This is a genomic window from Bacillus cereus group sp. BfR-BA-01523 (assembly GCF_022662615.1).
Taxonomy (GTDB): domain Bacteria; phylum Bacillota; class Bacilli; order Bacillales; family Bacillaceae_G; genus Bacillus_A; species Bacillus_A mycoides.
This window is the reverse complement of the sequence record NZ_JAKUDX010000001.1, coordinates 115,344-576,716: the sequence shown is the minus strand read 5'-3', so window position 1 is coordinate 576,716 and position 461,373 is coordinate 115,344. Positions and strand designations below refer to the sequence as shown.

The window sequence follows — 461,373 nt, the reverse complement described above, 5'->3', positions numbered from 1 at the left end:
CAATGTTTGTACATATTTTTTATACGAGCGTCACACAGGGGAAGCGATTCGATCGTTAAGTGTCTCATTAACAAACCTTATTAATGAAGGTGAAGAGCAAATTTCACTTTTCGATAACATTATACAAAGAGAAAAAGAAATGCGATTAACGAAGGTTATGGACGAAATTCGAACACGGTTTGGTAAGGACAGTATTTTACGAGGGATTTCCTACACAAGCGTCGCAACAGCAAGATATCGAAATACATTATTAGGAGGACATAAGTCGTGATGAATGCCAATATGCCAAAAGGAAGAGGTATGGTAAAGTGGCAACCGTTCGCCAGTATGCCAGAGCAGTTCGTCTGTATGTGATTTGAACCATAAATTTGCCACTTTGGCAAGCTTATGGTTCTTTTTGTTTGCGGCAAACTTATGCTTCAAATTTGTATGTTTAGGGGTCAACATACATACCCAATAACCTATCGTTAAAAATAACATTTAACGAGCTATTTCTTACACACCACACGCAACGATTAAATACAGAAAATTTCAAGGTATCCCCAAAAAAAAAATTATCTTTACACAGTTCTTATAACAATTTAGCTTATTTTAAGGCGCTAAAAATAGATTAAGAGAAACCGCTGTCTACTTCTGATCATTTATTAAAAAGTTTGAGATAGGGATTAAAAAATTATTTGACAATCTAAATATAAAAGGATATTATCTTACACTATAAGATAATAAAAAAAGGAGGGGACTCAATGTTTTATAAAAAGTTGGCAGCAGAGTTTTTTGAATTTATGGTAAAAGCACAAAATAGATCGATGGGACCACTTGATACGCAAGAATTTTCTCGTGGCGAAATGGGAATCTTGGTGTATTTAACATTTAAAAAGGATGGAGTAACCTCTGGACAATTAAGTGAGGCTTTATATGTAAGTACTGGTCGAATTGCTACCGCTCTTAAAGGTCTTGAAAAAAAGAATTTAATTGAGCGTCGTACGGATTCTACGGATAAGCGTAGAGTCAATGTATATATTATGGAGGCTGGTAAACAAATCATCTTAGAGAAGCATGAGCAAGCACTTAAGAAGATGGAGATGAAACTGCAAAAGCTTGGGAAAGAAGACGCACATAAGTTTGTAGAACTTTCGAAACGTGTGTTCTCATAATCGTATATAAAACACCTTATAGACTTTAAAAAATAGGCAGTTTTCATGAGTATTATTAAATTTGCAGTTCAACACTGGACTGCATAAAAATTTATTATATATCTTACACTATAAGATAAAAGGGGAATTGATATGTTGAAAATATTTAAATATTTGAAAAGGAATGAATGGATACTTGTTCTATTTAGTATAGCATTCATTACGGTACAGGTTTGGCTGGATTTAAAGCTGCCGGACTATATGGCTGAAATCACGACATTAATCCAAATGGAAGGTACGAACTTTTCTCAAATTATTGGACCTGGAGCATATATGCTACTCTGTGCAGTAGGAAGTATGGTTACTGCTGTTATCGTAGGCTACTTTGCTGCTAAGGTCGCAGCGGGATTATCCAAACGTCTACGCGGATTAGTTTTTGATAAAACTTTATCTTTTTCACTGGAAGAAATTAATCGTTTTTCAATAGCAAGCTTGATTACTCGTTCAACTAATGATGTTACGCAAATTCAATTTATTGTGGCAATGGGATTACAGATCATTGTAAAAGCACCAATTCTAGCTGTTTGGGCAATCATGAAAATTTCAGGAAAGAGCTGGCAATTGACAACAGCTACAGGTATAGCAGTTGTCGTTTTATGCATGATGTTAGCTGTGATTATTCTATTTGCAATACCAAAGTTCAAAATCATCCAAACTCTTACTGATAATTTAAACCGTGTAACTCGTGAGAACTTAACAGGGATGCGCGTCGTACGTGCTTATAACGCTAAGGGCTATGAAGAAAATAAATTTGAAAAAGCTAATATGGAATTAACAAAAACAAATCTTTTTGCCAATCGTTTAATGGCAATTATTGGGCCAGGAATGACGGCGATTATGTCTGGTTTAAGTGTTGCGATTTATTGGATTGGTGCGTATTTGATTAACGAAGCACAGATGATAAATCGAATTACAGTTTTCTCGGATATAGTTGTTTTCTCAGCGTATGCCATGCAAGTTGTAATGGCGTTTATGATGGTAAGTATGATTTTTATTATGTTACCTCGTGCTACGGTATCAGCAAAACGTATTATGGAAGTACTTGAAACAGAAGCGATAATTAAAGATGGTACAGTTACAGAAGGAAAACCAGGTATTGTGGGAGAGATTGAGTTCCGCAATGTTAGCTTTAAATATCCAGATTCAGAGAATCATATTCTTCGTAACATTAGCTTTACTGCAAAAAAAGGAGAAACGGTAGCTTTTATTGGATCCACGGGGAGTGGAAAAACAAGTTTGGTAAATTTAATTCCTCGTTTCAATGATGTTTCTGAAGGTGAAGTGTTGGTTGATGGCATAAATGTAACGAATTACAGACAAGAAACTCTACACGATAAAATTGGCTACGTTTCACAATCGTCTGTGTTATTCAGTGGTACTGTAACTTCGAACGTTTCCTATGGAGAATCTGGACATATGGATTCGTCACTAAATGCTGTCAAAGAAGCATTGGAAATTGCACAAGGGAAAGAATTCGTAGAAAAGCTTGAAGGACAATATGAAGGACAAATATCACAAGGTGGCACAAATGTATCTGGGGGACAAAAACAGCGTATATCTATTGCTCGTGCAATTTATCGGAAACCAGAAATTTATATCTTCGATGACTCGTTTTCAGCATTAGACTACAAAACAGACAGGGTTCTACGTTCTGCTTTAAGAAAAGAAACGAAGGATGCCACTACCTTAATTGTTGCACAGCGCATCGGAACAATTAAAGATGCAGACCGCATTATTGTGCTTGAAGAGGGAGAAGTAGTTGGGAATGGAACACATGAACAATTAATGGATAACTGCGAAACGTATCAAGAGATTGCATATTCTCAGCTTTCGAAGGAGGAATTGACTCATGGCTAAAAATGATTATACCATTGGAGATCATGAAAAAAACTCAAAAAATGAGAGACAGATGGGCGGAGGTCCTAGTCCAATGGGTGGCAGGGCCCAAGGACAAAAAGTGAACAATTTTAAAAAAACGATTCAACAGCTGATTTCCTACTGTAAGTCTTATATACCCATTGTCATTTTTGCCTTAATATTAGCTTTTGTGGGTTCTGCGTTTAACGTATATGGCCCAGAGAAATTAAGTGAAATGACCGACATTATCCAAGAAGGAATTAAGGGTGACATTGATTTAGATGCGATCCAAAGCATCGGAATCATTCTAGTGGTGCTCTACGGATTAGGCTTGGCATTTAATTATATTCAAGGGTTTATAATGGCAACGGTAACACAAAGGATTACAAAAAAAATGCGTACAGAATTATCGCAAAAAATGAATCGAATCCCTTTAAGTTACTTTGATAAAACGAGTTATGGAAATATATTAAGCCGTGTAACAAATGATGTTGATACAATTGGCCAAACGCTAAATAACAGCCTAGGACAATTAGTAACGGCGATCGCAACTTTTGTTGGTGCATTGATAATGATGTTCTATACAAACTGGATTATGGCTATAACAGGAATTGTTGCAACCTTAATTGGATTTATTTTAATGACATTGATTATGAAGCGTTCTCAAAAATACTTCGTACAGCAGCAGGCTGAACTTGGGAAAATCAATGGACATATTGAAGAAATGTATGCAGGTCACCATATCGTAAAAGCATATAACGGGGAAAAGGAAGCAAAAGAAGTATTCCATACAATCAATGATCGTCTTTTTGATAATGCTTGGAAATCACAGTTTATGTCTGGGATTATGATGCCTATCATGCAATTTATCGGGAACTTTGGGTATGTAGCAGTTTGTATTGTTGGTGCATTACTTGTGACAAATGGTGTAATTACAATTGGAACAATCGTTGCCTTTATGGTCTATATTCGTTTGTTCACACAGCCTTTATCACAATTAGCACAGGCTGCAACGAATCTGCAATCTACAGCAGCAGCAAGTGAACGTGTATTTGAATTTTTAGCAGAAGAAGAAGTGTCAGATGAAAGTGAAAAAACAATGAGATTAGACAATGTCAAAGGGAATGTGGAATTTAATCATGTTAAATTTGGCTATGATAAAGATCGTCTAATCATTAAAGACTTCTCTGCTAAAGTGAATGCAGGACAAAAAGTAGCTATCGTAGGTCCAACGGGTGCTGGAAAAACGACATTAGTAAATTTATTAATGCGATTCTATGAACTGAACAGTGGTGAAATTACTATTGATGGTGTTCCTATAAATCAATTAACTCGTGAATATGTGCATGATCTATTCTGTATGGTACTTCAGGACACATGGCTATTCGAAGGGACGATTCGTGACAATATTGTCTATTCCAAGGAAAATGTTTCAGATGAAGAAATCATAGCAACATGTAAAGCAGTTGGGCTGCATAATACGATTAAAAACTTATCTAAAGGTTATGATACCGTATTAAATGATAAAGCGAATTTATCAGCTGGACAAAAACAATTAATTACGATTGCCCGTACGATGATTGAAGATGCCCCATTATTAATTCTAGATGAGGCTACGAGCTCAGTTGATACACGCACGGAATTATTAATTCAAAAAGCAATGGATCGTTTAACAGTTGGGAAAACATCCTTTGTAATTGCACACCGTCTTTCGACGATAAAAAATGCTGACTTGATCTTAGTGATGAAAGAGGGAGACATTTTAGAAACAGGAAGCCATGAGGAGTTACTAGCCAAAGGTGGATTCTATGCGGATCTGTATAATAGTCAATTTGAATCAGTCTCTTAAGTATTGATTATTAACTTCTTTCTCAGGATCCTTGAGGCTAAAAGCTGGTGAATGAAGTACGAAGGTTTAGTAGGTAGGGCTAGAAATAGATATAGACCCTTTTAAGACCATAAAATTAATTTGCTGGATGAGGTTGGTTGAACAAAGACGAGTTTTTAAATTATTGTTCATGTAATTTAAATATCTTATGCTTGGCATACTATTCAGTTGTGTCATAGGTCAAAAAATTTAGCAAATATGTAAAGCTCCATTAAATAAAAAATGGAGCTTTACTTTTATTTATACATTAAATCTTCAAAGTGTCAGGTGCCCCATTTTCCGGATGGATATCATCTCCATTCAGTACTCCATGCATCTAGAAGTCCAAAGATCGATTCACTTCCTAATAAATTCTGGTTAGACGATTATGACAACGTGTCATATTTTACCTTTGACGTATGACACGTTGTCATTTAGTATTAATTTATACCCAGTTGTGACACGTTGTCACATGTTGGTTAGATTGGAGGATAATAGTATTTTTAAACAAGACTTTGTTGATTTATAAGTATTTTGATTACAGATATTTCCCTCATTTTATTAGAAGAATATCTCAAGCAGAACAATAAGAGTTTTTCTAAATCATAAAAAAATCAACTTTATTAGGAGGAGAATAAATGAATTTATTAGAAGTGAAAAATATTAATAAATCATACACCATATATAAAAAAGAAAAATCAACAATTCTCCATGATATAAATTTAACCTTTAATAAGGGAGAGTTCGTGTCTATACTTGGTGAATCAGGATGTGGAAAATCAACATTAATGAATATCATTGGCGGTATGGACTCTGACTTTAATGGAGAGGTTCTTGTAGAAGGAAAGAACCTAAAGACCATGAAGGAATATGAACTTGATGATTATCGAAAAAGTAAAATTGGGTTTGTTTTCCAAAGTTTTAATTTAATTCCTCACTTAAGCGTGTTAGAGAACGTAACGATTGCGATGCAAATGGCAAGTAAAAGCGAAAAAGAACGAAACGAAAGAGCGAAAGAACTTTTAGCTGAAGTTGGCTTAAAAGATCATATGATGAAAAAGCCAAATCAACTTTCTGGAGGGCAAAAACAACGTGTAGCAATCGCACGTGCATTAGCAAACGAGCCAGACATTCTCTTGGCTGATGAGCCAACAGGAGCTTTGGATAAAGAAACAAGTCAACAAATACTAGAACTATTAGATAATATTGCAAAGAAAGGAAGGCTCGTAATTACTGTAACTCACTCTCAAAAGGTTGCCGATTCTGGTAGTAGGATTGTGAAAATCGATGACGGTAGAATTATCGAAGATATAAATCTGAAGGAGAGTTATCCATCTAACCAAAAGACTAAACAAGCGAAATCCAAAAGTCTAAGTCTAACTTCTTCACTCAAACTTGCGTTAAAAAATATGAAATTGAATGCAAAAAGAAATATACTAGTTGCTTTAGGTGGTTCCATCGGTATATTAAGTGTTATTTTGATGTTGTCTTTAGGTAGCGGTGCTACAAAGTATATCAATGATGAAATCAACTCCAGCATGAACCCTTTAATGGTTGAAATTACAAAAGGGAAAGAAGATAAGGCTGACAATTCCATGTCCATGCTAGCGGCAAAAGATCCTTTAAAGGAAGAAGATATTGAAAAAATTAAAAATATTGAGCACGTTAAGAGTATCGAAAAAGTAACATCTGTTGACATGAAAAGTAGTGCATTATATGGAGATAAGCGTTCAGATATTATGAAATTTTCAACAATGACTGATTCTATAAAAAAAGAAAATTTAGAAAAAGGGAGTCTTCCTAGCGAAAATGAAGTTCTTTTAACACCAGCACTAGCAAAATCATTAAGCAATGGGGAAGACTACAAGTCATTAATTGGCAAAGAAATAAGTGTCTATGTGAACGAAATAGGACAGGGAAATAAACCTGTCACTATCGAAAATAAATTAAAAGTATCCGGTATATATAAGGCTGAAGTTATGGGACCACAAGGAACAACTATGGCGTATGTACAATATGAAACGTTAGAAAAAACATATGCAGAGCAAGGAGTGACTTTAAGCCCTACTCAAATCAATGCTTTTGCTGAAAAACAAGAACAGGTAGAAGAAATTAAAACCGAATTAGGCAACTATGGATTTGAAAGTTCCCAAATGGCTGAAATGCTTAAACAAGTTACATCCTATTTAGATATGGCTACTGCACTCCTAGCAGGAATTTCGGGAATCTCTCTAATTGTTTCAGGTATTATGATTTTAGTCGTTTTATATATCAGTGTAGTTGAAAGAACAAAGGAAATAGGAATATTGCGCGCTGTAGGAGCGAGAAAGAAAGATATAAAACGAATTTTCTTCTCAGAATCCGCTTTGCTTGGTTTATTTAGCGGTTTAATAGCTGTGACAGGTGCCAGTGTAATTAGTTTAATTGGGAATACCCTTTTATCAAATAGCTTTGGTGCAGAGCTTATCAATCTAACAGCTCAAAATATGTTACTGGGTATAGTGGTAAGTATAGTTGTAAGTGTAATAGCAGGAATTATGCCAGCGTCCAAAGCTGCAAAGCTGGATCCAATGGAATCACTTAGGTTTGAATAGAATAGTCTTTTGTATCTAAGGTTAACACAAATATAATTTGTGTTAACCTTAGAATAATGAAGAGTCTCCATTAACAAGACTTAAATGAATTCTTTCGCTTTATAGAATATTAATAATGACAATGTGTCATATTTATAAATGAATATGACACATTGTCATTCATTTGATCGGAGGAAAAAATGCCTAAACAAACATTTTTTAATTTAGCAAGTGAAAAAAAGGAAGCATTAATTCAGGCAGCAATGAAAGAATTTTCAAGAGTTCCATTATTCGAAGCATCGATTTCCAATATCATCAAAGATGCTGGAATACCCAGGGGAAGTTTTTATCAATACTTTGAGGATAAAGAAGATGTTTTCCTCTTTTTATTAGATGAATATTCCAAAAGAGACAATGAAAAATTTATTTCGATCTTAAAAGAAAAGGATGGGGATTTATTTGACGCATACATTGAATTATATCAATATATGCTAACGAAATTTCAAAACCTAGAAAATAGAAACTTTTTTAGAAATGCCTTTTTGAATATGAATCATAAAGTTGAAAATACATTGACCCGAAATGTGAACGAGGAAAACTATAAGAGTCGATTATCAGAAATCATGGTTTTGATAAATACAGAAAAATTGAACATTATAGAAGAACGAGAAATATTCCATATCATGAAGATTATTATGGCGGTGACATTTCAAAATCTTATTCAAAATTTCGCAAAGGAAATCCCTTTCGATGAGTCGGTGAAAAACTATGCTTTAGAACTTTCTTTGCTTAAAAAAGGGCTTTATAAAGGGGCGAATAAATGAAAGTTTTAGAAGTCAAAGAAATGAGGAAATTCCAAATGGAAGATATGCAAAAATGGGGTCAGTTTTTATTACCTTATAAGTTTGCTTTAGACGAAATGAAAACAAAAATCACTATTATAGCTGAGGAAGCAAAATATTTAAACAATCACAATCAAATTGAACATATTAAGACTAGACTCAAATCTTTAGAAAGTATTCAATCAAAACTTGATAGAAAGAAAATTGCTCCTTCCCTATTAAATACGAAAGAACATTTGTATGATATTGCTGGGATGAGAATTATTTGTCCTTTTGTAAGTGATATCTATGATATCTATTCGCAATTATCTAACCGAAATGATATCGAGATTGTACAAGTGAAAGATTATATTACAAACCCAAAACCAAATGGATATCAAAGTTTACATGTAATTGTTCAAATTCCTGTGACACTATCCAAAAGTGTAGAAAAGGTTTATGTTGAAATTCAGCTGCGCACCTTAGCAATGGATTTTTGGGCTAGTCTAGAGCATAAAATTTATTATAAGTATGATAAAGAAATCCCTTGCTACCTTGAAAAAGAACTTAAAGAGGCAGCGGAAACGGTAAAATCTCTGGATGAAAAAATGAAAGAGATCCATAAAAAAGTAAAAGATTTAAATTGTTAAACAATGCTATGGAACCAAGGAAAGGAAAAAGAATCTTTAATTATAGAAATAAAAAAAATTTGAGGGAGATGCATGCGTTTGGCTGAAACTGCACAAAGAAAACTACAACATCAACGATTGCCTATGTTTCAAATTACTAAGCGGGCTATAGCTATAATCATTGGAGCGCTATTAATGGCCACAGGACTCGAAATTTTCTTAATTCCTAATCAAGTTATTGATGGAGGCATTACCGGAATCTCGATTATGCTTTCTCACCTCACCGGATTAAATTTAGGTATCTTCCTATTTATATTAAACCTTCCTTTTGTTTTTATGGGCCATAAACAAATTGGAAAAACATTCGCGTTTTCTACTGTTTTTGGTATTTTAACTTTATCAATTTTAACTACACTTTTTCACTCAATTCCTGCCTTTACAGATGATATTCTTCTTGCTACTATTTTTGGAGGCATGGCACTTGGTGTTGGGGTTGGTCTAGTCATTAGATATGGCGGGGCATTAGACGGTACAGAAATCCTGGCAATTCTAATTAATAAAAAAATTCCTTTTTCTGTAGGAGAAATTGTTATGTTTTTTAATGTTTTTATTTTAGGAGCCGCAGGATTCGTATTCAGTTGGGATCGCGCAATGTATTCCATTTTAGCTTATGTCATTGCATCGAAGGCAATTGATACCGTAGTTAATGGTTTTGAACAATCGAAATCTGTATGGATTATCAGTGAACAGCAGGAAGAACTTGGTGAAGCAATTAATTCACAATTAGGTCGTGGTGTCACATATCTTCACGGCGAAGGTGCTTATACGGGGGATAATAAAAAGGTTATTTTTTGCATTATTAACCGACTTGAAGAGGCGAAATTAAAATCTTTGATTGAAGAACTAGACCCAGCTGCTTTCTTAGCCGTAGCGGATATTACAGAAGTACGCGGAGGCCGATTTAAAAAACGCGATATACACTAGTGTTAAAAATATTAATATGCCCGTTACTATTTAAATGGGTTCGGGTGGCTCGCAATTGTTTGTAGCTATATGTCTCAGTGGTAATTATAAAAAATATATCCCTTACCATACATCCCTAAACGATTCACTTATAATACGTTTTATCAATTCCCTCCACCATTCTTTGCATAAGTAATTCTATTCCAATAAATGATAATAGCGCTTTAATATTTAATTAAGCTAAGTATAAATTAAGTTATATAAATGAGGAGTGTTTATTATGTCAAAAGTACTTTTTATAAATTTCCCCGGAGAAGGTCATGTGAATCCGACAATCGGAATTGTAAGTGAGTTGATACAACGAGGCGAACAAATTGTCTATTATTGTATTGAAGATTATAGAGATAAAATTGAAAAGACAGGTGCCGAATTTCGAACATATGAAAACTTTCTCCCAAAAACAGATATTAATAAGGATGTTAAACAAAAAGCTAATCAATTAGATATGTTATTTAACATGATTTCTGCCATGGATAGAATAATAAAAGATATTTTATCCGAAATCGAAGGGGAACAATTTGATTATGTAATTTATGATCATCATTTTGCAGTGGGATATATTATAGCATCTGCTTTACAATTACCAAAGATTTCTTCATGTACAACATTTGCTTTTAATGATTCTATTTCGTTATTCAAGATAGGTAATTCTGAACATTCAGGCGGAAAATCTCCTTTAAATAAAGATTGTATAGACATTATTAACAAATGGAAAGAACAATACGGAATCATGTACGATAGCTTACGTGATATTTTAAGCCATCCGGGAGATATTACTATTGTATATACTTCGAGAGAGTACCAACCGTATGCAAATGAATTTGATGATTCTTTTATATTTGTCGGACCTTCTATCACACCGCGTCATGATGTGGGAGATTTTCCTATAGAAGATTTAAAAGATAAAAAAGTGATTTTCATCTCTATGGGAACTATTCTCAATCAACAACAAACTTTATATGAAAAATGTTTTGAAGCCTTTAAAGACACACCTGCAACAATTGTATTGGCAGTTGGTAAAAAAACAAATATAGAGCAATTTAAAAATGTTCCTCCGAATTTTATTCTATATAAATATGTTCCACAATTAGAAGTATTACAGCATACAGATGTATTCATTACGCATGGAGGAATGAATAGTTCGAGTGAAGCACTATATTATGGGGTACCATTAGTTGTAATACCTATTTCAGGGGATCAACCCTTAGTTGCTAAAAGAGTAACTGAATTAGGAGCGGGTGTTCATTTAGACAAAACGAGCTTAACTCCTGAAATATTACGTGAAGAGACAGAATCAGTACTATATAGAAAAGAATTTAAAGAAAATAGTTGTAAAATTAGGGAATCTTTCCAAATGGCAGGGGGATATAAAAAAGCAGTGGATGAAATTCTGCACGTGCTTCCAAAAACAAACTATAAGAAATAAATAATGAAACAGATTTAATGAATTGTATAAACTATAAAGGAACTTTCTATATAAAGAAGTTCCTTTTTTATTGGTATTTAAGGGGAATACCCATTGGTTTAGTTTTTTAAAGATGTAAAGGTTTGTTTTTTAATAATGAATTCAAATTGTTTCGTAGGAAAGTATTAAAAGAATTAGGGTACGAAACGAATAAAAATTAAGGATGAATTCTGGTTTTCTAAATAGAATTTATCCTTAATTTTTATTGGGGAAATCTTGTTTCTAATTTCGGCGAACTTATAGGTTAACTAAAGACTTATGGCAATATTATGCTTCAAATTTCATGAGAGGAGGTTCTACAGAACTGCAATTTACTGCAATATTATGCTTCAATATGAGGCAGATTTATGGTTCAAATCACAAACTATTAAAGAAATGATAAGTAGGTAAACGAAAATCTCGCGTCCAATCTTAACGCAAGATGCGAAAGAGGTGCTTGAAAATAAGTTGTTAACTTCATTTTTAGGTGAAGAAGAGATTTTACTTACATATTATAAAGATGGTTATCTATATAAAAATTACATAACAGTAATAAATATAAATCCATTAAGTGAGACGATTACTTGTACGGATGTTTTTCATAATAAAAGAAGGTTTAAGTTTGGTGATGTAATTGAAGTGAATTAGAGGGGGGAAATAAAAGTGATTATCTCTTCCTAACTTAATTATACCACGTAAATAACGTTCGAAATAGACTGTTTATTCTCATTTACTACTGCTACAATCAAGAACACATGCACAGTAAGGAGAGATGTTAAATGAGTTCTTTCGTTCTCGATTTTCAGGAAATAGAAAAAACGCAGCTTTCACTCGTTGGCGGAAAAGGATTGAATTTAGGGGCATTATCAAACATTCAAGGTATACAAGTGCCAGAAGGTTTTTGTGTTACAACGGTAGGGTATGAAAAGGCCATCGAGCAAAATGACGAGCTTCAAACTTTGTTGCAGCAGCTAACAAAGTTGAAAATGGAAGAGCGAGCCCAAATTGGTGGAATTAGTAAGAAGATTAGAGAAGTCATTATGGCAGTAGAAATCCCTTCTGAAGTAGTGGAAGCGGTAGCTCATTATCTCTCACGTTTTGGAAATGAACATGCGTATGCCGTGCGTTCTAGTGCTACGGCTGAAGATTTACCATATGCCTCGTTTGCTGGTCAACAAGATACGTATTTAAATATTATCGGAGAAGAAGCGATTTTGCAGCATGTAAGAAAGTGCTGGGCTTCTTTATTTACAGAGCGAGCAGTTATGTACCGCATGCAAAATGATTTTGAACATAATCAAGTTTCTATATGTGTTGTCGTTCAAAAAATGGTTTTCCCTGAGGCTTCGGGAATTTTATTTACTGCTGATCCGGTTACTTCTAACCGAAAGGTAGTATCAATTGATGCCAGTTTTGGACTTGGTGAGGCGTTAGTATTAGGACTGGTCTCTGCCGATAATTATAAAGTAAAAGAAGGCGAAATTACTGGAAAGATGATAGCAACTAAAAAATTAGCTATTTATGCTTTAAAAGAGGGCGGAACGGAGACGAAACAGATTGATCCGGCTCAGCAAAAAATTCAAACATTGTCTGAACAACAAATTTTACAACTAGCACAGATCGGAAGACAGATTGAAGCTTATTTTGGTTGTCCGCAAGATATTGAATGGTGTTTAGTGGATGATACATTTTATATTGTCCAAAGTCGCCCAATCACGACTTTATATCCAATACCAGAAGTAAATGATGGGGAAAATCATGTGTATGTATCGGTTGGTCACCAGCAAATGATGACCGATCCCTTGAAGCCATTAGGAATGTCTTTATTCCAGTTAACATCTTTTGGACAGAGGTTTCAAGCTGGAGGAAGGTTGTTTGTTGATGTTGCACAAAGATTGGCTTCGCCTACTAGTAGAGAACTTTTATTAAATATGATAGGGAATTCGGAACCGCTTATTAAAGATGCATTAACGACTGTAGTCGAGCGAGATGATTTTATTACATTGTTACCAGATGATGAAAAAGAAAAGAGTGTTGGTAAAAGTGGACCACCTGCAAGTTCACAACCAAAAATCGAAAACAATCCAGCGATCGTTACGGATTTAATAAAGATGAATCAAGCATCAATCGAAGAGTTAAAACGAAACATGCAAACGAAATCAGGGGTGGATGTACTTGATTTTATTTTGGAAGATATGCAGCAATTAAAGAAAATATTATTTCATCCGCAAAGTATGGCTGTCATTATGGCAGGTATGGATGCTTCAACATGGATCAATGAAAAAATGGAGCAATGGCTAGGCGAAAAGAATGCAGCAGACACGCTTTCTCAATCAGTACAAAACAATATTACGTCTGAAATGGGGCTAGCATTACTCGATGTTGCTGATGTGATTCGGCCATATCCAGAAGTTATTGCGTATTTACAACATGTAGAAAATGATAACTTTTTAGATGAATTCGTTCAATTTAAAGGCGGAGAAAAAGCTCGAGATGCCATTCTAACTTTTCTAAATAAATACGGAATGAGATGCAGCGGAGAAATCGACATTACGAAAACGCGCTGGAGTGAAAAGCCAACAACCATTATCCCAATGATTTTAAATAATATAAGAGACTTTGAAGCTGGCGCTAGTAAACGGAAGTTTGAAGAAGGGTTGCAAGAAGCTTTGCAAAAAGAAGAAGAGTTAGTAGATCGATTGCAGCATTTGCCGGATGGTAAACAAAAAGTAGAAGAGACGAAGCGAATGATTCGTAACATCCGGAATTTTATCGGTTATCGTGAATATCCAAAATACGGTATGATTAATCGCTATTTCATATATAAGCAGGCAATATTGAAAGAAGCCGAGCAACTCGTGCAAAATAAAGTTATTGATGAAGTAGAAGATATATACTATCTAACTTTTGGAGAACTTCACGAAGTTGTCCTTACGAATAAACTAGATTACGAGCTTATTCATAAACAAAAAAATGATTACAAATTATATGAAAAACTAACGCCTCCACGTGTAATGACGTCTGATGGAGAAATCATTACAGGTAAATATAAACGAGAAAATCTTCCGGCTGACGCGATTGTAGGTTTGCCTGTTTCTTCAGGATTGATTGAGGGGAGAGCACGCGTTATTTTAAATATGGAAGATGCGAATTTAGAAGATGGAGATATATTAGTTACTGCCTTTACTGACCCGGGATGGACACCATTGTTTGTGTCTATAAAAGGGTTAGTCACCGAAGTTGGCGGATTGATGACACATGGAGCAGTTATTGCACGTGAATATGGATTACCAGCAGTCGTCGGGGTAGAGAATGCTACGAAATTAATAAAAGACGGACAACGAATTCGGGTACATGGAACAGAAGGCTATATTGAAGTGTTGTAATGAAATAAAAGATCATCCGCTATTATAGTGGATGATCTTTTATTATATAGCGGACTTATTTCTTTAAACCAGCCGCATAAAAAGGTCCATGAACTGCGATTGTTGATAAAATACGAGCAATCTCCTCAGGTGTTTCTTTTTGTCCATTATTTAACCATTGTTGAATGACACCTATATGAGCAGATGCCATATAAGAAGCTAAGTATTGGCTTGGGACAAGTAAATTCTCCTTATTAATGAGAGGACCATTCGTATCTTCAAATAGTGTTTTCCACATAAAGTCTTTCAGTTTCGTTTGGAAAGATAAATCTCCTTTTGGACTTAGTACAGCTTTCATAAAATCACTATTTTCATTTAGAAATTCAAGAATAGAAGCGATAAGTATAAATGGCATTGTTGGGGAAGGGCTTGATCCAAGATCAGCAATAACTTCCGGTAATCTCTGTTTAGCAATGCTAGAAAATTCATACATAATTTCTTCTTGGCATTTTGTCATTAAATCAAATTTATCTTGGTAATGTGTATAAAATGTACCACGATTTATGTTTGCTTTCGTAGTAATATCTTTCACTGTAATGGCGTCAAAACCTTTTTCCTCAATTAATTCCACTAATGCATTTCGTATGGCAGTTTTCGTACGAATAACACGTAAATCTAAATTACTATCGCGCAAAGTATGTCCCTCCTTAATTTTAGCCAACACATTTCAAGGATGTGTCTTATAACCGACACATTCACGATTTTTGATTATTGTATAAGGTTCAACTCGAACATATAATTCAAATATAAATAAACAACACGTTGTTGGTTATTATAAATCAAATTAAAGGAGGAGAAAAGAAAATGTTTAAAAACAAACTTTTATTGTTATCTCCAGTTATTGCACTACTTGTTGTTTTTATTTTTTCATTAACATTATTTCCAACCGTTCAACCTAAGCCGAAAAACTTACCAATCGCAATTGTAAATGAGGATCAAGGAGTAGAAATTCCGAATCAACCGAAGATGAATATGGGGCAAACGATTGTTGATAATATGAAAAAGACATCAAAATCAGAGGAAGAACCTGCGGTAAAGTGGATAGAAGTGCAAAATAAAGAAGCAGTTCAAAAAGGCTTAAATAATCAAGAATATTATGCAGCATTAGTTATTCCGAAAGAATTTAGCGCAAAACAAGCATCATTACGAACACCACAACCATCTTCGCCAGAGGTAGAAATATTCATAAATCAAGGAATGAATACAGCGGCATCAACTATGGCAGGGCAAATATTAAATGCGATCGTTGATAATATGAACAATACTGTTCGTACTGGGCTATTAGACGGATCGAAAGCAAAAGGAGCTACTTTAACAGCTGATCAAGTTTCAAATGTAGTAACACCTATTACGAAAAAAGTAACAAATGTGAATGAAATTGGCAAAAATAGTGCGAACGGTAACTCACCAATATCATTATTCCAACCGTTATGGATTGCCAGTTTAGCGAGTGCAGCAATCATCTTTATTGCGATTAGTAAAATGCCAGTAGGTACAAGAAAAGAAAACTTTGTATTAAAACTAAAACAAATAGTAACAGGAGCAATTGCTACACTTGTAATTGGATTTGGTCTTACATGGATAGCTGATGGAATGGTAGGATTAAATATCCCGAATTTCACGGATACGGCTCTGTTCTTATCCATTACTTCTTTTTGTTTCTTCTTAATGATTTCTGCGGTGATTTCATTAGTTGGTTTAAAGGGAATCGGGTTATTTGCACTGTTACTTTTCTTTGGTGCACCGCTATTGGCGCTAGCACCTGAAATGATGTCTCCATTTTATCAAGACTGGATTTACTCCTGGTTACCGATGCGATTTATGATAGAAGGTCTCAGGGAGATATTCTTCTTTGGGAAAGGGTTAACTTGGAATACTCCTACTACAGTGCTCGTTTGGATTGGAGTAGTAAGTATGTTTATCATACTAGGAAGTGCTTTAAAACGTAGTGCGGTAAAGGGGCATAAAACGGAATTAAATGCTTAAAAATAAAAACCGTTTCACTCGTAGTGAAACGGTTTTTTGTGATGAAATCGATAGGGAAATAATTCAATGATAGATAGGCTTTTTCGATGTTTTAAAGGTGAGTGAAGAACTAGTATTTGCTGTCCCTTTATGTATACATGCTCCTACTATTTCGAAATGCATAAAATGTTATGTGAAATAACGGAGGGGATACGATGTATAATTCGAATTATGATGATTGGTATAGACAGAATGATAAGCTAATTAGTGATATTGAAAAAGCTATAAACGGAGAGTATAGCGCTATAAGCTGCTATGCAAAATTAGCTAACATGGCTCCAAATCAAGTAGAACAAAAACAAATTCTTGAAATCCGTAATGATGAAATAAGGCATTTTCATCATTTTGTACAAATCTATACGAATTTAACTGGCAGACAGCCGAAACCACAGATTACGGAAAATTGCCCTAATACGTACTTACAGGGATTAGAGTTCGCTATACAAGATGAGCAAAAGACCGTAGATTTTTACTTGGAAATTTCAGATGAAGCAGCAGATGCATCTATGAAAGAGTTATTGCGCAGAATAGCTGCAGATGAACAAAATCATGCAGTGTGGTTTTTATATTATTTTGTGAAGTCGAAGTGAGTGTTAAAAATGAATGGCTGATGTGCTGAACATATTAGAAATTATTTTAAAACACAGTGCAATAATTGAATGAAAAACTTGAATATAAGTAGAAAGAAACCGTTTCATAAGTAGTGGGACGGTTTTTTCGCGGTGAAATACAAGTTATATAGGTATCGACAAAATATAGTAGTTGAATTAGGTATATAATGTATGAAATGAAAACGAAAATAAATAAGCTAGGAGCAAACAAATGAAAAGAGGAATTACAGTAGATATTCCAAATGAATATGATAATTTACTTTGGAAAGTGTTAAAGCCAATTGATATTTCTTCATTTGATTGGTGGGTGGGGAGTGAGGAGTCCTACTTAGTAGCACGTGGTGGATTGGATGAGGCATTATTTCCAGAAGAACCAAGTATAGTGGAAGGATCAGATTTGAAAAGATTATTTAAAGACAACATATATTATGTTATTTTTGCAGATTTAAAAGCGTATCCAAAAGGAGAGGAAGTAGTAGATATTGAAACATATGAAGAATTTAAAGAGAGTAAGTGTGAATTAGTTTTACTAGTTGCGGATTGTACATACGTCACAGTTTACGCTAAAGACCAAGAAGCGATTGAATTGATGTATGAAAACGCAATTGATCAAGGGTTTTATGTTAAATATGTTACAGACGAAAATGATGGTAGAACGCGTTTATCCGTGTGATAGGTATATAAAGGGGGAAGTAAATGAATTATATTAATGCTGATTTAGTTAAAAGATTAATAGGGGCACAATTTCCAGAATGGGCGCACTTAGAAGTGAAACGGGTGAAATTTAGTGGACATGATAATAGAACGTTTCATTTAGGGGACGAGATGAGTGTCAGATTACCAAGTGATGCAGCATATGCACCGCAAGTAGAGAAAGAAAGCAGTTGGCTTCCTATATTAAGTAAGGGACTTTCTTTACCAATTTCTGCACCAATTGCGAAAGGGAATCCGACTAAAGAATATCCGTGGCCTTGGTCTATTAATAAGTGGATCGAGGGAGAGACGGTGACGAAAGAAAATATTCGTGATTTAGATGAATTCGCAGCAGACTTAGGCTCATTTTTAATAGAGTTACAATCAATTGATGCGAGTAACGGGCCAATAGCTGGAGAACATAATTTTTACCGAGGCGGGCTTATATCTGTATACGATGAAGAAGCGAGAGTGGCCATTGAAAATAATAAGGATGTTTTTAATGAGACATTATTACAGCATCTTTGGGATTTAGCAATTAGGTCAACATGGGACCATAAACCAGTTTGGGTTCATGGAGATGTTGCACCAGGAAACTTACTCGTTAAGGATGGAAAACTTTGTGCCGTAATTGATTTTGGTATTTTAGGAGTAGGAGATCCGGCTTGTGATGCAGCGATGGCCTGGACATTTTTTGATAAGAATAGTAGAAACGTATTTAAAGAAGTATTACGTATGGATAAAGAAACGTGGAATAGAGCGAGAGGATGGGCGCTTTGGAAGGCGTTAATTACATATGATGCGAATAGGGATAGTAATGAGAAAGTAGCAGAAGAATCTTATCGTGTAATTCAAGTAATTGTGGATGATTATAAGAGGTAATAGAAAAAGCTTATTTTGATTGTATATTTCAAAATAGGCTTTTTTGCATGATTAAATATTCAGAATTAAAAGAAGGGATCTGACGTTATTATACAGAATATTTAGATAATAGGAGGTGTCGAATTTTGAATGAAATTGAATTTAAAAGTAATGTAATTAAGACAGGGCGAGAGAGGGGGATTATACTTCGGTTTATACTCGCAAGTTTAGTAGGTGTGTTTATGTTTTTCGTACCAGTTACGATAAACGGTGCTTCGTCTATTATGATTGATCATATCGTATCGTGGATAAGAGCTACGGTTCCTTCGGTAGTACCTTATTATGCACTGCTTGTTATGGTAATTGGTGCGATTTATCCATTTTATACGAAGAAGTGGAATGCATCTATCGTAGACATTTGTTTTTCTTTATTAAAAGTAGTTGGTGTTGTTTTTGGCATATTATATTGTTTGAAAGTAGGACCAGCTTGGTTCTTTGCGCCAGATGTTGGACCGTTTTTGTATGAGAAGTTAGTTATATCAGTAAGTTTACTCGTTCCAATTGGCTCGGCTTTTTTAGCGTTATTAGTCGGATACGGATTGCTTGAGTTTATCGGCACGTTTTGTCGTCCGATTATGAGACCGTTATGGAAAACACCTGGGCGCTCAGCAATTGATGCGGTAGCTTCCTTTGTAGGAAGTTATTCGTTAGCCTTATTAATTACTAACCGCGTTTATAAAGAAGGAAAGTATACGACGAAAGAAGCAGCAATTATCGCTACAGGTTTTTCTACAGTATCCGCAACATTTATGATCATCATCGCAAAAACATTAGATATTATGCATTTATGGAATGTTTATTTTTGGACTACACTTGTTGTAACATTCATCGTGACCGCTATCACCGTAAGAATCCCACCTCTTAGTAGAAAACCAGATACATATATTACGAAAGAAGGTTTCCCAGAGCCAGTTTATAAAGAAAAAATGTTAGAGCGAGCTTGGGAAGATGCATTAGAAGTATCAAAATCAGCACCGAGTATTATGAAAAATATCGCAGTGAATTTAAAAGACGGTTTTATAATGACGATGGGGATTTTACCATCTATTATGTCAGTAGGATTAATTGGTATCGTCTTGGCAAAGTTTACGCCAATATTTGATTGGATTAGTTATATTTTCTATCCATTTACATGGTTACTGCAGCTTCCAGAAGCAGAACTGGCTGCTAAAGCAGCATCAGTTGGTATTGCAGAAATGTTTTTACCTTCTCTTTTAGTTGTAAGTGCACCACTCGTGACAAAGTTTGTTATTGCGGTTGTTTCGGTATCATCTATTTTGTTTTTCTCCGCTTCAATTCCTTGTATATTATCAACAGATATTCCGTTAAAAGTATCTGAGCTTATTATTCTATATGTGCAAAGAACGATTTTAACGTTGCTTATTATTACGCCGATTGCTTACTTGTTGCTTTAAAAAGGAATTATCAAAAGGGGAAAGCTGGAAAAGTATAAAAAAGTAGATTTGAAAATTAATATTTGTGATAAAAATATTAGTAATATACATGTGATATATATATGCGGGAACAGTTATTTCTGAGTTTTAAAGAGATAAATCTATAATAAAGAAGGACCCTTCTATAAAGGGTCCTTCTTTATTATAAAGCGTTCGCTTGGATAAGTAACTTAGAAATGTTATTTACAGATCCTTGTTCAAATGCATTGATATGAGCATTGATAGCCCTTTTAAATTGTTCTATTTGACTATTACTACCTATATCAGATTCTAAATCTTGAACATGCTCAAGAACAAATTTCAAATCACTATTAATAGCTACTACATCATGTGTATTTAACTTTCCACCATTCATAGTTTTCCAAGAATTAATATTATCATTTAAACGATTAAGGGTGGTTTTAATCGCATCTTTCGAATAAGAGCCACCATTTACATCTGCTGTAGTGCCATTCGGAGTAGCTGGTGTTTTGGGTTGTTCTTTTTCTTTCTCTATTTGAGCAAGTTTTTGTTGTTCTTCAGCCTCTTTTTTAACTTTAGCCTCAGCTTCTTCTTGGGCCTTTTTTTCTTTAGCTTCCTTTTGTTTACGCTCATTTTCTTCTTTTTCTTTCTTTTCGTTTTCTTGCTGGATTTTTTTCTCTTCAGCTTTTTTCTTTTTTTCTTGCTCTTTAGCTATTTGTTGTTCTTCTCTTTTTTTATCCATAGCTAATTTTTCTTCCGGTGTAATAGATTCAGAAGCGAAATAACTAGCGAATATAAACGAAACAAGAATAGTAGGTACTGTAATTAATAATACCCGGCGGCGAGTACGAGTAGCACCCCAACGGATCACTCTTTCCGGCTTAATAAGACCTACCACTAAAGCTACTATCGCACTAATAGAAAGTAGCAAAAATAAAAACATAAATACAGTTAACAAATAAAAACAACTCCTTAAATATATTCCAATATTCAGTATAACAATTATACCAATATAATTTAAGGGATAATTTGAGGAAAGTAGAAAGAACATACCAATAAAAGACCTAAACTATCAAATAAAAACAAAGCCTTCGCGAAAATCGTTCCACAACCCGCTGACTAAAGCATCACTTTATCGTAAAACATAGGTTTGTGAAATGTTTTTAATCCATTTTTATTATTAAGTAACGATGTGGTGTTACTTTAGTTTTAGAATATTCCTTGACGGGAATATTCCTCTTTGGTTATAATCGATTCAACAGGAAAATAATATTAGTGATGATATTGATGTGTTATAACCGGAGACCATCACTTAACGAGGTGAGTGATATGTCGGGGAAAATTCCGGGCGTGAATATGACGACGTTGAGCGCTTTATCTGAACCGAATCGTATGAATATCGTTGAACTCTTGCGTGACGGTCCCTTAACCGTTGGGGAAATCGCCAAACATTTGGGATTAAGGCAACCACAAACTTCGAAACATTTAAAAGTGTTAAGCGATACAGGGATTGTGGAAGTGCAGGCTGAAGCTAATCGCCGGATTTACAAGCTCCGACCTGAGCCTTTCCAAGCACTTGATTGTTGGGTGCAGTCATTTAAGCGTGTGATGGAAGAGAGATTCGATAATTTAGATGAGTATTTGAAGGAATTGCAAAACAAGGAAAAGTCATAAAATCAGTTCATATTTAAGGAGGAATTAAAATGTCAAATAATACAATGGTATCGAGAGTAGAGAACGATCGGGTATTAGTACTGGAGCGCGTTTTCGATGCGCCGCGCGATTTAGTATTCAGTATGTTTAAAGAACCAGAGCATTTGAAACATTGGTGGGGACCAAGAGGTTGGGAAATTCCAGCATGCACTGTCGACTTCCGTCCGGGAGGCGTTTGGCACTACTGTATGAAGTGTGTCAATCAGAACTTGGAGCAATTTTTTGGTATGGAATCATGGGGAAAAGCAGTCTATAAAGAGATTATTGAGCCAGAGAAAATCGTCTACACTGATTACTTTTCAGATGCTGAAGGCAATGTAAATGATTCTATGCCGTCAACCGAGATGACATTGGAATTCATTGATTTAGGTGGAAAGACAAAGCTAATAAACCGTGCTGAATATGTTTCCGAAGAAGCCCTTAAGACCGTTATGGACATGGGCATGCTACAAGGTATCACCGAAACTTGGGATCGTTTGAACGAGCGATTGGATTCGCTGAAATAGATTTTTGTACCGCAACTTTATTTTCGGTGATAATTAGGTGTAAGTGTATGGAGTTTAATAAAAATTGTTTATAAAGGAGCGTTAAAATAAATGATTAATAATGTTGGTCAAATCATGTTATATGTGAATAACCAAGATGAAGTGAAGGAATTCTGGACAGAAAAAGTAGGATTTATTGTAATTTCAGAGGAAGATAACGGTCAAGGAATGCGATGGATTGAAATTGCTCCAACTAAAGAAGCTGAAACAAGTATTATTCTCCATAATAAGGAGCTAATTGCTAAAATGCAGCCGGAGTTAAATCTTGGTACACCTTCTTTAATGTTCTTCTCAAAAGAATTCGATAATTTATATAGTGATTTAGTAAACAAAAAAGTTACAGTCGGAGAAATTGTAAATATGCCTTCAGGTAGAATATTTAATTTTGCAGATAGCGAAAATAATTATTTTGCAGTAATGGAAAAGAAGTAAATTTCAATTCAATTTATGAGTGCGATGCTTGAACAAAAGGCATCGCACTTTTTATTTTAAAGATATATTTTATTCTTTGATATAAAAATAATTTTATGTTCTCATATAAGGATATAACGGTGGTAGAGTGTGATATAGTTACAACAAAGGGGGCTTACAAATGGAAATTATTCACGAAAGAGCAAAGTTACGGTTAATGGATAGCAATGATGTCGAAAAAATGTTTTCAATCGTGGAAGGAAATCGAGATATTTGGGCGTATTTAATCTCTAAAATGGATACTGTTCAAGATATGCAGCAATATGTTCAAAAGGCGATAAAAGCTTATGGGGCAGGGAAGGATTTGCCATTTGTTGTTGTTGATCAAAAGACAAATGAAATAGTAGGGAGTACACGCTTATATAACATTTCAGTTGAAGATAAGACGGTGGAATTAGGGAAAACGTGGTATGACCCAAGTGTGCAACGTACGAGTATGAATACGGAATGTAAGTACATGTTATTACAATATGCTTTTGAAAAGTTGCATATGCGGAGAGTACAAATTAAGACGGATGCACGAAATGAAAAAGCACAAAGAGCAATTGAAAGCCTCGGCGCAGTAAAAGAGGGTGTACTTAGAAACGAAAGAAAATTGCCGAGTGGACATGTTAGAGATGCAGTTGTATACAGTGTAATTGCAAATGAATGGCCAGCTGTAAAGGAAAGGTTATTAGAAAAATTAGAGTCATATAAAGAAAAACGATAATTCATATTAAGAAAGGTGTATTGATCGTCAAGATGAAAAATATACCTTTTTTCTTACAAAATAGTTACTTCTTTTGTTTCATCATTCCATTATGATAAAAAATTCGTTACAATGTAGTTGTATGGTAATAAACTTATAAATTATACAAATGTAATGAAAACCGCAAACGAAAAATGAATTGATAATCCTCAATTTTAAATGAAAACCCTTTAATGCATATATATGATAAGAAAAATTCCTTCTTTTAAACAAATTCAAACAAAATGATTTGATATATACGTTTTTATATAGAAGTATGGATGATGTACGGAGGCAGTTATAAATGAAAGAAAATAAGAAAAGTAAGAAAAGAAGAATCTTGCAAGTATTCTTGCTTATGATTTGTTCTATTATTTTATATGTAAGTTATGCAGCTTACGATATTTGGAGTTATCGCTTTAAAACAGATGATGGTGTGAAGACAGATGCTGGTATCGTGCTGGGAGCAGCTTCATGGAACGGAAAACCATCTCCTGTATTTAAAGAAAGAATTAATCATGCAATTTCCTTATATAAGAACGGTAATATTAAAAAGATTATTTTCACAGGTGGTACAAAGTTTGAGGCAGAGCTTGAGGAAGCGCGTACTGCTAGAGTGTATGCACTGAAACATGGTGTGAAAGAAGAGGATATTCTAATTGAAACAAAATCCCTTTTCACAGAGGACAATTTAAAGAATGCAAAGCAAGTTGGAATAGAGAACGGAATACGCACATATACGATTGTGAGTGATCCACTTCATATGAAACGTGCAATGAAAATTGCAAAACATATTAAAATTGAAGCGTATGCATCACCAACTCCAACGTCAGCGTATAAAACGTTAGATACAGAAATCCCTTTCTTTTTTAAAGAATTATGCTCGTATATTGGATATGTAACCTCTTTGCCATTAAAGGCATTGAAAGGGGATTAATATAAGAAAAGAACCTATCTTTTTTATAGGAACTTTTCTTATTGTTCAAAAGCATTGTATTTTTATCGGAATAGTGAAACAATAGAGAAGTAACTTCATATAATCATAATGACAAAATGAACGGTTTATGAATCGGACATAAAGGAGATTATGTATGGCACTCTCATTTGTTGAAACAGAAGAACAATCTTTAGTTATTGAACAAATAAATAAATTGATTCCGAAGTTCATGGAAAGGGAGCATCAACTAAGTGAATTAGGATCATTTCCGTATGAAAATATTAATAATTTGAAAGATATCGGATATACGAAATTAACGTTGCCAAAAGAATTGGGAGGCAATGCGATTTCTTTATATGACTTCGTTTTATTTCAAGAGAAAATAGCAGAAGGCTGCGGTGCTACCGCATTATCGATTGGATGGCACCTTGGCATTGTAAAGGAATTAGCTGAAAATCGTTCTTGGAATGAGGAAATGTTCACTTGGTTTTGTGAAGAAATACGTAATGGTGCGCTTTTTAATCGAGCAGCGACAGAGCCGAATACAGGTAGTCCTACGCGCGGCGGGAAACCAGAGACGTTAGCTGTCAAAAAAGGTGAGAAGTGGATTATAAATGGAAGAAAAACGTTTACGACAATGGCACCAGTACTTGATTATTTTATCATTTCAGCAAGTATTGAAGGCCAGGAAGATATCGGAGAGTTTGTCATTCCAAAGAATACGCAAGGCGTGACAATTGAAGAAACGTGGGATAGCATCGCAATGCGAGGAACTGCGAGCCATGATCTCGTTTTACAAAATGTAGAGATACCAGATCGCTTTTTCACTGATATAAAGGGTTCGAAAGTTAAAGCTAAGGGTATTGGCTGGTTGCTACATATACCAGCATGTTATTTAGGAATTGCACAATCAGCAAGAAATTATGCAGTTCAGTTTGCGGGATCATACAAGCCAAATAGTTTAAATCATTCTATAAGTTTATTACCGAATGTTAGAAGGTTAGTTGGAGAATTAGAACTTGAGCTTATGCAAGCTCGTGTCTTTTTATATCAAATTGCGAAAAAATACGATGAGGCAGAAGATAAATTATCATTGCAAGCTGAACTAGCAGCTGCAAAATATGTTGTCACGAACGCGGCAATATCTATTGTAGATAAAGCAATGCGCATCGTAGGCGCGAAAAGTTTATCAGAAAAAAATCCGCTTCATCGTTATTACTTAAACGTCAGAGCAGGACTACACAATCCGCCGATGGATGATGCAACACTATCTATGCTGGCGGATGCGGCGTTTCGGTCGTAATGAAGAAATATAAAGTCTGTTCCGTTCAGGAACAGGCTTTTCGTTGTCGGTGAATCAGTATTCTATGTTGAATCGTTGATATATTTAGAGTTGTGATAGATATATTTAAAAAATCGTTGATATAATTCCATGTATTATGTCATTGTTAAAAGAAGAGGGAATTCTCGTTTTACAAATTAAAAAGGCTATCCTTTTGGTAAGAGGATCGCCTTTTTAATTTGTTCTATTGTGGCTGCACTTCAAGATTCATACTACTTTCAGAACCGTCTTGATTATGTGCAAATAATGAATACTCACCTGGTAAAGGATTGGCGATGAGTGAACGTAAAGGAAAGGATTCACTTTCATTTGGCTGTAACGTGTGTTTGACTAAACGATCTTCTTTGAATTTAATTGAATAGGTAAAACTGTTTGTACTAGTATTTTTAATTGTAATATGTAAGTCACCTTGGCCACTAAAGTCAAAGCCTGTACCAGTATCGCCTCTGAATACAGTTGAGTTATTAAATGAAGATGAACGAAAGGTTTGAGTTTCTTCTTTATTGCTTGATGAAAGGGTAATCGTTTCTGTTTCTATACTTGAAGTTGAGGAATCTAGTTTTGTATTTTGTTTTGTTAATAAAGTAATCGCGCAAAGTGATGCAATTACAATAAATGAACTAGAGATAACGAACCGTTTTTTTGTAAGAATCATATATTTCTTTCCTTTTATAAGGATATAAGAATTTATAATTTTAAGGGAAACATAACATATATGATATTTATTATCAATTCAATAAATCTTTCTTTTCATTCTTCTTTTTATAGTTTTATAGTGGAATGCTATGTTTCTTATTTCACCTACTGTATAATAAGAAAAAAGTACGAAAAGAGGTTATCTCATGCTAGAGGTTATTGCAACTTGTTTAGAAGATGTGAAGCGAATTGAAAAGGCTGGTGGAAATCGAATTGAACTCATTTCATCATATACAGAAGGTGGTTTAACACCGAGCTATGCTTTTATAAAAAAAGCAGTAGATGCAGTGCGAATACCAGTTCATGTTATGATTCGTCCGCATGCGAAGTCTTTTACATATACGGAAGAAGAAATTGAAATGATGAAAGAAGATATTGTAGTTGCTCAAAATCTTGGAGCTGCTGGTGTTGTATTAGGTGTATTAAACGTACAAAATGAAGTTGATGAAGAGAAATTAGCAGATATATTATCTGTTGTGGATGGAATAAATGTAACGTATCATCGTGCGATAGATGATACAGAAAATCCAGTAGAAGCGATGAAAGCTTTGAAAAAATTCAATAAAGTTACTCACGTGTTAACTTCAGGCGGACAAGGAAATGTAGTAGATAATATTCCGGTGCTTCGAGAGATGCAGAAGGAAAGTGAAGGGAATATACAGCTTGTTGTCGGAAGTGGAGTAACGAAAGAGAATGTAAAGCAATTGCTAGATGAAACTGGAATTTCTCAAGCTCATGTCGGTACAGCGGTAAGAGAAGGGAAATCATGTTTTTCTGAAATTGATCCTAATTTAGTACAAGAATTAGTTCAAATAATAAAATAAACACTTAAGAAAGAGGAGAAACGATGAAGGAAAATACGAAGAAAGAATTATTCTCATGGGCTAAAACGATAGGATTTACCCTTGTATTAATCGCTATTATTCGCGGTGTTTTATTTACACCTTCATTAGTACAAGGGGAATCGATGATGCCCACTTTAGAAAATAACGAACGAGTTCTCGTGAATAAGATTGGTTATAGTATAAGTGGATTAGACCGTTTTGACGTTATCGTCTTCCACGGAAAAGAAGGGTACGATTTAGTAAAACGAGTAATTGGTTTACCGGGTGATACAGTTGAGTATAAAGATGATGTTTTATATGTAAACGGAAAAGCGATGGAAGAACCGTATTTAAAAGAATTTAAAGAAAAGGCGTCTGGTCGTGTATTAACTCCTGATTTTACGTTAGAACAAATCACAGGGAAAACGAAAGTGCCAGAAGGCCAAGTGTTTGTTTTAGGAGATAATCGTGAAGTTTCTAAAGACGGTCGTATGTTTGGATTTATTTCAGAAGATGAAATTGTCGGAAAAGGACAAGCTGTTTTCTGGCCGTTGAAACAAGTGAGAGCGTTATAAAGTAAAGCGAAAGTATGGGAGAAATATTCTTCCATACTTTTTTTGTTTGTAAAAAAAATATTGATAGAATTGAAAGAATATTTTATAATTTTAAATTATATGTTCGTTTCGAAAAATGGAATTGAAGTTCCGAAATTCGGAACAAGAAGGGGATAGGATGAGTATAAATAAAACGGCAGTTAAGACAATGGATATTTTAGAGTTGTTTTATGAGCATGAGGAGCTAAGTTTAACAGAGATGGTTCAGCTTACGAATATGCCGAAAACATCTGTTTATCGTTTAATTGGCTCGTTAGAAGAAATGGACTTTTTACAAAAAACAGAAAAGGGCAAGTATCGTCTCGGAGTCGTTTTTTTACGATTTGGTCAACTTGTTTCACAAAGGTTATCCGTAAGAAATATTGCGATTCCTTATATGAAAGAGCTTAGGGATAGTTTAGGACAAGCAGTAAATTTAATTATTCAAGATGGTAATGACGCAATTTACGTTGAGAAGATGGAAGGAGTTCAGCCGGTACGCGTTTATACGGCGGTTGGAAGAAGAGCACCTCTTTATGCGGGTGCATGTCCGAGAATTTTACTATCGTATTTTTCTGAGGAAGAGAAAAGAAAGTACGTAGAGGAAACGGATTTAAAGCAGTTTGCAGATGGAACAATCGTGAATAAGGAGCATTTACTAGAAGTGTTACATATGGCAAAACAAGCTGGATATACAATTAGTTATTCTGAATTAGAAAATCATACAGCGGCTATAGCAGCTCCAATTTTTGCAAGTGATGGAACGGTTGTAGCCGGCATTAGTATTTCGGGATTAGCAATTGAGTATAGCGAAAGTAACATTGCGTATTTTACTGCGAAAGTGAAAGAAACAGCGAATCGCATTTCGAAAGAACTCGGCTTTTTGGCATAGAAAGAGGGAGTGGGATGAAATTTTCTGCGTTAGGGGATCAAGCAATTATTGTTACATTTGGTGAAGAAATTGGGATGGATATATATGAAAAAGTGCAACGGTTATTTCAAGCGCTGAGGCGGCATCCATTTGCAGGAATGGTTGAATGCGTTCCGTCGTTTACTTCATTAGCGGTTTACTACAATTTGTACGAAGTATGGAAGGAAAATGATAGAAATATAAGACCGTATGATTATGTTTGCCAGTATATACGGGAGCTGTGTGATTCATATAAAGAAGAAGTGAACCGAGATGTGAAACATATTTCTATACCAGTGTGTTACGGGGGAGAGTATGGACCTGATTTAGAAGAGGTTGCGCATTATCAAGGCTTACAAGTAGAGGATGTTATTCGAATACATAGTGAAACAACATATTTCGTGTACATGTTAGGCTTTACGCCTGGCTTCCCTTATTTAGGGGGATTATCAAAAGAACTAGAAACACCTAGAAAAGAAACACCACGGTTACAAATCGCTCCTGGTTCAGTAGGGATTGGCGGAAATCAAACGGGTATTTATCCGCTTGAAACACCAGGAGGCTGGAATATTATCGGCCGAACACCTATTTCTCTATTTAATCCAAAAGAAGAAACACCAACATATATTCAAAGTGGTATGTATTTACGATTTATACCAATAACAAAGGAAGAGTACGTATCGCTTGAGGGGGCTAAAGAATGGATGTAGAGATTTTGCATGCAGGAATGTTTACAACAGTCCAAGATTTAGGGCGATTTCATTATCAACAATACGGTGTACCTGTTGGCGGTGCTATGGATAAAAGTGCGCTCAGGATGATTAATATGTTAGTAGGTAATGAGGAGAATGAGGCTGGACTCGAAATTACAATAATGGGACCTAAATTGTTAATAAAGAAAACGACTTTGCTTGCGATTGGCGGTGCGGATATGGAACCGTTATTAAATGGAGAACGCATTCCATTATGGCGCCCTATATTAGCTGAAGAAGGAAGCATGCTTTGCCTCGGAAAAGCGAAAAGCGGTTGCAGAGCATATGTGACTTTTGCGGGCGGTATAAATATTGATCATACGATGGGAAGTAAAAGTACTTACATACGTGCTGCTCTTGGCGGTATTGAAGGGAGAATGCTGAAAAAAGGAGATTATTTTCAAATTGGTACAGGGGCAGAAGTTGCAAGCCGTTTCATTCAAAATTTACAAGAAGAAAAGCGTATAAAAACGAAGTGGGCAATTTGTAACAATGCTTTACCAAAATATAAGAAGCATCCTATTCTTCGCGTCATAACAGACTTTGAATATGATCAATTTACAGAAGAAAGTATAAAGTCGTTTTTTTCGAAAGAGTATAAAGTGTCCAATTATGCTGATCGCATGGGATATAGGCTTGACGGAGATGTTTTAAATAGAGTTGAAGAGATAGAAATTTTATCGAGCCCAGTTACATTCGGAACAATTCAAGTACCAAATGGTGGACAGCCTATTATATTAATGGCGGATAGACAAACGACAGGTGGTTATCCGAGAATTGGAAATGTAATTTCAGTAGATTTACCTCTTCTAGCGCAGCTGAAACCAGGAGACTATGTAACTTTTGAAAAAATAACTATGGAAGAAGCTGCACAATTGTATATAGAACAGGAAACAAGTATGAGTCTATTAAAGAAATTCATCGCTTTACGAAGCTGAGATTAGGAGGAAAACATCGTGACTACGATCGATTTAAACTGTGATTTAGGAGAAAGTTTTGGAGCTTATAAAATGGGGAATGATGATGAAATTCTTCCGTTCGTTTCCTCTATAAACGTTGCTTGTGGTTTTCATGCTGGTGATCCGTCCGTTATGAGGCAAACGGTTGAAAAAGCCCTGCAGCAAAATGTAGCAATAGGGGCACACCCTGGATTTCCTGATTTAATTGGATTTGGAAGAAGGAACATGCATGTTTCAGCAAGTGAAGTATACGATTATGTTTTATATCAAATTGGCGCATTAGAAGGATTTGTTAAAGCTGCTGGAGGGAAAATGCAACATGTAAAACCGCACGGTGCCTTATATAATATGGCGGCAACTGATTCGGAAATTGCGGATGCAATCGCAAAGGCAATTTATCATATTAACCCTGGACTATTACTTTACGGATTAGCGAATAGTGAGGCATTTATAAGGGCAACAGAAAAATATAATATAACTCTCGTACAAGAAGCTTTTGCTGATCGCACGTATAAGCAGGATGGAACTTTAACGAACCGTACAGAAGAAAATGCTCTTATAAAAAATGAAGATGAAGCAATAAAACAAGTACTTCAAATGGTGAAAGAAGGGTATGTAGAATCGGTTAATGGGGGGAAAGTAGCAGTTCAAGCGCAAACGATATGTTTACACGGGGACGGAGAGAAAGCAGTCCAATTTGCGGAAAAAATATACAGAACATTCGAACTTAATGGTATTTCTATATGCGCACCAAATAAAGTGAAACTTTAATTAGCGGGATTAAAAATGAGAGGAAGTGTTAAAATTGGTGAAATTAATTGGGATTTTACTTGTTGCGGTTGGGTTTTTATTTAGGCTAAATACACTGTTAGTAGTTATGGTTGCGGGTATTGTTACTGGTATGGTTTCAGGCTTAAGTTTTTATGATGTAATTAGCATGTTCGGTAAATTTTTCATAGAAAACAGATATATGTCTATGCCAATCATATTAACTTTACCGGTAATCGGAATTTTAGAGCGTTATGGTTTAAAAGAAAGAGCGGAAGCACTTATAACGAAATCAAAAGGAGCAACAACTGGAAGAGTATTAATGTCATATTTTACGATAAGAGAATCATCAGCAGCACTTGGACTAAATATTGGTGGTCATGCGCAAACGGTAAGACCGCTTGTTGCGCCGATGGCAGAAGGGGCTGCGCAAGGTAAATACGGTAAACTCCCTGAAAAATTGAGAGAAAAGATTAAAGCAAATGCAGCAGCTGCGGAAAATACAGCTTGGTTTTTCGGAGAAGATATTTTCATCGCAACTGGAGCCATTTTATTAATGAAAGGATTCTTCGATTCAGTAGGTATGCATGTCGGTGTATGGGATATGGCGCTTTGGGGAATTCCAACTGCGATATCTGCCCTTATTGTGAGCTGGATCAGGTTTAGAAGGTTTGATAAGTATATAGAGAAAACAATGAAAGCAGAAGAAAAACAAGAGAAGGAGGCTATATAAGATGAACATCATAACAATGGATATAATTTATTATGTATTAGGTATAATCGTTGCATTTATCGCTGTTCGTATTGCATTTGATCGTGAGCATCCAAACCGATTCGGTTCTAGTTTATTTTGGGCATTGTTTGCAGTTACATTTTTATTCGGAAATGTAATCCCTTCGTTTTATGTTGGCTGTATTGTGCTTGTTATGGTTGTTTTGGCTTCATTAAATAAAGTAACAAAATCCGAGGAGAAAGAAGTACCAGTGCAAGAACGTGTGAAACATGCTGAGAAATTAAAGAATAAAATTTTCATGCCTGCACTATTAATTCCTATTTTTACGATAATCGGTACGTTAACGTTAGGGAAAATCAAATGGGGAAATGTCGCACTTGTTGATCCAGATAAAGTGACATTAGTTGCATTAGCGTTAGGAGCATTACTCGCATTCATTGCGGCGATGCGTATTACGAAATCCAAAATAACAACGCCTGTTCAAGAAGGAAGTAGGTTATTACAAGCTGTTGGTTGGGCAGTTATTTTACCACAAATGTTAGCGGCACTTGGCGGTATTTTCGCGAAGTCTGGCGTTGGACAAGTTGTTTCTGATTTAGTCGGACAAGTGTTACCGACAGAGTATCCATTCGTTGCTGTTATGGCATATTGTTTAGGAATGATGCTATTTACAGTCGTAATGGGGAATGCATTCGCAGCGTTTGCAGTAATCACTGGTGGAATCGGCTTACCTTTAATTGTGCAAATGCACGGAGGAAACCCAGCAATTATGGCAGCACTAGGTATGTTTGCAGGATATTGCGGAACATTGATTACTCCAATGGCGGCAAACTTTAATATCGTTCCGGCAATGCTTTTAGAATTGAAAGATAAGAATGCTGTTATTAAGGCACAAGTACCAATTGCTCTTTCCATTTTCATTATAAATATGTTTATCATGTACGGTCTTGTATATCGTTTCTAATTAGGAGGATAAAACTATGAAAACAGTATTAGTAACAGGATTTGATCCGTTTGGAGGAGAAAGCATCAACCCGGCTTGGGAAGTCGCAAAAAGTTTACATGAAAAAACAATCGGAGAGTACAAGATTATTAGTAAACAAGTTCCAACCGTATTTCATAAATCAATAAGCGTATTAAAAGAGTATATAGAAGAGTTGTCGCCTGAAATGATTATATGTATTGGACAAGCTGGGGGCAGACCAGATATTACGATAGAGCGTGTAGCAATTAATATTGATGATGCAAGAATTGCTGATAATGAAGGGAATCAGCCGGTGGATATGCCGGTTGTAGAAGAAGGCCCTATTGCGTATTGGTCTACACTTCCGATGAAAGCAATCGTGAAAAAACTTCGCGAAGAAGGTATACCGTCATCTGTTTCACAAACTGCAGGTACATTCGTTTGTAATCATTTATTCTATGGTCTCATGCACGAACTAGAAAAACATGATAAGAAAATAAAAGGCGGATTTATTCATATTCCGTTCTTACCAGAGCAAGCGAGCAACTATCCAGGTCAACCGAGTATGTCACTTTCTACTATTAGTAAAGGTATAGAATTGGCAATTGAGGTAGCGATGGAAGTTGAGGTGGATATTGTGGAAATTGGGGGTACGACGCATTAAATAATAGTAGATTAAAGAGGGCTGATGCAGCCCTCTTTGTGTGTTTGTATTTTGTAATTGAAGATGCAGTATAGAATATAAAGGGAAAGGTTGCAATGGGAGTATTCTAACAAATATGGAATTGTTCCAAATAAAAGGGAACTTTTTAAATAGTTTCTTAATGATGTAGAATTTTCGTCTATATGAATGGATAAAAAGTTAAGTGCTGATAAACTCAAAGACATACAAAGTAATGATTTTAAAATGGTGTGATAAAAATATCACACCATTTTTATGTAAAACAAACAGAGTGAATTTTTTCCATTAGTAAAGTATAACTGGGTAAGAGATAATCATCAGAATTGTTAATTGTACTATGATTTTTCAAAACTGATAAATTTAAATATAAGTACGGTAAGAATGCAATATTTATCTAACTTTTACAAAAAAGAGTAACCCGTTTGGCTACTCTTCACATAGAAACTTGTATTTGTTCATTTCAATAAGAGACCGTTATTGAAGTCCCTTCATGAAATTTTGGATTTTTGATGATAATGTAAACAGCAGGATGCTAACTAAAATGGAGATAGCACCAATAATACCAAAGTAAATTGCTTCTGTTGCAGGATTATACAGTTTAACAACTTGGGCATTTATTGCTTGCGCAGACGCAGTTGATAAGAACCATAAGCTCATGGTTTGCGAAGAGAAAGCAGCTGGAGCCAGCTTCGTCGTTATTGATAACCCTGAAGGAGATAAACAAACTTCTCCAATTACAATTAAAAAGAAGCTAAGGACTAACCACATAGGATTCACTAAAGAGTGAGTACCGTTGATTAAAGCCGGAATAATCATAACTAAGAATGATAAACCTGCAAATAGCAATCCAATAGCGAATTTTTTTGCCGTTGAAGGCTGCTTCTTGCCTAACTTTATCCAAACCCATGCAAAAATCGGGGCAAGCGTTACGATAAAGATTGGACTTAATGATTGGAACCAAGCGGAATGCAATGTAATTCCATTGAACTGTAATTGAGTTCGTTGATCCGCGTATGTCGCTAAGATAATAGCACCTTGTTCTTGTATAGACCAAAATATTGTAGCTGCAATAAAGAGTGGTATATACGCAAGAAGACGAGATTGCTCTACTTTTGTTGTTTTAGGACTACGATACATATAAATGAAATAATAGGTTGGAATAACAATCCCTAAGATACTAATCAGGAATGTAAAACGATTTATAGTTAACAACCCAGTTGGAATTGTAACCACACCTAGCAATGTTAATACAACTAGACCAACACTGAAATACTTAATAGTCTTTTTTCTTTCCGAATCTGATAATGGATTAGGTACTTGCGTACCGACTAGACCAAGGTTTTTCTGTTTTGTTCCAACAAATACCCCTAACCCAATTGCCATACCAATTGCCGCAACTCCAAAACCAAGGTGGAAATTATATTGCTGACCTAATGTTCCGACAACTAAAGGTGCAAGTAAGGCACCTAAGTTAATACCCATGTAGAATATACTGAACCCTGAGTCACGACGCGCATCTGTTTCACTGTATAAACTTCCTACGATGTTCGATATGTTAGGCTTTAACAACCCTGTTCCTAGAACTAAGAAGACCATAGAGATAAATAACGCACTTTTACTACCCGGTAAAGCTAAAATAAGGTGGCCAATCATAATTAAAACGCCACCAAAGAATACGGTTTTACTTGGACCAAATAAACGATCCGATATCCATCCACCGATAATACTAGACATGAACAGTAAGGAACCGTAAATTGCCATTATCGAGGTTGCGGTAGATTGTTCAATTCCTAATCCACCTTTTGCGACTGAATAGTACATATAATACAGTAAAATAGCTCTCATTCCGTAATGAGAAAACCTTTCCCAAAACTCAGTGAAGAATAAAGAGAATAATCCTTTTGGATGCCCAAAAAATCCTGTTTGAGGAATACTTTGAACAAGTTCGTTTTTTTCTTTCATAATGTTAATATTACCCCTTGTTAATTTTTTATATTATACAAGTATAACTTAAGAGGCTCCCAGTAGTCCATAACTATCTAAGCCCATCGATGAAGAAAAGCAGCCTTCTGGCTGCTTTCTAAATGAATTGAAAAATCGTCATTTGCTCATTAGACACACCTTTCACTGAATCTACCTCTAAACAACCCAGAATTGATTGTGAGAGTGCTTTAGCTACTAAGAATGCTACGTATATTGTTGACTTAATTGAACAGTAGTTATCTTTGAAACTTTAATTACACCCAAAAAAGTTGGGGGTTAATTCATGCAATGAAGTAAGTAAAATGAATTGTACAACACCTACTGTAAACAACTGGTATAATAAGTATAGGAATATACATAGAGGTGATTTTTGTGCAATATGAGGAAGTACGTTCGATATTAGAAAAAGCAAAGAAAATTACAGTGTTAACAGGTGCTGGTGCAAGCACAGAAAGTGGAATCCCTGATTTTCGTTCAGCAAATGGATTATATGCTGATGCGAATGTAGAGATGTATTTGTCGAGAGGCTATTACAATAGAAATCCGAAAGAGTTTTGGAAGCATTATAAAGAAATCTTTCAAATTAATACGTTTCATCAATATAAACCAAATCTTGGGCATCGCTTTTTAGCGGAGCTAGAAGAACAAGGGAAAGACATAACGATTTTAACGCAAAATATTGATGGTTTGCATCAAGTAGGTGGTAGTAAACATGTAATTGATTTACATGGAACACTTCAAACTGCACATTGTCCGAAGTGTAAAACGGGATATGATTTACAATATATGATTGATCATGAAGTACCGCGTTGCGGGAAGTGTAATTTCATTCTAAACCCAGATGTTGTTTTATACGGAGATACACTGCCTCAATATCAAAATGCAATAAAACGTTTATATGAAACAGATGTACTTCTCGTAATGGGAACGTCACTCAAAGTACAGCCTGTCGCTTCATTCCCAGAAATCGCAAAGAGAGAAATAGGCGCAACAACAATTTTAGTAAATGAAGAGTTAACAGGGCAAGAATACAATTTTGATTTTGTTTTTCAAAATAAGATTGGTGAATTTGCCAAAGGGTTATCTTCGATTAAATAAGTTTTTGTTTTCGTAAAGAAACTGAGGTGAATGATGTCCACCTCAGTTTTTTTGTATGAATTATATTCATGTTATTGCGTATAAGGGGAATGGTAATAAATAGGATGATAAAATCAAAAACTGAAAATTAAATCTTTTATTTCTTTTGTAATTAATATAAAATTCTATATATAGCATATAAATAAATTTAACGTGTTATCCGAAAGAAGTCTCCTTCCTCAAGCGTGTGAAGGACGATAGCAAAGCGGTAGGTGGGAGATGAATTGCGGTTTGGTGTAGCCAAAAAAATGGTTTTCCTATTTATCCCGCATTAACGGGCAGTAAGACTCCCACCTCAAAATTCGGCGAATGCGAGGAATTTAGGTGGGACAACTGCCCATAAAAGCCCGATTGGTGAAGGCTAATAATCAATGGGGATGGAACCCCCACTGATTAAAGTTTCCCTTTATTTCGGCTCTGATATAATCAGTTTTATAAGAGGCGAAATTTGGTATAACAATGAAAGTAAATAATAATCGTGTAGTGTTCAGGTTGTGTGATCACCGTCATGGCTTATGGAAAATGAAGGCGAAAGGTGAGATAAACTGATATGACAAAGCATAATAAGGCGTACAAATTTCGTCTGTATCCAACAGAAGAACAAGCAAATCTGATACGTAAAACGTTCGGATGTGTACGCTTTGTGTATAATAAAATGCTGGCTGAACGGAAAGAAGTATACGAAACGTACAAAGAGAACAAGGAAGAACTAAAGAAACAAAAATTCCCTACTCCTGCGAAATATAAAGCAGAGTATGAATGGTTGAAAGAAGTTGATTCGTTAGCACTGGCCAACGCTCAACTAAACTTGCAAACTGCTTATAAGAATTTTTTTAGTGGTCAAAGTGATTTTCCTACATTCAAAAGTAGAAAGAGTAGAAAATCCTATACAACGAATCGAGTAAACGGAAATATTATGTTGTTTCATGGTTATATTAAATTACCGAAACTGAAATTAGTGCGACTGAAGCAACATAGAGAGATACCGCAAAACCATATCATTAAATCATGCACGATTTCGATGACACCAACCGGTAAGTATTATGTGTCTGTTTTGACTGAATATGAAAAGGAAATTGTTCAAAAAGAAGTAGAAAGTGTAGTTGGATTAGACTTCGCAATGGCTGAATTGTATGTGAGTAGCGAAGATGAGAAAGCCAATTATCCTCGCTTTTATCGTCAGATGCTAGGCAGATTAGCAAAGGCACAACGTGTATTAGCAAGACGTGTGAAAGATTCAGAGCGTTGGAATAAACAACGGATCCGTGTAGCGGAGTTGTATGAAAAGGTCGCTAATCAGCGTAAGAATTTCCTTCATCATAAGTCTAAAGAATTGGCTACGAATTTTGACGTTGTAGCAATAGAAGACTTACATATGAAAGGAATGTCGCGTGCCCTTCGCTTTGGTAAAAGTGCCCTTGATAACGGTTGGGGGATGTTCACGACATTTTTAGCATATAAGCTACAAGAACAAGGAAAACAGCTTGTAAAAATAGATAAATGGTTTCCTTCTACAAAGATGTGTAGTAATTGCGGAAACAAAAAAGAAATGTCATTATCTGAACGGACGTATGAGTGTTCATGTGGACTAACAATAAATCGTGACTATAACGCAGCTATCAATATCAAAAAGGAAGCCATACGATTATTAGCGTTGATATAAGTCGTAAGAAATAACCTTTGGAACAAGGGAGTTAGCTCGGCTGTCCTAAGACAAATTCGTTAGCTATCAAAAGTAACGATGAACCGAGAAGCCCCCACTTCAAGTAAGCTCGTAAGAGATACTAAGTGGTGGGTAGTTCACTACATAATGGTTCATGCACAGAAATGTTAATAGAATGAAGCGAGGGAGCAAAATGAGACAGAAAAAGGAGAAACAGAAACAGTCGAAAAAGAAAAAGACTCATATTCCATTTCGGTTAAATGTACTATTTTTTATCGTTTTTCTTTTATTTTCAGCTATTATTATTCAATTAGGTAAAGTACAAATCATCGACGGAGAAACGTATCGAAATGAAGTGAATAAAAAGGAAGATGTAACGGTGAGTACTCCAGTTCCGAGAGGGAAGATGTTTGACCGGGAAGGGAAAGTTATTGTAAATAATAAACCGTTACGAACTGTTACATATACGAAGATGAAAGGAGTGGACTCAAAAGAGGTTTTAATAGTGGCAAGAAATTTAGCAAAGCTAATTGAAATGCCGCAAGAAGATATGGACAAGTTAACAGAGACAGATAAAAAAGATTTTTGGATGCAGTTAAATGAAAAACGTGCAGCAACAAAAGTAACGAAAGAAGATGAGAGTAAATTTAGGAAACAGGAAATAGAAGGGAAAGACTTAGATAAGAAAGTAGAAGAGTTGAGACGAGAAAGAATTACACAAGAAGAATTAAACGAGCTTTCGAAAGAGGATATAGAAGTACTAGCAATTAAAAGCAAAATGAATGCGGGATATAAAATGACGCCACAAATCGTCAAAAAAGATGTAAGTCAAAATGAATATGCAGTAGTGAGTGAAGGATTATCGAGCTTGCCAGGCGTAGATACGACTGTGGATTGGGAGCGCGAATATCCAAATGACAAAATACTACGTTCTGTACTTGGTAGTGTTTCTACTGAGAATGAGGGATTACCAAGGGAGCAATTAGACTATTATTTAGTGCGAGATTATAACCGAAATGATCGTATTGGTAAGAGTTACATCGAAAAACAATACGAAGATGTGTTACATGGAACGAAAGAACAGTCTAAAAATATTACGGATAAAGCTGGAAATATTATTCGGACTGAAAAAGTGACAAAAGGAAAAAGTGGAAATAATTTAATGTTAACAGTTGATATGGATTTACAGAAAAAGGTGGAGGAAAGTCTTGAAAGGAATTTAAGGGCATTTCATTCTTCTGAACCGATGATGGATCGTGCATTCGTCGTTATGATGAATCCGAAAAATGGTCAAATTCTATCATTAGCAGGAAAGAAAATTGTAAATAAAGATGGCGGGATGCAAATAGAAGACTACGCTTTAGGAACGATGATAAGTTCTTACGAGTTAGGATCAACGGTGAAAGGAGCTACGGTATTAGCGGGATATCAAACAGAAGCTATTAAGCCATATACGCATTTCTTTGATGCACCAATGTACTTTAAAGGAAGTTCGAAGCCGAAGAAATCGTGGAAAGACTTTGGAGATATTGATGATTTAAGAGCATTGCAAGTTTCATCCAATGTCTACATGTTTAATACGGCGTTAAAGATTGCGGGGATTGATTATGTACCAAACAATCCGTTAGATATTAGGCAAGAAACATTCAATAAAATGCGCTATTACTTTAGACAATTTGGTTTAGGTGTACCAACCGGTATTGACCTTCCAAATGAATCGATTGGTCAAATGGGTAGAACAGATAATATACCTGGTTTTTTACTTGACTATGCCATTGGACAATATGATACATATACGCCGCTTCAGCTTGCGCAATATATGTCAACGATTGCAAATGGTGGTTACCGAATGAAACCACAAATTGTACAAGAAATTAGAGAGCAACCGAATAGACCAGAGGAAGTCGGAAAAGTTATGCAATCGATGGAACCAGTCGTGTTAAATCGAGTGGATATGGATCTTTCATATATAAATCATGTGAAAGAAGGCTTTAGAAGAGTTTTCCAAGAGGTAGATGGGACCGGTGCTGGAACTTTTAAAGGATTACCTTATAAACCAGCTGGGAAAACAGGAACAGCAGAGACAGTGTACGGTGGAGAAAGTGATATTGGAAGAGATGAAAACAACTATCGAAAAAAATGTTATAATTTAACTCTCGCCGGTTATGCGCCATACGATGCTGATCCGGAAGTTGCTTTTTCTGTTGTTGTGCCATGGGTAAATAATGATAAATCAGGTATTAATTCTGCAATTGGTAAAGAGGTTTTGGATGCATATTTTGATTTGAAAACGCAGAGATCGGGTGTAAGTCCAGTCCCAGTAACACAATAGCCGAGTAAGGCACAGTAAAAAATTCAAATTGTAGTATATCACTGCGCAAATGAACAGGTGCAGTGATATATTTTTGAGTTAAAAAGTGTTTTGATAAGGTGGGAATGGATATGAAAGAGGAGAATAAGAGAGGTTGGGGAAAGTACATACTATTTATATTTGTCCTAGTAGTAACGTACCAGTCTTTCACTTTATGTAAAGTGGAAGGAAAATCAATGCAGCCAACTTTACATGAAGAAGACTACGTATTTGTAAATAAAGCTGCGGTACATTTTTCTAGCTTACAGCACGGAGAAATCGTCATTATTAAGGAAGAGGATGAGTCGAAATATTATGTGAAACGTGTAATAGGGCTTCCTGGTGACGTAATTAACATAACGAATGGAACTGTATACGTAAATGACAAAAAGCAAGATGAACCTTATATAAATAAAGATTTATATAACAATACACAAGTGTTTTATAATTTTCAAAAGACAAAGATTCCGCCAAATAAGTTATTTGTAATGGGAGACAATCGTGAACAAAGTAAGGATAGTCGAAATGGTTTAGGATATATTGAAGAAGATAATATAATAGGAAAAGTGGAATTTGTGTACTATCCTTTTTCGAAAATGAAAATCATAAAATAAGTGGGGATTCACAAAACCCCACTTATTAAAGTTTCACTTTATCCCGCATTAACGGGCAGTAAGACTCCCACTTTAAAATTCAGCTGGGGCAAAGAAGTTAGGTGGGAGATCAACTGCCCGTAAAAGCCCGATTGGTGAAGGCTAATAATCAGTGGGGGATGGACAAAACTCCCCCACTGATTAAAGTTTCACTTTATCTTCTTTAAAAAACCTTTTGGATTAAATGATATGAAAAACTTATGTTTAGATTCATCGATTATGAAATTGCTATTTTTAGTTAAAAACTCTTCCACAGCTTCCATTGGGCCAGGTCCCCAATCAGGAAGGAGAGGATTCCCGTTAATACTTGTATCTTCTACAATAATGTAACTGCCAGTGGTTACAATAGATTTATAAAGTAAGAGTTCTTTCGATACATGTTCTTTACTATGATCAGAATCTAAAATAACTAAAATCACATCATCAGGTTTGCGCATACTTAATATTGATTGGACGGCCTGTACAGAAACAGATGAAGCTGTTAAATACGTAATTCGATTATGGGATGGCCGATTTGGTTGCGGAGTTATATCGATAGTAAGTACGTGACCTTTTCCAATTAAATCTAACATAGAAGCTAAAAACAGTGCACTACCACCGTAAAAAGTTCCGCATTCAATAATTAAATCAGGCTTTAATTCGTATAATATTTCTTGATACAAAAAGAGATCAGAAGGAAGTTTGCAGATTGGAACCCCGAACCAGTGTGTACCATGTAACCAAACGTTGCTGTCGTAATATTGTTTTAGAAATTCGCTACTAATGTTATCGATTTTGAATTCTCCTTTCTAAAAAGGATTCTTTCATACGTAAAGAGTTTACGTATGAAAGTTGTACTATATATTATGTGGTAAGGGATTATAAGGCGAGTGTTTTCACGTGAAAATAAGCCAAATAACACATGTGGAAAATGAATTGCTTACAAAAGAAGATGTAAATGAAAGGAAATAATCGTATGTATAAGTACACAATTTGCTTCATTAGAAAAGGAGATAGAATACTTTTACTAAATAGAAACAAGAAGCCGACAATGGGAATGTGGAATGGTGTCGGAGGGAAAATAGAAGAGTATGAAACGCCATACGAAGGAGTCATTAGAGAAACCTTTGAGGAAACGGGTATAGAGCTTCATAGTGCAACGTATAAAGGGAATGTTATTTTTAAAGATAAAGACGAACCTCAGGATAGTGAGGGAATGTATGTATTTTTTGCTGATTTACGAGATGAAGTACATATTGATACGCCAGTAAGCACTGATGAAGGTATATTAGAATGGAAGTCAATTGATTGGATATTAGATGGTGATAATAGAGGTGTAGTTAGCAATTTGCAAAGATATTTACCGATATTATTAAAAGAGGACAACAATTTAGAGCATATATTCATATATGATAATCGGAATATTATTGATTACAAAACTACACTTTTGATAGAAGATAATACGAAAAAACGATATGAAAAATATCTCGTTTCTCAATAAGAGAAGAAACGTTAAAATACGAAGAGAAAGCCAAATTCTTTATGGGAATTTGGCTTTTTACAAGGAATGCTAATTCAAATTTTACTCTTCATAATTTGCTTTAATAATAAAGCGGTGTTGCTTCACATCGAAATATCCTTTTTGCAAGATGATCTCATGTATGCGATATAATTCCTCGTTATAGCTTTCTACTGTAAAATCAGGAATTTGCCACGGAATTGCTTGCAAGTAATAGACAACAGCACCGACATCATAAAAACGCTGAAGAGGGAATTCTTCTTTCGCTTCTAAAATAGTAAATCCATTTTGTTCTAATTCACTACATGCCGTTTCGAGTGACCAACTTGAAAATTCGCTATTCAGCGGTGTGCCAAACTGCTCATTCAGTTCCGCACAATCAAGACCACCGACTTGTTGTGTAAGAAATGTTCCATTGATGGAAAGACTTCTTTTCACTTCAGAAGTAGAATAGGATTCATGTTGATTCACAATTAAATCAAACTGACCATCTTGAAATGGTAAAGCAGTATCATCAGTCACTTCTACGACTATAACTCCTAAAGGTTCTAATTTCTTTCGTGCAATTGGGACATTCGGAGCATAGCCCTCAGTCGCATAAATAGTTGACGGGAACGGTTGTAACATAGATAAAAACTCTCCACCACCAGTCCCCATATCTAGCATTGATTTTGCACGTTGCATAAGCTGGAAAGCAGTGCTACCGTATGACCATGATAGGGGCTCGCTATTCATACGGCCAGTTTCTGAAATGAAAGAGAAATCCCAGCCGCTAAAGTTAGTCTTTGCACTTTCTAATAGTGCTGAAAATAATGGATCACGTTTCATATTGTTGTCCTCCTATTTCGTTAATAAATGATATAGTAAGAAAAGAAAAAGGGAGGACCTCTTATTAAAGTGGAACGGTTTTATGTTTCGTGTTCGAATAGATTCATATAAATTAGCTCCTTGCGAGAATGGTTATTTATATATTCGGGAGTATCGAGTGAAAATCCTTTGAAATTATAGGGGAAGGCAGTTGTTTAATAAAAAATTGGATGGAGTTTACAGACAAAGAGTACGACCAAATATGGGATAGGGTATATAGTGATTTTGAGTTTTCGCCAAGTGATTCTACATTCCCATCATTTAAGGTGCCAAGTCCCTTTATAACATATGATATTTCTCATTACTTCAGAGAGTCGGTAGATTTAGATGTATATGACGACCTGGAAGAAAAAGCATTACTAGTTTTTAAAGAGAATACGATATCGAATGAATATATAATGGCACTTGATTGGCAACATGAATGTTACTGGGTAAATCCACATTTAAAGTTTGATAGAAATGAATTTGATGAGTGGACAATCCCGATTTTTCCAAATGGAGATTATTATTTCTTTATTCAGAAGGACTTTAAGTCGGGCTATTTAGGGCATCCGTGGGAGGAGAGTATAACGATATTTGGAAAAGAATTAATAGAGAGCTTTGAACAACGTAAGCCAGAAATGTTTCAAAATATATTAAGGCAGGGATAATGTTTTAAAGAGAAAAAACGCTTATACTTCATTTTTGAAGCATAAGCGTTTTTATTTAAAATACTTAAAAACAAAAATATTTTGGTAAAGTTCCATTTTTTATCACAGTCCTTAATCCATGTTTCATAATCCAAGGGTTAACAGGATGTTTTTTATCTAGCAATTCTCGCAACCATCGAAAAACGAGTTCTTTATCTTCTTTCGTAATATCATTAATGTGATTGGCTACAGATTTTTGAACATACTTAGAAGGGTCATTCATTAATGGCTCAAGAAGCTTTAAATTATTTCTGAAGTCACCTTTCAGAGCTCCTATTTTTTTTGCCCAAGGAAGTCTTGGTCTAGTACCTTCTGAAACTAATCTCCTGATGTGGCTGTTTTCATCACGTAACCATTGCTGCAATATGTCCAAGGTTTCTTCATGGTATTTTTCAAGATAAGGACGAATGGCATATTCAGCAGTATTTCTTTTTGTTATTTCATACATTGCATTGAATGAGGAGTCAAAATCGTTAAGGCCATATTTTTCAACGTATTTTGCAATAGGCATGTACATATATCCGTTTGTAAATGTGCCTACTTCTGTTGTGTTTTCTGGTCCTAATGTTTTCAGTAATATATGTATTGCTTCATTAAAATCTTTTTGTAATGCATTGTGTAATTCATCTGCTATTACTTCGACACGTTGCTTTAACTCTAAATTTTCAACTTTATATGTTACGGAATCCACAAAATTTTTTTTAGAGAAATTAGAATCATGTTTAGAAATAGAATCAGCCATTTTTTCTGCTAATTCTTTGTTGAATAAAAATTTTAGCGGAACATATTTTCCCATTTTTTCACCTCAGTGGTCAGTTGAAACAATTGTTATTTTTTTATCGACAATCCATACACCAACGTCTCACTAGGAGCCGTAATGCTAAAACCAGTCGTCTTATAATCAAGTTTTAACGTATCACCAGTATAGTCTTTCGTGAATGAGTCCATTTGTATAATAAGCTGTTCATCTTCATATGCAACATCATCTGCATGATATGTATCCCAAATTAAATCGACATCAACGAAAATGCTGCAAGAGTTTGTCATTGTTCCTCTAATACGAATGATCTTTTTGTCTTCACGTTCTAGTCTATGTATAGCTGCTTTTGCTTCATCAGTAATACGAATGTTCATGTGATCCCAACCTTTAAGTTTATTTACTTTATTATTGCAAAAAGATAAGAAATAGGGAAGTAAATGGGATTGTAATAAAAAACGAGCAAACAAATTTGTTTGCTCGTTTTGCTATACTTTGTTCTATTTCAGTTCACATTTATCAAGTGGAATGACTTTCGTTTTCTTAGTAAATTTATAGCCTAACCATAGTACTAAGAAGAGTGGTAAACCAATGTAAGAAACGAGTACACCGTTCCAGTCGATAGATGCTCCCGTAAATGCTCCGTAGTTTTGACCTAAAATAACGATAACACAAAGTGTAAATGCAAAGATTGGACCGAACGGGAACCATTTTGCTTGATATGGTAAATCTTTTAAATCTTTCCCTTGGGCAATATAAGCTTTACGGAAACGGTAATGACTAATAGCAATCCCTACCCAAGCAATAAATCCTGACATCCCAGAAGCATTTAATAACCAAATGTATACAACACCGTCACCGAATAAAGAAGCGATGAAAGCGACGCTACCAACTACTGATGTTGCAATTAATGCGTTAACAGGTACACCGCGGCTATCTAATTTCCCTAAGAACTTTGGTGCTTTTCCTTGGCGAGCTAAATCCCAAAGCATACGAGTTGATGCGTACATTCCAGAGTTACCAGCAGAAAGTACTGCAGTTAAAATAACAGCGTTCATAACAGAAGCAGCGAAGGCAACGCCCGCTTTTTCAAATACAAGTGTAAATGGACTTACTGTAACATCACTTGCTGCAAGGCTTTCAGTCGTATAAGGAATTAATAAACCGATAACGAGAATTGCTAAAATATAGAATAATAAAATGCGCCAAAAGATAGAACGAATTGCTTTCGGAATATTGCGTTCTGGATCAGCAGTTTCACCAGCAGCTACTCCTAATAATTCAGTTCCTTGGAATGAGAAACCAGCAGCCATAAATACACCGATAATTGCCATGATGCCGCCATTAAATGGTGCATCTGCAACAGTGAAGTTTTTAAAGCCGACAGATTCGCCGCCCATAATTCCAAAAATCATCATAAAACCTACAATTAAAAAGATAATAATAGTAACTACTTTAATAAGTGCGAACCAATATTCAGATTCACCAAAACCTTTAACAGATAAATAGTTTAAGAGAAAAATAATAGCTAAACAAAGTCCACTCCAAATAAGAGAAGGGGTATCTGGGAACCAAAATTTCATAATTAATGTTACGGCCGCTAGTTCAGCTGCAATCGTAATCGCCCAGTTATACCAATAGTTCCATCCAAGTGCAAAACCAAGTGATGGATCAACAAATTTTGTTGCATAAGTACTAAAAGATCCAGTAACAGGCATGTAAGCCGCGAGTTCTGCTAAGCTTGTCATTAAAAAATAAACCATAATTCCAATTGCGGCATATGCGACTAATGCACCGCCAGGACCAGCTGAATGGATAACACCACCACTGGCAAGAAATAATCCGGTACCGATTGTACCACCGAGAGAAATCATCGTAAGGTGACGAGATTTTAATCCGCGTTTTAATTCACCTTGTCCTTGTGTAGTTTGCGTTTTAGAGGTAGATTGATTTGTTGCGCTATTCATGTTCAACACTCCTTTTCTTGTAGGTTAGGAAGGAGCGGGGGAGAAAAATACAAAAAACCGCCAAAGGAATTAGGCGGAACGTTTCACAAATAACCACCCCATCATACCCTTCCGTTAAGATAGCACACCACGTTTACACGGTAATTTTGTAAACGTGACAGTTCTGTTCCTTTCGGAGACAGCCCCAGCTCATATTTCCAGAGAAGAAATATAAACTTCGGCAACTTTTCCTTTCAAACGGAGTCAGTGACATTCGCTGTGTCTCGTCCGTTTTACTTTTAAAAGTCGCAACCTCTACCTCATCGGATTGATGAGGATTTATAAATTGCTATGATTTTTAATATATGGCAATTGTAATGATTTTCTGAATATATTGCAAGGGATTTTGTTAGGAAAAGTCAAAAAATATCGGTTATTGTATAGGAAACGCTTGCAAAACTCCACCCGAACCTACTTTTATGTAACAATAAGCAAAGAAAAAATTGTTATACAAATGTTTCGCAAAAAATATTGAAAAACCCTTTAAAATTAAAAGAAAATTCAGAAAATATAATTCGACATAACTATTAAAAGGGGATTATTCCTTAAATTCGTTTCAAAGAAATAAGTATAAATCCGATAAATAGAATGAATATTCTTTTTATTTCTGATAAAATTGAGGTATTGTTTAATTGAAAAGGGGATATCATTATGAAATTAGAAACGGAAAGATTATATATAGTACCGTGTACAGAAGAATGGATTCAAATTGCGAATAATCAAGGATACAATAGTGGCCCACATATTGTGGGGCATATAGAAAATGTGAAACGAGATGTGGCTTCATTACCGTGGGGACCGTGGTATGTTATTCGGAAAGAGGATGATGTGGTTCTAGGTGATATAGGATTTAAAGGGAAACCGAATGAGCAACATACAGTAGAAAATGGTTATGGATTTATTGAGAAATATTGGAATAAAGGGTATGCAACAGAAGCAGTTAGTGAATTAATGAAATGGGCTTTTCAAACAGGGGAAGTGAAAACGATTATAGCGGAGACACTCCTTGATAATTATAGCTCCATTCGTGTATTAGAGAAATTACATATGAAAAGAGTAAATAGTACTGAAACGATGGTCAATTGGAAAATAGAAAAATAAAAAATACCGCTCGAAGTAAATCGGGCGGTATTATTATTAATTATGGTAACATTTGTTTTTGATCTTTCGGATAGCCGGCTGTCGATACGTTAGAACGATTGGAATGATTACGAACAGCAATAAAAATAGATATAATAACGACAAGACCAACTGCAACGTAAGAAAGTGTAATAATAGTTGGATCTACTTTAAATGTAGTAAGCAGTGTACGTATATTCGTAAAGATAATAAGTCCGCCAACGAGTACGCCAAGTAAATGAGAAGGAACGATGCGTACTAACCATGCGGCGATTGGTGCGGCAACAATACCACCAAGCATGAGGGCAAATACCCAAACCCAGCTTATTTGTTCCCAGCCAAGTGAGATGAAAAAGCCGATTGTTGCAGCGAGTGAAACAGGAAATTCGCTCGTATCTACAGATCCAATAACTTTTCTAGCATCATTTCCTTTTGCAAGAAGAACAGGTGTCGTAATAGGTCCCCAGCCACCACCGCCAGTTGAATCAACGAATCCTGCGAACAGACCGAGTGGTACAAGTTGTTTTGCAGACATACGTTTATTTGAAGCAACAATTTGTTTTTGAATGATGAATCGTAATAAAATATAAACCCCTAAAGTAAATAAAAATATGGAAATGTACGGTTTAATTACATCACCAGGTAAATTGCTTAAAAAACATGCCCCAATAAATGCGCCAATTGCTCCTGGTAATGTAAGTCTGGAAACTGTATATTTATCAACGTTTCCAAATTTGATATGAGATGCACCAGAAGCGGCGGTTGTAACGACTTCAGCTAAATGAACTGATGCGGAAGCTACAGCTGGTGCGATACCAAACATTAATAATAGTGAGGTAGACGTTACCCCGTACGCCATACCAAGTGCGCCATCAATCAATTGAGCGAAAAATCCAATAATAGCAAAGACAATTAATTTCTGCATAAATAATCCCCCTGTAATAATAAATGAAAAAGACACTTTTCCCGTATGAGAAAAGTGCCTTTGGTTTTTCCAATCAGCAATAATTAAATTTGTTTTATTATAATACACATTAATCGTATAAATCAACTGGGTTTTAAAGTTTTTTGAATTGAACGAAAGAAAAATAAAATATACAATAAAAGGATGGAGAGAAAGGGGAGAAAGACTATGTTAGCATTTGATCATCTCGTTCACGCAGTGCATTGTACACCGGAGGAAGCGGCAAAACAAATGCAGGAGCATGGATTTCATACTGCATTAGGCGGTGAGCATACGACTTGGGGTACTTGGAATAGTTTATGTTATTTTGATTTATCATATATAGAATTTTTAGCAGTTCAGCATGAAGAAAAAGCGAAAGAAGCAGAAAATCCATTAGTACAAGAAACAGTGGTGAAATTAAAAAATGGAGAAGGGATGCTACAAATCGCAATTCGAACAGATGCAATTGAAGAACTAGCAGTTAAATTTAGTAAGCACGGCTTACATACGATAGGACCATTTGAAGGGAAACGGATGAGAAAAGATGGCCGGCTTTTAGAATGGAAAATGTTATTTGTAAAGCAAGAAGAGAATGGACCGAAATTACCATTCTTTATACAGTGGAATGAAACGGATGAAGAAAGAAGAAACGATTTACGGAAAATAGGGACGATCACTGAACATAAAAATAAAGTACAAGAAATTGAAACGATTCATTATACGGTGAAAAATGTTCGAGAAACAGTGCGGAAATGGAAAGAAGTAATGGAGCTAACTGCAAATTCAATCATACAAAATGAAGAATGGAATGCTGAGTGTCAAAGTGTATCGTTTGGTGATGTTCATGTGCAGTTTTGTGAACCAGTTGGAGAAGGGCTAGTACTAGAACGTTTGAAGCATCATGGCGAATATCCATTTGCAGTGGAGTTTAAAGGGGAAAATAAACGAGAGTATGAAGTGTTAGGTAGTTTGTTCGTATATTAATAGAGGTGAGTTTTGTGGAAGAAATGTTAAGAGAGATAGAAAGAAAACTAGAGTGGTCACGTATTGTAAAATGTACAGCAATTACAAAAGGTTTTTCACACGAAGAGAAGTATAAAATTGACCTAGAGAATCGAGAAACTTATTTTGTAAAAGTGTGTGATTCTGCTAATTATGAACGAAAACAAGAAGAATATATGTATATGCAACAATTGGAGTTATTACATATTCCAACGCCGAAGTTAATTCATTTCATAAAACTTGAGGGATTAAATAAATGTGTTCAAGTATTTGAATGGACCCAAGGTGTAAATGGTCAAGAGAGCTTAAGCAAGCTATCGGTGGAAGAACAGTATAATGCAGGAAGAAGAGCAGGGGAAATATTAAAGAGAATTCACTCGATAGAAAGAGAAAGTGCAAGTAATAAATGGGAAATATTTAGGTGGAATAAGTATGAAAGGTACATAGAGGCATTAGCAGATTATGAGGTGAATTTTCTGGATTTGAAGCCAGTATTAACCTTTGTAGAAAATCATAAAGACTTATTGAAAAATCGGCCTATCACATTTTTACACGATGATTACCACCCAGCAAATAGTATGATTCACAATAAAGAGTTTATCGTTATTGATTTTGGTGGATATGATTTTGGCGATCCAATACACGATTTTTATAACGTAGCGATTTTTACTACAAGAATAAGCAAACCATTTGCGGTTGGACAAGTTCACGGTTATTGCGGAGGCAATCCGTCACTCCACTTTTGGAAACTGTATTCATTATATGCAGCGATGACATTCCCAGCGGATATCGTATGGACAAACCGAAGCACGCCACATTTAGTAGAGGATATGAAAGAAAGATTGAACCGAATTATAGAAGATCATAATCATTTTTCATCTTATATTCCAAAATGGTATCAATCACAACATGAGGATATAATAAACAATAAATAACGGAGGGATTCATTTGGATAAAATTGCGGTAATTTCAGATATACATGGTAATATTCCGGCATTAGAATCAGTACTGAAAGATATTAAATTAAGAGGAATTGACCGTATTATTTGTCTTGGAGATTTAGTAGGAAAAGGTCCGCATTCTAGCGAAGTAATTGAAATCGTTCGTAAAGAATGTGAAGGAACCGTAATGGGAAACTGGGATGATTTCATTACAAAACCGACTGAATTTGAAGCGTTAAAATGGCATCAAAAACAATTATCAGAAGAACAAAATGACTATTTAAGAAGCTTACCATTTTCAATCGAATTTTTTATGAGCGGCAAACTCATTCGTATGTTCCACGCTTCACCAAGAAGTTTATATGAAAGAATTCAACCACATGCAACAAGAGAAGAGCGTATTAGTATGTTCGAAAATAGTGAGCTCACAGAGAATATAGAAGGGGAAAGAAAACCAGATGTCGTTTGTTACGGTGACGTTCATCAGGCGTATGTGCAAAATTTTAGAGGGAAAACGTTATGTAATGCTGGTAGCGTAGGAAATCCTCTTGAAATTACACAAGCTTCCTATTTAATTTTTGAAGGAACATACAATGAAAAAGAAGCAGCAAGCTTTTCCATTCAACTCGTACGTGTACCATATGATATTGAACTAGCCATCAGGCTAGCAGAAGAACTCGATATGCCAGAAATTGAAGAATACAAACAAGAGTTACGGACGGCTTTATATCGAGGGTTTAAGGGGAAATAAGGAAAATATAAATCAATAAAAATATATCTATCATAACTTAAAATATATCAACGATTTTTTTCAATATATCGATTTACCAACAAATAGCGATAAAATTAATTTACTGCAATTATATTATGTAAACAATATACAGGAGGGAATGTCATGCTCCGAAAACAATACATGAAAGAAATTGCTGATCATATTTTAACGTTAAAATTAACCCATCCAATAAGAGTTGGAGTAAATGGTATTACAGCTTCAGGAAAGACAACATTTGCAAACGAACTGGCAGAGGAAATGAAAAATCGGGGAGTACAAGTAACACGCGCCAGCATTGACGATTTTCATAACCCTAGAGTGATTCGTTATGCACAAGGAAAAGAGTCTGCAAGAGGGTATTATGAAGATGCACACGATTATACAGCTTTCAAAGAAAGGCTATTAAAACCTTTAGGACCTAACGGGAATTTACAGTATGAAACGATTTCTCATAACTTAATAACGGACATGCCTGTACATAATACGCCGCTAGTGGCCTCGCCAAATATGGTGCTAATAGTAGATGGAACATTTTTATTGAAAAAAGAAATTGAGTATCTATTTGACTATAAAATTTTCGTAGATACAGATTTTGAGATTGCGAGAAAACGTGGTGCAGAGCGTGAGACTGAGGCTTTTGGAAGTTATGAAGAAGCAGAGAAAATGTTTATAAACAGATATCATGCAGCTTGTAAGATGTATATAGATGAGCATAATCCGAAAGAATGTGCGAATGTTATATTTCAGAATAGTAATTTTGATGATCCAGTAGTTGTATTTAAATGAATTTAAAATCGTTTATATAGCAAAAAGTTCGTGAAAGGGGATGCGTCGGGTGGATAAAAAAGATAATCCGAACGATTGGCCTGTATGGGCGAATGAGTCAGTAGAGATAGTTAATGCAAATCCTGATTGGCAAGATAAAGGACGATGTGAAGAACAGCAACTTTATGAACTGCTTACTCCTCTCGGTATTAGCAAAGTAATACATATAGGAAGTACATCCATACCTGGTTTACCTGCAAAACCTATCATTGATCTAATGGCTGAAACAGGCTCATTTGATAGAGTGCTCGATATTTCAGCAAAATTGTCTATATATGATTGGCATTATGTAGGCCTGGAATTAGATGAAAGACCTTGGAGAAGGTTCTTTGTGAAAGTGAAGAATAATAGGCGTGTAGCTCACCTGCATTTAATGGTTAAAGGAACTGAGCGATGGGAGCAACAACTTTTATTTCGTAACCGCTTACGAGAAAATCCACAATTAGTTTATGATTATTCAAATCTAAAGCACGAGTTAGCTAAAAGGTTTAGCCAAGATAGAGAAGCATACACAAAAGCTAAAACAGAGTTTATTAAACAAGTTCTAAAATGATTTGATTTTTGATTGTAAATACGTTTGAATACAAATGAAAAAAATACTTTATTTTATAAATTAAACTTACATGAAATGCATGTAAACAAAGTGAGAAGCTTTGGTGTTCCAATGTATTTCCTTTTATTTCTCGGGAGAAATTTATATAATTGAATCAAGTTCATAGAAAGATAGGGACTAAAACTATATTAAAAGTCGACTTAATTTTATGAGGGAAATTACAGGGGATAAGGCGAAAATAAGTTAAAAAACGTAAAAAGGGGATAGGGAATATAATGACAGAAGTACTAGAACTAAAAGAAGAATTACAACAAATTCAAAATAATAATTATGCTGTGCCAGAAGATGTAGATGCATATCCATATGCACAGTGGATGCTAGATTATATCGGATCACCTGATGCTGAATTACGTGATGATTTGATTTATAGTACGCTTCACAAATGGATTACAAATGATGTATTTAGACAAAAAGAATTACGAGGATTAATGTTACAAGCAATTAGTCCTGATTATTTATTTTATAAAATTGGTGAAAAGGGAACAGATTCTGTATTTAAACGTGCGTTCTCTGTTTTAATTCCACCACTTATTTTATCTGTTCATGAAAGAGAACCATTGTTATCTGAAGAACAACTGTATAGTGTGGCAGAACAAGTTCTGGAATATGTCTATTTAGAAGAAGATGTAAGAGGCTATGTAGAAGGAAAAGGCTGGGCACATTCTACTGCACATGCGGCAGATGCACTAGATGCTTTAGCACGTACAATACAAAATCGTGAGTTTTCATATGCAATACTAGCTGCTGTTCGTCAGAAGGTTCGTTTAAATGATTACGTGTACATACACTTTGAGGATGAGAGATTAGTAACGCCAATGATGTCGTTACGTAACCAAAATCTTTTAACTGAAGAAGAGTGGAGCAACTGGCTACATAGTATAGCAATTGTTGAAGATATCCCACATCCTCAACATGATATTTTAGTACAAAATATTAGAGCTTTCTTAAGAAGTTTATATTTCAGAGCTTTAGAGAAAGAGGGCGCTACTGCCTTTACAGATGATATATTGGAGACTTTGAAGGATTTGCGTAGGTATTAAAAATCGTCCATACTTAGAAACACAGAGAAAATATTAATTTTGAAAAATTTATTAGAAATTTATTTTTACATTGTACCCTTTCATTATAGGCTGAAAGGGGTGTCAAATGAAAAAAATATTGAAGATAGGAAAGATAATATTTTTTGTGTGTAGTAGCATTATTTTCCTTGGAACAGGCACTGTATTTATTTATCATAACTATCAATTAAGAATGGAATCGAAATTAATAAATAATGAAGGTGAACTTATTAATTTCAATAATAAAAAAATGAATGTTTATAATGAGGGGAGCGGGAAGGATACGTTTGTATTTATGGCCGGATCTGGAATTGCCGCTCCTGTTTATGAATTGAAAGGATTATATAGTGAATTTTCGAAAGAAAACAAGATTTCTGTAATTGAGAGAGCTGGTTATGGATACAGTGATGTTTTTCGGGATGATAGAGATATTGATACGATATTAGAACAAACGAGAGAAGCACTTATTCGAAGTGGAAATAAACCACCATACATTTTAGTACCACACTCTCTATCGGGAATAGAGGCTATTTATTGGGCGCAAAAATATCCAAGTGAAGTAAAAGGGATTATTGCGTTAGATATTGGTTTACCTAAACAGTACGTAACTCATAAAATAGGCATGGTTGATTCATTAAGAATAAAAGGGATGAATATTTTAACGGAAATTGGTTTTCAAAGGTTAGTTCCTTCTATTACTTATAATCCCGAAGTAATTCAGCAATCCTTTTTAACTGAACAGGAAAAAAATATTTATAAAGCGCTTTCGTATAAACAAGCTTTTAATGATGATATGAAGCAAGAACTTTTACAAAGCTACAATAACAGTAAAAAATCAAATTCCTTATCAATCCCAAAAGAAACACCTATTTTATTTATAGATGCGATTGCTAGGCAAAATAAAGATTCGAAGTATACAAAGCAAAAAAACAAAGATTATGAGGAGTTTGCTGGCAAGTTATTAATAGCTGATGTGAAAATAATTGAAGGTACACATAGTATTTATTTATACGCTCCAGATGAAATATACAAATTTGCTATGGATTTTATTAATAATAAAGTAGTGAAGAACTAAGCTATTGTTATTTTAGTGATGGAAGGTCTACATAATGAAAGAATATAACATATTAATTGTTGAAGACGATTTGATGATAGGAGATATATTACAAAAAATTTTGCAGCGTGAGAAGTACAATGTGTATTGGGAGAAAGAAGGAAAGAATGTTCTTGATGTAATTCATGAGATAGATTTAGTCATAATGGATGTTATGTTACCAGGTGAAGATGGTTATCAAATTACAAAGAAAATAAAAAATCTAGGATTAAATATTCCTATTATATTTCTATCAGCTCGGAATGATATTGATAGTAAATTAAAAGGTTTGACTATTGGAGAAGAATACATGATAAAACCTTTTGATCCTCGAGAATTATTGTTAAGAATTCAGAAAATGTTAGACAATCAATATGGTACTTTCACGCAAATTAAACATTTATTTATAGATGCAGAATATAAAAAGGTTTTCATTAATGGTTTGCGTGATGAAGTTGCGTTTACAGCGATTGAGCGTAAAATATTCTTCTATTTATATGAAAATAGAGATAGAATTTTAACAAAAGAACACTTCTTTGATTACTTATGGCAACTCGAAGATAGAAATCAAAATATCATGAACGTACATGTAAAAAAAATCAGGGCCAAAATCGATGATAAAACAGGTGATATTATTCAAAATATTTATGGAGAAGGGTATAGACTAAATACCTATATGAAGAAATGAACTTAAAGAAAAAATATCAGTTACTACTATTCTCCGCTATTATTAGCGTACCATTGTTATTGTTGTCGATTAGTATCTTTGTATCAGTTATTTATAATGCTGCCTTTAAAACTAAAAATAAGAACATTCCGTTTCACGAATCCTTTGCATACCCTACTATGTTAATCATTTTTTTATTATCATTATCAGTATTAGCTTTTGTATTTTCAAAATCGATTAACACAGTATTAAATAAAATTAATGTATTAAATCAAACGATTCGAGATTTAGCAAGTGATAAAAAAATCCCTAATATAATAGATGTCAAAAGCGACGATGAAATGGGGGAACTAATTAGGTCAGTAAACTTGCTTATAGAAAGAACGACTTATCGAGAATTAGAACTACAACAACAGAAACAAATAAAAAAGGAACTATTAAATAAATTACGGCATGATATTAATACACCCTTAACAGCTGTTAGATTGCAATTATATTATTTAGAAGGTGATTACGAAGAACAAGCACCAGTACTTGAATCAATGTATAAGCAGATACAATATATAAGTAATTTAACTAACGAATTTAATATTCAATCTACAGAGACATTAGAGAATACTTATATTGTAAATGATGAAGTGAATATACATAGTTTAATAGAAAATATGGTTAAAAAATGGAGCTATTTGTATAGTGTTCATAAAATTGAATTAGTATATAATCCACAAGATAAAGAGTTGGTATGGAATAGTAATGAGTTATGGATTCAAAGGCTATTTGATAATATTTTTCAAAATGTCCTTAAACATTCACAAGCTAAAAAACTCAAAATCATTATAGATGAAGATATGGTTTCTTTTAGAGATAATGGGATTGGGTTTGATATAAATAGTGAAAGAACGGGACTTGGTTTGAAAAATATTGAAGATATATCAAAGATGTTCGATATAAAATATACTTTACAATCCAATAGTGAGGGGACTATGTTTTCATTTGAAAACACTCAAGTTTAGAGAAAAGCACATAAAACTAATAACTTCAAAACATACTAATAAAATGTTTTGGAGGTGAGTTTTATGGATAAAAAAGATTTTCAAAAAGTTTATAATGATTATTTACATCAAGGAGAAGAGCAAGCTCAATTTGAAGTAGACCATGAAGTCAATTCAGGAGCAGAACAAATTGTTGCCGTTCGTAAAAATGATGATGGGGATTTAATTGCTTTTAAGACAAGTAGCGGGAGAGAGTTAGATTATATTACAGCTCTTAGTGAAGCGAAATCAGGGAATTTAGCTCATGTGGACGTATTTCATAAGTATGGTAGAGATATTATACGTAGTGAACCTGATGGAATAAAGGAAAATAACTTAGATAATTTACCTTCATTTTAAACAGGTAAACCTCAAGAAGAGAATGTTCATTTGGATATTCTCTTCTTTGTTTTGTGAAGTTTTCCTTGCAAATAGACGGTTCATTTTTAAAGTGCAATTATACTTTTAAAGAGCTCTCTAAATTTCTCTTTATCTTCTGCTGTAAATGGTTTCGGTCCCTTTGTACGCTTACCGCTTTTTCGAACCATTGCACTTAAATACCGTGTTTGTAACAATTGTTCAATGTTTTCATTCGTATACTTATAGCCTTTATGATGTAGAACGATACAGCCTTTTGCTAAAGCAAGCGAAGCAAGACCGTAATCTTGCGTTACGATTAAATCTTCTTTTTTTGCTAACTGCATAATCCGGTAATCCGCAGCATCCGCTCCGGAATCAACATAAATTGTTTCCACACCTACAGGCTGTTCCGCATTAGAATAATGAGAAAAGCTAGTAACGAGGGTAACGGGAATTTCTGCATTCGTAGCCTCTAAAATAATTACATCTTTTACAGGGCAAGCATCTGCATCAACGTAAATTTTCATTTTATCACTCCTAAAACTAGGTTCGAGTTGATGATAATGGTAGATTTAGGTTTTGTCAAACGATGATTTTGTATTTTGACTTGCAAAAATTGTATATTTTTTTAAAAAAATGCTAACATATAGTTGATGGAATAATAATAATTTTCAGAAAGAAGGAATTGAATGATTTATAAAGCAGATAACAATGTAAGGGAAAAGTTAGTTGAGATGTTTGATAATTTTGATAGTACTATTGTACTTTCATATCTACAAGGGCATATGGGAAGTGCATGGGTAGACAATCTTGAAAATCCAACTGTTGCTCAAATAACTGTAGGGATTTTTGTGTTTTATGCTGGGAATCCAAATATAGAAGAAGCGAAAGAGTTACTATACAATCTTCCTGATTTTACTCTCGCTATTGTTGATTCGAATGAATGGAAAGAACGGATAGAGGCTATACATAAAGGATCAATTGAGAAGTTTAAAAGATTCAGATTTAATAAGAACCCTGACGATTTAGATAAAGGATACATACGGGATCTATTGTCTACTTTACCTCAAGATTACGAAATGAAAAGAGTCGACAAAAATATAGCAAAGTCCTCGTCATTCCATGCACTCTCAGAAGATTTTATAAGTCAGTTTGATTCAATCGATGATTTTATTGATAGAGGCGTAGGGTATGCTATTTTAAATAAAGGAAAAGTTGTTTCTGCGGCAACATCATTTAGTGTATATGATGATGGAATCGAGATTGAAATTGCTAGTCATCCTGAACATAGAAGGAAAGGTTTAGCCACAATTGTAGCATCTGAACTAATATTAGATTGTCTAGATAGAGGGAAATACCCTAGTTGGGATGGAGCAAATTCTGAATCTGTTGAACTAGCAAAAAAGCTAGGCTACACTTTTAAAGAATCTTATGATACATATTTTATTGAAATAAAAAAATGAACCAATACAAGTACATAGACTAAAGTGGTTTTTAGTTTATGTACTTAGTTAAAAATTAATTAAATTTTACTGACATATTTAAGGATGCTACTCATTTTCCACAAACTAAAATAGCCTCACGCAAACGAGAAATTCCCTCCTCAATTTGATCAATATTTACTTTTCCATAAGACAAACGTATATAACCATCTTTCGCGCCGAAAATACTGCCTGGCATAAAGGCAATTTCTTGTTTTAAGCTTTGCATAATGAGTTGTTTTTCGTTTATCGGTTCGTTTAATTTTCCCCATATGTATATACCACCGGTTGGGCTTGAGAAAGAGATTTTATCGTGAAGTTGCTCGTTTAGGGCACGAACGATAATGTCTCTTTTTTCTGCTAGTTGTTTTCGTAACGGTACGATATGCGACTGAAATGGTACAGTTTCGAAAAATTGTTGTATAAGCCACTGCGGGAATATACTCATTCCTAATTCCATTTGGTGACGCGCATCTGATAATCGCTCTACGACAGACTGCGGAGCGACAAGCCAGCCAACTCGTAACCCTGGCGCAATCATTTTTGATAAGGAATGAACATAAATGACTGTTCCGTTTTCATCAATCGATTTTAAAGTAGGGCAAGGTTGTTTATTTTCTAACGTAAGTAAACTGGACGGGTCATCTTCAACGATCGCGATTCGTAAGTCTGCGCAAAGTGATAGCAGTTTCTTTCTACGGTTTGGATGCAGCATCGTTCCCGTAGGGTTTTGGAAATTTGGATTTAAAAAGATCATTTTAATACGATGCTTTCTATATAACTCTTGCACATCGTCTGGATTAATACCGTGTTCATCGACAGGTAATGGAAAAATACGAATACCTGCCGATTGGAATAACGGTAATGAATAACAGTGTGAAGGGCTTTCGAAAGCGACTGCGTCACCTGGATTTAATAAACATTGTACGATAAGGTGAAGTGCTTGTTGGGCGCCGGATGTAATCATAATCGATTGTTCGGTCGCTTCAACTTTTAAATATTCCTTCATATATTTTACTACCGCTTGTCTTAGCGGGAGATACCCCTGGGGATGATCGTAACTTAATGACTGCGTTAACGGTTGTTCTCGCAAAATTGTTTGTAGTTGATCGTGAGGATAGAGATTACAACCGAGCTCTCCGTTTGCGAAATCTATAATGTTCTCATTTTGTTGTACTTCTGCCCGAATATGGCGAAGTAACGGTAAGTTTGGTAAAAAAGTACCACCTTCTACGAAACCTCTCCAGTTCGGCGTTAATGTTGGAGAAACGCCCCACATATGTGTACTCACACGTGTACCTTTACCAGTCGTACTTTCTACAATTCCCATAGCACGTAGTTCATTATAAGCGGTCGTTACCGTACTTCGGTTTACATTTAACTGCGTAGCTAATTTCCGTTCTGAAGGGAGGAAGCTACCTGGAGGAAGTTCTCCGTATGTAATACGTTTTTCAATAAAGTCAACAACTTGCTGATAAATAGGGATTTTACTGTCGTTATCTAGCTTCCATTCCATACAAACGCCTCCGCAAATCTTATATACATTAAGTATAACAAATTGGCTGGGTAAAAAAACAGCCAATTGGACGGTGTTATATCCAGCCAATTTTACTATGCTAAATAGGGAAGGGGAGATTCGGATGAAACGATGGCAAATGGAGTGGCTCCTAGTATCAGTTGCATTAGTATGGGGAGCAAATTATACAATTGGAAAGTATGGCGTGGCATTTATGTCATCCATTCAATTTAATAGTTTACGATTTTTAGTAGCATCACCGGTATTATTACTTATTACATTTATTATGGAACGCTCATTACGTATTGAAAGAAAAGATTGGTTACGATTAGTAGCAGTTGGTATCGTTGGAACGACAATGTACCAAACGATGTTTATGCTATCTGTGAAATATACTTCAGCAACGAACGCCTCATTATTAATTGCAATGTCACCTATATTTACAGGGATATTAGCAGTATTGCACAAACAAGAACGTTTTTCGATGAAAGTACAAATTGGTTCAATAGTAGCATTTATTGGTGCAGCATTCGTTTTATTAACAGGGCATACGGGAGGAGCTACATACGAGTATGCGTGGCTCGGAAATGTAATTGGATTAGTCGCAGCAATTGCGTGGGGATGGTATCCCATTTTAGCGCAACCACTTATCACAAAATACTCTGCAATGAGAGTTACATCATGGTCTACTTTAATTGGAATTGTACCACTCGTTGTATATTGTTTATTCAACGTAAATACGTTAACGTGGCCAGTAGATATGCCAAGCTGGGGATCACTAGCATATTCAATCGTCTTTGCGACCATCTTCGGACTTGCCATGTGGTATGTCGGTATTAGTAAAATAGGCTCAACGAAAGTAATGGTTTATATGTATCTCGTACCATTGTTCGCAGTTATCTTTGCGGCAGTAACAATTGGAGAGCAAATCAATATGATGCAACTCGTTGGCGGACTTATTATCTTTATCGGCTTATATGTTGTAAAAAAAGGTGGAATCAAAAAGCCAGCTCTCAATTTGAAAAAAGTAAGCTAACAGTAAAAAGGATCTCTTTCATATAGAAGGAGATCCTTTTTTATTTCGTAATAAAAGCGCTTGTTCAACGGCCCATTTTTGATGATCGTGAAGTAAATGTTCTATAGCAAGCGATGGAGACATCCATTGTAAAATATGGTCTTCTTCATGAACTTCAACTTCATGTATCTTTTGTACAATGTAAAAGAACCCATCATTTAAATAATATGTATTTTCTTTTTCGGCATAAAAATATCGTGCTGCATTACCGATATAACGATCAATTTCAATCGCCCAACCTAATTCCTCTAGTAATTCACGATGCAAACATGCTTCTTTCGTTTCCGTACCTTCCATACCGCCACCAGGTAAAAAGTAATGTTCTCCTTTTTCGATGATAGCTATTTTTGAGCAAGTATTGTTAAAAATAACCGCATAGCAACTTGGCCGTAATACATACTGAACAGTAGGTTCTTTATAACCAAATGTAAGTTTTGAAATCATAAAACACGACCTTTCTCTATAAAATACATAAAAGGAATATTAAGGTAAATGTAGAATTATAAAAGTATAATCTTATAGGAGTGGAGTGATAACAACATGATAAATCGAAAATGTTCAAGGTGTAAAGAAATAACAGGTACAATACATGGTGGTAAAAAAATAAATGAAGAATTTTTGTGTGAGGATTGTCTTCAAAAAGGAATTGCGAGCGGGGAAATCGAATTATCACAAGTGGAAGAAGAACAAACTTCGTATCTTTCTATAAAAATATTAAAAATAATGAGTGTTATTTATTTAATAGTATCTATTATAACTGCTTTTTCTGCTGGAGCACTTATACAGGATCCAGGGCTTGGTGGAATATCATTTTCAATAACAGGTGCAGTTGGTGTTATGATAATTGGATCGATATTCCAGTCTGTTCTTGTATTTTCAGGTATTTGGGTATTCATTCTGTTAGTCGAAACGGTTATTAAAATATATGAAAAAATGAAGTGAGTGAGAGGGAGAAATACATGCGAGTAAGGAACATTCAAGGGGAAGATTATGTTAAGGTTCATTCTGTTTTAAATGATTGGTGGGGCGGGAGAGACATGGCTTCCTTGTTGCCAAAATTGTTTTTCGTTCACTTTCAAGAAACGAGTTTTATCATTGAAGAAGATGGCGAAACGTTAGGTTTCTTATGTGGATTCTTTTCACAAACATATAAAGATGAAGCATATGTTCATTTTATCGGTGTAAATCCAAAGTATAGAAGAAGAGGAATCGCATCGACATTGTATTCTTATTTCTTTGATGCCGCTCGTGCAAATAACCGTAAAGTTGTAAAAGCAATTACGTCACCAATTAACAAAAAGTCGATACAGTTTCATCAAGAAATCGGTTTTCGAATTGAGGCAGGGAATGATGAGAGAGAGGGTGTATCGGTACATAAAAATTATGATGGGAACGGCGGTAGTAGAGTTTTGTTTTTGAAAAATGTGTAAAAGTAGGCTAGCTTAACGTTAGCCTTTTTGTTGTGAGGAGATAAAAGTATGGAGAGTAAACAAAGTAGAAATGAATACTTACGACGCATTTACAAAGTGCAAGATTATATTGAATCAAACATAAATGATTCACTTTCAATTGAAGAGTTAGCGGATGTAGCAGGATTTTCAAAGTTTCATTTTCATCGGATTTTTAAGGGGATAGTAGACGAGCCATTATCACGGTATGTAAACCGATTAAAGTTAGAAAGGGCAACAAATCTACTTACATATCGCACAGATATGACGATTACACATATTGCGTATCACTTTGGGTTTACAGATTCAGCAGTTTTCTCCCGCACATTTAAAAATTATTACGGTGTAAGTCCGTCTCAATATCGAAACGACAATAGCAAGAATTGCAAAGACGTAAGCGGAACTTCTCAATACAATGGGTATAAGAAGGTTCGAGGAAATGTTGAAATTGTAACAGCGGACGATATACACGTCGCATACATAAGGCATATCGGTACATATGAAGAGTTAACGATAGCTTTTCCAAAAATGATAGAGAAATTATTTCATTACGCAGCGGGGGAAAACTATCATGTATTTGAGGATACGAAAGTATTAACCATTTACCACGATCATCATGAATTTACTGAGGACAATCATTTAAGAACTAGTTTATGTGTAACAATTCCGAATGAGTACGCAGTAGAAACGAGCGACATTGGAATAATGGTAATACCTTCAGGCAAGTATGCGATAGGTCATTTTGAAATATTCCAAGAGGAATATAAAGGAGCATGGGATTTCTTATACGGTGAATGGCTCCCAAATAGCGGATATAAACCGAGAGATTCGTACCCTTTTGAAGTATATAGAAATGATCCAAGGCAGCACCCAGAAAATAAACATATAGTCGATATATATGTACCTATCGAACCTTTTTAATCATAGATTAAGGGGGAAGAAAGATGAAAACTGCTGAACAGTTAGATTGGACTATAAAAGAAAACTATAAAAATATAAATGGTGTATTAGTTGTACAAAAGGGTAATGTTACTTTTGAAAATTATTATAATGGTTACGGTCCAGATGATGCATGTCATGTAGCATCGGTCACAAAAACGATAATCTCTGCATTAATTGGGATATGTATAGATAAAGGATATATCAAAAGTGTTAATCAAAAAGTAATAGAGTTTTTTCCTGAATATAATATTAAGGCATCTGAAGTAACAGTTCGGCATCTACTTACAATGACAGCTCCATATCCTTATATAGACTGGCAGGAACCGTTAGAAGAACTATGTACACAACAGGATTGGGTGCAGTATACGCTAAATAGAATCGGACAAGGCGGAGAAATCGGATCTTTTAAATATTCATCTGCAGGTGCTCATTTACTATCAGCAATTATTACGAGTGTAACAGGGAAAAGTGCTCGTGGCTTTGCGAACGAACACTTATTTCAGCTTATTGGTATGAGAGGAATTCCAAACTACAATATGAAAGCATTTGGATTCGACGACTTATTCGGAAAAGATGTGAAAGGATGGGTTCAAGATCCAAATGGTATTTCGACAGGCGGATGGGGACTTACGTTAACAGCTAGAGATATGGCTAAGTTTGGACAGATGTATTTGAATGAAGGTATTCATAATGGAAAGGAAATTCTTTCAAAATCGTGGGTACAAGAATCAATAGCGATGAATTCAAATCAATACGGTTACTTATGGTGGTTACGAGAAGAAGATGGGGTCTTTTCATACTGTGCCATGGGTGATGGTGGGAATATGATTTGTTGTATTCCGGAGAAGGAATTGGTGGTGGTGATTGCATCTGAGATTATACCGGAAGCGCAGGATAGATGGAGATTAGTCAAAGAGTGTATATTTCCTTATTTAAAAGTTTTACAAAAGTTACAATAAGAGAAATAGTTAAACTTGCTATGTTCTACATAATTGAAATAAGTGCTGTGAGAACGGAGTCGTTCAACTAAGATTATAAAGCTTCAACACCTATACGATTATTGAATAATTGTAAGGTGTTGAAGTACTTAATGAGCTAATTAAGGTACATTAAACTGAAACACTTTTTTTAATTGTTAACTATTTTTTAACTTTTCGATGTATAAGATACATAATGCAGAGCGCAATTGCTAAAAAGATAAATTTAATTAACTCCATTAGGCTGGCATCCCACTTGTTGTGCAATCCATCTGTTAAAAAAAATACATTAAACATGCCATGTAAAATTGCGGGTGGTACTATAGAACGACCATACTCTCTCGTGTACGTCAAAATTATAGATAATATAAATAATAACGATAGATAACTTAATATTCCTACAAACCATAACTCATAGTTTTTATAAAAGAGTGCTACTGGTAAATGCCATAAAGACCAAAGTGAAGCTGTAATTATTGCGGTTTGTATTAATGAATATTTTTTTCGTAAATAGTAATGAAGATTCCCGCGCCAAATAATTTCCTCTAAAAATGCAGACAAAGCTGCAATTGTAAGACCAATGAGTAGGAGAAATCCCAATTCATCGCAGTGATTAAATAAGAACTTTATATTATAAATATAAAAATAGAAATGGAGACATAGACCTAGAAGTAGTGGGAATAAAATGGAGAAAATTAGTGATTTTAATGTTGGACGTGAAATGCCAAATGTATGGAAAATTTCTTGTTTCTTATATGCTTTTTGATATAAAATAACGGCTAACAACGGAACAACCATCGTGAAACCCAAATAACTACGACCATTTTCTATGTTTAGCAAAAAGATATAAAAGAACGATGTGAGAGAATAAATGTAAAATGTTGAATGATAAACTATGTTTTTATTAATATTTATCACCTACCTAAGTACGTATAATTTGTTAATCAAATATTGGATATTTTAATTATATATGAAATGGAAATAGACAGAATGAATATTTTCATATTGTTGATTCTAGTAATAGAGAAGGGGATTAAATTATATCTCTTTTTTTTGCTAGTATAGTAAGAGATAGAAAGAGACTTCACTAGATGGATAAAAGGCGTTGTTTGAAAGGTGAGGGTATGATGACAAAGTCTAATGTTGTAGAAATCATTTCAGCATTAGTAGCTATTATCGGTGTGTATGTACTAATAAATGCACCAGAAATGGGGAGTAAGGCAACAAGTGAATCTGTTGCAGAGCAGGGCGGTCATATGGATACAAGTACGTATTTAGCTTTATTACAAGGATACGGAAATTCTTATACAATTCTAGGTGCGATTTGTTTATTTATGGGGTTGCTCAGTTTAATTTCGATCATTTCAATTCAAGTATATAAAAGTAAATAGAGGTTGAAAAAACAATGCTCCTGCCAAATTGACAGGAGCATTGCTCGTATAAATAAGTATTTTCGTAGATGTGTACTTATCACTATGACTTAGTTGAAATATTTTTTAACCCCTCTTTATCGTCTTCATTACTGTCGAATTCGATAAAAAGTTATGTCACAAGTTGCAAATTTGGATGACGTTATATTAACTATAGAAAAAAATGAAAAATACCCGTAACTTTTTACAAGGGAAAATCGTTAAACAAAAGAAAAGGTTTTTAATCATGCGCTTGATTGAATGGGGGAAAAAGAATGAAGATTCTAATACTGGGCGGTACACGTTTTTTAGGAAGGGCTTTCGTAGAAGAGGCTTTGAATAGAGGGCATGAAGTTACATTATTTAATCGCGGAACAAATAATGAGATTTTTCCTGAAATAGAGCAGTTAATTGGTGATAGAAATGATGATGTTTCAAGTTTAGAAAATCGAAAATGGGATTTGGTCATAGATACATGTGGATTTTCTCCTCATCACATTAGGAATGTAGGAGAAGTACTTAAAGATAATATAAAGCACTATACATTCATCTCAAGCCTTTCCGTATATAAAGATTGGATTCCGTATCACATAAAAGAAGATTATATATTACAACCCGAACCATCAAGTGATCAAATAAAGGCTGTGGAGAATGGTGAAGTATCCCCTTATGAGTATTACGGTGCGCTTAAAGTATTATGTGAAAAAGAAGCAGAGAATTATTGGCCGGGGCGTGTTTTACATGTAAGAGCAGGACTTCTTTCAGGAATGTTTGATTATACAGATCGGCTTCCATACTGGATTCAGCGCGTAGCAAAGGGCAGTAATATGTTAGTTCCTGGTAGGAAAGACCGCCCAGTACAGTTCGTTGATATAAAAGATGTCGCAAGCTTTGGACTAAACATGGCAGAAAACAATAAAGTAGGTACATTTAATGTAACGGGTCCGAAAGATGAATTGACGATGGAAGAGCTATTAAATACGTGTAAAAAGGTTACAAATAGCGATGCTGCATTCGTTTGGGTTGATGAATCGTTTATGCATGAGAATAAAGTACAGCCATGGACGGAAATGCCATTGTGGCTTCCCGAAACTTTTGCATTAGAAGGTGAAACAGATCCGTGGAAAGGTGGATTCTCTATTAATATAGAGAGCGCAGTTAAAGAGGGTCTTACTTTTAGAAGGTTAGAAGATACTGTTTCAGACGTGTATGAGTGGATGAGAGAAACGAAAGATAGGGAATTAAAGGCAGGTATTTCAATTGAAAGAGAAAAGGTGCTGTTAGATAAGTGGTATGAAATAAAGAGAGGTTAAATAAGAATCCTATGAAAAAAGGACTCTGTCTATTGGTTAAACAGAGTCCTAATATTAGTCTACCACTCAATCGGATCTTCCCCGTACATTTCCCATAGCTTAGGAAACATCTTTTTCAAACCTTCTTCGTCATCTTCATCCCAGTCTAACTCGATATCAACTTCCTCAAATTCTTCATTTGATAAGACATGGTATAGTGTAAAGTATGTATCATCTTCATCCCCAGTCTTCTCCAAATATACTTCTTGTCCGAAATATAGCGTAAGTTCTTCTATTTCTGGAACATCATACTCGCTCAAATTTTCTAATACAGGAATTAACCGTTCTGGATCTTCAATACACGCTTCGTATGTTTCTTTTCCTTGATATAATAACCACCCGCGGAAGTAATCAAAACTATCATCCGAACAACCGCCCATAATTATATAAGCAGCCGCCCATAAGTGAAACGTATAGGATGCTTTTAAAATATGGTGCATATGTGTGTCAAAAGCTACAATTTCATGTACTGTACGTTTGGCGATATGAGAAGTGAGCCATTCTATTTGTTCTTCTTGGTCTTCGCCTTTCGATTTTGCACGAGCGATTATCTCCCAAAATTCTTCTTCTGTTATCGTTTTTTCTTTTATGTAATCTTCCCCTAGAATAGGGTCGGTATATCCTTTTTTTCGTTTGGAAGCGATTAGTTTGTTAGCTTCTTTTATGCATTCTTCTTCTGTTTCAAATTCTTTCGCTTTCACACTACCAGCTGTGCCAATTTTTCCGTAAAACACAACGTAGTCTCTATCTTTCACAACGATTTTCCAAAACTTATTTGATTTCTCAGTTTGCTGGATTAATAACGTTTCCATTCGTACCCCCATATTGCTTTTCTAGTATGCATTGTGATTGTAACATATGTATAAATACCTGTAATGACGAAAAGGTAAGTGTAGTTTTCGGAAAGTTCGAAAACCATTGAATGAAATAGAAAAATTTAGTAATCTTATTTGTACAGCAAATAAATAATAGTTTTGTAATGATACATTGGAGGGGTTTGTTGTGGATCTTACATTTAAAGTAGAGAAAACATGTTTTAATTACCGAGTCGGAGCAATTTGTAAACAAGGTAGTAAAATACTTATCCTTCAAGATGAAGGTGAAGAGTATTGGTACGTACCAGGCGGAAGAGTGAAAATGCTAGAAAATAGTGAAGATGCGTTAAAACGAGAGCTTGCAGAAGAACTAGGCGTACCTATTGAAGTGAAGAGATTAATATGGTCAGTAGAAAACTTCTTTACACTTTCTGAGCGAAAGTTTCATGAGATTAGTTTTTATTATGAAGTAGAATTGCATGAATTACCTGCAAATGGGGCGGATCAATATATTCTTGAAGAAGAAGGTAGAAAATATTTATTTAAGTGGGTGCCGGTAGAAGAGTTACATGCATATAACTTACAGCCAGCGTTTATAAAAGAGAAAGTAAAGGATGTATCAATTCATACAGAACATATCGTTTTACAAAAGTAATCGTGTTCGGAGGGCGAAAAGGATGAAGGGGACTAAAAAAGAGGTACATATAAATGACAAAGTAATTCATTATACACATATCGAAAAAGGTTCCAGTACGGTTTGCTTTATGTTTTCAGGTTCAGGATACAATTATGATAAGCCGTTATTGTATTATGCAACGATGCTAATGCTTGAAAATAAAATAGATGTAGTACATATTCATTATTCCTACGATGGGCAATTAATGGAAAAACCAATGGAAGAAGTAACAAAAGTAATGATGGATGATATTAATCCTATAATGAATGAAGTATTAAAAAATGGGCAATACAACAATGCAATGTTTTTAGGAAAATCACTCGGAACAATCCCGATTGCAAATGATTTAATGAAGAGAGAAGAATTTGCACAGTCAAAAATGATACTACTTACACCTTTACTAACTTTTGATTCGATTTTTGATTCTATCTTACATAGTCGTCACGAAGGGATTTTAGTAATTGGGGATAAAGATCATCAATACAATGCAGGTCAAATTGAGCAATTAGATCAATCGAATTTAAAAATCGAGGTTGTGAAGAACGCAAATCATTCTGTAAATATTGGGGAATTTGAAACGGAAAATTCAATTGAAGCTATAGCGAAAGTAATAGAACAACTTAAAGAAGTTGTAAGGATAAACTAATTTAAGTTTCAATACATGCAAAAAGAGGTGCAATTTGCACCTCTTTTTTATTTAATAAGCCTTCAAAACATGAAGCAAATAATCTTTCCGATTTAGCGGATTAAAGTCAACACGTTTTCGAGTAGGGAAGGGAGCCGTCAGCTTTGTGAAACCAGTTGGCTTTGTTATAAAGATACCTTCTCCTTCAGTAAATGAATGGAGCATTCGTTTAAAATCCTCTATTTTTGCAACAGGTAATGATCCTGTTAAATGGTAAGAATCATTATGCAACGTAGGCTCTGCAAAAGTTGCTGGAATAGCAGCAAGCTTATACATTGCGGTACTAATTGCGTGCTCCGGTACAGTTAATTCGAACTCGTTTACTGGTTCAAATGCACATGTTTCAGCGTGCTTTAAAGCATCCATTAAAACGAGTGGTGTTAAATTTCTAAAGTCACTTGCTGTTGTAACAGGGCTTGCATAACCAGTATGTGTTAACGTGACGATAATGTCCGTAACTTCCCATCCGTACAAACCTTGTTTTAACGATTGAAATACAGTATCTTCAATCGCTTTATGAAATGCTAAAGGCAATGATCCAAGCTCAACACCTAACTTATATGTTATGCCAGAATTCAGTTCACCACGTTCAACTTTGAAGCCGATTGTCGCGTAAAATGGATTCGTTTTTTCTCCCATTAATTCAGCAGAATTCCCAATGCCAATTGGTTTCTCAATACATACAACCCGCGTATTTGAGAAAGTAACCTGCAAATTATATTTCTCAAAAAGTGTTGTTTCAATTACTTCTTTTTGTACTTCCCCGAAAAGGCGAATATATAGTTCATTATGAATATCATCTTTCCACACTTTAATGAGCGGATCTTCTTCACATAGATCCATAAGTGCAGCGTATAGATCATGAATTCGTTCTTTTGGTACTGCTTCAATAGCAGCTTCCATTTGTGGTTCGGCAAAGTGAATATCTTTTATATAATCCGTCTGTTCACCGATAATATCCCCAATTTTAATATCACTCAGTCCCCACACTTTACAAAATTCTCCGCTTTGAACGGTCGAAGCCTGAACTGCAGTTCCATTATAAAACATGCACATTTTTTTAATCTTTTCCTTATGTGGTAGAGACTCTCCACGCTGTATATCAACATATTTTCTAACGTGTAAACAACCAGAAAATAGTCTTACGTAAGCAATCTTTTCGCCAGAAGATTCACGTTCAATTTTAAAAACAACACCGGATAATGTTTCATTTTGTGCCGATTTAGTAGCTGGAATTAAGGCTGAAATATTTTTAAGTAATTCAGTTACTCCTATACCTGTCATTGCTGAACCAAAAAAGATAGGAAACACATTTGCTTGCAGTATTTGCTTTTCGAGTTCTTTTCTTAATAGTGCATCCGGTATTATTTCGTTATTTACATATGACTCAAGCAATGATTCGTTAAATGGTGCTAACAGTTCCATACAACCGTCATAGGATTTATATTCAATAATCCGAGCGTCCTTTGTACCTTCGTTTTCTACAAAGTAGAAGGGGCATGCTTCATTTGAAAGAAGCTCTTTTATTTGTTTCACAACTTTTTCAGTATTTGCGCCACTACGGTCTATTTTATTAACAAATAATATTGTAGGTATGTTTAATTTCTGTAATGTCTGCATTAAAATCTTCGTTTGTGCTTGCACACCTTCAACGGCAGAGATAACTAAAATTGCACCGTCTAAAACGCGGAATGATCGCTCCACTTCAGCGATAAAATCAGCATGTCCAGGTGTATCAATAACATTTACTTTTAAATCATCAATAAAGAAAGAAACGACAGATGCTTTAATCGTAATTCCGCGTTGTCTTTCTAGTTCCATTGAATCGGTTTGCGTATTGCCACTATCAACTCGGCCAACTTCTTGAATCACATTCGTTTCAAAAAGAATACGCTCAGTCAAACTCGTCTTGCCAGCGTCTACGTGCGCGACAATCCCTATATTTATTGTTGTCATATATAAATATCCTCATTTCATTTTCCATTTTCATATCCTCATTTCTATTTGTGTATTGCCGCATTACAATCACTCTCCAGTCATTTGAATTATTACTATTATAATGTAATTTACATTTTTTGTAACGCGACAAAGCGCCTTAATTTGGAAAAAATAAAAATGAAAACAAAATGCTTGCATTCTAAATCGATATAGATTATATTAATTGACATATCAACTATTGATACATCAAACATTTTTAATTTGGATGTAAAGGAGGGGTAATTTGACAAGTTCATGCTCAAAAGAAGCAATAATTTTATATAAATTGCACTTCCTCAATAAAGAAGTAAGTTCGAAGTTTGAAGGGTGTACGGGTATGAGTCAATCTAGACTAGAGCTTATACTTCAGTTATATGAAGTAGATGAAATTAGTCAAAAAGCACTTCAGCAAGAAGTGAATATTGATAATGCAGCGATTACGAGGCATTTAAAACAGCTGGAAGCAAATGGAATGATTACAAGACGTAAAAATCCAGATGATAACAGAATTACGTTAGTGTCTCTTACGGAAGAGGGGCGAAATAAAATTCAAGTGTATCAAGAGGAAAAAGAGCGTTTCGCTACTTCAGCATTTAAAGGATTAAGTGAAGAAGAACGCGACAATCTTTTAACGATGTTAGACCGCATTCAAGAAAATATAAAAGAACTTTAAAAAGGGAGAATACAACTATGACTAACTCAGTAAAAACAAATGATTTTAACGAAATTTTAACAGGACGCCGTTCAATCCGTAAGTACGATCCTTCAGTGAAAATTAGCAAAGAAGAAATGACTGAAATTCTTACAGAAGCAACACTTGCACCATCTTCAGTAAACATGCAACCATGGAGATTCTTAGTTATTGAAAGTGACGAAGCAAAAGCAACACTGGCTCCACTTGCAAAATTCAATCAATCTCAAGTAGAAACATCTTCAGCGATGATTGCTGTATTTGGTGACTTAAAAAACTTTGATAACGCAGAAGAAATTTACGGTACAGCAGTAGAGCGCGGACTTATGCCAGCTGAAGTAAAAGAAGATCAAATGAAAAAACTTTCAGGTTACTTCTCAATGGTTACACCAGAAGTAATGAAAGATACTGTACTAATTGACGGTGGTCTTGTAGCGATGCAATTTATGTTAGCAGCACGTGCTCACGGCTATGATACTTGCCCAATTGGTGGATTTGAAAAAGACCAAATCGCAGAAGCTTTCGGATTAGATAAAGAGCGTCACGTACCAGTTATGTTAATTTCAATCGGAAAAGCTGCTGACAGTGGTTATCCATCAGTACGTCTTCCAATTGAAAAAGTTGCTGAGTGGAAGTAATTTTATAAAAAAACAGAAATAAGTGAGATATGAGAGGGGAAACACCATGATTATTATTCACGCAATATTTCAAGTAGATCCAGCAAAACAACAATCGTTTTTAGAAGAAATTCAGCCATTACTTCATGGTTCAAGAGAAGAAAGTGGAAATGTATCTTACGATTTATATAAAGATACTGAAAAAGAAAGTGTTTATACGATGGTAGAAGTCTGGAAAGATGAAGCAGCAGTTGCGAATCATAATACGAGTGAACACTTCACATCTTTCGTTAGTAAAGCATCACAGTTTTTAACTGCTCCGCTTGATATAAAGGTTTATAGCGGTGAACTAGTAAAATAATATGGTTATAGAAGATGACTTTGGCGTATGCTGAGGTCATCTTTTTTATTTACTTATATTTAATTGCATGTTAATGTATACTTAATTTTTTAATATCTCTACCAATGGAAAAAGAATATACAAGCTATATGGAACTCTTTGTAGAGTATTGCTTCTTTAATTGTTCATGAGTATATCTTTGTTTTATTAATATAGAATGAAAAAAGGATACGTTAGAGCTAAACGATTAATGGGTAGCATGTTAATAAAAAATTACATGAGTTTAGTAAAAAGTTATAATTTATTTTTAAGGGTGTGAAAATATAATGAAACCGGTATTGAAAAGCATACTTATTTCCTTTGCTTTTTCTGCAGTAGGGATGTGCTGGTTGCTGTTCATGTTATTTAGAGGAGGCGGAGACTGGTTATTGTCTTGGGTAGGTGTATTAATGGCATATTTATCTTTATACACTTTAATAGATTTATATTGTAAAAATACATACGAAAAAACATTAAATATAGTGCTTATAAAATCAACAGTTACTACCTTTAGTTTTGGAGTATTAGGAATCATATTTGGTATAATACACGAGCTATTAACACCATGGAGTCTCAGTTTAATGGTTTGGTATTGGTTGCTAACTCTACTTTTATTTTTAACGACCATAATATTATTAGTTAGTTTAGTATTTGTAAATCGTAAAGATCAAAATTTCCCCAGGGTATATAGATTACTTATACTTCTAAATTTACTTCTTACGTTAGGACCAGTATTGTGGCCACTATTTCTTACTATTATTGGAAATGGCATGAACGCTAGTGCAGGATGGTAAAAGTGAATGAAATAAAAAGTTGATATAGGGTTTTAAGTATGTAAGAGAACGTGTTTTGATAAATTGAAAACACGTTCTTTTTTATTGTTAATCTTAATATGAACTCCTTAAATTTATAAGATAATTCGATTGGGAAAAAGATATGTTACTGGAACAAACATATATGTACCTTTGAAACGAACACAATTAATGAATCATCTTAAAAATAATAAAGACGAGGTGAAATGAAAATAAGGGCAGTTAAGTGGCTGTCCTTATTTTATATGCCCTTTTTATTTTCATGCATAGCTCTTTCTCAGTTTATCGTATCAAAATTTGAACGTAAGTATTTCGTAAGGAATGGATAAGAAAAAAGAGAGTTTTATCATATAGGATTAAAGTATAACTTGAATTAATCCGATATTAATAGAGAAGAGGGAGCCTTATGAAAAAATGTAATTCAATTAAGTTAGCAAGTTTAGCAATTTTATTAGCGGGTACTACTCTATTCACACCAGGTTTTACTGTGAAAGCAGAGTCTGTTCAAAATTTATCTAGTCCGTCACAATCACATGATCAAAAGAATCGGAATGGTTGGAAACAAGTAATGCAGGAAACAGTACAGCTTGGAACCCCAGGAATATTAGCGAAGACGTCTAACAATGGAAAGATTAGTAGTTATACTGCTGGCGTCGCGGATTTAAATACAAAGAAAACAATGAAATCGGATTATCGTTTTCGGATTGGGAGTGTGACGAAGACTTTTACCGCTACGACTGTTCTTCAATTAGTAGGAGAAAATCGCGTGCAACTTGACGATCCAATTGAAAAGTGGCTACCGGGTCTCATTCAAGGTAATGGGTATGATGGCAATCAAATTACGATACGTCAACTTTTGAATCATACGAGTGGTATAGCTGAATATTTAAAGTCAAAAGACGCTGACATAATGAATTCGAGAAAAACGTATACAGCAGAAGAAATAGTGAAAATAGGACTTTCTCTACCTCCAGATTTTTCACCAGGTAAGGGATGGCTGTATTCAAACACAGGATACGTAATATTGGGAATGCTTATTGAAAAAATAACTGGAAATAGTTATGCGGAAGAAATTGAAAAGCGAATTATTGAACCTTTGGATCTGTCAAATACGTTTTTACCAGGGAATTCACCCGTTATTCCAGGAAAGGATCATGCTCGTGGTTATATGAAAATAGAAGAAACAAGTGAATTGAAAGACATGACGTATTATAATCCAAGTATAGCTAATTCAGCTGGAGATATGATTTCTAATGCGGACGATTTAAACAAATTCTTTTCATCTTTACTTGGAGGTAAGTTACTGAAGGAAAAGCAGCTAAAAGAAATGCTTACTACAGTTCCTACAGGGATTAAAGAACTTGGCCATGGATATGGTCTTGGAATCTATGAGACTAAGCTTCCAAACGGTGTTTCAGTTTGGGGGCATACAGGAGGGATTCCTGGATTTACCACTTTTGCTGGGGGAGCAATTGGAGGCAAACATACATTGGCTATTAGTATTAACTCTTTAGGTGCGATTGATATTAATACGCAGTTTAATAAAATGATGCAAATTGAATTTAAGAAATAGATGAAAAGAAAGCGAATGAGATACTGCTTTAAAGGACAGTATTAGCATTCATGGTATGGCAGCAATCAAGTATATGTAGAACATAAATACGGATACAAGTATAATTCAATCTTATAGTCTAGTATAAAAAAGATGTCAGTTGCATGATATCTTTTTTATTTTGGATCAAAGAGATATATTATTAATTTTGAAAATTGTTATTTTTTTAATTATTCCATATAATAAAGGGTATAGGGGATATACAGGGGAGTTATGAATGGATAATACTTTAGTTAGTTAATTATTTTTGTTTTAATAAATAAAAGTAAATTGATGTGGAGTGAAATACATTGGAACAAAATCACTTTAAATGGAGTAACAAACAATTACGAGAACATGTCGAAGTAGTAGATGGTAAGAGAAGCCCACATATTTTATTAAAGAATGCAACGTATTTAAATTCATACTTGCGTGATTGGACAGTAGCAAATATTTGGGTATATAATGACCGAATTGTATACGTAGGGGAGAAATTTCCAGAGCAATTAACGGATTGTGAAGTTATTGATTGCGATGGAAAGTATGTAGTTCCTAGTTACATAGAACCGCATGCACATCCATATCAATTATATAATCCAGAAACTTTAGCAAATTATGCGATGCAATTTGGGACAACAACTTTTATTAATGATAATTTAACTTTATTTTTCACGTTACAACGTGAAGAAGCATTTCGTTTATTAGATGAATTTGAAAAGATTCCGGCAAGTATGTATTGGTGGTGTCGTTTTGATGGACAGACTGAACTACAAAATGGGGAATCTTTATTTAATAGTGAAGAAATAATGGAGTGGCTGAAGCATGAAGATGTTCTTCAAGGCGGCGAGTTAACAGCATGGCCAAAACTATTAAATGGCGATGATGAGATGTTAAATTGGGTACAGGAAACAAAGCGCTTAAAGAAAAAAGTAGAAGGTCATTTTCCCGGTGCGTCTGAATCAACGTTAGCGAAGTTAAAGTTACTAGGTACTGATTGCGATCATGAAGCGATGACGGGGCAGGAAGCATTAACACGTCTTATGCAAGGTTACACCGTTACTCTTAGAAACTCTTCTATCCGTCCAGATTTAGAAGTTTTACTGAAAGAATTGCTGGAATTAGGTGTCAAGCAATTTGATAGATTCATGTTCACAACAGATGGTTCACATCCGTCATTTTATGAAAACGGAATGACGAATAGGATGATAGAAATCGCGATAAAGCAAGGGATACCAGTAATTGATGCCTATAATATGGCAAGCTATAACATTGCTCGTTATTATAATATGGAGCATTTACACGGCGCGATCGCGACAGGAAGAATTGCAAATATTAATATTTTGGAAAGTAAAGAAAATCCGATTCCAATAAGTGTAATTGCAAAGGGGAAATGGGTGAAGCGTGATGGAGTAAATAAAAATGAATCCTTACTTATAGATTGGAGTAAATTCAAAGTAACTCCATTATTATTAGACTGGTCTTTAAAGAAAGAAGATATGATTTTTTCTGAAACAACAGGTATAAAATTATTAAATGATGTTATTTCAAAACCATATGTAACTGAAATCGACTTAAACGGTGAAGAACTTTCTATTGAGCATGATGAATGTTTCCTTATGATGATTGCTCGTGATGGCACTTGGCGAGTGAATACAGTTGTGAAAGGTTTTGCGAATGGATTAGGAGGTCTTGCTAGCTCTTATTCCGGTACAGGTGACATCATTCTTATTGGAAAAAGGAAAGAAGATATGCTTACAGCTTTTCATAGAGTAAAAGAGCTTGGCGGGGGAATGGTAATAGCGGAAAGAAATGAAGTGTTACACGAAATTGCATTACCATTGCTCGGGATTATGTCTAATTTGAAAATGAGTGAATTAATACAGAAAGAGAAAAAAATGGTGGAATTACTACAAGAGCGAGGATACACTTATAATGATCCAGCATTTACGATTTTATTCTTTTCTGCGACGCACTTGCCTTTTATACGGGTAACACCTATAGGATTATATGATGTGAAAAGTGGTAAGGTACTTGCTACGCCGATTAAATGTTAAATATAAATCCCCTATAAAAATCAATTTTATAGGGGATTTATTATTTACAGCATAAGAATAGAATTACCTCAAAAACAAATAATATAGTATCTAAATCATTTGAGGTGATACTTAAATATGAAAAAACTATTGTATGTTTTAAGTGTATTTATTTTGTGCGTATCTATACAGCATGTGGTACATTCTCAGTCAAATGCACCAAGCTTGTCTTCGGATTGTCTGGAAGAAAGTAAAATACGTGATGAAAAGTATGTGAAAAACATAATGAATGACATAAAATCAACGTTTAATTTAAATATTGATGAAAATAGTTTTATGGAAGTCAGTAAAAGAGACCTAGAGGCTGCGCATTTGATGTATGGTGGAAGGGAAAATGATTCTTATTATAATTCGCTAACTAAAGTTTATGATAGTGGTGGATATAGGGGAGAGCCTAGATTATTTGTGAAGGCGCAAGAAGCATTTTTACTTTATAAAGAAATAGACGATACTAATGTAATGAAACGCTTAAACCTTGAAAAAGGGGAATGGATTGTTACCGAAACGAAAAAGAAGCAAGGGAAAATCGTGGAATACAGACCATTACAATGTGAAAAAGATTATCTGAAAAAGAGAAATGAATACCATAATATAAAATGATGTAACGAAAATCTTGAATGGGAAAGTTTTCGTAAATAAATGTAAATTGGTCGATAGAAATCACTAGTAAGTTCGCCATAAAAAACGTCATTTTCATCATTGAAAATGACGTTTTTTTTATTCTTAAAGCCTTTGCATCGCACTCTCAATCCTCTTTGCCAAATCAGCTGACACTTCATGGAAATACCCCAAAACTATCTTTCTAATATCATCGGAGATAACTTTCAAATCACTAGCTAAGTTTTCGGCAAGATGTTCTTTTTCTATCGGTTGTAACTTCGCATAAAATTCACCAGGCTGCCCAAAGTCGTCTTTCTTAGTTATAGAAGCTCTTTCAAGTTTTCCTTCAACGTATCTTCCGTCACCGCTAGTTGCTTGATTAGCAGGTGCCCAATTTTGCTGTTGGTTGATCGTTATTTTACGAAATTCAGGTCCAATTCTTCTTCTTTGAGAATCGCTATAAATGTTAGCACGCCCTTGCAGCATTTTATCATCTGATAGTTCTGCACCGTCTAGTAAATTAGAAGGGGAGAAAGCGACCTTTTCTACTTGTTCTTTATAGTTTTCAGGATTTTTATTTAATACCATTTTGCCTACTGGTATAAGAGGATACTCCTTTTCATCCCATACTTTTGTATCATCTAAAGGGTCATAAGAAAGGTGTGTTTCATCTTTAGGATCCATGAGCTGGACATATAAACCATATTCCACTGCTTTACCAGCCTCAATTGCATCGTATAAATCTTTCCCGCTATAATCAGGATTTTCGGCGGCCAGTTTATTCGCTTCCTCACTAGTAATGAATTGTACACCTTCAAATGGGTACCAATGATACTTTACATACTTTCGATTACCGTGAGCATTTCTCCAAACATATGTATTTACACTATGTCCTGGGATGTGGCGAAGGCTTTTTACCGTACCGGCATTAGAGTATAAACGGACAACAAAGTGAATGGATTCGGGTGCTCTAGCGACAAAGCTCCAAAAGCTATTAGGGTCTATTAAGTTATTTTTAGGTGAAGGTAACAACGCTTGAATTGTTTCAGGGAAACGCATTGGATCACGAACTGAAAAAACAGGAATGTGATTACATAAAAGATCGAAAATGCCTTCATTTGTATAAAATTTTGTAGCAAAACCACGTACATTTCTAGAAGTATCAGGTGTTCCTTTCGTACTAACAGCTAATGAAAATCGAACCATAACAGGAATTTTCTCATTTGAATTTTGTAAAAAGCTTAGTTTTGTATGTTCAGACATCGGATATATCGTTTGAAAATAACCGAATGCACCAAATCCTTTTGCATGAACAGGTCTTTCTAAAATTTTTTCGTGAATAAATTCTTGTAACGCCTCGTGCAGTACATTATCTTGCTTTAAAATAGGTCCACGTGAACCAACTGTTTGAGAGTGAAGTTTAGCTTGTTCATTACGTTCTCCATTTTCATTAAAGCCTTTTCCTAGTAAAGATTGTCCCTGTTTATCATAGTTTTCATCCATCGATATAGCCTCCAAATCTTTTTTTCCATTGTTACTAAATATGATTTTATAGCCTTGATTATGTATGACACGCAAAGTTCAAAATAGTAATAGACCGCTAGATGAAAAAAACGTGTATGTAGTGGACCTGTTGAAATAGAAGAAATTATGGAAAAATGAATATCGGGAAGAAAATTACTATTAAAATTACAATCTTAAAAATGAATTTATACATGACTTTATAGAGAATGAACATAAATAAACAGGGAAAATAACTAGGAGGAATTTAAAATGTCGGATTGGTTTCAATTAGATAAAGAATATATGATGCCTACGTATTGTCGTACGAAGGTTGCAATAGAAAGAGGAGAAGGGTGCAAGCTTTATGATGTGGATGGTAAAGAGTATGTAGATTTATTTTCTGGTGTCGGAGTGAACGTATTAGGGTATAATCACCCGAAAATCGTGCAAACGACAATGGAACAAGTTACGAAATCTCTGCATCTCCCATTTCATTTTTTAAACCCAGTTGCGATTGAGTATGCAAAGAAATTAGTTGATTGCTCTTTAAAAAATGGAAAAGTCTTTTTTACAAACTCTGGTACGGAAGCGACAGAAACAACGTTGAAATTAATTGATAAATATAGAGCGAATACGCATGAGGAACGTGAAGGAATCGTAGTGCTGAAGAATAGCTTCCACGGGCGTACGTTAGGGGCACTTCATTTTACGAGACAAGAAAGTGTATATCAAAATTTCCCTAAAACATCGATTCCAGTATATGAAGTAGAGCGCGAGAATATAGAGCAATTAGAAGAAACAATTGTTAAAGAAAATCCAATTGCGATTATGCTAGAGCCTGTATTAGGTAGCGGGGGGATATACCCTTTATCGGGTGAATATTTACATGGTGTTCAAAACTTATGTGATAAATATAATGTCATTCTTATCGTTGATGAAGTTCAAAGTGGTATGGGGAGAACTGGTAAACTATTTGCTTATCAAAATTTCAATATTACACCGGATATTATTCAAATTGGTAAGGGAGCAGGAGGCGGGATACCGCTTGGCGGAATTATTGTAGGTGAAAAGTTATGTGATGTATTTGCACCAGGAGATCACGGCACAACGTTTGCTCATTCTTCAATGGGAACGGCTTTAGGGTTAACGGTTTTAAATACATTGATTGACGATGGTTTAATGCAAGAAGCGTATGAAACGTCATACTATCTAAATGATAAATTGCAAGAAATTCAGAAAGAAAATTCTTATTATATTCAGGAAGTACGCCATGCTGGTATGATGTTTGGAATTAGTTTGAATGATACGAATGAAAATGTGAAGAAATTACAGGTAGAGCTAATGGAGAAAGGGATGTTAGTTGATGTTACACAAGGGAACATCATCCGTTTACTTCCTCCATATATAATTACTAAAGAAGAAATTGATGCATTTATTTATGAATTTATCTCCTGTATTCATAGCTTATCCGCTATTGCAAGTGTTTAAAAACCTTTTATGAAAAATCACCTTATTTTTAATGCAAATAGGAAGAAAATAGTGGTAAAAAAATAAATTTACGTATAAAAATAAAAAGCTGAAAAAGGTACTCATATAGCGCCTTCTTCAGCTTTTTAAAATAGTAAATTACTTAATCTAGGAAGCATCTCGTTGGACAAATAATTAATTATGTGAAACAATAATAACAGATAAGGAGACGTTGCTTTTCCTTAAGTGCTTCGTATTGAATTTATTCTAGTAAGAGAAGGTGTGCTTAAAGAAGTTAAATTAAATAAGGGGCTGTTTTACTATATGCAACAAAATAATGATTTAAATTTTGAACCTCAAGACGTTAATATTGTCAATTCTAAACAAGCGAAAAAAGCAGTTATTGCTACTGGCATTGGGAATGCAATGGAGTGGTTTGACTTTGGATTATACGCGTATTTAGCGGTAATATTAAGTCAATTATTCTTCTCAGGTGTGGATAATAGTGGTTTGCAACTTGTACTAACATTTGGTACATTTGCGGCGGCCTTTCTCGTTCGACCAATCGGAGGTATTTTCTTTGGTAGAATAGGAGATAAATACGGCCGAAAGATTGTTTTAAGTACAACTATTATTTTAATGGCACTTTCTACATTATTCATCGCATTACTACCAACCTATGAACAAATTGGTGTATGGGCACCAATACTACTTTTAATTGCTCGAATGATTCAAGGCTTCTCTACAGGCGGCGAATATTCAGGAGCAATGGTTTATATCGCAGAATCTTCTCCAGATAAAAAGCGTGGTATACTCGGTAGTGGTCTTGAAATTGGAACACTCTCAGGTTACATTGCTGCCTCGGTAATTGTTACCATTTTAACGTTATTATTAACAGATGAGCAAATGCTCAGCTGGGGATGGCGTATTCCTTTCTTAATTGCTGCACCAATTGGTTTGGTCGGTTTATATTTACGACGTCATTTAGATGAATCTCCAATCTTTCAAGAGATGGAAAAAGCACAAGAGGAATCTGAAGACAACGAACAATTTTCATTTATGGATATATTAAAATATCACAAAAAAGACTTCTTATTAAGCACAGTAATTGTTGCCTTCTTTAACATTACAAACTATATGATCCTTTCGTATATTCCTTCTTATTTAACACAAGTACTAAAAGTCAAAGAAACAACGGGCTTATTAATTATTTCAATTACGATGGCACTTATGATTCCACTGGCACTTTATTTCGGTAAATTAAGTGATAAAGTAGGTAATAAACGCGTAGTACAAATTGGCTTACTTGGTTTAGCATTATGTTCAATTCCAGCATTTTTATTAATTGGTAACGGACATATTGTAGCCATGTTTGCGGGTATTTTCATTTTAGGTTTCTTCCTTAGTGTATATGAAGGAACATTGCCTTCGTTATTACCAGCACTCTTTTTCACCGACGTACGTTATCGTGCGCTTTCTATCTCCTTTAATATTTCTGTATCTATATTCGGTGGAACAACACCGCTTGTATGTTCATACTTAGTTCATGCTACTGGTAACCCGCTCGCACCAGCATTTTATTTAACAGGTGTAAGTGTAATTGGATTAATTGTGTTTAGTGTACTGTTTGTCACAACCTCAGGACGTGCACTAAAAGGTTCTTACCCTACTGTAGAATCGAAAAAAGAAGCACATCAAATCGCTAAAGAGGACCCTGAAGAAACACTTTGGTGGCATGAAGAATCTTTAGAAATTGAAGCAGGAAAAAAAGCATAATTTGTGAAAAGCAACGTGGACTTTTACACAAAAAGACTCCTAGTTTAATAGGAGTCTTTTTGTATACATCATTTTCTCTTCTTCTTCAAACTCTTCTGATACGCATAAAGCTTATAAACCTCTTCCTTAAATTCATGCAGAAGTACAGTGTTTTCACCATTTGAATAACGCACTGCATTATACGCGTCTATAATAATATGACTCTGAATATTTACCTCTTCTTCATCATTAATTCTCTCTAGCCAAGCTTCAACAGTTTCTCCTCGTTCTCGGTTTAAAGGAGGAGATAGCTTACTCTCGAGTTTGAAAATTTCTTTTCGAATTTCGTTATGTGGTGGCTTATTTCGTTTGAAGCGTTTTTGGCTAATGCCTTCTTTATCAGTAATGATTGTAGATTCAAAGACAGGCATATTTGGTAAACTTAAATGTTTTCGTTTTTTTACTATTTTCCAAACGACGTAAATAACGATGGCTGTACAGGCTATTATTGTAATGCTATTTATGAGAGTTGGATCAAAAGGACGCTGCCCCAATTCTTCTTTAATTTGAGGATCTTTTAAATTTCCTTTATTCGACCAAAAGTCGTCTGTATCTTTTAATGCAGCTGCCGAGAACAATGGATTTAAAGCATAACCAAATCCTAAGGCAACTACTTGTATGATATAAGAAAAAAGAAGCCGAATATAAGGAAATATCGGAATAAGTAAAGCGCTAATTATTCCAATCGTAATAATAGAAGTGAAACGTAATAGTTGTTGATTACGATTGGAACCTGTTAACCAAAATGTAATCATAATGTGTAAAGTTAATAGTAACAATTTCCACAATGGCGGAAAGGGGGCATAAAATATAGCTGAAACGACAAACCATACAATACCGCCTAACGATTTTTGTACTGGATATCCCGGTCCAACAGAGTGTACGATAAAGAAAAACAGTGGTAATAATATTGTGCCTAAAATAGAGAAAGGTAGAAATAAAGAACAACCGATTATTTGAATAACTAACAGTAGTACAAAACCTGTTGTTTTTTTCTTCATAAATTTATGAAGAAAAAATACTCCTACATAACCGGTCACTAAAAATATAGCAATACCAATGAGTTCATCTCTTTCCGTTAATAATGAAAGAAGGAGGAGCAGAATAAAGTCATTAACGTGATAGAGCCAAGTTTTCAAGCTTTTCCACCATCCCTTCATTATTAATGAGGAACGTAGGCTGAGATAGAAGAGGGAGCTCCTTTTTCTGCAAACCAATGTATATCATTGTAGATGAGCGTTCCCTTTTTCTCGTTACATAGTGAAGAAATCCTTGTTTCGGAAGTAGCGTACTATCATCTGAAATACGTGCTAATTCTTCTAACGCTTTGGCGTAATGTGTTTGTCCTTCGTTTAATGGTAAAAGCAAAGGGCCACCTTCTGCTAAAACACTAATAAATAACTCAAACGGAATTTGATGCTTCGCTGCATATTGACAAATGTACGTTGTAAATGAAATAAGGTCTTCTACATTTTCTTTCCAACCAAACCCACGATCAGCAGCTAAAGAAAGACAAATCGTCCAACTATAATTTTTTACAGGTTCATATTGCTTCGCTTGTAACGCCTGCATTTTAGCAGATGCTTTCCAATGAATAGAGCGGAAAGATTCACGTTCATATCGTTTAACACCGATAATGGATGTTTCATCATTGTAAAAAGAGAAATTCGTTCGATACGAACCTGTTAATAGTTGCTGAAGTTCTTGTAAACCGGCTACCTCTTTAGGAGAAGGGTACACAATAATTTCAGTCTTTAACTTATCAAAAACAGGTAAATGTACAGTTAATAAATGAAAAGGATCTTTTAAAACACATTCGAACTGTTCAATTTGAAACACACCACGCTTCGTTGCGGTTAATGTTAAATCCCATTTTTGTGCTGAATGAGCAGGTTGTGAAAATGGGAAAGAAAATAACGTTTTCGATATTTGTTCAATCCCTTGATCTTTATGCGGTATAAGAGATGAATTTAAATGAAAATAACAAACGCCGTTAACGAGTGGTATATTTGCACCATTTTTTAAATGAATAAAAAACTGTCCAGATTCATCAGGGAAAAGCCGAGTTGTTTGTTTTTCATTTATAACTTGAAATCTTTTCTCTATGTAAGCGACATATTTATAAATGAAAATCGCAAATAAATAGTAGAAGAAAAAGAGAAACATAATAATTCGTTGCGGCAGAAAAAACGTAAATAGTATAGCGCCTGGCACAGTTAATTGAATAATATGGAGTTGGAAAAATAAAGGTACAGTTACAACGCGCTGTCCATTCATGCTTGTTCAATCTCCACAGGTACGTCAACTTCTTTTAAAATCCTTTGCGTGATTTCATTTTTTGTCGTGCGTAAGGCACCTTCCATCGATAAGACGATACGGTGATTCCAAACGGAAGGAACTAAAAATTGTATATCTTCAGGTGTGCAATATTCTCTGCCGCGTAAAAAGGCTAGTGCTTGAACCGCACGTACTAAAGCTAATGTAGCACGCGGGCTTACACCGTTAGCAATGTAATCATGATTTCTTGTAGCGTGAGCAAGCTTAATAATGTAATGTTCTAACGGTTCTGATACGAAAATTTCTTTCACTTGTTTCTGTGCTTCTAAAATGTCTTCTAAAGAAATGACAGATGTGACGCTTTCTAACGGTGCATTGTTACGAAAACGGCGCATCATTTTTAATTCATCTTCAGGAGACGGATAACCAATTGAAATCGTCATTAAAAAGCGATCAAGTTGTGCATCTGGAAGAGGGAAAGTTCCTTGTGATTCAATCGGGTTTTGCGTCGCAATAACAAAGAATGGTTTCGGAAGAGGAGTAGACTGCTTTTCAAGCGTTACTTGTCGTTCTTCCATCGCTTCTAACAAACTAGATTGTGTTCTCGGCATCGCGCGGTTAATTTCATCTGCAAGTAGTATATTTGTCATAACTGGTCCAAGTCTTAATTCGAATTCACTAGTTTTTGGATTGAAATATTCAATACCTGTTACATCACTCGGAAGTACATCAGGGGTAAATTGAACGCGAGAAAAATTACCACCAATGCTTTTAGAAATTGTTTTTGCTAGTAATGTTTTCCCGGTGCCAGGAACGTCTTCAAGCAGTACATGTCCATCAGCAAGTAATGAAACGAGGAGTAAATCAATTACATTTTCCTTACCGACAAAAACAGATCCTATGTTTTCTTTCAATTTAGTTATCATATGTATCATTCCTTTCAAAATAAAAGCGGATATTTCTATATTTTAACAAATTATTCAGAAAATTGATATGATTTTTTAATCTGAAGAAATGGATACTTAATTTTAAAATTCCACTTGCATATTTTGGAATATGATTATACAATATCGGTATACGATGTATCGTGAGTCGATATATCATGAAGCGATGTATCGGAGGTAGTTATAATGAATGCGAAAGCGCAAAAATACATTCCATTAACTGAGGCGACATATTACATATTGTTGTCACTTGTAAAGCCAATGCATGGTTATGGAATTATGCAAATGGTAGAAGAGATGACAAATGGGGAAGTAAAGCTCGGTCCTGGTACTTTATACGGGAATACGACGAAGTTATTAAAAGAAAAATTGATTGTTGAAGTTGCCTCTACCGATAGGAAGAAGTGCTACGAGTTAACACCATTTGGTAGAGAAGTGTTAGAGCTAGAGTATAACAGACTGCAGAGATCTGTAAGGAATGGAAACAGTATATTAGGGGAGTGAATGGAAGATGGAGACAAAAAGGGTATTTAAATTTTACGCGGGATGGAGTTTAGAAAAAGAGGAAGCCTTTTTAAGAAAAATGCATCAAAAAGGTTGGGCATTACAAAAATATAATATAATGTATACGTTTAAGAAAACTGAGCCAAAAGATGTAATATATAAAGCAGATTTTAGATTGGATTATAAAGATTCAAAAGAAAAACAAAAAGAGTATTTCGAAATATACGAAATGTCTGGTTGGAAACGCGTAACGAGTTTTACAGGATGGAATTATTTTTGTAAGGAAGTAGAAGAGGTAAATGAATTGCCTGATATATATTCAGACAAGGAAACGAGGATACAAAAACTTACTGAGTTGTTACAGTTCATTGCAATTATGTTTGCAATGTTAATTCCAGCGCTGTACTTATGTTTTTTTGGAGTATCAGAATCTGGATTATATAAAGGTATGATAGGATTTTTTGTTTGTATATATTTATATATATTTATTAATTTATTTTGGAAAATTAAAAAGTTAAAAAAGGAAATATTGTAACAAATCGTGAAATTTTTAAGAAGATGATTTCGTATTAGATTTATGGGAATCATCTTCTTTTGTTATGTAAAAAATTCTTTTTGTTCATTCTTTTTTATATAATAAAAACTATGTAATTAAGGCATAGAGCTAACGACAATAAAGCTAACACCTGTAACAACACCTAAAAAAATCATAAATGATGAAGAAACTATTAATAATAATGAACTACCGATTAATATTTTTCTATTAGATTTTTGATTTTTAAAATGATAATAAAGTAAACAGCCACAAATAGTTGATCCTATCCATATAAATAGTCCATAGGAAGTCGTTATTTTCTTCCAGTCGAAGATCCAAAAGTAGAGTATGATCACGTGGCAAAATAATAGTAGACATGTGGATGGAATCATTAATCTTTTATTAAATACCATTTGTTTCACCTCTCTTATGTAAAGATTACCAGAAGAGTATGGAGTTTAAAATATAATAAGGAAGAAATACGTTTTGTACTACCGCATTAAAAGGAAAAATCCCTTAAAGAAAAATCTATTTCTATAAGGGATAGTAATGATTTTATGAGAAAGACTGATTTTGCGCAGGTTTTATAAATTGTTCTGGGTTTTCAACAAGCCCACATACAGCACATTGGACGCGGTAAGTAGGTCCTTGATAAGCCATATGAAAAGCGTTCATCGTTTCATTTGTGTATTCTTCTTCTACTTGACCAGTTTGCGGATTTAATTTTACTGGTTTTACTTGTTGCTCAAGAATATTAAAGCGCGTTCGGTTCGTTTTACAGCTTGGACATAGCATTGGTTCCATATGTATACACCTCCATTTGTAGCATTTCTTAAGCGGTATGATTTTATGCAAGTAAAAAAACTTTCTCAATATAAATAGGTGTTTATTATATTTAAAATTCAGAAAAAATAAAATATAATAAATGTAAGAACTGGTTATGTCCAAACCAAATCTCCTGTTTTATGCCAATAAGCTGGGGGGCCGAGAAATCGGCCTCATTTTTTTGTGCTCATCTCAATAAGGTACAAGGTTTTTAAAAACATTTGTCGAATTTTTAGAGGTGAAGGTTAAGGGGGAATAATTATGAACTTAAAAATGAAATACATTATTTTATATGTAGAAAAGTTTGAGCAATGTCTTCAGTTTTATAAAGAAATTTTAAGATTGCCAATAAGAGCAGAGCACGGTACATATATTGAATTTGAAACAGGAGCAACAATTTTAGCGATGAATACACGAGAGGATGTTAAGGAGTTAACGGGACTACCTCTTACAGAAGGTGTACTACAATCTTCCCATTTTGAGTTAGGGTTTGTTGTAGAGGATGTAAAGGAAACGATTGAGAAATTAAAAGAACAAGGGGTGGAAGTTCTAGTTGAGCCAATCGTAAAACCGTGGGGACAAACAATTGCTTACATTGCCGATCCAGACGGTAATTATATTGAAATTTGTAGTTCATTAGAATAGAAGGAGAAAAAGAGGATGGGGTTTCCAAAATTAGAAACAGAACGTTTACTATTAAGAGAACTTACACTATTAGATGCAGAAGCGATGTTCCATTATTTTTCAAAAGAATCCGTTATTCGTTATTTCGGAATGGACTCTTTCGAAAATATTGAGCAAGCGAAAACGACTATTCAAACGTTTAGAAAGCGTAATGAAGAGGGAAGCGTATTTCGCTGGGGAATAGAGAAGAAAGGCACGGATCAATTAATTGGTACGTGTGGGTTTCATTTAATTAACAAGCATCATAAACGAGCTGAAATTGGTTATGAGCTAGATGATACATATTGGGGACAAGGATACGCAACCGAAGCACTGCAAGCAATGCTAGCTTACGGATTTGAAACGTTGCATTTTATAAGAATTGCAGCTGTCGTATATATAGAAAATGAAGCTTCCCGTAATTTATTAAAAAAATCCGGATTTCAAGAAGAAGGATTACTTCGAAAATATATGATTCAAAATGATGTTGCTCATGACACGGTCGTTTATTCATTATTAAAAGAAGATTGGCAAAAGTAATGAGCACAAATGAGATAATGAAGGTTATTAAGGACCATAAAGATGAGCGATTTATATTAGGTATAGACGGACTAAGTCGTTCGGGTAAAACAACGTTGGTTAAAAAATTAGAAGAAAATATGAAACGAAATGGAATCCCGTTTCATATTTTTCATATTGATGATCACATAACCGAGCGTAACAAGCGATATAATACTGGATTTGCAGAATGGTATGAGTACTATAACCTTCAATGGGATATCGATTGCTTGCAGCAAAACTTATTTCAAAAGTTACAAAGTGACATGCAATTAGAGTTGCCATACTATCATGATGAAACAGACTCATGTGAAATGAAAGAAATACAGCTTCCTTTAGTAGGTGTAATAATTGTAGAAGGAGTTTTTCTTCAACGAAAAGAATGGAGAGATTTCTTTCATTATATGGTGTATTTGGATTGTTCAAGAGAGACAAGGTTTCTACGTGAAAGTCCGGAAACGCAGAAGAACCTTCCAAAGTTTCAAAGTAGGTATTGGAAGGCTGAGGAGTATTATTTGGAAGTGGAATTGCCGAGGGAGAGAGCGGATTTAGTAATTACAAAATGAAGCTAAGTATCAAGAAATGCATGAAAAATTTGATAGCAAGATGAAAACCGCATTATCAGAGGGGAAAATGAAAGATCTTACGCCTGTAATGTTAAGCGATAATAAAGTTGTTTAAAAAATAATAAAATCCTTTAAAAAATAATAAAGTTCTTTAATTCTTATAGAACTAACCATGCAGGTTAGCTCTATAAAAAAAATTCAATTTATTACAAAGTGTAGAAAAGCATAATTTTTCAAAGGCAAAGCAAGAATGGGTATATTATGGAATGGTAGACAATAAGTTAACTGTCATCTATGTTGCCATGAAAGAGTTTAAATGGCATGAACTACAATTTGTAGGGCAGTTTATGAGTTCACAACAAAGAGAACGCTATAATATCATATTAAAATAAAAGAGGGGTAGAACATGCCATTCCATATAGGTAGTGCAAGAGCAGGTTTTACTAAGGTAAGTGGTACTAGGGGTAGGTGCATTCTATAAGTATTTAGGATATAGAGAAAACGGTAAAGATGTAATGGAACGACACGAAGCTTATGTTGAGGATATTCATGTAGAAACTGTAACGAAATACGGTAAAGTATACTGGAATACGATTGATAGTGAACTAGAATATGCAAAAAAAAAGATTAGTGAACTAGGATATACAGAAAAGGAAACTCTTAGAGATGTATTAATTAGGGCAGATAGATGTTTGAGAGACTATGGTTACGCTATAAAATAGTAGACTTTAGGAGAAATAAATCTATTTAAAGGGGTATCAAGGATGGGGAAATTCAAGAAAGACCAAAAGTAGTTGCACTTACATTTGAGGGGTTAACGCCATGTACCATTGTAAGAGTTGGTTGGATTTTTATTACGGTACAGGTAGAGGAAACAAAACATCTGTATTCGATTACAAAAGGTAAGATAGTTCCATTAGAAGAAGACAAATACTACTTATTAGAAGAGTGTATAAATGAAGAAGGTAACTTTGAAATAGGCGATGTGTTTGGTATTATTGATTCATCGAACTTAGAAAGTGTAAAGAAAGAATTTGCTAACAACGGTGAATTCGAGAAGAAAGATGGACAATATTATACAAGACTTAAAACAGGTAGTGAGTTACTGAAACAATACTTCAACTAATATTTCACAAAGGAGTATGCAATATGATTGAGATGAAACAGGTAAAAGTAGGGAGAGACCAAAAGGAGTCTCTTTTTGTTTTAAATGGTGAAGGTGACATTATATTAAGTACAGAGAAAAGGTCCATCTTAAACAGTTGGTGTAATCTATTAGGGATAGAGATACCGACTAATGTAAAAATAACAGAAGTAGACAATGTACATATAACTACATATCAAGTAGAGAAGACTGTCATGTGTAAGGAATTTATAGATAAGAAAGAAGTACCTTTAGGGGTATCTCCTTGTCTAACCTTTGTACCTATGAAAGACTGTGATGAATACATGGAAGTAATTGCTTACGTACATATTGACGAGAAAGTCACAACAATCTATATACCGCATGAAACTTCAAATGTATTTGTAGAGTTGTATACAGGAGAAGTAGACACTAGTGTAAAGTTACCATTTTTAAATTATAATTTCTAATTTCTAATAGGATGGTAGGAACATGATTCCAAATATAGAGCTAGGTATCAAAACGGTAAAGGGTCAAGACTTAAAATTAGGTGATATATTAAGTGCAGATGGGTTAATAGACACAGTTGTAGTAATAGACGAAGAAGGTAACTTACATACACAAGTAAATAGTGAACCATCAATGGCATTCGAGTTAGAAGGTTTTATCATAGTAGAGTGAAAATGACCTAATTTTGATATTTACGTACATATTTCAAGTGGGAAAATATGCTCAACTCACCCTATCAATAATTACAATGGGATTATCTGCTTACATTTGCTTGAACAAAAAGATGAAATGAGGCTTTCGATAAAAGTGAATAATCTTATTTATGTTAGGTATATAGACTAATAAAAAAATTTTATATTTTATTATTGGGAGGACGAAATAATGGATTTGGTAAACAAATTTTTAAACGGCTTGAGAGCAGCATTATCAACAGATGATCTCGAGGCACTAAATAAAGCGTACAGTGCTACAAAAGGTGATATTGATACATTAAGGTCAGAATATCCAAATTGTCCAGAATCACTAATCTCTTTACTTGAAAATATTGATGGTACATATTGGCGGAAATATGGAGAAAACAAAGTTGCGGTATGTATTTTAGGCTCAGATGTTGAAGAGTATCCATATTATTTGCTTTCTACACAGCAGATGCTCGAAAGTTCAAAAGAAGAAGAAGACGTCTCTTATCTTTTAGAATACCAAGATGACGAGGATACTGTTGATTCTAAGATAAATCCAAAAGGACTTCTCCCTGGCACTTATATTCATTTTTCAGACTGTATGAACAATGGTGGAACATCAAGACTCTATATTGATTTTAACCCTTCTGATGAAGGTGTATGTGGTCAAATAATTCGTTTTTTGCACGACCCTGATGAATATGAAGTGATTGCAAACAGCTTTGATGAGTATTTACAGGATCTTATTGATGGTGATTTTAATTTTCTAGAAGAAGAATCTCAATAATTTGTGAAGAATTACACTTCAACTAATGGGAGCTTTAGTTGAACAAGATTTAAACAAATTTATTATTTATATTTGTCTACAAACTCATTTAAAAGGTTAGAAATTAAACAACTTTAAAGAGCCTTACTACAATATGATTTGTAGCGAGGCTCTTATATTTTTAAATCAGAATTAAATAACATTATTATCACTTTACATGTAATTGAAAAAGCTGGTATATTCGAAAAGATTGAAAAAAAGTCGATTGAAGAAAAAGATGGTTTATATACTGTTGTTCTTGTAGCAAAATATAGTAAAGAACAACGTACCTTTATCATAACTTATAATGATAAAGAGGAAATAGCAGGTTTATATATTAAATAAAAACAGATACAGTGGAAGTTTCCACTGTATCTGTTTTTTTGTTTTAACCAAATTATGGTTATTCGCGCTAATATGAACACATAGCTATATAAAAGGGGTGGGTATTATGAAAACCGAAATAGTTCCCAAAAAGAAGTACAGTATAATAAGCTATATATCTTTACTCATCGGAATTATGTGTTTTTTATTCGTTTTTATAACTCCGACGAGAATAGCGAATGCGGGAAATATAGTTGGAGATTATGTAACGATTGCTCTTACAGGTGTAGGTATTATACTTTCAATAATCACAATGACGAAAAAAACGGAGAAAAAGGGGATAGCTATTATTTCATTAGTACTGTCCTCATCATTTTTTATATTTTGGATCATCGCAATTATTTTAGTTTTGACGGGTCAAGTTAGCTTCGCGCCGTAATGAGCAATAAAAAGAGTCCTTCATTAATAGAAGGACTCTTTTTATTCGGTATCTTCAGGTTGATATTCTAAAATATCCCCAGGTTGGCATTCTAATGCTTTACAAATAGCATCTAAAGTTGTAATTCTAATTGCTTTTGCTTTTCCATTTTTTAATATAGAAAGGTTAGCCATTGTAATTCCAACCTTCTCCGAAAGCTCTGTTACACTCATTTTTCTTTTAGCTAACATTACATCAATATTAATTATTATTGCCATGTTATTCACCTCAGACCGTTAAATCATTTTCTGATTTTATATCTATCGCATCTTTTAAAAGTCTTTGGAGAACGGCAGCAAAGACTGCGATAACCATTGAAGCAAAGATTAGGAGCATGCCAAGTATAATAATACCAGGTGCATCATCTCTTTCCGCTACAAGATAGAAGAGTGGCATACCTACCACATATAAAATACTGATTGTTACTGCACAGTTTTTTATCTTTTTTAAAGCTCTAACAGATAATTTCGAGAAAGCGTTACCCTTGTCAATAAAGCTTACAAGTTTAAAGGCTTGATATAGAGCAAAATAAAAAGGTATCACGGTTGCATATAGATTGATTAAAACAAGATATTTTATAAATGCAATATCCGGGAACAATTCCGCTGCATATTTCCCTATGTTAGGAACTAAAAATATACATAAAGCAAGAACAGGGATTCCAATCAGAATAATAGCTGTCTTTAAAAAGAGTGTTGATCCTTGTTTCATATAAAGCACCTCATTTAAATATTATCTATTTAATCTAACATGAAATTTATCGTTTAACAATAAATTTTTATTTATTATAATCTTGTTTTTATTGTTAAACCAATTTTGTATTTTAATGAAGATAATCATTCCTTCTTTTTGTAAATGATGTTATGTTAAAAGTAACGATTAAGTCGTTCTTATCCCGCTATTTGTGGGAGTCGGGCTGCCCGTAAAAGCCCGATTGGTGAAGGCTAATAATCAGTGGGGATGGAAAAAAAACCCTCTGATTAAAGTTTCACTTTATAGATAATAATTAATATGATTATACCTTTAGAATTTCTTCAACTACTACAAATAAATGAATAGTAAAAAGCCGATTATCCTTTAGATTACAAGAAATCGGCTTTTTTATACAAAAGATCGCTTAGCGTACGAAAATCGCTTTTTGTTGGCAGTGCCCTGTCACAATCAAGCTGAGAAAAACAAATAATCCAAAACGAGAAAATTCTTAAGTTGATGGATGTGTAATGCTACTCCTATGTTAAGGTTCGAGTCATTTGAAATAGCACCCTCTATATTGAGTGGTGTTAAAGCGACGTATATGATAAAAAAGATGTATCGCTTGTAAAAAAAATGCATCACCTTGAATGAGCTAATACGACAAGAATCCGTTTCGGGCTTAATTAGGGAATGCAGTACAGATCAGTATATAGTATACAAGCATTCCCTTTCTATAAATACGGTATGTTTTTAATATAATTAAAAGAAAATTTTTGTGTTCTTTAATATGATGTCACATAATACCAGTTTTTTCTATTTTTGTGATTTCTTTATATTCATTATTAAAGTCGTATTTGTTTGGTCTAGTATCATTTGGTGTATAAATAAATCCTGAAAAATTATCTAATATACCACGATAAGTAAAAAAGAAAACAGAAATACCATTTTTATTTTGTTGAATAATTACATCCCCACCGTTTTTGGAAGTGGATGCAAACTGTTTAGGTAAATGAATTTGTCTACTATCATAATGAACATTAGGAGTTAACTCTTTATGTTCTATAAGTGTTATAACTTTTTCACGGTCTTCTTTATAGATAATAAAATCTAAATTTATATAAATCTCATTAAATGGTATACATATCCAAGTAATTATTATGACTAATTGAATAATTAACGGTTTCCAATTTTTGTATTTGATAAGATGTATGATTGTGAAAATTAATATTAAGAAAAACAATCCATGAACTATTATTGAAAGAAATGGCATAACAAATGGGGTAAGGAATTCAACTAAATACCATTTGAAAAAATGATAAAGTATGAGAGCGAGACCGCTTATTAATGTAATTTTGGTTAAATTCTTATTCAAATTTTGAATCTCCTTTCTATACTAAAAACTATGTGATTTTAGTATGAATATAAAATATATTTTTTCATAAATTTCCCTTGTTTTCATTTTATTAACTTTGTGTGATTAATATTTTGAATATATCATAGATTTGAAATTAAATAAACGGACGTTGAATTTTTATATTTTATATAGAATAACAGTTAAATAAAAGTGAGGGAAGTTTTCAAAATAGACTAGTTTTTTATTTTAAATGTAATTTGATTTGTTTCATGAAATAGATCTGGTTCCGGTAAAATCAGTTGTAACAAGTGAACATTACGTTCATTGTGTATGTTATTCGTTTTTTATCGTTCTAGAAAACTGGTTATTGTTAGTTTCCTGACAGTGGGGAATTAATAATAAAAAAGAATAAATATAAGCTTGCGTAAATGTTATGGAAAATCAAATCCTTGTTTACATTGAGGATGTCGAAAACAGCTTATGGAGGAGCAACAATGATGAATCTTCGTAAAAAGATAATGAGGCTAGCATTAGTGGGAACGATTGTACTAGGTACAGGAAGCATAATGAACGATAACGAGGTAAAAGCTGAGACGAAAAAAGCAGGACAGCTCACTTCTTATTGTGGAAACGGGGCAGTACAGAAGTGAAAAAAACTCTGTGTTTCTTTTTAATTAATATATTTATTGGGAAAAACTTCGGAATTTCAGGCACAAATGCTCCTTCTATCCTATAATAGAAGCTATTCTGGACGTAAGCAATTTGTAAGGAATGAGTAAGAAAAAAGAGATTTTCATAGTATAAAATATTTATTATACCTGCGTATAACACCTACTACTAATAATGTGTTATAATACGAATTAGCAACATAAAGGAAAGGAATTAGAAAAAATGACATTACAAAATACTAAAAATTTAAAAAAACAAGTTGCTCCTTTTGAAAAATCAACGGCAAAAAAAAGTGTTTGGCAAATCATCAATACGGTAGTGCCATTTATTATCTTATGGTACCTTGCTTATAAAAGTTTGTCCGTTTCTTATTGGTTAGCATTAGTTCCAGCTGTGTTAGCCGCGGGATTTATGACACGGGTTTTCATTATTTTTCATGATTGTACCCATCATTCTTTCTTTAAAAGCCGTCGTGTAAATAGAATAGTAGGGACATGTATGGGTGTTTTAACTTTATTCCCGTTTGATCAATGGGGGCATGAGCATTCCGTTCATCACGCTACAAGTGGTAATTTGGATAAGCGAGGTACAGGAGATATTTGGACACTTACAGTGAATGAATATTTGGCAGCGCCATTTAGACTCCGTTTAGCATATCGTTTATATCGCAATCCATTGGTTATGTTTGGGTTAGGTCCGATTTATGTTTTCCTACTTAAAAATAGATTTAACAGAAAAGGTGCTAGAAAGAAGGAACGCATGAATACCTATTTGACGAATGTTTTAATCGTTGCTTTAATAGGGTTACTTTGCTGGACACTCGGATGGCAATCGTTTCTTTTAGTACATGGTTCCATATTCTTAATAGCAGGTTCAATAGGTATTTGGCTGTTTTACGTACAGCACACATTCGAGGATTCTTATTTTGAAGAAGATAAAGATTGGGAATATGTGAAAGCGGCAGTGGAAGGAAGTTCGTTTTATAAACTTCCCAAAATCCTGCAATTTTTAACTGGTAATATTGGATTTCATCATGTTCACCATTTAAGTCCAAGAGTACCTAACTATAAACTAGAAGAGGCACACAATAATACGCTTCCTTTAAAAAATGTACCAACGATTACTCTTGCTACAAGTTTGCGGTCAATTCGTTTCCGTCTTTGGGATGAGCAAAACAACAATTTTGTTACCTTTAAAGACGTCAAAAAATTAGTAAAAAACAATGTTTCTGTTCCAGTAAAATCAGAACTATAACTTCACCACATATAACTGACTCCCCTTAATCATTTTTGACTTAAGGGGAGTTTTTGTTTAACTAGTAGATGTACGATATGGAGAAAACTTAAATGATTTAAATTGTAATGGAGGTGGATTAGGAAACAGGCATTAATAAAGGAGACAGTAAATATGTTATGTTAACAATGTGAAGCGTTTGATACCACAACTTTTTTAATGAATATCATGCTTCGTCTCTGAGAATATTTCAATAGACAGGAAATGATGTAAACGTAATACCAAAGTATCTTAATCTGCAAAACAAATAACAATAAGAGTTATGAAGTTATTTTGAGATAATAAAATGCAAAACGGACAAACTCAATTATTCATGAATTTGTCCGTTTATCTTTTAGTGGAAACAGGGGAGTATGTAAACCACATGTGCATAAAGTGTAAAGCTGTTTAAAGATTTGTGTATTCAGCTAATCTGGTCTTTTTTGCAGTTGTTACTTTTTAGTTTGACCGGATAGTTCAACAGACTTTTGCGTACAACGCTGCATAGCTGAAATGATGGCTGTTCGTAAGCCTTTTTCCTCTAATGTTGCTACAGCTTCTATAGTTGTTCCGCCAGGGGAACAAACCATATCTTTCAATTCACCTGGATGTATGCCTGTTTCTAGTACCATTTTTGCAGAGCCTAACACAGCTTGAGCTGCGAATTTATATGCTTGATTTCTTGGCATACCATCTAATACAGCTGCATCTGCCATTGCTTCTATAATCATATATACATATGCTGGCGAAGAACCACTTACAGATGTTACAACATCCATTAATTTTTCACTTACGATCTCCGTTTGACCAAAACTATTGAAAAGGATTAATACATCTTCTAAATCTTTTTCTGTCACCATTTCATTAGGACATAGCGCAGACATTCCTTCTCCAACAAGAGCAGGTGTATTAGGCATTACTCGTACAACCTTCAACTTTTTATCAAAAGCATCTTCAGTACTTTTAATGCTTTTTCCTGCAGCGATCGTTACGACGATAACATCGTTTTTTATCACTTCTTTTATTTCGTTAATTATTGATGCGTATAGGTCTGGTTTAATTGATAAAATTAAAATATCAGCATTTTTAGCTACTTCATTGTTGTCAGTTGTTGTAGTTAGCCCATATTTTTCACTAGCATGTTTTAAATTAGTAGTGTTTAAATCTGAACAAATGATTTTATTTGAAGACACTATATTTTTGTTTATCATCCCGCCAATCATAGCCATTCCCATATTTCCGCATCCGATGAATCCAATTTGTTTGTCCATAATAACTCAATCTGGCTCCTTTTATCATAAATTATATCGGTTTCAAATTATTATTCTAAAATAACAATAACATCCAAGTGCAATATAAAGAAACATTCTAAGAGAATACGTTCTTTTTTGCAATACAAAAAATAAAGAAATCAATTTTATTCTGTACTAAACAAGTGCATTCTCAATTATTTAATATTTTATGTTATTTATTATTTGGTAACGTTTAAAAGCATGTTGGAGAATAGGTATAGTTATATCAACTTTTTCTAGATATGGTGATATTCATAAGTGTGTACATAATTTCATACTTAAGGCTTGTCGCTCTATTCATTTTGCAAAATACCTCTTGACACAAAAACGAAATATATAGCATAATATAAAAAATCAAATGGAAAATCGTTGAAGGGAAATAGTACATATGTCTTCTTGCGAAAGAGAGTGGAATTCACCGGCTGAAAGATTCCTCGTATAGAATGTATCGAACCTATCCCTGAGTCTTAAATGAAAGTTTAGGCGTACGCCTGCGTTATAGGCGCCAAGTGGATATCTGTGTATATCAATTAAGGTGGTACCGCGGAACAATGACCGTTTCGTCCTTTTTATTTTATTAAGGGCGAAGTGGTCATTTTTATTTTGCTCTTTAATAGGCTAGGTGCAGCACTGATAAGAATAGAAGCCGCTGTAAGCTGTATGAATAGAAGTGAAATTTATAAAAAACTTTGATTTTAGACTTGGGGGATAAAAAAGTGAAAAAACAACGAATTGTTGTAAAGATTGGGAGTAGTTCCTTGGCAGCAAGTCACGGAGGCATCTCTAAAGAACAACTTTCAGATCACGTTGCTGCATTGGCACGATTGAAAGAGGAAGGGCATGAAGTTTTACTAATTACATCCGGGGCAGTCGCTGCAGGTTTTTCTGCTCTAGGGTATCCTAGCAGACCTGTGACAATTAAAGGGAAACAGGCTGCTGCGGCTGTCGGACAAAGTTTATTAATGCAGGCATACACGGAGGAATTCCGTAAATATGGTATCGTTACTGCACAACTTTTACTAACGAGAAGTGATTTTTCTAGAAAAGAACAATACAGTAACGCTTACGCTACTTTAGGAGAGCTACTAAACCGTTCTGCTCTTCCTATAATCAATGAAAATGATTCCATTTCTTTAGAAGAGCTAACGTTCGGTGATAATGATATGCTGTCAGCTTTAGTAAGCGGACTTGTTTCGGCAGATATGCTCATGATTTTTACAGATGTGAACGGTTTATATGACCAAAATCCTCAGAAAAATGCGGATGCGAAAAAATATCATTTCCTTCCTGAGGTAACGGAAGAAATTGCTTCTCTTGCAGGAGATGCTGGCTCAAAACTTGGGACTGGCGGTATGAAATCAAAAATCGATGCTGCAAAGACGGCACTATCTCTTGGAGTGAGTGTATTTATCGGAACGGGATGTGGACAGGAGAAGTTTTTAGATGTTATGAAGGGCAAAGGTGATGGAACATATATCGGGAATGCTCCTCAAAAAGTGATTAAGATGAACAAGCAATGGATCGCCTTGCATTCGCTTGTTAGCGGACAAATTGAAGTAGATGCGGGGGCAGCCACTGCCATCATTCAACATGGAAAGAGTTTACTTCCTGCTGGTGTTACTAGTGTGTCTGGATTTTTCCGAGTGGATGAAGTCGTGGAAGTAATTACGCAACAAGGGCGCGTAATAGGAAAAGGACAATGCACATATAGCGCAGAGGAACTAAAGGATCTAAAAGGTATGCAAAGCCAAGATATTCAAGCAAGAGGCGAAAGGCATAATTATGAAGTCATCCATAGAGATCACTGGGTTTCATTGTAAGCTTTAATTCTAGTACAAGAAAGATTTAGATACTGGTGTTAAAGGGCTCTCAAACTGTAACCTTTAAAAAGGAGGAAATAAAATGAATGAAGTATTGGCAAAGGGAAAAAGAGCAAAAGAGGTTGCTCGAGAACTTGTTCTTAAATCTACGAGTCAAAAAAACGAAGCACTTGCTGCAATTGCTGAAAGGCTAATAGTAGAAACAGCTTATATTTTAAAGGAAAACAAACGAGATATTGAAGAAGGTAAGGCGAAAGGATTTTCCGATTCTCTTCTTGATCGTCTTATGCTCAATGAACAGCGTATTATTGATATGGCAGAGGGGATTAAGCAGTTAATTGAATTACGCGATCCTGTTGGAGAATGTGTAAGTGCATGGGAGCGACCAAATGGATTATCTATTCAGGAAATGCGTGTACCACTTGGTGTTGTCGGAATGATTTACGAGGCAAGGCCGAATGTGACAGTGGATGCTGCTACAATTTGCTTAAAAACAGGAAACGCAGTAATACTACGTGGTAGTTCTTCTGCTATTCATTCTAACAAAGCCATCGTTAGCGTTATTCACCGAGCGCTCAAACAAACAAGCTTGCCTCCAGAAAGTGTACAGCTCATAGAAGATACAACGCGAGATAGTGCAAAGCAGTTGTTTACATTGAATGAGTACTTAGATGTTCTTATCCCAAGAGGCGGCAAGCAGTTAATAGATACTGTAGTGAGAGAAGCATCTGTTCCAGTACTTGAAACAGGTGCTGGAAATTGTCATATTTTCATTGATGAAACAGCGGATAAACAAATGGCATTTGATATTATTATAAACGCAAAAACGCAGCGTCCATCTGTATGTAATGCAATAGAAACGATTGTACTTCATGAGAAGTGGGCGCAGCAATTTGGTAGCGAGCTGTTTTCTTCTTTGAAGGAAAGAGGCGTGGAGCTACGTGGAGATAGTAAAGCATTGGCAATTGATTCTTCTATTGCATTAGCTTCAGAAGAAGATTGGGAAACAGAGTTTTTATCTCTCACACTGGCAGTTAAAGTGGTTTCCACTACAGAAGAAGCGATTCATCATATAAATACGTATGGATCCATGCATTCAGAAGCGATTATTACAGAGAACGAGGAAAACGTCAGTAAGTTTTTCACATCTGTTGATGCCGCAGCACTCTACCATAATGCATCGACTCGTTTTACAGATGGATCTGAATTCGGATTCGGTGCAGAAATTGGCATTAGTACACAAAAGCTACACGTAAGGGGACCAATGGGGCTACCTGCATTAACTTCTACAAAATATGTGATTCGTGGAAATGGTCAGATTCGATAATAATAAAAGACACTCAATTCGTTTGGGTGTCTTTTGTTTTAAAGATTATTTATTTACCATACAAAAAGCCCCACAAGCATAGCGCTTAATAAGGAAACAGCCATTCCGCTAACAAGAAGTTTCCAAACATTTTTACCGATTATTGATGATTTTTCCCCGCCAAATAAAGAATTGTATGTTCCATAAATCATACCTACTGTACTAAAGTTTGCAAAAGAAGCTAGAAATGTTGTGGCAACTGCAATTGTATGTGGTTGTAAAGACTTTAGGTTTGATTTTAAATCCATCATTGCAACAAATTCATTCGTTGTTATTTTTATCCCCATTAATTCAGCTACATACATAGCATCTTTTCCTGATAAACCAAGTAAAAAAGCGAAGGGACTAAAGATAATCGAGAAGATTTTTTGAATTGTTAAACCTGTTACAAAAAAGCTCAAAATACCATTTAAACATGCTGTTAAAGCTACATACCCAATTACCATCGCTAAAATAACAATAACCATATTCATCCCAACTAACATACTGTTTGAAATAGTAGAAAAGAAATCTTTTTTTTCATTTTTTGAAGGTGAATAAATAACATCATCTTCTTTAGTAACTTCTACAGGATTTAAAACATTAGCCAAGATTAATGCGTTAATACAGTTTAAAGGAATAGCGCTGAAAATATATGTTGCTGGAACCATTGATAGATAAGCACCAAGAATGGATCCGCTGACGCTACTCATACTCATAATTCCAAAAGTCAACAAACGATTTTCTTTTAACACAGATAATTGATCACGAACAACTGCAAGTGCTTCCGTATTTCCTAAAAACATCATTTGAATGGAAAAGAAGCTTTCTAACTTTGGTAAACGAGAAATCTTTGAAATGATTGCACCAACTTTATCAATAATCCAAGTTAAGATTCCAAAATACGAAAGAATATCAAAGAAAGTGATAACAAAAATGATAGGAAGTAAGGCGCTAAAGAAGAAATCAACTGTTTGATTTTCCATAGCTGAAGGAAATACAAATCGAATTCCTTCATTCGCACATGATAGTAGCCAACTGAAAAATGACGCAATTTTATTAATGATAATACTGCCCAATTTCGTACCTAACATAAACCACGTAATAAAAAGCTCCAATATTATTAGAATAACGATTGGTCTCCATTTTATTTTTCTTTTATTAGGCGAACATAGGAAAACGATTAATATTACAACGAAAATCCCTAACATATTTAATATGAAATGCATGTCAACAACTCCTTGAGGCTTATCCCGCATTAACAGGCAGTAAGACTTCCACCTCAAAATTCGCGAATGCGAGGGAGTTGGTGGGAGTTAACTGCCCATAAATGCCCGATTGGTGAAGGCTAATAATCAGTGGGGATGGACAAAACTCCCACTGATTAAAGTTTCGCTTTATTATTTGTATATAAAAAAGCCTCTATTCTTCCAAATTTGGATTATGATCAGAAGTTATGAAGAATGTAAATTATGTTTGGGATTAATCTATTTCAATTTATGTACTAAAAATTAATGTTTTTTCGCTTTATAAAGGATATGTATTAATAATGTAAAGCAACAAAATAAATCTATTGGTAGAACGAAGGACAATTAATAGCTGCATCCATTTTTAAATTGTTTAGGTGAAATACCAGTATGTTTTTTAAAGACCTTTGTAAAATGACTCTGATCATGAAAATTTAATAGTGTAGAAATTTCGGATATAGAATGTCTCGTAAAGGTCATTAAATTTTTTGACTCATCAATCTTAGCACGCTGAATATATTCGCCTAATGAAATTCCAACCTCTTTTTTGAAAAGGGAAGATAGATAACTAGGATTTAATGCGACTATTTCTGCTAGATGGGATAGTGTAATATCTTCGTAAAGATGAGTAAATATATAATTTTGACATATGTTTATAGGCTTTAAATGTTTTTGCATTTTCCCGTTTTTAACTCGTTCTGAGAACTCAAGTAAAGCATTCTCTAAAAATGGGGAAATGGCTTCACTTTTTTTTATTTCTTCGAGTTTTTGAATTAATAAATCACTGAGGGTATATGCGATTTCAGGGAATAGTCCGCCATCTATAGCCGACCTTGTCGCAAGTGTAATTGCTGCGATGGCAGAATTTTTTTGGCTTCGCAGGTGGCTTGTTTTTGACAACACCCCAAGATCTCCTGATTCAGGTAATTTTCTTAGATTTTTAATTAAATCATCCTTTTTTCCTTCTTTAATACACTCAAATATTTTCCTTTCAACTAGTGGATCGATATGAGTTAGTGTACTTTGACGTTGCTCCGATATATGTATAGCGGGCTGTTCAATTTCAAAATCATCCTTTTTTAACAGTATATTTTTTTGCGAAATATCAGCAATGTCTAATTTTTGTTGATACAGCATGTAATAAAGAACCATGCTTATATTTAAAAATTGCAAATTGCTTAAAACAGGGAGCGATTGATAATAGCGAATCATTTCCTCTTTGTTTATTTTTAGTTGAAGATCATTAACGATTCCTTTAATTGAGGTTTCTGATAACCTGGAATAAAGGACTGGTCCAACGATGATATTCCCGCAAAGTTGATCGTTTAAACGTAAGTTAATTGAGAAAAAATTTTCAAGAAAGGCAGTCTCTTCAAGTACCGGAAAAGTATATGGTGGATTTCCCCTAAATAGTTGATTAAATAACGCCTCTTTTGAAGAATACAAAGGGTTATGCTGAATATTGGACGAGATTTCAAATGCCAAATCCCCTTTGTTATCAATGAAAAAGATAGGTGTTTTATGTATGTCAAAGACCAACTTACAAATATAATATAAATCTTCAAGTTTGGAGCAATTCATTATTTTAACCTCTATTCTTTAAACATTAGCCTATATATGTACAAGTTAAAATCCTCTCCTAAGCAAAGGTTTTAAAATAAGAGCGAAAGAGAGTACGGTATAACCATAAATATAATCAGCTAAAATTTTTACCATTATTCTAAAAAACATACCATAATATCTAAAAAATAATAACTATAATAACATTAAGAAAGCGTTTACTTAATTATTTTTTAGGAGGGCTATTATGAAAAGGGATATTAAGAAAATCATTTCACAAATGACATTAGAAGAAAAGGCAAGTCTATGTTCTGGATTAGACTTTTGGAATACAAAAGGGATTGAGCGATTAGGAATTCCTTCAATTATGGTAACTGATGGACCACACGGACGTAGAAAACAGGCAGAGGGAGCAGATCACTTAGGGATTTATAACAGTATTCCAGCGACTTGTTTCCCTTCAGCAGTAGGGTTAGCTAGTACATGGAATAAAGAATTAATAAAACAAGTAGGAGTTGCATTAGGAGAAGAATGTCAGGCTGAAAATGTAGGTGTTCTCCTTGGACCAGGTGCAAATATAAAACGTTCGCCACTATGCGGAAGAAACTTTGAATATTTTTCAGAGGACCCATATTTATCATCACAAATGGCTGCAAACCATGTTAAAGGTGTACAAAGTCAAGGGGTTGGAACGTCATTAAAACATTTCGCTGCTAATAATCAGGAGCATCGCAGAATGTCTGTAGATGCAATTGTTGATGAAAGAACATTGCGTGAAATCTATCTTGCTAGCTTTGAAGATGTTATTAAGGAAGCACAGCCTTGGACAGTAATGAGCGCTTACAACAAAGTGAATGGTGAATACGCTTCGGAAAATAACTATCTATTAAATGATATTTTAAAAGATGAATGGGGATTTGAAGGTTTTGTCGTTTCTGATTGGGGTGCAGTAAATGAGCGTGTTGCAAGTTTAGCTAACGGTTTGGAGTTAGAAATGCCTTCAAGCTTTGGAATTGGTGAGAAGAAAATTGTCGACGCAGTTAACTGTGGTAAGCTATCTGTAGAAAAGCTTGATCAAGCGGCAGAGCGTCTTCTTTACATTATTTTTAAAGCTTATGATAACCAATTAGAAAACGCTGTGTATAGTAAGGACGCGCATCATCAGCTTGCAAGAGAAGTTGCAAGTGAAAGTATGGTTATGTTACAAAATGAAGCTTCCATTCTTCCGCTGAAAAAAGAGGGAACGGTAGCAGTAATTGGAGGGTTTGCAAAGCAACCACGTTTTCAAGGTGGCGGAAGCTCTCATATTAATCCAACAAATCTTGAAAGTATTCTCGAAGAAATTGAAGCGGTATCAGGTGAAAAAACGAACATATTATTTGCCCAAGGCTATGACATTGCAAGTGATGATGTAAATGAAAGCATGGTTAATGAAGCAAAAAAAATAGCAGAGCGAGCAGATACAGCGGTCCTTTTCGTTGGACTTCCAGATCGTTATGAATCTGAAGGCTTTGATCGAAAGCATTTACAGATGCCAGAAAATCATGTGCAATTAATTGAGGCTATCGCTGAAGTTCAAAGTAATATCGTTGTAGTTTTAAGTAACGGTGCTCCAATTGAAATGCCATGGATAGGTAAAGTAAAAGGAATACTTGAAGGCTATTTAGGTGGCCAAGCATTAGGCGGGGCGATTGCCGATATATTATTTGGTGATGCGAATCCAAGCGGGAAATTAGCGGAAACATTCCCGAAAGTGTTAAGCGATAATCCTTCTTACTTAAACTTCCCTGGTGAAGGGGACAAAGTGGAATACAAAGAAGGTGTGTTCGTCGGATACCGTTACTACGATGCGAAAAATATTGAACCGTTGTTCCCATTTGGTTTTGGATTAAGCTATACAAATTTTGAGTATAGTAATCTTTCAATAAATAAGAAAGAGATAACGGATACGGACACTGTTTCTATCAGTGTGAACGTGAAAAATACTGGTAGTAGAGCAGGGAAAGAAATTGTTCAGCTTTATATAAAAGATGTTGAAAGCAGCATGACTCGTCCTGAAAAAGAGCTAAAAGGATTTGAAAAAGTAGAATTGCAACCGGGAGAAGAAAAAACGGTTAGCTTTACTTTAAATAAAAGATCATTTGCTTATTATAATGTTGAATTAAAGGACTGGCATGTTGAAACAGGTGAATTTGAGATTTTAGTAGGAAAGTCTTCAAAAGAGATCGTTTTACATGATAGCATGTATGTTCAATCAACGACTATAACTCAAAAACCAGTGCATCGTAATACGTTACTTGGGGACATATTTACGGACCCAATCTTAGCACCAATCGCAAAAGGGCTTATGGAAAAAGCATTAAAAGACAGTCCGTTTGGTAGTATGACTGAAGGGGATAGTGATGCATCTGAAATGATGGACGCTATGCTGAACTATATGCCATTACGAGCATTAGTGAACTTTAGCGCAGGTGCTTTTACAGAAGAAATGTTAAGTGAAATAATTGGGATATTGAACGATGCGCAGATGAATTGATAAGTGGCGAATGAGAGGAAGCTAGGCGGGAGATAATGGCCCGGAAATGCCTAATTAAAGTTTTACTTTATCCATTGAACATTCTTTGTTGAATATTAATTAAGCTTAATAATTCATTGCAGGATGTTTCTCCAGCACGCAAAAAGGCAAATGAGAGTTAGAATCTCATTTGCTTTTTTTGTACTTATTTTGCTAAATGTAGAATCATATGCTTATCTATCATCTTTAATCATTGCTTATAAATATGAACGATGAGATGGCCATGAACCTTGGAGTTTACGAAGTTGTATAATTTGACCTGTATGATATGCATCGTGCAATAGGATATTCATATATTGTTGCCAAACTGGTAGAGACGGACTTGGTTGATCCAGTTCTGCTTCTTGAAGGGATGTTAATGAAGATTGTAAGGCATCATGTACTTGGAGCGTTCGCTTCACTGTTTGTTGCCAAGCACCATCATCATTAGGTCCACCTTGGACAAACGTGTCATCATTATTTTATGGAGCAACAAATGTGTCATCTTGATGTAAGCGGGAAAGTAAGCGCTCTTTAAAGATTAGTAAATGGTTTGCATTTTCCCAAATCGTATTACTGGCCGTTCCTTCTGGGTGCCAACATGCTTGTGCAGCAGTAAGATTCTTTAACGCTTCTGATATCGGTGGGTACCATTCTTCTTCGTAAAAAACTTGCTTGACTCCATTTTGTAATATTTCTTTTTTACTCATTCGTATTGCCTCCTTAACTATGAGATAGACCAACAACAAGTGTTAGAGAAATTAGAAACGTACCTACTTATCATCTGATTGATGTTTGGAAGTTTTTAAAAGAACAATACGGCGCCGTTGTAGTAATTGCAGAAATAAACTTATGCTTTCAAAATCATTTTTATAAACGTAATAAATTCTCCTTTCTCTTCAATAAACCTGCCTCATAGTTGAACAAGAAAATTAACTGCAGCTTAAATTTAAAAACTTGTAGCAATATAAAGTTTCAGAGAGTTTTAAAATTCTAAAAAGTTAGAAGGTATAATTCGATAAATATAGAATTTAATACTTAGCAAATAAGGAGGGGATAAAATGGAAGTCTTTCACGTAACGAGTAGAAAGAGGGAAACGTACAACGTTCAAATGAAGTATTCGATACTTTTCGAATGCGCACTTGGCATTGCGGCAATTACTCATAAGAGGTTAATCGATACTCTTGAAAAGACTCAAAGTGAATGGGAAGAAATTAGACAATCTTTATCACATGAAATGATAGAGTATTTACAATTTGTTGAGAAGCATAATACGTGGAAAGCGTTGCTACAGTTACTGTATGATGGAGATTTTACGGATTTATCTCAGTTTGTTCACAATATCAATTCGTTATCGGAAGTAGATTTTAAATATGTGTGCTTACCGTTTTTAGGAGAAATGCATCAAGGAAAAAGACGTTTAGCAGCAAATGGAGACGTAACTGCAATACATGAATTAAAGGAACTGACACATGATCACCAGTTTTTCTCTACTTATATTGGCTTTATATGTGATGCAGATGTACAAGAACTAAAGGGTCATTTAATCGCGGTTATGACAGGATGGTATGAGGGTGTTATTAAGAAAGAAGAGGAGCAACTGCTCTCTATATTAAAGCGAGATTATGAAGCGAAAAATGAAATGAATAAAAAGATGAAACCGGAAGAGTTTGTCGAGTGGGCTACAGGTGGTGTTATATATATGCCAGAGCCAAGTGTGCATCACGTAATTCTTATCCCGCAAATTACATACAGACCGTGGAACATAGAAGCTGATATTGAAGATACGAAAGTGTTTCATTATCCAGTCGCAAATGAAAGTATACATCCAGAAGATCCGTATGAGCCGAGTTATTTTTTAGTTCATAAACATAAGGCGCTCGGGGACGAGGCAAGGCTTCGTATTGTAAAACTACTATTTGAACAAGAGCGTACGCTGCAAGAAATAACGGAAAGATTACAACTAGGAAAATCGACAGTACACCATCATTTGAAACTTTTACGTTCAGCAAAGTTAGTTGATATTCAAGACGGAAAATATGTATTGAGAAAGAAAGCAGTGCAGTCTTTAGCGAAAGAATTAGATGCATTTATGAATAGATAATATACAACGAGAATGTACATAAAGGGAGGAATTTAATAGAAAAGTTGGTGAGCTATAGTGAAAAGTGTATTGAAAAACCGTTCATTCTTTTATATGTGGATTGGTAGTGCAATTTCAGAATTAGGCGGGGCTTTCGGGACGTTATGTAATTCAATTCTTGTATATGAGTTAACAGGGTCGAAAACAGCATTAAGCAGTATGTGGTTACTATATCTAATTCCTTCTCTCATACTGCAACTTATAAGTGGGCCATTTATTGATAAATGGAGCCGAAAGTGGATTATGATTTTTTCGCAATGGATGCGGGCATCTGTTTTCTTACTGCCTTTGGCGATGCTAGTTACTAGCAGTATAGAAGTTTGGCACATTTACGTTGTCCAAACTATAGTTGGTCTCATTACGCCTCTTTATCCCCCTGCGAGCCAAGCGATTACACCAACTGTTGTGAATAAAGAGCAGCTTCAAGACGCGAATGCGTATATTGATGGAATGACTCGTCTTATGATGTTTCTCGCGCCAGTAATAGGTGGTATCGTCATTAAATTTATTGGAATCGAACTTACGCTATCTTTCGTATGTATGTGTTTATTTATAAGCGGAGGATTATTGCTTTTCATAAAAGAAAAGAGGGTACAGCAAGAGATTCGAAAAACGTGGATAGAACAGTTTCTTCATGGTTTTACATACTTTTTCACAAAACCAATAATCGTTTGGCTCGGTATATTTCTTACTTTCGTTCAATTTGGAGTTGGGGTAACGATGGTTACAAACCTACCTTATATAAAAGATGAGCTGTCAGCGGGATATGCGGAGTACGGTTACTTCATGGCAGGTTTCCCACTTGGCTATGTAGTTGGATCAATATTAGTCGGAAAAGTAACATATAAAAGCCGGCGAATACTTATGCTTGGAGGATTGTTTATAGGTGGCCTTACATACATTTCTTTAGGGTTCAATCACAGTATTATAATTGCGGTAATTATTGAAGTGATTGCAGGTATTTGTATTTCATTTTTCAATGTTCATAATACGACGATATGCCAACAAACTGTCCCAAATAATATGATAGGAAAAGTATTTTCAGTGCGATTATTTTTCATACGATCGGCAATGCCATTAGGTGTGTTATTAGGGGGAATACTGAGTGAAATGTGGGGAGTGAGAGTACTATACTTTATCATTGGTTCGATTATATGTGTCACTTCTTTAATAGGAATATTGCTTCCGTATTTCAAATTTTTAGATGAGGCGATTGTGGAGAAGTCAGCATAATTATAAAAATTAGAAACTTTTTAATTGAAAATAATTATCATAATCAACTATAATGAAAGAATACTAGTATTCGTATTATAAAGAGGGAGTGGGAAATATGTTTATCGAAACGAAAACATTTACAGTAAAAGAAGGTACATCAGATATAGTTGTAGAGCGTTTCACAGGAGAAGGCATTATTGAAAAATTTGAAGGCTTCATCGACTTAAGTGTTCTCGTGAAAAAAGTGAGACGCGGAGATGAAGAAGTAGTAGTTATGATTCGCTGGGAATCGGAAGAAGCATGGAAAAACTGGGAAACGAGTGAAGAGCACTTAGCTGGACATAGAGCGGGCCGCGGTAAGCCAAAGCCAGATCATATCATTAAGGTTGAGCACGGGGTTTATTATGTGAAATCATCGAAATCGGCTTATCAACAGTCGTAAAAATACATTTGTTTAATTATATTCTTTCGAATAAATAACCATCTATCTGCTTACTGATAGATGGTTATTTATATTGAATAAAGAGAATGATTCGCATGTGATGTAAGAAGAATTAACGGACAGGTTAAAACTAGAAATGTTATAATATAAACTCGATCAGTGAGTAAGATTAGGAGGGACAATAATGGTTCAATCGATAGTTCATATTGCATTAGTAGTAAAAGACTATGACGAGGCAATAGAGTTTTATACAAAGAAACTAAATTTCACATTAGTTGAAGATATTTATCAGCCAGAAGAAAACAAACGGTGGGTAGTGGTATCTCCTCCAGGTTCAGTCGGCACAACAATATTACTAGCTAGGGCATCTAAACCTGAGCAAGAGCCCTTTATTGGTAACCAATCAGGCGGTAGAGTATTTCTTTTCTTAAATACTGACGATTTTTGGAGAGATTATAATGAAATGATTTCAAGAGGAATAGAATTTGTGAGAGAACCGAAAGAGCAATCATACGGAATTGTTGCAGTATTTAAGGATTTATACGGGAATTTATGGGATCTGTTGCAACTAAAGGATGATCACCCAATTGCACAAAGAATTAATAGTAAGCAATGTGACTAAGCATTTCACAAGTATGTGAAAAAAATAGAGCTAGGTATGTAAAAATTAGCAGTGTTTATAATGAAAATGTATGAGAAGAGGAAAATAATTCAATATCGTTTAAAAGGTGTTTGTGTATTTTAGAAACTGCGAAATATCGATATATTCTTATAGGAATTATATTACGTGCGCAATAACTTGGAGGATAAAAATGATAGAAAATCTTTCATTTATTACATATGAAAACCATAAAGAGTTAGTACATAAAATTCTAAATGAATATATAGCTAGGAATGAAGAGAGTGGATTAATGCTCATCGGATCTATAGCAAGAGGTGACGCATACCCCGAATCCGATTTAGATTTATACGTTCTTTTAGAGAATGGACAAAAGAAAGATTTTCATTCTGAAAAGAGAGAAGGTATTTTAATTGAATATAAGTATGCAGATTTTAATAGAATTCAATTAAACTTTAAAAATAATCCAATGGAATTATACTCTTTTCTAGAAGGAGAAATTTTATTTGATAGTAACGGTGAGTTGAAAAGGTTAAAGGAAATAGCTCAACATAAATATGAAAATTATTCTGTTTCTAGTGATAAAGTAAAAGGGATTTCTCATTGGTTACATAGTTCGCTTATTAAAATTCAGGCTGCTTTGAAAGCAAACGATGAGTTAAAAGCTTCATACATAGTTCACACATCAATGTGGACATTGCTAGAGGGAATATGGGCTATTAATAACAGACCAACACCTCCAGCTGGATCTGCTTTGAAATATATTGAAACATTATCTAAAGTACCGACGAATTTTGCAGGTTTTATAAATAAATTGTTTTTAGGTGATACGACAGAGCGTATCTCTTCAGCAGTTTTCTTGATTGAGTGGATTTTACTTAATTTGGAGAATAAATAATATGGCTATAACACTTGTCAACTTATATAGGTAAATCGATAATCCATGTCGAATTTTTCATATGATTGCATTCATTTCGAAAAACGTTCTAAGCTATAGGAAAAAGCATAAGACTATAAAAAAGTCTTAGACGGTATATCTTTCTTTACATATGTAAGTGTTATCAATATGAGTATATATACCCTCTGCTTAAAAGGAGATGAGTAAATGAAGTTAAATCATATGAATCTATGTGTTGATGATTTATCAGAAGCTAGACATTTCTTTGAAACATTTTTTGATTTTCAATTTTTGGAGCAAAAGGGAAAGGCACTTGTAGTAATGAGTGATGGGAGTGGATTTATACTTGTGCTAAGTGATCCAAAAGCATTTAAGGGGAATAAGGAAGTTATGTATCCTGAAGCTTTTCATATTGGTTTTTTAGTGGAAACTTCAAGTGAAGTTGATCAATCATATAATCGTTTAGTAGCTGGTGGCATTGAAATAGACAAGGAACCGTATTCAATGAGAGGTAGTAGTTATGGTTTTTATTTTACAATGTTTAATGGATTGTTAATTGAAGTATCTTGCCTTGACTATAGAGATGGTAAGAAAGTCTCAAAACTGAATGGCACTCATCAAGAATAATTCTTTGAAGGTGTATATATAGCCCCTTATCCAGTTTGGAAAGGGGCTTGTTATCATAATGCTCGTTATTCAAAAAGCTAAATTTAATCATTTGAACTACTCTCATTTAACAGGTTAACTAGCTGTTTTTTTTAGTTAAGGTAAATAATAGGGGGAATATGGAGGTATCAATGTGTTGGCTTGAAATAAAGTTTAATCAAAAACACTCCACAAACCCATATTATATGGTAAATAAGAATAATCCATTTTGAAAAGAGATTAATTAAAATGGATTATTCTCTAGCAGTTTTCAGTTATGGTGTTATAAAAAAGTTTAATCATTTTCTCAAAGAAATCAGTTATATAGAAAAATTCTAGGTCACGGTTAAGTTTTTTAAGTCACATTTAAGTTGTTTACTTCACAATCAGTGAGCTAGGCCAAAAAACATAATTCTTAAAATACAAATTCGTTCAGGAACTGAAATCCAATATTTTCTTTCTGTTAAATCATTTATGATGGACCTATGAGATTTCACCAAAGTCTAGTGTACTTCCTGTTTCTACTAAAGTCTTTGTATTATTTAATATCATCCACCAGGCCTTGTTGCTGTTCTCATAATAAGGATCATCTTCTTTCCATTGGTCATGAATTAGTATTAATTTCGTGCATGATCCAATAGGCTTTAGAATATAAGAAATTCTTGACTCAAATGCACGATCATCTTTCATATAAGACTTTCCAGGATAGTGAGTAAATCGAAGTAACTGATTTGGTTCATATTCCAATACGTTTCCGTATACATGCACCGTTTCATTTCCATCTAATCCAGGACCTACATATTCCAAGAGATCGCCCACTTGAAATGTAGATCGAATGATGGACCCATAATAAATTTGTTTTGTACCCTCAGGAGAAATCAATGCCTTCCAAACTGCCTCTGGTGAGCCTGCAATATAAAATTCATACATCAAATTCTTCATGATTTTTATGCCTCCTAAAAATTTAATTCGCTACATGTACATTATAAAAAAACTTCACTGACAATTACGGTCAGTGAAGTGAAGGGTTTTTATAATGATTGAATAATTCAAAGCTGATAGTTGCCAATCTTTCTTGTAATAAAGTTGGTTCCTGAATGCTAATAGATTTACCATAAGGGAGAAGGAGGTAAGGTACAAAAGTATGAATAGACTCTATATCAACCTTAAAAAGGGCTTGATTGTTTTTTCGTTCTATTAAAGCATGGTTAAATAACCAATGCTGACATAAATCATCAAGCGCATGTGACATGCCTTGGATACGGACAGAAATGAGTTCTTTAAGTTGGTTTGAATCAGGTAAAATGTCTTTTAGAAAGAAAGAACGCGCTGAAAATTCCAAGGGCCGATCAAATTTTTTATCTGTTCTGGATAATGATTGAATACGATCGATTCGAAAACTTCGAATTTCTTTACGCAGATGGCAATAAGCTACTGTGTACCACTTGCCTTTCCAATAAACAAGACCATAAGGATCAATATGACGTGATTGAGGTTCGATTTCTCCACCCTTACGATAAACAATAAATAACCTATAACTTTCGGCAACAGAAATTTCTAAATCTTGAAGAATAGATTTCAAAGAGGGTTCGACAGTAGGATGGATGACTTCAAACCCTCTTAAATGACGATTGATATGATTCAATTGTTCCTCTTTTCCTTTATTTTGTTTTCATATTTTATTATAACTGAAACAATTTTCGGTTTTTACAATATAATCAATTAATTTAAATATTTCGAAAAATAGGGTGTTTATGTGTTAAAATAAATATAGAAAACCATTTATTAACTATCGGCAGGTTAATAGAAAAAGGGTGTAAATAGTTAATAATGTCACAATTAAAATGCAACTAGATAGTTAGGAGGAATGATTATAATGGATACTACACAACAAAACAGTAGTGCATGGGATAAGAAGGTTGAAGAAGGTTCTAGATACACTCAACTTGTAAGTAGTGAGGTTATTGAAAAAAGTAAATCAGGTGAATGGGAAATCACAGTCACCACAGAAAAATCAGTTCCTAGAGATTGGTTTCCAAAGTCATTAGAGGGATTAAAGATACTTTGTTTAGCATCAGGTGGAGGGCAACAAGCACCAGTACTGGCTGCTGCTGGAGCAGATGTAACAGTTACTGATATATCTAAGAAGCAATTGGAACAAGATGAAATGGTAGCGGAACGGGATGGATTAACTTTAAAAACAGTACAAGGAGATATGTCAGACCTTAGTGATTTTGAAGATGAATATTTTGATATTGTCGTAAATCCTGTTTCTAATTTGTTTGTAAAAGATGTTCATCTTGTATGGAATGAGATTTCAAGGGTTTTAAAGAATAAAGGTATTCTTATTTCTGGATTTACAAATCCTTTACTATGGATTTTTGATGACAACCAAGAACAAAAAGGTATTTTGGATGTTAAACATTCAATACCTTCATCAACATTGGATTATTTACCAGAGGATGAAGTTCAAGATTATATAAATTTAAATCAAACAATAGAATACGCACATACTCTAGAAGATCAAATCCAAGGTCAAGTTGAAGCTGGTTTTGTTATAACGGGTTTTTACGAGGATGATTTTGGTGGAACAAGGATATTAGATAAGCATATTAAAACTTTTATTGCTACAAAAGCTATAAAGTTAAAGGTTGATTAAAATTTTTGGCTCGTTAGTCGAAGAAGGAAACTTGAAAACAGTAAAAGTTCAATGTATGTCAAAAAGGATGGCAAGTGCCATCCTTTTCCTTGTGTAGTTTGAGTGTCAAAACAAGTTTTACTCCTCTTAACTGAACCCGTTATAATAAATGGTCCATCTTTTTACATTAATTTTTCACATCATTATATAGTTCCAGCGCCTCTTTCACATTCAATCTATTTTTCACAATGCCATGAATTGCTTGAATCATCGCAGCTGGATGCTCGGATTGCCATATGTTTCGGCCCATGTCTACTCCAATTGCACCTTCTTGCAGCGCATTGTAAGTAATGTTTAATGCGTCTTCGATTGAATCTAGTTTTGGGCCGCCCGCGATTACGACTGGAGCAGGGCATGTGCTCGTGATTTTTTCGAATCCTTCGCAGTAGTAAGTTTTAATAATGTCAGCTCCCATTTCAGCACATACGCGGGAGGCGAGTGCCAAAAAGCGAGCTTCACGTTTTTGTAGTTCTTTCGCAACGGCGGTAATACCGAGTACTGGCAGGCCGTAATCGTGAGCTTCAGAGACTACGTTTGCGAGATTTGAAACAGTTTGTGTTTCATAGTCTGATCCAACGAAAACAGAAACGCCGACGCCAATTGCGTTTTGTTTTACTGCTTCTTTCACAGGTGTAACAATTGTTTCATTCGCTAAATCTTTACCGACTACAGTTGCCCCACCTGATACACGCATAACCATTGGTGTGCTGCAATTTTCAGGTATACAGGAGCTGAGTACACCTCGTGTTAAAAAGAGGGAGTCTGTATATGGAAGTAAGTTTTTAACTGTTTCTAACGGTTGTTCAAGTCCGTGAATTGGTCCTAAAAAGTAACCGTGATCTATCGCTAGCATAACCGCTCTGCCATCAGGTAAAATTGTGTTTAATCGATTTTTAAATCCCCAAGTCATTCGAAATCACTCCTTCGTTAATGTTGGATTTTCAGTTTGCACTGTATCTTTATTTGGTAAATGTGGTGACTTTATAAAAACAGCTTTAAAAGGCTTATCGGAATGGTTAATAAGATAGTGAGATTCATGAGGGCGAACTTGCAAGACATCTCCTTGTTTTATTGGAATTCTTTCGTTATTTACATAGAAATCTATTTCGCCTTCTAACGCATAGAAGACTTCTTCGCACGTTGTATGATAGTGATTTTGAAACTCTTGTCCAGGCTGAATAACGACTAGGCCAAGATCGATATTTGGACCTTGTATTAAATATTTAGGCCCGTTATCACCGAAGCGATAAGTGAAATCATCTTCATTCGCTTTTAACATACATTTCACTCCTTTATCCCGCGTTAACGGGCAGTAAAACTCCCATCTCAAAATTTGGCTGGAGCAAAGAAGTTAGGGGGAGGTCAACTGCCCGTAAACGCCCGATTGGTTCAACTAATAATCAGTGGGGGAGGAACAAAACCCCCACTGATTAAAGTTTCACTTTATGTAATGTGTTACAGAGCACCGGGTGCAATCCACATATGTGAGGTGAGCCCTTTATCGGCTAAAGCGAGCTGACTGTCATATACGGTTTTCCATGTTTCATAGAACTCCTTATAGAGTTCATGATTTTCAGTGACTGGCTCGAATGTGTTTTCCCACTGTACAAACTGTTTGGCAGTCTCTTCCATAGATGAATATATTCCAGCGCCAACACCAGCAGCAATTGCAGTTCCTAAAGCAGCTGCTTCTTTCACAACGGGTACTTTTACAGGGATTCCGAGGACATCTGCTAAGATTTGTGGCCAAAGTGTTCCTTTAGCAGCACCGCCAGCAAAAATCACTTCAGAAGGAAATTTACCTGTGAGAGCTTCTATTAATTTCAAGTTGCCGAATGTAACGAAGGCGGCATTTTCTTCTATTGCCCGGAACATTTCTTTTTTACCGCATTTATCAGTATCTAAGCTCAAATTTAAAAAGGATGGTGCAGCATGTCGCCAAGAAATATAATTCATTACATTTGAAAAAGTGGGGATTATGCCATGTGAGCCTACAGGAACTTCTTTCGCTTGTTCTTCTAGTAATTCATAAGCATCTACACCGAGTTTTTCAGCGAGCCGTTTTTCTTCATGGCAAAAGGCATCTCGAAACCACCTCATAACAAGGCCAGGGAAGAAAGCGATTGTTTCGTATTGCCATAGGTTAGGAACGACATGGCAATTTACGCGAAGTGCCGCATTTGGATCAGTTTCTGGTTTTGTTATATTTACTTCTTGTTGCCAAAAACTGCCCCCGCATATAAATGTTTGTTCAGGTTTTACAACTCCAGTTCCAAGCGATGCCATTTGTGCATCTCCGCCGCCAGCAACGACCGGTGTTCCTTCATATAATCCTGTTAACTCAGCACTTCGTTTTGTGATATTCCCGATAACTGTACCAGCTTCATTTACTTTTGGAGAAAAGGCTAGAGTAAGACCGCATTGCTCAGCAACCCAGTTATCCCAAGCTCTATTTTGTAAATCGAATATACCGGACGTACATCCGTTTGAAGGATCAATTTGTAGTACGCCGCACAATTTATATAAAATCCAATCGTTTAACATCGTGAAAGAATGAATGTTTCTGTACACGTCTGGTTCATGCTTTTTTATCCAAAGTAAGCGAGGTAAAGCACCTAACGAAAAAGTTTGACCGGATTTTTTATATAAATCCTCTTCAATTTCGGAACGAATTTGTTTTAGTTCACTAACTTCCGCTGACGCGCGACCATCAACATTTGCACAAGCCCATATTTCCTGCCCGTTTTTATCGTATAAAACAAAGCCTTCACGCATACTTGTTGCACTAATACCTTTAATAGAAGAGGAGGACGTATTACTTTTTTGAAGAACCTCTTTCGTACATTGTTGAACGAGCTGCCAGTTTTCCGTTACATCAAAATTCATAGAACCAGGGTAACGACTATCTGATTTATGAATCCATTCTTTTTGACTAACAGCAAGTTGATTACCGTTTAAATCAAAAAGAACTGCTCGAATGCTCCCTGTACCAGCGTCGTAAGCTAATAGAGTAGACATTAAGAGTCACCTTCCTTTCTTAATAAGGAGAGGGCAGTTTCTTCATCGGTAATTAATGTATGAATGAACTTTCCTTTTAAGGCGCCGTAAATTGCAGCTATCTTTTCCGTACCGCCAGCTACACCAACGACATGTTTCATATTTTGAAGAACAGAGAGTGGTGTGCCGATAAGACGGTTATGATGGGGAAGTTCTAATTGTTTTCCGTCAGTATTATAAAATTGCCCTAAAATATCTCCAGCCCCGTGTTGACTACGTATATAAGTCATTTCACGTAGTGTTAATTTTTCTTCTTTCACAATTGTGGCGTCTTGAGATAAGCTGCCAATGCCAACTACTGCTGTATGAGCGAGTGAAGCGACGTGAAGCATATCTTTCACGCTCGGTTCAGATAGAATAATTTGTGTCATTTCGTTTGTAGATGTAAGAAAAGGGGTAGGAATAATATGAAGATCGCCTTGCATGTAGTTTAAATAGCTTTGATTTCTTGGAATATAGTGATTTACGCCTCCTGTAAGAGTAACGATTGAAAGACTCATAGAGCTATCAAAATGAATGTTTTCTAGCATTTTACTTATCGTCTCTCCCCAGCCAATCCCAAGTAAATCTCCTTGTTGCAACTGAGTTTCTAAATATTGTGCGGCAGCTTTTCCGAGTGAAAATGCATAATCCTCAGTTGGAGTTGGAATAACGAAAGCATCTTTTAGATGGAATTTTTTCATAAGATCACGTTCGATGCTTAAACAGTGCAAACCAGTACCTTTTACGTGAAATGTGACGACACCTTCCGTCCGTGCTTTATCTAACAACCGAACGACTTTATTTCTTGAAATGTGAAGAAGTGAAGCAATTTCTTGCTGGGTTAATTGATCTTTATAATAGTACCAAGCTACTTTTGTTAACAAATTGTCTTCAAAGTTCAGCTGTGACATGCTCTTCATCCCTTTCAACAATTGACCACTGCTTAAACATATGTGTTCGTTATTTTGTTTATTCCAGTTGAGGCGATAAAGTGAAACTTTAATCAGTGGGGGTTTTATTCATCCCAACTGATTATTAGCCCTCACCAATCGGGCGTTTACGGACAGTTGATCTCCCACCTAACTTCTTTGCTTCAGCCGAATTTTGAGGCGGGAGTCTTATTGCCCGTTAATGCGGGATAAATAGTCTGGTGAAAATAATACGCAAAAATCTTTATCAGTAGGAGAGATTATTTTAAAAAGGTATCCAGATATTAACGCAGTAATATGTCCAGATGCAACGGCACTTCCAGCGATGGCGTAAGCTGCTGAAAATTTGGAAATGGATAAAAAAGTAGCCGTAACTGGATTTTCAGCACCAAGTGTTATACGTGATTATGTAAAACGAGGAACAGTACAACAATTTGGATTATGGGATGTAAAACAACAAGGTGCCCTCGCAACGTATGTTGCAAATGAAATTGTTGTAAAAGGGAAGAAGTTAAAAGTCGGGGATAGCTTTGAAGTAAAAGGAATCGGAAAAGTGAAAGTAGAGCCGAACTCTATTCAAGGGTATGACTATGAGGCAGAAGGAAATGGTATTATCGTATTACCTGAACGAGTTGTATTTACGAAAGATAATATCGATAAGTATAATTTCTAGTAGAAAATAAAAACGTCCGAATATATCGGACGTTTTTATTATGTCGTTTTTTTAATCTATTCATTAATTGTGAACAGCTTCTTTTTCATTTAACCCAAGTGTGCGTCCTGTTGAAGCGTGAAGCTCTTGGAACAGTCTTGGATTTTCCGTAAGTGACACGCCGTAAGAAGGGACCATTTCTTTTATCTTTGGCTCCCATTCTAGTATACGTTCTGGGAAGCATTTTTCTAATACTTCAAGCATAACGTGAACCGCAGTAGAAGCACCTGGAGAAGCGCCAAGTAACGCAGCGATTGATCCGTCATTTGCACTAACAACTTCTGTACCAAATTGAAGTGTTCCTTTCCCACCTGCATCAGTATCTTTAATTACTTGCACACGTTGTCCAGCCACCACAGTATCCCAATCTTCACTTTTAGCGTTCGGAATAAACTCACGTAATTCTTCCATACGCTTTTCGTGTGATAACATAACTTGTTGGATTAAGTATTTTGTTAATCCCATTTCTTTTACACCGGCTGCTAACATCGTTAAGACGTTATTCGGTTTTACAGAACCAATTAAATCAAGGTTTGAGCCAGTTTTTAAGAATTTAGGTGAGAAGCCTGCAAATGGTCCAAACAGTAAAGCTTTTTTGTTGTCTATATATCTCGTATCAAGGTGAGGTACAGACATTGGCGGAGCACCAACTTTAGCTTTTCCGTATACTTTTGCATGATGCTGCTCTACAACTTTTGGGTTTTTACATACCATAAATAGTCCACTTACTGGGAATCCTCCAATATGTTTTGACTCAGGAATACCAGTCTTTTGAAGTAGAGGTAGACTACCACCACCGCCGCCGATAAAGACGAATTTCGCAGTATGATGTTCGATTTTGCCACTATTCATATCGTGAACTTTTACTTCCCACAAACCATTCTTCGTGCGTTTAATATTTTCAACACTATGTTTGTAGTTTAGCTCAACATTTTTAGTTTTTAAGTAATCAAATAACATGCGCGTTAACGCACCGAAGTTAACATCTGTTCCAGAGTCAATTTTCGTTGCAGCCATTGGTTCATTAGAGTTACGGCCTTCCATAATGAGTGGAAGCCATTTTTTTAATGTGTCAGGGGCATCAGAAAATTCCATTCCTTGGAATAGAGCGTTTTTTGAAAGCGCTTCAAAACGGTTTTTTAAAAACTCTACATTTTTTTCCCCTTGCACCAAACTCATATGAGGTAGTGGCATAATAAAATCTTGTGGATTACGAATTAAGTTTTTCTTAACAAGATACGCCCAAAATTGTCTTGAGAGTTGAAATTGCTCATTTACTTTTACAGCTTTACCAATATCTATAGACCCGTCAGATTTTTCGGATGTATAGTTAAGCTCACATAGCGCAGAATGTCCTGTACCAGCATTATTCCATTCGTTAGAACTTTCTTCTCCGGCATTTGTGAGTTTTTCAAATACTTTAATTTCCCATTCAGGTGCCAATTCTTTAAGTAATGATCCTAACGTTGCGCTCATAATTCCAGCGCCAATTAAGATAACGTCTGTTTTTTGCTGCATGTTGCTCATGATAATCTCTCCATCCCCTATATTGGCAAAAAAGAGTAGGTGTTTTTATATCTAAGCCGTAAAAAGAAAACACCGCCTAGGCCCCACCTAGGTATTTACCTTTTTTGTCTCAATTATATAACCATCTCATACTCTATTATAATAATTAATAGACTAAAATATCTAGTGTTATCTGATAATTTTAAACTATTTAACGCTTTATTTTGTAGAATTCTTCTGCCATAAGGGTAAAAAGCATTGTAGTAAAGCGGAATTTGGAGAAGAATTCCAGTTTGATGTTATCTCAAAAAAACTTACTAATACTTTTATTTTTAAGTTTTAATCTTTGGAAATTTGTAAAAATCTGTTTTTATTACATCTTATTTGAAAAAAATAACAAATAAATGATAAGATTATTCTGAAAATAATCAAGGAGGGATACCAATGCTTACAAAAGAACAAGTCGCAAACTTATTTCGAAACTTTTCTGTGAATGAATGTAAAGGATCTAGTGACTTATACGAATATTTATCAATAAAAATTTCTGAAGATGAGGAAGTTCTTACGTTAGCTTCCTACGCACAACCTGGTCAACCAGTCCCAAACTTATTATTAGGTGCAGTCCATTATTTATTGTTAAAAGGAAAAGAGCACAGTTTAAAAAACTATTATCAAAGTTTAGTTGAAAATGCTGATATAAATTTTGAAAATGCCTTTTACCAATTTAAAGATTTTTGCCATGTATATCGAGAAGAAATTATCTCTTTATTACAAACGAAACTTGTTCAAACGAATGAAGTAAGACGATGTGCCTATTTATATCCAAGTTTCTGTTACATATTTAATAAAGTGAACAAACCATTGGTGTTAATAGAAATTGGTACAAGTGCGGGATTACAACTATTTTGGGATCAATATCGTTATTCATATGGAACGGAAGAAGTGTATGGAAATACACAATCGAATGTTCAATTAACCTCTGAAATAAGAGGGGAGAATATGCCGAATCTGCTAAAACAAAGTCCACCTGTCGTAGAAAGAATCGGACTAGATTTACATGTGAATAATTTAAATGATGAAGAAGATTATTTATGGTTACGCGCGCTTATTTGGCCAGAACATAAAGAAAGACTTGAACTATTCGATCAAGCAGCAACGCTTGTAAAAGAAAAATCAGTACAATTAATTGAAGGGGACGGTGTAGCACTTCTTCCAGCCATTGCGAATCAAATAAGGGAAGATGCTGTAATCTGCATTTTCCATACACACGTCGCAAATCAAATACCTGAAAATGTAAAACATACGCTAGAAAAACAAATTAAAGAAATTGGTGCAAAACGTGATGTATTCCACCTATATAACAACATGTGGGACCGGGACCTTCATATTGATTATTATATTAATGGAAACGAATATTGTGAAACGGTTGGGGAAACGGAAGGGCATGGAAAATGGTTTAGTTGGGGGCTTGGGGATAAGACATTATGCTAAGGTAACTCTACTGGTCATGGGCTTTATCATGTATATTTCAAATCAATAAGATGAGGGAAGAATCTTGAGTAGTTCGAACAACATGGAGAAAAAAGCTAAATCACGGTATAAATGGTTACAGGAATAAAAATATAAGTAGCACACAAAAATGCTTGGGAGAAATCCAAAGCATTTTTTGAATCATTATGTAATTCTTTTAAATTTAATCACTCGTTTAACAGTCACATTGTAATAAATATTCGTACAAGAAAAATACAGTAAACGAAACTTAGAAATACATTTATACTCCATAATGTATCATGTATTTTTGCTCTGCTGTTGCTTGTACAATTTTTGAAGCCAGTTCAGTAAGTTCAACAGAATCTTTAAAGTACCTTGAAGAGGTAACTGCTTCATAAAATATTGATAACGACTCAGGTGGAATAATTGTGATACCCCAATAAGCTAAACCATATTCTGGGTTCTTGAATGTATGAAAGTACGTTTTCATGATTGATAAATGTTGATTAAAACTACTGATAATATCATCATCAATAGAAACACAATGATATTTCTCTGGGGTATACTCATTGTAATTTTTTTGATGATTGAAATCATCAATTATTCCAAAATCATGAACACAAGGCATCTTTATCATCCTTTCACAGGTATATAATTTTAATAAGGAGATATTCGTTTACGTTTAAATCATTGTATTCTTTATATAGAGGGTAACATGAATTGACGAAAACCTTTCTTTTTCACTAAAAGAACTTAGAAATTAACCTGCTAATTTAAATGATGATAATGTATATTGTTATGCTAATTTGTAAACTATCTTCGATGCTTCTTCACGAAAATCAACTTTTTATTTATTTTTGAACTCATCAGGAGTCCAAGTAGCGATTTCATTTCCAGGTGCAGCAACTACAAGCCAATCCTCAAATTGGACCCCAGCTTGCCAGCATTCATAATAGTCATGAAAACCATTTACAAACATGATTTGCCCATTTTCAAATGTAATAATTAAATGCGGAGTTGCCTTACCTAGTTGTATGTCTGTAACTTTTTTTCTTCTCATTTCAAATATTCTTTTATATTCTTCTTCCTTAGTATAATCGTCAAATTCACCCTCATTAGATGGATATTTTTCAGGTGGAGTATGAAATAAACACCATTTTGATTCGATGTTGACATATAATTGCCCGTCATAATCAACGGTGGCTTCAAAATCTGTAAAATGAATCTTTATAGTTGCTGGAGAAATACCAAACTGTAATCCATCAACTTGTGCTCCTATGAAGAGATGTTTTAATACCTTTTCTGCATAAATTTTGTCTTCTTTGTTCATTATACGAATCCTCCTTTCTATAAAATATATATTATATTTTTATTGTAATAAATAAATTTTTGTGTAAAATGAACCTTTTGTGTGAAACGGACGAATATAGTGTGAAAGATCATGAGAGGGGAACGTAATTTTGGATGAAGTAGAATTTAAAGAATGGCTATATAAAATGGAGTCCGGAGACCAAGAAGCCTTTCAAGTTATTTATGAATACACCTGTAAAGATATTTATAGAACAGTAGTATTTTTATTAGGAAATCAACACCAAGATGTAGACGATATAGTTAATGAAGTGTACATCAAAATGTGGAAGTCAGTAACGAATTATGATATGAACCGTTCATTTCGTTTTTGGTTACATGGTATCGTTGTAAAACAAGTGCAAGATTGGCGTCGTAAATCGTGGCGGCGATTTCGAATCTTTGAAAAGAAGAAAATGTATGAGCAAGACCGGTCATATATAATGGATGAGGGCATTTTACATAAAGAAACACGTAATGAACTAGTAGAAGTTGTACAAAAATTATCGTATAAGCATCGTGAAGTCGTTATTATGCGTTACTTCCATGAATATAGCCTGGACGAAATTGCAATGCTTCTTCAAATCCCTGTTGGCACAGTGAAATCTCGATTACATACAGCGTTAAAACGATTAAGAACAGAAATGGAGCATATGCCAGACATAAGGGAGGGAGAAGTAAATGGATTTTGAAAAATATATTAAGAATGAATTGAAAAGAAAAGCGGGATCAATCGAACCAAATACTAATCTAGAAAATAAAGTGCAAACCTCTTTTCATAAATACCAAAAAATGAAAAACAAAGGGATAACTTCTATGAAGAAAAAGTTATTAATTGGCTTTGTAGCTGCGGCTGTTCTTATTCCAACCGGTACTTTTGCGGGTACAACAATAATCGATAAAATTATAGGTACACCAGAAGAAGCGAGAAAAGATATGGGAATGTCAGAAGACGGCTATACAGGATTGATGGAGAGGGTAGAAGTTGCTAAACACTTATTTACAAAAGAGGACTTTGAAAAATATGTAGATTTATTACAAGAAACATATCATTTTTATAAGAAAGTTAGTGTCGTAGAAAATGGAGAAAGAAAACATACAGCTATAGGTCGTTTAAATGCTGATGAAGAAAAAAGAGATAGTGAGGTAATGGAAGAGCTAAACAAATATGAGGAAAAAATAGATCAACATTTTACATATACATTTGAACAAGCTGGAGAAATAACTGGTTTTCCAATAAAGCGTCCTAGCTATATTCCGAAAGACCATGTTCTTATTTCAGAAGAGGCAAAAGCAGATGCCACAGTAGGAAAACCAAGACCTCTTATTACAATGAGGTATGAAGATAGTAATGTGAAAAAAGGACAAACTACATCAGATGTGGATTTAGGGTTTAGACTATACCAATCTGGAATATTTGATGATAATAAAGATTATATGGATAAACCGTTTGACCAAGCAACTGAAAAAGGTCCACATTATTATAAAGATATAAAGACTTATCAATTAAAAGGATACGATATTACGTATGGGGAATATAAAGAATCCAATGTACGAGCTATGAAAATAGTGGTTCCTGCAAAAGAAGGGGAAAATGCATATCAAGTCTATATAAATGGTACTACATTATCAAAAAAAGAACTTGAGAAAGTTCTACTTTCGGTTGTTGAATAGATAATAAAATTCCATAAAAAATGAAAGTAAGTAGTTACTTTCATTTTTCTTTTATGATAATATGTTAGTAATCACTTACTTACATATTGAATGGAGGAAGAAAGATGGGGAAATTAACAGCGCGAGAAAAAATTATGGAAGCTGCTACTTTATTATTCGGTGAGAAGGGGTATACAGCGACAACAATTCGTGAAGTGGCAGAAAAAGCTGGGGTAAGCGAATTAACGATATTCCGTAATTTTAAAAATAAGGAGAACCTATTTAGAGAAAGTATTATTTTACGCACGACACCAGTGGCTTTGTTAGAGGAAATAGAAGAGCAATTTACTGGTGATTTACAAAAGGACCTTACGAAAGTGGCAGAAACATATATTCAAATCAATTTGCCGAAGCTAAATTATATTTGGGCTGCGTTAATAGAATCAAGACAAAATAGTGAAATGAAAACGTTACTGCATGAGTTGAATTCACATTTAGTAGATCATTTAGAAACCTATTTAAAACAACTTGGAGAGAAGGGGCATATTGCTTCATGTAACTATCGTTTAATAGCGAATATGTTTTATGGACAACTGTTTTTATACATTATGAATGTTAGTATAGCGGAAGAAGAAATTCAGTTAGAAGAGTATATAGGGACATGTGTAAATTTATTTATGAATGGGATTTTAAATAAAGAAAACGAATAGGGGTAGGGGAATTGAGGAATACATTTGCATTAATTGCTTTAATTGCAGGGTTTTTTATGGCAATTTTAGATTCAAACATTGTGAATATCGCATTACCAGAAATGACAAAGACATTTCATACGTCAATTGACACCATTTCTTGGATTGCTAATAGTTATAACGTTGCCTTTGTATCGTGTTTATTAATTGCAGCACGTCTTGCGGACCAGTTTGGTCGCAAGAAGCTGTATATTATCGGTTTATTAGGGTTTTCTATTAGTTCACTAATGTGTGGTATTGCCACTTCTTTTCATATATTAATAGCCTTTAGGATAATACAAGGAATCTCAGCAGCGGTTATCGTACCAGTTGCTATGCCTCTTGGTCTAAAGTTAGTACCGAAAGAGAAACAAGGTATGATAGGCGGTATTATGGGGGCTTTCGGAGGGTTAGCAGCGGCAATTGGGCCTTTACTAGGTGGTGTTTTAACTGATAAATTGAATTGGAGCTGGGTGTTTTTTATAAATGTCCCAGTAGGTATATTATCTTTAATCTTCGTGATTCTTTGTATTAAAGAAACGTATGATCATACTGCAAGTTCTAAAATAGATTGGGCGGGTATGATTACTTCTGCATCTGCACTATGCTTACTTGTATATGCACTTATACAAGTAAATACAAATCAATTAAGCACGTTAAGCTTAATTCTTCTTTTTATGCTCTCATTAATAAATTTTATATTATTTTTCATTATCGAAAAGAAAAGTAATAATCCAATGTTACCTTTAAAGTTGTTTTCATATAAAGAGTTTTCAATTTCAAACCTTTCCTTATTTTTCGTTGGTATGGGATTAATGAACTTTCTATTTATACTTGCTTTTTATTTCGTTCAAATAGAAGGTATGTCTGAACTACAGTCAGGCTTAATTATTAGTACTTTAGCAATTGTTTCAATGATTGTTACAGGGTTAGTAACACCAATTGCGGCGAAACGAGGTAGTTTATTAATAGGTAGTATAGGGATAATTGCTTTTATTATAGCCTCGTATTTATTTAGTCATATAGATTCAAACTTTACTACATGGGATTATATATGGCGATTAGTGATCGTTGGAATTGGAACAGGGTGCACATTAGCACCGTATACAACAACTGCGGTTTTAAGTGTGCCAGCGGAGAAAACAGGTGTTGCTTCAAGCGTATGTAATATCTCTAGAACGGTCGGAAGTATTATAGGGGTAGCAATACTGGTCATGTTTTGGAATCATCAATTGTTAGTTGAAAAAGAAAAAGTAAATAAAGAAGTAATGACTGTGATTGAAAAAAGTAATGTAACAACTATAGAAAGAGAACAGGTGTTGCAAGCGATGAAAGGAATTGATAAAAATAAATACAGCATATTAAAGTCTGAAGAGGCTAACAAGTTATACGAACAGATGAAGCAGCAACATAAACAAGGAATTGTATATAGTTTTAATAAAACATTTTTAATGGGTGCAGTTATTTTTACTTTAGCGCTCATTAGTAATGTAGTTAGTATGTATGTTAGTAGGAAAAAAGGTACAATTTCGTTAAAAGGTTAGTTTTGTTTACATAATATTATTATGTAAACAAATTTACGAATGTACACCTAGTTAAATATTTTTACTTTTACTATGGTTACAAAAGTATGGTGTCCGCAGGAGGGATTATATAAGTAAACACAAAAAAATCATAGAGACTTCAGACAGTATTAGGGAAGAATCATCCAACACAAACATATAAAAAGCTCTAGAAGTATTTTTTCCGGATGGAGTAGATTTGTTTTATAAAAAGGCAATACGACCAGTAGTATTGCCTTTTTAAATTTGTACTAACGATTAGGAAATCATGTCACCTATTTTAAGGTTCAGATAAAATATATATTAATGTACGCTCGGGTTCACGTCTTTTTTCGTCTTAGTCAAATAAATAACTAAGCTCAAAATTGTTACGAGGAAGATTACGCTAGTTCCCACGGTACCGAGACCAAGACCACCGGAATCGTGAGGCTGTGAAAGATAATCACCAAAAGAGGCGCCGAAAGGACGAGTTAAAATATAAGCGATCCAAAAGGCCAACACTGCATTTAATTTGAAGCGATAGTAAGCGACGGTTACAGCCCCAATTAATGCAGCAAATATGAGCGCCGAAATCCAGTAACCTAAGTTGAGACTTTCTGCTACGAGATCACCAGCTGCAGTACCTAATGCGAAGGTGAATAGGATAGCCAACCAGTAGAATACTTCACGTTTTGTTGTGTAAATAGAGTGAATGGACAGTGTCTTCTCACTCACATACCAAGCAGCAAAAGTTGCCAGTAGCAAAAGGGTGAAAACGATGGTTGTAGTCTCTAAAGCGACCCCGAAGTTGTCCGTAAGATTGTCGGTGACAAGCGTACCAACAATACTAATTAGCAAAACAGTGAGCCAGTAAACCGATGGAACATACTTCTTCAACCTGAACTGGAAGAACAGTGTTATAAACAAGAGAGCACTCATAACAAAGGTCGTTTTAGTCAAGCCGAAGTTCAAGTTTGTATTTAAGAAGTCCGCGCCTGTTTCACCCACTGTAGTTGCCATGATTTTGATAATCCAGAAGAAAATCGTGACTTCTGGAACTTTGTTCAGCATTTGCCAACCTCGTGATGAAACAGAAGTGACTTCATCAGGAAGAGGGATATTATCTCTATTCTTATTTTGGTCCGTCTCATAATTTTTCATATATGATTCCTCCTTACTAGTTATTTATGTATAAACTGAGTGTAACTAATAAGAATGAGATTCAGATGAAATTAGGATGAAAAGAACATTAAAAAAAGATGAAAAAAGAAATGAAATACATCCAGCATAGAAAAAGAACGATTCTTCCCATAATTTTTATGGGGAAAATCGTTCTTTTTTTGCTAGAAATATAAACTATAAATTTCAGTATCGACTATTAAAAGGGCGGAATACTTTGCGGGAAGTTGAAAACATTTTTCGGGTCATATTTAGCCTTTACTTCCATTAACCGGTCAAAGTTACAGCTATAGTAAGCATCTGGCCAATCTTTAATGGAAAGGTCAGGTGTATTAACGTAAACGCCTTTTGTGTATGGTAACATTGCTAATCGGAAATCTTCGGTCCATCGAATGCTTGCGGCAGCACCTTCTTCTTGATCCCAAGTGGAGAATATTGACATGTTCGAAAGTGCTTTTCGGTAAAAATATGCTGTAGAATCGTTCGATACGTCTGCTACGGCTCCGCCTAAGCCATGGAAAAATAGAGAGGTTGTTGCATGCTGGGGGGAATTGTTTATAAAGTGATCGACGATCGTGAGTGCTTCTTCTGGCAATAGTGCATACAAATATGGACCTACACTTTTAAATGGTAAAGGCGCTATAGGCTGTGTTGCAGCAATTCGTGTTGCAGCTTCTACCCAAGGTATTTCTTCTATAGTTACTGTTAACGGTGAACCAGCTTGTAATAATGGCTGCAGAAGTGCTTGCAATTCCTGAACTGAACCTAGGAATACTCCTTGCATCAGTAACGATGGTTCCACCCCTGAAGACATGAAGAGGGTGCTTGTAAATCGCTTATCAGCGCAAGGAAGAGTGTATTCTTGCCAAGAATTTAGTACAGATTTTAAATCTTTTAAGTCCCAGCTTATTTCCGCAAATCCCACTGTATTAATTTTATGTGTTCGAAACTTGAAGGAAGTACATATTCCAAAGTTACCACCACCCGCACCTCGATATGCCCAGTAGAGATCCGAATTATGATTAGCGTTGGCTCGTATAATACAACCGTTCGCGTCAACCATCTCTAGCTCAATTAAATGATCAAGAGTTAATCCCCATGGACGGGAGAGTATACTATGTCCACCGCCTAATGTAACACCTGCAATACCAGGAGTAGGACAAACGCCGCTTGGTACAACTAACCCTTCAGCTGCGAGCGTTTCAGTTAAAGAAAGGTTTCTCCATCCAGTTCCGATTGTAACAGTCCCACGATTATGATCTATTTCTAATTGCTTCATTTCACTTACATCAATTACAATTCCAGCATTGTTAACGGATAACCCTTCGTAATTATGACGACCAGAGCGCATGCGCATAGGTACGTTATGCTGTCTCGACCAGCGAACTGCATTTACTACATCCTGTGTATTTTGAGCAAAGACAATGATTAATGGGAATTTGTTGAAAAATGTGTTGAATTCCTCTCTAGCGGAATTATATTCTGGATTTCCGGGAGTTACGATACGTCCTGTAAGTTCAATATTTTGATTACTCATTTAAGTCTTCTCTCCTTGTCACATAATAAAATAGCTAAAATGTTAGTCGTCAGGTGTAAAATCAAATAGAAAAATAGAACTGACTATACGTTATAAGTAGATGAATGAGCGAGGGGGATTATTCCTAGAATGGGATTTTCGGGCCTATCGGGGAATCGAGATAATAAATAAAAGGCAACACTACATGTATCTCAAATGTAGCATTGCCTTAATAAAGTTAAATATATATACTTAAAATTTCCCCAGGTAATCCATCAATCTCACAAACTACATCTGATGTAAAACCAACGTTTATTAATATTTTTCGAGAGGGGATATTATTTGGATCGATAATTGCCTTTAGTACGTTTACATCTGTCTGCTTCGCTATTTCAATTAATTCTCTTGCAATATAACTACCATATCTTTTTCCCCAGTGCTCTGGCAAAATCATATACCCAATTTCAGCTTCTTTTACATGATCTTCATTCACTGTTACATGTCCAAGGCCGATAAATTCATTTGTTGCACTGTCATAAACTTTATAAGACCCAAACAGTTTATGCTTTTCATTGCGCCTTAACAATTTTTCATAGTCGTTTTGTGCCTCTTCTAGCGGAATAGCGCGCTCAGTAATTTGCGCCATCACTTCTTTATTTGATACGAGTTGGAAATATGGACTAAAATCTGTTGCTTCAAATTTTTTGAAATGTAGTTTATGCATCGGATTCCTCCAAACGAATTTTTAATTGTTCTTCAGAAAAGATAAACGATTGTTAAATAGTGATTTCTATTTGATTGCCTTCCGGATCACTAATTACACTTTCGTAATAGCCATCTCCAGTGAAACGTGGTCCATTTAATAAAGGAGAACCAGCTTCTTTTAACGTTTTTGTTAGTTCATTTACACGTTCTTCACTTTCAACTGAGAATGCCATATGTGCATAACCAGTAATATTAAGGTTAGGCTCATTTTCTATACCTTTTTTACGCATAAGTTCAAGCCTTGCTCCAGATTCGAACGTAATAAAATAAGATTCAAATTGCTTTGCTTCGTTATGATATAAAGAGTTTGCTTTACCATTAAAGTACTTTGTATAGAAAGTACGCATTAATTCTAAATCATTTACCCAAAGTGCTATATGTTCGATTTTCATTCGTTTCACCAATCCTATCTTTATGTAAATTTGAAAATATGTACTCTGTAATAATTAGCGAAATTCAACAACACTAATTAGATGTTCACTTTATTAAATTTGCATGCATATTGCAAGAAATAAGAATGGACGTTAGGAAAAAGCGGATTGTAATGAAAAAATTTTATTAATGGTATTAGATGATTTTTAAGTCATAACATGCATACAATGTCTAATTAAGTGAATTACGTACGTCAAAATTTCAAATAAGGAGGGACATTTGTGGGGCAATTTGAACAAATGGTGATTGTTGGTATTTCCATGTCTTTTATACTGTCTATTATGATATTAGGGTTTGCATATTATAATCCTCGCCTTTGGTTAAATGATTATCCGAAAGATATTCAAAAAGTAGTTTTGCCAAAATCGATAAATGAGAAAAAACAAACATTTTATTTCGGAATTATTTACAATATTATTCTCTTCGGAACGCCTTTAGTTTCTACATATATACTACATCACCATGGGGAATTATTGTATATTGAAGCCTATTTACATACTTTTGGGATTGTAATGATTTTCAATTTAGTAGATTTATTAATAATCGATTGGCTTATATTTTGCTGGATTACTCCAAGATTTGTTGTTATTCCTAGTACTGAGGGAATGAAAGGATATAAAGACTATAAGTTTCACTTAAGAGGTGCAATAGCTGGAACGCCATTTTTAGCAATTGTAAGTTTATTCTTGGCAGGAATTGCGACAACGATCTAGTGTGAAGTAGAAGGTCATGAAGAGTTTATAGAAGATAAATAGATTTATAATGTATAGAATTAGAAATGAAAATTTGATAATATTGGAGTAGGAAGTTTTAAAAACAGTATATTAAGTGGTATTAATATACTGTTACAAATGTTTTGATACTCTGTGGAATTCCCTAATTTAATGGAAGGATTTCATAGAATTCAAAAAAAATGTAATGGAGGCTATTATGAAAAAAATAATTGGCGCAGCAACAGCAACGTTTTTTGGATTGGGGGCATTTACTACAACTGTTACCGCAGAAACGATCGTAACAGCAGATGTACTCAATGTACGTGAAAAACCGACTACAGAATCAAAAGTTGTCGAAAAAGTAAAAAATGGGCAAGAGTTAAAAGTCATAAATATCGAAGATGGGTGGTCAAAAATTGAGTTAAATGGTAAAGAAGTATTTGTAAGTTCGGAGTTTACAAAAGATATTTACCATGTAACAGCAAATTTGTTAAATGTACGTACTGAAGCAAACACAGAATCAGAAATTCTTGGCAGACTGAAACAAGATGATGTAATTGAATCAACACATCAAGTAAAAGATGGATGGCTGCAATTTGAGTATAAAGGAAAAACAGCCTATGCAAATGTTTCTTTCCTATCAAGTACAGCACCAATTGAAAAGAAAGCTGAAGAGAAAACGAAGCGAGTAGCGAAAGTACAAAAAGCAGTTAAAGCAAAGGAAGAAGTAAAAACGCAGAAAGAAGCAAAAGTACAAGAAATAGCAAAAGCGAAAGAAACAACAAAAGAGCAGAAAGAAACGAAAGCAGAAGAAATAGTAAAGCCTAAAGAAGAAGCGAAAGTAACAGAGAGAGTAAAAGTTAAGGAAGAAACGAAAGCAGAAGAAATAGTAAAGCCTAAAGAAGAAACGAAAGTAACAGAGAGAGTAAAAGTTAAGGAAGAAACGAAAGCAGAAGAAATAGTAAAGCCTAAAGAAGAAGCGAAAGTAACAGAGAGAGTAAAAGTTAAGGAAGAAACGAAAGCAGAAGAAATAGCAAAGACCAAGGAAGAAGCAAAAGTAAACGAAATAGAAAAAGTAAAAGAAGAAGCGAAAGCGCAAGAAATAGCAAAGGCTAAGGAAGAAGCAAAAGCACAAGAAATAGCAAAGGCTAAGGAAGAAGCAAAAGCACAAGAAATAGCAAAGGCTAAGGAAGAAGCAAAAGCACAAGAAATAGCAAAGGCTAAGGAAGAAGAAAAAGCACAAGAAATAGCAAAGGCTAAGGAAGAAGCAAAAGCACAAGAAATAGCAAAGGCTAAGGAAGAAGCAAAAGCACGAGAAATAGAAAAAGCAAAAGAAGAAGCAAAAGCAAAAGCGCAGGAAATAGCAAAGGCTAAGGAAGAAGCGCAAGCACGAGAAATAGAAAAAGCAAAAGAAGAAGAAAAAGCACAAGAAATAGCAAAGGCTAAGGAAGAAGCGCAAGCACGAGAAATAGAAAAAGCGAAAGAAGAAGCGAAAGCAAAAGAAGCAACAAAGACACAAGAAGTATCTAAAAATAACACACAGTCTGCTAAACGTGAATTAACGGTAGTAGCGACAGCATATACTGCTGATCCAAGTGAAAATGGTACATATGGTGGACGCGTTTTAACTGCGATGGGTCATGATTTAACGGCAAATCCTAATATGAGAATTATCGCAGTAGATCCGAAGGTAATCCCATTAGGATCTAAAGTATGGGTAGAAGGTTATGGAGAAGCTATTGCTGGTGATACTGGTAGTGCTATTAAAGGAAATCGTATTGATGTTTTAATGGGTTCAAAAAGTAAAGCTATGAACTGGGGAAGACAAACTGTTAAAGTAAAAGTTTTATAATAATTATAGTTATCCAAATAGAAGTCAGTTCTCTAATATTGAGACTGGCTTTTGTTTTTGAGTTAGTGTAATTCATTGGGGAATTTTGTTGATCTGACATAGGCTTTTTAAGGGATGTGTTGCTAAATCTGCACCAAAACTTAAATTAAACATGAAACTTGTATTATGTCTATAAAATACAAATATATTAAGAACGAGCTGAGTTTTAATTTTTATTTAAGTGAGTTTGTGGTTTGGTGTGGAACTGAAATTTATCGGGAAATACAGAATACTAGTATGATGGCAATGAAGAGTTAACGTATAATGAAATATACAAATAAAACCGATTAAATCATTTACATAGCATTTTTATATAACATAATTGTTGGAGTAATCAGGCTGAAAGTGATGAAGTTGCGGTTTATTGGCAATTATATTTTGAATTACAATATTGTAATTCAGTTTAAAGGACAGGTGTATTTCATGAAAAAAGTAAGAGGATATATTGAAACAAAGAAACAAGGAGTATTTGAATTACATATAAAAGAAACCGAAGAAAAGTTAGGTGCTATTTTTCCAGCACAATATAGGGATCTTTTTAAATTAGTTAATAACGCCGAAATAGGAGAATGGATACTATATCCTATTAAAGATAATAGAAATTTAGTGAAAACTTGGGATGATATAGTTAGACAAAACGTTGAGTTGAGCGATGAGCATATGCCTGAAGATCTTATTATAATTGGTGACGATGGTTCAGGGGATAAATTGTGTTTTAAAATAAATAACGGAATAATGGATGATGAAATATATATTTGGTATCACGAAGATGCTGAAATTGAAGAAATAGCCCCAAATTTAAAAGGTTTTATTATAGAAACTATTCAGGAAGATGACGACTTGTAATGTTTATTTTCTTATAATAAAGTGGATCAGATTTAAATGAAGCGAGGAATAAAAATGACAATGGAATTATATGGCGAACATTGGGATGGAATAAAAGGGTATAGAGTAATGGAAGGGAAAGATTCATATAATCATTATTTCGGTGGTCAAGATTGTGAAGTACCATTGTGTAAGTTATGCGGTGAGAAAATGCATCAAATTTTTTGTTTTGATTTGAAAGATGAGAAACTTGCTGAACTTAAAAATGATGAATTGATTGTATTACCATTCATCTCTTGCTTGAATTGTGCGATGGTGTGGGAGCCGCAATATTTTCAATTAAGTAATGGGGGCAAAGCGGTACAAATAATAAAACAAGACAATACGGAAGAGTGGATTATGGAAGCTGAGGATAAGCTACCGGTCAATCTTCCAAAAACTAATGTAAAGCTCACGAATATGAAAAATGAAGATATACCTACTGATGAAGATAGTTACTGGGAAGCTTTTGACTTATTCGGTTCGGAATATATATGTAGATTGTTAGGAGCGCCTTTATATGGTGATGTTCCAGAAGATTTAGGATGTCCAACTTGTTCGAAAGAGATGAAATATGTTGCTACAATTACACAAGATCTTGAAGAACGGGAACTTATTTCAGTAGTTGATTTTCTGTTCGGTGAGATGAATATATATTATTACTTATGTAAAGATTGTTCCGTTATGAAAACTGAAATTCAAGGAACATAAAAGAATAAGACTGACATAAAAAATCAGTCTTATTTTTGATGTGTCACATCATTAACAATCGCATGGAATATATCTTTTTGCGTGAAATCATCTGTAAAAATAGTTTCTCTATCAACTTCAATTAAATCGTGCGGGTTATACCATTTATTTAATAAATCTTCTCCAAATTCAAGTCGTTTTTCTCTAGTATTATGCCGTCTAATCGTTTCTTCAAGTGATAAATCAAAATAATATGTATTGGCATTTCCTTCAAAATAATGTATTAATTCTTTTAACATATCACCGTACCTACGACTGTTTAGTATACCTTCTAAAATAACAAATTCACATTTTTCTTTTCCATACTTCGTAATTTCAAATAGTAAATCATGAGATAAGTTACCCATTGTGTCGTGCACTTTTAACATATCTCTACGTACGACATCTTGAGAGACTAGTAGTGTCCCTTGGCCAAAATGCTCTTGCAGTTCTTTTGCGATTGTTGTTTTGCCACTTGCGGAGTTTCCTCGAAGAATAATTAATGTTGACTTCAAATTCTCATCTCCAAATTGTTTTAGTTTTTTGCTTTGTTACATTGAAAATTGTTTTAGTAAGCGCTTCTCGCCAGTTTATAGAAGCTATTGCTTTCAAAGTGATATGGGACATCGCAAATAACCTCCAGTTTATTTGTTGTTTGATTATAGGAATACTTTATTTTAAAGATACAATATTTCCTTGAAAAATAAACAGAATTATTGTAAAGTAATGATAATTAAAATTTATATTGTTTAAAAGCTATGAAAGGAAATAGTAACAAGTATCTTTTCTTTTAGAGAGTCGGTGGGTGGTGTAAACCGATAGAAAGCGCTTGTGAATCCGTCCTTGAGCGAAATGTGGAACCCTTCAATGTGAAACCCTTCAATGTGAAGTTAGTAATCGTTTCCGGTTAAAAACCGTTAATTTTTTAAGTGGAAAGCTTTTATATTCTATGCTTTCAACTAGGGTGGCAACGCGGGTTAACTCTCGTCCCTTTTATAGGGACGGGAGTTTTTTGTGTTTTTTTAGTGAAATTCCCTATCTTAAAAGCTTAACGTGAATGAAGAAGATGACATTAGTCACTTATTAAAGGAGAGATAAGACATGTTAGATGTAAAAGTATTACGTGCTAATTTTGAAGAAGTAAAGAAAAAATGGATTAATCGCGGTGGAGAGTTTCTTGAATTGGATACATTTGAAGAATTAGATCAAAATCGTCGTGAACTGTTAGTAGAAGTAGAAGAATTAAAAAGTAAACGTAATGGAGTATCTGAGCGTATTGCGAAGTTAAAGCGTGAAAAACAAGATGCAAATGAACTTATTAGTGAAATGCGTGAAGTAGGAGAAAGTATTAAAACGTTAGACGATGAGTTACGTAATGTAGAAGAGAAATTGAATTCTATATTATTGACATTACCAAATATACCTAATGAAACAGTGCCTATTGGATCATCAGAAGACGATAATGTTGAATTACGTAAGTGGGGAGAAATAAACGAATTTTCATTTGAAGCAAAACCACATTGGGAAGTTGCTGAAAAATTAGGATTACTAGATTTTGAGCGAGCAGCAAAAGTAACAGGAAGCCGCTTTGTATATTACAATGGCTTGGGAGCACGTTTAGAGCGAGCGGTAGCTAACTTTATGCTAGATTTACATGTTGAAGAACATGGATATACGGAAGTAATTCCACCGTTTATCGTAAATAGCGATAGTTTAATAGGAACAGGACAATTCCCAAAATTTAAAGAAGATGTATTTACATTAAAAGACACAGATTACTCTTTAATTCCAACAGCGGAAGTACCATTAGCGAACTATTATCGTGACGAAATATTAAATGGTGCAGAATTACCTATTAATTTTACTGCTCATACGCCATGTTTCCGTTCTGAAGCTGGTAGTGCAGGACGTGACACGAGAGGGCTTATTCGCCAGCACCAATTTAGCAAAGTTGAAATGGTTAAGTATACCAAGCCAGAAGAATCATACGATGAGTTAGAAAAATTAACTGCGAATGCCGAAAAAGTACTACAATTATTACGATTACCTTATCGAGTTATCGTATTATGTACAGCTGATATAGCATTTCCAGCTGCGAAAACATATGACATTGAAGTTTGGTTACCAAGTTATGGGGGATATCGTGAAATATCTTCTTGCTCAAACTGTGAAGATTTCCAAGCGCGTCGTGCAAGCATACGTTTCCGTCGTACACCAGGTGCAAAACCAGAATTTGTGCACACATTAAATGGTTCTGGGTTAGCTATAGGGCGTACAGTAGCAGCTATTTTAGAGAACTACCAACAAGAAGACGGCTCAATTATAATCCCAGAAGTATTGCGTCCATACATGGGGGGAGTAGAGGTAATTAAATAAGAAAGATGATGATGTAAAATAAAGTTTAGCAGTTTATAAAATACTAGCAACGAGGTGCTACATGTTATTTCAAAAAGAAAATTTATTAGTTAGATACGTAATAAAAAACGATGCACCTATCATTTCAAAATGGCTAACAGACCCAGAAGTCCTGCAGTATTACGAAGGACGAGATAATCCGCAATCTGTAGAAAAGGTACTTGCCCATTTTATACATAATCCAAACAGTAATGAAAAAAGATGCTTAGTAGAATTTGATGAAATGCCAATCGGTTACATTCAAATGTATCCAGTTGATTTTGAATGGAAAGCGTTATATGGATATGAAGAATCGCAGAATGTATGGGGCATGGACCAATTTATCGGTGAACCGATCTTTTGGGGAAAAGGAATTGGAACAAAACTTGTTCAAGCAGCAATTACATACATTATGAAAGAAGTGGATGCAGAAGCAATTGCAATGGACCCTAAAGTAAATAACGAACGTGCGATAAGCTGTTATGAAAAATGCGGATTTAAAAAGGTGAAGATACTAAAGAAACATGAACTGCATGAGGGGAAATTAGAAGATTGTTGGATGGTAGAATATAAACAATTATAATAAATATGCAGGGGCTTATAAAAATAAAGGGAGCTGTGTGAAATGAAAAAGGCATTAATAGTTATTGATGTGCAAGCGGGTATGTATACAGCAGGAATCCCAGTACATAATGGGGAAAAGTTTTTAGAAACGTTGCAAGAGCTCATTGGGGAATGTCGTTCAAATGGTATTCCGGTTATTTATGTCCAACATAATGGACCTAAGGATCATCCATTAGAAAAAGGGACAGATGGCTGGAAAGTGCATGCGGCGATTGCACCGCGAGAAGGGGAGCTTGTCGTTGAAAAGACGACTCCAGACTCATTCCATAAGACAAACTTAAACGAAGTGTTACAAGGAAAAGGGATTGAGCATGTTATTATTTCAGGAATGCAAACAGAGTACTGTGTTGATACGACAACGCGAAGAGCGTTTAGTGAAGGGTATAAAGTAACATTAGTAAGTGATGCACATAGCACATTTGACACAGATGTATTTCGCGCTGAAGATATTGTAAAACATCATAATGTTGTGTTTGGATCATTTGCAGATGTTATTACGTTAAAAGATTTAAAAGTAAAAGCGTAATTACAGAAGTTGCTGTCTCTTAATGGGGCAGCTTTTTTATTTGAAGATAGGCTATCAAACGTTGTCGATAAATCGATATTTCTTGTCGAATCGTTGATATAATTTCATTCACCGTATTGATAGTACAAAAAACAAAAAGGAGCGCCACATCGTCAAAAATTCGACTGATGAGACAGCTACTTTTTTGCACCAGTAATTATGGCTTTATTTCTTCTTATCTTTATCCAACACATTCTGTTCTTCAGCAAACTCCGTGCCATATGCAAACCGGCGATTAATTCGAATGTTATCATTGCTGTGCCTTGTGTGGGAATTAGAAAAGCGATGGACGATTACTTCTGATAATGTAAAGACGATGGCAGAAAGGATACTGCCCCATGCAATTTGCATGTAGTTGTCTAATAAAATATTACCAAAAATCCAAACGCTTAAATACGTAAGTAAGAAATCCGTCATAATGGCAGCGGAATTGCCAATTCGATTTAAAATCATTTTATCAACAAACATATAAGAAACGATTGTGACGAAGAGACTAAAAGAAATGATTTGGACGAGCGTTGCTGGGAAAAATAGAGCTAGTCCGACACTAAAAGCGATGATGCATGATATAAATTTGATAAGTATTACAGTAATATCACTCAATATTTACACCTCCCATTTATACATAGTTTTACAATAAATTCAGGAGTTCATACATTGGAACGGTTTAATTTATATAAAACTTTATCATGCTGAAATTTTATCTAAATATTAAAAAAACAATCAAAAAATGTTATAGTGAAATGAGAGCGTATGACATTTTTAGGTAAGGGGGAATCCGGGATGTGGATAACTTCAGAAGTAGAAATTCCAGATGAGTTAATCGATCACCTTGAACAAGGTAAGTTAGTATTATTCGTTGGAGCAGGAGTTTCTATGAAGGGGAAATCAAACTTACCGAATTTCGATGATTTAGTTGATGAAATTTCGAAAGCTTTATATGTCGAAAGGCGTGAGATGACAGAACCCCACGATTATTATCTCGGTAAAATTGCGAAAACGAAAGATGTGCATCAAGTTGCAAGAGACCTCGTTAATATAGAAAAATCAAAACCAAATCCATTACACTATGCGATTCCAAGGCTGTTTCCGTTAGATACGGATGTTCGAATTGTAACGACAAACTTTGATCAACATTTTACGTCTGTAATTACAGAAATGAATAGAGAGCTGAATATTTATTATGCACCTGCTTTACCGACAGGGAGAGCGTTTAAAGGATTGGCTTACATACATGGGAATGTAGAACAAGAGAAAGAAGCTTTAATTTTAACGGATGGTGATTTTGGAAGGGCTTACTTAACAGAAGGATGGGCGAGACGATTTTTAGTTGATTTATTCTCAAATTACACTGTTTTATTCGTTGGGTATAGTCATAATGATCCTGTAATGAAATATTTAGCAACAGGCTTACCACCGAGTACAAGGCGTTATGCTTTCGTCGCACAAGGTGATAATACATATCATTGGGAGCATTTAGGGATAAGACCAATTGTGTATCCAAATAAAGTAAATAATCATCAGGCGCTTGTGAAAGCGGTGAAGCGGTGGGCGGAATTAATGGGGGATAATTATATTACGAAAAGAATGCGTATTCGTGATATTGTAACCGTTCCTCCATCAGTAGAGCAGGAGCAATTATCCTATATAAAACAGTCAATAAAAAAAATTGAAACCGTTCGGTACTTCGTTGAATTTGCTCGTGATTATGAATGGGTGGAATGGCTTGAAGCAGAAGGGAAACTAAGAAATTTATTTCTGCTTACAGCAAATTATGATGAAGTAGATGAGTTGCTTGCGGAATGGTTGGTGGAGCAATTTCTATTTAGTCATCAAAAAGAACTATTTCAATTGATTTTTAAAAATCATTCTAAAGTATCCCCGTTATGGTGGCGAACGATTTGTACTTACTTAAACGAAACGAAAGAAACGATGGACCCTTTGTTGTTTGCAAGATGGACATTGCTTTTATTAGAAACAGCAGAGAAAGATAGTAGCTCTATTGAAATGATCACATATTTATTGCAAAAATGTTCTTTCCCTGAGCATAAAGAAATTGGCTTGTTGCTATTAACGTTTATTTTAGACGGGAAACTTAAATTGAAGCGTGTAAGAAGATGGGGAAATGATACGCAAGAGTCGATTGAACTCGAGGAATCGAGTCGTATACCGATGCCTATTTTTTCTCATGTGGAGCGAATTTGGAAAGAGAAAATGAGACCACATATCGCTTACTACGCAAATCCGATTATGGTTACAGGGTTAGAAAAGATACAACTATTGTCATTAAGACAAAATGCACTGAAAAGAAGAGATAGAGAAATTTCAGAGCAGGAGTTACAGCAAAATGATTTTACATTTTTAATTCAAATTGTAAAAGAGTGTCTTACATATTTATGTGAAAACAATGAGAAAAAAGCAAATCATTATATTACAGAAATGATAGAAACTGATAGTGTACTTCAAAAGCGAATTGCAATTGAAGCAATGATTAATAATGTATTCGTTACAGCGGATGACAAACTGAAGTGGTTGTTACATGTAGATGTTCTGTTAGATTTCACATGTAAACATGAAGTGTTTCAACTTTTAAAGAATTATTACGCAGATGCTTTAGAGGAAACGAAAGAAGAAGTAATTCAACATGTATTAGAGTATCTTGCAGAAGAGAGGGCGTTTGATGCTTGTCTTGTATTAGACTTACTATTCACGTGTGATTCGAATAGTAAGTGTACGGCGGAAGGATACGAGCTAATGAAACAGAAACACCCCCATTTTTCTTCAGATCTATACAGTGTTCCAAAGAAAGAGGCAAATGAACAACGTATTACATGCAATGTAACAGCTGATGGATTACTGCAGCTGAAAGACGATGAAATAATGGAGCAAGTTCGGCAATTTTCAAGAGACGGTGTTTTTGAACAACGCCATTTTTTAGAGATGTTATCAAAAGCGTGTAAATTGAATGTAGAGTGGAGTATTTCGTTTGCTTATCAACTAGTAGGCGTGCACGAAATTAGTAATGAAGTATGGTTTGTGTGTATTAGAGAGTGGCGAAATAACCGGAATTTGGCGAATGAACAAATTCAAAAAATCATTCCGTTATTGCAGAAATTTATTAGAAATATTGCTTTTCATTGGTTAATTAGTAGTTTTCTATATGAAATTAGTAATCGATTAGAAGAGTTAGATGAAAATAGTATAAGGATTGTAAAACGCTTTGCTTTTTCTGTACTTCCACAAGTTATGAGAGGGGAATCGGATTTTAAGATTGGAAAACAAGAGTTTTACAATGAATCTATTCAGCATCCTGTTGGGAAGATGACTGCTGTATTACTAAAACTGCTAGCATATGATCATTTATACGATCGCAACGTGTATGAATATTTATTTTTATTTGAGGAGCAGGTAAGGGTTACTTCGGAAAGAACGAACTTCATGTTTGCGCGTTTAACAGCAGATATTACGTTTTTATACCATATTGAGAAGCAATGGTGTCGGAAAAATGTATTACCTTACTTAGATTTAAAGAAAGAAAGTGAGCTTACGAAATATGCGTGGGCGGGATTATGTTATACGCAAATTAATCTACCTTTGTTTACAGAAATAAGGCGATATATTAAGTATGCAGTAGAACATTTAGATGCACTACATCCATATACGAGAGAAGCATTTTTAAAATGGCTTAGCTTTGTATTTATTAAATGCGTATTATATTGGGAGCAAAAAACAGATTGGTTATATCCACTTTTGATGCAAGAAAACGAAGAGAATAAAATTAAATTTATGCGGTATTTATGCTACTACGTAAAAACGTTAAGTGGTAAGGAACAACAAAAATTTTGGACAGCGTGGCTTAGTGTGTTTTTAAGAGAACGTCCGAAAATGGGCGTAATAACAACGAGAGAATATATGATGCTTTTACGTATTGTTTTATGCATGGATGAGGTTTTAGAAAAAGGATTAAATATTATTTCTAGTAAATTTCAAGGTGTGGAAGGACAATCTAATCAAGAAGAAATGAAACAGTTGTTTATAGAGATACTTGAAAAGAAAGAGCGTATGAAAGCGTATAAAGAATTGTATGCAAATGTGTTTTTCACTTTACTTCAGACGTGTCAAGAAGCCGATTTACTTGAAAGTGAGATCATACAAATAAAAGAACTATTAACCAGGTATGAAGTAGAAAGACATGTATTAAATTTAATAGAAAATGAAATAATTCGCATCGGAATCGTAACGGAGAATTTACAAGAGGAATCATAGGGCGGAAGTGGAATTTTAAAAAAATATATAAAAAGTTATTGACAGTGTTTTGAAAAGCGTTCTATAATACGAATCATACTTATTCAATTTCAAAAACATTTGAATAAACAAAGTGCAATGAAGAGATCACAGTAGTGGTTAGTCTTACTGTAACAGAGAGCTGGTGGTTGGTGTGAACCAGTACAGGGATAATCATGAATTACAGTCTTGGAGCATCTTTTTCGTAGTAAAGATAGTATTGTCTTTATGAAGGAAAAGCGGTCAATTGATCGTTAACAGTGAAGAGAGGTAGACGGAAAGTTAGTCTACAACTAGGGTGGTACCGCGATAAATATCGTCCCTACTGATTTATTCAGTAGGGACTTTTTGTATTTTAGTGGTCCAACTTGAAAATAAAATAGTCATGCATTGAAAGGAAAAGCAGTAGTTGTTGTTTCCCTGTAACAGAGAGCTGGTGGTTGGTGCGAACCAGTACAAAAACAAGAGCGAATTACAGTCCTGGAGCATCTTTTTCGTAGTAAAGATAGTTATTGTCTTTATGAAGGGAAAGACGGTCAGATGATCGTTAACAATGAAGAGAGGTAGGCGAAATAAGTCTACAACTAGGGTGGTACCGCGATAAATATCGTCCCTACTGATTTATTCAGTAGGGCTTTTTTGTACAAAAAAGTGGCTTATTAACTAGTAGTTAGTGTCTTTATGGTAATTATTAGTTTAAAATAAGAAGAGGTATCGATTCCACTTTAAATTTGTATAATTAACCAGTTCAGAAAATAGAGAATTTTTTATTCTCTTACTATACTTTTAAAACATTAGAGGAGGATTTCCAAATGGCAAATCACGAATTAGATCAATTACGTAAACAGGTAGATGAAATTAACTTACAATTATTACACTTATTAAACAAACGCGGTGAAATCGTTCAAAAAATTGGGGAGCAAAAACAAGTACAAGGTACGAAACGCTTTGATCCAGTACGTGAGCGTGAAGTACTTGATATGCTTGCAGAGCATAACGAAGGACCATTCGAAACGTCAACGATTCAACATATTTTCAAAACGATTTTCAAAGCAAGCTTAGAATTACAAGAAGATGATAACCGTAAAGCATTACTAGTTTCACGTAAAAAGAAAAAAGAAAATACAATTGTTAATGTTAAAGGTGAATTGATTGGAAACGGAACACAAACGTTCATCATGGGACCTTGTGCGGTAGAAAGTTTAGAGCAAGTTCGCCAAGTAGGGCAAGCTATGAAAGACCAAGGCTTAAAATTAATGCGCGGTGGTGCTTTCAAACCGAGAACATCTCCATACGATTTCCAAGGTTTAGGAGTAGAAGGTTTACAAATTTTACGCCAAGTAGCAGATGAGTTCGACTTAGCGATTATTAGTGAAATTTTAAATCCGAACGATGTTGAAATGGCGCTAGAATACGTTGATGTAATTCAAGTTGGAGCACGTAACATGCAAAACTTCGATTTACTACGAGCTGTAGGTAAAGTTAATAAGCCAGTATTACTAAAACGTGGGTTAGCAGCAACAATTGATGAGTTCATTAATGCAGCGGAATACATTATTGCACAAGGTAATGACCAAATTATTCTTTGTGAGCGCGGTATTCGCACATACGAGAGAGCGACACGTAACACATTAGATATTTCAGCAGTACCGATTTTAAAGAAAGAAACACATTTACCAGTTATCGTTGACGTAACACATTCAACTGGACGTAGAGATTTACTATTACCAACAGCGAAAGCAGCACTTGCTATTGGAGCAGATGCAGTAATGGCTGAAGTTCATCCAGACCCAGCAGTTGCGTTATCAGATTCTGCGCAACAAATGGATATTCCAGAATTCCATAGATTCATGGATGAGTTAAAAGGTTTCAAAAATAAATTATCTTAATTCCATATCATAAATGCACTGAAGAGGAAACAGTAGTGCTTATCTCACTGTTAAAGAGAGCTGATGGCCGGTGTGAATCAGTACAAAGGTAAGCATGAATTACAGCCTTGGAGCATCTTTCCCGCCAACTTTTGGAGAGAAAGACGGTCAAACGATCGTTAAAGAAGAAGAGAGGTAGACGAAAGAAGTCTACAACTAGGGTGGTACCGCGATAAACATCGTCCCTACTGAGCGCTCAGTAGGGACTTTTTTGTACAAAAAAATAGTAAAGGGGCAAGAGAAATGAGATATATTACAGCTGGAGAATCACATGGGCCGCAGTTAACAGTTATTTTAGAAGGTGTACCAGCAGGTTTAACATTAACAGCGGAACATATTAATAAAGAATTATTAAGAAGACAAAAAGGGCATGGGCGCGGAAGACGCATGCAAATTGAAACAGATACAGTTGAAATTGCAAGTGGTGTACGTCACGGAATGACACTTGGTTCACCAATTACGTTAATCGTAAAAAATGATGATTTCAAACATTGGACGAAAGTAATGGGTGCTGAACCAATTTCGGAGCAAGAAAGTAAAGAAATGAAACGTACTATAACGAAACCACGTCCAGGACATGCGGATTTAAACGGGGCAATTAAATACGGCCATCGTGATATAAGAAACGTATTAGAGCGCTCTTCTGCAAGAGAAACGACAGTTCGTGTTGCTGCTGGTGCAGTTGCGAAACAAATTTTGAAAGAATTAGGCGTGGAAATCGCAGGACATGTTCTTGAAATTGGTGGGGTACAAGCGAAGCGTATTTCAAACTTACCAATTGAAGAAATTCAAACGATAACTGAAAATTCACCAGTTCGATGTTTAGATAAAGAAGTAGAACAAGAGATGATGAATGCGATTGATGATGCGAAAAGTAGCGGAGATTCTATAGGCGGTATTGTCGAAGTCGTTGCAGAAGGAATGCCAATTGGAGTTGGTAGCTACGTTCATTACGACCGCAAATTAGATGCAAAACTTGCCGGTGCTATTATGAGCGTGAATGCGTTTAAAGGTGCTGAGATCGGAATTGGTTTTGAAGCGGCAAGACAGCCGGGAAGTAAAGTGCACGATGAAATTTTATGGGATGAAGAAAAAGGATACACGAGAAATACGAATAATGCCGGCGGTTTAGAAGGCGGTATGACAACAGGTATGCCAATTGTCGTAAGAGGCGTAATGAAGCCAATTCCTACATTATATAAACCGTTAGCAAGCGTAGATATTGATACGAAAGAAGCGTTCCAAGCGAGTATTGAGAGATCTGATAGCTGTGCAGTACCAGCAGCAGGTGTTGTAGCTGAAGCTGTCGTTGCATGGGAACTTGCCGGTGCACTAGTCGAGCAATTCGGAAAAGATCGCATGGAATTACTAAAACAAAATATTTCGCAACATAACAAATACGCAAAAGAATTTTAATGAAAAGGTGGATTTAACATGCGAGTAAAAGATCAACTATCATCATTACAACCTTATAAACCAGGTAAATCACCAGAGCAAATGAAAGAAGTATACGGGAATCATTCATTTGTTAAGTTAGCATCAAATGAAAATCCATTTGGCTGTTCACCTCGTGTTTTAGGAGAATTACAAAAATCGTGGCAGGAACATGCTTTATATCCTGACGGAGGTGCTGAAGTACTCCGTCAAACAATTGCAGAGAAATTACAAGTGCAAATGGAACAAGTGCTTTGTGGTAGTGGACTTGATGAAGTCATTCAAATTATAAGTCGTGCAGTGCTCTGTAAAGGAGATAATATCGTAACTGCTGGCGCGACATTCCCTCAGTACCGTCATCATGCAATTATTGAAGGCTGTGAAGTGAAAGAAATTTCTTTAAAGAACGGTGTATATGATCTAGATGAAATTTCTTCAGCAGTTGATGAACATACAAAAATCGTATGGATTTGTAATCCGAACAACCCGACAGGCACATATGTGAATGAGCGAAAATTGACTCAATTCATTGAAAGCATTAGTGAAAATACGTTAATTGTCATTGATGAAGCGTACTATGAATACGTAACAGCAAAAGATTTCCCTGAGACATTAACGCTTCTAGAAAAACATAACAACATTCTTGTACTTAGAACGTTTTCTAAAGCGTACGGATTAGCTTCTTTCCGCGTTGGTTATGCGATTGGACAGGAAGAGTTAATTGAGAAATTAAATGTCGTACGTTTGCCATTTAACGTATCTTCATTAGCGCAAAAAGCAGCGACGATTGCTTTTAACGATGAAGCGTTTATTGAAGAAATAGTTCGTGTTAATACAGAAGGATTACAACAATACGAGAGTTTTTGTACGGAAAATAAAATTCCATTTTATCCGTCGCAAACGAACTTTATCTTCTTGCCGGTAGATGATGCTGGGGAAATTTATGAAGCTTGTGCGCATGCAGGGTTTATTATTCGTCCGTTCCCAAATGGTGTCCGTATTACAATCGGAACTAGGGAACAAAATGAAGGAGTGATTTCAGTGTTAAAACAACACTTTGAAAATAAAAAAGGTAAGTCTCGAGATGAGACAAATGTGTAAAAAGGTAGTATTAATCGGTACTGGATTAATAGGAGGCTCTCTTGCATTAGCGATTAAAAAAGAGCACGATGTAACGATTATCGGTTATGACATATTTAAAGAGCAAGTAGAGCGCGCAAAAGAATTACATGTGGTTGATGAAGTAGCAGTAGATTTACAGCGTGCATGTGAGGAGGCAAATTTAATTGTATTTGCCTCTCCAGTTGAAGAAACGAAAAAGTTGTTACACAAACTTGCATCATTTCATTTACGAGAAGATGTCATTGTTACCGATGTAGGAAGTACGAAAGGGACAATCATGAATGAAGCAGAAGCTTTATTAACAAAGAAAGTTTCATTTATCGGCGGTCATCCGATGGCAGGTTCTCACAAAACAGGAGTTGAAAGTGCAAAGGCACACCTTTTTGAAAACGCATTTTACATTTTAACGCCAATGAATCACGTGCAGGCGGATCAAGTAGACGAGCTAAAAGAATGGTTAAAAGGAACAGGCTCTCATTTTCTTGTATTAAATACAAAAGAACATGATTATATAACAGGAATAGTTAGTCATTTTCCACATCTAATTGCAGCAGGATTAGTAAAACAAGTTGAGAAACATGCTGGTGATAATCCGCTTATTCATCAACTAGCGGCAGGCGGATTTAAAGATATAACACGTATTGCATCAAGTAGTCCGAAAATGTGGAGTGATATCGTAAAGCAAAATCGCGGGCATTTATTGGAACTATTAGAAGAATGGATTTCAGAAATGGAAGAGCTATATAAGACGGTTTCTAAAGGAGATGCAGGAGAAATACAAAGTTATTTTGCAGATGCGAAAGAATATCGTGACTCTTTACCAGTTCGAAAAAGAGGGGCGATTCCTGCCTATCACGACTTATACGTCGACGTTTTAGATAAAGTAGGGGCATTAGCCCATATCACAAGCATTCTAGCAGAAGAAGAAATTAGTATTACGAACTTGCAAATATTAGAAGCGCGAGAAGGATTGCTCGGAGTTTTACGAATTAGTTTCCAAAGAGAAGAGGATCGAACGCAGGCAAAAATTGCGCTCGGAAAAGAAGAATACCAAACGTATGAAACAATTTAATGAGGAGGGTGACAACGTGAAAGAAAAAACAGTACAAACTGTAAATAACGGATTGAATGGCACAATTACAATCCCTGGAGATAAATCAATTTCCCATCGCGCTGTCATGTTTGGCGCAATCGCGGAAGGTAAAACAACAATTAAAGGATTTCTTCCTGGTGCGGATTGTTTAAGTACTATTTCTTGTTTTAAAGAAATGGGAGTAGAGATTACACAAAATAGAGACGAAGTTACGGTAATTGGAACAGGATTAGAAGGTTTACAAGAGCCAAAAGCTGTATTAGATGTTGGTAATTCTGGTACAACGATTCGATTAATGTCAGGAATACTTGCAAACACACCATTCTTTTCTTGCGTGCAAGGTGATGCTTCAATTGCGAAGAGACCGATGCAACGTGTAACAAATCCACTAAAGAAAATGGGTGCAAAAATTGATGGCCGAAAAGAAGGAACGTTTACGCCGCTCACAATACGAGGCGGGAATTTAAAGGGGATTGAATATACTTCACCGGTAGCAAGTGCGCAAGTGAAATCAGCTATTTTACTTGCAGGACTTCGCGCAGAAGGTGTAACAGCTGTTACCGAACCTCATATTTCCCGCGATCATACAGAAAGAATGCTTGAGGCGTTTGGCGTTACAGTAACTCGCGTGGGGAAAACAGTGAAACTAGCAGGAGGACAGAAGTTAACCGCAACAGATGTTCAAGTGCCAGGTGACGTATCATCAGCGGCATTTTTCTTAGTAGCAGGTGCAATTATCCCAAATAGTAAACTAGTATTACAAAATGTAGGAATGAACCCAACACGTACAGGTATTATAGATGTTTTAGAGAAAATGGGTGCTACATTTACTGTAGAGTCAATTAACGAAGGGGCATCTGAACCAGCTGCAAACATTACAATCGAAACGTCTTCACTAAAAGGAATCGAAATTGGCGGAGATATAATCCCAAGATTAATCGATGAAATTCCAGTAATCGCTTTAGCAGCAACACAAGCAGAAGGAATTACAGTCATTAAAGATGCACACGAATTAAAAGTAAAAGAAACGAACCGTATTGATACAGTCGTTGCTGAACTAACGAAACTAGGAGCTCGTATTGAAGCGACCGACGACGGAATGATTATTTACGGTAAATGTAAGCTAAAAGGAACTACAGTACATAGTCACGGTGATCACCGCATTGGAATGATGCTTGCGATTGCCGGCTGTATAGCTGAAGGAGAAACAACGATTGAAGATGCAGAAGCAGTAGGTGTATCGTATCCTACATTTTTTGAAGAACTGCAAACGTTAGCTAAATAAAGTGATGAGAAGCAGATATGCAATGTATCTGCTTTTTTATGTTGGCTTTTTTCGTAAATAATGTTGCTTTATTGCGTAAGAATTTTATCCTTATTGATTTTATGAGATTTTTACGCATAATTGTAACTAAGGGAGATGGTTCCAAGTTGAGTAAACAGAATATCAGCACAACAGTTTCAGGGGATTTAATTGTTACCCATCTAATTGGCAAGATTAATACAGCTGATGTTTATGAATGGTTTAATGGCTTCGAGCAGGTTTGTCAGCAATTCATTTCCGAGGGACGGAAATACAAATTGTTGGTGGATAGAAAAGGATACACGCCAGATCATTTTTCTGTTCAAAAAGCATGGAAAGATAAGTTCTTCAATGAAACCATTTTGAATCACAGTAAGGCAATTGCGTTTCTCCTTGAAGAAGGGAAGATAATGAATTATTTACAACAATCCAATACAAAAAAATCCGTAAAATTTTTCGATGATTATGAACAAGCATTAATTTGGTTGAATGAATATCCAATATAAAACCTTTATTGAACCAGTTTCTCTCAATCAACTGGTTTTTTTTATGCCCGTAATGTTGCCGTTGTCATAAGTTTCATCACTTTCAATGGTACCTCCTAGCTTCGCAAACCCAAGAGAACGCAAGGTGTTTAATATTCTTATGCCGCCAATAGAAAGCAGTTGAAAAGAGCCTTTATGTTAGATTGTTTCTAAATCGATATCTTTTGTTGAAACATCCTCGTAATTTCACTTACCGAAATATAATAGTTTGAATTATGATATAATTCAAACGAGGAATGGAGGAGAAAGATATGAACGTTATACAATTAAAAGAAGATAAGTTTAGAGAAGCATTACGTTTATCAGAATATGCTTTTCAATATAAAGCAAATGAAGAATGGATAGAGCAGAAAATTGCAAGAATGAAGGAAAGCCATCAAATATACGTTATTATGGAAGAAGAAGAGTTAGCTGCAAAGTTGCACTTAATTCCTTTTCATATTTACATAGGAAAAGAAAAGTTTAAAATGGGCGGCGTTGCGGGGGTAGCGACGTATCCGGAATATAGAAGAAGTGGATATGTAAAAGAGTTACTTCAGCATTCACTGCAAACTATGAAAAGAGATGGATATAGTGTATCGATGTTACATCCATTTGCCGTTTCATTTTATCGTAAATACGGCTGGGAACTTTGTGCGAATCGAATCGTATGTCAGATGACAAAGAGCGATTTAATAATTAAAAAACAAGTGAATGGTACAGTGAAACGTTTTAGTAAAGATAATCATCCAGAAGAAGTAGAGAATCTATATGAAACATTTGCAGAACGATTTTCTGGTATGTTAGTTCGCGGACGTAAATGGTGGCTACAAGCGGTGTATCATGATTTAACATTGGCAGTTTACTATGATGAAAATAAAACGGCGACTGGTTACATTTTATACAAAATAGAGAATTCTAAAATGAAAGTAGAAGAATTTGTCCCATTACATAATGAAGCAAGAATTGGTCTTTGGAACTTCATCTGCCAACATGATTCTATGATTAAAGATCTAGAAATGATACTAAGTGAGACAGAACCACTTCTTTACACATTACAAGAACCACGAGTAAAAGCAGAAGTAACTCCATATTTCATGGGAAGAATTGTAGATGTAGAACAGTTTTTCAAACAATATGAATGGAACTGGAACAACGAAGAGCAAGAAGTAATTTTACATATTACAGATTCATTTGCACCGTGGAATAACGTAACGGTTCAACTTAAAAATAACGAAATAACAATCGTTAAAGAAGAAACAGCAAAAGAAAATGGAATTCAAATCGATATTAATGCGTTATCTACTATTATGTTTGGCTACAAGCGACCGCTAGAATTAAATGAAATAAACTTAATAAGCGGTAGCGAAGAGGAGATACGTGCATTTGAGAATGTAGTGCCGGTGCGTAAGCCGTTTATTTATGATTTCTTTTAATTAATGTCATGTGCTATGTATGAGTAACAAAGTACTATAATGATAAACTTTTTATTATAGTACTTTTCTATTTAATAGAGTGAAATCATTGTTTTAGGAGGAAAAGTAAAATGATTAGGCAAGCCGTAGGTGCGGTCGTATTCCAACACAGTGAATTTTTATTGGTACATAAGGTGAAAATTAGCGACATAGATGGAGAATATGCTATGTCAAAGGGGGAATGGGATTTTCCTAAAGGTGAAGTGAAACATACAGATAATGATTTAGAGAGTGCTATTTTGAGAGAGCTGGAAGAAGAAACTGGATCTACAAAGTTTAAAGTTATAAAACAATTTGAAGATAAAATTTGCTTTGGCTTTCCTGAAGAACTCAAAATGAAAACTGGATATGAAGAGCAAGAAACTACTATGTTTTATGTAGAATATATAGGTGACAGAATAGATTTACATCCAAAAGATAATGAAATAAGTCAAGTTCAATTTTTTAAGATACAAGATGTATTGAGGGTTTTAAGTCATGATGATACAAAGAAATTTTTTGATGGGATAACGCAAAAAATATATTAATATCTTAATTGAGTGTGTTATTTGATAAATGTTTCAATAGCGTATTTACACACTTGACTTTTAATTCATGTAATTTATAATTAAAAACGGAATGAATTTTCATTCCTGGAAATTGAGGTGAGAAAAATGGCTAAAAATAAGCAAGAGGATATTTTTGATGCTGCTATAAAACTTTTCGCAGAGCGTGGTTACGATGGTACGACAATTCCGATGATCGCTGAAAAAGCAAATGTCGGCGCTGGTACTATTTATCGCTATTTTGAAAATAAAGAGGCACTCGTTAACTCATTATTTTCAAAAAGCATGCTACAGCTATCTGAAACAATAAAGACTGATTTTCCTGTTGAAGCAAATATTCGAGAACAGTTTAGTCATACGTATAACCGTTTATTTGAATTTGCGAGAAACAATGTGGATGCTTTTCTTTTTACAAATTCGCACTGTGATAGTTATTTTCTTGATGAACAGAGTAAGAAAATATTTGACGATTTTATAGGCTTCTTTATGAATATTATTGAAGATGGAATCGAAAAAGGTTTTCTTCGTCCATTGCCTATAATTGCTTTAATTATTATTGTATATCAACCACTTGAAAAATTAATAAAAGTAATGGCGACAGGGCAGTTAGAATACTCGAAAGAATTAGTAAAAGAATTGGAAGAAAGCTCTTGGAATGCTATTAGAATCATTTGATTCTATAGCTTTATAAGGACAGGAATGAACATTCATTCCTAAAAAAATATAAAAAACGATTACAGGAGATGATATATCTGTACAATTAATGGAATGAATATTCATTCCGCAGGGAGTGATTTAATAGAATTGAAAAATAATTTAATAGGATAATAGGAATGAACGTTCATTCCGAAATGATATTTTCAAAAACAGGGAATGAATATTCATTCTCTATGCACCATGAAACTTTAATAACAGGAGATGATTCAAATGAGCAAGCTAAAAAGTTGGAGAAGTTTATCTCTTCTATTATGGATAGTTATTACTATTGCAATGATCGTAACGATGCCTAATATGGATCAGTTAGTGAAGGAAAAAGGGCAAATCACGATTCCTAATACAGAACAAAGCAGTATTGCTGACAAGATGATAAAGGAGATGGATAAAGAAGGGGCTGAAAAGTATGAAATTATAGCTGTCTTTAATAGTGGAAGTAAGAAGGCTTTAACAAATGAGCAAAAAGAGGAAATAACGAAAACGATCAATGCCCTGCAAAATGAAAAAGAGCAATTAGGAATTAAGGAAGTCGTTTCACATTTAGATAATAAAGAACTGGAGAAACAATTAGTTTCTAAAGATAATACGACTATTTTAACGCAAATATCGGTAGATAAAAAACATGGTAAGATACCAAAAATTGTAAATAATCTTCATGAAAAAGTACAAACGAAAGGAGTTACAACGTACTTAACAGGAAGTGATTTAATAGCGGGTGATTTTCTTACATCCTCTCAAGAGGGCGTGAAAAAGACAGAAGTTATTTCGATCATTTTCATTCTTGTAGTATTAATCATTGTATTCCGTTCACCAGTTGTTCCGATTATTTCTCTTCTTACAGTTGGTGTTTCGTATTTAATTTCAATGGGGATTATTGCCCATCTTGTTGATCAATTTAATTTTCCGTTTTCAAACTTTACGCAAGTGTTTGTAGTTGTCGTCCTGTTTGGAGTAGGAACAGACTATAACATTTTATTATATACGAGATTTAAAGAAGAATTAAGTAAACAAGAAAATGCATATTTAGCTACGAAAGAAACGTTTAAATCGGCAGGTAAAACCGTTTTATATAGCGGGATAGCAGTACTAATTGGCTTTGCATCTCTTGCTTTAGCGAGTTTTAAATTATATCAATCTACTTCAGCCGTAGCAATTGGTGTCGCAGTACTACTACTCGTATTAACTACTTTAAATCCATTTTTTATGGTGCTTTTAGGAAAAGGAATGTTTTATCCAGTTAAAACATTTAAAGGTCATGAGGATAGTCGCTTATGGGGATTCTTTGCAAAAAATTCAGTAGCAAGACCATTTATCGCTTTAATTATCGTATTCGTGATATCGATTCCATTTGTATTAAAATATTCTAACACGCTTAATTACAATGATTTATTTGAAGTGGATAATAAATATGAATCAAAAATGGGGATTAACGTAATAGAAGAGCATTTTCCGCCTGGTTTTTCTTCACCAAGTACGTTAGTCATTCAATCGGATAAAAAGTTAGATGAGGCGACTTCTTTACAAACTTTAGATGAACTTACTGATAAAATCTCGAAAGTTAAAGGAGTCTCAGAAGTATATTCACCGACGCGTCCAACTGGAGATAAGATTAAAGAATTATATATAAATAAACAAGCCGGAGAATTGAATACAGGCTTAGGCGATGCAAATGGTGGCATAAAAGAAATTAATGAAGGATTAACTGATGCGAAAGATAAAATGGGTAGTAATGACTCAAATAGTCTTGCAAATGTTCAAAAGTTAATTGATGGAACGAACGAGGCTAAAAATGGAGTATCAGCATTAGGAACGGCCTTAAATCAATTATCGAATGGTATAAATGATGGAGTGCAAGGCGCGCAACAAATTGAGAGTGGATTAGCTTCATTAAACGAAAATGTTAATGTGTTATCCAATGCAACTTCACAGCTTCATGCTGGCTATGCACAGCTAGAAAAAGGTTTAAGTTCTTACGATCAATACTTCGGAAATATTTCGCAAGCGATTGATGGTGCGAAGAAAGGATACGAACAAATTGAAGCGTTAATGACCAATTTCATTCAAACAAAACCAGAATTAGCAAATGATCCTAATGTGCAGCAAACATTAGGAATTGCTAAAGAAGCTCAAAAACAATTAACTGGACTTTCAAAAGAATTAAATCAATTGGCGGTGCAGCATAAAGCAGCGATGAATTCATTTAAAGAAGCGAATCAATCGTTACTGAAAGTAGATAACGGTTTAAAAGAAATGAACAATGGAGTTACCAAGTTACAAAAAGGGGCTGCTGAGCTGAACAAAGGATTGAGCGAAGGGGCTAAAGGTTCAAAACAAATTGCGAACAAATCGGCTGACTTACAATCTGGATTAACGAAAATAAACGATGGGCAAGGACAGTTATTAACTGGACTGAAAGATTTACAAGAAAAGATGGGGCAATTGCAATCAGGTTTATCTAAAAGTACAGAGGGTTTAGGAAAAGTAAGTAACGGTCTAGGTGGCGCTCAAAAATATTTAGGAGAGCTAAATGAGTCGAAAAGCTCTGAGAAATTTTATATTCCGAAAGAAGTTTTAGAAGGAGAAGATTTCCAAAAAGCATTGAATACGTACATGTCACATGATAGAAAGACTGCTAAAATGACAATTATTTTAGACGTAAACCCGTATTCAAAAGAAGCGATGCCTATCATTCAAGAAATTAATAAAACGATAGATGGTACGTTAAAGGGAACAGAACTAAATGGTGCGAAAAAAGCAATTGGCGGGACAACAGCTAGAAACGTTGATTTAAAAGAAGTAACCGGGCAAGATTTCCTACGTACTGCTACGATTATGTTATTAGGGATTTCGCTTGTATTAATCGTGATTACACGCTCATTCTTAAACTCAATCTTTATTATTGGGTCGTTAATTTTAGCGTACTTTGCATCACTTGGTATAAGTGAACAAATTAGTGCACATGTATTAAACGTAGAGTCATTAAGCTGGAATGTTCCATTCTTTAGCTTCATTATGATTGTCGCTTTAGGAGTGGATTATAGCATCTTCGTTATGATGCGATACAATGAGCTAGAAGGGGATTCAGTAACGAAAATTGTAAATGCATCTCGTCACATAGGAGGAGTCGTATTATCAGCGGCACTTATTTTAGGAGGGACATTTGCAGCGTTAATTCCTTCAGGAGTATTGACACTTATACAAGTAGCATCCGTTGTTGGCGTTGCTCTTTTACTATTAGCTTTAATTGTAATGCCGATATTGTTACCTGCTTTAATAGGATTGACGAGTAAATTGAAGAGTTATAAAGAGAAAATAATAAATACGAAATAAGAAAAACCTGTAGGGAATGTTTTCTCTACAGGTTTTTTGTATATAAAATATGAAATGAAAAAATGATTCAATGTATTACAGAATGAGAAGCGAATAGGGATATTAGAAAGAGGTCGATGATATACAAAAAATAGCTAGGGGAATGGATAAAAACTATTCGATTTCGTTGTAGAAAGCTAATCAACCGTTGCTATTCATCCAGCTTCTACTATATAATAGCTATAGTCTGCAATAATTGAGTCGTAATATGCGATTTTTTAAGACAATCGGTGAGAAAACGCTGAAATAAGCGGTATTAGTAGGAGGACACAAATGATTACAGTAAGTAACGTTAGTTTGCGTTTCGCGGATCGCAAATTATTTGACTCCTCTATAAAACCTATATAAATCCAGTTATAACAACCCCTAGTTTGCGGTTCTGCTTTATTGAATCGTAAACTGGGGGTTTTTTAATGGTTAAAAAAAGTAAAACGAAAAGAAATTTCAGATTGTCTATGGAAGAATTAGATGTTCTCGGAGAATTGGAAGCAGCTGAGGAATATATCGAGAGTTGGGAGGAGGCTTTTGAACTTTTTCACAAAGCGGGCATTTTAAAAGGATTGAGGGAAGCGACTTTATTTCACTATCAAGCCCAATTGAAATCACTTTTAAGGTCATTACCTGTTGGAATTAAGCCATACGAGGTAACGAAAGAACATATAGAGGATGCTATTGTATTCTGTAAAGTAAAAAGAAATTTGCAGCCATCAACAATCAACATTGTAATAAGGGCAAATAAAACATTTTTTAAATTTCTATTTGAGAACAAACACATCCCCATAAATCCAATAAAAGATATTAAAAAATTAAAAACTCGTACAAAAGAGGTTGAAGTTCTTACGCTAAAACAGCTTAAAACTTTACTTTCTAAGGTAGAATGCGAAGTGTGGTCGATTATATCGAAGGGTTAGACGTATGTAACGACTGTATGGCGCTTATAGGTAGTGGCGTGAGAGTACAACGGGCTACGGATATAGAGAATGGTAATACGGTACAAGAGGCACGTATAGGCTCAAAGATACTTTACATTACAGAGTGTTCTGAATGCGGTGTAAGATTAAATTCGAAGATTACTAAACGATGTAGCACTTGTAAAAAGGAATTTATTAGGGTGCATGGTCAGAATAGACGGGCAAGAATTAAAGCATTGCCACACACATTAACGGTTAAAGAAAAATTAGAAATTATGGCACGCGGTTGCTTTGTAACTGGCGAGAAGGATATCGATAAACTAGCACTAGACCACCTTGTCCCGATTGTATGGGGATGGGGTGGTACAACAAAGGCGAATTGTATAGCGTTGCGTCGTGATTTAAACGCTAGTAAACACGCGTCAAACGTATTTGAGTGGCTAAAACGTGAAGATATCCGAGCAATAGCAGATATGGAGCGAGTACACGACGAACTAGAGTTAAAGGCGCAACAAAACGGCATCACATACGAAGATTTAGAGATAGATATGTATTGGTACGAAGCGAATAAAAGAGAGGTCGAAGGTGTTAAGGTTGCGGAGAAAGAGCCTCAATTGCAATTTACAGCCGAAGGACTGGCACTTTTAAAGGATGTTGCAAAACAATGATAAAAGAAACTATTAATCTATCAATATCGGCGCTATTATTGTACTTGAATAGGCGCTACATTATGTCTTGATGGCGCTTCGTATGATACGCGGTACACATAGGCTCATTTAATGCGCTGAAAATCGGAATGAATCCGAAGGAGGTAGCGCAGACACTAGACAGAAACGCAGAACGAGCGGTAAAAATTCAAATGAGGGATGTAGAAATGGGTGGAAACATCGAGGTATTAGAGTACACGTATAACGCACCTGCGGCAACGGTGAGTGTAACATATAAGGACGGCGTTTTGTACACCGCAACGCATATAGGGACACAAAGGAAGGGAAATAATTACGGCGGAGCTTAAACAGGAGGCAGCATAGTGTGGCGTATAGTTTTTACAAGAAAGATCAGGAGCGCGCATTTGTAAAAATGTGTATTTATTAGAACGTGCATTCGTGTTGTGCGGAAAAATATAGACCTATATAATATTAATTGTAAAGCAATCGGCTCACCACTGGCGCAAGATATACGCAGCCATGCCGATAATATAAATCACCACAGGACGGCAATAGCCGTTATACAGAAAGGCACAGGATTAACCACCCTAGCGCTTTTCATTTTATATGGATGTAATTAATTAGGGATACTGAGGAAAGAGAGGGGTTTACATGCTTCGAATTAAGATTAAGAAGGGGCGGAAACCGTCTATTATATTACTTACGCTGGCTTTATTCGCATTGTGGCTGCTGAATGTATCGGGTAACTTTTACATACAATTATTTTCGGCACTATTCGCCTTATCTGTCATAGCCGCACAGCTTACGGAAACGGCGTTACGCTGTCGAGATAAGAGAGTATAACGATAATAGGTAATAATAATAGTAATAAGTGATAGCGTGAGAGGGGCGATGTGTAATGGCATTGCCTCTTTTTTATGCGCATTTCTTCGTTAATATCCATTGTTTTAACATTTGCATGCGCCTTTTCTTCGATGTCTAGCAGTTGTGTACGCACTTCTTTCGCGAATAAAAAAAAGAGCGCCATTTATGCGCCCTGTTCCTCTTATTTAACTTAAAGAATCAATAGGTTTATGGTGGAACTCAAATCCATATCCAGATTCTCCTAATTGTTCACTTACAATGTTATAAAACTTTTTCCCATAAAAACTAGGTTCATTCTGCGAATACACTTGTATAATGAATTGTGTTCTTCCTATTGTACTGGGAACTTTTTCATGGATTTCATCACTTTCAATGAATCCTAAATATGTATTGATTTTGTCTTGTAGAAGTAAAATGTGCTCATCGTCAAGTTCTTCGCTTTTATTCCACTCTAAAGCATCAAAGATTGTTAAGTACACATTATCTTTATTATCCTCGTCTATTAAAACTAAATCGACTTGATCCGTATCATGTAATGCCATATAAAAGCCTCCTTATTCTTCTTTTCTTATTACATTTATTTTCGTTGGTGGAATCTCTTCTAAATGTTCAAATGGTGGTTTGTTCCTACTTTTAACAATTGCACCTGATTCCGCAATTTCGGGGAAGGCTTTTTTCTGATTTTTAGTAAGGGGTGCAGTAGGTGACGATTTTAACTCCACTAAGTCAATCTTACCATTTGCGTCCTTGCCTCCTATATCTATACGAGTGCGTACGCCCGATTTTGTTTGTACGGTTATTTGTTCATTCAATTCAGATTTAGGTTTTTGTTGTTTTATAACCTCGAACATTTTTACATGAGCACGCTATTGTTATATAAAATGACGTTTCTAGTGCGATTGGTCAGCCATTAGCCGAGTTAATCCCCGACAGTGTATTCGAATTGATACAAGCAGAAAACGAAGGCCTAAACGTAACGGGCCGCGGGATCGGTTGGACTGTTTAACGAAGCGTATAAGAAACGTATGAAATAAATAACGCAACTTGACGGAGATCCTACGGGGTTTCCATCTCTTTTTTGTATGCAACAGGAAACGTCGCCGAGAAATTACGTTGTTAGATACTTTAATGGTAGCAATTCTTGTGATTATATTGCTGGTGTTTAGCGTCTTAAATTATTAATGGATTTTAGAGGAGATTTTTAAATAATTCTTTAAAAAAAGTAATAAAACAACTTATATCATAATTATAAGTTGTAATGATAAGCATGTTCTAGTAGAATTGTTTACAGATGAAAATAAAGGAATCGTAAATTACGGATTTCTGTTAAAATTGGAGAAGGGTTGAGAAACCCTAGGTATTAGTAGGAGGACACAAATGATTACAGTAAGTAACGTTAGTTTGCGTTTCGCGGATCGCAAATTATTTGAAGATGTTAACATAAAATTCACGCCAGGTAATTGCTACGGTTTAATTGGAGCAAACGGTGCTGGTAAATCAACATTTCTAAAGATTTTATCTGGAGAAATTGACCAATCAACGGGTGACATACATATTACGCCAGGTGAGCGTCTAGCAGTATTAAAACAGAATCACTTCGAATATGAAGAATTCCCTGCACTAGAAACAGTAATGATGGGTCACACACGTCTTTATAAAGTAATGCAAGAGAAAAATGCAATTTACATGAAAGAAGACTTTAGTGATGAAGATGGCATGCGTGCTGCAGAACTTGAAGGTGAGTTCGCTGAGCTAAACGGTTGGGAAGCTGAGTCAGAAGCTGCAATCCTTCTAAAAGGATTAGGTATTGGTGAAGATATTCATGATAAAAAGATGTCTGAATTAACAGGGGCAGAGAAAGTAAAAGTATTACTTGCTCAAGCTTTATTCGGTCAACCTGACATTCTATTACTAGATGAGCCTACCAACCATTTGGACTTAAAAGCGATTCAATGGTTAGAAAACTTCTTAATGAACTTTGAAAATACAGTTATCGTTGTATCCCATGACCGTCACTTCTTAAATAAAGTATGTACGCACATGGCTGACCTTGATTTCGGTAAAATTCAATTATACGTTGGTAACTATGACTTCTGGTATGAATCAAGCCAATTAGCATTAAAACTAACGCAAGATTCTAACAAGAAAAAAGAAGAAAAAGTAAAAGAGTTACAAAACTTTATTGCACGCTTTAGCTCAAATGCATCTAAAGCGAAACAGGCAACTTCTCGTAAAAAATTGTTAGATAAAATTACATTAGATGATATTAGACCATCATCACGTCGTTATCCGTTCGTTGGTTTCACACCAGAACGTGAAGTAGGAAATGACCTATTAACAGTTGAAGGTATTTCGAAAACGATTGATGGCGAAAAAATATTAGATAATGTGAACTTCACTTTAAATAAAGGTGATAAAGTTGCATTTATCGGACGTAACGATATTGCGATGACAACATTATTTAAAATTCTTATGGGTGAAATGGAGCCAGATAGCGGTTCATTCAAATGGGGTGTAACAACATCTCAAGCTCATTTCCCAAGAGATAACTCTGAGTACTTCGAGAACAGTGATTACACTTTAATTGATTGGTTACGTCAGTTCTCTCCACAAGATGAGTCAGAAAGTTTCTTACGTGGTTTCTTAGGCCGTATGCTATTCTCTGGTGAAGAAGTAAAGAAAAATGTTTCTGTTTTATCTGGAGGAGAAAAAGTTCGTTGTATGTTATCTAAAATGATGTTAAGCGGTGCAAACGTATTAACACTTGATGATCCGACGAACCATTTAGACCTTGAGTCTATTACAGCATTAAACAACGGTTTAATCACATTTAAAGGAACATTACTATTTACATCTCATGACCATCAGTTCGTACAAACAATTGCAAACCGTATTATCGAAGTAACGCCAAACGGTGTAGTTGATAAGGTAGCAACGTATGATGAGTTCTTAGAAAGTCAAGAACTTCAAAAACAAGTTGATGCAATGTACAAAGGTCAATAATAAATGATTAAAACCCTCGCTTTCTTTTATGAGAGCGGGGGTTTTTTAAGTAAACAAATATTCGTTTTAATATAAAGTGGGGGGGAGGATTAAAATGAATAATTATTCAAAAATAACATTAGCGATGGTAAGAAATTTTTGAAACGTGGATAAACCCTGAAATGATGAAGAAATGGTTTTTTACATTGGAAGGGACGGATAAAGTAACGGGAAATACTCCTGAAGTAGGAGGGAGTTGGGAAACTATTGATCATCGTGGCGGAAAAGATTATGGAGTAATTGGGGAATATATCGAAATGAATCGTCCTAAAAAAAATTAGTATTTATATTAAAAACGCCGCAGTTTAGTGAATTATTAGATAAAATCACAGTTGAAATAAAAGAGAAACAACAAGGATTTAAAATGATATTTTCACAAAATATAATCGTTGCTCATGAAGAAGATTGGACAAAATATGATGTTGAAAAAGCTTTAAAGGGGTGTCAGGATGGCTCTGATCATGGTTGGAATGTAATATTCATGGGACTGAAAGAATTGGCTAAAAGAAGAGGGGATAGCTACAAAGGATGATAAACGGTAGTCGAAAAAGTGTAGTTTGAGCAAATTGCCCAAACTACATTTTTTATTTTATGAAATTGGGTAGTTTACATGAATGTACCAAAATTGGAGATAGGTTAGTTTGCAAATGAGGAAATAAAGGATTATAGTTTGTGGAGTCATAATTAGTGGATGAGCCTTGGGAGAAAACAGGAAATGTTACAAATGTGTTTTGTTAAATAGAAACCAAGGTCAAAATGTTTAAAAAGAAATAGTTGAATAAATAAAAGCTACAAATTATAATTACTAATATTCTTCATATAGTTAAACAAATAAAATCTATTTGAAGAAGAAAAATTGAATAGAGAGACAGACTTATATAAAATAAGCCTTGGATGATCAAAAGAGGTGGAGAGATGCAACAATTTTTATTGAAGAGTAAACGAGTATTAAGTAATCATTTTGGATTTTTCGTATTTGCTGTTATTTTACTTTGGTTAAAAACATATGCCGCATATGTGACAGAATTTAATTTAGGGATATCGAACACAATCCAAAAGTTCTTACTGTTTTTCAACCCGTTAAGCTCAGCAGTTCTATTTTTAGGGCTCGCATTATTCGCAAAAGGGAAACGAGCTTACATTTGGTTAATTATTATTAATTTGCTAATGTCTATACTTTTATACGCAAACGTAGTATATTATCGCTTTTTCAGCGACTTTATTACGTTCCCGACATTAACACAATCGAATAACTTTGGAGATTTAGGTGGTAGTATTTTTGCATTGCTACACTTATATGATCCACTATATTTCTTAGATACAATCATTTTAATTGTTTTAGTCGCAACGAAATTTGTAAATCCTAAACCAATCCGTGTTGCGAAGCATAAATTATCTCTAGTATTTGTAGCAGGTATTTTATTATTTAGCGTTAACTTAGGTCTGGCAGAATCTGACCGTCCTGAATTGTTAACAAGAACATTTGACCGCAATTATATCGTGAAATATTTAGGGGCGTACAACTTTACGATTTATGATGGTATTCAAAGTGCGAAAGCATCAACAGAACGAGCATTAGCGGATGGAGATAATATGACAGAAGTTAGAAACTATCTTTCATCAACTTATGCAAGTCCAAACCCTGAGTATTTCGGTAAAGGAAAAGGAATGAACGTAATTTATATTCATTTAGAGTCATTCCAAAACTTTTTACTAAACTACAAGCTAAATGGTCAAGAGGTTACACCATTCTTAAACTCATTTACAAAAGATGCGAATACGTTATACTTTGATAACTTCTTCCATCAAACAGGACAGGGGAAAACATCTGATGCGGAGTTCATGTTAGAGAACTCAATGTTTGGATTACCACAAGGATCTGTTTTTACAAATAAAGCTCATAACACGTATCAATCAGCACCGGCTATTTTAGGACAACAAGGATACACATCAGCAGTGTTCCACGGTAACTACAAAACATTCTGGAACCGTGATGAAGTTTATAAATCATTTGGTTTTAATAAATTCTTTGATGCGTCATACTACGATATGAATGAAAAAGATGTAGTAAACTATGGCTTAAAAGATAAACCGTTCTTTAATGAATCAATTCCGTTATTACAAACGTTGAAACAACCGTTCTATACGAAGTTCATTACGTTATCGAACCATTTCCCTTATCCGATTGATAAAGCGGAAGCAACGATTGAACCAGCTAAAACAGGTGATTCATCAGTAGATACGTACTTCCAAACAGCACGCTATTTAGATGAATCTGTAAAAGGATTCATTGATTACTTGAAACAATCTGGTCTATACGATAACTCAATTATCGTTATGTACGGTGATCATTACGGTATTTCAGATAATCATAGTGCAGCAATGTCTCAAATAATGGGTAAAGAAATGAACGCATTTGAAAATGCTCAATTACAACGTGTACCATTAATCATTCGCGTACCAGGAATGGAAGGCGGCGTACAACATCAATACGGCGGAGAAATTGACGTTCTTCCAACGTTACTACACTTACTAGGTACAGATACGAAAAATTATGTCCAATTCGGATCAGATTTATTATCACCAGAGCATAAACAAGTCGTTCCGTTCCGTAACGGTAACTACGTAAGCCCAACAGTTACTGCACTTAACGGCAAATACTATGATACAGTGACTGGGAAACCTGTAGAATTTACAGATGAAATAAAACAAAATGAGCAAATGGTTCAAAAATCACTAAAATACTCCGACCAAGTTGTTAACGGTGACTTATTACGATTCTACACACCAGAAGGATTTACACCGGTAGAACCTTCTAAATATAACTATAACAATCGTGATAAAGATAAAACGAAGGTGAAGACGACTGAAGACGGGGAAACGAAATAAATAATAAAAAATCCTACTCGTATAGAAAACGAGTAGGATTTTTTGTTTTAAGATTTACTTTCGGATTTTTGGAGTGCTACTTTTTCAGGCATAAAACATGCAATAATCAAAGCTACAAAGGATAAGACTAACATAAATACGTAGGCATCACTTGAGCTGAAGATAGAAGCTAATTTCGTTACTTGCATAGCTGATATGCTTCCGTTCTCACTAGATAACTGTGAAGTATGTGAAGTGGATTGAATTGTATACACAGTAATAATGACTGCTGTTCCTATAGCACCTGCTAATTGACGTACGGTATTATTCACTGCGGAACCATGTGAACCCAGTTCTCTTGGTAAAGCGTTTAAACCTGCTGTATTTAAAGGCATCGAAATGAAACTTAGTCCAATGCGTAGAATAATGGTACGAACCGTTAAATGCATATAAGTGGTGGATTCGGTCAAATCAATTACATCCCACATCGATATAATGATACATATTAAACCTATAATAAAGAGTGGTTTTGCCCCATATTTATCAAACATTTTACCCGTGATAGGTGATAAGAATGCATTAATTACAGCTCCAGGTAATAGAAGTAAACCTGATTCAAAAGCAGTGAAACCTCGTCCATTTTGCAAGTAAATCGGCAAAAGAATTAAATCAGCATACATAATCATCGTAATGAGTACGTTAATGACTGATGTAAGAGTGAAAATTTTATACTTAAATACGGATAAATTTAATAGTGGATCGCTAGACTTTATTTGACGTAAACAGAATAGAGTTGTAACAATTATTCCTATGATAATTGTAGTAATAACAACTGGATGATCCCATCCTTTACTTCCTGCGCTACTAAATCCGAATATAATACAACCAAAGCCAATCGTTGATAAAATGACACTTACGATGTCTAATTTTGCTTTTGTTGTTTCAGCAACATTCATTAAATATTTAAGTGCGAGAATAATAACGATGCATACAAAGGGAGCTAATCCAATAAATAGCCATCTCCATGATACATATTCAATAATAAAGCCAGATAATGTTGGAGCGATGGCTGGCGCAAAAATTATGGCGAAACCGATGGTTCCCATAATACTTCCACGTTTTTCACTAGGGTATAAATATAAAATAACTGTCATCATTAGTGGCATAATAATTCCTGCTCCAACTGCTTGAATCATTCTTCCTGTTAACAAAATGCCAAAATTCATGGCGCATGCACAAAGAACAGTCCCGATAAACAAAGAGAGCATCGAGCAAATAAACAGTTGCCTTGTTGTAAATCGTTTCATTAAAAATGCAGTAATTGGCACTAGAACGCCATTTATGAGCATAAAGCCTGTTGATAGCCATTGTACGGTTGCAGCTGTAACATCAAATACTTCCATTAAATTACTCATCGCTACATTTAATAGCGTCTGATTTAATGTTGATAAAAAACAACCGGAAATGAGCACAATTAATATAATTTTTTTATTTCTTTCTGATATTTCCTTTTGCATTGGTAAACTCCTTCATTGTTGTCTTGATTTATCGACATTGTGTCGATAAAATTAATGGTAACAAAATAAATTTTCTTTGACCATGAACAGTTTTGTTGAAAATGTTCACTACTCGACATAGAAGGTATGCACTGTCGAGTAAGTAAAGAGAAAATCTATAAAGGAGTTTCAAAATGTCTACACCTAAAAAAGAAGATCCTCGTACAGTTCGTTCAAGAGAAATGTTTAAAAATGCTGTTTTTTCTCTCCTATGTGAGAATCCTAGTATTTCAAGTTTAACGGTTCAGAAAGTCGCAACAAAAGCAGGATTAAACCGAACAACCTTTTACTTACATTATCAAGATATTCAAGATTTACTAGACCAAATCACGAATGAGATTTCAAATGAACTTTCAAATAAAATAGCTGATTTAATACATGCAAAAGATTTATCAGAAAAACAAAAGCTAACACAATTACTTGATTATTTATATATCCATCGAAATTATTTATTTATATTATTTAAAATGAATCAATTTGAGGAGCAACTATTTTTATTTTTAAAAGAGTTAATAGAAACGAGAAGAGAGAATACGAAAAAGGATTTGCCTGATGATTATGTTGCGGTTGATATTAAAACAGCTTCATTGGTAGGTATTATCATGTGGTGGATAAGGAATGGACTTCACTTTAGTTCAGATTATATCGCAAATCAAATTTATTTTATGTATAAAGGGTAATAAATGCAAACAATTTATCCGTATTAAAAAAAGATTTAAATAACCTAGTATAATTTAAAGTGTCGGGATTAATAAAAATTTATAAAACAAAAGATCCAGAGATAGAAGGGGGATATGCATGAATTTTCAAAATGAAAAAATATCATTACATTTAGAGGTTGTAAATTACCAATATGCAGATGCAAAAGACGAGTGTGATAGAAATTGGTTAAGAGTAAAAGCGAAACTATCAGAAGAAAATAAAGTTTTTGAAACGATGGATCCTTTTTTACAAACATACGATTTACAGTACATGATAAAATGGTTTGAATCTTTACCAAACCCTACATATAACGAACTAGATTTCATAGAACCAAATTTAGCGTTTGAATTTATGGGGGGAAAAGCAGGCGAGTTTAACATTGTTATTCGCTTATCGCTGGAACTTAACCCCACATGGTGTAAGGAAGAAGAATACGAATTTTCTATCGGTATAACTCAAGAGGATAGGGAGAATATTATTTGTTCTATTGAAGAGCAACAAAGGAAATTCCCAAAACGATAAAAAAAGACTTGATAACCTACAAGAGGGAATCAAGTCTTTTTATTACATACGATTATCATGCCAGAAGTTTAATGGGAAGTGTTCGTTCTCATTATAGGCTTCTAATTCATATCCTCTTTCTTTCAGCCCTTTAATAATTCCAGGTACTGCTTTAACTGATTGTGGATGAATATCGTGCATTAGAATAACTTCTGTTGGGTTTGTAGCACCATGTAGAACGTTTTCTACGATTTTAGCAGATGCAGCGTCTACTGGCATTTTGTTGTATTTCCAGTCTAATGAATCAATTGTCCAGTCCCAAACTTTTAAACCATTTTCTACAACTTTGTTGCGAAGGGCTTCATTTAATCCTGGCATTGAGCCGTAAGCTGGACGAGTTAATACTGGTGATTTTCCTAGAACGCCAGCGATTAAGCCTTGGTCTTCTTTCATTTCATCAACGTAATGACCTTCTGTGTAAAGCTTCTTGTAGTTATGAGTCATACTGTGCATCCCAACGTAGTGGCCTTCAGTATTTTCACGTTTTACAAGATCAGGGAAAGCTTTCACGTTTGAACCAATTAGGAAAAATGTTGCTTTTGCATTTTCACTTTTTAACATATCTAAAAGCTCAGCTGTGTATTTTCCAGGACCATCGTCAAATGTTAAGTAAGCGACTTTTCTAACTTGCCCGTTATAGTGCTTTGGAGCTTCTTTCGGAGCAAGGGACGTTTGAATTTCACTTACAAGTTGAACAGATTTCGCTGCATCCTCTGTACTTGCTAGAGCGATATGTGTTGATCCGTAAGCAGCTTCGTATGTAAATAATACCCCGACGCAAATCAACAGAGCCCTTTTCACTAAAGTTGTCATCCGAATTCCATTGTGCATAATTTTCCTACTCTCTATAAAAGTTCTACTCTACTATATTAGCAATTTTAGAGGGGGAAATGCAAAAAAACTTTTTTACAAGCGCAAAAAAGTTTGTTAAAAAGTATGTAAGATTTCACTGTTTTGCAGGTTTGAAAAAATGAAACAAGAATTGAATGTATGAAACTGCATGTAAAATGGTTCATTCACGTTTTTTGTTTTAGAAAGGGAGGATAAGTATGAAAAAATTAGCTTGTTTACATGCTCATCATTCAAATATTGAATACATTGACCGAGCATTGCAATCTTTTGGAATCGAAATACTCCATTTTGTAGATCCCATCTTATCACGCATATTAAAAAAAGATTGCGATTTTGAAAAAGAACAAGCACGGAGTAATTTAAAAGATATTATAAAGTATATAGCTGAAAGTGATGTAGATACACTTTTAATAACTTGTACAGATTATATCACGTTATTAGATGAGAATTTCAAAATAGACATACCTATATTGAAAATTGATGAGCCATTCTTTGAAATGATTTGTCATGTTGAAGAGCCACAGACAATACTTTTTACAAATAATCGTACGGTTTCAGGAACGATGGAACGTTTAAAACAATACGCTCGGCAGAATAATAAATCCATACATGTAAAAGTAGAAGTGATAGAAGGGATATTTGAGTTAATTATGCAAGATCGTAAAGAAGAGCATGATGCTAAGTTAGAAAAGTATTTATATGAAATTATGAAAGATAGAAACGAAATGCTTTCAGTTGCACAATTATCGATGGTAGACGCTGCTACAAGGGTAGAAAATATAATAGGAAGGAACATAATAAATCCGTTGAATGCGCTTGTGGAGTATTGTATACAGAGTGTGAATGAACAACCGTGTGAAAAATAAGGAAGAGGATGTTTTTTATTTTAAAGAACATCAATAAAATTTCATATACCGTATTTAAAAAATAAATATAGGAAAACCAAAAAATAATGTAGAATATATCGTACATACATATGTGAAGGCAATAAAATATATAAAAGAGGTGGACCTATGTTACTTGAAGAAGTAATGCAGCAACTAGAAGAATATGGAATAGAACAAAACCGTAAAATCTTTAAAAACCACGGAGCGAAAGAGCCGTTATTTGGAGTTAGTTTTGCAAATTTAAAATTGTTAAAAAAGAAGATAAAAAAAGATCATGATTTAGCAATTTCATTATGGGAAACAAAAAATATGGATGCAATGACTTTAGCAACGATGATTTTAGATCCGAAGAAACTAACGTCAGAACAACTAAATAGATGGGTTCAGGATGTTGATTACTATTGTTTAATGGACGTTCTTATGACAGCTATATGTACGTCACCAATCGCGATAGAAAGAATGGAAGAATGGACGAAGTCTGATGAAGAATGGATTGGAAGAGCTGGTTGGTCATTATTAGCGAATATAGCGATTAAAAATAAAACGTTACATGATGAATTCTTCACTCCGTATCTCGAAGAAATTAAAGCAAATATACATAATGAAAAAAATAGAAAAAAAGAAGCGATGAATAGTGCTTTAATCGCGATAGGAATTCGTAATGAAGACTTAGAGCGAAAAGCGATTGAAATTGCACGTGAAATTGGGAAAGTACAAGTTGATCACGGGGCAACGTCATGCAAAACACCAGACGCAGAACCGTATATAAAAAAAGCGAGAGAAAGAGCTGAAAAAAAGAAAATAAAATAAGAAGGGGTAAGATTATGAAACCAATTGAAGCGGCACAAAGCATAATTACATCACAATTTTCGAATTGTGATGTTGCTTTACTAGGGGGAAGTGTGGCTAGAGGAGAGGCTACGAAAACATCTGACCTTGATATTGTAATATTCGACCAAAGTTTGTCATCTTGTTATAGAGAATCTTTCTATAGTAATGGCTGGCCTGTTGAAGTATTCGTACATAATTTTGAAACGTATAAAACCTTTTTTAAAAGTGATTGTGAGCGCGGGAGACCTTCATTACCTCAATTAGTTTCAGAAGGGATTGTGCTAAAAGGAAAAGATGAAATTGTAGAGACACTTAAAAGAGAAGCGAATGGTTTATTAAATAAAGGACCAAAAAAATGGTCAGAAGAAACGATGAAGCAGAAACGCTATTTTATTACGGATACCTTGGATGATTTCATTGGTGCAACAAAGAGAGAAGAAGAATTGTTCATCGCCAATTTATTAGCTGATTTAGTACATGAATATGTTTTAAGGGTAAATGGTCAATGGCTTGGAAATTCAAAATGGTTTATTAGAGTGTTAAGAAGGTATGACGAGCGATATGCAGAACATTTTGTAGCGGCTTTTGATCATTTTTATAAAACAGAGAAGAAAAATGAATTAATTAGTTTTATAGAAAATACGTTAGAGCAGTATGGAGGAAGAATGTTCGAAGGATTTTCTATAGGGAAATGAAAAGGGGATAGCAAAGTGAATGTACCATTCGTTCAATTAAGAGAACTGACAATAGATGATGTAGAAGATCGATATCAATGGTCATTAGATACAGAAGTAACAAAGCATTTAGTTGTACCAGATCAATATCCACCGTTCACTCGTGAAGATACGAGAAGGTGGATTGAAGCATGCATAAGTCGAGGGAATGGTTATGAACAACGAGCTATCGTTACAAAGGAAGGTATACACATTGGATGGGTAGACCTAAAAAACTTTGATAATACAAATAAAAATGCTGAACTAGGGATTGCAATTGGAAATAAAGAATATTGGGGTAAAGGATATGGAATGGCGGCCCTATACAGTATGTTACAAATCGGTTTTTCTGAATTCAAATTAGAAAAAATTTGGCTACGAGTAGACGAAGATAATTTACAAGCTAGAAAGAGTTATGAAAAAGCAGGATTTGTTTGTGAAGGAATAATGAGAAATGATCGGTTACGTAAAGGGAAGTTCATTCATCGTTATCGCTATAGTATGTTAAGAGAAGAATACCAATCTTTAAATAGTAGCTTATAAAAATATTATGTTAACTTAAAGGGGCAGGATAAATATGATTCGATTACTTACGAAAGAAGATGCGGAAAAATATTGGGACTTACGTTTACAAGCTTTACAAGTAAATCCAGAGGCATTTGTAACAACTTATGAAGAGGCGATTCGCCAGGAAAATCCTATTAAGAGAGTGGAAAGTAATTTAACAGCTACTACTAGTTGTACATTTGGTGCATTTAATGAAGAAAATCATTTAGTTGGAGTTGTCACTTTACTAACAGAAGAGAGAGAGGCGTATAAACATAAAGGTCATATCGTTGCGATGTATGTAGATGCACAAAACAGGCGGAACGGATTTGCACGTGAGTTAATAACAAATGCCATTCAAAGAGCGCGAGATATAAAACTAGAGCAATTGACATTAGGTGTTGTATCTACAAACGAACCAGCAAAAAAATTGTATGAATCAATGGGCTTTAAAACGTATGGAATTGAAAAAAGAGCTATAAAGGTGAATGGTGTGTATAGTGATGATGAAAATATGGTGTTGTTTCTTTAAAGGAAGGATATTATTATGAAAGATCTCCATTTAGAAAAAGATATGAACCCCAACGTGGCAATTTTGTATGCAACGGTTACTGATACATTTAAACGATTGCAAAGGTTAGTCGAAGGTATTGAAAAGAACGAACTATCCTATAAAGGGTCTGAAAATAATGAAAATAACATTGGACAGCTACTACAGCATTTAGCAGTAGTCGATTTACACTGGGTGTACCGTTTAAAAGGAGGGGGAGTTCCGCCTGCACTTGAAAATAAATATGGACCAATGTTGAATGAAATGGGAAAATTGCCTAGTTTAAGAAAGTAAAAATTACAAGAATTAATGCAAGATTATGAAGCTGTGCAACATATGTTTTATGAGGAATGTATGAAACTAACAGAAAATGATTTAACACGAGAAGTTTTTTATGAAAAGGGAGAAAATGCGACTATAAGGTGGGGAATATGGCATATAGCCGATCATAATCGGTACCATCAAGCTCATATTAGTCGATTACGAAAGTTATATAGAAGTAGACCGCATGTATGATTAAATTTTTGAATATTAATTATATTCATTTTGTTATATAGTAGAAAAAGAAACTATATAAGGGGTTTTAAAATGAAAGCTATTGTAATAGGGATATTGGCATCGTTTTTCTTTGCCTTTACCTTTGTGTTAAACCGGTCGATGGACTTAGGGGGCGGGAGTTGGATTTGGAGTGCATCACTACGGTATTACTTTATGGTTCCAATGCTACTACTTATTGTCATGTATAGAGGGAATTTAAAACAACTCTTGCAATATATGAAAAACAATCCGAAAGAGTGGTTGTTATGGAGTATTGTAGGGTTTGGTCTCTTTTATGCACCGCTTAGTTTCGCGGGTGCGTTTGGACCGGGGTGGCTTGTCGCTTCGACTTGGCAAATTACAATAGTTGCAGGGATTTTGTTAACACCATTTTTTGCGGTAGATCCATTACATAAAAAACTTCCAATGAAAGAATTAGTAATGTCAGGCATTATTTTATTCGGTGTTGTTCTTATGCAAGTAGAACACGCTTCTTCTTTAGGGATTCGTGAAACCATTTTATGTGTGGTTCCTGTACTCATTGCTGCGTTTGCATATCCACTTGGAAATAGAAAAATGATGCAAGTATGTAAGGGCGAATTAGATGTCTTCCAACGAGTTCTCGGTATGACATTAGCAAGTTTACCATTTTGGTTTTTACTATCTGGTTATGAAGTATCAACAGGCGGATTACCGTCAAGTAGTCAAGTTTTCCAATGTTTTATTGTAGCAGTTAGTTCAGGGTTAATCGCAACGGTATTATTCTTCTTTGCGACAGATCTTGTAAAAGATGATCCGCAAAAATTAGCAACAGTCGAGGCGACACAGTCTGGTGAAGTTTTATTTGCATTAGTAGGAGAGCTGATCTGGTTATCGGCTCCAATTCCGTCTTCTTTATCGTGGGTTGGAATGAGTCTTGTAATTGTCGGAATGATACTTCATAGTTATGTAGCTGTAGTTGTGAAAAAAGAAGAGAAAATAACGGCGTAATGAGATTAGCTCTTTTTCAATAAAGAGCTAATCTTTTTTCATGAGAAAGGATGGAGATAGGATGTTACAACGTGTTGAGTATTTAGAAATAGATCCCATTAAAAAAGTATTAAAGCATGCGACCGGTCCGAGTGAAGCGAGCTTATTTAAAGCAGTTTCAATGTATAAAAATGATCAGGCAGTGCTATATAAATATGGGAATAAGGGTTGCATAGGTATAGTGCTAATTCATACAAATAGAGCGAGAATGTGTCACATAGCTGTTGATGAAAAATATCGTAATCAAGGAATTGCACTTCAAATGATTAAAGAAATAATTAGGGAATATGAGTTAACATATATTGAGGCTGAGACAGATACAGAGGCAGTCGGATTTTACAAGAAATGTAACTTTAAGATTGAAAGCTTGGGAGAGAAATATCTGGGGGTAGAGAGGTTTTATTGTTATTTAGAGAATGAATAAAATAAATAGCTCATCATTTGTGATGGGCTATTTCATATTAGTATAAATTAAGATTGCTAGATTGAAAGTTTTTGATTGTGTTAACCTTTCTATATTAATTTTAAATAAATACACCATAATTTAACTGTTTCCGATATGATAAAAACGACAGAGGTATAGTAATTGAAATGATTAAGTTAAAAATTAAGAAAAATATGATAATATATGTATGTATTAGTTTAAAGCAAAATGGGGGAACAATCGTGAAAATGAATGACATAGTGGCGAATACACAATTTCCAAATACAATCGAAACAATTACAAATGATTTAAAAGCATTAGGGATAGAAAAGGGAATGACAGTTATTGTACATTCTTCATTAAGTTCGATCGGTTGGATATCAGGCGGTGCAGTTGCCGTAGTAGAAGCGTTAATGAAAGTTGTTACAGAAGAAGGAACGATAATTATGCCGACGCAATCTTCGGATTTATCCGATCCAAAACATTGGTCAAGACCACCTGTACCAGAAGAATGGTGGCAAATTATTCGGGATAACGTCCCAGCATTTGATCCACGTATAACACCAACAAGGGCAATGGGAGAAGTAGTTGAATGTTTTCGTACATATCCGAATGTATTGCGCAGTAATCATCCACTCAGTAGTTTTGCAGCATGGGGGCAACACGCAGAAGAAATTACAGCGAATCATTCACTTTCCATAAGTTTTGGTGAAGAATCGCCATTACGAAAAATATACGATTTAGATGGATACATATTATTACTTGGTGTTGGTTATGACTCTAATACGTCTATACATTTATCTGAGGTACGTACAGGTGCACGCGAGTTAATAAAGGTAGGAGCACCTATTATAGAAGAAGGTGTAAGAGTATGGAAAGAATTCGTTGAAATGGATTACGATTCTGATACGTTTGTAGAAATCGGAGTTGAATATGAGCTTAAAGGAACAGTTACGCGTGGGAAGATAGGGAATGCGACGTGCCGTTTTATGAGGCAGCGTGATGCAGTTGACTTTGGAACAGAGTGGTTTCGTGCGAAAAATCAGTAAGGGATGGTTATTATGCAGGGGAAAAAAGTATTAATTACGAGCGGCGGCTGCCTAGAAAAATGGGATCAAGTACGTGGGCATACAAATTTAGCAAAAGGTACGATTGGAAGAATTATTGCAGAAGAGCTAATGAAAAAAGGAGCAAATGTTATATATTTGCATGGCTATTTCGCTGAGAAGCCAATGGATGTAAATAACCAATTAGAATTGCACCCATTTGAGGGGATTATTGATTTACAAGATAAGATGAAAAGTATTATTACACATGAAAAAGTAGATGCAGTTATTATGGCTGCTGCTGGCTCAGATTGGGTTGTCGAAAAGATTTGTGATCAAGATGGAAATATTCTTAATATGAACGGAAAGATTTCAAGTGACATCGCTCCAATTATTCATTTTCAAAAAGCGCCAAAAGTATTAAAACAAGTAAAGAGTTGGGATCCAGAAACGATACTCGTTGGCTTTAAACTGGAAAGTGACGTAAATGAAGCAGAACTTATTGAAAGAGCAAGCAAAAGAATGGAAGGTGCAAAAGCGAGTGTAATGATAGCGAACTCACCGCATTCTTTATATTCTCGCGGCGCTGTGCATCACGTTATTGGACAAGACGGTAATGTGAAGTTATGTAATGGGAAAGATGAAACTGCAAAAGAAATTGTCAATATGTTAGAGCATTTATGTAATCGTATCACTACTATGTAGATTTAAGCTTTTAGAAAGAGATGCAGTCGCATAGTATATAATGGAGTTAATATTAAATTAGTGGGGGAACGTATCCCTCACTAATTATTAAATTGAATCAAATCAATGAAATAGGCCATTAGCTGCTCGTAAATGTGTAATACATGATATATGCATAATGAACATTTTGTGAGGAGTGGATTGTATGGAACATTTATTAAAGCAAGCTATTAAACTTAGAAATGAAAAGAAATATGCGCAGTCTAGAGAGATACTTATAGGATTAACAAACTTTACGAGGGATGCAGAAGTGCTATATCAATGCGCTTGGATACATGATGTAATGGGTCTTGAAACGGAGGCGGTTCCGTATTATGAACAGGCAATTGCGAACGGACTTGATGGTGAATCCCTTTGCGGTGCGTATATCGGTCTTGGCAGTACGTATCGTTGTATAGGGGAATATGATAAAGCGATTACTGTATTAGAAGCAGGGATAAAGAAGTTCCCGGAAAATGACGTGATGAAAGTGTTTTTATCATTAGCAAAATATAACGTAAACGAACATGAAGAAGCGATGAAATTACTGTTAGAGACAGTTGTGAAAGTAGATGAGATAAAAGAATTTGAACGTGCTATTTCATTTTATAAAGACCATTTAAATGAGGTTTTTGAATAGAGGAGAGAAGGAATGAATCCATCAATTTCACGAAGGAAAAAAGGCATTTGGATTGGACTCGTATCTTTAATTATGTTATCAAACTATTTATTGTATGCCCTGCCAATAGTGCCAGCTGCCCCGAAAGAAGTAGTCCTCGGTTCATTATTAGATTTTATGTTTGTAATTCCAGTCATCACATATTTCTTTATTATACGGAAAAGATATTCGTTAACGTATATGTTTCCTGTAGTTATAGCTGGATATGTATTCGCAAGATTTATAATTCCTAGTGATTATTTACAAGCTTTTTCATTTGTTTCGTATGTAATAGTTGCTGGAGAAATTGTGTTCGTATGTTTTGAACTGTTTCTTATATATAAAATTATAAGAGTACTTCCTAAAATAATAAAACGATATAAAGAATATAGAAGTGAGTATTCTTCATTTTCTTATGCGATTGATGCAGCGTTTGATGCTAATATGAAGAGAAGTAAGGCAGTAAATATCATTCTAACAGAGTGTAAGTTACTCTATTATGCTTTTTTATCATGGCGTGTAAAAGTATTAGAAAGTGAATTCACATACTCATATCATAAAAAGACCGGTGCAATAGGTGTTTATATCATGATTATTCATGCAACATTAATTGAAAGTATCGGTTTTCATTATTTACTTCATCAATGGAATCCAGTAATAGCTTGGGTTTTACTCATCTTAAACATATATGCGATGTTTTATTTTTTAGCTGAAATACAAGCGATGCGTAAAAATCCAATTATCGTTGCGGAAGAAAAAGTGATTATTCAAATTGGATTAGGAAAGAAAATCGTTTTACCATTTACACAAATTGATAACATTGTGTTTTATAAAGGCGAATCTTTAACGAAAGAAGAAGAGAAAGAGGTTCTTGACGCAACTGTTATGGAATTTATAAAGGAACCTCCAACTTTTGAAATAACGTTAAAAGAGCCAATTAAAGCGCAGTTGTCATATGGATTTTCTAAAACAGTAAGTCGTATTCACTTAAATGTAGACGATGAACGGAAATTTTATGATGTAGTTAAGGGAAAGTTAAAACATGAGTAAAGCTCCTAAATATCATCGTGCGTTTGGTGTACGGCATTTGTATCGAAAATAATAGTATTATTAGTAATCGATAAAATTAAAGGGCCATACAGAAACCGATATGATCTACCTGGTGGTAGTTTAGAAGATGGGGAATCATTATTAGCTGGACTTCATAGAGAAATAGAAGAAGAGACTGGGCTGAAAGTGAAGGTAGTAAAATAATAATGGTATTGGAGTTCCTTCTAATTTAGAAGGGGCTTTTTTGTGGAGTAGCAAATGAGATTATATTGATTTTATTTTTAAAAACAAGAAACTAGTTGACTGAATGCTTTCTTGGTGGAAATATAAAGGGATATAATTAAAGAACAGATACATGACATAAAATAAAAGGGGAAATAGAAAAAATGAGTTGCTTACGTACGTCAGGCATTGAAATTATTGAAAGAAAAATCCGATATGATGCTACAACCGTAGATCATGCTTGTTTACTAATAGAAGCAGAGCCAGAAAAAATTATTTTATACCATGAAGTACAGTACTCTTTTACAATGGTAGCAAATGATACGAAGTTAACCATCCCGAAAGGAAGTTACACAATTGCATACTATTGGGAAAAGCGTCCATACAATTTATACGTTTGGAGAGATCAGAATGGGAGTTATATAGGTTCTTATTTTAATATTGTAAAAAATACATATATAACGGACCAATTGGTGTCCTTCAAAGATTTAATCCTTGATATTATGGTACTTTCAAATGGAGAATTTTTCATATTGGATGAAGATGAATTACCTGAGCCGTTAGAACACTTTGAAGATGGATATGTAGTAGAAGCTCTTCATATAGTATTAAATACAATTCAAGAGTTGCTTCCAACAATTATTTTAGAGACTGACACTATCTTTAAAAAATAATAATGTTTGTCAAAACCAAGTTGACTTATCGGAAAAATTTGTATAATATGTAGTTAATTATATAATGTATTGCTGATTGGAGAAACCAAAGGCATTTCATCGACCGATGAAATGCCTTTGGTTTTTTTATTATATAAATATCGAATCTATTCATTTGTATGAATCATTTTAAGGAGGGGAAGAAGTGACTGTTTTAATTGATGGGGTATCAAAATGTTTTTTGAAACAAACAAGAAATGTTCAGGTGTTAGAGAATATAAATTTTCAATTAGAGAAGGGAGATTTTGTTACTGTAATTGGTCCGAGCGGGTGTGGAAAAAGCACTCTACTAAAAATTGTTGCAGGATTAGACAATGATTTTGAAGGTGGAGTTGTTATAGATGGAGAGCAAGTATTAAAGCCAAGTAAGAAACAAGGATTTATATTTCAAGAGCATAGACTTTTTCCATGGTTAACAGTTGAAGAAAATATTGCTGCAGATCTGTCGTTAAAAGATAAGTATGTAAAAGATAAGGTTAAGGAATGGGTTGAAATCGTTCGGTTAGATGGCTTTGAAAAATCATATCCGAAAGAAATTTCAGGCGGGATGTCACAACGTGTTGCGATTGCGAGAGCTTTATTAAGGAATCCAAATGTATTATTACTTGATGAACCATTCGGAGCACTTGATGCTTTTACTAGAAGTCATTTGCAAGAAGTACTATTGAATATTTGGGAGCAGAAGAAAACGACAATGATATTTGTTACTCATGATATAGACGAGGCGATATATCTTTCAAACCGAATTATAATCATGAGTGCAAAGCCTGGAAAAATACATAAAGTTATTGAGAATAATTTACCTTATCCACGAAATAAAACTTCTCAATCGTTCCAACAACTTCGAACGAAAGTGTTACATCAGTTTGAATATGGGGGACTGATTCAAACAAGTATATAGGAAAAGGATGATTATATATGCATAAAACATTTAAGGTTCTTTCTTTTGCTTTAGCAATATATTTATTCGTAGTAGGATGCGAAAAAAGCACAGCAAGTAGTAAGAAGGAAGATGTAACTATACAAATTGGTATACAACAAGGATTAAGTCCACTATTACTGGCACAGAAAAAGGGGTGGTTTGAAGAGGAGTTTAAAAAAGAAGGAGTTAAAGTGAAGTGGACAGAGTTTCAAAGTGGTCCTCCTTACTTTGAAGCTATCGCATCAAATCGATTAGACTTTGGTGAAGTTGGGAATTCTCCAGTCATTTCAACACAAGCAGCGGGAATTGGATTTACTGAAATCGCCAATACAAGTTATGCGAGAAAAGGAACTGGAATACTTGTACAAAAAGATAGCAAGATTACGAGTGTAAAAGAATTGAAAGGTAAAAAAATTGCAGTAGCAAAAGGAAGTAGTGCATTTAATTTATTGTATCGAGCATTAGAAAAAGAAGGTATAAATGCGAAAGATGTAAATGTCATTCAATTACAACCAGATGAGGCGCAGCCTGCATTTGAATCTGGTTCAGTAGATGCATGGGCAATTTGGGATCCTTTCATATCGTTACATACGGTAAATAAAGGAGCGAAGGTGATTGCAGATGGTGAAACATTGAATGTTTCTTCTCCAGAGTTTTTAATTGCAAGAACAAAATTTGCGAAAGAGCATCCAGAATTAGTTGAGAAATTCCTTGAAGTTTATGAAAAAGCACGTGTATGGCAAGATTCAAATTTAGATGAAGCAATAAAAATATATACTTCTGCAAAGAAAATAGATGCAGAGATTGTAAAAGAAGTGTTTAATCACGACAAACCAATTTTAGTTCCAGTAACGAAAGAAATAATAGCAGAACAGCAAAAGACAGCAGATTTTCAATATAAGCTCGGTTCTATAAAGAAAGAAATTAATACAGATAAAGTTGTAGATAATTCTTTCGTAGAAAAAGCATTAAAGGCGAAGTGAAAAGAGGTTTTGTAAATTGGAGAATACGAAAGCTGTTATTAAACCAACGAGCATAACGATTGAGAAAAACAAGGTAAAGAAAGTGCGGAAGACGAATTTGAAAGCAGTAATAAGGGCAATTATTATACCTATTATCATACTAATTATTTGGCAGTTAGCTGGCGTACTCGGTCTTGTTTCTAAAACAGTTTTACCAACGCCATTAGATATATTTCTAGCTTTTCAAGAGCTTTTAAAAACAGGGGAATTATTTAGCCATTTAAGTATTAGTGTATTCAGGGCTGCGGCCGGTTTCTTTATCGGTGGGAGCCTAGGAATTATTTTAGGAACAATTGTCGGATTTTCAACGAGAAGTGAGCAATATTTAGATCCGTCTGTACAAATGTTAAGAACTGTACCTCATTTAGCTGTTGCGCCTCTATTCGTATTATGGTTCGGTTTTGGCGAAACATCAAAAGTATTATTAATTGCGGACGGTGCATTTTTCCCTTTATACGTAAATGCGTTTTTAGGGATACGAGGTGTAGATTCGAAGTTATTTGATGTTGCGAGAGTGTTAGAGTTTAGTAAAAGAAAATTAATTACGAAATTGATTTTACCTGCCGCATTGCCGAACCTTTTACTTGGAGCAAGATTATCTTTAGGGGTTGCATGGGTGAGTTTAGTAGTAGCAGAACTTATGGGATCAACTGAAGGTATTGGCTATATGATTATGGATGCAAGGCAATTTTCAAATACAGATATTGTATTTGTCGGTATTATTATCTTTGCATTCGTTGGGAAGTTTTCTGATTCACTCGTACGTTTACTAGAAGTGAAGTTTTTGAAATGGCGAGATAATTTTAAAGGAGAGACAGGGAATTAACATATAAAGTTCAACTAATCGGGCTTTTACGGGCAGTTGATTCCCCACCTAACTTCTTTGATTTCGCTGGATTTTGAGGTGGGGATCTTACTGCCCGCAAATAGCGGGGTAAATTATTAGGGGTAATTTATATAGGGTATTTTAGTATACGTTTTAATAAAAATAAGGAGTGTGTAAAGATATGGATTTGTTATGGTTTATTCCAGCTTATGGAGATGGTCGATATTTAGGAACGACTAAAAGAGGAAGAGCAGCTGAATATGGTTATTATAAACAAGTTGCACAGGCAGCTGATTATTTAGGATATACGGGTGTGTTACTTCCAACTGGTCAAGGATGTGAAGATCCGTGGGTATTGGCATCGGCACTCGCAGCTGAGACAGAGAAATTAAAATTTTTAGTAGCAGTTAGACCAGGACTAATGTCACCGACAGTTGCAGCGAGGATGGCATCTACATTTGATAGAATTTCAGACGGGAGACTACTTATTAATGTAGTAGCTGGAGGAGATCCTATTGAATTGCAGGGAGATGGATTATATCTTGAACATGATGAAAGATATGAAGTAGCGGATGAATTTTTAAAAGTTTGGAAATCGACCTTGCAAGGTGAAAGTATTTCTTTAGAAGGAAAACATATTAAAGTTACGGATAGTAAAGTTGTATTTCCTCCGGTTCAAACACCGTATCCACCAATTTATTTTGGAGGATCTTCCGCTGCAGGTAAAGAAGTTGCAGCGGAACATAGTGATGTATATTTAACGTGGGGAGAGCCGCCAAAGCAAGTGAAAGAGAAAATAGAAGAAGTAAGAAGACTTGCAGAAGAGAAGGAGCGTACGGTACGATTCGGAATCAGATTACATGTAATTGTAAGAGAAACAGAGGAAGAAGCATGGGAAGAGGCTGAGAAGTTAATTCAATATGTAGATAATGAAACAATTGAGCTCGCTCAAAAAACATTTGCAAGATATGATTCAGTCGGTCAAAAACGGATGACACATTTAAATAAAGGAACACGGGATTCGTTAGAGATAAGTCCTAACTTATGGTCTGGTATCGGACTTGTAAGAGGTGGTGCAGGTACTGCACTTGTAGGAGATCCACATACAGTAGCGAAAAGGATAAAAGAATATGAAGCGTTAGGAATCGAGACGTTTGTTTTATCGGGATATCCGCATTTAGAAGAAGCGTATGAAGTAGCAGAATTATTATTTCCATTATTGAAAGACGAAAAGAAACAAGAAAATAAAATTGTTGGTGAAATGATTGCGGATGCATATGCACTAAAAAAATAGTGAGAAATAAAGTTCAACTAATAATCCTTTGGGTGAATTGTCCCAAAGGATTATTAGTTGAACTAATCGGGTATTTACAGGCAGTTTCAACTATGTTTTGCTTCATTTTGTTTACTGCCTGTTAATACGGGATAAAAAAACTCGCAAGTATTTAAAGTGAACCAGTGATACATGAAAAAAACACCTCCTGAATTCGCATACTAAGTATGCAAATTCAATGGAGGTGTTTTTCGGCAGTGAATCCAAATACAAATTAGTAGGGGTACCAAAATAGTACCTCTTTTTGTTGTTTCAAAATTTCTTATAATATGATGTTATGTCACTCTTAAATATATACTACATACAAAAGGAATTTTCTTTTTTGAAAGAGTGTCTAATACATATGAGGGGATAAATGAACTAATTATGGTGCTTTTAGGATTTGTACATGCATTCTTGTACCATTGATTATTATTATGTAGAGAGATGTAAAAACGTGTAATACGAGGTGAGTATTTTGAAGCGATTTGACAAATGTAAATGTCATTTCCCATGTGTTTTTCCGCCTCTCATCGTGGGACCAACAGGACCAACAGGAGTAACAGGACCGACAGGTTCAACCGGGCCAACAGGACCGACAGGATCAACGGGAGCAACAGGAGATCCAGGAGCAACAGGATCGACTGGGCCAACGGGTTCAACCGGACCAACGGGACCAACCGGAGTAGTTGCAGCTATTTTACAACCATTTGCAAATAGTAGTATTAATACGCAAACAATTGCTAGTGGGGGTCTTGTAGTACTTCCTACGGCCCCTGGGCCAAATATACAGGTTGTCGGAATAACTTATAATAACGTAGATACCTTTACAATAGTTACACCTGGTCTTTATTATCTTAGTGCCCAATTAAACTTTAATGTAGGCACAGCACCAAATTCTAATTTTGCAATTGCAATTAATGGTGTTCCTATTGCACCAGCTTCAAATGCAAATGGTGCAGGTATGATTACAATATCACAGGTAGCTAATTATGCTGCTGGCACTACAATAAGCATTTTTAATAATTCACCAACTTCAGTAACTATAGAAAATGGTGTAAATACAACTGGAGCAATACAAACTTTTAGTGCAGGTAGTTTCGCTCTGTTTAGATTTGCTGACGGACCAATATAATGAATGAAACGAAAGAATTCGCTTTCCTCAAGGGAGTGGAGATCCGTGAATATGAAGCGTTAGAAATTGATACGTTTGTTTTATCAGGATATCCGCATTTAGAAGAAGCGTATGAAGTAGCAGAATTATTATTTCCATTATTGAAAGACGAAAAGGAACAAGAAAATAAAATTGTTGGTGAAATGATTGCGGATGCATATGCATTAAAAAAATAGTGAGAAATAAAGTGAAACTTTAATCCTTTGGGTGAATTGTCCCAAGGATTATTGGTTGAACCAATCGGGCATTTACAGGCAGTTTCACCAATGTTTTACTTCATTTTGTTTACTGCCTGTTAATACGGGATAAAAAACCCGCAAGTATTTCACTTGCGGGTTTTCATCGTAAACTATTAGAAAATATGGTAAAATTAAATAGTAACTTAAGGTACGGTTGGTTGTTCAATTATCACTTCTCCGAGTAGGAGGGGGGTGATAATAAGTGAGTGAAATTTCGTTGTTATTGCAAGGTGGACTGTTTCTCATTGCATTGTTAACGTTTATTGTCGTCTTAATTGACAAGCTCAAAAAATAACAACCCACCTATGCCTATAGAATGTGGGTTGTTGTGTTTGTACGAAACAAATAGGATAAATGAACAATCCAATCTGCTAAGTTACGTGGACTAGTGTGTAGCCGCACACTAGTCTTTTTTATTTATATACAGTTTTTAATTGTTTTATGAGATTGTATTGTTCTTTTCATACTCATTATAACACAGTGTCTTTTCATGAAGAAAGGAGACCGTATGTTCTGGTGTCAATTAAATAGAACGTGTAGTTTCTTTAAATAGCCCATCCATATACTGTTTTAAACTTTCCACAAAAAATCCTTTTTTGTCTACATTATTTACGCCGACAATTGGTGATGGAAGATTGTATCTTTTTTCTGATAAATGAACAACAACATCAAAAATATCAAATAGGCGAATGAAGCAGAATAGACCGTCTTTATCACTAAGTAAAATAAAGTAATGGTTTTCGCTCGTTGTATTTAATGTATTCCATAAAGAGCTTTTGCTTAAGTCACGAACGATACTCTTTTCCTTTAATTCCATGAAATCGGCATTTAATAGAATGGTAGAAATATCAATCGCATCTGGATCGTCAAAGTAGCCATCAATTGTTTGTACAGCAAAAGTATAAGCCATTTTTAATACACTCATTTTATATTTACGGTTATCTAAAAGTAATTCACGTTGAATAGAACTAGCTACTTTTGTTACGCGCTCTTCTTTCCAAATTTCATTATGTAATGAAATATCGTGCTTTTTACATAGTTTCATAATTAATGCATTGGAATAAAGTATCTCATCACTTACTTCGACTACATCTGTCTCAGCGGCTGCTAGCTCCTCACCATGTTCATTCGTATAGAGAGGGGAGTCGATTTGTTTTTTCATTTGCTCAATCTTATATTGACTTAATTTATGTCTAATTAAAGGACGGTCAATATTTGTTGTCATATGTTCATGACAGGAATCACAAATTGAGTTTATGAAATAATATCCACATAATATCTCTGGAATGACATATTGTTCACTAAGTTCTTTCGTATCTTTTCTGCAAATGATGCATTGTGTCATATTTATCACCTTTACCTGCAAATTTGTCTGTAATCTCATTGTAGTGTATTTAATGGGATTTTGGAATATTGTAAAGGAAAATATTATGTGAAATCTAAGTTTAATTTGGTACAATGAAGAGAAGTGCTAGTTTAAAGGAGGACGTTTTTTTGAAATCGAAAGTGCACTTTTGGACATTAGAAGTGCTGATGGTTGTAGGAATTATATTTATTTGCACAAAAATATCGTTTCTATTTCAACCGATTGGTATCTTCATATCAACATTATTTTTCCCAATTTTAATCGCGCTATTTTTATACTTCATATTTAACCCTGTGTTAGTCTTTTTGGAGAATAAAAAAGTACCTAGAGGTTTAGCGATCTTACTACTGTACCTTTTTATCATTACATTAACTGGAGTTGCTATTGGAGTAGTCGTTCCAACCATCTCACAACAGTTAATGGATTTAGTGAAAAATATGCCGACTTACATAAAAGAGGGAAAAGTATACATACAAGATCTATCCCATCATAGATTATTTGAATGGCTATCTACACAAAACTACGTTTCCATTGAGACAATTGAGAAAAATGCAATTGAATACTTAAAGGAAATACCAAACACACTTACGTCGAGTGCAACGGCTTTATTTGGTATTATCACGAACGTGGCGTTAGTTATCTTTACAGTACCGTTCATTTTATTTTATATGTTTAAAGATGGACATGCATTTCCAGGAAAAGCTGTTAGTGTATTACCAGAGTCTTACCGTGAAGAAGGACTTCGTATCATAAAGGAAACGAACGAAACATTATCTGCATATATTCAAGGTCAAGCGCTCGTTTGTATGTTTATTGGTGCCTTTACATTTACTGGTTATTTAATCATCGGTTTACCGTATGCTTTCGTTTTAGGAATTATCGCAGCATTTACAAATATAATTCCGAACTTAGGTCCATTTATCGGAGCAGCACCAGCTGTCATTATAGGTCTGTTCGTATCTCCGATGCAAGCTCTGTACGTAATTATTATAGTAACAATCGTACAACAGTTTGAAAGTAACATCATTTCACCGCGTATTATGAGTTCAAAATTAAATATCCATCCGTTGACAATTATCATCCTTATTTTAGGGGTAGGTAATTTCGCGGGAATTATCGGGATGATTTTAGCAGTACCAGCTTATGCGGTAACAAAAACAGTTGTTTCGAACTTAGTGAGATTGTTTAAGACGAAACGAAGTAAACGGAAATAGAATATGTTGAGAAAGATACACCGCTTAATAAAAAGGGGTGTATCTTTTATTTTTTAGTGTATGAAATACTTATTACTGTATATTTTTTACACATCAAATCAGGCGGTGAATTTTTGTTAAATAAACTTTATCCCGCTATTTGTGGGCAGTAAAACTCCCACCTCAAAATTCAGGTGAAGAAAAAAGAAGTTAGGTGGGAGATCAACTGCGCGTAAACGCCCGATTGGTGAGAGCTAATAATCAGTGGGGATGAACAAAACCCCCACTGATTAAAGTTTCACTTTATAAACTATGTGGAATCCCTCTGAACTATCCAAATCATTTCTTTACACCGCGTTATTAACATCATAATCGACTCCTTTCATTTCTAATATAAGTTCAAACAATTATAGGTGAGTGTAGTACTTGCTTCTACGATCACGAATTTCATCTATAATCTTTTTATACTGTTCTTCTTGTTTTACTTCATTTGCAGATATAGTTTCTTTTTGAATCGTAATGGTTAAAAAGAAAAGGTGAAACTTCATACATGAATTCCTCCTTTCGAATAGGAATTACAGGTGACTACAATAATGACTTTGTCGTTCTTTTACGTTGTATATAGCCTGCTCAATTTGTCGGTCATGAAGCATATCAGACTCAGACAGTTTATTTTTTTGAATGGTAATCGTTAAAAATAATACTCTGAATTTCATTGGATTTTTACCCCTTTATAATGTATTTAGTAAAGACGATTGCAATAAGAGGACTGGCGCTCTTTCACATCATCCATAATATTTTTAATTTGTTGTTCACGAGAAATTTGATCTTTTGAAAGTTTGCGTTTTTGAATGGTAATCGTTAAAAAGAAAGCCTTAAATTTCATTAGGATATTACCCCTTTATAATTTATTTAGTAAAGGCGATTGTAATAAGAGGACTGACGCTCTTTTACTTCGTCCATAATAATTTTAATTTGTTGTTCACGTAAGATTTCAGCTTTTGAAGATTTACGTTTTTGAATGGTGATAGTTAAAAAGAAAGCTTTGAATTTCATTAGGATATTGGCCCTTTAAAAAATATTTTTAATACATTTGTGTATAATACGAACTTTTAATGTCCGTTATTTTATCCATAGTTTGTTTTAATTGTTGTTTACGAAAGATTTCAGCTTCAGATAACGTTTTTTTCTGAAGTGCTGTCGTAAAAAAGAAAATATGAAAAGTCATAGACGAATTCCTCCTTTCGAAAAGGAATTACAGGTGATCGCAATAAAGCACTTGGCGCTCCTTAACATCATTCATAGCTTTTGTAATTTGCTCATTATGAAGAATTTCAGCTTTCGAAAGTGTATTTCTTTGAATCGTAATACTTAAAAACAATACGCTAATAGTCATCGAATGTTGCTCCTTTCTTTAAAAAATAATGTATGAGACTAAAAAATCGCACGAAAAAGCCACAGGAAGATATCGTTCTCCTATGGCTGGGCGTGAAAAAGCCACAGGAAAGTATACGACCTCCTGTGGCGAATTTATGAATTAATAGAAATAAAGTACGATTTTCAATTCTCCGTTAGGGTGGTCGAATTCATATTTAATTGTCCGAAAAACACAGGTGCAGTTAACGCTAAAGTTAAAGCATGTAATTGTAATTTCATCATTTCCTTCGACCTCCTTTTAGAATATTTTTCTTACGTTAGTAATTATATACAATTAATGGATAATTGTAAACATAAAAAGTGAAAATTTTTAATTTTGATTAAAATGCGTATATTTAAAAGGTCTTTTTAAAGGATACATTGTATGGATTGGATAATAAATAGAACGTGGGGGTGTCTAATGAAGTATATGAATAGAATAGCAGGTGTTATGCTAACGATTTTATTAGTTGTTACTGCTTGTTCTAATGGGGAGCAAATAAAAGAAATATCACATATTGAACCTGGGACTTTTAAAAAATATACGGGGACATACGTTGGAAATAATGCCGACGTTATTGCGATTGTTACAAACTTACCTGGTGGTGAAACAGTTCAAAGTTTAAATTTAGAAAATGAAAATATTAAAGTGGAATATGGTGCAAAAGAGAATGGAAATCTTACAGAAGAAATGATTGAGACGTATTGGTTTGATGGGAAGGATACGATGAAGAAGAATTTACTCTTTAATGCTATTTATCTTGCAGTTTTAGTACCGAATGCGAAAGGGTATGAGTTTCAGATTGAAAATCAAAGTTTTGCATTAAAAAGAGAAGAACTTTTACCCATACTGTATAAAGAATTTAATGATTTGCCAAAGGATGATCTTATATGGAATAAGGGAATCGTAATGAATTTCTTTTACGGTAATCAAGAAAAAATAGAAAAGCTAGTTAATAATAAAGATTTTCGAAAGCAATTTTTTAATGAACATCCTGTGCGGGAATCTAAGTGATATGGAGGAAGATGTGGTTATTTTACGATTGAAAATACGGACATTTTTTTAAGGGAGTCATTCAGTATCGAATGATTCTTTTTTTTTGATGAAAATTATGGAAAAAAATATAACGTTGTGCTATGGTTAATTGCATAAGTAATGAACCTATGAACCTAAGGTGGTGAAATCGTGAAACCTACTCTAGAACAAAATAAGTTAATATACATACAAATTGCAGAAACAATTGAATCTGATATTTTAAAAGACATATTACTTGAAGAAGAACAAGTTCCGTCGACAAATCAATTTGCGAAGATGTTACAAATTAATCCGGCTACAGCTGCAAAAGGAGTAAATCTACTAGTAGATGAGGGGATTTTATATAAAAAGAGAGGGATCGGGATGTTTGTTACAAAGGGAGCAAAAGAAGTCGTACTAAAAAAAAGACAGCATGTTTTTATGACCGAGTATTTACCTAAAGTGTGGGAAGAAGCAAAAGTACTAGAAATATCAAAAGACGAATTGATGGACATGATACACAAAATTACGAAGGAGTGGAAAGAGGGATGATTGCACTTGAAACGAAAAACTTGTCTAAAAAATATAAAAAGAAATTAGCTGTTAAAGAAGTAACTATTTCATTGGAAGAGCATAAAATATATGGTTTGCTTGGAAGAAACGGAGCGGGGAAAACGACATTATTAAACATACTTGCTGGTCAAATTATTTCAAGTAGTGGAAGCGTAGCTGTATTTGGTGAAAATGTTTTTGAAAATAGTAAAGCGATGCGAAATATTTGTTTCGTAAAGGTGAAAGAAAACATTAATTTAAGTAGTAAGGTAAAAGATGTTTTTTATTTGTGTAACATGTTTTATGAAAATTGGGATCAAGAATATGCTGAGGAACTTATTAAAAAATTTCAATTGAATGCAAAAGAAAAGTATTATGATTTATCCCATGGTATGCAAACAATTGTTGGTATTATTAAAGGTTTAGCTAGTAGAGCACCAATTACTATTTTTGATGAGCCGACTACCGGTTTAGATGCAGCACATCGAGAGTTGTTTTACGAATTACTATTGGAAGATTATAGTGAATATCCACGAACAATCATCTTATCAACACATTTAGTTGAGGAAGTGTCCCATGTTATAGAAAATGTAATCATATTAAAAGAAGGATCATTAGCTGTTCAATCCTCTGTGGAAGATTTTTTAGAAAAAGGACACATAATATCAGGACATAAAGATAAAGTGACAAATTTTTTAATGGGGAAAAATGTTGTAAAACAAGAGTTGTATGGGAATAAAGAGATTTCTGCGATATGGGGAGATCTTTCTGCTAGAGATTATGAGCTGATAGAAACTGAAGGGTTAGAAATAGACAGAGTAACACTGCAAAAACTATTTATTTATCTAACAGATAATGAGGTGAAATGAAAATGCTTTTAAAACAATTAAAGTTACATATGAAATTTCATTATAAGGCTATTCTTATCTTTTGGTGTGTGGCATTACTTATAAAATGGATAACAACTGCAACTGATATAAAGGGACTAAAGGTAGCATTTTTACATGATATCTTCAATAATTCATCTATTGCAATTGCAATATTTATTGTGGCAAGTGTTTTTCTTGTTCAAGATGACATATTTCGTACAGTTGTCTCATTTGGCGTTACTAGATTACAATTCTTTATTGGTTCAGTATGTTTTATCATATTACAATCAGTAATTTTTTCATTTCTACAAGTTTTGCTTTTACAAGGTACATTTTATGAAACGAAACATATAAATTTAGGAGCACATACAATCGAACAATTCTTTGCACAGTTCGTGTTCTATCTATTATTAGCTAGCTTATTTCAATTAACAACTATTTTTCAGAAAAGATTTAATTGGATAGGCTTTGCTTTTAGTGTGATTTTTTTCTTGGGGTTGACGAGTACAATTTATGGTAAGGTAGGTTTGAAAGAATTGGTATTTATTGATAGTAAATCGTTACTTGATATACCCAATTTTATATCAATTTCGATAGTACTTATTTTAATATACTTTATAATTAGCGCTCTATTTATTCGTAAAGTTTCTTTTGAGGATACGATTTAAGCACAAATACTTTAAGAGAGAAGGAAGACTGTATGGGAGATACTTCTTCACTAATAACCGTCTTTTTATGCGTGGCACTGCTAATTTTTTGGCGACGATATCGTTCTATGTATAAGCCGATAAAGGGAACGGGAAAACGTATTTTGTGGCCATTACTATTTTTAACACCGGGTATTTTATTGTTTTTTGGTCCAGTACATCCAGCTATATTACAAGTGACTATAGCAGCATCCATTGGGGTGATTTTCGCAATCCCACTTATATTTCTAACAAACTATGAGCGAAGAGAAGACGGAAACATTTATACGAAAAAAAGTGCTGCCTTTTTAATTACTTTTATCGGAATTGTTATTTTAAGATATAGTTCAAGACAATATATCGTTGGCTTAGATCCGCAAATAATTGGTTTATTATTTTACGTCGTTGCGGTGTCTTATATTATTCCGTGGAGAATTGCTTGTTATATAAAATTCAGGAAAGTTTGGCGGGAAAATAATAATCATGCTATATGAAAACTTCTCATTTGAGAAGTTTTTTATTTTTCTATGTAAGTGAAATAACTTGTTGAAGTGCAAGCTACCATGCAATATGATAAATATAAAAAATTGAGGAGAGTGGGGGATATAAAAATGCGTACAATTTTACTTTTTCTAACTAACATGTCTACTGATGAGATAGAAAATATTAGAGAAATACACGATCCTTTATTTGGTTTAATTCCTCCCCACATAACAATTGTATTTCCTTTTGAAGGTAATATTTCAAATGATGAATTGAAATCACATATTTCGAATCTAGCAAAAGGGATAGGTACAATTGAGATTAAGTTTGCAAGTGGTGTAACTAGTATAGGAGGCTATTTATTTTTAGAAATTGAGCAAGGAAAAGAACAAATAGAAAAACTACATGATAAATTGTATACAGGCCCCTTATTACGATTTTTGAAAAGAGACATTCCATACATACCGCATGTAACAGTCGGAAGAGAAAGTAGCCCTGAGTTAGCAACTGAAATAGCGAAGGAGATTCCTAGTTTTCATGAGAAGTTGAACTGTGTACTCAATAGGATTAGTGTGGAACGAATTGGTGAGAATGGAAAATCAATTATTGAATTTGAAGTACCATTGCAAAAAAGCTGACAAAAGTCAGCTTTTTTATTTCGAACTATGAAGTAAAGCACCAATTGCACCACTATAACCGCCGTCTTGTAAAAAGACAGGTATTTTGTTTTGATATTCTGTATAGCTACTTATAATATTTTGAAGATGTACGTTATTACATAGAGTAGAACCGATGTAAATGATATGGTCAATGTTTTTTGCTTCGGCGAATTGAAGGCTTAATGCTGTGACGACTTCACCGACAAGTCCTTGAACGGTAGCTAGTATATCTGAACTACTATAATTTGAGTCTGTAATGGTCGCTTTTCCGAAATTGCTAGCAGTTAAGTTATTATCAAGAGGGGAGAGAATCCCGCCATAAATATCTCCAACTGCAATATCTAGACTGTTTCTTGAACCAATTTTCGTAAGCGGAATCACGTCTTCAAAATGATCTATATTTGTTAATAGTTTTGAAAGACCCATAATAGTACCACCGCCAACTCCAGTTCCACCAGCGCGAACATATTGCTTGTCGTGAACATAGTGAATGGAAGTACCTGTACCGATATTTGTTAATACAAAGTTGTTTATAGCACGTTTTTCTTCTTTTAGTATGTATCGTACTCCTGCTAAAGTAGCTTCAAACTCGTTTAATTCTACTATTTTATATGAACTTGAAAGGAGTTGTTCTAACTGTGTAGCTTTACCACCTGTAATGCATAATTGTGTAATTGAATTATGATTTTGAAGCCATTCTTTAATTCTTTCTTGTTCAAATGAATAAAATTTTTCAAAACATAATTTTTTATCTAGGTTAAAGTAAGCAATCTTTGTTAATGTTCCCCCAGCATCAATACCAACAACATTCCGCATTTTCCTACCCCTTACTATGTGATCTGTTTAATCAGCTTGATATATTAATAGCTTTTCAATGGTAACGATTGATTGACCGTTTACAGAGGCAATTCCTTTCCCAAGAACAAAACCTCGTCTGTTACGTGTTAATTCATAATGTAAGTCAAGTTTATCACCGGGATACGCATTTTCATGAAATTCCACCCCATCTAAAGAGGAGAGGAAACCAAGACCTTCAGATTCACCTGTACTTACAAAAGCACTAAGTTGAGCCAGTGCTTCTACAATTAGCATATGAGGCATATAGTTTTGATTTTTATTAATAAACCACTCGTTATTTGTGATCAGTTTGTATCCTGTAGCTGATTGAGATTCTGTAACGTTTATAATTTTATCGATCATTAAAAATGGATAGCGATGGGGAAGAGTATCTTTAATATTCATATCGTACCTCCAGGAATAATAATAATACCCCTGCTACAGTTAAGCAGGGGAGTTATCATTAATTTTTAACTAATTCATTTACTTTTTCAAGAGAAAAAATACCACTATTTCTAATGTTTTCAACAACTTGTTGTAACACTTTTTTATCTTGAACGAGTGCAATACGAACAAAACCTTCGCCATGAGGACCAAATGCATGACCTGGTGTGACAACGACATTCGCACGATCCATAAGTGCATAAGCGAACTCTAAAGAGGTCCATCCTTTCGGAATTTCAGCCCAAACGAACATACTTCCAGCTGGTTTATCGACATTCCAACCAAATTGGCGGAATCCATCTACTAAAGTATCTCTACGTTCTTGGTAAATTCCACGGTTTTTCTCACAAAACGAAGCGCCGTGTCGCAATGCAGCGGATGCAGCTTTTTGAATTGGTAAAAACACGCCGTAATCTGTATTAGACTTAAATTGCGTAAGCGCACCGACGATTTCTTCGTTACCAATCATATAACCAATACGGCTACCAGCTAAACTATAACTTTTAGATAAAGAATTAATTTCAACGCCAACTTCTTTTGCGCCAGGTACAGATAAGAAGCTAATTGGCTTTTGGCCATCAAAATAAAATTCAGCATAAGCAAAATCATGGACAACGATAATATTATGTTTTTTCGCGAATGCGATTACATCTTTAAAGAAATCTTCATGTGCCATTGCTGGAACTGGATTTCCTGGGAAGTTCAAAATCATCATATTTGCTTTATTGGCGATTTCTTCAGGGATAACTTCTAAGTTAGGTAAGAAATCATTTTCTTTCTTTAATGGCATGTAGTAAGATGTTGCGCCGGCCATTTGAATTCCTGTTTCATAAGCCGTATATCCTGGATCAGGAACTAATATAATATCTCCCGGATTTGCAAAAACCATCGGTAAATGAACGAGTCCGTCTTGTGAACCCATTAATAATAAAACTTCTTTTTCAGCATTTAATATAACGTTATGAGTGTTGTTGTAATATTCAGTTACAGCTTCGTGAAATTCTTGTATGCCTGTTAATGTGTATCCATAGCTTTCTTTTTCACTCGCCGTATGTACCATTGCTTCTCTTACGAAATCAGCAGGAGGCATATCGGGATTCCCGATACTTAAATCAATCATTTTATGACCTGCTGCAATTTTCTCTTTTTTATAGGCCCCTAATTCACTAAATATAGAAGACTGGAATGCTTTCATTCTAGTTGCTAATGTATAAGTCATCAAAACCCCTCCTAAAAACAGTGTTTTCTTTCTGTATTTTTAATTATTCTGAAAACACATGTTCACATTTTATCATTTTTTTATGAAAATTAAAACGATTGACAAATTTAGAGGGAGGATAGTAAGGGGGAAATAAAAATAACGCAGAAAATATTTTCCACGTTATAAATGAAGATTATTTGTTTGTTTTTTTGTATGTACATGTTTTTTCAGTTGTAAAAAAGTATACATTTAATTTATTATCGACAACTTTTAAAGATTGATCCGATGTAAACGAGTTACCATAATCAATACGATACACGTTAGAATTTTTAACAAACGATCCTTTAAATAAATCCTCTTTTTTATTTGTTGTTTGCATTTCCACTAAATTGTGAACAACCTTTTCTTTCTTTTCTTCTTTTACAACTGTTTCAAATTTATAATATACAGGGCATTCACCTTTTTTATTATCAATGACTTCCCAAGAGCCGTATATATCATTATTGCTACATCCACTAAGTAGAACGATTAATATAGGGAAAATAAATAGAAACTTTTTCATTGTGTACTCCTTTCTTATTAGTTTTTATAAACGTGCGAATACGATAGGAATATTGTAAAAAATAAAGTTTAAATTTTTATAAAGAATTATTAAATTTCACATAAAAATTTGAAGAAAGGTGAGATTTTCAAAATAAAAAGGCATGAATCTAGTGTAATGCTAGATTCATGCCTAGTTCTCTATCTTATGTTATGTTTTTTGAGGATAAATGAAGCGGAAAGAAGAATGACAATTCCATTTACAATATATACATTTACAATAACGAAGACTAGGTTAGCTGCTCCCAAACCACCTTTATCGAATATAGAGGTGAATGCTGTAGTAGTCAAAAAAATAATGGGAGTTAACAATAAAAATAGGAAACCTGCAACAATCCTTCTTTTAAAGTTATTTTGAGATAAGGAAATGGCTAAAAAATTAAGGACGCCAAACATGATCAATGAAAAAAGAAGGATAATTAATAATTGGATGCCATCAGACATTTCCACAGCTCCTTTTTGAAAAATCTATAATTTATTTTATTCGAAAGTAGTAGGGGATAATCCTTTAAATATTTGAACTACATAAAGAAAATAGATTTTAATCCTAGAAATTCAAAAAGAATGGACCCAGTATAATACGGGATCCATTCTTAAAAAGTATTAGTTTTATAAATTCGCAGATTGTGACGTTTGTTTTTCAAATTGTTTCTGCTTAGATAAGGAAATAAAAATAATCAACAATGAAATAACTCCGAAGATGAGAACCATATATTGTAACCCAATCGTATCTAAGAAGAAGCCAGTTCCAAGTAAGACAATTTGGAACATAACTCTTTCAAACATATTACGGAATGAGAAGAGACGTCCGTGATAGCTTTTTTCGACTTTCGTTTGGAAAATTGTCGACATAATAGGGAAGAAGCAGCCTACACTAAATCCAAACAAACCAAATGAGGCAAGTGCCATCCATTTAATATCGCTAAAGAACAACGAAAGGTGTGCAAAAGCGGTACAAATTGCGAAGAAGTATAGTAACTTTTCAGGTTTGAAATGATCAGATAAACGTTTAATAACGAAGGCACCTAACATAAATGCTACACCTTCAATTGTATATATGAATCCTTTAATCGTTGGGTCATGTTGCATTTCGCTAATGTTAATAACCATTAAATTGAATCCAGCTATAAATAATAGAGGGATAATACTTAATATAAGTGCTGTAAAAGCAATAGGAATTCCTTTTAAAATACGAAATACTTCCATAAAACTATTATCTTTAGCTGATTGTTTACTTGATGTAGCGGATTTTTTATCTTCAAATTGTAGGAAGAAAGTTGAGAGGAATAATAAAGCGTATGCTGCCATTGAGAAGGCATACATATACTGTAAACTCATTACAACTAAAAGAATGCCACCTAGTGAAGTACCTGCAATACGAGCGATTGTACCGATATTCATATGTACACCGTTCATTTGTAATAGCTCATGTTCATTAACGATGAGTGGAATTACAGATTGTAATGCAGGGAAATAAAATGCCGCGGAAATTTGAAGTGCAATCATAAATGCAATCATGAAAGCGATACTTTCATATTGAATAGCGAAAAACATGAAAATAACACTAATAACACGACCAAATCCAGCGTAAAGAAGAACTTTCTTTTTTTCATATTGATCAATGACACGCCCAGCCATTGGACCGACTAGAACACCAGCTAACAGTCCGATAAATAATATAACGGATTTCATAAAATCAGAAGGGACGTATTTTTGCATAAATTCAAGATTACCAAGAATACCAAGCCATAACCCTAGACCAGCAATAAACTCCCCAATTAATACGATCCAAACATTTTTATTACGCCACATAATTTAAACCTCTCAGTCTTTTAAAATTAACAACTCGTATATAAAACCTCCTAATTTATTCATTATTTTTTAACGCGCTTTTTTTAGAGTCAGAGTCTATATTACGTGTTTCATTAGTGAATTTCAATCTTTTTGATTTGTAAAAAAATGATGAATTAAGTGATACAATGGGTAACTAAAAATACAAAAAATTCACAAGTAAATTCAAAGGGAAGGTAAGTGTGGGGAAAATAAAAAAAGTAAGAACGCAGATAATACGTCTTACTTTTCTCAAAAAACCAAAATAGATTAAATTAGCAACACTTATGATCTTGTCCAATAGCTAAGCCGCTAAAAGACAGAGGACCAACAATGTCTGCACTTGCACCACTAGTAAGGTTTTCTACAGTTAATGAATACTCGTGAGTCCCGCAGCTAACATTTTGATCTATAGCTTGAAATGTTTGCGCGTAAAATTGCTCAGAATCTGTAGATTCAATCCCTACTTGAGCGTTGAAGATTTCTGTATTGTCACGGAAAATTCGGAATAAAACTTGTGAAATCTCAGTTATACCTTTAACCCCAACTGTAGCAATTAATTCTACTCGATTATTACGTGAATCTCTTCTTGAAATTTTTAATTTAATACTTGCTAGAATTGCTTTTTCTGGGGAATGGGGAATTACAAAAGTTGTTTCACCTGTTTTATTTAAAGGTTGAGTAGCTTGATAATCAATGATATGAGTCATATTCGTCACCTCCTCATATACTAAAATATGAAGGTAACGATGAATTAGCTTGGACATATACTATAAGATTTTAAGAGAATTGAGGAGTAATGTTGAATAAAGGGAGATAATATAAAAGCATCAAGAAAAAATCCCAATTATGAGAGTCATTTTTTGATGCTTTTCATACTTTAGGCGGAATATTCTTCTTTACGTACTTCGAAGAATTCATTCCGGCGTAAGTAATTAAAAATTTTTTCCGAAACCTCTTCTTCATGAGACACTAAGAATCGTTGATCAAAAGCATAGAAAGATTGACCTTTAATTAATTTTACGTAGTATATTTTACACGCCTCCTTTAAATTAGGATTCTTAAATACTTTATATTATGATGACCTATCTGGTTGTTAATAATACTTAAAGTTTCAAAGGGGAGAAGTATAAATTCAAAAAAACATTGAAATAGCTTACAAATCTGTAATGTTTTTGTCACCTTTGCCGATAGTTAAAATTAACCAGTATCTTCTATACTACAAATAGGTTCCATAAAACAAGGGGGTAGAAAGATGGAGGAAGTAATTGGAGAAGTTGTAGCAGGGATTTGTGAATTTGTAGTTGAAGTTACGGTGGATGTTTTAGGAGATTTAGTTTCTGGAAATGATGAAGAGAAAGAAACATTATAAAATTTGTAAAAAGTTTAAAGATAAACAATGTGTAAAAGCTGATTTCTAAAGGAAAGTCAGCTTTTATATTTTTTACATTATATTAATAATATCAAAATATTAATATGTTATGATATTGATGAAATCAATAAAGGAGCTGACCGATATGAATATGCCGAATTCTAGATGTGATGTACCTGATTCTAGTACGATTGTAGCGAATATAAATGAAAAAGAATATCACTTTATTGTTCGTATACATCCACTTGCAGGAAAGATGATAGCGCTATTTGAAAATGGGAAAGAATATGGCTTGCTTGATAAGGAAATCGCTAGTAGGGATAAATTTATTAGGTCAGAGCTTACTAAGTTGAAGCATTTCAACATAGATATTCTTTATGATAGTCCTGGGTGGATATGGATTGGCATGGACCAATATGGATTGCATGCAAGAGAGGCTACTAATAGCGAAGTAGAAGTTATTGTGAAGTTACAAGGGGATTAAGTTATTTAGACGTGTAAGAAGATTCTCAAATATAAGAGATACTTTGCGGGGGTGTGGGATAATTCCCCATAACCTTTTTTGTTTTGTGCCTAAAAATAAAAGAGTTAAATTTTTTTGGTAGAAGGTCTCTAATACAAGAGACGAGACTAAACTAAAAGAGGATTTGAAATTATATAAAGAGAACTTATAAATTAAATATAATACTTTATAGAAAGAAGATGATAAAAGTGAGTAAAGAAGAACTTGTGAAACAACAATTTGGTAGTAATGCAGAGAAGTATGTGAAAAGTAAAATTCATGCAAAAGGACTGGATTTACAATATGTAGTTCAGCAAGTTGAAACTCGTCTTAATAATCGTCTTCTTGATATTGCTACTGGTGGTGGACATGTTGCTAATTTGTTAGCCCCAATGTTCAAAGAGGTAGTCGCTCTTGATTTAACAGAAAAAATGTTAGAAAAAGCAAAAGGTTTTATAGAAGGGAACGGACATGAAAATGTATCATTTGTAGCAGGACATGCAGAAAGGTTACCGTTTGCTGATGATTCCTTTGATACAATTACATGCCGAATTGCAGCACATCACTTTGTTGATCCTTTGCAATTTATTTTTGAAGTAAATCGAACGTTAGAAGATAATGGATTATTTATATTAATTGATAACGTTTCACCAGAAAATAATGAGTTTGATACATTTTATAACTTTATCGAAAAGAAGAGAGATCCAAGCCATGAACGAGCTTTGAAAAAAACAGAATGGATTACTTTATTAGAAAAACATGGTTTGCAAATGCAGTCATGTCATACTTTTGACAAGAAGTTCGATTTTGATTGGTGGTGCGATATGATGGATGTTCCTATGCAAAAACGTGTAAAGTTAACAGAGTGTATGATGAAAACATCAAATGAAATGCAAGAATTTTTCAAAATTCAATTTGGAAACAATAAAATAGAATCGTTTTATACTGAAATGGCACTGTTCGTATGTAAAAAAAGTTCAACATTAAAAAGATAAATTTCTTGCAGTCTTTCTGATGTACGATATACTTAGTACAGAGAAAATGAGAATTGAGGAATAGTAATAATGATTCGTGTACGTATTGAGGGAACTGAGGAAGAGATGCTTGAATTTTTAGAGAAAATGCCTGACATTCCTGGGTTTGAAAAAACACATATGAGAGAACCGAGAAAAGGGAATAATCCGAAATATGATTCAAGCAAAAGTGTACTAGCATATTTATCTTATAAAAAGATTGAAGTCGCCAATAAATAGGCGGCTTTTTTAATTATCTCTGTTTCACCGCCTTGTCTTTTTCGCATAATAATAATAGTAGATTATGCTGGAGAGGGGTGAGAAAAGTTAATAAAAAAATAATCTTTTTCGGAGATTTTGGTATTGATGATGCAGTGACGTTAATTTATGCGAATAAAACATGCAAATTAGATATTATAGGTATCGTTGCAGAGTATGGAAATGTATCAAGAGAAATTGTTACAGAAAATGTTTATTTTTTAGAAAGATACTATGCTACAAAAGTAAAGATTATCGAAGGTGCCAGTAGACCGATGACAGCTGAAGAACCTTTGTTTTTCCCTGAAATTCATGGGGATCACGGTTTAGGTCCAATTATTCCACCGAAAATGAGAATTTGTGACAGAGAAAATTTTTGTGAATTGATTAAATTAATTGAGCCTTGTCCAGAAGATATTATTATAGTCGCGACGGGACGATTAACAACACTTGCAACATTATTTTTATTGTACCCCAATTTAATGAATCGAATATGTTCTTATTATATAATGGGCGGTGCTTTTCTATTTCCGGGAAACGTTACACCTGTATCAGAAGCTAATTTTTACGGTGATCCAATTGCCGCGAATATCGTTATGAAATATGCGCAGAATGCTACAATATATCCGCTAAATGTAACGCAGCGTGCTCTTATCACCCCTGAAATGGTCGATATTATTGATAAAGAAGGAACAGGGCAGGCGAAACTCATAAAGCCAATGATCGATTTTTATTACGAGAACTTTTACAAAAAAGAATATCCAGGTATTGCTGGGAGTCCGATTCACGATTTACTTCCGTTCATTTCATTTATAAATGATGATATTTTTGAATATAAAAAATCAGCAGTTTGGATTAGTACGACGAATGATGTAACGAGAGGTCAAAGTGTTGCAGATTTTAGAAAAATAGCTGAGCCAACGACGTTTGATAATCGTCCTATACAAAAAATTGCCGTTGAATTTAATTATCAAGCGTTTAAAGACGAATTTATGAGAACAATATTGAAGCCAGATTGTCCTTAAAAGGGTAAGCAGATTTGAATGATTTTCATAAGACGAATAACTTACGAAAAATGTAACATAACTAATGGTAAGCAATTGTTTCTGATTATAATTTTTATTGATCAATTATAAAGGAGGAAATGATATGATTTGGTCTTTAATCGTTGGTGGTATATTAGGATGGTTTGCAAGTTTAATTACTGGGAAGGATGTACCTGGCGGTGTAATCGGTAATATTATTGCAGGTATTGTCGGTTCTTGGCTTGGTACAGCGTTACTTGGTAAATTCGGACCTGTTATAGGCGGATATGCGATTGTTCCGGCTTTAATAGGCGCGATTGTTTTGATTTTCATCGTAAGCTTTATATTCCGTGCAATGCGGAAATGAATACAGGGGACTGTTTACATTTGTAAGCAGTCCCTTTGTATTATGTTGTCTAATCTGTTATGCTACTGTTATACAATCAGGAGGTGTCAGCATTGAAATCATTTACAGTAAATTTTCATCAAGAGGATAATGCAAAGGCAACAACAGTACATAAATTAAGTGAAGAGGACTTCGAGAAAGCAACAGAAAAAGGTACTCGTCATCTATTTGATTTAGATACAAACGTTGGTTTCTTCGTATTCTTTGATGCTGAAGATACAGAAGGAAACGAGCAATACTTAATGTTACAATATGAAGGAGATCATGAAGAACCAAGTGCTTGCTACGGATTTGATTTGAAATTGTTCTATCAATTTTTAGCACTATACTTAAATGATCTTGAATTCCAAGGTGAGACAAATGAAGAAGAGGAAGAAAATGGTCCAATTCATCATTTAGCGCACTTACTTTACCATATCGTTGAAGATGGTAAATCTATCGAAGTATAAAAATACATAATTGAAGCTGTCCTTTAATAGGACAGCTTTTTTAATTATATAAATAGTTAATCTTAATGGATTTCTGATCATGACAAATGATTTGAATAAGATTCAGAAGGAACAAAACATTAAACCAGCAGAGACTGAGTATTCACTTTCTGCTGGTTTTTTGCATTTAAAGGAGATTTTGTAGCAGTTTAATTCAAGTTACAAAAAGGATATAGCGAGTATGGAGAGAAGGTGTATACAAGGAGATGAATAAGATGATTAACAATACAATTCCAAGCTTTTTGAAGCTTTTGGAAAGCGATGATATAGGATTACATGACTTGGACAAATATTATGATATGTATCCAGAAGCATTTGAAGAGTATTTTAATTATCATTGTCCTAAGACGGAAGACCGTCTTTCTAGTGCAATTAAAAAATATCCTGAAAAACTAAAAGACATCCGTATTATTTCGGAAACTTTACCATCTATTATTCAAGAAATTAGTGAGGAGTATCACATTCAATTTGGTTTTAATATAGATTTGACTTTTCATCTATTTGTAGGTGGGTTTGGCTCCAATGCATTTGTAGAAAGAGATATTATTGGGGATATATTTCTTTCGGCAGAAAAATTATCTCCTGAAAGGGAGCATCTTCGTGTTATCGTTGCTCATGAAATTGGTCATATATATCATAATTTCGTATTGCAAGAGAGTGGAATGGATTGGACTAAAGCACAATGGACTGATGCAGCGGTTAGTTTATATCGTGAGGGGGTCGCGACATATTTATCGCAAAGAATAGCTAAAGGATTAAGTAAATCAGTCTATTATTCATATGATAATGATGGTGACGATTGGTTGTATTGCTATGAAGAACATAAAGATCATATTAAGAAACATTTTTTACAAGATTATGTTAAAGGGTGGACAGATGAAAAAGAAAAAGAATGGTTCCGTTTATCAGGAGGGACTTATTTCGGATGCAACCGACTCGGTTATTTTTTAGGAACATCGTATATGGAGTATATTGTGAATACTTTTGGGGAAAGCGAAGCACTTACTTTTTGGACTAAAAATAATTTAAAGAGTAGTGTAATGGAATGGTTACAAAAGTGAATATGTTGAAGAGGGAGGCTGAAAATGATGAAAGTATATATGAAAGTACTTATATTTTTTCTAACTTTAACGTGTGTAGCGGCTTTAACCGCATGTACTAACGTTGAGGAAAAGAAGCAAACTAATTCAACATCAGAAAATAGTACGGAAAAAAAGAGTGATACTTCAGAAACGGGTAAAAAGAATGAAGAGACTGCTCCCAAAAAAGAGAAAGAACCTGTGGAAAAACCAAAAGGTCATGATTCGGTAAAACCTTCAACGGAGTCTAATACGAAAAATACAGTGCTTAATCAAAAATCAATTAACCATGTAAAAGATTTATTTGAGCAAGCGAAAGAAGGTAAAGTACCTAACGTACCATATGCAGCGCATACAGGTGACATCGAGGAAATAGAAAAAGAGTGGGGAAAAGCAGATAAAACTGATCAAGCAGGCAACGGGATTTATGCAACTTTTACAAGTAAAAATGTAGCATTTGGCTTTAACAAAGGATCTCAAGTCTTTGACGTTCGCTCATATCATTCAGAACTCAAATCGATTACGTTGCAAGAAATCGAAAAGGCTTTAGGAAAACCAGCGTCTGTTAAAGTCAACGGTAATGATAAAATATACAATTATAAAGTAAATAATCAGTTTGAGTTGAAATTCGTTATTCCGAAATCTACTGGTAAAGTAGATCACATTTCTGTGTTCTCACCGGAGGATAGTATTAATAAAATGGCAGGTTAAATGAAGAGCTGTTCCTATAGGGACAGCTCTTTTGTTTTGTTTCTTTCTAACGATTGAACAAAAAAAGCTTGAATGATACCACCGATTACTAATAAGAAGGCACAAATATAAAATAGAGTACTACCGCTTAATTTACTTAATAACAATGCACCTACAAAAGGCCCGCAAGTCCTTGAAATATCCCAATGTATACCGTAAATAGAAAAGTACAATCCACGTCTATGACTTGGAGCCATTTGTGAAACGAATCGTAGTAAATGATTTAAAGCAATACTTTCTCCAATTACTAAAAAGAGTAGTGTTAAAAATAATGACCATATGGTTGTGGAATAACCGTAGCCAATCGCAGCTAACGTATAGCAAGTATAGGAAATAACAATGATTTTAGGCATAGAAAATCGTTCAGACCATTTCACAAGGAAAATTTGGAGAATCACTTCCATGACAGCTTTACAAGTTGAGATAAATACAAGTATGAATAGAAAATTTGGAAATACACTTTCAGCGAATATACGATAATTCGATTCGGTTTGAGCGTAGAAAAAACTAATAGGTAGTGTAGAAACCATAAGTCCAAACACAGCATAATGCTTTGAAATAAATTGTTTTGGCGAATATACTTCTTTAGTTTTATTAACGCTTTGTCTGAGTGGGACCGTTTCAGGAAACTGCGTCCAAATGAGAATAGCATATAGCGTAAGGGCTACACCTTGCAAAATAAATAAATACTCAGGGTGACTAGTATAGAAAAAGGCGCCGATTAATGGGCCAATTACAGAGCCGATTGCTCCCGTAGTATGCAGAACAGCAAATATTTCTGCCTGTTGTTCTTCCTTCGTTAAGTCAGCGATTTGTGCTCGCTGTGCCGGAATATATAAAGAGCGTCCAATACCATTTACTACATACAATAAGGCGAAAAAGGCGACCGATTCAGCAAAAACGAATCCGCTTACGGCAAAAGCTTGTAAAAGTAATCCGAGTAACATTATTTTCTTTCGGCCGTATTTATCTGTTACACCCCCAGCGATTAATGTAAACACAATATCAGCGAGAGGCTGTAATCCGAAAAGAAGCATTGTAACGATGACATTACCATTTAACGCTTTATTAACATGAACGATAAAAATGATAGCTAACATCGCTTCAGTCGTTCGGACTAACAATTCACCGAACAATCGAATGAGAATAGGCTTATTATAACGTTTTAAAAGATACTTCATTTTTATTTCCTCCTTTCTATATTGAAATGATAAGATGGAAGCCAGAAATGAAAAAGGGTAGAATGAAAGAGGAAGATTTTTCATCTTTTAGGGGGCGTTTTATGATTATTTTGGAGCAATATATGCACCTGTGGCTCCAGTATGGAAATGGGAGAGCAGAGGGAGAACAATTAGAAATAACTATACAAAATATATCTGAAACATTATTTTGTACAGAGCGAAATAGTAAATTAATCATAAAAAAATTAGAAGAATTTAATTGGATTATGTGGTTTCCAGGCCGAGGGAGAGGAAATCGTTCAAAGTTGTTATTTCAAAAACATCCACTTTCTTTAATTTTAGAAAGAGGAAAAGAAATAACGAAACAAGGGGACGTAAAAAGTGGAAGTGCATTTATTGAAAGATATAGCTCGTATTTTCCATCACTTCAAACGCAATTTCAAACGTGGATTGATTCGATATTCGGTTATCAAGTCGAAAGGACATCTAAAGGGAGAAGAGATGTGCTACGTTTGCAAGTCCAAATGAATCTAGATATTGCATTAGATCCTGTATACGCTACGATGCGTTCGGAATGTCATATGGTAAAACATATATACGACACGTTAGTGTATATAGACGGAAATTCAAACAGTGTAGAGCCAAGACTTGCGTTTTATTGGGAATATGATGACCAGAAATATATATGGACCTTCTACTTACGAAAAGGTGTTCAGTTTCATAACAGGAAAGAATTTACTGCTTATGACGTTGTACATACATTTAAACGATTCTTGAAAGCGAAAAATAATCCGCATGCGTGGATGTTACAGCACGTTGAAAGTTTACATATTCTTGATGACTACATTGTGCAGATTCGTTTATCTACATATAATAAGCTGTTTTTACATGCTTTAAGTACAGAACAGTGTTCTATTGTAAATGAAGATGGAGATGGAAGGTTAATCGGTACTGGACCGTTTCGATTATGTGAAAAGAATGAGGATGTATTCGTATTAGAAGCAAATGATTTATATTTTCGCGAGCGACCATTTCTCGATCGAATTGAATTATGGAATGTAGAGCACAGCGTAAATACGTGCGATATTTTAGCGAAAGCACACTATAACAATATAGAAAAGCATCATAAAGAACTAACTAGACTTGAGTCGAATGTAACATACATTACATTAAATACCGCAAAAGAAGGACCTATGCAAAACACGATGTTTCGGAAAGCTCTATATAAAATCATTCATAGCAATGCGCTTATCGAGGAATTGCAAGGAGCGCGCGGAGAAATAGCAGAAGAATTGGTTCTAACAAAGGGTGGCACTATACATATAAATGAGGACATATATACGCTTATTAAAGAGAGCTCTTACCGTAATGAAACACTGCGACTATATACATTTACAGAACAAGATCATGTTGAAGACTCATATTGGATACAAAAAGAGTGTGCGAAGTATGGCGTCACTATTGAAGTCGTTTTTCTTGAAACAAAAGAGTTATTGGAAACAAGTACGATACAAAAGGCTGATATAATACATGATAGTGCGACAATTAGTGAGCGTATTGAAGAAAGTTTACTATATATGTTTCTTACAAAAAACAGCTTTATTCATCAACATAGCAATATAAAATTTAACGAAGTATTGCAGTCTTATTTTATAGAGAATCAATTAGAGAAACGGATGACACTGTTACACGATATTGAAGACACATTGTTACGCCAAATTCATATTATTCCTTTATATCGTAACAAACAGCAAGTAAGTTCACACGAAAAAGTGCAAAATATAATGATTAATCCACAAGGTTGGATCGATTTTTATCAAATATGGTTTAAGGCTTGATATATAAAGGTTCTTATGCATTTTAGTAAGATGTGTAAGAACCTTTTTTTGTATGGAAATGAAGTTTGTTTTGCACATTGTTACGCTACTTGTTATAAAAGTCCGTTTACAACGTAACAGTGTTATGTTACATTGTTATCAGGAAGGAGTGACATACAGTTGAGTACAGATTTAATTTCAAAAAAAGATTTATTAGAACTAGCTGGTATTTCATACGGACAGTTATATAGGTGGAAGAGAAAAAATTTAATACCGGAAGATTGGTTTGTACGGAAGTCAACGTTCACAGGTCAGGAAACATTTTTTCCAAAAGAAAAGATATTAGAGCGTATTGATAAAATTCAAACGATGAAAGAGGATCTATCGCTTGATGAATTGGCAAATATGTTTTCACCAAGCGTAACAGAAATTCTTTTAACAAAGGATGATTTGTTACGTAAGGGTATTGCATCAGAACAAGTCTTACAATTTTTTATAGAACAAACGAACAAAACGGCAGATTTTCAATTTGCAGATATTCTTTATGTATACGTGTTAGAAGAACTTCTTCAATCAGGAGACGTTAGCTTAGAAGAAGGGAAAATGGTTTTACAAGTTTTACGTGAAAATTATGAAGCGATTAAGCATAAAAATTGTGACTTAGTTATTATTCGGAAGTTAGGGATTTCTACGTGCTTCTTAGTATCAAGCGTTGAGGATTTAATTTTTGAAAAGGGAACAAAGATTGTTTTACGTGTAGCAATTATGAAATATACCGAAGCATTAAAAACTAAACTGTTGTAGTGGAGGAGAAATAATGCGTACAGAAAATTTAATTATAAACGGATATGGTTCATCAAACGGTGGAGAGTTTCATAAAGTGCAACTAAATGGAAAAGGAACTGTTAATGGAAACGTTGAGTGCGACCAATTTGAATGTAATGGTTACGGAATTGTTACTGGTGATTTGAAAAGTAGCGATGCGAGAATTAGCGGATCAGGTAAAGTTGAGGGTACAGTTAGTGCGGAAATGATGCGAATCGATGGGAAAGGGACAATTACACAAGATGTAAAGGCGACCACTTTAAAAATTGCAGGAAAAGGGACGATAGGTGGTAATGTAACTGGTGAAGAATTTAAAATCAATGGTCAAGCGACGATTGATGGTAATTGTGAAGTTGATATTTTTTCTTCAGAAGGGCAATTTACAGTTGGTGGATTATTAAGCGCAGATGAAATTAATATAAATATTCATGGTACATGTAGAGCGAAAGAAATTGGTGGCCAAACCATTAAAGTAAAACATAGATTGAGTGCTTTTAGTAGACTATTTAAAACAGTATTTGGCTTACAGTTAGAAGCTGAACTGCTAGAAGGTGACAATATCGATATTGATTATGCTCACATTAAAACAGTAAGGGGAAACAATGTTACTGTAGGGCCGAACTGTGAGATTGAACTAATTGAATATACTGGGGTTCTTACTGTTGATAAAAGTGCAAATGTAAAAGAAATTAAGCAAGTTTAAGTTTAAAAGGGAGAGAGGAATCGGTATGGAAAATCAACATAGTCTTACTGTAAATGGATCAGGTAGCTCAGCAGGTGGAGATTATAACAAAGTAAAGATACGCGGCGAAGGAACAATCTCTAATCATATGAGTTGTAATGATTTTAAAACGTATGGTACGAGTGAAGTACGTGGCAATATGAAAGCGAAAAATTATGTCGTGTATGGAGATAGTGAAGTACAGGGGAATATGGAGGCGGAATATGTAAAAGTATATGGCAATGCCCAAGTACAAGGAGACGGACAAATTAATAAAACAAAAGTTAGAGGTATGATAGAATTTAAAGGGAAGCTATCCGGTGATTTCGTAGATGTGAAAGGCGCTTTAAATGTAAAGGGAGATATAGAAGTAGAGGAATTATTACTAACTGGTGGTCTTGAAAGTGATGGTTTGCTTAATGCTGAAAATATTGAAATCTCACTCCGTTATGAAGGAAGTAAAGTGAGAGAAATCGGTGGGAAAAAGATTACAGTACGTAAAAAAGCGAGATTTATTCCTTTTACAAGTCATGCAGGAAGCCTTCAAACATCAATTATTGAAGGGGATGATATTTATTTAGAACATACAATAGCAGACGTAGTAAGAGGAAATCATGTTATAATTGGCCCTGGCTGTGAAATTAGTGTAGTAGAATATCACACTAGTTTTAATCAGAAAGGTAATGCAGTCGTAAAAGAACATAAACAAATATAAGTAGTATGAGGGAGAGCAAGGTTATGGTTGAGAAGAATAATAAGCTCGGTTTTGTTGTGGCGGGCTTATTGCTAGGGATTTTAATGGCATCAATGGATAATACCATTGTCGTAACAGCGATGGGAACAATCGTTGGTGATTTAGGAGGTCTTGAAAACTTTGTATGGGTTGTTTCCGCATATATGGTTGCAGAAATGGCAGGTATGCCGATTTTCGGTAAACTATCAGATATGTATGGTAGAAAGAGATTCTTTATTTTCGGTTTAATCGTCTTTATGATTGGTTCGGCACTTTGTGGTACTGCTGAAAATATTACACAGTTAGGTATTTATCGTGCCATTCAAGGTATTGGCGGTGGGGCACTAGTGCCAATCGCATTTACTATCGTTTTTGATATTTTCCCTCCAGAAAAGCGCGGGAAAATGGGTGGTTTATTCGGAGCAGTATTTGGTTTATCAAGTATTTTCGGGCCATTACTTGGCGCATATATTACGGATTATATTAGCTGGCACTGGGTGTTTTATATTAACTTACCACTTGGAATTTTAGCACTTATTTTTATTACATTATTTTATAAAGAGTCACGAGTTCATAGAGAACAAAAGATTGATTGGTTTGGCGCAATTACTTTAGTTGGTGCAGTAGTTTGTTTAATGTTCGCCTTAGAATTAGGCGGACAAAAGTATGATTGGGATTCTAGCTTTATTTTAAGTTTATTTGCTGGGTTCGCTATTTTAGTAATTGCTTTTATTGTTATTGAACGAAAAGTAGAAGAACCAATCATTTCATTTGAGATGTTTAAACAACGTCTATTCGGAATGAGTACAATTATTGCCTTATGTTACGGGGCGGCATTTATGTCAGCAACTGTGTACATTCCGTTATTTATTCAAGGTGTATACGGTGGTACGGCAACAAACTCAGGATTATTGTTATTACCAATGATGTTAGGATCAGTAGTAACAGCGCAGTTAGGCGGATTTTTAACATCGAAACTTAGCTACCGAAACATTATGATTATTTCTGCTGTAATTATGCTAATCGGATTATTCTTATTAAGTACATTAACGCCAGAAACAAGTCGTATATTATTAACAATTTATATGGTTATTATCGGTTTTGGAGTTGGTTTCTCATTCTCTGTACTAAGTATGGCTGCTATTCATAACTTCGGTATGGAGCAACGCGGTTCTGCGACCTCAACGAGTAACTTCATTCGTTCATTAGGTATGACACTTGGTATTACAATCTTCGGAATGATTCAAAGAACTGGTTTCCAGGATCAATTAGAAGAATCGTTTAAAGATATGAGCGGGGGAATGAATACAAACGCTTTAGGAGATTCAAGAGCTATTCTATCAGAATCGGCAAGATCTCAAATTCCGCCGCAAATATTAGATAAAATTATTGAAGCTCTCTCTAGTTCAATCGTTCAGACATTTATGTGGGCGTTAGTCCCCGCAAGTTTAGCGTTCGTATTCGTTTTCTTTATGGGAAATGAGCGCATGGTATATAAAAAAGAACAAAACAAGGTGAAAAGTGAAACATCAAAAGCATAAAGAAAAAGCTCCTTTCAATTTTGAAAGGAGCTTTTTCTTATGTACGGAGTCGAATTAGCCTTCGATAATTTCGTATTCTTCGTCTGCTAATAATAAAACTTGTGTTTTCTTACCTTTGTTTTCAACTTCGATTACATCATATGTACCTAAGTCTCTTAGCTTGCTTTGAGAAGCGTTAACCATAACTTCCATAGAATCAATTAAGATATCTTCTTCAACGTATGATTCAGGTAATGCCATATCTTCAGTATCTAATACACATGTATATAGATTTTGTAAGTTCTCAGCAGTTGGGTTTTGTTCCTCAACATCAATGATGTTTTTTACTGCTTCCATATTTTCTTCTTTTACTTGATATACTTTAATTTTAGTCATTGTTTTAATCTCCTTTATTACGTAATCTTAGAGGCTGCACCTCATTATAACGCTTTTTCATTGAAAGATGAAATTGTTATATGTATTTATAGTAAAAATTATGTGTTATTACTTATTATTGGTGTAATTTCCATATTGATGTTAGGCGTAACTAATTATATCCTTACGTTAAAATTATATTGTCCAAACTTTTCATATATCCCGCTCATATTATGTGTATTAGATAAAAACATATAGGGAAGGGATTGAATGTAAGTGGATTGCGAACCGAAACGAAATTGTCAATGTTGTCAAAATAGTATATGTGAATTTTTACAAAGTCTAGAACCTTTTACTAAGGTTGAGAGTATCGTAATAGCCGGAAAGGAAATTTTTGTATCCTATTTTCTTTCATTTAACAAGATCAAAGGTATCGTGTCATTTGTACAAGAGGACAATGATGTTATTTTTGTAGATTGTTCAAAGATTGATGCGATTCGAATAGGAAAAGTGTGTAGTTGTAAAGCGAAAGTTAAATTTATTGAAGAGGATTTTAGTCTCCTTGGAAATGTTTGTCCACATTGTTTAACGGAGGGAAGTACACTCTTTTTCGACTTTTATAATTCTGAATTGAATTTATCTCTACAAGCAAAAACAATTGATGCGCCTAGATGTATTGAATTTACAGATGAACTTGGGAATGTAGTAAAGCAAATTACAATAGTAGGTGAAGCGATAGTTTCTAAAGATTTTGTTCAAGTGCCAGAACTATTAGATTTTCGATTGATATTATCGGATACGGCTTCAAATCCTTTGAACTTCGGATTACTGTTCATTAACTTCCCTGATATTACGTTTATTAATCTTTTCGCATCAAGTGGATACTTCAACATTGCGAACTGTTTAAAAATAGTGAGTGGAACTGGTAATGCTGAAATAGAAGAGATGAAAAAGATGGTAACGAATGACAATAATACGTACAAGTCAATTGTTAAATTGACTAAAGTATATAAAAATGGAGGAACAGAATCATTTGTTTATAAGAATGAGTTATAACATATATACTTAAATGAACCCTTAAACCAATGTTGAGGGTTTTTACATAATAAAAGATTATAGATTGCGAATTATTATTAAGTATATTATCTGTTAACCTTTATACTGGGCAGTCATTTACTAATTATTAGATGTTATAATAATTTTATATTTATGAATAATTTATAATTATATGGAGTTTAGTAGACGTTTGCTTATACGTAGAATAAAAGGACTTATGAAAAAAAGTAGAAGTACATTGATTCTAACGAAAGCAGGAATGTAAATGATATATGAAGCGAATATACATACAAGAGAAAAATTAGTATCTATGTTTAAGGATTTTAATAATGTTGTTTTACTGTCTTATATACAAGGACATATGGGAGAGGCTTGGGTAAACGATCTTGAAAATCCAACAGTAGCGCAAGTTACGGTAGGGATTTTCACATTTTACACTGGGGATTCAAATGCGAAAGAAACAGAAGAATTATTACGTAATATTCCTGATAGAATGTTAGTAATCGTAAATGGTGATGAGTGGAAAAAGCGTTTAGAAACATTTTACGAAAGAAAAATAGATAAGTTTTTACGCTATAAATTCAAACGGAATTCGGAAGTTTTTGATCGTTCAAAATTACAATCTTTTATATCAGCGCTTCCAAAAGGATACGAATTACGAAGAATAGATGAACACATCGCAAATAATTATACACTACATAAGCTTTCTGAAGATTTTACAAGTCAATTTCAATCGGTAGAAGATTATATAAACCGAGGTATAGGTTATAGTATTTTGTACAAAGGAGAAGTTGTATGCGGTGCATCATCGTATAGCATTTATGATAATGGCATTGAAATTGAACTTAAGACTGATCACAATCATAAAAGAAAAGGATTAGCAACTATAGTTAGTGCAGCGTTAATCTTGGACTGTTTAGAAAAAGGGATATATCCAAACTGGGATGCAGCAAATACTACATCTGCTAAACTAGCTGAAAAGCTAGGATATGTTTTTGATAAGGCGTATGATACTTATTTTGTGGATAATAGGTAAATGAACGGAGAGTTGTACGAATTGTACAACGTAAAGGAATTAAAGTGAAAAATGATGACTAGAATGTTTCTATAGAATTGTTGCGATAGCAGATGCGTTCGATGCAATGACTTCTTCGAGAGCATATCGTTAGGCTCTATCTCCTAAAGAAGCTTATAAACGTATCATTGAAGGTTCTGGATCTCAGTTTTCCTCTTTACTAGTAGAACTTTTCAAAAAGGTATTTCCCTTATGGAAAGAAATGATCCAATCACCTCTTAGTTAAAATTTTATGTTTCGAAAAAATTTATAAAATAATAAAAAACATTACTTTGTTATTATTCACGGAGAACATTTTTAATTAGATAAAAGCTCATTTGTAAGTATTCGAAAAACTATATAAAAGTAAATGCTTAATAGTAGCTTCAGAACAGAAGAAGTCATTTTGGAGTCGCTTGTTGGGTAAATAAATTAAAATTTCATAATAAAAAAGTTCACTCCTTCTATAAATGTAGATAAGGAGTGAACTTTTTTATTACGCATTATGATAATTAGAATTGTAAGAAACTTGATTTTAGTATATTTTTATGAGTTGGTGTATATATCTTGTTTTTTATGTTGCATTTATTCTTTTTGGATTTCAAATGAAATTTCTTTGGCTGCTTTTAAAGCTATTTTTTTAGCTTCTGTTTTAAAATAGGATGCTGCTAAAACGTAGCCACATCGATGTCCCATTGATGTAGGTGGTTTTAAGACAGTTCCTTTTTTAGGTTTTATATAAACTTTCTCCACACCAGGATATTTAGAACTACGGTTCTTTCCTGTAACTCGAATGAGTTTCCCTTTAGATTTAACTGTTAGGTAATGAGTGTATACATATTTATGATGTTTTTTATTTAGTAAAGGTTTATTTCCTAACATTAACTGAATAGTCTCTTGCACTAAGTTGATTCCATGTCCAATTTCAATTATATCATTCATTGCTCCACCTGATATTCTGGGGTTTATCTCAATTAATTTCCAATCATTATTTATTCTCCGGAGTTCTAGATGACAAGCTCCATTTTTCATATTAAAAGCCTGAATAACAGAATTAACTGCATTGAAAAGACTATTATATAGACTTTTGTCTACCTGTCCTAGTAAAGAATAACCAGTAACAATAAAACGTTCAAAGAGTGTAATTTCTTGTTCAATTACTGCTATAATATGGACTTTTCCATTTTGAACTAAAATTTCGACTAAGTACTGAGGTCCATCTACATATTCTTCAAGAAGAATTTCTTCATTAGGTAGTTTTTTTAAAAGACTTTGCATAGAGAAAATTAATTGATTTTTATTTTTTACTAATAATACATCTTTTGATCCTGATGATTTAGGGGATTTCACAATAAGAGGGAAATTTATCTTTTTATTTTTTTTAAGAAAAGATGATAATGGTTCTGTTGGTTTGTAAATTAAATAGTTGAGTGAGATTGGTAAATCTTTAAGGACATTACGAGTTAATATTTTGTTTTCCATCTGATAGATAGCTTCAGTAGATACAATATTTGAGCAGAATTTTTCTGATAAACGTGCAGCCAGATAAACAAAGGGGTCAATAAAACTAAAGATCCCTTTTATGTTCTTTCCTGATTTATTTAATTTTTCAATTGTTGTAATTATATTATCATAATCATTTATATCGGTGAAAATCATCTGATGTACATCAGGGAATGTATCGCGTTCTTCAATAAATTTTGTTTTTTTTGTTAACAAAACTGTAAAGAAATTAAGTTTTTCAGCTGCTTTGATTGCTTCCCTACTTGATCCAGATTTATTTGTTTCAATAAAAACAATAGTATCCATCTTATGCCACCCTAACCTTAATTATTTTATAAACCCTTAGATATAATATTTCTATAGGTAGAATATTAAAATGAGGTTAAGCTTGTTCTGGATTTTTCGAAAAATGGTTGAATGAAGGAGAACATGAATATATATATAATGAAGTTGATATTTGTTTTGAAAAAGATCTTTAAAAAGAGGGGAAGAGGAACCGATATGACTATAATTGGTATGCTTCATCATCGGAAAGATCCGAATGTCGTAAAGAAAGCATATACTTATGCTGCTGTAGCCAAAGCTGAAGGTATAAACTTTTTTTATTTTACTTTAGGGAAAGTAAATGTAGAAACTGAGAAAATTTTAGGTAAAACTTATGAAAATGGTAAGTGGGTTGAACAAGAATTTTCTTTTCCTGATGTTATTTATAATGCAAGTGTTCATGTTAGTGATAAAAATCAGCAAATTTTTGATTATTTATATGATAAAGTTCCGTTCACAAGTCATTCAATTGGAGATAAATTAAGTGTATATAACAGAATAAAAAAAGCAGGGGAATTTAAGCAATATCTTATTCCTTTTTATGAATTAAATGATGTTAATAAGTTTTTTGACATGATTAATCGTTATGAAAAACTTATTATTAAACCAATTTCTGGACATCAAGGTAAGGGTATTATTTTTATTGAAAAACATGGGATAAATTACAGTATGAATGAGTCAGAAGAAATTTCACTTATTAATAAAAAACAATTACTAAGTTTTTTGTCTGATAAGATTCAAGAGAAAGGTTACATAGTTCAACAGTTTATTTCATGTCAAATGAAATCTGGTCATGTTTATGATTTTCGATTGCATGTTCAAAGAAATGGAGAAGGAAAGTGGGTTATTACTTCAATATTCCCGAGAATAGGTCCATTAGGAAGTGTTGTATCAAATATGGCTAGCGGTGGTTATAGTACTTATTTAGATATTTTTTTAAAAACGGAGTTTGATAACGATTGGTATAATGTTCAAAGGTATTTAGAACGATTTGCGGTAAGTTTTTCTAACCATTTTAATTCTTTATATGAGGATGTATTATTTGATGAGTTAGGAATTGATGTTGGGATTGATGAAAACCAAAAATTGTGGTTGTTTGAGGTGAATTGGAGACCAGGTGTACCTAATATATTTAATCTTGAATTAGATGTAGCTAGAAATTTAGTTCACTATGCTAGATACTTAGCTGATAAACATAAATAAGAAAAGGAAAATAGAAATATATATATATAAACAGAAAATTACCAATTTAAAGAAAACGTAAAATAACTCCAAAATATACAATAGAAGTTGATTTTGGAGTTGTTTTTTGTTAACTTCACTTTTTTCCCCTTCTGTGAATCAGATAAAGCCTTTAAGGCTTCATCAAATTTCCGTCTGGTATGCGCCCAACAGCCGCTAGTCCATCAAATGATTTACGTAAATAGGTTACCCCTTGTACAAGATATACTTTTTCAATTGACAGATGATTATATAAATCGAGGGATTGGCTATAGTATTTTCTATAAAGGAGACGTCGTATGCGGTGTATTATCGTATAGTATTTATGATGATGGGATTGAAATTGAAGTTGCTACCGATCTGGATCATATAAGAAAGGGATGGACGACTGTAGTTAGTGCAGCTATTATATTGGATTGTTTAGAAAAAGGGAAATACCTAAACTGGGATGCAGTGAATAATACATCTGCTAAACTTGCAGAAAAGCTAGGATATGTTTTTGATAAGACGTATGATACTTATTTTGTGAATAATAGGTAATTGAACGAGTTTGTACGAATTGAATTGTACAAAATAAAAAGGCTAGAAAATCCAATTAAATTAACATCAAATAGTCTTTTTTTATAATTACAAATATAAAATATCCAAAGATAATTTTACCTAGACTAAAGGCATTAAGAGAGATGTTAATTAATAGTATTAGAGGGGAGAACAACGACAAGATTGTTTTCAATAGAAGTATTGATAAATTCTATTGGAAAAGGTGAGAGGAAAAAAACGATATGAATTAAAGATGAAGTGATTCCACAACAATTTGGGTATAAAAACCGACTTTATTAAGTCGGTTTTTATTTTTTAATAATAAGGTGCTACCAATATTAGATTGCGGTTGCAAAGATATTATGAAATGAAGAAATCAATAAATTTAAGAATAGATTTTTTGAAAATTTCTTTGAAAATATGGTTATCTTTTTTACTATTGAACTTAATTAACATATCATTATATTCTCCCACGATGAGAGTTAATATACTGAGTTTTTATCGGTAAATACCCATAAAAACTCAGTATATTAAGTTGTGTATATTTGACTATTAAAGGGAAATTACTCTTTTTTTTGTAAATGATAAAAGTGACTATGATACAAACCCACGCATTAATAGAAGACAAACATATACAGTATAGAGAGTTAAAAAGCTCTAAATTTTTCATATAAAGGAGATTATAAAATATGAGTGAACAATGCCCAATTAATGTACCATGTCAGGTAGCGGGACAAACCCAAACACCATTAAGTGATGCTGCAGCAACACCAATTACTACTCCAGGAGCACCAATCGTAAAAATACCAGTTGTATTAGCGGAAAGAACAATTCAAATTGTTGTAGAAGCCGATGTTCCATTAGATCCTCCAGCAACTGAGATTAAACGTGTCTTAAAAAATGTATTTTTAACACAAGGTAAGTTAGTTCCTGTAGCATTTACTCCGGTAGTTGGTACACCTTACAACCGAGTTACAAGAGGGAAATTATTTGTACAAGGGTATATTCGTAAAAATATTGAATATGCAAATGATGAGTGTAATGGAGTGCTATATGATCGTATTGCAAATGTTCCATTTTCTGGTTTTGCAGATCTAACAGAAGCTGATTTTCTATCACTGGCTTTAATAGCTGCTTCTTCAGACACTACATCTCATTTTATTAATCCTAACAACGGCGATTTACCACGTTTAGATAAATACTTCTTCCAAAATTCAGTTTTTTATAACGAACAACCATATGTCGAATTAGTAAGTGCTCAATTTTTCGAATTAGACTTTTCACCTTGTCCAACAGAATTAAACGAGCCATTTGGAACTCTTCGTGAAAAAATTGTACTAGACCTTACTTTAAAAGTTTTACAAGTACAACAAGTACAAGTATAAAAATAAAAAAGCATTGTCTTTATTAAAAAGACAATGTCTTTTTTATTATTATAAAACATATATAATGATGAAATGGTCGCGTACAAATAATATATTTTTATGGATTTCATCAGATGGGGGGATGGTGATGGATAAGCCATTGGTTGGTAAAGGAATATGGAACAAAGTTTACAAAGAGAAAATGCTGAATGCTCAAGATGATTCGCGTGAAATAAGAGAAAAAAAGGAAAGTAAAGAAACAGAGTCAAAAAAAGAAGATAAAGCAATGGGGATAGAGAAAGAAAGTAAAGAAACAGAGTCAAAAAAAGAAGATAAAGTAATTGGAATAGAGAAAGAGAGTGAAAAAGCTGGATTAACAAAAGAAAATAAAGCGATTGGATTAGAGGAAGAAGAGGTGAAAATTGAATCAGTAAAAGAATATGAAGAAAGAGAATTAGAGAAAGAAGAAATAGCAATTGAATCAAACAAAGAAAGTGAAGAGACTGAACCAGCAAAAGAAAATAAAGTGATTGGATTAGAGAAAGTAGAAGTAGCAAATGAATCAGAGAAAAAAAGTGAAGAAACTGAATCAAAGAGAGAAAGTATAGGTTTAGGATCAAAAATAGAGACTTCAGTGCATTCAATGGTAGTGAAAACGCCATTTTCTATTATTTCAGAAGTGTCTAGCTTTAAAGTATTTCCAAAAATAAATGTGAAAAATCAAGATGAATTTGTATTTCGAAATGAAAAAGATGCGGAGGGGCGTGAATTAGATTCTAAGTTATTAACTACAGTGCAACAGTATCATTCGGAGGCTTATTGTAAATTAGTTTCTTTAAATCTTCATGAAAAGAGAGTGCTTGTTGAATTATATAATCAAAAAGTTAAAGGGAATAATGAAGAGAATAAGGTAGAGACATCTTCATGGATTCCTATTCACAGCATAATATTAGAGAGTGAAAATGGGGGAGAAGTAAGTAATTATATAACAGCCAGACTCCCAATAGAAATAGGAAGATATAAAGGTGAAATTAGTTTACGAGAAAAAGTGGTATTTACAGAAAAAGTCATAGGAATAAAAGAGGTGGAACAGGAGATTGTTTTGACAAAAACTGAATTTTTAGTACCAAAAGTAAAAAAGAATGGACAAAATAAATTTACAGTTGAAAAAGGGAGCTTATTGGTAGAAGGATATATATATCAATGTATTGAATACATATCAGAACAAAGTACATTTCATGACAATGTGTATCAGTTAGTACAAAATATTGTATTGGAATTAATCATTCAAGTGATACAAGAACAGGAAGTACAAGTGCGAATTACATAAAAATGATTATATTCCCTTGATTAGCTCATTATTTTTATTCGTAGCGTATCAATGCGTAATCTTTTGTAAATCATTCAGTGCTATAGAATATCCTCCAAACGGTTTATCCTCAATGAATTCATTTTAATATTTATGAAGGATGATATTATTGCTAGCTAGGATAGGTACTTAATTGTATGAATTTCTTCAGGTTTATGTTTTAAAAAGGTGCTAACAAGTTTGTCAACGAACTTGCTAACACTTATTAAAAACAGGCATAAAATGTGGCGTATATGTTGTTTGAATAAAAAAGCTAATTCACAGATAATTGCTTGTATAATCTGATGTGTAATACAAAGTGCATTGACTCCTTTTTTACAAAACTCACAACTTAAATAGTAGAACATGTTTATCGTAATTTTCCAAACACCAATTATATTTTTTTAGAATAATTGGGTGGACAACTTCTTTCATAGTATCGACTTCAGTATAGCCATATTTTTTATAAAAGTTTTCTAGTTCCTCGAAAGGAAGACAATACACATTTAGTATTTGTAATTTTTTCGCAGTTTCTACTAAAAATGAAACAAGTTCCCCAGCTAATTGTAGCCCTCTAAATTTAGGGAGAATATAAATTCCTCCCATTTCTATAGTATCTTCATCTATTTGGACTAAACGTCCAACACCTGCATATTTATTGTTGTGTGTAATGATTGCAACTTTTTCTCGCTTTAAATCACTTCGAACAAATCCTATTGAGTCATATTGATTATTAATCCATTCTAGATCGTTAGATGCGGCCAATTGAATACTCATATGCATCCTCCTTCAAAAAATTGTTCTATGTCATTATATAGAATAAAATAACAGGGGAAAAGTGGTTGTAATGGCATGATTTTTAATAACAGTTCAAGTTTTGAAGAATAGTGCATACAATATAAAGTCTTTTCCTTTCTTCATTTAAGTTTTGCGTATATAATTTAAAAGTACTATTTTTATTTTATATTTTTTATATTTATAACAGAATAGAGGTTTAAAAATGGGTGTTAAAATCATTACGGATAGTGCGGCGGATTTACCGGTAGAATTGCTGCAAGCATATGATATTGATTTAATTCCACTCCGTGTATATGATGAAGCAGAAACAGAGTATTTAGATGGAGTTACATTAGAGTCAGTTACATTATTGCAAAATATGAGAGAAGGCGCTGTTTATAGAACGTCATTGCCTTCACTTGAAACTTTCCAAGAAAAATTTGTTTCTTATGCAAAAGAAGGTAATCCTTGTATATATTTAGCTTTTTCATCTGAACTGTCCGGTACATATCAATCGTCAGTTGTTATTAAAGAAGAAGTGAAAGAAACATATGCTGATTTAGATTTAGAAATTATTGATACAAAATGCGCTTCGCTTGGTCAAGGGCTTGTCGTATTAGAAGCTGCTAAAATGGCGAAAGACGGCGCATCAAAAGAAGATATTTTAAAACGTATCGCTTTTCTAATGAAGCATATGGAGCACATCTTCACTGTAGCTGACTTGCAGTACCTCGTGAAAGGTGGACGTTTAAGTAAAGTAGCTGGTTTTATCGGTGGTTTATTAAATATTAAACCAATCTTAAACGTAGAAGAAGGAAAGCTTGTACCACTTGAAAAAGTACGAGGGAAAAAGAAAGTATTAAGCCGAATTGTAGATATTATGGAAGAGCGCGGAAAAGACCTTAAAGGTCAAACAATCGCTATGACTCATGGCGATGACTTAGAAACAGCTGAAGCATTAAAAGCATTAATTACTGAAAGATTTGGCTGTGAAGTATTTATCGTAAATACAATTGGAGCAGCAATCGGAGCGCATACAGGACCTGGTGCGTTAACATTGTTCTTCTTAAATGAAGTAGAGTAAAGGATTGATCTTTTGATCAATCCTTTTTTAATTCTAATATAATTGTTTTATGTGGATGAAAAATATGTAATTTTATATTAGTTAGTAACTTTCTTTTTAGTAGGTATGAAGGTAGATAGGAAACCAGTGAAGGTTAGCATGAAACCAAATGTTTCAGTATCATCAACTACTAAACCATTGTTCCACTGATAAAGGAAGGATGCTAGTATTAAAAGAGTAGCGGCTCCTCCAACATATCTTACTATTTTTCGTGTTGAATCGTTTTTAGGTTTTACAATCATATTTATCATCCTTTCGTTTTTATTGAATAATTCGACGAAATAATTTCTAGGAGTGATATGGATAAATTCATCTATGGAGTCTATTTATTAACTTTCTCTTTAATAGGTAAGAAAGTAGATAGGAAAGTAATGATAACTAGTCCAAAGCTGATTCTTTCAGTTTGATCAATTACTAAGTCATTTTTCCACTGATAAAGGAAAGAAGCGATTATTAAAAGTAAAGCAGCGCCTCCAACATATCTTACTATTTTTCGTGCGGATTCTTCTTTAAATCTTACAATCATGTTTATCATCCTTTCGTTTTTATTGAATAATTCGACAAACTAATTTCTAGGATTTGATATTAATAATTCATCTATTAAATTTATTTGGTTTATAATAGATATTTTTTATGTATTAGGTAAATGTAATGAACTATAACTATCTAAATGAAGAATGATAGCTTACATGTAGTTAAATCCTTTTCATTAAGTTTATCGTAATTCAAGTATATGATTCTGTGTTTGTTAATAACAAGTAGTAAAATTACATGAAAAAAATGGACGAAAAATCTAAATTTTAACCATTAAATTTAACAAAGTATCTAGAAATAATCATAGTATGAATGTAAAATTAAAATGTATGATACATTTTTTTACATTTGTAAAGTTATGCATTTTCTTAGTATGAAAGATTAAGCAATACATAATGGCTTATTTAGTAAAAAGTATGAAATGGTTAAGTGGGGAGAGTAGAAAGATGGAAATAGGGGAACGTATTCGGCAAGTTCGTATGCATAAAGGATTGACACAGGGGGAGCTCGTATCAGAAATATGCTCAGTAACCTATTTAAGTAGAATTGAGAGTGGGAAAATCAAACCATCATCTTCTTTTATAACGAAGGTTTCTAAAAAGTTAGAAGTTAAGAGCGATTATCTTATAAATGGAAATTACGAGGAGATAAAGCTTACTATTTTTAAAATATGTAATAAATATAAAAAAGATAAAAGTATTACAGAAGCTGACTTATCTTTGTTAGAATTATACGTTCGTGAAGTGGATTCAATGCATTTATTACTAAAGGTATATGGTGTACTTATATATTATCATGCCCGACAAAAAAACGTTTTACATGTAAAGTCGCTTATAGATCAAGCTTCGCAAATGATACCAAGTCAGGTCGAACTACAAGATCCAGAAGATTATATTTATTACTTAAAAGCCCGAGGTTTATATTTTTATAATAAACAAGACTACATTGCTGCGCATGATATTTATGTACAGGCAGAGAGTTTACTTGGTGTAGAAGAAACTGAACAACATGGTCATATATACTATAATTTATGTCATGTATATAAGGAGCTTTATAAAGATAAAAGTATTAGTCGTTTGTATGCCTTAAAAGCTTACAACGTGTACAGAAAAAATGGTATGCAGAAAAACGTAATAAATGCACTTTTAATGCTTGCAATATTGTATATTATGGATGAGTTATATGAAAAGGCACTTGAAATTTTACAGCAAGTAGAAAAAAGTTTGGCTATTAGTGGTAATTCAAAGTATTTACCTATAATTTCATATGATTACGGGAAAATTTATCAAGGCTTGAAAGACTATACGAATGCCATTAAATACTACGAAAAAACTTTGGAATTAAGTGAATTTTTATCACAGAAAGATCAAAAAGTATATGCGTTACGAAACATGTTGGAGATTTACATAGAACTTAAAGATTGGAAAAATGTTAATAAAGTTATGAATGAAGCATTTCATTTTTTATCGATTTATGATGTGCCAATTGCATTTGTCCAACTATATGGGTTGAAAGCTAAAGTATTCAAAATACGTGGAGATTATTATGAATATGAGAAAAATATGCAAAAAGCAATTGAAGTGGGATTAGAAAAAAAACAACATCGCTTAGTTGTTGAATTATCCTATGAGTTGGGTAACTTTTATAATGAGAATCGCTCTTATAAATTATCTGCGAAGTATTATAAAATATCAGCTGAAAATAAAATGGACTTATAAAGAAGTTTAGTCAAAAATTCTAATAAATTGTAAAGGGTTATCCAAAAGAGTAGTATATTTTATACCTTTTGGATAACCTTTTTTATTGCTATTCTATAATTACTGGCCGATATGGTATTGGTGAAGATAAGATCATCGAAGTTTTTACTGTACCAAACGGAATAACGATATCAATTAATTCCTCTAATTCCTTCATAGAGTGAACTGCTACTTTTAAGTAATAGCTACTTTCACCTGTGACTCGATGACATTCGAGTATTCTATATTCTTCGTAGATTTTCTCCTCGAATTTTTTACAAGGAATCTTTAGATTTTCAATTCTTAAAAATGCTTGAATTGATTTTCCAACTGCATTTAATGATACCCGTGCGGTATATTTCTCAATTATTCCTGCATCTTGTAACCTTTTTAGTCTTTCTGTAACGCTAGGGCGGCTAAGGTGTAGATGCTCAGTCATTTCTGTAATTGTCATCCTGGCATCTTCTTGTAATAATAGGGTTATTTTCTTATCAATCTCATCCATTACTCATGCTCCTTTGCAAAGTTGAAAGTAAATTTCTGAAATACAGGCATAATGTAAAATCTAATGCTAAATTACATACACAATTGAATGTTGAATAGACTGATAACTTTCTATAATTAAAATATAAATGGAGGTGCATGTAATGTCTAATCATTTCGACGAAACAATTTCTATTAAAAAGGGAACAGCTTTATACGTAGGGGCAGTTTTAGGATCAGGAATTCTTATTTTACCTGGTATGACTGCGAGTATAGCGGAAGGGAATGCGATTATTTCTTGGCTTATTATGATTTTACTTAGTATCCCACTTGCATTAACATTCGCTTTTTTATCTATTGAGCATCCAAGTGCAGGGGGAATTGCAACTTTTTCTGAGAAGGCTTTTGGTAAAAAAGTAGGTGCGATTATAGGGTGGTGTTTTTTTATCGCAGGTAGTGTTGGGCAAATCATTGTATCACTGACAGGTGGAATGTATATAGTAAAAGTCTTTTCTTTACCATCGTATTTTTCTTATATTATCGGGTTAATCATAGTAAGTATTTCTATCGGCTTTAATTTATTTGGATTAAAAATGAGCGGTTCATTTCAAGTATGTATCGGTGTATTAACTTTTTTTATTTTAATCGTAACAATTATAAGCTCACTACCTTATATTGAAATGAAAAATATAAATGTACATATTTCTATGAAAGCAGTAAACCCGATTTTAGACGCGTCATTATTAATTTTTTGGTCGTTTTTCGGTTGGGAAGCAATTGCGAGTTTAGCTCCAGAATTTAAAGCACCTAGAAAAAGAAATATTATTTTGTCTACAGGATTTGCAATTATTATTATTGGAGTTTTATATATGGGGATTGCATTATCAGTAATTGGAACAAAATCATATCAAGTTAATGCTGATAATACTACAGCTCTAGTACTTGTAATAAAACAAACTTTAGGTAATCAATTTGCATGGTTAATTGGATTTGTAGCTTTTATTATTTGCTTAGGGACGACAAATGCATTTATCGCAAGCGTGGGCCGTTTAGGCTATTCGCTAGGGCAGGAAGAAGTTGCACCTCGTTTTTTAGCAAGTATTAATGTAAAAAGAGCAGCGCCAACAAATGCAATAAAAGTTGTAGGTTTTATTGCAATAATAGGTTTGTTAATATGTTTCGTTTTTCATATTAGTATAGATAGAATCGTATTAATACCGAACTCGTTAGGGATTGTTACATATATAGTCGGTACTGCGGCCGGAATTAAGTTAATAAATAATAGATTAGGTAAAGTTTTTTCTATAATAGCTTTTACATGTTGTATAGCGGTTTATCCCTTTATTGGAGGAGTCATACTTATTCCAATAGTTGTGGCTTTAGCGTCTTTATGCTATTTATATTGCATAAAAGGTAGACTTGTAAATGGGAGGGAGCAGAATAAGGAATGTTAAAATACATTCGTTTAAGTTTTAATATTTAGAGATATCTAAATATTGGATATTCATATATAATTATGGAGGGATTAAATTGTTGTAACTATTTGTAAAAATAGGAGGCTATTAAAATGAATATACGTATTCAAGCTCCAACTAAATGGGATTTAGACAGACTTTATTCTAATAAACAAGATCTTATATTTTCTATAGAACGGTTAATTATAGAATATAAAGCAACAAAAGACTCAGTAATCCTTTCACAACTTATACAGGCTATCGAAAAAGCAGAATATTACTTATATTGCCGTGCTGCTGAAGATGAGAAGCATCCTGAAGATACTTTACTAAGTGTAAAAGTAAATCAATTAAAGAAAGAAGTTCAACTATTAATAGAATCTAGTAAGGGACAAAGTGTTAATACAAATCATTCAAGTATTAAACTAATAGAAAATGAATTAAAAGCTTGGGAAGATATGTATACACAATTAAGAAGTAAGATAGAAGTAATACACGATAAAGAGACTTTATCATTTGGACAAGCAAATTACGTTGCGATGAATAGTGATGATCATAATGAAAGATTAATAGTATTTGATTCTCTTACAAATACTTTGAATAAGGAAAAAGATATCTTTGCTACTGTATTGAATCAAATAGGAAGATTACGTCATGCTAAAAGTGATGAAATGGAAGGGGCAGAGATTTTAAAACAATCACTACAAGCAAATGGCATCTCTGAAACTGCATTATCCCAGATGTGGAATGCAACGGAACAAAATCTTACGAAGCTAGTAATTGCGTTAAACGGTTATAAAAAAGGAAAGAATTCAATTACATGGCACGAGCTAATGACATGGAAGGAAAGTAATAAGGCTGTTATTCCTTTTTCAGTAGCAGTAAAAAACATATATGATGCACTAAAAAATATAGATGAAGAATTGGCACAGTTCGCACAGAATGTAATAGCGAATGGCTGGATCGATGCTGAACCGAGAGATAATAAACCGCCGGGTGGATTTTGTGCTCCTTTTTTCAGTGAAAAAGAATCTCGCATTTCACTTCGTTATGATGGAACAATTGATAGTGTAAGAGTACTTGCTCATGAACTGGGACACGCTTGGCATTTTTATGTTATGAGTCTTGAACAATCTACAACATTTTTAGATGATTATCTGCCAATGAGTACAGCTGAATCAGCGTCTATTTTCTTTGAAACGGTAACCATGAATTATTTAATTCAAACAACAGATTGTGTAGAGATGAAAAAGTCATTGCTTAGCTGGAAAATAAGAAATAGTTTTAATTATGTTATGGCAATTCGTGCATCGTTTCAGTTTGAGAAGAAGTTTTATGAAGAATGCAAGGAAGGTCCTTTAAGTGCTGATGAAATTGAGAAATTATCTATATTGGTACAAAAAGAAGCATACGGAAATGCATTAAGCGAATATCAGCCATTTGTTTGGATGAAATACGTTCAGTTTTATATAGCAGACGTTCCTTTTTACAATTATCCATACACATTTGGGTATTTAGCGAGTTTTAGTTTAATCGAAATAGCAAAGGAAAATAAAAATAAAAATGCATTTCATTTGAGGTATAAAGAGTTTTTACGAGAAACAGGAAAGGCCCCAGTTGAAGAATTGATGAAAAAACATTTTGATATTGATCTAACAGAGTATGAATTTTGGAATAAAGCTTTTATGCAAATTCATAAAGATATTGATGAATATTTGCAAATTAATTAAGGGGACTACATATATGAACAGAATCGGTATTATCGGAGCAATGCAAATAGAAATAGACTTACTATTAGAAAAACTACTTATTAAAGAGGAACATACTATTGCGGGAATACCTTTTTATAAAGGAAACTTCATGGATACAGAAATTATTATTACGCGATGTGGTGTAGGAAAGGTAAATGCCGCCGCATGTACACAAATTTTAATTAATAAATTTGATGTGAATTCTATCATTAATACAGGTGTTGCGGGTGGATTACATCCGGATGTGAAAATTGGCGATCTAGTTATTTCTACAAATGTTACGCATCATGATATTAATAAAAATCAAATGAAGAATCTATTCCCATTTCAAGAAGCGTTTCATGCAAGCGAGGAATTAAGAGATTTAGCCCGAAAAGCTGTTAATAGTAGTAGTTTAAATATTACTGTTCATGAAGGAAGAATCGTCAGCGGAGAATGCTTCGTCGAGGATTCAAAATTAAAGGAGCAATTAGTCACTGAATATACACCTCATTGTACAGAAATGGAAGGAGCAGCAATTGGACATGTCGCTTATATAAATGATGTACCGTTTCTCGTTTTGAGATGCATTTCTGACAGTGCAGATGATTCAGCGCAAGTTTCATATGATGATTTCGCGAAAACCGCAGCGAATTATTGTTCAGAAATTATTGTCGAGATGCTTAAAAATATTTCGAGTAAAGCTGTATTGTAGTTCATAAGTAAAGAAGGGGAGAGAATATCATGTTACAAGCACTAATTTTCGATATGGATGGAACTTTATTTCAAACAGATAAAATTTTAGAATTATCGTTAGATGATACATTTGATCACTTAAGATCACTACAATTATGGGATATGGTAACACCAATTGATAAATATCGTGAAATTATGGGTGTACCTTTACCTAAAGTTTGGGAAGCTTTATTACCTAATCACTCTAATGAAGTAAGGGAACAAACAGATGCATATTTTTTAGAAAGACTAATTGAAAATATAAAGAGCGGAAATGGTGCTTTATATCCGAATGTAAAGGAAGTTTTTAGTTTTATAAAAGAAAATAACTGTTCCATTTACATTGCTAGTAATGGTTTAACGGAATATTTACAGGCAATCGTATCTTATTATGATTTAGACCAATGGATTACGGAAACATTCAGTATTGAACAAATACACTCGCTAAATAAAGGTGATTTAGTTAAAGGCATTTTGAAGAAGTATGATATACAAGAGGCAGCGGTAGTTGGGGATCGTTTATCGGATATTAATGCGGCAAAAGATAATGGTTTAATTGCGATTGGATGTAATTTTGATTTTGCACAAGAAGATGAGCTTGCTCATGCTGATTTAGTAATTGATGATTTAATGGAACTGAAGGGGATATTACCAGAATTGAAGAATACGTACATAACAAAATGAATAAGTTCACATTCAAATGAATGCTCAGGATAATATATTCTTGGGCATTTTTATTTTTCAAAAAGATACATTTGGATAGAGAAAGTGGGAGATTAAGCTGGAAGATATACAAATAAAACAAGTTGGAGATCTGCTAAAATATGAGGTCAATCACCTTGTCCAGGAAAGTAAAGAAGAAGGATTTAACTTCTTAATAAAACTAATAAATGAATATGAAAGTAAAAGAAATACATTTAGTAAAACAGGTGAATGTTTATATGGAATCTTTCGAGGGGATACGTTAATTGGAATCGGGGGATTAAATCAAGATCCGTATACGAAAGATAATAAGATTGGCCGATTGAGGAGATTTTATATTTCAAAGGATTATCGGCGCATCGGATTAGGGAAGTTGTTATTAAAGAAACTATTAAGACATGCGGAAAAGTATTTTCACGTTGTAGTTCTATATACGGATACAAAGCGAGGTGATGAGTTTTATAGCGCGAATGGATTTGTAAAAATCGGAAATTATAAAGGTTCAAGTCACCTAATAAGATTGTAGAAAGGTTCTATACTCAAGTATGGAACCTTTCTTATGCAATTACATCTTAATATTCATTTGTTTCAATAAACCCTTCGGATCACCTTTTACATAATAAAAATGCGGATTATTTTCATCATCGTAAAGCATAATGTAAGGTTTTTCGTTAAGTGGGAGAAGGATGAGTACTTCATCAATTGTTGTATGTAACCATTGATTTGTAATAGGAACAGGTTTCGATAATGGGATTTTTATCATATGTCCATCTTTCGGAACGACGTTTAAGTTTTTGAACGGGCCAGTAATGGATTTAGCATATTGAACAGCTTCTTTTTGAATAGCTGGATCTAAAGATTGTTTTTGAACGACCATTTCTTTTTTACAATCAAATACTTCAATTTGTTTATTTGTATTTGCGAACGCATTTGTTGATAATAAAAAGAAGAGAAGAGTAATGACTCCTATTTTTTTGAACATGAAACAACACCTCACACTTACTATACCCTCAAACGTTGTAAATATTTTTATGTCACATTGATGTAACAAAGAAGTTGTATGATAAAATTGATATTTGTTTATAAGTAATGGAGGAAATGTAATGAAAGTATTAATTGCGGATGATGAACAAGATATGCTGAAAATTTTAAAAGCGTATTTTGAAAAAGAAGGCTTCGAAGTTTTATTAGCAAAGGATGGAGAGGAAGCACTTCAAATATTTTATGATGAGAAAATTGACTTAGCTATTTTAGACTGGATGATGCCGAAAAGTAGTGGTATTACTGTCTGTCAGGAAATAAAAAAGAATTCGAGTGTAAAAGTATTAATGCTTACTGCGAAAAGTGAAAGTGAAGATGAATTAGCAGCTCTTCAAACCGGGGCAGATGAGTATGTGAAAAAACCATTTCACCCAGGAGTGCTAATTACGCGAGCGAAAAAGCTTGTACAGCATGAAGATGTTATTCAAGTTCAAGATTTAAAAATAGATTTCACCAAAAATAAAGTATATAAAAACGAGAAAGAATTAGACATTACAAAGACAGAATTACAATTAATAAAATGTTTTTTAAATCATAAAGGCACGATTTTAACGCGGAAAAAGTTGTTAGATATCGTTTGGGGATTTGATTATTTTGGGGAAGAGCGAACGGTTGATACGCATGTAAGAAGGTTGCGTAAAAAAATAGGAGAAAATATTATAAAGACACATCGCGGTTTAGGATACAGTTTGGAGGAAGAGTGTGAATAAACTCGGTAAAAAGTTATTTTTCAGCATCTCTTTAACAGTCATCCTTATTTTTTCCATCTCTTTATTATTAATTAACTATTTTTTACCAAAATATAATGTGCACAAAACACGCGAAAGCTTAGAAGGCATTACAGCGCAAATCCAGTCAATACCGCGTAAAGAACTAGATGATGCTATAAATCGTATTGAAAATGAAGGTAATGTTACGATTGCGTACACATCAATAAATAGTTCAGAAGATGCTATTAATGAAGAATTACGCATGCAACTTACAAAAAAGAGAGTTGCATTGAATAAACTTTGGATTACAAAAGAAGAAATTACGAAAGTGAAGAACCTCGGACAATCGAATAAAATATATGATCAAGAAAAGATAAAATCTAGTTTTTTTGCGAAATACATTGCGAAAGATGATATGTTGATTTTAGTAGGAGTTTCTATCGCACATTCAAATGAAGTAATTAAAACGCTTAACTCATTTTATTTATACATTTTGGGATTCTCACTATTTCTTATTATCGTGCTCGTCTGGATTTTTTCAAAAACAATCACTACACCACTGAATGAATTGAGTGATGTCGCAGAAGATATTTCACGTCTGAAATTTAAACGGACGAAAGTTAAAACGAATGATGAAATAGGTGATTTAGCAAATAGTATAAACATTATGAGTGATAAATTACATGAAGCACATCAAGATTTAACAGATCGAAATGACCACTTAAAACGATTTATGGGCGATGTAACTCATGAATTAAAAACACCAATCGCATTAGTAAAAGCATATTCTATGGGAATAAAAGACGGTTTAGATGATGGCACATATGTTGATACAATCATTAAACAAACAGATCAAATTTCAAATTTAATTGAAGAGTTATTGCGATTTTCTAAACTAGAAAGAGATATTTTACAAAAAGAAGAATTCCCTATTGAACCACTAGTACAAAGTATAATAGATAAGCATAAGATTGAACTGGAGTCGAAAGAAATCAAGTTGCAAGTGAACTATAGTGTTGGTGACACGATTGTTTATGCTGATTTAAATAAAATGAGAATGGTCTTTCAAAATTTAATTTCTAATGCGATAAAATATACAACGAATCAAAATATAAAAATCATATTAGAAGAGAAAAATAGCATTGTGTATTTTCAAATTCAAAATGGTATTGCTGCTGAGGGCAGTAAAGAGATAGAGAAAATCTGGGAGCCTTTTTACGTATTAGAGTCTTCACGTAGCAAAGAAAAATCAGGTACTGGATTAGGATTAGCGATTGTAAAAAGTATATTAGAAAGACATGGCTTTGAATACGGAGTTTCGGTAGAAGATGGAGAAATACAATTTTATATGTATATAGAAAGGAACTAATTGTTATTAGTTCCTTTTCTATTATCTTGAAAGATTCGAATGTTTTACAAATTTCTCAACTTTCTATGAAATATAAACTGAATTTTCTGTAATTTTATTGTATAGTAAAAGAAGGAATATATGGGGAGGGAAGGGCATGAGGAAAAAGAAATTAGCAATAACACTTTCAACTATATTATCTTTAACAATTACTTCAGGAGTTTCTAGTATGACTGCACATGCAGAAAATAAGGAAGGGAGCTCTGTAAAAGGGAGTGATATTAAGTTAAATGGTCAAGTCTCAGAAGCTTTAACTCCAAACACAAAAATTGAATTAGAAAATGGGATGACGAAGCCAATCTATTCACTTGATGAGGCCATCGTAGAAAATTTATTTGTAGAGACAGAAGTTGATAGTGATCGAGATGGTAAAAAAGATCGTGTATCAGTAAAGGTTATGCGTCCAAAGACGAATTCAGATGTGAAAGTCCCCGTTATTTATGAAATGAGTCCATATCGATCTGGATTAAAAGATGTTCCTGTTTATAATGTTGATGAAGAATTGAATGCATATGGAGGAAAACCGTATGGAGCGGTTAATCTTGGTTCATACGGAAATTATTACGTTCCAAGAGGATATGCAGTCATTTTAGGTGAAAGTATCGGAACTGGGAAATCAGATGGATGTCCGACCACTGGAGATGAGCAAGAAATATTAGGGACTAAGTCTGTCATTGATTGGGTAAATGGACGTGCGAAAGCATATACAGAGGATGGTAAGGAAGTAAACGCAAGTTGGTCTTCGGGAAATGTAGGAATGACAGGAGTTTCTTACAATGGTACGTTACCGAATGCTGTTGCGACGACAGGTGTTGAAGGGTTAAAAACAATTATTCCAATCGCAGCGATTAGTAGCTGGTATGATTATTATCGTGCAAATGGGGCGGTTATTGCGCCAGGTGGTTATCAAGGAGAAGATACAGATAATATGGCAGAAGCAGTACTAACAAGAAAGAACCCTGAAGTTTGCGGGCAAATTATTAAAGAACTAACAGCTGGACAAGATCGTAAAACAGGCGATTATAACGATTTTTGGGATAAACGTAACTATGTAAAAGATGTTAAGAATGTGAAGGCTAGTGTGTTTGTTGTTCACGGTTTAAATGATTGGAATGTAAAAACGAAGCAGTTCGCACAGTGGTGGGAAGCTCTTGGCAAAAATAATGTTCCTCGTAAAATGTGGTTACATCAAGGTGGACATGGCGGAACATCAAGTAATAACTGGCAACAAACCCAAAATAAATGGTTCGATTATTGGTTATATGGAATTGAAAATGGAATTATGGATGAACCGATGGTAGATGTACAACGTGAAAATAAATCGTGGCAAAAAATAAAAAATTGGCCAGATCCAGCAGCTGTACCATCAAAGGTCCGTATGTATTTAAGTAATAAAGCAGTCAATCTACCATTAAGTATGGGATCAGTAAACAATGTTTTCTCATTAGTAGATGATGCTAAAATAAAGTCAAATCAACTAGTAGAAAACCCTGAGTTAGAAATAGCGAATCGATTAGTATATACAATGCCTGTACTGCAAAAAGATATGCGAATAAGTGGTACACCTAAAATTTCAATAACAGGAAATATTGATCGATCTGTTTCAAATTTAACAGCTTTACTTGTTGATTATGGCGGAGCGAGGCCTGAAATTGTAACGAGAGGTTGGATGGATCCGCAAAACTTAAATAGTATAGAAAATTCAACAGCGATTCAACCTGGTAAAGATTACACATTTACATGGGACATGCAGCCAGATGATTATGTATTTAAAGCAGGGCATCAAATGGGGGTCGTTTTAATTGCAAGTGATTACGATTATACAATTAGACCGAAAGCAGGAACGAAGCTAACGGTGAAATTGAGTGAAGTGACATTGCCGATTGTGAAATAAATAGTTTTTGATAAAGAGCTTACTATAGTAAGCTCTTTAAATTTTGAAATAGAAATGCCTACAAACATAGGGAGTGTATTATGCATTTCTATTGATAGATATAATAATATTTACAACAAATAAAAAAATTGCATTAATGATTAAACGGCCACTAAAGGTAAAAGCGGCAAAACCTCCAGCTAATCCATCTCCTACTTTTTCTCCAATTACGTGCATAGTGGCAAAGAAAAAAATGGGGGAAGAAAGAATGAAAATACCACTGGCTATTTTCCATATTCGTTTATACTGCTTTGCTATAAAGAAAATTAGAACATTAATAGCGATAAGAAGAAAAAGAAATCCAATTAATGAATTCATCATATCCTCCTTTCAGTATAAGTCTGAATTTTGGTTTCTATATGTTCATTTTGAAGGAAATATTATACAATATGATTATATTCTATAGAAAGCGAGTGATATATTATGACAGTCAGCTCTTTCGAATTCTCATTAAAATTTGAGGTACGGAAAGATTAAGTAAATTAGAATCTTCCGTACACATAAAACGGAGGAGAAAATAAATGTTTAGTTATTATAGTACACTTTGTACGGAATTATATGATTTCACAAAACCTGTCGGTTACTCCTTGAATGGTGATATTGAATATTATCAAGATCGTTTAAAAAGTTGTAAAGGGAGAATTCTCGAAGCAGCAGTAGGATCGGGACGTGTCATTATTCCATTTCTTGAAGCTGGCTTTAAAGTTGATGGGATAGATTATTCGCCTGAAATGCTAGACTCTTGCCGTATGCGGTGTAAAGAGAGAGGCTTGCATCCTAATTTATATGAAGGAAGCTTACAACAATTTTCACTGCCACATAAATATGAAGCGATAATAATTCCTACTGGATCCTTTTGTTTAATTGAAAATCGTGATGATTCTATAAATGCTCTGAAATGTTTTTATCGACATCTTAATCTAGGCGGGCGTTTAATTGTAGATCTTGCGCTTCCATATGACTGGAAGACGGGTGAGATTCATACATCGACTTTTTCTCTGCCAAGCGGGGACGGAATTACATTAGAAAATAAATCAATTGAAATAGATTGGCTTAACCAAGTAACTGTATCATATTTAAAATATGAAAAAGGGAGTAAAGGACAGTTAGTACAAACTGAACTACAACGTTTTGCAATGCGGTGGTATGGAATAGAAGAGTTTAAGCTCCTTTTAGAAAGTATAGGTTTCACTGACATTACTTGCTCTGCTGACTATGTTTATGAAAAGCAACCGTCAAATGCAGAACAAATTATTACTTTTGAAGCTGTACGAAAGTAATAATATAGGAACTATTCATGAAAATAAGGCAATCGACACAACATCGACTGCCTTATTTTCAATTTTAGGATATGTTTTATTTCATTGTTTATAGAGAAAAATCGGAGGCAAACAAATGAAATTCATCTTAATATTTGGCCCGCAAGCAGTCGGGAAAATGACGGTCGGGCATGAGTTAGAAAAAATAACTGATTTAAAGCTATTTCATAATCATATGACGATTGATTTTGTTAGCTCGTTTTTTGATTACAGTACAAAGCGGAAGCACAACGGTTAGTAAGTTTGTTTCGTAATGAACTGTTTGAAGAAGTGTCTAAAAGTGATTTATACGGAATGATTTTTACATATGTATGGGCATTTGACCTTCAATCGGATTGGGAGTACATAAACCATGTAGTAAGTATTTTTGAATCAAAAGGCGCAACAGTATATTTTGTAGAGCTCGAGGCAGAATTAGATGAAAGATTAGAGCGAAATAAAAGTCCACATAGACTAGAGCATAAACCGAAAAAAAGAGACATTGAATGGTCTGAAAAAAATTTAAAAGAAACGATGAAAAAACATAGATTAAATTCATTTCATGATGAAATTGAAAAAAAAGAGTACATAAAAATTAATAATACTCATTTGAATGCTAAAGAAGTAGCTGTAATGATTAAGGGGAAATTCCGATTGTAAAATACTTAAATGCTGTTACGTTTTCATTGTCCAAGCATTCTCCTACTAACTACATATACTATTTATGTTAAAGTCAGTCACTATTTTAAATGGGCTGTTATTTTACTATAAATGACACTTTAGAGAAGTGGGAGGAATAAACTTGGAAAACGAAGAACAAGGAAGAATTGAAAATCAAGTGTATTCAAATCGAGTAGTGAGATCAGAATTTGATGAGAATTGGGAAACTTGTATTTCAAAAAGTGGTTATGTAATCTATGTAGCTACAAGTGATCATGCTGAAGTAATAGTTTTACTTTCAGATGGTTCAAGTAAATTATTAATCTTCGAAAAAGGTGGTAAAGTAGTAGTAGGTGGCGGTGGAACGAGTCATTACAGCAAACCGCATATTGCAAGAAACATTTAATGTGAAAATGATAATCGAGAAGAGGCTGGTAACCTTATAGTCTTTAATTTTTATATGGAGATACGTATAATAAAGTGAGTTTTTGTTTTAGGTTCTGGCGTTTTTTCTAACAAAAATAAGATGAAAAAGATCTTTAACGTATAAAGGTCTTTTTTGTTTTATTCACAAATCAAATTAATGGAGGTGAGCTAATAATGAAAATATTTGAGTAACCTATGTTTTTTCGGGTGTTCTCCTATTCGGCCTTACATATATAACTTCCGCAATTTACGCGGGTGCATTAGAAATTTGGGATAGAGGAAGCGGGAAATTCTTTACTGCATTTTATGAAATCCAGGGTACAATTTTATCGGTAATTTCAATTTGTTTTATTATAGCAGGGATATACTGTATACATGAAAGGCTGATTGCTTTTATGTGTTGAAGGAGTCTTTTAGAAGAATTGTAGTTTTTAGATTGATAGTTGAAACTGTAACAGCTTATGTATAATTAATATCATTTTGTCAAATGAATGTCACATAAAAGTCTTATAGTGTATATAGAAAGTGAAACATATACAAAGCAGGAGATGAAATGATGAAAAAGGCACTACAATATATATTCATATTATTTACGTTAGTTACTTTAAGTTATGTAATGTATATTAACTATGAAAAGCAGAAAGAGATTAAAAATAATAAGCAAGTAATTAGTGAAGTTGCAAAGAGGTATGATATTCCAGATTGGATACCATTATCAATTGCGGATCATGAAACAAAATTTAACCGAAAAGCAATAGGAGATAACGGAACATCTTTTGGATTATTCCAATTACATCGTGGTGGATTAGCACCAGTACAATTATCGGAAGAGAGTTTAGTGGATTCGCGTATAAATACAACGATAGCAATTTCAAGTATGGTCAAATCGTATGAACGTGGTGTGAAAAAAGGATTGCAGGATTGGGAGTTGCTTAAATATGTTGCTAATACATCAGGGTGGCCAGGAAACTTAGGGGGAGAATGGACAGATAATAATACGAAATATAATAAAGGGCTAGAACAATCATATCAATTATATAAAAAAGAGAAGTAGATATAAAAAGGCATTTTCAATTTGGGGAAATGTCTTTTTTATGTTATAGTATAAAAGTGTTTGGGTGTTATGTTATTTCGATATATCTTCAAATTTGTTATGTAGTATTTTTATATTAAATAACTACTAAAATCATTTTTTTATATAAGGAGTAAGAAGTAGGGATATGAAAAATATAGATTTTATACTAGAAAGTGATGAAACATTAAAACCGTCAGAACGATTAGTACTATTATTATTAGAGAAGCATAGAATGTTATATACGAACGATCTATTAGCTCTTTCAAATTTATCATATAAAACATTAACAGATTCACTAACAGCACTCGTTTTAAAGTCTTATGTTTTAAAGGATACAGGTAAGGGAAGAAGGCAGAATTGTTATAGATTAGTATGATAAGAGTACTGCTATAGATTCTTGCTATATACGTATTTTTCAAATGTAAGGATAAATTCCATTTTTATTTTCAAATGATAAAAAACTATTGATTTAAGTAAATAGCCGGTTTTGATATGTAAAGAGTTCATGGCTGCTAAATATATAATTTCATTTCATTTTTAATAATGTTTATTAGTTGTAAGTGAAAATGATATTTTTTTAAACAATTATAAAAATGAAACTCAAAAACAATCTACTCATTAGAGTCGGTTGTTTTTTATTAGGATAACGAATTATAAAAATAATATTATTATGTAAACTTAATTATTTAGAAAGGAACATGTGATTATTAATGGAATTTATTAAGGGGTACTTAATATTTCTATACATGGAGGTTCATTATGGAACAAATCATATCAATATCACAAGCAGTCATAAGCGGGGAAAAAGAAAAGGTAGTAGAAATCATTAATACGGATCCAAGTTTTGTTAACTCATTTAGTGAAGATGGATGGACACCGCTTCACTTAGCTGCTTATTTTGGACAGAAAGAAATTGCAAGTTTCCTTTTAGAACAGGGAGCAGAAATACATATTAGAGCAAAAAACGAAAATGAAAATACACCTCTTCAAGCAGCAATTGCGAATAAGCAAAGCGAGCTTGTAGCTTTCTTAATTGAAAAGGGATCAGATGTGAATGCTGTGCAAAGTGGTGGCTGGACAGGACTTCATGAAGCGGCGTTATTAGGAAATGAAGAAATCATTATATTACTTCTTGAAAATGGTGCTAATAAAATGATTAAGAAAAATGATGGGAAAACCGCATATGATATTGCTTTAGAAAAAGAGCATGAATCCCTATTACATCATTTGCAAGAGGAAGTGAGCTTATGATTAGCCACTGGAATGTAGGGGTTTTTCTTTTTAATGAAGTGGAAGTGTTAGATTTTGCGGGTCCATTTGAAGTTTTTTCCGTTACAGCAACAAGTGAAGGTCAACCATTTACAGTTCATACTGTTAGTCAAGATGGAGAAATGATTACAGCGAGAAATGGATTAAAGGTACAACCGGACTATAGTATCGAAAACTTGCCTCCAGTTGATATTTTAATTATTCCTGGTGGGTTAGGTGTTAGAGAAAACGAAATGAAAAATGAAATAATAACAAATTGGATCCGCGAGCAAATGAAAGAAGTAAAGTTAATGACTTCTGTTTGTACCGGTGCGCTTTTACTTGCGAAAGCTGGATTACTCGATGGCTTCAAAGCGACAACACATTGGGCAAGTATTGAAAGTTTTAGAAATGATTTTCCGAATGTGGAAGTATTAGAGAATGTAAAGTTTGTAGATGAGGGGCATATTATTACGTCTGGAGGAATTTCAGCTGGAATTAATATGTCATTTCACATTGTGAGAAATTTGTTGGGTGCTGAGGTTGCTGAAGAAACAGCGAAGAGAATGGAATATGATATAGATTTAAAATATTAAAAATAAAACAAGACGAGCAGTTGGATATTGCCAGCTGCTCGTCTTGTTTTATATTGACTGAATATGCGCTAATTCCTCATCTGTAAGAATCGGACGGATAGACGAGTCTGCATTTTCTTTCGCTTGTTTTTCTGTTTTTGCGCCAGGAATTGCGACCGATACCGCTGGATGAGTGAGGACATAACGAAGTGCAAGTTGCCCTAAGGTTTGATTTTCATTTGAGAGTAATCGTAGTTTCTCTACTTTTTGTAAATCTTCTTGAAACCACTTTTCTTTTGGCCATTCTTTGCGTAAATCTCCGTCAAGAAAAGTTGTTTTATTTGTAAACTTTCCGGTTAATATCCCCATTTTTAAAGGGCCGCGTATAACAGCTCCTAAATTGTTCTCCTGTAGGTAGGGCAGTATGTCGTTTTCTGGTTTTCGGTTTAATATGTTGTAATCAAGTTGCACAACATCAATTTCATCGTTTTTATTGAAGTGTTTTATATATTGTATGTCGTGAGTTGAAACACCAACAGCTCTTACTTTTCCGTCCCGTTTTAATATTTCAAATGCTCGTAAAAATGCTTCTGTTTCTTCTTGTTTATCCCACCAAATGTGACAGAAATAAACATCAATATAATCTGTTTCTAGGCGCAGTAAGCTAGTTTCAAATACTGCGATCACTTTTTCTGCAGTATTATAAACAGGCTCTCCACTTGGATCATAGTGATGCCCAATTAAACCGCCTTTCGTTGATAAAACGATATTATTACGGTGCTCTCTTATCGCTTGAGTTACTAACCTTTCACTATGTCCTAATCCGTATACATCAGCAGTATCAATAAAGTTTACGCCACATTCAATTGCTTTCTTCATAGCGGTTATAGATTGTTTGTCGTTAACAGGACCCCATTCATCGCCGCCAATCGCCCACGCTCCAAAGCCAATTTCAGAAACAGTAATTCCAGTTTTACCTAATGTACGGTAGTGCATCATTTTTCCTCCTTGTAAGCATGTTATAACATCGGTATGCAAAACTAGAATTTATATGTGTAAAAATGTTTTCTACAATTGGGGAAAAAGAATAACATAAACTACTATTTTATAGCAGCATAAATAAAAATTCTCATTCTAAATACAGAGATGTCGTCGAACGCTATCTCTAATTGGTTAATTTGTGAGATTTTTTTGTGAAGGAGGTTATTTTATAAGAATAGAATTTAAGTTAGTAAGAGATCGTGCCTATGGTAGTGAGAAAATATGGGTTAGGGGGATTTGAAAATGAGGAAACTCAAAAGAGTCAATGTTCCTAATATACCAGAGCAACTATCACAGCCTAACGACAAGCGAACTATAAATAAGAAGAAGTTAAGGCGTTTTATTTTCATGTTCATTTTTATTGCTGCGACTACTTTGTACGTTCAATATATTTTAACGAAACAACAAGAAGTAATTAATGGCAAAAAAAATACTATAACAAATCAAAAGAAACAATTAGTTTCTTTAAAGAAAGATCAAGGTTCTTTAAAGACTAACATTGAGAATTTAACCGATAATGAAGAAGAGATTTTAAAGTTTGCTAGAAAAGAGTATCAATTTTCTAAGTCAAACGAAACAATATTCGTATTGCCAAAGTGAAGTGGTGGAACAGTTAGCGATAGCTAACTGTTTTTTGATGTATGAGGGAAAAAGTTGTTTGTAGTGTGAATGTCATGGTACAAGGAGCAATGACATATTGTAAAAATGAGAAGTTTGAGCCAATTTTAATTGTTTCAAGAGATTTTCATAATTATGGAATATATGTCAAAATAAATATTGTTAAAATTCTGTCAATTGTATATAATACAAGGTAAGCGGATACATTTTTTAATCAACGTTGAGTTAACAGCTTATACGTCTGTTAAGAAAACCGTTATCCTCGTATAAGAAAGGAAGATAGCTGTGTACGCTTCAAATACAATTTACGTCGTAGGGGATGCGAAAGCACCTCAAAATAATCCCATTACCGAAAAGTTCAAAAGTTATTTTGTAGCATTTGTACTTGAGAAGGATACAGGGGAAATTGTAGATGCAGATTGCTCAGCCACAATTGCATTAACATCTCAATTTGTTAAATATTTGTTTCTACATAAAAATATTAATGACCCAGCATTAGTAACAGAAATAAAAAATCGGTACTTCGGTTCGTCTCAAAAGGCGCTACTTGTAGCGCTAAAGGATGCACAGAAAAAATATAATCAGATCGCTGCTTTGTCTACCCATTCATAGACAAAATCCAGCCGTAAGAATCTTCTTATGGCTGGATTTTTTTGTTTCGCATTAACGGAAAAGCCACCCGGATATTAAAGTATCACTCTATAAACAATGAAAGGATGAACAAAATGAAAATTACCGATGTGAAGGTAAACCGCCGACATGTAAAGCTTCATACACCGTTTAAAACTGCGCTTCGCACTGTAACGGAAATCGAAAGTATAGATGTGTTTATTCATACAGATGAAGGGATTGTTGGAAAAGGAGCTGCTGCAGCAACACCGGTTATTACAGGGGATTTTGCCAACGGGATTGAGGAAGCAATATTAGGGCCAATTCGCTCCGTATTAGTTGATAAAGATGTGCTGCAATTTCAAACGTTATTGTTACACATTCAAATGAGCTGTATAGGAAATACAAGTGCGAAAGCGGCGGTAGATATGGCTTTATACGATGTATATTGTCGATTTCACAACATACCGTTATATGCATTGTTAGGTGGGAAGAAAGAGATTCATACTGATATTACAGTAAGTGTGGATGAGCCTTTATTAATGGCAAAAGAAGCGAAAAAGCATATCGAAAAGGGATTCCAAACATTAAAAATTAAGGTGGGTAAAGAGGCACATTTAGATTTAGAACGCATAGAGGCAATTCGAAATGTAGTACCAAAGAATACGACGTTACGTTTAGATGCAAATCAAGGATGGAAACCGAAAGAAGCGGTTTCTATTATTAGAGAAATGGAGAATAGAAATTTAAATATAGAATTTGTAGAACAACCAGTTCATGCGAAAGATTGGGAAGGATTAAAGTACGTGAAGGACAATGTACAAACGCCTATTATGGCAGATGAAAGTATGTTTTCGGCAAGCGATGCATTAAAGATTGTCCAAGGAGGATATGCAGACCTACTTAATATTAAATTAATGAAATGCGGCGGCATACGAGAAGCATGGAAAATTGCAGATATTGCGGAAGCAGCAGGTGTGAAATGTATGGTTGGAAGTATGATGGAACCTTCACTTTCAGTTAGCGCTGTTGCCCATTTAGCTGCGGCACATCCGAATATTCATTACTTTGATCTTGATGCACCGTTATGGTTAGTAGAAGAGCCAGAAGGGATGACTTACACTGGTCCAAAGGTAAACCTGCATTCTATAGTGAATATACAATCTCAGAAGTAGTACCTAGTAAACTATCTTTTAAGGGGGATATATATGAAAAAAGTAGGAACTGCATTTTTGACAACCTTATTTATATTTTCATCGTTTACTTCGGTGAATGCTGAAGAGAAGAAGGATAATAAAGCATTTATAGATGTATCTGCTGCAACGTTATGGACTGCGCCTGACTCATTACGACCAATTGATGCACCGAGCGCAACAAATCCAGTTGATTTATGGAAGTGGACGAAATCAATGACGCTAGATGAGAAGCTTTGGTTAACGAGTGCAAATAAATTAGAAACGCAAGCGCTACTCGGTCAAGAAGTAACAGTAATTGATAAAAAAGGTGATTGGGTAAAAGTACTAGTGCACGGACAGCCAACGCCGCGAAATGAAGAAGGGTATCCAGGGTGGATGCCTGAAAAACAATTAACGTATAATCAAGAATTTGTAGATAGAACAAACGAACCTTTCGTATTAATAACGAAACCGACAGCAATTGTATATATTAACCCTTCTGAAAAACATAAATCGCTTGAGGTCAGCTATAATACGCGATTACCGCTACTAAGTGAAGATACGATTTCATACCGCGTATTATTGCCAAATGGTCAGAAGGCGTGGCTACGGAAAAATGATGGAACTGTTTACCATTCTCAAAATGATATTCCGACTCCAACCGCTGATGACTTAATAAACACCGGAAAAATGTTTTTAGGATTACCGTATATATGGGCTGGTACAAGTGGTTTTGGATTTGATTGCTCTGGATTTACACATACGATTTATAAATCACATGGCATTACAATACCGAGGGATTCTGGGCCACAATCAAAAGCAGGAATTGCGGTTGATAAAGAAAACCTACAAAAGGGCGATTTAATATTCTTTGCACATAATCAAGGAAAAGGTAGTGTTCATCACGTTGCCATGTATATTGGTGATGGAAATATGATTCACTCACCAAGAGCTGAAAGATCGGTAGAAATTATACCGCTAAATACACCAGGATATATAGAAGAATACGCTGGTGCTCGTCGTTACTTACCTTAAAAAAGATAGGGGGGCTTTATATGAAGAAGGTTGTTCGCTACTCATTAGTTAGTACTCTACTTGTATCTTCATTTTTAGTAGGCTGTGCTAAAGAAAAAACAGCTACAAAGCCGAAAGATGAGAAGAAAGTATTGCAACTATTAGAAACGGGTGAAATTCCGTCACTAAATTCCGGAAAAGTAACAGACGCCGTATCGTTTAATGTTTTAAACAATGTAATGGAAGGGTTATTCCGTTTATCGAAAAATGATGAAGTGATTGAGGCTGGAGCACAAAAATATGAAGTGAGTAAAGACGGAAAGACTTATACATTCCACTTGCGTGATGCGAAATGGTCTAACGGCGATTCAGTAACAGCTCATGATTACGTATATGCTTGGAAGCAACTTATAAATCCAGATACAGCCTCTCAATATGCATATATCGCGTACGATGTGAAAAATGCGGAGAAGATAAATAAGAAACAATTAGGCTTAGAAGAATTAGGTGTGAAAGCAAAAGATGATAAAACGTTCGTTGTAGAGCTGGAACATCCTGTACCGTATTTTACGAAACTACTCATTTTACCATCTTTCTATCCAATTAATGAAAAATATGCGAAGGAGCAAGGTGATAAATACGGGTTAGAGGCAAATAAAGCGATATATAATGGGCCATTTACATTATCAGAGTGGAAGCACGAAGCGAGCTTTACAATGAAGAAAAACGATAAATATTGGGATAAAAAAGAAGTGAAATTAGATGAAGTAAACTACCAAATTGTTAAAGAAATTTCAACTTCGGTAAATTTATATGAAACAGATAAGGTAGATAGAGCTGTCATTTCAACAGAATTCGTAGATAAATATAAAAACAATAAAGAGCTAAAACAATATACAGATCCGGTTATGTACTTCTTCCGTTTTAATGAAAATGTACCAATTCTTAAAAATAAAAATGCAAGGCTTGCGCTAAGTACAGTGTTTGATAAGAAAGGGCTTGCGACTTCATTTTTAAATGATGGATCAGTTGCTGCGAATTATTACGTACCAAAAGGATTTTTAAAAGGACCAGATAAGAAAGATTTTAGAAGTACGGCAGGTGAGTTTAATAAGACTGATGTAAAACAAGCGAAAGAATATTGGGAGAAGGCGAAGCAAGAGACAGGCACAAATGAAGTGACGTTAGAACTATTAAACTATGACTTAGAGAACTTTAAAAAGGTAGGCGAATATATTAAAGAACAGCTTGAGAAAAACTTACCGGGGCTAAAAGTAAATGTGAAATTACAACCACATACGCAAAAACTAGCGTTAGAGAAGAAAAAAGAATACGAAATGTCGTTATCACGTTGGTTACCTGATTATCCAGATCCAATGACATACTTAGAAGTTTTCCTTTCGGGAAGTACCGTAAATAATACAGGATATGCAAATCCAGAATATGATGCGTTAATTAAGAAGATTAAAACAGAATTAGGTAATGATGAAAAAGCTCGTTGGAAAGCACTGCAAGATGCGGAAAAAGTGCTCCTTGATGATGCGGTAATTGCACCAGTATTCCAGCGCGGTCTTTCTTACTTACAAAAACCATATGTGAAAGAATTATATGTACATCAATTCGGTCCAGCTACAAGTTTAAAATGGGCAGATGTACAAAAATAAAGTGATGGAGAAACAGACTTCACGTATGTGATAGTCTGTTTTTTCTTATAGCTTCAAATGAATTATAGACATTTTATAAGTTTTTTCATCGCTTAAAAATAAAATTATTACATAAATTCCAGTGTGAAATTTATGTAGAATCTTGTATAATTAACATGTTTCTTTGGAAGCATTTTCTTGCGCTATTTGTATAGGACTTAATAGAGCAAGGGAGGAAATACATACATGTATATAATAGATAAATAGAATGGAACATGTATAGAAAAAAGGAGAAAAATGATGACGTGTCATAAACAAGGGTTACAATTTATTCGTAATAGAAAGAGGAATAAACGATGAAGATGAAGCATGCTTTCGGACCAATTATTTTAGCCTGTGTACTCTTTTTCATTGTATTGCTTATTCCATCTAAGAGTTTAGTATCACTAATAAGCGATAAAAAGATAGAAGATGCAGCAACGTCCTTACAAAAAGAGAAATTACAAAGTGTTTTCTTGCAACAGAAAATGTTAGAGAATTCGCAGTATTTACCGATGTATGGTTCATCAGAGTTTTTACGAATGGATGAATATCATCCATCTAACTATTTTAAAGTAAATCCAGCAGATTTTACTCCATTTCTAATAGGGACTGGTGGTACGCAAAGCTTGGCTCATATATTAAATATGACGTCTACAATGGATGAATTAGAAGATAAAAAGGTGGTCTTTGTTCTTTCACCACAATGGTTTACAAAAACCGGTGTATCACAAGGGGATTTTACAAATAATTTCTCCAAACAACAAGCCTATCACTTTATTTTTAATGACGAAATAAAGCCTGAAATGAAGAAAAAAATCGCGAAACGTTTACTAGATTATAAAGTTGTTCGTAAGGATGCGATATTAAATAGTTCGCTAGAAAGTATTGTATATAACGATACAAAACATAACATAAAAGCCGGACTAGCTAAACCGCTAGCGTATATGTACCGGAACATTTTAGATCATCGAGATTTATTTAACTCTCTATTTAAGATCGAACCGATGAAAGAGGAAACAAATATGGGATTACGTTCGCTTTCTTGGGAAGATGCACGTAAACATGCGGAACAAGAAGGTAAAGTAGGATCCACAACAAATACATTCGGAATTGAAAATCCATATTATTATAAACATAATTTAAAGAAAAAATTAAAAGGTTTAAAAAACTTTAGAGCAAATGAATCGTATGATGATTCACCAGAATATGATGACTTACAAATTGTTTTAGATCTTTTCAAAGAAAAAAATGTAAAACCACTCTTTATTTCTGTGCCTGTAAACGGACCGTGGTATGATTACGCTGGTTTCCCGAAAGAACGTCGTGATGTGTATTACAATAAGGTTCGCGATCAAGTCGAGAAAGCAGGATACCCAGTAGTCGATTTTTCTAGCCATGAATATGATAAGTATTTCTTAAAAGATACAATTCATTTAGGCTGGAAAGGATGGATCTATTTCGATGAAGCAGTGCAGAGGTTTTACTCTGAAAAATAATATGTAAACAATAGAAACAGGAATGGCAATAAAGCCGTTCCTGTTTTTTAGTATAGAGGATTTTGTTGTGGGCAATTTGGAAAGGCGTGTATATCTTGAATTTGTCTAAAGTCATAATGTTTCATGGCGAACTGGGCTTGGTAAAGGTATTCGTAAACAAATAATTGATTATTTTGAACGCCGCATAAAACGCCGGAAGTTCCTTGCCCATTAATGAGAGAAACACCAACAGGGCGTCCGATTAAGTATGGTATTTTTTGATGCCAGTGCATAGGGGAATCACTCCTTTTTGAGTTACTATACGTATTTTATGGTGGAATTGTTGCTTATCCATGTAAATCTTAGACTGGAGGGGTTTTTATGTAATGTCTAGAAGTTATATATGAATCGATTATTAGTGTGAAAAAGGAAGGAATGAATTATGGAGAAAGAAAGTATTCTAGAAAAAAAGTTAAGTCTAATAGATTGGTGCCAAACGTTGAAGTATGTAACTAAAATGATGTATGGTTAAACCTTTTAGAAAAGGTTCATGGGGAACCGCGGATGTGATTTCACATTTAATCGTTTGGGATGAGTTTTTAATGAAGTTTAGAATTCCATACTTTATAAGCGGACAATCTGTACCAAATGTTCCAACAGGTGTTGAGGAAATGAATGAGGGTGCAATAAAATATGCGAGATCCGGTATTTCAAAAGAAGAACTATTAGATCAATTCAGCTTTACTCGTAAACAATTAGTAGACCAAATTGAGCGAATTCCTGCTCGGAATTTTAATAATGACTATCAATTTGGCACAAAAAAATTGAGGTTAAATAATTATTTTTCATCACTTATCGAGCATGACTTAAAGCATAAAAAAGAAATAATACAATTTCTAATACATGATCAAGCCGATAATAAAAATCGCTATAATTCTTAATGAATTTATAGCGGTTTTTTATTATAATCTTAAGCAAGGTTTTTACGTTTTTTTGTCCACTTTTTTATTACGAAATATAAAAGTATAAGTACAACGCCACCGATAGCGAACGATTTCACATACGGTCCAGCAATATCGTTAATATTCTCCCAATTTTCACCTAGTTTCTCACCTAAATAAATGAAAATGATAGACCAAGGGATGATCGCAAGTGCTGTTAATGTAGTGAAACGTAGTAATGGCATTTTTGTAATACCAGCAGGAATTGATATCGCATGACGAACGATAGGAATGAAACGTGCAGTGAAAATTACGCCAGTTCCGTAACGATTAAACCAATCTTCAGCAGCATCCATTTGTTTTTTATGTATGAAAATATACTTACCGTAACGTTCTAATACAGGGCGACCACCATATCGACCAATCCAGTAAACAAAGATTTGGGCAATAACACCACCAATTGTACCGAATATAACTGCGCCTACAAATGAGATACTACCATTGAATACTAAGTATCCCGCATAAGCAAGGACAATCTCACTTGGAATAATTTCAATCATAAGTCCAAGCATTATGCCCCAATAACCTAATCCCTCAAAAAATGTTAATACTGAATGAATAAAACTACTTAACATTGTTGCACCTTCTAATTTATGAATTTTGAATATAAGCCCCTTTATTTAATAACATAAAAGGTTCACTATATGTAGATTATACCTTATTCATATAGGGGATTGCCATTTCAATTCTTTTATGTCTCTCATAAGTATTATAGTAAAGGATATAAGCCATGTTTTCATGAAGAGATAATGAAAAGATTATTAAAAATTTCTCATATTTAAAGAGAATGAAAGGATTAGTAGACTGAAAATTTTGTATAATGATGTAAGTGTTGAATTTACAAAGGGGGAGAAGTTATGCGTTTTACAGATCCTATTTACGGATCAATTACTATTCAAGATAGAGATATTATACGATTGATCGATACTAAAGCGTTTCGAAGGTTGGCTCATATTAAACAACAAGGACATACATATTTTTTACACGAGAACGCAATACATACGAGGAACGAACATTCAATGGGTGTATATGTGCTAGTTAATAAAGTGATAGAACATCTTACAGAGATTGGTGACATTCATTTGTCAGAATATGAGCGAAAGTTAGTATCTACTGTAGCTCTTCTACACGATGTTGGACACGGTCCATATTCGCATTGCTTTCAGAAAATATCTGGAGAGGATCACGGGGATTGGACTGCTCGAATTATTCAAGAGGATGATGAAATACGCACAATTTTAAATAAGACTTCCGGATTATTAGAAGATGTAACGAAAGGTTTATCAGAAGATGGAGTTTTTCTGATTATAGATGAGCTATTATTTAATTCACTAGGAATGGATCAATTAGATTTTTGGAATAGAGATTTATATTATTCCACGCTTGAATTGGAGGGCTTACGAATAGAAGAATTGATTGCTAATATGCGTTTTATTAACGGTAAACTTGTTATTGAAGAATCAGGAATCCCTTTGATCGAACAACTAATGAAAATAAAAGAAGGGCTTTACAATAATGGCTTTGGCCATCCATTTGTAATAGGGAAAGACTTATTAATACAATCTATTTTTAAAAAGGTAGAGGAGAAAAATCTTTCGTTCTATACTCCTGAGTTACAAAATTTCTTTCATAAAGGGGAGAGGTTAGAAGTAGAGGACTTTCTTCCGTTACAAGATGAAATGATTTTAAATGAAATAAAGTATTTTGCAAAATCAGACGACATAGAAATAGCGGCGTTAATCCAGCTGTATTTTTCAGCTTCTAAAAGTTTATCATTTGAAAAGGGACTAGAGGGTGATTTTAAAAAGGAAAATAGCACCTTAGCAATAATAACTGAAAAAAAGGCTTACAGTTCATACATGGGTGGTATTTATGTTTATAGTAATGATCAGTTAGAGGATATTATAGAACAATCACCTTTCATTCAAGAGATAGTAAAATTGCCTAAAAAAGAATATGCGTATTCAATTTAAATTGGTTCGAAAATTTAAAAATGAATGAGGTGGAAATATGGATTGGAAAGAACGTCTTTTAGAATTGGATGATATGCCAATTATATTAGAGTAGTATAACGACGAAGATTTACATAACATAGCAGATGTGAAATCATTTAAGCGATATACAATCGAAGAGCTTCGGCAGTATTGGACTGGAAAATTGTCGCGGTCTTATGCGAGTTATCATGTAATAGTAGTAGAGGATGAAGTAATAGGGAGAGTCGGATTAAAAAAGAAGCAATATGACGATGCGTGCGTGATGGAATACTCTATCCTCATTGGTGTTTCGAATTTATATTCAAAAGGGCTTGGAACGGAGATTACAAAGTATTTTATTAGTAAATCATTTTTAGATCCGGATATACAAGTCGTTGTATTGCAAGTTAGGGAAGATAATAAGAGGGCCATTCGTTGTTATGAGAAAGCTGGATTTAAAAAAGAAAAATCGTATATAGAGAATCAAGTGAAAGTGTATGATATGCATAGAATTAAGAAAGAGGAAAAAATTACATATAATTAATTCTGAATGTACTGTAAATTAAGGGAGGGAAATGAAATACATGAAACATAAAATTGCTTTACTGGCCGATGTCCATGGTAATGCAACTGCTTTAAAAGCAGTTATCGAAGATTCTATTAAAGAAAGTGTGACTGATTATTGGTTTTTAGGAGATTTAATTATGCCTGGGCCTGGATCGAATGATTTATTTGAGATGTTAGAGAGTATTAACGTTGATACTTATGTTCAAGGGAATTGGGAAGATAGCTTTCTTGATGTGCTTAATAAAAACATTGATATTAATAACGCTACTGATATTTATGTTTCTAGATTAGTGCAGTATCAATGTGAAAATCTGGATAAAAACTATATAAATCATATTAAAAATCTACCATTACATATAACAAAACGGGTGAATGATTTATCTATCAGTATTAGTCATAATCTACCAAATAAAAATTATGGAGGAGATTTATGGCCCACTAATAATCAGGAAAATTTTGATCAGTTATTTGATCATGATTATGATATTGCAATTTACGCTCATACCCATCACCAATTGTTACGCTATAGTAGCAATGATCAATTAATTATTAACCCAGGAACTATTGGACAACCTTTTTACAGATGGGACAAGTTAAACTCTGACCTACGTGCTCAGTATGCAATTCTTGAAATTGATGAGGCAGGGATTGCAGAGGTGAGATTTAAAAAAATTTCTTATGATGTAGAAAAGGAATTAAAAAATGCTATTAATAAACAACTTCCGTATATTGATTTATATCGAGAACTGCTCGAAACAGGAAAAACCCATACTCATGATATTGAATTATTACAAAAAATTAATGATAAATTCAATTATAGGGATGAAGTAATTAGATTTATGGAAAAAATCGGTTAGGAATCTAATGGAATGAAATTTAGATTTTAAAAGAATTTCTGATTAAATTGTTTAGTGTAGTTAAGTATCTTACATCGAGGGCAAACAAGCATAACCCTGTTCTCAATATACGACAGGGTTATGCTTGTTTTCGTCTTTAAAATTAAATGCCTTTTTGTTATAAAAAAATAGAAGCAATTCTGCTCCTATTTTTTACGGCTTCACATCTAAATTTTGTAAAAATAACGTTGCTGAAACGTAACGTTTTGCTAGCATTTGTACATAAGCGGTATGTACAGAAAGTGTGGCGATAATAATAGCGTTACGAATTGCTTCGCGTTGTTCGTTATTAATTTGATCGAACTTACTTGCTATTTTATCAGCCTTTTCTTTTACGATATTTTCGATCGTATGAACTGTATCTGTAGCATTTAGTTGTAAGCAATTCCCTTGATTCAGTTCTTCAAATAAAGAAGAATAAGCTACATATAAATGAAGAGGATTAATTAAATCATCACTTCGATCGGCCGGGTCATTTACGATGAGTCGTAATAGTTTGCGAATAGATTCAAAATCAAGCGCTGTTTTTAAATCTTCGACAATGAATAGTAATGCTGCTTGTTCGATTGAGTATTTTTTCCCTTTTTGAGGTGAGCCAATCATTTCTTTTATATCTCGTTTCACCCAGTTTTGCATAGCAGTTACAGAGAAACTCGTGTTTTCAATCTGATTGCCAAGCGCAACTATTTCATTTAAAGAAAAACCGACATCCGTATCGTCAATCTTAATCAATTTTTCAAAAATAGGTGAAAGTGCGGTTGTAATAAAAGCAGTAACGCTTTGTCCGCTTTCAATATCTTTTTTATGTGACTTTGCCCAAGCTTCTTGTAAAATGCCGAGAGGCTTCTTCGTATTCCATCCTCTTAGTGATAGAAGGAGCGTTGCCATTTCGTTTCGTGTGAGATGAAATGTTTCCATCTTTTCACCTCCAAAATTATAAAAAGTTCTTATGAACTTATAATATGTTTTGTTTCATTTAAAGTCAATTCCGTTTTGCTTAATTTTTCCTATGTCATGAAATTGTCGTAAGTAAATAATGCTTGCATATTTCGACAAAAGTTCATATAATAAGTTCATAAGAACCTTTAAAGTGGTTTTAAAATAAATCTATCATTCTGAATTTACTAGAAAGGTAGATTTCACATATATCTATATAAAAGGAGAATGGATATAATATGTTGAAAAAACTTGTAGCAGTAATGACAGCATTCATGGTTATCTTTGGGGCTAGTAGCTTTATGTTCGTAGATCATGCGGCAGCGAAAAGTTACAAATCTGGTAAAAAATCATATACACCAAGTTCAGGTCAAAAGTCAAAAGTTGATTTAAACAAAAAAGATTCTAATGTGAATTCACAAAAAACGACAACTGATTCAAAAACAAAAGCAACAAACACAGCACCAAAAAGTAATAAAGGTGGCTTTATGAAAGGCTTATTACTAGGTGGTCTTGGTGGTTTACTAATGGGTAGCTTATTTGCAAATATGGGAGCACTTGGTTCTGTATTAGCGTTTATGGTAAATATGTTAGTAATGGCTGGTATCGTAATGTTAGCAGTTCGTGCATTTAAATACTTCAAAGATCAACGTAAGAAAAAGGCAGATGAAGTAGCATGGAAACAATAAAAATTTCTGAACAAGAACTTATAAATGCGCTTTGCGTATATATCGCTGAAAAAAGACAAGTTGGTCCAGAAGAAGTTTCAGTTGAACTAATGTATGATGATGACTACGGTTTCTCTGCAGAAGTAGAGGTAAATGGTCGCCAGCAAATTTTAATTCAAGCAAACTTAATCGAAGCACTACGCTTGTTGCTTGATCGAGAATACAACGTCAATTCGTTTGCAGCAAGATTGCAACTTGAATTAGATGATGAAGAAGGTATTTACGCATTAGCGAAATTTAATAATAATGAACAATAAAACTGTTAGAGCTGTATGCTCTAACAGTTTTTATTTGGATTAATATTGCTAGTATGTTTCTTCTTTTAGAATAAAATCCAGTATTTCATGTGTCTTCAATTTAGTATTTGCATCATTTTATCTATCTAATCCAAAGCTGGCTATCCAAATAAATAATAATTTTGACATAAAACGACTTTTATTTATCTATTCGACGAATTGCGACAAATAAATCACAACTATATTTGATATGATATTTCAGAAATCTAATATTTTATTATTCAAAGCGAGGTAGAAGAATGATGGTGTGAATTTAGCTGAATTTGCTCATGAGGCTTCTGGTAAAAAAGAAGTGTGTATATCGAGAAGATTAGAAAAGTTCGAAAAAGGAGAACGGAACATGGAAACACAAACTTACAAGTATCCTAGACAAAAGATTAATGGGATTTGGCTAATAATTGCTGGAGCAGCAATGTTTTTACTTTTAATAAAACATAACGGCTATCCAAACGTTTGGCCTTTTATTATTGTTTATACATTAGGAATGATATGGCAATTGAACTCTAAAACTAGGAAGAAATTTGCAGTTGGTTCTGGAACACCAGAACAAAAGAAGTGGGCTAATTTTTCAATGATTATATTGGCTATTTTAGTTTTTCTCATTTTTCATTTTGTTGGTGATGATTATAGAAATTGCTGGCTATTAATTCTTTTAGCTGTAGGTGTTCATTTTTTAATGTTTATTCCGGTACATGGAAAAATGATGTTTTTTCTATCCATCATTTTAATAATCAATTCATTCATAGGATTAATCATTACTAACGTAAATCTAGATGTCTTTTTTGTAGTAGATGGTTTAATGAAAATTTTAGTTGGTGTAATTTTTATTAGGTTAAGTCCTATTGATTTTTAAAATACAGTTGATTAATACATTAGAAAAGAAGGCGTAGTAATGATATTTTTTATGTTATCTATTAGTGTAGGATTAATATTTTTTGTTCATTATATAACGAAACAGATGTTTAAATACGAAGTAAATCACCTAAGTTCAAAAAAACGCTTTTTAATAAATCTTTTGCAATTTGTTAGATTTGCACCATTAATTGTATTACTTGTAATATACATACTGGTTTTAACAACTTTGCATACGAAAACAGGTATTCGACTATCTCATGCATGGTATGCTGCGCAATTTTGGGCCTATTATACGTTTTTGTATTGTATTTATATGATAACTAGGAAAAAACTGCTTCTTTTTTCAATGGTTATAGCCTTAATTATGGCCATTTATTACACTCCGTTGTTCCACTTTGAAAACCAATTTATAGGATTGTATGTAATTGTCGCTAATATTTGCGGAATTTTAATGTTTATAAATTTATGGATGTCGATATCGAAAGTTTTAGTCGGAATGAAAAATAGGTAATACCTTTGGTTCCTGTAATTGACGTAACAGAAATACTAGATGTAGTACGAGAATTATAAAAAAGGCGGTGGAAATGAATCCACCGCCTTTTTTATATGCTAGTATTTCACGCTTTCATTTGTTGATTTTCTTCAAATGATTGAAAATCACGCCAAATCTCATTCATCTTTTGTCTACCAACACCAACCATCGGATTAAACTGAATCGCAGCTTTCTGACGTACAGTGTGAATATTTTGAATTGCTTGTTGTAAATGTTTTTCAATCGAATTAGATGTTTTATTAGCTTGTTTTACGATTGAATATCCAGCAACCGTTCCTTGCGCCATCGCGATTTTTCCGCTTTCAATGCCCGTAATATTTCCAGCAACAAATAAACCTGGAAGAGAGGTTTCCATTTCTTCTGAATGAAGTGGAACATGTCCGCCTAATTCTGGAATGTAATGGAAAGGGCATCCTGCTACAGCGGCAAGCTCAGCGAGAGGATACAAAGCTCCGGCTATACAAACGAAGTCTGCCTCATATATCTTTTCTGATCCATTAATAATATTTCCCTTAGAATCAATGTTAGCAACACGAACACCTTCAACTTCTTCCGCTCCGATAATCTCAAGTGCAGCTTTACGAAGATGAAGCGGCGTCCCGTTTATTTTCATGCCGCTATTTGGATAAAATGTTAATCCAGCTTTTCGAATCCAATCATATTTCATAAAACGGCTACCTATACGTAGGAAGGGAGATGGGGCGAGGTGAGCCGCATTTAAGAGTGAGTTTAAAACTTCTTCTGGTTCACCGGCCTTTTGGCTTAATTCGCTTTTTTCGGGAAGTACAATATGTTCTACTTTAATTCCAGCTAATTGTAATTCATTTAAAATAGCGAATGACAAAATATTAGCACCGATAATGATTCCTTTTTTACCAACTTGAACGCGGTGAACATTTGTCATAACTTGAGCTGCTCCAATTGACATAACTCCTGGAAGTGTCCAGCCAGGAAGGGGAATGGAATACTCAGCAGCCCCAGTAGCAATTAGTACGAACGGTGCTTCTAACGTACCGATATTTGTATGCACGAACCAACAACTCTCATCTTTATCTAAATTATAGACGGAAACACCGCACCGAATATCGACTGAAAGAGATTTTGCTTCTTCGTGAAGACGTTTTGATTCTTCTATTCCGTTCCACCATTCCCCAGTAGGCTCTTGATGCAACTGTCCTAACAATCTCCCGCCCGGCTTCATAAATTCATCAATAACAAGTACGTTAAGTCCAAAACGTGCACAAGAGATGGAAGCTGATAATCCTGCTGGTCCTGCACCAATAATAATTACATTGATCATCGCTTTTTCACCATCTCTCTCACGATATTTGGATGCTGTTTTCCGCTGTCAACAACCATATCGTTTTCAACTACAGTTAAGCAAGCTCGTACATTTGTTTGATTGTTTACAGTCACGCGGCATTCAGAACAATGCCCGATATTACAATAAATACCTCGCGGAGTTCCGCTATCTTCATGGACCCTTAAAGTTCGTATTCCGTTTGCTAGCAAGGCAGCAGCTATCGTTTCGTGTTCATAAGCTTCGTATTGTTGACCGTTAAATTGAAAAGTGATGCGTTCACTATTATTTAAACTACCTAAAATAGGGTGATCTGTAATTCTACTCATTTATTTTCACCTACCGCTCCAAAAGTAACCGCACGTATTGGTGGTTGATATTTTAAAGGTATTTCATTAGGAGTTATGTCAGGGTTTGTATTTTCAACCATTCGTTCTATCGTCATTCTACATGTTCTACCGCCGCAAAAACCCATACCAGCACGTGTTCTTAGTTTTAGCTCACGAGCTGAGCAATTATATTCAGCAATTGTCGATTGAAGTTGTCCGTATGTAACTTCTTCACAACGACAAACAATTAAGTTCTCTTTATTCGTCATATGTATTCCTCCTCTAGTTCGGTTTGCACAAATTATTATGCAAAAACTATGCCAATATAGAGGAGGAGAGGGCTTATTGTAACCCCAGTCTTTTTAAACGATTATATAAAGTGGCTCTTGTTACGCCAAGTTGTTTCGCACATTCTAATTTATTACCATCTAAAATGCGTAAAGCTCTTTCAATTACCTTTTTCTCGTGCTCATCCATTTCTTCTTGTAAAGAAAGAATCGTATTATTGTTGCTGAGTAATAGGGATTGAGCTGTATGATTGTCTAAAGTTTCATTTGTATGAAATGGTAAATATTCTTGTTTAATAATGCCGTCTGTCGCAAATACGACGAGTCTTTCAACTACGTTTCGGAGCTCGCGAATATTACCAGGCCAATTGTAATGAAGTAGTTCATGCATAATATTTGAAGGTAAGTCTCGAATAGGCCTGTTATAGTTTATTGAAAAATCGTTTAAAAAGGAGTACGTCAATTCGATAATATCCTCTCGTCTTTCGCGCAGCGGTGGAATAAGCAAGCTAACTACATTTAAGCGATAGTATAAATCTTCTCGGAAAGTTCCTTTTCTCATTTCTTCTTGTAAATCACGGTTTGTAGCAGCGATAATGCGGAAATCAATATTGATTTCTTTTTCTCCACCAACTCGGTAATACTTTCGTTCTTGCAGTACACGTAAAAGCTTCACTTGCATATCGAGCGGCATTTCGCCTATTTCATCGAGGAATAAAGTACCGCCTTGTGCAAGTTCTATTTTACCTTTCTTACCTTTACTATTTGCACCAGAAAACGCCCCGCGCTCGTAACCAAATAATTCACTTTCAAATAACGCTTCTGGGATTGCGCCGCAGTTAATTGAAATGAAAGGGGCATTTGCTGTCTCACTTGCTTCATGAATTGCTTTCGCAAACACTTCTTTTCCAACTCCGCTTTCTCCGAGTATTAAAACCGTGGATTTCACTGAACAAACCTTTCTAGCTAATTGAATCGTTCTTTGTATAACAGGGCTTTTTCCATTCATCGCAAGGAAAGGATCGGATGTATCTTTATATTTTGCTACTTCTTGTTCTAAACGGTGCATTTCATGCGACATATTAAATAGTTTTTCATTTAATACGACTTGATTTGTAACATCCGTTTCTGAAACGACTGCTCCAATAATTTTATCGTTGCAATAAACGGGGTTTGAATTAATTAATACGAACAAATCTGGACGGGGCTGATGGAACTGAGCAATTATGCTTTTTCCGTCATGTAATGATTGCAGAATTTCCAAATCTTTATAATCAAAAAAACGGGTGATGGGTTGTCCGATAATTTCATTATGGTTCACTGAAAAAATCTTTTCAGCGCCATCTGTCCAAGTACGAACGCATTCTTTATCGTCGATGACTGTAACAGAAGAATCAGACGTTTGAATAACAGTGTTATAAAAAGCTAGTAGTTCATTGTAATACTTATAAAGAAAAGGAATCATTTGCTGAGCAGTTATACAGCATAAAGGCTCTTGATTTTCTTTAATGATGACAACGGCTAGTTCATGAGAAAATGCGTCGATTAAAGTAGTGAAAGAGTCATCTTCATATATAACTGCGCACCTCCATTCCTCAGTAGGTGAATGGAGGTAATAAAATTTTTCATCTACCTGTGTCATGCGCTTAACGATACTTGTACAATCAATTGACAAAATTTTTATTAACTCTTTTATTGTTGGGAATGAAAATGCCATATTGCCCTCCTATTATGTATAAAAATTTAGACAGTGATAAAAGAATAATACACCTATTTACGATAAATTTAAAATATTTTTACAAATAAAAATTATTTCATATAAATAGTTCTGTATGTAGAGTTGGCACACCAATTGCATAAATAGAAAGTGAGAGATTTAGGAGAAAGGAGGGGTGCTATGTGAGACACTGTGACGTTTTAATAATAGGCGGTGGTATTATAGGATGTTCTATCGCTTATTACACATCAAAATACGGAAGAGACGTAACAATCATTGAAAAAGGGGAGTTTGTCAGTGGAACGTCTTCACGGTGTGACGGGAACATTTTGGCGATTGATAAAGACCCAGGGTTTGATAGTCAAATGTCGTTAGTAAGTCAAAATTTAGTAACTGAATTAAGTGAAGAATTGGAGCACTCATTTGAATATAGAGCGCCAGGAAGCATTCTCGTTTGTGAATCAGACGAAGAGATGGAGGCAGCGCAGCAATGGGTAAATCGTCAAAAAGAGGTTGGTTTACCATTTCGAATGCTTGATAGGCAAGATATAAAAGAAGAATCACCATTTTTTGCAGATGATTTATTAGGCGGTTTAGAATGTGCAACGGATTCAACTGTAAATCCATATCTTCTTGCTTTTTCACTTCTTGCAGAATCGAAGAAATTTGGTACAAAAGCTTTTAATCATACAGAAGTTAAAGAAGTGAAAAGAGATATAGACGGTTCCTTTATTGTAGAAACGACAAATGGAACGTTTACTGCGAAGCAAGTTGTGAACGCAGCCGGTGTGTGGGCTCCTAAAATCGGACAGATGTTAGATGTGAATATCCCAATTGAACCGAGAAAGGGACATATTATTGTAGCTTCAAGGCAACAACACGTTGGCTGCCGTAAAGTAATGGAATTTGGTTATTTAATTTCTAAATTTGGTGGAAAACGAAAAGTGGATGCTTTAACTGAAAAGTATGGGGTGGCACTTGTATTTGAACCGACAGAAAGCCAAAATTTTTTAATTGGTAGTAGTAGAGAGTTTTTAGGTTTTCATACGAAGATAAATAACGAGGTTATTAAATGTATTGCGAATAGAGCAATTCGTTTTTATCCGAAAATGGCAGATATGATGGTGATTCGTTCATATGCTGGATTACGCCCGTGGACAGAAGATCATTTGCCAATCATTTCAGGAGTGGAACATATTCCGAATTATTTTATTGCAGCAGGACATGAAGGTGATGGAATTAGTCTTGCAGCAGTTACTGGAAAAGTGATTGAAGAGTTATTAAATGAAAAAGAAACAATCATTCCTATTGAACCACTTCGTTTGAGTCGTTTTACAGAAAGGGTGTTAAACGGATGAGGTTACAAAGAGTCTTTACGACGATTGATACACATACGGGCGGGAATCCAACGAGGACATTAATTAGCGGACTTCCTAAGTTAATTGGAGAGACGATGGCAGAGAAGATGTTACATATGAAAAGAGAGTATGACTGGATTCGGAAATTGTTAATGAATGAACCTCGTGGTCATGATGTAATGTCAGGGGCATTATTAACAGATCCGTGTCATCCTGAAGCTGATATAGGTGTTATATACATAGAGACAGGTGGATATTTGCCGATGTGCGGCCACGATACAATCGGTGTATGTACAGCTTTAGTTGAATCAGGTTTAATTCCAGTAATTGAACCAGTTACTTCTTTAAAGCTAGATACACCAGCTGGCTTAGTTGAAGTAGATATTTCTGTTCAAGATGGGAAAGCGAAAGAAGTCTCCTTCTGTAACATACCAGCTTTTTTACTGAAAAATATTTCTGTACACGTCGAAGAAATTGGAACTGTAGAGGCTGATATTGCGTATGGAGGGAATTTTTATGCCATTATCGATGCGAAGTCAGTAGGTTTAGAGTTAGTACCAGAAAACGCATCTACAATCATTGATAAGGCGATTCATATTAGAAATACAATTAATGAGAAGTTTGAAATCATTCATCCAGAGTATTCGTTTATAAGAGGATTAACACATGTTGAATTTTATACAGATCCTACTCATGAAAGTGCGCATGTGAAAAATACAGTTGTTGTTCCGCCAGGAGGAATTGATCGATCTCCATGTGGCACAGGAACATCAGCGAAGTTAGCTGTATTATACGCTCATAAAAAAATTAAAATCGATGAAGAGTTTATTCATGAGAGTATCGTTGGCTCATTATTTAAAGGGTGTGTCATAAATACGACATATGTGGAAAATATTGAAGCTGTAATAACGAAAATTACTGGATCAGCTTGGCTTATGGGTATGCATAGATTTTTTTACAATGAAAAGGATCCACTTAAAGAAGGCTTTTTGCTAATTCCGCCGATGGAACATGAAACGGAGGATGTAAAATGAACATTCAAAAAATGTATACAGCAGTAGACGTACACGTAAATGGCGAGGCGTTTCGTGTAATGAAAGACGTACCATGCAAATACTACTACAGTTTGGAGCAATTAAACGAACAATTTTCAGGTGAATTAGTAGAAGAAATGAAGCTTTTATTAAATGAACCACGTGGTTTTATCGGTTTAAATGGATGTATTGTCGTTCCTTCTATTCATAATGAAGTGGATGCAGCTGTATTGTTTTTTAATCATGAAGGATCCATTCCTCTTCATTACGGAGGCATTGTCGCAGTAATAACGATGTTACTAGAAAGTGGGTATTTAAAAAAGAGAGAGTCTAATCAATACAAAATCGAAACGCTATCTGGCATATTTTCAGTGGATGCATATGTAGAGAATGATGAAGTTGTATCTGTTTCGTTTGAAAGTAAACTATGTTATATGATTGAAAAAAATTTAAAGATTGGTAATATAAGTTACTCTCTCATACAGGCAGATAAAGTATATGCAGTTGTAGAAAAGGATACGTATTCGCCAGAAATCAGTATTGAAAACATCTCTAAATTAAAAAAATGGGGTGAAACTACACTTCAAGCTATACAAAAACAGTCATTAATAAAAAGACTTATTTTAGTAGATTCTATGCAAACAGAAAAGAACCATATAAAGTCGATTACATTTCATGAAGATAACTTTATAGTACGTTCACCAGGTTTTGTTTCTACTATTGTGTCTTATGTTCATGCTTTATTTAAAAATGAATATATAGCGGATAAACCTTTTAAAAATGAAAGTATTTTTAATAGCTTTATAACAGTAGAAAAAGTGAAGAAAGAAGAACTCGGATACATTTTTCGATTTGAAAGTAGAGGGTTTATTACAGGTATGCAAACATTTATATTAGATCCTACCGATCCGTTTCCAACAGGTTTTTTATTAAAATAATATGTTAAAGGGAGAGATAAAGATGCAAAATATTAAAGGGGCATTTCCAGTATTAATAACACCAATGGATGAGTTTCAAGAGATTGATTGGAAAGGTGTAAAACAAAACGTAAACTACTTTATTGAGAAAAAAGTAGCTGGAATTATTATTAATGGAAGTACGGGAGAATTTGTTAGTTTATCAAAAGAAGAACGATTTAACATGGTAGAAACAGTATTAAAAGAAGTTGATGGCCGTATTCCAGTTATTGTTGGAACTGCTGCGGAGACGACGAAAGAAACGATTGAATATACGAAACATGCAGAAGCGCACGGAGCGGATTGTGCATTAATTATAAACTCTTACTATTGTAAACCGAAGGAAGAGGAGATTTATTTTCATTTTAAAGAAATCTCAAACGCTGTAAATATACCAATTATGCTATACAATAACCCATTTACTTCTGGTGTTGATATGAGTACAGAGTTAATGCTCCGTATTGGAAAAGAATGTGAAAATGTTACACATATTAAAGAATCTAGCGGAGATATTCGAAAAGCGAGAGATTTAGTAAGACAAGGCGAAGGTGCTTTCCAAGTCTTCTGCGGATCTGAAGATTTAGTTATGGAATCTTATTTAGTTGGTGCCTCGGGATGGGTTTCAGTAGCAGGAAATATCGTTCCAGGTCTCGTTACGAAAATGTATGAGCATTTTCAAAATGGTGAATTAGAAAAAGCATGGGAAATAAACGATGCTATTTTACCTCTTTGCGAGTTCCTTGAAGGGTCAGGGAAATATGTACAAATCGTTAAACGCTCAATGGAATTACATGGGCAAGTCGGGGGACCTTCACGTTATCCGAGACTCGGATTAACTGAAGAAGAAGATCAAAAGCTTCAAACGATTTTATCAGAAATTGCAGCTCATGCAGCTGTTTAAATAAGGAGGAGAGTATATATGTTAACGACAAACATTGAGCTGAAACCAAAAGTGAAAGCGTTTTTAAATGAAGAAATTAAAATGTTCATTAATGGCGAATTTGTTCCTTCTATTAGTGGGAAGACATTTGAAACATATAATCCAGCGACAGAAGACGTTTTAGCGGTCGTATGTGAAGCACAAGAAGAAGATGTTGATATCGCAGTAAAAGCGGCAAGATTTGCTTTTGAATCAGGCCCGTGGGCAGAGATGACTACTGCTGAAAGAGCACATCTTATTTATAAATTAGCAGATTTAATTGAAGAGCATAGAGAAGAATTGGCACAGCTGGAAGCTTTAGATAATGGAAAACCATATCAAGTAGCACTTGATGATGATATTTCAGCGACTGTAGAAAATTACCGCTATTACGCGGGATGGGCTACAAAAATTATTGGGCAAACCATTCCAATTTCAAAAGATTATTTAAATTACACACGCCATGAACCGGTTGGCGTTGTAGGTCAAATTATCCCGTGGAATTTTCCGCTCGTTATGTCTTCTTGGAAAATGGGAGCCGCTCTTGCGACGGGTTGTACGATTGTATTAAAACCAGCAGAGCAAACACCTTTATCTTTACTATATACAGCGAAGCTTTTTAAAGAAGCTGGTTTTCCAAATGGTGTCGTAAACTTTGTACCAGGTTTCGGTCCTGAAGCAGGATCGGCAATTGTAAACCATCATGATATTGATAAAGTAGCTTTCACAGGTTCAACAGTTACAGGGAAATATATTATGCGTCAATCTGCAGAAACAATTAAACATGTAACGTTAGAACTTGGTGGTAAGTCACCAAACATCATTTTAGAAGATGCTGACTTAGAAGAAGCGATTAACGGTGCGTTCCAAGGCATTATGTATAATCATGGTCAAAATTGTAGCGCAGGATCTCGAGTTTTCGTTCATCGGAAGCATTATGAAATAGTCGTAAATGAACTTGTAAAAATGGCGAATGACGTGAAGCTAGGGGCAGGTATGGAGGCGGAAACTGAAATGGGACCGCTCGTATCTAAAAAACAACAAGAGCGTGTGCTAAATTACATTGAACAAGGAAAAGCTGAAGGTGCTACTGTTGCAGCTGGTGGTAAACGTGCATTTGAAAAAGGTTATTTTGTACAGCCAACAGTATTCACAAATGTTACAGACGATATGACAATCGTTAAGGAAGAAATTTTCGGACCAGTTGTCGTTGTACTCCCGTTCGATTCGACAGAAGAAGTAATTGAAAGAGCAAATCGCTCGTCTTACGGACTTGCTGCGGGCGTATGGACACAAAATATTAAAACCGGACATCAAGTTGCCAATAAATTAAAGGCAGGAACAGTGTGGATTAATGATTATAACTTAGAAAATGCAGCTGCACCATTTGGTGGATATAAGCAATCTGGTATCGGACGTGAATTAGGTTCATACGCCCTTGATAACTATACAGAAGTGAAAAGTGTTTGGGTAAATATAAAGTAATAGAGAGTCTAACTGTTAATAAATAGAGGGATGAAATAATGAGAGATGCGGACAACTGGAAGGTTTAATAATAGTTGTCCGTTTTCTTATATATAAAATTGCTTTTTCAAAAGAATTATAAGGGGGATTTGGATGGAGCAGTTAGTAGAATGGTTAGTAGGGCAAGTTTGGAGTATTGGTTTAGTTGTTTTCGCATTAGGAGCAGGAGTGTATTTCACAATTGCAACTCGTTTTTTACAAATTCGCTATTTTAAGGAGATGATTAAACTATTATTTGAAGGGAAGAGCTCGGAGACTGGGATATCATCCTTTCAAGCATTTTGTTTGGCGTTATCAGGTAGGGTTGGAATTGGTAATATCGCAGGAGTAGCGACAGCTATCGCTTTCGGCGGACCTGGAGCTGTATTTTGGATGTGGGTGATGGCATTATTAGGAGCAGCTAGTGCATTTGTTGAATCAACATTAGCACAAGTATATAAAAGTAAAGTAGGCAATGAATACCGTGGTGGTACGCCATATTTCATTGAGAAAGGCTTGAAGATGAAATGGTTTGCGGTCATTGTAGCGGTCGTTGTAACACTATCGTATGGCGTTTTATTACCAGGTATTCAATCGAGTAGTATCGCAGTTGGATTTGAAAATTCTAATGGTATTAGCAAATATATAACTGGTATATTGTTAGTCGTATTATTAGCAGCTATCATTTTTGGTGGCGTAAAGAGAATTGCGGGCGTTTCTCAAATGCTAGTTCCATTTATGGCAATTGGTTATGTAATTGTTACATGTATCGTATTAATTGCGAATGTAACGGAAATTCCAAGTATGTTTGCTTTAATTTTCTCAAGTGCTTTTGGTGTAAATGAAATGTTTGGCGGCATCGTCGGCGCAGCTATTGCATGGGGAGTAAAGCGTGCTGTATTTTCAAACGTCGCTGGTGTTGGGGAAGCGACATATAGCTCCGCTGCTGCTGAAGTATCTCATCCTGCAAAACAAGGGCTAGTTCAAGCGTTTTCTGTATATATTGATACAATTGTAGTATGTACAGCGACAGCTCTTATGATATTAATAACAGGTATGTATAATGTAATACCTGAAGGGAAAAGCGCTATTGTAAAGAATATGGGAAATGTAGATGCAGGTCCAATCTATACACAACAAGCAGTTGAAACTGTTATGACAGGATTTGGTCCAATATTTATTTCAATCGCAATCTTCTTTTTTGCATTTACAACTTTACTCGCGTACTACTATATCGCTGAAACGACACTCACTTATTTAGATCGTGACCTCAAATATAGCTGGTTAAAACCAGTTTTGAAAATTGGGTTTTTAATTATGGTTTACATCGGTAGCGTAGAATCAGCGTCGCTATTATGGAACCTTGGAGATTTAGGAATCGGTAGTATGGCATGGTTAAACTTAATCGCGATTCTATTATTAAGTAAAACGGCATTAAAAGTGTTAAAAGACTATGAAACGCAGAAAAAAGAAGGGAAAGATCCAGTGTTTGATCCTAAAAATGTGGGAATTGAAGGTTTAACATTTTGGGAAGAAAGAAGTAAAGAGGTTGAAAGGAAAAATTCTAAAGAAAAAGTGTCAGTAGATAATGGGCTGAAACTGTAGATGTCCAAATTTAAAAGTAAAATAAACTGAAAATTCATTCTATTTTTTAAAGTGAATATTTGTATATGTCCTTCATTTTATCTCATACTAAAGTAAGTGTGAATAAAATGAATGGAGGATATACGATGGAAAATCAACAATATGGCTCTATAAATGATGTATTACTTGATTATAAAGAAGGTATAGGGAATTTTACGCAACAAATCCCTGAAATTGCAGAAACATATAACGCTTTTACACAAGCATGTTTTCAGGAGGGTACATTAACTAAAAGAGAAAAGCAGCTCATTGCATTAGGGATTAGTTTAGCAACACAAGACGAATATTGTACGATTTATCATACGAAGGGCTGTATCGACCAAGGATGTTCTGATAAAGAAATTTTAGAAGCTTGTGGTGTTTCAGCCGCGTTTGCTGGGGGAGCTGCAATGAGTCAGGCAGTAACCTTAGTACAAGAATGTCTGGTGGAATTGAAACATCAAAGTCATTAAACAAGAAAAAGCCCTCCTTGAAAATATTATTTTAAGGAGGGCTTTTTAGTTTAGCCTAATTTTTTTGAAAGAGTTTCAATTGTTTCATATAATCGATAGCTTTTGTTTTATTACTCTGTTTAGAAACATATTGTAGCTCGTTTAAATCTCTATAATAACTATTAAATATTTCTTCAGAAAGTATGCCGTCAGAGATAGCTTTTTTTACTGCACAGTGTGGTTCATTTGTATGCGAACAATTAGAAAATTTGCATTTCCGAGATATACCCGCAATATCTTCATATCCAAAATCAAAGTTACCTTTATGTTCTATCAAGTCAAATCCCATTTTACTAATAATTATTCCCTCCAATTTTGAAAGAGTTTTTTAGAATCATACATACAAATTTTAGCGTTTTTAAGTTATGTTTATTTTAATATTCTATATTTTTATAAATCGATATCTCTATATTAGGGAGAAGTGTGTATATGCTCTTACCAATTAAAGATTCTAATTCTTTCTTAATTGCATAGAATCCCTTCCAATGTAAAGAAGTATGAGAGGTTGTGCCATGATGTAAACCAACTGAAATCAATCTTTTTTCAACAGTAGTAAATCCATCCGCATCAGCAAGTGCGTCACAAAGGGTAATCACCTTATTGTATAGGTCGTAGTCACTGTTTTCATTCAATATTTCAATTAATCGGCTTTCCATATAATCAGGAACAATGCTCCACTCTGCCGCGATATCTAAATGCTCATTTTTGCAAGGAAATGAATGCGTCACACATATAATGGCGTTTCCTGTATACCCTAAATCATTCATATACATATAACCATCATAGGAATGAATAACAGATTTAGTAAAACCTTTATATCTTCCTATGTCATGCAGGAGGGCAGCGTTGTATGCTATATCAGCATCTAGGCCGTACCCATTATTAATAAGTTCAACAACTATCTTTTCAGTTGCAAGGGCAACATTACGTGAATGATGGAACCACGGACCTGGGTTTTGCTCATATGCCCACTGGAGTAATTCTCTTGCATATTTCCTATCTAATATATACTTCATATAGGTATCCTTTCTCTAAAAAATCATATATTTAATAATTTCATCTTAGTATTTCATTATTCCTGCTTTAAAAATTGTTACAATGAAACAAAAGGGGGAAAAGGAATGCGAAGTATAGTAATAGAAGAAATTAAACGACTTGATGAAGACATTGAAGAGCTTTCTGAACTGTTGAAAACTGTAGTAAATGATGAGGCGTCAATTGGTTTTTTACCTCCACTGGAACAAAAAGAAGCAACAAATTATTGGCAAACTGTATTAGCACCAGAAGTGATATTGTATGTTGCTAAAATAAACAATGAAGTGGCAGGGAGTATTCAATTACATTTAGTTACAAAGCCTAATGGGATACATAGAGCTGAAATTTGCAAGTTAATGACTCATCCAAACTTTAGACGTAATGGTATTGGACGTTTACTCATGCAAAAAGCAGAGGAGCGAGCAAAACAAGAAAAACGGTCTCTTTTAGTACTAGATACGAGAGAAGGAGACCCTTCCAATAGATTGTATAAATCATTAGACTATCAAGAAGTTGGAAAAATACCTGAATATGCAATTTCTCCGAATGGTGAGTTAGATGCAACGGTAATTTATTATAAAATGATTTAGTTTTTTATTTGAAAAGAGGGATATTTTTAAACCACAAATTTGTTATTAGGTCTGAGTATTGATTTGTAAAAAGATTGATAAACCCCTGTATAATAGGGGTTTTCTTTTCATTCATTAACTTCATATTAAATGTTCAATTTGAGGGCCAATTTGTATAAGGTTTTAACAGGTTTTTTAGAGTTATTATTTAAATAGGGATTTTGAAGTATTTTGGTGAATATTAAATGTTAATCTAAAAGATGGAGGTTGCTGTGATGTTGAAACTGTTTCAATATAACTGGTAAGTTCGTGATGAATGGTTTACATTGTGCGAAGACATGCCGGATGAAGAACTATTAAAGAAACGGGTCGGTGGGTTCGGCAGTACCCTACATACTTTATTTCACATTGTAGATGTGGAATATATGTGGATCTTAGGTTTGCGAGGTGAGCCAGTTCCTGAGGAGCCATTGTTTGAAGATTATGCTAGCTTGCAAAAAGTGAAAAATCTTTCGGATCAATACCACGAGGAAGTGAAGCCATTTGTGACCTCTTGGACAAATGAAATGGATTCTCGGAAACTTTCAGAAACTGATTTCAATGAAGAACCGATTAGCTCTAGAGACGCCCCAATCAGGCGCCGAGTCATTGAATGTACACACGGAGAGATAATACGTCATGTCATTGTCCATGAAATCCACCATATCGGCCAGTTATCTATATGGGCACGTGAGATAGGAAAGGAGCCAGTTTCCGCAAATCTGAGAGGGAGAGGGCTATTTGATAACTAGACTACCTTTGCCAATTTCGTAATTTATTTATAAACGAATGGTTTAATTGAGTATATTTAAAGCATGTTTAGATCAATCTTTTTCAAAACACACTTTTTCTTTGTATTATTTTATCTAGGTTTATAGAGTTAATGTAATCAAACTTTTTTCGAAGCTACACTGTGATATATAATTGTAAGTAATTATTAACTACTTTAACGCCGTTTGTATTTTCAGACGGTGTTATAAGTAGTTGACAGTAAAACGACAAAATAAATAATAGATTTGATAACTGGTAATTAAAATGCGTGAAGAATTGATATTTTTGTAGCTAAAAGAATTTGAGAAAGTTTTTAGAGGGTTCTTTTAGTAATGCCCTTCCACTTATAATGGTTGTAGAGAAGATGACTAGGCAACTATAGTTATTTTCGTTTCATTTTTGGGAAGGGGATGAAAGAATGAAAAAGACAAGTTTACAAAAGATGAAAAAGATTATGTTAAGTGGTGGGATATTACTTACGGGGTTATTAACATTTGGATTTTCAGAAAAGGCTTCAGCTCATGGGTATGTAGAATCACCAGCGAGCCGATCTTATTTATGTAAGCAAGGGGTAAATGTAAATTGCGGTCCAGTTCAATATGAACCACAAAGTGTAGAAGGAATAGGGGGTTTTCCGCAATTAGGACCTTCTGATGGACAAATCGCAGGAGCTGGCCATTTTCCTGCTTTAGACGTTCAAGCAGTTGATAGGTGGAAGAAGGTTACGTTAAACGGCGGGATGAATACATTCAAGTGGAAACTAACCGCTCCTCATAGTACGAAAGAATGGAAATACTACATTACAAAGAAGGATTGGAATCCAAATATGCCTTTAACAAGGTCTAGTTTAGATTTAGTGCCGTTCTATGTAAAAAATGATGGCGGAGTTAGACCGGGGACAACAGTAACGCATGAAGCAAATGTACCAACTGACCGTAGTGGCTACCATCTTATTTTAGCTGTTTGGGAGATTGCGGACACTGGAAATGCGTTTTATCAAGTTATTGATGTGAACCTTGTGAATAATGGTTTAAATTCCAATTTTGCTTTTAACAATGTAGTGCAAGTTCCTACACTATTTTAAATTAAATATACATTTTGATCATCTAATTCATTTTAGATGTTTTTTTTATGAAAAATATAGAAGAAACTGCAATTATTTATAAAAAAATGTGTCTAAAATATTGTCATATTTGCTTCTTTAAGATATCCTTTTCATGAAGAGGTGGAAAACATGGAAAAAGTACTAGTTTTCGGGCATAAAAACCCAGATACAGATGCAATTTGTTCTGCGATTGCTTATGCAGAATTGAAAAAAGAATTAGGAATGAATGCTGAGCCTGTACGTTTAGGCGAAATCAGCGGTGAAACTCAATTTGCGTTAGACTCTTTTAAAGTAGAAGGACCGCGTTTTGTTGAGACAGTAGCAAACGAAGTGGACAACGTTATTTTAGTTGACCATAACGAGCGTCAACAAAGTGCTAACGATATCGAATCTGTTCGTGTGTTAGAAGTTATTGACCATCACCGTATTGCTAACTTTGAAACAAGCGATCCTATATACTACCGTTGTGAGCCAGTTGGATGTACAGCTACAATCTTAAACAAAATGTACAAAGAAAATGGCGTTACAATTCGTAAAGAAGTTGCTGGTTTAATGTTATCTGCAATCATTTCAGATTCTTTACTATTCAAATCTCCAACTTGCACAGAACAAGACGTAGCAGCAGCTCGTGAATTAGCGGAAATCGCTGGTGTAGATGCAGATAGCTACGGCTTAGAAATGTTAAAAGCTGGTGCTGATTTAAGCGGAAAAACAATGGAGCAATTAATCTCTCTTGACGCTAAAGAATTCCAAATGGGTAACGCGAAAGTTGAAATCGCACAAGTAAACGCTGTTGATACAAACGACGTTCTTGTACACCAAGCAGAACTTGAAAAAGTTATCACTACAGTAGTAGAAGAAAAAGGTTTGGACCTATTCTTATTCGTTGTAACTGATATCTTAACTAACGATTCTGTTGGTCTTGCGATTGGTAAAGCAACAAACGTTGTTGAGAAAGCTTACAACGTAACATTACAAAACAACACAGCTACTTTAAAAGGTGTTGTATCTCGTAAAAAACAAATCGTACCAGTATTAACAGAAACATTCCAAGCTTAATATTATTGAGTATGGATAAAAGAAAGGACAAGTAGTCAGATTGGCTGCTTGTTTTTTTCTTTTATAAAATGACAGAAAATTATAATTTTAAACAAGGAGGTTTGCGTATGTTTAATGGTTCAAAGACGTTAAAAAGGGATGGAAATAGGAAATGTTATGACTTGGAAACGTTGGAAAACAAATTCCAATCACTTTTAAATCAAAATATTTCTTCTGTTGCTGAATTAGAGGAATGGCTAATAAAGGAACAGCGTTTAACTGCTGAAGTAGAAGAGGTGTTAACGAGTCAATTAATTGCTGTGTATAGAGATACGAAAGACAGTACAATACGTAATCTACATAAATATAACCAAAATAGTATTCAACCACTTTTAAAAAAATACAATGCAAAATTTGATCGGAAATTTAGTGATTGTCCGTTTTCAAAGCTATTGGATGAACGAAAATACGGATACATGAAAAAAGTAAGATTGGTGAACAGCGAATTATTTAATGAAAAGAATATTTCTCTTGCCGTTAAGGAGGAGGGTTTTATAACGAAGTATAGAGAAATTATGTCTAACATAACAATCAATTGGAACAACGAAATAAGGACGTACGCATACGTTAAAGCAGAGTTGGATAACCCAAATAGAAGCATTCGTGAAAAGGCATGGCATGCTTTATGTGAAGCACGAAGTGTAGTAAAACCAGAAATAGATTGTATTATGAATGAACTTGTACAATTACGGAATCAAATGGCCCTAAATGCAGGGTTTAACAATTATAGCGAATATATTTTTAAGCTAAAAAACAGAGAATATAGTATTGAAGACTGTTATACGCTTCATGAATCTATAGAGAAGCTGGTTGTACCCGTATGGAAACGATTAGGGAATCTTTTTAAAAAGGATCTTGGTGTAAAAGCGTATCTTCCATGGGATCTTGCTCCTTGTACATTGCAGAAAGTTTCATTTCAAAATTCCAATGATTTATTGGATGGGATTGAAGAGATGTTAAGAAAGACAGATTCATATTTTCATGAGGAATTTATTCATATAAGGAAATCAGGATTAATTGACGTAGAAGAACGGGAAAATAAGGCGCCGGGGGCTGCTTGTTTTACCTTACCTTATAACCAAGAGGTTTTTATTTATTCTAATTTTAGTCCATCATTTAACGCAATTAATGCACTCATACATGAAGTGGGTCATGCACTTCATTTCAATAAACAGTTTAACAATGAAAGTAGTATGCAAGAAAAATATCTTCGTGAAGAAGTAGCTGAGTTGTATTCTCATAGTCTCGAGCTATTACTAATGGATAAACTTAACATTTTTTATAAGGAAGAGAATGAATATAAGAAGGCACAACGAGAACAGCTGCATCGAGCTTTGTCTTTATTAATTACGCCAGTTTCAGGGGATCTATTTCAGCATTGGCTCTATACCAATCCAAATCATTCATCAGAAGAACGGGATGAGAAATATCTTGAATTATGTAAAAGGTATAAATTTTCGTCAATCGATATTACAGGCTATGAGGAAGGGCTTGGTGCGAGTTGGATAGAATCGTTCCATTATATTCAGTATCCTTTTTACAAAATTGAATATGCAATTGCACAATTAGGAGCACTACAATTATTTCAAATATATCGGGAGAATCAAGAAAAAGCGATTACTTTCTTTAAAGAGGGAACGAGTGCGGATTGGAACGTTTCCATACAGGAAATTTATGAAAATACAGGTGTTGCATTTGATTTTTCGCAAGAAATGGTACAAAGTACTGCTGGAGCTGTGTTGAAGTTTATAAGTGAATTAAAATAAGGATAGCATTCGCTATCCTCTTTATTCATAAGATCGTTTCTTGTTTATATAAAATGTAACAATAGCAGCAATAATGAAAATAGGTATTGCGTACGCTTGCCCAACGAATAATTTCCATCCTACATTATTATAGCCGTCAGATGCTGGAATGATAATTGCGATGATACAAACAATAATATAAGCTAATAATGCTGGGATTATATTTTTCATAATTGTTCACCTCCTTTTAATACCAATGTTATGACTATATTTATATAATACATGATAAGTTTGTATTTGGAAAAATATGTACAAGATATATATTTTTGTAATTATGTAAATGAAATGGTTATTTGAAAATAGGGTAGATGATATATATAAAGAATGATATAGGGGGGATTTGTATAATGGACAATATATTAAATAGAATGAAGCAAGATATAAATATGGAGTTATTGTATAAGCTATGGTCTGATTTTAAGAGGGCTGCTTTTGCATTGTATGATGATGAGTATGTGTATGTATTTCATCATCCATTATTTATGACAGAGGATGATGATGGGTATACCGTTTTAAATTGGAATGAACAATTTAAAGGAGATACATTCATCATATTCAAAGATTATCCAACTGCCATCGTCAATATGAATAGGTATAGAGATTATGAAAGTTTATTTGCGATTGTAGTGCATGAACTTTTTCATTGTTATCAATATTTGAATGGTGAAAGTAGATTTCCAAATGAATCTCTAGGATTTCAATATCCTATATTAGAAGAAAATATTGAATTACGAAATAAAGAACGAATTTGTTTATATGATGCTGTTCATTGTAAGTCACAAGCTGAGAAGAATAACTATATTAAGCAATTTATTGAACTAAGAGAGCAAAGGGCTAATTTTATGAAAGAAGAGTTTGTAACATACGAGTGTATGGTTGAAAGTATAGAAGGGCCTGCTTGGTATGTTGAAATGAATGCTTACAATACAGTATGTAATAATGATGAAAGTGAAACATTACGAAAATATAGTAGATTAATTTTAGATGCATATGAAGCTAATTGTAACATAAGAAAGAGTTGCTATAGCTCAGGAATGTTTTTATGTTTATTATTAGATGAAATCCTTCCTGAGTGGAAAACGAGCTTCTTTAATAGTGATAAATCGCTATATGCTTTTTTAAAACAAAATATAAATGTGGATTTGGATTTAAACAATGAAATTACAATAAGTAATGAAACAAAGCAAATGATTCATTTTGTTCAAAACGAAAGAGACAAGGATTTTAAAGAATTTAATGAGAAAAAAGGATATCACCTGTATATTATAGGGGATATAAAATTAAATATGTTTAATCCAATGAACGTAAATTTAAAGGGAAATAAAGCATTACATAAAACCTTTGTAAGTGTAAGTATACATAATAAAACATATATGCTAAATCAGCCTGTTTTAGCATCTTTTGAAGAAGATTATAAAAATATGAAACAAGTTCATATCATTATGAATGAAAAACCGGTAGAAAAAAATAATAGTTGGAACGTTGTGGGAATTGGAGACATAGAAGCTGAGTATGAAGAAGTGGAGAATTCTCTATTTTTATATTTAAAAAGTTAGAAGCGAGGTAAGAAATAACAATGAAAAGATTATGCATTATTCCATGCGGAAAGAAGAAAATTTGGGATAAGTACTCAGATTACGGAGAGGCAGAGGCAAAAGATGTATATATTAGTCCATTCGGAAAAGCATGTCAGGCGTATGCAACTGAGTTTTTCGAGAATTGGGTTATATTATCAGCAAAGCATGGATTCTTAAGACCAAATGATATCGTACAAGAAAACTATGATCTTGCATTTGATTCAAAGAGTAATGAGATTATTAGCATAGAACAATTAAAACAACAGATGGTTGATAAAGATTTACTTCAGTTTGAAGAGATCGTCTTACTTGCGGGAAAGAAGCATAAAAAAGTAGTGACGAAGCTATATCCAGAAGAAATCATTACATATCCATTAGAAGGGTGTAAAGGAATTGGGTATATGTTGCAGAGATTGAAGGGGGCTGTGGAAGCGCAGAAGGAAGTATAGGGATAAATTAGTAATATAGATTCAAATTATGCCAAATTAATACATTTAAAATAGACTAGTAAACAAGCATTTTTACCTTTTTAAACATAGAATATGATGAATTCTATTTTATATTAGGGGAGAGTCATATTCATGTGTAATAATTGTGGTTGTAGACGCAGAGATTGTAATAGATTTTGGGATGATTTAATGTTTGGAAGATGTAGACGCAGAGATTGTGATGATTGTGGTTGTAGACGTAAACGTGACTGTGATTGTGATGATTGCCGTCGCAATCGTAAACGTGACGACGATGATGATAAATGTCGTAAGTGGTAATATTTTAAAAAGAGTACTTTGAAGTAAGTACTCTTTTTGTGTATAAATCTTTTAAATTCCATCTTGAACAGATTTTTTTTCAATTTCCCATGAATCTTGTTTTATAATCTTTAAAGCTACATTAGTACCATTAGATTCCTTATAAAAGATATATCCGTGGTTTGATTTAACGTAAGTTAAAGGTTCGCCAATGCAATCTTTAGAACAAGATGTGTTGATAAGTTCAATTAAGGATAGTTCGCTAAGATCGGTTTTACTAGCATCTATAAGTGTATCAAGGTTCGTTTTACGAAAACCTTGTAAGTTTACATCGAAATTCTTTTCTATTTCTCCAGTAACGCTAGTATTCATTACTTCAACTGAATTTTTCTTTTCTAGAAGAAAACCATTTCCATAAAGGAATTTTGTATATCCAAGCCATGCGATTAAAAATAGTATAAAAAACATACCAGTTGTTTTAAGTTTTCGAAGCCGTTTACTTACGATTGATTCTGAATATTTCATTCAGCCTAATCCTCCAATGTTTTTATTTTAAAGTATGCTTGGGTATATATATTTAGAAGGATATGAAAGTTAGAGAGTTACTGATTCAAAAAAAGAAAGCATCTGAAGTTAGGTGCTTTCTTTTTGAATACTGTCCGCTATCTGTTAGTTACTTGTTTCATAAGCGGTCTTATTTCTTTAACAGGTGGTTTTTTATCATAGGCATCAACGTAAGAAAAGTAATAATTTAAGTTTCTAAGAAGTCCCTTTCCTATTTTTGCGCTTAAGAAGGGGAATACTTGTCCAGTATAATCATCGAGAGATTTACAATAGTATTTTTCGTCTAAGTATATGCTGTATTTACATGTTAGTTCTACTAATGAGTTACCTTCATCATCAAATACTTCTTTAGAATCAATAATGTCTATTAATGCGAATTTTTCATTCAGATAAACTTTCTTCTTTTTCTCGTGCTTATTTGTGAGAATAAATACGAGACCAATTGCGTTAATCAAACTATTTCCTCCTATAAAAAACGGATATTAATAAAATATATCGATATACGTTAAATGTAAAGAGGAGTGGTGAAATATCATTGATAGAAAACTAAATAAGCCGATTTGTTTTTTCAAATCGGCTTATTTTTATTGAAATACTTGCGGAAATTGTTTTACGATTGCGTTTGTTATCATGTCGGCCATTTCTAATGCTTCTTTTTCAATTTTATCGTATAGTTTTACACTGGCATCATAATCTTTATTTAGGAAAGCAAGTGCTTCCGCTTTCGTTAACGCTAAATGCTCATAAAACATTTTTCTAAATTCTTCTTTTTCTATATATGGATTGATACTAGTTAGAAACTCAACAATTTCGTCTCCATTAGCGTACCATTTCTTTTCTATAGCGGCCGCTGCGTTTTGATCACCAGCTTTTGCGGCTTTAACAAGATCAGCAGCGATTGTTAAGTGGTCTTTAATTAATGCACTATATTTTTTTACTGCATTTTCTCCGTAGAATGGTTCAAGTGATAGCCCCATGTGTGTTGCATTTTGTAGAAGACGTCCAACGGTAACGTTTACGTCGGGCAAGTTAAAGATGATGCCTATAATGGCTAATCGTGTCCAAGCAACGTGTTGTTCCCATAAAGAACGCATATATCCTTTTAGAAAGTTTTCGTTTTTACTAACTGGGTAATTTCTTACAAATGAATCGAAGTTTCCATTAGTGATATGATAAGGGGAGTAATACGATTGCCAATAAGTATACATAAATAGTTACACTCCTTTGAACATGTATATCTCACAATATGATAAACGTTATTTTTAAGTTACGTGTCCAAGAGTTTTTTTGAGAGTTGGAAAAGGAGAAAGTTGAAGGGGAATAAAAAATATACTTATGATATATATAAATCAAAAGAATTTTAAAATAATAGAGGTCCTGCAAGGGAAATTACAGGACCTCAAAAGGGTATTGCCGAGATGTCGGACTCGACTACGTAATATTAACATAAAATTCTTTCAAAAAAACCTGGTAAATGTGTCCAAATAAGAAGGGTACTTTTTAATAAAGTTAAAGGGGTCTGCTTCCCGCGGCAGACCCCTTTAACTAGATAATGTTGATGAGCAAAAACTCATCTAGAGTACTTTTATAGTAACAAATGAAATTCACTTTGTGTATTGAGAAAAAATGAATTGCTTGTATGAATGTAGCGGATTTATATTTTGCTTTTTGGAATTATAATCATTTGTGGAGAGCGGAATAGGGTTCTAAAATGGAGAAAAGACTTTTCAACCAGGCTACGATATATTGCGATATGCAAGTATAAAAAAAGACCTGCTAATTTAAGCAGGTCAACATAAGGGGTTTATCTAACAGATTATTATATATGGTAACAACTGTATTGTAGTAAGTCTATAAGTTATATGTTGAGAAAATTTGTTTGAATGATATATATTTGGCACATGTATTAACGTTTAAAAAGTTGAGAAAGGAAATTCATAAGCTTGCTATAAGAAAATATGGGCTGATACTTATAAAATGATTCATATTTCCACGCATCATTATTAGAGAATTGGAGTTGTTTATTTGATGCTTTAGGTTTGTTGGAATTATTGTAACGACTCTTCATAATTTAACCTCCTCAAATTCATATGTATACGATTAGTAGTATTCTAGGAAGGTAAATTAAATGAATATTTATTTTGAAATTCTTTCTTCTTGTGTACTAGATTTGTTTTTTTATGTTGGAAAACGTAGGAAGCAAATAGAACTCAAATACTTATAAAATTCAAAGTGGCGAGAATCAGTTTGATGATATAATGGGAATAGATGAAAGATAAAGAAAAGCAGGTGACTCTTTTTTGTTTACAAAAGCACAAGAACTTTTAGCGTCTTATTTCGGTTATTCGTCATTCCGAAGAGGACAAGATGAAACAATTAAAAATGTATTAGATGGGAAAGATACAGTCTGTATTATGCCTACGGGTGGTGGTAAGTCAATTTGTTATCAAATTCCCGCATTAGTATTCGAAGGAACGACATTAGTTATTTCACCTTTGATTTCACTTATGAAAGACCAAGTAGATACATTAGTACAAAACGGTATTTCAGCTACTTATATTAATAGTTCTATTTCTATTACAGAAGCAAATCAACGAATTCAATTAGCGAAACAAGGCCATTATAAGTTACTTTATGTGGCGCCTGAGCGTCTTGATTCAATGGAATTTGTTGATCAACTTATCGATATGAAAATCCCGATGATTGCAATTGATGAGGCGCACTGTATTTCGCAGTGGGGACATGATTTCCGTCCTAGTTATTTACATATACATCGCATATTAGATTATCTTCCAGAAAAGCCGCTCGTATTAGCGTTAACTGCTACGGCAACACCACAAGTTCGTGAAGATATTTGCAACACGCTTGGAATTAATCAAGAAAACACGATTATGACAACGTTTGAGCGCGAGAACTTATCATTCTCTGTCATTAAAGGACAGGATCGTAATGCTTATTTAGCGGATTATATTCGTCAAAATCAGAAGGAATCTGGGATTATATATGCAGCTACAAGAAAAGTTGTCGATCAGTTATATGAAGATTTAGGGAAAGCAGGAGTTTCTGTATCGAAATATCATGCTGGTATGAGCGACCATGATCGAAATGAACAGCAAGAACTCTTTTTACGAGATGAAATAAGTGTTATGGTGGCAACATCTGCATTTGGAATGGGTATAGATAAATCGAATATACGTTACGTTATCCATTATCAACTTCCAAAAAATATGGAAAGTTACTATCAAGAAGCAGGACGTGCTGGTCGTGATGGATTAGATAGTGAATGTATTTTGTTATATTCTTCTCAAGATGTGCAAGTACAACGCTTTTTAATCGATCAATCAACTGGAGAATCACGTTTTTCAAATGAACTTGAAAAACTCCAAAATATGACCGATTACTGTCATACAGAACAATGTTTACAATCATTTATTTTGCAATACTTCGGAGAAGAGCCGAAGGAAGATTGTGGTCGCTGCGGTAATTGTACGGACGACCGTGAAAGTATCGATGTGACGAGAGAATCCCAAATGGTACTATCTTGTATGATTAGGACGAACCAACGATTCGGAAAGCAAATGATTGCACAAGTATTAACTGGATCTAAAAATAAGAAAGTCATTGAATTTAATTTTCATACTTTGCCAACGTACGGGCTTTTATCAAACCGTAGTGTGAAAGAAGTCAGTGAGTTTATTGAGTTTTTAATTTCAGATGAGTTAATTGCAGTTGAACATGGTACGTATCCAACATTAAAAGTAACGGAAAAAGGAAAAGAAGTATTACTTGGTAAAGAGAATGTTTTACGCAAAGAACGAGTAGAAACGAGACAAATTGTTCAAGACCATCCTTTATTTGAAGTGCTTCGTGAAGTGCGTAAAGAAATTGCACAAGGAGAAGGTGTACCACCGTTCGTTATTTTCTCTGACCAAACGTTAAAAGATATGTGTGCGAAAATGCCACAAAGTGACTCCGAACTCCTAACTGTAAAAGGAATCGGAGAACACAAACTTGTGAAGTACGGGTCTCACTTCTTACAAGCAGTTCAGCACTTTATTGAGGATAACCCAAACTATGCGGAAACAATTAAGACTGAAGTTGTTTCAGAGAGTAAAAAATCAGGAAAAGCGTCAGCGAATTCTCATTTAGAAACGTATGAAATGTATAAACAAGGCATTGATCTAGATGAAATTGCGAAAGAACGTAGCTTATCAAGACAAACAATTGAAAATCATTTAATTCGCTGCTTTGAAGATGGAATGGAAGTAGACTGGAACAGTTTTGTTCCTGCAGAATATGAATCACTGATTGAAACTGCCGTGCAAAATGCAGAGGGTGGTCTGAAATCGATTAAGGACCAACTTCCAAATGAAGTGAGTTACTTTATGATTCGTGCTTATTTACAAATTAGAAAGTAGAGACATATAAAGGGGATAGGGATTTATGCATCACGTTTTCGTGTATGGCACGTTAAGAAAAGAGCAAACGAATGCTCATATTATGCAAGGTGCAATATGCATCGCAGACGAAGCATGGACGTATGGTAAATTATTTGATACATATGAAGGGTATCCTGCGATGATTTGTTCAAATGAGGACAAATTATACGGAGAAGTTTATGAAGTAAATGATGATGTTCTGCAAAAGTTAGATGAACTTGAAGAATACACAGGTAATGCAGAGAGTGATTTATATGACCGAATCACCGAAACGATTTATTTAGGTGATAGAGAAATACGTGCATTTGTGTATATTGCTCAAGATAAAGAGATGCTAAAGAAAGTTATCATTTCTGGTGATTGGGTGGAGTATCAACAAGGAAAATAAAAGCAGCTATAGAGCAGATAGTGGAATCGACCATTATCTGCTTTTTATATTGGTACTTTTAAAATTCTTATTATTTTGATAAATTGTAAATGTAGAGAAATAAGAATGGTTTTTTTTATGGGTGTCAGAAATTTAGTTTCTCACCTGTAGTAGAAAAATCTATTGCAGGAGGAGAATAATAATGAACGAATTAAATGTGAAGGGATTTTACCAAAAACAATTCGAACTGTCGAATTACGATATCAATACAGAAAGCTGGCTAGAGCAGGTTGCTAAAGAAGTTCAAGAACAAGTTGGTCATCCATTTCAAGCGATGTTAGAACTAGGAGCAGGAAATGGTAGATTTGCAAGGGCGATGTCTAGGTTACAAGTGAAAATGACTACGGTTGAACTTGTACCAGAGTTAGTTATGTTTGCAAAAGAACATTCTACTAATAATATAGATATTCATTGCGCTGATTTTTATAAAATTAACTTTGAAGAAAAGCTTGATGTTGTTAGTTATTTAGACGGATTTGGTGTAGGAACAGATGATGAGCAATTGATTCTATTAAAACGGATTAAAGATTGGATGAAGGATGTGCACTTATTGATATTTATCAACCATTGTATTGGAAAAAAGTAAGTGGACAAGAAATGTCCTTAAGTGCAGCTATGCGAAAATACGAATATGATAGTATAAATGAAAGAATGTTAGATCATTGGTGGGACCCTAATTATCCAAATGATGTAGTAACACAGTCTTTACGATGTTATACGGTAGATGAGATTAGCAATCTATGTGCTGAAGCTGGTTTAAGTATTATGGGATTCTTCCCTGGGGGAGCATATGATTTTGAAAAACGAAAATATAAAGAATTGGCAACATTAAATGAATGTTTGGCATATCGAATTAAAGTAAGGAAGAGTAGGGATTAATCTCTACTCTTTTTTAATTTAGAAAATTCTTACTAAAACTATTGACTTTATGAATGGATTTTTAATACAATTATATTTCGACTGAAAAAATTGGAACGGACAGGAGGGAATCATCAAATGAACAACATTTTTGACGAAGAGTTACAAAAAATGAAAGATACTTTAAGTACGATGGATGATCAATTAGAACAGCTTGAAAAAATCCCGGTTTATTATGGAGAAGATTTTAAAGAGCAAATTCTTGAAAGTATGAGGGAGTCTAATAGACAAAGCTTACGTATTGGTGTACATGAGCCGTATTTTGGAAGATTAGACTTTCAGGAAGATGGCAAGGAAGACGTAATGCCGATTTACATCGGTAAAGTAGGTGTTTCGGATAAAGATACGATGAAACCAATTGTAATTGATTGGCGTGCACCTGTCGCAAGTATGTTTTATTCATTTACCGGTGGTGAAGAATTAGCATTTTATCATTCACCAGACGGATTAGTAGAAGGCGATGTTTATTTAAAACGAAACATTTCGATTCGAAAGAGAGAACTAGAACGTGTTGTTGATACATATGTGAAAGGAAATGAAGATGTCTCACATGCTGATGATTTTCTTCTATATCGATTAGGTGAGAATAAAGATAACAAATTGAAAGATATCGTTTCGACTATACAATCGGAGCAAAATGATATTATACGTGCGGAAAGAAACTTACCATTATTAATTCAAGGGGTTGCAGGGAGCGGAAAAACAACGATCGCTTTACATCGCCTTGCTTTTTTAATTTATGAATATCGTGAACAGCTTGAAGCGGAGAGAATGATCGTATTCGCTCCAAACAGTTTGTTTTTAGACTATATTTCAAGTGTACTTCCTGAGTTAGGGGTAGGAAATATTAGTCAAACAACGTTTCCAGATTGGGCATTGCGTCTGTTAGAGGGTTCAGTGAAACTGAAGCAGACAGAAGAAAAATTGAAAGAAGCTTTCTCAATTAATCGCGATGAAAAAAAGGTTATGCTAGGTAAATTGAAAGGCACGCTGGAATTTAAGTCGTTTATTGAAGAAAGAATGATTCAATTTGAAAAAGATTTAGTGCCAACAAAAGATTTTGAGGCATGGGATAAAGCTGTTATTCCAGTGGAAGACGTTAAAAAATGGATGCAGGTTGAATATAAACATTATCCATTAAAGAAAAGAAGAGAACGTTTAGTCGGCCGTATGAAGCGCTGGATTGAAATTGAGCTTAAAAAGTTTGGAGAAACAAACGAGAAAAAATTACTAAAAAAAGAAGCGACAAAGAGATTGAACACATATATGAATTTTTGGCCGAAAATGAGCCCGCTTTCACTATATAATTCAATGATAAAGAGTAAAGAAATACTCGAAGTATTACCTGAAGAACTTGTTCAAGAAACAGAAAAGAATTGTCGTAAAAAAGAAGTGTATGTAGAAGACTTACCAGCTTTAATTTACATACAACATCGCATAACAGGAATTGAAATTGGACAAAAGTTCCATCACGTCGTTATTGATGAAGCGCAAGATTTCTCGCCATTCCAAGTATATGTATTAAAAAAAATTACACTAGGTAATTCTTTCACTATATTAGGTGATTTATCTCAAGCAATTTATGATTACCAAGGAATTGAAGACTGGGGTGCTTTTAAGGAAGTATTCCAAGAAACAGGTTATTATGAACTGACGAGAAGCTATCGTTCTACAAAAGAAATTATTGAATTTGCGAATGAAATAATAAAAAATGCAGAGATTCCTGTAGGACTCGCAACACCAGTTTTTCGTAGCGGTGAAGACGTGAAAGTAATTCGGGCAGAGGAACAATTTACTGAAGTTTTAAAGACATTACAGCATTTGCAAACTGAAGATGTGAAAACAATCGCGGTAATTGGAAGAACAGACGATGAATGCCGTGATATATATGAGAAGTTAACAAATGCAGGGTTGACTGTTAATGTCATTGAAGCAGATCAAAGCAAATATGAAGGTGGTATTTCGGTAGTACCTGTATATTTGGCGAAAGGTTTAGAATTTGATGCCGTACTTCTAATCGACGTTGATGAGGAACATTACAAAAATACAAAACATGATGCGAAATTATTGTATGTCGGATGTACGAGATCGCTTCATGATTTATGGATTTTCCATAGTGGGGAAGCGTCACCTTTAATTAAGGAATTAAAATAAACGTAAAAAGAGGATTTTCTAGTAATAAACAGAAAAACCTCTTTTTTTCTATATAAAGATATAGGGGGAATGGATATGATTACAAAAGTAATAACAAAAAGAAATTGGGAAATCGCAAAAACAACTAGAGAGATTAATGAAGCCTCACTTAAAGAAGAGGGGTTCATTCATTGTTCATTATTAGACCAAGCTTTAAAAGTTGCGGAAACACATTTCAGTCATGAAGAAGATGTATTATTACTTACAATTGATCCATCCCTAGTAAAAGCAAAAATAAAATATGAACTTGCTTCTAACGGTCAAGAATACCCGCATGTATATGGAGTAATTAATGTTGAGGCGATTGTAGAGGTTGTCCCATTTTCTAAAGAAAAAGGAGAGTTTATATTACCAGAGGTACATAGTTAAAAGTATTAATGGTATTTAAGTTTGTTAGTAAGCTGCAAGAAAATAAGAACACAAATTATATAGTTTGTGTTCTTATTTTCTGATTTTTATAAAAATAGATTGTTTTTGTCACAACTATACTGTACGATACATAGTATAAAACATATACTGTATGACATATAGTAATGCAAATGAGGTGGATAAATGGATACTTTATTAAATTCATTAATTACTGAGCTAAGAAGAGGGACGTTGACATTAGCAGTTTTAAGCCAATTAAGAACACCGCAGTATGGTTATTCACTTGTCCAGTTATTGGAGCAATCAGGAATCATGATAGATCAAAGTACTTTATATCCACTACTTCGCCGATTAGAAAAGCAGGAGCTAGTGACGAGTAGTTGGGATAAAACGGAGAGTAGACCTCGTAAGTATTATGTTTTAAGTGAATATGGATTAGATATATTTTTGCAATTGAAAAAGGAATGGATAAAGGATTCGAAAGAACTTTATAACTTATTAAAGGAGAAGGACGAGAATGAATTTAATTGATATCTATATCCAAGAAGTTGCGAAGAGATTACCTGAAAAAAATCGTGAAGATATTACATTAGAACTCCGGTCAACTATAGCGGATATGTTACCTGATGATTATAATGAAGAAGATGTAAAGAGTGTCCTTGAAAAATTGGGGAGCCCAGTTTCATTGGCTAATGGGTATTTGGATAGACCGATGCATTTAATTGGACCGCGTTATTTTGATGTATATACGACATTATTAAAAATGATTATACCAATTGCAGCTGTTATCGCACTCATTGCAATGGTTGCAGAAAATTTTATAGGCTATAGTGGTGATCAGGCAGTATTAAATGTTATTTTACAATTGATAGGTAAAGGCATTGGGGAAATTGTCGAAGTAGGCCTCCATGTATTTTTCTGGTTGACACTTGTATTTGCTATTTTAGAAAGAACAGATAAAGACAAAGGTACCCAACCGTTGACGACAAGTTTAAAAAAATGGACACCTGATGATTTAAAAAATATCTCGTATGTTCCAAAGAAAAAGTCGATCTCGAAGTTTGAAGTTTTTGGAGGTTTAATGTGGACAGCAATATGGGCTACAATGTATTTTTATGCGAATCATCTTGTAGGCGTATATAATGGTACGGAAAACGGACTGAAGTTTATCGCGCCAACGTTTAATCAAGATGTTTTACTTCAATATTGGCCAATTATTTTGCTTATGATCGTTTTCGAAATAGGTATATCACTTTATAAGTTAGTACAAGGACAATGGACGCAAAGGTTGGCAATTGGGAATGCTATTCTTCAAGTAGCTGGAACAATAGTATTCATTGTAATTGTAGTAAATCCGCATTTATTTAACGAAGGATTTATTACGTATGTGGCAAATGTGTTTACTATTTCCCCAGAGGGATTTAAAACGTGGTTAGTTGGCGGTGGAATTATCATTTATACGTTGTCCGCTGCGATTAATATATTTGATGGTTTCCGAAAAGCTAGTATTCGTATGTGGAAATAAAACGGAGATTTCGGTAAAATAAAATTATTAAAAAGATAGCGAAAGAAGATTAACATTATGAAAGGAAGAAAACGATGATCAGGGAAGCAACTAAAAGAGATGTAGCATATATTTTAGATATTTATAATGATGCAATACTTTATACAACAGCTGTATATGCGTATAAACCTGTAACCCTTGAAAATAGAATAGATTGGTATGAACAAAAAAAGGCTGATGGCTATCCAATTTTCGTATACGAACTAGATAATAAAGTAGTAGGATTTGCGACATTCGGCCCATTTAGAGCGTGGCCTGCCTACAAATATTCAATTGAACATTCTGTGTATGTTGATAAGGAATATAGAAAAAATGGTATTGGGTCCTCTTTGATGGAAGAATTAATCACATTTGCAAAAGAAAGAGAATATATGACCTTAATTGCTGGAATTGATGCGGAAAACGAGAAAAGTATTGCCTTGCATCAAAATTATGGATTTGTTCATGCCGGAACAATACAAAAAGCTGGTTATAAGTTTAATAGATGGCTGGATTTAGCCTTTTATCAATTGGAGCTTAACGGGCCTGAAAATCCTATAGAAGAATAGAGATATTTATTACGGTACAAATAAATTTAAAAAGAAATTGTATATATTTCAAAAGATAGTATGAAGAAATCTCATGCTATCTTTTTATATTCACCAACATAATTAAACAAAAAAAGGTTTTTTACATTTTATATCGAATTTTCAGAGGTGATAAAACAATATAAAAATAGAGATGAATATATATGACAGGTGGATTGCCCACAGCTACAATAAATATTGGTATAATGGGAATGTTTAATGAATTCCCGTTTCTTTATGTAATTGGAGGAAAAGATTTACCCGAGCGAGTTCATAATATAGAGGTTGATGAAACTATTACAACAGCTTTGAAATACATATACAAAGCATATAGTGAAAGCATGCTAGGAGTGAGCGATTGAAACGAAACTTAAAGACTTCAACAATTATTATTCTAATTGTAACGATTATTGCTCTTGAAGTTGGAATTGCACTATACGATCACACTTTGTCATTAGATACAATTTACTTTGCAGCGATTCTTATTTGTATTGTATTGCTTTTTGGCACACGTGTTTCTGAAGAGAAAGAAAGTACATCGAAACAAAGACGAAGACAAACAGCTTTTATATTTTGGCCATCTATTTTATTATTAATTGTTAGTTTTGCAGTTATTAGTTATGTAAGAATAGGCTATGTCTCTGTACCAGGGATAATTGGTTTCTCATGCTTTGTTACATATGGTGGATTTGTATTCATTAGTATTTTAAAGAGAAGAAACAAAAATTAAAAGTAGTTTACGAACTGGGGAGGATGAAAAATATATGAAACGCATAGAGAATGGTACTCGCACTGAAGGAGAATACATTAAAAATAAATTAATTCAATATAACATGTCCGTGCTGTCAGATGAAGTAAAACAGCAAATGGAACAAGTAAACCTCGTAGTGAAAGATGAGGAAGGAAAAATCTTTGGCGGGGTAACAGGAACGATGTATTTTTATCATCTTCATATCGACTTTTTATGGGTTGATGAATCAGTTCGTCATGACGGCTATGGCAGTCAATTGTTACATAAAATTGAAGACATTGCGAAGGAAAAAGGATGTAGACTCATATTACTAGATTCATTTAGTTTCCAAGCACCAGAATTTTATAAAAAGCACGGATACCGAGAATATGGTGTCGTTGAAGATTATCCGAAAGGGCATAGTCAACACCTTTTAGAAAAGAGATTATAATAATATTATGTATACTAGTTGGTGGGAGAAAGAATATGTACACGTATAAATTACAACATGAACAACCAATCTGTGCAGAGAAAATAAAGCAGCTTTACGATTCTGTCGGTTGGTGGCCAGAAAGAAAAGAAATTGATATTGAAAAAATGTTAAAGAATAGTATAGCAATTGGAGTATGGGAAGAAAATGAATTAATTGGATTTGCTAGAGTCGTTTCAGATGGTGTTTTTCGAGCGTACATAGAAGATGTTGTCGTACATGAAAGTGTAAGAAATAAAGGCATTGGAGAGAATATGCTTACAATATTACTGGAAGAGATATCTCATATTGATATTGTTAGTCTATTTTGCGGAGAGAAACTCATAAAGTTTTATGGTGAACAGCAATTTAAAGCGACGAAGCAAATTGTAATGCATCGTAATCAAATAGTGGAAGAATAAGAGGTGCCAGAAGAATGAATGCAACGAGAGAGTATTGTTTATCGAAAAGAAAAGCGACAGAAGATTCTCCGGATGGCTGGAGTGCAACATGTATGAGATTAAATAATAAAATATTTGCGATAGTAAACCATGAAGAAGGTGAAAAAGCTGCGATTACATTAAAATGTGATCCAGAACTTGCCTTGCGAATAAGAGAAGATTATCCCGAAACAATTATTCCTGGATATCATATGAATAAAAAACATTGGAATACAGTGTATATACATAAGGATGTAGAACAAGAGCAAATTAATAAAATGATTGATTGGTCGTATGATTTAGTACTACAATCATTTTCAAAGAAAAAGCAGAAAGAGTTAATGGATTAATATGTATTAGGGGTGGATGTAATGAAAGACTCAGTCAAAGATACGTATGATAAATTAGCGAGTACATATAAAGAAAATCTAGATTTGGCAAATCCATATAACAGTTATTATGAAAGACCAGCGATGATGGAGATTATTCCAAAGAAACTAGAAGGGAAGAGAATACTAGATGCTGGATGTGCAGCTGGATGGTATACTTCTCAATTCGTAGGTAGAGGAGCTAACGTTACAGCAATTGACGTAAGTTCTGAAATGGTAAAAGCAGCAAAGGAAAGTACAGGTGATAAAGCAACGTTTCTTTGTCATGACCTTCAAGAAACATTACCGTTTGAAGATAATGCTTTTGATATGATTGTAAGTTCGCTTACTCTTCATTACTTGCAAAATTGGAGTGATGTATTTCAAGAATTTCATCGCGTCCTTAAACCAGGTGGTTTATTTGTGTATTCCGTTCATCACCCATTTATGGATTTTACAAAGTTTCCGTGTGAAGATTATTTTAAAACGCAATTGTTAGTAGATACTTGGCGGAAACCCAATATTACAATTGAAGTAAGTTTCTTTAGAAGGTCACTTCAAGATATTATTAATGAAACAACGAGTAATTTTGTATTAGAAGAGTTAGTCGAGCCGAAACCGATTGAAAAGATGAAGGAAGTAGATGGAAAATCATATTATTATTTAAACACTAACCCGCATTTCCTTATTATAAAAGCGAAGAATAGAAAGTGAAACCGTATATAAATAGCTAGTAAAATGATTATATTTTACTAGCTATTTGCAGTTTCACATTATATATTAGGAGATTTTGAAATGAATACGAAACGAAATAGATTACTATATGCAATGTTTACTATAGTTGTTATTATTTTAGGTCTTAGTTCAAGAAAGTTTGCTTTTGCGTTACCTGATTTATTAAATGATTACTTAGGTGATGCTTTATGGGCATTAATGATTTTCACTGGATCCGGATTTTTGTTTTCTAAAATAGAAACGAAGAAATTAGCTTTTATTAGTTTGATATTTTGCTACGGGATTGAAATTAGCCAATTGTACCATGCACCTTGGATTGATAATATTCGTGCAACGACGATAGGTGGACTCGTTTTAGGTTACGGATTTTTGTGGAGTGATGTAGTTGCTTATACAATTGGTGTTGGAGTGGGAATGCTTTGTGAGTTTATTTTACGGAAGAAATAAGTGAATTTTAAAAGGGGTATTTGTATATGGAGGATATATTAGAAATTGCAAAGGGAAGAATCTATAGTAAGGACCATACTAATACGAAAAAAATAATATTAATTGGTTCTGGTGGTTCAGGAAAATCTACATTAGCTAAGCAGTTAGGAAATAAACTAAATATTAAGGTGCATCATCTTGATGCATTATTTTGGAAACCGAATTGGGAAGGTGTTCCGAAAGAGGAGCAAAGAATTGTTCAAAATAACTTAATTCAAGATGAGAATTGGATTATTGATGGGAATTATGGCGGAACAATGGATATAAGACTGAATGCAGCTGACACAATTATCTTCCTTGATATTCATAGAACGATTTGTGTTTATCGCGCTTTTAAAAGAATTGTACAATATCGAAATAAAACAAGACCAGATATGGGAGTATCCTAAGACGAAAAGACCTTCAATTTTCAAAAGACTAAATCAATTAAGTCAGGATAAAGAAATTATTATTTTAAAATCTTCAAATGAAGTTAAGCGATTTTTAAAAGAAGTGCAGCAAGTATAAACTTATGCACTCAAAGAGTAAATTTTGTTCCATTTTAAAATGGAGGGGATAACATTGAATGAAATCATTCGATCGATTGATTCTTATATGGTGAAAATTCCAGCAGGAGAAGTAACATTAAGAGATGATCGTATAAAAAAAGAATGGCAAGTTCAAATTAAACCATTTCTTCTTGCAAAGTATGCTGTAACAATGGAAATATATTATGCTATTACAAATAGTACACCAAATAATAATAAAGATAAGCATAAACCAGTTGTAAATATTTCATGGAATGATGCAATCGTTTTTTGTAATTTACTTTCTAAAAAAGCGGGATTAACAGAGTATTATTCTATTAGTGATGACGGCCAAAAAGTTAGTTGTAATTTAGAGTCAAGCGGTTACCGATTACCATCTGAGGCAGAGTGGCAATATACATGTAAAGCAGGTACAACGGGATATACGTATGGGGAACTTCAAAAAATAGCATGGTATAATGAAAATTCAAGTGGACTAATTCATGACGTTGGTAAAAAGGAACCGAATGCATGGGAACTTTACGATATGTTAGGGAACGTTTGGGAATGGTGCTATGATTTGTATGATGAAAAAGTGTACGGATCATACCGAGTTTTTCGTGGCGGTAGTTGGGCTGAAGCAGCTAGAGGTTGCGGTTCTACTTGTCGCCGTCGTAGCCATCCTACATTTCATATAGATGATCTTGGTTTTAGGCTTGCTAGGTCCATTTAGCAGGAAAATGATACAAATAACAAAGAAAGGAGTATGGAGGGTATCCATACTCTAAACAACATAGAAATGATTTAACGTAAGGAGTGTATTTAATGGCTAGAGTTTTATTCATTAACGCTGGATCAGAAGGACATATAAATCCAACATTGAAAGTTTTGGAGGAACTGATTTCCCGCGGTGAAGAGGTCGTTTATTTTTCAATAGAAGCCTTCAGGGAGCGTATTGAGAAGACAGGTGCTACCGTACGAACAATTGATGATCAAAAATTTTTACAAGCTTTTCTTTCCGGTGGCCGAAATTATTTACCAGAAAGAATAAATGGTCTTTTACATACAGCGGAAGTTGTAATACCTAGCGTTCTAGAACAAATAGAAGGTGAACATTTTGATTACATTATTCATGATTCTATGTTTGGCTCGGGCCATTTAATTGCTCAAATTCTAAAGCTTCCAGCAATAAATTCGTGTACATCTTTTGCACAGGACGAGAAATCATTTAAACAAATGTTAGATCATCTTTCGAAAAATATCCCAACGGAAGTTCAGGATAGAATACATAATGATTTTCAATACTTAACAAAAGGAATTGCAAAAAAATATGGTGTTGAAATAAAATCACCGTATGAAGTATTCTGTAATCCAGCACCACTTACTATTGTGTATACAATTAAGAAGTTCCAACCTTTTGGGGATATGTTTGATGAAACATTTAAATTTGTAGGACCATCTATTTCTACACCAATAGTAAAAGATAATTTTGATTTTAATTTAATGAAAGAGAAGAGCCCGATTTATATTTCATTAGGTACTGTTTTTAATGAAGCAATTGATTTTTATAAACTTTGTTTTAAAGCATTCGAAAATAGTGAGCATACAATTGTAATGGCTATTGGGAGTAAAACGCAAATAAGTGATTTGGGGGAGATTCCTAAAAACTTCATTGTGAAAAATTATGTTCTGCAAACTGAATTGCTTACATATACGAAATTATTTATTACACATGGAGGAATGAATAGCACACATGAAGGCTTATATAACGGAGTTCCGCTCATTGTAATTCCGCAAAGTGCGGACCAGCCAGTAATTGCAAAGCAAGTAGCAGATCTTGGAGCGGGAGTTACATTGCAAATGCAAGGATTAACTGCGGATCAACTAAGTGAAAGTGTAGAGTTAGTGTTAAATGATTTATCGCTTAAGGAAGCAGCTTTGAATATGAAGGAATCTTTCCGGAAAACAGGTGGTTATAAGCAAGCAGTTGATGAAATTTTTAAATTTACAGGCCGTTATTAAAACTATACATGTGAAAGGGTGTCTATATTAAATGATATAGACACTTTTATGTTATATGAAGCGAGGAATTGATGAAATGGAAAGAATGAAAATACTAGATGTAAATTTTGCTGACATGACAGCTACACCATTTTTTCAAGTGGAGGCGAAAAATAGAATTAGATTCGATATAGAATTATTTGAGGGTAATTTGAGAGGATTAAGAGGGATTTTGACTGAACTTTTTAAAAGTCCTGATACAATTGATGTTTCATTTATTTCCGGTTACATAACATATGGTAAAAGTAAGAGAATAAATGAGAAAACAAAAATTGGAAGGTTCATGAAGATTAAGAATTGGGCAGAAACGAAAGTAGACGTTGATGATCTTGAAAGTACAATCATATTTACTACGATTAAAGGTGTACATGAAGATGAAGTATATAAGTATTGCAAGTATGTCGTTAATGGTGGTCAGCAAGCGTATATTTCTTTTTATAACGATACTTATTTATTGTATATAAGTACAGACGTTATTGACATTGTTTCACCAGATACAAGTTTAATAGAAAAGTTAAAACTTCAATACAGTGAAGAATATGATAAGTTTTATAAAACTATATTGACGGATTCGGAAATGTTTACAAGTGATAAGTAATTTCAAAGTATTGATAGAAAGATATATGGAAAATGGAGATGGCACGTTGTTTTAAAATAATGTGATCTCAAATTGCCATGCGTTTTAAGTTAACGATGAAGGGTTTCAAGACGACTTGGTGCAATTCATCCATATATATACCTAAAATTTTTCATTACAAGTACTACAATTTCTATTGCTCACTTTTACTTTATAAATTTAGGATGTAGTTTTACGTGTTAGTAGTAATTTCACTATTTCTGCACAACTTCTGCACACATTTAGGTGATTTCTATGTCATGATATATTCCATAAGTGAAATATTTCACAAGAAATGAAATGTTTCTTTACGACGGTGTATGCATATTTACGCATACACGAAATAAGATTGACTCTTGTTATTCTTTTACATCAAAGCCCACATTACACTACGAAGTATAACAAGAAGGGGACAGGAACATGAATAATCGATTTTTAAAACAACTACAAAACTTGAAAATGAACAAAAAAAGTATAGGAGCTGTTGCATTAACAGCTGGAATTATCAGCACGACACTTATTCCTCAAAATGCATACGCGCATGGCTTTGTTGAAAAGCCTGGTAGCCGTTCCGCTTTATGTAGTCCAACTTATGGTGCTCTAAATGTAAACTGCGGAAGTGTTATGTATGAACCACAAAGTTTAGAAGCTCCAAAAGGATTCCCACAAGGTGGCCCAGTTGATGGGCAAATCGCTTCTGCAGGTGGAAAATTTGGCGGTATTTTAGATCAACAAACAGCAAATCGTTGGTTTAAAAATACAATCACTGGTGGGGAAAATACATTTACTTGGAAGTATACAGCACCTCACTTAACAAGCAAATGGCACTACTATATTACAAAAAAAGGATGGAATCCAAATAAAGCACTAACAAGAGCAGACTTTGAGCCAATTGGCACTGTACAACATGATGGTTCTGCAGCTTCAAATAATTTAACTCATAAAATCAATGTACCTACTGACCGTAGTGGATATCATGTGATTTTAGCTGTATGGGATGTAGCTGATACAGCTAATGCGTTCTATAATGTAATTGATGTGAATCTCATCAATAATGTGAAACCAGACACAGAATCGCCAAGTATTCCAAATGGAATTCAGGCGCAAAAAGTAACAGCAAATAGTATAGAACTAACATGGAACGTTTCTACGGATAATGTAGGAGTAAAAGGGTACCAAATCTTCCGTAACGGAGAGATGATTGACACAGTACCAGGCACTTATTTTATTGATAAGAAATTACAACCAAGCACAGAATACACTTATACTGTAAAAGCAATTGACGCAGCTGGCAATGTATCGAAAGAAAGTACAGCGCTTACAGTGAAAACAACAGTTGAAGCTCCTGATACAGAAGCACCAACACAACCAAAAGGATTACATAGCATGGGAACAACAGCGTCAAGTGTGGATCTAATGTGGAGCCCATCTGATGATAACGTTGGAGTAGACTATTACGATATTCATAGAGAAATAGAAGGAACAATGAAAAAAATTGCAACATCCAATACGACTTCTTATATGGATAAAAATTTACTCGCTAATACTACTTATAAATATGCAGTGAAAGCAGTGGATGTAGTTGGAAATGAATCCGTACAAAGTGATACGTTCACAATTACTACAAAAACTGAAAGCGCTTCATATGAAGCGTGGGATGCAAAGAAAGCATATAAAAAGGAAGATAGAGTTTTACACGAGGGAAAAGTGTATGAAGCAGTCCAGAATTATGAAGGACATGGGGATCCAAACTGGATTTTTGCTTTATCCTTATGGAAAACAGTGTAAGCTTTACCTCAAAATGAAATGAAAGATGATGGGCTTTGATGCAAAAAAAGGAAGTTTGAGAGTTAACTTTTCTGCTTATAAAAAAGACGACGTATTCAGCGTCGTCTTTTTGTATTAATCTAGAATATTCATCAAAGAGACTTTCAAACGAATAAGCTACAGAAAGGTTACTATACGAATACATAATGTAGAATCATATAGTAACCTTTCTATTATGATAACACTTTCGTCATAAGAATATGTGGAATTCCATCTTCCATAAATACGTCGGAAGAAGTTTGATAGCCTAATTTTTCATAAAACCCTTCAGCTTGTGTTTGACCGTGTAGTTTAACTTTGTTTGCTTCTTTGTTACGAGCAATCTCTTCTAACTTTTGAATGATTACTTTGCCTAATCCGTATTTGCGATAGTCTTTTAAAATACAAATTCTTTCTAGTTTACCCATTCCGTCAACGAATCGTATACGGCCAGTTCCTACAGGAAGTTCATTATAATAAACTAATATATGTTTGCATGCCTCGCCTATTTGGTCATATGTATCGAATTCATCTTCAAGTGGGACACCTTGTTCTTTTACAAAGACTTCTTTTCGAATGTGAAAGGCAGTTTCTAAATCTGTAAGTTCTGTTATGAGTTTGGATTGCAAATTGTTCAGCCCTTTCTAGTGTGATATGAATGTGTTTTCATAGTATATCATACTGTAATGCTATAAAAGAAAAAACTGACTTGCAAAAGTCAGCCTTTAAAATGCTTAATATTCTTTTATGCCGTTTTTTGTTCCGATGATCGCTTTGCTCGTCATATTGATAAATAATCCTGTTTCAACTACACCGGTAATCATCTTTAACTCTGTATGTGTATCATTTGGATTCAATATTTTGTTTGGAAAAATACAATCAATAATTAAATTGCCGTTATCAGTTATAAATGGTCCGCCATCTTTCATACGTAAACGCGTTTCGCATCCTAAAGATTGAATTCTCTTTTCAGTTTGCTTCCAAGAGAAGGGGGTGATTTCAATAGGAAGTGGAAAGGTACCTAAATGTGAAACGAGTTTGGATTCATCTGCAATAATAATAAGTTCTTTAGAGGAGGTGGCAACAATCTTTTCGCGAAGTAATGCACCACCACCACCTTTTATTAATTGTAAATCATTATTGATTTCATCTGCTCCATCAATTGTGAGATCAAGTATATCAATTTCATTTAAAGAGATTAGCGGAATAGATAATTGTTTTGCTAATACTTCAGTTTCTTTTGATGTCGGTACAGCTTGAATGGATAACCCTTTTTGTACACGGTGACCTAACTTTTGTATCGTCCAATATACGGTTGAACCCGTACCAAGTCCAATCGTCATACCATCTCTTACAAAGCTAGCAGCATATTCGCCTGCAAGCTGTTTTAAATTCATCATTTTACTCCGCCGGGCGTGGTCCAGCATCTAAACCGGAACTTTCAACTGTAAGTATTGGGCGAACAGTAATATCTTTATGTACACGCATTTGGCACGATAATCGTAAGTGGTCTTCAATTCCTTTTTCCGTAATAGCTTGTTTTTCATCATTTGTCGCCTCACAAAAATCACCTGCAATGACTTCAACTCTACAAGTTGTACATCTTGCTTTGCCACCGCAACGATGAAGAATGTGTACACCGTTATCTTCAAGTGCTAATACTAATTTCGTTCCTTCTTTAATATCGAAAGTTCCGGTACCTTCAACTGTTAATTTTGGCAAATTGATTCCTCCTCATGTAAAATGCTATATAACATATTTATGACCCGTATTCATGAACATAAACATAAAATTAATTATAAGCCCCGTAACTTTTTTATTTGTTCAATCGTTTAATAAGTAAGCGCTGAAAAGGAGTGGTTATTTTGTGCACAAAAGTAACTCAGGTTTTAAAGAATCATATCGATATGAATCATTCAAATATAAATTTATTAATTGAACATTATCCAGAGGTAAAAAGATACTGTACGTTTTTGACGAAGAATAAATGGGATGGGGAAGACCTTGCCCAAGAAGCAATTTGCAAAGTTCTTCAAAAGTATAGTGAGAAGGAAATTTGTATAACGCTTCTGTATAAAATTGCTCGAAATCAATGGTTAGATCAAATGAAATCAAAATCCGTTCAAGAAAAGTTAGAACAGCAAAATACATTTGAAGAACCACATGGAAAAATTGCAGATTTGCATGAAATGGTAGGGAAAGTATTGTCTTCGTTAAATGTGCAACAATCCGTAATTTTATTATTGAAGGATGTTTTTCAATATAGTATCGCGGATATTGCAAAGATATGCTCTGTATCAGAAGGGGCAGTGAAAGCATCTTTATTTAGGAGTAGAAATAGGCTGAAAACTGTAAATGAAGAAGGCATTGAAATAGTGGAGTACACGGATGATGTTGAAATCGTTGTAACTTCTATTCGAGAAGAAAGACCTGAATTGTTGACGAAACTTCTCCCAACAATAGATTTCACTAAGTTACCATCAATACAACCAGTGTTATTCTTCAGTATGAAACAATCTTCTTCTTACAGTTGTATGCTTAATGCGGCATAAAACAGATGGAGGGATTTATAATGAGTGTAATTCCTTACGTAATAGAACAAACGAAATTAGGAGAACGCTCCTATGATATATATTCAAGATTATTAAAAGACCGAATTATTATGATTGGTTCAGAAATTAACGATCAAGTTGCAAGCAGTGTAGTAGCACAATTATTGTTTTTAGAAGCGGAAGATGCAGAAAAAGATATATTCCTGTATATCAATAGTCCGGGTGGTTCAACGACAGCGGGATTTGCAATATTAGATACGATGAACCTTATTAAACCAGATGTGCAAACACTTTGTATGGGCTTTGCGGCATCATTCGGTGCGCTTTTACTATTAGCTGGCGCAAAAGGAAAAAGATTTGCGCTCCCTAACAGTGAAATCATGATTCATCAACCGCTCGGCGGTGTAAAAGGGCAAGCGACGGAGATTGAAATTACAGCAAAAAGAATTTTAAAGTTAAAACACGATATAAATAAAATTATCGCAGAGCGAACAGGGCAACCAGTTGGAAAAGTAGCACATGATACAGAAAGAGATTATTTTATGACGGCAGTAGAAGCGAAGGAATATGGAATTGTCGATGCAGTTATTGAGAAAAAATAACGTAAAACAGGCTAGAGAATATACTAAATTCTCTAGCCTGTTTTTGTCATTCTTTATTCTTTTATCCATTCATCAACTAAAGCTTGATTCTTTTTTATCCATTTTCGAGCGGCTTCTTCTGGATCTTTCGTTTTATTTAGCATGACCATTAAAGTACCTAGTTGTTCATCGTTCATTTTCCATTGATCAAAGTATTTCACAATATCCGGATGATCTTTTTCGAAACCTTTACGAACTGAGTAATAAATGTCATCTTTTTCACCATATACTTTCTTAGGGTCTTTTAAATATTTTAAGTCAAATTCTGAAAAGCCCCAATGAGGATTCCAAAGTGTAACAGCGATTGGTTTCTTTTTCGTATATGCCTTCTTTAGTTCGCTCATCATCGCAGCTTCTGAAGATTGGACAAGTTTTAGTTTTATATCATATTCCTTCATTGCTTTATTCGTTAAATTCATTAGGCTACTACCAGGTTCAATCCCAACAATTTTATTATCTAGCTCATCTTTATGTGCATTTAAATCTTCAATACTGTTAACGTTTTTCACATAAGAAGGGACGACTAAACCAAGCCCAGTACCTTCATACCATTTTGATTTTAAGACGAAGTCATCTTTGTAACGGGCATTTAATGGTTTATCTGTAACAGGAAGCCATACTTCTAGATTCGCATCAACATCACCACGTGCGACGCCAGTCCATATCGCAGCTTTTTCTAAATACATGAGTTCAACTTTATAGCCTTTTTCTTCTAATAAAACTTTCCACATATTTGCGGTTGCGATATTTTCTTTCCAACTTGTTACACCAAGTTTAATTTTTCCTTTCGAATTTGCATTTGTTGCATTACAAGAAGTGAAAATCATACTAATAAATAGTAACAGACTTATAATCCATATTTTTTTTCGCATTCAAAACCTCCTGTGAAGCTTTTGCTTTTTATAAATTAATCTATAAGTGAACCTTCTTATTATGAACGGAAACAAGAATTTTTAAAGAAATCTTATATATGTCATTTTTATGTAATATTTCTCTGTAAAATCGCAACACTATGTAAATAGATGGGTAGAAAAGGAGTAGTGACATGGATAATACAAAGGTACGTGTTGAAAATGTAACAAAAGTCTTTGGGAAACATCCGCAACGAGCGCTTACCTTATTAAAAGAAGGAAAAAGCAAATCCGAAATTTTAAAAGAGACAGGAATGAACGTTGGTGTGAAAAAGGCAACGTTTGAAGTATACACCGGAGAAATTTTCGTTATTATGGGTTTATCCGGTAGCGGGAAATCAACGCTAGTTCGAATGCTAAATCAATTAATCAAACCGACAGCGGGGCATATATACATAGATGGTGAAGACATCGCAACGATGGGAAAAGAAGAATTGCGAAGAGTAAGAAGGACGAAAATGAGTATGGTTTTTCAGAAGTTTGCTTTATTTCCACATCGCACGGTAATACAAAATGTTGCGTACGGGTTAGAAATTCAAGGAGTTCCAGTAGAGGAACGAGAAAATAAGGCGTTAGAATCGCTACAGTTAGTAGGACTCGATCATCATAAAGATAATTACCCTAGTCAACTTAGTGGTGGTATGCAGCAGCGTGTTGGAATTGCAAGGGCACTAACGAATAATCCAGATGTATTACTAATGGACGAGTCATTTAGTGCATTAGATCCACTAATTCGAAAAGAAATGCAAGATGAATTGTTAGAGTTACAAGATAAAATGGAAAAAACAATTATTTTTATTACACATGATTTAGATGAAGCTCTTCGAATTGGTGATCGTATCGCATTAATGAAAGATGGAGAAATTGTCCAAATTGGAACACCGGAAGAAATTATGATGAGCCCTGCAAATGAATTTGTAGAGAAATTCGTGGCGGATGTGAATTTAGGAAAAGTAATTACGGCAGAATCTATTTTAAAAAGACCAGAAACGTTATTAATCGATCGTGGGCCGCGTGTAGCTCTGCAAATTATGAGAAATGCAGGTGTTTCTACGGTATATGTTGTGAACAAAAAGTATGAGTTTTTAGGTATTTTAACAGCGGATGATGCAAGTAAAGCAATGAAAAAACAATGGCCAATTGCTGATTTATTACTTAACGATATTCCACACGTTTATCTAGATACATTACTGGAAGAAACGTATGCAAAAATGGCGGAGATGAAATATCCATTACCCGTAATTGATGAAAAGAAAAGGTTGAGAGGAATTATTAAACGTGAAAGTGTCATTCAAGCTCTTGCAGGAAACATCGAAGAAGAGGTGAAAGACGATGAATAATATTCCGCGCATTCCATTAGGCGAATGGGTCGATTCATTTGTTGCAAGTTTATATGAGCACTTTGAAGGCTTGTTCCGAGGATTCTCCTATATTATCGGTGGATTTGTTGATTTACTCACTAATTTTTTAACAATAATACCAGCCATAGTGATGATTATCATCTTATGTTTCCTCATTTGGTACACAACGAGGAAATTATCTTTAGTCATTTTTACGCTCATCGGATTATTATTTATTTTAAATATTAACTACTGGGCACAAACGATGCAAACATTAGCGCTCGTACTTACGTCAGTTATTATTTCAATTATTATCGGAATTCCCATTGGCATTTTAGCATCTCAAAATGAACGTTTCTCAAAATTTTTAAAACCGACATTAGATTTTATGCAAACAATGCCGGCATTCGTCTATCTCATTCCCGCGATAACATTTTTTGGAGTAGGCGTCGTACCAGGCATTATTGCTTCCGTTATTTTTGCTATGCCACCGACAATCAGATTTACAGACTTAGGAATTAGACAAGTTCCAGAAGATTTAATTGAAGCTGCGAATGCATTTGGCTCTACCGCATCACAAAAATTATTTAAAGTACAATTACCGCTCGCAACCGGAACGATCATGGCTGGCGTGAATCAAAGTATTATGCTTTCGTTATCAATGGTTGTAACAGCTTCACTTGTAGGAGCGCCAGGACTTGGCGTCGATGTATATCGCTCTGTAACACAAGTAAATATCGGAATGGGATTTGAAGCTGGACTAGCTATCGTCGTGATTGCGATTATATTAGACCGAATTACGCAAGGTTTTTATACAAAAAGAAAATAATTCAAAAAACACACTTTATACTACAAAGTGTGTTTTTTGAATTCGAATTACATCCGAACAATAACAGAACCTCCAGCTGGTGCACAAACTTGGTTTTGCTGTTGTTCCATTGATTTTATTAATTGATTATTTTCTTCGATTAATGAGATTAATTTAGCTAATTGGCTTTCAAGGCTTGCGATGCGCTGCATCATGTATTGCGAATCATAATGCAGTGTATTCCTTACTGGATGGGGGGAGTAAGCATATTGTTGATTTATATTTGGATTCCAATGAGGATACATTTGAATCGTTCCTCCTTCAATAAATTACTGATCTTTCTTATAGTAAATGCCTATGTATATGTAATGGTGACTTAAAAATTCTTTCAAACGAAGAGGATTATGTAGGGGAATGGAAAAGTAATAAAGTACATTTTTTGGAAATTTTCAAGCGGAATAGCAAATATATTAGTAGACAGCAAAGTTCATGTAAATGGATATTATATGGGGAGAAATTATGAGAGGAGATGCTATTTTGGCTAATAATAAAAAAAGAAATGATGCTATGACAATTGGTGTCGCTATAGGTGTTGTAATCGGTGTAATTCCTGGTGTATTTAATGATAATATAGCAATCGGAATAGCGATTGGGATTGCAGTTGGAATGGGGATTACGCTTTTGAAGAAATAATGAGTTGTAAATTATTTTAATGTGAAAATTCTCATTTCAAGAGATTGAATTTTCGGAATATAAAACCTATTTTTCCTTTTTTTATGATATTATATATGCAAAGGATGGTGATGGATATGCCAATAAACAATCAAGCAGAACAAAACTGCTTCATTTGTGAAAAACATAAAGGGAACATTACAGTTCCAGGTGGAGCTATTTACGAAGATGAACTCATTTACGTTGGACATGTCCATTGGGATGCAGAAGAAACATATCTTGGTTATGTAATGATTGATATAAAGAGACATGTACCTGGTCTCGCTGAATTAACTGAAGATGAGGCAAAGGCATTCGGACTGATAACAAGTAGAGTAAGTAAAGCGCTTAAAGAAAGCGAAGGTGCAGAACATATTTACAGTTTCGTTTCAGGTAATGGTGTACCACATATGCATATGCACATTATACCGCGTTATCCAAATACACCAAAAGAGTTTTGGTCACCGACTGAAGTAGCAAATTGGACTGGTGCACCCTATGGAGATTCAGAGAAAATAAAAAAACTATGCGAAAGAATACGAAAGTATATGGTGAATGAGTATGCATACAACAAATAATACACAATATTCATGGGTTGGAAGTAGAGAAATGTGTTTAGACGAAGTTTCAGTAAAGCAATATGGCGATATTGTACTTGGTAAATACGGCGGAAATATAAGCGCCGGAGCAAAAAAGAATGAAGACGGTGCATTAGTTTGGTCGAATGGTGATTGGGAATTTACCGTTATATTAGACGGACATAATAGTGCAGAAAGTGTTGATTTAGTAGTAAGTACGATTCAAGCAGAATATGAAAATATAAAAGTAATTATGAATGAACTGATTGAAACAGTATCTCGATCTGTTGAAAATTATATACTTACAATTTTTCAATCCTCCTCATTTAAAGAAAAGTGCAAAAGAGTAAAAGGTGAAACAGCTTGCTTAATATGTGTAAGAAAAGAAAATTACATATGGTGGCTATCTATTGGTGATTGCCTAGTTTATGTATTTCATGATGAATTACATAAATTAGGACAATATACATTAAACCAACGTCAATTTTATGAATGGATTGGTAATGTAAACACGTTTGATTTACCCGTTCCATGCTATTCTTCAGGAATTCGTGAACTACGTACTGGAAAGAATCGAATTGTAATGGTGACAGATGGGGTATTAGAATGCGGGGAACGCCGTTATGAAACGCCATTAAACCTATACAGTGATATGAATAAAAATAATATAGAGCTTAAAGAAAATGTTCACAATATTTTAGAACACGTTCATCATCAATTAGGACGAGATAGTGCGACCATTATTAGTTGGGATTATGAAAATGATGCATATGCTACGTATCCGAGTGATCAGCCGGAGAAAATTAAAGTGAAAAAATAAAAAGGAGAGGGTTTTCTGTCAGTTACAAAAATATCCTTATTAATTTTATGGGTGCTATCTTTATTGGTTTTTGAAAGAATAGCGAGAAGACAGTTAAATATACCGAAACAAAAAGGATGGAATAACCAATATGTGAATGATACACATAAATGGGGAAATAGAATTATTATTTCCTCTTATATAGTTGTTATTGCTATAAGCACTTTTCTTCCAAATCGTATATTTATGGGCTATGTACCTCTTTTGTTTTTTATTACGTTATATGGATTTCAATCATATATGGAGTGGAAGTATGATAAGGAATCGCGTGAGTTTTTGATTTCATTATTAGGAGTTGTAGCATTAATAATAACAGGGTTCATACTATATTTCTTCCTTTAATATAGTATAAATTTAAAGGAAGAGGGAGAGAAGAAATGAAAAACCCTTTCTTACGTGCAGAATCGATCATTTTTAATGAAGATCATTCAAGAATACTCGTTCAATAACCGTTAATATAGTCCACTTTATTTTAAACAATTCAATGAAGTAATAGGAGGAATGATATTGAGAACCTATACATTTTGGATTATAATTTTTGTTTTTTGTATAGCGGGCTACTTTTTGGATCGATTTTTAAGAAAAAAATTGAATATGCCAAAGAGTGGGTTTTGGGGATATAATAAATATGTAAATAGCTTACATAAAAAATTGGAAATAGGACTGCTTTTTGTTTATTTAATAATTAGTTTTATTTACATCTTTAAATTCGAAAGCACTAATATTTGGTTTATCATTTTCACTTATTTAGGGGTTACGTGGATCCTAAGGACATGGATGGAATGGAAGTATGATAGAGAATCGAAAGAATATATTTTTTCGATAATTGGATTATTTGCATTTATTTTTATGACTTCGATGCTATTTTACTTCGTTCCACCTGCTGCATAATAAAATGATTATTGATGGTACAAATAATGAGATAACTAATTAATAAGAAACCATTCATCTATACATGAATGGTTTCTTATTATGTGTACGAAGTTCGGTCTTCGCAATTTAATCATTTATTTTAGCCAATATGGATTTAATGAAATTTGTTTTATCCTCTGCATATTTATGCTTATCATTTGGGTTAGCTGTTGAAAGTTGAATCTTTAACTGTTCATACTGCATACGAGAAGTTTTATTGTCTATTAAGTAATCTCTGAATTTTAATTGTTCTATTAAATATGGATTCCCTTGCTCATACATATGAATTTGATGAGTTCTTGGCTCACCTTTATTGAAATAATACCTTTCGGGTAATACATCTTTTCTATATTTATAATTTAATTGTTCTAGGTTTGTAATACATTTTAGACCACTTTTGGAATCTCTTAATTCAATCGCAATATCAATAATAGGTTTTGCGCTTAAATGCGGGATGGAAGTACTTCCGATATGGTGTATCGCTAAAATATATTTTCCAATGTGTTCCTCAATTAATTGTTTTTCTTTTGAAAACTCAAATTCCCACTCTTCGGACCACGGAACTAAAAACACTTTACCATAGGGTAAACCTAGCATTTAATTAGCACCCCTTACATATTTTTTCAATAAAGTTACTTACATTTTCTTAAAGCTCCTCAATACAAGAAACTCCCACAATCTCCAAGGAAGAACCTTCTTCGCAAAGATCATAAATTTTACACCTTTCCCAATTGGGTATCGTAATGTAGTACGCCTTGCTTCAGCAATTTCTACGATTTTATTTGCAACATCCATCGGATTACCAAGTGTATCGTTGCCATTGTTTATGTGCTTTTGTATTTTATCCATATATTCTTTGTAAGGAGAGGTTGTATCAGATTGGTTTTCAGCTAATTGTTTACCAACTTCCCATATGTTCGTGTTATAAGAACCTGGTTCAAGTAAGGCAACGTCTATTCCGAAAGGTTTTACTTCTAAGCGAAGGGATTCACTCCAGCCTTCTAATGCATATTTTGAAGAAACGTAAGGGGATAAACCAGGGAATCCGACTTGGCCGCTAATGCTGCTTATATTAATGATTTTTCCGCTTTTCTGTTCTCTCATATATGGTAAGGCAAGCTGAGTGATTGATATAGCTCCAAAAAGGTTCGTTTCAAATTGTTTACGGTATTCCTCTACTGGAATTTCTTCTACAAAGCCCCCAGTTGCATAGCCTGCATTATTAATGAGAAGGTCTACTCTGTTTATTTCTTTTAAAAATAATTGGAAGTTATGTATAGAACCTTGATCTGTTACATCTAATTGTTGAACTTTTATATTTTGTTGTAAGTGGAGTTTAGTAGCTTGAGATATTAAGTCTACTTGTTTTTCAAGATTTCGCATTGTAGCAATGACAAAATAGTCTTTTTTTGCAAGTTCAAGTGTCGTTAAAAGTCCGAATCCACTTGATGCCCCTGTAATAATCGCGATTTTTGTATTCATTGTTCGCTCGCTTTCTTTTTCTTTTATCATAACGAGTTATAAAGAGAAAATCTATTTATTGTATAAAGATATTTGATATAATTGAAAATAATTATCAATTAAATTTTGGTTTTTACATAAAAGGAGTGTGGGTTTCATGGAGACTAACGGTTTTCATGATATTTTTCATAAATATTTTTATGGTTTACAAGTTGTAGAGGAAAGACATATGAATGTTCCAAAAACAATAGGTATGGGTGAAATACGAAGATGGACTTCATTTTCAGGTATGGAAATTGTGTTATCAAATTATCAATTTCATAATAACCATCGCATTCAGTTTGCATCGGACGCAGCAATGGTGGAGCTTAATTTTTGTTTACAAGGGTTCGGAGAAGTGCAAGTTGGTCATTCTTCGTATGAATTAATGACTGGAAATAGCTATTTATATTTTATGAATGATTTTGATGTAGTATTTGAATATGAAAAAGAAACGCCTCTATATTCATTAGCGATTGGGATTCCTGTACAATTGTTTAATCATTTCATGATGAATAATGCTATTGAAAAAAGTCTTGATTTTCATTCTATATTAGGAAATCAACCTTTTAAAAAGTTTCAAAATCCAATTGATTCTATAACATCTAATCTTATTAAGAGAATGATAGAGTATCCCCAAAAGGATCGTATTAATCAACTAGAAATAGAAAGTAAAGCGCTCGAATTGCTTTCTATACATTTTGGGAGAGTGTTGCTTAATGATTGTGACGCAAATAAAAGGAGTCAATTATCAAAACAGGATTTGAATAAAATAAAACAGGCTGAAGAAATTTTACTTCAACGAATGGAATCACCCCCATCATTATTAGAATTAGCTAAAATAGTAGAGTTAAATGATTATAAATTAAAAATTGGGTTTAAAGAATTATTTGGGATGTCCACATTTGCATATTTACGAGAAAAGCGTATGGAACATGCGATAGAGTTACTGCGTTCGGGAAATAGTAATGTGACCGAAACGGCATTTGCAGTTGGATACAATAATGTCAGTCATTTTTCAGAGTTATTTCGTAAAAAGTATGGAATGAATCCATCAGAACTTTTACGTATTTATTAACGTAAAACAGGAATAATCCGCTATACCGTAAATTCCTCCGTCATTTGGTAGTTGCTTTTTGTAATGGTCATTATAATTACAAACAACATCCAATTGGAAATAACTTTTTATGGAGGAATTTAAATGAAAGAACGGAATGAAAGTCATTTTTGGATATTTGTATTAACAGGAATGTTTCTTATTATAACAACGACGGGTTTTGCACGTATGGCATATGGAATTATATTACCGTTTATGCAAGAAGGACTCCATTTATCTACAGCTCAAGCAGGTATGTTAGGAACTATACTCTTTTTAGGGTATTTATTAACAGTCGGAACATCTGGAATACTTACTATCCGTTTTGGAGCAAAATCAGTTTTATTAATAGGGAGTTGGCTCGTCGTTATAAGTTTAATAGGATTATCATTTGTTCCTTCAGTTTGGATAGCTGCTATTTTTATGCTATGTTCTGGAGCTGGAAGTGCTCTTGTATATATACCACTCATGTCAATAACAGTAGGATGGTTTCCAGAAAAAAGAGGAACTGCAATGGGGCTGTTATTAAGTGGTGCTGGCATAGGCATGCTATTTAGTGGAATAATCGTTCCTTATATAGTACGTACATTTCCAGAGTATAGTTGGCGTGGTTCATGGCTTTTGTTTGGCGTTATTACATGTATTGTTGTATTCGTTGCCTCAATTGTTTTGAAAAATCCAGAAGTTACTGAAGATGAGGGGGAAAGGAATAATAAGTCGTTTTTATGGAAAACGAAAGAGTTATACATCATTGCATGGATGTATTTTATTGTGGGCGTTGTTTATTTAATTCCAAATTTATATCAAACTAGTTTTATGATTAATAATGGTATTTCGGCATCAATTTCGGGAACTGTTTATGCGATTGCAGGAATGTTTTCAATCGTAGGAGCTCCTGTCTGGGGATTGATTTCGGATCGGATTGGTATAAAGAAGACGTTATGTATTGCACTTTTATTAGCTGTAATAGGTGATATGATTCCAATTATATTTGGACATACCATTGGCTTTATCATGTCGGCAATTATTTGGGGTTCCAGCCTCGGAGGTATCCTTTTATTAATTCAAGTTGCTGCTTCAAAGCAAGTATCTCCGAAATATGTCTCAATGGCAATTAGTTTTATATCCGTTTTCTATGCAGTTGGTCAAATGATTGGACCAGGACTTGCAGGATGGATTATCGGGGAAAGTGGATATACAACAGCTTATGGATTAGGTGCTTTCGGTTTCTTTATGTGCATATGTTTGGGATTAAGGCTAAAAAGAGGGGATCTGGCAAACTCAGCGTATATAGAGAAGTGAGTATTGTCTTGAAATGAATCTTTTTAATGGGGGGAAGCAAAGTGTTCCATGTTAAAGACGTATTAGCAGATCAGTTATTAGCAAATGCGAATGATCCCAGTTGGTATATTCCATTTTCAGATGCAGTTAAGGATTTATCTGAGAGAGAAGCTTTCTGGAAACCGAATGAAGAGTGTAATAGTATAGCTGAAATTGTACAACATTTACTGTATTGGAATACGACGTGGCAAACTAGGTACAAAGAATCAAATGTTAATGCTGTGCCTGCTATTGGTGATAATAACAAAAGTTTTATGCTTTCAGATAATCAAACATTTGAAGAGTTAAGAGAAAAACTATTAGAGAAACTGTTACAATGGCAAAGTCTCATAAATGAAGACAAGGTTGAAAGTGATGTAATTGGATTTCCTGTATCTGCGAAGTGGTGGGAAGTATTAGCTAATGTAACGACTCATAACGCGTATCACATTGGTCAAATTATTTACATTCGGAAATTACAGAAGAGTTTTGATAATGAATAAGATAATAATTCTCAAATTAGGTGAACAAAAGTGGACAAAACGAGACAGATGTCTCATTTTGTCCACTTTTTTATTATGAAAGAAAAGAGAAAACCTATTAAATCAGGGATTAGAATTTGGCACAGTACTTGCAATATAAAAGATGAACAAGAAAATAGGAGGGCTGGACATGTTAAAAACAACTGAAAGTAAAGGGAATGAAATTACGAAAGAACAAGCTCGTTGGATGTATGAAAAAATGTTAGAGATTCGTAAGTTTGAAGACAAGGTGCATGAATTGTTCGCGCAAGGCGTTCTGCCAGGTTTCGTTCATTTATACGCTGGTGAAGAAGCAGTAGCAGTTGGTGTATGTGCCCACTTAACAGATAGTGACAATATTACAAGTACGCATAGAGGTCACGGCCATTGTATCGCAAAAGGTTGTGATTTAAATGGCATGATGGCCGAACTTTTTGGGAAAGCGACAGGGTTATGTAAAGGTAAAGGTGGTTCAATGCATATTGCCGATTTAGATAAAGGAATGCTTGGTGCAAATGGGATTGTAGGCGGAGGTTTTCCACTTGCTTGCGGTTCAGCATTAACAGCTAAATATAAAGGAACGAAAGATGTAAGTGTTTGCTTCTTCGGTGACGGAGCAAATAATGAAGGAACATTCCATGAAGGGGTTAATTTAGCAGCGATTTGGAAGTTACCAGTTATTTTTATCGCAGAAAATAACGGTTACGGTGAAGCAACAACATTTGAATATGCTTCTAGTTGTAACTCTATTGCTGATCGTGCAAAAGCATATAACATTCCGGGTGTTCAAGTAGATGGAAAAGATCTATTAGCAGTATATAAAGCGGCGGAAGAGGCTGTTGAGCGTGCACGTAATGGCGGTGGCCCAACTTTAATTGAATGCATGACATATCGTAATTACGGTCATTTTGAAGGAGAAGCACAAACGTATAAAACAGCGGAAGAAAAAGAAGAACATTTAAATGAAAAAGATGCGATTGTGCATTTCCGCAAGCATTTAATTCATGAAGCTTTATTAACGGAATCCGAACTTGTGGATATGGAAAAGGCAGTAGATGAAGCAGTACATAAATCAATTGAATTTAGTGAAAACAGTCCATATCCAGAGGATGAAGAATTATTAAAAGATGTATACGTTTCTTACAAATAAGAGGAGGGTGAAAAATAATGACTAGAACAGTAAGTATGTCAACTGCAATTAATGAAGCGATGAAAATATCAATGCGTCGTGATGAAAATGTAATTTTAATCGGAGAAGATGTTGCAGGCGGTGCACAAGTGGATCACTTGCAAGATGATGAAGCATGGGGCGGTGTACTCGGTGTTACGAAAGGACTTGTACAAGAATTTGGTCGAAATCGTATTTTAGATACTCCAATTTCAGAAGCGGGTTATATGGGAGCGGCGATGGCAGCTGCTGCAACAGGTTTACGCCCGATAGCTGAATTAATGTTTAATGATTTTATCGGTAGTTGTCTTGATCAAGTATTAAACCAAGGTGCAAAGTTCCGCTATATGTTCGGTGGAAAAGCGAAAGTGCCAGTTACAGTACGTACGATGCACGGTGCTGGATTTAGCGCAGCGGCACAGCATTCACAAAGTTTATATGCGTTATTTACGAGCATTCCAGGTATAAAAGTTGTCGTTCCTTCCACTCCTTATGACGCAAAAGGCTTATTATTAGCGGCAATTGAAGATGACGATCCAGTAATCTTCTTTGAAGATAAAACACTTTACAATATGAAAGGCGAAGTACCAGAAGGGTACTATACAATTCCTTTAGGAAAAGCAGATATTAAACGTGAAGGTTCTGATGTAACAATCGTTGCAATTGGAAAACAAGTTCATACAGCACTTGCGGCTGCAAAGCAATTATCGGAAAAAGGACTCGAAGTAGAAGTAATCGATCCACGTTCTTTATCACCGCTGGATGAAGATACGATTTTAGCATCTGTTGAAAAAACGAATCGCCTAATTGTTATTGACGAAGCAAATCCAAGATGTAGTATCGCAACAGATATTGCGGCAATTGTAGCGGATAAAGGATTCGATTTGTTAGATGCACCTATTAAACGAATTACAGCGCCACATACACCAGTTCCGTTTTCGCCACCACTTGAAAAGTTATATTTACCAACGCCGGAGAAAGTAATTGAAACTGTATCAGAAATGATCGGAGACCAATCTTTATTACGTGTGTAATGAAACGATGAGAAGGGAGAGAGAAACATGGCTGTAGAAGTTGTAATGCCGAAGTTAGGTATGGCGATGAAAGAAGGTATTATTACGAGCTGGAATATTAAAGCAGGTGATAATGTAGAAAAAGGTGAACTAATTGCTAGTATTAACTCGGAAAAAATCGAAACTGAAATAGAAGCACCAGCTGATGGAACTGTTCTTGATATAGCTGTAAGTGAAGATGAGGGAGTGCCGCCGGGTACTGTAATTTGCTACATCGGTAAACCGGACGAAAAAATAGAAGTCTATGAAAGTACAAATGTTGTAGAAGAAAAAATACCTAATCCAGAACCTAAAAATATACAACATCCAGAACCATATGCGAAAGAAATAGCAAATCAAAGAATCAAAATTTCACCTGTTGCGAAGAAAATTGCAAAGTCTGAAAATTTGGATATCAAGGCATTAGTTGGTACAGGTCCTGGAGGAAGAATTACAAAGGTAGATGTGTTAAAGGTGCTTGAAGAAAGAGTGCCGATTCCAGAAGTACTTGAACAAGAAGAAAGTAAAGTCATTCCTGTTACTGGTATGCGGAAGGCAATTGCGAACCGTATGCATGCAAGCTTACAAAATAGTGCGCAATTAACATTAACGATGAAAGTAGATGTTACAGATTTAGTTGCTTTACATAAAGAAATAGCGGAAGTTGTACAAAAACGATACGATAACAAACTAACTATTACTGATTTTGTTTCTCGTGCTGTTGTATTAGCGCTTAAAGAGCATAAAGAAATGAACAGCGCGTATATAAATGATGCCATTCATCAATTTGAACATGTTCATTTAGGTATGGCAGTCGCGTTAGAAAAAGGATTAGTCGTTCCAGCTATTCGCTTTGCTAATAATCTATCTTTAGTAGAGTTATCTAAAGAGATTAAAAATGTGGCACAAAAGGCACGAGCAGGCAGTTTAAGTAGTGATGATATGCAAGGGACAACATTTACAATTAGTAATTTAGGTAGCTTCGGGATTGAATATTTCACACCAGTATTAAATACACCTGAAACTGGTATTTTAGGTGTAGGTGCAATTGAACATGTTCCTGTATATAAAGGGAAAAAATTAAGGAAAGGAAGTATGTTACCTTTAAGTTTAACATTCGATCATCGTGTATTAGATGGTGCACCAGCAGCTGCATTTTTACGCACAATTAAAAGTTATTTAGAAGAGCCTGTAACAATTCTTTTATAAAGAGAAGGTGAGAAAATGAGTAATTTAGTTGTTATTGGGGGCGGACCTGCTGGTTATGTAGCGGCAATTACCGCGGCTCAAAATGGAAAAGATGTCACTCTTATTGATGAAGCTGATTTTGGCGGGACTTGTTTAAATGTCGGTTGTATGCCTACGAAATCATTGTTAGAAAGTGCGGAAGTATACGATATTGTTAATCATGCGAATCGTTTTGGAGTATTAGTAGATAAGCAGAATATATCAATTGATTGGAAACAAATACAGACGAGAAAATCACAAATCGTAACGCAGCTCGTCCAAGGAATCCAATATTTAATGAAGAAAAATAAAATAAAAGTTATACAAGGTAAAGCGAAATTTGAAACGGATCACCGTATGCGAGTTACACACGGTGATAAAGAAGAGGTAGTACATGGAGAACAGTTCATTATAGCGGCAGGATCAGAACCAACTGAATTACCTTTTGTTCCATTTGATGGGAAGTGGATTTTAAATAGTAGTCATGCAATGTCCCTAGAAAATATACCAAAATCATTATTAATCGTTGGTGGTGGTGTAATAGGTTGCGAGTTTGCAAGCATTTATAGTCGTCTTGGAACAAAAGTTACGATTGTTGAAATGGCATCGCAATTATTACCTGGTGAAGATGAAGATATCGCACAAATTTTAAGGGAGAAACTAGAAAATGATGGCGTAAAAATATTTACAGGAGCGGCTTTAAAAGGATTAAATAATTATAAGAAGCAGGCTTCATTTGAATATGAAGGAAGTATCCAAGAAGCCAACCCGGAATTCATTCTCGTTTCTGTAGGTCGAAAACCACGTGTACAAGAATTAGCTTTAGAAAAAGCAGGCATTCAATTTTCAAATAAAGGAATTTCTGTGAATGAACATATGCAAACAAACAGATCACATATTTACGCAGCGGGTGATGTGATTGGTGGAATACAGCTTGCTCACGTTGCCTTCCATGAAGGAACGACAGCGGCATTACACGCGAGCGGAGAAGATGTGAAAGTAACCTATCATGCTGTACCTCGCTGTATTTATACAGCTCCAGAAATTGCTAGTGTCGGTTTAACAGAAAAAGGAGCAAGAGAGCAATACGGTGACATCCTCATCGGAGAATTCGCATTTACAGCGAACGGAAAAGCGCTTATTATTGGAGAACAAATGGGGAAAGTAAAAGTTATTGTGGAACCTAAATATCAAGAAATTGTAGGGATTTCTATTATCGGTCCTCGTGCAACCGAACTAATCGGACAAGGAACGGTGATGATTCATACAGAAGTTACAGCTGATATAATGCGAGATTATATTGCAGCGCATCCCACTTTATCTGAAGCGATTCATGAGGCATTATTGCAGGCAGTAGGACATGCTGTACATGCTTGAAGGTAAAAAGACCAGTCTAATAGGACTGGTCTTTTTAGTAAATAATATTTAAGTAGCAATATGTATAAAAAGATACTAGAAAAATCACTATACTCTCATGTTTTTTTAATCGATGAGAGTATAGTGATTTTGAAACTTCTTCACTTATTTAATTGAAATGCGCTGTTACTATTTAATTTCAATAGCTGAAGTTATATCGTTCCAATCTGCAGCTAAATTAGCAGTTTGACCATACCAATCAGAGTGTCTAAAGGAGACACCTTTTCCATATCCTTGAGTTGAAGAATGTTCCCATAGTGTTGTTGAATAACTTGCAGAAGGTGAAGCTGTACTTACAGAAGAAATTCTGTCGTTCCAGCTAGAAGGTAGGTTTTTAAAGCCACTGCTCCAATAAATATACTGTCCACCTTTATTTTGATGCTCATAAAAATCGGTACTACCAGCACCACTACCTAAAGGGTTAATTTGATTTTTAAGTGCCTTTTTATCCTTTTCAATAAAAGCATTCAATGTTTCTCTGCTAGTAAAGCCATAAGCTAACCAATCTCCATTTTCATTTTGCTTAGGTAGTACCATAGTAATTTGGATGTCTTTTTTTGATTGATCGCTTAATTTTGTGAATGAATTAACATTCTTTTCATCAACTTTTAAATAATCAAATGATTTAATTGTATTATCTTTTTCTGCAGCACTTACTACTCCTAATCCTCCAGTTAATGCAAAACCTGCTACTAATGTCCCTGCTACTAATTTCTTCAACATATAACCATCCCTTTTTGTTTAGATTTTTGTACAGGTAAAACTTGTACATGTAAAATGTATTCTAATTTCAAATTTTTGTAAATATTCTGAAGTTTTAGAAATAATAGGCGGAATATTTACATTTTTGCATTTATTCTTTAGAAAAAATAGCTATTGGAATGATATAATAAATAGATATATTGCTTTTGTTGGATGTTGAAATGTTTTAGGAGGAAAGCCATTGAAGTATTTCAATAAAGATTGGTATAAAGAAATGCAAGTATCTGGATTTTTAATTTTCTCAGAAACATTAGAAGAATGGGAAGAGATTTTGCGAGAGAGCGAAAAGGTAGGAATGGATTATAAGAAAAGTTTGAGAGAAGACATGGAAGAAAAGAAAGAAGATTTATTAAAGTTTCTACCTAAGTCACTACATCCATACATTCATGACAATACAATTAAGTCAGAATACCCATCAGAAAAGTTAAAGAAACTTATGCTTGATTGGACAGAAGATTATGAGAAAAGAATGAATGATTTAGAACAAGCTTATATAGATAATTATAATGCTATAAAAGAAAAGCTCACGCAGAATGTCGTTCAACTACATGAATACTCACTACATGACAGTGTAGTCAAATCAGTAGAGAGAAGATCAAAAGATACGCTAATTATAACTTTAGATTGCAGTGGTACTTTCAGTGAATTTGACAAACTGGAAGTAACTTTTACAGGCGTAACGAAATGTTCTATTCTGGAAAATTTTGAAGGTGCTTGGTGGTTATTTCATGAAATAGATCTTACTAATGAAGGTTTCGAATTGGGTGTTTTATTTGATTGCCCATTTGAAGAAGTGACGATTTGTGCAAAAGATATATTGTTTGAGAAAGGTAACTAGTAAACTTTATAACTTTACAAACAAAAAAACAGTCTTATATGACTGTTTTTTATTTAGATGCTAAATTATCAAGTTTCCAATATGTATCTGTTAACGGCGCAGCTTTGCTATCTATGTATAAATACATATTATTTAAATCTTTTGGAGAAGTTTTCATATTAAATACAATATCGGTAGTTAAAGAAAACTCAGATGGAACCTTTTTAGCATTTTCATTTTGTATAAATTCACCTTCGTATTTTTCACCCGTTTTTTCATCTTTTATGAAATATTTTATTTCTGAAAGATCTATCGTTTGTCCGTCAGCACGAGCATTATTTATAGTAACGCGAGCTGTGAGACGCCACTCTTTGTCTATTTTATCGAATTTTGCATTTTCAACAGTCGCTCTATAGTATTCGTTTTTAAATATTTCCCCATAGTGCATTGCATTCTTTTCAAAAGAGCTCTTTTCTTGTTTTGGTGCAGTATTTCCACTACATCCTGCCATTATTCCTGTAAATAATAATGCTGTACAAGTTACTTTAATTATAGATTTCATAGTAATCCCTTTCTGTATTAAAAAGTAAAATATAGGAATAATTTTACATCAATAGGAAGGTAAATGGAAGTATATTTGTGGAATATACAAATATACATTTATTTCATTTTCAAGTTAATGGGATAAAAATAGAGAGAAAAACTGTATAAAGCTGAAGAAATAAGAATTTAAAATATTGTAAAACAGAAAAAACATGCATATAATTGAATGAGAAGAGTTAAATTTCTGAATCTTCAATAAGGGTGGTGATAACATGTTCACTGAAGAGCGTAGAGAGAAAATTTTAGAGTTACTTAAGAGAGATGGAAGAGTAATCGCAAAGGATCTTGCGGAAAGTTTTGATATGTCTATTGATTCTATAAGAAGAGATTTGTCTATTATGGAGAAGGATGGTTTATTAAAAAGAACGCACGGAGGTGCAGTTGAACTTACGCGAGTGAGAAACTTAGCTGCCGAACCATCGAAACGTTATCGTGATAGTTCAATAGATGAAGATGCGATTGCGAAAGTTGCTGTATCCTACATACAAGAAGGAGATTCCGTTTTTATTGGCGGGGCTTCCATTCATTATGCCATGTTAAAGTATTTACCTGAAACATCATTTACAGTTATTACGAATGCTTTAGAAATTGCTAGTAAGTTACGGGAATATAAGAACATTGATACGTACTTAATTGGTGGAAAAGTGAAACCATCAGGAAATATGACAGATACACTGGCCTCTGAATTGATAAGTAGATTCTCTATTGATCTTTATTTCTCTACAGGTGGCGGTATTTCATTGAATGGTATAAGTACTGCGACACCGGAAGTTGCTTATTTTGGAAAAACAGTAAGTAAAATTGCTAGAAGCAATATTTGTTTAGCTCCTCATAATAAACTTGGAATAGACTGCTTTATAAAAGGAGAGTCACTGATAGAAATTGACCTTATAATAACAGATGAAGGGGCTAGTAAAGAAACGATTCAACAATTTGAGAAACAAGGTAAAGAAATTGTAATAGCGTCAATAGACCTCATTTAAAAGGAGTTTGAAATGATTATAAAAAGACAAGAGTTTCATATAAATGGATTAACTTATACAGTTCGTTCTGCAGCTGAAACGGATGCTGAGCAGTTATCAGAAATTAGAGTTCAGATCGATGGCGAAACTGAAAATATGGATAGAGAAGCTGGAGAGGGGTTTATTGATAAGATAGGGTTTCAAAAAATAGTAAAAACAGATAGTGAAGAGATGAAGAATCTTTTTTTAGTTGTAGAAGTGCACAACCGAATCGTAGGATTTTCGAGATGTGAAGGATCAAATTTGAAGAGATTATCTCATAAAGTAGAGTTTGGTGTTTGTATTTTAAGAGAGTTTTGGGGATATGGAATGGGTAAGAGTCTATTGCAACAATCTATTCAGTGGGCTGATGAAAATGAAGTGAAAAAGATATCATTGCAAGTGTTAGAGACAAATGAAAAAGCCATCCAACTTTATAAAAAATTAGGTTTGGAGGTAGAAGGTATTCTAAAAAATGATAAAAAACTGTCAGATGGTAAGTATTATAATACGGTAGTAATGGGAAGGTTTACTGATACTTTTCATAAAAGAGGTGAAGAAGTATGTTTTACAGAAGGAAATACTATGTAGTAAAAAATGAATTCATAGAAATATTTAATGATCATTTCAATGATACTAATTTACCTAATCAAATAAAATATGGTTCTCGTTTAATAGGGCGCTGGATGAAAGATAATAATGATGGTACGACTGAAGTATTTGCAATTTGGGAATATGATAGTTATGAACAGTATAAAGAAATTGAATCAAAAATTAGAAGCGACAAGATACATGTTAAAAGAATACACGATTGGTATGAAAAACATGGCGGGAAAGAATATGTTTTACAGGAGTACATATTAGAGTTAAAAAATGAAGAGTTAGTATGTACTGTAAAGTGATAGAGGGGTGGGGAATAATGGGAATTAAAACAAAATTATATTTTAGTTTAGCATCTACCATTTTATTTGCAATAGCGGTGATAGTTTTCTTTATAAACGGAAATCCACAAAAGTGGTTTTGGTTATGTATTTTCTTTGCGTCCATTATACAAAATATAGTTCTACTAAAAAAGAATAAAGAAGTTCATTAAGATATTCAAATTATCAACATATTTGTGTCATCTTTCTAGTTGTATTGAAAACGCTTTTATTCAGTTTTATAATAAAAGTATGTTTTATAAATCTCCAAAACAATTAATAGGGGAGATGATACAATGTTAGCTTCACCGTTTTACTTACATACATGGAAAAAGTTTGTTGATGAAGGAGTCCTTGATTCGAACCGTATAAACGAAAGAATTTCAGAGTCATGGCATCGATGTAAACAAGCAAATGTGAATCCTCATATGAATAAAGGTCAGAAAATTTTGTCTTCTGATATTTTTCAGGATCAAAAGAAAAAGAGTGAAATCTTCCTTGATATAGCAATACCTCAAATACAAAATATGAGAAAAACCATTGATGAACTGCAAATGATGGCATTATTAATTGATCCAGATGGTTATGTTCTATCATTAAGTGGAAATCAGCAAACGTTGAAACGAGCGAAACATATTAATTTTATTGAAGGTGTGAAATGGACGGAAGCAGCTGTTGGTACAAATGCGATAGGAACAGCGTTACAGATTGAAGAGGCTATTATGATAAGTGGTACAGAGCATTATTCTGTCGCATCTCATAGCTGGAGCTGTGCGGCCTCTCCGATTCATAATGATGACGGGAAATTAATTGGTGTTCTAGATTTCTCTTGTCCAATTGAGTTTTCACATCCATATATGCTCGGAATGGTAACTTCGATCGCGCATGCGATTGAACGTGAATGTAGTATTCGAGTACATCAAAATGAACTGCATTTAATCCATCGTTTTTTAGATGTAATTGACAGTGATGAACAAGTTGTTATTTGTAACCATCGTGATGTTATCGTTTCTGCGAGCAAGAGGGTTCGTGAACGAGTATGTAATTGGTCACGAATGAAACTTGAAGATTTAATGCACAATGGATTGAAACCTAAATTAGAGGTACCGGTATATAGTAATGATAGAATGATCGGGAAATGTATTTACTTAAAGGAAAATAAAAAAGAAAATTTATTTTCTACTTACCCGTTTATAAACGGAATTACTTTCCCTGGAGTTATTGGGACAAGCAGCGTATTTCAACATACTTTAGAAGAAATTAAGCTTGTTTCACCAACTGACGCTAGTGTATATGTATGTGGTGAAACAGGTGTAGGGAAAGAATATGTAGCGAGAGCGATTCATGAAAATAGTCCAAGAAAAAACGGTCCTTTTATAGCTGTTAACTGCGGTTCATTACCGAAAGAATTAATGGAAAGTGAATTATTCGGTTATGCTGAAGGTGCATTTACAGGTGCGCGGCGCCAAGGATATAAAGGGAAATTCGAACAAGCAGACGGAGGAACAATATTTTTAGATGAAATTGGTGAAGTGCCGCCAGAGATGCAAGTGGCATTATTGCGTGTTTTGCAAGAACGAACAGTAACCCCAATTGGTAGTTCAAAAGAGGTACCAGTAAATATTCGTATTATTACTGCGACACATAAAGATTTACTACGATTAGTAGAAGAAGGGAAATTCCGTCAAGATTTATATTATCGTTTACATGTTTATCCGCTATATGTTCCGTCGTTAATAGAAAGAAAAGAGGATATTCCGTACTTCATACAACATTTTTGTGAACGAAAGGATTGGAATGTTGTATTTCCAAACAGTATTTGTAATCAATTTTTACAGCATACATGGCCCGGAAATATTCGAGAATTATTAAATGTATTAGAACGCATATACATTTTGTCGCAAGGACGGGAAATATGCGAAAAACAAATCTCTTTTTTATTACAAACAATGATTGGAAATCAACATCAACTTGAATTGCAAGCAGAAAATAAAACGGAGCATACATTAAATTCCCGTGAAAAAATACAGCGTGATAGCATGATTGAAGCGCTAGAAAAGACGAACGGAAATGTTTCATTAGCTGCAAAACTATTAGATGTGCCACGCAGTACGTTTTATAAACGTATGCAAAAATTCAGGCTATAAAAGTAGATTTTTGTAATCTACTTTTTCTTTATGGGCTCACGTTCTGTCGGAATGTGCGCTTGCCAGGGAAATAATAGAATAATTAGAAAGAAGATTTCCTGAAGGGGGTTAGCATGTGAAGTATATTGAAATTGGAATCGGGAATAGGTGGTTCATTCGAACGGAAACCGAAAATAAAGATGGAACTGAATTCGAGGAACGAGGAATTATTAAACCTATTTATTTTGAGTCTTTATATGTACGGATTTGGTTTCGGAAAACGTGTTTTATTTTTGATACGAAAGAGGGCTTTAAGAAAGTAAGAAAAAGTAGAGCTGAGTATAAGTTTATTGTTGGAATGGTGAGTAGGTTAAAACAATAGAATCACACAGGGGGGTGTTTTTATGATTAGAATTATCACATTCATACTCGCTTTTATTATAATGGGCTATTCTATTTACAGTTGGAATGATGATTCGAAGCAAAGTATGCTCATTTTACAATTACTTTTAGGTTTTATGCTTGCCGGTATGGGGATACAAAACGTTAAGAAGGATGAAAAAAAGAATAAGAATATGGGACTTTTGCTATTACTTACATCACTTTTTTGTATTATTGTATCGTTAATAAAATATTTTAAATAAACCGTTACTAAGCATATTGAGTAACGGTTTATTGAGGTTATAATGTGCTATTTATATAACCCCGTCGTATACATTACCGTTAAAGTATGTACAATTTCTTCTAATTCTAGTTCTTTATCATTTTGCACGATTGTCCAAAGAAACGTTTCATTCATAGAGAACCAGCCGCATGCGACAATCTCTTTATTTAACTCAGTTCGTACTAATTCATTTTCCTGGGAATGAGTAATGTCTTGTATAATCCGTGTTACAAAGCGTTCGCGAATCTCATCCCATTTTTGACGTATTTCTTTTGAGGTTCTTATTGCTTCTTCAACAACTTGTAATATAGCTCTTTCTTCTTGTGCTAACTGTAAAAAAGCGCGTACTTGATTCTGAATCATATCTCGTGCTTCAGCCTTTGTTTGAGGGGAAAAAGAGCGATCAGCAATATCATAAAAGCGATTCATAACATCTTCCATCAAAACGACGAGGAGAGCATCTTTGTTTTTAAAATATACATATGCTGTTCCATAACCAGTTTCTGCATGTTTAATAATTTGCGTGATTGTAGTTTTCTGAAATCCGTTTTTTATAAACATAGTATAACCGGAATGTAATAGTTTCTTTTTTGTTTCTAAGGAGCGGTGTTTTCTTGTTGAAAGAGTAGAATTTTTCAAGGAATCACCTCTTTATACTGAAATATCTGAAAATATAATTGTATTGTAAAAGAAGTTTGTATATAAAGTCAACTGACATAATATCATTGACGTTATATCAATTTAAGTGATATATTTCAATTAGTTAGAATAAAAAGAAAATTAAAAGAAGGTGACACCATGTATAAAGAACCATTTCAACCAACTTATGCGTATGCGCTTGAATGTGATAAACATGATGAACTGAAAGATTTTCAATCTGAATTTTATAAAAAAGAAGGAACAATATATTTAGATGGTAACTCTTTAGGGTTGCTTTCAAAAAGAGCAGAGAAATCGTTACTTACCTTGCTAGATTCATGGAAAGAGTTTGGGATTGATGGATGGACTGAAGGTGAGCATCCATGGTTTTTCCTTTCGGAGAAATTGGGTGAATTGACAGCACCTCTTATTGGATCTTTACCGGAAGAAACGATTGTAACCGGTTCCACGACTGCGAATATACATCAAGTTATTGCGACGTTTTATGAGCCAAAAGGAATACGAACAAAAATTCTTGCGGATGAATTAACTTTTCCGTCAGATATTTATGCACTTCAGAGTCAAATTCGTTTAAAAGGCTTAGATCCAGATGAACATTTAGTACGAGTGAAAAGCCGAGATGGAAGAACACTTTCTGAAGATGATATTATTCATGCGATGACCGATGATATCGCTTTAATATTATTGCCTTCTGTACTATATAGGAGTGGACAAATTCTTGATATGAAGCGATTAACAGCTGAAGCTCATAAACGTGGTATTCATATCGGTTTTGATTTATGTCATTCAATCGGCTCCATTCCGCATCATTTTAAAGAGTGGGATGTAGATTTCGCTATATGGTGTAATTATAAATATTTAAATGCAGGTCCTGGTGGTGTTGCAGGCCTTTATGTAAATAATAAACACTTTAATAGACTCCCAGGATTATCTGGTTGGTTTAGTTCTAGAAAAGATAAGCAATTTGATATGGAGCATTCATTAACTGCGGCTGACCATGCTGGAGCTTATCAAATAGGGACACCTCACGTATTAAGTACTGCACCATTAATCGGTTCTCTTGAAATTTTTAAAGAAGCTGGTATTGAAAAGTTACGTGAAAAATCATTACATATTACGAGATATATGCTTGATTTAATTGAACATGAATTAAAAGGCTTTGAATTTACAATTGGAAATCCATTAGAGGATGAAAAACGAGGCGGGCATATTTATTTAGAACATGCCGAGGCGGCACGTATATGTAAAGCGTTAAAAGCAAATGGGGTTATTCCAGACTTTAGAGCTCCAAATGGAGTTAGACTTGCGCCTGTTGCTTTATACAATACGTATGAGGAAGTATGGAACTCTGTACAAATCTTAAAGAACATTATGAAAAATGAAGAATATAAAAACTTTGAAAATAAGCGAGAGGTTGTGGCGTAAGCATGAAAACATCGCAGTGGATTGATATTTCACAACCGCTAAATAATGATATCGCGACATGGCCAGGGGATACACCGTTCTCGTATGAAGTTTCATGGTCAAAAGAAGACAGTGGTTCAGTAAATGTCGGAAAGTTAACGATGAGTATCCATACAGGTACTCATATTGATGCACCTTTTCATTTTGATAATGACGGTAAGAAGGTGTTGGATTTAGATATTCAAGTTTATGTTGGTCCAGCACGGATCATTGACGTTTCTAATCTTGAAAGCATCGGGAAAAAGGAATTAGAAAACTTTCATTTAGAAGGTGTAGAACGATTGTTATTACGTACATCTTCACATGGTAAAGCAAATGAATTCCCAGATGTAATCCCGCATTTACGCGCAGATATTGCAGCCTTTCTTTCTGAAAAGGGAATTCGTTTAATCGGGGTGGACGTACCATCTGTTGATCCTTTAGATGATAAAGAACTAGCAGCGCATCATCAATTATTTAAACATGGAATTCATATTTTAGAAAATGTCGTACTAGATCACGTAGTAGATGGCGATTACGAACTTATTGCATTACCACTTGCATTAACAGATGCGGATGGGAGTCCAGTTCGAGCTGTTATTAGACCAATATAAGTAGAAATGAACACAAAGGGGCGTTTGGCTAATATGAAAGAAAATGAAAAGGTAATTATGGAAAAAGGGATTCATACGGATTTTAAGGAGAATATGACGTACGGAGAGTATTTACAGCTAGATAGCTTATTATCTAGTCAACAAAGATTATCAGATCATCATGATGAAATGTTATTTATCGTCATCCATCAAGCGAGTGAGCTTTGGATGAAACTAATTTTACATGAATTGAATGCAGCGATTGAATCTATTAAACAAGATAAATTACCACCAGCTTTTAAAATGTTAGCACGTGTATCAAAAATTCAGTCGCAAATTATTCAATCTTGGGATATTCTTGCGACATTAACGCCATCAGAATATATTGAGTTCCGCGATTCACTTGGTCAGGCTTCAGGTTTTCAATCGTATCAATATCGAATGATTGAATATGCACTTGGTTATAAAACACCACATGCATTAAAAATTTATGAAAAGGACCCAGAATTACATGCTCGTCTTCATAAAGCACTTCATGCACCAAGTTTGTATGATGTGGCGATACAAGCCCTTGTTAAAGCAGGATTCCCAATTCATAAAGATGTGTTAAATCGTGATGTTACGCAGCCTTACGAAGAGGATGCAACTGTAGAAGCGGCTTGGATAGAAGTATATGCGGACGTGCAGAAATATTGGGATTTATATCAGCTTGCAGAGAAATTAATCGATATTGAAGACTGGCTACAACAATGGCGTTTCCGTCATATGAAAACAGTAGAACGAATTATCGGTCATAAAATGGGAACAGGTGGCTCTTCTGGCGTATCTTATTTAAAGCGAGTGCTTGATCAATGCTTCTTCCCAGAGCTTTGGAACGTTCGAACGAAATTATAAAAATAAACTTGTCAGCTATTAAATGCTGGCAAGTTTATTTTTTTGTTTTAATAACAAATATGATTTAATAGAGAGAACGAGATGAACTACAAATATTACATAACCGTTTAGATGGAGGAAGATTTCTTGAATTTCGAGCAATTACAAAATAAATTTGAAAAGAAAAAGGTTAATACATTTCTTGTTTATCAAAAGGGGGAATTAACGACTGAGTACTATAAAACGATAGACTGTGCAAATGACTTATTTAAAATTAATTCGATTACAAAAAGTATCGTATCTATATTAATTGGTATCGCAATTGATAAAGGATTTATAAATAATATACATACACCAATCACAACATGGATTCCCAATGTACCGGAGAAAAAAAGGGAATTAACACTGTATCATTTATTAACGATGACAACAGGAGAAGATTGGAAAGAGTTCGGAAATGGGGTTGTTTTCCCAAATGATTTTGTGGAATCAGACAATTGGGTGCAATACATTTTAGAAAAGCCGCTTATTGAAGAAATGGGTACGAAAATGAATTATAATTCAGGTTCTTCCCATTTACTTAGTTACATCATTCAAGAATCAACTGGAATGTCGACGGAGCAGTTTGCGAAAAAGTATTTATTTGAGCCGTTAAACATTACGGAGTATGAGTGGCAACAAGACCCGCAAGGTATATATGTTGGCGGATTTGGTATGAAAATGAAATCTATAGATTTATTAAAGTTAGGAAAAGTATGTTTGAACAATGGATATTGGAAGGGAAATGATATTGTATCATCGAAATGGTTAGAAGAATCAAATACAGCTATATTCGAAACGTATGAACATGTCGGAGCATATGGATATCACTGGTGGGTATTAAATAACGAAAGATTTCACATACCGTATTGTATGTATTTTGCTATGGGATACGGAGGGCAATACATTATTATCATTCCGCAGTTAGAGCTCGTAGCTGTAATTAGTAGCCACATGCCAAAACGTGGCCTCGTACCATTAAAGTTATTTATAGAGCATATAAAAGAGAATTCCGATCATAAGTAAGAAGAGAAATGAGGTGTTTTATGAGGAGTGCAAAGATGATAGCGATTTATAGACTGTTATTAAGTCTTCTAGCGTTTAGTGCACTTATTACTCAATTTGTTACAAGGGCACAAGTGAAACGGTTCAATCCAGTTAACTTTTTTAGTTTCTTCACAATTGAAAGTAATATTTTAGTGGCGGTAATTCTACTATTTAGTAGCTTGGGGACAGCCCTATTTGGACGTTCCGAGCAGTTTGGAGTTCTTCGCGGCGCAGCTACAGTATACATACTGACAACAGGACTTATTTATTTTTTGTTATTAAGGGGATTAGAAGAGTCACTTCAAACACCGATACCGTGGGTAAATACTGTGCTTCATTACATCATGCCGTTAGCGATGATTTTAGATTGGGTTATAAATCCACCTACAAAGACCATTACATGGAAACAGGCTGCGAGTTGGCTTGTTTTCCCGCTTTTATATGTTGTCTATAGCTTAATCCGCGGTTCATTCGTGAATTGGTACCCATATCCGTTTCTGGATCCGAGAATAGGTGGATATGGGAGAGTGCTTTTATATAGTATCGGAATAGCGGTTGTAATTGGAGCTATTTGCGGATTAGTAAAAATGTTAGGAAATCGATCTTTGCATATAAAAAATAATCCTCCTTATTAAGGAAGAAGTACATAAAGAAACCTCTGTCTGTATGTAAAGACGGAGGTTTTTTTGTTTTACCGACTTGTCTTCTGAAAGGACATCTTTAAAAATTCCTCTGTTTTCGTATCAAACTCTACATCCACAAAAACACCATACTCTTTTCCACCCTCACGTAGCCATAATTTAAACTTTTCAACTGTTATTTGAACAGTTTTTGGTTGTCTACCTATATGAAGGTAATCGATAATCTCAGCTTTCGGATATTGTTCTTTCGTTTTTTCAACGGCTAGTTTACCCCATTTTGCATAGGGTGGCTGTGCGTGAACAATAGATGGGTCGGTATGTATATTTGAACATATTGTTATTAAAAAAAATATAAATGCTGTACGTACGAAGAATCGCTTCATAATAAGCTCCTTTTATTCTTTTTGTATATTGTTTACATATTTCTTCAAGCATATAAGTTTGGATTTTTTTGTCTTCTTTACATAAAAGCGAGGGTTTTACAAAACATAACCATGAAATCATTTCCGTAATTAAGGAGGGAAATACATGCGTCAAAAAGCTGTTTTTAAGATAGCGATTTTGCTTGTCTTTATCGGGCTATCTTTAATGGTAAGTAGTATACAGACCAAAAATGTGGAAGCCTTTTCTAATCAAGTGATTCAAAGAGGGGCATCTGGAGAAGATGTCATTGAACTGCAAACTCGTTTAAAATATAACGGATTTTATACGGGGAAAGTTGATGGTGTTTTCGGATGGGGTACATATTGGGCGCTTCGAAACTTTCAGCAAAAATTCGGATTGCCAGTTGATGGTTTAGCGGGTGCTAAAACGAAGCAAATGCTTGTAAAGGCAACGAAGTATGATAAGTCGACCGCTAATAAAGATACTACAACTAATAAAGGGAACAGTGGTGGAGGTACACAGGAAAATAAGCCACCAAAAAGTACAGGGACAAATGTTCCAAACGGTTATTCTCAAAATGACATTCAGTTAATGGCAAACGCTGTATACGGAGAATCCCGTGGTGAGCCGTATTTAGGACAAGTTGCAGTAGCTGCGGTTATTTTAAACCGTGTCACAAGTGCATCATTTCCAAATACTGTTTCAGGAGTAATCTTTGAGCCGAGAGCATTTACAGCAGTAGCAGATGGACAAATATATTTAACGCCAAATGAAAATGCGAAAAAAGCCGTATTAGATGCGATCAATGGATGGGACCCAACTGGGAATGCATTATATTATTTCAACCCAGATACTGCGACAAGTAAATGGATTTGGACTCGTCCACAAATTAAAAAAATTGGTAAGCATATTTTCTGTAAATAGAGCGGAGGTGGAAACATGTTACGAGGTATTATCATCGTATTGTTAACAGTAGGTGTAGTCGGAACAGGGTATTGGGGCTATAAAGAGCATCAAGAGAAAAATGCAGTATTAATTCGAGCGGAAAATAGTTATCAGCGTGCGTTTCATGATTTAGCATATGAAGTTGATTTATTACACGATAAAATTGGAACAACACTGGCGATGAATTCACGTTCCTCATTATCGCCAGCTTTAGTAGATGTATGGCGTTTAACATCAGAGGCTCGTTCTGATGTAGGACAATTACCTTTAACATTAATGCCATTTAATAAAACGGAAGAGTTCCTTGCGAATATCGGTGATTTTAGTTATCGTGCAGCGGTTCGTGATTTAGAAAAAGATCCGTTAAATGATCAAGAATATAAAACGTTACAAGGTTTATATTCAAATGCAGCAAATATACAAGATGAACTGAGAAAAGTGCAGCATCTTGTATTGAAGAATAATCTTCGCTGGATGGATGTAGAAATGGCTCTTGCGTCAAACCAAGATCCAGCAGATAACACAATTATCGATGGATTAAAGACGGTAGAAAAGAATGTAACATCATACTCGTCCACAAACTTTGGACCGACTTTTACAAGTGCACAAAAGAATAAAAAAGGCGGATTTGAAGCAAAAGGAAAGGCGATTTCGAAAGCGGAAGCGGAAAAAATCGCGAAATCATTTTTAAACTTAAAAGGGAATGAAAAAGTAGAAGTTGAGAAAAGTGGAAAAGGTGCAAAAGAATCATTCTACAGTGTGAAAATTCAAGATCCAGCAACGAACAATGAGTATTATATGGATATTACCGGAAAAGGTGGATATCCAATTTGGGTAATGAACAACCGAGAAATTAAAGAGCAAAAAATCAGTTTAAATGATGCAGGAAGTAAAGGATTAACATTTTTAAAGGATCACAAGTTTACAAATATGGAGCTGTTTGATAGTTCTCAATATGATAATATCGGTGTGTTTACGTACGTTGTAAATGAAAATGGAGTGCGTATTTATCCAGAAGCAATCCAAATGAAAATTGCTTTAGATGATGGGTCGATTGTTGGTTTTTCTGCAAAGGAATATTTAGCATCACATCAAAAACGAACGATTCCGAGTGCGAAGCTAACCGCTGCTGAGGCGAGAAAGAAAATTAACCCCGATGTAAAAGTTATGGAAGAACGTAAAGCTGTAGTAGTAAATGACTTGCATAATGAAGTACTTTGTTATGAATATATTGGTACTTTAGGGAAAGATACGTACCAAATTTTCATTAACGCAAATAGCGGTGCAGAAGAAAAAGTGAAGAAGATGCAAGCTGTTGAGAAAATTTATGATTAAACATCAATGATAAAGTGGTGAAAATAATGAAAATCATTATATATATGTTAATGCTTTGTTTCGTTATTACTGGATGTAGCATTGGAAAAAAAGACAATCCTAATGAAAAGCCAGAACAAAAAAATGTCTCGATGAAAAATGTTACGTATACAAATAAATCAAATAAGCCAAATGAAAAAGCAGCTGATCATCTGGCATCTTTAGCTGCAAGTATACCTGGTGTAAACGATGCGACAGCAGTAGTAGTTGGGAAGTATGCTGTTGTAGGTATTGATGTGAAAGCGAAACTTGATCGAACTCGCGTTGAGTCAATTAAGTATTCTGTTGCAGAGAGTTTGAAGAATGACCCAAACGGTGCAAATGCAGTCGTTGTAGCAGATGTTGATACGTATGAAAGACTAAAACAAATAGGCAAGCAAATTAAAAAAGGTAAAACTGGTGAAGGCATACTTGATGAATTAGCAGCAATTGTTGGCCGAGTAATGCCGCAAGTTCCAAATGATATGATTGAAAATAGAGAAACGAATCCGATTAAAGATAATGATAAACAATTACCAAAAGATGAAGAACAAGAGCTACGAAAAGAACAAGAAGATCAGTCAAATAACCATTTGAAAAAATAGTGAAAACCCCGTACTAAATTGTACGGGGTTTTTCTTCAAGATTAAATATTCAGTTTATTTTTAAGGGAATATATGGTTTAATAATGAGGGGAGGGACAGCCGTTATGATGAAAAAAAGCGCACTCATATTAGGTAGTTTATGCATAGGTTTTAGTATGACAGCGTGTGACCAGAAGAAAGAAGTGAAGAAGAAAACAGCTATGTCTTCTACTATAACGGAAAATAAAAAGCAAGAGACCATTAATATAAATCATTTCTCAAATATTAATGAAGGAATGACTTATTTAGAAGTGAAAGATTTAATCGGTTTTGAAGGGGATTTACTCATAGAAGAAGGGGAAGAACATTCTACACGAATTAAGCAAATTTTTGCTTGGAAAGGAAACGATCCAAAATCATTTGCTAAAATAACATTTTTGGATGGAAAAGTGCATTCTAAAACACAGCAAGGTTTAAGTTAATAACTTGAAGGAATGGGAGAGTTGAGCATGAACATACATACAAGCGAAATACAATTAGTGCCGTATAAGGAGCAATATAAAGAGATAATACAATCATTTACTTTACCAAGTGAACAAGTTCAATTTACAGCGAATCCAGGTGAATTACTGGAGAAAGCGAAAAATGATCGAACGAAAAATGTAGTTGTTATTTTAGACTATAACGGAGTACCTGTCGGTGTATTTATATTACAAACAGGTGATAGGGTACAGGAGTTTACAGAAAATAAGGATGCCATACTTTTAACTTCTTTTTCCGTTAATCACAATAAACAAAAGAAAGGATATGCTAAAAAATCATTGGCGTTATTACAAGACTTTGTAAAATATTATTATCCAATAAAAAATGAAGTGATTCTCGCTGTAAATGAAAAAAATATTCCGGCACAAAAGTTATATGAGAAAGTTGGATTTCAAGATAAAGGGTTTAGAAGAATGGGACCAATTGGACAACAATTCATATTACATTTACCTATAACGAGATAATGAGATAACAAAGCTTACTCTTGAAAAAAATCATGTAGTAAGTTTTTTAATTTGAGATATTTTCCGTACATGATATGTTAGATGTATTAAAGTAAGTATTCGAGAAACATGAAGGTGCAAAACAATTCGCTTGTTAAGCATGTAAATATGTGAGGGGTAATCATATGACAATTTATATTGCACTACTACGGGGAATTAATGTAGGTGGACATAAAGTAATCAAAATGGCAGATTTGAAAATAATATTTGAATCAATAGGATTAAAAAGAGTGAAAACATATATTCAAAGTGGAAATGTAGTGTTTGAGTCAGAAGAAGAGATAAGTTTTTTAAAGGAACGAATTGAATGTGAAATTAAGAACGTTTTTGATTTCAATGTTCCAGTCATGTTACGAGCAAATGATGAATTTATTAATATTATTAAAAAGTGTCCTTACGAGACCCATTCGTTATTAGAAGGAGAAAGTGTACATGTGGCCTTTTTAGCTAATCCACTTTCTGAAGAAGACAGTAAGCGGTTACTTATGTACAAAAGTGACATAGAAGACTGCCATATCGAAGGAAGAGTAGTGTATTTATTTTTCAAAAAAAGTATTCGAAATTCTAAACTAATGAACCAGTTTCAAAAATTACATACGCCAGCTACAGTAAGGAACTGGCGGACTGTGAATAAGCTGAAAGCAATAGCAGAAGGTATTTAAACATAAAAAAGTGGTTTTCTGCATTTAGAAAACCACTTTTTTTATTTATATTGTTTGGCGACAATGAGTTCAACGATAGGATAAATAAAGAATGAAGAACAAAGCGCTATAAAAAGGGGAAGGTTTTTTACACCATCCAAATTGGAACCCATAGAAAATCCTTCTGACCAGAATAATATAAGAAACATAACACCTACAAGAACAAAATACGCGATTTTAAAGCTTTTATATGTAATTTGTTGTCCCATCTCATCTTGACTTTCTTCTGACACGCCGTGAAGATCTCCCCATGTAATATGATTGATGAGGTAACTAAGTATTAAAGCGCTTGTGAAAATTGTTCCACCTAAAATCGTACCTTCAGTAATGTATTTATAAGCTCCGTGTATAAGTACTCCGAGTAATGATAAAACGGTTGTTATTAAAATAAATTTTTTATGATTCATATTAGAACAACACCTCCACTTTTGTAAAAAACTCTTTACATCCATAGTATAAAATCGGAAAAGTTTTATGTCAAATGTTTTTTACATATGAAGTGAATGTTTATGATATTTTGTTTAAAGGATGAAGAAAAAATTACATTACATTTGAATGTAAAAGAATGGGCTCGCATATATTTGGAAGGGATGTCAGATTAATTTAGGGGGTAGTTATGTCTATTCTTTTAAAAGCGGGTGCAGATGCAGGAAATAATGGTTTGAAGTTAATGGTGAAAGGGCAGGAACCTATTTTTATTCCGAGTATTTATTCTTTATATATAGGTGAGTCTACGGGGTTGTTAGATGAGGGTGAAGTTTCATCGTCAGAATTAGAGAATCACATTGATGTGACCATTAGTTCTCCATCGCTAATGTTAAATAATGTACGATACATCGTTGGAGAAAAAGTGATTCAAGATCAATTAAAAGGTACTGAAGTGGAGAAGAAATCAAATAAATCTACTGATGAATTAATGGTCATTACAATCCTTTCAGGTTTAGCGATAAGTGCTATGCGTCAAAGTCCAACTTCAAGTCATATTAATATTCGTTATGATTTATCTGTTGCTCTTCCAATGCAACTTATTACACAGGAAATTGCTGCTGAAAATGCGAAACGGTATATGGGTAATCACAAGGTCATATTCCATTATCCAAATGGACGCGATGTTACGATTAATGTTTCTATTGAGTTTTGTAAATGTCTACCTGAAGGCGCTTCTGGGACGTGGGGGATTGTATATGATGAGGAAGGAAATGTTGTGAAACATAAAATAGAATGTGAACAAAATCAAGTTTCAGAAATTGATTTTGTAGATAAAACTTTATTGTCTTTTGATATTGGCGCGGGGACAACGGAAGAAGTTGTTTCATTAGGGGTAAATTTCCGTCCGCAATTAAGTAAAGGATTATCGTACGGTGTAAAAGAAACGTTACTACAAATTATTACGAGATGGAATCGGAAATATCCTACGAAAACAATTGATAGCATTACAGAATTTAACCAAATTTATTTAAATGAAAAGCACCCAAGAAATGCATTGTTAGTTGAGGAATCGCAGCCAGCATTTTTAGGTTTAGCAGCACGTGTCGCAACGGATATTATTAACAAAATTGATGATATGAAAGACGATCCATATGTATTTATTTATGGTGGGGGCGCAGTTATTATTAAAAATAGCTTAAAAATGATTTTGAAACAAAAAGGACGCTTGAAAAATGTGATCTTTGTAGATAACCCGTTATTCACCAATGCTCGTGGTTTATTAGTATATACATGCTCGCCAAAATATAGAGAGCATAAGCAAAAAGAGTTAGGGTTTACAAACTTAACGATAAGTTAGTTGGTGGAAGTATGCGATCTAGGCGATATAAACGTGGTGATCGAGTGAAAATTAATATTAATAAATCGGTATCGCCTGAAATGATTGCTTGGCTTAATAAACAATCTAATCCAACTAATTTCTTTTTCTTTGCGGCCCAGCAATTATTTAAACAAGTAGGAGATATTGATGTATCAAAAACCTTGCCAAGTAGCCATGTTTTTTCTTTATATATAGAACCATCATCTCTATTAAAAGTTGAAATGAATCCATTTAAACACGTACCACTAGAAAATAGTAAATCCACCGAAAATGTAAAAAAAAAATCGTGGGAATCTGTTGACCAGTTAGATTGTCCATTTTTTTAAGCATAGAAAAATATAGGTAGAGCCCATCACTATACATACGAATGCAGTGATGGGTTTTTGATATTGTATCGTAATCTTTATAAAGTGAAACTATAATCAGTGGGGGTTTTGTTCATCCCCCACTGATTATTAGCCTTCACCAATCGGGCGTTTACTGCCCACAAATAGCGGGATAAATAGAAGGGGCAAAACAATTTGTGCCCCTTCTATTAGTTGTTCTTATCTTATACGGGATATATGTTCTGAAACTGCTTTAATAATTTTATCCCAGTCATCGGGATGAATCTCGTGCCCTGTACCTTCGAGGGATAATAGCTTTGAGTTCGGAATTTCATCAATAAGTGCGAGTCCATGTTCAAGTGGAAGAGCTGTATCATGCGTACCATGAATTACTAAAGTAGGTACTAGTAACGACTTTAGTATACCTTCATAAGAATCATCACCTGTAAGGAGGGCGTGATTAAACATACTTAATAGATTGTTAGCACGTTCTATTTCTTGCTTTACTTGTTTTAAAGTTCTTGCTTCATCAAATATACGCTTTGATCCACAGAGTAGACGTGATCCTGTAATTAAATATTTCGCTATAACATCTTTATTTGTCCAATCTAAATTTGCACCATTAGCATGATGTGTCAAAATTCTTTCATCCATTGGAGGCAAATCACGAGTATTGTTATTAGATCCAATAACGCTTGTTGCTAGTAATGTTAAGGTCAAAATTCTTTCTGGGTGTTTTACTGCAGCAATTTGAGCAATCATACCTCCTAATGACATGCCAAAAAGGTGTGCCTTGTCAATATGATACGCATCGAGTACTCCGATTGCATCTTCAGCCATATCTGCTACAGTGTAATTGGAAGTCCCAGGCTCATATGTAATAGAGCGACCAACATCACGGTTATCATAGCGAATGACAAATCTTCCTGTGCTAGCTAACCTTTCACAAAATTCTTCATCCCAATAAACCATTGAACACGTAGCTCCCATAATTAATAATATTGCTGGGTTATTAGGATTGCCAAAGCTTTCTGTACATATATCGATACCGTTTACTTTGAAAACTTGTTCACTCATAGCACACTCTCCGTTTCATTTAAAGGTCATTAATAAATAAAGAGAAATATAACTTTGGGTGTTTCTTAGGCGTAAATTAGATTGTATTTAAGTGAAATAAATGTTTTTTGCACTCATGATGCTTAATTAGTAGAGTAGCATAAATATCACCTCCTAACATATTTATTGTCATCCAAGGCGGAAAATTTTGAAAAATAATTGTTTGTTATTACAATAAACAACAAGGGGGAGAGGAAATGAAAGCAATTGCTATTGATCAATATGGTAGTGTTGAAGAATTACAAGAAAGACAAGTTCCTAAACCAGTTGTTAAATGTAATGAAGTATTAATACGTATACAAGCAACATCTGTCAATCCTGTTGATTGGAAAATAAGAAAGGGAGAATTACAAGAGAAGCTGCAATTTTCATTTCCAATAATATTAGGTTTAGATGTTGCTGGAGTAATTGAAGAAGTTGGAGAAGATGTGGACCATTTCAAAATAGGAGATAAAGTGTTTACGAAACCAGAAAATATAGGGAAAGGCTCCTATGCTGAATACATTACAGTGAAATCAGATTTAGTAGCACATATGCCAAATAATATTAGTTTTGAAGAAGCTGCGTCTATACCTCTTGCAGGACTAACAGCTTGGCAAAGTCTTGTTGATTACGCACAAATAAAAGAAAATGATCGAGTATTAATTCATGCTGGAGCGGGCGGAGTAGGTAGTTTTGCAATTCAAATCGCAAAATCATTTGGCGCCTTTGTCGCTACAACTGCAAGTAGTAAAAATGAAGAGTTTTTAAAGTCTTTAGGTGCTGACCTCATTATTGATTATAAAAAAGATAAATTTGAAGAGCTACTATCAGATTATGATATTGTGTTAGATACAATCGGCGGAGAAGTACAAGAAAAAAGTTTTCAAATTATTAAATCTGGTGGTGTTCTAGTTTCTATCGTTCATGAACCACGTCATGAAGTAAAGGGCATAAAATCAGGGTTTTTATGGTTGAAACCAAGCGGAAAGCAATTGGACGAATTATCTGTTTTGATTGAGCATGGAAAAATTAAACCTATCATCAGTAAGGTTGTTCCGTTTAATGAAAAAGGCGTTAGAGAAGCTCATATTTTGAGTGAAAGTCAGCATACTAGAGGGAAAATTATAATTACGATGGAATGATATTTACATAAATATACGAGTGGTGACTATAAAAAATAAAAATTGTCACCACTCATATAAACTACAATTTTTGCACGACAAAAGTAATCGCATTCGTATTTAATTGAATGTGTTTACCGTTTCGTACAATATCATACGCTAAATTTTTTATTTCAACTTTTACTTCTTTCCATTCGTTATAAACGCCTTTTAGTGTACGTATCATTTCTTCCGTAGAAAGGTTAATTTCAATTAAAGCATCTAATTCTTCTCCTGTTTCTAAATCTATTTCTTGAATGTTAGAGTTAACGATTAAACAATTGATACCGCCACTCTTTGTCCCATTTTTCATAGTCTGAAGCACTTTTTTAAAATCGTCTATTGATCTAACATGTTCTAAACTTGATACTGCAACGATGTAGTCATAAGTATTAGGAGCAATATAGTAGTCTTCAATTGCTGCTTGTTCCGTTTTTATGTATTCAAATACACCATATTCTTTGCTATAAACTTGTAACTTCATTAAAGCCGAATCGAGTAGATCAACACAAGTAACAGTGCCGCCACTATTCGTGATTTTTTGTGCAATCGGAATACTGTTTCTACCGACACCAGAGCCAAGGTCAAGTATTTGTAGGTCTTTCTGTTCTTCAAGATAGTTCAGCATGTCCATAACTGTTTTAACAGGTTTATAAAGCCAAGATCCCGCTTCGAATAATTTATATTGTTCATAGCAAAGATCGTGATACTTTTTCTCTTCTTGTCTTATGTAATCGATTCTGTTCATAGTGTTTCAGCTCCAATAGTTTCATGGCGAAATGAATAGGTTCGACAACCTTTAACATTCATTTGAATTCGAAATATACCACCAGCATGTGGGTACTGTTTTAATTCCACATCGGTCATTCTTGTTCTGGCTGTTGTGATATATAAATCGGTCAAATTAGGTCCTCCAAATGTACACGACGTTACATATAAAGCAGGAATCGGAATACTTAAAATCTGTTCTCCAGTCAAGGGATTCCATCTAGTAATCTTCGAGCCTCCCCAATGTGCAATCCATAAACAACCTTCTACATCAATTGTCATACCATCGGGTAGACCTTCATTTTCAGGGAAGATGATAACATCTGTTGGATTGCTAATTACACCAGTATGTATATCATAATGAAAACGGACTACTTTTTTTGTAGGTGTATCAATAAAATAAAGGTATATATCGTCAGGAGACCATGCTATGCCGTTTGATGTATTTACATGTGCAACTTTTTTATCTACGTTGAAATTATTGTTTAAACAATATAAGGAACCAGCAGCATTAATACCGTATAAGTCTGTAGTGCCTGCCCAAAAGCGGCCGGCTGGATCGCATTTTCCATCGTTAAAGCGGTTTTCTAATAAATCTGGTTCAGGGTCATAAATATGTGTAAGTATTTTTGTGTCAAGATTAAGAGAATAAAAGCCTTGTTCCATTGCTACTAAAACTTCATCGTTCGTATATGGAACAACACAACCGATTTGTTGGTCGAGAGTGATCGCTCGGTTTGTTTTTTTAACAGGATTATAAAGACATAATTTTTTCCCGATAATATCAACCCAGTATAATAATTGTTTCTTCTCATCCCAGCAAGGACCTTCCCCTAAATTCGCCTTAGCATCAACGACTAATTCTATATTTCCGTGCAATATGTTTCACCTCTATTCATTAAAGCTATATATAAAGTTCGATAAGAAGAGAGGTAAACCTTTCACTGAAATGAAATTAAGATTTCCAGTGTAAGAAAAGAGGGCCTTATCAAGTAATTCGAAAATAGCGTATAGACATGGGTAGGAAAATGCATATGATGTTTTATGAAATTGTCTATTTTTCATGTGAAAATGTATTTCGCGTATACGAAGGAAGCGGAAAATATAGGGAATTCAAGAGAAATCCGGAGGGGAAATATTGTTGTGATGAATGTAGTCATAAAATTCAACTGGAAGCGATAAAACATTTTTTTAGATAGTTATATGCTATTTGTTTTCGTTCAGAAAAATTTGACAAAGTATTTGTTATAAATTATCATATGTAAAAACTAATATTCAAAATGGCATTGAAGAGAAGAGTAGTTAAGAATGAATACATACAGAGAGCTCCGGTAGCTGAGAAGGAGAGGTGAAAATCTTAATGAAAAAAGACTTAGAGCTGCGCAAGGAACTAATTCATTTAGGGATGGTGCGACGGGTTCTCCCGTTATAGAGATAGGGTATAAGCATGTTTTGCCGTACCTGAAGAGGTTAATATGGTGATGTATTAACAAACTGAGGTGGTACCGCGAAGTTAATAACTCTCGTCCTCAAGATGAATAATCTTGGGGGTGGGAGTTTTTTTATTGCATAAAACTGAAAATGTGAAAATAAAAATACAATTGAGGTGAGTGGCATATGCATTGGGCGTATGAAGTAGCACATGAATTAATTAGAAAACATCCAAACAAAGAAACTTTTGTTTGTGCAGCTGGAATTAGTCCATCTGGTTCTGTTCATATTGGGAACTTCCGTGAAATAGTAACGACTTATTTCGTTGTAAGGGCTCTGCAAGATTTAGGGAAAAAGACTCGTTTTATCTTTTCATGGGATGATTATGACAGGTTTAGAAAAGTTCCTAAAAATATTGATCCATCTTTTGCAAAATATATTGGTATGCCATACTGTGATATTCCTGATCCGTATGGGTGTCATAACTCGTACGCAGAGCATTTTGAAAAAGAGTTTGAGAAATCGCTACAAGCATTTGGGATTGAAGTGGAATTCATATATCAATATGCTGAATATAGAAGCGGAAGGTATAACGAAAACATATTAGAGTCTTTGTATAAAAGAAAAGAAATATATGATATTTTAATGGGTTTTAAAACAGGAATACACCGAGAAGAAGATAGAGAAAACTTTTATCCCGTTACGTTATATTGTGAGAGGTGCGGGAAAGATGCAACAACTATTACACATTTTGATGAAGTATTAAAAACAGTTCGGTATGACTGTGAATGTGGAAATCAAAATAAATTATCCGTATTAAATACAAGTCAAATGAAACTGAATTGGAAAATCGATTGGCCGATGAGATGGATGATAGAGGATGTTATTTTCGAACCGGGCGGAAGAGATCATTCATCGGAAACCGGTAGTTATAATGTATCAAAAGAAATTGCAAGGAAAATATTCAATTGTGAAGCCCCCCAATACGTTGCTTATGATTTCATTGGAATTAAAGGGCATCATGAAAAAATGTCCAGTTCTTCAGGGAATAGCATTACACCTATCGACTTATTAAAAGTGTATGTACCAGAAGTGATTCTTTTTATGTTTGCAAAATATAGGCCCGGCGCAGCTTTTCATATTGGACTTGATGAAGATGTGATTCGCAATTATACAGAGTATGAGAGATTGAAGGATAGTTATGAAAATAAAACACTCAAAAATGAAGATTTATTTGATGCAATTAAACTTTCTAGACTTGATAGCCGATTTAAAGAGTATCCAAAGTTTAGTCAAGTAGCAGGAACTTTACCGTTATTAAATTTTGATTCATCTATTTTACAAGATATATTAGAGAAAATAGATAGGAGCTATGCATTACCTGAAATGATAGCGATAAGTAATCGTGCTGAGTATTGGATAAGAAACTTTCAATCTAAAAAATTTATTGCGGTAAATAAAGAGAAAAATACGGAGTTTTATAACACATTAGATGAACGGCAGAAAAAATGGCTAGTAGAAGTTTGTAAACTAATTCGTTCTAATAACGATCATTCTAAACTAATGGAGCAATTGTATACGATTTGTCATCATGAAAATAAAAAAATAATGAAAGAAAATCAAAAGCAATTATTTACCATTTTATATAGGCTCATTATGAATCAATCAAGTGGTCCACGTATACCATTATTAATACATGTGGTAGGCGCTAGAAAATTCGTCACATTATTAGATTTCTAAAATACAGTTAAAAGCAACGCAAGTACCCAATAGAATAGGTACTTGCGTTGCTTAATTTTTACTATCTTGAATACATTTTTGGACATTCATCACCACTTGGTTCGTAAAAGCAATGGCTTTTAAATTGCCCTGCAAACGGCTGATTATACCATTCGGGTGGACAAGCTCCAACTGGACGAAAATACCAAAGAGCCCATCGTGCTGGCCAGCGCCATTCACCTTGTAAAACTTTTCTTGCGATTTCTTTTTCTGATTCACGGGCGCGTTGGTAAAAATATCCGAATTGCACTGCTTCGAATCCGCCAGGGCTTTGATATACTGCATCACGCACAGATCGAAGTTGTTTAAAATCTAAACAATCACAAAACACACGATTTACGACAACACAGCCAACAAGTTGTTCACCTTGTCGTCCTTCACCTTCAGCTTCAGCTCGAATTAAACGAGCTAGTAAATCAACGTCACTTTCGTTGTATGGAATAAGGGGCATTGTAATACCACCTTTCTTTACCTGTTATAGTAAAGAGTGTATGTTTCAAAATGAGCTAAGTGCATTTTTCTTGAAAATAACTACTAATTTTAAAAAGGAGCTTATGCAGATAAAAGCTAATTATTATATAGAAGATAAAAACGAAAAAGGAGAGGTACTATGCATCGTATTCATAAAGAACATATCATTTACGCAATGTCACCAGAAAATAATCCATGTATTGAAGTAGAAATTGGGAGCCGTCTTGTATTTGAAACATATGATTGCTTTGAAAATCAAATTGATTCTGAAGATGTTGTGTTTCAAGAATTAGATTGGAATCGAATAAATCCAGCGACCGGACCTGTATATATTAAAGGTGCAGAACCTGGTGATATATTAGTCGTAACGATTGAAAAAATTAAAATTGCAGAGCAGGGTGTTTTAACTACAGGTGCGAACCTAGGTGTAATGGGTGATGAGCTAAATGAAAATACAGTAAAAATTGTCTCAATACATAATGGACATGTTTCATTTTCAAATGAACTGCAAATTCCAATTAATCCAATGATTGGTGTGATTGGTACTGCACCGAAAGAAGAGAGTATTTCATGTGGTACACCGCATGATCACGGCGGGAATATGGATTGTAAAGAAATCAAAGAAGGTACAACGTTATTATTACCTGTAAATGTTCCTGGTGCTCTTTTAGCATTAGGCGATTTACATGCTGCGATGGGTGATGGTGAAATTGGTGTTAGTGGAGTAGAGGTTGCTGGTGAAGTAACTGTAACTGTTCAAATTATAAAAGAAAAGACATGGCCAATACCAATGGCTATCCAAAAAGAAAAAATAATGACAATCGCTTCTGAGAAATTGTTAGATGATGCAGCTAGTCGTGCTGTATGTAATATGGTGACATTTTTACATGAAGAATTAGAAATGTCTAAAGCTGATGCAACTCTTTTATTATCAGCAGCAGGTAATTTGAAAATTTGCCAAGTTGTGGATCCACTAAAAACGGCGCGGATGGAACTAGGAAGGGAATATGTGGAGAAGTTAGGATTTTCTCTAAATGAATTTCATATTAAATAAGAAAAATAGAAAAGGATACTTTTGTATAAAAGTATTCTTTTTCTATTTTACGGATTTTGTGAAAAGAGGTAGTATTTATATAAGTATATTTGGGATTGTGGATCAAAAAGGAGTTCAGAGATGGTTAAAATTATGATTGTTGAAGATGATATGAAAATTGCAGAGCTATTATCAACATATGTTGCGAAATACGGTTACCAAGGAATTATTGTAACGAATTTTCAAAATGTGTTAGACATATTTTTAGAAGAAGAACCGGAGTTAGTGTTATTAGATATTAATTTGCCAAGTTTTGATGGTTACTATTGGTGCCGTCAAATTCGCGGGGTTTCTACATGTCCAATTTTATTTATTTCGGCTCGTGAAGGTACGATGGATCAAGTTATGGCGTTGGAAAATGGTGGCGATGATTTTATTCCGAAGCCGTTTCATTATGAAGTTGTAATGGCGAAAATTCGTAGTCATTTAAGACGTGCTTATGGAGACTATGCACCGAAACTAGAAGAACGAATGGTTGAGCAACAAGGTCTTAGTTTATATCCCGAAAGACTTGTATTAAAACTTAGGAACCAAGAGGTTGATATAACGAGAAACGAAGCCATTTTATTAGAGATGTTAATGAAAAACTATCCGCGTGTTGTGAGTAGGGAAGTATTATTAAATAAATTATGGGATAGTGAATCCTATGTTGATGATAATACATTAAGTGTAAATACAACACGTGTGCGTAAAAAGTTAAAAACGTTACATATTGAAGGAGCAATTGAAACAATTCGTAGTGTTGGATATAGATTACATATTACTTGGGATAATGGTATGGAAAAATGATAAGGTTATTTATACGTGATCATATACCACTTATTTGTTTTACTGCGATCCAACTACTAGCCATATTCTTAGTTTATTGGTTTGATGGGCATAATCATATTTCAACGGCATTATATGCAATGTTTTTAGGTGCTTTTTTTATGGTAAGTTATTTAGTATTTCGTTATTTTACACATCGTTCTTTTTATGAACGTTTAGCAAATCCGTTGCAATCTTTGGATGAATCTGTTCAAAAATCTGATTTTGCAGTTTTATCTACTGCTCTCCAAGATTTGCTCGAAGTACAATATCGACATTATCAAAATCAGCTCCAGTTACAAGAGAGGAAAAATAATGATCATTTAACCTTTATGAATCAGTGGATTCATCAAATGAAAACACCTTTATCTGTAATAGAATTAATTACACAAGATGAAGTGGATTCACGTTTTGAAAGTATTAATGAGGAAACAGATAGGTTAAAAAAGGGTTTAGAGATGGCACTGTATGTCGCACGTTTAGAAGCATTTACACAAGATTTTTATGTAGAAAGAGTACAACTACATAAAATAGTGAATGATTCCGTGCATGAACATAAACGCTTTTTTATTCGGAATTTTGTATACCCAGAACTTGAAATTGATAAGAGTATTACTGTAGAAAGTGATGCGAAGTGGTTACAATTTTTAATTGGACAAATAATATCGAATGCGATTAAATATTCATCAGGTAGTAGAGAAAAGATTAAAGTGAAAGCACGTAAGGAAGGTAATACAGTTGTACTTGAAATTACCGATAGTGGCGTAGGGATACCGAAGCAAGATTTACCAAGAGTATTCAAACCTTTCTTTACAGGAGAAAACGGTAGAGATTTTAAAGAATCAACTGGAATGGGGCTCTATCTTGTATATGAAATTACGAAACAATTAGGGCATAGTGTAGAAATCCATTCAGAAGTTGATAAAGGTACCGTTGTACGAATAATATTTTTTAATGTGTAACAAGTGAACAAGGCTAAAGAACTTTGGAGATAAGTTTTTTAGCCTTGTTTTGTACCACTTGGGAATAAAGAATTATTTACCTAAGAGAAGTAAAAGCGAATTGTTTATTATTCGGTTATGGTAGGGGGATTGAAATGGATATTCGTAAAATGAGATATTTCATAACAGTGGCAGAAGAATTAAACTTTAGTCGTGCAGCAGAACGGCTTAGGATGGCACAACCTCCTTTAAGCCAAGAAATTCGTAAATTAGAAGATGAATTGGGCGTTCAACTTTTTCATCGAACAAAAAGAATGGTTGAACTAACCAGTGCAGGGAAAATATTTTTAGAAGGTGCGCGGCAAACGTTGCTTCAAGTAGATAGAACTATTAAAGAAACACAGCTTGCGGATGAAGGGAAGACAGGACATTTAATCATCGGTTTTGTCGATTCTACAGAAACCGTTATAGACATATTAAAAACATTTCGAGAACGGTTTCCTAAAATTCAGCTCATATTACGTGAGATGACAACAGACCAGCAAATAAAAGCGCTATATGAAAAACAAATTCATATTGGATTTATTCGTTCCAAGCAGAATAATGAAATATTAGTTTCCGAAGTTTGTTCTGAGGAATGTTTAAAATTGGTTTTGCATGAAGATCATCCTTTAGTTTCGTTACGTAACATTTCAATCAAATCATTAATTGATGAACCATTTATTTTATTTCCCCGTCATTTCGGTACAAACTTTTATGATTTAATTATTAGTTACTTTTGGGAGCATGGAGTCAGCTTAAATATTGTTCAAGAAGCGATTCAAATGCAAACGATTGTGAATTTAGTTGCTACAGGGATGGGGATTTCTGTAGTTCCATCATCGGTGGAAAGCTATAAAAAATCGGGTGTCATGTATAAAGACATTCAAGAAAATACACCGAAAATAAATTTATATGTTGGATGGAGACAAGATGAAAAATCTGTCGTATTAGAGAACTTCTTAACAGTTGTTAGAGAGGTTTATACGACTTCACAATTTGAATTTGAAAAGTAAAGGCCCATCTTGATGGGATGGGCAGGGGGAAAGTTGGATAGGAAAACTTCTATTTTTATTTTAAAGTCAGACTACAAAGATATTTTGTGGTTTTTAAAAAGGAATTCACTGATGTTTCAACCTGTTTTACTCGGATCGTACTCAATGAAACCTTTTAGTACACTATCAATCTGATCCATAATTTCAGGTTGCAATTTAACACTAGAAGCAATTACGTTTTCTCTTATTTGCTCAGGATTTGAAGCGCCAATAATTGCAGAGGAAACAGCTGGATTTTGTAGTACCCAAGCAACTGCGAGTTGTGGTAGGGTAAGATTAGTTTCTTGCGCGATCGGATTAAGTTTCTGAATTGCAGTGAGTACATCATCACTCATCCAACGTTGCACGAGTTTGTGGAAAAATGGTTTACCAGCATCTGAATTAGCACGTGATTGAGTCGGTATTGGTTTACCTGGTTGATATTTTCCAGAGAGAATACCTTGTGCGAGGGGAGACCATACAACTTGACCAAGTCCCTCACGTTGACACGTTGGTATTACATCAGTTTCGATAACTCGCCATAACATCGAGTATTGAGGTTGGCTAGCGATGAGTGGAATTTTCAATTCTCGTGCAAGCGCTGCACCGCGGGTGATTTGTTCCGATGTCCATTCACTTACGCCTAAGTAAAGGACTTTACCTTGTCTTACAAGATCAGCAAAAGCTAACATCGTTTCCTCAAGAGGAGTTGTTGAGTCAAATCTATGTGCATAATAGACATCAATGTAGTCTGTCTGCAACCGCTGTAACGATGCATTGCAATTTTCTATAATATGTTTTCTCGATAATCCACGATCATTTTTTCCAGGTCCGGTCGGATGGCATACTTTTGTACATAGTTCTATGCTTTCTCGGCGTATACCTTTCAAAGACCGGCCAAGTACTTCTTCGGCTATAGTGTCCGAATAAACATCAGCAGTATCGAACGTAGTAATTCCGACATCTAGTGCGGCTTTCACACAATCATTTGCAGTATCTTCGTTTACTTTTCCACCATGGTTAATCCAGTTCCCGTATGCAATCTTACTTACTGTTAATCCACTGTTTCCTAGTTTACTAAATTCCATTGTAGTATCCTCCTTTTAAAATGATATCTTTATTATAAGAACTGAAATGTAATATGTATAATATATAATTAATGATACATTTATATAAAAATTATATAAAAGGGAGTGCTTAGAAGTTTACTACTAAGGAAATCTAAAGCCAGTAGTATTACAGATGTTGTTTGTGTTTGATCGATATGAAGTGAAGATAAATAGACCTAAAAGAAAGCAATCATTTTCACAGCACGTATAATCGCATTTACTCATACAGTACTACTATGGTACAATATGGTTACTAATGACGGAAAGGAATGATGGGTGGACGATGATTAACTAATCTTATTTTTAAATGTTGAAATTCAATAAATTTCAATTTATAAAAAATAGGATTAGTCTGCCCAATTTCCTTACAACGGTATTGCTATTTATTATGCGTAATAGCTTATTTGGGTATAAATATGTTAACGACTAATCCTGCCAAATTAATTTGGGAGGATTTTTTTGTTCTCCCTTAATGAAAGGAATCGGTAATATGAAAGAAATTTTAAAATTAAATGATGTTTATGTTGAGATAAAGGAAAATACTTTGTTAGAGAAAATGAATGTTACAGTAAAACAAGGGGATGTTATCGGATTAATTGGTAAAAATGGTGCCGGTAAATCAACGTTACTTCAATTAATAAATGGGAAGATTGAGCCATCAAAAGGGATTGTTGAATGGCAGCAAATGAATATGACAACGGCATATGTTGAACAAGAAATAGAATCTTTTATTAGTAATGATATGATTGCAAAAGAAGCAGAGCTTCTTGCGAAATGGGGCGTGCCAACGAACGATTTTCTTACTTTAAGTGGTGGTGAAAAGCTGAAAGTTCGACTAGCAAAAGGATTTGCCGAAAATCCTAATTTATTAATATTAGACGAACCGACAAATCATTTAGATGAGATGAGTACGGAATTTCTCATTAAGCAAATAAAAAATATGAAGGGTACAGTTATCGTTGTATCGCATGATCGATACTTTTTAGATGTTGTCGCAACGAAAATATGGTCAATTGAGGAAAAGAAACTAATTGAGCATAGCGGTAATTATACGAGTTATATGAAAGCACGTGAGCATACAAGAATGACGCAGCAACGTGAATATGAAAAACAACAAAAAAAGATAGAACAAGTAGAAACACATATAAAAGAATTAAGTTCATGGTCACAAAAGGCACACGCACAGTCTACAAAACAAGAAGGAGTTAAAGAGTTTTATCGTGTAAAAGCGAAGCGAATGGATGCGCAAGTGAAGTCAAAACGAAAACGTCTCGAAAAAGAGCTGGAGAAAACGAAAGTAGAACGTGTGAAAGAAGAGTATTCAGTGGAGTTCTCTATTCAAGCGAATAAAAAAGTAGGAAAACGCTTTTTAGAAGTAAAGAAATTTAAAAAAGACTTTCATGGAAAGACATTATTTGAAAACGTTAATTTTACAATCCAGCACGGTGAGAAGGTTGCGATTGTTGGACCAAACGGTAGCGGGAAAACAACATTACTGAAGATGATTATGGGAACGGAAACTGTACAAGGAGAAGTATGGATTTCACCATCTGCAAACATCGGTTATTTAACACAAGAAGTATTTGATTTACCACTGGATAAAACACCAGAAGATTTATTTTTTAAAGAGACATTTGAAGAAAGAGGAAAAGTCCAAAATTTAATGAAACATTTAGGATTCCAAGCTTCTCAATGGAAAGAACCGATTGAGCATATGAGTATGGGGGAACGAGTAAAATGCAAGTTAATGGCTTATATTTTAGATGAAAAAGATGTACTTATTTTAGATGAACCGACGAATCACCTTGACCTCCCTTCACGTGAACAGCTTGAAAATACATTAGCTGAGTATAATGGAACACTCGTTATAGTTTCTCACGATCGATATTTCCTGGAGAAAACAACTAACACGAAACTCGTGTTTTTAAATAATACGATACAAAAGCAGCTAGAGGAACTTATTAAAACAAGAGATGATATTGAAGAGCTACGTTTAACATTAGAAACAGAGAGACAAGAAGTATTAGGTAAATTAAGCTTTTTAACTTCTAACGATAAAGAATATAAAGAACTTGATGAACGATTTATAGAACTTACGAAGCAGATTAAGGCGCTTTAATGTAATTAAGGGGGATTAACATGGGAGAAGAGAGTTCGACTAATTTATTTAGAATAGACTGTGGAGATATATACTTGCAAGAGTTTACTGTGAAAGATGCGGAGAGCATTTATAAAATATCGAATCAACCGGAAATTGAAAAGTTTTTGCCGGACTGGAAATCAACGAAAGAACAGAGGGTTAATTGGATTATCAATGATGAAATACCAGCAAATAGATTGTTTCTTAATGTCGTGAAAAATACGTCTAACATAGAGGGTCATTCTTTACAGCTAGGAATATTTATTAAAGATACAAATGAATGTATCGGATGGTGTTGCACAGGTATTAAAGGTGAACTTCCTGCACCAAATAGAGAAATAATGTATGCTATTTCAAGCGAGTATCAAAGCAATGGTTACGCTACGAAAGCGACTAAAGGGTTAATTGATTATTTGTTTAAAAATACAAATGTAGATGTCCTCAACGCAATTGCTTTAATTAACAACGTACCATCAAATAAAGTTATTGAAAAATGTGGATTTACTTATTTGAGCCAACAGACGATAGAAAACCAACTATATAATCATTATTTATTAAGCAAATCAGAGTGGATAAAAAATATTGCTCTTTAAAAGAATCTATAATGGAATGTAAAAAAGCTTAGAGCTAAAACTCTAAGCTTTTTTACATTCCAGTCTACCTGTTACCATATCAAAGAGACAATTTGGATAGCTTCTTACCGGATTTTCTTATCAAAAAACAAGGGGATTAAGCTGTACATGCGATAATCATTTTATAAAAAATCATATATGAAAAGGGGTTTGGATAATTTTGTCGAATGCATTTATCTATGAAAACACCACTTTCTTACTCAAATTATCCTAAAAATGAATCATTTTGATCTCAAATAGAAGAACGAACGGCAAAAGTGAAGGTGAGCGAAGTTTTGCATATAAAACTTACGGTTGAGTGTTAGTGGATTAAAAGTTTTAAGTTATGAAATAGATTAAATGAGGGAGGGGAGGGGAACGCATATCATAATTTGGTTTCGTCAATTGCCACAGATAAGTATGGATTTTTCAGAATGGACTCCTTTTATTAAGAATAATTGGTATCAAAAGCATTATATGAAGTTTGTATATCTACTTCAAATAATCATTTTTCTGATACCAAATTACTTTGGAGTAGGTTTCACTTATATTAATATATTGTATCTAATCATAATAGGTATCTTTGTCTTCATCATTCACGAATGTCTACACATTTTGGTCATAAGTAACAAAGGTGATATTAGCTTAACATGTAGTGGAATATTTTTTTGGCTAAATACAAATGCAACCCTATCCAAATCTAGATTTTGGGTCTTTATGAGCTTACCCATAATTGTATTATCGGTAGCCCCTGCATTTATGTCGTTCTATGTATCAGGAAATATTAAATCAATCATATTATTTGTATGTTGGATAAACGCAATAATTTCCGCCTCAGATATTTACAATTCATTTTTAATTGTAATGAAACCGAAGAACTCAGTATTTTGCAGAGGATATTATCAAGTGAAATAGTATTAAAAGTATTATTTAATTATATTTCAATTTAAGAAATTAGTTAAAAATATAATATTTGAAAGTAAAAAGACCGATAATACAATCGGTCTTTTTTCATTAATATAATAAAGATTAGAAATAAATAGCATTGTATTTCATACTACCCTGCGAATATTATAAGATAGATATAAATTGATTATAGTTTGAAAATAGGTTTGTTATCAGTTTTTTTAGAAATCTTACAAGCGTGTAAGATAAATGAAAGATGAATCAATATGTGCTATAAGACAATTCATTTACACTATATTGTGAGAAGTGCAAATGAAGGGAGAATATAAATGGAAATTCTACATGCAAAAAGTATTAGTAAAGTATATAAAGGGAAAGTACCTTTTAAAGCATTGGTAGATATTGATTTATCAATTCAAGAAGGTGAATTTATAGGGATTATGGGGCCATCAGGGAGCGGGAAAACAACGTTATTAAATATGGTATCTACTATCGACTCTCCAACATCGGGAGAAATATTAATAAATGGTACAAATCCTTTCCAGTTGACATCAGATAATTTGGCTTTATTCCGTAGGAAACAATTAGGATTTGTTTTTCAATCATTTAATTTACTTAGCACACTTACAGTAAAGGAAAATATCGTATTGCCGATGACATTAGATGGTGTTTCTGTACAAGAAATGAACAAACGAGTTGAAGAAATTGCAGAGAAATTAAATATTACAGATATATTGAGTAAAAGAACTTTTGAAATTTCAGGGGGGCAAGCTCAAAGAACAGCAATTGCTCGTGCAATTGTTCATAAGCCTCAATTATTACTTGCAGATGAACCAACAGGGAATTTAGACTCTAAATCTTCAAATGATGTAATGGAGATGCTAGATACTTTAAATAAAGAAGAAAAAGCTACGATGATGTTAGTTACACATGATCCGTATGCAGCGAGTTTTTGCAGCAGAGTTATCTTTATTAAAGATGGTCAATTATATAACGAAATTTATTGCGGTGACAGCAGGCAAGCCTTTTATCAAAAGATTATGGATGTCCTTTCTTTGTTAGGAGGGAAAAGGCATGACTTTTCGTCAGTTCGCATTTAATAATATTTTTCGTAATAAGCGTACATACGCTGCCCATTTTTTAAGTTGTGCATTTTCTATTATGATTTTCTTTACGTATGCCCTTTTATTATTTCATCCTGATTTACAAGGGGAATTAAAATCGACGAGTACAACAATAAGTGCATTTGGAACATTAGGATTTACAATTTCGCAAGGCTTGATTTTTGTATTTTCATTTTTCTTTATTTTATATTCAGTAAGTTCATTTTTAAAAACACGTAAGAAAGAATTTGGCATTTTAATGATGCAAGGAATGTCAATGAGGCAGCTTAAGAAATTATTATTAATTGAAAATATGTTAATTGGACTTGGGTCAATTTGTATAGGGATTTTCATCGGACTCATATTTTCTAAACTAGTGTTATTGATAAGCGCAAGTGTATTAATGATTAGTAATGGTTTACCTTTTTATATACCAGTGCAGGCGGTATTATTAACATTCATCACATTTCTTTTATTATTTTTAATTGTTTCGCTTGTTACTTTTAAAATGATAAAAGTAACGGAACTTGTGGAACTTATTCAAGCAGAGGAAAAGCCAAAGCCTGAACCGAAAGCTTCAATTCTATTATCGCTACTTTCTTTAATTAGTGTAGGCTATGGATATATTTCAGTATTTCGCTTTATCCCAAGTACTAATTTTATTACGCTCGGAATGGGTGTACTTCTAGTTATTATAGGAACGTACTTTTTATATACACAGTGTAGCGTGTATATATTGTATCTTGCTAAAAGAAGTGAATCATTCTTTTTAAAGCGAACAAATATATTAACATTTTCAGAATTAATTTACCGTATGAAAGATAACGCAACGATGTTTTTCATTGTATCTATTATTTCAGCAGTTGCATTTACAGCAATCGGTACAACAGCTGCTCTTGGTAATAGGAATTTAGTATGGATGACAAACCCATATACATTTCTGTATGAAAGCTCTGAAAACAACAAATTGGTAGATAAACATCTCTCTATTATAAAAAAACATCTTGAGGATGCAAATATTCCGTACCGAATGGCTTCATCTTCAAATAAATTTACAGAAAGTAACGTAAATGTATTGAAATTAAGTGAATATAACGAACTTACGAGAGCACTCGGGTACCAACAAGAAACGATTGAAAAAGAAGATGAAATTTTACTAATCCCTGGGAGGGTGTCACAAAAACAAGAATTTAAAAATGGTGACTATAAAAAAAATATTGAAGTCATTCAAGGAGATTGGACAAAGACATTTCATGTGAAAAAAACTGTGGGAAATTTAGTTTTACCACATGATCCTAGTAGTATTTATATTGCTGTTCAAGATCATGTGTATGATGAAATTCCTCATACAAGTAATCCAAAAGATGAAAATATTCAACATCGTACTTACGGATTTGTTGTAGATGATTGGATAAAAACGAAAGAGATTTCAAATCAATTAAAGAATGTATTCGATAAAGATCTTAGGGACAGAGATTTCTACTTTGAAGCTTTAACATTAAACTTGTTGGAGGCAAAACAAAAGAATGGTTTATTACTTATGGCAAGTATTTTAGTCGGAATCGTTTTCTTTACATTTGCTGCTAGTTTTATTTATTTCCGATTATATACTGATTTGGATCGCGATCAACAGCAATATAAAATGATTTCGAAAATGGGATTAAGTAAACGAGAATTAAAAAAAATTGTAACGAGACAGTTAGTATTAATGTTCTTCTTACCGATTATCATTGCAGTGATTCATACTGTAGTTGCGTATACGGCACTGCAACAATTAGTCGATTTTTCTATTTTAAATAGCTCGATCGTTATTTTAATTTCATTTATATGTATACAAGTTTTATATTTCTTTATAACTCGTTGGCGTTACCTACAAAAGCTTTATAAAGTTATGGAGCAATAGAGTTTATTAGCTTGTAAGACTACATTAAAGTATGTGGAAAAAATGAACTGTATGATGAAAGGAAACGCGATGAAAAGAACTTTAACTATTTTTATGTTAACGATACTACTTTTAATAAGTTTTAGTGCATGCTCTAAAAAGGAAAATCCATTTCCTGCAAACGGTTTATTAATCATTGGAGATGAAAATAAAATTTCACCAATTATTAATCGTTATCAAGAAATTACGAAAGAAAATGAAGTGTTTTCTGTGAAAAAAGGTAAAGTTGGAAATGGACAGGTATTAATTTTAAATGAATCTACAGCACAAGCATTGATTAAAGAAAAAGTTTTTCGTAAACGAGATAATGGCTCCAATTATATTATAGATACGTTACCGAAATTCCCAAAAGAAGGTTCGCTGTTGTTTACACATGAAGACGAAAAGAATATGAAAAGTATTGAATTAGAAGGAAAAGAGATTCCAGTTTCATACGATAGTGACGCTTGGATAGGTAACACTCGTAAATATCCAACGCAATGGTATGTGATTGTAGCACAAAATAGTGTGTATAAAGAAATAAAGGTAAATGAAACGAAAATGCACCTTCTTCATCTGAAAAAATCTTTAGGAGATGAAAAACCTAAAATGTCGACAGATAATACATTGGTTAATGAAAATGTCAAAGTAACAAGGCTAATTAAAGGTTTGGAAGGAGAAGTATCTTTTCAATTTGTAACGATTGGAGAAAAATCTTAAAAAAGAGTTCAAGGTTGATAAAAACTTTATCAATCTTGAACTCTTTTTAGTTTATAGACCAATCAAATATTATGCTTTACATTACTTCATCTAATCGGGCCTCACTCGTTTCTTCAATCGTATTTGAATTTTGAACTGAATTATTTTGAGCTTCTTTTTCTTTACGAGACTTTTGTAGCATTTCAAGGATGATCCATAAAGGAACACCTTTATCCTTTAACATCTTCCATAAATCTAATTCGTTAAATTTATGCTCAGGCTGTTTCATTTCTTTTTCAGAGGAACGAATATCGAACTTGATAGGATCATCCGCTTTCTTACCTTCAAGTTTAGTAGAAGAGAGAGTATTATGCTCAAGAATAGATGGAGTTATTTTAGTAGGTTGAGATAATGTATGAATGTTTGATTCAATTTGCATGCTTTTTCCTCCTTTTCGAGTAATGAAATAAGTTTTCTTATGATTATTAAATCCATTTGACATGAGGAAACTATATTCAATTATAAATTCAAATAATCAGATTTACAAGTTGTATTGTAAAAAGCAAATGTTTCCTTGAATTAATATTTATCAACATTTGTGTATGTTGTCTATATATACAACGTATATAAAATACTTTACATTATGTTTAAGTTAAAAACTGATTGTGCAATCTTTTTCACAGAAAAATGAAAGCGTTTAATTAGGGGGAGAAAGTATGGGGAAGTTATTTTTAAAAGTATGTTTTTTTACATTAGTGACTGTTTGTTCATTCGCAGCGAAAACAACATACGCTGAAGAGAGACAACAAAATAATTATCCTATCATTTTAGTGAATGGATTTGCTGGATGGGGTAGAGAGGAAATGCTAGGGGTAAAATATTGGGGTGGTGTTCATGATATACAAGAAGATTTAAAAAGAAATGGTTATACAGTACATACTGCAGCTGTTGGGCCAGTTTCTAGTAACTGGGACCGTGCATGTGAATTATACGCGCAAATTAACGGTGGAACAGTAGACTACGGCGCGGCGCATGCTGAGAAACATGGACATAATCGTTTTGGTAGAACTTATAGTGGATTTGCACCGAATTGGAGTGAAACAAATAAAGTTCATTTAGTTGGGCATAGCATGGGTGGACAAACGACAAGAACATTAGTGCAGTTATTAAAAGAAGGCAGTTATGAAGAAAAAAATCATGTGAAAAATCATCCGAACGCAAAGATATCACCACTATTTGAAGGCGGTAAATCGTATGTTCATAGTGTTACAACTTTAGCAACTCCTCATAATGGGACAACACTTGCAGACGGGAGTCTTCTATTGCCATTCGTTAAAGATTTTCTCATTACAGCTGCGAGTTTAGGAGGAAACAATAATTTATCATTATATGATTTTAAATTGGATCAATGGGGTATGAAAAAATATGCTGGAGAGTCCTTTTTCCAATATACTGATCGTATTTTAAATAGTTCAATTTGGGAGAATACAAAAGATATTAGTCAATGGGATTTAAGTACTGATGGAGCAAAGGAGTTAAATAATTGGGTAAAGACGCAATCGGATGTATATTACTTATCCTATAGTGGACATGCATCGCAAGCAGCACCTATAACAGGTTTGCATCTACCGCATATAACAATGAATAAAGTGCTAATGGGGAATGCATTCTTCTTAGGCTCTTATGCAAGATATGAAGAAAACCGACCATTAATAGATACTTCTTGGTGGCAAAACGATGGTGTAGTAAATACAAATTCTATGATTGCGCCTGCGTCTAATACTTTTGTAAATAATAATGAGTCTTTACAAATTGGAAAATGGAATCATATTGAAACGAAAGCAAATTGGGACCATCTTGATATGGTAGGGCTTAGTGTTTCAGACACGTTAGGTTTTTCTAACATTCAAGAGTTTTATAGAACAATTGTTGGAAAATTATCACGTCTACCGAAATAGATAATATAAAGCGCTCTCGATGGAATTCGAGGGCGCTTTATATTATATTGAAAGAGGGATTTGGTATAAAGATATGGGGGGATATTATGAAAATTCAAATTGTATTATCAGGATACGGGACAGTAGGAAGAGAGTTTATAAAATTATTAAATGAAAAATATTTATATATAAATGAAACATATGGAATTGACTTAGTTGTTAGTGGAGTGATAGGAAGAAATATTGCAATACATAACGGGAAAGGTTTGCAGATTAATGATTTATTGACGTATGGTGATGGTTCTGCTGCAATTGAAAAATATATCGAACATTATCCAGAGGAACGCGGAACGATTAATATAAATGGTACTGTATTGGTTGAATCAACTGCTACAAATCTTAAAAATGGAAATCCAGGGAAACAGTATATGAAACAAGCTATTGAAAAACAAATGGATATAGTAGCTATTTCAAAAGGTGCACTTGTTACAGCTTGGAGTGAACTGAATACAGCAGCACGTATTTCAGGCTCACGCATTCGATATAGCGGTGCAACTGCCGCTGCGTTACCGACATTAGACATAGGACAACTAAGTTTAGCAGGTTGCCATATTGAAAAAATAGAAGGAATATTGAACGGGACAACAAATTATATCCTTACAAAGATGCATGAAGAATATAAGACGTTTGAAGAAGCATTGCAAGAAGCACAAAATAAAGGAATTGCGGAGACTAACCCGTTATTAGATATAAGCGGGATGGATAGCGCTTGTAAATTATTACTTTTGACGAATAGTTTAATGGGAAACGATTATTCACTCAAAGATATAAAAATAAACGGAATAGAGCACGTTACAACGCAACAAATTCAAAATGCAAAGGAACAAAATAAATCAATTAAATTAATTGCATCAGCATATAAAGATGATAATGGAAAAGTAAACCTTAGTGTACAACCTTGTAATTTAGAGAAAGAACATCCGTTAGCAAATATAAATGGCACGGAAAAAGGAATTACGTTCTTTACAGATACAATGGGACAAGTCACTACAATTGGTGGAGCTTCTAATCCACGCGGAGCTGCAGCTGCTGCTTTAAAAGATGTAATCAATTTATATCGAAATGATTTATAGGCTTTATAACCGTACCGCTATTAATAAAAAATACATATGTAGTGGACCTTTTGAGAATGAAATAAATATGCAAAAATAATTGCAGGGGGTAAGAAATTGTTTAAAGATTTTAAAGTTGTAAAAGATCGTCCCGTTTATATTCAATTAAAGGATTATTTAAAAAAGATGATTATGAAAGGGCATTTGTTGGGGGACCAAAAAATCCCATCAACAAGGGAACTGAGTGAATTATTATCAGTGAGCAGAAATACAGTACTCTCTGCATATGCGGATTTAGAACAAGAAGGACTCATTTATGCAGTTAAAGGAAAAGGAAATTTCGTTGCGAAGGTGGATATAAGTAACACCTCGTCTGTTGAAATAGATTGGAAAAATAAACTTAATACAGTTACCACATTAGCGGATGAATTAGACTTAATGAAGCATGGAGTTCGCTGGGAAAAAGGAATGATTGTTTTTAATAGTATAGCTCCGGACGAAAAGCTATTTGATGTTGAAAATTTCAAAAGAGCTTTTCTTACTCGTATGTCCATTGAAGGGGATATCGTATTGAACTACGGATATGCAAAAGGTTATAGACCGTTAATGAATTATTTACTTCATTACATGGAAATGAAAGGTGTAGATATTTCGAACAAAGATATTCTAATTACAAATGGATTTACAGAAGGATTAGATATTGTGTTATCTTCTTTATCGAAGAAATCAGGGCGTGTTATTTGTGAGAACCCAACTCACCATGCTGCATTGAAGCTTTTTCGTTTACATGGACTTGAAGTTCATGGAATTGATATGAATGATGATGGTATTGATACGAATGAAGTAGAAAAAAGTTTGCGTGAAAAGGATTTTGATTTCGCGTATTTAATCCCTTCTTATCATAATCCAACTGGTATTGTTACGAGTTCGGAGAAAAGAACGGAATTGATGAGGTTATTTTCAAAATACAAGATCCCTATTATAGAGGATGGGTTTAATGAAGAATTACGTTATTCGGGTTCACATTTATCGCCATTATTAACTTTTGCAGGGGCTGGTAATAATGTGATTTATATTAGTAGCTTTTCAAAGGTACTTTTCCCTGGTTTACGTGTAGGTTGGATCATTGCAGATAAAGAACTGATACATTATTTAGAAAGTGTTAAAAGAGCCAGAACCATTCACACATCTACGTTAGATCAAGCTGTTCTGTTTCAATATTTACATGAAGGATATTTTGAAAAATATTTAAAAAAAGCAAGATCTGTTTATAAGAAAAAATATGAGTTAGCTGTTGGGGCGTGTAATCAGAACATTCCGTTTAAAAGAATGACTGGAGACGGTGGACTTCATTTGTTTATAGAGTTGGAAGAAAAAATTCAAGCCCGCACACTTTTACAAAAGTGTTATGAGAAAGGAGTTACCTTTTCTCCTGGTGATGTTTTTTACTCTGATGGAGGAGGAGCGAACACATTCCGATTAGGATTTTCACGTTTGAAAGAACAGGAAATTGTTAGAGGGATTCAAATAATTGGTGAAACTTTTAAAAATGAAACTTGGAGTTGAGAAAATGAGAATTGGCGTTATTATGGGAGGAGTATCCTCTGAAAAACAAGTATCAATTATGACTGGGAATGAAATGATTGCACATTTAGATAAGAGTAAATATGAAATCGTTCCAATTACGTTAAATGAAAAAATGGATTTAATTGAAAAAGCGAAAGACATTGATTTTGCATTGCTAGCATTACACGGAAAGTACGGAGAAGATGGTACAGTTCAAGGGACGCTAGAGAGTTTAGGTATTCCTTATAGCGGTAGCAATATGTTATCTAGCGGTATATGTATGGACAAAAATATTTCGAAAAAGATTTTGCGTTATGAAGGAGTAGAAACACCAGATTGGATTGAACTTACAAAAATGGAGGATCTAAAGCTTGAGGAGTTAGATAAATTAGGATTTCCGTTAGTGGTAAAACCAAACTCTGGCGGCTCAAGTGTTGGAGTTAAGATTGTCTATGATAAAAATGAATTAATCTCTATGCTGGAAACTGTATTCGAATGGGATTCTGAAGTAGTAATTGAGAAGTATATAAAAGGTGACGAGATTACATGTTCAATTTTTGATGGGCAACAGTTACCTATCATTTCGATTCGACATGCTGCTGTGTTCTTTGACTATAATGCAAAATATGATGATACTAGTACAGTTGAAGAAGTTATTGAACTTCCAGCTGAAATAAAGGAACGTGTAAATAAAGCGTCACTGGCTTGTTATAAAGCATTAAAATGTAGTGTTTATGCAAGGGTTGATATGATGGTGAAGGAAGGAATTCCATATGTAATGGAAGTTAATACATTACCAGGGATGACACAATCAAGTTTACTACCAAAAAGTGCGGAAGCAGCGGGAATTAATTATAGCAAACTATTAGATATGATAATTGAAACTTCATTAAAAGTAAGGAAAGAAGAAGGTTTTTAAGTTAGTTATATAATTAATTCTTTTGACAGTTCCATGAATTATGCTATGATAATTACAATACGACAACTAAATATTTATCCACTAGGGGGGCCTTTTATAGGCTGAGATCAGATGAAATTTTGAGACTCTTAGTACCTGATCTGGTTAATGCCAGCGTAGGGAAGTGGGAAAGACGTTGCTATTTAACGAATATATACTGTCAATTTCACTTTCTTTACGCCTGTAAAGAAAGTTTTTTTATTTTACAGCTTTAATAATTGTGGATAAATACGTATATTTTTTACATTATTTGGAGGGATTTAAATGACTTTTTCACAATCATTACGTAAAGAAGTAGATTCAATTTGGGAAGCAAGTTTTAACCATCCTTTTGTAAAAAAACTAGGCGAAGGAACATTAGATTTAGCTAGTTTTCGATATTATGTGCTTCAAGATTCTTATTATTTGAGTCATTTTGCTAGAGTACAAACGTTAGGTGCTGCAAAGGCTCTTGAATTAGAAACGACAGCTCGTATGGCACACCATGCACAAAATACGTATGAAGCTGAGTTATCATTACATGAGAATTTCGCAAAGAAATTAGGGATTACAAAAGAAGAAAAAGATAATTTTATTCCTGCGCCAACTGCATATGCATATACATCTCATATGTATCGTGCAGCTTATGAAGGGCATTTAGGAGATATTATTGCGGCTATTTTACCTTGTTATTGGTTATATTATGAAATCGGTGAACGATTAAAAGAATGTCAACCAGAAGAGCCAATTTATCAAGAATGGATTTCTGCATATGGATCTGATTGGTTCCGTACTCTAGTAGAAGAGCAAATCACACGATTAGATACGATTGCTGAAAAGGTAACAGAGGCAGACCGTAATCGTATGAGACAACATTTTATTTTTAGTAGTCAATATGAATATTCATTTTGGGAAATGGCATATACATTAGAAAAATGGCCGATGAATGAAGAAGTTAAAGGTGTTATTTAATTAAGAGTATATAAAAGGTATCGCTATATAAAGAGGCGATACCTTTTATTATATTTAGTTTCTGTAATTTTTTTGTAAATCATAGATAAAAAATATAATAATTCATTATAATGATTTTATAATATGAAGTCCCATAAGGAGGTAGTTATATGTTAATAGTTATTTTATATTAATTTGATTTTAATAATGTTTTATTTAAATAACTAAATGTAATTTAGCTATTTCCTTTAATGCGCTTGGTTAAAATTTGATTCGTTAATGCTTAAAAAATTGGTATCTTTTCTAGTATTATTCATGATCAATATAAATTAAGAGAGGAAGTATTAATAATATGGAAAAATTACAGTTATTAGCATTTAAAAATGTAGTAGAACCCCTCTATAATGAGAAAGTATCGTATATTTATTTTCCTATTGAATGGCTTGAGATTGTAGAGATACATTATAGAACATTTTTATTAACGAGCAAATTAAAACTTGTAAATGAAAGATTGTATGAAATGTTTTCTGATATATTATTCATTCAGCATAATCCATATATATTAAAGGAAGATACACCTTGGATTGTGGCTAAGGAACCAATGAGACAAGAACAGTTAGACTATATTTTCCAAAGCTGGTATGAGGTTATTCGTGATTGGAAACCGAATAAATTAATAGATCCACCACATTTAGAATGGCAGCATGATTTAATTAGTAATTTACCAGTATTACATGATAAAAAAACGTTTTCTAAATGGGTACCGGCTCTAATTACTCATATCTTTTGCGAACAGCCTTTACGTATGGAAAATAAAAATGAGGAAGAAATATATTTTTCGCCACTGCGATCACAACATATTTCTGAAGCGATGTCTGAGCCAATTGAAGATGAAGAAACACATGATTATTTCGCTTATGTATATCGGTTTGAATACATAACTCGTGGAGGTGAGAATATTCCGCTATTAAAAGTATCCGTAGGGATTAGGCGGTTTTATCAACAATATAATCATAAAGATATTTCTATACTTTTAGGGCGAAAGCGGAGCCAAATACTGATTTCAACTCCTGAATTTGAATTAAATAAGAAACAGCAAAGGTTTATAAAGTTAAAAGTGCAACAAGCTGAAAAAGGAATAAAGTGGATTAAACGTTTTAGAAATTTAAAAGATGATTATAGGATAGGGGGAGAAGTTAAATTAGAGAACATTCTCCAATGTCCGAAAGAGTATATTAGAGGAACTAATGTAAGAGTACTTCTTCCATATAACGAAAATATATATAAAGTTCAAGGAACAAAAATAAAATTTGGTATAAAAGTAAGAGAAAAAGAGGAACTTTTTAATGAATTCCAACGAATATTCCCATACTTCACATTACTTCCAGAGGGTAAAAAAGTATTAACTAATAATGAGAATGAGTTATTACCTTTATTTGCACCAAAGGGATTAGACACAATTACGTTAGAAGTATGGTCAGATGATATAGTAATAGAGATAGAACAAGCGTTATTAGATAGCAAAATAGTTTTAGCTCAAAACGGAGATTCCTCCTATGTATTAAATGCAGACAATCCGGTGTTGTTAAAAATAGTAAGATATAACATTGGGAAATTGTTACAAAATCCATACAGAATGCAATATAGCCATAAAAACAAAAAGAAACTAGTAGGCGATGTCGTAAAAGCTGTACATGCTACGGCAGGTGAGCAAAATGAAATGAAATTAGCATTAATTGCAATAAAAAATTGTGATGGTCGCGAAAAAATTAATCCAAAGCAAATTATTCGGGAAGGATTCGCTCAAACGGAACGTATTTCAGCATTTATTAATTTATTTATCGGACAAAGTGTATCTAAAAAAGAAATTATTAATGCCATTCTTAGTTTGTTAGAACAAAAGGGGTTCTTAAAGTGTAGTTGGAATAAGATAAAATTACCGGGGATAATTGTAAATTTATCAATTGAGAAAATGTCTAAATATGATTTCTTACCTATTTTTTCAAAAATAAATGGGAGAGAAATATTATATAAATTATATGGTCAAGAAGAATGGGGCACAATTGATCATACTTTATTAAATATAGGTAATAATAAAGTGTTTTTACCACAACCATCAAAAAGGAATGATATAGGAGTCAGTTTTAAACAATTTATGTCAGAAACATTAGTTGAAATTTCACAAGATGCACATAAACAAAATAAAGAAGTTTATTTTATTGTAGATGCCAATATGAGGAAATATTGGCTAGAGGAATTGCAAAATAAAAGCGTTAATATTGGGGTTTCACCTGAAATAATCTCAAATTTAAAAGAGGATATAAACATAATTAGAATTAATACTAACTCAGATGTACCGAACTATATTGTTAGAGACCAAGAACATGTTATGAATGAAACGAGATTATTTGTAGATCAAATGGGAATTTACTATAGCACGGCTGCATACGAATTAGATTGTAATGAGATAGTACATCAGTACATACTCGAAGTTATCCCGCTTGGTGTAAAATCTGAAGAGAGAGAAGAAATCGCCAAAATGATACATTACATGTGCTGTAAATCAACCTTGCTGTCAGAACAAAATATTCATAATACGCATGTAATGCATATGGCTAAATTAATTAAAAATTATACTACCGATATTGATTCAAGGGAGTTTAAAGAATTCGATGACGAATTAGATGAAGATGTAATAATTTTAGAAAAAGAAGATACATTGATATTAATATAAAAAATAGTGTACAAATCCTGCTAGTAATAATGAGCAGGATTTGTCATTTTTCATTGTAAATATAGATATGATTTGTCATGTATATTTTCGGTTTCATATTTACTTTAATTACATACAGGATTAAGATGTTTTTTAGAAATACAAAAACTACATCATATGGAAAAGCGATTTTTATTAATTGAAAAGAAAATTTGAAAGGAATGGGGAATTGTGAAGAAATTAGATGTATTATTAATGCTACTGAGCGGCCTCTTTCCAATTGCAGGAATGTTAAAGCAAATCCCTCTTGAACAATCTTTATATATTGGAGGACTTTTATTTTTTACTAGTTTCGGTAGTTACTTTGCGAAAAAGATATATTCACGTATATGTAGCTGGATAGCCTATGCACCATTTATAACACTACTGTTAGTTATTTGGAATCAGGATATTTCAATAAGTTCAATAATAGCGAACGCGAAAATCGCCGCTTGCATTGCGTTAATTCCGTGTTTATTCCGGTTTCGTACATACGGGCTTACTTTGGGCTTATTCTCATTATGGGCCGCGTTACTATGGGATATAAAAGAAGTGCAGTCGTTAGTCATACTTGAGCGTATGATGAATTTAATGACAAGCCATTATTTATATATTCTCCTTTTAGTTGGAGGACTTATATTAGGTGGATTACTTGCGATGTTATTACACCGTAAAGAGAAAGACACTAATAAAGAAAATACTAATTTATTTAAACAAAAAAAGAAACGTAAAAGGCTATCATTTAAGATCCGCTTTCCAAGATTACCGAAATTTAAGATGAAATTATTTAAGTTTGGTGGAAAAGGTTCTAAACGTAAAAGGCCAGAAACAATGCATGAGCGTAATAACGAAGAACCAGTTGTAACATATGAAATGGCAGAGCAAATAGATCAATATAAAGAAAGTACTGTTCAAGGACAAACTAGGATGGAACGTCGAAAAAATAGGTATAATGCATAAAAAATTCCACTAACCCCTTAATGATTTATCGTAAAATTGATAAATCACTAAGGGGTTTTATATATTCCTCTGTGTGCTTTTTTATCTCTCACATGTTTATTAGCAATTATCCAGTGAAATATATAAACTACTAGTAGTTACATAATACATTTTAGTAATGAGAAGAAATTAATACTTAACAAATCTTTATGTATGGCGGTTTCTGGGTAATCAGAAACTGCCTATTTTATATGGTTGCAAACATCGACTATTTGGAAAATCCCTTTGTTTTATTTGATGGAGATATAGTACCGCATATTGGTCATTCTTATTTAGGGCTATTTATTTCGATGAAGAGGATAGAGTGATTCGAAGCAGTCAAAAAAGAGCGTATGAAATATAAATAAAAAAGGACAAGCAGTCGTACCTACTGTCCATTAAAGGAGAAAAACATTTTGGTTTAGAACTACGAATAAACAGAAAATCTGCTTGTAATTATTGTTAACCTAAGTGTATTTATCTATACAATAAAAAAGGGATAAGTAAAATATACTTATCCCAAGAAAGGAAATTCAAAACACCAAAATGGCTCGTATTGGTCTACAGGTTCAAAACTAGTATATGTAAAATATAAAATCTCATACACAAAGCAGATAACAATTTTAGTTGTCTGCCAGTTAGTCGAATGAGTTAGTCAATTGTGATAATTTGCTTTCCCATTACAAGAAGAGTGAAGCTGATAGTTCAAACATCTTGTAGGTAGTGTTTACGATGTTTTTAAAAATATACAGAGAAAGCAGATAAGTGAAGAACCTATCTGCTTCGCTGTAACAAAAGAAAGAAGTACCAGCCGTGGATACAGCGGCTTGAAAATAGTATGTATTGTTTTTTTGAAAAGTATTCAAGGAGTGAAGTCTGGTGGAATATATTCTATATGGTGTATATGAAATCACCCAGTTAATCAGTGAAGCAAAGGAGAAAAAAATAATGAATATCACACAATTACGTGGAATATAAAAGACGCTAACTAATCGAAAGCACTAAATATGGCGATTAAGGTAGCCTTGTAGATGAATGATATGAGACTAATAAAAGAATAACGAACTCAAGTTACATACGAAATTGACGATATCATCGAGCGAAAAGATAGACGTTATTATTACAGTCATTCAGCTAATGAATAAAGCGTGCCCAACTGGTGAAGAGTTACACCAGTTGGATAGATCCCTTGATATACAACCGAAAAAAAGAGGTGGACAAGAAAAAATACCGATTTGGGAAGATAAAGAAGAAGTGGACAAGTGAAGGGAAACGGTATGAGAGAAATTAAATAGGATGAAGAAAATGCCTGAAACCGTTGACGTGAAAGTTATGTCGGATGATGAGTTTCTAAAGAAATATAAGGGCACATTTAAAAAGGAAAGACACCCATTCAAAAACTACTATAAAGATTGCAAGCAGAAACATAACGGTTTGTTATAGAAATTTCATTTTGGTCAGATAGATTTTTGTTTGGAGTTTTAAGACTGTTGCATTTTTTTTATTTTTTTTGTTCCCAAAACACAACTAATAATTGCAAGTAATGCACTTGAGGAGATGAAATTAACGGTCCAATAAATTCCTGTTCCAGTAATTAAATCGATAATTACAAATTTTTTAATTGCCGAACTTTTTATTGTATGAAAAACAAATTGATTGTTATTGTTATCCAATGTTGTCACGTCCCTTATCTTTTTTAAAACATATGACAAGGTATGCTTGTTCTAGTCATTTAATCTCAAGAGAATGATAAAGAACCATAAAAAGAACAGCTAGCAAAAGCTAGCTGTTTCATAAATCAAAAACAAAAAATCAGATTGGTTTTGATTTATGATTGAGACGAATTATTTAAAATGTTGTAGAGAATTTAGTAAGTCATTATGGATACGTAATAAGGTTTGGATATCTTCTTCAGACAGTTGTTCTAGTGCTAGTTCCATTGCTTTATAAGAAGTAGAGTTTTCAATGGATCTCTTAGATATTTCTTGTCCTTTTGTTGTTACTTTTAATTGTATTTCTCTACGATCTTCATGTGATTGTTTTCGCTCAATTAATCCTAAATTAACTAACTCATCTACATTTACACTCATTGTGCTTTTAGGAACTGAAAGGCGTTCTGAGATATCTTTAAGAGTAGTATTAGGAGTTGCATAAATTGAATTTAAGATGCCCATTTGTTGAACTGTTAATCCTAACGTAGAAGCGTTTTGATGAGTAAACTTTATAATTTCTTTGTTTATTTTTACAAATGAATGGACAATTTCACTGGCTTGTTTGATACCTTGTTTATGTAGACTCAAAGTAATAACTTCCTTTCATTTTAAAATAATTCAACTCGAAATTGTTCATCGCTGAACTATTTTATTTTGAATCAAATTGTAGGGAAAGTCAATAAACGATATTGATAAAAAATCTAATGAAAAATTCATTTTGTAGAAATAAAAAAAGGTGATGAACGTCGCATCACCTTTTGATAAAGCAGAGCACTTTCAAAAATAAAGTATTCAAAATTAAAACAGAAGTTATCATAAATTTCTTTAATCTTTGACTTGAAACTTATCTTTAATATTAATAAATAATAAAAATAATATTATGGCAGATATTAAATTAGACAAGTAGAAATCTTGGTGGAACAGTAGTTCAAAGATGACATCGAAAGTGTATAATAAAGCAACAGCAGGTAATATGCAAATGAACATAAATCTCCAATTTTTTAAATAATGTTTGTAATAAGTATGTACTTTCTCCATAGATATTGCTCCTGTAATTTTTATTTTCTATATAAATATACATTTAAATAAAAGAATTTACAAAGCGTTTTAAAAATAAATAAAAAATACTGTGAAAGTGATGTGTAATAGAAGAAGTGTACTGAAATGTTAACATCTATACGAAATAAACATAAACTAACGCTAATATATCACTGTACTAATATGAAATTATAATTAGATATAATCTATAAAAAACTTTAAAACACCGTTACTAAAATGATACACTATAATCTACGTTATTTTAGTAATGAATAGAGGGATTTACATGATAGATAAAATCAAAAATGTTGTAGAGGATATGTACGAAGATGAAGCAAAACATTTACTGCAAAGCATTCTTATACAATTAGATTTATTAGAAGAGAACTATAGTGAAGATACGATTAAACACTTGATAAGTATACCTAAGCAACTAACGAGTAATACATCTTATAAAAAGAATGTAAAAGAAAGTACACACATTCATATCGCTTTTGATGATTCAACAACTGGGTGTTTAAAATATATGTTAAGTCAAGAAGAACTATTTGAGGAGAGTGTTGTTGCATTCTCTGAATTCTTTTCAATTGGACCGATTAATCAATTACATACGAATAAAGGGCAACTCGCAAGACAGCAATGGTTATTAAACAACTTAACTTCTTATGATAGTTATTTTGAAGAAGAATATTTACCGAAATTTATGGAAACTTTAGAAGAGCTACATTCTATTCCTAATGAAACACCGATTACCATTTGGAAGGCAGATAACGCACATGAACATGTAGGCCTTTGTTTTGTAATGGCGCAATTAAAAGGTAAGAAAAATATTCGAATCATTAATACATCTGAAATGAGTAGAGAAATATTAAACCAAGAGTATGATATACGTGGAACGGGAGAATTATCGCCTGAAAGTTTAGCTACTTTCCAAAATAGTTTTGCAGAATCACCGTTTTTAACTAAAAAAAGCAGAGTGAATCTTGAACACGAGTGGGATAGTTTATCGAATAGCATGGAATTTTTAAGAGTTTGGAAAGACGATGAAGTGCATTCTGTACAAGAAGGTTATTTTGATCAATTCATTATTGAGTGTGCGAAAAATGTAGGAGCAGATAAAGAGTTTCATAAAGCTCCGAGAGTAATAGGTGAAGCACTTGGACTTGCGGATCAATTGGTTGGGGATACGTTTTTGGAATATCGCTTGAAAGAATTAATTAAGCAAGAAGTATTTGAATATGAAGGTTCGTTAGATCAAATGCGTTTTTATAGTGTGAAGTTAATAAAATAAAAAATATGTTTTGTTTATAAAAAAGCTCGTATTTTTAAAATACGAGCTTTTTTTAGATGAATTTAGGCTATACATAAGCTTCCTATGAATGGCGTATCACATATGAATGTTAAAAGAAACAAATGAAAAGAAGGTGATGGGTTATTATGTATAACCAACAAAACTATCCATATGATCAAGAGATGTATTATAATCCACAAAACTACGGTTATGAATCTACAAATGAAGTGAGAGATATTGAACAAGAAGACTATAGACCAGATGATGCGGAAGATGCTCCAACATCACCACCACCGTCACAAGCTCCGTCGTTACCGTCCACATTTGCTTCTCCAGCACAAGCAGGCAATATGAAATCTTGGATGTGTAACTGTCTAGGAAGATGGGGCTATTTACGTTTACATCGACCTGGTCCTTTCGGAAGAGATTTATGGTTCTTTCCAACCGAGGTAAGAAGAAGCGGGGTTTCAGGTTACACTTGGCAAGGTGGTCGTCGTCGTAAAGTAAGTTATCGATATCAACAAATTAGTAATTTTATGTGCTTCGCATAATAGGAAGTGAGAGAGTAGAATAATTTTACTCTCTCACTTTTTTATTTTTCAATATACGAAGTAAGATTTTAATTAAAAATTTACAATTTTCTAGTTTTTATTGAAGTATAATTCAAATGTTAGGTTGATTTACACAAATAATTGAGAGTGAGGGAATGTAATGTCAATAAAAAATAAGGTTGGCCGAAAAATAGAGGATGGCATTAATTTAGCTTCTGCTCAGTTTAAAGAAGATGCTTATGAGATTTATAAAGAATCGCGAAAAGTGCAACCTATTTTATTTGTCAATAAAGTCGAGATTGGTACAGAATGGCTCATTACAAGATATGAAGATGCTCTGCCACTTTTAAAAGATAATCGCTTAAAAAAAGATCCAAATAATGTTTTTTCTAAAGATACAATGAACATGTTTCTTTCTGTTGACAATAGTGATCATTTAACAACGCATATGTTAAATTCGGACCCACCTAACCACAGTCGTTTACGATCTTTAGTTCAAAAAGCTTTTACACCAAAGATGATTTCACAATTAGACGGAAGAATTCAGAGAGTAGCGGATGATTTAATAAATGAGATAGAGCAAAAAGGTACATTAAATCTTGTAGATGATTATTCATTCCCATTACCGATTATTGTAATAAGTGAGATGCTTGGAATTCCAAAAGAGGATCAAGCGAAATTTAGAATTTGGTCTCATGCCGTCATTGCATCGCCAGAAACACCTGAAGAAATAAAAGAAACCGAAAAACAACTATCTGAGTTTATTACATATCTTCAATATATAGTTGATGTAAAACGGAAAAATCCAAAAGAAGATTTGGTTAGTGCGTTAATACTTGCAGAAAATGAAGGGCATAAACTTAGTGCTCGAGAGCTATATTCAATGATCATGTTATTAATTGTAGCCGGACACGAGACGACAGTGAATTTAATAACAAATACGGTATTAGCACTTCTTGAAAATCCGAAGCAATTACAGTTATTAAAAGATAATCCGAAATTAATTGATTCAGCTATTGAGGAAGGATTGCGTTATTATTCTCCAGTTGAGGTGACGACTGCAAGATGGGCGGCTGAGCCGTTTCAAATTCACGAACAAACAATCCAAAAAGGAGATATGGTTATTATCGCATTAGCTTCAGCAAACCGTGATGAAACCGTATTTGAAAAACCAGAAGTATTTGATATTACACGAGAAAATAACCGTCATATTGCCTTTGGGCATGGTAGTCATTTCTGCCTAGGAGCACCACTTGCTAGGTTGGAAGCAAAGATTGCTATTACTACTTTGTTTAAACGGATGCCATCGTTACAAATAAAAGGTGAGCGTGAAAAAATTAATTGGCAAGGTAATTATTTAATGCGTTCTTTAGAGGAATTACCATTGTCTTTTTAGAATAGTTATATTGAGACATGCATACACGACAAATGATTAACATAGAGTATGTATGTGTTATTTAAATTCGAAACGGAAGGGTGAAAACATCCCAATGATCAACTAATTCTATTTGTAAGAGATCTTCGTTAAAAAACGAAATATTCTTCTGAATAGGATTAGTATGTGCATATATAGAAAAGGGATGTGTTTCGCACTGCGAATATATAGTCTTTTCATATGATTTGTGCTGCCTCCTGTTCAGAACACGAAATAGGGGGCTTTTTTATGTCGACGACTGCAGAAACGAAACAAAATCATGGGGTATCACAAGTATTAAAAAATCGATTTGTGCAAGGGATTCTAGCATCAGCATTATTTTTACAAGTTGGTATTTGGGTTCGTAACTTTGCGATATTACTTTATGTTATGGAAATGACGAAAGGTGATGCTTTTGCCATTTCGATGATTTCGGTTGCTGAATTTGCTCCCATTTTTATTTTCTCATTCATTGGTGGAACTTTTGCTGATAGGTGGAAGCCAAAGAAGACAATGATATGGTGTGAGACGTTAAGTTCTATTTCCGTATTCGCTGTATTAATTACTCTTATGTTTGGAACGTGGAAAATCGTGTTTTTTGTGACGCTTATTTCTGCAATCCTTTCGCAGTTTTCTCAACCATCTGGTATGAAGTTGTTTAAACAGCATTTATCAACGGAACAAATTCAATTAGCGATGTCTATATATCAAACAATATTTGCGATTTTTATGGTGTTAGGACCGATTCTTGGAACATTTATTTTTCATAGTTTTGGAATTTATATTTCAATCATCATAACAGGTATCGCTTTTTTACTTGCAGCAGCTGTGTTGTTATTTCTTCCGAAAGATCTTGAGAATGATAATGAGAAGAAAGAAATTACGCTGTTACAGGAAATGCTGGATGGTATTAAATATGTAAAAAAGAAAAAAGCATTAACTTTGCTAGGGTTTTGTTTTATGGCAGCTGGACTAGGTATAGGTTTAATTCAGCCACTAGGCATCTTTATTGTGACTGAGCAGTTAGGGTTATCAAAAGAGAGTTTACAATGGTTACTAACAGTAAATGGTGCGGGAATGATTGTTGGCGGGGCTTTAGCGATGGTATTTGCGAAAAACGTTGCTCCCCAAAAGATGTTAATTGTAGGGATGCTCGGTCAGGCAATTGGAATTGGTATTATAGGCTACTCCACAAATTTATGGGTGACACTTACGGCACAACTTTTTAGTGGTTTAGCTCTTCCATGTATCCAAATTGGTATTAATACGCTCATTATTCAAAATAGCGATACCGATTTTATTGGTCGCGTGAACGGCATTTTAAGTCCACTATTCACCGGTTCAATGGTAGTAACGATGAGTATAGCTGGTTCCTTAAAGGAGATGTTTTCATTAGGTACGATGTACGAGGGAACGGCTCTACTATTTATAATTGGACTATTGTTTATTTTGCCTATATACAATTTAAAGCCAGTAATAGCAGTAGAAAGTGAAATGAATGGTAAAGGAAGTGCTGTGCAACATGAATCCTAATCCAAATGTTAAATACCCTATTGAAGGAAATCAAAACGTTCATTTTATAAAAAATACAATAACGAAATCTAATATATTTGTTGGTGACTATTCTTATTATGATGCGAAAGATGGAGAAACATTTGAAGATCGAGTATTATATCATTATGAATTTATTGGAGATAGGCTTACCATTGGAAAGTTTTGTTGTATTGCAAATGGAGTTATCTTTATTATGAACGGAGCGAATCACCGGATGGATGGATTTTCGGCATATCCATTTAATATATTTGGAAATGGGTGGGAGAAGTATACACCTAGTTTGTCTGATTTACCTTACAAAGGTGATACAGTTATAGGAAATGACGTTTGGATTGGTATGGATACAACTATTATGCCCGGAATAAAAATAGGGGATGGTGCAATCATTGCAGCTAAATCTGTTGTGACTAGAGATGTCGCACCATATACAATTGTTGGCGGAAACCCTGCAAATAAAATAAAGGAACGATTCACAAATACAATAATAGAAGAATTATTGCAAATTCAATGGTGGCATTTTGACATTGAAAAAATAACCGAAAATATAGATGCTATTGTACAAGGAGATATTGAACCATTAAGAAAGTTAAAAAGGTAATAAAAAATGCATGACAAAGAGTATCATACCTCCGAATTTTGTTAATGATAATAGAACAAGGAGGTGTGATACTATGGCACAAGACGTTTTATGTGAAGTAAACAACTGTAAATTTTGGGCTAACGGCAATAAATGTAGTGCAGATGCAATTTATGTAGTAAGTCATAAAGGTAAACATGCATCTACAACTGAAGAAACAGATTGCAAAACTTTTGATCCAGAAGTATAAATTTTTGAAGGGTAGCCAAATCGTGGTTGCCCTTTTATTAATTATAGTATTGATAATAAATCTCATTTTCATTCATTGTTTTTAACTTTTCTTTTTATTTTTTCATATTTTCTTCATAAGTGATGCAATCCAGAGCAATTCATGTTCAATACGTGATTTACTAAATTCAATGACTTCTGTAATAAAAGATGAGCTAACATGTAAAGATTGAATAGCAGTAAGTTGTTTATGTAGTACGTCTTGGCGTATTGTTAAAATTTCTTTTCTAGCTTCGTAATCAAGTTTTTCAAATAGCGCGATACGCACAAGGAACTCAGCGTTATTTGTCGCAATCTTTTCGGGAAACTCTCTTAACATTTCAGAAAAAATTTCTTCTCCTGTTTCAGTTATGTCGTACATATTTCGATTTGGCTTTCCGACTTGTTTATGTATTTTTTTCGTTATAGCGCCCATATTTTCGAAGCGCCGAAGAGCGGGATACAGTGTATTATGGGGTTCAGCCGAGATACGTGTAAAAACGGGTCATAAGCTGTGATATATTTCCATTATTAGTTTTTTAGTTAAAAATATCTACCTCATGATTAACAAAAAGCTGATTACCTATGCGCTATAAATGAACTGCCCCCAATTGTTAAACAAAACCTAGCAATTGGGGGCAGTTCATAGTTATCATTTGACTCTTCTAGTGACTTTCTCAAGTAAAGCACCCTTTGGTTGAATAAGATTTATTTATTCATTCCCATCAATCGCTTAATTGTTCTTATTTGTCCACGATGATTAATTTCGTCTTCCATAACGTGAAACCACAAGTAGTAATTATTATAAGGCACACCATTATCCCACTTGTTTTCCTCGAATAACCAGCTATCTTGTTTTGATTTCAGATATGTTAGTGTATTTTCTCTAACTTGTGATAATTCATTCAAATAATAATCTAAAGATTGCTTTTTTATTCCTTCCCTTGCTTTGTCTCCAAGTTCTAAAGAAATTCGCCACTTTAGATATTCACTTTCAGTTAAATCTTTTTTTCAAACGAGATAACTTGATGAACAAACTCCATCGCTGCAATATGTGATAAGAGAGAACCAATAGTGTTTGAACTACCGTTTGGTAAGAAATCTAAATCACTTTGGTTTAAATTGGAGATTTCGCTCAATGTAACATCTCTTGTATGTTCAAGCATTGTTACAAGCTCTCCAATCTTATTTGAATAGTTTTCTCTTGAAATTATTCTATAATCTATCATATATATCCCTCCAATTCATGCTAAGCATAAGTTTACCAATAAAATAAAAAAAACAAATTCTGGAAATTCATGTAAAATAATGATATAATTTAATTGAATATAAAGAAAAAAGAAACCTGTTTTTATCAGTGTGACCTTATCCAAGACTAAATTTTACCCATACATCATTTTTTTGATGTAGCTCTTGAAGATAAAAACTATTTAATTTTCAAGGAACAGTTATTAACTTAAAACTTATTATACGAGGAGGGTGTATCATGAAAAAAATATGCTTTGTATTAATTGTCGACGCTGGTATAAATTATGGTTCAATATTTTCTCTACCATTTTTAAGGAATCAGGATGATTTGAAGGAATATTTTTCTAAGTATTATGATGTTTCAATTAATTATATTAGGGATAAAAACTCAGTTGACTATTTGGTAGTTCCCAAACCGTGTCCACCTTTTGATAATGAAAATAATCTTCCAATAATTGAAGTACCAGTAATCTTATTTATGGAAAAGGATTTTGAAAAAATAAAGACTTATATAGACAATTATTTTTCTAATAACTCATAAAGAAAATAAAAGTACAGTAAAAAGAAGTCCGATAAAAAACGAGTGGCGTAGAATATTTCTATTAATCATTCGTTTTTTATTATATTTACATATCAGTCTATCGCAAATGAACTTGTACAACATATCGGGAAATATAGTGAGGTTAATATCGTTGAAGAGTTTGCTGCACCTTTACCTGTTACCGTCATATCCGATTTATTAGGAGTGCCAACAACTGACCGTAAAAAAATTAAAGAATGGTCTGATATTTTATTTATGCCATATAGTAAAGAAAAATTTAACGATTTGGATGTAGAAAAAGGAATTGCGTTAAATGAATTTAAAACTTACCTGCTTCCAATTGTTCAAGAGAAAAGGTATCATTTAACCGACGATATTATTTCAGATTTAATACGAGCTGAATATGAAGGCGAAAGATTAACTGATGAAGAAATAGTTACTTTTTCTTTAGGCTTATTAGCGGCAGGTAATGAAACAACTACAAATTTAATTATTAATAGCTTTTATTGCTTTTTAGTGGATTCACCTGGAATATATGAAGAGTTAAGAAAAGAACCTACATTAATTTCAAAATCGATTGAGGAAGTATTACGCTATCGCTTTCCCGTTACATTAGCTAGGCGGATTACAGAGGACACAAATACATTTGGACCTTTTATGAAAAAGGATCAAATGATTGTTGCATGGGTAAGTGCAGCAAATTTAGATGAGAAAAAGTTCTTACAAGCTTCTAAATTTAATTTACACAGAATAGGAAATGAAAAGCATTTAACCTTTGGTAAAGGTCCTCATTTTTGCTTAGGGGCGCCACTTGCACGTTTAGAAGCTGAGATTGCATTAACTACCTTTATCAATGCCTTTGAAAAAATAGAGTTATCTCCATCGTTCAATTTAGAAAAATGTATATTAGAAAATGAACAAACATTAAAATACTTACCTATTCTTTTGAAAACTAGGTAAAACGTTCAGCAAGGTACAAAATTACTGTACCTTGTTTTTTTATTTCTCAATTGTAAATTTTTAGTGGTCTATTTAGTATGGAAGTGTGTGAAAGAAGAGTGGAGGAGGATGCTTATGTTAACGTGCGATGGGAGTAAAACGTTTCAAATATTTATTAAAGCTGTAACTGATTTAATAGATGGTGATTTATTGGAAGAACAAATCGTGTGTGAAATTGAAACATTACTAGAAGAACTTTTAGAAAAGAAAACATGGCTTCCGTTAGATAAACAGAAGGTGAATTCGGCTCAATATGCACGACACTTACTGTATGAAGATCCGTTAAAACGTTTTGAAGTATTAGCTCTCGTATGGAAAGATGGACAATCTACACCATTACATGATCATGATGGCACATGGGGAGTAGAAGGCGTTTTTTCAGGAAGGATAATGGTGCAGAACTTTGTTCAAACGAAGCAACTTGGAAATTCACTTTCTTATTTAACACATACAGGAAATCTTTATTTGGGAGAAGGCGAAACAGATAAAGTAATTCCACCAGCTGATTGTCATATTCTAGAAATATCCGGAAATGAAAGCGTAATCACTATTCATATATACGGAAAACGTTTAGAAAAGTTTAAAGTATATGTCCCAACTGAAGAAAAGAATGTGTATATGTGTGAGACGAAATATATTAGTTATAGTTCATAGTTTAAAATCAAAAACTTTTCTTTAAAAAGAAAAGTTTTTGATTTTATTATTAATTATTTCTTGACCTGAAACGCTTTTCATAAATTATAAATAAGAAGTACTTAACGAGCTCAATATGAAAACGATACCTTTTTGTTAAATAGATCTCGTGTATTTATAGAAAGTGGTGAAGAAATAATGAAATTAATCGCAATTGATCTAGATGGAACCCTTCTTTCAGGGAATAAAATGATTAGTAAAGAGAATGCAGAAGCAATTCGGAAATGTCAAGAAGCTGGCCATGTTGTAGCAATTTGTACTGGACGTTCTATTGTGGATATTGAACGACTATTGTTAGAAGTTGATTTGGAGTGTCCGATTATCGCGGAGAATGGTGCACTTATATATAAAGATAAAAAAATGATGAAGAGATACCCAATTCAAAATATGCAGGCACTTGAGATTGTAGAATATCTTGAAGAGAATGGCTTGTATTATCAGCTTTATACTAATAAAGGTGTGTATGTACCGGATTATGGAGTAGAGAGTGTACGTAATGAAATCGAGTATGTGAGGAATGCAAAAGAGAATTTCGATTTGAAAGAGTTAGAAACGATTGCTGCATTATACCTTGAGCATACAGCATTTCATAGTACAGAAAGTTGTAAACCAATTGTAGAAATGGATATACATGTGCATAAACTTTTACCGTTTTCTTATGACATAGAGAAATTAAAAAAATTAAAAGAAACGTTTCTGCATAATACAGATTTAGCTATTACATCTTCCTATTGGCATAATTTAGAGATTAATCATCGAGATGCTCAAAAAGGAAATGGATTATATACTTTAGCAGAACATCTTAATATTCCAGTTGAAAACACTGTAGCAATAGGTGATGGCTTAAACGATGTTTCTATGATGGAGAAAGCAAATATATCAATTGCAATGGGAAATGCAGTTGAAGAAATAAAAGCGATGTGTCAATACGAAACGTTAACAAATGAAGAACATGGTGTCGCACATGCTTTATATAAATATGTAATGTAATAAAAAAAGAAAAAAGAATCCAAATAGATTCTTTTTTCTTTTTATTAGGGGTAAGGTATTCTATGTGATTCATAGAAGCCTTATTACACCTAATTATATAGAATATATTGGAATAAATGTTTATATTTTTCATGAAAGTTATGAAAAATTTGTGAACTTTATGTTTATTGTATTTTTATAGTGCTGTTAGCAGCGCGTAACACTCCCATATTATTTTCTGTTTTTAATTGAAAAATAGAATTTGTTCGAATAATTATTCTACAGCTATATACCTAGGAGCACTTTCTTCGTATAATGAAGAAGTATGAATTTTTAATTTGTATAAATTTTACATATCGAGGTGAAAAAGGAATGAATGCGCGGCTAATGGAACTTATTGATGTGAGTACAATAGAAACCATGGCAGAACAATTTTATAAATTAACCAACATATCACATCAACTTCTTGATGCTGAAAACGAATCTATATTTTCATTTGGAATTAATGAAATGAAAGTATGTAAACTTCCCAAAATTGAAATCCCCCTTTTCTTATACAATCAATATTTAGGATCTTTTGTTGTATGGTCCAAACGAAGCGAAATTTTCAATTGCCAAAAATATTTTGAAATGCTTTCTAACCTCATTATAACTGGGATGAAAAAAGCAGTTCAAAGTAAAAATACATCGTTACTTTCTCGAAAAGAGGAAGAACTACATACGATCTTACAAAACATGCCTGTTATGGTTGATGCGCTTGACTATAATGGAGATTTTGTTTTGTGGAATCGAGAATGCGAGATTGTAACAGGTTATACTGCTGAAGAAATTATTGGGAATCCAAACGCTCTTCAATTACTGTATCCTGACCATAATTATCGCAATCAAATACAAAATAAATTTTTGACTTGTGGAAAAAATTTTAGAGATTGGGAAATGAGTTTAACATGTAAAAATGGTGAAATTAAAACGATAATGTGGTCCAATATATCAGAGCAGTTTCCTGTAACAGGATTTAGTTACTGGGCTGTTGGGGTAGATATTACACATTTAAAAGCGATAGAAGAGCAATTAAAACAACAAACGTCTGAATTAGAATTAATTTTTAAAGCTTTACCAGATTTATGTTTTTTAACAGAAGATGATGGGACAATTATAGATTATAAAGCAGGATCCCCTACAAAATTTTACGTACCTGCAGAAGCTTTTATGGGAAAAAAATTTTACGAAATATTACCGTCTTCAGTAGCACAGCAATTTCAAGAAGCAATTCGCCAATTGAAAGAAGAAGGAAAGAATGTAATTGTAGAATATTTTCTAACAATTAATGGAAGTATCGATTTCTTTGAAGCTAGATGTTTACCATTATTACAAGATAAAATTATGATCATTGTACGCGATATCACAGAGCGGAAAAAGGCAGAAGAATTGCTAAATAAATCAGATACACTTGCGGCAATTGGTCAATTAGCAGCCGGTGTAGCTCATGAAGTGAGAAACCCATTAACTGTAATTAAAGGATTTATACAGTTATTCCAAATTAATAGAGAAGATCAAGAAAAATATTTTGACCTTATGCTTTCCGAAATAGAAAGAATAGAAGCAATCCTCCAAGAGTTTTTGTCGATTGCTAAAACTGATGAAATAAATACAGAAAAGAAAAATATTTATCAAATTTTTAAAAATGTCGTATCGTTAATTAATACAAAAGCAATCATGACAAATATTCAAGTTGAACTATTTACAGATTCCAAAGAGATAATCATTGAATGTTCAGAAAATCAATTGAAACAAGTATTTATTAATATTTTGCAAAATTCAATCGAAGCAATGCTAGATGGCGGGAAAATTTCAATCCATATAAAAGAAATACATAAAAAAGGTGTCATTATTAGTGTAATAGATGAAGGAATAGGAATACCTGAAGAAAGAATTAAAAGATTAGGTGAACCTTTCTATAGTACGAAAGAAAAAGGTACCGGTATTGGATTGATGTTAAGTTATAAAATAATTGAAGGTCATCAAGGAACAATAAGTATAATGAGTGAGGTTGGCGTCGGGACAACTGTAACTATTTACTTGCCGAAAATTCAGAGTAAACAATCTCTATCAAATTGTGATGATAGATGTATTTCAATACGTTCTAATATTAACTCCTAAAATACTTAATACCCAATAACAAAGCTAAGCTTTTGTTATTGGGTATTTTTATATTTAATTTAGTAAACTTTACCTTTTCTTTATGTTTGTTTTAATTTCTATTAAGTTTTAAACGTTATATTAATATGCGTACAAAGTAATGTATGGAAATTGTACATTATTTTTAATATAGAAAGCTTAAAATTATTAGAAATGTTGTAAGGAGGAGATTATGACAAGGTGAAAAAGAAAGAGAAAAAGAGTGGTAGAGCACTACCTATACGATTAAATATTTTATTCTTTTGTGTGTTTTTATTATTTTCTGGAATTATAATCCAGTTAGGCAAAGTACAAATTTTCGATGGAGAAACATATAAAAACGAAGTAGAAAAAAGAGAGAATGCAACTGTTAATCTTACAGTACCACGCGGCAAAATTTATGACCGTGAAGGTAATCCAGTTGTTGACAATAAGTCTTTACGTACGATTACATATACAAAGGTGAAAGGTGTAAAAGCGGAAGAAATGTTAAAAACCGCAAGACAACTTGCAGCAATAATTGAAATGCCGCAAGAAGATATTGATAAGTTAACCGAGACTGATAAGAAAGATTTTTGGATGCAATTAAATCCAAAACTTACTCAAAACTTAGTATCTAAAAAAGAAATAGATAAGTTCAGAGAAAAGGATATTAATGGAAAAGACCTAGACAAAAAAATAGAAGAGTTAAAAAGAAAGCGCATCACAGATAAAAATCTTCAAGAATTAACAGCCACGGATATAGAAGTGTTAGCTATTAAAAGTAAAATGACTTCAGGTTATCAAATGGCACCTCAAATTATTAAAAAAGATGTTAGTGAAAAGGAATATACTGTGATTAGTGAAAATTTAGCAAATCTCCCAGGTGTAGACGCATCAGTTGATTGGGAAAGGCTCTATGTAAATGATGGCTTATTCCGTTCAGTTCTTGGAAATGTTTCGAATGCTAATGAAGGATTACCACGTGAACGATTAGATTATTATTTAGTGCGTGAGTATAGCCGGAATGATCGTGTTGGGAAAAGTTACATCGAACAGCAATACGAAGATGTGCTTCATGGTACGAAAAAAGAAGTAAGAAGTATTGCTGATAAACAAGGTAATACAATTAGAACGGAAACAGTTTCTGAAGGAAAAAGCGGCAAGAATTTAACTTTAACAATAGATATGGAATTACAGAAAAAAGTAGAAGAGAGCATAGAAAAAATATTAAAGGCCTATAAAGGTTCAGAATCGATGTTGGACCGTGCTTTCGTTGTAATGATAAATCCGAAAAATGGTCAAGTATTATCAATGGCAGGGAAAAAATTAGTAGAAAAAGATGGGAAAACAGAAGTTGAAGATTATGCTTTAGGTACGATGACAAGTTCATATGAGCTTGGATCAACTGTTAAAGGTGCGACAATATTGACTGGTTTCGAAACGAAAGCTATAACACCAGGTACTTATTTTTATGATGCGCCTATGAAGTTTAAAGGAACTAAGGAGAAGAAGTCTTGGAAAGAGTTTGGGAATATTGATGATCTAAGAGCTTTACAAGTTTCTTCTAACGTTTATATGTTTAATACAGCATTAAAAATTGCAGGTGTGGATTATGTGAAAAATAGCTCATTAAATATTAAACAGGAATACTTTGATAAAATGAGGTATTATTTTAGGCAATTTGGATTAGGTGTTCCAACAGGTATCGATTTACCGAATGAAACAGCTGGACAAATTGGTAAAAAAGATAACCAGCCGGGTTTCTTATTAGACTACTCAATTGGCCAGTATGACACGTATACACCGCTTCAGCTTGTACAGTATATTTCAACAATCGCAAACGGTGGATATCGAATGAAGCCACAAATTGTTCAAGAGGTTAGAGAGCAAACCGCGCAAAAAGATGAGATTGGTAAAGTGGTGCATTCAGTAGAACCAATCGTTTTAAATAAAATAGATATGAAAGAGGATTATATAAATCAAGTAAAGGAAGGATTCAGGAGAGTATTCCAAGAAGGTGATGGAACTGGAGTAAGGGCATTCCAAAAAGCACCGTATAAACCAGCGGGAAAAACAGGGACAGCACAGACAGTATACGGTGGAGAAAGTGATATTGGAAGAAATGAAAAAGGTGAGCGAAGAGAATGTTATAATTTAACGTTAGCAGGATATGCGCCATATGACGATCCAGAAGTAGCATTTTCTGTTGTTGTGCCCTGGGTTATAAATGATAAATCAGGTATTAATTCTGATATTGGAAAAGAAGTTTTAGATGCTTATTTTGATTTAAAAAATAAGCGATTAACTGGCGAAGCACCAAAAATAGATGACTCTAAAGAGAATTAAAATATACGAAACGTCTCTAGCAATTATATGAACTAGAGACGTTTTTTACATACGAATAGTTTAGAAATGAGGTATATATGAAGCAATTGATTCTAAAGGATTGGAGAAAAATATGTAGCTATATTTTAATTATAATAGGAATTATTTTTATTAATAAGTTATTTTTATTTTGTATGGTAGAAGGAATTTCGATGCAACCTACTTTGAATGAGAATAATCGCATACTAGTTAATAAGGCTAGCATCTATTTTTCTTCTTTTCATCATGGTGATGTTGTAATAATAAAAAAAGAAGACTCGCCTACATACTACGTGAAGCGAATTATTGGATTACAAGGGGATAACGTACAATTAAGAAACGATGTGTTATATATTAACGGTAAAAAGCGAGATGAGTTGTATATACAGTTAGATATGTCACAAGTATCAAATCGTTTTTCAAACTTTAGAGAAATGAAAGTTCCCTCGCATAAATTATTTGTACTAGGTGATAATCGTAATCATAGTATGGATAGTAGGAATACACTTGGACTGATCAATGAGTCACATGTAATAGGTAAAGTAAAAATGGTATATTATCCATTTGATCAAATAAAATGGTTAAAATAATTCTATTAGATATGCACGTTTTACAAAATAAATCATATATTGATAGCATAGGACAAGCAGAAAAGCTTATCCTAACCTCACAGAACACTCCTTATCACAGTTAGGCATCTACATTTTATGTAGATGCCTTTTTCAATGTCTGATAATTATTTATCAACCTAAAGTAGTAAGTATATTGGGACTATTAAGGGGAGATTGCTTGTAATAATAACAGTACGATTAATAAGAACATTGAATTGTAAGGAGTGAGAAATAAGTGATGAATATTTTAATAGTTAATTTTCCTGCAGAGGGACATGTAAATCCTACATTAAGTTTAGTAAAGGCCTTTACTGAAAGAGGTGATAACGTACACTATATTACAACGGAAAGCTTTAAGGAAAGGCTTGAAGTTTTGGGAGCCATTGTACATACTCATCCGGATTTATTAAAGGAGATTTCTATTGATAATGAAACTTCATATGGATTAAAATCTTTCTTTCATGTACATGTTCAAACTTCTTTATACATATTAGAAATTACGAAACGATTATGTAAAAGCATTAATTTTGATTTCGTAGTTTATGATATATTTGGTGCTGGAGAGTTAGTAAAGGAATATTTACAAGTTCCAGGCATAGTTTCCTCTCCTATATTTTTAATTCCACCAGTATTATTGGAAACCTTGCCTTTTCATCCAAATGCAGAAATACAATTCCAACCCGATGAACTCTCTGAAAAGTTACTGTATCAAATGGAACATGAATTTGGAGTAAAGCCCAAAAATAATCTTCAATTTATGCATAATAAGGGAGATATTAGTCTCGTGTATACAAGTCGTTATTTTCAACCTAATAGCGATTCGTTCGGAGAAAACAATGTTTTTATTGGACCGAGTATTATAAAGCGCAAAACAAATGTAAAGTTTCCACTTGAATTGCTTTCAAAAAAGAAAGTTATTTATATTTCAATGGGAACACTTCTCGAAGGGATCGAACCATTTTTTAATACTTGTATTGATGCTTTTTCAAATTTCGAAGGGATTGTAGTAATGGCGATTGGTGATAGAAATGATATTTCAAAAATTAAGCAAGCGCCAGACAACTTTATTATAACCCCTTACGTACCTCAATCAGAAATATTAAGTGAAGCAGATGTTTTTATTACACATGGTGGAATGAATAGTGTGCACGATGCAATCCATTATAATGTCCCATTTGTGATAATACCGCATGATAAAGATCAACCTATGATAGCGCAAAGATTAACTGAGCTTGAGGCAGCACATAGATTATTGAAAGAGCATGTTAATGTGCAAACTTTAAAAAAGGCGGTAACAGACGTTCTTTCAAATAAAAAGTATAAACATGGCATTCAAAAACTGAATGAAAGTTTTTTAGAGTGTGGTGGTTCCAAAAGAGCCATTGCAGTTATTGATGCTCTTTTAAATAAATAGCTCGGATAATATAAAAGCATAGAGGCTCTACCTGTATGCTTTTATATTATTATCCAGCAAATTGTACAGCAGTATTCGCATGTAAATAAGCAGTATCAAAAACAGGAACAGATAGATCATTTTGGGAAATGAGCAAAGGAATTTCCGTACAGCCAAGTAGAATTCCTTCAGCCCCATTATTAATTAATGAATTGGTAATTTGTATTAGTTTTTCTTTTGATGTTTCTGAAATAATTCCTCTACTTAATTCATTTAATATGACGTGATGGATAAAAGTTCTTTCTTCGTCATTTGGGATGATTGTCTCAATGTTATATTTTGCTAGTCGTGATGTATAAAAATCTTCTTCCATTGTTTGTTTCGTTCCTAATAATCCGATCCGTTTTATATTCTGTTCTACCATTTCTTTAGCACTTACATCACCGATATGAAGAAGTGGGATTGATATTGCTTGTTCTACTTCCTCAGCAAATAGATGTACAGTATTAGAACACATTAGTAAACATTCAGCTCCAGAGTGTTCTACTTTTTTTGCTACTGCGACTAATTCATTTTTCACTTCTTCATATTGATGATTTTGTAATAATGTAGTTACTTCACCAAAGTCCATACTATATAAAACAAGCTTCGCATTTTGATCATATTGAGAGAGAGTTAGTGTATTAATATGTTTATAATATAACGATGTTGATTCCCAACTTAGTCCGCCAATTAAGCCAATTACTTTCATCATGCATTCCTCCCGTAACAATTTTGAATTTATTATTTCATAATTCCGATAAGAATACAATGATTTAAATGAACTATTTATCGAAAAATAAAAATAGTAAGAAAAGTATTGAAATTATTTATTGTTAGTGCCATAATACAGATTACAAATACATACTTATCCAGAGAGGTAGAGGGAACGGCCCTTTGAAGCCTCAGCAACCCCTATGTAATTACATAGGAAGGTGCTAATTCCGCAGAGGACACTATGTGTCTTTTGAAAGATAAGGGGATTCTTGTACGTGAAAGAAAATGACCTCTTATTTAAGAGGTCATTTTTTGTTGTATAGAAAGGAAGTGTCGATGCATAATTCATTTTCAAAATAAATATAGAGTATTAAAAGTTGAATAATACGAGAGGGGAATTGTAATGAACAAATTAACGACAAAGCTAGTAGTAGCTATTGGAATTGGAGCAGCTTTATACGGGGTATTAGGGCTTTGGGGATTTTCTATCGCGCCGAATACATTTATTAAACCCGCATTGGCTATTTTAACAGTTTTTGGAGCGTTATTTGGCCCGGTAGCAGGGCTTTTAATAGGACTCATCGGTCATACCGTTACAGATACGATCGCTGGTTGGGGTATTTGGTGGGGATGGGTTATTAGTTCAGGTATTATTGGTTTTGCAATGGGACTCATACAAAAAAGAGTTGGTTTTAGTGTAAAACATGGAACGTATAATAACCGTGATATTTCTTTTTTTGCAATTGCAGGGTTAATTGGTATTGTCATAGCAATTATATTTGCTGGAGCATTCGATATTATTGTGATGGGAGAACCGTTTGACAAAATAGTTATACAAGTACTAGGCGCAACAATTGCAGACGTTATCGTATTTTTAGTTCTTGGCTTACCAATCACGATCAGTCTAGCGAAATCAAATAAGAAACATACACATTTAAAAATTGAAAAGTAGGGATGAATACATGCAACCAATTATTTCTTTTGAACAATTTACCTTTCAATATAGGCATACCACACAGCCTACTTTAAAAGATATTACATTTCAAATATATCCTGGGGAAAAGGTACTTATCGCTGGACGAAGTGGTTCAGGTAAGTCAACATTAGCTCATTGTATAAATGGGCTAATCCCATTTTCTTACGAAGGGATAAGTACCGGTAACATTTTAATAGCTGGAAAGGATCCGAGAAAAGGTAGTGTTTTTGAACAGAGTAAACACGTAGGGACAATATTGCAAGATCAAGATTCACAATTTATAGGCCTTACTGTCGAAGAGGATGTAGCATTTGCATTAGAAAATGATTGTGTAAATCAAATAGAAATGAAAAAGATTGTTACGGATTCTTTAAAAAAGGTAAGCATGCAGGACTTTCATACACAAAGTCCGCATGAATTATCAGGAGGTCAAAAACAGACAGTCTCTCTTGCAGGTCTGCTAACGACAAATGCCGATATATTATTATTTGATGAACCGTTAGCTAATTTGGATCCTGCATGTAGTTTGAATACAATAGAACTCATTAAAAATATACATGAGAAATATAATAAAACAATTGTAATTATTGAACATCGAATAGAAGAAATTTTAAACCTTGATTTAGATAAAATTATTTTAATAGATGAGGGAGAAGTTATTGCCGTTGGTTCACCGGATAGTATTTTAAATTCTAATATATTACCAAATATCGGACTAAGAGAACCTATTTATATAGAGGCGCTAAAGAAATTAAATTTTGATAGTAATAATGTTAGGGTATTTCCAATTGAAAATCTTCGTAATGCAGGCGTTCATAGCCTATTAAAGAACTGGATGCATAAGCAAGTTTCATCAAAAAACAAATATATTAAAAAAGCTTTATGCAAGATAGAAAATTTATCATTTACGTACAATAACAAACATACAGCCTTAGAAGATATCAACCTTTCAATAGGAGAGGGAGAAATAGTAGCGTTATTGGGTCATAATGGAGCAGGGAAATCGACATTAGCCCATACTCTTATAGGAATAAATAAAACGAAGAATGGGAGAATAATATTCGATGGAGAAAATATAAATTGTTGGTCTATTCGTAAACGCGGGGAAGTTATTTCTTACGTTATGCAAAACCCAAATCAAATGATTACACAGCCTACTGTTTTAGAAGAGGTTTCATATTCATTAAAATTAAAAAAGGTTTCTAAAGATGAGATTGAGAAAAGAGTCGAAAAATCTTTAAAAATTTGTGGATTATATCCATTTCGTAACTGGCCAATTCAGGCATTAAGCTATGGACAAAAAAAGAGGCTTACTATTGCATCTGTACTTATAACAAACCCAAAACTTATTGTATTAGATGAGCCGACAGCTGGACAAGATTATTACCATTACAAACAGTTTATGTCGTTTATTAGAAAACTGGCTGAAAAGGGCATATCCTTTATTATTATCACACACGATATGAATCTTGCTTTAGAATATGCAGATCGAGCGGTAGTTCTGCATGAAGGAAAAATTATTGCGGACAATACTGTATCTGCTGTTTTAGGGGATAAAGGAACGTTACAAAGAGCTAATCTACGGGAGATTTCATTAATAAAACTAGCTAAATTAAGCGGAATTCCAACTCCAGAAACATTTGTGCAACTTTATATTGAAGCTAATAGGAGGGAGGAATATGCATAATACGTATTTGTATCGTATGGATGGTGCAATTAAATTATCTTTATTTATATTTTGTATGACACTTACTTTTTTATTTTTTGATTTTCGTATATTGCTAATTTTATTTATTGTTGGATGTATCGGCCTCTTAATTGCAAAAATTCAATTGCGTAAAATTATAGTTATTTTCAGCGTTATATTTACATTTAGTTTATTAAATTCCGTTATGATTCTTTTCATTACGCCCACCCATGGATCGGAATTAACGGGATCGTATACCTCTTTTTTTTATATAGGTTATGCAACAATTACATATGAAACTTTATTTTATGCAGCTACACTTTCATTGAAATATTTTACGTTATTACCATTTACACTTCTTTTTATTTATACAACTCGTCGAAGTGAATTTGTAAGCAGCTTAAATAAATTTGCTGTTCCTTATAAAATTACATATGCAATAAATATTGCACTGCGTTATATACCAAGCATTCAATCCGAATATATAATCATTAGACACGCGCAGGAAGCAAGAGGCGTACCTTTTGAAAAAGGAGAAGCGAGCTTGTGGATTCGTATGCAAAACCGTGTTTTAATTTTTTGGCCACTTATTATTCATTCATTAGAAAGGATTGATACTGTTTCAAATGCAATGGATTTAAGAGGTTTTGGAAAAAAGGATAAACGAACGTGGTACTATGCAAAAGACGCACAAAAGGAGGATTACATCACACTTTTTGTTGGTATTATCATTTTGATTATTGCAGTTTACTTAAAGCTGAATGTATTCCAAAGCTTCTGGTACCCATTTTAAAGCACTCTCAATAGAGTGCTTTTACTAATTTTTATGAAGACATGCTCAAAAAAGGGAGATATACATACTGTATAATACGAACCAGTTAAAATGATCAACTACCTATTAGTTTTCAAACCAAAAGGAGGAGAAAATATGAGTTTCGGCGGTTCTTGTGGTTTTGGTGGAGGTTTCGCTTTATTAGTTGTGTTATTTATTTTATTAATTATTGTTGGATGTAGCTGTTGGAGCTAAGGGTACTAATTTCTAATTAGTCTCTTCTAAATGTAAATTAAAAAAACATAGCAGATACTTTTTGTATTGAAATAAAAAAGGAGCCATTATGCTCCTTTTTTATTTATTATGCAACGTGCTCTCATTATTATATTTTGGGAATGTAATAGTTAAAGTAGTTCCTTTATTAACGATACTTCGGATTTTTAAACTGCCTCGCATCGTTTCAATAATTTTAACAGCAACCATCGTTCCTAAACCCGTACCTTTCGTTTTTGTACTAAAATATGGTTCGCCAAATCGATTAATTTGCTCTTGCGACATTCCAACTCCACTATCTTGAATCCTTATTATGACCTTATTATTGCTAACAGTTGCAGAAATAATTAGATTACCGCCACATGGCATTGCTTCTATACTGTTTTTTATTAAATTTAAAAAACATTGATGGAAGTGCTGTGTATTACCAATAATTGTTCCCTCTGAGAACTCTTTTGTAATATTAATATTATTCATGTTACAAAAAGGCAACATCATATTAATAACTCGATTTAACTCGTGCTCCACTGAAATATGATCTAGTTTTTCTGAAGCCGGTTTGGCAAAAGTTAAGTAATCATCAATAATTGCTTGTGCACGATTTAACTCTTCAAGAATATGTTCAATATACTCATCTTTGGATTGTTGAGTTATATTGGGTGTTTTTAAAAGTTGTGCAAATCCTTTTACAACAGTCAATGGATTCCTTACTTCATGTGAAATACTTGCAGCGAGTTGGCTGACAATCTCCATTTTTTCAACTTTTATTAATTTTGAACGCATAAATATTGCATCTTTTAAAACCTCATTAAAATAGACCATAAATAATATTAAAATAGTTGGTAATAGAATGAAATAAATAATGTACAAATTATTCACTTCAAAATCTGATAGAGTTAAAACAATTACTGTTGTAAATATTGCAAGGAAAAAAGTTAAAAACATAGATGAAGTTACTTTTATTTTCCTATTGTATGTATTAAATTTTGATGATGCGAATGCTGTAATGATTAACATCGTTCCATAAACAATGATTGTTAACAGGCTAAAACCATAAAACATAAAACGTATTATTAATAAAATCATGAGTAATGCAATACCGACTGGAAATCCACCATAAAGTGTACCAATTAAAAAGGGGATTTGTCTTAAATCATGAATATAATTTTCATCCATATAGATGGGATACCGCATACATAAAATTAGTGGGATACTCGTACAAAGAATGATAAGTAGTTTCTTATATTTCTTCCCGAAGTACCCACTATCATAAATAAAATAAAAAACAAATATACTGCTTAAAATATAAAGAAGATTATTTAAAACATTTTGATTAATATAAACAAAGTTCATAATACATGCCCCGTTATCCTGAATTTCAATCCCATATGTATTATACATTATAAAAGTGCAAGTTTTACATGTACTTTTATAATGTATGTAGTTTTTATAGATTTTCAGTGTTATAGGCTTTTAACCATGCATTATTAAACTCTTCCATTGACGCATAGCGCTCACTACGATTTTCATTTACAGCACGGTATGCTACTTCATATAAGCCTTCACTAGCTTCCCATTTCATAAAGGAACGATCTTGCCCGCCACCTAGTAGTGTAAAAGCTATAGCCCCCATATTAAATACGTTTGTTTGTCCGTCTATTATAGAGTTAAGTTGAAACTCTTCAGGTGACATAAAACGAGATGACCCCCACATTCGTCTCATCTTATTTACATACGGTTTGTTACTGTATAAATCAATATCACAAATTTTTGTTTCATTAGTTTTAAAGTTGTACAAAATACTACCGTCATAAAAATCAATAGCTACATAGTTTTTGTGTTCAACGTAAGTATGGAAATTAAAAATAGAATTTAATGAAATTAGCCTATTTTTAACGGATAATTTCTTATATTTATAAAATGGTGAGTTAGGATCATTGTATTTTGCTGGGGGTGGGAAACTCCAGTGCGGGTGAAGACATTCACCGTCAAACCAATCGAAAATTAAAACATATCCATGTTGTACAGGATAGTGATCAATTAAACTTATAAGAGAAACGTGTTTTAATTCATTGTATATAGTAACTGAGCTTTTTAATCTTTGTATAGCTTCATTTGTAGAAGCATTATATGCGAGTGTTTGTGCCCCTGCATATTTTATAAAGTTCTTTTTCCCATTCTTTTCAACACCAAAACTTATATTACCGGAATCTTGTTGGTCAAAAACCGCAAATACTGTACCTAGTTTTGTAAGCCAATCAAAATTATGATGTTTTTTTAGTTGGAATGTTATAGTATCTAACTGAATTTTAACTGGAATATATTTCATAATTCACTTCAAATTTAATATAATTAAGTTGTCCATTACAGTATTCGACATATTTTGTGAAATCCCTATATTTATAAACTTAAATTTTATAAATATAATAATATATAGTTATAAGGAGGGAAGCAAATGGATGGAAAAATCATAATTAAACCGTACCAACAATATTGGCATACAGAGTTTTTAAATGAAAAAAATAAAATTGTGCCGTTACTCCATGAAGAAATTATTGCCATTGAACATATCGGAAGCACAGCCGTAGAAGGGTTAGGGGCTAAACCTCTTATTGATATGATGATCGGCGTAACAAATTTACAAATTACCGGAAATTGGAGGGAAGCCCTAGAAGAAATTGGCTATGAATATGTTCCTAAAAAAACACCTAATTGGCGTTTTTTTAGAAAAGGTAAATGGAGAGCTGGTACCCACCATTTACATGTTTATATTTATAATAGCGAGGAATGGAGGAACAACCTTTTATTTCGAGACTTTCTAATAAATCATGAGTGGGCACGTGAAGAATATAGAGTATTAAAAGAGATGCTTGCTGCTGCATATCCTTTTGATCGTGTTTCATATACAAATGCAAAAGCACCGTTTATTTGCAACATATTAGAATTGGCCAAAAAGGAGATAAATAAAATATAAGTAGTCTGCAGATTCTCATTTTATTTTAATCTTTCTCTCACGCTATTCTCTCTTTTACTTGATACACTGCTGAGTATAGAGCTTTTGAGTCAAAAGGAGATTATATAAAATGGAGAAAATACTTAGAAATAAATATTTCCATATATATGTTAAAATCATCGGTATTACTATTATTGTTTGTAGTGTAGAATTGCTATTTATTAATGTTTTGTACGGGAATGTATTAAATGTACAATGGCTAAATAAGAAATTAGGTTCTTTAGGTGAATACGGGGTAATTATAGCTGCATCATTATGGTTCTTACGTCATATATGGTTATTTTTAAAGAAGAAACATATTCACGGATTTAAAATAATTAAAGAGCTATATCTTTTTATAAAACATTTTCACGTATTAATTGGATACGCTGTAATAGCTGTTGCGACTACTCACGGTGTTTACTTTTTAATAAAAGGAAGTCGTCATATAATACTAATATACAGTGGTATATTTTCTCTTTTAACCTTAATAACATTAGGGGTTGCGGGATTTGTTTTACAGAAATCTAATCAGAAAACAAAATTGAAGATGTATCGAAAAGCACATCAAATTATTGCAGTCATATTCGGAATAGGATTACTTATTCATTTAATCGTATAGGAGGAAGTATCGTTGCAACATATACTAATTATTGAGGATGAGGAAAGCTTAGCAGATTTTTTAGAATTAGAATTAAAGTATGAAGGATATATAGTAGATATACAACTTGATGGAAGAAAGGGATTAGAAGCAGCACTTGAAAAGAATTACGATCTCATATTACTTGATTTAATGTTACCAGGATTAAACGGACTGGAAGTATGTCGTCGACTAAGAGCAACTAAAAGTACACCTATTATTATGTTGACTGCTCGTGATAGTATTATGGACCGTGTGACAGGGTTAGATAGTGGAGCTGATGATTATCTTCCAAAACCGTTTGCAATTGAAGAACTTTTAGCACGTATGAGAGTGATTTTTAGGAGAGAAGAAAATACAGAGCAAAAGCACGCATCATTTCTTTCGTTTAAAGATCTACAGCTTCAGATTGAATCTCGAACTATAACTAAAGGAAATGAAGAAATTGAACTTACAAATAAAGAATTCGAGCTACTGCTTATGTTTATGAAAAATATTAATCGAGTTCTTACCCGTGATATTTTACTGGACCAAGTATGGGGTTATGATGCAATGGTTGAGACGAATATAGTCGATGTATATGTTCGTTATTTACGTAATAAGTTACATAGTGTGGATAAGGAGGAGTATATCCAAACAGTCCGCGGTGCTGGATATATAATGAAATGATAAAAAACATTGTGCACCGAATTCGAAATTTACCTATAAAGTGGAAATTAACACTTTGGTCCACTACACTAGTATTCATTTTGTTTATTTTGTATAGCACGTTACAATTCATTGTAATTAATAAGTGGACTATAGATTATGAACAGAAACAAATAAACAGACAATTGACAGAAATAGCGGCATATTTTCAAGATAAAAACGAAACGCTCTCGAGCAAAACATTTGAAAATAGTAAAGAATTTCTAAATAATATGATTGATAAACATCAAATGATTCGTATTATCGGAAATGATGGAAAGCCCATTGTTACTGTTTCTCGAGATTTTAATGAAGCTTGGATAAAACCAAAACAGGTTACCCAAGATGAATCCTTAATAAAAAGACATATAGAAGATCGAATATTAGTTGAGCGCATACCAATTCAAACAAAAAAATTCACGGGAACTATTGAACTTACGAAAAACTTAGAGACATTTGATCATTTATTAAAAATTATCTTAGTGGTAATGGTCTTTGCAGGGATATGTGGATTAGTGTTTAGTTTTTTAGGCGGAATACTTATAACGAAAAAGCTTTTATCAAGTGTTCAAAACATAACGGATACGATGAAGCGTATTAAGAAAAACGGACTAAATGAAAGAGTTCCAGTACGAGAAAATAATGATGAACTCGCAAAATTATCGATTCTTTTTAATGAAATGATGGATGAAGTAGAAACTTCTTTTACACAGCAAAAACAGTTTGTAGAAGACGCATCGCATGAATTAAGAACACCATTAACAATTATTCAAGGGCACTTATCAATGCTGAATCGATGGGGGAAAAATGATAAAGCTATATTGGATAAATCTCTTCAATCCAGTCTAAAAGAAGTAGATCGATTAAATAAATTAGTTTCAGAACTGCTAGAACTATCAAGAGCTGAAGCAGAACAGATGCATCCAATAGCAGTCGAACGAGTCCATGTTAATAGCGTATTAAAACAAGTTACACAAAACTTTGCAATACTGCAAACTGACTTTCAATTTGATATGAAATTGGATGCAGATGAAGCGTATGTTTCAATACCATCATCTTACTTAGAACAAATAATTATTATTGTAATGGATAATGCAGTGAAATATACAAAAGAAGCTAATAAGTATATTTGCATTGAATCAAGTATGCGGTCAGGCAAAATTAAAATCCGAATAATAGATCATGGGGCAGGAATACCTGAAGCAGATTTACCATTTGTTCTTAACCGTTTTTATAGAGTTGATAAAGCGAGAAGCCGAAAACAAGGTGGAAATGGGCTAGGTTTATCAATTGCAAAAAGGCTTGTAGAAAAATATAACGGAGCTATTCAATTAGAGAGTAAAGAAAACGAAGGAACAATTGTTACAATTACATTTCCTGATACTACACATGAATAGTTAAAGGTAAAAAATTCTTTTTGAAAATACTCTTTAAAAGGAGGAATACATTTTGTATTTCCTCCTTTTTTGATGCTTAGTAATCAAATTATTTTATTTATTTCGATATTTAAAGTACATTGAAAGGATTAAGGGGGAATAATTAATGGAAGCTATTGTACATCAACATAAAAAAGGGTTAGAAGGTTTAGAATATAAATTATCACCGGAGATAACTCCTAATGCGGGGGAAGTTAAAGTGAAATTAAGAGCAGCAGGTTTAAATCATCGTGATTTATTTATAATGAATAATAGAAAAGAAATGGAACTACCATTAGTTTTAGGGTCAGATGGTGCAGGTATTGTTATAGAACTAGGAGAAGGAGTTTCAAATATTTCACTACATACCGAGGTTATTATTAACCCTAGTATTGGATGGAATAATACTCATGAAATACCAGAGTTACCTGAAGTACTAGGTGGACCAGCCGATGGAACGTTTGCTGAATATGTTATTGTACCAGCAGAAAATGTAGTGGAAAAGCCATCATATCTTACGTGGGAAGAATCTGGCGTTTTATCTTTATCGGCATTAACTGCATATAGAGCGCTTTTTACAAAAGGTAGATTAAAACCTGAAGAACATGTCCTAATTCCGGGAATCGGCGGTGGTGTAGCTACTTATGCTATGTTATTTGCTAAAGCAATTGGAGCAAAGGTGAGTGTTACTTCAAGGATAGAGGACAAAAGAAAGGCTGCTGAAAAATATGGAGCAGACTTTTCTTTTAATAGTTCTGGTAATTGGGACGAGTGCCTACATGGAGAAAAAGTGGATTTAATTATAGATAGTATAGGTCCGGCGACTTTCTTAAAATATTTTGATATATTAAAACCAAATGGAAGAATCGTTAACTTTGGTGCAAGTTCAGGAGATAAAATCGAATTACCGTTACGAGCATTATTTTATAATCAAATCGATATTATGGGAACATCAATGGGGAGCAGTGAAGAGTTTAATGCGATGATTCATTTTATAGAGGAACATAATATTAAACCAATCATTGATAAAGTATATCCATTAGAAGAAGCAATTCAAGCTTTAAATCGAATGCAGCAAGGAGAACAATTCGGTAATATTGCCCTTCGTATGGAATGAAAATATGATTTCAGAGAAATTATATTTAAATGAACATGTTAAGTATTATATTCATGCATAAAGTGTTTACCATACTATTTAAAATGTTTTACAAGCTTTATACATACTTAGCTCTTGTAAATAGTTACACGATTGTCAAATGAATAGTAATAAAATGAGAATTAGATGAGAAAAGTTTAAGCCCATTTTCATATTGATGTTGTATACTGTGTAAATCAAGAACACTTGTATCTTTATTTAAAGTACAATGAGTAATAATAAGGAGAGAGTAATATGAATTACACAGTATTTCAATGGATTAATAACTTTGCTGGATCATCCAAGCTATTAGATACGCTAATGATCGCTATTACAAATAGTGTTCCATATGTAGCTATTCTATTCATGCTTATCCTATGGTTCAATAATGGAAAGAAAGAGAATGCAATTAGAAAACAATATACAGTGTTATATACGACACTTTCAGTTAGTATTGCATTATTAGTAAATGTTCTTATACATGCGGTATATTACCATCCGCGTCCTTTTATAACACATCATGTAAATCAATTAGTACCGCATGCAGCAGATTCATCATTTGTAAGTGATCATTCTGTACTCGTATTTTCGATTGCTTTCGTATTTATTCTAAGAGGAGAAAAACTTAAATATATCGCGTTAATATGGGCAATATTAGTCGGTGTATCACGCATGTACGTAGGCGTTCATTATCCTCTAGATATACTTGGTGCTGCGTTCTTAACATTTATTACAAGTGGATTAGTGATGCAAAGCGCACGTATATTTGAACCGTTAGCAAGTTTTATTTTCAAAATGTATGCACTAGTAGCAAAACGAGTTCCTTTTTTAGCGAAATATAACCACATAGCGTAAACTTAAGAACCTACCAAAAAGTAGGTTCTTTTTATTTGAAGATTCGAAAAATTTCACTCACCGTATTTTATATTTAAAAACATAAACGATCAGAAACAAATAGCAACTTAGATTGTTTTCTTATCGTTTTAGAGGAATTCACTGAAAAAACTACGAAAAATATAGTATCTAAAATAAAAAAGTGCATCTTCGCATTAATGCATTGTAAAGGAAAGGAGATTAGTATGCATAAACTTCAAACGAATAAAGGCGCTCGATATATGATGATTGCTTTTATTGTTTTGTTTCTTACTATGCTTTTACGTATATTTTATATTCAAGCAGTAGGAGTCGTGCATAATGTTAATGTAAAGGATCTTGCGAAGGAACAACAAAACAAAAATGGAGTTTTAGAGGCAAATCGCGGGACAATTTATGATCAAAACGGTAAAGTATTAGTCCAAGACTCAACGACATATCGCATCGTTGTAAACTTAAAAGGAAAAGATAAATTAAAAGATAAAGAAGATACTGCACAACGTTTAGCAGATGCGCTTGAAGTTGATAAAGAGGAGATCATGAAAAATTTTCATGAAGGACGTACGCAAGTTGAAATTGGTAAAATTGGACGGAATTTACCTAGAGAAGTGAAGGAGGAAATAAAAAAATTAAAAATACCAGGGGTGTCATTTACGACAGAAAAAGCTAGAGTATATCCAAACGAAGACTTTGCATCATATATCCTAGGTTTTGCTAGGCCAGATGAAAAAGGAAATGCAGAAGGTAAGTTTGGACTCGAACAAAGTCTTGATAAATATTTGCGCTCTACAAACGGAAATGTAAAATATGTAGGTTCACGAAATGGTATCCCACTTACAAATGATATAGGAAAAATAGAACCTGCTAAAAATGGAAATAACGTATACCTTACGCTTGATAAACAAATTAATAGTTTTTTAGAAGATGCAATGAACAAAGCGGAGCAACACTATGACCCTTCTATGTTAGTAGGAATTATTGCAGATCCAAAAACAGGTAAGATTTTAGCAATGTCTAGTAAGCCTAGTTATAATCCTAACAAGGGAGACATTGAATATTTTTTAAACGATCCAATTGCGAATGCATTCGAACCAGGGTCTACAATGAAAGTTTTTACATTAGCTGCTGCAATTAATGAAGGTGTATATAACGGGAAAGAATATTTCCAATCAGGAAAATACGCAGTTGGTTCAGCAGAGATTAAAGATCATAATGGCGGCTATGGATGGGGTTCAATTACATTTGATGAAGGGTTTGAACGGTCATCGAACGTTGCTTTTTCTATTTTAGAAGATCAGTTACTGAAACCAAATAAATTCAAGCAATATATGAATAAATTTGGTTTCAATCAAAAAACAGGTATAGATTTGCCTGGAGAAATTAAAAATACATTATTGCTAAATACTCAAATCCAACAAGTTACTACTTCTTTCGGTCAAGGCTCTACTGTAACCCCTATTCAAATAGTACAAGCAGCCACAGCTATAGCAAATGACGGGAAAATGATGCAACCTTATATTGTTGATAAGGTTGTAAATCCAACAAATAAACAAGTTATTATGGAAAATCAACCTAAAGAAATAGGGAATCCGATTAAAAAAGAAACCGCAGATAAGGTAAGGAACTTAATGGAGCGTGTTATAACATCATCTAAAGGAACGGGAACGATGTATAAAATTGATGGTTATCCGATTGGTGGTAAAACAGGGACAGCGCAAATTCCGAATCCTGAAAATGGACGATATATGGAAGGGAAAGATAATTATATTTTTTCATTCTTAGGAATGGCTCCAATTGATGATCCGCAATTAGTCGTATATTTAGCCATTAAGCAACCTAAATTAAAGGGGAATGAATACGGTGCTCAGCCTCTTGCTGAAATTTTTAAACCAGTTATGAAAAATAGTCTAGAATATTTAAAAGTGAAACCATATACAGAAAAACAAATGGCAGATGCAACAAAGCAATCTGAAATAAAAGTACAAAATTATGTAAATCAAACGATGGATACTGTAAAAAACATTGCAGAAAAAGAGAAACTTCAGCCGGTATTATTAGGAGAAGGAAAGATAATAAAACAATATCCACAGACTGGCGAGGTAATGAGTGAAGGAGATCGTATATTTTTAGTGGGAAATAATGTAAAAATACCTAATCTAAAAGGTTGGTCAATGCGTGATGTTATGTATTTCTCTAAGTTGTTGAAATTAGATTTAAAAACAACAGGTACAGGGTATGTAACGAGTCAAAGCATTGAAAAGGGACAATATATACAAGAAGGTGATACTTTAAAACTAGATTTGGAACCGCCTCTAGAACCATTAGCAGAAGCGAGTACAAATTAATATCGAATTTTGTAAGAGTCTATAGTATAATAGGCTCTTTTTGTTAGAGTTACATGCAATTTCACGCACCGTATTTTTTAATAAATAAAAAATCAAGTTACAAAATTATAAAGGTTGCTCACTTTTAAAAAACTGATTATTCTTTTTAATCATTTACAATATAAAACCTATGTGATAATATGGAAAAAATCAAATGCAGTGAAGAGAAGAGTAAATAAAATGAATTTTTCACAGAGAGCTCCATTTAGCTGAAAAGGAGCAAAAATTCTTTATTGAACCAAGCCTCTGAGCAGCACATCGGAACCTTCTAAAAGTGGATGGTGTGACGGGAGCTCCCGTTATAGAGCTAAGGTATAAGCATGAAAATAGTGCAGTACCTGATAAGGTTAATATGGCGACATATTAACAAACTAGGGTGGCACCGCGATGATAAATCTCGTCCCTAAGACTTTAAGTCTTGGGGGTGGGATTTTTTTATTGTTTTAAAACAATTTAGAAAGCGGGTGCCTAAAGTGAAAAAATTACTTAAAGATTTGAAATATCCTTTATTACTATTGTCCGGAGTTGGTATTGCGAATTTAGGTGCATGGATTTATTTAATCGCACTGAATGTACTTGTCTATAATATGGGTGGCTCAGCCTTAGCTGTCGCTACTTTATATGTGATAAAACCATTAGCCACTTTATTTACAAACGCTTGGTCAGGAAGTATGATAGATCGTTTAAATAAACGAAAGTTAATGATTCACCTTGATATATACCGCGCAGTATTTATCGCCATTTTACCCTTGCTTCCATCTCTTTGGATTATCTATCTTTTAGTATTCTTTATTAGCATGGCTAGTGCGATTTATGAGCCAACTGCTATGACATATATGACGAAATTAATTCCAGTAGAGCAAAGACAACGTTTCAACTCACTACGTAGTTTAATAGGATCTGGTGCATTTTTAATTGGTCCAGCAGTGGCGGGGATATTATTAATAACTGGTACACCAGAGTTTGCTATATATATGAATGCTATAGCATTTCTGTTATCAGGGTTCATTACATTGCTTTTACCTAATCTTGATAAAAAAGATGATTCTAATACATCCAATGATAAATTGTCACTAACTGTATTAAAGAAAGATTGGAACATAGTTTTAAATTTTAGTAAAAAATCTATGTATATTGTTTGTGTTTACTTCTTATTTCAAGGGATGATGGTATTAGCTACCGCTATTGATTCACTTGAATTATCATTTGCGAAAGAAGTTTTATTGTTAACAGATAGTGAATATGGCTTTTTAGTTAGTATCGCTGGAGCGGGTTTTATTTTAGGAGCCATAACAAATACAATTTTATCAAAAAAATTAACACCTTCATTTCTAATTGGGATAGGATCATTATTCATTGCAATTGGATATTTGATTTATGCTTTTTCAAGTGAGTTTTTAATAGCTGCTATTGGATTCTTTATTTTATCTTTCTCTATGGCATATGCAAATACAGGATTTTACACATTTTATCAAAATAACGTTCCGGTTCATAGGATGGGACGAATCGGGAGTATATACGGGCTCGTTATAGCTGTTTTTACAATTTTTATAACGATTCTGTTCGGCGTTGCAACTCAATTCACTTCTATACAACTTGTAGTCATTGTAGGAGTATTGGTAATGCTACTTATTACTATCATATTGTGCGTGTTTACTTTATTACCATCGCAGTCTAAGGTATATTCCGCTGAATCAATAAATTCGAAATAGTTCCCTTGGTTTTTATTTGAAAATTAGGGGTTGAATAGGAGGTTTCTTTCCCCTATATATGGAAAAATAATAAGGGGAAAGAACAATACCAATAAACAAGGGTGGTTATTATGATAAAAACAAAAGATCAAATAGAGAAAATTGTAAAAGAAATACATCGGAATATAGATTTTTCTGGGGTAGTCTTAATAAAAAAAGATGATGATATTATTTATGAAAATTCATTTGGATATGCTAACCGAAGTGAATGTATAAACAATACACTACAAGCAAGATTTGGAATTGCCTCAGGATGCAAATTATTTACTGCTATCAGTATCTGTCAACTTGTTGAAAGAGGTGTAATTACTTTTCATACAAAGTTAAAAGATTGTCTACATATTAAATTCCCAAACTTTAATGAAGATATTACAGTACATCAACTTTTAACGCATAGTTCGGGTATTCCAGATTATTTTGATGAAAGTATTATGGATAACTTTGAAGACCTTTGGAAACAAACTCCTATGTATCTATTAAAAAGTTTAAAAGACTTTTTACCATTATTCCAAAACAGTAATATGATGTTTACACCAGGAAGTAAGTTTTACTATAATAATGCAGGTTTTATTATACTTGGATTAATTATAGAACAGCAGACAGGACTTGAATTTACGGAATATATAGAAAGAAACATATTTGTTCCAGTTGGCATGAATGATTCAGGCTATTTCTCTTTAGATAATTTACCAAAACATACAGCTCTCGGATATATAAAGGATGGAAATAGTCAAAAATGGAGAACAAATGCATACTCTATACCCATAAAAGGAGGTTCTGATGGTGGTGCTTATATTACTGCACCAGACATGGTGAAATTTTGGGAAGCTCTATTTAACAATGAAATATTAAGCCACGAATATACGAAGTTACTTTTAACTCCTCATATTTTAGTGAATAATAGCCAGTCTTACGGCTATGGAATATGGATTGAAAAAAGACAAGGAAATATTTTTAAATATCATGTAATGGGATATGATCCAGGCGTGAGTTTTCGCTCGGCCGTATACCCGGAATTAGGAATTACATTAGTTATTCCATCAAATAAAGGGGCAGGACCTGAAAAACTAATGGTAGAAATAGAAGGAGCTTTTTAATTACATGGATATAAAAATTAGAGCATATAAAAAAGAAGACGAAATAAGCTAGGTACGTTGCCGTGCGTTATCTTTTTTAGATACAGCATATTATGACAATGTACTTAGAGAGAAAGAAAAATATGAAAATCCTACTATTCAATTAGTAGCTATATATGAAGACCAAGTAGTAGGATTGATAGATATTGAATATGAAGTAAAAGGGCGTACTGTTTGTTCAAGAGGAATAGGGCTTGGCGGTATGATTTGGCATATTGCAGTTCATCCCGATTTTCGCAGAAGGAGAATTGGTAATCAACTATTAAATGAAGCAGAAAAGATGGCTAAAGAACTTAAGCTAAATCGATTGGAAGCATGGACTAGAGACAATCTGTGGGTACATGGATGGTATGAAAAAAATGCTTTTGTAAACGTAGATTCATATTTACACGTATATTCTGATCATACAGATGAAATAAAAGATGTAATAAATAGTAATATAAAACAGTTAAATCCGGTTCAAACATTTGCTCATTACACCGGTGAAAATAAAGAAGAGATAAGAAAACAATTTAAACGGGTTCATGATTGCCTCTGCTTTGAAAAGTATTTTAGTTAATGTGTGATAAGCGATAAATTAAAAACCTTCATTTAAGGTTTTCTTTAATGGACTGTAATTCTATACAGATAAAAATCAAATTATACGCATCTGATTTTTCCAGTTGGATATTTAAGTCGCAATTTATATTATCATATGTAAGAATAATGATATATAGCTTTGATATTGATCTGAAGGGACGTGTTAGCAATTTGCATATGATAAGTGGTAGTTTATTTATTATTTTGGGAGTTATCTGTTATTTGATTGTACGAAGTATTTTAATTGGGATGAAAAATAAAAAGCATGTAAATTGGTGGAAAGAATTAATTAGTTTTCTATTTGTAGTATACATTTGTATGGTTATTGCAGTAACTTTATTCCCTTTACCAATTGGCTTTCCTTCTAGTATTGAAAATCTTAGTCATTCAGTCAATATTCTCCCCTTTGCATCAATTATTAAAGATATTAGTCAAATAGGGAGTGCTTATGATGGTGATGTCCTATTTATGACTAGTTTAATCGTAAGAAATGTAGGCGGGAATATTTTATTATTAATGCCTTTAGGATTTTTAGCACCAATAATATGGGATACATGTAAAAAGATCAAAAATATAATTTTATTAGGTTTTGTTATATCAGTTTGTATTGAATTGTTACAATTAATTGAGTCGTTATTTAGTGGATGGGGTCGCATTACTGATATTGATGATGTAACCTGTAACGTTCTAGGCTCTATTCTTGGATTTACTATTTATAAAATGGCTTTAAAGCTAGCTGTTAAACTTAACATTCGAATATTAGATAAAGCTGATTCTAAAGGTGTAGAATCTATTGATAACTAAAAGTTTAAACGGGTTCATGAATGTACTCGTTTTGAATACAGGTACTAAAAGACGTACGAGTAAAAAGTACGTCTTTTTACTTTTATAAATAATGCTTAAGACTGATGAAAAAGAACACTCCATATTTTACAATTTAATGTAGCTATTGTATTTCAAGTATCGAATAAAGAAAGAAGAATATAATTTTTAAAGGGAACGTGTAAATAGGGGGGATTTAATTGGATATTATCGTTGTTATTCTTATTATCGTTTTAATGCAAGGGAAAGAACGTAAAGTGAAAATTAATCGTATTTGGCTTGTTCCAGCTTTATTGTGCTATGTAACAATTCAGTCCATTGTTCACATGGAGCAAGTAACTTTATTGCAAGGACTTCTCTTCGTTGCAATGTTTGGAATTGGATTGACACTTGGGATTATTAGGGGGAAAGCTTTAACATTTCGGTTAGATAGTGAAACGGGTCATGTATTACGAAAAGGAAATTGGTTAAGTACAATTATTCTCCTTGTTATTTTAGGTGCGAAAATCGTGATTAAGCAAAGTATGTTTTCTGGCAGTACGCACTCCACATTAATGGTTGTAACGAATGCCTTCCTCTGTATCACATTAGGTACAGTAATTAGTAGACGATATTATATTTGGAAAAAATATAATGAATTAACACAAAGAGTATAAAAAAATTCATCCCTTGTTTAACAATCTTTTGAATGGTGATACTAATTAACATTGAACTTTTTACATTAAGGGATGATATTATGATTTTTATCTACACAGATTTCGGTGGAACGCATACAACCTCGCTAGCTGCAGCTTATCATTTAAATAAATTACCAACTGATCGGAAGTTAACGAAAGAAGAAATTTTAAATGTGGAGTACTTTAATAAATTGAAAACAGAAGATATGGGGAAAATTATTTTTCATGGACAAGATGAATATGGGAATCCCGTATATACAATTGGCTGCGGGGCATCAAAGGTTGTTGTACCTGCAATGAAGCATTTAGGAGAGATTCTGCAAAAACATTATCAAAACCATGATAAGATTATTTTTTCTAATACATCACCAACAGTTCCATTGCCAATGACTTTAGGCGGTTTGTTTTCTAGAAGATTTCATATTGATTTTATTGGTGTACCGTTACTCGTATGGGGAGCAAAAATTTGCTGTGATAACATCCAGCGACTTGTCAGTTATACGAAAGAAGCGGGGCGAATGACGAATGATTATGTTGTCATTTTAGATAACGAAACATTTAAGTAATTTAATGTTAAAAGAAAGCCGGAAAATTTTGTGGTTTTCTTTTTTTTGATAAATAGACAAAAAACATTCACATTTATTATACATCTACTATAGCCAAAATAATAAAGTCCTGTTACTATTACAGGGGATATTCTCTTTTCGTAAGATAAATATATAGAAAAGTCAGAAAAGAGGAACAGAATAAGGGAGGAACAACATGAAGCGTGTTGCTTGGTTTACTGATAGTACAACTGCGAGTTTTACAACAGATGGTGATAACTTTGTTATCCCAATTGAAGTTATTATTGATGGAGTGTCTTATAAGGATTGTGAAGAAGGAGTTCATAAACGTCTTTATGAAGCGTTAAATGATGGAAGAACAGTTACTACTTCGCAACCTAATATAGGGGAAATGGTAGAATTATTTACTAAATGCAAAGAAGAATATGAAGAAGGCTTTGCAGTTGCTATTAGCGGAAAAGTAAGTGGGACCTATCAAAATATGAAGTTAGCTGCTGATATGGCAGGTTTCCCTTTAACTGTATTAGATAGTGAAACGACAAGTTATCCAATGGATGAACTTTTGAGAAAAGCTAAAACGTTATACAATGATGGTATGACTTTACAAGATATACATAAAACATTAGTAGATGAAAAAAGAAGGCCTTTTTATGTATTTCCAAAAAGCTTAAAAGGTTTATATGCAAGTGGTCGAGTAAAGGGAGTTCAATTTTTACTTGGAAGTTTATTAAGTGTCAACTTAATCTTAGAAGTAAAAGGCGGAGAACTTTTACTTGAAAAGAAAGTGCGTAAAATCCAAAAATGTAGAGAATACATTAAAAATGAGCTTGAAAAAGAATTACCAAAAGTACTTCATATGTTCTATGCTAACGATAAAGATGGAGCTGAAGAATGGATTTCAGATATTAAACAATCATTTCCTGAAATGGATTTCAAACTGTATCCATTACCGATTTCATTTGCTGTTCACGCAGGTGAAGGTACAATAGCAATTAGTTATTAAAAGGAAAACCCGTGAATGATTCGCGGGTTTTTTATTTAATTAAATTGAAATTGGAGGCATATCACGTCGCTATCAAGCAAAAAAGCTCATTTTATCGTTTTGAGGAGCAACCAATCCCTCAACTTGATTTGAAATTAAAAATATAAAACTTTGCCTACTGGCTGAACAGTTTCTAGAACCGTATCGACCATTTCTTCATTGATTAGGGTTCTTATAATCCAGGCTGAGAGATCTTGAGCAGCAAAACAGCCTGCAGCAGTCGAGATATTTCCTTCGTTTACGAAACCTTGTTCAATAACGTCTACATCAAATTCTTTAAGCTGTTCTACTGCGGATGGATATGTAGTTGCTTTTTTGCCAGTTAGCAATTTTTTAGCTCCTAGTAGTAGTGAACCAGAACACATAGATCCTATTAATTGTCTTTGAGGATCTACATGAATACTAGTAATATATTCTTGGTTTTTATATAAATCTTGTACCCCTTTGCCACTTGCAAATATTACAGCGTCAGCAGAAGGAATATCGGATATGCTTCCTGTCATGGGAATACGTAAGCCAGACATGGATATATGAGTTTTTTCCGTTCCTAATAGTTGAACGTTCCAATCAGAAATACCGCCAACTAAACGTACACGATTTAATAAATCCCATGGTAGAAAAACATCTATATCAGTAAAGTTATCGAAACAGACTATTGCAATTTCCATTTTCTAATCCACCCCTTACTGTTGTTACCAGTGCCAATTAACTTTTCTAATAAAACAATTGCTTTAACATTTGATTCTAATTCCATAAGTATGTCCCCTTATTTACAAGATGAACTTCTCCTGTTTATGTTCTATATTAAGTTATAAATCCCTGTATATTCCATGCATTTGAAAGAGGTGTTAGCAATTTTTTAACTCACCCAAACATATAAATCAATTAAATCTCCTGCTTGGTTTCTACCGATTCGTTCTACAAAACCAACATTTTTAGCAATAACTCGTAAGGTATTTGGAAATGAGAATCTTTAACTTTCTCGAGCAAGTTGGTGTAATTCATCACATACAGAAATAGAAATAAAAGCGTCATCCTTTCTTAGAAATTCATAGAAAGAAACATGTTTTATCGTTATTAGGGAGTATTTTGTTTCATTAGAACAGTAGTCCTGCTCCACTGGTTAAATAAAGGAGAGGCGATGATATCCGTTTACATGTATATTTTATTAAATAGAATATTATACACTTATAAAATATGTGGCATTGAAATATCCTATACATACCTTAAATTCTGTTGTATAGAGAGATAAAAGGATTTTTAAAGATAAAAATAGAAATCTATATAAAAATATATACAAATGGTAGGGATATTATGAAAATTGGTAAGTTTGGAGAAGTAAATAACATAAGTATTGATACAATTAGACATTATATGGATCTCGGACTGATTATTCCTGAAAAGAAGGGTGGCCATTATTTTTTTGATGAGTATTGTCAAAAAGATATAGAGCTTATATTAGAGTACAAATGGCTAGGTTTTAGTTTGAATGAAATTAAAGAACTTTTTCTGTATCAAAATTTAGCAAAATCTATGAATTACGAAAAAGATACTCTTTACCAATCTTTATTTAAATCGAAATACGAAATGTTTGCACAAGAAATACAAATTTTAGAGGAGAGAAGGGATAAATTAAAAGAAGTGTTAAATGATTTATCGCTAACAAATGAAACTCCGAATTCTATTATTGGGATAGATTTAAGCGTACTTCATTTACTTACATGTTTTAAATGTAGCAAAAACCTAATTCTTCAAAATGGAATTATTAATTGCAATCAAATTACAGAGGGAAAGTTAATTTGTAACTGTGGGGAAGAATACATTATTACTTCAGGTATTTTAACAGCTGGCAATTTATTTAAAGCATATGAGCGATCTTCACTTGAAAGTTCTATTTCAGATTATATTCATGAAACTGATACTGCATATTTGGAAAATATGCATAGAGAAGGAGAATGGGCGAAAAAGAAATTAATGCAATTAGATTTAAATAACAAAATACTACTTGATATAGGATCGGGTCTTGGGTTCTTTTTGCGAAATATTTATGAAGAACTACCCGAGGATTGCTTATTTATTGCAGTTGATCGAGATTTGAATAAACTACTATTTTTAAAAGATGTATTAGAAAGAAGAAATCCGAAAAGAAACATTCTCTTTATCTGTGCTGATTTTTTAAGTATACCTATTCGGAATCAGTCTGTTGATATTGTAATTGATCAGTCTGGTACTAGTAATTATAGTTTTGAGCATGAGAATTTTTTACTTCACAAATTAAATTCTCTTTTAAAACCTGATTGTTATTTATTAAGTTTATTTATTTTATTTAAAAATTTTAGCATAAATAGCCAAATTGAAACTAGGTTTCGAGAAAATTTTACACTTTCAAAAGTAACGAAAGAAATCCAAAATCTACAGTTTCAATTCATTGATGAAAGAACTTCAAATTATTTGGATCGAGGCGGAAAGTACGAGGATTTCTTTGTTCAAGGAGAAGAAATTTATACATATTCATTTTTCGGAAAAAGATGGAGTTAACCCCATCGCTACCTGATTGTATGACATAGAACAGTTGTATTTTTGTTTTTTGAAATTTAAGTCCGGTTTAATAACCGGACTTTTTACTAATACAAGCGATTTACTTCTTCTTTTACTTATAAATGGCATTCTCTTGTCAACGTATGTCTAGTGAGAGAAAAGATAGCTAAACCTAAAGATAGAAGGACTAGAAATCCGCCAACCCAGGCCATGTTGGCGACATCATGTACTTGTTTTAAAGCCATACCTCCAACTGCAGAGCCGAGTGAAATTCCTATTTGTAGAGCTGAGTTATTAAAACTTTGCTGTATATCTGATGTGTCTGGGGCAGATTGTATTAAATAACTTTGTTGAGGTGGTGCAAGGCCCCAGCTCAATGCAGCCCAAACTATCATAACAGGAATAAATAGACTAATAGAAACTGTCGTGAACGGTAATATAAATAGGATTAAAGCAAATAAAGTAATAACTATTACAATACTTTTCTGAGCACCTATTTTATCTGATAATACACCGCCGAACGCTCCGCCACTTACTGCAGCTATACCAAATACTAAATAAAATATGCTAATCCAATAAGGGCTCAGATGAAACTTCTCTTCTAAAAAAGGAGTAAAATAGGCATATAAAGTATAGTGTCCTGCTAACATAAACATAGTAGCTAGATGTGCAGATCCTAGTTTTGGACTACAAACAGCTTTTAATTGGATAGATAAAGGAGTTCGGTTTTCTTCTCCAGGTATTTTCTCTAAAAATACCGAAATTAATATAATGGATCCCAATGATAAAATAGCTATACATAAAAAAATTACTCTCCAACCGAATGTGTTTGAAATTAATATTCCTAATGGTACCCCTAGAACAAGCGAAGAACTAATGCCCATATAAATTAATCCCAACGCTTTTGCTCGGTAAGAAGGACTAACGATTTTAGCTGCAATTGTAAGTGAAAGTACTACCACTAAAGCAGTACTCATAGCCGTTAAGATTCTTGCTATCATTATAAAAGTAAAGTTAGGGCTAAAATAAGTGAGTACATTACCAATTAGAAAAATGCAAAGTGAAATAATATACAATTTTTTTCTTTCCACTTTACTTGTGAAAATTAATAATACAGGGCCTGCTAAAGCATAAGTAAGGGCAAAAATTGTAATAAGTTGACCAGCAGAACTTAATGAAACACCAAAATCCTTAGCGATGTCTGGCAATATCCCTCCAACAATAAGCTCAACAAGACCTACTGCTATTGTTGCTAAAGCTAAAATAAATACTTTAAAATTCATTTTTTGTATTCCCTTCTCTAAATTATTTACCTTAGAACAAAAAAACTCCTGACTACAAACAACGCTAAAAGACGCATTTTGTAGTCAGGAGTTAATGGTTCCTGGTAGAGACCCCAAAGCCATATTCTTAGAGTTATACATGATTTCTCATATGTAATTAATCAATGTAATAGAAGATACCATATTACTTTTTACATTTCAATAAAAAAAATTACCATTTGTATATGTGACCCTATATGAAAGAGATAAAACGAGCTTTCTGACAATCTTATTGTTTTACCTTTCGAGGGCTAGTGAGATTTAAAAGTTTCAAAGTAATAAGCGAAATAATAAATAAAATGCTTAAGGTAGTTTTTTTTCAAAACTTTATCGTTGTGGGAGTACACAATCAACTTAGAAAATCAAAATATCCTCAAAACGAAGATTCTACCCATTGTTGACTACTGATAATGTCATCTTATGTTAATTAGAGATGAAGGATATTTGTTAATGTTTATCCAATATTGAACAATATAAGTAAAACCATTCATGTCATAATAAAAAAATTATAAAGACAAAGGTGAGGTTATTGAATATTTCAGTTCTTGGTTGTGGACGTTGGGGTACTTTTATAGCTTGGTATGCTAACAAGATTGGTCATAATGTAATGTTATGGGGGAGAGAAAATTCAAGGAATTACATTGAATTAAGTGAAACAAGAAAGAATGATTATCTTAAGCTCTCAGAAGATTTAGAGCTAAGTAATTCTCTACATAAAGCAATTTCATTTGCGGAGATTATTATTATATCGATTAGTGCACAGGAATTACGTTCTTTTGCTAATCAACTAAACTTAATTGATGAAATACAAGGAAAAACCTTTATTTTATGTATGAAAGGACTTGAAGCAACAAGTGGAAAGAGGCTTTCTCAAGTATTTAGTGAAATTGTTAGGAAAAATACCAATATAGCCGTTTGGATAGAACCTGGACATGTACAGGATTTTGTAAATGACATTCCGAATTGTATGGTGATTGGATCTGAGAATATTGGTATCACTAAGAAAATTGTACAGGAGTTTAATAGTGATTTAATAAGGTTTTACTATGGACAAGATTTAATCGGCAATGAAATAGGAGCTGCTACAAAAAATGTTATGGGAATCGCCGCAGGAATGTTGGATGGATTGAATTACAGCAGTTTGAAAGGTTCACTAATGGCTAGAGGGACCAGGGAACTTTCACGTTTGGTTACAGCTATGGGAGGAAATGATTTAACGATATATGGATTGAGTCATTTAGGAGATTATGAGGCAACATTGTTCTCATTACATAGTCACAATCGAAAATTCGGAGAAGCGTTTGTCTTAGGTCAAAAGTTTGATAAATTGGCAGAAGGAGTTTCAACCGTAAAAGCATTGAAAGAACTATCTAAACAATATGATGTCGAACTTCCAATTAGTAACGCTTTATACGAGATTTTGTTTGAAAGTAAAGATGCAAAAGATACATTAGAAGAACTTTTTTTAAGACCTGTTAAATTTGAATTCTAATGATAAGCACTTGTTTATTGAAAACATTTCTTCAATAAACGAGTGCTTATATAAAACAAACCAAATTGATTTACTTTCGCTAACGAAGATTATATAAAAATAACAGACGTAATTATTAAACGGCTATATAAAGCAAAAAAGATGTTATCCTTTCTGTAGAATTATAGGAAAGGATAACATCTTTTTTGTATGTCTATTTCTGTATCTAATCAATTGCAACGATTTGCTCAAGAAATTCAAAGCTTTTTATCTTCAAATATCTTACGAGATGTTGCTACATATAGATTTTAAGCAATATCGCTTATCATTGACGGTACATGAGCCTAGCTTGATGATGGGGTTAACCCCATCTTTTTTAATTTTTCTTTTAAAAGTTTTTAATACTAGCATATTGATATTGGGTTGACCCGAGAACTTACACTGTACGTAATACAAAGTTAAGCGGGAGGGAAAAGTTATGGGGAGTTTACGATTACATTTACAAAATGAAAAAAGAAAACGAGAACTAAGAAATATTTGTCTCTATGTAATTGGGAAAACAGTATCAATATTTGGTAGCTCTATTTATAGTTTCGCATTAGGATTATATGTTTTACAAATAACCGGATCAGCATTAAATTTCGCAATTACACTCATTTTAGGAACGATTCCAATGATTGTTATGAATCCATTTGCCGGCGTAATCGCAGATAAGGTTGATAAAAAGAAGCTGGTTATTTGTATGGATCTACTAAATGGAGGCTTATTAATTGCTGTTTATATAGTAAGCAGCAATTATGGATTAAACTTATTCATTATTTATGCTACTACCTTTCTTATGTCGGTATTTACAACATTCTTTGGAATAGGGTTAGAAGCGGCAAAACCAAATATCGTCTCTAAAGGGAGGTTAATGAGTATTAACTCTATAAGTAAAATTATCGATTCTGTATCTTTAATTCTCGGTCCTATGTTAGGTGGCATCGTTTTTGCTGTATTAGATATAAAAACTTTTATAATTATAAATGGTATTTCATTTATTCTTTCGGGCATATCCATATTGTTTATTCACTTTAAATTGTTCGAGTACAACATAAATGATGGATGTTCAAAAAGAGAAATTAATTTTATTAAAGATATAAAAGAGGGGTTTTCTTACTTAATTGACAAGGAAAGCTTAAAGAATACGTTTAGTATTTTAACTTCACTTAATTTCTTCCTAGGTTTTGCTGTAACTGTTCCATTGCCATATATTATAAACACGGTTCTCAATCTAAGTTCTAAGCAATTTGGTATGATTCAAGGGACTTTTCCTGTAGGGATGATAATTGGTGCAATTTTAGTAAAAAAGATAACTAATCGTTTTTCTTACTCTTATCTTTTGAAAAAGCTAAGTTCAATGTTGGCAGTTTTTATGATTATTTCAGGAATTCCAGTTCTATTCAAAAGTTTTGAAGTAAATGATTTTGTATACGTTATTACGTATTGTGTTGTTATGTTCTTTTTAGGGCTAATAATAGCGTTAATTGATATTCCTTTAATTTATTTCACGCAAAAAGAGATTCCTGATGAATATAGGGGGAGAGTACTCAGTATTGGATTAAGTATAGGTAAAATGATGCAGCCAATAGCATTGGCATTATCAGGATTATTATTAAATTATATCCCTGCTTACACGCTTCCAATTACAGGAGGGATAGTATTTCTTATTTTGAATAAGGCTTATTCATATAAGTTGAACTTAGAAATTCATTCAAAAGATTATAGTGTTTTGCGTAGCTAAGTAAATTTGTTAAGTAACAAAAAGATGTTTATTTTGCAATAGAGTCCTTTAAAAAATAATAATGTTGTTTAAAAATCCTTCTTTAACTAAAGTGATAGATGGTCGAAGTAAAGGCAGTAATAAAGAAGTGCCATTCCTAATGTGGACTGGCACTTTGTAAGATACAAAATTTATTATTTGATCTCGGCTGTAGAATTTGATTTATCTATTTTGTATTTACTAATAAATGTGTTAATGCTTGCTTTAATGGTGTAGCCTGACGTTCTAATAAGAAATTTAAATGGGTATGTGTTGATTCTAATCCTCCTTCACGAATCCCTTTTTGAGTCATTACTAACATTGGAAGGTAGGCTTCAGGTACTCCAGCACCTTTTAACATTTCTTCATAAGAAGAGTCATCTACTTCTAATAAAGGAATTTCTTTACCTAATACTTCACTTAATGTATCAACAAATTGCTGTTGTTTTAAATTTTCACCAGAAAGTTCATAAATCTTATTTTTGTGACGATCAGATACCAAAACATTCGCTGCTGCTTCAGCTAAATCTGGACGATATACCCAACCGATTTTCCCTTTTCCTGCAGAAGTCACCCAAGGGGCACCAGCCATACAGCTTTGAATTGTACCAAGTTCATTTTCTACATACCAGTTGTTACGCAGAATCACATAAGGAATACCTGATTCAATAATTGCTACTTCACGTGCTCTATGCATGCCTGCTAGGAAGAAGTCATTTCCTTCTGCTCTTGTAACACTTGGATAAATAATTTGTTTTACACCTGTTGCTTGGGCAGCTTCTACTGCATTTGTATGCTGACGTATAACTGTATCAAAGTCACCAAATGTTGACATGATGAATGAACGATCAACATCTTTGAATGCTGAAAACAAGGTTTCTTGATTTTCAAAATCCGTTACACGTACTTCTAAGCCTTGTTCTTTATAGCTTAGTGCTTTTTCAGACTTGTCATCACGTACACCAACAATTATTTCTTCAATTGATAATCTGGTAAGTAAATACTCAATAATTTTAGAACCTAAATTTCCGTTTGCACCTGTTACAAAAACTTTCATACAATCTCCTCCGTTACATACAGCGTTGTTTTTGATTTTTGTATACATTACATATACTATTTCTTAAGAAGGATTTATGTAAGTAGGCACAATTTAATAACATAGTCATAAAAATAGTACTTAGCGAAAAAGGAGATTTTATTATGGCACGTTTTAGTTATCAAGATGAATCGGTTTCTGAAGAAACACAGCAAGAAATTTGTCCATTAACAGTTACCCAAAATGCAATTGCAGGAAGATGGAAAATCGTGATTTTGTGGCATTTAAGCAAAAATGAAATTATTAGGTTTAATGAATTATTGAGGATGTTACCTGGCATCTCAAAAGGAATCTTAACTAGACAATTAAGAGAGCTTGAAGAGGAAGAGCTAGTACACAGAGAAGTTTATAAAGTTGTTCCACCAAAGGTAGAATATTCTTTAACAGAGCAGGGGAAAAATTTTATACCTGTATTAGAAGCAATGCAAGCTTGGGGTAAAGATTTACTAAATAAAAAAATAGAGATGTATGAAAAGCGTCAGGACTAATAAATTATTAATACCTTCCTATTACCAATAGGAAGGTATTAAGTTCAAATTAAATACTGAACAATTTATTAATGTAAGTTGTACTGGAAAACTATCGTAATTCGGCTGTCTTTCTAATAACTATTTTATCAATATCATCTTCTTCATCACCAATAAATAATCCGCGCTCTTTTAAATATGTTTCGAAGTATAAATCTGCTTCTGCACGTTCATCATATGGCTTTACAGATAGAACGAAACCTAATTTATTTTGCTCCTCTAAATGAGAAGTGGAGATGTAAGCCGGTACATTGTGGCGTAAAAAGAGCTCTTTAACCGGAATAATCATATCTTTCATTAATTTCGTTAGCATACCCATTTCAAACTCAAAATTAAAGCGATCTATACTAGATAAATCCGCGAATACTACACCAATAAAACCTGTATTAAATACTTCTTGATATTCAATGTCTTCGTCACCATAAAAATTCTTTTCGATCAAATAATTTATAAAATAAGAAACACCATCACTTTGTTCAAACGGTTTTGTTGAAAGAACGAAGCCAATTTTCTGTTGTTTATGTAAATACACACATGACATGTATGCAGCGATATTATGTTCTTTAAATAATGCACTCGTTGCTCCAGATAGACCATCTAGTACGTGATGAACAATTTGAAGTTTTTTACGAGCGAAATAATAGGATTTCTTTTGTAACTCCAATGTATCAATAAAGACAGAGCCGATAAAGCCTGTATTTGAAATAATAGGTGTTTGCTTTTTTCTTCCTCTGCGCTTTGCTTGAGTCATTGTTAAAATCATCCCTTCATGTACAATTAAAATAAAAAGAACGTTTGTTCGTATATTTATATTTTACTATTAAAACGCTCTAAAGTAAAGGGTTTTTGATGAAAAAACAACAAAAAAGACACCTGTAAAAGGTGTCTTAAACGCTGTAGGGAAGAGGGTTCATCCCAACTATTTATATTATGATACAGAAACAATCTCTTCTGTATCTTCTACATCTAAATGACAGTCCATAGTACGGACATCTTGATCCTCATGACTTCCGAAATAAATAGTAATTTTCATATGTATCGCTCCTTTATTCTAGGAATACCTAAAATAATTACTAGTAATGTTAATATTTATTATATACCACTTTTTTCATTCCGACAACGTTATATCATTTTTAATTCTTTTAGGGCGCAAAGAGTGATTTATAGAGATATTTTTATAGAAATAGGTACATTTCTTATATGTTATATTTAATACTGAAGGATTCGAATACGCATTTTTATGAAAGGAGCAAAATTAATGAATTATAAACAGTTACTAATAGACAATTTCACATATAAAACCTCATATATTGCGCGGCAGGTAAATGGAATGGATGTAAAAGAAACGAAGGATTACATTACTATCGACTGCGGATTACCTGCAGATACATTTAATATTATTACACTACTAAATAGTAATGTAACGGAAGGGATTGAGAAATTATATAAGGAGGTAGAATGCTATAATCAAAAGAAATTTCCAATGAGTGTTTGGTTTTGGGATGATAAACAAGAACAGACTATAAAAAGCGAATTAATCAAACTTGGTTTAAAAGAAGCAGAACAGAATATCGCGATGGTAGCAGACTTAAGAAAAATTCATCCAATAATAGACATTCCAGTAGGTTTTACAATACAAAAAGCAACATCGCCAGAACAAATACAACAATTTGGCGAAACGTTAGCGGCTTTATTCGGTACATCAGCAGAAGGTACTCACGTTCAAGCATACTATAATCAAATTTCTTCTTTAGATGTATGGAATAGCGATGACATGAAACTATACTTAGGTCTTTATAAAAGTGAGGTAGTATCTGTTGGCTCTTTAGTATGTACGAAAGATAGTGTCGGTATTTATGATATAGCGACTAAAGAAGAAATGAGAGGAAAAGGTTTTGGCTCTACTATGTTTAATTTCCTGCTGCAAGAAGCAAAACAATTAAAAAATACGTATTGTGTATTACAAGCTTCACCTGATGGAATAAATATTTATAAAAAATCCGGCTTTCAAGCTTTAGGACAAATGACGGTTTTTGAAAATCGGCATTTATTTGAGTAAATCATCCAAGTCAAATTGTTTTAAATATAGGAGTTAACATACCGTTATGAAAAAAACATCTATAATTACAATCATTTGTTTCTTCACAGTAATAAGCATCTTTGTTTTTCAGCAAGTAAATGAACAAAAATATACAAAAGCTATTAATCAATCAAATCATATTAAAAATATTGCGCATAGAGGGGCTTCTGCATATGCACCGGAACATACATTAGAATCGTATCAATTAGGACAGCAACTAAAAGGTGACTATATAGAAATAGATCTTCAAATGACAAAAGACGGACGTTTAATAGCTATGCACGATGAAACATTGGATCGTACAACGAACGGTACTGGATTAGTAAGAAATCATACATTAACAGAAATAAAACAACTTGATGCAGGCAGCTTTTTCAATGAAAAATACCCCGATTTAGCAAAAGAAGAATTTAAAAATGCTAAAGTTCCAACACTAGAAGAAATTATTGAAACGTTTGGACATAATGCTAACTATTATATCGAAACAAAATCACCAGATGAATATCCTGGAATGGAAGAAAAACTATTAGAAATTATAAATCGCTACCAAATAAATGATAAAGCTATTATTCAATCATTTAGTGAAGAAAGTCTGCGAAAGATTCATAATTTAAATGCCAATATACCGTTAGTACAATTATTATCATATAAAAAAGCAGTTCAATTAACAGAACTAGAAATTGAGAATTATAAAAAATACTGCATTGGCCTAGGAATGAACTTTAAATATATTGACGCAGCCTATGTAAAAAAAATAAAGAAATATGGATTAGAAGTGCATCCATTTACAGTAGATAATGAAAAGGATATGAAAAAGTTACTTATATGGGGTGTAGACGGGATGTTTACTAATTATCCGGATCGTTTACATTCAATAAAGCCTTTAAAAAAACAGAAATAAAAAGAGTCCAATAAAACTTGGATTCTTTTTATTTTCTCTTCTATGTCTTTACTACATTAAATATCATTTTTACAAAACAAACTAGAAAGTAAACAAAATGTAATTAATTTTTCCTTTGTTTTTTATATTTTCTTGATACACTGGCTACGAGAGGAATACCGATTATAGTAGGTAAGAACCAAAACCATATTGGTGGAAGTAGATTTAAAATAGGGATATACATACCAATGTTTACTAAAAGTGCGGTAACTGCACCAATATAAGATCCTAACATACCTCTAATATGGTGTTGCAACCAATTTCTCCATCGTTTTTTTCTTGCGAGATATCCGTAAATCGCAAATGAATAGGAGATAATTGCTACATAAAATAAATATGCGATTTTATCCCAGTTTAAAATAGACAATATAATTGCAGTAAGGGTTATGACAACATAGGACGCATGGTATATTTCGCCCCATTCCGTATGTTTTCCTTTCTTTTTTTGAGCAACCATCGCTACAATACCAGTAATTAAACATATAGTTCCAAATAATATGTGTATGGTCAAAAGAATGTTGAAAATGCTCATAAAAGTTCCTCCTTTTTTATTTTTATAGTATTGCAGTATAGGAGAAAAGTTGAACAATATAGTTAGTTCGCCTTAATATATTGAAATAAAGGTACTCCTAGAACAAAATGGAATGATTAAATTTTTTCTCAAATTTAGTGAGACGAGTATTACGTTAAATGAAGGAGAGACTTCTATGTTTACATCTATTACATATTTACAATCTGGGAATGATAAGCAACAAAAAGTTTACGAAGTTATTAATAAACTAAACATAATGGAGGATTTAGCTTTATATAGCCCTGTACTTTGCGGGACAATCCCTATTAGAGTTGATACCCTTCATTCTAACTTAGACATTGTAATGGAAGTACATAATTATGATTTTTTTGAACAGGAAATTAGATCATTGTATGGCTCATACGAAGGATTTGAAATGAAAAAGAAAATCATTAAAAATATCTTAACAATAAAGGTGAATTTTCAATTTGAAGGTTTTGAATTTGAATTATTTGCTCAACCGCGGCCAGTACGTAACCAAAATGCATATAAACATATGATAGTGGAGCACATGCTATTAATGCAGCACCCACACATTAGAGAAGAAGTAATTGAATTAAAAGAACAAGGGTTAAAAACAGAACCGGCTTTTGCTCAAGTATTAAACATTGACGGTGATCCCTATAAAGAACTTATTTTATTAGGACAGGAAATGAGATTATGGTAAAAAAGACACACAAAAAATCCTCTTTATAAAAAGAGGATTTTTTTATTATGCCATTAACTTACGAATCAAATTACTTAATATAATAATACCTTGAGTAATTTGTTCAGGGGAAGAATACCCATAAGATAAACGTATAAACTGATCTGATTCTTCCTCATAAATACGTCCCGGGTTAAAAAGAACTCCCTTTGATTGAGCCTCTGAAAATAGTTTTTTCATCGAAATTTTAGGCACTATCCTTAGCCATATAAAAAATCCACCACTAGGAATATCCCATGTAGTAATGTCAGCACAGTACATATTTAATGCTTGTATCATTATTTGTCTTCGTTTTTTTAGGTGAATCCTTACATTCGCTACGTGATCCTCATAAACCCCTTTATTTAACCATTCTGCAGCAACTCTTTGAGATAAAGAACTTGACCCATAGTCAGTTTGCATTTTTATGTCTGACAATCTCTCAATAACAGGCTCTGGCCCGATAATCCAGCCAATTCTAAGTCCTGGGCTAAGTGTTTTAGATAGACTGCCGATATATAAAACATGTCCATGTTTATCCATCGACTTTAAAGGTAGTGGCGGTATTTCATCAATCCATAATTCACGGTAAATATCATCTTCAATGATAGGCAATTGTTCTTTTTCGCATATTTTTAGTATTTCTTTTCTTCGATCCTTGGACATTAATACACCCGTCGGATTTTGAAAACAAGGAATCGAATATAAAATATTTTTCTTTTGACTATAATTAATTCTTCTTAACAAATCATTAGGGATAATTCCATGTTGATCCATCTGTATTCCAGAAAGGTGAATATTAGCCGATTGAAATACGTGAAGAGAATATAAGTAAGAAGGTCGTTCAAGTAAAACAGTTGACTCTCTATGTAAAAGACCGATTGATATTAATTGTAATGCCTGTAATGCACCAGAGACTATTAATATAGAGCTTGGTGATGTATTTATTCCAAATGATTTTACATAATTACTTATTGCTTCACGTAAAGGGAGATATCCTTTTTGTTCTTCATATCCGAAATAATCTAGTTCCTCACATACGTTACGCATAATGAATTGCATAGTTTCTAACGGGAAAAGATGAGGTGCAAGTTCTCCTTTACTAAGATGAATCAATTTTTTATTTGCTTCTGCTTCATTTATTTCTCGTACCATTAACTTGCTTGGTTTATGAATACCAGCCTTTACATATTCACTCCAATCGGGCGGGGGATTGGTGGCTAATAATGACCATGTATTATTCGTTACAATTGTTCCTGACCCGATTTGCCCTTGAATTAAGCCATCTGCCATAAGTTCTTCTAGTGCGGTTATTACAGTACTACGATTTACATGAAATAATTTCGCTAACTGCCGCTGGCTAGGAACCTTACTTCCAATCGGCCATTCTCCGTATTCAATTTTTTCTTTCATATAGTCTATTATCTGCCGATATTTAGGCAGTTTTTTATCAGTAGACATATTAAAAACTCCCTCATTCATTTTAAAAATGCAAAGTGGTTGGTTTTTTCGAGGATTAACTGGTTGAAGACATTGTATCAACTATTAAATATGATGAAAAGAAATAATTGGTAATTAGAAAATGGCTGGTTTATTGGAGAGGGCGAGAAAATATGCAGAATAAAAAATGGGATTTTCGTATTGTATGTGCTCACGCTTTTACGATTCTTATATGGGGAACAGCTTTTCCAGGAATTCGGATGGGGCTTGAAGCTTACAGCCCTGAACACCTTACTTTGCTACGATTACTAATTGCTTCTTTGATTCTTCTTCTGTTTTCACTTATATACAAATTACGGTTACCTGATTTAAAAGATATTCCAGTAATTTTTATATTTGGCGCTCTAGGATTTACTATTTATCATATTGCACTAAACTACGGTGAACAGAATGTAAATGCTGGACCTGCTAGTTTAATTGTTTCAGTAACACCTATATTAACGGCAATTCTTGCTTCTGTTTTTATGAATGAAAAAATGAAATTAAATGGTTGGATTGGTGGTGTAATTAGTTTAGTAGGAATTGCTTTTTTATCATTAAGTCAAGGAGATTCCATTCAATTGAATAGTGGGGTATTACTAATATTATTAGCGGCATTTTCAGAAAGTCTATTTTTCGTTTTTCAAAAGTCTTATTTAAAAAAGTACGGTTTCTTACCATTTACAATATATACAATTTGGTCTGGTACTGTATGTATGCTTATTTTTTTACCAGGGATTTATCAAGAAATTGTAGCAGCTCCTATAGAAATTACTTTGAGCGTTATATATTTAGGTGTGTTTCCGACAGTCCTTCCATATATTGCATTAGCGTATATTACATCTCATGCTGGGGCTTCTGAAGCAACGAGTTCTCTATATTTAACACCAGTTACTGCATGTTTTATTGCGTGGATATGGTTAGACGAGGTGCCAACCTTTGTTTCGATAATTGGAGGGATAATTACTATACTTGGAGTTGTGATTGCTCATTTAACATTTAAAAAAGATAATTATAAGCAAATCGAGAGCGAAAAAGTACGGTAAGACATCCCTGCGAGTATTTGCAATTTGAATGCAAAATTTCGGATTAATAACAGGCTTTCAATTCTATAAATATAGTGGGGATAATCTATATTAAAATCAGTTAGTCCAATATTTGTACGAGATTTAATTAAACTGGTAGATTATTTATCTGCAAAAGAACTAGCATAATGCTAGTTCTTTTTTATCAATACATTACTCACCATTAATATTTGCTTAGAACTGTATAGATTTAAATTATTTCCACATATACATAATTATCTTACCTATGAAAGGAGTGCATTTCTTGGAGAAGGTTTTATTTTTTGGAGACCCAGGTATTGATGATTCGTTTGCAATTATGTATGGCTTACTGCATCCTGAAATTGAAATTGTTGGTATCGTAACTGGATATGGAAATGTTGAACATATACATGCCGCTCATAATGCCGCATATATTTTACAGTTAGCAAACAGACAAGATATTCCTGTAATTAGCGGGGCAACAAAGCCACTTACAAATGAGATTACAACGTATTATCCTGAAATTCATGGACCAGAAGGATTAGGACCCATACATGTACCGGAAAGTGTGTTATCTATTCCGATATACAATTTTGGTAGTATTGCTGCGATTCTTGTAAAGTATGGAGAAGATTTAACAATTGTCGATGTAGGAAGATCTACCTCGTTAGCGATTGCTTTTAATTTATGGAACGACTTGATGTTAAATGTAAAAGGAATTTATTTTATGGGTGGTGTCTTTTTAGAAGCAGGGAATGTTACTCCATTAGCAGAGGCAAACGTGTACGGAGATCCTATAGCAAGTCAAATTGTATTTCAGCAAGCGAAAAATTTAACGTTATTCCCTTTAAATGTAACAAATAAAACGGTTTTAACCCCAAGTGTATTTACTTATATTTTAGTTAATACACAAAATCCATTTAAGCCGATTATGAAACCCATGTACGATTATTATTTATCAGCATACCAAAAACTCAATCCATCTATTGAAGGGCCATTATTACACGATGTACTTGCTATAAGCGGTTTAGTGAATCCTACATTTTTAAATTATACATCCCGAAAAGTGACTGTGGATATTTGCGGCGAAACGAAGGGACAAACTTTTGCTGATTTTCGCCTACACTCTAAATCTGAAGGGGCGCGTATAGCGTTACAATTAGATGAGGAAAAATTTATTCAGGATTTTATGAAAATCATGTTATAAGTTGATGTCGAAAAAGGGAATCATTTCACTCCGTTGAATATAAAAGATAAATTCTCTTTTTAAAGGAGCTTAAAATAGTGAACGTCCAATTAAAAATTGTTACGAGAGAAAATTGGGAAGACGCATTAAAGTTACAAGTTAAAGAAAACCAAATACACTTTGTTCCGGCAGTGGCAGTATCACTTGCTAAAGTATACATAAAACCAGATGGTGAAAATGTCGAATATATTCCATTCGCTATATATGATGGTGACCTTATAGTTGGTTTTATTATGCATGCTTTTGTACGAGAGTCAACAGATATGTATTGGATTAACGGATTTATCATTGATGAAAAAGAGCAAGGAAAAGGATATGGAAAAGCAGCATTACAGGAAATCATTAACTTAATAAAAAATAACTTTAAAGAGTGTGAGGAAATTAGATTAACTGTCCATAAAGATAATATTTCTGCAAAGAAACTATATGAATGTTATGATTTTAAACCATTAGGAAATGTATATGACGGTGAGGAAGTATATCGCTTATTGTTGTTGAAATAAAGATGTACTGTTTTGAAACAATAAGTTGTTCCGTTAAAGGGTCATATTGCGGAGAATTGGTTGTACTAATTCATATAAATTATCGCAAACTCAATTCACGCAATTATTTAAACATTTTATTATAAAACAGTATTTATATATACTTAAACTATCATTAATAAAAACATCAATGGAGGAACTAATATGAAAGAAAGCAATAAAAAAGAGTTGTTACTAGAGCAACGTGAAGAATTACTACAAACATTGAAAGATCGTTTTGAGAATAATATGAACCGTCATAAAGGTTTAGAATGGGCTAATGTTCAAGAAAGGCTGGATGCTAATACTGAGAAGTTGTGGTCGCTCAACGAAATGGAACGAACTGGTGGCGAACCTGATGTTGTTGATTTTGATAAAGAAAAAGGCGAATATATTTTTTATGATTGTTCAGCAGAAAGTCCTAAAGGTCGTAGAAGTGTTTGTTACGATCTTGAAGCGCTAGAATCAAGAAAGAAACATAAACCAGAAAATAACGCTATTGATATGGCAACTACCATGGGTATTGAACTATTAACGGAAGAAGAATATCGTACATTACATAATCTTGAAAATTTCGATATGAAGACGTCGAGTTGGGTGCAAACACCTTCTGATATTAGAGAACTTGGCGGTGCCCTTTTTTGCGATTATCGCTTTGGACACGTCTTTGTGTATCACAATGGGGCAGAATCTTACTATGCCGCAAGAGGCTTTCGTGGTTCGTTAAGAGTCTAAAATTTGTACAGGCAGGTAAATTTGAAGTAGAGAATAGATTTGCTTAGGGAATAGTAGTGATTGCATACTTTAGCTACGGCTTCGATTTTGAGGCCGCAAAGAATAGGGCTAATCAAACCTTATTGTAAAAGAATGAATCAACTAAAAATATTAAGAGTATGTTTTGATAATTTTCTTCATAAACATACTCTTTTTTAGAATCATTTATCAAAATTATTAGTTTTAATTAACGTATAAACGAGAACTTGTAAAAGGTACTCTTGCAATTATCAATGAAATTCACCCATATGAAACACCTATGATTTATATTATCCCGCTTTTAAATGAAAATTTTCGAGCAAGTATAAAGTGAATGATTAGGAGGAATACAAAATGAAAAGTAAATTCCATCATATTGTACGAGCTATCATGATAAAAGATGAAAAATTACTAGTTGCTAAATACATAGGACATCACTATTTTTTACCCGGTGGGCATGTTGAAATTGGGGAATCAGCAGAGAATGCACTAATAAGAGAGTTACGAGAAGAACTTGGGGTAACTTGCAGTATAAAACAATTTTTAGGCGTCATAGAAAATCAATGGCAAGCCAAAGAAACCCTCCACCATGAAATTAACCACATTTTTGAAATAGATTCAAATGAGTTAAAATCCGATTTCACTCCAATATCTAAAGAGTCCCATTTAGCATTTCACTGGATTGATTTTAATAAAGAAAATATAAATTCCTATACAATAATGCCGACACCTTCAGTAAAAGAATTACTAGAAAGAAAATTAAGTGATGAACTATTAACTTGCTGGATTAGTAACTTTTAATTGTCTCTATTTATATTAATTCCGTCCACTAAAAGAATATAAAGAAAATAGGCTCATAAACAAGGTACATCACCTAGTGTAAAGTCATATTTTGTTGATGTACGCATTTAGTCTATAGCCTTATTTCTACTTTATTTTTAAAAGTAAATAAACTCGAAAATTTGGACGGAATTTACATTTGTAAATGGAGGGTTTCATAATGAATGAGTTTCAACAAGAACTACAAGCGTTAAACCTTAATGCTTATCAACCTGGTAATGTTGTGTATTGGGATCAGCAACAAAATCAATATCCATATTACTACATTCAAGACGATGCACGTCGTTGTGGCGGATGCGGTGGCGGCGGACGTTGTGGCGGTGGCGGTTGTGGTGGTCGCTGTGGTGGTTGCGGCGGCGGACGTTGCGGCGGTTGTGTAGGCTGTGTTGGTTGTTTCAGCTGTTCTAATTGCTGGAACTGGTGGATTATTTAAGTACTATAGATCAATAATATTTCACATGAAAGAAAAGTGTAGATGCAAAGTTATAATGTATTGAAACTTTTCTTTCATGCTGTTATTTTTATATGTTTTAGGGGGATATTTATTTGTACAAATATGAAAAATTAATTTCATGGGTAGAAAACATTAAAGAGACAAATCAAAGTTCTACGGCAGCACTTTGTATTATGAAAGATAATAAGATTGTGCTAGAGCATTATAGTGGAACGCATTCAAATACTCCTACTAGTAAAAAAGTAACTATATCTTCACAATTCAATGTCGCTTCCGCAAGAAAAAGCTATTTAGGATTAATGGTAGCTTATGCAGTTTATGAGGGGAAAATAAAATCTCTTGATGACGAGGCTGTAAATTATTTTAAAGAATATGATCCTTCATTACTTGGAAAGACAACGATAAGACATTTAGTAACTCATTCACACGGTTTAAATGAAACCGATGATGGGACAGCTTTTCGTGAATTTGAGCCGGGACAAGCTTGGGCGTACAGAGATATTAATGTAAGAATGGTGACGCAGCTTATTTATCAACTGTATAATAAGAGTTTTCCTGAACTATTAAAGGAGCGTGTATTCATACCTGCTGATTTCAAAGAAACTGGATGGAGAATAAAACAAGATGATAATTTAGTTAAGGTTGTTGTAAACCCAGATGAAGATGCAATAAGTAGTGTTGGTGCAGTAGATGACGGCACCGAGAAAAATCTTTTTGTCTCTGCGAGAGAATTTGCATTTTGGGGTAACCTTCATTTAAATAAAGGGTTTTTAAATGGTAAACAAATTGTGCCAAAAAAAGTTATAGCACTTGCTACGAGCTTACAAAGTCCAGAGTATACAAATAAAGAACTACCTCAAAACGGGTTGTTTTGGTTCGTTCAAAATGAACCTGCTTTATTTAGCGAACTTGGTGAGCGAGTTCCTAAAGGTTCCTATCAAATATTAGGAATTACAGGACCAACGATATTAGTCATTCCAGAATATAATGTCGTCGTTGCTAAAATGTACAATAAAAGATACAACTATGGTGGGGATAATTATTTATATTATTTACGTGAATTTAGCAATTTAGTCGCTGATACATTTAGTAGCAGTAAAAATAATATGGTTAGGGTATAACTACTCCTATAATAAAAAGGAGTGAACTTTAATGAAAAATGAAGTGACTAAAAATAAAAAGCAAAATATAAAGGATGTAAACACAGAACAAAACGCGATTTATAGCGATCCGAAAGATGCAGCTAATATGCAAACTGTACCGCAGCCGAAAGACTTTGAGGAAATTGAATATTAATTTTCTCTCCGACTTATTTATGAAAGAAAAATACGTCTTAAGTCTCATCACTTTCAGCAAATTATTTGATAACATATATACATAAGCATTCGAAAATGTCTTATCTTAACAAAGCTTTCTTTAAATGCTGTATATAACCTACAAAAAGGCACTTCTTGATGAAGTGTCTTTTTGTGTAAGCTAACTCAATTTCCATTTTCCTTACAGTATCTTGCAATTTATCATGGATATACTAACTGTGAAAATTCATGTCATGATAAAAGAAGGGGACAGTTAGCATGAAACAAACATCTATAAATCCATTGCTAATTGTTCTAGGTACAATCATTGTTCAAATTGGCCTAGGAACAATTTACACATGGAGTTTATTTAATCAACCCCTTGTAAGTAAGTTTGGATGGAACCTCAATTCAGTCGCGATCACGTTCTCAATTACGAGTTTTTCTTTATCATTCTCAACTCTATTTGCAGGAAAGCTACAACAAAAATTTGGACTTCGTAAACTTATCGCTACTGCAGGAATTGTTTTAGGGCTCGGTTTAATACTTAGTTCACAAGTTTCCTCATTACCATTACTTTATTTATTAGCCGGTGTTGTCGTTGGATACGCTGATGGAACAGCATATATTACATCACTATCTAATTTAATTAAATGGTTTCCAAACCGTAAAGGACTTATTTCTGGTATATCTGTTTCGGCATATGGAATGGGAAGCTTAATCTTTAGATATATAAACGGAAATCTTATCAACAGTCTTGGAGTATCACAAGCATTTTTATATTGGGGTATTATCGTCTTACTATTAGTGTTGATAGGATCATTCTTCTTACGTGAAGCAATTGTAAGTAACACTGCAACTGAAACATTACACAATGATTATACACCGCGTGAAATGATGAAAACAAAACAAGTATATCTCTTATTTTTTATGTTATTCACATCATGTATGGGCGGACTTTATTTAATCGGTATGGTAAAAGACATCGGGGTGCAGCTCGTTGGTCTTAGTGTAGCGACTGCCGCTAATGCCGTCGCAATGATCGCAATCTTTAATACAATAGGTAGAATTATTCTTGGAACGTTATCAGATAAAATAGGTCGATTAAAAATCGTCTCTGCTACATTTATTATTATTGGATTGTCCGTCTTCACTTTAAGTTTTATTCCACTAAATTACGGGATTTATTTTGCTTGTGTAGCAAGTGTTGCCTTTTGCTTTGGTGGTAACATCACTATCTTCCCAGCAATTGTGGGAGACTTCTTCGGATTAAAAAACCATAGTACAAACTACGGGATTGTTTACCAAGGTTTCGGATTTGGTGCACTTGCAGGATCATTCATTGGAGCACTACTTGGCGGATTTCAGCCAACCTTCATTACAATCGGTGTTCTATGTGTTATATCTTTCGTTATCTCTATAGTAATCCGTCCTCCAAATGCAGAAAAGAAGAAGGAAATCAAATCGTTAAATCGAAAAATAGCTTAATGCTAAGAAAGAGTCCTTATACTAGGGCTCTTTTTCATTACAGCATAATGTATAAACAATGGATGCCATTCAAAAAATCTAATTTTGTCCCTGTACTTACTACATAACTAACATTAAAGAAGATAGGAAATTCCGATTATTAAATTGAATAAATAATGTAAAGGGGCGTGATAGTTAAAATGCAAATAGTAAAGCAATGGGTACAAGAAGATAGTGATTACATAAGAGAAAAAGTAATTGAATATAACCAAAAACAACTTTCAAATGAAGAAAAAACACCTTCAGAAAAGATTAGTTTTATAGTGAAGAATGAAAAAGAAGAAATAGTAGGAGGGATAACGGCAATCACATTTTGGCACCATGTATATGTTGACTTCCTATGGGTTGCTGAAGAATACAGGCATGAAGGTTATGGAAGCAATTTAATGAATCTTATTGAAGAATTTGCAATAAAAAAAGAATGTAGGCTAATCAAATTAGATACTTTTAGTTTCCAAGCCCCTAATTTTTATAAGAAGCATGGATATAAAGTGATAGGGGTAAGTGAAGATTATCCTAAAGGGCATAATCATTACTATTTAGAAAAAAGGTTATACATGAATCCATTAAAGAGTGTATTATGATTAATCTTTTTCAAAATATGCTCTTTTCTTTTGTGTGTCTATGAACACGATATCGTTTCGTATTAGTTATTTACTCAAATTACTTTTTATGAATCAAAACAATTTAATGATAGAATAAAATAAAGACAGAAAATTTTCACCATTCAAGGGGGTTACATATGAAAAAAGTAAATGTTACATACGCACTTCTATATGATGAAACTCATGAAAAGCTATTAATGGTTAAAAACAAAGGGGAAAATGGTTCTTATTACACTTTACCAGGTGGAGCAGTTAAATTCGGGGAAACGTTAGAAGAGGCAGCAATTCGTGAAGTGAAAGAAGAAACAGGGCTAGACATATCCGTAAAAGGGGTTTTTTCCATTAGTGAAGCCTTTTTTGAGGAGAGAGGACATCATGCAATCTTCTTTAATTTTTTAGGAGAAATAACCGGAGGGGAAATCTGTATATCACGGCCAAAAGAGATTGAGGAGATTACCTGGATGGAATTAGATTCAGCAGAACCTTATTTACGTATACCAGAACACTTAAAAAGCCTTTTACAAAAGAAAGAAACAGTTCCTTATATTTTTAATGGAACTATTATTCATCAATCTTCATAAAGATAGTATTTAATTTAAGGCGGGGGAAAAATGGAGTTTATCGTTAATCACAAACAATTTACACAAGCTCTTTCAGAAGTAAGTAAAGCTATCTCAACAAAAACTTTAATTCCTATATTATCCGGAATAAAGATAACAGCAGATCAATCTGGAATTACTTTAATCGCAAGTAATTCGAATATTTTCATTGAAAAATTTATACCTATTTCAATTGAAGACGAACAAATTACAACTATTTTAAAAGCAGGAAGTATTGTTGTACCAGCAAAGTATTTCATTGAAATTATTAAGAAAATGCCAAGTGAGATTTTAATAAAAAGTATGAATGAGCAGTTGATTACAATTCAATCAGATGAAATTACTTTAAACTTAAATGGACTCTCGGCAAATGAATTTCCTAATGTACCATTTTTAGACTCACATACAGAAATACAAGTAGAAACGGAACAGCTGATTGAGGTATTCAAACAAACTGTCTTTGCAACTGCTAAAAATGAATCTAGACCAGTTCTTACTGGCGTACATTTCGTTATTGATCATAACAAATTAATTTGTGCTGCTACTGATTCGCACAGACTGGCTTTACGTGAAATACCCATTTCTTCACATGCGAAATTAAATTGCATTGTACCAGGTTCCACTATTAGTGAACTACTAAAATTAATGAACAGTAATTCAAATTTAGTATACATATATCTTTCAGAGAGTCACATTATTTTTAAATTCGGTACAATTACGTTGTATTCAAGGCTTATTGAAGGGAAATATCCTAATATATCCGGCCTAATTCCAAATGAATCCCAAACGATTATTAATATAGATAGAAAAAAGATTTTACAAGGTGTAGATCGTTCAAGTTTATTGGCTAGTGAATGGGCAAACAACAACGTTAACTTAGAAATCATCGACGAATGCACAATACAAATTTCTTCCAACGCTTCTCAAATTGGTAAAATATCCGAGACACAACAAATAGATGCTATTCACGGTGAAAAGCAATTAAATATATCTTTCGATGGACGATATATGGTCGATACTTTAAAAGCAATAAAAGAAGATAGAGTTACTTTAAGTTTTGGTGGTTCCATGAGACCGATATTAATTGAAGCAGGTGAACAATCTGCAGCAGTATATTTAATATCACCTGTTAGAACTTATTGAGAACAAAGGAAGGAATTAAATTATGTACAAGCACACTTTATGTTTTATAAAAAGAAATGAAGAAATACTTATGCTAAATAGAGAATATGATCCTGTAAAAGGATTATGGAATGGTGTAGGAGGGAAGATAGAAAAAGGAGAAACACCGTTAGAAAATGCAATTCGTGAAATAAAAGAAGAAACAAATATAGATGTTGAACAAAATCAAATTCAATTTAAAGGCATTATTAAATGGGAGGATTCCTCATATTCTGGTGGCATGTATGTCTATTTAGTAAAGCTACTTAATGAATTTACATATCACACTCCAAAAAAAGTCTCAGAAGGAATTCTAGATTGGAAAGAGGTATCTTGGATTCTAAGTGACTATAATTACGGCGTAGGAGAGATGATACCTAAATTTTTAACTGAAGTACTTTATAATGAATTAATATTAGAGCACTCTTGCGTTTTATCAAATCATAAATTAGTAGAGTATAAGAATAAAGAATTAGCTAAGCAGACCAGCCCAATAGATTCAATACATAAATTAGTGTAAGCATGAACAGAAAATAGTTAGTGTAATCGAAATGTAACTAAAGATAAATTTTAACGTGAGGGTGAGTATTATGAAGAAAATAATCGCTTTACTCTTAGGTATTGTTCTAATTACTTTTGCTTTTTTTCATTACAATAAAGAAAGTTTAGTTCAAAATGATAAACTGTTTGTTGAAGACTTTAAAGGTAAAAATGATTCAAATAAAATTCAAGTAGCTATTAATAAAGCAGAATCAAGTAAAATTAAAACGGTTTTGCTCGATGATAAAAAGTATAAAATCACTTCACCAATTATCGTTAAACAAGGTGTAAAACTATTATTCGGTTATGGAACACAATTTGTTGTAGAGGGAAACTTTAGGGTTCTGGAACTAGAAAAAAATGCTTCTATTGAAGGAGCTTATATAGCTATTGACGATCCTAAATTTAATTCTGAAGTTATATATTTAGACGGCAAAAATAAGTACTATAACACTTGGAACAAAACACAAGTAAAAGATATTAACATTATCAATTGGACGGAAACGAACAAAGGTACAGGGATTTCTTTATACTCCGGTGGCAAAGAAAATGAGATTTCGTTTGTTAACTTCGAAAACATTAAAGTAGCAGGAATGGAAACAGGGCTAAAATTAGTAGCGAAAAAACCGAAAGCTGGACATTCCTGGATAAATGCCAACCGTTTTATGAACTTCTCTCTAGAGGATTGTGTAAATATGATTTATATGGATAGTAATTTAACTACGCCAAATGAGATTAGCGGGAATCAATTTACAAATCTACAAATACAACCTTCAAGTAAAACAAAAAATATTTTAAGGGTGAGTGGACAGCATAACGAGTTCAATGCAATGGTGTGGGATTTAAATAAAATTAATCACGAAAACGAACTCATTGAACTAACTGATAAGAGCATGAATACAGTCATTGATATTACCTCCGTGCCGACAAGTAGAGTTTTAGATAGCGGGAAAGCAAATATAGTAAAGTAGTAATTAGGGGCGATTAATATTTAATAGAAGGAGGGGCTCATGAAAAAAGAAAAAATGCAAATGCAATTCCAATAGATAAAACAAAGAATATTAATAGATGAGTCATAAATGAATAAAAAGCGAACCATCAATATTAAATTGGTTCGCTTTTTATTATACTTACACTTCTCGCCACCAAGCAGCCGTAGGATAATCTTTAGATTGTAACGTAATAGCTTCACCGATTTGTGGCGTTGCAATATTAACCCCTAAACGATTTGCTTCTTTCGTAACACGTTCAATAGGATCACTCCATTCATGTAATGCTAACGTAAAAGCACCCCAATGAATAGGAACGAGCAATTCTCCTTTAACGTCAATATGAGCTTGTACTGTTTCTTCTGGCAACATATGAATAGCAGACCATCTCGTATCGTACTGTCCGCATTCCATTAAAGTAAGATCGAATGGACCATATTTCTCACCAATTTCCTTAAAGTGAGACGCATAACCGCTATCACCACTAAAGAAGACTTTCGTTTCTTGACCAAGAATAAGCCATGAACACCATAACGAACAATCTCTATCTGTCATACTTCGTCCAGAGAAATGCCTTGCAGGTGCACAAACTAACTTAATATTATCAAACATAATTTCATCCCACCAATTATGCTCACTAATTTTACTAGGTGAAACACCCCATTTAATAAGATAACGCGCAACTCCAGTCGGAACATAAAAGTGTTTTGCACGATCTTTTAACTGCATAATACTTTTGTAATTTAAATGGTCATAGTGATTATGCGAAATGATAATCGCATCAATTTCCTGAAGATCTTCACGTTCTAAAGAAAAAGCACCACTATAACGTTTACTATTAAAAATAGGGAACGGGGAAGAGGCATCGCCAAACATAGGATCTAATAACAGCTTTTTACCTTCTATTTTTAAAAGAGCAGCAGAATGTCCAAACCATGTAACACTATCTAAAGACTCATTATCTTTATTCGATAAAGCAATAGGTAAATTCTTTATAGGACGTAGCTTTGTTTTCATTTTAAAGTAATCAGTCATTAAACCGATAATATCTTTCGGATTAAAACTTACATCAGTATGAATTTGATTTATATATTTCTTTTTCATTAGTTCTCCTTTTTACGTTTAACAATATACGTATGTTGTTATTCTAGCTGTTATTAGTGTAAACTATATCGTTTTACCTTTCATCTTTAATGCAGTACATTTCATAAATTCTTCAAATTTATTATTTGGATATATAAAATAGAATTCATTTAGCAGCAGCTAAAACTAATATTATGTATTTGTAAATTGTTTTGCTTAAGTAAATTCTTTCTCATAAACAACAAAGAACGTACGTTTCGTTATATGTTATAGAAGCAGATAGGTAACTAATTATCCACAGGAAGGAGAGTCTATAAATGCTAGAAGAAAGAAAAAAGAAGTCTAAATGCAAACTATTAAATAGCAATAACTAAATATAGAATTCTAGATAACCTTAGTATAGGTATCAACATAGCTATACTAAGGTTTTTTATTTGAAATCATTAAAGGATACTTATTTTTATTTATAGAACATAGTAAATACATAGGTTTTACAATTAAATTACTAAAAAAGAAGGGATTTTAAAATGCTTGCTAATTATACTCCGGAGAAAATACTTAAAACAACTTATGAGACAAAAATGATTTCATAAGTTGACAATTATCCAACTTTAAAAATAAGCGGAACAAACCTTCAATATTTACTTGTAATGCTCCATCTGGGCATAGAATCAAATACTATAAAAACGAAGCTAACTTGGACTAACGAGGAATTCGAAAAACAAATGCACGCATTAGAACTAGAAGGTTTATTGAATAAGACAGAAGGGAGTTACTATCCAACATGTATGGTTATAACAGCTAATGAAGGAGAAAAACTGTATAACCTATGTGAGCCTCTAATTAAAACTGCACTTAACATAATTGAAAAGTATTCTAATCAAATTGATGCTATGTCTAAAAGAATCGAGACATTTAATCATTTATCTAAAGAATCGTATAGTCTTTTACTATATAGTGGTGTGTTATTAGATTTTGGACAAATAATTAACATTGAAGAAAACTATTTAGAAACAGAACGGCCTTTGAGAAACAATAAAAGATATTATTATGCGATTCTAGAACAAGAACAAACAGACAAAGAGTCCTTTGGAATGTATGGTAATACGTATTTAGATTTAGGAGAAGTTCAAATTGGCCTTTATAGAAACACACGATATACAACTTTGAATTTAATAACTGCGAATAAAGAAACGTTTGAAGAGTATTTTCACGATACTATTACTGATATTAATTATACAAAAAACAATTAGTTAAAAATTTTGTAGCGGCAGATAGACAAGTAGACTTAAATTTAAATTTATTATACGAAAAATTAGGCTTGTATAAAAATTCGCAATCAATTATCCCGGTGTTTAAAGCCAAAGACTTATCTATACTTAACGAAATCGCGAACACAATCAGTAAAGATTTGATCTTATTATGTAAAGAAAATGAAAAGCCTTTAAAAGAATACTTTGCAAGCAGCAGATACTCAAAAGAAATAACTTACGAAGAATTTTTTATTTGGTGGTATCACTTTTTCTATACAAAAATAACTGAAGAATTAATAAAACAAGGCATAATTAGTATCAGCACTCAAGAAAATCAAACATATATAATCTATTAAATACCTAATTTTATAAATATAAGCAGCGTATTATAACTCCACATATGTAGCAGAAGGATATGTGAAAAATCATTTGTAAAATAGATAGTCATCTAAAATTAAACATGAAGAAAACACGATATAAATAGGGGAGATGCACCTTGCAAAAGAAATTTATCAATCCGGAAACTATGCCAGCAACTTTTGGATACTCACATATTGTTGAGGTTAGTAACGCTAAACGGACAATTTACATATCAGGACAAGTAGCGATTAATGTTGATGGTCATATAGTTAGGAATGGCGATTTAGGTACACAAACGCGCCAAGTATTTGAAAATATTAAAGTAGCATTAGAAGCTTCAGAATTAAATTTTAATGATGTAGTAAAATTAACATTTTTCTTGACGGACATTTCTCAAATGGCCATTGTTAGAGATATTCGAGATCAATACATCAACACAAACAATCCACCAGCAAGTTCAGCTGTAGAAGTTAACAAATTGATTAACAATAAATTATTAATCGAAATCGAAGCAATTGCTGTAGCAAACTAATTTTAAAAACTTATTCTTAATCATATCAACGCAATTCGTTCACTTTAAATGAATTGCGTTTTTTATTAACTAAAATATAAATTATACACGGAAACATTCTCATCAATAACACAACATAAATAACTTAAAAAAACAAATAACCACACAATCTACAACACATTATGAACCCAATTAAAAAGGGGAGACTAATAACCGCTACTAACATATAATAAGTTTATTACTTTTTGCTAGTTAACATAATATATATTATACGAAGTTGTATAGAGTAAGTGTTTGCCTGTATCAAAAACCAAGTAAACTATACTTAATGAGACGAAACGGGTATTTTTAATGAGATTCACATAAAATCTTATCTAAATGAATTTCTACAGTTTTTATCGTTTATTTTGCTATAAATTAATCCACAGCAAATCTTAATCGATTGATTATCGTTTAACGAGTCAAAAATAATTTTGATTAGTACGGAATTTTTTTATGCGAAATAAATTTTTCTATATAAATGATAAATTTCATTTTATGTTTTGCTTTATAGATTTATTGCTAATTACATATGTTTTATTATTTTATATTTTTGTTGTTATTTCTTTTATTTACGCTTGACTTTCATTGCATTCTTCATTCTAGTTAACATAACGTTTATTTTTAACGTAAAAAAATCCTCCTCACCTTCAGGAAGATTTCTTTTGCTGGCTAGTAATCCATTTATCTATTTTTAGTAACAATCCCAATTATAAATAACATTGGAAAAATCTAGGTTTAATAAATCTTCCTTGCGTATAAAGAAATTAGCAACACCAGAATCTCCCCACATAATATTTAATGAATCATCTGTATCGATTTGCAGCAATAACATATCGTGTTGTTGGTATTTTTCTTCCCATTCCCTCGGATCTGTCTGTGTGAAAAATGGATAACCGCCAATCTTATGCCCTTGATCTTCGTATAGATCATCATACAGTTCGCCTAATTTTGTTTTATTTTCTTCATCAACAATTTCTTCCCGATCAATGTTTTCCTTAAAAATTTTTTCAAATCGATAATCTCTTGATGTTACCGGTTGATAATCCAATTCAAACTTTAGTTTAGCTGCTTCAGGTATGATAAAATGCTCTAAATCTAAAGTGTTTAAATAACTAAAATCAGTAATAACCTTAGTTAAATCTTCCGTTATTGTAGAATAATAAATAATTCGAAAGTCTTTTTGGCTAGTTGGATGGTCCAAATCTATTCCAAAAAGTTCATCATCAGCACTTACGAAAAATTGTAATAGTCCCTTTTGAGGCATAGTGTCAATATGCGGCATTTCTTCAAAGTTTAACTGCGCAAGTAGCATCATAGGTTGTCCATTTGAGTCTTTAGGATGCTCTTGATTTATAGGTACATACGGATAGCCACCAAACTTACTTTCAAAAAGAGTTGTTTCTGCTTGCGTTCCAGACACTTTAATATACGGTTTCACACTTTTTTCTAAAATACTTCGATACTGCTCTAGTTCTTTCGGTAATTGAAGCTGATACGTATTCTTCATTTCTTCTGCCTCCCTTTAAAGATAAATAATAAATGCCTACCTCAATTATATTGCAAAAGATGGTTTCATTAAAAAAAGCTAAAAATCCGTTTTAACCCTCATTTTTTGCGCACTTGGCGGACAAAGTAAATTATGTTCTGAGACCTTTTTATTAATAGTTGTAATTAACATAGCTGCTTCTGCATTATCCGTTAGTTCTTTTAAATTTTCTTTTAGATGATCTATTTCCTTTGAAAGTTCAATCCACCTAGGCAAAACATGATTATTTTTCAAAGTTCTATAAAGTTGCTTGTCAGGATTATACGAAAGATCTTTATCAAGATTAAGAGGTTTCCCTTTCCCAGGTAAATCATTAAACGCTCCTGTCTTTTCTGCCTGTTTAACGATAGAACTAATATGATCCTCATACGTGAACGACCAAACTTTTTCATCTTTAACTAAAATTTCTTGTTTTTTAAGTTTTTTATCTAGCTCATCTTGATTCATAGATTCTCTCTCCTTTTTATTTTATAGTGTGGTTTTTGTATGTTTTAATGCTCTCAATCCATCAAATAACTTTTCTCGCCACCAAACACTGTCATGACCGCCTTGAAACTCTTCATAAGTCATTTGGTATCCCTTATCTTTTAAAGCTCTATATAAGCGCTTATTAGCCGTTAAAAGGGGTTCGTTTTCAAGTTGTCCTGCTGCCAAATAAAAATGAGGTTGAGACGTATTGGGATTTACAGATGTAATTTGATTTTCAATCCACGGAATTTTATTTTCAAAGCCATCCTTTTTCCAATGTACGGATCCAGACATTGACAACACATTCCCGAAAATATGTGGATTTTGAAGAGCTGCATAAAAAGCTGCTAAGCCACCGAGACTGAAACCGGCAATTGTTGTATTCCTCTCTTCTTGATATACGTGATACTTAGCTTGAATCCACGGAAGTAATTCCTCCGTTAAAAATGTATTCATTTTATCGTTATAGGTTAGCTCTTCTAGCCGATCAACAGGATCTATAGCAACAGCTATACAAGACGGAATTTCTTTTTTATAAATTAAATAATTGAGTGTTCTTGTGATTGAAAGGTCTTTAATAAAAGAATTCCCATCAAATACAATGAGAAGTTCATGAAGGTGTGAAGTTTGAGAATAATTATGAGGAGTATAAATATGAATCTTACGTGTATTATTTAAAGTTGAACTATAGAAAGAATATGTTTCAATTTCTCCAGATGGATAATGATTAGAAGGAAATCGACTATCATACGGCACTTTCATATCTATTTCTAACACGGATGCTTTATTGGCATCTTCTCCAAATACATTTCCATTAAATCGGTCTAGTCGGTACTGCTCACTACGCTTTATCCAATCATTTTCGAAAAAATCATTTACTGAAAAATAGTAAGTTGAAATAAAACGCTTATCCGTTCTAAACGTTCGATACCAAATATCTGTATGTAACAACCGTTGCAATTGATTTACAGACAGATCCCAACCAGGAAAACTACCGAATACATAAACGTTTTCAGTTTTTCGGTCCCCTAACCATATATACGTTATAAGCTTATACCGATTATCTACTGGACACTGTTCTATTAATGGCGTATTATTTGACTTTATTTCATGCAAAAAAGTATAAAAAGCTTTCTCGTTTCCGTTTTTCAATTGATTATTAAGTTCCTCTAACTTTGGACTAATTATTGAAGTCATCCATCTTCCTCCTTTGTATTTCTTTTCACTAGATTGCTTTTATAAAATTTAAGATTAGGATGTTGTGTATTTAGATGAGTTATTTATTAGAAAGTTTATCAATTGCCTGAATAGAAAGCTCCAACGCTTTTATCCGTCTTGTTAAAAGCGTTCTTTGAGGACTACCATCTTTAGACTTATCATAGGCTCTCTCAATTGATGGGAGCAAACCAGCAAGGACATTACGAGCTTCTGCTAACTCTTCTTGGCTATACCGATGACTTTCTTGATTCCACACGTTCTCTAACACTGCTAGCCCTATGCAAACGGCTTTAAGCCTTTTTTTTACTAAGGTAGTATTTGCTCCTTTTTGAGTCATCTGTGAAAAAGCATTTTCAAGTTTACGAATTGTCGATTGTAAAGATTTTATTGATTCCAATTTATCTATCTTTGACACGTTTTCCATGTTAGTGCTGTCCCTTCTGCGTTTCTAATTTATTTTGTTTAATGTTTGATAAAATCGTTAAGAACTTGATTTTACTCGAAATATTTTAACATAAATAACTATATTCAAGTTGGACAATAACTTAAAGGAAAACGGCTACTAAACTTATTCTCTCTCCCTTATATCATTCTATATGTACTTCTTTCTTCTCATTAGAATTCCTATATAAACAAGTTGATAATATTGTATATTTTATGAACTAAAAAAACGCACAAGCTATATTTAACCTGTGCGTCTTCGTCTTTATTCAGTAAGATAGTAAAGTAATAGTTTCCGGGACTTCTCATAATTCATAAAATCTCTATGCAAAATAGGATACTTCACAATTTCTGTTTCTAGAAAACGATATTGTGGAAACCATTCAAAAAACGATTTTCTTAGCCACTGTATTTGCTGAAACGAAATATTCTTTTCTTTTTTATTTAGTACAGAATTTAAAGTTGCTGCTGTATGCATCCAATAATAATTTAAATCAGAACTTATGCAATCATCTTCTGTAAATATATTTTTATAATCTTTCCGTACTTTTAGAATGTCACAATTCGGAAATGGTTTATATAGAGGACTATGTATTTTCTGCAATTCATTAAAAATAACTTCTTTTCCTAATACCAACGTTCCACTCCTTTATTTCTCCATCCAATTCAATAAATTTTCATAATGATTATGAGCATCTTTATAGCCAAGATTATATAAATTAACGAGCTTTTCTTTATTTCTTTCTATTCCGCTTATAGGAAGCTGTGCGCTTGGCTGAATTACATAAAAATTATCTTTTTGTTCGTTGTGATTCATATAAGATACAGTTTCATTATAAAAACGATAATGTTCTACTAAATGCTCTGCGATTTTTGGATATCTTCTATATAAAATTTTAGCTAGTCCAGAAAATTTATTACGCTGCTTCTCGTATCCTTCTGGCTTTGTCATTATAACAACGTTTTTTAAATAACCATCATTTTGCGCTTTAAAAACTGGAATAGGATCTATAATCCCTCCATCTAACAATTTTCGATTATCATATTCTACAGCAGGTGCTATAAACGGCACAGAGCTTGATGCACGAATAATTTTTAAAATATCATTTCCATGTTCTGTTTTATTATAATAAACTGCCTGTCCTGATTCGCAATCAGTCGTTCCGATTACAAACTGTTCATTTGAATTTAGGAAAGTTTGAAAATCAAACGGTACAATTTTGTTTGGTACTTCATCAAATAAAAAATCCATTCCAAATAATTCACGTTTTTGAATTAAGTTTCGATAAGATATATACCTGTGATCTGCTACTAGCTCTGTATTTACTTTCTTATTTCTTCCTTTTTGACGCGACAAATATGTTGCTCCCATACACGCTCCGGCGGATACACCGACTACATACGGAAAGAATAAGTCCCTTTCCATAAAGTATTCGAGTACTCCTGCAGTATATAACCCTTTCATTCCGCCGCCTTCTAATACTAAACCGATATTTTTCATGCTATATCCCTCTGCTTCTGTTTTCTTAATTATATGTTAGCACAAGATTTTAGGATGAGGTTATATAAATTGGTTGCAATAATAACAAAAAACTATTGAAGCAATGTCATAATCTATTAGTCATTCGCATGGTACAATATAAGAAACTCATTCCACATATTATAAAGGAGGAATTTCATATGGGTTTATTTAGTGGTATTTTAGGAAATGCATCAAGTGCGAGTACAGAAAGCGTTGAACGTGATTTAGAAAAGATTATGCTAGATGATGAAAAAGTTGAGCATGCTTATAAATTAATTCGTGATTTAATCGTATTTACAAATCGTCGTCTTATTTTAGTAGATAAACAAGGAATATCAGGTAAAAAAACAGAGTATCATTCTATTCCTTATAAAAGCATTACACAATTTAGCATTGAAACAGCTGGGCATTTTGATTTAGATGCAGAGCTTAAAATTTGGGTATCTAGTATGGATGATCCAATTACGAAAGAATTTAAAGGTGACGATAGTATTTTAAGCATTCAAAAAGCGTTAGTAACATATACGACGAAATAGTTCGTTTTTGTATATTTATTCGAATTCAAAATTACTAACCCGAACTTTTTGGAAGAATATACATTAATTTTGTATATTTAATCTTAGATAACATAAAAAGGTAAAGCATTTAAAATGTGCTTTACCTTTCTTTTTTATAATAAATTAAAGTTGCTTTATCATTTAATTTCTTTTTAAATTCCGTTCCCTTGATAGTTTGGAATAATAAACATCGGGCTGATCCAAAATTTAGATGCCCCTTCTTTACGTGATATACATATCGCTCCGACAAGATTCGTGTTTACGAAAATTTTATAAAATCCACCGTCCAGATTATTTATTCTTGAAATTGTTTTTTCAATAAGTTCATTTGCCGGACTTGTTTCATAGTCCTTATACTTTTCTAATAATGAACTAAATGATTCTACTTGCATTTGAAATATAATCTCTGCATCAATTTCTGTCGCCTTCTCTAATGTTACCAATTTAAACGCTCTCTTAAAGAAGTAATATGAGCTGTATGATGACGACCGTGCCATGCATATAGTCCAATTGCAGCAGCAAGTTTTGTTTCTCCTGATTCAGGATGATTAAATGTCTTTTCTAAATCTGCTGGTTCTAAAGAATATAATAAGTTAACCCATCTTTTATGTAATGAATCTAGCATTACAAGTGAAACATCTACTGGTAATTTTGAGTCAGGTAGCTCTGCCCATTTTTCTTCTTTGTACGGTTTAATAGTTGGATTCTTTTCTGTCAGTGCTAATTTAAAGCGTATATAGCTATTCATATGACTATCAACAACATGATGAACAACTTGACGAACAGTCCATCCACCGACGCGATACGGTGTATCTAACTGCTTCTGATCTAAATTTTTTATCGCTCTTGCTAGTTCATTAGGTAAATCCTCAATTTCTTGAATCCATTTATCAATTATTTCTTCTGTAATAGTTCCTACATAAGTAAATTGACCTATTGGATAACGTAAATCCTTCATGTACATGTCCCTCCCTATTATCTTTAACCCTTAGCGGTCCTCCAAATATAATGTACGAAATTTACGTTTTCCCCGTTTAAATCTACAGTAGTTGTCTCCGCTTCCTTTTCACGAGAAAATCCGTTCTTTTCTAATACAATTTGTGAAGCTATGTTATTTGTTGTTGTCATAGCATGTATTTCATTAATTTCATAGACTCTTGCTTGAGCCAAAATCAATTTTACAGATGCTGCTGCAACTCTTTTTTTAGTAAACTTCTCTCCAACTCGGTAGCCTAACGACCCAATTCGTTTTTCCTTATCTACATCAACTAAATTGATACGTCCTACAATTTCTTTTTCTGTATTACGTATGAGATGAAAATAAGAAATCCCCTCAGTTTGTTCTTTTAATAGTTCGTCAAGTTGCTTTTGAAAGTATTCATACACGTAATAATTAGAGCCACGACTTGGTACCATTGTTTCAAAAAATGATTTGTTCGTGAGTTCAAATTTAAATAAATCTTCAGCGTCTTGATTCTTTAATTGCTCTATGTATATTTCCATCCCGTTTACCCCTTCTTGATTTACTAACTGTTATACATTCTTTTTTAAACGATAATTTTCCTGCTATTTCTTTCGCATCAGTAATACAGCGAGTAGCACTTTCGGATGAAATAGGTGAAATGGACTACGAATTAAATTCATCACTCTTACTAATCGGATATAAACTTCAGAGTCACTTGCAGATAGTTGATATATTTGTTTCGTATACCATAGCTGAAATTTTTGCTTTATCGTTAATTTTCTTTTTAGCTGAGGATGACGTGATATTTCCGTTGTAGTCATTTCCCAAGGAGTTTGTATGATATTAGCAGTTTCTTTATAAAACTGCTGTGTAAATGTTTTATCGAGGCCTTTTCTATCTTGTAGTAGTAATTGCAACTGGTGAGCTTCCATAGCCGCAACTGAAACTCCCTGACCGAAAACGGGATCAAAACGACATTGTGCATCACCGACTACTAACAAACCTTCTGGTAAATGATTAACTAAATCAAATCGCCGACGTACTTGATAAGGAATTTTGTATGTCGTTATATCAGTAATTCCCTCAGCTTTGTTTAGAAAATCTGTCACGTTAGGGATTGATAGATTTTCAGCGAAATCATAAAACTCATCATCTGTTTGTGGTGCTTTCTCATTTGCGTATCCGCTGAAAGTAACAAAATAACGATTATCCTCAATCGTTTGAATAAGAACACCATACGGATTATCAGGGAAACTTGGAGACATTAGCATATTACAGCAGTCTAATTTCTCATTTTCTTTGAGTTTAAACATTTTAGTTGCGTAGAATAAATCGATACGCACTTTCTCTTCTTGCACTTCGATATTGTATTCACGTAACCACGCTATACTTTTTGAACCGAATCCACTCGCATCAACAACAATATCTGCTTGAATTTCTTCTTGCGTGCCAGTCTCTAAACATTTAGCTTTTACTCCACATACTTTGTTAAGCTTTACATCTACTAATAACCCTTCAACCAATGTTCCAAATTTAATGATTACATTTGAAATTTGATCCATTCTTTTTTGGATATGCCATTCAAGTAAAAGCCTACTTTGTTGAATCATATGCACTTCTCCTATGAATGGTTGTTTCCATAAACCAAATTGATGCCATTTTATATCACGAGTAAAGTTATTTACGATGCTGCCTGCTTCTATTAATTCATTAGTAATAGTAGGAAACAATTCCTCGATTGCATTTTCTCCACCTTTTAATAACACATGAGGATGATTACTTTGTGAAACTCTTTTTCTCAAAGCTTTTCCATCCCATCTTTCGCCGACTTCTATAATGATTACTTCTTTAAAAGAAGTTGATAATGCTTTTGCTGCGAGTTTTCCTGCTATACTTCCGCCAATAACGATAGCCTTATTAAACATATTTACCCCCTTAATGAAAAAAGATCCTGCCTTGTATGAATGAAACAGGATCTAAACGAAGAATTACTAAATTAAAACACATGAGTAAATTGCAACGTTAAAATTAAAATACCTAATCCCCATACGTAATACGCGAATACTTTTAAGGAGTGACGTTTTAAATATTGAATCATCCATGAAACAGCTATGTAACCAAAAAACGCTGCTGATAACGTGCCGACAATTAAAGATGTACTAGAAATAGATTCTGCTTTCCCTTGATAAACATCTGCAAATTGCAAGATGATTGCTCCGACTATTGCTGGCGTAGATAATAAAAACGAAAAATATGCTGCTGTTTCACGGTCTAGTTTTCTCCATAAAGCAGCGACGATTGTCATACCAGAGCGAGAAATTGCTGGGAAAATAGCAGCCGCTTGAAATGAACCGATAATAAATGCATCTTTATATGTAATGTCATCCATTTTTTTACGACCGTTTTTTTGTTTATCGGCCATGTAGAGAAAGAAACCTGTCACTAAAAACTCCCATCCAATCGTAATACCTGTTTTTGAAATATCTTCAAAGAAGTCTTTAAATAACAATCCGATTACAACTGCAGGTATCGTCCCAACAATAAGCAATAACATTAGTTTTGAAAATGGATTTTTAATTAAGTATATAAATTCTTTTTTGTAATAAATAAACACTGCAAGCAAAGTCCCGATATGCAGCATCGTATCTAAAAACAATCCAGCTTCATCTAATTGAAACAAATGCCTTCCTAAATAAAGATGTCCTGTACTACTAATCGGCAAAAACTCTGTTAAACCTTGTATTATCCCTAATATAAAAGCTTCTAACCAATTCATGATGGTCCCCTTTCTCTTTTGCTTGTACCAATATATGAAGGTTCAATTTTCGATATGAAAAAAACTATTTTTCTCTATGAATTTACTTTTATTTCATGGATATATATGTAAAAAGGAGTAAGGAGGGTTACTATGTGGCAACATACGAAATTCGGCAATGTATTACTGTGGGCAGGACCTATCCTTGTGTTTATAGGGTTATGTATGACAAATGTTATTTCAGATATTCCTTTTTTTGAAGGAAAACATAAAACGCTTGGAATTATAATTTTATTTATAGGGCTTTTCTGTTTAATTGCTGCTAATCATTTTAAAAAAGGAGAAAGAAATGAAGAATGAAACACAAAAAAACAATCCTAGTATATGTGCTAGGATTGTTTTTTTACTTATTTATAAAACACTTTATCAACGTTATATTTCGCTTTGTACTTATTAATGATGTATGTTTCGTAAATTTCTCTTTCAGTTGGATCTTCTACGATACATGCATCGATACGGTATACTTCATCACGATTATTTTTGATTGGTGAAACATTATCTTCAAAATGCTTTTTAATACGTTGTCTAATTTTACGAGCTTTACCTACGAAAAGAAGTTCGTCATTAATATTGTAAAACATAAAAATGCCGCCTTTATCTCTAGGGAACAAGTGGAAATCGATAAAACCGTTAATTGGAGTAATTAATGGCTCGTCTCCTTTAATAACTTGGTTACGTTCAGTAATTGAAACATCAGCTTCAGGAATATTAATTTTAATCAAGTTCATTCACGTCCTCTTTTATTATAAAGATAAATAATAGCATAAGTATGTAAGAAAAGCTATGTTAAGAGAGATATTTCATTTTATAATTCAAATATTATAGGTATATCATGTAAACTTTTTCTCCAAATCATATGATCGTTTGATTCGCCCCAATAATCCTTCAGCACATAACTAGGTTTTCCAAACTTTTTTGTCCATATACTTTGTGCTTTTTTGTATCCACTATCTAAACAGCATTCGGTTATTCCTCTGCTAAGTAATGTAAGATACATTGTATTTAGCAGTAAACTCCCTATACCTTTTCTTTGATACTCCGGAAGTATAAATACAGTTCCTATTTCATACAAATCCTTAAGTACACCGTCTGTACAACTATTAATCAATGCACTTGCTGGACCGATTTCAATCGTTCCAATGATTTTATCGTTACTTGTATCTATCGCTAATAAAAAGTAACGATTTTCTCCATTACTATCAAAATCATTTTTTAAATATTTCTTTTTCGAGTTAATTTCATTTTCTATGTCATCTAATAATTGGGATAACCCTTCATTTTTATATGTATTCGTAATAACTATACGGAAAAACAAGTATAGTTCATCTATATCATCCGAATTCGGCCTTCTAATTTCAATGTTATACATGGCTTACATCTCCAATCTTTGAAAATATATGAGAAAGTGTATTCGTTCAAAAAGATTTTATGCAATTGTTAAGACCATACTTTATATACTCTATTCATTATTATTCTACACAACTCTGCATAGATCCAGCAGTATAAAAAACTCAGTATAAATATTAATGTAATAACTTTTATATCCATAGTCGTATGAATAGTAGGACCAAGTACAGGAAAACGGAAGATATCGAGAATGATCATAATTCCTATAAGTAGACATATCGCTGAAAAGGAAATTACCCAAATCCTCCTCTTGAATTGTAAAAAGGATACTCCTAACGCTATACCTAATAAGCCTGTAGTAAAGGGAAAGACAATTAGTTCACTTGGCTCAATAATGAATAATAGGAAAATAGTAAGAATATAAGAAAGTACTCCCTCACGAATAGAATAACAAATAGCTAGAAAAATCGGTAGCGTCGCGAAAGGACTAATAAATAACCCAATTCCAGGGATTAAGTTCCCCGCAGATTGAAAAATAGCAGCAAATGAACCGAGTAATGCTGTAATGACTAACCTACTTGCAGGCGTCACCTTTCTTTTATGAACAAAATTCGCATCCTGCTCTATCATCCATTGATACCAATAGCTTCTAAAGCGATTCATCAAATTCCCCCCTAAAGAGACTTAATTCACCACTTTCTATTTTTATTCAAATACTTATTGGTTATGTTTTACTTTCTGCTTGTTAGGAATCACTATACAATAGATGTTTATCCATAGAAGGTTTTCAAGGGGCTCTAAGTCGTGCGTTTGAAAAAGTGTGAATTCCATATATTTTTAGACTAAGAGTTTATACCGTATCATAGAACAATTTCAAAAATAGTACCTTTGTTAAAATCCGTTACTTTCATAGATCCATAAACCCCTAAATATAATCTAGTTTGATCTCCGTTTGTTCCCAAGCTCATATAATAAGCTGCTTGAGCACCAAAATCATAATTGGTTTCAATAACATGAAAATCATTACGTTTCCCGTCTAGAGCTGCTCTAGTAAAAGCTAACACTCCCTTTACTGGGGATTGAGATTCTTCTTTCTTAGCAAGATCAGTAAACACGATACTACCAGTTAAACTAGGAATTGTAGTTCCCATATATGGTTGTACTCCTGTAAGTGCGGTTCCTCCAAACTTATCTGCTCTGGAATCTTTATGAAAATAATTAATTAGGGGCTGTATGCGCCTCACTGATGTTTCTATTGTTTCATTATAATAAGCCATTGTTCTCTCATCCAAAGTAGGATTCTCAGAACAGTGCCTTATAAAAGAAGTAGGAAATTCTCCTTCCCATCCTCGCCAACCAAAATTAATAAATCCATCTTGATTGGGAGTGGATCTCATTAAATACGTTTGAACAAGTTCGGTAACCGGTATGGGTTTATAATGAACAAACGAAAAAATAGACTCTACAATATCCTGCCCAACATTTCCAGCATATTTGATATATTGATTATAAAACCATTGAAATGAAATACCTGTTATATTCCGAACTCCTTTCGCAATTACTGTAAGTGTTTCTTGTATAGATAAAGGAAACTCATTAAAGCGTGTAACTACTGGAGGGTTATTTATGAATGTATTTTTACTTACATCAATTTCAATTATTTTACCCGCTATTTCTAAATCATCCTGGCTTAAATTAAATGGATCATAACCCGATCCACCATCTCCATTTGTAAAAACAAGTTTTCCACTCTCAGGTGAAAAGTTTAAACTATTGACTCCGTTATGATTAAAAAAGGGCCTTCTTATGTTAAGTAATGTCCGTCGTTTTTGAGGTTGACTATGTGATTGTAAAATCCATTCCTCAACCGTATCAATATGATCATATTGAGTATCTCTATTTACCCACTTTAAGTTTAAAGTTTTCGGATCACACGGATTAGGTTTAAAAGGTTCAGAAAGGGCACCCGGACCTTGAGTGCCAGCTACTGAATAATGAAGGTAAAATAAACCGTTTTGATAAAATTGTGGATGAAACGCTAGTCCTAGCAATCCGCGTTCATCATAACCGCTACTAGAGACACCTTCTTCAAACGTGCCTAATTTGATAATTCGCGGGCGAATATCTAAAAAAGTCCTTATAACTCCGTCTCCTATGTAAAAGATTTCTCCTACCTGGGTTGCAATAAATAACCTTTCAATTGAGTCACCTGGTAGTATAGTTGTTTTCAAAACAGTAGGTAAATTGAACTTACTTGCAATGGGTCGTAAACTAACCTTAACTTTTGTCAACTTACTTTACACCCCTTTAATTGCGTTTTATTAAAAGAGTATGATTAGAACTGTTCGATTAGTATTCAATTAGGGACTAGGGAATTGGATACTATTTCTGGCTGCGCTGCATTTCCTGCTTCTCCATATAACTGCGCATCCGTCGCATATATTCAGGTGCGTCCATTGGATTACCTGCGATCATTTCAATTATACAGAGTCTTTTAGCGCTTTCCTTTTCAGCATGGATTATAGCCTGATCAAGCTCTCCATAGGTCCGGACCGTAACGGTAAACGCGTTACCTCCAAAAGCTTCGGCCAGCTTGGTGTAAGACCATCGAGGGATTTGGTTGTACTTTTGATCCTCTGTTTTGACATTTAAATATCTCTCGATTGTATAACCATCGTTGTTCAAAACAAAGATTATGGGCTTGCAGCCGTAATAGAGCATAGAACTGATTTCCTGTGCCGTTAGCTGCAGGGCACCGTCACCTGTAAATACCAATACTCGGCGTTCCGGCGCGGCCATAATAGCACCAAACGCCGAAGGGATTGCGTAACCGATGGACTGCCATCCACCTTGTCCAATATATGTTACATTGCCCGGCAGTCTGACCTCTCCCATTCCATAATAAAACGTTCCGGTCTCGGCGATTACAATATCCCCATCTTTCAGCATGCGCTGAAAACGCGGATAATAGCCGTCCGCCAATAGAGGTCCGTCGACATTAGTTGTTAATTGATCGTAAGGAAATGAATTTTTTTCTGTCAAACCTTTGCCCGTATAACTCAATTTCTGAACGGCAAGTAGCATGTCGGCTGCAAGAACATTCAGATATTCCGCCTCAGCGATTTTAACCATATCTGGTTGAATATTGACAGTTATCAGCGGGTTCAGCTTTGCGGTAAAACTTGCGGTGTTTGTGTCCGCCCATACCATGCCAATCGCAATGATACAATCTGCAGTCTCCACTGTACTTTGGACTTCAGTCATCCCGAAAGAGCCTAAATACATTCCGATATAATTTGGATGGTTCTCGTCGAATCCACCCTTCCCGTAAATCATCGTTACAACAGGCACATTCATTGCATCGGCTAGCTGCTGAGTCGCTGTCTGAAGGCCGAATCGCATCGTTTTCACATCCACCAGGATAACCGGTCGTTGGGCACGTTCCAAAAGCGGACGGACATGATTCACTGCAGCCTGAAGGGTATTCGGGTTGGAGGTTGGACGTGGTGGTACCGGTTCTGCCCAGACTTTAATCGGCTTGGTCACTAAATCATTAGCCACAACCACGTATACCGGCTTTTTCTTTTCCTTAGCAATGCGAATCGCAGTCTGAATTTCAATCTTGGCATTTTCCGGCGTAAGCACTGCGGTATATGCCGTAATCTGCTCATACACCTTGCGAAAAACGTCAAAATTTCCATCCATTAAGGTGTGATGCATAAGCTTATGCTCTTTTTGATCCTTCTCAGGAGGCGCACCCACAATGTGTATAATTGGTACATGCTCGCTGTTGGCTCCCGCTATCGCATTGCATGCACTGAGCTCCCCGACCCCAAATGTCGTAATAAGAGCCGATATTCCTTTGATTCTTGCATAGCCATCTGCAGCGTAGCCCGAGTTTAGTTCATTTCGTCCTTCTATAAAACGGATGCCGTTATAACACTCCAAAGTATCAAGAAGTGTAAAATTATAGTCCCCTGCGACACCAAAAATTTCGGTAATGCCCTCGAGTTTCAGGCAATCGAACAAATACTGGCCAACCGTTTTTGGATCAGGTCCCCTTTGTAAACCAAAGCTGCCCGTATTAATCATGTTGTCCATCGCTTGCTCACTCCTTATCTATTTCTTTGGCTTGTTCTATTTTATAGTACCCTTTTTGATAATTCCCTTTAATTAAACCGGTTATCCGTTGTGCAACAATTAATCGGGAAGAAATGCTCCTTATCTTTGGAGATATTCATAAAACAAGAGAAGGAGGAGAAACACTAAAACATTACAAGAATGTATTAATTAATCTTCTAATGTTCTTTTTAAATTGTTTCCCTTTAAAACATCCCATTTATCATGCTCCTCACTCTGTTTTGCAAAAGTCTAGCTTACTTTTTAAAATTTTGTAACAGAACCTTAAAAATAATAAAAACCCACGAAGAAAATGCATTTTCTTCGTGGGTTTAGTTATTTAAATGGACCTTCACCTACTAACTCAAGAAGCATCCGCACCTTCAAACTGACTATTATAAAGCGAAGCATAGAAACCATCAGCTTTCAATAACTCTTCATGATTACCTTGTTCTACAATATCTCCGTCTTTCATGACAAGGATTAAATCTGCATCACGTATTGTTGATAATCTATGAGCGATAATGAAGCTTGTTCTACCTTCCATAAGGTTTTCCATCGCTTTTTGAATCAGTACTTCTGTACGAGTGTCAATGGAGCTTGTTGCTTCATCGAGTATTAATATTTTCGGATCCGCTATAAGGGCACGTGCAATTGTTAGTAGTTGCTTTTGTCCTTGGGATACGTTGCTTGCTTCCTCGTTTAGTTCCATTTGATATTTATTTGGTAATGTTTTTACGAAGTTGTGAACGTGAGCTGCTTTCGCTGCTTCAATTACTTCTTCGTCTGTAGCATCGAGTCTACCGTAACGTATATTTTCCATGATGGAGCCGTTAAATAGCCAAGTGTCTTGAAGTACCATACCAAACATGTTGCGCAGGTCTTCTCGCGTGAAGTCTTTTATATCGTGACCGTCGATACATATTGCACCGCTGTTTATGTCATAGAAACGCATTAACAGTTTTACAATCGTTGTTTTACCAGCTCCGGTTGGTCCGACGATTGCTACCTTTTGTCCAGGTTTAATGTTAGATGAGAAATTATTGATGATGATCTTATCTGGATTGTATCCAAATTGAACATCTTGGAAGGTAACTTCTCCTTGAACTTTTTGCAGCTTCACTGGATTTTCTGCTTCTGGCACTTCCTCTTCTTCTTCTAAAAATTCGAAGACTCTTTCTGCAGCAGCTGCAGTAGATTGAAGTACGTTCGCGATTTGTGCTACTTGAGCGATTGGTTGCGTAAAGCTTCTAACATATTGCACAAAGGCTAAAATGTCTCCAACTGCGATGGTTCTCTTTACCGCAAGCCATCCACCTAAAATAGATACAGCGACGTAACCGATATTACCGATAAATGTCATAATCGGCATCATCATTCCAGATAAAAATTGAGATTTCCATGCGGAATGGTAAAGGGTATCATTTACCTTTTCGAATTTTTTCACTTCTTCTTCTTCTTTGTTGAAGGCTTTTACGATATTGTGACCACTATAAATTTCTTCGACCTGACCGTTTACGTGTCCTAAATATTCTTGCTGGGATTTGAAGTATTTTTGTGATCGTTTTACGACTGCCATGATGAGAATCATCGATACTGGCAATATTAAAAGCGCCACTAATGTCATTTGCCAGCTGATTGATAACATCATGATAAGTACACCGATGATTGTAATAACGGATGTGATGATTTGCGACATACTTTGGTTTAAAGTTTGGCTCACCGTATCTACGTCATTTGTAATTCTCGATAATACTTCGCCGTGCGTTGTTTTATCAAAGTACTTCAGCGGCATACGGTTAATTTTTTCATCGATTTCTTTTCTGAAGTTATAAGATACTTTTTGAGCTACTCCAGAAATAATGTACCCCTGGATAATACCAAACACAGTGCTCAGTATATATAATCCAAGGAGTAAAATGACAATGTTTCCGATATAGGTAAAGTCAATGGCCGCACCGGGTGCTCCTGATACTTTGCTTACGAGTCCTTCGAAAAGTTTTGTTGTCGCGTTTCCTAAAATTTTTGGACCAACGATTGTAAAGGCTGCACTGCCGATTGCGAAAAGGATAACGATTAAGATTGATAATTTATAGGGCTTCAAGTATTGAAGGAGTTTATTCATCGTTCCTTTGAAGTTTTTTGCTTTCTCAATCTTTCTCATGCCGCCGCCCATAGGACCGCCACCGCCAGGACCAGGGCCGCTTTGTTTTCTATTTTCTATTTTTCTATCACTCATGATGACAACTCCTCTCTTGAAAGTTGTGATAAAGCAATTTGCTTATAAACTTCACAGTTTCCCATAAGCTCTTCATGAGTACCAGTTCCAATTATTTTTCCTTCGTCAAGTACAATAATCTTATCGGCATTCATGATTGTACTGATTCTTTGGGCAATAAGTAAAATAGTACTTCCTGTAATCTCATTGTTTAAAGCTCTGCGCAATGCTGCGTCTGTCTTAAAGTCAAGAGCTGAGAAACTATCATCGAATATGAAGATTTCCGATTTTTTCGTAAGAGCACGCGCAATAGAAAGTCTTTGTTTTTGACCACCGGAAACGTTCGTACCACCTTGTGATATTTCTGTGCGGAAGCTTTCAGGCTTCGCGTTAATAAACTCCATAGCTTGCGCGATTTCCGCCGCTTTTTCGAGTTCTTCTTCAGTTGCTTCTTTTTTACCGTATTTCAAATTACTCTCGATTGTACCTGAGAAGAGAACTCCTTTTTGCGGTACATAACCAATTTTCTCTCTTAATTCCTTCTGAGATACTTCTCTAATATCCGTGCCATCTATTAATATTTGGCCGCTTGTGACATCGTAAAAGCGTGGAATTAAGTTGATTAATGTTGATTTACCACTACCTGTACTTCCGATGAAAGCTGTCGTTTCACCAGGTTTTGCAGTAAAGGTGATATTGGAAAGCACATCTTCTTCTGCACCTGGGTATCTAAAGCCAACATTTTTAAATTCAACGTAACCTTTCTTGTCTGAAGCAAATGTTTTCGGCTCTTTTACATCACTAATGGTAATGTCAGTATCTAAAACTTCTGCGATACGTTGTGCGGAAACTGAAGCACGTGGAACCATAATAGATACCATTGAAATCATTAAGAAGGCCATGATGATTTGCATTGTATATTGCATAAATGCCATCAAATCACCAACTTGCATATGTCCCATATCCACTTGGTGTGATCCAACCCAAATAATAAGTACAGTAACCGCATTCATGATAAACATCATCATTGGCATCATAAATGACATTAAACGGCTTACAAATAAATTTGTTTTTGTTAAATCTTGATTTCCTTTTTCAAATTTCTTTTCTTCATGTTTTTGAGTATTAAAAGCACGAATAACGAGCATACCGGTTAAAGATTCACGAGTGATTAAGTTAATTTTATCTACTAACTTTTGGATACGCTTAAACTTAGGAATCGCGATGCTAAATAAACCAATGACTAGGCTTAAAATCGCAATTACCGCAACTGCGATAATCCATCCCATTGAAAGGTCTGTAGTAAGTACTTTAATAATGCCGCCGATACCTAAAATTGGTGCATAGAATACAATGCGAAGCATCATAACCATAAGTGTTTGAACTTGTTGGATATCATTTGTACTTCTTGTGATTAGAGATGCAGTGGAAAACTTATCAAACTCCGCATTCGAGAAGTTTGTAACTTTCCGGAATACTTTCTTTCTAAGGTCTCTGCCGAGTCCTGCAGCTACTTTTGCAGCAAGTAAACTCACGATAACGGTAGCTGCCATACTTACTAAGGATAAAAGCAGCATTTTCCCGCCGGAAGTAAGGATAAAATTAGATTGAAGTTTATCAGTATTGATACCGATTTTCTTATACTCATTCTCAATGTATGAAACAGCTGATTGTGTTACCATGCTGCCTGGCATATTCTTAAACTTTTCATCTGCCTTTTCTTTCATTGCATTGATTTGATCTTGAGGAAGTTTCGCAATGACTGCAAAAGGATCTGTATTTGGCGGAAGTTTCGCTGGTGTGTTGTTGTCACCTGTCGCAGCAGGAGAGAAAGCAGATGAGCCACCTTTTTCAATTCCTTGTGTAATTAACATTGGTTTCCCAAAGATATCGTTAAGTTCGTTAATTATTTTTTTATCTTCTGTATGTAACTTATAAAGTGGCTCTTTATCAAGCTGCTGATAATCTTTTAAGTCATTTTTCAGTTCACTTTGAGAGAGGTTGTTCTTATCTAAAAGCACATAGTTATCAGCAACTTTTTTCTTCTCATTTTCATTCATAAAGAGCGTAAGTTTATCCATTTCACTTTTACGAATAACCTCAGGTACTGCATTTTCTACTCCTTTTTGTTGAATCCCTACATTGACAATGTTAGACATGTAGTCTGGCAGTGATAGATCGCATACTGCCTGTACAGTTAAAAGACATACAACTGCAATGATGGAAGCAATAAATGGTTTTAAATGTTTGATAATCTTTAACATTTAGTTCATCTCTCCATTTTCTTTGTCTAATTTTTTTAGTTTTTACTCCGCTTCTCTCCTTTATTCTTCGTATTCTCAGTAATTCATTCTAGCAGCTCTTTACGTATTTTCGACTACAGATTAATTTTATGACTATATGAAGATATGATGCACCGAAAATAGGCTCTTTTTTTCAAAAACGTTTTTTATATTCGGCAAATCAGCAGTAATAGACTTACCTTTGATCAAACATGTTTATAAACCAACATAACGTACAGGAAATCGGTTTTTCTCTTGCCGAAATTTACTTAGCATACAGTGGTCATATTTTTTCAAGAATAACGGAAGAATATATAGAAAATGCTACATAAACGTGAAGTTTGATCAACTTAGGGGGGATAACCTTGTTCAATCAAATAGTAAAAGCTGTACCCAATTTATTTACGATTGGAAATTTATTGTGCGGTGTTTTTTCAATTACCATGAATATGAGTGACTATTTGGAAGTAGCCTCCATTTTTATTTTCTTTTCAGCTGTTTTAGATCTCCTTGATGGAAGAATTGCGAGGAAATTAAAAGTGAACAGTGAGTTTGGTGTACAATTGGATTCCTTAGCTGATATTGTTAGTTTCGGAGTTGCTCCTGCACTTTTATTTCATTCGATAGCAACACCTTCTATTTTAACTTCTTTGGCATTTATCCTTTTCCCAACGATGGGTGCTTTAAGATTAGCTAAATTTAGTGTAAAACCAACCATTGGATATTTTAAGGGATTACCTATTCCAGCTGCTGGATTACCATTGGCCGGTATGGGATTGTTTTCATATAGCAATGCATGGATTACATTAATCCTCGCTCTCTTAATGGTAAGTCCAATTAGGTTTAAAAAACTTTAATTGGGATCCCGTCTATCGCTTTAATTTCATTTGTGGAACGGTTCGCTAATATCCATCAAGTTGAGGGGTTTGATGTTATTCATCATTTTACGAATGCAGCGATGGGACAGACTTTAAAGAGCTTATCTATTGTAATTAATCATAATAGATTGTGAAATTGAATAGCCTCCAGTTTTTGAGGCTATTGTTTATATTTCTGATATGTATTTTCGCCTCTATATTGAACGAATCAATCTTTCTTCTCTAATACCTCAAACGATAAAAATATACTTCGTTGCTATAAAGGGCAAAAAATTTTCGTTTTGTGGATATTATTTATTTTTTTAGCTTGATAGCGATGTGGTGATCCCACTTGTTTAAAAGAACTCCTACCTCTCAAAATACTTAGTTACGCCCAAATAACATAACAAAAAGATTAGGAAATCACTCCTAATCTTTTTGTTTATTACTATTCCATTGCCCCAGCAACATCATAATCATTTAAATCTAATTCAATCGGTTGCCCTAACGCAAGTTTCGCAAGTTCTGATCCTAAGTATGGACCTGCTGTTAATCCTGAAGCACCTAATCCGTTTGCAATGAGTATGCCTTCAAAATTAGGGAGTGGGCCAATAACAGGTAAGAATCCTGGCGTAAACGGCCTGAATCCAACTCTGGTTTCAAGCATTGTACCATCTTCTAAACCAGGCGCTACTGTTAACGCTTTATGGAATACTTCATGTAAACCGCCAGCTGTTACACGGTGATCGAAACCAGTAGCATTCTCATGCGTTGCACCAATTACGACATGGCCATTGTCAAATGTTAAAATATATTGATCGTTCGGCGGCATTACAACTGGCATATTTTCTGTTGCTGTATTTTCCATTTGCAAATGAACAATTTGTCCTTTTTGGAACGTAACTAAGAAATTAATTCCTAATGGATTCAAGATTTCGTTCGCCCATGCGCCTGCAGTTACTATTACCTTTTCTGCTACAATTTTTTCGTCATTTACTTTAACTCCCGTAATATGATTCCCTTCACGGACTAATACTGCATCACCTTTTATGAAAGTTGCACCATGTTTTTTCGCAGCGCTTATTAATGCGTTGCGTAATAATCTTCCATTTACTCGTGCAGCGCCACTAATATGAACAGAACTATATTCTTCCGATAATGCTGGGAATAACTTTTTCGTTTCTTCAGCTGATAAGCGAGTGATTTCACCAATCTCCGGTGCATCTTCACGGCGTTTATACGCTCGCTCTTCCATTTGATCTAGTTTTTTCTCATCAGTATGTAAACTAATTGCACCTACACGGTTGTAACCTGTATCCGTTTCACCGTCTTCTTCTAATTGCTGAATTAACGAAGAATAGTAACGTGCACCGCCTTTAACGATTTTATACCATGCTTTATTACGACGTTGCGACAGCCACGGACAGACAATACCTGCTGCTGCATCAGTTGCTTGACCTAAATCTTGACGATCTACAATAGTAACCTTCGCACCAGCCTTAGCAAGATGATAGGCAGTAGATGCCCCTAAAATTCCAGATCCAACTACAATATACGATTTCATTTCAAACACCTTTTCTCTTTTGCTAATTATTTAAATATAAGAACATACTTTAGTATACTGAAAGGAATCCTTTTTTCAATGTGCTCAACGTAATTAATTGTTGCATCATTGTGACGTTCCTAATCATTATTTTTTCTTCTTACGGAATAATTCAATTGTTTTATAGCCTTGTGAAAGGATTTCAATCATTTTCTCAAGACGTTTATCGCGTGTTTTTTCTTGTTTCACAGAAAATAAATTACGTGCCCAATCTTTTTGATAACCAGGAGTTAAACTTTGATAAAACTTAAGTTCAGCTGGATGATTAGCCAATAATGCTTCAACATCTTGAATACGGTCTGCATAATCAGCAACACATTGACTCGCTGCAGGTGTTTTCTTCGCTTTTTTCTTTTCACGTTTTAAACCTACAACTGTAAAGACATCATCCATACTTACCATTCGCGCAAATTTAATTTCGCTTTCCCCCACATATCCATCATCTCCAACGTTTAATGCCGGAAACATCTCATCACGGTGAATAAACGTACTGTAACGAGCATTACCTTTTTTCGGATATGCGAAAAACACGTAACCTTTTTCAATTAGTAATTCTTCATTACTAATAATAAAATTCGTTTGTTTCACCATTTCATCAAGTGTTTCAACAAAAATAAAAATAGCATCATGTTCTTTTGCAAATGAGGTTTCTTTACCTGTGAAAATGTCATAATCACTTGGTTCGTTAATTACGACCATATTTGTATACTTATTTAGTTTCAATTTATCAATAACTGACATTATAATCTTCCTTTGCATCCAATATTCATTTTATATACTTCTTTATACTGTTCTAGTGTATTATATCTATTAAGAAAATTAAACTTGAAATCGTATCATTCTGTTTCAATAGACCATAATTTTTTACTATAAGGAGTGGTTTTATGCCGTATGTAATCCGGGATGAAGGGCTAGTTTTGCAAGGAGATAATGGAAAAGAGCCAGTCTTTCATACATATGAAAAAGCTGAGGAAACGTTAAAAACGGTAACTATACCGCAGTTTCCGAAAAATATTAGACGAAAACCATTTAAACCAAAAATAATAAAAATAGCCGATTCTGAATAAGAACCGGCTATTTTTATATTCACAACTCAATAGCAAATAAAGTATATAAAAGCTCTTTATATTTATTTTCTGTAATTTCACGCTTCGTTTTTTCTCCATAAATAATTTCAGTTAAACTAGTATTCGTTAATGAGACATGGCCAAAGTTCGTCAATTTTACTGCAATGGGTCCTTTATTGAAAATAGATTTCTCATCTTTTATCACTCTTCTTTGAACATCGTTTACTACTGTCACATCAATAATATGTTTATAAAAAGCATGACAAACTTTCCATTCTCCATCAACATCTATTCTTTCTAGAACATAGTTTCCTTTACTCGTATCTTTTTGTCTTACTCGATACGAACCGTTTTTAGAAGAAACAAGTTCGCCAGTAAACGGTACTGGTACAAGAGGTACTAATGAAGCAATACCTACATCAATTAAGTACCTTACGTTTTCGTAATTTAAAATAATTGTTATATGCCCATCTTCAAGCGCCCAATCGTTTATATCATTTTTATATACGGTACCTAGTGCGAGTTGTACATCATAACCACTATCTTTTAAAAAATAGTAAAAAAGAGTATTTAATTCATAACAAAGCCCACCTCGAGAACTAGTTAAAATTTTCTCTTGTAAGTTTTTCATAGAAATTGTATTCGCATTACTTGCTATTACATTTAAATTCTCAAACGGGATTGTGTGGGCAAATGCAAAGAGTATTGTACTTAATTCTTCAAATTTTATTTCAGTACGTTTTTCAAGGTTTAATCTTGTGAAAAGTTGATCTTGTAACTTTGTCATATTCAGCACCCCTTAATAAGTTATAAATTAAAATAATATATGCTGATTGTAAATTTGAAGGGATATAGTAACAATGTACATTTGCAGTTACTGTACCGGTACAAAATTTAAATTTGAAAAACATATTTATATAAAAATACAAATAAGAGGCACCTTCACGGATGCCTCTTTCGAATTACATTTTATATCTTTATTTCAATGAGCTTAATTTTTCAATTGCTTGTTGCTCAGTTGCTAATAAAAAAATATCCTTACCTTTATTACATTCATAAATAAAATCCTTTAAGCTTTTACTCGTATACATAGAGAAATCTCCAATAATAGCAATCTTTACTCTGTAGTTTATAAACTTTTGAAGAATATCACCCGCAAGCCGTGTTTTTAAGTCAAAGAAGCTTTCACTTATTAATGATTTATTGATAGCAATCCGCTTTGAATCCACTTCATATTGAACTGTTGCCATGAGATCTAATGCAGATTGAACGTCGGATATTAATACTGTATCGTTTCTGACGACGGCAATATTTATTCCGCCAATTACTACTTTCTTTATTTCCATAGTCTCACCCCTCTATAATTTATAAAGTATATATTAAACACGCTGTGTAGATCTTCATTAACACACATAAATGATTTGCCCCTGGCTCAATATCCTTTATATCCTCGTAAATAAATATTGTTTTAAAACTTCTCATACGGTCAATGAAATTAAAGGTAATCTATCTTTTTACTATTTTTGAAAATTTATCTCTCCACAATAACTTAATAAATTATCAAAAGAAGTAATCTCGGCATATGGTTTAGTGTCGGTATTATTCTTAATCATATTAGGATTGAACCATATGCCCTTTATATTTGCATTTTGACAACCAGCAATATCCTTTTCTAAGTCATCTCCAACAAATAGTACATCTTCGGATTGTACATTTAGCTTATTTAATGCTAGTTCGAATATACGTTTATCAGGTTTACTAAATCCCACTTCTTCAGAAATAATAATCGTATCAAAATACTCATTTAAACCCGTATTCATTATTTTAGCTTTTTGCCTCTGAGTTGAGCCATTTGTAATAATTCCAACTTTAAAGTGCCTCTTTATATGATTTAAGAAAAGAATAGTATTTTGGTCAATTGAAAAACATTTAGGCAAGTTTTCATTCCAAAAATCTTGGATATAATTGCGTGGCAATCTATATTTCGGCGCGAATTCATCAAATAATGATTCTAAAACTATTGTTTTATCACTAATGCCATATTCTCTTTTATCATATTCTTTGAATTTCTGTAACATATTGTTTTTGACTGTATCACTAACATCCTCATAACACTTCTCTAAAACTAATAAAAACAAGTTATCTACTGCCTTATCCCTATCAAGTAACGTATCATCTAAATCAAATAGCATCGCTTTATAACCCCTCAAATAATTTCACAACCTTTCTCGCATGATTTAAATAATCCCTTATTCGCACCTTAGGCCTTTACTAAATTAGCAAAAAAACTACAAAGTTTGTGGCGTACGCTCTAGAATTTCGCTGGCTTCTTTTATATTTAAATTCATCTCCCTTTCCCCTTCTAGTAAAGTATCGAAAGTATATTTTCAAACAGTTAAAAAAACTACATGCAATTTACATTATTATACATTAGTTTTTTGTAAATATTAATCGTTCAGCTTTTTATATGATAAGTTTTTTCAAGCACACAAATATTTCTCCATAAAAAAGGAGTATAGGTAATAATCCTTTTTTACGGAGAATACACAATCTTGAAAATGGAGTTAATACGTTAAATGTCCTATGAAGTTTCCTACTGTATCTCCACATAAACTACAGATAGTACGGCTATAATGACTACCAGAGGTGATATTATGAAAAACTATCATATTCTCGTGGTAGAAGACGATCAAGAAATTCAGGAATTAATTAAACAATTTTTAATGACACAACAGTATACAGTGGTAGTCGCATCAGATGGATTAGAGGGTATGACACAATTTAATAAGCAATCCTTTGATTTAATTCTTCTAGATGTAATGATGCCCAATCTTAATGGATTTGAAGTATCCAAGATGATTCGAAGTCAGTCAAACGTACCAATTATTATGCTAACTGCATTGGAAGAAGAGGAAGATCAAATGAAAGGGTTCGATCTTGGAATCGATGATTATATAACAAAACCCTTTTCGTTTCATGTTTTGATTAGACGAGTCGAAGCTGTACTTAGAAGAAGTTATGATAAAAATGTAAATAATCATTTGGTATTTAAAGAAGTGCGTATCGATGTTGATGCATATAGAGTATATGTAAATGACGTTGAAATTTTATTAACGACAAAAGAGTTTGAAATTCTACAACTACTATTTCAAAATGAGAGAAAAGTACTCACAAGAGAAAATATCGTAGAAAAAGTTTGGGGGTACGATTATTTTGGAGAAACACGAATAATTGATACACACATTAAAAACCTACGTAAAAAGTTAGCTATCCCTTATATTAAAACAATAAAGGGTATTGGTTATAAAATTGATGAATAGTATTGTGAAAATCATGAAGATGAAGCAAATTACTTATAAACTCTTTATGACTACCTCTCTCATTTTGTTATCCTTTGCAGTATTGATTTATTTAACTTTATACTTCTTTCTCCCTACGTTTTATGAGCAATACAAAACAGATCAACTTCAAACAGGGATAAAAGAAATCATTGATAAATCTAAAGATCTTACGTTTCAAGATGCGATACCACTTTTTGATGAATATGCAAAAAAAAATAATGCGATGCTTTATCTTCAAAATAATGAGGGAATAATTAAATACTCTCCTTCATTTTCTTTTACTCAAAATGGTTCGCAAACAACAGTAGTTACTAGAGCCACACGGTTCGAGAATGCAGGTACCCTTAGCAATTCATATAACGTTACGAAACCAATTCAATTCCAAGATGGTAGTTTAACGCTTATAGTCTTTGCTACATTTCAACCAATTGATGAAGCTTCACAGGTTTTAGTACGCTTTCTCCCCTATATTAGTATCATTGTACTCATAATTGGTGTAGGAAGTGCTTATTTCTATTCCAGGTTTATTACAAAACCACTTATTTATATTAATGAGGGTGCACAAAAGATGGCAAATTTAGATTTCTCCGAAAAAATTGAGGTTCGCTCTACAGATGAGTTAGGAGAACTATCTAATAGTTTGAATGACATGTCTATTAACTTACAACAAGCTATGTTTGATTTAAAAAAAGCAAATCAACAATTAAAAAATGATATTGAAAAAGAACGAGAAATAGAAACAAAACGCAGAGAGTTTTTTGCGATTGTAGCACATGAATTAAAGACCCCTCTTACTGTAATGAAAGGATACTTAGAAGGGATGATATACAATATTGGCCCTTATCAAAATCGTGATCAATATTTAAAGAAAAATCATCAAATTATTGAAAGTATGGAACAATTAGTTCGTGAAATTTTAAGCA

475 protein-coding genes, 28 pseudogenes, 4 riboswitches and 7 other annotated features (2 of these 514 running past the window's edge) are annotated in these 461,373 nt (G+C 33.7%); of the genes and pseudogenes, 360 read left to right on the top strand and 143 right to left on the bottom strand.

Going from position 1 to position 461,373, the window contains the following annotated elements:
- The 12 genes and pseudogenes from MR066_RS03000 to ppsA form a co-directional block, all read left to right on the top strand.
- Positions 1 to 271 (top strand): annotated as a pseudogene (locus tag MR066_RS03000) (DinB/UmuC family translesion DNA polymerase); its annotated part reaches 659 nt to the left of the window's first position; the annotation flags it as partial.
- Positions 268 to 351 (top strand): annotated as a pseudogene (locus MR066_RS02995) (YolD-like family protein); the annotation flags it as partial. The pseudogenes MR066_RS03000 and MR066_RS02995, both read left to right, overlap by 4 nt.
- 392 nt (positions 352 to 743) lie before the next feature.
- The gene (locus MR066_RS02990; protein ID WP_242245943.1) at positions 744 to 1,154 is read left to right on the top strand and encodes a MarR family winged helix-turn-helix transcriptional regulator; all 411 of its coding nucleotides are present in this window, start codon (positions 744 to 746) and stop codon (positions 1,152 to 1,154) included.
- A gap of 132 nt (positions 1,155 to 1,286) precedes the next feature.
- Positions 1,287 to 3,050 carry an ABC transporter ATP-binding protein gene (locus tag MR066_RS02985; protein WP_242245942.1) on the top strand — a complete coding sequence of 588 codons (1,764 nt, stop codon included), beginning with the start codon at positions 1,287 to 1,289 and terminating at the stop codon, positions 3,048 to 3,050.
- A complete protein-coding gene (locus MR066_RS02980) occupies positions 3,043 to 4,899 on the top strand; it encodes an ABC transporter ATP-binding protein (protein ID WP_242245941.1) in 1,857 nt (618 codons plus the stop codon). The genes MR066_RS02985 and MR066_RS02980 overlap by 8 nt, the downstream gene beginning before the upstream one ends.
- 656 nt (positions 4,900 to 5,555) lie before the next feature.
- On the top strand, positions 5,556 to 7,511 hold the full coding sequence (locus MR066_RS02975; RefSeq protein ID WP_242245940.1) for an ABC transporter ATP-binding protein/permease: 1,956 nt from the start codon (positions 5,556 to 5,558) through the stop codon (positions 7,509 to 7,511).
- Positions 7,512 to 7,690: 179 nt separating this feature from the next.
- Entirely contained in the window at positions 7,691 to 8,314 is a 624-nt protein-coding gene (locus tag MR066_RS02970; RefSeq protein WP_242245939.1) for a TetR/AcrR family transcriptional regulator, read from the top strand.
- A 35-nt stretch (positions 8,315 to 8,349) separates the two neighbouring features.
- Entirely contained in the window at positions 8,350 to 8,961 is a 612-nt protein-coding gene (locus tag MR066_RS02965; RefSeq protein ID WP_242246095.1) for a GTP pyrophosphokinase, read from the top strand.
- Positions 8,962 to 9,084: 123 nt separating this feature from the next.
- Positions 9,085 to 9,924, top strand: a complete 840-nt coding sequence (locus MR066_RS02960) for a YitT family protein (RefSeq protein ID WP_396022269.1) — start codon at positions 9,085 to 9,087, stop codon at positions 9,922 to 9,924.
- Positions 9,925 to 10,183: 259 nt separating this feature from the next.
- A complete protein-coding gene (locus MR066_RS02955; protein ID WP_242245937.1) occupies positions 10,184 to 11,389 on the top strand; it encodes a macrolide family glycosyltransferase in 1,206 nt (401 codons plus the stop codon).
- A 435-nt stretch (positions 11,390 to 11,824) separates the two neighbouring features.
- Entirely contained in the window at positions 11,825 to 12,055 is a 231-nt protein-coding gene (locus MR066_RS02950) for a YolD-like family protein (RefSeq protein ID WP_242246094.1), read from the top strand.
- 131 nt (positions 12,056 to 12,186) lie between these two features.
- Positions 12,187 to 14,793, top strand: a complete 2,607-nt coding sequence (gene ppsA / locus MR066_RS02945; protein WP_242245936.1) for a phosphoenolpyruvate synthase — start codon at positions 12,187 to 12,189, stop codon at positions 14,791 to 14,793.
- 55 nt (positions 14,794 to 14,848) lie between these two features.
- Here ppsA and MR066_RS02940 read toward each other — a convergent pair whose 3' ends face one another.
- A complete protein-coding gene (locus MR066_RS02940) occupies positions 14,849 to 15,466 on the bottom strand; it encodes a TetR/AcrR family transcriptional regulator (protein ID WP_002084688.1) in 618 nt (205 codons plus the stop codon).
- 170 nt (positions 15,467 to 15,636) lie between these two features.
- Between MR066_RS02940 and MR066_RS02935 the strand changes: the two genes are divergently transcribed.
- The 5 genes from MR066_RS02935 (at position 15,637) to MR066_RS02915 (ending at position 20,497) form a co-directional block, all read left to right on the top strand.
- Entirely contained in the window at positions 15,637 to 16,818 is a 1,182-nt protein-coding gene (locus MR066_RS02935) for a YhgE/Pip domain-containing protein (RefSeq protein ID WP_242245935.1), read from the top strand.
- 194 nt (positions 16,819 to 17,012) lie between these two features.
- A complete protein-coding gene (locus MR066_RS02930; protein ID WP_002142369.1) occupies positions 17,013 to 17,447 on the top strand; it encodes a ferritin-like domain-containing protein in 435 nt (144 codons plus the stop codon).
- Positions 17,448 to 17,679: 232 nt separating this feature from the next.
- Positions 17,680 to 18,141, top strand: coding sequence for a DUF2691 family protein (locus tag MR066_RS02925; RefSeq protein ID WP_242245934.1), 462 nt, complete (start codon positions 17,680 to 17,682; stop codon positions 18,139 to 18,141).
- A 23-nt stretch (positions 18,142 to 18,164) separates the two neighbouring features.
- Positions 18,165 to 19,043: an aminoglycoside phosphotransferase family protein gene (locus MR066_RS02920; protein WP_242245933.1), complete on the top strand. Its 879-nt coding sequence runs from the start codon at positions 18,165 to 18,167 to the stop codon at positions 19,041 to 19,043.
- Between the two features lie 125 nt (positions 19,044 to 19,168).
- Positions 19,169 to 20,497: a YjiH family protein gene (locus tag MR066_RS02915; protein ID WP_242245932.1), complete on the top strand. Its 1,329-nt coding sequence runs from the start codon at positions 19,169 to 19,171 to the stop codon at positions 20,495 to 20,497.
- Positions 20,498 to 20,678: 181 nt separating this feature from the next.
- Here the strand turns inward: MR066_RS02915 and MR066_RS02910 are convergent, their stop codons facing one another.
- Positions 20,679 to 21,455: a hypothetical protein gene (locus MR066_RS02910; RefSeq protein WP_242245931.1), complete on the bottom strand. Its 777-nt coding sequence runs from the start codon at positions 21,453 to 21,455 to the stop codon at positions 20,679 to 20,681.
- A 371-nt stretch (positions 21,456 to 21,826) separates the two neighbouring features.
- On the opposite strand from MR066_RS02910, the gene MR066_RS02905 reads away from it, so the two are divergent.
- The 6 genes from MR066_RS02905 to MR066_RS02880 all read left to right on the top strand — a co-directional run bounded on the left by MR066_RS02905 (position 21,827) and on the right by MR066_RS02880 (position 26,193).
- Positions 21,827 to 22,171 (top strand): ArsR/SmtB family transcription factor, encoded by a 345-nt coding sequence (locus MR066_RS02905; RefSeq protein WP_242245930.1) that lies wholly within the window; start codon positions 21,827 to 21,829, stop codon positions 22,169 to 22,171.
- Between the two features lie 29 nt (positions 22,172 to 22,200).
- On the top strand, positions 22,201 to 22,716 hold the full coding sequence (locus MR066_RS02900) for an SRPBCC domain-containing protein (protein WP_242245929.1): 516 nt from the start codon (positions 22,201 to 22,203) through the stop codon (positions 22,714 to 22,716).
- A gap of 90 nt (positions 22,717 to 22,806) precedes the next feature.
- Entirely contained in the window at positions 22,807 to 23,187 is a 381-nt protein-coding gene (locus MR066_RS02895) for a VOC family protein (RefSeq protein WP_242245928.1), read from the top strand.
- Between the two features lie 160 nt (positions 23,188 to 23,347).
- Positions 23,348 to 23,935, top strand: a complete 588-nt coding sequence (locus tag MR066_RS02890) for a GNAT family N-acetyltransferase (protein ID WP_242245927.1) — start codon at positions 23,348 to 23,350, stop codon at positions 23,933 to 23,935.
- A 322-nt stretch (positions 23,936 to 24,257) separates the two neighbouring features.
- On the top strand, positions 24,258 to 24,890 hold the full coding sequence (locus MR066_RS02885) for a YdcF family protein (RefSeq protein WP_002033016.1): 633 nt from the start codon (positions 24,258 to 24,260) through the stop codon (positions 24,888 to 24,890).
- Between the two features lie 154 nt (positions 24,891 to 25,044).
- The gene (locus tag MR066_RS02880; RefSeq protein ID WP_242245923.1) at positions 25,045 to 26,193 is read left to right on the top strand and encodes an acyl-CoA dehydrogenase family protein; all 1,149 of its coding nucleotides are present in this window, start codon (positions 25,045 to 25,047) and stop codon (positions 26,191 to 26,193) included.
- A 223-nt stretch (positions 26,194 to 26,416) separates the two neighbouring features.
- Here MR066_RS02880 and MR066_RS02875 read toward each other — a convergent pair whose 3' ends face one another.
- Complete coding sequence (locus MR066_RS02875; protein WP_088039689.1) at positions 26,417 to 26,887, bottom strand: hypothetical protein; 471 nt, start codon at positions 26,885 to 26,887, stop codon at positions 26,417 to 26,419.
- Between the two features lie 187 nt (positions 26,888 to 27,074).
- Here MR066_RS02875 and MR066_RS02870 point away from each other — a divergent pair, with 187 nt between their 5' ends.
- The 9 genes from MR066_RS02870 (at position 27,075) to pcp (ending at position 34,095) form a co-directional block, all read left to right on the top strand.
- Positions 27,075 to 27,752, top strand: coding sequence for a copper homeostasis protein CutC (locus tag MR066_RS02870; protein ID WP_242245921.1), 678 nt, complete (start codon positions 27,075 to 27,077; stop codon positions 27,750 to 27,752).
- Positions 27,753 to 27,775: 23 nt separating this feature from the next.
- On the top strand, positions 27,776 to 28,327 hold the full coding sequence (gene lepB / locus MR066_RS02865) for a signal peptidase I (RefSeq protein ID WP_002013664.1): 552 nt from the start codon (positions 27,776 to 27,778) through the stop codon (positions 28,325 to 28,327).
- A 157-nt stretch (positions 28,328 to 28,484) separates the two neighbouring features.
- Positions 28,485 to 29,237 (top strand): IclR family transcriptional regulator, encoded by a 753-nt coding sequence (locus MR066_RS02860; RefSeq protein WP_000026353.1) that lies wholly within the window; start codon positions 28,485 to 28,487, stop codon positions 29,235 to 29,237.
- 14 nt (positions 29,238 to 29,251) lie between these two features.
- Positions 29,252 to 29,965 carry a 5-oxoprolinase subunit PxpB gene (gene pxpB, locus MR066_RS02855; protein ID WP_242245920.1) on the top strand — a complete coding sequence of 238 codons (714 nt, stop codon included), beginning with the start codon at positions 29,252 to 29,254 and terminating at the stop codon, positions 29,963 to 29,965.
- The gene (locus MR066_RS02850) at positions 29,956 to 30,945 is read left to right on the top strand and encodes a 5-oxoprolinase subunit C family protein (RefSeq protein WP_201034010.1); all 990 of its coding nucleotides are present in this window, start codon (positions 29,956 to 29,958) and stop codon (positions 30,943 to 30,945) included. The genes pxpB and MR066_RS02850 overlap by 10 nt, the downstream gene beginning before the upstream one ends.
- Positions 30,946 to 30,963: 18 nt before the next feature.
- Positions 30,964 to 31,737, top strand: coding sequence for a 5-oxoprolinase subunit PxpA (pxpA, locus tag MR066_RS02845; protein WP_242245919.1), 774 nt, complete (start codon positions 30,964 to 30,966; stop codon positions 31,735 to 31,737).
- A gap of 34 nt (positions 31,738 to 31,771) precedes the next feature.
- The gene (locus MR066_RS02840) at positions 31,772 to 32,467 is read left to right on the top strand and encodes a DUF969 domain-containing protein (protein WP_002142352.1); all 696 of its coding nucleotides are present in this window, start codon (positions 31,772 to 31,774) and stop codon (positions 32,465 to 32,467) included.
- Position 32,468: 1 nt separating this feature from the next.
- Positions 32,469 to 33,431, top strand: a complete 963-nt coding sequence (locus tag MR066_RS02835; RefSeq protein ID WP_242245918.1) for a DUF979 domain-containing protein — start codon at positions 32,469 to 32,471, stop codon at positions 33,429 to 33,431.
- A 16-nt stretch (positions 33,432 to 33,447) separates the two neighbouring features.
- Entirely contained in the window at positions 33,448 to 34,095 is a 648-nt protein-coding gene (gene pcp / locus MR066_RS02830) for a pyroglutamyl-peptidase I (protein ID WP_242245915.1), read from the top strand.
- Between the two features lie 492 nt (positions 34,096 to 34,587).
- On the opposite strand, the gene MR066_RS02825 is transcribed toward pcp, so the two are convergent.
- On the bottom strand, positions 34,588 to 36,075 hold the full coding sequence (locus tag MR066_RS02825) for a peptide MFS transporter (protein ID WP_016101120.1): 1,488 nt from the start codon (positions 36,073 to 36,075) through the stop codon (positions 34,588 to 34,590).
- Positions 36,076 to 36,468: 393 nt separating this feature from the next.
- Here MR066_RS02825 and MR066_RS02820 point away from each other — a divergent pair, with 393 nt between their 5' ends.
- The 4 genes from MR066_RS02820 (at position 36,469) to lepB (MR066_RS02805) (ending at position 41,860) form a co-directional block, all read left to right on the top strand.
- The gene (locus MR066_RS02820) at positions 36,469 to 37,194 is read left to right on the top strand and encodes an NAD-dependent protein deacylase (protein ID WP_133059819.1); all 726 of its coding nucleotides are present in this window, start codon (positions 36,469 to 36,471) and stop codon (positions 37,192 to 37,194) included.
- Between the two features lie 589 nt (positions 37,195 to 37,783).
- Positions 37,784 to 38,896, top strand: coding sequence for a transposase (locus MR066_RS02815; protein WP_242245914.1), 1,113 nt, complete (start codon positions 37,784 to 37,786; stop codon positions 38,894 to 38,896).
- Between the two features lie 175 nt (positions 38,897 to 39,071).
- Entirely contained in the window at positions 39,072 to 41,228 is a 2,157-nt protein-coding gene (locus tag MR066_RS02810) for a peptidoglycan D,D-transpeptidase FtsI family protein (RefSeq protein WP_176280910.1), read from the top strand.
- 110 nt (positions 41,229 to 41,338) lie between these two features.
- Positions 41,339 to 41,860: a signal peptidase I gene (lepB, locus tag MR066_RS02805; protein WP_002142345.1), complete on the top strand. Its 522-nt coding sequence runs from the start codon at positions 41,339 to 41,341 to the stop codon at positions 41,858 to 41,860.
- 188 nt (positions 41,861 to 42,048) lie between these two features.
- On the opposite strand, the gene MR066_RS02800 is transcribed toward lepB (MR066_RS02805), so the two are convergent.
- On the bottom strand, positions 42,049 to 42,672 hold the full coding sequence (locus tag MR066_RS02800; protein ID WP_078178857.1) for a cephalosporin hydroxylase family protein: 624 nt from the start codon (positions 42,670 to 42,672) through the stop codon (positions 42,049 to 42,051).
- A gap of 182 nt (positions 42,673 to 42,854) precedes the next feature.
- Here MR066_RS02800 and MR066_RS02795 point away from each other — a divergent pair, with 182 nt between their 5' ends.
- Positions 42,855 to 43,379 (top strand): NUDIX hydrolase, encoded by a 525-nt coding sequence (locus MR066_RS02795; RefSeq protein ID WP_242245912.1) that lies wholly within the window; start codon positions 42,855 to 42,857, stop codon positions 43,377 to 43,379.
- 81 nt (positions 43,380 to 43,460) lie between these two features.
- On the opposite strand, the gene MR066_RS02790 is transcribed toward MR066_RS02795, so the two are convergent.
- Positions 43,461 to 44,225 (bottom strand): class I SAM-dependent methyltransferase, encoded by a 765-nt coding sequence (locus MR066_RS02790; RefSeq protein ID WP_242245911.1) that lies wholly within the window; start codon positions 44,223 to 44,225, stop codon positions 43,461 to 43,463.
- Positions 44,226 to 44,422: 197 nt separating this feature from the next.
- On the opposite strand from MR066_RS02790, the gene MR066_RS02785 reads away from it, so the two are divergent.
- Positions 44,423 to 44,914 carry a DUF2716 domain-containing protein gene (locus MR066_RS02785; protein WP_242246093.1) on the top strand — a complete coding sequence of 164 codons (492 nt, stop codon included), beginning with the start codon at positions 44,423 to 44,425 and terminating at the stop codon, positions 44,912 to 44,914.
- Between the two features lie 64 nt (positions 44,915 to 44,978).
- Here MR066_RS02785 and MR066_RS02780 read toward each other — a convergent pair whose 3' ends face one another.
- The 3 genes from MR066_RS02780 to MR066_RS02770 all read right to left on the bottom strand — a co-directional run bounded on the left by MR066_RS02780 (position 44,979) and on the right by MR066_RS02770 (position 47,677).
- A complete protein-coding gene (locus tag MR066_RS02780) occupies positions 44,979 to 45,749 on the bottom strand; it encodes a DNA alkylation repair protein (RefSeq protein WP_242245910.1) in 771 nt (256 codons plus the stop codon).
- 32 nt (positions 45,750 to 45,781) lie between these two features.
- Positions 45,782 to 46,087 carry an iron-sulfur cluster biosynthesis family protein gene (locus tag MR066_RS02775; RefSeq protein WP_242245909.1) on the bottom strand — a complete coding sequence of 102 codons (306 nt, stop codon included), beginning with the start codon at positions 46,085 to 46,087 and terminating at the stop codon, positions 45,782 to 45,784.
- Positions 46,088 to 46,210: 123 nt separating this feature from the next.
- Entirely contained in the window at positions 46,211 to 47,677 is a 1,467-nt protein-coding gene (locus tag MR066_RS02770; protein WP_002013597.1) for an amino acid permease, read from the bottom strand.
- Positions 47,678 to 47,789: 112 nt separating this feature from the next.
- Positions 47,790 to 47,982, bottom strand: a riboswitch (Lysine riboswitch).
- Between the two features lie 385 nt (positions 47,983 to 48,367).
- Between MR066_RS02770 and MR066_RS02765 the strand changes: the two genes are divergently transcribed.
- Positions 48,368 to 48,817: a GNAT family N-acetyltransferase gene (locus MR066_RS02765; RefSeq protein ID WP_242245908.1), complete on the top strand. Its 450-nt coding sequence runs from the start codon at positions 48,368 to 48,370 to the stop codon at positions 48,815 to 48,817.
- Between the two features lie 40 nt (positions 48,818 to 48,857).
- Here MR066_RS02765 and MR066_RS02760 read toward each other — a convergent pair whose 3' ends face one another.
- Complete coding sequence (locus tag MR066_RS02760) at positions 48,858 to 49,760, bottom strand: sulfite exporter TauE/SafE family protein (RefSeq protein ID WP_242245902.1); 903 nt, start codon at positions 49,758 to 49,760, stop codon at positions 48,858 to 48,860.
- Positions 49,761 to 49,967: 207 nt separating this feature from the next.
- Between MR066_RS02760 and MR066_RS02755 the strand changes: the two genes are divergently transcribed.
- The 10 genes from MR066_RS02755 to MR066_RS02710 all read left to right on the top strand — a co-directional run bounded on the left by MR066_RS02755 (position 49,968) and on the right by MR066_RS02710 (position 58,143).
- Complete coding sequence (locus MR066_RS02755) at positions 49,968 to 50,765, top strand: VOC family protein (RefSeq protein ID WP_002032964.1); 798 nt, start codon at positions 49,968 to 49,970, stop codon at positions 50,763 to 50,765.
- 14 nt (positions 50,766 to 50,779) lie between these two features.
- Complete coding sequence (locus tag MR066_RS02750; RefSeq protein ID WP_242245900.1) at positions 50,780 to 51,718, top strand: aminoglycoside phosphotransferase family protein; 939 nt, start codon at positions 50,780 to 50,782, stop codon at positions 51,716 to 51,718.
- A gap of 13 nt (positions 51,719 to 51,731) precedes the next feature.
- Positions 51,732 to 52,475 carry a metallophosphoesterase family protein gene (locus MR066_RS02745; RefSeq protein ID WP_242245899.1) on the top strand — a complete coding sequence of 248 codons (744 nt, stop codon included), beginning with the start codon at positions 51,732 to 51,734 and terminating at the stop codon, positions 52,473 to 52,475.
- A gap of 144 nt (positions 52,476 to 52,619) precedes the next feature.
- A complete protein-coding gene (locus tag MR066_RS02740; protein WP_242245898.1) occupies positions 52,620 to 53,282 on the top strand; it encodes an AAA family ATPase in 663 nt (220 codons plus the stop codon).
- A 49-nt stretch (positions 53,283 to 53,331) separates the two neighbouring features.
- Entirely contained in the window at positions 53,332 to 53,874 is a 543-nt protein-coding gene (locus tag MR066_RS02735) for a GrpB family protein (RefSeq protein WP_242246092.1), read from the top strand.
- A gap of 275 nt (positions 53,875 to 54,149) precedes the next feature.
- Positions 54,150 to 54,974 (top strand): DUF2785 domain-containing protein, encoded by an 825-nt coding sequence (locus tag MR066_RS02730; protein ID WP_242245896.1) that lies wholly within the window; start codon positions 54,150 to 54,152, stop codon positions 54,972 to 54,974.
- 106 nt (positions 54,975 to 55,080) lie between these two features.
- Positions 55,081 to 56,067, top strand: a complete 987-nt coding sequence (locus MR066_RS02725) for an alpha/beta fold hydrolase (protein ID WP_242245894.1) — start codon at positions 55,081 to 55,083, stop codon at positions 56,065 to 56,067.
- A gap of 34 nt (positions 56,068 to 56,101) precedes the next feature.
- Positions 56,102 to 56,773 carry a response regulator transcription factor gene (locus tag MR066_RS02720; protein ID WP_242245892.1) on the top strand — a complete coding sequence of 224 codons (672 nt, stop codon included), beginning with the start codon at positions 56,102 to 56,104 and terminating at the stop codon, positions 56,771 to 56,773.
- Positions 56,770 to 57,765, top strand: coding sequence for a sensor histidine kinase (locus MR066_RS02715; protein WP_242245891.1), 996 nt, complete (start codon positions 56,770 to 56,772; stop codon positions 57,763 to 57,765). Before MR066_RS02720 ends, MR066_RS02715 begins: the two co-directional genes overlap by 4 nt.
- Before the next feature lie 63 nt (positions 57,766 to 57,828).
- On the top strand, positions 57,829 to 58,143 hold the full coding sequence (locus MR066_RS02710) for a DUF3892 domain-containing protein (protein WP_242245890.1): 315 nt from the start codon (positions 57,829 to 57,831) through the stop codon (positions 58,141 to 58,143).
- Between the two features lie 86 nt (positions 58,144 to 58,229).
- On the opposite strand, the gene MR066_RS02705 is transcribed toward MR066_RS02710, so the two are convergent.
- Complete coding sequence (locus tag MR066_RS02705) at positions 58,230 to 58,670, bottom strand: YaiI/YqxD family protein (protein WP_242245889.1); 441 nt, start codon at positions 58,668 to 58,670, stop codon at positions 58,230 to 58,232.
- Between the two features lie 162 nt (positions 58,671 to 58,832).
- On the opposite strand from MR066_RS02705, the gene MR066_RS02700 reads away from it, so the two are divergent.
- Positions 58,833 to 59,606 carry a GNAT family N-acetyltransferase gene (locus MR066_RS02700; protein ID WP_242245888.1) on the top strand — a complete coding sequence of 258 codons (774 nt, stop codon included), beginning with the start codon at positions 58,833 to 58,835 and terminating at the stop codon, positions 59,604 to 59,606.
- 91 nt (positions 59,607 to 59,697) lie between these two features.
- Here the strand turns inward: MR066_RS02700 and pdxR (MR066_RS02695) are convergent, their stop codons facing one another.
- Positions 59,698 to 61,140 (bottom strand): MocR-like pyridoxine biosynthesis transcription factor PdxR, encoded by a 1,443-nt coding sequence (gene pdxR, locus MR066_RS02695; RefSeq protein ID WP_060750386.1) that lies wholly within the window; start codon positions 61,138 to 61,140, stop codon positions 59,698 to 59,700.
- A 124-nt stretch (positions 61,141 to 61,264) separates the two neighbouring features.
- On the opposite strand from pdxR (MR066_RS02695), the gene MR066_RS02690 reads away from it, so the two are divergent.
- Positions 61,265 to 62,176, top strand: coding sequence for a DMT family transporter (locus MR066_RS02690; protein WP_242245887.1), 912 nt, complete (start codon positions 61,265 to 61,267; stop codon positions 62,174 to 62,176).
- Positions 62,177 to 62,194: 18 nt separating this feature from the next.
- On the opposite strand, the gene MR066_RS02685 is transcribed toward MR066_RS02690, so the two are convergent.
- Positions 62,195 to 62,659, bottom strand: coding sequence for an NUDIX hydrolase (locus tag MR066_RS02685; RefSeq protein ID WP_242245886.1), 465 nt, complete (start codon positions 62,657 to 62,659; stop codon positions 62,195 to 62,197).
- Between the two features lie 96 nt (positions 62,660 to 62,755).
- On the opposite strand from MR066_RS02685, the gene MR066_RS02680 reads away from it, so the two are divergent.
- The 4 genes from MR066_RS02680 to MR066_RS02665 are packed head-to-tail and all read left to right on the top strand — an operon-like array spanning position 62,756 to position 65,564.
- Complete coding sequence (locus tag MR066_RS02680; RefSeq protein ID WP_085311783.1) at positions 62,756 to 63,157, top strand: DUF3980 domain-containing protein; 402 nt, start codon at positions 62,756 to 62,758, stop codon at positions 63,155 to 63,157.
- Between the two features lie 17 nt (positions 63,158 to 63,174).
- Positions 63,175 to 63,645 carry a GNAT family N-acetyltransferase gene (locus MR066_RS02675; RefSeq protein ID WP_242245885.1) on the top strand — a complete coding sequence of 157 codons (471 nt, stop codon included), beginning with the start codon at positions 63,175 to 63,177 and terminating at the stop codon, positions 63,643 to 63,645.
- Between the two features lie 48 nt (positions 63,646 to 63,693).
- Entirely contained in the window at positions 63,694 to 64,584 is an 891-nt protein-coding gene (locus MR066_RS02670; protein ID WP_242245884.1) for an AraC family transcriptional regulator, read from the top strand.
- Positions 64,585 to 64,607: 23 nt separating this feature from the next.
- On the top strand, positions 64,608 to 65,564 hold the full coding sequence (locus MR066_RS02665) for a serine hydrolase domain-containing protein (protein ID WP_242245883.1): 957 nt from the start codon (positions 64,608 to 64,610) through the stop codon (positions 65,562 to 65,564).
- 180 nt (positions 65,565 to 65,744) lie between these two features.
- Here the strand turns inward: MR066_RS02665 and MR066_RS02660 are convergent, their stop codons facing one another.
- A complete protein-coding gene (locus MR066_RS02660; RefSeq protein ID WP_242245882.1) occupies positions 65,745 to 66,500 on the bottom strand; it encodes a CPBP family intramembrane glutamic endopeptidase in 756 nt (251 codons plus the stop codon).
- Between the two features lie 173 nt (positions 66,501 to 66,673).
- On the opposite strand from MR066_RS02660, the gene MR066_RS02655 reads away from it, so the two are divergent.
- Positions 66,674 to 66,973 (top strand): hypothetical protein, encoded by a 300-nt coding sequence (locus MR066_RS02655; RefSeq protein WP_044443198.1) that lies wholly within the window; start codon positions 66,674 to 66,676, stop codon positions 66,971 to 66,973.
- 293 nt (positions 66,974 to 67,266) lie between these two features.
- Positions 67,267 to 68,304 carry an SDR family oxidoreductase gene (locus MR066_RS02650; protein ID WP_242245881.1) on the top strand — a complete coding sequence of 346 codons (1,038 nt, stop codon included), beginning with the start codon at positions 67,267 to 67,269 and terminating at the stop codon, positions 68,302 to 68,304.
- A gap of 59 nt (positions 68,305 to 68,363) precedes the next feature.
- Here MR066_RS02650 and MR066_RS02645 read toward each other — a convergent pair whose 3' ends face one another.
- Entirely contained in the window at positions 68,364 to 69,155 is a 792-nt protein-coding gene (locus MR066_RS02645) for a DUF4240 domain-containing protein (protein WP_242245880.1), read from the bottom strand.
- A gap of 190 nt (positions 69,156 to 69,345) precedes the next feature.
- Between MR066_RS02645 and MR066_RS02640 the strand changes: the two genes are divergently transcribed.
- Both MR066_RS02640 and MR066_RS02635 read left to right on the top strand, forming a co-directional pair.
- Positions 69,346 to 69,813 (top strand): NUDIX hydrolase, encoded by a 468-nt coding sequence (locus tag MR066_RS02640; protein WP_242245879.1) that lies wholly within the window; start codon positions 69,346 to 69,348, stop codon positions 69,811 to 69,813.
- Between the two features lie 22 nt (positions 69,814 to 69,835).
- Positions 69,836 to 70,480 (top strand): alpha/beta hydrolase, encoded by a 645-nt coding sequence (locus tag MR066_RS02635; RefSeq protein ID WP_242245878.1) that lies wholly within the window; start codon positions 69,836 to 69,838, stop codon positions 70,478 to 70,480.
- A gap of 51 nt (positions 70,481 to 70,531) precedes the next feature.
- On the opposite strand, the gene MR066_RS02630 is transcribed toward MR066_RS02635, so the two are convergent.
- Positions 70,532 to 72,475, bottom strand: a complete 1,944-nt coding sequence (locus MR066_RS02630) for an elongation factor G (protein ID WP_242245872.1) — start codon at positions 72,473 to 72,475, stop codon at positions 70,532 to 70,534.
- A gap of 265 nt (positions 72,476 to 72,740) precedes the next feature.
- On the opposite strand from MR066_RS02630, the gene MR066_RS02625 reads away from it, so the two are divergent.
- From MR066_RS02625 to MR066_RS02595, 7 genes are all read left to right on the top strand, one after another.
- Positions 72,741 to 73,169 (top strand): MarR family winged helix-turn-helix transcriptional regulator, encoded by a 429-nt coding sequence (locus tag MR066_RS02625; protein ID WP_000204168.1) that lies wholly within the window; start codon positions 72,741 to 72,743, stop codon positions 73,167 to 73,169.
- A 17-nt stretch (positions 73,170 to 73,186) separates the two neighbouring features.
- Positions 73,187 to 73,825 carry a nitroreductase family protein gene (locus MR066_RS02620; RefSeq protein ID WP_242245870.1) on the top strand — a complete coding sequence of 213 codons (639 nt, stop codon included), beginning with the start codon at positions 73,187 to 73,189 and terminating at the stop codon, positions 73,823 to 73,825.
- A gap of 46 nt (positions 73,826 to 73,871) precedes the next feature.
- On the top strand, positions 73,872 to 74,165 hold the full coding sequence (locus MR066_RS02615) for a putative quinol monooxygenase (RefSeq protein WP_242245869.1): 294 nt from the start codon (positions 73,872 to 73,874) through the stop codon (positions 74,163 to 74,165).
- A 305-nt stretch (positions 74,166 to 74,470) separates the two neighbouring features.
- On the top strand, positions 74,471 to 74,977 hold the full coding sequence (locus tag MR066_RS02610; RefSeq protein WP_242245868.1) for a DUF3902 family protein: 507 nt from the start codon (positions 74,471 to 74,473) through the stop codon (positions 74,975 to 74,977).
- A 424-nt stretch (positions 74,978 to 75,401) separates the two neighbouring features.
- Entirely contained in the window at positions 75,402 to 76,568 is a 1,167-nt protein-coding gene (locus MR066_RS02605; protein WP_242245867.1) for a serine hydrolase domain-containing protein, read from the top strand.
- A gap of 329 nt (positions 76,569 to 76,897) precedes the next feature.
- Complete coding sequence (locus MR066_RS02600; RefSeq protein ID WP_242245866.1) at positions 76,898 to 78,640, top strand: adenine deaminase C-terminal domain-containing protein; 1,743 nt, start codon at positions 76,898 to 76,900, stop codon at positions 78,638 to 78,640.
- 117 nt (positions 78,641 to 78,757) lie between these two features.
- Positions 78,758 to 79,279, top strand: coding sequence for a hypothetical protein (locus MR066_RS02595; RefSeq protein WP_242245864.1), 522 nt, complete (start codon positions 78,758 to 78,760; stop codon positions 79,277 to 79,279).
- A 123-nt stretch (positions 79,280 to 79,402) separates the two neighbouring features.
- On the opposite strand, the gene MR066_RS02590 is transcribed toward MR066_RS02595, so the two are convergent.
- Positions 79,403 to 80,782 (bottom strand): catalase, encoded by a 1,380-nt coding sequence (locus MR066_RS02590; RefSeq protein WP_242245863.1) that lies wholly within the window; start codon positions 80,780 to 80,782, stop codon positions 79,403 to 79,405.
- 270 nt (positions 80,783 to 81,052) lie between these two features.
- On the opposite strand from MR066_RS02590, the gene MR066_RS02585 reads away from it, so the two are divergent.
- Positions 81,053 to 82,270, top strand: a complete 1,218-nt coding sequence (locus tag MR066_RS02585; RefSeq protein WP_242245856.1) for an aspartate aminotransferase family protein — start codon at positions 81,053 to 81,055, stop codon at positions 82,268 to 82,270.
- 303 nt (positions 82,271 to 82,573) lie between these two features.
- The gene (locus tag MR066_RS02580) at positions 82,574 to 84,025 is read left to right on the top strand and encodes an MFS transporter (protein WP_012261183.1); all 1,452 of its coding nucleotides are present in this window, start codon (positions 82,574 to 82,576) and stop codon (positions 84,023 to 84,025) included.
- A 68-nt stretch (positions 84,026 to 84,093) separates the two neighbouring features.
- Here MR066_RS02580 and MR066_RS02575 read toward each other — a convergent pair whose 3' ends face one another.
- The 3 genes from MR066_RS02575 to MR066_RS02565 are packed head-to-tail and all read right to left on the bottom strand — an operon-like array spanning position 84,094 to position 87,267.
- Entirely contained in the window at positions 84,094 to 85,203 is a 1,110-nt protein-coding gene (locus MR066_RS02575; protein WP_242245853.1) for a DUF4018 domain-containing protein, read from the bottom strand.
- Positions 85,178 to 86,341 carry a DUF58 domain-containing protein gene (locus MR066_RS02570; RefSeq protein WP_242245835.1) on the bottom strand — a complete coding sequence of 388 codons (1,164 nt, stop codon included), beginning with the start codon at positions 86,339 to 86,341 and terminating at the stop codon, positions 85,178 to 85,180. The genes MR066_RS02575 and MR066_RS02570 overlap by 26 nt, the downstream gene beginning before the upstream one ends.
- Positions 86,338 to 87,267, bottom strand: a complete 930-nt coding sequence (locus MR066_RS02565) for an AAA family ATPase (RefSeq protein WP_003190194.1) — start codon at positions 87,265 to 87,267, stop codon at positions 86,338 to 86,340. The genes MR066_RS02570 and MR066_RS02565 overlap by 4 nt, the downstream gene beginning before the upstream one ends.
- A 204-nt stretch (positions 87,268 to 87,471) precedes the next feature.
- Here MR066_RS02565 and MR066_RS02560 point away from each other — a divergent pair, with 204 nt between their 5' ends.
- Complete coding sequence (locus tag MR066_RS02560) at positions 87,472 to 87,789, top strand: PadR family transcriptional regulator (RefSeq protein WP_000991891.1); 318 nt, start codon at positions 87,472 to 87,474, stop codon at positions 87,787 to 87,789.
- A 7-nt stretch (positions 87,790 to 87,796) separates the two neighbouring features.
- Positions 87,797 to 88,324 (top strand): DUF2812 domain-containing protein, encoded by a 528-nt coding sequence (locus MR066_RS02555; protein ID WP_098635649.1) that lies wholly within the window; start codon positions 87,797 to 87,799, stop codon positions 88,322 to 88,324.
- A gap of 116 nt (positions 88,325 to 88,440) precedes the next feature.
- Here MR066_RS02555 and MR066_RS02550 read toward each other — a convergent pair whose 3' ends face one another.
- Positions 88,441 to 88,737, bottom strand: a complete 297-nt coding sequence (locus MR066_RS02550; protein ID WP_242246091.1) for a hypothetical protein — start codon at positions 88,735 to 88,737, stop codon at positions 88,441 to 88,443.
- Positions 88,738 to 88,879: 142 nt separating this feature from the next.
- Entirely contained in the window at positions 88,880 to 89,128 is a 249-nt protein-coding gene (locus tag MR066_RS02545; RefSeq protein ID WP_000433610.1) for a hypothetical protein, read from the bottom strand.
- Positions 89,129 to 89,410: 282 nt separating this feature from the next.
- Here MR066_RS02545 and MR066_RS02540 point away from each other — a divergent pair, with 282 nt between their 5' ends.
- The 11 genes and pseudogenes from MR066_RS02540 to MR066_RS02495 all read left to right on the top strand — a co-directional run bounded on the left by MR066_RS02540 (position 89,411) and on the right by MR066_RS02495 (position 94,316).
- On the top strand, positions 89,411 to 89,794 hold the full coding sequence (locus MR066_RS02540) for a VOC family protein (protein ID WP_242245833.1): 384 nt from the start codon (positions 89,411 to 89,413) through the stop codon (positions 89,792 to 89,794).
- Positions 89,795 to 89,809: 15 nt separating this feature from the next.
- Positions 89,810 to 90,352 (top strand): GNAT family N-acetyltransferase, encoded by a 543-nt coding sequence (locus MR066_RS02535; protein WP_002032891.1) that lies wholly within the window; start codon positions 89,810 to 89,812, stop codon positions 90,350 to 90,352.
- Positions 90,352 to 90,936 (top strand): kinase, encoded by a 585-nt coding sequence (locus tag MR066_RS02530; RefSeq protein WP_016101152.1) that lies wholly within the window; start codon positions 90,352 to 90,354, stop codon positions 90,934 to 90,936. The genes MR066_RS02535 and MR066_RS02530 overlap by 1 nt, the downstream gene beginning before the upstream one ends.
- Positions 90,926 to 91,027: pseudogene (locus MR066_RS27470) on the top strand (DUF3887 domain-containing protein); the annotation flags it as partial. The gene MR066_RS02530 and the pseudogene MR066_RS27470, both read left to right, overlap by 11 nt.
- 361 nt (positions 91,028 to 91,388) lie before the next feature.
- Positions 91,389 to 91,658, top strand: a complete 270-nt coding sequence (locus MR066_RS02525) for a hypothetical protein (protein ID WP_242245832.1) — start codon at positions 91,389 to 91,391, stop codon at positions 91,656 to 91,658.
- A 42-nt stretch (positions 91,659 to 91,700) separates the two neighbouring features.
- A pseudogene (locus tag MR066_RS27275) lies at positions 91,701 to 92,062 on the top strand (hypothetical protein).
- A gap of 23 nt (positions 92,063 to 92,085) precedes the next feature.
- Positions 92,086 to 92,529: a hypothetical protein gene (locus tag MR066_RS02515; RefSeq protein WP_002032882.1), complete on the top strand. Its 444-nt coding sequence runs from the start codon at positions 92,086 to 92,088 to the stop codon at positions 92,527 to 92,529.
- 22 nt (positions 92,530 to 92,551) lie between these two features.
- Entirely contained in the window at positions 92,552 to 92,740 is a 189-nt protein-coding gene (locus MR066_RS02510) for a hypothetical protein (protein ID WP_016101154.1), read from the top strand.
- Between the two features lie 210 nt (positions 92,741 to 92,950).
- On the top strand, positions 92,951 to 93,535 hold the full coding sequence (locus MR066_RS02505; protein WP_242245831.1) for an SMI1/KNR4 family protein: 585 nt from the start codon (positions 92,951 to 92,953) through the stop codon (positions 93,533 to 93,535).
- A gap of 198 nt (positions 93,536 to 93,733) precedes the next feature.
- Positions 93,734 to 93,898, top strand: a pseudogene (locus MR066_RS02500) (DUF3887 domain-containing protein); the annotation flags it as partial.
- A 106-nt stretch (positions 93,899 to 94,004) separates the two neighbouring features.
- Positions 94,005 to 94,316 carry a hypothetical protein gene (locus MR066_RS02495; RefSeq protein WP_002190010.1) on the top strand — a complete coding sequence of 104 codons (312 nt, stop codon included), beginning with the start codon at positions 94,005 to 94,007 and terminating at the stop codon, positions 94,314 to 94,316.
- 41 nt (positions 94,317 to 94,357) lie between these two features.
- Here the strand turns inward: MR066_RS02495 and MR066_RS02490 are convergent, their stop codons facing one another.
- From MR066_RS02490 to MR066_RS02480, 3 genes and pseudogenes are all read right to left on the bottom strand, one after another.
- Complete coding sequence (locus MR066_RS02490) at positions 94,358 to 94,573, bottom strand: helix-turn-helix domain-containing protein (RefSeq protein WP_000974615.1); 216 nt, start codon at positions 94,571 to 94,573, stop codon at positions 94,358 to 94,360.
- 10 nt (positions 94,574 to 94,583) lie between these two features.
- Complete coding sequence (locus MR066_RS02485) at positions 94,584 to 95,066, bottom strand: DUF2975 domain-containing protein (protein WP_002032872.1); 483 nt, start codon at positions 95,064 to 95,066, stop codon at positions 94,584 to 94,586.
- A gap of 764 nt (positions 95,067 to 95,830) precedes the next feature.
- A pseudogene (locus tag MR066_RS02480) lies at positions 95,831 to 96,420 on the bottom strand (hypothetical protein).
- Between the two features lie 476 nt (positions 96,421 to 96,896).
- Between MR066_RS02480 and MR066_RS02475 the strand changes: the two are divergent.
- Both MR066_RS02475 and desA read left to right on the top strand, forming a co-directional pair.
- A complete protein-coding gene (locus MR066_RS02475) occupies positions 96,897 to 97,052 on the top strand; it encodes a hypothetical protein (protein ID WP_002168135.1) in 156 nt (51 codons plus the stop codon).
- Positions 97,053 to 97,293: 241 nt separating this feature from the next.
- Positions 97,294 to 98,325, top strand: coding sequence for a Delta(5) desaturase DesA (gene desA / locus MR066_RS02470; protein ID WP_242245830.1), 1,032 nt, complete (start codon positions 97,294 to 97,296; stop codon positions 98,323 to 98,325).
- A gap of 470 nt (positions 98,326 to 98,795) precedes the next feature.
- Here desA and proC read toward each other — a convergent pair whose 3' ends face one another.
- A complete protein-coding gene (gene proC / locus MR066_RS02465; protein ID WP_215588283.1) occupies positions 98,796 to 99,614 on the bottom strand; it encodes a pyrroline-5-carboxylate reductase in 819 nt (272 codons plus the stop codon).
- 381 nt (positions 99,615 to 99,995) lie between these two features.
- Positions 99,996 to 100,206, top strand: a binding site (T-box leader).
- A gap of 145 nt (positions 100,207 to 100,351) precedes the next feature.
- Between proC and proB the strand changes: the two genes are divergently transcribed.
- Complete coding sequence (gene proB, locus MR066_RS02460) at positions 100,352 to 101,455, top strand: glutamate 5-kinase (RefSeq protein WP_242245829.1); 1,104 nt, start codon at positions 100,352 to 100,354, stop codon at positions 101,453 to 101,455.
- 82 nt (positions 101,456 to 101,537) lie between these two features.
- Positions 101,538 to 102,782, top strand: a complete 1,245-nt coding sequence (locus tag MR066_RS02455; protein WP_215583754.1) for a glutamate-5-semialdehyde dehydrogenase — start codon at positions 101,538 to 101,540, stop codon at positions 102,780 to 102,782.
- A 53-nt stretch (positions 102,783 to 102,835) separates the two neighbouring features.
- Here MR066_RS02455 and MR066_RS02450 read toward each other — a convergent pair whose 3' ends face one another.
- Both MR066_RS02450 and MR066_RS02445 read right to left on the bottom strand, forming a co-directional pair.
- Entirely contained in the window at positions 102,836 to 104,029 is a 1,194-nt protein-coding gene (locus MR066_RS02450) for a NupC/NupG family nucleoside CNT transporter (RefSeq protein ID WP_002127907.1), read from the bottom strand.
- A gap of 363 nt (positions 104,030 to 104,392) precedes the next feature.
- Positions 104,393 to 105,628 (bottom strand): helix-turn-helix domain-containing protein, encoded by a 1,236-nt coding sequence (locus MR066_RS02445; RefSeq protein ID WP_242245828.1) that lies wholly within the window; start codon positions 105,626 to 105,628, stop codon positions 104,393 to 104,395.
- A 226-nt stretch (positions 105,629 to 105,854) separates the two neighbouring features.
- On the opposite strand from MR066_RS02445, the gene MR066_RS02440 reads away from it, so the two are divergent.
- Entirely contained in the window at positions 105,855 to 108,143 is a 2,289-nt protein-coding gene (locus MR066_RS02440; RefSeq protein WP_242245827.1) for a glycoside hydrolase family 3 C-terminal domain-containing protein, read from the top strand.
- A gap of 236 nt (positions 108,144 to 108,379) precedes the next feature.
- Here the strand turns inward: MR066_RS02440 and MR066_RS02435 are convergent.
- Positions 108,380 to 108,871: pseudogene (locus tag MR066_RS02435) on the bottom strand (DinB family protein).
- A gap of 351 nt (positions 108,872 to 109,222) precedes the next feature.
- On the opposite strand from MR066_RS02435, the gene MR066_RS02430 reads away from it, so the two are divergent.
- The 6 genes from MR066_RS02430 (at position 109,223) to MR066_RS02405 (ending at position 114,106) form a co-directional block, all read left to right on the top strand.
- Positions 109,223 to 110,266, top strand: a complete 1,044-nt coding sequence (locus MR066_RS02430) for an ArsR/SmtB family transcription factor (protein ID WP_242245826.1) — start codon at positions 109,223 to 109,225, stop codon at positions 110,264 to 110,266.
- Between the two features lie 57 nt (positions 110,267 to 110,323).
- Positions 110,324 to 111,538: an MFS transporter gene (locus tag MR066_RS02425; protein WP_242245825.1), complete on the top strand. Its 1,215-nt coding sequence runs from the start codon at positions 110,324 to 110,326 to the stop codon at positions 111,536 to 111,538.
- A gap of 97 nt (positions 111,539 to 111,635) precedes the next feature.
- On the top strand, positions 111,636 to 111,962 hold the full coding sequence (hmoA, locus tag MR066_RS02420; RefSeq protein ID WP_002084853.1) for a heme-degrading monooxygenase HmoA: 327 nt from the start codon (positions 111,636 to 111,638) through the stop codon (positions 111,960 to 111,962).
- A gap of 184 nt (positions 111,963 to 112,146) precedes the next feature.
- The gene (locus MR066_RS02415) at positions 112,147 to 112,584 is read left to right on the top strand and encodes a VOC family protein (RefSeq protein ID WP_016091644.1); all 438 of its coding nucleotides are present in this window, start codon (positions 112,147 to 112,149) and stop codon (positions 112,582 to 112,584) included.
- 190 nt (positions 112,585 to 112,774) lie between these two features.
- A complete protein-coding gene (locus tag MR066_RS02410) occupies positions 112,775 to 113,479 on the top strand; it encodes a nucleotidyltransferase domain-containing protein (RefSeq protein WP_242245823.1) in 705 nt (234 codons plus the stop codon).
- Positions 113,480 to 113,686: 207 nt separating this feature from the next.
- Positions 113,687 to 114,106, top strand: coding sequence for a VOC family protein (locus MR066_RS02405; protein WP_242245822.1), 420 nt, complete (start codon positions 113,687 to 113,689; stop codon positions 114,104 to 114,106).
- A gap of 501 nt (positions 114,107 to 114,607) precedes the next feature.
- On the opposite strand, the gene MR066_RS02400 is transcribed toward MR066_RS02405, so the two are convergent.
- Entirely contained in the window at positions 114,608 to 115,066 is a 459-nt protein-coding gene (locus MR066_RS02400) for an SRPBCC domain-containing protein (RefSeq protein ID WP_002147085.1), read from the bottom strand.
- 70 nt (positions 115,067 to 115,136) lie between these two features.
- Positions 115,137 to 115,769: a WYL domain-containing protein gene (locus MR066_RS02395; RefSeq protein ID WP_242245821.1), complete on the bottom strand. Its 633-nt coding sequence runs from the start codon at positions 115,767 to 115,769 to the stop codon at positions 115,137 to 115,139.
- Between the two features lie 231 nt (positions 115,770 to 116,000).
- Here MR066_RS02395 and MR066_RS02390 point away from each other — a divergent pair, with 231 nt between their 5' ends.
- Positions 116,001 to 116,783, top strand: a complete 783-nt coding sequence (locus MR066_RS02390; RefSeq protein ID WP_242245820.1) for a class I SAM-dependent methyltransferase — start codon at positions 116,001 to 116,003, stop codon at positions 116,781 to 116,783.
- Between the two features lie 166 nt (positions 116,784 to 116,949).
- Here the strand turns inward: MR066_RS02390 and lsrF are convergent, their stop codons facing one another.
- The 4 genes from lsrF to MR066_RS02370 all read right to left on the bottom strand — a co-directional run bounded on the left by lsrF (position 116,950) and on the right by MR066_RS02370 (position 120,772).
- Positions 116,950 to 117,732, bottom strand: a complete 783-nt coding sequence (gene lsrF / locus MR066_RS02385; RefSeq protein WP_242245819.1) for a 3-hydroxy-5-phosphonooxypentane-2,4-dione thiolase — start codon at positions 117,730 to 117,732, stop codon at positions 116,950 to 116,952.
- A gap of 6 nt (positions 117,733 to 117,738) precedes the next feature.
- Positions 117,739 to 118,101: a cupin domain-containing protein gene (locus MR066_RS02380; RefSeq protein ID WP_242245818.1), complete on the bottom strand. Its 363-nt coding sequence runs from the start codon at positions 118,099 to 118,101 to the stop codon at positions 117,739 to 117,741.
- Positions 118,102 to 118,277: 176 nt separating this feature from the next.
- Positions 118,278 to 119,840: an autoinducer-2 kinase gene (gene lsrK, locus MR066_RS02375; protein WP_242245817.1), complete on the bottom strand. Its 1,563-nt coding sequence runs from the start codon at positions 119,838 to 119,840 to the stop codon at positions 118,278 to 118,280.
- Positions 119,840 to 120,772, bottom strand: a complete 933-nt coding sequence (locus MR066_RS02370) for a sugar-binding transcriptional regulator (RefSeq protein ID WP_002165567.1) — start codon at positions 120,770 to 120,772, stop codon at positions 119,840 to 119,842. The genes lsrK and MR066_RS02370 overlap by 1 nt, the downstream gene beginning before the upstream one ends.
- 238 nt (positions 120,773 to 121,010) lie before the next feature.
- Between MR066_RS02370 and MR066_RS02365 the strand changes: the two are divergent.
- Positions 121,011 to 121,463: pseudogene (locus MR066_RS02365) on the top strand (substrate-binding domain-containing protein); the annotation flags it as partial.
- 63 nt (positions 121,464 to 121,526) lie between these two features.
- On the opposite strand, the gene MR066_RS02360 reads toward MR066_RS02365, so the two are convergent.
- A complete protein-coding gene (locus MR066_RS02360; RefSeq protein WP_113937557.1) occupies positions 121,527 to 123,029 on the bottom strand; it encodes a malate:quinone oxidoreductase in 1,503 nt (500 codons plus the stop codon).
- 423 nt (positions 123,030 to 123,452) lie between these two features.
- Between MR066_RS02360 and MR066_RS02355 the strand changes: the two genes are divergently transcribed.
- Positions 123,453 to 124,499 carry a DUF2332 domain-containing protein gene (locus tag MR066_RS02355; RefSeq protein WP_242245816.1) on the top strand — a complete coding sequence of 349 codons (1,047 nt, stop codon included), beginning with the start codon at positions 123,453 to 123,455 and terminating at the stop codon, positions 124,497 to 124,499.
- 280 nt (positions 124,500 to 124,779) lie between these two features.
- Here MR066_RS02355 and MR066_RS02350 read toward each other — a convergent pair whose 3' ends face one another.
- On the bottom strand, positions 124,780 to 125,127 hold the full coding sequence (locus tag MR066_RS02350; protein WP_113937555.1) for a short-chain dehydrogenase: 348 nt from the start codon (positions 125,125 to 125,127) through the stop codon (positions 124,780 to 124,782).
- Between the two features lie 219 nt (positions 125,128 to 125,346).
- Positions 125,347 to 125,829, bottom strand: a complete 483-nt coding sequence (locus MR066_RS02345) for a hypothetical protein (protein ID WP_242245814.1) — start codon at positions 125,827 to 125,829, stop codon at positions 125,347 to 125,349.
- A 130-nt stretch (positions 125,830 to 125,959) separates the two neighbouring features.
- On the opposite strand from MR066_RS02345, the gene MR066_RS02340 reads away from it, so the two are divergent.
- From MR066_RS02340 to MR066_RS02325, 4 genes are all read left to right on the top strand, one after another.
- Positions 125,960 to 126,538 (top strand): sigma-70 family RNA polymerase sigma factor, encoded by a 579-nt coding sequence (locus tag MR066_RS02340; RefSeq protein ID WP_016129737.1) that lies wholly within the window; start codon positions 125,960 to 125,962, stop codon positions 126,536 to 126,538.
- Entirely contained in the window at positions 126,528 to 127,520 is a 993-nt protein-coding gene (locus MR066_RS02335; protein ID WP_242245812.1) for a hypothetical protein, read from the top strand. The genes MR066_RS02340 and MR066_RS02335 overlap by 11 nt, the downstream gene beginning before the upstream one ends.
- A gap of 104 nt (positions 127,521 to 127,624) precedes the next feature.
- Positions 127,625 to 128,209 carry a TetR/AcrR family transcriptional regulator gene (locus MR066_RS02330; RefSeq protein ID WP_242245810.1) on the top strand — a complete coding sequence of 195 codons (585 nt, stop codon included), beginning with the start codon at positions 127,625 to 127,627 and terminating at the stop codon, positions 128,207 to 128,209.
- Positions 128,210 to 128,220: 11 nt separating this feature from the next.
- The gene (locus tag MR066_RS02325) at positions 128,221 to 129,771 is read left to right on the top strand and encodes an MFS transporter (protein ID WP_242245808.1); all 1,551 of its coding nucleotides are present in this window, start codon (positions 128,221 to 128,223) and stop codon (positions 129,769 to 129,771) included.
- Between the two features lie 321 nt (positions 129,772 to 130,092).
- On the opposite strand, the gene MR066_RS02320 is transcribed toward MR066_RS02325, so the two are convergent.
- The 4 genes from MR066_RS02320 to MR066_RS02305 form a co-directional block, all read right to left on the bottom strand.
- A complete protein-coding gene (locus MR066_RS02320; RefSeq protein ID WP_242245806.1) occupies positions 130,093 to 130,929 on the bottom strand; it encodes a COG4705 family protein in 837 nt (278 codons plus the stop codon).
- Positions 130,930 to 131,146: 217 nt separating this feature from the next.
- Positions 131,147 to 132,484: an FAD-binding oxidoreductase gene (locus MR066_RS02315; RefSeq protein ID WP_242245804.1), complete on the bottom strand. Its 1,338-nt coding sequence runs from the start codon at positions 132,482 to 132,484 to the stop codon at positions 131,147 to 131,149.
- Positions 132,485 to 132,701: 217 nt separating this feature from the next.
- Entirely contained in the window at positions 132,702 to 133,187 is a 486-nt protein-coding gene (locus MR066_RS02310) for a GNAT family N-acetyltransferase (protein WP_242245802.1), read from the bottom strand.
- A 52-nt stretch (positions 133,188 to 133,239) separates the two neighbouring features.
- Positions 133,240 to 133,620, bottom strand: coding sequence for a VOC family protein (locus MR066_RS02305; protein WP_242245800.1), 381 nt, complete (start codon positions 133,618 to 133,620; stop codon positions 133,240 to 133,242).
- A 261-nt stretch (positions 133,621 to 133,881) separates the two neighbouring features.
- Between MR066_RS02305 and MR066_RS02300 the strand changes: the two genes are divergently transcribed.
- The 4 genes from MR066_RS02300 (at position 133,882) to MR066_RS02285 (ending at position 137,839) form a co-directional block, all read left to right on the top strand.
- The gene (locus MR066_RS02300) at positions 133,882 to 134,373 is read left to right on the top strand and encodes a nitroreductase (RefSeq protein WP_242245799.1); all 492 of its coding nucleotides are present in this window, start codon (positions 133,882 to 133,884) and stop codon (positions 134,371 to 134,373) included.
- 217 nt (positions 134,374 to 134,590) lie between these two features.
- On the top strand, positions 134,591 to 136,225 hold the full coding sequence (entB, locus tag MR066_RS02295; RefSeq protein ID WP_242245798.1) for a cell wall-binding protein EntB: 1,635 nt from the start codon (positions 134,591 to 134,593) through the stop codon (positions 136,223 to 136,225).
- A gap of 462 nt (positions 136,226 to 136,687) precedes the next feature.
- The gene (locus MR066_RS02290) at positions 136,688 to 137,110 is read left to right on the top strand and encodes an SMI1/KNR4 family protein (protein WP_098498497.1); all 423 of its coding nucleotides are present in this window, start codon (positions 136,688 to 136,690) and stop codon (positions 137,108 to 137,110) included.
- A gap of 54 nt (positions 137,111 to 137,164) precedes the next feature.
- Positions 137,165 to 137,839 (top strand): hypothetical protein, encoded by a 675-nt coding sequence (locus MR066_RS02285; RefSeq protein ID WP_242245797.1) that lies wholly within the window; start codon positions 137,165 to 137,167, stop codon positions 137,837 to 137,839.
- 29 nt (positions 137,840 to 137,868) lie between these two features.
- Here the strand turns inward: MR066_RS02285 and MR066_RS02280 are convergent, their stop codons facing one another.
- Positions 137,869 to 138,372: a kinase gene (locus tag MR066_RS02280; protein WP_215586481.1), complete on the bottom strand. Its 504-nt coding sequence runs from the start codon at positions 138,370 to 138,372 to the stop codon at positions 137,869 to 137,871.
- Between the two features lie 234 nt (positions 138,373 to 138,606).
- Positions 138,607 to 138,852, top strand: a binding site (T-box leader).
- A gap of 106 nt (positions 138,853 to 138,958) precedes the next feature.
- Between MR066_RS02280 and serS the strand changes: the two genes are divergently transcribed.
- The 3 genes from serS (at position 138,959) to MR066_RS02265 (ending at position 141,401) form a co-directional block, all read left to right on the top strand.
- Entirely contained in the window at positions 138,959 to 140,233 is a 1,275-nt protein-coding gene (gene serS / locus MR066_RS02275; RefSeq protein ID WP_242245796.1) for a serine--tRNA ligase, read from the top strand.
- 61 nt (positions 140,234 to 140,294) lie between these two features.
- A complete protein-coding gene (locus tag MR066_RS02270; RefSeq protein WP_242245795.1) occupies positions 140,295 to 140,834 on the top strand; it encodes a GNAT family N-acetyltransferase in 540 nt (179 codons plus the stop codon).
- A 42-nt stretch (positions 140,835 to 140,876) separates the two neighbouring features.
- On the top strand, positions 140,877 to 141,401 hold the full coding sequence (locus tag MR066_RS02265; protein ID WP_242245794.1) for a cysteine hydrolase family protein: 525 nt from the start codon (positions 140,877 to 140,879) through the stop codon (positions 141,399 to 141,401).
- Positions 141,402 to 141,605: 204 nt separating this feature from the next.
- Here the strand turns inward: MR066_RS02265 and MR066_RS02260 are convergent, their stop codons facing one another.
- Positions 141,606 to 142,043, bottom strand: a complete 438-nt coding sequence (locus MR066_RS02260; RefSeq protein WP_242245793.1) for a YndM family protein — start codon at positions 142,041 to 142,043, stop codon at positions 141,606 to 141,608.
- A 150-nt stretch (positions 142,044 to 142,193) separates the two neighbouring features.
- Here MR066_RS02260 and MR066_RS02255 point away from each other — a divergent pair, with 150 nt between their 5' ends.
- The 14 genes and pseudogenes from MR066_RS02255 to MR066_RS02190 all read left to right on the top strand — a co-directional run bounded on the left by MR066_RS02255 (position 142,194) and on the right by MR066_RS02190 (position 161,157).
- Positions 142,194 to 145,706 carry a DUF4020 domain-containing protein gene (locus MR066_RS02255; protein ID WP_242245792.1) on the top strand — a complete coding sequence of 1,171 codons (3,513 nt, stop codon included), beginning with the start codon at positions 142,194 to 142,196 and terminating at the stop codon, positions 145,704 to 145,706.
- Between the two features lie 108 nt (positions 145,707 to 145,814).
- Positions 145,815 to 146,051: a binding site (T-box leader), on the top strand.
- Between the two features lie 54 nt (positions 146,052 to 146,105).
- Positions 146,106 to 146,342 (top strand) — a binding site (T-box leader).
- A gap of 194 nt (positions 146,343 to 146,536) precedes the next feature.
- On the top strand, positions 146,537 to 147,613 hold the full coding sequence (locus tag MR066_RS02250; RefSeq protein WP_002013433.1) for a bifunctional 3-deoxy-7-phosphoheptulonate synthase/chorismate mutase: 1,077 nt from the start codon (positions 146,537 to 146,539) through the stop codon (positions 147,611 to 147,613).
- A gap of 9 nt (positions 147,614 to 147,622) precedes the next feature.
- Positions 147,623 to 147,842 (top strand) — a binding site (T-box leader).
- A 53-nt stretch (positions 147,843 to 147,895) separates the two neighbouring features.
- Positions 147,896 to 149,068 (top strand): chorismate synthase, encoded by a 1,173-nt coding sequence (gene aroC, locus MR066_RS02245; RefSeq protein ID WP_012261155.1) that lies wholly within the window; start codon positions 147,896 to 147,898, stop codon positions 149,066 to 149,068.
- 18 nt (positions 149,069 to 149,086) lie between these two features.
- Positions 149,087 to 150,187 (top strand): histidinol-phosphate transaminase, encoded by a 1,101-nt coding sequence (gene hisC, locus MR066_RS02240; protein ID WP_242245790.1) that lies wholly within the window; start codon positions 149,087 to 149,089, stop codon positions 150,185 to 150,187.
- A complete protein-coding gene (gene tyrA / locus MR066_RS02235; RefSeq protein WP_002084896.1) occupies positions 150,180 to 151,280 on the top strand; it encodes a prephenate dehydrogenase in 1,101 nt (366 codons plus the stop codon). Before hisC ends, tyrA begins: the two co-directional genes overlap by 8 nt.
- 16 nt (positions 151,281 to 151,296) lie before the next feature.
- Positions 151,297 to 152,586, top strand: a complete 1,290-nt coding sequence (aroA, locus tag MR066_RS02230; RefSeq protein ID WP_242245788.1) for a 3-phosphoshikimate 1-carboxyvinyltransferase — start codon at positions 151,297 to 151,299, stop codon at positions 152,584 to 152,586.
- A gap of 17 nt (positions 152,587 to 152,603) precedes the next feature.
- Positions 152,604 to 153,110 (top strand): SpoIIAA family protein, encoded by a 507-nt coding sequence (locus tag MR066_RS02225; RefSeq protein WP_242245786.1) that lies wholly within the window; start codon positions 152,604 to 152,606, stop codon positions 153,108 to 153,110.
- Between the two features lie 290 nt (positions 153,111 to 153,400).
- Positions 153,401 to 154,564, top strand: a complete 1,164-nt coding sequence (locus MR066_RS02220; protein ID WP_242245784.1) for a GNAT family N-acetyltransferase — start codon at positions 153,401 to 153,403, stop codon at positions 154,562 to 154,564.
- 110 nt (positions 154,565 to 154,674) lie between these two features.
- A complete protein-coding gene (locus MR066_RS02215) occupies positions 154,675 to 155,130 on the top strand; it encodes an NUDIX domain-containing protein (protein WP_242245782.1) in 456 nt (151 codons plus the stop codon).
- A 126-nt stretch (positions 155,131 to 155,256) separates the two neighbouring features.
- Entirely contained in the window at positions 155,257 to 155,823 is a 567-nt protein-coding gene (locus tag MR066_RS02210; protein ID WP_002013443.1) for a TetR/AcrR family transcriptional regulator, read from the top strand.
- A 252-nt stretch (positions 155,824 to 156,075) separates the two neighbouring features.
- A complete protein-coding gene (locus MR066_RS02205) occupies positions 156,076 to 159,192 on the top strand; it encodes an MMPL family transporter (RefSeq protein WP_242245781.1) in 3,117 nt (1,038 codons plus the stop codon).
- A 452-nt stretch (positions 159,193 to 159,644) separates the two neighbouring features.
- Positions 159,645 to 160,124: pseudogene (locus tag MR066_RS02200) on the top strand (tyrosine-type recombinase/integrase); the annotation flags it as partial.
- Positions 160,118 to 160,810: a hypothetical protein gene (locus tag MR066_RS02195; RefSeq protein ID WP_033709213.1), complete on the top strand. Its 693-nt coding sequence runs from the start codon at positions 160,118 to 160,120 to the stop codon at positions 160,808 to 160,810. The pseudogene MR066_RS02200 and the gene MR066_RS02195, both read left to right, overlap by 7 nt.
- 128 nt (positions 160,811 to 160,938) lie before the next feature.
- Complete coding sequence (locus tag MR066_RS02190; RefSeq protein WP_242245779.1) at positions 160,939 to 161,157, top strand: hypothetical protein; 219 nt, start codon at positions 160,939 to 160,941, stop codon at positions 161,155 to 161,157.
- A 455-nt stretch (positions 161,158 to 161,612) separates the two neighbouring features.
- Here the strand turns inward: MR066_RS02190 and MR066_RS02185 are convergent, their stop codons facing one another.
- Genes MR066_RS02185 through MR066_RS02175 form a run of 3 tightly spaced genes read right to left on the bottom strand, consistent with a single transcriptional unit; the run spans position 161,613 to position 162,525 of the window.
- Positions 161,613 to 161,837: a hypothetical protein gene (locus MR066_RS02185; protein ID WP_002032773.1), complete on the bottom strand. Its 225-nt coding sequence runs from the start codon at positions 161,835 to 161,837 to the stop codon at positions 161,613 to 161,615.
- A 22-nt stretch (positions 161,838 to 161,859) separates the two neighbouring features.
- A complete protein-coding gene (locus tag MR066_RS02180; protein ID WP_002142229.1) occupies positions 161,860 to 162,216 on the bottom strand; it encodes a DUF6572 domain-containing protein in 357 nt (118 codons plus the stop codon).
- Between the two features lie 12 nt (positions 162,217 to 162,228).
- Positions 162,229 to 162,525 carry a hypothetical protein gene (locus MR066_RS02175; protein WP_033702155.1) on the bottom strand — a complete coding sequence of 99 codons (297 nt, stop codon included), beginning with the start codon at positions 162,523 to 162,525 and terminating at the stop codon, positions 162,229 to 162,231.
- 526 nt (positions 162,526 to 163,051) lie between these two features.
- On the opposite strand from MR066_RS02175, the gene MR066_RS02170 reads away from it, so the two are divergent.
- The 4 genes from MR066_RS02170 to ltaS all read left to right on the top strand — a co-directional run bounded on the left by MR066_RS02170 (position 163,052) and on the right by ltaS (position 167,605).
- On the top strand, positions 163,052 to 164,677 hold the full coding sequence (locus tag MR066_RS02170) for an ABC-F family ATP-binding cassette domain-containing protein (protein ID WP_002032778.1): 1,626 nt from the start codon (positions 163,052 to 163,054) through the stop codon (positions 164,675 to 164,677).
- A 161-nt stretch (positions 164,678 to 164,838) separates the two neighbouring features.
- Positions 164,839 to 164,997: an SRPBCC family protein gene (locus MR066_RS02165; RefSeq protein ID WP_002032780.1), complete on the top strand. Its 159-nt coding sequence runs from the start codon at positions 164,839 to 164,841 to the stop codon at positions 164,995 to 164,997.
- Positions 164,998 to 165,080: 83 nt separating this feature from the next.
- Complete coding sequence (locus MR066_RS02160; protein WP_242245778.1) at positions 165,081 to 165,248, top strand: ATPase; 168 nt, start codon at positions 165,081 to 165,083, stop codon at positions 165,246 to 165,248.
- Positions 165,249 to 165,631: 383 nt separating this feature from the next.
- Complete coding sequence (gene ltaS / locus MR066_RS02155; RefSeq protein WP_242245777.1) at positions 165,632 to 167,605, top strand: lipoteichoic acid synthase; 1,974 nt, start codon at positions 165,632 to 165,634, stop codon at positions 167,603 to 167,605.
- Positions 167,606 to 167,652: 47 nt separating this feature from the next.
- Here the strand turns inward: ltaS and MR066_RS02150 are convergent, their stop codons facing one another.
- Positions 167,653 to 169,101: a DHA2 family efflux MFS transporter permease subunit gene (locus tag MR066_RS02150; RefSeq protein WP_242245776.1), complete on the bottom strand. Its 1,449-nt coding sequence runs from the start codon at positions 169,099 to 169,101 to the stop codon at positions 167,653 to 167,655.
- Positions 169,102 to 169,274: 173 nt separating this feature from the next.
- Between MR066_RS02150 and MR066_RS02145 the strand changes: the two genes are divergently transcribed.
- Both MR066_RS02145 and MR066_RS02140 read left to right on the top strand, forming a co-directional pair.
- Entirely contained in the window at positions 169,275 to 169,820 is a 546-nt protein-coding gene (locus tag MR066_RS02145) for a TetR/AcrR family transcriptional regulator (RefSeq protein WP_002013396.1), read from the top strand.
- 118 nt (positions 169,821 to 169,938) lie between these two features.
- A complete protein-coding gene (locus MR066_RS02140; protein ID WP_242245775.1) occupies positions 169,939 to 170,364 on the top strand; it encodes a WapI family immunity protein in 426 nt (141 codons plus the stop codon).
- A gap of 42 nt (positions 170,365 to 170,406) precedes the next feature.
- On the opposite strand, the gene MR066_RS02135 is transcribed toward MR066_RS02140, so the two are convergent.
- Positions 170,407 to 171,234, bottom strand: a complete 828-nt coding sequence (locus MR066_RS02135) for a peptidoglycan-N-acetylglucosamine deacetylase (protein ID WP_242245774.1) — start codon at positions 171,232 to 171,234, stop codon at positions 170,407 to 170,409.
- 218 nt (positions 171,235 to 171,452) lie between these two features.
- Here MR066_RS02135 and MR066_RS02130 point away from each other — a divergent pair, with 218 nt between their 5' ends.
- The 21 genes and pseudogenes from MR066_RS02130 (at position 171,453) to MR066_RS02030 (ending at position 186,974) form a co-directional block, all read left to right on the top strand.
- On the top strand, positions 171,453 to 172,121 hold the full coding sequence (locus tag MR066_RS02130) for a hypothetical protein (RefSeq protein WP_242245773.1): 669 nt from the start codon (positions 171,453 to 171,455) through the stop codon (positions 172,119 to 172,121).
- Positions 172,122 to 172,268: 147 nt separating this feature from the next.
- Positions 172,269 to 172,952 carry a DNA alkylation repair protein gene (locus MR066_RS02125; RefSeq protein WP_242245772.1) on the top strand — a complete coding sequence of 228 codons (684 nt, stop codon included), beginning with the start codon at positions 172,269 to 172,271 and terminating at the stop codon, positions 172,950 to 172,952.
- Between the two features lie 14 nt (positions 172,953 to 172,966).
- Positions 172,967 to 173,668 carry a nucleotidyltransferase domain-containing protein gene (locus MR066_RS02120; protein ID WP_159146791.1) on the top strand — a complete coding sequence of 234 codons (702 nt, stop codon included), beginning with the start codon at positions 172,967 to 172,969 and terminating at the stop codon, positions 173,666 to 173,668.
- A 15-nt stretch (positions 173,669 to 173,683) separates the two neighbouring features.
- Positions 173,684 to 174,229 (top strand): GNAT family N-acetyltransferase, encoded by a 546-nt coding sequence (locus tag MR066_RS02115; RefSeq protein WP_061674123.1) that lies wholly within the window; start codon positions 173,684 to 173,686, stop codon positions 174,227 to 174,229.
- 34 nt (positions 174,230 to 174,263) lie between these two features.
- Positions 174,264 to 174,764, top strand: coding sequence for a GNAT family N-acetyltransferase (locus MR066_RS02110; RefSeq protein WP_242245770.1), 501 nt, complete (start codon positions 174,264 to 174,266; stop codon positions 174,762 to 174,764).
- Between the two features lie 15 nt (positions 174,765 to 174,779).
- Positions 174,780 to 175,298 (top strand): annotated as a pseudogene (locus MR066_RS02105) (DinB family protein).
- Positions 175,299 to 175,370: 72 nt separating this feature from the next.
- Positions 175,371 to 176,309, top strand: a complete 939-nt coding sequence (locus tag MR066_RS02100) for a DMT family transporter (protein ID WP_002084924.1) — start codon at positions 175,371 to 175,373, stop codon at positions 176,307 to 176,309.
- A gap of 61 nt (positions 176,310 to 176,370) precedes the next feature.
- Entirely contained in the window at positions 176,371 to 176,772 is a 402-nt protein-coding gene (locus MR066_RS02095) for a GNAT family N-acetyltransferase (protein ID WP_002168173.1), read from the top strand.
- 248 nt (positions 176,773 to 177,020) lie between these two features.
- Positions 177,021 to 177,821: an AAC(3) family N-acetyltransferase gene (locus MR066_RS02090; protein ID WP_125930143.1), complete on the top strand. Its 801-nt coding sequence runs from the start codon at positions 177,021 to 177,023 to the stop codon at positions 177,819 to 177,821.
- Between the two features lie 12 nt (positions 177,822 to 177,833).
- Complete coding sequence (locus MR066_RS02085) at positions 177,834 to 178,523, top strand: phosphopantothenoylcysteine decarboxylase domain-containing protein (RefSeq protein ID WP_242245769.1); 690 nt, start codon at positions 177,834 to 177,836, stop codon at positions 178,521 to 178,523.
- Between the two features lie 184 nt (positions 178,524 to 178,707).
- Complete coding sequence (locus MR066_RS02080) at positions 178,708 to 179,181, top strand: tetratricopeptide repeat protein (RefSeq protein WP_002084932.1); 474 nt, start codon at positions 178,708 to 178,710, stop codon at positions 179,179 to 179,181.
- 12 nt (positions 179,182 to 179,193) lie between these two features.
- Positions 179,194 to 180,249 (top strand): hypothetical protein, encoded by a 1,056-nt coding sequence (locus MR066_RS02075; RefSeq protein ID WP_242245768.1) that lies wholly within the window; start codon positions 179,194 to 179,196, stop codon positions 180,247 to 180,249.
- Positions 180,242 to 180,450, top strand: a pseudogene (locus tag MR066_RS02070) (NUDIX domain-containing protein); the annotation flags it as partial. The gene MR066_RS02075 and the pseudogene MR066_RS02070, both read left to right, overlap by 8 nt.
- A gap of 185 nt (positions 180,451 to 180,635) precedes the next feature.
- Positions 180,636 to 181,145, top strand: a complete 510-nt coding sequence (locus MR066_RS02065) for a ribonuclease FAU-1 family protein (protein ID WP_242245767.1) — start codon at positions 180,636 to 180,638, stop codon at positions 181,143 to 181,145.
- Positions 181,146 to 181,329: 184 nt separating this feature from the next.
- Positions 181,330 to 182,085, top strand: coding sequence for an ABC transporter ATP-binding protein (locus MR066_RS02060; protein ID WP_242245766.1), 756 nt, complete (start codon positions 181,330 to 181,332; stop codon positions 182,083 to 182,085).
- A 17-nt stretch (positions 182,086 to 182,102) separates the two neighbouring features.
- Positions 182,103 to 183,089: an aliphatic sulfonate ABC transporter substrate-binding protein gene (locus tag MR066_RS02055; RefSeq protein ID WP_242245765.1), complete on the top strand. Its 987-nt coding sequence runs from the start codon at positions 182,103 to 182,105 to the stop codon at positions 183,087 to 183,089.
- Positions 183,090 to 183,105: 16 nt separating this feature from the next.
- Positions 183,106 to 183,954, top strand: a complete 849-nt coding sequence (locus MR066_RS02050) for an ABC transporter permease (protein ID WP_242245764.1) — start codon at positions 183,106 to 183,108, stop codon at positions 183,952 to 183,954.
- Positions 183,955 to 184,135: 181 nt separating this feature from the next.
- On the top strand, positions 184,136 to 185,248 hold the full coding sequence (gene ssuD / locus MR066_RS02045; RefSeq protein ID WP_242245763.1) for an FMNH2-dependent alkanesulfonate monooxygenase: 1,113 nt from the start codon (positions 184,136 to 184,138) through the stop codon (positions 185,246 to 185,248).
- Between the two features lie 496 nt (positions 185,249 to 185,744).
- On the top strand, positions 185,745 to 186,401 hold the full coding sequence (locus MR066_RS27185) for a hypothetical protein (protein ID WP_277928905.1): 657 nt from the start codon (positions 185,745 to 185,747) through the stop codon (positions 186,399 to 186,401).
- A gap of 41 nt (positions 186,402 to 186,442) precedes the next feature.
- Positions 186,443 to 186,616 (top strand): annotated as a pseudogene (locus tag MR066_RS02035) (alkanesulfonate monooxygenase); the annotation flags it as partial.
- Between the two features lie 265 nt (positions 186,617 to 186,881).
- Entirely contained in the window at positions 186,882 to 186,974 is a 93-nt protein-coding gene (locus MR066_RS02030; protein WP_087942988.1) for a putative holin-like toxin, read from the top strand.
- 228 nt (positions 186,975 to 187,202) lie between these two features.
- On the opposite strand, the gene MR066_RS02025 is transcribed toward MR066_RS02030, so the two are convergent.
- Positions 187,203 to 188,024 carry an HNH endonuclease gene (locus tag MR066_RS02025; RefSeq protein ID WP_000189680.1) on the bottom strand — a complete coding sequence of 274 codons (822 nt, stop codon included), beginning with the start codon at positions 188,022 to 188,024 and terminating at the stop codon, positions 187,203 to 187,205.
- Between the two features lie 149 nt (positions 188,025 to 188,173).
- Between MR066_RS02025 and MR066_RS02020 the strand changes: the two genes are divergently transcribed.
- Positions 188,174 to 189,259, top strand: coding sequence for an AI-2E family transporter (locus MR066_RS02020; protein WP_002136851.1), 1,086 nt, complete (start codon positions 188,174 to 188,176; stop codon positions 189,257 to 189,259).
- A 386-nt stretch (positions 189,260 to 189,645) separates the two neighbouring features.
- Here MR066_RS02020 and MR066_RS02015 read toward each other — a convergent pair whose 3' ends face one another.
- The 6 genes from MR066_RS02015 to MR066_RS01990 are packed head-to-tail and all read right to left on the bottom strand — an operon-like array spanning position 189,646 to position 190,634.
- On the bottom strand, positions 189,646 to 189,786 hold the full coding sequence (locus MR066_RS02015) for a YrzI family small protein (RefSeq protein WP_002065956.1): 141 nt from the start codon (positions 189,784 to 189,786) through the stop codon (positions 189,646 to 189,648).
- A gap of 27 nt (positions 189,787 to 189,813) precedes the next feature.
- Complete coding sequence (locus MR066_RS02010; RefSeq protein ID WP_242245761.1) at positions 189,814 to 189,954, bottom strand: YrzI family small protein; 141 nt, start codon at positions 189,952 to 189,954, stop codon at positions 189,814 to 189,816.
- A gap of 26 nt (positions 189,955 to 189,980) precedes the next feature.
- Entirely contained in the window at positions 189,981 to 190,124 is a 144-nt protein-coding gene (locus MR066_RS02005; protein WP_242245759.1) for a YrzI family small protein, read from the bottom strand.
- 26 nt (positions 190,125 to 190,150) lie between these two features.
- Positions 190,151 to 190,294: a YrzI family small protein gene (locus tag MR066_RS02000; protein ID WP_000668987.1), complete on the bottom strand. Its 144-nt coding sequence runs from the start codon at positions 190,292 to 190,294 to the stop codon at positions 190,151 to 190,153.
- A 28-nt stretch (positions 190,295 to 190,322) separates the two neighbouring features.
- Positions 190,323 to 190,466 (bottom strand): YrzI family small protein, encoded by a 144-nt coding sequence (locus MR066_RS01995; RefSeq protein WP_000142704.1) that lies wholly within the window; start codon positions 190,464 to 190,466, stop codon positions 190,323 to 190,325.
- Positions 190,467 to 190,493: 27 nt separating this feature from the next.
- Complete coding sequence (locus MR066_RS01990; RefSeq protein WP_000156202.1) at positions 190,494 to 190,634, bottom strand: YrzI family small protein; 141 nt, start codon at positions 190,632 to 190,634, stop codon at positions 190,494 to 190,496.
- A gap of 441 nt (positions 190,635 to 191,075) precedes the next feature.
- On the opposite strand from MR066_RS01990, the gene MR066_RS01985 reads away from it, so the two are divergent.
- The 6 genes from MR066_RS01985 to MR066_RS01960 all read left to right on the top strand — a co-directional run bounded on the left by MR066_RS01985 (position 191,076) and on the right by MR066_RS01960 (position 194,897).
- Positions 191,076 to 191,669, top strand: coding sequence for a DUF4825 domain-containing protein (locus tag MR066_RS01985; protein WP_242245755.1), 594 nt, complete (start codon positions 191,076 to 191,078; stop codon positions 191,667 to 191,669).
- A gap of 171 nt (positions 191,670 to 191,840) precedes the next feature.
- On the top strand, positions 191,841 to 192,221 hold the full coding sequence (locus MR066_RS01980; protein WP_242245754.1) for a GntR family transcriptional regulator: 381 nt from the start codon (positions 191,841 to 191,843) through the stop codon (positions 192,219 to 192,221).
- Positions 192,218 to 193,090, top strand: coding sequence for an ABC transporter ATP-binding protein (locus tag MR066_RS01975; RefSeq protein WP_242245753.1), 873 nt, complete (start codon positions 192,218 to 192,220; stop codon positions 193,088 to 193,090). Before MR066_RS01980 ends, MR066_RS01975 begins: the two co-directional genes overlap by 4 nt.
- Positions 193,087 to 193,758: a DUF4052 family protein gene (locus tag MR066_RS01970; protein ID WP_207626252.1), complete on the top strand. Its 672-nt coding sequence runs from the start codon at positions 193,087 to 193,089 to the stop codon at positions 193,756 to 193,758. Before MR066_RS01975 ends, MR066_RS01970 begins: the two co-directional genes overlap by 4 nt.
- Before the next feature lie 32 nt (positions 193,759 to 193,790).
- On the top strand, positions 193,791 to 194,270 hold the full coding sequence (locus MR066_RS01965) for a CcdC family protein (RefSeq protein WP_016127147.1): 480 nt from the start codon (positions 193,791 to 193,793) through the stop codon (positions 194,268 to 194,270).
- A gap of 117 nt (positions 194,271 to 194,387) precedes the next feature.
- A complete protein-coding gene (locus tag MR066_RS01960; protein ID WP_242245752.1) occupies positions 194,388 to 194,897 on the top strand; it encodes a 2'-5' RNA ligase family protein in 510 nt (169 codons plus the stop codon).
- Positions 194,898 to 194,912: 15 nt separating this feature from the next.
- On the opposite strand, the gene coaW is transcribed toward MR066_RS01960, so the two are convergent.
- The 8 genes from coaW to MR066_RS01920 all read right to left on the bottom strand — a co-directional run bounded on the left by coaW (position 194,913) and on the right by MR066_RS01920 (position 200,863).
- Positions 194,913 to 195,734 carry a type II pantothenate kinase gene (coaW, locus tag MR066_RS01955; RefSeq protein WP_242245751.1) on the bottom strand — a complete coding sequence of 274 codons (822 nt, stop codon included), beginning with the start codon at positions 195,732 to 195,734 and terminating at the stop codon, positions 194,913 to 194,915.
- Positions 195,735 to 195,761: 27 nt separating this feature from the next.
- Positions 195,762 to 196,160, bottom strand: coding sequence for a 3-hydroxyacyl-ACP dehydratase FabZ family protein (locus MR066_RS01950; protein WP_242245750.1), 399 nt, complete (start codon positions 196,158 to 196,160; stop codon positions 195,762 to 195,764).
- Between the two features lie 58 nt (positions 196,161 to 196,218).
- A complete protein-coding gene (locus tag MR066_RS01945; protein ID WP_242245749.1) occupies positions 196,219 to 197,418 on the bottom strand; it encodes an LL-diaminopimelate aminotransferase in 1,200 nt (399 codons plus the stop codon).
- Between the two features lie 175 nt (positions 197,419 to 197,593).
- Entirely contained in the window at positions 197,594 to 197,962 is a 369-nt protein-coding gene (locus MR066_RS01940; RefSeq protein ID WP_002065911.1) for a hypothetical protein, read from the bottom strand.
- A gap of 179 nt (positions 197,963 to 198,141) precedes the next feature.
- Positions 198,142 to 198,444, bottom strand: coding sequence for a hypothetical protein (locus tag MR066_RS01935; protein ID WP_002136836.1), 303 nt, complete (start codon positions 198,442 to 198,444; stop codon positions 198,142 to 198,144).
- A 165-nt stretch (positions 198,445 to 198,609) separates the two neighbouring features.
- Positions 198,610 to 199,812, bottom strand: coding sequence for an MFS transporter (locus tag MR066_RS01930; protein ID WP_215586454.1), 1,203 nt, complete (start codon positions 199,810 to 199,812; stop codon positions 198,610 to 198,612).
- A 293-nt stretch (positions 199,813 to 200,105) separates the two neighbouring features.
- On the bottom strand, positions 200,106 to 200,540 hold the full coding sequence (exsC, locus tag MR066_RS01925; protein ID WP_002165595.1) for an exosporium protein ExsC: 435 nt from the start codon (positions 200,538 to 200,540) through the stop codon (positions 200,106 to 200,108).
- A gap of 170 nt (positions 200,541 to 200,710) precedes the next feature.
- Complete coding sequence (locus tag MR066_RS01920) at positions 200,711 to 200,863, bottom strand: YqbF domain-containing protein (RefSeq protein ID WP_078179002.1); 153 nt, start codon at positions 200,861 to 200,863, stop codon at positions 200,711 to 200,713.
- Between the two features lie 484 nt (positions 200,864 to 201,347).
- On the opposite strand from MR066_RS01920, the gene MR066_RS01915 reads away from it, so the two are divergent.
- The 8 genes from MR066_RS01915 (at position 201,348) to MR066_RS01880 (ending at position 206,684) form a co-directional block, all read left to right on the top strand.
- On the top strand, positions 201,348 to 201,686 hold the full coding sequence (locus MR066_RS01915) for a hypothetical protein (RefSeq protein ID WP_016101211.1): 339 nt from the start codon (positions 201,348 to 201,350) through the stop codon (positions 201,684 to 201,686).
- Positions 201,687 to 201,913: 227 nt separating this feature from the next.
- Positions 201,914 to 202,699 (top strand): class I SAM-dependent methyltransferase, encoded by a 786-nt coding sequence (locus MR066_RS01910; RefSeq protein WP_242245748.1) that lies wholly within the window; start codon positions 201,914 to 201,916, stop codon positions 202,697 to 202,699.
- 69 nt (positions 202,700 to 202,768) lie between these two features.
- A complete protein-coding gene (locus MR066_RS01905; RefSeq protein WP_002013371.1) occupies positions 202,769 to 202,957 on the top strand; it encodes a DUF3970 family protein in 189 nt (62 codons plus the stop codon).
- Positions 202,958 to 203,034: 77 nt separating this feature from the next.
- The gene (locus MR066_RS01900; RefSeq protein WP_215586451.1) at positions 203,035 to 204,000 is read left to right on the top strand and encodes a nucleoside hydrolase; all 966 of its coding nucleotides are present in this window, start codon (positions 203,035 to 203,037) and stop codon (positions 203,998 to 204,000) included.
- Between the two features lie 124 nt (positions 204,001 to 204,124).
- Positions 204,125 to 204,367, top strand: a complete 243-nt coding sequence (locus MR066_RS01895; protein WP_002013368.1) for a GlsB/YeaQ/YmgE family stress response membrane protein — start codon at positions 204,125 to 204,127, stop codon at positions 204,365 to 204,367.
- A 92-nt stretch (positions 204,368 to 204,459) separates the two neighbouring features.
- A complete protein-coding gene (locus MR066_RS01890) occupies positions 204,460 to 204,855 on the top strand; it encodes a hypothetical protein (RefSeq protein ID WP_002084959.1) in 396 nt (131 codons plus the stop codon).
- 254 nt (positions 204,856 to 205,109) lie between these two features.
- Entirely contained in the window at positions 205,110 to 205,955 is an 846-nt protein-coding gene (locus MR066_RS01885) for a DUF5700 domain-containing putative Zn-dependent protease (protein ID WP_215586450.1), read from the top strand.
- Between the two features lie 24 nt (positions 205,956 to 205,979).
- A complete protein-coding gene (locus MR066_RS01880) occupies positions 205,980 to 206,684 on the top strand; it encodes a YjgB family protein (protein WP_215586449.1) in 705 nt (234 codons plus the stop codon).
- A gap of 14 nt (positions 206,685 to 206,698) precedes the next feature.
- On the opposite strand, the gene MR066_RS01875 is transcribed toward MR066_RS01880, so the two are convergent.
- A complete protein-coding gene (locus MR066_RS01875) occupies positions 206,699 to 207,904 on the bottom strand; it encodes an MDR family MFS transporter (protein WP_215586448.1) in 1,206 nt (401 codons plus the stop codon).
- Between the two features lie 62 nt (positions 207,905 to 207,966).
- On the opposite strand from MR066_RS01875, the gene MR066_RS01870 reads away from it, so the two are divergent.
- The 5 genes from MR066_RS01870 (at position 207,967) to MR066_RS01850 (ending at position 213,541) form a co-directional block, all read left to right on the top strand.
- A complete protein-coding gene (locus tag MR066_RS01870) occupies positions 207,967 to 209,742 on the top strand; it encodes an SgrR family transcriptional regulator (protein ID WP_215587943.1) in 1,776 nt (591 codons plus the stop codon).
- A gap of 159 nt (positions 209,743 to 209,901) precedes the next feature.
- Entirely contained in the window at positions 209,902 to 210,525 is a 624-nt protein-coding gene (locus MR066_RS01865; protein WP_215586447.1) for a YhbD family protein, read from the top strand.
- Between the two features lie 13 nt (positions 210,526 to 210,538).
- Positions 210,539 to 211,249 (top strand): bactofilin family protein, encoded by a 711-nt coding sequence (locus MR066_RS01860; RefSeq protein ID WP_002189907.1) that lies wholly within the window; start codon positions 210,539 to 210,541, stop codon positions 211,247 to 211,249.
- Positions 211,250 to 211,274: 25 nt separating this feature from the next.
- Positions 211,275 to 211,982 carry a polymer-forming cytoskeletal protein gene (locus tag MR066_RS01855; RefSeq protein WP_016101229.1) on the top strand — a complete coding sequence of 236 codons (708 nt, stop codon included), beginning with the start codon at positions 211,275 to 211,277 and terminating at the stop codon, positions 211,980 to 211,982.
- Positions 211,983 to 212,005: 23 nt separating this feature from the next.
- Entirely contained in the window at positions 212,006 to 213,541 is a 1,536-nt protein-coding gene (locus MR066_RS01850) for an MDR family MFS transporter (protein WP_193653674.1), read from the top strand.
- Positions 213,542 to 213,595: 54 nt separating this feature from the next.
- Here the strand turns inward: MR066_RS01850 and MR066_RS01845 are convergent, their stop codons facing one another.
- On the bottom strand, positions 213,596 to 213,916 hold the full coding sequence (locus tag MR066_RS01845) for a hypothetical protein (RefSeq protein ID WP_215586446.1): 321 nt from the start codon (positions 213,914 to 213,916) through the stop codon (positions 213,596 to 213,598).
- Positions 213,917 to 214,171: 255 nt separating this feature from the next.
- Here MR066_RS01845 and MR066_RS01840 point away from each other — a divergent pair, with 255 nt between their 5' ends.
- From MR066_RS01840 to MR066_RS01830, 3 genes and pseudogenes are all read left to right on the top strand, one after another.
- Positions 214,172 to 214,951 carry a BC_2878 family exosporium-associated protein gene (locus MR066_RS01840; RefSeq protein ID WP_242245747.1) on the top strand — a complete coding sequence of 260 codons (780 nt, stop codon included), beginning with the start codon at positions 214,172 to 214,174 and terminating at the stop codon, positions 214,949 to 214,951.
- Between the two features lie 265 nt (positions 214,952 to 215,216).
- The gene (locus MR066_RS01835; RefSeq protein ID WP_215586444.1) at positions 215,217 to 215,987 is read left to right on the top strand and encodes a GNAT family N-acetyltransferase; all 771 of its coding nucleotides are present in this window, start codon (positions 215,217 to 215,219) and stop codon (positions 215,985 to 215,987) included.
- A gap of 73 nt (positions 215,988 to 216,060) precedes the next feature.
- A pseudogene (locus tag MR066_RS01830) lies at positions 216,061 to 216,252 on the top strand (HD-GYP domain-containing protein); the annotation flags it as partial.
- 338 nt (positions 216,253 to 216,590) lie between these two features.
- On the opposite strand, the gene MR066_RS01825 reads toward MR066_RS01830, so the two are convergent.
- A complete protein-coding gene (locus tag MR066_RS01825) occupies positions 216,591 to 217,814 on the bottom strand; it encodes an ATP-grasp domain-containing protein (RefSeq protein ID WP_215586443.1) in 1,224 nt (407 codons plus the stop codon).
- A gap of 123 nt (positions 217,815 to 217,937) precedes the next feature.
- On the opposite strand from MR066_RS01825, the gene MR066_RS01820 reads away from it, so the two are divergent.
- The 4 genes and pseudogenes from MR066_RS01820 (at position 217,938) to MR066_RS01805 (ending at position 222,287) form a co-directional block, all read left to right on the top strand.
- Positions 217,938 to 219,035, top strand: a complete 1,098-nt coding sequence (locus MR066_RS01820) for a YheC/YheD family endospore coat-associated protein (protein ID WP_215587942.1) — start codon at positions 217,938 to 217,940, stop codon at positions 219,033 to 219,035.
- A 249-nt stretch (positions 219,036 to 219,284) separates the two neighbouring features.
- Positions 219,285 to 219,593 (top strand): annotated as a pseudogene (locus tag MR066_RS01815) (GNAT family N-acetyltransferase); the annotation flags it as partial.
- A 689-nt stretch (positions 219,594 to 220,282) separates the two neighbouring features.
- Positions 220,283 to 220,978, top strand: coding sequence for a CsxC family protein (locus tag MR066_RS01810; protein ID WP_002065863.1), 696 nt, complete (start codon positions 220,283 to 220,285; stop codon positions 220,976 to 220,978).
- 127 nt (positions 220,979 to 221,105) lie between these two features.
- The gene (locus tag MR066_RS01805; RefSeq protein ID WP_242245745.1) at positions 221,106 to 222,287 is read left to right on the top strand and encodes a BC_2427 family protein; all 1,182 of its coding nucleotides are present in this window, start codon (positions 221,106 to 221,108) and stop codon (positions 222,285 to 222,287) included.
- A 363-nt stretch (positions 222,288 to 222,650) separates the two neighbouring features.
- Here the strand turns inward: MR066_RS01805 and MR066_RS01800 are convergent, their stop codons facing one another.
- The gene (locus MR066_RS01800) at positions 222,651 to 223,082 is read right to left on the bottom strand and encodes a GNAT family N-acetyltransferase (protein ID WP_159146766.1); all 432 of its coding nucleotides are present in this window, start codon (positions 223,080 to 223,082) and stop codon (positions 222,651 to 222,653) included.
- 223 nt (positions 223,083 to 223,305) lie between these two features.
- Between MR066_RS01800 and MR066_RS01795 the strand changes: the two genes are divergently transcribed.
- Positions 223,306 to 224,166, top strand: a complete 861-nt coding sequence (locus MR066_RS01795; RefSeq protein ID WP_215586440.1) for a DegV family protein — start codon at positions 223,306 to 223,308, stop codon at positions 224,164 to 224,166.
- A gap of 77 nt (positions 224,167 to 224,243) precedes the next feature.
- On the opposite strand, the gene MR066_RS01790 is transcribed toward MR066_RS01795, so the two are convergent.
- Both MR066_RS01790 and MR066_RS01785 read right to left on the bottom strand, forming a co-directional pair.
- Entirely contained in the window at positions 224,244 to 224,447 is a 204-nt protein-coding gene (locus MR066_RS01790; protein ID WP_215586439.1) for a hypothetical protein, read from the bottom strand.
- 80 nt (positions 224,448 to 224,527) lie between these two features.
- Positions 224,528 to 224,731, bottom strand: coding sequence for a hypothetical protein (locus MR066_RS01785; protein WP_215586438.1), 204 nt, complete (start codon positions 224,729 to 224,731; stop codon positions 224,528 to 224,530).
- A 454-nt stretch (positions 224,732 to 225,185) separates the two neighbouring features.
- Here MR066_RS01785 and MR066_RS01780 point away from each other — a divergent pair, with 454 nt between their 5' ends.
- Positions 225,186 to 226,457: a helix-turn-helix domain-containing protein gene (locus MR066_RS01780; RefSeq protein ID WP_242245744.1), complete on the top strand. Its 1,272-nt coding sequence runs from the start codon at positions 225,186 to 225,188 to the stop codon at positions 226,455 to 226,457.
- A gap of 88 nt (positions 226,458 to 226,545) precedes the next feature.
- Here MR066_RS01780 and MR066_RS01775 read toward each other — a convergent pair whose 3' ends face one another.
- Positions 226,546 to 226,980: an Lrp/AsnC family transcriptional regulator gene (locus MR066_RS01775; protein ID WP_215586437.1), complete on the bottom strand. Its 435-nt coding sequence runs from the start codon at positions 226,978 to 226,980 to the stop codon at positions 226,546 to 226,548.
- A gap of 142 nt (positions 226,981 to 227,122) precedes the next feature.
- Here MR066_RS01775 and MR066_RS01770 point away from each other — a divergent pair, with 142 nt between their 5' ends.
- From MR066_RS01770 to MR066_RS01750, 5 genes are all read left to right on the top strand, one after another.
- Entirely contained in the window at positions 227,123 to 228,412 is a 1,290-nt protein-coding gene (locus MR066_RS01770; protein WP_215586436.1) for an APC family permease, read from the top strand.
- 113 nt (positions 228,413 to 228,525) lie between these two features.
- Positions 228,526 to 230,142: a M3 family metallopeptidase gene (locus tag MR066_RS01765; RefSeq protein ID WP_242245742.1), complete on the top strand. Its 1,617-nt coding sequence runs from the start codon at positions 228,526 to 228,528 to the stop codon at positions 230,140 to 230,142.
- A 13-nt stretch (positions 230,143 to 230,155) separates the two neighbouring features.
- Positions 230,156 to 230,857, top strand: a complete 702-nt coding sequence (locus MR066_RS01760) for a 5'-methylthioadenosine/adenosylhomocysteine nucleosidase (protein WP_242245741.1) — start codon at positions 230,156 to 230,158, stop codon at positions 230,855 to 230,857.
- Positions 230,858 to 230,886: 29 nt separating this feature from the next.
- Positions 230,887 to 231,561 (top strand): HAD family hydrolase, encoded by a 675-nt coding sequence (locus tag MR066_RS01755; RefSeq protein ID WP_242245740.1) that lies wholly within the window; start codon positions 230,887 to 230,889, stop codon positions 231,559 to 231,561.
- 130 nt (positions 231,562 to 231,691) lie between these two features.
- Positions 231,692 to 232,105 carry a GNAT family N-acetyltransferase gene (locus MR066_RS01750; RefSeq protein WP_080449979.1) on the top strand — a complete coding sequence of 138 codons (414 nt, stop codon included), beginning with the start codon at positions 231,692 to 231,694 and terminating at the stop codon, positions 232,103 to 232,105.
- Positions 232,106 to 232,144: 39 nt separating this feature from the next.
- On the opposite strand, the gene MR066_RS01745 is transcribed toward MR066_RS01750, so the two are convergent.
- Positions 232,145 to 232,561 (bottom strand): hypothetical protein, encoded by a 417-nt coding sequence (locus MR066_RS01745; RefSeq protein WP_215586433.1) that lies wholly within the window; start codon positions 232,559 to 232,561, stop codon positions 232,145 to 232,147.
- 121 nt (positions 232,562 to 232,682) lie between these two features.
- Between MR066_RS01745 and MR066_RS01740 the strand changes: the two genes are divergently transcribed.
- The 3 genes from MR066_RS01740 (at position 232,683) to MR066_RS01730 (ending at position 236,632) form a co-directional block, all read left to right on the top strand.
- The gene (locus tag MR066_RS01740) at positions 232,683 to 233,330 is read left to right on the top strand and encodes a response regulator transcription factor (RefSeq protein WP_002189890.1); all 648 of its coding nucleotides are present in this window, start codon (positions 232,683 to 232,685) and stop codon (positions 233,328 to 233,330) included.
- Complete coding sequence (locus MR066_RS01735; RefSeq protein WP_242245739.1) at positions 233,323 to 234,699, top strand: sensor histidine kinase; 1,377 nt, start codon at positions 233,323 to 233,325, stop codon at positions 234,697 to 234,699. Before MR066_RS01740 ends, MR066_RS01735 begins: the two co-directional genes overlap by 8 nt.
- 136 nt (positions 234,700 to 234,835) lie before the next feature.
- Complete coding sequence (locus MR066_RS01730) at positions 234,836 to 236,632, top strand: Xaa-Pro dipeptidyl-peptidase (RefSeq protein WP_061690268.1); 1,797 nt, start codon at positions 234,836 to 234,838, stop codon at positions 236,630 to 236,632.
- A gap of 78 nt (positions 236,633 to 236,710) precedes the next feature.
- Here the strand turns inward: MR066_RS01730 and MR066_RS01725 are convergent, their stop codons facing one another.
- Entirely contained in the window at positions 236,711 to 236,989 is a 279-nt protein-coding gene (locus MR066_RS01725; protein ID WP_242245738.1) for a hypothetical protein, read from the bottom strand.
- A 203-nt stretch (positions 236,990 to 237,192) separates the two neighbouring features.
- Between MR066_RS01725 and MR066_RS01720 the strand changes: the two genes are divergently transcribed.
- The 8 genes and pseudogenes from MR066_RS01720 to MR066_RS01690 all read left to right on the top strand — a co-directional run bounded on the left by MR066_RS01720 (position 237,193) and on the right by MR066_RS01690 (position 241,974).
- Positions 237,193 to 237,951, top strand: a complete 759-nt coding sequence (locus tag MR066_RS01720) for a class I SAM-dependent methyltransferase (protein WP_242245737.1) — start codon at positions 237,193 to 237,195, stop codon at positions 237,949 to 237,951.
- Positions 237,952 to 238,066: 115 nt separating this feature from the next.
- Positions 238,067 to 238,629: pseudogene (locus MR066_RS01715) on the top strand (AAA family ATPase).
- 142 nt (positions 238,630 to 238,771) lie between these two features.
- Entirely contained in the window at positions 238,772 to 239,035 is a 264-nt protein-coding gene (locus MR066_RS01710; RefSeq protein WP_002142115.1) for a hypothetical protein, read from the top strand.
- Between the two features lie 208 nt (positions 239,036 to 239,243).
- Positions 239,244 to 239,459, top strand: a pseudogene (locus tag MR066_RS27270) (hypothetical protein); the annotation flags it as partial.
- Positions 239,460 to 239,608: 149 nt separating this feature from the next.
- Positions 239,609 to 240,109, top strand: coding sequence for a transglycosylase SLT domain-containing protein (locus MR066_RS01705; protein ID WP_242245736.1), 501 nt, complete (start codon positions 239,609 to 239,611; stop codon positions 240,107 to 240,109).
- A gap of 166 nt (positions 240,110 to 240,275) precedes the next feature.
- Positions 240,276 to 240,506, top strand: a complete 231-nt coding sequence (locus MR066_RS01700) for a hypothetical protein (protein ID WP_000789035.1) — start codon at positions 240,276 to 240,278, stop codon at positions 240,504 to 240,506.
- A gap of 383 nt (positions 240,507 to 240,889) precedes the next feature.
- Positions 240,890 to 241,381, top strand: a complete 492-nt coding sequence (locus MR066_RS01695; protein WP_113937482.1) for an ankyrin repeat domain-containing protein — start codon at positions 240,890 to 240,892, stop codon at positions 241,379 to 241,381.
- The gene (locus MR066_RS01690; RefSeq protein WP_242245735.1) at positions 241,378 to 241,974 is read left to right on the top strand and encodes a DJ-1/PfpI family protein; all 597 of its coding nucleotides are present in this window, start codon (positions 241,378 to 241,380) and stop codon (positions 241,972 to 241,974) included. Before MR066_RS01695 ends, MR066_RS01690 begins: the two co-directional genes overlap by 4 nt.
- Positions 241,975 to 242,022: 48 nt before the next feature.
- Here the strand turns inward: MR066_RS01690 and MR066_RS01685 are convergent, their stop codons facing one another.
- Positions 242,023 to 242,949, bottom strand: coding sequence for an aldo/keto reductase (locus tag MR066_RS01685; protein WP_033715770.1), 927 nt, complete (start codon positions 242,947 to 242,949; stop codon positions 242,023 to 242,025).
- Positions 242,950 to 243,237: 288 nt separating this feature from the next.
- On the opposite strand from MR066_RS01685, the gene MR066_RS01680 reads away from it, so the two are divergent.
- The 7 genes and pseudogenes from MR066_RS01680 to dltD all read left to right on the top strand — a co-directional run bounded on the left by MR066_RS01680 (position 243,238) and on the right by dltD (position 249,591).
- A complete protein-coding gene (locus MR066_RS01680; protein ID WP_002085024.1) occupies positions 243,238 to 243,594 on the top strand; it encodes an FtsB family cell division protein in 357 nt (118 codons plus the stop codon).
- Positions 243,533 to 243,809: pseudogene (locus MR066_RS27365) on the top strand (hypothetical protein). Before MR066_RS01680 ends, MR066_RS27365 begins: the two are co-directional and overlap by 62 nt.
- An 88-nt stretch (positions 243,810 to 243,897) precedes the next feature.
- Positions 243,898 to 244,224, top strand: coding sequence for a DUF3870 domain-containing protein (locus MR066_RS01675; protein ID WP_002012954.1), 327 nt, complete (start codon positions 243,898 to 243,900; stop codon positions 244,222 to 244,224).
- A gap of 104 nt (positions 244,225 to 244,328) precedes the next feature.
- The gene (locus tag MR066_RS01670; protein ID WP_242245734.1) at positions 244,329 to 245,396 is read left to right on the top strand and encodes a dipeptide epimerase; all 1,068 of its coding nucleotides are present in this window, start codon (positions 244,329 to 244,331) and stop codon (positions 245,394 to 245,396) included.
- 33 nt (positions 245,397 to 245,429) lie between these two features.
- Positions 245,430 to 246,431 (top strand): C40 family peptidase, encoded by a 1,002-nt coding sequence (locus MR066_RS01665; protein WP_242245733.1) that lies wholly within the window; start codon positions 245,430 to 245,432, stop codon positions 246,429 to 246,431.
- Positions 246,432 to 246,451: 20 nt separating this feature from the next.
- Positions 246,452 to 248,074 carry a peptide ABC transporter substrate-binding protein gene (locus tag MR066_RS01660; protein WP_242245732.1) on the top strand — a complete coding sequence of 541 codons (1,623 nt, stop codon included), beginning with the start codon at positions 246,452 to 246,454 and terminating at the stop codon, positions 248,072 to 248,074.
- A gap of 335 nt (positions 248,075 to 248,409) precedes the next feature.
- Entirely contained in the window at positions 248,410 to 249,591 is a 1,182-nt protein-coding gene (gene dltD / locus MR066_RS01655) for a D-alanyl-lipoteichoic acid biosynthesis protein DltD (RefSeq protein ID WP_242245731.1), read from the top strand.
- 47 nt (positions 249,592 to 249,638) lie between these two features.
- Here dltD and MR066_RS01650 read toward each other — a convergent pair whose 3' ends face one another.
- Positions 249,639 to 249,863, bottom strand: coding sequence for a hypothetical protein (locus tag MR066_RS01650; RefSeq protein ID WP_113710027.1), 225 nt, complete (start codon positions 249,861 to 249,863; stop codon positions 249,639 to 249,641).
- A 149-nt stretch (positions 249,864 to 250,012) separates the two neighbouring features.
- On the opposite strand from MR066_RS01650, the pseudogene MR066_RS01645 reads away from it, so the two are divergent.
- Positions 250,013 to 250,511: pseudogene (locus tag MR066_RS01645) on the top strand (DinB family protein).
- 29 nt (positions 250,512 to 250,540) lie between these two features.
- On the opposite strand, the gene uptA reads toward MR066_RS01645, so the two are convergent.
- Complete coding sequence (gene uptA, locus MR066_RS01640; RefSeq protein ID WP_002032601.1) at positions 250,541 to 251,146, bottom strand: undecaprenyl phosphate transporter UptA; 606 nt, start codon at positions 251,144 to 251,146, stop codon at positions 250,541 to 250,543.
- A gap of 282 nt (positions 251,147 to 251,428) precedes the next feature.
- Here uptA and MR066_RS01635 point away from each other — a divergent pair, with 282 nt between their 5' ends.
- The 3 genes and pseudogenes from MR066_RS01635 (at position 251,429) to MR066_RS01625 (ending at position 253,968) form a co-directional block, all read left to right on the top strand.
- Positions 251,429 to 252,544, top strand: a complete 1,116-nt coding sequence (locus MR066_RS01635; protein ID WP_242245730.1) for an HD domain-containing protein — start codon at positions 251,429 to 251,431, stop codon at positions 252,542 to 252,544.
- Between the two features lie 37 nt (positions 252,545 to 252,581).
- Positions 252,582 to 253,088 (top strand): annotated as a pseudogene (locus MR066_RS01630) (GNAT family N-acetyltransferase).
- A 40-nt stretch (positions 253,089 to 253,128) separates the two neighbouring features.
- Positions 253,129 to 253,968, top strand: a complete 840-nt coding sequence (locus MR066_RS01625; RefSeq protein WP_113937474.1) for a metallophosphoesterase family protein — start codon at positions 253,129 to 253,131, stop codon at positions 253,966 to 253,968.
- Positions 253,969 to 254,160: 192 nt separating this feature from the next.
- Here MR066_RS01625 and MR066_RS01620 read toward each other — a convergent pair whose 3' ends face one another.
- Positions 254,161 to 254,925, bottom strand: a complete 765-nt coding sequence (locus MR066_RS01620) for a DUF1836 domain-containing protein (protein WP_002065900.1) — start codon at positions 254,923 to 254,925, stop codon at positions 254,161 to 254,163.
- A gap of 257 nt (positions 254,926 to 255,182) precedes the next feature.
- Between MR066_RS01620 and MR066_RS01615 the strand changes: the two genes are divergently transcribed.
- The 4 genes from MR066_RS01615 to MR066_RS01600 all read left to right on the top strand — a co-directional run bounded on the left by MR066_RS01615 (position 255,183) and on the right by MR066_RS01600 (position 257,333).
- Positions 255,183 to 255,632 carry a hypothetical protein gene (locus MR066_RS01615; protein ID WP_002032604.1) on the top strand — a complete coding sequence of 150 codons (450 nt, stop codon included), beginning with the start codon at positions 255,183 to 255,185 and terminating at the stop codon, positions 255,630 to 255,632.
- The gene (locus tag MR066_RS01610) at positions 255,620 to 255,928 is read left to right on the top strand and encodes a YxcD family protein (RefSeq protein WP_000447767.1); all 309 of its coding nucleotides are present in this window, start codon (positions 255,620 to 255,622) and stop codon (positions 255,926 to 255,928) included. Before MR066_RS01615 ends, MR066_RS01610 begins: the two co-directional genes overlap by 13 nt.
- A 379-nt stretch (positions 255,929 to 256,307) precedes the next feature.
- Complete coding sequence (locus MR066_RS01605) at positions 256,308 to 256,820, top strand: DUF6609 family protein (protein ID WP_215585112.1); 513 nt, start codon at positions 256,308 to 256,310, stop codon at positions 256,818 to 256,820.
- Between the two features lie 39 nt (positions 256,821 to 256,859).
- Positions 256,860 to 257,333, top strand: coding sequence for a hypothetical protein (locus MR066_RS01600; RefSeq protein ID WP_235706363.1), 474 nt, complete (start codon positions 256,860 to 256,862; stop codon positions 257,331 to 257,333).
- Positions 257,334 to 257,439: 106 nt separating this feature from the next.
- Here MR066_RS01600 and MR066_RS01595 read toward each other — a convergent pair whose 3' ends face one another.
- The 4 genes from MR066_RS01595 to MR066_RS01580 all read right to left on the bottom strand — a co-directional run bounded on the left by MR066_RS01595 (position 257,440) and on the right by MR066_RS01580 (position 261,008).
- On the bottom strand, positions 257,440 to 258,675 hold the full coding sequence (locus tag MR066_RS01595) for an NAD(P)/FAD-dependent oxidoreductase (RefSeq protein ID WP_242245729.1): 1,236 nt from the start codon (positions 258,673 to 258,675) through the stop codon (positions 257,440 to 257,442).
- The gene (locus MR066_RS01590; protein WP_215600490.1) at positions 258,672 to 259,004 is read right to left on the bottom strand and encodes a (2Fe-2S)-binding protein; all 333 of its coding nucleotides are present in this window, start codon (positions 259,002 to 259,004) and stop codon (positions 258,672 to 258,674) included. Before MR066_RS01590 ends, MR066_RS01595 begins: the two co-directional genes overlap by 4 nt.
- Positions 259,001 to 259,273 carry a (2Fe-2S)-binding protein gene (locus tag MR066_RS01585; protein WP_242245728.1) on the bottom strand — a complete coding sequence of 91 codons (273 nt, stop codon included), beginning with the start codon at positions 259,271 to 259,273 and terminating at the stop codon, positions 259,001 to 259,003. Before MR066_RS01585 ends, MR066_RS01590 begins: the two co-directional genes overlap by 4 nt.
- A 73-nt stretch (positions 259,274 to 259,346) precedes the next feature.
- Positions 259,347 to 261,008 (bottom strand): sigma-54 interaction domain-containing protein, encoded by a 1,662-nt coding sequence (locus tag MR066_RS01580; protein ID WP_242245727.1) that lies wholly within the window; start codon positions 261,006 to 261,008, stop codon positions 259,347 to 259,349.
- A gap of 182 nt (positions 261,009 to 261,190) precedes the next feature.
- Between MR066_RS01580 and MR066_RS01575 the strand changes: the two genes are divergently transcribed.
- The 7 genes from MR066_RS01575 (at position 261,191) to MR066_RS01545 (ending at position 268,874) form a co-directional block, all read left to right on the top strand.
- A complete protein-coding gene (locus MR066_RS01575; protein WP_242245726.1) occupies positions 261,191 to 262,366 on the top strand; it encodes an NAD(P)/FAD-dependent oxidoreductase in 1,176 nt (391 codons plus the stop codon).
- Positions 262,363 to 263,400, top strand: coding sequence for a proline racemase family protein (locus MR066_RS01570; RefSeq protein WP_242245725.1), 1,038 nt, complete (start codon positions 262,363 to 262,365; stop codon positions 263,398 to 263,400). Before MR066_RS01575 ends, MR066_RS01570 begins: the two co-directional genes overlap by 4 nt.
- Complete coding sequence (locus MR066_RS01565) at positions 263,397 to 264,338, top strand: proline racemase family protein (RefSeq protein WP_242245723.1); 942 nt, start codon at positions 263,397 to 263,399, stop codon at positions 264,336 to 264,338. Before MR066_RS01570 ends, MR066_RS01565 begins: the two co-directional genes overlap by 4 nt.
- Before the next feature lie 22 nt (positions 264,339 to 264,360).
- Entirely contained in the window at positions 264,361 to 265,257 is an 897-nt protein-coding gene (dapA, locus tag MR066_RS01560; RefSeq protein ID WP_088008671.1) for a 4-hydroxy-tetrahydrodipicolinate synthase, read from the top strand.
- Between the two features lie 18 nt (positions 265,258 to 265,275).
- Positions 265,276 to 266,760, top strand: a complete 1,485-nt coding sequence (locus tag MR066_RS01555; protein WP_242245721.1) for an aldehyde dehydrogenase family protein — start codon at positions 265,276 to 265,278, stop codon at positions 266,758 to 266,760.
- A gap of 132 nt (positions 266,761 to 266,892) precedes the next feature.
- Positions 266,893 to 268,383 (top strand): alanine/glycine:cation symporter family protein, encoded by a 1,491-nt coding sequence (locus MR066_RS01550; protein WP_002085061.1) that lies wholly within the window; start codon positions 266,893 to 266,895, stop codon positions 268,381 to 268,383.
- A gap of 125 nt (positions 268,384 to 268,508) precedes the next feature.
- Positions 268,509 to 268,874 (top strand): carboxymuconolactone decarboxylase family protein, encoded by a 366-nt coding sequence (locus MR066_RS01545; RefSeq protein ID WP_002085063.1) that lies wholly within the window; start codon positions 268,509 to 268,511, stop codon positions 268,872 to 268,874.
- Between the two features lie 55 nt (positions 268,875 to 268,929).
- Here the strand turns inward: MR066_RS01545 and MR066_RS01540 are convergent, their stop codons facing one another.
- A complete protein-coding gene (locus MR066_RS01540) occupies positions 268,930 to 269,202 on the bottom strand; it encodes a hypothetical protein (RefSeq protein ID WP_242245720.1) in 273 nt (90 codons plus the stop codon).
- Positions 269,203 to 269,287: 85 nt separating this feature from the next.
- Complete coding sequence (locus MR066_RS01535; protein ID WP_242245719.1) at positions 269,288 to 269,929, bottom strand: HD domain-containing protein; 642 nt, start codon at positions 269,927 to 269,929, stop codon at positions 269,288 to 269,290.
- A 105-nt stretch (positions 269,930 to 270,034) separates the two neighbouring features.
- On the opposite strand from MR066_RS01535, the gene MR066_RS01530 reads away from it, so the two are divergent.
- The 5 genes and pseudogenes from MR066_RS01530 (at position 270,035) to MR066_RS01510 (ending at position 275,296) form a co-directional block, all read left to right on the top strand.
- A complete protein-coding gene (locus tag MR066_RS01530; RefSeq protein ID WP_002065767.1) occupies positions 270,035 to 270,538 on the top strand; it encodes a GNAT family N-acetyltransferase in 504 nt (167 codons plus the stop codon).
- 254 nt (positions 270,539 to 270,792) lie between these two features.
- A pseudogene (locus MR066_RS01525) lies at positions 270,793 to 271,308 on the top strand (DinB family protein).
- Positions 271,309 to 271,745: 437 nt separating this feature from the next.
- Positions 271,746 to 272,411: a lytic polysaccharide monooxygenase gene (locus MR066_RS01520; protein WP_215586416.1), complete on the top strand. Its 666-nt coding sequence runs from the start codon at positions 271,746 to 271,748 to the stop codon at positions 272,409 to 272,411.
- Between the two features lie 150 nt (positions 272,412 to 272,561).
- Complete coding sequence (ppaC, locus tag MR066_RS01515; protein ID WP_002032629.1) at positions 272,562 to 273,491, top strand: manganese-dependent inorganic pyrophosphatase; 930 nt, start codon at positions 272,562 to 272,564, stop codon at positions 273,489 to 273,491.
- A gap of 107 nt (positions 273,492 to 273,598) precedes the next feature.
- Positions 273,599 to 275,296 carry a M3 family oligoendopeptidase gene (locus MR066_RS01510; protein WP_242245717.1) on the top strand — a complete coding sequence of 566 codons (1,698 nt, stop codon included), beginning with the start codon at positions 273,599 to 273,601 and terminating at the stop codon, positions 275,294 to 275,296.
- A 21-nt stretch (positions 275,297 to 275,317) separates the two neighbouring features.
- Here MR066_RS01510 and MR066_RS01505 read toward each other — a convergent pair whose 3' ends face one another.
- The gene (locus MR066_RS01505) at positions 275,318 to 275,506 is read right to left on the bottom strand and encodes a DUF4017 family protein (protein WP_016101263.1); all 189 of its coding nucleotides are present in this window, start codon (positions 275,504 to 275,506) and stop codon (positions 275,318 to 275,320) included.
- Positions 275,507 to 275,682: 176 nt separating this feature from the next.
- On the opposite strand from MR066_RS01505, the gene MR066_RS01500 reads away from it, so the two are divergent.
- From MR066_RS01500 to MR066_RS01490, 3 genes are all read left to right on the top strand, one after another.
- Positions 275,683 to 276,891, top strand: coding sequence for a peptide ABC transporter permease (locus MR066_RS01500; protein ID WP_242245716.1), 1,209 nt, complete (start codon positions 275,683 to 275,685; stop codon positions 276,889 to 276,891).
- 20 nt (positions 276,892 to 276,911) lie between these two features.
- Positions 276,912 to 277,361: a DUF6884 domain-containing protein gene (locus MR066_RS01495; RefSeq protein WP_016101265.1), complete on the top strand. Its 450-nt coding sequence runs from the start codon at positions 276,912 to 276,914 to the stop codon at positions 277,359 to 277,361.
- A gap of 132 nt (positions 277,362 to 277,493) precedes the next feature.
- A complete protein-coding gene (locus tag MR066_RS01490) occupies positions 277,494 to 277,679 on the top strand; it encodes a hypothetical protein (protein ID WP_002085081.1) in 186 nt (61 codons plus the stop codon).
- Positions 277,680 to 277,730: 51 nt separating this feature from the next.
- On the opposite strand, the gene MR066_RS01485 is transcribed toward MR066_RS01490, so the two are convergent.
- The 3 genes from MR066_RS01485 to MR066_RS01475 all read right to left on the bottom strand — a co-directional run bounded on the left by MR066_RS01485 (position 277,731) and on the right by MR066_RS01475 (position 279,430).
- Complete coding sequence (locus MR066_RS01485) at positions 277,731 to 278,183, bottom strand: hypothetical protein (RefSeq protein ID WP_002142080.1); 453 nt, start codon at positions 278,181 to 278,183, stop codon at positions 277,731 to 277,733.
- Between the two features lie 137 nt (positions 278,184 to 278,320).
- Positions 278,321 to 278,677: a hypothetical protein gene (locus tag MR066_RS01480; RefSeq protein ID WP_000606233.1), complete on the bottom strand. Its 357-nt coding sequence runs from the start codon at positions 278,675 to 278,677 to the stop codon at positions 278,321 to 278,323.
- A gap of 129 nt (positions 278,678 to 278,806) precedes the next feature.
- Positions 278,807 to 279,430: an acetylglutamate kinase gene (locus MR066_RS01475; RefSeq protein ID WP_242245715.1), complete on the bottom strand. Its 624-nt coding sequence runs from the start codon at positions 279,428 to 279,430 to the stop codon at positions 278,807 to 278,809.
- A 1,092-nt stretch (positions 279,431 to 280,522) separates the two neighbouring features.
- On the opposite strand from MR066_RS01475, the gene recQ reads away from it, so the two are divergent.
- The 20 genes and pseudogenes from recQ to MR066_RS01375 all read left to right on the top strand — a co-directional run bounded on the left by recQ (position 280,523) and on the right by MR066_RS01375 (position 296,897).
- Positions 280,523 to 282,640, top strand: a complete 2,118-nt coding sequence (recQ, locus tag MR066_RS01470; protein WP_002013002.1) for a DNA helicase RecQ — start codon at positions 280,523 to 280,525, stop codon at positions 282,638 to 282,640.
- A 25-nt stretch (positions 282,641 to 282,665) separates the two neighbouring features.
- Positions 282,666 to 283,049, top strand: a complete 384-nt coding sequence (locus tag MR066_RS01465; protein ID WP_242245714.1) for a gamma-glutamylcyclotransferase family protein — start codon at positions 282,666 to 282,668, stop codon at positions 283,047 to 283,049.
- Positions 283,050 to 283,230: 181 nt separating this feature from the next.
- A pseudogene (locus MR066_RS01460) lies at positions 283,231 to 283,967 on the top strand (class I SAM-dependent methyltransferase).
- Between the two features lie 117 nt (positions 283,968 to 284,084).
- Positions 284,085 to 286,160, top strand: coding sequence for a HelD family protein (locus MR066_RS01455; protein ID WP_242245712.1), 2,076 nt, complete (start codon positions 284,085 to 284,087; stop codon positions 286,158 to 286,160).
- A gap of 75 nt (positions 286,161 to 286,235) precedes the next feature.
- Positions 286,236 to 286,568: a DUF952 domain-containing protein gene (locus tag MR066_RS01450; protein WP_061690285.1), complete on the top strand. Its 333-nt coding sequence runs from the start codon at positions 286,236 to 286,238 to the stop codon at positions 286,566 to 286,568.
- Positions 286,569 to 286,751: 183 nt separating this feature from the next.
- A complete protein-coding gene (locus MR066_RS01445; protein WP_242245710.1) occupies positions 286,752 to 287,099 on the top strand; it encodes a PadR family transcriptional regulator in 348 nt (115 codons plus the stop codon).
- Positions 287,086 to 288,093, top strand: coding sequence for an HAAS signaling domain-containing protein (locus tag MR066_RS01440; protein ID WP_061690286.1), 1,008 nt, complete (start codon positions 287,086 to 287,088; stop codon positions 288,091 to 288,093). The genes MR066_RS01445 and MR066_RS01440 overlap by 14 nt, the downstream gene beginning before the upstream one ends.
- A gap of 74 nt (positions 288,094 to 288,167) precedes the next feature.
- On the top strand, positions 288,168 to 288,680 hold the full coding sequence (locus tag MR066_RS01435) for a GNAT family N-acetyltransferase (RefSeq protein ID WP_002065789.1): 513 nt from the start codon (positions 288,168 to 288,170) through the stop codon (positions 288,678 to 288,680).
- 179 nt (positions 288,681 to 288,859) lie between these two features.
- Positions 288,860 to 289,060: pseudogene (locus MR066_RS01430) on the top strand (serine hydrolase); the annotation flags it as partial.
- Positions 289,057 to 289,428, top strand: coding sequence for a hypothetical protein (locus tag MR066_RS01425; RefSeq protein WP_002085098.1), 372 nt, complete (start codon positions 289,057 to 289,059; stop codon positions 289,426 to 289,428). The pseudogene MR066_RS01430 and the gene MR066_RS01425, both read left to right, overlap by 4 nt.
- 34 nt (positions 289,429 to 289,462) lie before the next feature.
- A complete protein-coding gene (locus MR066_RS01420; RefSeq protein ID WP_242245709.1) occupies positions 289,463 to 289,879 on the top strand; it encodes a GNAT family N-acetyltransferase in 417 nt (138 codons plus the stop codon).
- A gap of 35 nt (positions 289,880 to 289,914) precedes the next feature.
- Positions 289,915 to 290,319, top strand: a complete 405-nt coding sequence (locus tag MR066_RS01415; protein ID WP_061690289.1) for a GNAT family N-acetyltransferase — start codon at positions 289,915 to 289,917, stop codon at positions 290,317 to 290,319.
- 14 nt (positions 290,320 to 290,333) lie between these two features.
- Positions 290,334 to 290,687 carry an MmcQ/YjbR family DNA-binding protein gene (locus tag MR066_RS01410; RefSeq protein WP_002085101.1) on the top strand — a complete coding sequence of 118 codons (354 nt, stop codon included), beginning with the start codon at positions 290,334 to 290,336 and terminating at the stop codon, positions 290,685 to 290,687.
- Positions 290,688 to 290,708: 21 nt separating this feature from the next.
- Positions 290,709 to 291,419, top strand: coding sequence for a class I SAM-dependent methyltransferase (locus MR066_RS01405; protein WP_002147372.1), 711 nt, complete (start codon positions 290,709 to 290,711; stop codon positions 291,417 to 291,419).
- Between the two features lie 81 nt (positions 291,420 to 291,500).
- On the top strand, positions 291,501 to 291,887 hold the full coding sequence (locus MR066_RS01400; RefSeq protein WP_002085103.1) for a ribosomal maturation YjgA family protein: 387 nt from the start codon (positions 291,501 to 291,503) through the stop codon (positions 291,885 to 291,887).
- Between the two features lie 26 nt (positions 291,888 to 291,913).
- Positions 291,914 to 292,433 (top strand): annotated as a pseudogene (locus MR066_RS01395) (DNA topology modulation protein).
- A 54-nt stretch (positions 292,434 to 292,487) separates the two neighbouring features.
- Positions 292,488 to 293,165, top strand: coding sequence for a formylglycine-generating enzyme family protein (locus MR066_RS01390; RefSeq protein ID WP_061690291.1), 678 nt, complete (start codon positions 292,488 to 292,490; stop codon positions 293,163 to 293,165).
- A 92-nt stretch (positions 293,166 to 293,257) separates the two neighbouring features.
- Positions 293,258 to 294,454: a macrolide family glycosyltransferase gene (locus MR066_RS01385; RefSeq protein ID WP_242245708.1), complete on the top strand. Its 1,197-nt coding sequence runs from the start codon at positions 293,258 to 293,260 to the stop codon at positions 294,452 to 294,454.
- Positions 294,455 to 294,530: 76 nt separating this feature from the next.
- On the top strand, positions 294,531 to 295,091 hold the full coding sequence (locus MR066_RS01380; protein WP_242245707.1) for a phosphatase: 561 nt from the start codon (positions 294,531 to 294,533) through the stop codon (positions 295,089 to 295,091).
- A 438-nt stretch (positions 295,092 to 295,529) separates the two neighbouring features.
- Complete coding sequence (locus tag MR066_RS01375; RefSeq protein ID WP_242245706.1) at positions 295,530 to 296,897, top strand: lytic polysaccharide monooxygenase; 1,368 nt, start codon at positions 295,530 to 295,532, stop codon at positions 296,895 to 296,897.
- 212 nt (positions 296,898 to 297,109) lie between these two features.
- Here MR066_RS01375 and MR066_RS01370 read toward each other — a convergent pair whose 3' ends face one another.
- From MR066_RS01370 to MR066_RS01360, 3 genes are all read right to left on the bottom strand, one after another.
- Positions 297,110 to 297,544, bottom strand: a complete 435-nt coding sequence (locus tag MR066_RS01370; RefSeq protein WP_002189834.1) for a GNAT family N-acetyltransferase — start codon at positions 297,542 to 297,544, stop codon at positions 297,110 to 297,112.
- 105 nt (positions 297,545 to 297,649) lie between these two features.
- Positions 297,650 to 298,312, bottom strand: coding sequence for a ribose 5-phosphate isomerase A (rpiA, locus tag MR066_RS01365; RefSeq protein WP_242245705.1), 663 nt, complete (start codon positions 298,310 to 298,312; stop codon positions 297,650 to 297,652).
- Between the two features lie 4 nt (positions 298,313 to 298,316).
- Positions 298,317 to 298,637, bottom strand: a complete 321-nt coding sequence (locus MR066_RS01360) for a 2Fe-2S iron-sulfur cluster-binding protein (protein WP_002085119.1) — start codon at positions 298,635 to 298,637, stop codon at positions 298,317 to 298,319.
- A 143-nt stretch (positions 298,638 to 298,780) separates the two neighbouring features.
- On the opposite strand from MR066_RS01360, the gene MR066_RS01355 reads away from it, so the two are divergent.
- Positions 298,781 to 299,467: an RNA polymerase subunit sigma-70 gene (locus tag MR066_RS01355; protein WP_242245704.1), complete on the top strand. Its 687-nt coding sequence runs from the start codon at positions 298,781 to 298,783 to the stop codon at positions 299,465 to 299,467.
- Positions 299,468 to 299,487: 20 nt separating this feature from the next.
- Positions 299,488 to 300,069 (top strand): ATP-dependent Clp endopeptidase proteolytic subunit ClpP, encoded by a 582-nt coding sequence (gene clpP, locus MR066_RS01350; protein WP_242245703.1) that lies wholly within the window; start codon positions 299,488 to 299,490, stop codon positions 300,067 to 300,069.
- Positions 300,070 to 300,122: 53 nt separating this feature from the next.
- Here clpP and MR066_RS01345 read toward each other — a convergent pair whose 3' ends face one another.
- Complete coding sequence (locus tag MR066_RS01345; RefSeq protein ID WP_002085124.1) at positions 300,123 to 300,980, bottom strand: glycine betaine ABC transporter substrate-binding protein; 858 nt, start codon at positions 300,978 to 300,980, stop codon at positions 300,123 to 300,125.
- Positions 300,981 to 301,153: 173 nt separating this feature from the next.
- Between MR066_RS01345 and MR066_RS01340 the strand changes: the two genes are divergently transcribed.
- Both MR066_RS01340 and MR066_RS01335 read left to right on the top strand, forming a co-directional pair.
- Positions 301,154 to 302,359 (top strand): quaternary amine ABC transporter ATP-binding protein, encoded by a 1,206-nt coding sequence (locus tag MR066_RS01340; RefSeq protein WP_002013036.1) that lies wholly within the window; start codon positions 301,154 to 301,156, stop codon positions 302,357 to 302,359.
- A complete protein-coding gene (locus MR066_RS01335) occupies positions 302,352 to 303,188 on the top strand; it encodes an ABC transporter permease (RefSeq protein WP_002127727.1) in 837 nt (278 codons plus the stop codon). The genes MR066_RS01340 and MR066_RS01335 overlap by 8 nt, the downstream gene beginning before the upstream one ends.
- Positions 303,189 to 303,235: 47 nt before the next feature.
- Here MR066_RS01335 and MR066_RS01330 read toward each other — a convergent pair whose 3' ends face one another.
- Positions 303,236 to 303,472, bottom strand: coding sequence for a hypothetical protein (locus tag MR066_RS01330; protein WP_002085127.1), 237 nt, complete (start codon positions 303,470 to 303,472; stop codon positions 303,236 to 303,238).
- A 214-nt stretch (positions 303,473 to 303,686) separates the two neighbouring features.
- Between MR066_RS01330 and MR066_RS01325 the strand changes: the two genes are divergently transcribed.
- The 5 genes from MR066_RS01325 (at position 303,687) to MR066_RS01305 (ending at position 306,206) form a co-directional block, all read left to right on the top strand.
- The gene (locus MR066_RS01325) at positions 303,687 to 303,860 is read left to right on the top strand and encodes a glycine zipper domain-containing protein (RefSeq protein ID WP_002085128.1); all 174 of its coding nucleotides are present in this window, start codon (positions 303,687 to 303,689) and stop codon (positions 303,858 to 303,860) included.
- Positions 303,861 to 303,964: 104 nt separating this feature from the next.
- Positions 303,965 to 304,456, top strand: coding sequence for an HIT family protein (locus tag MR066_RS01320; RefSeq protein WP_242246090.1), 492 nt, complete (start codon positions 303,965 to 303,967; stop codon positions 304,454 to 304,456).
- Positions 304,440 to 305,276: a PP2C family serine/threonine-protein phosphatase gene (locus tag MR066_RS01315; RefSeq protein ID WP_242245701.1), complete on the top strand. Its 837-nt coding sequence runs from the start codon at positions 304,440 to 304,442 to the stop codon at positions 305,274 to 305,276. The genes MR066_RS01320 and MR066_RS01315 overlap by 17 nt, the downstream gene beginning before the upstream one ends.
- A 63-nt stretch (positions 305,277 to 305,339) precedes the next feature.
- On the top strand, positions 305,340 to 305,657 hold the full coding sequence (locus tag MR066_RS01310) for a DUF4181 domain-containing protein (RefSeq protein WP_082180372.1): 318 nt from the start codon (positions 305,340 to 305,342) through the stop codon (positions 305,655 to 305,657).
- 165 nt (positions 305,658 to 305,822) lie between these two features.
- Positions 305,823 to 306,206, top strand: a complete 384-nt coding sequence (locus tag MR066_RS01305; protein WP_002142055.1) for a DUF4181 domain-containing protein — start codon at positions 305,823 to 305,825, stop codon at positions 306,204 to 306,206.
- Between the two features lie 108 nt (positions 306,207 to 306,314).
- Here the strand turns inward: MR066_RS01305 and MR066_RS01300 are convergent, their stop codons facing one another.
- Positions 306,315 to 306,824, bottom strand: a complete 510-nt coding sequence (locus MR066_RS01300; protein ID WP_242245700.1) for a GrpB family protein — start codon at positions 306,822 to 306,824, stop codon at positions 306,315 to 306,317.
- 39 nt (positions 306,825 to 306,863) lie between these two features.
- Complete coding sequence (locus MR066_RS01295; protein ID WP_242245698.1) at positions 306,864 to 307,709, bottom strand: oxidoreductase; 846 nt, start codon at positions 307,707 to 307,709, stop codon at positions 306,864 to 306,866.
- A gap of 136 nt (positions 307,710 to 307,845) precedes the next feature.
- Between MR066_RS01295 and MR066_RS01290 the strand changes: the two genes are divergently transcribed.
- The 7 genes from MR066_RS01290 (at position 307,846) to lpdA (ending at position 315,488) form a co-directional block, all read left to right on the top strand.
- Complete coding sequence (locus MR066_RS01290; RefSeq protein WP_242245697.1) at positions 307,846 to 308,805, top strand: helix-turn-helix domain-containing protein; 960 nt, start codon at positions 307,846 to 307,848, stop codon at positions 308,803 to 308,805.
- Between the two features lie 123 nt (positions 308,806 to 308,928).
- Entirely contained in the window at positions 308,929 to 310,125 is a 1,197-nt protein-coding gene (locus tag MR066_RS01285) for an MFS transporter (RefSeq protein WP_242245696.1), read from the top strand.
- A 41-nt stretch (positions 310,126 to 310,166) separates the two neighbouring features.
- A complete protein-coding gene (locus MR066_RS01280; RefSeq protein ID WP_002085139.1) occupies positions 310,167 to 310,646 on the top strand; it encodes a DinB family protein in 480 nt (159 codons plus the stop codon).
- A gap of 169 nt (positions 310,647 to 310,815) precedes the next feature.
- Positions 310,816 to 311,814, top strand: coding sequence for an acetoin:2,6-dichlorophenolindophenol oxidoreductase subunit alpha (gene acoA / locus MR066_RS01275; RefSeq protein WP_242245694.1), 999 nt, complete (start codon positions 310,816 to 310,818; stop codon positions 311,812 to 311,814).
- A gap of 17 nt (positions 311,815 to 311,831) precedes the next feature.
- Positions 311,832 to 312,866 (top strand): acetoin:2,6-dichlorophenolindophenol oxidoreductase subunit beta, encoded by a 1,035-nt coding sequence (gene acoB, locus MR066_RS01270; RefSeq protein ID WP_002085142.1) that lies wholly within the window; start codon positions 311,832 to 311,834, stop codon positions 312,864 to 312,866.
- A gap of 27 nt (positions 312,867 to 312,893) precedes the next feature.
- Positions 312,894 to 314,093 (top strand): dihydrolipoamide acetyltransferase family protein, encoded by a 1,200-nt coding sequence (locus tag MR066_RS01265; RefSeq protein WP_242245693.1) that lies wholly within the window; start codon positions 312,894 to 312,896, stop codon positions 314,091 to 314,093.
- A 15-nt stretch (positions 314,094 to 314,108) separates the two neighbouring features.
- Positions 314,109 to 315,488, top strand: coding sequence for a dihydrolipoyl dehydrogenase (lpdA, locus tag MR066_RS01260; RefSeq protein ID WP_242245691.1), 1,380 nt, complete (start codon positions 314,109 to 314,111; stop codon positions 315,486 to 315,488).
- Positions 315,489 to 315,656: 168 nt separating this feature from the next.
- Here lpdA and MR066_RS01255 read toward each other — a convergent pair whose 3' ends face one another.
- Complete coding sequence (locus MR066_RS01255) at positions 315,657 to 316,250, bottom strand: hypothetical protein (RefSeq protein ID WP_000914462.1); 594 nt, start codon at positions 316,248 to 316,250, stop codon at positions 315,657 to 315,659.
- Positions 316,251 to 316,470: 220 nt separating this feature from the next.
- On the opposite strand from MR066_RS01255, the gene MR066_RS01250 reads away from it, so the two are divergent.
- Positions 316,471 to 317,127, top strand: coding sequence for a DUF4085 family protein (locus MR066_RS01250; RefSeq protein WP_242245690.1), 657 nt, complete (start codon positions 316,471 to 316,473; stop codon positions 317,125 to 317,127).
- Positions 317,128 to 317,176: 49 nt separating this feature from the next.
- On the opposite strand, the gene MR066_RS01245 is transcribed toward MR066_RS01250, so the two are convergent.
- Positions 317,177 to 317,668, bottom strand: a complete 492-nt coding sequence (locus MR066_RS01245; RefSeq protein WP_242245689.1) for a hypothetical protein — start codon at positions 317,666 to 317,668, stop codon at positions 317,177 to 317,179.
- A 253-nt stretch (positions 317,669 to 317,921) separates the two neighbouring features.
- Between MR066_RS01245 and MR066_RS01240 the strand changes: the two genes are divergently transcribed.
- From MR066_RS01240 to MR066_RS01215, 6 genes are all read left to right on the top strand, one after another.
- Complete coding sequence (locus tag MR066_RS01240) at positions 317,922 to 318,692, top strand: DeoR/GlpR family DNA-binding transcription regulator (protein WP_242245688.1); 771 nt, start codon at positions 317,922 to 317,924, stop codon at positions 318,690 to 318,692.
- Between the two features lie 12 nt (positions 318,693 to 318,704).
- A complete protein-coding gene (locus tag MR066_RS01235; RefSeq protein ID WP_215586394.1) occupies positions 318,705 to 319,301 on the top strand; it encodes a GNAT family N-acetyltransferase in 597 nt (198 codons plus the stop codon).
- Entirely contained in the window at positions 319,274 to 319,612 is a 339-nt protein-coding gene (locus MR066_RS01230) for an NIPSNAP family protein (RefSeq protein ID WP_002127705.1), read from the top strand. Before MR066_RS01235 ends, MR066_RS01230 begins: the two co-directional genes overlap by 28 nt.
- Before the next feature lie 314 nt (positions 319,613 to 319,926).
- Positions 319,927 to 321,777 carry a sigma-54-dependent Fis family transcriptional regulator gene (locus tag MR066_RS01225; RefSeq protein WP_242245686.1) on the top strand — a complete coding sequence of 617 codons (1,851 nt, stop codon included), beginning with the start codon at positions 319,927 to 319,929 and terminating at the stop codon, positions 321,775 to 321,777.
- Positions 321,778 to 321,892: 115 nt separating this feature from the next.
- Positions 321,893 to 322,138, top strand: a complete 246-nt coding sequence (locus MR066_RS01220; RefSeq protein WP_000873838.1) for a DUF3977 family protein — start codon at positions 321,893 to 321,895, stop codon at positions 322,136 to 322,138.
- A 22-nt stretch (positions 322,139 to 322,160) separates the two neighbouring features.
- A complete protein-coding gene (locus MR066_RS01215) occupies positions 322,161 to 322,400 on the top strand; it encodes a DUF3953 domain-containing protein (protein ID WP_242245684.1) in 240 nt (79 codons plus the stop codon).
- A 47-nt stretch (positions 322,401 to 322,447) separates the two neighbouring features.
- Here MR066_RS01215 and MR066_RS01210 read toward each other — a convergent pair whose 3' ends face one another.
- Entirely contained in the window at positions 322,448 to 323,059 is a 612-nt protein-coding gene (locus MR066_RS01210) for a TetR/AcrR family transcriptional regulator (protein WP_002136674.1), read from the bottom strand.
- A 159-nt stretch (positions 323,060 to 323,218) separates the two neighbouring features.
- On the opposite strand from MR066_RS01210, the gene kynU reads away from it, so the two are divergent.
- The 5 genes from kynU to MR066_RS01185 all read left to right on the top strand — a co-directional run bounded on the left by kynU (position 323,219) and on the right by MR066_RS01185 (position 327,710).
- Entirely contained in the window at positions 323,219 to 324,505 is a 1,287-nt protein-coding gene (gene kynU / locus MR066_RS01205) for a kynureninase (protein ID WP_242245683.1), read from the top strand.
- A gap of 2 nt (positions 324,506 to 324,507) precedes the next feature.
- On the top strand, positions 324,508 to 325,137 hold the full coding sequence (kynB, locus tag MR066_RS01200; RefSeq protein ID WP_002032714.1) for an arylformamidase: 630 nt from the start codon (positions 324,508 to 324,510) through the stop codon (positions 325,135 to 325,137).
- Between the two features lie 33 nt (positions 325,138 to 325,170).
- Entirely contained in the window at positions 325,171 to 326,010 is an 840-nt protein-coding gene (gene kynA, locus MR066_RS01195; RefSeq protein ID WP_242245681.1) for a tryptophan 2,3-dioxygenase, read from the top strand.
- Positions 326,011 to 326,136: 126 nt separating this feature from the next.
- Entirely contained in the window at positions 326,137 to 327,054 is a 918-nt protein-coding gene (locus tag MR066_RS01190; RefSeq protein ID WP_242245680.1) for a serine hydrolase domain-containing protein, read from the top strand.
- 20 nt (positions 327,055 to 327,074) lie between these two features.
- Positions 327,075 to 327,710 (top strand): Pr6Pr family membrane protein, encoded by a 636-nt coding sequence (locus MR066_RS01185; RefSeq protein WP_242245679.1) that lies wholly within the window; start codon positions 327,075 to 327,077, stop codon positions 327,708 to 327,710.
- Positions 327,711 to 327,766: 56 nt separating this feature from the next.
- Here the strand turns inward: MR066_RS01185 and MR066_RS01180 are convergent, their stop codons facing one another.
- The gene (locus MR066_RS01180; protein WP_088039514.1) at positions 327,767 to 328,099 is read right to left on the bottom strand and encodes a DUF3889 domain-containing protein; all 333 of its coding nucleotides are present in this window, start codon (positions 328,097 to 328,099) and stop codon (positions 327,767 to 327,769) included.
- A gap of 145 nt (positions 328,100 to 328,244) precedes the next feature.
- On the opposite strand from MR066_RS01180, the gene sleB reads away from it, so the two are divergent.
- The 6 genes from sleB (at position 328,245) to MR066_RS01150 (ending at position 332,690) form a co-directional block, all read left to right on the top strand.
- A complete protein-coding gene (sleB, locus tag MR066_RS01175) occupies positions 328,245 to 329,024 on the top strand; it encodes a spore cortex-lytic enzyme (RefSeq protein ID WP_002013086.1) in 780 nt (259 codons plus the stop codon).
- Positions 329,025 to 329,039: 15 nt separating this feature from the next.
- Entirely contained in the window at positions 329,040 to 330,380 is a 1,341-nt protein-coding gene (gene ypeB / locus MR066_RS01170; protein WP_002032722.1) for a germination protein YpeB, read from the top strand.
- Positions 330,381 to 330,406: 26 nt separating this feature from the next.
- Entirely contained in the window at positions 330,407 to 331,003 is a 597-nt protein-coding gene (locus MR066_RS01165; RefSeq protein ID WP_002085166.1) for a YhcN/YlaJ family sporulation lipoprotein, read from the top strand.
- A 104-nt stretch (positions 331,004 to 331,107) separates the two neighbouring features.
- Positions 331,108 to 331,464: a hypothetical protein gene (locus MR066_RS01160; protein ID WP_002127693.1), complete on the top strand. Its 357-nt coding sequence runs from the start codon at positions 331,108 to 331,110 to the stop codon at positions 331,462 to 331,464.
- Between the two features lie 27 nt (positions 331,465 to 331,491).
- Positions 331,492 to 331,989, top strand: coding sequence for a GNAT family N-acetyltransferase (locus MR066_RS01155; protein WP_242245678.1), 498 nt, complete (start codon positions 331,492 to 331,494; stop codon positions 331,987 to 331,989).
- 164 nt (positions 331,990 to 332,153) lie between these two features.
- The gene (locus MR066_RS01150) at positions 332,154 to 332,690 is read left to right on the top strand and encodes a DUF1697 domain-containing protein (protein WP_242245677.1); all 537 of its coding nucleotides are present in this window, start codon (positions 332,154 to 332,156) and stop codon (positions 332,688 to 332,690) included.
- Between the two features lie 41 nt (positions 332,691 to 332,731).
- On the opposite strand, the gene MR066_RS01145 is transcribed toward MR066_RS01150, so the two are convergent.
- Positions 332,732 to 333,136 carry a hypothetical protein gene (locus MR066_RS01145; RefSeq protein WP_113936334.1) on the bottom strand — a complete coding sequence of 135 codons (405 nt, stop codon included), beginning with the start codon at positions 333,134 to 333,136 and terminating at the stop codon, positions 332,732 to 332,734.
- A 209-nt stretch (positions 333,137 to 333,345) separates the two neighbouring features.
- Between MR066_RS01145 and MR066_RS01140 the strand changes: the two genes are divergently transcribed.
- Positions 333,346 to 334,515 carry a ParM/StbA family protein gene (locus MR066_RS01140; RefSeq protein WP_002013097.1) on the top strand — a complete coding sequence of 390 codons (1,170 nt, stop codon included), beginning with the start codon at positions 333,346 to 333,348 and terminating at the stop codon, positions 334,513 to 334,515.
- An 11-nt stretch (positions 334,516 to 334,526) separates the two neighbouring features.
- Entirely contained in the window at positions 334,527 to 334,862 is a 336-nt protein-coding gene (locus tag MR066_RS01135) for a hypothetical protein (protein WP_002085171.1), read from the top strand.
- 219 nt (positions 334,863 to 335,081) lie between these two features.
- On the opposite strand, the gene mle is transcribed toward MR066_RS01135, so the two are convergent.
- Positions 335,082 to 335,939: a BCA family alpha/beta fold macrolide esterase gene (gene mle, locus MR066_RS01130; RefSeq protein WP_242245676.1), complete on the bottom strand. Its 858-nt coding sequence runs from the start codon at positions 335,937 to 335,939 to the stop codon at positions 335,082 to 335,084.
- Positions 335,940 to 336,175: 236 nt separating this feature from the next.
- Here mle and MR066_RS01125 point away from each other — a divergent pair, with 236 nt between their 5' ends.
- Positions 336,176 to 337,102 carry an NADP-dependent oxidoreductase gene (locus tag MR066_RS01125; protein ID WP_242245675.1) on the top strand — a complete coding sequence of 309 codons (927 nt, stop codon included), beginning with the start codon at positions 336,176 to 336,178 and terminating at the stop codon, positions 337,100 to 337,102.
- Between the two features lie 61 nt (positions 337,103 to 337,163).
- Here the strand turns inward: MR066_RS01125 and MR066_RS01120 are convergent, their stop codons facing one another.
- Both MR066_RS01120 and MR066_RS01115 read right to left on the bottom strand, forming a co-directional pair.
- Entirely contained in the window at positions 337,164 to 337,868 is a 705-nt protein-coding gene (locus MR066_RS01120; RefSeq protein ID WP_242245674.1) for a class I SAM-dependent methyltransferase, read from the bottom strand.
- Entirely contained in the window at positions 337,865 to 338,767 is a 903-nt protein-coding gene (locus MR066_RS01115) for an SMP-30/gluconolactonase/LRE family protein (protein ID WP_242245673.1), read from the bottom strand. The genes MR066_RS01120 and MR066_RS01115 overlap by 4 nt, the downstream gene beginning before the upstream one ends.
- Before the next feature lie 149 nt (positions 338,768 to 338,916).
- Here MR066_RS01115 and MR066_RS01110 point away from each other — a divergent pair, with 149 nt between their 5' ends.
- Positions 338,917 to 339,087 (top strand): DUF2197 domain-containing protein, encoded by a 171-nt coding sequence (locus tag MR066_RS01110; protein WP_242245672.1) that lies wholly within the window; start codon positions 338,917 to 338,919, stop codon positions 339,085 to 339,087.
- A gap of 78 nt (positions 339,088 to 339,165) precedes the next feature.
- Positions 339,166 to 339,422 (top strand) — a binding site (T-box leader).
- An 83-nt stretch (positions 339,423 to 339,505) separates the two neighbouring features.
- Positions 339,506 to 341,059, top strand: coding sequence for a lysine--tRNA ligase (gene lysS / locus MR066_RS01105; protein ID WP_242245670.1), 1,554 nt, complete (start codon positions 339,506 to 339,508; stop codon positions 341,057 to 341,059).
- A 61-nt stretch (positions 341,060 to 341,120) separates the two neighbouring features.
- Here the strand turns inward: lysS and MR066_RS01100 are convergent, their stop codons facing one another.
- Complete coding sequence (locus MR066_RS01100) at positions 341,121 to 341,549, bottom strand: cell wall hydrolase (RefSeq protein ID WP_002085180.1); 429 nt, start codon at positions 341,547 to 341,549, stop codon at positions 341,121 to 341,123.
- 159 nt (positions 341,550 to 341,708) lie between these two features.
- Here MR066_RS01100 and MR066_RS01095 point away from each other — a divergent pair, with 159 nt between their 5' ends.
- The 4 genes from MR066_RS01095 to MR066_RS01080 all read left to right on the top strand — a co-directional run bounded on the left by MR066_RS01095 (position 341,709) and on the right by MR066_RS01080 (position 345,465).
- On the top strand, positions 341,709 to 342,623 hold the full coding sequence (locus MR066_RS01095; protein ID WP_242245668.1) for an acetamidase/formamidase family protein: 915 nt from the start codon (positions 341,709 to 341,711) through the stop codon (positions 342,621 to 342,623).
- Between the two features lie 120 nt (positions 342,624 to 342,743).
- Positions 342,744 to 343,451 carry a response regulator transcription factor gene (locus MR066_RS01090; protein ID WP_242245667.1) on the top strand — a complete coding sequence of 236 codons (708 nt, stop codon included), beginning with the start codon at positions 342,744 to 342,746 and terminating at the stop codon, positions 343,449 to 343,451.
- The gene (locus tag MR066_RS01085; RefSeq protein WP_219302524.1) at positions 343,448 to 344,431 is read left to right on the top strand and encodes a sensor histidine kinase; all 984 of its coding nucleotides are present in this window, start codon (positions 343,448 to 343,450) and stop codon (positions 344,429 to 344,431) included. The genes MR066_RS01090 and MR066_RS01085 overlap by 4 nt, the downstream gene beginning before the upstream one ends.
- 134 nt (positions 344,432 to 344,565) lie before the next feature.
- A complete protein-coding gene (locus tag MR066_RS01080) occupies positions 344,566 to 345,465 on the top strand; it encodes a LysR substrate-binding domain-containing protein (protein WP_242245666.1) in 900 nt (299 codons plus the stop codon).
- A gap of 116 nt (positions 345,466 to 345,581) precedes the next feature.
- On the opposite strand, the gene MR066_RS01075 is transcribed toward MR066_RS01080, so the two are convergent.
- Positions 345,582 to 346,571: an aldo/keto reductase family protein gene (locus MR066_RS01075; RefSeq protein WP_242245665.1), complete on the bottom strand. Its 990-nt coding sequence runs from the start codon at positions 346,569 to 346,571 to the stop codon at positions 345,582 to 345,584.
- A gap of 511 nt (positions 346,572 to 347,082) precedes the next feature.
- Between MR066_RS01075 and abc-f the strand changes: the two genes are divergently transcribed.
- The 6 genes from abc-f to MR066_RS01045 all read left to right on the top strand — a co-directional run bounded on the left by abc-f (position 347,083) and on the right by MR066_RS01045 (position 353,993).
- Positions 347,083 to 348,711, top strand: a complete 1,629-nt coding sequence (gene abc-f, locus MR066_RS01070; protein WP_215583662.1) for a ribosomal protection-like ABC-F family protein — start codon at positions 347,083 to 347,085, stop codon at positions 348,709 to 348,711.
- Positions 348,712 to 348,731: 20 nt separating this feature from the next.
- Positions 348,732 to 349,325 (top strand): GNAT family N-acetyltransferase, encoded by a 594-nt coding sequence (locus tag MR066_RS01065; RefSeq protein ID WP_242245664.1) that lies wholly within the window; start codon positions 348,732 to 348,734, stop codon positions 349,323 to 349,325.
- A gap of 438 nt (positions 349,326 to 349,763) precedes the next feature.
- Entirely contained in the window at positions 349,764 to 350,258 is a 495-nt protein-coding gene (locus tag MR066_RS01060; RefSeq protein ID WP_242246089.1) for a DUF3267 domain-containing protein, read from the top strand.
- A gap of 320 nt (positions 350,259 to 350,578) precedes the next feature.
- Complete coding sequence (locus MR066_RS01055) at positions 350,579 to 351,349, top strand: ABC transporter ATP-binding protein (protein WP_002147481.1); 771 nt, start codon at positions 350,579 to 350,581, stop codon at positions 351,347 to 351,349.
- Positions 351,324 to 353,255: an FtsX-like permease family protein gene (locus MR066_RS01050; RefSeq protein WP_242245663.1), complete on the top strand. Its 1,932-nt coding sequence runs from the start codon at positions 351,324 to 351,326 to the stop codon at positions 353,253 to 353,255. Before MR066_RS01055 ends, MR066_RS01050 begins: the two co-directional genes overlap by 26 nt.
- Before the next feature lie 54 nt (positions 353,256 to 353,309).
- Entirely contained in the window at positions 353,310 to 353,993 is a 684-nt protein-coding gene (locus MR066_RS01045) for a lipoprotein BA_5634 family protein (RefSeq protein WP_088291903.1), read from the top strand.
- 76 nt (positions 353,994 to 354,069) lie between these two features.
- Here the strand turns inward: MR066_RS01045 and MR066_RS01040 are convergent, their stop codons facing one another.
- Positions 354,070 to 354,411 (bottom strand): DUF3914 domain-containing protein, encoded by a 342-nt coding sequence (locus MR066_RS01040; protein ID WP_219302514.1) that lies wholly within the window; start codon positions 354,409 to 354,411, stop codon positions 354,070 to 354,072.
- Positions 354,412 to 354,688: 277 nt separating this feature from the next.
- On the opposite strand from MR066_RS01040, the gene MR066_RS01035 reads away from it, so the two are divergent.
- The 8 genes from MR066_RS01035 to MR066_RS01000 all read left to right on the top strand — a co-directional run bounded on the left by MR066_RS01035 (position 354,689) and on the right by MR066_RS01000 (position 365,471).
- A complete protein-coding gene (locus tag MR066_RS01035) occupies positions 354,689 to 355,930 on the top strand; it encodes an esterase/lipase family protein (RefSeq protein WP_219302512.1) in 1,242 nt (413 codons plus the stop codon).
- 86 nt (positions 355,931 to 356,016) lie between these two features.
- Positions 356,017 to 357,042 (top strand): homoserine dehydrogenase, encoded by a 1,026-nt coding sequence (locus tag MR066_RS01030; protein WP_098168297.1) that lies wholly within the window; start codon positions 356,017 to 356,019, stop codon positions 357,040 to 357,042.
- Positions 357,043 to 357,138: 96 nt separating this feature from the next.
- Positions 357,139 to 358,587, top strand: coding sequence for a MocR-like pyridoxine biosynthesis transcription factor PdxR (pdxR, locus tag MR066_RS01025; protein WP_242245662.1), 1,449 nt, complete (start codon positions 357,139 to 357,141; stop codon positions 358,585 to 358,587).
- Between the two features lie 4 nt (positions 358,588 to 358,591).
- Positions 358,592 to 359,506: a D-alanine--D-alanine ligase gene (ddlB, locus tag MR066_RS01020; RefSeq protein WP_002013134.1), complete on the top strand. Its 915-nt coding sequence runs from the start codon at positions 358,592 to 358,594 to the stop codon at positions 359,504 to 359,506.
- Positions 359,507 to 359,579: 73 nt separating this feature from the next.
- A riboswitch (TPP riboswitch) is annotated at positions 359,580 to 359,685 on the top strand.
- A gap of 124 nt (positions 359,686 to 359,809) precedes the next feature.
- Complete coding sequence (gene tenA / locus MR066_RS01015) at positions 359,810 to 360,496, top strand: thiaminase II (protein ID WP_002168258.1); 687 nt, start codon at positions 359,810 to 359,812, stop codon at positions 360,494 to 360,496.
- 331 nt (positions 360,497 to 360,827) lie between these two features.
- A complete protein-coding gene (locus MR066_RS01010) occupies positions 360,828 to 363,209 on the top strand; it encodes a pPIWI_RE module domain-containing protein (protein ID WP_242245661.1) in 2,382 nt (793 codons plus the stop codon).
- A gap of 210 nt (positions 363,210 to 363,419) precedes the next feature.
- On the top strand, positions 363,420 to 364,187 hold the full coding sequence (locus MR066_RS01005) for a DUF3959 family protein (RefSeq protein WP_002085215.1): 768 nt from the start codon (positions 363,420 to 363,422) through the stop codon (positions 364,185 to 364,187).
- Positions 364,188 to 365,288: 1,101 nt separating this feature from the next.
- Positions 365,289 to 365,471 carry a hypothetical protein gene (locus tag MR066_RS01000; RefSeq protein ID WP_219302500.1) on the top strand — a complete coding sequence of 61 codons (183 nt, stop codon included), beginning with the start codon at positions 365,289 to 365,291 and terminating at the stop codon, positions 365,469 to 365,471.
- 215 nt (positions 365,472 to 365,686) lie between these two features.
- On the opposite strand, the gene MR066_RS00995 is transcribed toward MR066_RS01000, so the two are convergent.
- From MR066_RS00995 to MR066_RS00985, 3 genes are all read right to left on the bottom strand, one after another.
- Positions 365,687 to 365,878: a hypothetical protein gene (locus tag MR066_RS00995; protein WP_000369808.1), complete on the bottom strand. Its 192-nt coding sequence runs from the start codon at positions 365,876 to 365,878 to the stop codon at positions 365,687 to 365,689.
- 171 nt (positions 365,879 to 366,049) lie between these two features.
- Positions 366,050 to 366,505 (bottom strand): MarR family winged helix-turn-helix transcriptional regulator, encoded by a 456-nt coding sequence (locus MR066_RS00990; protein WP_002127658.1) that lies wholly within the window; start codon positions 366,503 to 366,505, stop codon positions 366,050 to 366,052.
- A gap of 237 nt (positions 366,506 to 366,742) precedes the next feature.
- Entirely contained in the window at positions 366,743 to 366,955 is a 213-nt protein-coding gene (locus MR066_RS00985; RefSeq protein ID WP_002127657.1) for a hypothetical protein, read from the bottom strand.
- 286 nt (positions 366,956 to 367,241) lie between these two features.
- On the opposite strand from MR066_RS00985, the gene MR066_RS00980 reads away from it, so the two are divergent.
- From MR066_RS00980 to MR066_RS00955, 6 genes are all read left to right on the top strand, one after another.
- Positions 367,242 to 368,246, top strand: coding sequence for a DUF1835 domain-containing protein (locus MR066_RS00980; protein WP_242245660.1), 1,005 nt, complete (start codon positions 367,242 to 367,244; stop codon positions 368,244 to 368,246).
- Positions 368,247 to 368,392: 146 nt separating this feature from the next.
- A complete protein-coding gene (locus MR066_RS00975; protein ID WP_002032464.1) occupies positions 368,393 to 368,797 on the top strand; it encodes a hypothetical protein in 405 nt (134 codons plus the stop codon).
- 160 nt (positions 368,798 to 368,957) lie between these two features.
- The gene (locus MR066_RS00970) at positions 368,958 to 370,193 is read left to right on the top strand and encodes a cytochrome P450 family protein (RefSeq protein ID WP_242245659.1); all 1,236 of its coding nucleotides are present in this window, start codon (positions 368,958 to 368,960) and stop codon (positions 370,191 to 370,193) included.
- Positions 370,194 to 370,460: 267 nt separating this feature from the next.
- A complete protein-coding gene (locus tag MR066_RS00965) occupies positions 370,461 to 371,744 on the top strand; it encodes an MFS transporter (protein ID WP_002127654.1) in 1,284 nt (427 codons plus the stop codon).
- Positions 371,734 to 372,363 (top strand): Vat family streptogramin A O-acetyltransferase, encoded by a 630-nt coding sequence (locus MR066_RS00960; RefSeq protein WP_242245657.1) that lies wholly within the window; start codon positions 371,734 to 371,736, stop codon positions 372,361 to 372,363. The genes MR066_RS00965 and MR066_RS00960 overlap by 11 nt, the downstream gene beginning before the upstream one ends.
- Positions 372,364 to 372,436: 73 nt before the next feature.
- Positions 372,437 to 372,592 (top strand): DUF1540 domain-containing protein, encoded by a 156-nt coding sequence (locus tag MR066_RS00955; protein ID WP_000046089.1) that lies wholly within the window; start codon positions 372,437 to 372,439, stop codon positions 372,590 to 372,592.
- A 102-nt stretch (positions 372,593 to 372,694) separates the two neighbouring features.
- Here MR066_RS00955 and MR066_RS00950 read toward each other — a convergent pair whose 3' ends face one another.
- Together MR066_RS00950 and MR066_RS00945 are read right to left on the bottom strand one after the other, a co-directional pair.
- Positions 372,695 to 373,099 carry a PadR family transcriptional regulator gene (locus MR066_RS00950; RefSeq protein ID WP_131246285.1) on the bottom strand — a complete coding sequence of 135 codons (405 nt, stop codon included), beginning with the start codon at positions 373,097 to 373,099 and terminating at the stop codon, positions 372,695 to 372,697.
- A gap of 218 nt (positions 373,100 to 373,317) precedes the next feature.
- A pseudogene (locus MR066_RS00945) lies at positions 373,318 to 373,838 on the bottom strand (DinB family protein).
- 257 nt (positions 373,839 to 374,095) lie between these two features.
- Between MR066_RS00945 and MR066_RS00940 the strand changes: the two are divergent.
- The 8 genes and pseudogenes from MR066_RS00940 to MR066_RS00905 all read left to right on the top strand — a co-directional run bounded on the left by MR066_RS00940 (position 374,096) and on the right by MR066_RS00905 (position 383,608).
- Positions 374,096 to 374,398, top strand: a complete 303-nt coding sequence (locus tag MR066_RS00940; RefSeq protein ID WP_242245655.1) for a hypothetical protein — start codon at positions 374,096 to 374,098, stop codon at positions 374,396 to 374,398.
- A 93-nt stretch (positions 374,399 to 374,491) separates the two neighbouring features.
- Positions 374,492 to 375,358: pseudogene (locus tag MR066_RS00935) on the top strand (cytochrome P450); the annotation flags it as partial.
- A 114-nt stretch (positions 375,359 to 375,472) separates the two neighbouring features.
- Positions 375,473 to 376,051 carry a cysteine dioxygenase family protein gene (locus MR066_RS00930; RefSeq protein ID WP_242245653.1) on the top strand — a complete coding sequence of 193 codons (579 nt, stop codon included), beginning with the start codon at positions 375,473 to 375,475 and terminating at the stop codon, positions 376,049 to 376,051.
- 177 nt (positions 376,052 to 376,228) lie between these two features.
- Positions 376,229 to 377,080, top strand: a complete 852-nt coding sequence (locus tag MR066_RS00925) for a Cof-type HAD-IIB family hydrolase (protein WP_002085231.1) — start codon at positions 376,229 to 376,231, stop codon at positions 377,078 to 377,080.
- A gap of 351 nt (positions 377,081 to 377,431) precedes the next feature.
- Positions 377,432 to 379,219, top strand: coding sequence for a PAS domain-containing sensor histidine kinase (locus tag MR066_RS00920; RefSeq protein ID WP_242245651.1), 1,788 nt, complete (start codon positions 377,432 to 377,434; stop codon positions 379,217 to 379,219).
- Positions 379,220 to 379,438: 219 nt separating this feature from the next.
- Positions 379,439 to 381,565 (top strand): peptidoglycan D,D-transpeptidase FtsI family protein, encoded by a 2,127-nt coding sequence (locus tag MR066_RS00915; RefSeq protein ID WP_242245650.1) that lies wholly within the window; start codon positions 379,439 to 379,441, stop codon positions 381,563 to 381,565.
- Between the two features lie 77 nt (positions 381,566 to 381,642).
- A complete protein-coding gene (gene lepB / locus MR066_RS00910) occupies positions 381,643 to 382,173 on the top strand; it encodes a signal peptidase I (RefSeq protein ID WP_219302480.1) in 531 nt (176 codons plus the stop codon).
- Positions 382,174 to 382,429: 256 nt separating this feature from the next.
- Complete coding sequence (locus MR066_RS00905; protein ID WP_242245649.1) at positions 382,430 to 383,608, top strand: macrolide family glycosyltransferase; 1,179 nt, start codon at positions 382,430 to 382,432, stop codon at positions 383,606 to 383,608.
- Between the two features lie 49 nt (positions 383,609 to 383,657).
- Here MR066_RS00905 and MR066_RS00900 read toward each other — a convergent pair whose 3' ends face one another.
- The gene (locus tag MR066_RS00900; protein WP_002127641.1) at positions 383,658 to 384,341 is read right to left on the bottom strand and encodes an aspartate/glutamate racemase family protein; all 684 of its coding nucleotides are present in this window, start codon (positions 384,339 to 384,341) and stop codon (positions 383,658 to 383,660) included.
- A gap of 150 nt (positions 384,342 to 384,491) precedes the next feature.
- Positions 384,492 to 384,607: riboswitch (SAM riboswitch) on the top strand.
- Between the two features lie 139 nt (positions 384,608 to 384,746).
- Between MR066_RS00900 and MR066_RS00895 the strand changes: the two genes are divergently transcribed.
- The 4 genes from MR066_RS00895 to MR066_RS00880 all read left to right on the top strand — a co-directional run bounded on the left by MR066_RS00895 (position 384,747) and on the right by MR066_RS00880 (position 388,033).
- The gene (locus MR066_RS00895; protein WP_242245648.1) at positions 384,747 to 385,295 is read left to right on the top strand and encodes an ECF-type riboflavin transporter substrate-binding protein; all 549 of its coding nucleotides are present in this window, start codon (positions 384,747 to 384,749) and stop codon (positions 385,293 to 385,295) included.
- Positions 385,296 to 385,305: 10 nt separating this feature from the next.
- Complete coding sequence (locus tag MR066_RS00890; RefSeq protein WP_242245647.1) at positions 385,306 to 387,006, top strand: ABC transporter ATP-binding protein; 1,701 nt, start codon at positions 385,306 to 385,308, stop codon at positions 387,004 to 387,006.
- Positions 386,999 to 387,799, top strand: coding sequence for an energy-coupling factor transporter transmembrane component T family protein (locus MR066_RS00885; protein WP_242245646.1), 801 nt, complete (start codon positions 386,999 to 387,001; stop codon positions 387,797 to 387,799). Before MR066_RS00890 ends, MR066_RS00885 begins: the two co-directional genes overlap by 8 nt.
- 135 nt (positions 387,800 to 387,934) lie before the next feature.
- Positions 387,935 to 388,033: a YjcZ family sporulation protein gene (locus MR066_RS00880; protein WP_000007808.1), complete on the top strand. Its 99-nt coding sequence runs from the start codon at positions 387,935 to 387,937 to the stop codon at positions 388,031 to 388,033.
- A 99-nt stretch (positions 388,034 to 388,132) separates the two neighbouring features.
- Here MR066_RS00880 and MR066_RS00875 read toward each other — a convergent pair whose 3' ends face one another.
- On the bottom strand, positions 388,133 to 389,452 hold the full coding sequence (locus MR066_RS00875; RefSeq protein WP_242245645.1) for a sensor histidine kinase: 1,320 nt from the start codon (positions 389,450 to 389,452) through the stop codon (positions 388,133 to 388,135).
- Positions 389,453 to 389,498: 46 nt separating this feature from the next.
- A complete protein-coding gene (locus MR066_RS00870) occupies positions 389,499 to 390,380 on the bottom strand; it encodes a protein kinase family protein (RefSeq protein WP_242245644.1) in 882 nt (293 codons plus the stop codon).
- A 126-nt stretch (positions 390,381 to 390,506) separates the two neighbouring features.
- On the opposite strand from MR066_RS00870, the gene MR066_RS00865 reads away from it, so the two are divergent.
- From MR066_RS00865 to MR066_RS00800, 14 genes and pseudogenes are all read left to right on the top strand, one after another.
- Positions 390,507 to 391,025: a GrpB family protein gene (locus MR066_RS00865; RefSeq protein ID WP_002085248.1), complete on the top strand. Its 519-nt coding sequence runs from the start codon at positions 390,507 to 390,509 to the stop codon at positions 391,023 to 391,025.
- A gap of 109 nt (positions 391,026 to 391,134) precedes the next feature.
- Positions 391,135 to 391,665: a hypothetical protein gene (locus MR066_RS00860; RefSeq protein ID WP_002085249.1), complete on the top strand. Its 531-nt coding sequence runs from the start codon at positions 391,135 to 391,137 to the stop codon at positions 391,663 to 391,665.
- Positions 391,666 to 391,677: 12 nt separating this feature from the next.
- A complete protein-coding gene (locus MR066_RS00855; protein ID WP_002032425.1) occupies positions 391,678 to 392,352 on the top strand; it encodes a response regulator transcription factor in 675 nt (224 codons plus the stop codon).
- On the top strand, positions 392,349 to 393,767 hold the full coding sequence (locus tag MR066_RS00850) for a HAMP domain-containing histidine kinase (protein ID WP_242245642.1): 1,419 nt from the start codon (positions 392,349 to 392,351) through the stop codon (positions 393,765 to 393,767). Before MR066_RS00855 ends, MR066_RS00850 begins: the two co-directional genes overlap by 4 nt.
- Before the next feature lie 145 nt (positions 393,768 to 393,912).
- Complete coding sequence (locus MR066_RS00845) at positions 393,913 to 394,902, top strand: zinc-binding dehydrogenase (protein WP_242245641.1); 990 nt, start codon at positions 393,913 to 393,915, stop codon at positions 394,900 to 394,902.
- A 273-nt stretch (positions 394,903 to 395,175) separates the two neighbouring features.
- The gene (locus MR066_RS00840; protein ID WP_002085252.1) at positions 395,176 to 395,775 is read left to right on the top strand and encodes an undecaprenyl-diphosphatase; all 600 of its coding nucleotides are present in this window, start codon (positions 395,176 to 395,178) and stop codon (positions 395,773 to 395,775) included.
- Between the two features lie 224 nt (positions 395,776 to 395,999).
- Positions 396,000 to 398,138 (top strand): penicillin-binding protein, encoded by a 2,139-nt coding sequence (locus tag MR066_RS00835; protein ID WP_242245639.1) that lies wholly within the window; start codon positions 396,000 to 396,002, stop codon positions 398,136 to 398,138.
- 189 nt (positions 398,139 to 398,327) lie between these two features.
- Positions 398,328 to 398,585, top strand: a binding site (T-box leader).
- A gap of 65 nt (positions 398,586 to 398,650) precedes the next feature.
- On the top strand, positions 398,651 to 399,889 hold the full coding sequence (locus MR066_RS00830; RefSeq protein ID WP_242245636.1) for an MFS transporter: 1,239 nt from the start codon (positions 398,651 to 398,653) through the stop codon (positions 399,887 to 399,889).
- A gap of 110 nt (positions 399,890 to 399,999) precedes the next feature.
- Complete coding sequence (locus MR066_RS00825; RefSeq protein WP_242245635.1) at positions 400,000 to 401,025, top strand: serine hydrolase domain-containing protein; 1,026 nt, start codon at positions 400,000 to 400,002, stop codon at positions 401,023 to 401,025.
- Positions 401,026 to 401,029: 4 nt separating this feature from the next.
- A pseudogene (locus MR066_RS00820) lies at positions 401,030 to 401,623 on the top strand (GNAT family N-acetyltransferase).
- A 197-nt stretch (positions 401,624 to 401,820) separates the two neighbouring features.
- Positions 401,821 to 402,447, top strand: coding sequence for a VanZ family protein (locus tag MR066_RS00815; protein ID WP_396022268.1), 627 nt, complete (start codon positions 401,821 to 401,823; stop codon positions 402,445 to 402,447).
- 218 nt (positions 402,448 to 402,665) lie between these two features.
- A complete protein-coding gene (locus MR066_RS00810) occupies positions 402,666 to 403,121 on the top strand; it encodes a CcdC protein domain-containing protein (RefSeq protein WP_242245631.1) in 456 nt (151 codons plus the stop codon).
- 80 nt (positions 403,122 to 403,201) lie between these two features.
- Entirely contained in the window at positions 403,202 to 403,708 is a 507-nt protein-coding gene (locus MR066_RS00805) for a DUF3189 family protein (RefSeq protein ID WP_002085266.1), read from the top strand.
- Between the two features lie 196 nt (positions 403,709 to 403,904).
- On the top strand, positions 403,905 to 404,711 hold the full coding sequence (locus MR066_RS00800; RefSeq protein WP_078176616.1) for a DegV family protein: 807 nt from the start codon (positions 403,905 to 403,907) through the stop codon (positions 404,709 to 404,711).
- A 134-nt stretch (positions 404,712 to 404,845) separates the two neighbouring features.
- Here MR066_RS00800 and MR066_RS00795 read toward each other — a convergent pair whose 3' ends face one another.
- Positions 404,846 to 405,418, bottom strand: coding sequence for a DJ-1/PfpI family protein (locus MR066_RS00795; protein WP_242245630.1), 573 nt, complete (start codon positions 405,416 to 405,418; stop codon positions 404,846 to 404,848).
- 646 nt (positions 405,419 to 406,064) lie between these two features.
- Here MR066_RS00795 and MR066_RS00790 point away from each other — a divergent pair.
- Entirely contained in the window at positions 406,065 to 407,288 is a 1,224-nt protein-coding gene (locus MR066_RS00790) for a methyltransferase domain-containing protein (protein WP_242245629.1), read from the top strand.
- Positions 407,289 to 407,404: 116 nt separating this feature from the next.
- On the opposite strand, the gene MR066_RS00785 is transcribed toward MR066_RS00790, so the two are convergent.
- Positions 407,405 to 408,571 carry an MFS transporter gene (locus MR066_RS00785; protein WP_242245628.1) on the bottom strand — a complete coding sequence of 389 codons (1,167 nt, stop codon included), beginning with the start codon at positions 408,569 to 408,571 and terminating at the stop codon, positions 407,405 to 407,407.
- 61 nt (positions 408,572 to 408,632) lie between these two features.
- Positions 408,633 to 408,732, bottom strand: a riboswitch (purine riboswitch).
- A 398-nt stretch (positions 408,733 to 409,130) separates the two neighbouring features.
- Here MR066_RS00785 and MR066_RS00780 point away from each other — a divergent pair.
- Together MR066_RS00780 and MR066_RS00775 are read left to right on the top strand one after the other, a co-directional pair.
- Entirely contained in the window at positions 409,131 to 410,102 is a 972-nt protein-coding gene (locus MR066_RS00780) for an NAD(P)H-dependent glycerol-3-phosphate dehydrogenase (RefSeq protein WP_242245627.1), read from the top strand.
- A gap of 457 nt (positions 410,103 to 410,559) precedes the next feature.
- Positions 410,560 to 411,864 (top strand): MFS transporter, encoded by a 1,305-nt coding sequence (locus tag MR066_RS00775; RefSeq protein ID WP_242245626.1) that lies wholly within the window; start codon positions 410,560 to 410,562, stop codon positions 411,862 to 411,864.
- Positions 411,865 to 412,069: 205 nt separating this feature from the next.
- On the opposite strand, the gene MR066_RS00770 is transcribed toward MR066_RS00775, so the two are convergent.
- A complete protein-coding gene (locus MR066_RS00770; RefSeq protein ID WP_242245625.1) occupies positions 412,070 to 412,939 on the bottom strand; it encodes an NmrA family NAD(P)-binding protein in 870 nt (289 codons plus the stop codon).
- A 143-nt stretch (positions 412,940 to 413,082) separates the two neighbouring features.
- Between MR066_RS00770 and MR066_RS00765 the strand changes: the two genes are divergently transcribed.
- A complete protein-coding gene (locus MR066_RS00765) occupies positions 413,083 to 413,466 on the top strand; it encodes a winged helix-turn-helix transcriptional regulator (RefSeq protein WP_242245624.1) in 384 nt (127 codons plus the stop codon).
- Positions 413,467 to 413,557: 91 nt separating this feature from the next.
- Here the strand turns inward: MR066_RS00765 and MR066_RS00760 are convergent, their stop codons facing one another.
- Entirely contained in the window at positions 413,558 to 414,256 is a 699-nt protein-coding gene (locus MR066_RS00760; RefSeq protein WP_002085281.1) for a hypothetical protein, read from the bottom strand.
- A 507-nt stretch (positions 414,257 to 414,763) separates the two neighbouring features.
- Between MR066_RS00760 and MR066_RS00755 the strand changes: the two genes are divergently transcribed.
- Both MR066_RS00755 and MR066_RS00750 read left to right on the top strand, forming a co-directional pair.
- Positions 414,764 to 415,564 (top strand): GNAT family N-acetyltransferase, encoded by an 801-nt coding sequence (locus MR066_RS00755; RefSeq protein ID WP_242245623.1) that lies wholly within the window; start codon positions 414,764 to 414,766, stop codon positions 415,562 to 415,564.
- A gap of 46 nt (positions 415,565 to 415,610) precedes the next feature.
- Positions 415,611 to 416,486, top strand: coding sequence for a glycerophosphodiester phosphodiesterase (locus MR066_RS00750; protein ID WP_242245622.1), 876 nt, complete (start codon positions 415,611 to 415,613; stop codon positions 416,484 to 416,486).
- Positions 416,487 to 416,589: 103 nt separating this feature from the next.
- Here the strand turns inward: MR066_RS00750 and MR066_RS00745 are convergent, their stop codons facing one another.
- Positions 416,590 to 417,057, bottom strand: a complete 468-nt coding sequence (locus MR066_RS00745) for a DUF2306 domain-containing protein (RefSeq protein ID WP_242245621.1) — start codon at positions 417,055 to 417,057, stop codon at positions 416,590 to 416,592.
- Positions 417,058 to 417,232: 175 nt separating this feature from the next.
- Between MR066_RS00745 and MR066_RS00740 the strand changes: the two genes are divergently transcribed.
- Positions 417,233 to 417,763 carry a DUF4269 domain-containing protein gene (locus MR066_RS00740; RefSeq protein WP_242245620.1) on the top strand — a complete coding sequence of 177 codons (531 nt, stop codon included), beginning with the start codon at positions 417,233 to 417,235 and terminating at the stop codon, positions 417,761 to 417,763.
- 45 nt (positions 417,764 to 417,808) lie between these two features.
- On the opposite strand, the gene pdxR (MR066_RS00735) is transcribed toward MR066_RS00740, so the two are convergent.
- On the bottom strand, positions 417,809 to 419,242 hold the full coding sequence (gene pdxR / locus MR066_RS00735) for a MocR-like pyridoxine biosynthesis transcription factor PdxR (protein WP_242245619.1): 1,434 nt from the start codon (positions 419,240 to 419,242) through the stop codon (positions 417,809 to 417,811).
- 152 nt (positions 419,243 to 419,394) lie between these two features.
- On the opposite strand from pdxR (MR066_RS00735), the gene MR066_RS00730 reads away from it, so the two are divergent.
- From MR066_RS00730 to MR066_RS00665, 14 genes are all read left to right on the top strand, one after another.
- Entirely contained in the window at positions 419,395 to 420,306 is a 912-nt protein-coding gene (locus MR066_RS00730; RefSeq protein ID WP_242245618.1) for a DMT family transporter, read from the top strand.
- 283 nt (positions 420,307 to 420,589) lie between these two features.
- On the top strand, positions 420,590 to 421,513 hold the full coding sequence (locus MR066_RS00725) for a nucleoside hydrolase (protein WP_242245617.1): 924 nt from the start codon (positions 420,590 to 420,592) through the stop codon (positions 421,511 to 421,513).
- A 77-nt stretch (positions 421,514 to 421,590) separates the two neighbouring features.
- The gene (locus tag MR066_RS00720) at positions 421,591 to 422,055 is read left to right on the top strand and encodes a GNAT family N-acetyltransferase (RefSeq protein WP_002032392.1); all 465 of its coding nucleotides are present in this window, start codon (positions 421,591 to 421,593) and stop codon (positions 422,053 to 422,055) included.
- A gap of 183 nt (positions 422,056 to 422,238) precedes the next feature.
- Positions 422,239 to 422,808: a DUF4256 domain-containing protein gene (locus tag MR066_RS00715; protein WP_242245615.1), complete on the top strand. Its 570-nt coding sequence runs from the start codon at positions 422,239 to 422,241 to the stop codon at positions 422,806 to 422,808.
- A 372-nt stretch (positions 422,809 to 423,180) separates the two neighbouring features.
- Positions 423,181 to 423,627 carry an NUDIX domain-containing protein gene (locus MR066_RS00710; protein ID WP_044441628.1) on the top strand — a complete coding sequence of 149 codons (447 nt, stop codon included), beginning with the start codon at positions 423,181 to 423,183 and terminating at the stop codon, positions 423,625 to 423,627.
- 199 nt (positions 423,628 to 423,826) lie between these two features.
- Positions 423,827 to 424,099 (top strand): heterocycloanthracin/sonorensin family bacteriocin, encoded by a 273-nt coding sequence (locus MR066_RS00705; protein WP_242245613.1) that lies wholly within the window; start codon positions 423,827 to 423,829, stop codon positions 424,097 to 424,099.
- A gap of 113 nt (positions 424,100 to 424,212) precedes the next feature.
- On the top strand, positions 424,213 to 425,241 hold the full coding sequence (locus tag MR066_RS00700) for a serine hydrolase domain-containing protein (protein WP_242245612.1): 1,029 nt from the start codon (positions 424,213 to 424,215) through the stop codon (positions 425,239 to 425,241).
- A gap of 31 nt (positions 425,242 to 425,272) precedes the next feature.
- Entirely contained in the window at positions 425,273 to 425,416 is a 144-nt protein-coding gene (locus MR066_RS00695; RefSeq protein ID WP_060751173.1) for a hypothetical protein, read from the top strand.
- 278 nt (positions 425,417 to 425,694) lie between these two features.
- Positions 425,695 to 426,903, top strand: a complete 1,209-nt coding sequence (locus MR066_RS00690) for an L-lactate MFS transporter (protein ID WP_242245611.1) — start codon at positions 425,695 to 425,697, stop codon at positions 426,901 to 426,903.
- A 179-nt stretch (positions 426,904 to 427,082) separates the two neighbouring features.
- Positions 427,083 to 427,526 carry a GNAT family N-acetyltransferase gene (locus MR066_RS00685; protein ID WP_242245610.1) on the top strand — a complete coding sequence of 148 codons (444 nt, stop codon included), beginning with the start codon at positions 427,083 to 427,085 and terminating at the stop codon, positions 427,524 to 427,526.
- A 158-nt stretch (positions 427,527 to 427,684) separates the two neighbouring features.
- Positions 427,685 to 428,128: an NUDIX hydrolase gene (locus tag MR066_RS00680; protein ID WP_242245609.1), complete on the top strand. Its 444-nt coding sequence runs from the start codon at positions 427,685 to 427,687 to the stop codon at positions 428,126 to 428,128.
- A gap of 30 nt (positions 428,129 to 428,158) precedes the next feature.
- Positions 428,159 to 429,289, top strand: a complete 1,131-nt coding sequence (gene dnaN, locus MR066_RS00675; protein WP_242245608.1) for a DNA polymerase III subunit beta — start codon at positions 428,159 to 428,161, stop codon at positions 429,287 to 429,289.
- A gap of 22 nt (positions 429,290 to 429,311) precedes the next feature.
- Positions 429,312 to 429,827: an NUDIX hydrolase gene (locus MR066_RS00670; RefSeq protein ID WP_003189593.1), complete on the top strand. Its 516-nt coding sequence runs from the start codon at positions 429,312 to 429,314 to the stop codon at positions 429,825 to 429,827.
- 70 nt (positions 429,828 to 429,897) lie between these two features.
- Entirely contained in the window at positions 429,898 to 430,818 is a 921-nt protein-coding gene (locus MR066_RS00665) for a hypothetical protein (protein ID WP_242245607.1), read from the top strand.
- Positions 430,819 to 430,977: 159 nt separating this feature from the next.
- Here MR066_RS00665 and MR066_RS00660 read toward each other — a convergent pair whose 3' ends face one another.
- Positions 430,978 to 431,940 carry an MBL fold metallo-hydrolase gene (locus MR066_RS00660; protein ID WP_242245606.1) on the bottom strand — a complete coding sequence of 321 codons (963 nt, stop codon included), beginning with the start codon at positions 431,938 to 431,940 and terminating at the stop codon, positions 430,978 to 430,980.
- 629 nt (positions 431,941 to 432,569) lie between these two features.
- Here MR066_RS00660 and MR066_RS00655 point away from each other — a divergent pair.
- A pseudogene (locus MR066_RS00655) lies at positions 432,570 to 433,528 on the top strand (hypothetical protein).
- Between the two features lie 140 nt (positions 433,529 to 433,668).
- Complete coding sequence (locus tag MR066_RS00650; RefSeq protein WP_242245605.1) at positions 433,669 to 434,064, top strand: RidA family protein; 396 nt, start codon at positions 433,669 to 433,671, stop codon at positions 434,062 to 434,064.
- A 712-nt stretch (positions 434,065 to 434,776) separates the two neighbouring features.
- Here the strand turns inward: MR066_RS00650 and MR066_RS00645 are convergent.
- From MR066_RS00645 to MR066_RS00620, 6 genes are all read right to left on the bottom strand, one after another.
- Entirely contained in the window at positions 434,777 to 435,592 is an 816-nt protein-coding gene (locus MR066_RS00645; protein ID WP_242245604.1) for a YwqG family protein, read from the bottom strand.
- A 78-nt stretch (positions 435,593 to 435,670) separates the two neighbouring features.
- Positions 435,671 to 436,078 (bottom strand): DnaJ family domain-containing protein, encoded by a 408-nt coding sequence (locus MR066_RS00640; RefSeq protein ID WP_113936396.1) that lies wholly within the window; start codon positions 436,076 to 436,078, stop codon positions 435,671 to 435,673.
- A gap of 21 nt (positions 436,079 to 436,099) precedes the next feature.
- Positions 436,100 to 437,296 carry an alpha/beta hydrolase-fold protein gene (locus tag MR066_RS00635; RefSeq protein ID WP_219302415.1) on the bottom strand — a complete coding sequence of 399 codons (1,197 nt, stop codon included), beginning with the start codon at positions 437,294 to 437,296 and terminating at the stop codon, positions 436,100 to 436,102.
- 79 nt (positions 437,297 to 437,375) lie between these two features.
- Entirely contained in the window at positions 437,376 to 437,741 is a 366-nt protein-coding gene (locus tag MR066_RS00630; protein ID WP_113936397.1) for a hypothetical protein, read from the bottom strand.
- Between the two features lie 282 nt (positions 437,742 to 438,023).
- Positions 438,024 to 438,395 (bottom strand): YxiJ-like family protein, encoded by a 372-nt coding sequence (locus MR066_RS00625; RefSeq protein WP_242245603.1) that lies wholly within the window; start codon positions 438,393 to 438,395, stop codon positions 438,024 to 438,026.
- 12 nt (positions 438,396 to 438,407) lie between these two features.
- The gene (locus MR066_RS00620) at positions 438,408 to 439,259 is read right to left on the bottom strand and encodes a patatin-like phospholipase family protein (RefSeq protein ID WP_242245601.1); all 852 of its coding nucleotides are present in this window, start codon (positions 439,257 to 439,259) and stop codon (positions 438,408 to 438,410) included.
- A gap of 179 nt (positions 439,260 to 439,438) precedes the next feature.
- On the opposite strand from MR066_RS00620, the gene MR066_RS00615 reads away from it, so the two are divergent.
- Positions 439,439 to 439,816 carry a PH domain-containing protein gene (locus tag MR066_RS00615; RefSeq protein WP_002065713.1) on the top strand — a complete coding sequence of 126 codons (378 nt, stop codon included), beginning with the start codon at positions 439,439 to 439,441 and terminating at the stop codon, positions 439,814 to 439,816.
- Between the two features lie 121 nt (positions 439,817 to 439,937).
- Here MR066_RS00615 and MR066_RS00610 read toward each other — a convergent pair.
- The 5 genes and pseudogenes from MR066_RS00610 to MR066_RS00590 all read right to left on the bottom strand — a co-directional run bounded on the left by MR066_RS00610 (position 439,938) and on the right by MR066_RS00590 (position 443,577).
- A pseudogene (locus MR066_RS00610) lies at positions 439,938 to 440,334 on the bottom strand (GNAT family N-acetyltransferase).
- A complete protein-coding gene (locus MR066_RS00605) occupies positions 440,274 to 440,795 on the bottom strand; it encodes a YfiT family bacillithiol transferase (RefSeq protein WP_219302409.1) in 522 nt (173 codons plus the stop codon). Before MR066_RS00605 ends, MR066_RS00610 begins: the two are co-directional and overlap by 61 nt.
- A gap of 23 nt (positions 440,796 to 440,818) precedes the next feature.
- On the bottom strand, positions 440,819 to 441,340 hold the full coding sequence (locus tag MR066_RS00600) for a GNAT family N-acetyltransferase (RefSeq protein ID WP_242245600.1): 522 nt from the start codon (positions 441,338 to 441,340) through the stop codon (positions 440,819 to 440,821).
- Positions 441,341 to 441,403: 63 nt separating this feature from the next.
- Positions 441,404 to 442,726 (bottom strand): NAD(P)-binding protein, encoded by a 1,323-nt coding sequence (locus tag MR066_RS00595; RefSeq protein WP_242245599.1) that lies wholly within the window; start codon positions 442,724 to 442,726, stop codon positions 441,404 to 441,406.
- Between the two features lie 71 nt (positions 442,727 to 442,797).
- A complete protein-coding gene (locus MR066_RS00590) occupies positions 442,798 to 443,577 on the bottom strand; it encodes an undecaprenyl-diphosphate phosphatase (RefSeq protein ID WP_002085334.1) in 780 nt (259 codons plus the stop codon).
- Positions 443,578 to 443,709: 132 nt separating this feature from the next.
- Here MR066_RS00590 and MR066_RS00585 point away from each other — a divergent pair, with 132 nt between their 5' ends.
- Positions 443,710 to 443,916 (top strand): hypothetical protein, encoded by a 207-nt coding sequence (locus tag MR066_RS00585; protein WP_002136543.1) that lies wholly within the window; start codon positions 443,710 to 443,712, stop codon positions 443,914 to 443,916.
- A 47-nt stretch (positions 443,917 to 443,963) separates the two neighbouring features.
- Here the strand turns inward: MR066_RS00585 and MR066_RS00580 are convergent, their stop codons facing one another.
- The 7 genes from MR066_RS00580 to MR066_RS00550 all read right to left on the bottom strand — a co-directional run bounded on the left by MR066_RS00580 (position 443,964) and on the right by MR066_RS00550 (position 453,564).
- Entirely contained in the window at positions 443,964 to 444,344 is a 381-nt protein-coding gene (locus MR066_RS00580) for a nucleotide excision repair endonuclease (protein WP_002013261.1), read from the bottom strand.
- A gap of 77 nt (positions 444,345 to 444,421) precedes the next feature.
- The gene (locus MR066_RS00575) at positions 444,422 to 444,985 is read right to left on the bottom strand and encodes a GNAT family N-acetyltransferase (protein ID WP_242245598.1); all 564 of its coding nucleotides are present in this window, start codon (positions 444,983 to 444,985) and stop codon (positions 444,422 to 444,424) included.
- A 68-nt stretch (positions 444,986 to 445,053) separates the two neighbouring features.
- The gene (locus tag MR066_RS00570) at positions 445,054 to 445,626 is read right to left on the bottom strand and encodes a YybS family protein (RefSeq protein ID WP_002013264.1); all 573 of its coding nucleotides are present in this window, start codon (positions 445,624 to 445,626) and stop codon (positions 445,054 to 445,056) included.
- 197 nt (positions 445,627 to 445,823) lie between these two features.
- Positions 445,824 to 447,254 carry a PQQ-dependent sugar dehydrogenase gene (locus MR066_RS00565; RefSeq protein ID WP_242245597.1) on the bottom strand — a complete coding sequence of 477 codons (1,431 nt, stop codon included), beginning with the start codon at positions 447,252 to 447,254 and terminating at the stop codon, positions 445,824 to 445,826.
- Positions 447,255 to 447,345: 91 nt separating this feature from the next.
- Positions 447,346 to 449,064 carry an alpha-keto acid decarboxylase family protein gene (locus MR066_RS00560; RefSeq protein ID WP_242245596.1) on the bottom strand — a complete coding sequence of 573 codons (1,719 nt, stop codon included), beginning with the start codon at positions 449,062 to 449,064 and terminating at the stop codon, positions 447,346 to 447,348.
- A gap of 382 nt (positions 449,065 to 449,446) precedes the next feature.
- A complete protein-coding gene (locus tag MR066_RS00555) occupies positions 449,447 to 451,321 on the bottom strand; it encodes an ABC transporter ATP-binding protein (protein WP_002165711.1) in 1,875 nt (624 codons plus the stop codon).
- A complete protein-coding gene (locus MR066_RS00550; protein WP_242245595.1) occupies positions 451,318 to 453,564 on the bottom strand; it encodes an ABC transporter ATP-binding protein in 2,247 nt (748 codons plus the stop codon). Before MR066_RS00550 ends, MR066_RS00555 begins: the two co-directional genes overlap by 4 nt.
- 383 nt (positions 453,565 to 453,947) lie before the next feature.
- On the opposite strand from MR066_RS00550, the gene pssA reads away from it, so the two are divergent.
- A complete protein-coding gene (gene pssA / locus MR066_RS00545; protein WP_002085344.1) occupies positions 453,948 to 454,439 on the top strand; it encodes a CDP-diacylglycerol--serine O-phosphatidyltransferase in 492 nt (163 codons plus the stop codon).
- Positions 454,440 to 454,887: 448 nt separating this feature from the next.
- Here the strand turns inward: pssA and MR066_RS00540 are convergent, their stop codons facing one another.
- Together MR066_RS00540 and MR066_RS00535 are read right to left on the bottom strand one after the other, a co-directional pair.
- Complete coding sequence (locus MR066_RS00540) at positions 454,888 to 456,003, bottom strand: NAD(P)/FAD-dependent oxidoreductase (RefSeq protein WP_242245593.1); 1,116 nt, start codon at positions 456,001 to 456,003, stop codon at positions 454,888 to 454,890.
- Positions 456,004 to 456,129: 126 nt separating this feature from the next.
- On the bottom strand, positions 456,130 to 456,783 hold the full coding sequence (locus MR066_RS00535; RefSeq protein WP_002141913.1) for a YdeI/OmpD-associated family protein: 654 nt from the start codon (positions 456,781 to 456,783) through the stop codon (positions 456,130 to 456,132).
- A gap of 143 nt (positions 456,784 to 456,926) precedes the next feature.
- On the opposite strand from MR066_RS00535, the gene MR066_RS00530 reads away from it, so the two are divergent.
- Positions 456,927 to 457,109, top strand: coding sequence for a hypothetical protein (locus MR066_RS00530; RefSeq protein ID WP_242245591.1), 183 nt, complete (start codon positions 456,927 to 456,929; stop codon positions 457,107 to 457,109).
- Positions 457,110 to 457,128: 19 nt separating this feature from the next.
- On the opposite strand, the gene MR066_RS00525 is transcribed toward MR066_RS00530, so the two are convergent.
- From MR066_RS00525 to MR066_RS00515, 3 genes are all read right to left on the bottom strand, one after another.
- A complete protein-coding gene (locus MR066_RS00525) occupies positions 457,129 to 457,896 on the bottom strand; it encodes an arylamine N-acetyltransferase family protein (RefSeq protein ID WP_242245589.1) in 768 nt (255 codons plus the stop codon).
- A gap of 190 nt (positions 457,897 to 458,086) precedes the next feature.
- Positions 458,087 to 458,455 carry a DUF4180 domain-containing protein gene (locus tag MR066_RS00520; RefSeq protein ID WP_002141909.1) on the bottom strand — a complete coding sequence of 123 codons (369 nt, stop codon included), beginning with the start codon at positions 458,453 to 458,455 and terminating at the stop codon, positions 458,087 to 458,089.
- A gap of 171 nt (positions 458,456 to 458,626) precedes the next feature.
- Complete coding sequence (locus tag MR066_RS00515) at positions 458,627 to 459,301, bottom strand: HAD family hydrolase (protein WP_137077452.1); 675 nt, start codon at positions 459,299 to 459,301, stop codon at positions 458,627 to 458,629.
- A gap of 462 nt (positions 459,302 to 459,763) precedes the next feature.
- On the opposite strand from MR066_RS00515, the gene MR066_RS00510 reads away from it, so the two are divergent.
- Entirely contained in the window at positions 459,764 to 460,429 is a 666-nt protein-coding gene (locus MR066_RS00510; protein WP_000800741.1) for a response regulator transcription factor, read from the top strand.
- Positions 460,422 to 461,373: the 5' portion of a sensor histidine kinase gene (locus MR066_RS00505; RefSeq protein ID WP_002189716.1), read on the top strand. Its footprint extends 521 nt past the window's final position; only the first 952 of its 1,473 coding nucleotides appear in the window; the start codon lies at positions 460,422 to 460,424; its stop codon lies off the right edge, out of view. Before MR066_RS00510 ends, MR066_RS00505 begins: the two co-directional genes overlap by 8 nt.

Bases quoted from the DNA above. Each gene is read 5' to 3' on its own strand.
- MR066_RS02990 (WP_242245943.1), top strand. From the start codon at position 744: ATGTTTTATAAAAAGTTGGCAGCAGAGTTTTTTGAATTTATGGTAAAA.
- MR066_RS02985 (WP_242245942.1), top strand. From the start codon at position 1,287: ATGTTGAAAATATTTAAATATTTGAAAAGGAATGAATGGATACTTGTT.
- MR066_RS02980 (WP_242245941.1), top strand. From the start codon at position 3,043: ATGGCTAAAAATGATTATACCATTGGAGATCATGAAAAAAACTCAAAA.
- MR066_RS02975 (WP_242245940.1), top strand. From the start codon at position 5,556: ATGAATTTATTAGAAGTGAAAAATATTAATAAATCATACACCATATAT.
- MR066_RS02970 (WP_242245939.1), top strand. From the start codon at position 7,691: ATGCCTAAACAAACATTTTTTAATTTAGCAAGTGAAAAAAAGGAAGCA.
- MR066_RS02965 (WP_242246095.1), top strand. From the start codon at position 8,350: ATGGAAGATATGCAAAAATGGGGTCAGTTTTTATTACCTTATAAGTTT.
- MR066_RS02960 (WP_396022269.1), top strand. From the start codon at position 9,085: ATGTTTCAAATTACTAAGCGGGCTATAGCTATAATCATTGGAGCGCTA.
- MR066_RS02955 (WP_242245937.1), top strand. From the start codon at position 10,184: ATGTCAAAAGTACTTTTTATAAATTTCCCCGGAGAAGGTCATGTGAAT.
- ppsA (WP_242245936.1), top strand. From the start codon at position 12,187: ATGAGTTCTTTCGTTCTCGATTTTCAGGAAATAGAAAAAACGCAGCTT.
- MR066_RS02935 (WP_242245935.1), top strand. From the start codon at position 15,637: ATGTTTAAAAACAAACTTTTATTGTTATCTCCAGTTATTGCACTACTT.
- MR066_RS02930 (WP_002142369.1), top strand. From the start codon at position 17,013: ATGTATAATTCGAATTATGATGATTGGTATAGACAGAATGATAAGCTA.
- MR066_RS02925 (WP_242245934.1), top strand. From the start codon at position 17,680: ATGAAAAGAGGAATTACAGTAGATATTCCAAATGAATATGATAATTTA.
- MR066_RS02920 (WP_242245933.1), top strand. From the start codon at position 18,165: ATGAATTATATTAATGCTGATTTAGTTAAAAGATTAATAGGGGCACAA.
- MR066_RS02905 (WP_242245930.1), top strand. From the start codon at position 21,827: ATGTCGGGGAAAATTCCGGGCGTGAATATGACGACGTTGAGCGCTTTA.
- MR066_RS02900 (WP_242245929.1), top strand. From the start codon at position 22,201: ATGTCAAATAATACAATGGTATCGAGAGTAGAGAACGATCGGGTATTA.
- MR066_RS02895 (WP_242245928.1), top strand. From the start codon at position 22,807: ATGATTAATAATGTTGGTCAAATCATGTTATATGTGAATAACCAAGAT.
- MR066_RS02890 (WP_242245927.1), top strand. From the start codon at position 23,348: ATGGAAATTATTCACGAAAGAGCAAAGTTACGGTTAATGGATAGCAAT.
- MR066_RS02885 (WP_002033016.1), top strand. From the start codon at position 24,258: ATGAAAGAAAATAAGAAAAGTAAGAAAAGAAGAATCTTGCAAGTATTC.
- MR066_RS02880 (WP_242245923.1), top strand. From the start codon at position 25,045: ATGGCACTCTCATTTGTTGAAACAGAAGAACAATCTTTAGTTATTGAA.
- MR066_RS02875 (WP_088039689.1), bottom strand. From the start codon at position 26,887: ATGATTCTTACAAAAAAACGGTTCGTTATCTCTAGTTCATTTATTGTA.
- MR066_RS02870 (WP_242245921.1), top strand. From the start codon at position 27,075: ATGCTAGAGGTTATTGCAACTTGTTTAGAAGATGTGAAGCGAATTGAA.
- lepB (WP_002013664.1), top strand. From the start codon at position 27,776: ATGAAGGAAAATACGAAGAAAGAATTATTCTCATGGGCTAAAACGATA.
- MR066_RS02860 (WP_000026353.1), top strand. From the start codon at position 28,485: ATGAGTATAAATAAAACGGCAGTTAAGACAATGGATATTTTAGAGTTG.
- pxpB (WP_242245920.1), top strand. From the start codon at position 29,252: ATGAAATTTTCTGCGTTAGGGGATCAAGCAATTATTGTTACATTTGGT.
- MR066_RS02850 (WP_201034010.1), top strand. From the start codon at position 29,956: ATGGATGTAGAGATTTTGCATGCAGGAATGTTTACAACAGTCCAAGAT.
- MR066_RS02835 (WP_242245918.1), top strand. From the start codon at position 32,469: ATGAACATCATAACAATGGATATAATTTATTATGTATTAGGTATAATC.
- pcp (WP_242245915.1), top strand. From the start codon at position 33,448: ATGAAAACAGTATTAGTAACAGGATTTGATCCGTTTGGAGGAGAAAGC.
- MR066_RS02825 (WP_016101120.1), bottom strand. From the start codon at position 36,075: ATGAAAGAAAAAAACGAACTTGTTCAAAGTATTCCTCAAACAGGATTT.
- MR066_RS02815 (WP_242245914.1), top strand. From the start codon at position 37,784: ATGACAAAGCATAATAAGGCGTACAAATTTCGTCTGTATCCAACAGAA.
- MR066_RS02810 (WP_176280910.1), top strand. From the start codon at position 39,072: ATGAAGCGAGGGAGCAAAATGAGACAGAAAAAGGAGAAACAGAAACAG.
- lepB (WP_002142345.1), top strand. From the start codon at position 41,339: ATGAAAGAGGAGAATAAGAGAGGTTGGGGAAAGTACATACTATTTATA.
- MR066_RS02795 (WP_242245912.1), top strand. From the start codon at position 42,855: ATGTATAAGTACACAATTTGCTTCATTAGAAAAGGAGATAGAATACTT.
- MR066_RS02790 (WP_242245911.1), bottom strand. From the start codon at position 44,225: ATGAAACGTGATCCATTATTTTCAGCACTATTAGAAAGTGCAAAGACT.
- MR066_RS02780 (WP_242245910.1), bottom strand. From the start codon at position 45,749: ATGGGAAAATATGTTCCGCTAAAATTTTTATTCAACAAAGAATTAGCA.
- MR066_RS02775 (WP_242245909.1), bottom strand. From the start codon at position 46,087: ATGAACATTCGTATTACTGATGAAGCAAAAGCAGCTATACATAGACTA.
- MR066_RS02770 (WP_002013597.1), bottom strand. From the start codon at position 47,677: ATGAATAGCGCAACAAATCAATCTACCTCTAAAACGCAAACTACACAA.
- MR066_RS02765 (WP_242245908.1), top strand. From the start codon at position 48,368: ATGAAATTAGAAACGGAAAGATTATATATAGTACCGTGTACAGAAGAA.
- MR066_RS02760 (WP_242245902.1), bottom strand. From the start codon at position 49,760: ATGCAGAAATTAATTGTCTTTGCTATTATTGGATTTTTCGCTCAATTG.
- MR066_RS02755 (WP_002032964.1), top strand. From the start codon at position 49,968: ATGTTAGCATTTGATCATCTCGTTCACGCAGTGCATTGTACACCGGAG.
- MR066_RS02740 (WP_242245898.1), top strand. From the start codon at position 52,620: ATGCTCCGAAAACAATACATGAAAGAAATTGCTGATCATATTTTAACG.
- MR066_RS02730 (WP_242245896.1), top strand. From the start codon at position 54,150: ATGACAGAAGTACTAGAACTAAAAGAAGAATTACAACAAATTCAAAAT.
- MR066_RS02725 (WP_242245894.1), top strand. From the start codon at position 55,081: ATGAAAAAAATATTGAAGATAGGAAAGATAATATTTTTTGTGTGTAGT.
- MR066_RS02720 (WP_242245892.1), top strand. From the start codon at position 56,102: ATGAAAGAATATAACATATTAATTGTTGAAGACGATTTGATGATAGGA.
- MR066_RS02715 (WP_242245891.1), top strand. From the start codon at position 56,770: ATGAACTTAAAGAAAAAATATCAGTTACTACTATTCTCCGCTATTATT.
- MR066_RS02710 (WP_242245890.1), top strand. From the start codon at position 57,829: ATGGATAAAAAAGATTTTCAAAAAGTTTATAATGATTATTTACATCAA.
- MR066_RS02705 (WP_242245889.1), bottom strand. From the start codon at position 58,670: ATGAAAATTTACGTTGATGCAGATGCTTGCCCTGTAAAAGATGTAATT.
- MR066_RS02700 (WP_242245888.1), top strand. From the start codon at position 58,833: ATGATTTATAAAGCAGATAACAATGTAAGGGAAAAGTTAGTTGAGATG.
- pdxR (WP_060750386.1), bottom strand. From the start codon at position 61,140: ATGGAATGGAAGCTAGATAACGACAGTAAAATCCCTATTTATCAGCAA.
- MR066_RS02690 (WP_242245887.1), top strand. From the start codon at position 61,265: ATGAAACGATGGCAAATGGAGTGGCTCCTAGTATCAGTTGCATTAGTA.
- MR066_RS02685 (WP_242245886.1), bottom strand. From the start codon at position 62,659: ATGATTTCAAAACTTACATTTGGTTATAAAGAACCTACTGTTCAGTAT.
- MR066_RS02680 (WP_085311783.1), top strand. From the start codon at position 62,756: ATGATAAATCGAAAATGTTCAAGGTGTAAAGAAATAACAGGTACAATA.
- MR066_RS02675 (WP_242245885.1), top strand. From the start codon at position 63,175: ATGCGAGTAAGGAACATTCAAGGGGAAGATTATGTTAAGGTTCATTCT.
- MR066_RS02670 (WP_242245884.1), top strand. From the start codon at position 63,694: ATGGAGAGTAAACAAAGTAGAAATGAATACTTACGACGCATTTACAAA.
- MR066_RS02665 (WP_242245883.1), top strand. From the start codon at position 64,608: ATGAAAACTGCTGAACAGTTAGATTGGACTATAAAAGAAAACTATAAA.
- MR066_RS02655 (WP_044443198.1), top strand. From the start codon at position 66,674: ATGGATAAAAGGCGTTGTTTGAAAGGTGAGGGTATGATGACAAAGTCT.
- MR066_RS02650 (WP_242245881.1), top strand. From the start codon at position 67,267: ATGAAGATTCTAATACTGGGCGGTACACGTTTTTTAGGAAGGGCTTTC.
- MR066_RS02645 (WP_242245880.1), bottom strand. From the start codon at position 69,155: ATGGAAACGTTATTAATCCAGCAAACTGAGAAATCAAATAAGTTTTGG.
- MR066_RS02635 (WP_242245878.1), top strand. From the start codon at position 69,836: ATGAAGGGGACTAAAAAAGAGGTACATATAAATGACAAAGTAATTCAT.
- MR066_RS02630 (WP_242245872.1), bottom strand. From the start codon at position 72,475: ATGACAACAATAAATATAGGGATTGTCGCGCACGTAGACGCTGGCAAG.
- MR066_RS02620 (WP_242245870.1), top strand. From the start codon at position 73,187: ATGACTAACTCAGTAAAAACAAATGATTTTAACGAAATTTTAACAGGA.
- MR066_RS02615 (WP_242245869.1), top strand. From the start codon at position 73,872: ATGATTATTATTCACGCAATATTTCAAGTAGATCCAGCAAAACAACAA.
- MR066_RS02610 (WP_242245868.1), top strand. From the start codon at position 74,471: ATGAAACCGGTATTGAAAAGCATACTTATTTCCTTTGCTTTTTCTGCA.
- MR066_RS02605 (WP_242245867.1), top strand. From the start codon at position 75,402: ATGAAAAAATGTAATTCAATTAAGTTAGCAAGTTTAGCAATTTTATTA.
- MR066_RS02595 (WP_242245864.1), top strand. From the start codon at position 78,758: ATGAAAAAACTATTGTATGTTTTAAGTGTATTTATTTTGTGCGTATCT.
- MR066_RS02590 (WP_242245863.1), bottom strand. From the start codon at position 80,782: ATGGATGAAAACTATGATAAACAGGGACAATCTTTACTAGGAAAAGGC.
- MR066_RS02585 (WP_242245856.1), top strand. From the start codon at position 81,053: ATGTCGGATTGGTTTCAATTAGATAAAGAATATATGATGCCTACGTAT.
- MR066_RS02580 (WP_012261183.1), top strand. From the start codon at position 82,574: ATGCAACAAAATAATGATTTAAATTTTGAACCTCAAGACGTTAATATT.
- MR066_RS02570 (WP_242245835.1), bottom strand. From the start codon at position 86,341: ATGAATGGACAGCGCGTTGTAACTGTACCTTTATTTTTCCAACTCCAT.
- MR066_RS02565 (WP_003190194.1), bottom strand. From the start codon at position 87,267: ATGATAACTAAATTGAAAGAAAACATAGGATCTGTTTTTGTCGGTAAG.
- MR066_RS02560 (WP_000991891.1), top strand. From the start codon at position 87,472: ATGAATGCGAAAGCGCAAAAATACATTCCATTAACTGAGGCGACATAT.
- MR066_RS02555 (WP_098635649.1), top strand. From the start codon at position 87,797: ATGGAGACAAAAAGGGTATTTAAATTTTACGCGGGATGGAGTTTAGAA.
- MR066_RS02550 (WP_242246091.1), bottom strand. From the start codon at position 88,737: ATGGTATTTAATAAAAGATTAATGATTCCATCCACATGTCTACTATTA.
- MR066_RS02545 (WP_000433610.1), bottom strand. From the start codon at position 89,128: ATGGAACCAATGCTATGTCCAAGCTGTAAAACGAACCGAACGCGCTTT.
- MR066_RS02540 (WP_242245833.1), top strand. From the start codon at position 89,411: ATGAACTTAAAAATGAAATACATTATTTTATATGTAGAAAAGTTTGAG.
- MR066_RS02535 (WP_002032891.1), top strand. From the start codon at position 89,810: ATGGGGTTTCCAAAATTAGAAACAGAACGTTTACTATTAAGAGAACTT.
- MR066_RS02530 (WP_016101152.1), top strand. From the start codon at position 90,352: ATGAGCACAAATGAGATAATGAAGGTTATTAAGGACCATAAAGATGAG.
- MR066_RS02515 (WP_002032882.1), top strand. From the start codon at position 92,086: ATGATTGAGATGAAACAGGTAAAAGTAGGGAGAGACCAAAAGGAGTCT.
- MR066_RS02510 (WP_016101154.1), top strand. From the start codon at position 92,552: ATGATTCCAAATATAGAGCTAGGTATCAAAACGGTAAAGGGTCAAGAC.
- MR066_RS02505 (WP_242245831.1), top strand. From the start codon at position 92,951: ATGGATTTGGTAAACAAATTTTTAAACGGCTTGAGAGCAGCATTATCA.
- MR066_RS02495 (WP_002190010.1), top strand. From the start codon at position 94,005: ATGAAAACCGAAATAGTTCCCAAAAAGAAGTACAGTATAATAAGCTAT.
- MR066_RS02490 (WP_000974615.1), bottom strand. From the start codon at position 94,573: ATGGCAATAATAATTAATATTGATGTAATGTTAGCTAAAAGAAAAATG.
- MR066_RS02485 (WP_002032872.1), bottom strand. From the start codon at position 95,066: ATGAAACAAGGATCAACACTCTTTTTAAAGACAGCTATTATTCTGATT.
- MR066_RS02475 (WP_002168135.1), top strand. From the start codon at position 96,897: ATGATGAATCTTCGTAAAAAGATAATGAGGCTAGCATTAGTGGGAACG.
- desA (WP_242245830.1), top strand. From the start codon at position 97,294: ATGACATTACAAAATACTAAAAATTTAAAAAAACAAGTTGCTCCTTTT.
- proC (WP_215588283.1), bottom strand. From the start codon at position 99,614: ATGGACAAACAAATTGGATTCATCGGATGCGGAAATATGGGAATGGCT.
- MR066_RS02455 (WP_215583754.1), top strand. From the start codon at position 101,538: ATGAATGAAGTATTGGCAAAGGGAAAAAGAGCAAAAGAGGTTGCTCGA.
- MR066_RS02450 (WP_002127907.1), bottom strand. From the start codon at position 104,029: ATGCATTTCATATTAAATATGTTAGGGATTTTCGTTGTAATATTAATC.
- MR066_RS02445 (WP_242245828.1), bottom strand. From the start codon at position 105,628: ATGAATTGCTCCAAACTTGAAGATTTATATTATATTTGTAAGTTGGTC.
- MR066_RS02440 (WP_242245827.1), top strand. From the start codon at position 105,855: ATGAAAAGGGATATTAAGAAAATCATTTCACAAATGACATTAGAAGAA.
- MR066_RS02430 (WP_242245826.1), top strand. From the start codon at position 109,223: ATGGAAGTCTTTCACGTAACGAGTAGAAAGAGGGAAACGTACAACGTT.
- hmoA (WP_002084853.1), top strand. From the start codon at position 111,636: ATGTTTATCGAAACGAAAACATTTACAGTAAAAGAAGGTACATCAGAT.
- MR066_RS02415 (WP_016091644.1), top strand. From the start codon at position 112,147: ATGGTTCAATCGATAGTTCATATTGCATTAGTAGTAAAAGACTATGAC.
- MR066_RS02410 (WP_242245823.1), top strand. From the start codon at position 112,775: ATGATAGAAAATCTTTCATTTATTACATATGAAAACCATAAAGAGTTA.
- MR066_RS02405 (WP_242245822.1), top strand. From the start codon at position 113,687: ATGAAGTTAAATCATATGAATCTATGTGTTGATGATTTATCAGAAGCT.
- MR066_RS02400 (WP_002147085.1), bottom strand. From the start codon at position 115,066: ATGAAGAATTTGATGTATGAATTTTATATTGCAGGCTCACCAGAGGCA.
- MR066_RS02390 (WP_242245820.1), top strand. From the start codon at position 116,001: ATGGATACTACACAACAAAACAGTAGTGCATGGGATAAGAAGGTTGAA.
- lsrF (WP_242245819.1), bottom strand. From the start codon at position 117,732: ATGACTTGGGGATTTAAAAATCGATTAAACACAATTTTACCTGATGGC.
- MR066_RS02380 (WP_242245818.1), bottom strand. From the start codon at position 118,101: ATGTTAAAAGCGAATGAAGATGATTTCACTTATCGCTTCGGTGATAAC.
- lsrK (WP_242245817.1), bottom strand. From the start codon at position 119,840: ATGTCTACTCTATTAGCTTACGACGCTGGTACAGGGAGCATTCGAGCA.
- MR066_RS02370 (WP_002165567.1), bottom strand. From the start codon at position 120,772: ATGTCACAGCTGAACTTTGAAGACAATTTGTTAACAAAAGTAGCTTGG.
- MR066_RS02360 (WP_113937557.1), bottom strand. From the start codon at position 123,029: ATGAGCAACATGCAGCAAAAAACAGACGTTATCTTAATTGGCGCTGGA.
- MR066_RS02355 (WP_242245816.1), top strand. From the start codon at position 123,453: ATGCTTACAAAAGAACAAGTCGCAAACTTATTTCGAAACTTTTCTGTG.
- MR066_RS02350 (WP_113937555.1), bottom strand. From the start codon at position 125,127: ATGCCTTGTGTTCATGATTTTGGAATAATTGATGATTTCAATCATCAA.
- MR066_RS02345 (WP_242245814.1), bottom strand. From the start codon at position 125,829: ATGAACAAAGAAGACAAAATTTATGCAGAAAAGGTATTAAAACATCTC.
- MR066_RS02335 (WP_242245812.1), top strand. From the start codon at position 126,528: ATGGATTTTGAAAAATATATTAAGAATGAATTGAAAAGAAAAGCGGGA.
- MR066_RS02330 (WP_242245810.1), top strand. From the start codon at position 127,625: ATGGGGAAATTAACAGCGCGAGAAAAAATTATGGAAGCTGCTACTTTA.
- MR066_RS02320 (WP_242245806.1), bottom strand. From the start codon at position 130,929: ATGAAAAATTATGAGACGGACCAAAATAAGAATAGAGATAATATCCCT.
- MR066_RS02315 (WP_242245804.1), bottom strand. From the start codon at position 132,484: ATGAGTAATCAAAATATTGAACTTACAGGACGTATCGTAACTCCCGGA.
- MR066_RS02310 (WP_242245802.1), bottom strand. From the start codon at position 133,187: ATGCATAAACTACATTTCAAAAAATTTGAAGCAACAGATTTTAGTCCA.
- MR066_RS02305 (WP_242245800.1), bottom strand. From the start codon at position 133,620: ATGAAAATCGAACATATAGCACTTTGGGTAAATGATTTAGAATTAATG.
- entB (WP_242245798.1), top strand. From the start codon at position 134,591: ATGAAAAAAATAATTGGCGCAGCAACAGCAACGTTTTTTGGATTGGGG.
- MR066_RS02290 (WP_098498497.1), top strand. From the start codon at position 136,688: ATGAAAAAAGTAAGAGGATATATTGAAACAAAGAAACAAGGAGTATTT.
- MR066_RS02285 (WP_242245797.1), top strand. From the start codon at position 137,165: ATGACAATGGAATTATATGGCGAACATTGGGATGGAATAAAAGGGTAT.
- serS (WP_242245796.1), top strand. From the start codon at position 138,959: ATGTTAGATGTAAAAGTATTACGTGCTAATTTTGAAGAAGTAAAGAAA.
- MR066_RS02270 (WP_242245795.1), top strand. From the start codon at position 140,295: ATGTTATTTCAAAAAGAAAATTTATTAGTTAGATACGTAATAAAAAAC.
- MR066_RS02265 (WP_242245794.1), top strand. From the start codon at position 140,877: ATGAAAAAGGCATTAATAGTTATTGATGTGCAAGCGGGTATGTATACA.
- MR066_RS02255 (WP_242245792.1), top strand. From the start codon at position 142,194: ATGACATTTTTAGGTAAGGGGGAATCCGGGATGTGGATAACTTCAGAA.
- MR066_RS02250 (WP_002013433.1), top strand. From the start codon at position 146,537: ATGGCAAATCACGAATTAGATCAATTACGTAAACAGGTAGATGAAATT.
- aroC (WP_012261155.1), top strand. From the start codon at position 147,896: ATGAGATATATTACAGCTGGAGAATCACATGGGCCGCAGTTAACAGTT.
- hisC (WP_242245790.1), top strand. From the start codon at position 149,087: ATGCGAGTAAAAGATCAACTATCATCATTACAACCTTATAAACCAGGT.
- tyrA (WP_002084896.1), top strand. From the start codon at position 150,180: ATGTGTAAAAAGGTAGTATTAATCGGTACTGGATTAATAGGAGGCTCT.
- MR066_RS02225 (WP_242245786.1), top strand. From the start codon at position 152,604: ATGCAATGTATCTGCTTTTTTATGTTGGCTTTTTTCGTAAATAATGTT.
- MR066_RS02220 (WP_242245784.1), top strand. From the start codon at position 153,401: ATGAACGTTATACAATTAAAAGAAGATAAGTTTAGAGAAGCATTACGT.
- MR066_RS02215 (WP_242245782.1), top strand. From the start codon at position 154,675: ATGATTAGGCAAGCCGTAGGTGCGGTCGTATTCCAACACAGTGAATTT.
- MR066_RS02210 (WP_002013443.1), top strand. From the start codon at position 155,257: ATGGCTAAAAATAAGCAAGAGGATATTTTTGATGCTGCTATAAAACTT.
- MR066_RS02205 (WP_242245781.1), top strand. From the start codon at position 156,076: ATGAGCAAGCTAAAAAGTTGGAGAAGTTTATCTCTTCTATTATGGATA.
- MR066_RS02190 (WP_242245779.1), top strand. From the start codon at position 160,939: ATGAATCCGAAGGAGGTAGCGCAGACACTAGACAGAAACGCAGAACGA.
- MR066_RS02185 (WP_002032773.1), bottom strand. From the start codon at position 161,837: ATGGCGCTCTTTTTTTTATTCGCGAAAGAAGTGCGTACACAACTGCTA.
- MR066_RS02180 (WP_002142229.1), bottom strand. From the start codon at position 162,216: ATGGCATTACATGATACGGATCAAGTCGATTTAGTTTTAATAGACGAG.
- MR066_RS02175 (WP_033702155.1), bottom strand. From the start codon at position 162,525: ATGTTCGAGGTTATAAAACAACAAAAACCTAAATCTGAATTGAATGAA.
- MR066_RS02170 (WP_002032778.1), top strand. From the start codon at position 163,052: ATGATTACAGTAAGTAACGTTAGTTTGCGTTTCGCGGATCGCAAATTA.
- MR066_RS02165 (WP_002032780.1), top strand. From the start codon at position 164,839: ATGATGAAGAAATGGTTTTTTACATTGGAAGGGACGGATAAAGTAACG.
- MR066_RS02160 (WP_242245778.1), top strand. From the start codon at position 165,081: ATGATATTTTCACAAAATATAATCGTTGCTCATGAAGAAGATTGGACA.
- ltaS (WP_242245777.1), top strand. From the start codon at position 165,632: ATGCAACAATTTTTATTGAAGAGTAAACGAGTATTAAGTAATCATTTT.
- MR066_RS02150 (WP_242245776.1), bottom strand. From the start codon at position 169,101: ATGCAAAAGGAAATATCAGAAAGAAATAAAAAAATTATATTAATTGTG.
- MR066_RS02145 (WP_002013396.1), top strand. From the start codon at position 169,275: ATGTCTACACCTAAAAAAGAAGATCCTCGTACAGTTCGTTCAAGAGAA.
- MR066_RS02140 (WP_242245775.1), top strand. From the start codon at position 169,939: ATGAATTTTCAAAATGAAAAAATATCATTACATTTAGAGGTTGTAAAT.
- MR066_RS02135 (WP_242245774.1), bottom strand. From the start codon at position 171,234: ATGCACAATGGAATTCGGATGACAACTTTAGTGAAAAGGGCTCTGTTG.
- MR066_RS02130 (WP_242245773.1), top strand. From the start codon at position 171,453: ATGAAAAAATTAGCTTGTTTACATGCTCATCATTCAAATATTGAATAC.
- MR066_RS02125 (WP_242245772.1), top strand. From the start codon at position 172,269: ATGTTACTTGAAGAAGTAATGCAGCAACTAGAAGAATATGGAATAGAA.
- MR066_RS02120 (WP_159146791.1), top strand. From the start codon at position 172,967: ATGAAACCAATTGAAGCGGCACAAAGCATAATTACATCACAATTTTCG.
- MR066_RS02110 (WP_242245770.1), top strand. From the start codon at position 174,264: ATGATTCGATTACTTACGAAAGAAGATGCGGAAAAATATTGGGACTTA.
- MR066_RS02100 (WP_002084924.1), top strand. From the start codon at position 175,371: ATGAAAGCTATTGTAATAGGGATATTGGCATCGTTTTTCTTTGCCTTT.
- MR066_RS02095 (WP_002168173.1), top strand. From the start codon at position 176,371: ATGTTACAACGTGTTGAGTATTTAGAAATAGATCCCATTAAAAAAGTA.
- MR066_RS02090 (WP_125930143.1), top strand. From the start codon at position 177,021: ATGAATGACATAGTGGCGAATACACAATTTCCAAATACAATCGAAACA.
- MR066_RS02085 (WP_242245769.1), top strand. From the start codon at position 177,834: ATGCAGGGGAAAAAAGTATTAATTACGAGCGGCGGCTGCCTAGAAAAA.
- MR066_RS02080 (WP_002084932.1), top strand. From the start codon at position 178,708: ATGGAACATTTATTAAAGCAAGCTATTAAACTTAGAAATGAAAAGAAA.
- MR066_RS02075 (WP_242245768.1), top strand. From the start codon at position 179,194: ATGAATCCATCAATTTCACGAAGGAAAAAAGGCATTTGGATTGGACTC.
- MR066_RS02065 (WP_242245767.1), top strand. From the start codon at position 180,636: ATGAGTTGCTTACGTACGTCAGGCATTGAAATTATTGAAAGAAAAATC.
- MR066_RS02055 (WP_242245765.1), top strand. From the start codon at position 182,103: ATGCATAAAACATTTAAGGTTCTTTCTTTTGCTTTAGCAATATATTTA.
- ssuD (WP_242245763.1), top strand. From the start codon at position 184,136: ATGGATTTGTTATGGTTTATTCCAGCTTATGGAGATGGTCGATATTTA.
- MR066_RS02025 (WP_000189680.1), bottom strand. From the start codon at position 188,024: ATGACACAATGCATCATTTGCAGAAAAGATACGAAAGAACTTAGTGAA.
- MR066_RS02015 (WP_002065956.1), bottom strand. From the start codon at position 189,786: ATGAAGTTTCACCTTTTCTTTTTAACCATTACGATTCAAAAAGAAACT.
- MR066_RS02010 (WP_242245761.1), bottom strand. From the start codon at position 189,954: ATGAAATTCAGAGTATTATTTTTAACGATTACCATTCAAAAAAATAAA.
- MR066_RS02005 (WP_242245759.1), bottom strand. From the start codon at position 190,124: ATGAAATTTAAGGCTTTCTTTTTAACGATTACCATTCAAAAACGCAAA.
- MR066_RS02000 (WP_000668987.1), bottom strand. From the start codon at position 190,294: ATGAAATTCAAAGCTTTCTTTTTAACTATCACCATTCAAAAACGTAAA.
- MR066_RS01995 (WP_000142704.1), bottom strand. From the start codon at position 190,466: ATGACTTTTCATATTTTCTTTTTTACGACAGCACTTCAGAAAAAAACG.
- MR066_RS01990 (WP_000156202.1), bottom strand. From the start codon at position 190,634: ATGACTATTAGCGTATTGTTTTTAAGTATTACGATTCAAAGAAATACA.
- MR066_RS01985 (WP_242245755.1), top strand. From the start codon at position 191,076: ATGAAGTATATGAATAGAATAGCAGGTGTTATGCTAACGATTTTATTA.
- MR066_RS01975 (WP_242245753.1), top strand. From the start codon at position 192,218: ATGATTGCACTTGAAACGAAAAACTTGTCTAAAAAATATAAAAAGAAA.
- MR066_RS01970 (WP_207626252.1), top strand. From the start codon at position 193,087: ATGAAAATGCTTTTAAAACAATTAAAGTTACATATGAAATTTCATTAT.
- MR066_RS01965 (WP_016127147.1), top strand. From the start codon at position 193,791: ATGGGAGATACTTCTTCACTAATAACCGTCTTTTTATGCGTGGCACTG.
- MR066_RS01960 (WP_242245752.1), top strand. From the start codon at position 194,388: ATGCGTACAATTTTACTTTTTCTAACTAACATGTCTACTGATGAGATA.
- coaW (WP_242245751.1), bottom strand. From the start codon at position 195,734: ATGCGGAATGTTGTTGGTATTGATGCTGGGGGAACATTAACAAAGATT.
- MR066_RS01950 (WP_242245750.1), bottom strand. From the start codon at position 196,160: ATGAATATTAAAGATACTCTTCCCCATCGCTATCCATTTTTAATGATC.
- MR066_RS01945 (WP_242245749.1), bottom strand. From the start codon at position 197,418: ATGACTTATACATTAGCAACTAGAATGAAAGCATTCCAGTCTTCTATA.
- MR066_RS01940 (WP_002065911.1), bottom strand. From the start codon at position 197,962: ATGAAAAAGTTTCTATTTATTTTCCCTATATTAATCGTTCTACTTAGT.
- MR066_RS01935 (WP_002136836.1), bottom strand. From the start codon at position 198,444: ATGTCTGATGGCATCCAATTATTAATTATCCTTCTTTTTTCATTGATC.
- MR066_RS01930 (WP_215586454.1), bottom strand. From the start codon at position 199,812: ATGTGGCGTAATAAAAATGTTTGGATCGTATTAATTGGGGAGTTTATT.
- exsC (WP_002165595.1), bottom strand. From the start codon at position 200,540: ATGACTCATATCATTGATTATCAAGCTACTCAACCTTTAAATAAAACA.
- MR066_RS01915 (WP_016101211.1), top strand. From the start codon at position 201,348: ATGAATATGCCGAATTCTAGATGTGATGTACCTGATTCTAGTACGATT.
- MR066_RS01905 (WP_002013371.1), top strand. From the start codon at position 202,769: ATGATTCGTGTACGTATTGAGGGAACTGAGGAAGAGATGCTTGAATTT.
- MR066_RS01895 (WP_002013368.1), top strand. From the start codon at position 204,125: ATGATTTGGTCTTTAATCGTTGGTGGTATATTAGGATGGTTTGCAAGT.
- MR066_RS01885 (WP_215586450.1), top strand. From the start codon at position 205,110: ATGATTAACAATACAATTCCAAGCTTTTTGAAGCTTTTGGAAAGCGAT.
- MR066_RS01880 (WP_215586449.1), top strand. From the start codon at position 205,980: ATGATGAAAGTATATATGAAAGTACTTATATTTTTTCTAACTTTAACG.
- MR066_RS01875 (WP_215586448.1), bottom strand. From the start codon at position 207,904: ATGAAGTATCTTTTAAAACGTTATAATAAGCCTATTCTCATTCGATTG.
- MR066_RS01870 (WP_215587943.1), top strand. From the start codon at position 207,967: ATGAAAGAGGAAGATTTTTCATCTTTTAGGGGGCGTTTTATGATTATT.
- MR066_RS01860 (WP_002189907.1), top strand. From the start codon at position 210,539: ATGCGTACAGAAAATTTAATTATAAACGGATATGGTTCATCAAACGGT.
- MR066_RS01855 (WP_016101229.1), top strand. From the start codon at position 211,275: ATGGAAAATCAACATAGTCTTACTGTAAATGGATCAGGTAGCTCAGCA.
- MR066_RS01850 (WP_193653674.1), top strand. From the start codon at position 212,006: ATGGTTGAGAAGAATAATAAGCTCGGTTTTGTTGTGGCGGGCTTATTG.
- MR066_RS01845 (WP_215586446.1), bottom strand. From the start codon at position 213,916: ATGACTAAAATTAAAGTATATCAAGTAAAAGAAGAAAATATGGAAGCA.
- MR066_RS01835 (WP_215586444.1), top strand. From the start codon at position 215,217: ATGATATATGAAGCGAATATACATACAAGAGAAAAATTAGTATCTATG.
- MR066_RS01825 (WP_215586443.1), bottom strand. From the start codon at position 217,814: ATGGATACTATTGTTTTTATTGAAACAAATAAATCTGGATCAAGTAGG.
- MR066_RS01820 (WP_215587942.1), top strand. From the start codon at position 217,938: ATGAATATATATATAATGAAGTTGATATTTGTTTTGAAAAAGATCTTT.
- MR066_RS01810 (WP_002065863.1), top strand. From the start codon at position 220,283: ATGAGTGAACAATGCCCAATTAATGTACCATGTCAGGTAGCGGGACAA.
- MR066_RS01805 (WP_242245745.1), top strand. From the start codon at position 221,106: ATGGATAAGCCATTGGTTGGTAAAGGAATATGGAACAAAGTTTACAAA.
- MR066_RS01800 (WP_159146766.1), bottom strand. From the start codon at position 223,082: ATGAGTATTCAATTGGCCGCATCTAACGATCTAGAATGGATTAATAAT.
- MR066_RS01795 (WP_215586440.1), top strand. From the start codon at position 223,306: ATGGGTGTTAAAATCATTACGGATAGTGCGGCGGATTTACCGGTAGAA.
- MR066_RS01790 (WP_215586439.1), bottom strand. From the start codon at position 224,447: ATGATTGTAAAACCTAAAAACGATTCAACACGAAAAATAGTAAGATAT.
- MR066_RS01785 (WP_215586438.1), bottom strand. From the start codon at position 224,731: ATGATTGTAAGATTTAAAGAAGAATCCGCACGAAAAATAGTAAGATAT.
- MR066_RS01780 (WP_242245744.1), top strand. From the start codon at position 225,186: ATGGAAATAGGGGAACGTATTCGGCAAGTTCGTATGCATAAAGGATTG.
- MR066_RS01775 (WP_215586437.1), bottom strand. From the start codon at position 226,980: ATGGATGAGATTGATAAGAAAATAACCCTATTATTACAAGAAGATGCC.
- MR066_RS01770 (WP_215586436.1), top strand. From the start codon at position 227,123: ATGTCTAATCATTTCGACGAAACAATTTCTATTAAAAAGGGAACAGCT.
- MR066_RS01765 (WP_242245742.1), top strand. From the start codon at position 228,526: ATGAATATACGTATTCAAGCTCCAACTAAATGGGATTTAGACAGACTT.
- MR066_RS01760 (WP_242245741.1), top strand. From the start codon at position 230,156: ATGAACAGAATCGGTATTATCGGAGCAATGCAAATAGAAATAGACTTA.
- MR066_RS01755 (WP_242245740.1), top strand. From the start codon at position 230,887: ATGTTACAAGCACTAATTTTCGATATGGATGGAACTTTATTTCAAACA.
- MR066_RS01745 (WP_215586433.1), bottom strand. From the start codon at position 232,561: ATGTTCAAAAAAATAGGAGTCATTACTCTTCTCTTCTTTTTATTATCA.
- MR066_RS01740 (WP_002189890.1), top strand. From the start codon at position 232,683: ATGAAAGTATTAATTGCGGATGATGAACAAGATATGCTGAAAATTTTA.
- MR066_RS01730 (WP_061690268.1), top strand. From the start codon at position 234,836: ATGAGGAAAAAGAAATTAGCAATAACACTTTCAACTATATTATCTTTA.
- MR066_RS01725 (WP_242245738.1), bottom strand. From the start codon at position 236,989: ATGAATTCATTAATTGGATTTCTTTTTCTTCTTATCGCTATTAATGTT.
- MR066_RS01720 (WP_242245737.1), top strand. From the start codon at position 237,193: ATGTTTAGTTATTATAGTACACTTTGTACGGAATTATATGATTTCACA.
- MR066_RS01705 (WP_242245736.1), top strand. From the start codon at position 239,609: ATGATGAAAAAGGCACTACAATATATATTCATATTATTTACGTTAGTT.
- MR066_RS01700 (WP_000789035.1), top strand. From the start codon at position 240,276: ATGAAAAATATAGATTTTATACTAGAAAGTGATGAAACATTAAAACCG.
- MR066_RS01695 (WP_113937482.1), top strand. From the start codon at position 240,890: ATGGAACAAATCATATCAATATCACAAGCAGTCATAAGCGGGGAAAAA.
- MR066_RS01690 (WP_242245735.1), top strand. From the start codon at position 241,378: ATGATTAGCCACTGGAATGTAGGGGTTTTTCTTTTTAATGAAGTGGAA.
- MR066_RS01685 (WP_033715770.1), bottom strand. From the start codon at position 242,949: ATGCACTACCGTACATTAGGTAAAACTGGAATTACTGTTTCTGAAATT.
- MR066_RS01680 (WP_002085024.1), top strand. From the start codon at position 243,238: ATGAGGAAACTCAAAAGAGTCAATGTTCCTAATATACCAGAGCAACTA.
- MR066_RS01670 (WP_242245734.1), top strand. From the start codon at position 244,329: ATGAACAAAATGAAAATTACCGATGTGAAGGTAAACCGCCGACATGTA.
- MR066_RS01665 (WP_242245733.1), top strand. From the start codon at position 245,430: ATGAAAAAAGTAGGAACTGCATTTTTGACAACCTTATTTATATTTTCA.
- MR066_RS01660 (WP_242245732.1), top strand. From the start codon at position 246,452: ATGAAGAAGGTTGTTCGCTACTCATTAGTTAGTACTCTACTTGTATCT.
- dltD (WP_242245731.1), top strand. From the start codon at position 248,410: ATGAAGATGAAGCATGCTTTCGGACCAATTATTTTAGCCTGTGTACTC.
- MR066_RS01650 (WP_113710027.1), bottom strand. From the start codon at position 249,863: ATGCACTGGCATCAAAAAATACCATACTTAATCGGACGCCCTGTTGGT.
- uptA (WP_002032601.1), bottom strand. From the start codon at position 251,146: ATGTTAAGTAGTTTTATTCATTCAGTATTAACATTTTTTGAGGGATTA.
- MR066_RS01635 (WP_242245730.1), top strand. From the start codon at position 251,429: ATGCGTTTTACAGATCCTATTTACGGATCAATTACTATTCAAGATAGA.
- MR066_RS01625 (WP_113937474.1), top strand. From the start codon at position 253,129: ATGAAACATAAAATTGCTTTACTGGCCGATGTCCATGGTAATGCAACT.
- MR066_RS01620 (WP_002065900.1), bottom strand. From the start codon at position 254,925: ATGGAAACATTTCATCTCACACGAAACGAAATGGCAACGCTCCTTCTA.
- MR066_RS01615 (WP_002032604.1), top strand. From the start codon at position 255,183: ATGTTGAAAAAACTTGTAGCAGTAATGACAGCATTCATGGTTATCTTT.
- MR066_RS01610 (WP_000447767.1), top strand. From the start codon at position 255,620: ATGGAAACAATAAAAATTTCTGAACAAGAACTTATAAATGCGCTTTGC.
- MR066_RS01605 (WP_215585112.1), top strand. From the start codon at position 256,308: ATGGAAACACAAACTTACAAGTATCCTAGACAAAAGATTAATGGGATT.
- MR066_RS01600 (WP_235706363.1), top strand. From the start codon at position 256,860: ATGATATTTTTTATGTTATCTATTAGTGTAGGATTAATATTTTTTGTT.
- MR066_RS01595 (WP_242245729.1), bottom strand. From the start codon at position 258,675: ATGATCAATGTAATTATTATTGGTGCAGGACCAGCAGGATTATCAGCT.
- MR066_RS01590 (WP_215600490.1), bottom strand. From the start codon at position 259,004: ATGAGTAGAATTACAGATCACCCTATTTTAGGTAGTTTAAATAATAGT.
- MR066_RS01585 (WP_242245728.1), bottom strand. From the start codon at position 259,273: ATGACGAATAAAGAGAACTTAATTGTTTGTCGTTGTGAAGAAGTTACA.
- MR066_RS01580 (WP_242245727.1), bottom strand. From the start codon at position 261,008: ATGGCATTTTCATTCCCAACAATAAAAGAGTTAATAAAAATTTTGTCA.
- MR066_RS01570 (WP_242245725.1), top strand. From the start codon at position 262,363: ATGAGGTTACAAAGAGTCTTTACGACGATTGATACACATACGGGCGGG.
- MR066_RS01565 (WP_242245723.1), top strand. From the start codon at position 263,397: ATGAACATTCAAAAAATGTATACAGCAGTAGACGTACACGTAAATGGC.
- dapA (WP_088008671.1), top strand. From the start codon at position 264,361: ATGCAAAATATTAAAGGGGCATTTCCAGTATTAATAACACCAATGGAT.
- MR066_RS01555 (WP_242245721.1), top strand. From the start codon at position 265,276: ATGTTAACGACAAACATTGAGCTGAAACCAAAAGTGAAAGCGTTTTTA.
- MR066_RS01550 (WP_002085061.1), top strand. From the start codon at position 266,893: ATGGAGCAGTTAGTAGAATGGTTAGTAGGGCAAGTTTGGAGTATTGGT.
- MR066_RS01545 (WP_002085063.1), top strand. From the start codon at position 268,509: ATGGAAAATCAACAATATGGCTCTATAAATGATGTATTACTTGATTAT.
- MR066_RS01540 (WP_242245720.1), bottom strand. From the start codon at position 269,202: ATGGGATTTGACTTGATAGAACATAAAGGTAACTTTGATTTTGGATAT.
- MR066_RS01535 (WP_242245719.1), bottom strand. From the start codon at position 269,929: ATGAAGTATATATTAGATAGGAAATATGCAAGAGAATTACTCCAGTGG.
- MR066_RS01530 (WP_002065767.1), top strand. From the start codon at position 270,035: ATGCGAAGTATAGTAATAGAAGAAATTAAACGACTTGATGAAGACATT.
- MR066_RS01520 (WP_215586416.1), top strand. From the start codon at position 271,746: ATGAAAAAGACAAGTTTACAAAAGATGAAAAAGATTATGTTAAGTGGT.
- ppaC (WP_002032629.1), top strand. From the start codon at position 272,562: ATGGAAAAAGTACTAGTTTTCGGGCATAAAAACCCAGATACAGATGCA.
- MR066_RS01510 (WP_242245717.1), top strand. From the start codon at position 273,599: ATGTTTAATGGTTCAAAGACGTTAAAAAGGGATGGAAATAGGAAATGT.
- MR066_RS01505 (WP_016101263.1), bottom strand. From the start codon at position 275,506: ATGAAAAATATAATCCCAGCATTATTAGCTTATATTATTGTTTGTATC.
- MR066_RS01500 (WP_242245716.1), top strand. From the start codon at position 275,683: ATGGACAATATATTAAATAGAATGAAGCAAGATATAAATATGGAGTTA.
- MR066_RS01495 (WP_016101265.1), top strand. From the start codon at position 276,912: ATGAAAAGATTATGCATTATTCCATGCGGAAAGAAGAAAATTTGGGAT.
- MR066_RS01490 (WP_002085081.1), top strand. From the start codon at position 277,494: ATGTGTAATAATTGTGGTTGTAGACGCAGAGATTGTAATAGATTTTGG.
- MR066_RS01485 (WP_002142080.1), bottom strand. From the start codon at position 278,183: ATGAAATATTCAGAATCAATCGTAAGTAAACGGCTTCGAAAACTTAAA.
- MR066_RS01475 (WP_242245715.1), bottom strand. From the start codon at position 279,430: ATGTATACTTATTGGCAATCGTATTACTCCCCTTATCATATCACTAAT.
- MR066_RS01465 (WP_242245714.1), top strand. From the start codon at position 282,666: ATGCATCACGTTTTCGTGTATGGCACGTTAAGAAAAGAGCAAACGAAT.
- MR066_RS01455 (WP_242245712.1), top strand. From the start codon at position 284,085: ATGAACAACATTTTTGACGAAGAGTTACAAAAAATGAAAGATACTTTA.
- MR066_RS01450 (WP_061690285.1), top strand. From the start codon at position 286,236: ATGATTACAAAAGTAATAACAAAAAGAAATTGGGAAATCGCAAAAACA.
- MR066_RS01445 (WP_242245710.1), top strand. From the start codon at position 286,752: ATGGATACTTTATTAAATTCATTAATTACTGAGCTAAGAAGAGGGACG.
- MR066_RS01440 (WP_061690286.1), top strand. From the start codon at position 287,086: ATGAATTTAATTGATATCTATATCCAAGAAGTTGCGAAGAGATTACCT.
- MR066_RS01435 (WP_002065789.1), top strand. From the start codon at position 288,168: ATGATCAGGGAAGCAACTAAAAGAGATGTAGCATATATTTTAGATATT.
- MR066_RS01420 (WP_242245709.1), top strand. From the start codon at position 289,463: ATGAAACGCATAGAGAATGGTACTCGCACTGAAGGAGAATACATTAAA.
- MR066_RS01415 (WP_061690289.1), top strand. From the start codon at position 289,915: ATGTACACGTATAAATTACAACATGAACAACCAATCTGTGCAGAGAAA.
- MR066_RS01410 (WP_002085101.1), top strand. From the start codon at position 290,334: ATGAATGCAACGAGAGAGTATTGTTTATCGAAAAGAAAAGCGACAGAA.
- MR066_RS01405 (WP_002147372.1), top strand. From the start codon at position 290,709: ATGAAAGACTCAGTCAAAGATACGTATGATAAATTAGCGAGTACATAT.
- MR066_RS01400 (WP_002085103.1), top strand. From the start codon at position 291,501: ATGAATACGAAACGAAATAGATTACTATATGCAATGTTTACTATAGTT.
- MR066_RS01385 (WP_242245708.1), top strand. From the start codon at position 293,258: ATGGCTAGAGTTTTATTCATTAACGCTGGATCAGAAGGACATATAAAT.
- MR066_RS01380 (WP_242245707.1), top strand. From the start codon at position 294,531: ATGGAAAGAATGAAAATACTAGATGTAAATTTTGCTGACATGACAGCT.
- MR066_RS01375 (WP_242245706.1), top strand. From the start codon at position 295,530: ATGAATAATCGATTTTTAAAACAACTACAAAACTTGAAAATGAACAAA.
- rpiA (WP_242245705.1), bottom strand. From the start codon at position 298,312: ATGAATTTAAAACAGCTTGCAGGCGAATATGCTGCTAGCTTTGTAAGA.
- clpP (WP_242245703.1), top strand. From the start codon at position 299,488: ATGAGTGTAATTCCTTACGTAATAGAACAAACGAAATTAGGAGAACGC.
- MR066_RS01345 (WP_002085124.1), bottom strand. From the start codon at position 300,980: ATGCGAAAAAAAATATGGATTATAAGTCTGTTACTATTTATTAGTATG.
- MR066_RS01340 (WP_002013036.1), top strand. From the start codon at position 301,154: ATGGATAATACAAAGGTACGTGTTGAAAATGTAACAAAAGTCTTTGGG.
- MR066_RS01335 (WP_002127727.1), top strand. From the start codon at position 302,352: ATGAATAATATTCCGCGCATTCCATTAGGCGAATGGGTCGATTCATTT.
- MR066_RS01330 (WP_002085127.1), bottom strand. From the start codon at position 303,472: ATGTATCCTCATTGGAATCCAAATATAAATCAACAATATGCTTACTCC.
- MR066_RS01325 (WP_002085128.1), top strand. From the start codon at position 303,687: ATGAGAGGAGATGCTATTTTGGCTAATAATAAAAAAAGAAATGATGCT.
- MR066_RS01320 (WP_242246090.1), top strand. From the start codon at position 303,965: ATGGTGATGGATATGCCAATAAACAATCAAGCAGAACAAAACTGCTTC.
- MR066_RS01315 (WP_242245701.1), top strand. From the start codon at position 304,440: ATGCATACAACAAATAATACACAATATTCATGGGTTGGAAGTAGAGAA.
- MR066_RS01300 (WP_242245700.1), bottom strand. From the start codon at position 306,824: ATGCTAGGTTTACCCTATGGTAAAGTGTTTTTAGTTCCGTGGTCCGAA.
- MR066_RS01295 (WP_242245698.1), bottom strand. From the start codon at position 307,709: ATGAATACAAAAATCGCGATTATTACAGGGGCATCAAGTGGATTCGGA.
- MR066_RS01290 (WP_242245697.1), top strand. From the start codon at position 307,846: ATGGAGACTAACGGTTTTCATGATATTTTTCATAAATATTTTTATGGT.
- MR066_RS01285 (WP_242245696.1), top strand. From the start codon at position 308,929: ATGAAAGAACGGAATGAAAGTCATTTTTGGATATTTGTATTAACAGGA.
- acoA (WP_242245694.1), top strand. From the start codon at position 310,816: ATGTTAAAAACAACTGAAAGTAAAGGGAATGAAATTACGAAAGAACAA.
- acoB (WP_002085142.1), top strand. From the start codon at position 311,832: ATGACTAGAACAGTAAGTATGTCAACTGCAATTAATGAAGCGATGAAA.
- MR066_RS01265 (WP_242245693.1), top strand. From the start codon at position 312,894: ATGGCTGTAGAAGTTGTAATGCCGAAGTTAGGTATGGCGATGAAAGAA.
- lpdA (WP_242245691.1), top strand. From the start codon at position 314,109: ATGAGTAATTTAGTTGTTATTGGGGGCGGACCTGCTGGTTATGTAGCG.
- MR066_RS01255 (WP_000914462.1), bottom strand. From the start codon at position 316,250: ATGTTGAAGAAATTAGTAGCAGGGACATTAGTAGCAGGTTTTGCATTA.
- MR066_RS01245 (WP_242245689.1), bottom strand. From the start codon at position 317,668: ATGAAATCTATAATTAAAGTAACTTGTACAGCATTATTATTTACAGGA.
- MR066_RS01240 (WP_242245688.1), top strand. From the start codon at position 317,922: ATGTTCACTGAAGAGCGTAGAGAGAAAATTTTAGAGTTACTTAAGAGA.
- MR066_RS01235 (WP_215586394.1), top strand. From the start codon at position 318,705: ATGATTATAAAAAGACAAGAGTTTCATATAAATGGATTAACTTATACA.
- MR066_RS01230 (WP_002127705.1), top strand. From the start codon at position 319,274: ATGTTTTACAGAAGGAAATACTATGTAGTAAAAAATGAATTCATAGAA.
- MR066_RS01225 (WP_242245686.1), top strand. From the start codon at position 319,927: ATGTTAGCTTCACCGTTTTACTTACATACATGGAAAAAGTTTGTTGAT.
- MR066_RS01215 (WP_242245684.1), top strand. From the start codon at position 322,161: ATGATTAGAATTATCACATTCATACTCGCTTTTATTATAATGGGCTAT.
- kynU (WP_242245683.1), top strand. From the start codon at position 323,219: ATGTATAAAGAACCATTTCAACCAACTTATGCGTATGCGCTTGAATGT.
- kynB (WP_002032714.1), top strand. From the start codon at position 324,508: ATGAAAACATCGCAGTGGATTGATATTTCACAACCGCTAAATAATGAT.
- kynA (WP_242245681.1), top strand. From the start codon at position 325,171: ATGAAAGAAAATGAAAAGGTAATTATGGAAAAAGGGATTCATACGGAT.
- MR066_RS01185 (WP_242245679.1), top strand. From the start codon at position 327,075: ATGAGGAGTGCAAAGATGATAGCGATTTATAGACTGTTATTAAGTCTT.
- MR066_RS01180 (WP_088039514.1), bottom strand. From the start codon at position 328,099: ATGAAGCGATTCTTCGTACGTACAGCATTTATATTTTTTTTAATAACA.
- sleB (WP_002013086.1), top strand. From the start codon at position 328,245: ATGCGTCAAAAAGCTGTTTTTAAGATAGCGATTTTGCTTGTCTTTATC.
- ypeB (WP_002032722.1), top strand. From the start codon at position 329,040: ATGTTACGAGGTATTATCATCGTATTGTTAACAGTAGGTGTAGTCGGA.
- MR066_RS01165 (WP_002085166.1), top strand. From the start codon at position 330,407: ATGAAAATCATTATATATATGTTAATGCTTTGTTTCGTTATTACTGGA.
- MR066_RS01160 (WP_002127693.1), top strand. From the start codon at position 331,108: ATGATGAAAAAAAGCGCACTCATATTAGGTAGTTTATGCATAGGTTTT.
- MR066_RS01155 (WP_242245678.1), top strand. From the start codon at position 331,492: ATGAACATACATACAAGCGAAATACAATTAGTGCCGTATAAGGAGCAA.
- MR066_RS01150 (WP_242245677.1), top strand. From the start codon at position 332,154: ATGACAATTTATATTGCACTACTACGGGGAATTAATGTAGGTGGACAT.
- MR066_RS01145 (WP_113936334.1), bottom strand. From the start codon at position 333,136: ATGAATCATAAAAAATTTATTTTAATAACAACCGTTTTATCATTACTC.
- MR066_RS01140 (WP_002013097.1), top strand. From the start codon at position 333,346: ATGTCTATTCTTTTAAAAGCGGGTGCAGATGCAGGAAATAATGGTTTG.
- MR066_RS01135 (WP_002085171.1), top strand. From the start codon at position 334,527: ATGCGATCTAGGCGATATAAACGTGGTGATCGAGTGAAAATTAATATT.
- mle (WP_242245676.1), bottom strand. From the start codon at position 335,939: ATGAGTGAACAAGTTTTCAAAGTAAACGGTATCGATATATGTACAGAA.
- MR066_RS01125 (WP_242245675.1), top strand. From the start codon at position 336,176: ATGAAAGCAATTGCTATTGATCAATATGGTAGTGTTGAAGAATTACAA.
- MR066_RS01120 (WP_242245674.1), bottom strand. From the start codon at position 337,868: ATGAACAGAATCGATTACATAAGACAAGAAGAGAAAAAGTATCACGAT.
- MR066_RS01110 (WP_242245672.1), top strand. From the start codon at position 338,917: ATGCATATGATGTTTTATGAAATTGTCTATTTTTCATGTGAAAATGTA.
- lysS (WP_242245670.1), top strand. From the start codon at position 339,506: ATGCATTGGGCGTATGAAGTAGCACATGAATTAATTAGAAAACATCCA.
- MR066_RS01100 (WP_002085180.1), bottom strand. From the start codon at position 341,549: ATGCCCCTTATTCCATACAACGAAAGTGACGTTGATTTACTAGCTCGT.
- MR066_RS01095 (WP_242245668.1), top strand. From the start codon at position 341,709: ATGCATCGTATTCATAAAGAACATATCATTTACGCAATGTCACCAGAA.
- MR066_RS01090 (WP_242245667.1), top strand. From the start codon at position 342,744: ATGGTTAAAATTATGATTGTTGAAGATGATATGAAAATTGCAGAGCTA.
- MR066_RS01085 (WP_219302524.1), top strand. From the start codon at position 343,448: ATGATAAGGTTATTTATACGTGATCATATACCACTTATTTGTTTTACT.
- MR066_RS01080 (WP_242245666.1), top strand. From the start codon at position 344,566: ATGGATATTCGTAAAATGAGATATTTCATAACAGTGGCAGAAGAATTA.
- MR066_RS01075 (WP_242245665.1), bottom strand. From the start codon at position 346,571: ATGGAATTTAGTAAACTAGGAAACAGTGGATTAACAGTAAGTAAGATT.
- abc-f (WP_215583662.1), top strand. From the start codon at position 347,083: ATGAAAGAAATTTTAAAATTAAATGATGTTTATGTTGAGATAAAGGAA.
- MR066_RS01065 (WP_242245664.1), top strand. From the start codon at position 348,732: ATGGGAGAAGAGAGTTCGACTAATTTATTTAGAATAGACTGTGGAGAT.
- MR066_RS01060 (WP_242246089.1), top strand. From the start codon at position 349,764: ATGGATTTTTCAGAATGGACTCCTTTTATTAAGAATAATTGGTATCAA.
- MR066_RS01055 (WP_002147481.1), top strand. From the start codon at position 350,579: ATGGAAATTCTACATGCAAAAAGTATTAGTAAAGTATATAAAGGGAAA.
- MR066_RS01050 (WP_242245663.1), top strand. From the start codon at position 351,324: ATGACTTTTCGTCAGTTCGCATTTAATAATATTTTTCGTAATAAGCGT.
- MR066_RS01045 (WP_088291903.1), top strand. From the start codon at position 353,310: ATGAAAGGAAACGCGATGAAAAGAACTTTAACTATTTTTATGTTAACG.
- MR066_RS01040 (WP_219302514.1), bottom strand. From the start codon at position 354,411: ATGCAAATTGAATCAAACATTCATACATTATCTCAACCTACTAAAATA.
- MR066_RS01035 (WP_219302512.1), top strand. From the start codon at position 354,689: ATGGGGAAGTTATTTTTAAAAGTATGTTTTTTTACATTAGTGACTGTT.
- MR066_RS01030 (WP_098168297.1), top strand. From the start codon at position 356,017: ATGAAAATTCAAATTGTATTATCAGGATACGGGACAGTAGGAAGAGAG.
- ddlB (WP_002013134.1), top strand. From the start codon at position 358,592: ATGAGAATTGGCGTTATTATGGGAGGAGTATCCTCTGAAAAACAAGTA.
- tenA (WP_002168258.1), top strand. From the start codon at position 359,810: ATGACTTTTTCACAATCATTACGTAAAGAAGTAGATTCAATTTGGGAA.
- MR066_RS01010 (WP_242245661.1), top strand. From the start codon at position 360,828: ATGGAAAAATTACAGTTATTAGCATTTAAAAATGTAGTAGAACCCCTC.
- MR066_RS00985 (WP_002127657.1), bottom strand. From the start codon at position 366,955: ATGGAGAAAGTACATACTTATTACAAACATTATTTAAAAAATTGGAGA.
- MR066_RS00980 (WP_242245660.1), top strand. From the start codon at position 367,242: ATGATAGATAAAATCAAAAATGTTGTAGAGGATATGTACGAAGATGAA.
- MR066_RS00975 (WP_002032464.1), top strand. From the start codon at position 368,393: ATGTATAACCAACAAAACTATCCATATGATCAAGAGATGTATTATAAT.
- MR066_RS00970 (WP_242245659.1), top strand. From the start codon at position 368,958: ATGTCAATAAAAAATAAGGTTGGCCGAAAAATAGAGGATGGCATTAAT.
- MR066_RS00965 (WP_002127654.1), top strand. From the start codon at position 370,461: ATGTCGACGACTGCAGAAACGAAACAAAATCATGGGGTATCACAAGTA.
- MR066_RS00960 (WP_242245657.1), top strand. From the start codon at position 371,734: ATGAATCCTAATCCAAATGTTAAATACCCTATTGAAGGAAATCAAAAC.
- MR066_RS00955 (WP_000046089.1), top strand. From the start codon at position 372,437: ATGGCACAAGACGTTTTATGTGAAGTAAACAACTGTAAATTTTGGGCT.
- MR066_RS00940 (WP_242245655.1), top strand. From the start codon at position 374,096: ATGAAAAAAATATGCTTTGTATTAATTGTCGACGCTGGTATAAATTAT.
- MR066_RS00930 (WP_242245653.1), top strand. From the start codon at position 375,473: ATGTTAACGTGCGATGGGAGTAAAACGTTTCAAATATTTATTAAAGCT.
- MR066_RS00925 (WP_002085231.1), top strand. From the start codon at position 376,229: ATGAAATTAATCGCAATTGATCTAGATGGAACCCTTCTTTCAGGGAAT.
- MR066_RS00920 (WP_242245651.1), top strand. From the start codon at position 377,432: ATGAATGCGCGGCTAATGGAACTTATTGATGTGAGTACAATAGAAACC.
- lepB (WP_219302480.1), top strand. From the start codon at position 381,643: ATGAAGCAATTGATTCTAAAGGATTGGAGAAAAATATGTAGCTATATT.
- MR066_RS00900 (WP_002127641.1), bottom strand. From the start codon at position 384,341: ATGATGAAAGTAATTGGCTTAATTGGCGGACTAAGTTGGGAATCAACA.
- MR066_RS00895 (WP_242245648.1), top strand. From the start codon at position 384,747: ATGAACAAATTAACGACAAAGCTAGTAGTAGCTATTGGAATTGGAGCA.
- MR066_RS00890 (WP_242245647.1), top strand. From the start codon at position 385,306: ATGCAACCAATTATTTCTTTTGAACAATTTACCTTTCAATATAGGCAT.
- MR066_RS00885 (WP_242245646.1), top strand. From the start codon at position 386,999: ATGCATAATACGTATTTGTATCGTATGGATGGTGCAATTAAATTATCT.
- MR066_RS00880 (WP_000007808.1), top strand. From the start codon at position 387,935: ATGAGTTTCGGCGGTTCTTGTGGTTTTGGTGGAGGTTTCGCTTTATTA.
- MR066_RS00875 (WP_242245645.1), bottom strand. From the start codon at position 389,452: ATGTATAATACATATGGGATTGAAATTCAGGATAACGGGGCATGTATT.
- MR066_RS00870 (WP_242245644.1), bottom strand. From the start codon at position 390,380: ATGAAATATATTCCAGTTAAAATTCAGTTAGATACTATAACATTCCAA.
- MR066_RS00865 (WP_002085248.1), top strand. From the start codon at position 390,507: ATGGATGGAAAAATCATAATTAAACCGTACCAACAATATTGGCATACA.
- MR066_RS00860 (WP_002085249.1), top strand. From the start codon at position 391,135: ATGGAGAAAATACTTAGAAATAAATATTTCCATATATATGTTAAAATC.
- MR066_RS00850 (WP_242245642.1), top strand. From the start codon at position 392,349: ATGATAAAAAACATTGTGCACCGAATTCGAAATTTACCTATAAAGTGG.
- MR066_RS00845 (WP_242245641.1), top strand. From the start codon at position 393,913: ATGGAAGCTATTGTACATCAACATAAAAAAGGGTTAGAAGGTTTAGAA.
- MR066_RS00840 (WP_002085252.1), top strand. From the start codon at position 395,176: ATGAATTACACAGTATTTCAATGGATTAATAACTTTGCTGGATCATCC.
- MR066_RS00835 (WP_242245639.1), top strand. From the start codon at position 396,000: ATGCATAAACTTCAAACGAATAAAGGCGCTCGATATATGATGATTGCT.
- MR066_RS00825 (WP_242245635.1), top strand. From the start codon at position 400,000: ATGATAAAAACAAAAGATCAAATAGAGAAAATTGTAAAAGAAATACAT.
- MR066_RS00815 (WP_396022268.1), top strand. From the start codon at position 401,821: ATGATAAGTGGTAGTTTATTTATTATTTTGGGAGTTATCTGTTATTTG.
- MR066_RS00805 (WP_002085266.1), top strand. From the start codon at position 403,202: ATGATTTTTATCTACACAGATTTCGGTGGAACGCATACAACCTCGCTA.
- MR066_RS00800 (WP_078176616.1), top strand. From the start codon at position 403,905: ATGAAGCGTGTTGCTTGGTTTACTGATAGTACAACTGCGAGTTTTACA.
- MR066_RS00795 (WP_242245630.1), bottom strand. From the start codon at position 405,418: ATGGAAATTGCAATAGTCTGTTTCGATAACTTTACTGATATAGATGTT.
- MR066_RS00790 (WP_242245629.1), top strand. From the start codon at position 406,065: ATGAAAATTGGTAAGTTTGGAGAAGTAAATAACATAAGTATTGATACA.
- MR066_RS00785 (WP_242245628.1), bottom strand. From the start codon at position 408,571: ATGAATTTTAAAGTATTTATTTTAGCTTTAGCAACAATAGCAGTAGGT.
- MR066_RS00775 (WP_242245626.1), top strand. From the start codon at position 410,560: ATGGGGAGTTTACGATTACATTTACAAAATGAAAAAAGAAAACGAGAA.
- MR066_RS00770 (WP_242245625.1), bottom strand. From the start codon at position 412,939: ATGAAAGTTTTTGTAACAGGTGCAAACGGAAATTTAGGTTCTAAAATT.
- MR066_RS00765 (WP_242245624.1), top strand. From the start codon at position 413,083: ATGGCACGTTTTAGTTATCAAGATGAATCGGTTTCTGAAGAAACACAG.
- MR066_RS00760 (WP_002085281.1), bottom strand. From the start codon at position 414,256: ATGACTCAAGCAAAGCGCAGAGGAAGAAAAAAGCAAACACCTATTATT.
- MR066_RS00755 (WP_242245623.1), top strand. From the start codon at position 414,764: ATGAATTATAAACAGTTACTAATAGACAATTTCACATATAAAACCTCA.
- MR066_RS00750 (WP_242245622.1), top strand. From the start codon at position 415,611: ATGAAAAAAACATCTATAATTACAATCATTTGTTTCTTCACAGTAATA.
- MR066_RS00745 (WP_242245621.1), bottom strand. From the start codon at position 417,057: ATGAGCATTTTCAACATTCTTTTGACCATACACATATTATTTGGAACT.
- MR066_RS00740 (WP_242245620.1), top strand. From the start codon at position 417,233: ATGTTTACATCTATTACATATTTACAATCTGGGAATGATAAGCAACAA.
- pdxR (WP_242245619.1), bottom strand. From the start codon at position 419,242: ATGTCTACTGATAAAAAACTGCCTAAATATCGGCAGATAATAGACTAT.
- MR066_RS00730 (WP_242245618.1), top strand. From the start codon at position 419,395: ATGCAGAATAAAAAATGGGATTTTCGTATTGTATGTGCTCACGCTTTT.
- MR066_RS00715 (WP_242245615.1), top strand. From the start codon at position 422,239: ATGAAAGAAAGCAATAAAAAAGAGTTGTTACTAGAGCAACGTGAAGAA.
- MR066_RS00710 (WP_044441628.1), top strand. From the start codon at position 423,181: ATGAAAAGTAAATTCCATCATATTGTACGAGCTATCATGATAAAAGAT.
- MR066_RS00705 (WP_242245613.1), top strand. From the start codon at position 423,827: ATGAATGAGTTTCAACAAGAACTACAAGCGTTAAACCTTAATGCTTAT.
- MR066_RS00695 (WP_060751173.1), top strand. From the start codon at position 425,273: ATGAAAAATGAAGTGACTAAAAATAAAAAGCAAAATATAAAGGATGTA.
- MR066_RS00690 (WP_242245611.1), top strand. From the start codon at position 425,695: ATGAAACAAACATCTATAAATCCATTGCTAATTGTTCTAGGTACAATC.
- MR066_RS00685 (WP_242245610.1), top strand. From the start codon at position 427,083: ATGCAAATAGTAAAGCAATGGGTACAAGAAGATAGTGATTACATAAGA.
- MR066_RS00680 (WP_242245609.1), top strand. From the start codon at position 427,685: ATGAAAAAAGTAAATGTTACATACGCACTTCTATATGATGAAACTCAT.
- dnaN (WP_242245608.1), top strand. From the start codon at position 428,159: ATGGAGTTTATCGTTAATCACAAACAATTTACACAAGCTCTTTCAGAA.
- MR066_RS00670 (WP_003189593.1), top strand. From the start codon at position 429,312: ATGTACAAGCACACTTTATGTTTTATAAAAAGAAATGAAGAAATACTT.
- MR066_RS00665 (WP_242245607.1), top strand. From the start codon at position 429,898: ATGAAGAAAATAATCGCTTTACTCTTAGGTATTGTTCTAATTACTTTT.
- MR066_RS00660 (WP_242245606.1), bottom strand. From the start codon at position 431,940: ATGAAAAAGAAATATATAAATCAAATTCATACTGATGTAAGTTTTAAT.
- MR066_RS00645 (WP_242245604.1), bottom strand. From the start codon at position 435,592: ATGAAGAATACGTATCAGCTTCAATTACCGAAAGAACTAGAGCAGTAT.
- MR066_RS00640 (WP_113936396.1), bottom strand. From the start codon at position 436,078: ATGAATCAAGATGAGCTAGATAAAAAACTTAAAAAACAAGAAATTTTA.
- MR066_RS00635 (WP_219302415.1), bottom strand. From the start codon at position 437,296: ATGACTTCAATAATTAGTCCAAAGTTAGAGGAACTTAATAATCAATTG.
- MR066_RS00630 (WP_113936397.1), bottom strand. From the start codon at position 437,741: ATGGAAAACGTGTCAAAGATAGATAAATTGGAATCAATAAAATCTTTA.
- MR066_RS00620 (WP_242245601.1), bottom strand. From the start codon at position 439,259: ATGAAAAATATCGGTTTAGTATTAGAAGGCGGCGGAATGAAAGGGTTA.
- MR066_RS00615 (WP_002065713.1), top strand. From the start codon at position 439,439: ATGGGTTTATTTAGTGGTATTTTAGGAAATGCATCAAGTGCGAGTACA.
- MR066_RS00605 (WP_219302409.1), bottom strand. From the start codon at position 440,795: ATGAAGGATTTACGTTATCCAATAGGTCAATTTACTTATGTAGGAACT.
- MR066_RS00600 (WP_242245600.1), bottom strand. From the start codon at position 441,340: ATGGAAATATACATAGAGCAATTAAAGAATCAAGACGCTGAAGATTTA.
- MR066_RS00595 (WP_242245599.1), bottom strand. From the start codon at position 442,726: ATGTTTAATAAGGCTATCGTTATTGGCGGAAGTATAGCAGGAAAACTC.
- MR066_RS00590 (WP_002085334.1), bottom strand. From the start codon at position 443,577: ATGAATTGGTTAGAAGCTTTTATATTAGGGATAATACAAGGTTTAACA.
- MR066_RS00585 (WP_002136543.1), top strand. From the start codon at position 443,710: ATGTGGCAACATACGAAATTCGGCAATGTATTACTGTGGGCAGGACCT.
- MR066_RS00580 (WP_002013261.1), bottom strand. From the start codon at position 444,344: ATGAACTTGATTAAAATTAATATTCCTGAAGCTGATGTTTCAATTACT.
- MR066_RS00575 (WP_242245598.1), bottom strand. From the start codon at position 444,985: ATGTATAACATTGAAATTAGAAGGCCGAATTCGGATGATATAGATGAA.
- MR066_RS00570 (WP_002013264.1), bottom strand. From the start codon at position 445,626: ATGAATCGCTTTAGAAGCTATTGGTATCAATGGATGATAGAGCAGGAT.
- MR066_RS00560 (WP_242245596.1), bottom strand. From the start codon at position 449,064: ATGGACAACATGATTAATACGGGCAGCTTTGGTTTACAAAGGGGACCT.
- MR066_RS00555 (WP_002165711.1), bottom strand. From the start codon at position 451,321: ATGAGTGATAGAAAAATAGAAAATAGAAAACAAAGCGGCCCTGGTCCT.
- MR066_RS00550 (WP_242245595.1), bottom strand. From the start codon at position 453,564: ATGTTAAAGATTATCAAACATTTAAAACCATTTATTGCTTCCATCATT.
- MR066_RS00540 (WP_242245593.1), bottom strand. From the start codon at position 456,003: ATGAAATCGTATATTGTAGTTGGATCTGGAATTTTAGGGGCATCTACT.
- MR066_RS00535 (WP_002141913.1), bottom strand. From the start codon at position 456,783: ATGTCAGTTATTGATAAATTGAAACTAAATAAGTATACAAATATGGTC.
- MR066_RS00530 (WP_242245591.1), top strand. From the start codon at position 456,927: ATGCCGTATGTAATCCGGGATGAAGGGCTAGTTTTGCAAGGAGATAAT.
- MR066_RS00525 (WP_242245589.1), bottom strand. From the start codon at position 457,896: ATGACAAAGTTACAAGATCAACTTTTCACAAGATTAAACCTTGAAAAA.
- MR066_RS00520 (WP_002141909.1), bottom strand. From the start codon at position 458,455: ATGGAAATAAAGAAAGTAGTAATTGGCGGAATAAATATTGCCGTCGTC.
- MR066_RS00515 (WP_137077452.1), bottom strand. From the start codon at position 459,301: ATGCTATTTGATTTAGATGATACGTTACTTGATAGGGATAAGGCAGTA.
- MR066_RS00510 (WP_000800741.1), top strand. From the start codon at position 459,764: ATGAAAAACTATCATATTCTCGTGGTAGAAGACGATCAAGAAATTCAG.